The sequence below is a fragment of the Paenibacillus sp. B01 genome (assembly GCF_009649995.1).
In the GTDB taxonomy this organism is placed as follows: domain Bacteria; phylum Bacillota; class Bacilli; order Paenibacillales; family Paenibacillaceae; genus Paenibacillus_O; species Paenibacillus_O pasadenensis.
The window spans coordinates 1,630,001-2,091,373 of sequence record NZ_CP045802.1 but is presented as its reverse complement, the minus strand read 5'-3'; the positions used below and the strand labels follow the sequence as shown (position 1 = coordinate 2,091,373).

350 protein-coding genes, 17 tRNA genes, 1 rRNA gene, 6 pseudogenes and 1 riboswitch (2 of these 375 only partly in view) are annotated in these 461,373 nt (G+C 64.8%); of the genes and pseudogenes, 76 read left to right on the top strand and 298 right to left on the bottom strand.

The window, feature by feature from the left end; genetic code table 11:
* From GE073_RS08875 to GE073_RS08785, 19 genes are all read right to left on the bottom strand, one after another.
* Positions 1 to 1,174, bottom strand: partial view of a DUF5696 domain-containing protein gene (locus GE073_RS08875; RefSeq protein WP_153783290.1) — the 5' portion only. 1,034 nt of this gene lie to the left of the window's left edge; 1,174 of the gene's 2,208 nt are visible here — the first part of the coding sequence; it begins with the start codon at positions 1,172 to 1,174; its stop codon lies off the left edge, out of view.
* 13 nt (positions 1,175 to 1,187) lie between these two features.
* Positions 1,188 to 3,200, bottom strand: coding sequence for a YIP1 family protein (locus GE073_RS08870; RefSeq protein WP_153783289.1), 2,013 nt, complete (start codon positions 3,198 to 3,200; stop codon positions 1,188 to 1,190).
* Positions 3,201 to 3,225: 25 nt separating this feature from the next.
* A complete protein-coding gene (locus tag GE073_RS08865) occupies positions 3,226 to 4,107 on the bottom strand; it encodes a carbohydrate ABC transporter permease (RefSeq protein WP_228551381.1) in 882 nt (293 codons plus the stop codon).
* Complete coding sequence (locus GE073_RS08860) at positions 4,108 to 5,097, bottom strand: carbohydrate ABC transporter permease (RefSeq protein WP_153783288.1); 990 nt, start codon at positions 5,095 to 5,097, stop codon at positions 4,108 to 4,110.
* The gene (locus tag GE073_RS08855; protein WP_153783287.1) at positions 5,094 to 8,042 is read right to left on the bottom strand and encodes an extracellular solute-binding protein; all 2,949 of its coding nucleotides are present in this window, start codon (positions 8,040 to 8,042) and stop codon (positions 5,094 to 5,096) included. The genes GE073_RS08860 and GE073_RS08855 overlap by 4 nt, the downstream gene beginning before the upstream one ends.
* Positions 8,039 to 9,163, bottom strand: coding sequence for an ABC transporter ATP-binding protein (locus GE073_RS08850; RefSeq protein WP_153783286.1), 1,125 nt, complete (start codon positions 9,161 to 9,163; stop codon positions 8,039 to 8,041). Before GE073_RS08850 ends, GE073_RS08855 begins: the two co-directional genes overlap by 4 nt.
* Before the next feature lie 125 nt (positions 9,164 to 9,288).
* Positions 9,289 to 9,447 carry a hypothetical protein gene (locus GE073_RS08845; protein ID WP_153783285.1) on the bottom strand — a complete coding sequence of 53 codons (159 nt, stop codon included), beginning with the start codon at positions 9,445 to 9,447 and terminating at the stop codon, positions 9,289 to 9,291.
* A gap of 119 nt (positions 9,448 to 9,566) precedes the next feature.
* Positions 9,567 to 10,103 (bottom strand): hypothetical protein, encoded by a 537-nt coding sequence (locus tag GE073_RS08840; protein WP_153783284.1) that lies wholly within the window; start codon positions 10,101 to 10,103, stop codon positions 9,567 to 9,569.
* Between the two features lie 107 nt (positions 10,104 to 10,210).
* Positions 10,211 to 11,095, bottom strand: coding sequence for a class I SAM-dependent methyltransferase (locus tag GE073_RS08835; protein ID WP_153783283.1), 885 nt, complete (start codon positions 11,093 to 11,095; stop codon positions 10,211 to 10,213).
* A gap of 204 nt (positions 11,096 to 11,299) precedes the next feature.
* Positions 11,300 to 12,232 (bottom strand): iron-hydroxamate ABC transporter substrate-binding protein, encoded by a 933-nt coding sequence (locus GE073_RS08830; RefSeq protein WP_028597837.1) that lies wholly within the window; start codon positions 12,230 to 12,232, stop codon positions 11,300 to 11,302.
* A 65-nt stretch (positions 12,233 to 12,297) separates the two neighbouring features.
* Entirely contained in the window at positions 12,298 to 14,061 is a 1,764-nt protein-coding gene (locus GE073_RS08825; RefSeq protein ID WP_153783282.1) for a helix-turn-helix domain-containing protein, read from the bottom strand.
* Between the two features lie 121 nt (positions 14,062 to 14,182).
* Positions 14,183 to 15,019: an NAD-dependent epimerase/dehydratase family protein gene (locus GE073_RS08820; protein ID WP_153783281.1), complete on the bottom strand. Its 837-nt coding sequence runs from the start codon at positions 15,017 to 15,019 to the stop codon at positions 14,183 to 14,185.
* Positions 15,020 to 15,075: 56 nt separating this feature from the next.
* Positions 15,076 to 16,299 (bottom strand): enolase C-terminal domain-like protein, encoded by a 1,224-nt coding sequence (locus GE073_RS08815; RefSeq protein WP_153783280.1) that lies wholly within the window; start codon positions 16,297 to 16,299, stop codon positions 15,076 to 15,078.
* 58 nt (positions 16,300 to 16,357) lie between these two features.
* Positions 16,358 to 17,176, bottom strand: a complete 819-nt coding sequence (locus GE073_RS08810) for a carbohydrate ABC transporter permease (RefSeq protein WP_153783279.1) — start codon at positions 17,174 to 17,176, stop codon at positions 16,358 to 16,360.
* A 9-nt stretch (positions 17,177 to 17,185) separates the two neighbouring features.
* Positions 17,186 to 18,079, bottom strand: a complete 894-nt coding sequence (locus tag GE073_RS08805; RefSeq protein WP_153783278.1) for a carbohydrate ABC transporter permease — start codon at positions 18,077 to 18,079, stop codon at positions 17,186 to 17,188.
* A 77-nt stretch (positions 18,080 to 18,156) separates the two neighbouring features.
* Positions 18,157 to 19,536 (bottom strand): ABC transporter substrate-binding protein, encoded by a 1,380-nt coding sequence (locus tag GE073_RS08800; RefSeq protein WP_194843326.1) that lies wholly within the window; start codon positions 19,534 to 19,536, stop codon positions 18,157 to 18,159.
* Between the two features lie 187 nt (positions 19,537 to 19,723).
* Complete coding sequence (locus tag GE073_RS08795) at positions 19,724 to 21,421, bottom strand: carbohydrate-binding protein (protein WP_228551379.1); 1,698 nt, start codon at positions 21,419 to 21,421, stop codon at positions 19,724 to 19,726.
* A gap of 421 nt (positions 21,422 to 21,842) precedes the next feature.
* Positions 21,843 to 27,284: a glycosyl hydrolase family 28-related protein gene (locus GE073_RS08790; protein WP_153783275.1), complete on the bottom strand. Its 5,442-nt coding sequence runs from the start codon at positions 27,282 to 27,284 to the stop codon at positions 21,843 to 21,845.
* Between the two features lie 160 nt (positions 27,285 to 27,444).
* Entirely contained in the window at positions 27,445 to 28,905 is a 1,461-nt protein-coding gene (locus GE073_RS08785) for a sulfatase family protein (protein ID WP_028597835.1), read from the bottom strand.
* Between the two features lie 198 nt (positions 28,906 to 29,103).
* On the opposite strand from GE073_RS08785, the gene GE073_RS08780 reads away from it, so the two are divergent.
* Positions 29,104 to 29,910, top strand: coding sequence for a helix-turn-helix domain-containing protein (locus GE073_RS08780; protein ID WP_153783274.1), 807 nt, complete (start codon positions 29,104 to 29,106; stop codon positions 29,908 to 29,910).
* A gap of 65 nt (positions 29,911 to 29,975) precedes the next feature.
* Here GE073_RS08780 and GE073_RS08775 read toward each other — a convergent pair whose 3' ends face one another.
* From GE073_RS08775 to GE073_RS08765, 3 genes are read right to left on the bottom strand one after another with little or no spacing between them, the layout of a single operon-like run.
* On the bottom strand, positions 29,976 to 30,947 hold the full coding sequence (locus GE073_RS08775) for a formylglycine-generating enzyme family protein (RefSeq protein ID WP_153783273.1): 972 nt from the start codon (positions 30,945 to 30,947) through the stop codon (positions 29,976 to 29,978).
* Between the two features lie 53 nt (positions 30,948 to 31,000).
* Positions 31,001 to 31,543: a chromate transporter gene (locus GE073_RS08770; RefSeq protein ID WP_028597833.1), complete on the bottom strand. Its 543-nt coding sequence runs from the start codon at positions 31,541 to 31,543 to the stop codon at positions 31,001 to 31,003.
* A 13-nt stretch (positions 31,544 to 31,556) separates the two neighbouring features.
* Positions 31,557 to 32,162 (bottom strand): chromate transporter, encoded by a 606-nt coding sequence (locus tag GE073_RS08765; RefSeq protein ID WP_153783272.1) that lies wholly within the window; start codon positions 32,160 to 32,162, stop codon positions 31,557 to 31,559.
* Between the two features lie 270 nt (positions 32,163 to 32,432).
* Here GE073_RS08765 and GE073_RS08760 point away from each other — a divergent pair, with 270 nt between their 5' ends.
* Positions 32,433 to 33,632, top strand: a complete 1,200-nt coding sequence (locus GE073_RS08760; protein ID WP_153783271.1) for an ROK family protein — start codon at positions 32,433 to 32,435, stop codon at positions 33,630 to 33,632.
* Positions 33,633 to 33,841: 209 nt separating this feature from the next.
* Here the strand turns inward: GE073_RS08760 and GE073_RS08755 are convergent, their stop codons facing one another.
* The 3 genes from GE073_RS08755 to GE073_RS08745 all read right to left on the bottom strand — a co-directional run bounded on the left by GE073_RS08755 (position 33,842) and on the right by GE073_RS08745 (position 35,828).
* Positions 33,842 to 34,759 (bottom strand): NAD(P)/FAD-dependent oxidoreductase, encoded by a 918-nt coding sequence (locus GE073_RS08755; protein WP_153783270.1) that lies wholly within the window; start codon positions 34,757 to 34,759, stop codon positions 33,842 to 33,844.
* A 99-nt stretch (positions 34,760 to 34,858) separates the two neighbouring features.
* On the bottom strand, positions 34,859 to 35,269 hold the full coding sequence (locus tag GE073_RS08750) for an RrF2 family transcriptional regulator (RefSeq protein ID WP_101808911.1): 411 nt from the start codon (positions 35,267 to 35,269) through the stop codon (positions 34,859 to 34,861).
* 130 nt (positions 35,270 to 35,399) lie between these two features.
* Positions 35,400 to 35,828, bottom strand: coding sequence for a winged helix-turn-helix transcriptional regulator (locus GE073_RS08745; protein WP_153783269.1), 429 nt, complete (start codon positions 35,826 to 35,828; stop codon positions 35,400 to 35,402).
* A 131-nt stretch (positions 35,829 to 35,959) separates the two neighbouring features.
* Between GE073_RS08745 and GE073_RS08740 the strand changes: the two genes are divergently transcribed.
* Positions 35,960 to 37,147, top strand: coding sequence for an MFS transporter (locus GE073_RS08740; protein WP_101808909.1), 1,188 nt, complete (start codon positions 35,960 to 35,962; stop codon positions 37,145 to 37,147).
* 200 nt (positions 37,148 to 37,347) lie between these two features.
* On the opposite strand, the gene GE073_RS08735 is transcribed toward GE073_RS08740, so the two are convergent.
* Positions 37,348 to 38,733: an FAD-binding oxidoreductase gene (locus tag GE073_RS08735; RefSeq protein ID WP_153783268.1), complete on the bottom strand. Its 1,386-nt coding sequence runs from the start codon at positions 38,731 to 38,733 to the stop codon at positions 37,348 to 37,350.
* A 269-nt stretch (positions 38,734 to 39,002) separates the two neighbouring features.
* Between GE073_RS08735 and GE073_RS08730 the strand changes: the two genes are divergently transcribed.
* The 3 genes from GE073_RS08730 to GE073_RS08720 all read left to right on the top strand — a co-directional run bounded on the left by GE073_RS08730 (position 39,003) and on the right by GE073_RS08720 (position 41,401).
* Entirely contained in the window at positions 39,003 to 40,169 is a 1,167-nt protein-coding gene (locus tag GE073_RS08730; RefSeq protein ID WP_028597828.1) for a glycoside hydrolase family 27 protein, read from the top strand.
* A 1-nt stretch (position 40,170) separates the two neighbouring features.
* Positions 40,171 to 40,374, top strand: coding sequence for a hypothetical protein (locus GE073_RS08725; RefSeq protein WP_028597827.1), 204 nt, complete (start codon positions 40,171 to 40,173; stop codon positions 40,372 to 40,374).
* Positions 40,375 to 40,471: 97 nt separating this feature from the next.
* Positions 40,472 to 41,401, top strand: a complete 930-nt coding sequence (locus GE073_RS08720; RefSeq protein WP_043110977.1) for a VOC family protein — start codon at positions 40,472 to 40,474, stop codon at positions 41,399 to 41,401.
* 147 nt (positions 41,402 to 41,548) lie between these two features.
* Here the strand turns inward: GE073_RS08720 and GE073_RS08715 are convergent, their stop codons facing one another.
* The 4 genes from GE073_RS08715 to GE073_RS08700 form a co-directional block, all read right to left on the bottom strand.
* Positions 41,549 to 42,181 (bottom strand): TVP38/TMEM64 family protein, encoded by a 633-nt coding sequence (locus tag GE073_RS08715; protein ID WP_028597825.1) that lies wholly within the window; start codon positions 42,179 to 42,181, stop codon positions 41,549 to 41,551.
* 243 nt (positions 42,182 to 42,424) lie between these two features.
* The gene (locus tag GE073_RS08710; protein WP_228551377.1) at positions 42,425 to 42,979 is read right to left on the bottom strand and encodes a cyclin family protein; all 555 of its coding nucleotides are present in this window, start codon (positions 42,977 to 42,979) and stop codon (positions 42,425 to 42,427) included.
* A gap of 796 nt (positions 42,980 to 43,775) precedes the next feature.
* A complete protein-coding gene (locus GE073_RS08705) occupies positions 43,776 to 45,296 on the bottom strand; it encodes a UvrD-helicase domain-containing protein (RefSeq protein WP_153783267.1) in 1,521 nt (506 codons plus the stop codon).
* The gene (locus GE073_RS08700) at positions 45,250 to 47,049 is read right to left on the bottom strand and encodes an ATP-dependent nuclease (protein ID WP_153783266.1); all 1,800 of its coding nucleotides are present in this window, start codon (positions 47,047 to 47,049) and stop codon (positions 45,250 to 45,252) included. Before GE073_RS08700 ends, GE073_RS08705 begins: the two co-directional genes overlap by 47 nt.
* 256 nt (positions 47,050 to 47,305) lie before the next feature.
* Between GE073_RS08700 and GE073_RS08695 the strand changes: the two genes are divergently transcribed.
* From GE073_RS08695 to GE073_RS26045, 5 genes are all read left to right on the top strand, one after another.
* Entirely contained in the window at positions 47,306 to 47,635 is a 330-nt protein-coding gene (locus GE073_RS08695) for a Mov34/MPN/PAD-1 family protein (protein ID WP_153783265.1), read from the top strand.
* A gap of 23 nt (positions 47,636 to 47,658) precedes the next feature.
* Positions 47,659 to 47,961 carry a transposase gene (locus GE073_RS08690; RefSeq protein ID WP_194843325.1) on the top strand — a complete coding sequence of 101 codons (303 nt, stop codon included), beginning with the start codon at positions 47,659 to 47,661 and terminating at the stop codon, positions 47,959 to 47,961.
* Positions 47,958 to 48,800, top strand: coding sequence for an IS3 family transposase (locus GE073_RS08685; RefSeq protein ID WP_194843324.1), 843 nt, complete (start codon positions 47,958 to 47,960; stop codon positions 48,798 to 48,800). Before GE073_RS08690 ends, GE073_RS08685 begins: the two co-directional genes overlap by 4 nt.
* Positions 48,801 to 48,945: 145 nt before the next feature.
* Positions 48,946 to 49,380 carry a tyrosine-type recombinase/integrase gene (locus GE073_RS08680; RefSeq protein ID WP_153783262.1) on the top strand — a complete coding sequence of 145 codons (435 nt, stop codon included), beginning with the start codon at positions 48,946 to 48,948 and terminating at the stop codon, positions 49,378 to 49,380.
* A 175-nt stretch (positions 49,381 to 49,555) separates the two neighbouring features.
* The gene (locus tag GE073_RS26045) at positions 49,556 to 49,861 is read left to right on the top strand and encodes a site-specific integrase (protein ID WP_416362102.1); all 306 of its coding nucleotides are present in this window, start codon (positions 49,556 to 49,558) and stop codon (positions 49,859 to 49,861) included.
* Between the two features lie 294 nt (positions 49,862 to 50,155).
* Here GE073_RS26045 and GE073_RS08670 read toward each other — a convergent pair.
* A tRNA-Ala gene (locus GE073_RS08670) sits at positions 50,156 to 50,228 on the bottom strand.
* A 268-nt stretch (positions 50,229 to 50,496) separates the two neighbouring features.
* Between GE073_RS08670 and GE073_RS08665 the strand changes: the two genes are divergently transcribed.
* A complete protein-coding gene (locus GE073_RS08665) occupies positions 50,497 to 50,946 on the top strand; it encodes a MarR family transcriptional regulator (protein WP_153783260.1) in 450 nt (149 codons plus the stop codon).
* 49 nt (positions 50,947 to 50,995) lie between these two features.
* Positions 50,996 to 51,748 (top strand): SDR family NAD(P)-dependent oxidoreductase, encoded by a 753-nt coding sequence (locus GE073_RS08660; protein ID WP_028597819.1) that lies wholly within the window; start codon positions 50,996 to 50,998, stop codon positions 51,746 to 51,748.
* 182 nt (positions 51,749 to 51,930) lie between these two features.
* On the opposite strand, the gene nrdR is transcribed toward GE073_RS08660, so the two are convergent.
* Positions 51,931 to 52,398 (bottom strand): transcriptional regulator NrdR, encoded by a 468-nt coding sequence (gene nrdR / locus GE073_RS08655; RefSeq protein WP_028597818.1) that lies wholly within the window; start codon positions 52,396 to 52,398, stop codon positions 51,931 to 51,933.
* 154 nt (positions 52,399 to 52,552) lie between these two features.
* On the opposite strand from nrdR, the gene GE073_RS08650 reads away from it, so the two are divergent.
* Positions 52,553 to 52,771, top strand: a complete 219-nt coding sequence (locus GE073_RS08650; protein WP_028597817.1) for an alpha/beta-type small acid-soluble spore protein — start codon at positions 52,553 to 52,555, stop codon at positions 52,769 to 52,771.
* A gap of 72 nt (positions 52,772 to 52,843) precedes the next feature.
* On the opposite strand, the gene GE073_RS08645 is transcribed toward GE073_RS08650, so the two are convergent.
* The 5 genes from GE073_RS08645 to polA form a co-directional block, all read right to left on the bottom strand.
* Positions 52,844 to 53,428, bottom strand: a complete 585-nt coding sequence (locus GE073_RS08645; RefSeq protein ID WP_028597816.1) for a lytic transglycosylase domain-containing protein — start codon at positions 53,426 to 53,428, stop codon at positions 52,844 to 52,846.
* Complete coding sequence (coaE, locus tag GE073_RS08640; RefSeq protein WP_028597815.1) at positions 53,425 to 54,021, bottom strand: dephospho-CoA kinase; 597 nt, start codon at positions 54,019 to 54,021, stop codon at positions 53,425 to 53,427. Before coaE ends, GE073_RS08645 begins: the two co-directional genes overlap by 4 nt.
* 130 nt (positions 54,022 to 54,151) lie before the next feature.
* Entirely contained in the window at positions 54,152 to 54,937 is a 786-nt protein-coding gene (locus tag GE073_RS08635) for a manganese efflux pump (protein ID WP_180968485.1), read from the bottom strand.
* Between the two features lie 115 nt (positions 54,938 to 55,052).
* A complete protein-coding gene (gene mutM / locus GE073_RS08630) occupies positions 55,053 to 55,919 on the bottom strand; it encodes a DNA-formamidopyrimidine glycosylase (RefSeq protein ID WP_028597813.1) in 867 nt (288 codons plus the stop codon).
* A gap of 128 nt (positions 55,920 to 56,047) precedes the next feature.
* Complete coding sequence (gene polA / locus GE073_RS08625; RefSeq protein WP_153783259.1) at positions 56,048 to 58,708, bottom strand: DNA polymerase I; 2,661 nt, start codon at positions 58,706 to 58,708, stop codon at positions 56,048 to 56,050.
* Positions 58,709 to 58,836: 128 nt separating this feature from the next.
* On the opposite strand from polA, the gene GE073_RS08620 reads away from it, so the two are divergent.
* On the top strand, positions 58,837 to 59,061 hold the full coding sequence (locus GE073_RS08620) for a PLDc N-terminal domain-containing protein (RefSeq protein ID WP_028597812.1): 225 nt from the start codon (positions 58,837 to 58,839) through the stop codon (positions 59,059 to 59,061).
* Between the two features lie 57 nt (positions 59,062 to 59,118).
* Here GE073_RS08620 and GE073_RS25395 read toward each other — a convergent pair whose 3' ends face one another.
* The 5 genes and pseudogenes from GE073_RS25395 to GE073_RS08600 all read right to left on the bottom strand — a co-directional run bounded on the left by GE073_RS25395 (position 59,119) and on the right by GE073_RS08600 (position 63,154).
* Positions 59,119 to 59,568, bottom strand: a complete 450-nt coding sequence (locus GE073_RS25395) for an antibiotic biosynthesis monooxygenase (RefSeq protein ID WP_228551836.1) — start codon at positions 59,566 to 59,568, stop codon at positions 59,119 to 59,121.
* A gap of 42 nt (positions 59,569 to 59,610) precedes the next feature.
* Positions 59,611 to 59,988, bottom strand: a pseudogene (locus tag GE073_RS25390) (ankyrin repeat domain-containing protein); the annotation flags it as partial.
* Positions 59,981 to 60,856, bottom strand: a complete 876-nt coding sequence (locus tag GE073_RS08610; protein WP_153783258.1) for an ABC transporter ATP-binding protein — start codon at positions 60,854 to 60,856, stop codon at positions 59,981 to 59,983. The gene GE073_RS08610 and the pseudogene GE073_RS25390, both read right to left, overlap by 8 nt.
* Positions 60,853 to 61,881, bottom strand: coding sequence for a FecCD family ABC transporter permease (locus tag GE073_RS08605; protein ID WP_153783257.1), 1,029 nt, complete (start codon positions 61,879 to 61,881; stop codon positions 60,853 to 60,855). The genes GE073_RS08610 and GE073_RS08605 overlap by 4 nt, the downstream gene beginning before the upstream one ends.
* A gap of 1 nt (position 61,882) precedes the next feature.
* Entirely contained in the window at positions 61,883 to 63,154 is a 1,272-nt protein-coding gene (locus GE073_RS08600) for an ABC transporter substrate-binding protein (RefSeq protein WP_194843321.1), read from the bottom strand.
* A gap of 156 nt (positions 63,155 to 63,310) precedes the next feature.
* Here GE073_RS08600 and GE073_RS08595 point away from each other — a divergent pair, with 156 nt between their 5' ends.
* Both GE073_RS08595 and GE073_RS08590 read left to right on the top strand, forming a co-directional pair.
* Positions 63,311 to 63,853, top strand: a complete 543-nt coding sequence (locus GE073_RS08595; RefSeq protein WP_153783255.1) for a nucleoside 2-deoxyribosyltransferase — start codon at positions 63,311 to 63,313, stop codon at positions 63,851 to 63,853.
* Positions 63,854 to 64,106: 253 nt separating this feature from the next.
* Entirely contained in the window at positions 64,107 to 64,853 is a 747-nt protein-coding gene (locus tag GE073_RS08590) for a glycerophosphodiester phosphodiesterase (protein WP_153783254.1), read from the top strand.
* A gap of 1,425 nt (positions 64,854 to 66,278) precedes the next feature.
* Here the strand turns inward: GE073_RS08590 and phoU are convergent.
* The 6 genes from phoU to GE073_RS08560 form a co-directional block, all read right to left on the bottom strand.
* Positions 66,279 to 66,938 carry a phosphate signaling complex protein PhoU gene (gene phoU / locus GE073_RS08585; RefSeq protein WP_028597808.1) on the bottom strand — a complete coding sequence of 220 codons (660 nt, stop codon included), beginning with the start codon at positions 66,936 to 66,938 and terminating at the stop codon, positions 66,279 to 66,281.
* Positions 66,939 to 66,969: 31 nt separating this feature from the next.
* Complete coding sequence (gene pstB, locus GE073_RS08580) at positions 66,970 to 67,728, bottom strand: phosphate ABC transporter ATP-binding protein PstB (protein ID WP_028597807.1); 759 nt, start codon at positions 67,726 to 67,728, stop codon at positions 66,970 to 66,972.
* 82 nt (positions 67,729 to 67,810) lie between these two features.
* Positions 67,811 to 68,617 (bottom strand): phosphate ABC transporter ATP-binding protein PstB, encoded by an 807-nt coding sequence (gene pstB / locus GE073_RS08575; protein ID WP_084136705.1) that lies wholly within the window; start codon positions 68,615 to 68,617, stop codon positions 67,811 to 67,813.
* Positions 68,618 to 68,642: 25 nt separating this feature from the next.
* Positions 68,643 to 69,530, bottom strand: coding sequence for a phosphate ABC transporter permease PstA (gene pstA, locus GE073_RS08570; RefSeq protein WP_028597805.1), 888 nt, complete (start codon positions 69,528 to 69,530; stop codon positions 68,643 to 68,645).
* A 2-nt stretch (positions 69,531 to 69,532) separates the two neighbouring features.
* A complete protein-coding gene (gene pstC / locus GE073_RS08565) occupies positions 69,533 to 70,555 on the bottom strand; it encodes a phosphate ABC transporter permease subunit PstC (RefSeq protein ID WP_084136702.1) in 1,023 nt (340 codons plus the stop codon).
* A 117-nt stretch (positions 70,556 to 70,672) separates the two neighbouring features.
* On the bottom strand, positions 70,673 to 71,584 hold the full coding sequence (locus GE073_RS08560; protein ID WP_153783253.1) for a phosphate ABC transporter substrate-binding protein PstS family protein: 912 nt from the start codon (positions 71,582 to 71,584) through the stop codon (positions 70,673 to 70,675).
* A gap of 190 nt (positions 71,585 to 71,774) precedes the next feature.
* Here GE073_RS08560 and GE073_RS08555 point away from each other — a divergent pair, with 190 nt between their 5' ends.
* Positions 71,775 to 72,635: a LysR family transcriptional regulator gene (locus GE073_RS08555; protein ID WP_101808900.1), complete on the top strand. Its 861-nt coding sequence runs from the start codon at positions 71,775 to 71,777 to the stop codon at positions 72,633 to 72,635.
* 255 nt (positions 72,636 to 72,890) lie between these two features.
* On the opposite strand, the gene GE073_RS08550 is transcribed toward GE073_RS08555, so the two are convergent.
* The 3 genes from GE073_RS08550 to GE073_RS08540 form a co-directional block, all read right to left on the bottom strand.
* Positions 72,891 to 73,550, bottom strand: coding sequence for a nitroreductase family protein (locus GE073_RS08550; RefSeq protein ID WP_101808899.1), 660 nt, complete (start codon positions 73,548 to 73,550; stop codon positions 72,891 to 72,893).
* A gap of 167 nt (positions 73,551 to 73,717) precedes the next feature.
* Positions 73,718 to 74,377: a hypothetical protein gene (locus GE073_RS08545; RefSeq protein WP_153783252.1), complete on the bottom strand. Its 660-nt coding sequence runs from the start codon at positions 74,375 to 74,377 to the stop codon at positions 73,718 to 73,720.
* Positions 74,378 to 74,474: 97 nt separating this feature from the next.
* The gene (locus GE073_RS08540) at positions 74,475 to 75,479 is read right to left on the bottom strand and encodes a transglutaminase domain-containing protein (RefSeq protein ID WP_153783251.1); all 1,005 of its coding nucleotides are present in this window, start codon (positions 75,477 to 75,479) and stop codon (positions 74,475 to 74,477) included.
* 331 nt (positions 75,480 to 75,810) lie between these two features.
* Here GE073_RS08540 and GE073_RS08535 point away from each other — a divergent pair, with 331 nt between their 5' ends.
* A complete protein-coding gene (locus GE073_RS08535) occupies positions 75,811 to 76,065 on the top strand; it encodes a GlsB/YeaQ/YmgE family stress response membrane protein (protein WP_101808897.1) in 255 nt (84 codons plus the stop codon).
* 123 nt (positions 76,066 to 76,188) lie between these two features.
* On the opposite strand, the gene GE073_RS08530 is transcribed toward GE073_RS08535, so the two are convergent.
* The 6 genes from GE073_RS08530 to GE073_RS08505 all read right to left on the bottom strand — a co-directional run bounded on the left by GE073_RS08530 (position 76,189) and on the right by GE073_RS08505 (position 83,484).
* Entirely contained in the window at positions 76,189 to 76,452 is a 264-nt protein-coding gene (locus GE073_RS08530; RefSeq protein ID WP_028597797.1) for an HPr family phosphocarrier protein, read from the bottom strand.
* A 2-nt stretch (positions 76,453 to 76,454) separates the two neighbouring features.
* Entirely contained in the window at positions 76,455 to 78,185 is a 1,731-nt protein-coding gene (gene ptsP / locus GE073_RS08525; RefSeq protein ID WP_153783250.1) for a phosphoenolpyruvate--protein phosphotransferase, read from the bottom strand.
* The gene (locus GE073_RS08520) at positions 78,182 to 79,333 is read right to left on the bottom strand and encodes a mannitol-1-phosphate 5-dehydrogenase (protein ID WP_153783249.1); all 1,152 of its coding nucleotides are present in this window, start codon (positions 79,331 to 79,333) and stop codon (positions 78,182 to 78,184) included. The genes ptsP and GE073_RS08520 overlap by 4 nt, the downstream gene beginning before the upstream one ends.
* Positions 79,330 to 79,761, bottom strand: a complete 432-nt coding sequence (locus GE073_RS08515; RefSeq protein ID WP_043110974.1) for a PTS mannitol transporter subunit IIA — start codon at positions 79,759 to 79,761, stop codon at positions 79,330 to 79,332. The genes GE073_RS08520 and GE073_RS08515 overlap by 4 nt, the downstream gene beginning before the upstream one ends.
* A 17-nt stretch (positions 79,762 to 79,778) precedes the next feature.
* Positions 79,779 to 81,917: a BglG family transcription antiterminator gene (locus GE073_RS08510; RefSeq protein WP_028597793.1), complete on the bottom strand. Its 2,139-nt coding sequence runs from the start codon at positions 81,915 to 81,917 to the stop codon at positions 79,779 to 79,781.
* Positions 81,918 to 82,029: 112 nt separating this feature from the next.
* A complete protein-coding gene (locus GE073_RS08505; RefSeq protein WP_153783248.1) occupies positions 82,030 to 83,484 on the bottom strand; it encodes a PTS mannitol transporter subunit IIBC in 1,455 nt (484 codons plus the stop codon).
* A gap of 268 nt (positions 83,485 to 83,752) precedes the next feature.
* Between GE073_RS08505 and GE073_RS08500 the strand changes: the two genes are divergently transcribed.
* Positions 83,753 to 84,931: a M20 family metallopeptidase gene (locus GE073_RS08500; RefSeq protein ID WP_153783247.1), complete on the top strand. Its 1,179-nt coding sequence runs from the start codon at positions 83,753 to 83,755 to the stop codon at positions 84,929 to 84,931.
* Positions 84,932 to 85,006: 75 nt separating this feature from the next.
* On the opposite strand, the gene GE073_RS08495 is transcribed toward GE073_RS08500, so the two are convergent.
* A complete protein-coding gene (locus tag GE073_RS08495) occupies positions 85,007 to 86,086 on the bottom strand; it encodes a Gfo/Idh/MocA family protein (protein WP_028597790.1) in 1,080 nt (359 codons plus the stop codon).
* 172 nt (positions 86,087 to 86,258) lie between these two features.
* Here GE073_RS08495 and GE073_RS08490 point away from each other — a divergent pair, with 172 nt between their 5' ends.
* A complete protein-coding gene (locus GE073_RS08490; protein ID WP_028597789.1) occupies positions 86,259 to 87,128 on the top strand; it encodes a helix-turn-helix domain-containing protein in 870 nt (289 codons plus the stop codon).
* 245 nt (positions 87,129 to 87,373) lie between these two features.
* Here the strand turns inward: GE073_RS08490 and GE073_RS08485 are convergent, their stop codons facing one another.
* The 10 genes from GE073_RS08485 to GE073_RS08440 all read right to left on the bottom strand — a co-directional run bounded on the left by GE073_RS08485 (position 87,374) and on the right by GE073_RS08440 (position 103,532).
* Positions 87,374 to 88,090 carry a response regulator transcription factor gene (locus GE073_RS08485; RefSeq protein ID WP_028597788.1) on the bottom strand — a complete coding sequence of 239 codons (717 nt, stop codon included), beginning with the start codon at positions 88,088 to 88,090 and terminating at the stop codon, positions 87,374 to 87,376.
* Between the two features lie 106 nt (positions 88,091 to 88,196).
* On the bottom strand, positions 88,197 to 89,987 hold the full coding sequence (gene pnpS / locus GE073_RS08480; protein WP_153783246.1) for a two-component system histidine kinase PnpS: 1,791 nt from the start codon (positions 89,985 to 89,987) through the stop codon (positions 88,197 to 88,199).
* Positions 89,988 to 91,210: 1,223 nt separating this feature from the next.
* Complete coding sequence (locus GE073_RS08475) at positions 91,211 to 92,836, bottom strand: glycoside hydrolase family 3 protein (RefSeq protein ID WP_228551375.1); 1,626 nt, start codon at positions 92,834 to 92,836, stop codon at positions 91,211 to 91,213.
* A gap of 103 nt (positions 92,837 to 92,939) precedes the next feature.
* Positions 92,940 to 94,550, bottom strand: coding sequence for a response regulator transcription factor (locus GE073_RS08470; protein ID WP_028597785.1), 1,611 nt, complete (start codon positions 94,548 to 94,550; stop codon positions 92,940 to 92,942).
* On the bottom strand, positions 94,547 to 96,343 hold the full coding sequence (locus GE073_RS08465; protein WP_028597784.1) for a cache domain-containing sensor histidine kinase: 1,797 nt from the start codon (positions 96,341 to 96,343) through the stop codon (positions 94,547 to 94,549). Before GE073_RS08465 ends, GE073_RS08470 begins: the two co-directional genes overlap by 4 nt.
* A 30-nt stretch (positions 96,344 to 96,373) precedes the next feature.
* Entirely contained in the window at positions 96,374 to 97,726 is a 1,353-nt protein-coding gene (locus GE073_RS08460) for an extracellular solute-binding protein (protein ID WP_153783245.1), read from the bottom strand.
* Positions 97,727 to 97,901: 175 nt separating this feature from the next.
* On the bottom strand, positions 97,902 to 98,069 hold the full coding sequence (locus tag GE073_RS08455) for a hypothetical protein (protein WP_153783244.1): 168 nt from the start codon (positions 98,067 to 98,069) through the stop codon (positions 97,902 to 97,904).
* A gap of 25 nt (positions 98,070 to 98,094) precedes the next feature.
* Positions 98,095 to 100,962, bottom strand: a complete 2,868-nt coding sequence (locus GE073_RS08450) for a DEAD/DEAH box helicase (protein ID WP_153784703.1) — start codon at positions 100,960 to 100,962, stop codon at positions 98,095 to 98,097.
* Entirely contained in the window at positions 100,962 to 102,593 is a 1,632-nt protein-coding gene (locus GE073_RS08445) for an SWIM zinc finger family protein (RefSeq protein ID WP_164820169.1), read from the bottom strand. The genes GE073_RS08450 and GE073_RS08445 overlap by 1 nt, the downstream gene beginning before the upstream one ends.
* A gap of 258 nt (positions 102,594 to 102,851) precedes the next feature.
* On the bottom strand, positions 102,852 to 103,532 hold the full coding sequence (locus tag GE073_RS08440) for a tetratricopeptide repeat protein (protein WP_028597780.1): 681 nt from the start codon (positions 103,530 to 103,532) through the stop codon (positions 102,852 to 102,854).
* A gap of 245 nt (positions 103,533 to 103,777) precedes the next feature.
* Between GE073_RS08440 and GE073_RS08435 the strand changes: the two genes are divergently transcribed.
* The 4 genes from GE073_RS08435 (at position 103,778) to GE073_RS08425 (ending at position 106,228) form a co-directional block, all read left to right on the top strand.
* Complete coding sequence (locus GE073_RS08435; protein ID WP_028597779.1) at positions 103,778 to 104,002, top strand: helix-turn-helix domain-containing protein; 225 nt, start codon at positions 103,778 to 103,780, stop codon at positions 104,000 to 104,002.
* A 200-nt stretch (positions 104,003 to 104,202) separates the two neighbouring features.
* Positions 104,203 to 104,568, top strand: coding sequence for a nucleotidyltransferase family protein (locus tag GE073_RS08430; RefSeq protein ID WP_153783243.1), 366 nt, complete (start codon positions 104,203 to 104,205; stop codon positions 104,566 to 104,568).
* Positions 104,569 to 104,600: 32 nt separating this feature from the next.
* Entirely contained in the window at positions 104,601 to 104,735 is a 135-nt protein-coding gene (locus GE073_RS25785) for a hypothetical protein (RefSeq protein WP_255309764.1), read from the top strand.
* Between the two features lie 173 nt (positions 104,736 to 104,908).
* Positions 104,909 to 106,228: a hypothetical protein gene (locus GE073_RS08425; RefSeq protein WP_101808889.1), complete on the top strand. Its 1,320-nt coding sequence runs from the start codon at positions 104,909 to 104,911 to the stop codon at positions 106,226 to 106,228.
* Between the two features lie 299 nt (positions 106,229 to 106,527).
* On the opposite strand, the gene GE073_RS26040 is transcribed toward GE073_RS08425, so the two are convergent.
* From GE073_RS26040 to GE073_RS08340, 17 genes are all read right to left on the bottom strand, one after another.
* Positions 106,528 to 106,821, bottom strand: a complete 294-nt coding sequence (locus GE073_RS26040) for an RCC1-like domain-containing protein (RefSeq protein ID WP_127464541.1) — start codon at positions 106,819 to 106,821, stop codon at positions 106,528 to 106,530.
* 122 nt (positions 106,822 to 106,943) lie between these two features.
* The gene (locus GE073_RS08415) at positions 106,944 to 107,789 is read right to left on the bottom strand and encodes a carbohydrate ABC transporter permease (protein ID WP_153783242.1); all 846 of its coding nucleotides are present in this window, start codon (positions 107,787 to 107,789) and stop codon (positions 106,944 to 106,946) included.
* Positions 107,790 to 107,821: 32 nt separating this feature from the next.
* Positions 107,822 to 108,724 (bottom strand): carbohydrate ABC transporter permease, encoded by a 903-nt coding sequence (locus GE073_RS08410; RefSeq protein WP_101808887.1) that lies wholly within the window; start codon positions 108,722 to 108,724, stop codon positions 107,822 to 107,824.
* Positions 108,725 to 108,831: 107 nt separating this feature from the next.
* A complete protein-coding gene (locus GE073_RS08405; RefSeq protein WP_101808886.1) occupies positions 108,832 to 110,214 on the bottom strand; it encodes an ABC transporter substrate-binding protein in 1,383 nt (460 codons plus the stop codon).
* A gap of 272 nt (positions 110,215 to 110,486) precedes the next feature.
* On the bottom strand, positions 110,487 to 111,854 hold the full coding sequence (locus GE073_RS08400; RefSeq protein ID WP_194843320.1) for an extracellular solute-binding protein: 1,368 nt from the start codon (positions 111,852 to 111,854) through the stop codon (positions 110,487 to 110,489).
* A 31-nt stretch (positions 111,855 to 111,885) separates the two neighbouring features.
* Complete coding sequence (locus tag GE073_RS08395) at positions 111,886 to 112,860, bottom strand: substrate-binding domain-containing protein (protein ID WP_153783240.1); 975 nt, start codon at positions 112,858 to 112,860, stop codon at positions 111,886 to 111,888.
* Positions 112,861 to 112,874: 14 nt separating this feature from the next.
* On the bottom strand, positions 112,875 to 114,668 hold the full coding sequence (locus GE073_RS08390) for a cache domain-containing sensor histidine kinase (RefSeq protein ID WP_153783239.1): 1,794 nt from the start codon (positions 114,666 to 114,668) through the stop codon (positions 112,875 to 112,877).
* Positions 114,665 to 116,272 (bottom strand): response regulator transcription factor, encoded by a 1,608-nt coding sequence (locus GE073_RS08385; RefSeq protein WP_153783238.1) that lies wholly within the window; start codon positions 116,270 to 116,272, stop codon positions 114,665 to 114,667. Before GE073_RS08385 ends, GE073_RS08390 begins: the two co-directional genes overlap by 4 nt.
* A 154-nt stretch (positions 116,273 to 116,426) precedes the next feature.
* Positions 116,427 to 117,401 (bottom strand): YhcN/YlaJ family sporulation lipoprotein, encoded by a 975-nt coding sequence (locus GE073_RS08380; protein WP_153783237.1) that lies wholly within the window; start codon positions 117,399 to 117,401, stop codon positions 116,427 to 116,429.
* Between the two features lie 756 nt (positions 117,402 to 118,157).
* Complete coding sequence (locus tag GE073_RS08375) at positions 118,158 to 121,205, bottom strand: beta-galactosidase, LacZ type (protein WP_153783236.1); 3,048 nt, start codon at positions 121,203 to 121,205, stop codon at positions 118,158 to 118,160.
* A 22-nt stretch (positions 121,206 to 121,227) separates the two neighbouring features.
* Positions 121,228 to 122,052: a carbohydrate ABC transporter permease gene (locus GE073_RS08370; RefSeq protein WP_153783235.1), complete on the bottom strand. Its 825-nt coding sequence runs from the start codon at positions 122,050 to 122,052 to the stop codon at positions 121,228 to 121,230.
* The gene (locus GE073_RS08365) at positions 122,049 to 122,939 is read right to left on the bottom strand and encodes a carbohydrate ABC transporter permease (RefSeq protein WP_153783234.1); all 891 of its coding nucleotides are present in this window, start codon (positions 122,937 to 122,939) and stop codon (positions 122,049 to 122,051) included. The genes GE073_RS08370 and GE073_RS08365 overlap by 4 nt, the downstream gene beginning before the upstream one ends.
* Positions 122,940 to 123,021: 82 nt before the next feature.
* On the bottom strand, positions 123,022 to 124,311 hold the full coding sequence (locus GE073_RS08360) for an ABC transporter substrate-binding protein (RefSeq protein WP_101808879.1): 1,290 nt from the start codon (positions 124,309 to 124,311) through the stop codon (positions 123,022 to 123,024).
* A 191-nt stretch (positions 124,312 to 124,502) separates the two neighbouring features.
* On the bottom strand, positions 124,503 to 126,278 hold the full coding sequence (locus GE073_RS08355) for a cache domain-containing sensor histidine kinase (RefSeq protein ID WP_101808878.1): 1,776 nt from the start codon (positions 126,276 to 126,278) through the stop codon (positions 124,503 to 124,505).
* Positions 126,275 to 127,858 (bottom strand): response regulator transcription factor, encoded by a 1,584-nt coding sequence (locus GE073_RS08350; RefSeq protein WP_101808877.1) that lies wholly within the window; start codon positions 127,856 to 127,858, stop codon positions 126,275 to 126,277. Before GE073_RS08350 ends, GE073_RS08355 begins: the two co-directional genes overlap by 4 nt.
* A gap of 230 nt (positions 127,859 to 128,088) precedes the next feature.
* Complete coding sequence (locus tag GE073_RS08345; RefSeq protein ID WP_153783233.1) at positions 128,089 to 130,068, bottom strand: glycoside hydrolase family 127 protein; 1,980 nt, start codon at positions 130,066 to 130,068, stop codon at positions 128,089 to 128,091.
* 179 nt (positions 130,069 to 130,247) lie between these two features.
* A complete protein-coding gene (locus GE073_RS08340; protein WP_101808875.1) occupies positions 130,248 to 131,078 on the bottom strand; it encodes an amidohydrolase family protein in 831 nt (276 codons plus the stop codon).
* Between the two features lie 210 nt (positions 131,079 to 131,288).
* On the opposite strand from GE073_RS08340, the gene GE073_RS08335 reads away from it, so the two are divergent.
* The gene (locus tag GE073_RS08335; protein WP_101808874.1) at positions 131,289 to 132,005 is read left to right on the top strand and encodes a glycosyltransferase; all 717 of its coding nucleotides are present in this window, start codon (positions 131,289 to 131,291) and stop codon (positions 132,003 to 132,005) included.
* A gap of 124 nt (positions 132,006 to 132,129) precedes the next feature.
* On the opposite strand, the gene GE073_RS08330 is transcribed toward GE073_RS08335, so the two are convergent.
* Together GE073_RS08330 and GE073_RS08325 are read right to left on the bottom strand one after the other, a co-directional pair.
* Complete coding sequence (locus GE073_RS08330; protein WP_101808873.1) at positions 132,130 to 132,375, bottom strand: DUF2164 domain-containing protein; 246 nt, start codon at positions 132,373 to 132,375, stop codon at positions 132,130 to 132,132.
* Between the two features lie 135 nt (positions 132,376 to 132,510).
* Positions 132,511 to 139,203 carry an S-layer homology domain-containing protein gene (locus GE073_RS08325; protein WP_153783232.1) on the bottom strand — a complete coding sequence of 2,231 codons (6,693 nt, stop codon included), beginning with the start codon at positions 139,201 to 139,203 and terminating at the stop codon, positions 132,511 to 132,513.
* A gap of 157 nt (positions 139,204 to 139,360) precedes the next feature.
* On the opposite strand from GE073_RS08325, the gene GE073_RS08320 reads away from it, so the two are divergent.
* The 3 genes from GE073_RS08320 (at position 139,361) to GE073_RS08310 (ending at position 141,809) form a co-directional block, all read left to right on the top strand.
* Positions 139,361 to 140,263 (top strand): PhzF family phenazine biosynthesis isomerase, encoded by a 903-nt coding sequence (locus GE073_RS08320; protein WP_153783231.1) that lies wholly within the window; start codon positions 139,361 to 139,363, stop codon positions 140,261 to 140,263.
* Positions 140,264 to 140,326: 63 nt separating this feature from the next.
* A complete protein-coding gene (locus GE073_RS08315; protein ID WP_153783230.1) occupies positions 140,327 to 140,812 on the top strand; it encodes a DinB family protein in 486 nt (161 codons plus the stop codon).
* Positions 140,813 to 140,894: 82 nt separating this feature from the next.
* Positions 140,895 to 141,809, top strand: coding sequence for an AraC family transcriptional regulator (locus GE073_RS08310; RefSeq protein WP_028597763.1), 915 nt, complete (start codon positions 140,895 to 140,897; stop codon positions 141,807 to 141,809).
* Between the two features lie 590 nt (positions 141,810 to 142,399).
* Here the strand turns inward: GE073_RS08310 and GE073_RS08305 are convergent.
* The 7 genes from GE073_RS08305 to GE073_RS08275 all read right to left on the bottom strand — a co-directional run bounded on the left by GE073_RS08305 (position 142,400) and on the right by GE073_RS08275 (position 156,675).
* The gene (locus GE073_RS08305; RefSeq protein ID WP_153783229.1) at positions 142,400 to 143,317 is read right to left on the bottom strand and encodes a DMT family transporter; all 918 of its coding nucleotides are present in this window, start codon (positions 143,315 to 143,317) and stop codon (positions 142,400 to 142,402) included.
* 106 nt (positions 143,318 to 143,423) lie between these two features.
* Positions 143,424 to 147,284: a glycosyltransferase family 39 protein gene (locus GE073_RS08300; protein ID WP_153783228.1), complete on the bottom strand. Its 3,861-nt coding sequence runs from the start codon at positions 147,282 to 147,284 to the stop codon at positions 143,424 to 143,426.
* A gap of 295 nt (positions 147,285 to 147,579) precedes the next feature.
* Positions 147,580 to 150,312, bottom strand: a complete 2,733-nt coding sequence (locus GE073_RS08295) for a glycosyl hydrolase family 18 protein (RefSeq protein WP_228551834.1) — start codon at positions 150,310 to 150,312, stop codon at positions 147,580 to 147,582.
* A 446-nt stretch (positions 150,313 to 150,758) separates the two neighbouring features.
* On the bottom strand, positions 150,759 to 151,781 hold the full coding sequence (locus GE073_RS08290) for an AI-2E family transporter (protein WP_153783226.1): 1,023 nt from the start codon (positions 151,779 to 151,781) through the stop codon (positions 150,759 to 150,761).
* A gap of 183 nt (positions 151,782 to 151,964) precedes the next feature.
* Positions 151,965 to 153,428 carry an ABC transporter substrate-binding protein gene (locus GE073_RS08285; RefSeq protein WP_153783225.1) on the bottom strand — a complete coding sequence of 488 codons (1,464 nt, stop codon included), beginning with the start codon at positions 153,426 to 153,428 and terminating at the stop codon, positions 151,965 to 151,967.
* A gap of 80 nt (positions 153,429 to 153,508) precedes the next feature.
* Positions 153,509 to 154,855, bottom strand: a complete 1,347-nt coding sequence (locus GE073_RS08280) for a response regulator (RefSeq protein ID WP_153783224.1) — start codon at positions 154,853 to 154,855, stop codon at positions 153,509 to 153,511.
* A 2-nt stretch (positions 154,856 to 154,857) separates the two neighbouring features.
* Positions 154,858 to 156,675, bottom strand: a complete 1,818-nt coding sequence (locus GE073_RS08275; RefSeq protein ID WP_153783223.1) for a cache domain-containing sensor histidine kinase — start codon at positions 156,673 to 156,675, stop codon at positions 154,858 to 154,860.
* Positions 156,676 to 156,855: 180 nt separating this feature from the next.
* Here GE073_RS08275 and GE073_RS08270 point away from each other — a divergent pair, with 180 nt between their 5' ends.
* Positions 156,856 to 157,650 carry a TerC family protein gene (locus GE073_RS08270; RefSeq protein WP_153783222.1) on the top strand — a complete coding sequence of 265 codons (795 nt, stop codon included), beginning with the start codon at positions 156,856 to 156,858 and terminating at the stop codon, positions 157,648 to 157,650.
* 367 nt (positions 157,651 to 158,017) lie between these two features.
* Here the strand turns inward: GE073_RS08270 and GE073_RS08265 are convergent, their stop codons facing one another.
* The 7 genes from GE073_RS08265 to GE073_RS08235 all read right to left on the bottom strand — a co-directional run bounded on the left by GE073_RS08265 (position 158,018) and on the right by GE073_RS08235 (position 168,881).
* Positions 158,018 to 159,601 (bottom strand): extracellular solute-binding protein, encoded by a 1,584-nt coding sequence (locus GE073_RS08265; protein ID WP_228551371.1) that lies wholly within the window; start codon positions 159,599 to 159,601, stop codon positions 158,018 to 158,020.
* A 27-nt stretch (positions 159,602 to 159,628) separates the two neighbouring features.
* The gene (locus GE073_RS08260) at positions 159,629 to 161,983 is read right to left on the bottom strand and encodes a helix-turn-helix domain-containing protein (protein ID WP_101808864.1); all 2,355 of its coding nucleotides are present in this window, start codon (positions 161,981 to 161,983) and stop codon (positions 159,629 to 159,631) included.
* A 165-nt stretch (positions 161,984 to 162,148) separates the two neighbouring features.
* A complete protein-coding gene (locus tag GE073_RS08255) occupies positions 162,149 to 163,276 on the bottom strand; it encodes a glycoside hydrolase family 88 protein (protein ID WP_101808863.1) in 1,128 nt (375 codons plus the stop codon).
* A gap of 39 nt (positions 163,277 to 163,315) precedes the next feature.
* On the bottom strand, positions 163,316 to 164,197 hold the full coding sequence (locus GE073_RS08250; RefSeq protein WP_101808862.1) for a carbohydrate ABC transporter permease: 882 nt from the start codon (positions 164,195 to 164,197) through the stop codon (positions 163,316 to 163,318).
* Positions 164,198 to 164,210: 13 nt separating this feature from the next.
* A complete protein-coding gene (locus GE073_RS08245) occupies positions 164,211 to 165,134 on the bottom strand; it encodes an ABC transporter permease (protein WP_101808861.1) in 924 nt (307 codons plus the stop codon).
* Positions 165,135 to 165,211: 77 nt separating this feature from the next.
* Complete coding sequence (locus GE073_RS08240; RefSeq protein WP_153783221.1) at positions 165,212 to 166,870, bottom strand: type 2 periplasmic-binding domain-containing protein; 1,659 nt, start codon at positions 166,868 to 166,870, stop codon at positions 165,212 to 165,214.
* A gap of 415 nt (positions 166,871 to 167,285) precedes the next feature.
* Positions 167,286 to 168,881 carry an NAD-dependent epimerase/dehydratase family protein gene (locus GE073_RS08235; RefSeq protein ID WP_194843317.1) on the bottom strand — a complete coding sequence of 532 codons (1,596 nt, stop codon included), beginning with the start codon at positions 168,879 to 168,881 and terminating at the stop codon, positions 167,286 to 167,288.
* A 551-nt stretch (positions 168,882 to 169,432) separates the two neighbouring features.
* On the opposite strand from GE073_RS08235, the gene GE073_RS08230 reads away from it, so the two are divergent.
* A complete protein-coding gene (locus GE073_RS08230; protein WP_153783219.1) occupies positions 169,433 to 169,831 on the top strand; it encodes a hypothetical protein in 399 nt (132 codons plus the stop codon).
* Between the two features lie 202 nt (positions 169,832 to 170,033).
* Positions 170,034 to 170,279, top strand: a pseudogene (locus GE073_RS26035) (IS3 family transposase); the annotation flags it as partial.
* A 270-nt stretch (positions 170,280 to 170,549) separates the two neighbouring features.
* Here GE073_RS26035 and GE073_RS08220 read toward each other — a convergent pair.
* The 22 genes and pseudogenes from GE073_RS08220 to GE073_RS08115 all read right to left on the bottom strand — a co-directional run bounded on the left by GE073_RS08220 (position 170,550) and on the right by GE073_RS08115 (position 202,641).
* A complete protein-coding gene (locus tag GE073_RS08220) occupies positions 170,550 to 171,380 on the bottom strand; it encodes a dTDP-4-dehydrorhamnose reductase family protein (RefSeq protein WP_153783218.1) in 831 nt (276 codons plus the stop codon).
* The gene (locus GE073_RS08215) at positions 171,377 to 172,360 is read right to left on the bottom strand and encodes a polysaccharide biosynthesis protein (protein ID WP_028597753.1); all 984 of its coding nucleotides are present in this window, start codon (positions 172,358 to 172,360) and stop codon (positions 171,377 to 171,379) included. Before GE073_RS08215 ends, GE073_RS08220 begins: the two co-directional genes overlap by 4 nt.
* On the bottom strand, positions 172,353 to 173,447 hold the full coding sequence (wecB, locus tag GE073_RS08210) for a non-hydrolyzing UDP-N-acetylglucosamine 2-epimerase (RefSeq protein ID WP_153783217.1): 1,095 nt from the start codon (positions 173,445 to 173,447) through the stop codon (positions 172,353 to 172,355). Before wecB ends, GE073_RS08215 begins: the two co-directional genes overlap by 8 nt.
* 36 nt (positions 173,448 to 173,483) lie before the next feature.
* A complete protein-coding gene (locus GE073_RS08205) occupies positions 173,484 to 175,088 on the bottom strand; it encodes a glycosyltransferase (RefSeq protein WP_194843316.1) in 1,605 nt (534 codons plus the stop codon).
* Between the two features lie 49 nt (positions 175,089 to 175,137).
* Positions 175,138 to 176,319, bottom strand: coding sequence for a CgeB family protein (locus tag GE073_RS08200; RefSeq protein WP_228551370.1), 1,182 nt, complete (start codon positions 176,317 to 176,319; stop codon positions 175,138 to 175,140).
* Between the two features lie 55 nt (positions 176,320 to 176,374).
* Positions 176,375 to 177,463, bottom strand: coding sequence for a CgeB family protein (locus tag GE073_RS08195; protein WP_153783215.1), 1,089 nt, complete (start codon positions 177,461 to 177,463; stop codon positions 176,375 to 176,377).
* Positions 177,464 to 177,801: 338 nt separating this feature from the next.
* Positions 177,802 to 178,167 (bottom strand): hypothetical protein, encoded by a 366-nt coding sequence (locus tag GE073_RS08190; RefSeq protein WP_043111194.1) that lies wholly within the window; start codon positions 178,165 to 178,167, stop codon positions 177,802 to 177,804.
* 218 nt (positions 178,168 to 178,385) lie between these two features.
* Positions 178,386 to 179,741, bottom strand: coding sequence for a glycosyltransferase family 2 protein (locus tag GE073_RS08185; RefSeq protein ID WP_153783214.1), 1,356 nt, complete (start codon positions 179,739 to 179,741; stop codon positions 178,386 to 178,388).
* Positions 179,742 to 180,294: 553 nt separating this feature from the next.
* Complete coding sequence (locus tag GE073_RS08180; protein ID WP_194843315.1) at positions 180,295 to 181,269, bottom strand: sugar phosphate nucleotidyltransferase; 975 nt, start codon at positions 181,267 to 181,269, stop codon at positions 180,295 to 180,297.
* Positions 181,270 to 181,291: 22 nt separating this feature from the next.
* Positions 181,292 to 182,302: a hypothetical protein gene (locus GE073_RS08175; protein WP_153783212.1), complete on the bottom strand. Its 1,011-nt coding sequence runs from the start codon at positions 182,300 to 182,302 to the stop codon at positions 181,292 to 181,294.
* The gene (locus tag GE073_RS08170) at positions 182,299 to 183,231 is read right to left on the bottom strand and encodes a glycosyltransferase family 2 protein (RefSeq protein WP_228551368.1); all 933 of its coding nucleotides are present in this window, start codon (positions 183,229 to 183,231) and stop codon (positions 182,299 to 182,301) included. Before GE073_RS08170 ends, GE073_RS08175 begins: the two co-directional genes overlap by 4 nt.
* Positions 183,232 to 183,687: 456 nt before the next feature.
* Positions 183,688 to 184,605, bottom strand: a complete 918-nt coding sequence (locus GE073_RS08165; protein WP_194843314.1) for a WIAG-tail domain — start codon at positions 184,603 to 184,605, stop codon at positions 183,688 to 183,690.
* Between the two features lie 233 nt (positions 184,606 to 184,838).
* On the bottom strand, positions 184,839 to 185,405 hold the full coding sequence (locus GE073_RS08160) for a hypothetical protein (RefSeq protein ID WP_101808850.1): 567 nt from the start codon (positions 185,403 to 185,405) through the stop codon (positions 184,839 to 184,841).
* A 189-nt stretch (positions 185,406 to 185,594) separates the two neighbouring features.
* Positions 185,595 to 186,467: a bifunctional hydroxymethylpyrimidine kinase/phosphomethylpyrimidine kinase gene (thiD, locus tag GE073_RS08155; protein ID WP_101808849.1), complete on the bottom strand. Its 873-nt coding sequence runs from the start codon at positions 186,465 to 186,467 to the stop codon at positions 185,595 to 185,597.
* The gene (gene thiO, locus GE073_RS08150; RefSeq protein ID WP_101808848.1) at positions 186,464 to 187,735 is read right to left on the bottom strand and encodes a glycine oxidase ThiO; all 1,272 of its coding nucleotides are present in this window, start codon (positions 187,733 to 187,735) and stop codon (positions 186,464 to 186,466) included. The genes thiD and thiO overlap by 4 nt, the downstream gene beginning before the upstream one ends.
* Positions 187,736 to 187,959: 224 nt before the next feature.
* Positions 187,960 to 188,691, bottom strand: a pseudogene (locus GE073_RS08145) (thiazole synthase); the annotation flags it as partial.
* Between the two features lie 100 nt (positions 188,692 to 188,791).
* The gene (gene thiE, locus GE073_RS08140) at positions 188,792 to 189,706 is read right to left on the bottom strand and encodes a thiamine phosphate synthase (protein ID WP_028598130.1); all 915 of its coding nucleotides are present in this window, start codon (positions 189,704 to 189,706) and stop codon (positions 188,792 to 188,794) included.
* Between the two features lie 110 nt (positions 189,707 to 189,816).
* Positions 189,817 to 191,040: a ThiF family adenylyltransferase gene (locus GE073_RS25380; protein WP_228551366.1), complete on the bottom strand. Its 1,224-nt coding sequence runs from the start codon at positions 191,038 to 191,040 to the stop codon at positions 189,817 to 189,819.
* Positions 191,041 to 191,194: 154 nt separating this feature from the next.
* Positions 191,195 to 192,955, bottom strand: a complete 1,761-nt coding sequence (gene thiC / locus GE073_RS08130) for a phosphomethylpyrimidine synthase ThiC (RefSeq protein WP_101808847.1) — start codon at positions 192,953 to 192,955, stop codon at positions 191,195 to 191,197.
* 369 nt (positions 192,956 to 193,324) lie between these two features.
* A riboswitch (TPP riboswitch) is annotated at positions 193,325 to 193,428 on the bottom strand.
* A gap of 136 nt (positions 193,429 to 193,564) precedes the next feature.
* Positions 193,565 to 200,722 carry a leucine-rich repeat protein gene (locus GE073_RS08125; RefSeq protein WP_153783210.1) on the bottom strand — a complete coding sequence of 2,386 codons (7,158 nt, stop codon included), beginning with the start codon at positions 200,720 to 200,722 and terminating at the stop codon, positions 193,565 to 193,567.
* A gap of 218 nt (positions 200,723 to 200,940) precedes the next feature.
* Positions 200,941 to 202,008: an ArsR/SmtB family transcription factor gene (locus GE073_RS08120; RefSeq protein WP_153783209.1), complete on the bottom strand. Its 1,068-nt coding sequence runs from the start codon at positions 202,006 to 202,008 to the stop codon at positions 200,941 to 200,943.
* Positions 202,009 to 202,233: 225 nt separating this feature from the next.
* Positions 202,234 to 202,641 carry an HAD hydrolase-like protein gene (locus tag GE073_RS08115; protein ID WP_153783208.1) on the bottom strand — a complete coding sequence of 136 codons (408 nt, stop codon included), beginning with the start codon at positions 202,639 to 202,641 and terminating at the stop codon, positions 202,234 to 202,236.
* Between the two features lie 147 nt (positions 202,642 to 202,788).
* Here GE073_RS08115 and GE073_RS08110 point away from each other — a divergent pair, with 147 nt between their 5' ends.
* Complete coding sequence (locus GE073_RS08110; RefSeq protein WP_194843312.1) at positions 202,789 to 203,394, top strand: DUF1349 domain-containing protein; 606 nt, start codon at positions 202,789 to 202,791, stop codon at positions 203,392 to 203,394.
* Positions 203,395 to 203,557: 163 nt separating this feature from the next.
* Here the strand turns inward: GE073_RS08110 and GE073_RS08105 are convergent, their stop codons facing one another.
* Positions 203,558 to 204,721, bottom strand: a complete 1,164-nt coding sequence (locus GE073_RS08105; protein ID WP_194843311.1) for a glycosyltransferase family 4 protein — start codon at positions 204,719 to 204,721, stop codon at positions 203,558 to 203,560.
* Positions 204,722 to 204,973: 252 nt separating this feature from the next.
* Here GE073_RS08105 and GE073_RS08100 point away from each other — a divergent pair, with 252 nt between their 5' ends.
* The gene (locus GE073_RS08100; protein WP_153783206.1) at positions 204,974 to 205,759 is read left to right on the top strand and encodes a tryptophan-rich sensory protein; all 786 of its coding nucleotides are present in this window, start codon (positions 204,974 to 204,976) and stop codon (positions 205,757 to 205,759) included.
* A 153-nt stretch (positions 205,760 to 205,912) separates the two neighbouring features.
* Complete coding sequence (gene asd, locus GE073_RS08095) at positions 205,913 to 206,698, top strand: archaetidylserine decarboxylase (RefSeq protein ID WP_153783205.1); 786 nt, start codon at positions 205,913 to 205,915, stop codon at positions 206,696 to 206,698.
* Positions 206,699 to 206,712: 14 nt separating this feature from the next.
* Here asd and GE073_RS08090 read toward each other — a convergent pair whose 3' ends face one another.
* The gene (locus GE073_RS08090) at positions 206,713 to 208,221 is read right to left on the bottom strand and encodes a MocR-like pyridoxine biosynthesis transcription factor PdxR (RefSeq protein ID WP_194843310.1); all 1,509 of its coding nucleotides are present in this window, start codon (positions 208,219 to 208,221) and stop codon (positions 206,713 to 206,715) included.
* Between the two features lie 136 nt (positions 208,222 to 208,357).
* Between GE073_RS08090 and GE073_RS08085 the strand changes: the two genes are divergently transcribed.
* On the top strand, positions 208,358 to 208,996 hold the full coding sequence (locus GE073_RS08085) for a pyridoxamine 5'-phosphate oxidase family protein (protein WP_153783203.1): 639 nt from the start codon (positions 208,358 to 208,360) through the stop codon (positions 208,994 to 208,996).
* Positions 208,997 to 209,219: 223 nt separating this feature from the next.
* Here the strand turns inward: GE073_RS08085 and GE073_RS08080 are convergent, their stop codons facing one another.
* The 3 genes from GE073_RS08080 to GE073_RS08070 all read right to left on the bottom strand — a co-directional run bounded on the left by GE073_RS08080 (position 209,220) and on the right by GE073_RS08070 (position 223,177).
* Positions 209,220 to 213,578 (bottom strand): bifunctional 2',3'-cyclic-nucleotide 2'-phosphodiesterase/3'-nucleotidase, encoded by a 4,359-nt coding sequence (locus tag GE073_RS08080; protein ID WP_153783202.1) that lies wholly within the window; start codon positions 213,576 to 213,578, stop codon positions 209,220 to 209,222.
* A gap of 293 nt (positions 213,579 to 213,871) precedes the next feature.
* Positions 213,872 to 222,310, bottom strand: a complete 8,439-nt coding sequence (locus GE073_RS08075; RefSeq protein ID WP_228551363.1) for a glycoside hydrolase family 94 protein — start codon at positions 222,308 to 222,310, stop codon at positions 213,872 to 213,874.
* Between the two features lie 81 nt (positions 222,311 to 222,391).
* On the bottom strand, positions 222,392 to 223,177 hold the full coding sequence (locus GE073_RS08070) for a helix-turn-helix domain-containing protein (RefSeq protein WP_028598142.1): 786 nt from the start codon (positions 223,175 to 223,177) through the stop codon (positions 222,392 to 222,394).
* Positions 223,178 to 223,377: 200 nt separating this feature from the next.
* Between GE073_RS08070 and GE073_RS08065 the strand changes: the two genes are divergently transcribed.
* Positions 223,378 to 224,685: an aminotransferase class I/II-fold pyridoxal phosphate-dependent enzyme gene (locus GE073_RS08065; RefSeq protein WP_153783201.1), complete on the top strand. Its 1,308-nt coding sequence runs from the start codon at positions 223,378 to 223,380 to the stop codon at positions 224,683 to 224,685.
* A gap of 103 nt (positions 224,686 to 224,788) precedes the next feature.
* Here GE073_RS08065 and GE073_RS08060 read toward each other — a convergent pair whose 3' ends face one another.
* From GE073_RS08060 to GE073_RS08035, 6 genes are all read right to left on the bottom strand, one after another.
* The gene (locus GE073_RS08060; RefSeq protein ID WP_153783200.1) at positions 224,789 to 226,048 is read right to left on the bottom strand and encodes an ABC transporter permease; all 1,260 of its coding nucleotides are present in this window, start codon (positions 226,046 to 226,048) and stop codon (positions 224,789 to 224,791) included.
* The gene (locus GE073_RS08055; protein WP_028598145.1) at positions 226,032 to 226,808 is read right to left on the bottom strand and encodes an ABC transporter ATP-binding protein; all 777 of its coding nucleotides are present in this window, start codon (positions 226,806 to 226,808) and stop codon (positions 226,032 to 226,034) included. The genes GE073_RS08060 and GE073_RS08055 overlap by 17 nt, the downstream gene beginning before the upstream one ends.
* Before the next feature lie 20 nt (positions 226,809 to 226,828).
* Positions 226,829 to 228,439 (bottom strand): DEAD/DEAH box helicase, encoded by a 1,611-nt coding sequence (locus tag GE073_RS08050; protein WP_153783199.1) that lies wholly within the window; start codon positions 228,437 to 228,439, stop codon positions 226,829 to 226,831.
* A 27-nt stretch (positions 228,440 to 228,466) separates the two neighbouring features.
* Positions 228,467 to 229,240, bottom strand: a complete 774-nt coding sequence (locus GE073_RS08045; RefSeq protein ID WP_373864130.1) for an SDR family NAD(P)-dependent oxidoreductase — start codon at positions 229,238 to 229,240, stop codon at positions 228,467 to 228,469.
* Between the two features lie 198 nt (positions 229,241 to 229,438).
* Entirely contained in the window at positions 229,439 to 229,900 is a 462-nt protein-coding gene (locus GE073_RS08040) for a chemotaxis protein CheX (protein WP_028598148.1), read from the bottom strand.
* A 163-nt stretch (positions 229,901 to 230,063) separates the two neighbouring features.
* Complete coding sequence (locus GE073_RS08035; RefSeq protein ID WP_028598149.1) at positions 230,064 to 231,065, bottom strand: HRDC domain-containing protein; 1,002 nt, start codon at positions 231,063 to 231,065, stop codon at positions 230,064 to 230,066.
* 272 nt (positions 231,066 to 231,337) lie between these two features.
* Here GE073_RS08035 and GE073_RS08030 point away from each other — a divergent pair, with 272 nt between their 5' ends.
* Together GE073_RS08030 and GE073_RS08025 are read left to right on the top strand one after the other, a co-directional pair.
* A complete protein-coding gene (locus tag GE073_RS08030) occupies positions 231,338 to 231,634 on the top strand; it encodes a DUF3055 domain-containing protein (RefSeq protein WP_028598150.1) in 297 nt (98 codons plus the stop codon).
* Between the two features lie 75 nt (positions 231,635 to 231,709).
* Entirely contained in the window at positions 231,710 to 232,045 is a 336-nt protein-coding gene (locus tag GE073_RS08025) for a hypothetical protein (RefSeq protein WP_052333077.1), read from the top strand.
* A gap of 181 nt (positions 232,046 to 232,226) precedes the next feature.
* Here GE073_RS08025 and GE073_RS08020 read toward each other — a convergent pair whose 3' ends face one another.
* The 16 genes from GE073_RS08020 to GE073_RS07945 all read right to left on the bottom strand — a co-directional run bounded on the left by GE073_RS08020 (position 232,227) and on the right by GE073_RS07945 (position 248,661).
* Positions 232,227 to 233,474, bottom strand: a complete 1,248-nt coding sequence (locus GE073_RS08020) for a DUF445 domain-containing protein (RefSeq protein WP_028598151.1) — start codon at positions 233,472 to 233,474, stop codon at positions 232,227 to 232,229.
* A gap of 190 nt (positions 233,475 to 233,664) precedes the next feature.
* A complete protein-coding gene (locus tag GE073_RS08015) occupies positions 233,665 to 237,000 on the bottom strand; it encodes a WIAG-tail domain (protein WP_153783198.1) in 3,336 nt (1,111 codons plus the stop codon).
* A gap of 185 nt (positions 237,001 to 237,185) precedes the next feature.
* Positions 237,186 to 238,100: an HPr(Ser) kinase/phosphatase gene (hprK, locus tag GE073_RS08010; protein ID WP_028598153.1), complete on the bottom strand. Its 915-nt coding sequence runs from the start codon at positions 238,098 to 238,100 to the stop codon at positions 237,186 to 237,188.
* Positions 238,101 to 238,102: 2 nt separating this feature from the next.
* Positions 238,103 to 238,618: a GNAT family N-acetyltransferase gene (locus GE073_RS08005; RefSeq protein WP_153783197.1), complete on the bottom strand. Its 516-nt coding sequence runs from the start codon at positions 238,616 to 238,618 to the stop codon at positions 238,103 to 238,105.
* Between the two features lie 154 nt (positions 238,619 to 238,772).
* Positions 238,773 to 239,270: a hypothetical protein gene (locus GE073_RS08000; protein ID WP_028598155.1), complete on the bottom strand. Its 498-nt coding sequence runs from the start codon at positions 239,268 to 239,270 to the stop codon at positions 238,773 to 238,775.
* A gap of 46 nt (positions 239,271 to 239,316) precedes the next feature.
* Entirely contained in the window at positions 239,317 to 240,246 is a 930-nt protein-coding gene (locus GE073_RS07995) for a 5'-3' exonuclease (RefSeq protein ID WP_084136890.1), read from the bottom strand.
* A gap of 3 nt (positions 240,247 to 240,249) precedes the next feature.
* The gene (locus GE073_RS07990; RefSeq protein WP_153783196.1) at positions 240,250 to 241,458 is read right to left on the bottom strand and encodes an aminotransferase class I/II-fold pyridoxal phosphate-dependent enzyme; all 1,209 of its coding nucleotides are present in this window, start codon (positions 241,456 to 241,458) and stop codon (positions 240,250 to 240,252) included.
* Positions 241,451 to 241,825: an arsenate reductase family protein gene (locus tag GE073_RS07985; protein WP_028598158.1), complete on the bottom strand. Its 375-nt coding sequence runs from the start codon at positions 241,823 to 241,825 to the stop codon at positions 241,451 to 241,453. Before GE073_RS07985 ends, GE073_RS07990 begins: the two co-directional genes overlap by 8 nt.
* 28 nt (positions 241,826 to 241,853) lie before the next feature.
* Positions 241,854 to 242,855, bottom strand: coding sequence for an RluA family pseudouridine synthase (locus GE073_RS07980; protein WP_228551361.1), 1,002 nt, complete (start codon positions 242,853 to 242,855; stop codon positions 241,854 to 241,856).
* Entirely contained in the window at positions 242,842 to 243,414 is a 573-nt protein-coding gene (locus tag GE073_RS07975) for a cob(I)yrinic acid a,c-diamide adenosyltransferase (RefSeq protein WP_028598160.1), read from the bottom strand. The genes GE073_RS07980 and GE073_RS07975 overlap by 14 nt, the downstream gene beginning before the upstream one ends.
* A gap of 1,517 nt (positions 243,415 to 244,931) precedes the next feature.
* Positions 244,932 to 245,162 (bottom strand): aspartyl-phosphate phosphatase Spo0E family protein, encoded by a 231-nt coding sequence (locus tag GE073_RS07970; RefSeq protein WP_084137438.1) that lies wholly within the window; start codon positions 245,160 to 245,162, stop codon positions 244,932 to 244,934.
* A gap of 151 nt (positions 245,163 to 245,313) precedes the next feature.
* The gene (locus GE073_RS07965) at positions 245,314 to 246,528 is read right to left on the bottom strand and encodes an aminotransferase class I/II-fold pyridoxal phosphate-dependent enzyme (protein ID WP_028599882.1); all 1,215 of its coding nucleotides are present in this window, start codon (positions 246,526 to 246,528) and stop codon (positions 245,314 to 245,316) included.
* Positions 246,529 to 246,543: 15 nt separating this feature from the next.
* Positions 246,544 to 247,035, bottom strand: a complete 492-nt coding sequence (locus GE073_RS07960) for an Lrp/AsnC family transcriptional regulator (protein WP_028599883.1) — start codon at positions 247,033 to 247,035, stop codon at positions 246,544 to 246,546.
* Between the two features lie 204 nt (positions 247,036 to 247,239).
* On the bottom strand, positions 247,240 to 247,617 hold the full coding sequence (locus GE073_RS07955; RefSeq protein ID WP_028599884.1) for a spore coat protein: 378 nt from the start codon (positions 247,615 to 247,617) through the stop codon (positions 247,240 to 247,242).
* Positions 247,618 to 247,645: 28 nt separating this feature from the next.
* Positions 247,646 to 247,870 (bottom strand): hypothetical protein, encoded by a 225-nt coding sequence (locus tag GE073_RS07950; protein ID WP_028599885.1) that lies wholly within the window; start codon positions 247,868 to 247,870, stop codon positions 247,646 to 247,648.
* Between the two features lie 101 nt (positions 247,871 to 247,971).
* The gene (locus tag GE073_RS07945) at positions 247,972 to 248,661 is read right to left on the bottom strand and encodes a hypothetical protein (protein WP_153783194.1); all 690 of its coding nucleotides are present in this window, start codon (positions 248,659 to 248,661) and stop codon (positions 247,972 to 247,974) included.
* A gap of 223 nt (positions 248,662 to 248,884) precedes the next feature.
* On the opposite strand from GE073_RS07945, the gene GE073_RS07940 reads away from it, so the two are divergent.
* A complete protein-coding gene (locus tag GE073_RS07940; protein ID WP_052333442.1) occupies positions 248,885 to 250,006 on the top strand; it encodes a CotH kinase family protein in 1,122 nt (373 codons plus the stop codon).
* Here GE073_RS07940 and GE073_RS07935 read toward each other — a convergent pair.
* From GE073_RS07935 to GE073_RS07920, 4 genes are all read right to left on the bottom strand, one after another.
* On the bottom strand, positions 249,956 to 251,233 hold the full coding sequence (locus tag GE073_RS07935) for an MFS transporter (RefSeq protein WP_194843309.1): 1,278 nt from the start codon (positions 251,231 to 251,233) through the stop codon (positions 249,956 to 249,958). The genes GE073_RS07940 and GE073_RS07935 overlap by 51 nt on opposite strands.
* 132 nt (positions 251,234 to 251,365) lie before the next feature.
* Positions 251,366 to 251,962: a hypothetical protein gene (locus GE073_RS07930; protein WP_153783192.1), complete on the bottom strand. Its 597-nt coding sequence runs from the start codon at positions 251,960 to 251,962 to the stop codon at positions 251,366 to 251,368.
* Between the two features lie 133 nt (positions 251,963 to 252,095).
* Positions 252,096 to 252,512 carry a DUF350 domain-containing protein gene (locus GE073_RS07925; protein ID WP_153783191.1) on the bottom strand — a complete coding sequence of 139 codons (417 nt, stop codon included), beginning with the start codon at positions 252,510 to 252,512 and terminating at the stop codon, positions 252,096 to 252,098.
* A gap of 21 nt (positions 252,513 to 252,533) precedes the next feature.
* Positions 252,534 to 254,897 (bottom strand): endonuclease MutS2, encoded by a 2,364-nt coding sequence (locus tag GE073_RS07920; protein ID WP_028599889.1) that lies wholly within the window; start codon positions 254,895 to 254,897, stop codon positions 252,534 to 252,536.
* A gap of 180 nt (positions 254,898 to 255,077) precedes the next feature.
* Here GE073_RS07920 and GE073_RS07915 point away from each other — a divergent pair, with 180 nt between their 5' ends.
* Both GE073_RS07915 and GE073_RS07910 read left to right on the top strand, forming a co-directional pair.
* Positions 255,078 to 255,434, top strand: coding sequence for a phage holin family protein (locus GE073_RS07915; RefSeq protein ID WP_153783190.1), 357 nt, complete (start codon positions 255,078 to 255,080; stop codon positions 255,432 to 255,434).
* A 164-nt stretch (positions 255,435 to 255,598) separates the two neighbouring features.
* Entirely contained in the window at positions 255,599 to 255,994 is a 396-nt protein-coding gene (locus GE073_RS07910) for a cupredoxin domain-containing protein (RefSeq protein ID WP_153783189.1), read from the top strand.
* Between the two features lie 129 nt (positions 255,995 to 256,123).
* Here the strand turns inward: GE073_RS07910 and GE073_RS07905 are convergent, their stop codons facing one another.
* The 19 genes and pseudogenes from GE073_RS07905 to GE073_RS07820 all read right to left on the bottom strand — a co-directional run bounded on the left by GE073_RS07905 (position 256,124) and on the right by GE073_RS07820 (position 298,267).
* The gene (locus tag GE073_RS07905; RefSeq protein ID WP_194843308.1) at positions 256,124 to 256,555 is read right to left on the bottom strand and encodes a 4'-phosphopantetheinyl transferase family protein; all 432 of its coding nucleotides are present in this window, start codon (positions 256,553 to 256,555) and stop codon (positions 256,124 to 256,126) included.
* A 52-nt stretch (positions 256,556 to 256,607) separates the two neighbouring features.
* Positions 256,608 to 256,841 (bottom strand): annotated as a pseudogene (locus GE073_RS26030) (hypothetical protein); the annotation flags it as partial.
* Positions 256,838 to 258,091: an ACP S-malonyltransferase gene (locus GE073_RS07900; RefSeq protein WP_153783187.1), complete on the bottom strand. Its 1,254-nt coding sequence runs from the start codon at positions 258,089 to 258,091 to the stop codon at positions 256,838 to 256,840. The pseudogene GE073_RS26030 and the gene GE073_RS07900, both read right to left, overlap by 4 nt.
* A complete protein-coding gene (locus tag GE073_RS07895) occupies positions 258,088 to 258,909 on the bottom strand; it encodes a thioesterase II family protein (RefSeq protein WP_153783186.1) in 822 nt (273 codons plus the stop codon). Before GE073_RS07895 ends, GE073_RS07900 begins: the two co-directional genes overlap by 4 nt.
* Entirely contained in the window at positions 258,882 to 259,862 is a 981-nt protein-coding gene (locus GE073_RS07890) for a hypothetical protein (protein WP_153783185.1), read from the bottom strand. Before GE073_RS07890 ends, GE073_RS07895 begins: the two co-directional genes overlap by 28 nt.
* A complete protein-coding gene (locus GE073_RS07885) occupies positions 259,859 to 270,739 on the bottom strand; it encodes a non-ribosomal peptide synthetase (RefSeq protein ID WP_153783184.1) in 10,881 nt (3,626 codons plus the stop codon). The genes GE073_RS07890 and GE073_RS07885 overlap by 4 nt, the downstream gene beginning before the upstream one ends.
* A gap of 58 nt (positions 270,740 to 270,797) precedes the next feature.
* A complete protein-coding gene (locus GE073_RS07880; protein WP_153783183.1) occupies positions 270,798 to 271,586 on the bottom strand; it encodes a CPBP family intramembrane glutamic endopeptidase in 789 nt (262 codons plus the stop codon).
* The gene (locus tag GE073_RS07875; RefSeq protein ID WP_153783182.1) at positions 271,583 to 272,386 is read right to left on the bottom strand and encodes a CPBP family intramembrane glutamic endopeptidase; all 804 of its coding nucleotides are present in this window, start codon (positions 272,384 to 272,386) and stop codon (positions 271,583 to 271,585) included. The genes GE073_RS07880 and GE073_RS07875 overlap by 4 nt, the downstream gene beginning before the upstream one ends.
* Positions 272,383 to 273,249: a CPBP family glutamic-type intramembrane protease gene (locus GE073_RS07870; protein WP_153783181.1), complete on the bottom strand. Its 867-nt coding sequence runs from the start codon at positions 273,247 to 273,249 to the stop codon at positions 272,383 to 272,385. The genes GE073_RS07875 and GE073_RS07870 overlap by 4 nt, the downstream gene beginning before the upstream one ends.
* Positions 273,246 to 275,258 carry a non-ribosomal peptide synthetase gene (locus GE073_RS25780; protein WP_153783180.1) on the bottom strand — a complete coding sequence of 671 codons (2,013 nt, stop codon included), beginning with the start codon at positions 275,256 to 275,258 and terminating at the stop codon, positions 273,246 to 273,248. Before GE073_RS25780 ends, GE073_RS07870 begins: the two co-directional genes overlap by 4 nt.
* Positions 275,192 to 285,787 carry a non-ribosomal peptide synthetase gene (locus tag GE073_RS07860; protein ID WP_153783179.1) on the bottom strand — a complete coding sequence of 3,532 codons (10,596 nt, stop codon included), beginning with the start codon at positions 285,785 to 285,787 and terminating at the stop codon, positions 275,192 to 275,194. The genes GE073_RS25780 and GE073_RS07860 overlap by 67 nt, the downstream gene beginning before the upstream one ends.
* Before the next feature lie 14 nt (positions 285,788 to 285,801).
* On the bottom strand, positions 285,802 to 286,185 hold the full coding sequence (gene panD, locus GE073_RS07855) for an aspartate 1-decarboxylase (RefSeq protein ID WP_153783178.1): 384 nt from the start codon (positions 286,183 to 286,185) through the stop codon (positions 285,802 to 285,804).
* Between the two features lie 479 nt (positions 286,186 to 286,664).
* On the bottom strand, positions 286,665 to 289,697 hold the full coding sequence (gene zapA / locus GE073_RS07850) for a cell division protein ZapA (protein WP_153783177.1): 3,033 nt from the start codon (positions 289,695 to 289,697) through the stop codon (positions 286,665 to 286,667).
* A gap of 200 nt (positions 289,698 to 289,897) precedes the next feature.
* On the bottom strand, positions 289,898 to 292,333 hold the full coding sequence (gene pheT / locus GE073_RS07845) for a phenylalanine--tRNA ligase subunit beta (protein WP_153783176.1): 2,436 nt from the start codon (positions 292,331 to 292,333) through the stop codon (positions 289,898 to 289,900).
* Between the two features lie 22 nt (positions 292,334 to 292,355).
* A complete protein-coding gene (pheS, locus tag GE073_RS07840; protein WP_153783175.1) occupies positions 292,356 to 293,390 on the bottom strand; it encodes a phenylalanine--tRNA ligase subunit alpha in 1,035 nt (344 codons plus the stop codon).
* Positions 293,391 to 294,058: 668 nt separating this feature from the next.
* Complete coding sequence (locus tag GE073_RS07835; RefSeq protein ID WP_194843304.1) at positions 294,059 to 294,808, bottom strand: YcnI family copper-binding membrane protein; 750 nt, start codon at positions 294,806 to 294,808, stop codon at positions 294,059 to 294,061.
* A gap of 185 nt (positions 294,809 to 294,993) precedes the next feature.
* Positions 294,994 to 295,722 carry a response regulator gene (locus GE073_RS07830; RefSeq protein WP_028599899.1) on the bottom strand — a complete coding sequence of 243 codons (729 nt, stop codon included), beginning with the start codon at positions 295,720 to 295,722 and terminating at the stop codon, positions 294,994 to 294,996.
* A gap of 19 nt (positions 295,723 to 295,741) precedes the next feature.
* The gene (locus GE073_RS07825) at positions 295,742 to 296,608 is read right to left on the bottom strand and encodes a sensor histidine kinase (RefSeq protein WP_028599900.1); all 867 of its coding nucleotides are present in this window, start codon (positions 296,606 to 296,608) and stop codon (positions 295,742 to 295,744) included.
* Between the two features lie 63 nt (positions 296,609 to 296,671).
* A complete protein-coding gene (locus tag GE073_RS07820) occupies positions 296,672 to 298,267 on the bottom strand; it encodes a copper resistance CopC/CopD family protein (RefSeq protein WP_228551359.1) in 1,596 nt (531 codons plus the stop codon).
* Between the two features lie 1,681 nt (positions 298,268 to 299,948).
* Here GE073_RS07820 and GE073_RS07815 point away from each other — a divergent pair.
* Positions 299,949 to 300,116: a hypothetical protein gene (locus GE073_RS07815; protein ID WP_153783173.1), complete on the top strand. Its 168-nt coding sequence runs from the start codon at positions 299,949 to 299,951 to the stop codon at positions 300,114 to 300,116.
* A gap of 194 nt (positions 300,117 to 300,310) precedes the next feature.
* On the opposite strand, the gene GE073_RS07810 is transcribed toward GE073_RS07815, so the two are convergent.
* The 6 genes and pseudogenes from GE073_RS07810 to GE073_RS07790 all read right to left on the bottom strand — a co-directional run bounded on the left by GE073_RS07810 (position 300,311) and on the right by GE073_RS07790 (position 304,916).
* Entirely contained in the window at positions 300,311 to 300,697 is a 387-nt protein-coding gene (locus tag GE073_RS07810; protein ID WP_028599902.1) for a gamma-glutamylcyclotransferase family protein, read from the bottom strand.
* 470 nt (positions 300,698 to 301,167) lie between these two features.
* On the bottom strand, positions 301,168 to 301,935 hold the full coding sequence (locus GE073_RS07805; protein WP_153783172.1) for a LamB/YcsF family protein: 768 nt from the start codon (positions 301,933 to 301,935) through the stop codon (positions 301,168 to 301,170).
* A 21-nt stretch (positions 301,936 to 301,956) separates the two neighbouring features.
* Positions 301,957 to 302,565: an MOSC domain-containing protein gene (locus GE073_RS07800; protein WP_153783171.1), complete on the bottom strand. Its 609-nt coding sequence runs from the start codon at positions 302,563 to 302,565 to the stop codon at positions 301,957 to 301,959.
* A gap of 29 nt (positions 302,566 to 302,594) precedes the next feature.
* Positions 302,595 to 303,446: a 5-oxoprolinase subunit C family protein gene (locus GE073_RS07795; RefSeq protein WP_323744196.1), complete on the bottom strand. Its 852-nt coding sequence runs from the start codon at positions 303,444 to 303,446 to the stop codon at positions 302,595 to 302,597.
* A pseudogene (locus GE073_RS25935) lies at positions 303,356 to 303,574 on the bottom strand (hypothetical protein); the annotation flags it as partial. The pseudogene GE073_RS25935 and the gene GE073_RS07795, both read right to left, overlap by 91 nt.
* A 484-nt stretch (positions 303,575 to 304,058) precedes the next feature.
* On the bottom strand, positions 304,059 to 304,916 hold the full coding sequence (locus GE073_RS07790; protein ID WP_028599905.1) for a helix-turn-helix transcriptional regulator: 858 nt from the start codon (positions 304,914 to 304,916) through the stop codon (positions 304,059 to 304,061).
* A gap of 111 nt (positions 304,917 to 305,027) precedes the next feature.
* On the opposite strand from GE073_RS07790, the gene GE073_RS07785 reads away from it, so the two are divergent.
* Positions 305,028 to 306,323 (top strand): beta-ketoacyl-[acyl-carrier-protein] synthase family protein, encoded by a 1,296-nt coding sequence (locus tag GE073_RS07785; RefSeq protein ID WP_228551358.1) that lies wholly within the window; start codon positions 305,028 to 305,030, stop codon positions 306,321 to 306,323.
* Between the two features lie 197 nt (positions 306,324 to 306,520).
* On the opposite strand, the gene GE073_RS07780 is transcribed toward GE073_RS07785, so the two are convergent.
* The 4 genes and pseudogenes from GE073_RS07780 to pxpB all read right to left on the bottom strand — a co-directional run bounded on the left by GE073_RS07780 (position 306,521) and on the right by pxpB (position 312,486).
* On the bottom strand, positions 306,521 to 307,051 hold the full coding sequence (locus GE073_RS07780; RefSeq protein ID WP_153783170.1) for an S-layer homology domain-containing protein: 531 nt from the start codon (positions 307,049 to 307,051) through the stop codon (positions 306,521 to 306,523).
* Between the two features lie 15 nt (positions 307,052 to 307,066).
* Positions 307,067 to 307,117 (bottom strand): annotated as a pseudogene (locus GE073_RS26025) (S-layer homology domain-containing protein); the annotation flags it as partial.
* Positions 307,118 to 311,470, bottom strand: a complete 4,353-nt coding sequence (locus GE073_RS07775; protein ID WP_153783169.1) for an Ig-like domain-containing protein — start codon at positions 311,468 to 311,470, stop codon at positions 307,118 to 307,120.
* A gap of 176 nt (positions 311,471 to 311,646) precedes the next feature.
* Positions 311,647 to 312,486, bottom strand: coding sequence for a 5-oxoprolinase subunit PxpB (gene pxpB, locus GE073_RS07770; RefSeq protein WP_228551356.1), 840 nt, complete (start codon positions 312,484 to 312,486; stop codon positions 311,647 to 311,649).
* A 263-nt stretch (positions 312,487 to 312,749) separates the two neighbouring features.
* On the opposite strand from pxpB, the gene GE073_RS07765 reads away from it, so the two are divergent.
* The 5 genes from GE073_RS07765 to GE073_RS07745 are packed head-to-tail and all read left to right on the top strand — an operon-like array spanning position 312,750 to position 318,190.
* Complete coding sequence (locus GE073_RS07765; RefSeq protein ID WP_028599907.1) at positions 312,750 to 313,625, top strand: ATP-binding cassette domain-containing protein; 876 nt, start codon at positions 312,750 to 312,752, stop codon at positions 313,623 to 313,625.
* Entirely contained in the window at positions 313,622 to 315,880 is a 2,259-nt protein-coding gene (locus tag GE073_RS07760) for a hypothetical protein (protein WP_153783168.1), read from the top strand. Before GE073_RS07765 ends, GE073_RS07760 begins: the two co-directional genes overlap by 4 nt.
* 4 nt (positions 315,881 to 315,884) lie before the next feature.
* A complete protein-coding gene (locus GE073_RS07755; protein ID WP_228551354.1) occupies positions 315,885 to 316,481 on the top strand; it encodes an RNA polymerase sigma factor in 597 nt (198 codons plus the stop codon).
* Entirely contained in the window at positions 316,462 to 317,307 is an 846-nt protein-coding gene (locus tag GE073_RS07750; protein WP_028599909.1) for a hypothetical protein, read from the top strand. Before GE073_RS07755 ends, GE073_RS07750 begins: the two co-directional genes overlap by 20 nt.
* A 13-nt stretch (positions 317,308 to 317,320) precedes the next feature.
* Positions 317,321 to 318,190, top strand: a complete 870-nt coding sequence (locus GE073_RS07745; RefSeq protein ID WP_153783167.1) for an ATP-binding cassette domain-containing protein — start codon at positions 317,321 to 317,323, stop codon at positions 318,188 to 318,190.
* Positions 318,191 to 318,271: 81 nt separating this feature from the next.
* Here GE073_RS07745 and GE073_RS07740 read toward each other — a convergent pair whose 3' ends face one another.
* From GE073_RS07740 to GE073_RS07725, 4 genes are all read right to left on the bottom strand, one after another.
* Entirely contained in the window at positions 318,272 to 321,511 is a 3,240-nt protein-coding gene (locus tag GE073_RS07740) for an S-layer homology domain-containing protein (RefSeq protein ID WP_153783166.1), read from the bottom strand.
* 174 nt (positions 321,512 to 321,685) lie between these two features.
* A complete protein-coding gene (locus tag GE073_RS07735) occupies positions 321,686 to 322,795 on the bottom strand; it encodes a BTAD domain-containing protein (RefSeq protein ID WP_153783165.1) in 1,110 nt (369 codons plus the stop codon).
* The gene (locus tag GE073_RS07730; RefSeq protein ID WP_153783164.1) at positions 322,792 to 325,845 is read right to left on the bottom strand and encodes a hybrid sensor histidine kinase/response regulator; all 3,054 of its coding nucleotides are present in this window, start codon (positions 325,843 to 325,845) and stop codon (positions 322,792 to 322,794) included. The genes GE073_RS07735 and GE073_RS07730 overlap by 4 nt, the downstream gene beginning before the upstream one ends.
* Positions 325,846 to 326,021: 176 nt before the next feature.
* Positions 326,022 to 327,527, bottom strand: coding sequence for a vWA domain-containing protein (locus GE073_RS07725; protein ID WP_194843303.1), 1,506 nt, complete (start codon positions 327,525 to 327,527; stop codon positions 326,022 to 326,024).
* Between the two features lie 140 nt (positions 327,528 to 327,667).
* On the opposite strand from GE073_RS07725, the gene GE073_RS07720 reads away from it, so the two are divergent.
* Positions 327,668 to 327,970: a hypothetical protein gene (locus tag GE073_RS07720; protein ID WP_028599914.1), complete on the top strand. Its 303-nt coding sequence runs from the start codon at positions 327,668 to 327,670 to the stop codon at positions 327,968 to 327,970.
* 192 nt (positions 327,971 to 328,162) lie between these two features.
* On the opposite strand, the gene GE073_RS07715 is transcribed toward GE073_RS07720, so the two are convergent.
* Genes GE073_RS07715 through GE073_RS07705 form a run of 3 tightly spaced genes read right to left on the bottom strand, consistent with a single transcriptional unit; the run spans position 328,163 to position 329,916 of the window.
* A complete protein-coding gene (locus GE073_RS07715; protein WP_153783162.1) occupies positions 328,163 to 328,354 on the bottom strand; it encodes a hypothetical protein in 192 nt (63 codons plus the stop codon).
* Positions 328,351 to 328,965 carry a hypothetical protein gene (locus tag GE073_RS07710; protein ID WP_153783161.1) on the bottom strand — a complete coding sequence of 205 codons (615 nt, stop codon included), beginning with the start codon at positions 328,963 to 328,965 and terminating at the stop codon, positions 328,351 to 328,353. Before GE073_RS07710 ends, GE073_RS07715 begins: the two co-directional genes overlap by 4 nt.
* A 21-nt stretch (positions 328,966 to 328,986) precedes the next feature.
* Positions 328,987 to 329,916: an amidoligase family protein gene (locus GE073_RS07705; protein WP_194843302.1), complete on the bottom strand. Its 930-nt coding sequence runs from the start codon at positions 329,914 to 329,916 to the stop codon at positions 328,987 to 328,989.
* A 1,050-nt stretch (positions 329,917 to 330,966) separates the two neighbouring features.
* Here GE073_RS07705 and GE073_RS07700 point away from each other — a divergent pair.
* Positions 330,967 to 332,226, top strand: a complete 1,260-nt coding sequence (locus GE073_RS07700; protein ID WP_101808325.1) for an IS256 family transposase — start codon at positions 330,967 to 330,969, stop codon at positions 332,224 to 332,226.
* An 820-nt stretch (positions 332,227 to 333,046) separates the two neighbouring features.
* Here the strand turns inward: GE073_RS07700 and mglC are convergent.
* The 20 genes from mglC to ilvB all read right to left on the bottom strand — a co-directional run bounded on the left by mglC (position 333,047) and on the right by ilvB (position 356,759).
* On the bottom strand, positions 333,047 to 334,090 hold the full coding sequence (mglC, locus tag GE073_RS07695) for a galactose/methyl galactoside ABC transporter permease MglC (protein WP_052333458.1): 1,044 nt from the start codon (positions 334,088 to 334,090) through the stop codon (positions 333,047 to 333,049).
* A gap of 31 nt (positions 334,091 to 334,121) precedes the next feature.
* Positions 334,122 to 335,639, bottom strand: a complete 1,518-nt coding sequence (locus GE073_RS07690; RefSeq protein ID WP_153783159.1) for a sugar ABC transporter ATP-binding protein — start codon at positions 335,637 to 335,639, stop codon at positions 334,122 to 334,124.
* 142 nt (positions 335,640 to 335,781) lie between these two features.
* A complete protein-coding gene (locus GE073_RS07685) occupies positions 335,782 to 336,831 on the bottom strand; it encodes a galactose ABC transporter substrate-binding protein (protein WP_028599919.1) in 1,050 nt (349 codons plus the stop codon).
* A 186-nt stretch (positions 336,832 to 337,017) separates the two neighbouring features.
* Entirely contained in the window at positions 337,018 to 338,070 is a 1,053-nt protein-coding gene (locus GE073_RS07680; RefSeq protein ID WP_153783158.1) for a substrate-binding domain-containing protein, read from the bottom strand.
* Positions 338,054 to 339,889, bottom strand: a complete 1,836-nt coding sequence (locus GE073_RS07675; protein WP_052333460.1) for a cache domain-containing sensor histidine kinase — start codon at positions 339,887 to 339,889, stop codon at positions 338,054 to 338,056. Before GE073_RS07675 ends, GE073_RS07680 begins: the two co-directional genes overlap by 17 nt.
* Positions 339,886 to 341,562, bottom strand: a complete 1,677-nt coding sequence (locus tag GE073_RS07670) for a response regulator (RefSeq protein ID WP_153783157.1) — start codon at positions 341,560 to 341,562, stop codon at positions 339,886 to 339,888. The genes GE073_RS07675 and GE073_RS07670 overlap by 4 nt, the downstream gene beginning before the upstream one ends.
* Before the next feature lie 165 nt (positions 341,563 to 341,727).
* A complete protein-coding gene (locus tag GE073_RS07665) occupies positions 341,728 to 342,690 on the bottom strand; it encodes an aldolase catalytic domain-containing protein (protein WP_028599922.1) in 963 nt (320 codons plus the stop codon).
* A gap of 93 nt (positions 342,691 to 342,783) precedes the next feature.
* A complete protein-coding gene (locus GE073_RS07660) occupies positions 342,784 to 344,346 on the bottom strand; it encodes a leucyl aminopeptidase (protein ID WP_153783156.1) in 1,563 nt (520 codons plus the stop codon).
* A 79-nt stretch (positions 344,347 to 344,425) separates the two neighbouring features.
* Entirely contained in the window at positions 344,426 to 345,808 is a 1,383-nt protein-coding gene (locus tag GE073_RS07655) for an ATP-binding protein (protein ID WP_028599924.1), read from the bottom strand.
* Positions 345,808 to 346,227 carry an ATP-binding protein gene (locus tag GE073_RS07650; RefSeq protein ID WP_052333461.1) on the bottom strand — a complete coding sequence of 140 codons (420 nt, stop codon included), beginning with the start codon at positions 346,225 to 346,227 and terminating at the stop codon, positions 345,808 to 345,810. The genes GE073_RS07655 and GE073_RS07650 overlap by 1 nt, the downstream gene beginning before the upstream one ends.
* 212 nt (positions 346,228 to 346,439) lie before the next feature.
* Positions 346,440 to 347,804 carry an anti-sigma-I factor RsgI family protein gene (locus tag GE073_RS07645; RefSeq protein ID WP_101808816.1) on the bottom strand — a complete coding sequence of 455 codons (1,365 nt, stop codon included), beginning with the start codon at positions 347,802 to 347,804 and terminating at the stop codon, positions 346,440 to 346,442.
* Entirely contained in the window at positions 347,801 to 348,628 is an 828-nt protein-coding gene (gene sigI, locus GE073_RS07640) for an RNA polymerase sigma factor SigI (RefSeq protein ID WP_228551828.1), read from the bottom strand. The genes GE073_RS07645 and sigI overlap by 4 nt, the downstream gene beginning before the upstream one ends.
* 108 nt (positions 348,629 to 348,736) lie before the next feature.
* Positions 348,737 to 349,162 (bottom strand): hypothetical protein, encoded by a 426-nt coding sequence (locus GE073_RS07635; protein ID WP_028599927.1) that lies wholly within the window; start codon positions 349,160 to 349,162, stop codon positions 348,737 to 348,739.
* Between the two features lie 106 nt (positions 349,163 to 349,268).
* Positions 349,269 to 349,520 carry a hypothetical protein gene (locus GE073_RS07630; protein WP_028599928.1) on the bottom strand — a complete coding sequence of 84 codons (252 nt, stop codon included), beginning with the start codon at positions 349,518 to 349,520 and terminating at the stop codon, positions 349,269 to 349,271.
* Between the two features lie 206 nt (positions 349,521 to 349,726).
* The gene (locus GE073_RS07625) at positions 349,727 to 350,275 is read right to left on the bottom strand and encodes a peroxiredoxin (protein ID WP_028599929.1); all 549 of its coding nucleotides are present in this window, start codon (positions 350,273 to 350,275) and stop codon (positions 349,727 to 349,729) included.
* A gap of 101 nt (positions 350,276 to 350,376) precedes the next feature.
* Positions 350,377 to 351,453 (bottom strand): 3-isopropylmalate dehydrogenase, encoded by a 1,077-nt coding sequence (gene leuB / locus GE073_RS07620; RefSeq protein WP_028599930.1) that lies wholly within the window; start codon positions 351,451 to 351,453, stop codon positions 350,377 to 350,379.
* Between the two features lie 203 nt (positions 351,454 to 351,656).
* The gene (locus GE073_RS07615; protein ID WP_028599931.1) at positions 351,657 to 353,201 is read right to left on the bottom strand and encodes a 2-isopropylmalate synthase; all 1,545 of its coding nucleotides are present in this window, start codon (positions 353,199 to 353,201) and stop codon (positions 351,657 to 351,659) included.
* Positions 353,202 to 353,299: 98 nt separating this feature from the next.
* Complete coding sequence (ilvC, locus tag GE073_RS07610; protein ID WP_028599932.1) at positions 353,300 to 354,292, bottom strand: ketol-acid reductoisomerase; 993 nt, start codon at positions 354,290 to 354,292, stop codon at positions 353,300 to 353,302.
* A 233-nt stretch (positions 354,293 to 354,525) separates the two neighbouring features.
* Positions 354,526 to 355,017, bottom strand: coding sequence for an acetolactate synthase small subunit (ilvN, locus tag GE073_RS07605; RefSeq protein WP_028599933.1), 492 nt, complete (start codon positions 355,015 to 355,017; stop codon positions 354,526 to 354,528).
* The gene (ilvB, locus tag GE073_RS07600; RefSeq protein ID WP_028599934.1) at positions 355,014 to 356,759 is read right to left on the bottom strand and encodes a biosynthetic-type acetolactate synthase large subunit; all 1,746 of its coding nucleotides are present in this window, start codon (positions 356,757 to 356,759) and stop codon (positions 355,014 to 355,016) included. The genes ilvN and ilvB overlap by 4 nt, the downstream gene beginning before the upstream one ends.
* Before the next feature lie 596 nt (positions 356,760 to 357,355).
* On the opposite strand from ilvB, the gene GE073_RS07595 reads away from it, so the two are divergent.
* A complete protein-coding gene (locus GE073_RS07595; RefSeq protein WP_052333462.1) occupies positions 357,356 to 357,820 on the top strand; it encodes a GNAT family N-acetyltransferase in 465 nt (154 codons plus the stop codon).
* Here the strand turns inward: GE073_RS07595 and GE073_RS07590 are convergent.
* The 5 genes from GE073_RS07590 to GE073_RS07570 form a co-directional block, all read right to left on the bottom strand.
* Positions 357,814 to 358,182, bottom strand: a complete 369-nt coding sequence (locus GE073_RS07590) for an LSm family protein (RefSeq protein ID WP_028599935.1) — start codon at positions 358,180 to 358,182, stop codon at positions 357,814 to 357,816. The genes GE073_RS07595 and GE073_RS07590 overlap by 7 nt on opposite strands.
* A 124-nt stretch (positions 358,183 to 358,306) precedes the next feature.
* The gene (gene rplT, locus GE073_RS07585) at positions 358,307 to 358,666 is read right to left on the bottom strand and encodes a 50S ribosomal protein L20 (RefSeq protein ID WP_028599936.1); all 360 of its coding nucleotides are present in this window, start codon (positions 358,664 to 358,666) and stop codon (positions 358,307 to 358,309) included.
* A gap of 47 nt (positions 358,667 to 358,713) precedes the next feature.
* Positions 358,714 to 358,914 carry a 50S ribosomal protein L35 gene (gene rpmI, locus GE073_RS07580; RefSeq protein ID WP_028599937.1) on the bottom strand — a complete coding sequence of 67 codons (201 nt, stop codon included), beginning with the start codon at positions 358,912 to 358,914 and terminating at the stop codon, positions 358,714 to 358,716.
* Positions 358,915 to 358,942: 28 nt separating this feature from the next.
* Complete coding sequence (gene infC / locus GE073_RS07575) at positions 358,943 to 359,440, bottom strand: translation initiation factor IF-3 (protein ID WP_043111625.1); 498 nt, start codon at positions 359,438 to 359,440, stop codon at positions 358,943 to 358,945.
* Positions 359,441 to 359,736: 296 nt separating this feature from the next.
* Entirely contained in the window at positions 359,737 to 360,978 is a 1,242-nt protein-coding gene (locus GE073_RS07570) for a glycosyltransferase family 2 protein (protein WP_028599939.1), read from the bottom strand.
* 547 nt (positions 360,979 to 361,525) lie between these two features.
* Here GE073_RS07570 and GE073_RS07565 point away from each other — a divergent pair.
* Positions 361,526 to 362,086 carry a phosphatase PAP2 family protein gene (locus tag GE073_RS07565; protein ID WP_052333463.1) on the top strand — a complete coding sequence of 187 codons (561 nt, stop codon included), beginning with the start codon at positions 361,526 to 361,528 and terminating at the stop codon, positions 362,084 to 362,086.
* Positions 362,087 to 362,205: 119 nt separating this feature from the next.
* Here GE073_RS07565 and trmB read toward each other — a convergent pair whose 3' ends face one another.
* Together trmB and GE073_RS07555 are read right to left on the bottom strand one after the other, a co-directional pair.
* Positions 362,206 to 362,979, bottom strand: a complete 774-nt coding sequence (trmB, locus tag GE073_RS07560) for a tRNA (guanosine(46)-N7)-methyltransferase TrmB (RefSeq protein WP_028599941.1) — start codon at positions 362,977 to 362,979, stop codon at positions 362,206 to 362,208.
* A gap of 148 nt (positions 362,980 to 363,127) precedes the next feature.
* The gene (locus tag GE073_RS07555) at positions 363,128 to 363,322 is read right to left on the bottom strand and encodes a hypothetical protein (protein ID WP_028599942.1); all 195 of its coding nucleotides are present in this window, start codon (positions 363,320 to 363,322) and stop codon (positions 363,128 to 363,130) included.
* A gap of 330 nt (positions 363,323 to 363,652) precedes the next feature.
* Here GE073_RS07555 and GE073_RS07550 point away from each other — a divergent pair, with 330 nt between their 5' ends.
* The 4 genes from GE073_RS07550 (at position 363,653) to GE073_RS07535 (ending at position 366,828) form a co-directional block, all read left to right on the top strand.
* Complete coding sequence (locus GE073_RS07550) at positions 363,653 to 364,750, top strand: tRNA modification radical SAM protein MnmL/YtqA (protein ID WP_101808814.1); 1,098 nt, start codon at positions 363,653 to 363,655, stop codon at positions 364,748 to 364,750.
* Positions 364,750 to 365,373 (top strand): tRNA 5-(aminomethyl)-2-thiouridylate-methyltransferase MnmM, encoded by a 624-nt coding sequence (locus GE073_RS07545; RefSeq protein WP_101808813.1) that lies wholly within the window; start codon positions 364,750 to 364,752, stop codon positions 365,371 to 365,373. Before GE073_RS07550 ends, GE073_RS07545 begins: the two co-directional genes overlap by 1 nt.
* 16 nt (positions 365,374 to 365,389) lie before the next feature.
* Positions 365,390 to 365,791, top strand: a complete 402-nt coding sequence (locus tag GE073_RS07540; RefSeq protein WP_101808812.1) for a VOC family protein — start codon at positions 365,390 to 365,392, stop codon at positions 365,789 to 365,791.
* A gap of 62 nt (positions 365,792 to 365,853) precedes the next feature.
* Positions 365,854 to 366,828: a type I phosphomannose isomerase catalytic subunit gene (locus GE073_RS07535; RefSeq protein ID WP_028599945.1), complete on the top strand. Its 975-nt coding sequence runs from the start codon at positions 365,854 to 365,856 to the stop codon at positions 366,826 to 366,828.
* 90 nt (positions 366,829 to 366,918) lie between these two features.
* Here the strand turns inward: GE073_RS07535 and GE073_RS07530 are convergent, their stop codons facing one another.
* Positions 366,919 to 368,709 (bottom strand): B12-binding domain-containing radical SAM protein, encoded by a 1,791-nt coding sequence (locus tag GE073_RS07530; RefSeq protein WP_153783155.1) that lies wholly within the window; start codon positions 368,707 to 368,709, stop codon positions 366,919 to 366,921.
* A 115-nt stretch (positions 368,710 to 368,824) separates the two neighbouring features.
* Entirely contained in the window at positions 368,825 to 370,375 is a 1,551-nt protein-coding gene (locus GE073_RS07525) for a stalk domain-containing protein (RefSeq protein WP_153783154.1), read from the bottom strand.
* A gap of 172 nt (positions 370,376 to 370,547) precedes the next feature.
* On the opposite strand from GE073_RS07525, the gene GE073_RS07520 reads away from it, so the two are divergent.
* A complete protein-coding gene (locus tag GE073_RS07520; protein ID WP_028599947.1) occupies positions 370,548 to 371,015 on the top strand; it encodes a cupin domain-containing protein in 468 nt (155 codons plus the stop codon).
* A gap of 115 nt (positions 371,016 to 371,130) precedes the next feature.
* On the opposite strand, the gene GE073_RS07515 is transcribed toward GE073_RS07520, so the two are convergent.
* The gene (locus tag GE073_RS07515) at positions 371,131 to 372,240 is read right to left on the bottom strand and encodes a M24 family metallopeptidase (RefSeq protein WP_153783153.1); all 1,110 of its coding nucleotides are present in this window, start codon (positions 372,238 to 372,240) and stop codon (positions 371,131 to 371,133) included.
* Between the two features lie 125 nt (positions 372,241 to 372,365).
* Between GE073_RS07515 and GE073_RS07510 the strand changes: the two genes are divergently transcribed.
* Positions 372,366 to 372,569, top strand: a complete 204-nt coding sequence (locus tag GE073_RS07510) for a hypothetical protein (protein ID WP_127464400.1) — start codon at positions 372,366 to 372,368, stop codon at positions 372,567 to 372,569.
* 127 nt (positions 372,570 to 372,696) lie between these two features.
* Complete coding sequence (gene map, locus GE073_RS07505) at positions 372,697 to 373,446, top strand: type I methionyl aminopeptidase (protein WP_101808811.1); 750 nt, start codon at positions 372,697 to 372,699, stop codon at positions 373,444 to 373,446.
* Positions 373,447 to 373,510: 64 nt separating this feature from the next.
* Here map and GE073_RS07500 read toward each other — a convergent pair whose 3' ends face one another.
* Positions 373,511 to 374,920 (bottom strand): S41 family peptidase, encoded by a 1,410-nt coding sequence (locus GE073_RS07500; RefSeq protein WP_153783152.1) that lies wholly within the window; start codon positions 374,918 to 374,920, stop codon positions 373,511 to 373,513.
* A gap of 178 nt (positions 374,921 to 375,098) precedes the next feature.
* Here GE073_RS07500 and GE073_RS07495 point away from each other — a divergent pair, with 178 nt between their 5' ends.
* The gene (locus tag GE073_RS07495) at positions 375,099 to 375,893 is read left to right on the top strand and encodes a Cof-type HAD-IIB family hydrolase (protein ID WP_028599951.1); all 795 of its coding nucleotides are present in this window, start codon (positions 375,099 to 375,101) and stop codon (positions 375,891 to 375,893) included.
* A 126-nt stretch (positions 375,894 to 376,019) separates the two neighbouring features.
* Here GE073_RS07495 and GE073_RS07490 read toward each other — a convergent pair whose 3' ends face one another.
* The 6 genes from GE073_RS07490 to GE073_RS07465 form a co-directional block, all read right to left on the bottom strand.
* Complete coding sequence (locus GE073_RS07490) at positions 376,020 to 377,093, bottom strand: sulfate ABC transporter substrate-binding protein (RefSeq protein ID WP_028599952.1); 1,074 nt, start codon at positions 377,091 to 377,093, stop codon at positions 376,020 to 376,022.
* An 11-nt stretch (positions 377,094 to 377,104) separates the two neighbouring features.
* The gene (locus GE073_RS07485) at positions 377,105 to 378,169 is read right to left on the bottom strand and encodes a sulfate/molybdate ABC transporter ATP-binding protein (protein WP_028599953.1); all 1,065 of its coding nucleotides are present in this window, start codon (positions 378,167 to 378,169) and stop codon (positions 377,105 to 377,107) included.
* A gap of 1 nt (position 378,170) precedes the next feature.
* On the bottom strand, positions 378,171 to 378,968 hold the full coding sequence (locus GE073_RS07480; protein WP_028599954.1) for a sulfate ABC transporter permease subunit: 798 nt from the start codon (positions 378,966 to 378,968) through the stop codon (positions 378,171 to 378,173).
* Complete coding sequence (gene cysT / locus GE073_RS07475) at positions 378,965 to 379,780, bottom strand: sulfate ABC transporter permease subunit CysT (RefSeq protein ID WP_028599955.1); 816 nt, start codon at positions 379,778 to 379,780, stop codon at positions 378,965 to 378,967. Before cysT ends, GE073_RS07480 begins: the two co-directional genes overlap by 4 nt.
* Before the next feature lie 280 nt (positions 379,781 to 380,060).
* Positions 380,061 to 380,693 (bottom strand): YigZ family protein, encoded by a 633-nt coding sequence (locus tag GE073_RS07470; protein ID WP_028599956.1) that lies wholly within the window; start codon positions 380,691 to 380,693, stop codon positions 380,061 to 380,063.
* Between the two features lie 12 nt (positions 380,694 to 380,705).
* Entirely contained in the window at positions 380,706 to 382,055 is a 1,350-nt protein-coding gene (locus tag GE073_RS07465; protein WP_028599957.1) for a glucose-6-phosphate isomerase, read from the bottom strand.
* A 196-nt stretch (positions 382,056 to 382,251) separates the two neighbouring features.
* Between GE073_RS07465 and GE073_RS07460 the strand changes: the two genes are divergently transcribed.
* Positions 382,252 to 383,187, top strand: a complete 936-nt coding sequence (locus GE073_RS07460; RefSeq protein WP_127464401.1) for an NAD(P)-dependent oxidoreductase — start codon at positions 382,252 to 382,254, stop codon at positions 383,185 to 383,187.
* 66 nt (positions 383,188 to 383,253) lie between these two features.
* Here GE073_RS07460 and GE073_RS07455 read toward each other — a convergent pair whose 3' ends face one another.
* From GE073_RS07455 to GE073_RS07435, 5 genes are all read right to left on the bottom strand, one after another.
* Positions 383,254 to 383,583: a DUF2642 domain-containing protein gene (locus GE073_RS07455; RefSeq protein WP_153783151.1), complete on the bottom strand. Its 330-nt coding sequence runs from the start codon at positions 383,581 to 383,583 to the stop codon at positions 383,254 to 383,256.
* Positions 383,584 to 383,745: 162 nt separating this feature from the next.
* A complete protein-coding gene (locus tag GE073_RS07450; protein WP_101808798.1) occupies positions 383,746 to 384,063 on the bottom strand; it encodes a pyrimidine/purine nucleoside phosphorylase in 318 nt (105 codons plus the stop codon).
* Positions 384,064 to 384,237: 174 nt separating this feature from the next.
* Complete coding sequence (tkt, locus tag GE073_RS07445) at positions 384,238 to 386,256, bottom strand: transketolase (RefSeq protein WP_153783150.1); 2,019 nt, start codon at positions 386,254 to 386,256, stop codon at positions 384,238 to 384,240.
* A gap of 137 nt (positions 386,257 to 386,393) precedes the next feature.
* Positions 386,394 to 387,293 (bottom strand): formyltetrahydrofolate deformylase, encoded by a 900-nt coding sequence (gene purU / locus GE073_RS07440; RefSeq protein ID WP_028599963.1) that lies wholly within the window; start codon positions 387,291 to 387,293, stop codon positions 386,394 to 386,396.
* A 218-nt stretch (positions 387,294 to 387,511) separates the two neighbouring features.
* Entirely contained in the window at positions 387,512 to 388,642 is a 1,131-nt protein-coding gene (locus GE073_RS07435) for a deoxyribonuclease IV (RefSeq protein WP_028599964.1), read from the bottom strand.
* Between the two features lie 108 nt (positions 388,643 to 388,750).
* Here GE073_RS07435 and GE073_RS07430 point away from each other — a divergent pair, with 108 nt between their 5' ends.
* The 3 genes from GE073_RS07430 (at position 388,751) to GE073_RS07420 (ending at position 390,744) form a co-directional block, all read left to right on the top strand.
* Complete coding sequence (locus GE073_RS07430; RefSeq protein ID WP_028599965.1) at positions 388,751 to 389,188, top strand: DUF2621 domain-containing protein; 438 nt, start codon at positions 388,751 to 388,753, stop codon at positions 389,186 to 389,188.
* 81 nt (positions 389,189 to 389,269) lie between these two features.
* Positions 389,270 to 389,779 carry a hypothetical protein gene (locus tag GE073_RS07425; protein ID WP_127464402.1) on the top strand — a complete coding sequence of 170 codons (510 nt, stop codon included), beginning with the start codon at positions 389,270 to 389,272 and terminating at the stop codon, positions 389,777 to 389,779.
* 56 nt (positions 389,780 to 389,835) lie between these two features.
* A complete protein-coding gene (locus GE073_RS07420) occupies positions 389,836 to 390,744 on the top strand; it encodes a TIGR01777 family oxidoreductase (RefSeq protein WP_153783149.1) in 909 nt (302 codons plus the stop codon).
* Here GE073_RS07420 and GE073_RS07415 read toward each other — a convergent pair.
* The 12 genes from GE073_RS07415 to GE073_RS07360 form a co-directional block, all read right to left on the bottom strand.
* Positions 390,741 to 392,513: a DUF6382 domain-containing protein gene (locus GE073_RS07415; RefSeq protein ID WP_153783148.1), complete on the bottom strand. Its 1,773-nt coding sequence runs from the start codon at positions 392,511 to 392,513 to the stop codon at positions 390,741 to 390,743. The genes GE073_RS07420 and GE073_RS07415 overlap by 4 nt on opposite strands.
* A gap of 63 nt (positions 392,514 to 392,576) precedes the next feature.
* Positions 392,577 to 393,059: an A24 family peptidase gene (locus GE073_RS07410; protein WP_028599969.1), complete on the bottom strand. Its 483-nt coding sequence runs from the start codon at positions 393,057 to 393,059 to the stop codon at positions 392,577 to 392,579.
* 40 nt (positions 393,060 to 393,099) lie between these two features.
* Positions 393,100 to 394,068, bottom strand: a complete 969-nt coding sequence (locus tag GE073_RS07405) for a hypothetical protein (protein ID WP_146000518.1) — start codon at positions 394,066 to 394,068, stop codon at positions 393,100 to 393,102.
* Positions 394,034 to 396,325: a hypothetical protein gene (locus GE073_RS07400; RefSeq protein WP_153783147.1), complete on the bottom strand. Its 2,292-nt coding sequence runs from the start codon at positions 396,323 to 396,325 to the stop codon at positions 394,034 to 394,036. The genes GE073_RS07405 and GE073_RS07400 overlap by 35 nt, the downstream gene beginning before the upstream one ends.
* Before the next feature lie 190 nt (positions 396,326 to 396,515).
* Complete coding sequence (locus GE073_RS07395) at positions 396,516 to 397,211, bottom strand: hypothetical protein (RefSeq protein ID WP_127464404.1); 696 nt, start codon at positions 397,209 to 397,211, stop codon at positions 396,516 to 396,518.
* Positions 397,183 to 397,395: a Flp1 family type IVb pilin gene (locus GE073_RS07390; RefSeq protein ID WP_043111630.1), complete on the bottom strand. Its 213-nt coding sequence runs from the start codon at positions 397,393 to 397,395 to the stop codon at positions 397,183 to 397,185. The genes GE073_RS07395 and GE073_RS07390 overlap by 29 nt, the downstream gene beginning before the upstream one ends.
* Positions 397,396 to 397,430: 35 nt before the next feature.
* Complete coding sequence (locus GE073_RS07385; protein ID WP_052333468.1) at positions 397,431 to 398,321, bottom strand: type II secretion system F family protein; 891 nt, start codon at positions 398,319 to 398,321, stop codon at positions 397,431 to 397,433.
* Positions 398,322 to 398,334: 13 nt separating this feature from the next.
* Positions 398,335 to 399,165, bottom strand: a complete 831-nt coding sequence (locus tag GE073_RS07380) for a type II secretion system F family protein (RefSeq protein ID WP_153783146.1) — start codon at positions 399,163 to 399,165, stop codon at positions 398,335 to 398,337.
* Positions 399,155 to 400,426, bottom strand: a complete 1,272-nt coding sequence (locus GE073_RS07375; RefSeq protein WP_052333469.1) for a TadA family conjugal transfer-associated ATPase — start codon at positions 400,424 to 400,426, stop codon at positions 399,155 to 399,157. The genes GE073_RS07380 and GE073_RS07375 overlap by 11 nt, the downstream gene beginning before the upstream one ends.
* Positions 400,423 to 401,550: a P-loop NTPase family protein gene (locus GE073_RS07370; protein WP_127464405.1), complete on the bottom strand. Its 1,128-nt coding sequence runs from the start codon at positions 401,548 to 401,550 to the stop codon at positions 400,423 to 400,425. Before GE073_RS07370 ends, GE073_RS07375 begins: the two co-directional genes overlap by 4 nt.
* Before the next feature lie 212 nt (positions 401,551 to 401,762).
* Complete coding sequence (gene fsa, locus GE073_RS07365; protein ID WP_028599973.1) at positions 401,763 to 402,422, bottom strand: fructose-6-phosphate aldolase; 660 nt, start codon at positions 402,420 to 402,422, stop codon at positions 401,763 to 401,765.
* A 173-nt stretch (positions 402,423 to 402,595) separates the two neighbouring features.
* Complete coding sequence (locus GE073_RS07360) at positions 402,596 to 404,389, bottom strand: M3 family oligoendopeptidase (protein WP_153783145.1); 1,794 nt, start codon at positions 404,387 to 404,389, stop codon at positions 402,596 to 402,598.
* Positions 404,390 to 404,559: 170 nt separating this feature from the next.
* Between GE073_RS07360 and GE073_RS07355 the strand changes: the two genes are divergently transcribed.
* Together GE073_RS07355 and GE073_RS07350 are read left to right on the top strand one after the other, a co-directional pair.
* Positions 404,560 to 404,784 (top strand): YycC family protein, encoded by a 225-nt coding sequence (locus GE073_RS07355; RefSeq protein ID WP_028599975.1) that lies wholly within the window; start codon positions 404,560 to 404,562, stop codon positions 404,782 to 404,784.
* Positions 404,781 to 405,014: a hypothetical protein gene (locus GE073_RS07350; RefSeq protein ID WP_028599976.1), complete on the top strand. Its 234-nt coding sequence runs from the start codon at positions 404,781 to 404,783 to the stop codon at positions 405,012 to 405,014. The genes GE073_RS07355 and GE073_RS07350 overlap by 4 nt, the downstream gene beginning before the upstream one ends.
* Positions 405,015 to 405,092: 78 nt before the next feature.
* Here GE073_RS07350 and GE073_RS07345 read toward each other — a convergent pair whose 3' ends face one another.
* Together GE073_RS07345 and GE073_RS07340 are read right to left on the bottom strand one after the other, a co-directional pair.
* Positions 405,093 to 405,812 carry a DUF2225 domain-containing protein gene (locus GE073_RS07345; RefSeq protein ID WP_101808783.1) on the bottom strand — a complete coding sequence of 240 codons (720 nt, stop codon included), beginning with the start codon at positions 405,810 to 405,812 and terminating at the stop codon, positions 405,093 to 405,095.
* Positions 405,813 to 405,845: 33 nt separating this feature from the next.
* Positions 405,846 to 406,241, bottom strand: a complete 396-nt coding sequence (locus tag GE073_RS07340; protein ID WP_028599978.1) for a globin domain-containing protein — start codon at positions 406,239 to 406,241, stop codon at positions 405,846 to 405,848.
* A 418-nt stretch (positions 406,242 to 406,659) separates the two neighbouring features.
* Between GE073_RS07340 and GE073_RS07335 the strand changes: the two genes are divergently transcribed.
* Together GE073_RS07335 and GE073_RS07330 are read left to right on the top strand one after the other, a co-directional pair.
* Positions 406,660 to 407,739 (top strand): nucleoside recognition domain-containing protein, encoded by a 1,080-nt coding sequence (locus tag GE073_RS07335; protein WP_153783144.1) that lies wholly within the window; start codon positions 406,660 to 406,662, stop codon positions 407,737 to 407,739.
* A gap of 94 nt (positions 407,740 to 407,833) precedes the next feature.
* Positions 407,834 to 408,661, top strand: a complete 828-nt coding sequence (locus GE073_RS07330; protein ID WP_043111631.1) for an NAD kinase — start codon at positions 407,834 to 407,836, stop codon at positions 408,659 to 408,661.
* Positions 408,662 to 408,797: 136 nt separating this feature from the next.
* On the opposite strand, the gene GE073_RS25360 is transcribed toward GE073_RS07330, so the two are convergent.
* Together GE073_RS25360 and lipA are read right to left on the bottom strand one after the other, a co-directional pair.
* Entirely contained in the window at positions 408,798 to 409,838 is a 1,041-nt protein-coding gene (locus GE073_RS25360; RefSeq protein WP_205621429.1) for a YutD family protein, read from the bottom strand.
* Between the two features lie 31 nt (positions 409,839 to 409,869).
* Entirely contained in the window at positions 409,870 to 410,766 is an 897-nt protein-coding gene (lipA, locus tag GE073_RS07320; protein ID WP_028599980.1) for a lipoyl synthase, read from the bottom strand.
* A gap of 147 nt (positions 410,767 to 410,913) precedes the next feature.
* Between lipA and GE073_RS07315 the strand changes: the two genes are divergently transcribed.
* Positions 410,914 to 411,939, top strand: a complete 1,026-nt coding sequence (locus GE073_RS07315) for a M23 family metallopeptidase (RefSeq protein WP_153783143.1) — start codon at positions 410,914 to 410,916, stop codon at positions 411,937 to 411,939.
* 144 nt (positions 411,940 to 412,083) lie between these two features.
* On the top strand, positions 412,084 to 412,935 hold the full coding sequence (locus GE073_RS07310) for an SDR family oxidoreductase (protein WP_028599981.1): 852 nt from the start codon (positions 412,084 to 412,086) through the stop codon (positions 412,933 to 412,935).
* A 39-nt stretch (positions 412,936 to 412,974) separates the two neighbouring features.
* Here GE073_RS07310 and yunB read toward each other — a convergent pair whose 3' ends face one another.
* The 3 genes from yunB to GE073_RS07295 all read right to left on the bottom strand — a co-directional run bounded on the left by yunB (position 412,975) and on the right by GE073_RS07295 (position 414,908).
* A complete protein-coding gene (gene yunB, locus GE073_RS07305; RefSeq protein WP_052333471.1) occupies positions 412,975 to 413,709 on the bottom strand; it encodes a sporulation protein YunB in 735 nt (244 codons plus the stop codon).
* A gap of 365 nt (positions 413,710 to 414,074) precedes the next feature.
* Complete coding sequence (locus GE073_RS07300; RefSeq protein WP_052333472.1) at positions 414,075 to 414,452, bottom strand: hypothetical protein; 378 nt, start codon at positions 414,450 to 414,452, stop codon at positions 414,075 to 414,077.
* A 27-nt stretch (positions 414,453 to 414,479) separates the two neighbouring features.
* Positions 414,480 to 414,908, bottom strand: a complete 429-nt coding sequence (locus tag GE073_RS07295) for an RrF2 family transcriptional regulator (protein WP_028599982.1) — start codon at positions 414,906 to 414,908, stop codon at positions 414,480 to 414,482.
* Positions 414,909 to 415,159: 251 nt separating this feature from the next.
* On the opposite strand from GE073_RS07295, the gene GE073_RS07290 reads away from it, so the two are divergent.
* Positions 415,160 to 416,596 carry a glycosyl hydrolase gene (locus tag GE073_RS07290; protein WP_194843300.1) on the top strand — a complete coding sequence of 479 codons (1,437 nt, stop codon included), beginning with the start codon at positions 415,160 to 415,162 and terminating at the stop codon, positions 416,594 to 416,596.
* Positions 416,597 to 416,741: 145 nt separating this feature from the next.
* Here the strand turns inward: GE073_RS07290 and GE073_RS07285 are convergent, their stop codons facing one another.
* The 9 genes from GE073_RS07285 to GE073_RS07245 all read right to left on the bottom strand — a co-directional run bounded on the left by GE073_RS07285 (position 416,742) and on the right by GE073_RS07245 (position 427,189).
* Positions 416,742 to 417,707, bottom strand: a complete 966-nt coding sequence (locus tag GE073_RS07285) for an ABC transporter ATP-binding protein (protein WP_028599983.1) — start codon at positions 417,705 to 417,707, stop codon at positions 416,742 to 416,744.
* Positions 417,700 to 418,683, bottom strand: coding sequence for an ABC transporter ATP-binding protein (locus GE073_RS07280; RefSeq protein WP_153783142.1), 984 nt, complete (start codon positions 418,681 to 418,683; stop codon positions 417,700 to 417,702). Before GE073_RS07280 ends, GE073_RS07285 begins: the two co-directional genes overlap by 8 nt.
* Positions 418,684 to 418,692: 9 nt before the next feature.
* Positions 418,693 to 419,616 carry an oligopeptide ABC transporter permease gene (gene opp4C, locus GE073_RS07275; protein ID WP_028599985.1) on the bottom strand — a complete coding sequence of 308 codons (924 nt, stop codon included), beginning with the start codon at positions 419,614 to 419,616 and terminating at the stop codon, positions 418,693 to 418,695.
* 18 nt (positions 419,617 to 419,634) lie between these two features.
* Positions 419,635 to 420,588, bottom strand: a complete 954-nt coding sequence (locus GE073_RS07270) for an ABC transporter permease (RefSeq protein WP_028599986.1) — start codon at positions 420,586 to 420,588, stop codon at positions 419,635 to 419,637.
* Positions 420,589 to 420,652: 64 nt separating this feature from the next.
* Positions 420,653 to 422,413 carry an ABC transporter substrate-binding protein gene (locus GE073_RS07265; RefSeq protein WP_153783141.1) on the bottom strand — a complete coding sequence of 587 codons (1,761 nt, stop codon included), beginning with the start codon at positions 422,411 to 422,413 and terminating at the stop codon, positions 420,653 to 420,655.
* Positions 422,414 to 422,605: 192 nt separating this feature from the next.
* On the bottom strand, positions 422,606 to 423,514 hold the full coding sequence (locus GE073_RS07260) for an ArsR/SmtB family transcription factor (protein ID WP_028599988.1): 909 nt from the start codon (positions 423,512 to 423,514) through the stop codon (positions 422,606 to 422,608).
* A 157-nt stretch (positions 423,515 to 423,671) separates the two neighbouring features.
* The gene (locus GE073_RS07255) at positions 423,672 to 425,423 is read right to left on the bottom strand and encodes a glycoside hydrolase family 13 protein (protein WP_323744195.1); all 1,752 of its coding nucleotides are present in this window, start codon (positions 425,421 to 425,423) and stop codon (positions 423,672 to 423,674) included.
* A 282-nt stretch (positions 425,424 to 425,705) separates the two neighbouring features.
* On the bottom strand, positions 425,706 to 426,509 hold the full coding sequence (locus GE073_RS07250; protein WP_228551351.1) for a TrmH family RNA methyltransferase: 804 nt from the start codon (positions 426,507 to 426,509) through the stop codon (positions 425,706 to 425,708).
* Positions 426,506 to 427,189 (bottom strand): potassium channel family protein, encoded by a 684-nt coding sequence (locus tag GE073_RS07245; RefSeq protein ID WP_028599999.1) that lies wholly within the window; start codon positions 427,187 to 427,189, stop codon positions 426,506 to 426,508. Before GE073_RS07245 ends, GE073_RS07250 begins: the two co-directional genes overlap by 4 nt.
* 133 nt (positions 427,190 to 427,322) lie before the next feature.
* Between GE073_RS07245 and sspI the strand changes: the two genes are divergently transcribed.
* A complete protein-coding gene (sspI, locus tag GE073_RS07240) occupies positions 427,323 to 427,547 on the top strand; it encodes a small acid-soluble spore protein SspI (RefSeq protein ID WP_028600000.1) in 225 nt (74 codons plus the stop codon).
* A gap of 111 nt (positions 427,548 to 427,658) precedes the next feature.
* Here sspI and GE073_RS07235 read toward each other — a convergent pair whose 3' ends face one another.
* From GE073_RS07235 to GE073_RS07210, 6 genes are all read right to left on the bottom strand, one after another.
* Positions 427,659 to 428,690 (bottom strand): aromatic ring-hydroxylating dioxygenase subunit alpha, encoded by a 1,032-nt coding sequence (locus GE073_RS07235; RefSeq protein ID WP_228551350.1) that lies wholly within the window; start codon positions 428,688 to 428,690, stop codon positions 427,659 to 427,661.
* A 12-nt stretch (positions 428,691 to 428,702) separates the two neighbouring features.
* On the bottom strand, positions 428,703 to 429,767 hold the full coding sequence (locus GE073_RS07230) for a BMP family protein (RefSeq protein ID WP_228551348.1): 1,065 nt from the start codon (positions 429,765 to 429,767) through the stop codon (positions 428,703 to 428,705).
* 84 nt (positions 429,768 to 429,851) lie between these two features.
* Entirely contained in the window at positions 429,852 to 431,381 is a 1,530-nt protein-coding gene (locus GE073_RS07225; protein WP_101808772.1) for an ABC transporter ATP-binding protein, read from the bottom strand.
* Between the two features lie 33 nt (positions 431,382 to 431,414).
* Positions 431,415 to 432,350, bottom strand: coding sequence for an ABC transporter permease (locus GE073_RS07220; protein ID WP_101808771.1), 936 nt, complete (start codon positions 432,348 to 432,350; stop codon positions 431,415 to 431,417).
* Positions 432,347 to 433,510 (bottom strand): ABC transporter permease, encoded by a 1,164-nt coding sequence (locus GE073_RS07215; RefSeq protein WP_228551346.1) that lies wholly within the window; start codon positions 433,508 to 433,510, stop codon positions 432,347 to 432,349. Before GE073_RS07215 ends, GE073_RS07220 begins: the two co-directional genes overlap by 4 nt.
* Before the next feature lie 52 nt (positions 433,511 to 433,562).
* On the bottom strand, positions 433,563 to 434,948 hold the full coding sequence (locus tag GE073_RS07210) for an amidohydrolase family protein (protein ID WP_028600005.1): 1,386 nt from the start codon (positions 434,946 to 434,948) through the stop codon (positions 433,563 to 433,565).
* A gap of 186 nt (positions 434,949 to 435,134) precedes the next feature.
* On the opposite strand from GE073_RS07210, the gene GE073_RS07205 reads away from it, so the two are divergent.
* Positions 435,135 to 436,829: a PucR family transcriptional regulator gene (locus GE073_RS07205; protein WP_194843299.1), complete on the top strand. Its 1,695-nt coding sequence runs from the start codon at positions 435,135 to 435,137 to the stop codon at positions 436,827 to 436,829.
* A 103-nt stretch (positions 436,830 to 436,932) separates the two neighbouring features.
* Here GE073_RS07205 and GE073_RS07200 read toward each other — a convergent pair whose 3' ends face one another.
* The 8 genes from GE073_RS07200 to GE073_RS07165 form a co-directional block, all read right to left on the bottom strand.
* Positions 436,933 to 438,042, bottom strand: a complete 1,110-nt coding sequence (locus tag GE073_RS07200; RefSeq protein ID WP_153784694.1) for a Gfo/Idh/MocA family protein — start codon at positions 438,040 to 438,042, stop codon at positions 436,933 to 436,935.
* Between the two features lie 8 nt (positions 438,043 to 438,050).
* Entirely contained in the window at positions 438,051 to 438,731 is a 681-nt protein-coding gene (locus tag GE073_RS07195) for a ThuA domain-containing protein (RefSeq protein ID WP_153783138.1), read from the bottom strand.
* A 43-nt stretch (positions 438,732 to 438,774) separates the two neighbouring features.
* Complete coding sequence (locus GE073_RS07190) at positions 438,775 to 439,971, bottom strand: Gfo/Idh/MocA family protein (protein ID WP_043111634.1); 1,197 nt, start codon at positions 439,969 to 439,971, stop codon at positions 438,775 to 438,777.
* Between the two features lie 28 nt (positions 439,972 to 439,999).
* Positions 440,000 to 441,013, bottom strand: coding sequence for a LacI family DNA-binding transcriptional regulator (locus GE073_RS07185; RefSeq protein WP_153783137.1), 1,014 nt, complete (start codon positions 441,011 to 441,013; stop codon positions 440,000 to 440,002).
* Between the two features lie 135 nt (positions 441,014 to 441,148).
* Entirely contained in the window at positions 441,149 to 442,735 is a 1,587-nt protein-coding gene (locus tag GE073_RS07180) for a peptide chain release factor 3 (protein ID WP_028600011.1), read from the bottom strand.
* A 114-nt stretch (positions 442,736 to 442,849) separates the two neighbouring features.
* On the bottom strand, positions 442,850 to 443,479 hold the full coding sequence (locus GE073_RS07175) for a cyclase family protein (RefSeq protein WP_028600012.1): 630 nt from the start codon (positions 443,477 to 443,479) through the stop codon (positions 442,850 to 442,852).
* Between the two features lie 106 nt (positions 443,480 to 443,585).
* Positions 443,586 to 445,142 carry a glucose-6-phosphate dehydrogenase gene (gene zwf, locus GE073_RS07170; protein WP_153783136.1) on the bottom strand — a complete coding sequence of 519 codons (1,557 nt, stop codon included), beginning with the start codon at positions 445,140 to 445,142 and terminating at the stop codon, positions 443,586 to 443,588.
* A gap of 149 nt (positions 445,143 to 445,291) precedes the next feature.
* Positions 445,292 to 446,134, bottom strand: coding sequence for a hypothetical protein (locus tag GE073_RS07165; RefSeq protein WP_153783135.1), 843 nt, complete (start codon positions 446,132 to 446,134; stop codon positions 445,292 to 445,294).
* 116 nt (positions 446,135 to 446,250) lie between these two features.
* Between GE073_RS07165 and GE073_RS07160 the strand changes: the two genes are divergently transcribed.
* Together GE073_RS07160 and GE073_RS07155 are read left to right on the top strand one after the other, a co-directional pair.
* Positions 446,251 to 446,721, top strand: coding sequence for a hypothetical protein (locus GE073_RS07160; protein ID WP_153783134.1), 471 nt, complete (start codon positions 446,251 to 446,253; stop codon positions 446,719 to 446,721).
* A 140-nt stretch (positions 446,722 to 446,861) separates the two neighbouring features.
* Positions 446,862 to 447,554, top strand: coding sequence for a hypothetical protein (locus tag GE073_RS07155; protein ID WP_101808766.1), 693 nt, complete (start codon positions 446,862 to 446,864; stop codon positions 447,552 to 447,554).
* A gap of 104 nt (positions 447,555 to 447,658) precedes the next feature.
* Here the strand turns inward: GE073_RS07155 and GE073_RS07150 are convergent, their stop codons facing one another.
* From GE073_RS07150 to GE073_RS07035, 24 genes are all read right to left on the bottom strand, one after another.
* A complete protein-coding gene (locus GE073_RS07150; RefSeq protein WP_028600017.1) occupies positions 447,659 to 448,342 on the bottom strand; it encodes a response regulator in 684 nt (227 codons plus the stop codon).
* Positions 448,339 to 449,337 (bottom strand): sensor histidine kinase, encoded by a 999-nt coding sequence (locus tag GE073_RS07145; protein WP_028600018.1) that lies wholly within the window; start codon positions 449,335 to 449,337, stop codon positions 448,339 to 448,341. Before GE073_RS07145 ends, GE073_RS07150 begins: the two co-directional genes overlap by 4 nt.
* Before the next feature lie 178 nt (positions 449,338 to 449,515).
* Positions 449,516 to 450,223: a PspA/IM30 family protein gene (locus GE073_RS07140; protein ID WP_153783133.1), complete on the bottom strand. Its 708-nt coding sequence runs from the start codon at positions 450,221 to 450,223 to the stop codon at positions 449,516 to 449,518.
* Between the two features lie 4 nt (positions 450,224 to 450,227).
* Positions 450,228 to 450,707, bottom strand: a complete 480-nt coding sequence (locus GE073_RS07135) for a PspC domain-containing protein (protein WP_028600020.1) — start codon at positions 450,705 to 450,707, stop codon at positions 450,228 to 450,230.
* 5 nt (positions 450,708 to 450,712) lie between these two features.
* Positions 450,713 to 451,384 carry a PspA/IM30 family protein gene (locus GE073_RS07130; protein WP_101808763.1) on the bottom strand — a complete coding sequence of 224 codons (672 nt, stop codon included), beginning with the start codon at positions 451,382 to 451,384 and terminating at the stop codon, positions 450,713 to 450,715.
* A 42-nt stretch (positions 451,385 to 451,426) separates the two neighbouring features.
* Positions 451,427 to 451,723, bottom strand: a complete 297-nt coding sequence (locus GE073_RS07125; RefSeq protein ID WP_028600022.1) for a LiaF transmembrane domain-containing protein — start codon at positions 451,721 to 451,723, stop codon at positions 451,427 to 451,429.
* 198 nt (positions 451,724 to 451,921) lie between these two features.
* Positions 451,922 to 457,603, bottom strand: a complete 5,682-nt coding sequence (locus GE073_RS07120; protein WP_228551344.1) for a phosphodiester glycosidase family protein — start codon at positions 457,601 to 457,603, stop codon at positions 451,922 to 451,924.
* 708 nt (positions 457,604 to 458,311) lie between these two features.
* Positions 458,312 to 458,394: transfer RNA gene (locus GE073_RS07115), tRNA-Leu, on the bottom strand.
* Between the two features lie 44 nt (positions 458,395 to 458,438).
* A tRNA-Arg gene (locus GE073_RS07110) sits at positions 458,439 to 458,515 on the bottom strand.
* An 18-nt stretch (positions 458,516 to 458,533) separates the two neighbouring features.
* Positions 458,534 to 458,607 (bottom strand) — tRNA-Cys (locus tag GE073_RS07105).
* 10 nt (positions 458,608 to 458,617) lie between these two features.
* Positions 458,618 to 458,692: transfer RNA gene (locus GE073_RS07100), tRNA-Gly, on the bottom strand.
* Positions 458,693 to 458,695: 3 nt separating this feature from the next.
* A tRNA-Gln gene (locus GE073_RS07095) sits at positions 458,696 to 458,770 on the bottom strand.
* A 9-nt stretch (positions 458,771 to 458,779) separates the two neighbouring features.
* Positions 458,780 to 458,855: transfer RNA gene (locus GE073_RS07090), tRNA-His, on the bottom strand.
* Positions 458,856 to 458,860: 5 nt separating this feature from the next.
* A tRNA-Trp gene (locus tag GE073_RS07085) sits at positions 458,861 to 458,934 on the bottom strand.
* Positions 458,935 to 458,940: 6 nt separating this feature from the next.
* A tRNA-Tyr gene (locus tag GE073_RS07080) sits at positions 458,941 to 459,026 on the bottom strand.
* Between the two features lie 10 nt (positions 459,027 to 459,036).
* Positions 459,037 to 459,112, bottom strand: a tRNA-Thr gene (locus GE073_RS07075).
* 16 nt (positions 459,113 to 459,128) lie between these two features.
* Positions 459,129 to 459,204 (bottom strand) — tRNA-Phe (locus tag GE073_RS07070).
* A 16-nt stretch (positions 459,205 to 459,220) separates the two neighbouring features.
* A tRNA-Asp gene (locus GE073_RS07065) sits at positions 459,221 to 459,297 on the bottom strand.
* Positions 459,298 to 459,301: 4 nt separating this feature from the next.
* A tRNA-Met gene (locus GE073_RS07060) sits at positions 459,302 to 459,378 on the bottom strand.
* A gap of 8 nt (positions 459,379 to 459,386) precedes the next feature.
* Positions 459,387 to 459,462: transfer RNA gene (locus GE073_RS07055), tRNA-Val, on the bottom strand.
* A gap of 70 nt (positions 459,463 to 459,532) precedes the next feature.
* Positions 459,533 to 459,607: transfer RNA gene (locus GE073_RS07050), tRNA-Glu, on the bottom strand.
* 5 nt (positions 459,608 to 459,612) lie between these two features.
* Positions 459,613 to 459,703 (bottom strand) — tRNA-Ser (locus tag GE073_RS07045).
* A gap of 3 nt (positions 459,704 to 459,706) precedes the next feature.
* Positions 459,707 to 459,782: transfer RNA gene (locus GE073_RS07040), tRNA-Asn, on the bottom strand.
* Positions 459,783 to 459,869: 87 nt separating this feature from the next.
* Positions 459,870 to 461,373, bottom strand: a 23S ribosomal RNA gene (locus tag GE073_RS07035); it runs 1,422 nt beyond the window's last position.

Genomic DNA, 461,373 nt, shown 5'->3' with positions numbered 1-461,373 from the left:
CGCCCATGATCTGCAGCTGCAGCGGCACATGCTCCGCCGGCTTCAGCGGCTCTCCGAGCCGGGCCTCCGCGATCAGCCAGTCCCGGTAGGACGCCGCCATGCCCGCATAATCCGCCTCGCCGCCGTTCAGAAAGCGGTACTCCACCTCCCGGTCCACGTCCAGCCGCTGCTTCTGCACGGCTTTGGTCGGCGCGGCCAGGCGGCTCATGCGGTACAGATATTCCTCCCGGTACAGCTGGCTGGAATGCACGCTGTACCGGGAGGATTTGACGCCGGGCGGCGTCGCGGCGATTACGGCCGCTCCCTCGCCCTCGGTCAGCACGGCGACGAACGCGTGGTCGCCGCGCTTCAGGCCGAACGCCGGATAGGCGATGTCCTCGCGCAGCTGCGCGTCGCGGGTCCAGGAGCTCGTGCGGGCCAGCTCGGCTCCGTACACTTGATGCGCGTAGCCTTTGGATTGTCCGGCGCGGCCGGTCTGGAACCGGATCAAGCCGCCGGGTCCGTCCGGCACGAACAAGTATCCGTCCTCGGCCGCCGTCGCCGCGCCGAAGAAGGGCAGCAGGTCGAGCGAGAACACGGCATATCCGCCTTGCTCGACGAGGCCTGCCGCCGGTATGGAAGCCTTCAGGCCGGCGTCCGTCAGCGCGTAGCGGACGGCGAAGCCAAGCTTCCGGTCCGGAAAGGAATAGCGGACCTCGACCCCGTCCGCCGTGCGCAGCAGCTGGAGCCGCATGCCCTTGCTGAGGCTGTTCAGCGACTCCCGGATCGTCTGGTCCTTGCCTTCGGTCCGGACGAGCGTCAGCACGAACGGGGACTGCAGGTTGGCGAGCGGCAAGCCCTTGACCTTCTCCAGCGCCAGCTCCTCCCGGGACGGGCTGCTCGACCAGCTGTAGCCCGACCGCCGGTCCTCGACCTCGATCGAGCCGTCCTTGGGCCGGATGCGGAGGCGGAAGGAGCCGTTCTCGGCGGCCAGCGCGTACCCCCGCTCGTCTGCGGCCGGCTGCCACGCCTCGCCCTCGGCGAGGACAGCCCCGGCTGCAGGAGCGGGATCGATGCCGAGCCGCGCATACGTCTCGGCTTCCGTCGGACGGGAGCCCGATCCGGCGAGCAGCAGCGCCGCGGCCGCAAGCGCGGCCAGGACGGCCGCAGCCGCGAGCTTCGCGCGGCGGGTCATTCGTTTCAGCAGATTAACGATGGAAGCTCGCCTCCTTGTACAGCTCCTGGATGAAGTCCAGCAGATTGTAGCTCAGTCCGAACACGATGAAGCCGAACAGCCAGATCGTGCCGATCGCGAATACGGTCACCGCCGAGCCCCGGATCGTCTCGACGAAGTCGAAGTTGTGGATCACCTGCGTCATGACGAAAAACAGGACGCCGAGCCACAGCGCCATCAGCCCCGAGGTGAACGAGACGAGCACCTGCTCGTCGAGCGTGGCGATGTTGGAGAAGACGAGCCGCGGCACCGACAGGAACACGTAAGGCGCCAGCGCGTAGACGCTGCCCTGCACGACCTCCCGGAACCGGCCCTCCCCGTCCCGCACGCTGCAGACGAGATAGTTGGCCACGACCCAGGTGGCCCAAGGGAGGAGGAACAGGCCGAGCTCCCGCAGCAGATGGATGTCCGCGCGGTCGACCGGATCGAACAGGAATCCGGTGCCGTAGACGTTCGCCGTCTTGGCGGCGATCGCGGCGCCGAGCAGCGCCAGCGTGAGCCATGCCGGCACGCGCGCTTCCTTGAGGCGGTAGAACGCCTCGTACGGATGCAGCATGACCGAGCCGTAGGTCCGCACATGGCCCAAGAAGCGCGCCCCCCGCTCCGAAAGCGGACGGCGGCGAAATAGGCGGCGGACGAGCTTGCCGCCGAAGCCCAGCAGCAGCGCCAGCGCGGCGAGCCCTCCGAGCAGCGGCACGAAGCGGCTTTGCAGCCATTCCAGACGCAGCTGCCAGAACGCTTTGGAATAGCCGTCCGTATCGAACGCCGTCCGCATGAACGACAGCGCCTTGGCGTCGTCGCCTTCATGCAGATAGACCTTGCCCAGCCCCTGGAACGTCGCGCCGAACATGTCGTTGCGGGCGTAGACGTCCTCCCAGTACGGCTTGCTCTCCTCGTAGCGGCCGTCCTGGTAGAGCGCCAGCGCCGTCAGCGCCTGAGCGCCGAACGCCGTGCGGACGAATTTATGCACGGAGCCGGTCGCGGCATCCGCGATCCATACCGCCCGGTCCGCGTCGACGCCGATTGCCGTCGGGTAGCCGACGATGCCGTATTGCTGCGTTTCCTTATCTACGCGGCCGAAGGCGAACAGCGCTTCGGCGCTGCGGTCGTACACGCTGATGAAGCCCGAGTCGAGGTCGACGGCGTACAGGAAGCCGTCCCCGTCGATCGCGGCGTCCACGATGCCGTGGCCGTTCACGAGCGTTTTGTTCTTGAAGGCGTCTACGCCGCCCGCATTGAGCTTGCGGAGCGCGGCTTTGCCCTCGGCTCCCGCCGTCGCCGTGTAGAGGAAGCCGTCTCCGTCGATCGCGATGTTGGCGATCGGCTTCGGCAGCGCGGCCTTCTCCTTGGCCAGCTGCTCCTTGTTCAGGACGAGCTTCTTCAGCCAGTTCAGCATCGACGTGTCCGCCTTGTTCGCGCCGAAGTATCCCATGAACTCGCCTTGCGGATCGATCCGCACGAGGCCCTGGTAGGAGGAGTTCAACGCGACGTACAGGACGCCGCGCCGATCGACGACGAGCTTCGTCGGGACGAAGGCCTCCGCGCCCAGCAGCGGCGAATCCGGCTTGAGGTACTCCCGCTGGAACGATCCGTCCGGGCCGAACACCGCGATTCGCTCGTGGCCGGAGTCGGCGACGTACAGCCGTCCGTCGGCGGCGGCGAACAGCCCTTCCGGCGAGCTGAGGCGGCCCGGTCCCTCGGCTTCGCCGATGATCCGCCTGACGGCTCCGTCCGGGGCGAGCACGACGACGCGGTCGGCTTTTTTGTCCGCGACATAGATGCTGCCGTCCGGTCCGGGCATCAGGTCGGCCGGCTCCTCGAGCTGCGCCGGGTACGCCCCGGCCGGCTCGTAGATCGGCTGGATGCGGAACCAGTCCGACCGGTTGGCGTCGTAGTAGAACGTACGGTACGGGAGCGCGGCGGCGGCCGGCTGGGCGGCTGCGAGCAGCAGCGCGACGGCAAGCAGGCAGGCGATCCATTTCTTCATTGTCCGACTTCCTTTGCTGATGGAGTCACTTGATCCCGGAGTGGACCATGCTCTCCAGCACCTTGCGCTGGAAGAGCAGGAAGATGATCAGGTTCGGGAGGAAGAGCAGCAGGCCGGCGGCGGCAGCCATGTTCTGGCCGGCCACGTTGTTCTGCAGGCCGCTGAGCAGGCTGTTCACGTAAAAGGCGAGCGTCCGCATCGCCTCCTTTTGCATGAACAGCGTCGACGTCTCCACATCGCCCCACGCCGCCTGGAACGTGAGGATCGAGATCGTCGCCACGGCCGGCGCCGACAGCGGCAGCACGATCCGGGCGAAGATGCCCAGATGCCCGGCGCCGTCGATCCGCGCCGCCTCGAGCAGGTCGCCCGGGATCTGCGAGATGAAGCCGACGAGCATGAACACCGCGACCGGCGAGGCGAGCGACGGCAGCACATGGCCGAAGTAGGTGTTGTTCAGGCCGAGGCCGCTCACGATCAGATAACGCGGGATCGACACCGTCTCCGGAGCGAACATAAGCGACAGCGTGATCAGCGACAGGATGAGCGCCTTGAAGTGGAAGCGGTGCTTGGCGAGCGCATAGGCGGCCATCGTGCTGATGACGATGACGCTTGCGAGCGTCAAGCCGAGCACGACGACGCTGTTGAACAGGTAGCGCGTGAACGGCACGGTCGCGTTCGAGGCATGCAGGAACAGCGCCTCGAAGTTGCGCCATGTCGGATTCTGGACGAAGAAGCGCGGCGGAAACAGGAACAGCTCGTTCTGCGGCTTGAAGGCATGGTTGAAAATGAACACGATCGGCAGCGACATGAACGCCGCCAAGGCGGTGAACGCCGCGATCAGAGCGACCTGGAAAGGCGATGCGGCGCGCAGGCGGCGAAGCGGCCGCAGATGCGGGCGGAGGTTCACTTACAGCTCCTCCTTTTCATGGAACAGGCGATAGGCGAATCTCATGACGAAGTAGCTGAGCAGCAGCAGGATGACGGACAGCGCCGAGGCGTAGCCGAGCTCGAAGCGGATGAAGGCGTAGTCGTCGATATGGTTGATGAGGAGATGCCCGGCGTACTGGGGCGTGACGGCCATGCCGGTCAGCTGCGTGGAGATGCTGCCTGCCTTGAGCGTGGAGACGATCGTCATGACGGCGCTGAACAGCATCTGCGGCTTCATCGACGGGATCGTGATGTAGAACACCTCCTGCAGGCGGCTCGAGATGCCGTCGATCCTCCCGGCCTCGTACAGCTCCCGGTTGACCGTCTGCAGGCCGGCCAGCATCGCGAGGAAGCCGACGCTGAAGCTCATCCAGAGCGAGACGAGAATCATGATCTTCATCAGCGATTCCGGGTCCTGCAGCCAGACGACCGGCGACTCGATCCAGCCCATCGTCAGCAGGAAGTGGTTGACATAGCCGACCCGGTCGCCGCTGAACGCCGCGATCCAGACGACCGAGAGCGCGACTGCCCCCGCCATCGACGGCGCGTAGAACACGAGCGTGTAATAATCCCGGATCCGCAGCGGCAGCTGGTGGATGAGCCAGGCGAACAGGAACGAGAGCGCGTAGCCTCCCGGCCCGACCAGCAGCGCGAACAGAAACGTGTTCGGCAGCGCCTTGGTCAGGAAGACGATGTCCTGGGTGAACAGCGCGATGTAGTTGGCGAAGCCGGTGAAATGCAGCTCGCCGAAGCCGTCGTAGGAGGTAAAGCCGAGCGTAGCGGCCAGCACGACGGGAATGACGATGAAAACGGCGAAGCAGATGAGGAACGGCGCGAGGAACAGGTAGCAGAACGCATCTCGGCGGATTTCTCGCCAGAAGCGCCTCCATTTCCGCAGGACCGGCGAAGGGCGGTTCCCTTGCTTGGCGCCGGTCCGGCTGCCGGGCGCAAGGCCCGTTTCGATGCTCATGATCCGTCCCCTCCCCAGTCGTATGGCCGATCGACCTGCGGCACGTCCAGGCTGCGCCCGCCGATGCCGAAGTCCCGCTGCCGGCGGTCCATCTCGCGCTGCAGAGACAGCTGCGCCTGCTCCAGCGATTCCTTGGCCGGCATGCCGTCGAACACGGTCCGGTTCCAGGCGAACTCCATCTCCCGGCCGAGAAAATAATAGCCCGGCACGTTCGGCAGGTTGCGGGTCCAGCGGGCCTGCTCCCGGATGGAGCGCAAGTCGGCGGCCGGCCACGGCAGCGACCGCATCGCGTTCACGTTGGCCGTGTTCCAGCGGTATTCCAGGCCGTAGAACGATTCCATGTCGGCCGCGTATTGCGCCTGCACTTCATCCGACGTCCACCAGGTCAGGAACTGCCAGGCGGCATCCTTGCGCTCGCTCTTCTGCAGGATGACGGCGGTCGACAGCCCTTGCGGCGACCAGCGGACGACCTCGCCGTTCTTCTGCGCGATGCCCGGCAGCGGCGCCGTCGCCCAGTGGCCGGTAATGTCCGGCGCGGCGACGAGCAGCTGCACATAGGTGTTGAAGTCGGCGATCCCGATCGGAATGTCGCCGTCGCGGAAATGCTGGAAAAACGCCGGAATGTCGATCGGCAGGTTGTATTTCGTGAACATCTCTGTCCACTGGCGGAACGCCCGCTGGCCCTGCTCGCTGTCCAGCTCGGCCCGCAGGCCGTCGCTGGCGTAAGGCTCGGCCCCATTCTCCAGGAAGAAGGTGGCGAAGTCGCCTTTGGGCACGCTCATCGTCATGCCGTTCTCCTGCAGCGTCGGCAGCAGGTCGAATACGTCCTCCCACGTATCCGGCGGCTCGAGGCCGAGACGCTCGAGGATGTCCGTGCGATAGAACAGCAGCTGGAAATTCTGCACCTCCGGCAAGCCGTAGATCCCGCCACGGTAGCTCAGAGCCCGCGCCGCGCCGGGGATGAACCGCTTCATCACGTCGCCGAAGCCCGGATAGCCGGACAGATCCTCCACCGCATCCCTCATCGCGTAATCGGCGGGAGTCGCCTCGCCGAGCCCGAGCGCGACGTCCGGCACCTCGCCGGCGGCGTTCCCGAGGATGAGCTGGTTCGGACTCGTCATGAGGTTGATGTTCACCGGGATGCCCGTGCGCGGCGTGAAGTCCTGATCGACCATCTCGCGCAGCAGGTCGACGTAGTCGCGTCCGCGCTGTACCCAGATCGTCAGCGCGCCCTCCTTCGTCTTGCCTCCGAGCTCGTAGTCCATCGTGAACGAGCGGCCGAAATCCTTCAGTGCGTACGGCACCCGCGAGAGCGCCGTCGCGGCCTTGAGCCCGGTGTCCGTGTCCGGCGTCCGCAGCACGAGGTAGTCGAGCAGCAGCGGCTGCTCGGTCAGCGTCGTCATCCACGCCCCGATGTTCGCTTGGATCGTCGAGAAGTCGTTCACCCGGCTCGGAATCTCGTTGACGTCGGTCCGCATCTTGTCCAGCATCGCGAGCGAAGATCCGATCGCCTGCGACAAGTCGGAGTCCCGGCCGTTTATTCCGTTCAAATAGTCGCGGATGGAGGTCAGCCGCTGCGCGATGGCGTCGAGCTTGTTTTTCGCCGCAGGATCGTACTTGCCCATGTCCCAGGTGCGCTGCGCGTCGATGTTGGCGTCGGAAGCGTTCTTGCTGTAGTTGCCCGTAAGGAGGCGGATGTGGCGGTCGAACGCCGACAGCTCGGACAACGCCTCTCGCAGCGCCAGCACGACCGGCTGCAGCGAGGAAGAGTCGGCGGTCAGCCGCAGCGCATGCGGGCCTTTGCGGAGATAGATCCGGTACGGCTGTCCGTCGCTTCCGGCGACCGGCGCCACCTCGAATTCCTTGCGGTAACCGATCTCGTGGCGCAGCCACTCGCGGAACGGCACCTGGCCGTCGAGCTCGATCATGCGGTACGCCTTGAAGCCGGCCCGGTAGTTCTGGAACGCCTTCAGATCGAGCTCGTACCAGCCGTCCGTCGGAGCATTCAGCTCCCACTCGACCCATTCGCCCGGCAGCCTCCAGCGGTTGCCGCCCAGCACGTTGTAGGTGATGCGGCCTTTCGGATCGGGGGAAATGTTCGGCTCCGCCCAGTGGTCGGTCTGGATCGACAGGCTCGACTTGCGCAAGAAAGCCTCCGCCTCGATCACCTCGTGCCAGGGGTCGCCGCCCGGCGCGTACGCCGGATGGGCGGCGACGTACTCCGCATAGGTCGGAATCGCCTGCTGCGGCTTGAAGGAGATGCCCCGCAGCGCGACCGGCTCGCGCTCGCCGACCAGGCGCAGCGTATGGCGCCCCTGCTCCAGCCGGTACAGCAGCGGGCGCGGAGAGGCGGAGAAATCGCGGGCGGCTTTGACAGAATACTCGTTTAGCTCCGTCTGCGGGGGACGAACCTGCATGCCGATCTCGTTGCGGTCGTACGGATACTTGGCATCCCTCCACTGCCGCTCGAGCTCCAGCGCCCGCGACTCCGCGAACGGGTAGGCGCCGTCGATCATCGCCCCGCGCACAATCGAGGAGCGGCCGCCGGGCAGCGGCTTGTAGTCCAGATGCAGCTCGTACCAGCCGGTGCGCGGCGCCTCGAACGTCCACTCCGCCCAGCCCGCCTCGCTGCTCCAAAGCAGCGCCGGCCCGTCGCGTCCGTCCTCGCGGCTCAGCTTCGTCTCGGGAGCCTGCCGCGTGTAGGCGAGCGGATCAATGGAAATGGATGGCGATCCGGCGGCTTGCCGCTCCGCGTCGGGCTGGCGGAGCATCAGCCGCGCGTAAGGGGGCGGCTCCCCGTCGTCTGTCGGCGTCGGGGCGAGCAGCTCCGACGCCTCCACCGTCTGCGCGAAGCGCTGCGGCTCATCGCCGGAGAAGCCAGCGACCGCCCCGGCGAGCACGGCCGCCGCAAGCAGCAGCCGGACGGCGACGCGAGAGAGCTTCATGGCGCCTCCCCTAGCAGCGAGCGTTCCGTCGCTTCGTCAAACAGATGCGTCTTGTCCATCTGGAAGGCGAACGCCACGTTGTCCTCCGGCGTGTATGCGCTTTCGGAATCGGTGCGGGCAATGAGCCTCGTCTCGCCTGCCGCCAGGTAGACGTAGCTGTCGGCTCCGGTCTCCTCCGTCATCTGCACGGAAGCGCCCGTCCAGCCAGCCTCCTGCGAGCGCTCGGCGGCTGCGAGCCGCACATGCTCCGGCCGTACGCCGAGCGTGACGCTGCGCAGCGTCTTTCCGCCGGAGGCGTCGAGGCGCTGCGCCGTCTGCGGCGGCAGCTCCAGCTTCATGCGCCGGTTGGCGAAATACAGCCGTCCGTCCTCGCGGTGGATGCCGCCGGAGATGAAGTTCATCTGCGGCGAGCCGATGAAGCCGGCGACAAACCGGTTGGCCGGCTCGTCGTACAGCCGTCGAGGCGGCGCGACCTGCTGAATGACCCCGTCCTTCATGACGACGATGCGGCTGCCCATCGTCATCGCCTCGACTTGGTCGTGGGTGACGTAGACAGTCGTCCGCTTCAGCTCGGCCTGCAGCTTGATGAGCTCGGCGCGGGTCTGCGCCCGCAGCTTGGCGTCGAGGTTGGACAGCGGCTCGTCCATGAGGAACACCTGCGGCTCCCGCGCGATCGCGCGGCCGAGGGCGACGCGCTGCTTCTGGCCGCCGGACAGCTGGCTCGGCTTGCGTTCGAGCAGATGGGAGATTTCCAGAATCTTGGCGACGCGGTTCACGCGCAGGTCGATCTCATGCCGCGCGGTCTTGCGCAGCTTGAGCCCAAGCGCGATATTGTCGAAGACGGAGAGGTTCGGGTAGAGGGCGTAGTTCTGGAACACCATGGCGATGTCCCGGTCCTTGGGAGAGAGATAGTTGATGAACTTGCCGTCAAGATACAGCTCGCCGCGGCTGATCTCCTCGAGGCCGGCGAGCATGCGCAGCGTCGTCGACTTGCCGCAGCCGGACGGCCCGACGAGGACGAGGAACTCGCCCTCGTCGATCGTCAGGTGAAAGTCGTCCACGGCCGGACGCGACTCGCCTTTGTACTGCTTATACACATGATGGAACGTGATGCTTCCCACTGGCTTCACCTCGCGCTTGACTGGTCTGTCGATCTTATGCAGTCATCGTAACGCAGGGCGGGCAGAGGAAAAATAAGGCGGGATTGGCTTTTGCAGGGGGATTTTGGCGAGGGAATAGGATGTTGCTAGTTTTGTTGATTTTTAACGATATCTTTCAACAGTCTCAATTCACTAGCGTTAAAATTCTCTTTTGTTACGATCGTTGAACCAAGAGATTCTACGGCTCCAATAAAGCCAGAAAAAGCAATTGCTGGCGATGCGATGGTCTGTATAAAATTTACCATACCGATTTCCTCCTATATAACGGTCCGAGATAGAAAAATAAAAAGTCCATAAAGAAATCAAAAGCCGCGATCAGCACGTGCTGATCGCGGCTTTTGCCCTGCGGTATGGAGTGAACCGGTTAACGGCTCACTTCCCTTACAAGCTTGACTCTTTTCCCATCTACGACCGCCCTCAAGCCGAGAGCCCTCAGCTTCACAAACACCTGCTCCTGAGACTCGAACAGATCAGCTCCCACGGCATAACCGGAAATCCGACTCAGCGTGACTGGCTCCCGCTCGGGAAGCTCGAACGTATACTTGTCGTCATCCTGACGGAGGTAAGACAAAAACACGCGTGCTCTCAGGTAAGTCTCGCCGTCCAAGCGAATCAGCGGATACTCACGCCCTCCGCGAGGATTGAGATGCACGTCGAACAGCTCCGACTCCACCGCATAGACGGGCGAGCGGCGGATAAGCCTGGCGAACTGGCCGGTCTCATACGGGGCGCCGCTCCGCTGGCGGGCGATATCCTCCAGCAGGTCGATGATTCGAGACAGAGCCATCAGCAGCAGTCCGCCGAACAGGCCTCCGGCAAAGGCCGGCCATTGCCCCGAAAGGAGGGCGAACGCCCCGAATGCCAGGAGCACCACGCCGCCGACGACGAGTAAAGCTTGCATCGCGCCACTTCTTCCTTTTATTTCCTATTAGAAGTGTAGCATGGCGAAACAGCAGCCGTACAGCATCCGCTGCGCCTTTTGCCCCCTCGAGAGCTGCCTCGATCCGTTTAAGCCCGCATGCTTTCATCTCCCAGCTGCACCAGCACCTTGCCGAAGCGGCCCCCTTGGCGGACCGGAACGCGGCCCGACGGATAGGCTTTCTCCAGGTGGCCGGCGATCGCCCGCTCCACCTCGTCATCCACAGTCATGCCGCGGCCTCTCAGCAAGCTTCTCATTTCCTGCAGCGCCTCGCCCCATGACAGCTCGCTCATCTTCGATTCCCGCGTGACGAGCGAATGATAGGCATACCCCTTGAGATAAAGCAGATGCTGGAGGAAGCCCATCTCCCGATGGAGTCCGACCTGCAGCGGCTCGCCGGTGACGAGCGGCCAGATCTCCTCGGCGAGGCTATGCCCTCCCGCGCTCGCGGGCAGGCTGATGTAGGCATAATGCCTCGCGCAGGACAGGATCTTCTCCACCGCGCTCCAATCGTGCAGGACGGGGCACATCGAGACGAAAACAAGATCGAACGCGCCCTCCCAGCCCCGCTCGCGCACGTCGATCTCCTCGAACGGGGCAGCCGCGATCTCCAGCCCGCTTGCGCCCGCGCGCGCCGCGTTCTCGCTCAGCAGCCGGACGAGCGGCGGGGAAGGCTCCACCGCCGTGACGGCGGCTCCGCGCTCGAGCATCGGCACGGTGAACACGCCGGACGCCGCGCCGACATCAAGGATGGACATCCCTTTGAAGTCGACGCCCTGCCCCTCCAGCCATCCGAGGATGCGCTCTGTCCTTCTTCTTCCTTCCTCGCTGAAGGAAGATTGATCGAACGTCTCCGCTTTGTCGTCAAAAGCTCGGGACGGCTGGATGCCGGCTTTTTCCTGCTTTGCCCGCACGAGATCCCCTCTTTCCTTCCACGCCTGCTCCCACACCTTGGCATCATCAAGCTCTTTCATCGTCAAGCCCCTCTCATTGATTCTATTATGGATATCTAATATCTATAATAGATGAGTTCATTCCGATGAGCAAGCGCCTCGCTTCGAAACAAGCCGCAAAAAGCCGTTTCCAAAGCTTTGGCAAGCTTCGGAAACGGCTTATTTTTTCGCAATCGGCTGCCCTGGCAAGCCTTCTTGAACGCGATGATCCCTTTCGACGGTTCTTTATTCTCCGAGGAACTTCTCCGTAAAGAAGTCGAGCTGATACTCCAGGCTGAGCGGATCGTTGAAGTAGAACGCCTTGGCGTCGGCCTCGTACACATGCCCGTTCTTCACGGCCGGGATGTTCTTGTACGTTTCCGTCTCCTGGAACGAGTTGTCCTCTTCCGAGTTTTTGCTGAAGATGATGTAGTCGCCCGAGTAGTCGCCCAGCACCTCGGTCGATACGGCCAGGTAGCCGTCCGTCTTCGTCGCTTCCTTCACCTTTTCAGGGATGTTCAGCCCGAACGGCCCGTAGAGAAGCTCCGTGCCGCGGCCGAAGTTGTAGCCGTATACGTACAGCTGCTTGTTGAACGTCTCGAGCACGGAAACGGTCGCCTTGTCGCCGATCTTTGCCCGAATCTTCGCTCCGGCTTCCTTGGAGCGCTTGTCGAAGTCCTCGACCCACGCCTTCGCCTCGGCTTCCTTGTTCAGCAGCTTGCCGACCTCCAGCTGCAGGTCCAGGTAATCCAGCTTGCCGTAGGTGAAGGTGACGGTCGGCGCGATCTGCTTGAGCTTGTCAAGGTTTTTGGCATCCGTCGTGCCCAGGATCAGGTCGGGCTGCAGCTCGATGATCTTCTCCACGCTTTCGTCCGATACCGCCTCGACATCGGCCAGCTTGTCCTTGAAGTTCGGATTGTCCTTGGACATCTCGTCCGCGCCGACAAGCGGCACGCCCAGCGCCATGACGTTGCCCGTCAGGAACCGGGTCAGCACGACGACGCGCTGCGGATGCGCCGGCACCTCGACCGGGCCGCTCTCGGATTGATAAACGATCGTCTCGGAGCCGCTCTCTCCGACAGCCCCCGCGTTGGATTCGTTATCGGCCGCCTCCTTGCTGCCGCAGGCTGCCAGCAGCAGGATCGCGCTCAATGCGATCGGCATGAAAAGCTTCTTCATGATGACTCTCTCCCTTTTCTCTCGCTGTCCAAACTGACGATGAAAATCATTATCAGTCGCTATCGCTAGTATAGGGAGACTCCCTCGGCCATGCCATAGCTTTTTAAGGGAGGAACCGCATGCACAATTGGCTCACTGGCGCCAGTTGGACATTCAGGCTCGGAACGGCTCGCCGAGCAGCAGCTGGACCGCGCGGCGAAGCTGCAGCTGGATCGAGACCGGATTGTACGGAATCCAGTCGTCCTCCTCCGCTCTATAGACCGCTTGCCGCTGCACGGCTCGCAGCCCTCGCCACGCGTCCGATTGCAGAAGCTCCTCCACATGGCCGATAGAGCCGTGCTTGTCGGGCACGGAGATGAGCAGGAGCCGATCGCCGTCGCACCGTCCCAGCTCGGACAACCCGACCTCCATCGAATGGAACTGGTCGATTCGGCGCTCCATCTCCTCGCGCACCGGAGGCGGAGGAAGCATTCCGAGCGAACGTAGAACACATACCCCGCATTGCGCGCGCCGTAAGCCAGCAGCCGCCCGGGCTTGGCGACCAGGATCGAGACGGTCTGACCCGCCAAGCCCCGTGCCTGCACGAGCTCCCGCGCCGTCCGCTCCTCCCGGTCGAACGCCTCCAGCCACGCATCCGCCCGCTCCGTCCGCTGGACCGCGCGGGCGATCAGGCTCAGCTGATCCTTCCAGCCGATCTCCATCCACGGAATATCCGCGAGCGGCGCGGCGACGCGCAGCCGGCTGGCGCTCTGCCCGTACCGCTCCAGATGCGGCGAGGCGCCGACGATCAGCTCGATCCGGCTGTCCAGAAGAGCCGCTCGGATCGTCTCGGGCGGCTCGTCGGCGGCGATCAGCCGGGAAGCTCCCGTAGCCGGGACCTCCGCCTCCGGCTTCAGGAACTCGCTGCTGTCCGCGATCAGCAGCTCCGGCTCCACGCCGAGCAGCCGCAGATGGACGGCGTAGGGAGCGAGCCAGGCGGCGACCCGTTCGATCTTGCGGCTGCGGAATTCGCTCGGCGAGCGCCCCTCCTGCAGCTTGAAGCGCCGGCTCAGGTAGAATTCGTCCTTGTAGCCGACCTTGTGGGCGATGTCGCGCAGCGAGTCCGCGCCGCCAAGCAGCAGCTCCTTGGCCCGGTTGATCCGCAGGCGCGACCAGTAGTCGCTCGGGGTGAAGCCGGTGTGCAGCTTGAACAGCCGGGTATAGTGGGACGCGCTCACGCCCGCGATCTCGGCCAGCCGCTCGCGCGTCACTTCCTCGGCGAACCTCTCCTCCAGATAAGCGACGCTGCGCTCCATCGAAGGCAGCTCCGCATCCGGCGCCTGCTTCGCCTGGCCGTGGGGAAGCAGGCGGAGCAGGAGCTGGTGGAACAGGAGCTGATTCTGGACGTGGCGGATTTCCGTGCGTGGCAGCCGGTGGACAAAAAGCTCCTCCAGCTGAGACGCCAGCCCAGCATCGCCGGAGATGCGCCGAGGCTGCCGGACGGCGTCAAGCGAGCTGGGGCGCAAGCCTCCCGGGCCATCCACGGCTGCGGCTCCAGCCATCCCCGTGCCGATGACGAGCAGGTAAGCATGCAGCGGTCCGCCGGGATCTCCTCGGAGCTCGGCAGCCTCCTCTGCCGGCAGCAGCAGCGCCTCTCCCACGCCAAGATCGTAGGCGTTCCCGCCCGCCCGCAGCGTTCCGCTACCGTCCCGGACCGCGAGCAGCGACGGTGACGCTTCCTTCCACTTCTGGACGGGCGTATTCGCCGTGCAGTAGACGGACCGGATCCGCTGCGCGGAATAGAGCGGAAAACGGAGCTTTTCCCACTCCGATCCAAATGTCTGGTCCACCGTCAAATCCCCTCTTCAAGCCGGGACCGTGGCGCCGAAAGCCGCCCTTTTCCCGCGTTTTCCCCTATCGTAGCATATCAAGCGCCGGGAAAAAATCGAAGAGGCCGCGTCCGAGTCGGATCTACTCCCTCCAGCCGAACTTCGGCGTCCAGCCGAGCACCCGCTTGGCCCGTCGGTTGTCGAACAACGGCTCGCCCTCGGACAGCTGCCGCTTGAACGAGCTTACATCAGGAAAATACGCTTTCACTAGATCGCGCGTATCCCGCTCGCTGAGCGCATCGTCGCCGGTTATATTCAGCACCTCCGCCCCGATTTCATCGGCCTCCAGCGCCAGCCGGCAAGCTGCGGCGGCATCGCGCAGATCGACGTAGCTCCAAAGGATCTTGGCAAACGTCTCCGGCCGCCTCATCGCCTCCCGCAAATGCGCGTACTCCTGCGGCGCCGCGATCAGCGAGAAGCGCAGGCACACCGTCTCCAGCCCGCTGCGCCGGCTGAACATCGCCGCCGTCAGCTCGTTCAGCGTTTTGGACAGTCCGTAGCCCTCCTGCGCCAGCTGCGGATGCTCCTCGTCCACGGGCAGGTAGGACGGCGAGAACGGCCGCTCCGCCCAGGCGAAGCCGTAGCAGGACGTGCTGGAGCCGAGCACGACGCGCCGGATGCCGAGCAGCGACGCCGCCTCCAGAATGTTGAAGCCTCCGACGACGTTGTTGGTGAAAATATGGCTGTGCGCAAACCCGACCGGCGCGGGAATCGCTGCCAGATGAAGGATGGCGTCCGCTCCGCGCAGCGCGCTGGCGACCTGGCCGAGATCGGCCAGATCGACCTGCAGCTGGCGGCAGGGCAGCCGCTCCGAGACGCGGCTGTCGATCGAGAAGACGTCATAGCCCGCCTCCAGCAGCTGCCGCACCGCCTCCGTGCCCAGCTTGCCGCTGCCTCCCGTGACGGCGATCGTATTCATGTCCGTTCGCTCCTTTTTCGGGCAGCCCTCGCTGCCGGATTGGTAGTAGAGATGAATTACGGCCGCACCAGCGTCCCGTCCGCCTTGCGGTCCAGCTCGTACGGATGATGATAGGACGAGCGGTCCCAGTCCTTGCGCAGCAGCGCCCCCGCCTTGGCCTCGTCGATGTCGATGCCGAGCCCCGGCTTGCCGCTTGCATACAGGTAGCCGCCCCTGCGCTCGATCAGGCCGGGAAAAGTCTCCTGCTCCTCCGGCCGGAAATGGTTCACTTCCTGGATGCCGAAATTCCAGATGGCCATGTCCAGATGAACGGCGGCCGCCTGGTTGACGGGATCGTTCTCCCCGCCCTCCTGCCAGGCGGTGCGCACGCCGAACGCCTCGGCGACGGCGGCGACCTTGCGGCAGGCGCTGATGCCGCCCGCCTTGGACACGCGCATGCGGATGAAGTCGATCAGCCGCTCGGACAGCAGCGGCAGCCATTCCTGCACATTCGTGAACTGCTCGCCCACCGCCTGCGGCGTGGCGCTGGCGGCCCGCAGATGGCGGTACCAGCCGAGCTGCTCCGGCGGCAGCGCGTCCTCCAGGAAAAACAGCCGATGCGGCTCGAGGTTGCGCGCCAGCTGGATCGCCTGGACCGGAGACAGATGCTCGTGCACGTCATGGGTGAAATTCACGTCCGGCCCGAACTCGGACCGCAGCCCGTCGAACATCGCCGTAATCGACGAGACGTAAGCCTGCTCGTCAAATACGCGATCTCTGGACCAGGCTCCGTCCGGCAGGCGCGCCCGCGAGGCGTCGATGAAGCCGCCGCCGCCGTAGCCGCCGAGCTGGACGCGGATGACCGTGTAGCCCTCTTCGCGGAAGCGGTGGACGTCCTCGGCCAGCTCCGCCTGATCGCGGCCGCCGGCATGTCCGTAGCACGGCACCGCCGCGCGGGCTGCACCGCCGAGCAGCTGGTACACCGGCAGGCCCGCCTCCTTGCCCTTGATGTCCCACAGCGCCATGTCGATGCCGGCGACGGCCGTCTGCAGGATGCCGCCGCTGCGCCAGTAGGCGCTGAGCGTCATCATGTTCCACAGATCCTCGATGTTCGCCGCGTCCTTGCCGATCAGCATCGGCTTCAGCAGCTGCTCGACGACCTGCACGACCGCCTCCGGGTTGTACAGATCGGACGCAGAGCCGATGCCGTAAAGCCCGTCCTGATCGGTGACCACCTTCACGATCGTCCAGCAGCCGTTCTCCCGCGTGCGGATGCAGCGGATGTCGCGGATTTTCGTCATCACTGTCTCCTCCTTCGGGACGGCCGGAGCCGTCCGATTCCGTCTGTGCGCCGAGCCGCTACATCTTGACCGAGCCGACCGTCATGCCCTTGACGTACATCTTCTGCAGGAACGGGAAGGCGAGCAGGATCGGAATGACCGTGATGAGCGCGCCGGCCATGAGCTCGTTCCACTTCTTGAACGAGGAGGAGTCGAGGTACATGAGGCCCATCGGCAGCGTGAACAGGCTCTGCTTGTCGACGATGATCATCGGCCACAGAATGTTGTTCCAGCTGCCGATGAAGTTCAGGATCGCGATCGTGCCGATCGCGGGCAGCGCCAGCGGCAGATAGATGCGCCAATAGATCTTGAAGCTGCCGCAGCCGTCAAGCACGGCGCTTTCGTACAGCTCATGCGAGATCGTGCGGAAGTAGCTCGTGAACAGGAAGATCGCGAACGGCGCGGCGCCGTTGATCATCGGCAGGATGATGCCAATGTACGAGTTCTGCAGGCCGAGGTTCGTCATGTTGATGTACAGCGGGATGAGCGTCGTCACGCCGGGCACGAGCAGCAGCGCGATGAACATGTAGTAGATCGTCTTTTTGCCGGCGAACCGGAACTTGGCGAACGCATAGCCCATCATCGTGTAGATGACGACGACGCCGACGATGACGAACAGGCTGACGACGACGCTGTTGACGAAGAACTGATAGAAGTTCAGCTTGTTCCATACCGTTCCGAAGTTGGACCAGAGCGGCGCCGCCGCGGGAAACGGCGACTGCGGATTCGCCAGGGAATCCTGGGTCGACTTGAGCGAAGTCCCGATCATCCACAGAAACGGATAGACGCAGGTGGCGCCGTAGACGACGAGCAGCAGATGCTTGAGATACTTGATCATCCGGTCCTCCTAGATGTCCGCCTGGAACGAGCGGATGCTGAAGATGGCGATGGCTCCCGTCACGAGGAAGCTCACCCACCCGATCGCGCTGGCCAGGCCGTAGTCGTTGTCGAGGAAGGCGGTGCGGTAGACGAGCGTGCCGATGACCTCGGAGCTGCCGCCCGGTCCTCCCCCGGTCATGATGAAGACGTTCTCGAATGTCTGGAACGCGCCGTTGACCATCTGAATGACGGCGATCAGCGTGATCGGCTTGAGCAGCGGCCAAGTGATTCTCCAGATGAGCGTCGCCTTGCTCGCTCCATCTACGCTCGCCGCCTCGTACAGCGTCGGGTCGATAGAGGTGAGGCCGGCGTAATAGAGGATGAGCGTGCCCGGCAGGCCGCCCCAGATCGTCGTCAGGATAATGCCCGCGAGCGAGGTGGACGAGGTGCCGAGCATGCCGCCCGGCACGACGAGGAAGTCCATGCCGAGCCAGGCGAACAGCGCGTTGAGCGCGCCTGCAGGCTCGAACAGGCCTTTCCAGACGTAGAAGATCGCCACGCCGGAGGCAATCATCGGCAGGAAGTAGATCGTGCGGTACAGCGCCGCCATCTTCGTATTCTGAAGCGTGAACGCCAGCACGAGCGACACCGGCACGACGATCGCGACCTGGAAGACGGCGATCAGGGCGTTGTGCAGCAGCGCCTTGTAAAAGTTCTGCGTCACGATCGGATCGTCGCCGAGCAGGAACTGCCGGAAGTTCGCCAGCCCCTCGAAGCGGGCCGTCGAGAAGTCGATGCCCGACCAGTTGTAAAAGCTCAGCAGGATCGAGAATCCGACCGAGTAGACGCCGACGCCGAGGAACAGCAGCACCCCCGGCAGCAGGAACAGGTAAGGAACCCATTTGTTTTTGGACGTTGCCATATGTCATCACCTTCAGGCTTGTTGGAATGACGGCCGGCCGGCGCGTTCGCGCGCCGGCCGGCCGGTGGAGCAGGACTTCAGTTGCCGCTCGCCTCGAGCTTCTCCAGCGTCTCGTCGAACTTCTTGGCCGCTTGCTCCGCCGTCATCTTCTTCTCGATGATCGACTGCATCGACTGGGCGTACACTTCCCACTCCTTATGCTTGCCGCGCAGCGAGTTGATCGCCGGAGCCGCCTCGGAGTAAGGTCCCGGCTCCTTCGCGAACGCGTCGGAGATGGACTTCAGGTTGGCGTCCAGGTTGGCGGAGTCCGCGCCGAGGTCGACGGCCGGCACCGTGTAGGCGCCGTTCGCGAAGGCGACCGCCGCGGCCGGATCGGTCGTCATGAACTGGATGAAGTCAAGCGCGTCGTCGCGGCTCTTGGAGTCCTTGTTGACCGACAGCTGGGTCAGCGTGAACGGATCGGTCGTCCACGACGCGATTTTGGAGCCGGAGAGCGGCGGCACCGGGAACGTGATGATGTCGTCCGGGCTCATGCCCATGGCGAGCAGCGTCGACATCGTGAACGAGCCGCCGAGGTCGAAGGCCGCCTTGCCGGCCGCGAACGCCTGGTCGGCGCCGTCGATGTCGGTGGACAGGATGCCCGGCATGAGCAGGTCCTTCTGCGCGAGCGTCTCCATCGCCTGGACGACCGGCAGGTTGCCGGGATCGCTCAGGCGCGTCTTGCGCTCCAGCAGGTCGGTGTAGGCCTGCGGGCCGCCGTGCATGATCGTCAGCGCGGAGCCGGCCCAGTTTTCCCACAGATCCGGCAGCTTCGCTCCGAACACGAGGCCGGACGCCGAGCCCTTCGCCTTGACCGCCTCCATCATGGAGACGAACTCCTCCCACGTCTTCGGCGCCTCCGCCTTCACGCCCGCTTCCTCCAGCAGCTTCTTGTTGCCGTAGAAGGTGAAGAAGCCTCCGATGTCGAGCGGCAGGCCGTAAAATTGGCCGACCTTCAGCGATTTCTGCACGGTCGTGGCATTTTTGTCCGACGCCCAGGAGTCGACCTGGCTCTGCGTGATGCGGATCGGATCCATCGCCGTGCCGACGAACTTGCCCATGACGTCTTCCTTCACTTCTCCCGACAGCTCCAGCACCGAGCCTTCGATCGAGTCGCCTGCCGTCGCCCACCAGTGCACGACATCCGGCAGGTTTTTGGAGTTCGCCGCCGCCTGGAATTTCTGGCGGTACGTGTCGTCCGGCGTGAACGTCTCGATCTTGACCTTGATGCCCGTCTTCTCCTCGTACAGCTTGGCGGCGGCCTCGAAGCCCGGCGTATAGGCCACCTTCCAGGTCCACATCGTCAGCTGCTTGCCGGCTTCACCGGCCGAGCCCTCGTTCCCGCCCCCCGAGCAAGCGCTCGCGAGCAGCGCCGTCGCCGCCAGCGCGGCCGTCAGTGCGATTCTCTTTTTCCTCATGTGCAATCCCCTTTTCCAGGTCGTGATGATGCGTTTCTCTTGCGTCGGCCCAACCTTTCCCTGCCATCGTACCGCAGCGCGCGCGGACGAAGTAGGAGGCGGAGTTGGCTTTTGCAGGCCGTTCTTGGCTTGTCGTCCCGGCCCAAAAAAAGCCCCGATCCGCATCAAGCGGTTCGGGGCCGAGCCTTTATTGATGAGAGGTCGGATGCGCGGCCGTAGCGGCGATCTGGCCTTTGAACATGCGTCCGATATCCCCGGTCAGACGGAGGTAGAAATCGGAGGAGACGGAGACTCCGTCGGCATTCAGCGTCAAGAAGTACGGGGCGGACGGGATCATCGTGCTGTTCTCGGCCGCCTTGGCGATGGCCGTGCCTTCGTCGTATTCGTCGAACATCGCGACGTAGCCGGTGTCGATGCCGATCGATTTCATGCTGTAGGCCTGCTTCCACATGAAATCGCCGTGCAGGCGCGGAATCTGGTTCTGCGGCGCGCCCGGATTCAGGTTCGACCAGGAGAAGCCCGGCCACAGGACCGGCTGGTACGCGATGCCGTTCTGCTGCGTGAACGTCTTGTCCGGCTGCCAGAAGTTCGTCCTCCAGTGGTCGACGTCCGTCAGCGTGCCGAAGCGGCCGACGAACCACGGGGAGATCATGTCGAGCGACTTGTAGACGTCGAGGAAGCCCGGCTTCGAATCCTCGATCCCGGTCCTCCAATAGGCGGGCACGCCGCCGATGACATAGGCGCCCTGCTGCTTGAACCAGCTGATGAGCCCTGCCGCTTCGGCCGCCGTGCCGGGACGGTCGGTGAACCCGATCCCCCAGAGGTTGACGACGAGCTTGCCGTTCTGGCGCGCGTAGGCGCTGGACCCGGTCAATCCCATGCCGCCGACGACATTGGCCGTCCAGTCATGCTTGATCGCATTGACCCAGTTCGACGGGTTCATGCCGGTGATGTCGTACATGACGTAGAACTTGCGGCCGTACGCCTCGGCGGCGTTTTTCGCCTTGACGGCGACGCTGTCGCGGTTCGTCTTCCAGCCGTTCGGGGCGTCGCTCTCGTCCGCGCCGAACCGCTGCAGCGCCGCGCCGTCGATGCCGTACGTCTGCATCCATTCGAAATGCTTGCTGACCGTCTGCTGGTCGTAGGAGGAGAACAGCGTCGCCGGCTGGCCGTTGCCGAGATTGCCGAGGCCGGTCGCATATTGGTTCGTGTACTCCCTCATGTCCGGATACAGCTCGAAGTTCGTATTGCCGCTAGTCGACGGAGCGCTGCTGTTTTTGGACCAGTGGATCCAGCCGTTGTTCGGAGAGCCGTCGCCGGAGGCGTTGAACCAGCCCTGGTAGCCCGCGAAGAGCTTGCCGACGACGTCGCCTCCGGCCGCGCTGCCGCCTTGGTTGAACTTGAACCAGAGGATATTGAACAGATTGCCCGCTCCTCCCGTGAACTTCAGGTAAAGCGTGTGCGTGCCGGACGCGCCGGATACGGAGCAGGACTTCGTCTGCCACGCCTGCCAGCCGCCGGTGCCCGGCACGGCGCAGGTCGCGACCAGCGCGCCGCCAGCGCTGTCCAGCCGCGCCTCGATCGCGCCGCCGCCGGCATTGCTGGCGACGCGGACGTCCAGCGAGGCCGCTCCGCCGCCGAAGTCCACGTTGGAGAACGCAATGTAGTCGCCGTTGTCGATGAAAGCGACGTTCTGACCGCCTTCGCTGGAATTCTCCAGCTGGATGCCCGACTGGCTCGAGTAGCTCGACGCCGCCGTCTGGACGAAGGCCGAGGCGGCCTCCGCGGTGCCTTGAGGCCACGAGATGCCGGCCGCCAGCAGGGCGGCCGAGGCGACGGCGCCGAGAAGCGGCAGCCATCTCCGGGATGTTTTGCGATTGTCCATAAGCTCCTCCTTTGGATGGGACGCTCGTTCGCTTGCCTTCCGTTCTTGTCCTTTGCCGCATCTTCTCCTTCCCGCAGCCGCGATCCGGCCTTGAAGCGGCTGCTTGCTCTTCCAGTTTAAGGAGAGGGCCCGTCCGCTGAACAGGAGGGAAAACGAGCTTTTGCAGGGCATTCGCAAACCGTTTGCAAGCGGTTGCAGATCCGCTCTTGCGGGCAGCTAGGCAGGCTTTACGTCAACGGCCGATTCAAACGGTGCGCCGGATGAAGCAAAAAAAGCCCCCCTGCGCCATGCAGGGGAACTCTTTTCGGGGTAGCCTCGCGCCTTTTCGATTCCAGACGCTTCTTCCGAACCGCACGGCACGGAATCCACCGCCGCCCGGGCCGTCGCCGAAGCTGCGGAACGCAAGGCGGCTCGCCCGGCCCTAAAGGCGGTCGAGCACGCCTTCCAGCATCCGCTGCAGCAGGACGGCCGCTTCCGCGCCGGTCAGCGCCGCGCCGGGGCGCAGCATGCCGTCGCTGCCCTTCAGCCAGCCGGCTTCGATCAGCTTGCCGAGGCTGCCGCCGGCATAGGCGGCTGCCGAGCCGCCGTCGGAGAACGCCGCAAGTCCGCCGCTTGCCCCCTCCAGCGGCAACGTGCGCGTGCGGGAAAGCGCCCGGTCCAGCAGCACCGACGCATCCTGACGCGTCAGCGGCGCGTCCGGCTCGAACCGCCCCCCGCCCGTGCCGGAGGCGATGCCAAGCGCGGCCGCCGCAGTCAGCGGCTGCGCCAGCGGAGATCCGGACGGCACGTCGGAGAAGGCTTGTCCGTCGGTCGCAGGCAGATCAAGCGCCTGCACGAGCGCCGCCAGGAACGATCCCCGCGAGACCGGGCCCGTCGCCGGAGAGCCGCCGCCTTGGGCAAGATCGATGCCCCGCGCACGCAAGGCTTGCGCCGCTACCTTCGCCCACGCGGGTATGGATTCGGACGCCGCTCCGCCGTGCTGGCGAATCGCCGCGTAGCGTCCGGATTCTCGAATCAGCAGCTCGACAGCTCCGTTCCTGAAGCGGCTGGCGGCGATCGTAGCTCCGTTGCCGCGTCGCGCCAGGATGGCGGAGCCATCCGCGTCCGACGCGGCGTAACGCCACGGCAGCGTCAGCACGGCAGCGGCCGAGAAGGCGCCGGCCGGCTGCCCGTCGACCGTCACCGTGACGGCTGCTCCGGACGCGCCGCCACTCGGCTCCAGCGGCTGCAGCGTCATGACCGCCTCGCCTCGCTCGTCTCCGGGCTTTGCCGCAGGCAGCAGGTCCCCGCGCAGCCTCAGGCTCCCGACGGGGGTATCCAGCGTCAGGATGCGGTCCCTCTTTCCGTCCAAAAAGAGGCTTGGCACGGCGAAGGAGTAGACGGCCTGCGGATCGCCATCCAGCCTTAGGAGGACCCGCTTGGCTCCATCCGCACGGCGCGCGGCAAGCTCGAACGCCTTCGCCAGCTCCTCGGATCCGATTGTTCCGCTCACTTCGGTTGAAGTTGAGCTATCCTGCGGCGCAAGGCGAACGGTCACCGAGCCGTCGAGCTCAAGCGCCAGCGTCGGCGCTCCGCTGCCGGCTCCCGTGTCCGGAGCGGGCGTCGACGGACTCGGCGACGGCGTTGACACCGGATCGTGAGAAGGGTTCGGAGATGGACTAGAGGTCGGGCTTGGGCTCGGGCTCGGGCTCGGACTTGGCGTCGGCGTCCCGCCGCCAATCGCTTCCAGCCTCGCTTCCAGCCCTTGCCGAAACGGGCCTTCCTGCAGCAGCGCCACGAAGTTCGCCGCCGCATCCACGCTCGTCATGTCCTCGGCCCGCTCCGCCTGCCGCACGGCCTCCTCCGCCGAGAGCTCCTTGATCGACTCGAAGCTGCGGTCCAGCAGGATCAGCTCCCCGAAGGAGGCCGCGTCCTTGCTCTTGCCGATGCCGCCGTGGTACTCCATGAAGCCGGCGCGTCCCTGGCCGTCGTTCTCGTTGACGAGCAGGCTGAAGCCCAGCCGTCCGGCAAAGCCTTCCAACGCGCCGCTTCCGTACAGCTCCGAGAAAGGCAGCGCGATCCGGTACGAGGTCGTACGCGCAGCCTCATCCCGCTCGATCGACGCCTGCGTGAGCGGCAATCCGGCCGAGCCGCCCTGCGGCGCGCGCCATCTCCACTTGCTGACAGCGCCGCCCGCGCCGAGCGCAAAGCCGAGCTCGTTCACCCGCACGCTGCCCGCGCCGTCGGCACGGGCCAGATCGACGCCGAGCTGCAGGCTGTCGCCTTGCCAGATGTCGCCGCCGCTCCAGCTCTGGACATGCGCGTCGTCCTTGACGTCGACGTCCACATACAGGTTGTCGTCGTCCCAGGCGAGCGTTGCGGCGACGCTCAGATCGTCCTTGCCTCGCCACTTGCCGCCGACGCTGCTGTAATGCGCCGCGTCGTCCAGCAGCAAGGCCGGCCAAGTCCCCCCGCCGCCTGCGCGGACGGCATAGGAGCGGCCGAGCTCTCCGCTCAGCGTGTACGTCTTGCCGCCGTCCAGCTTCACCTCGGCCGTCAGCCGGTCGGCTGCCAGATGCGGCAGATCGATCCCCGCCGCAGCGCCGAGCTCCAGCCCCTCGAAGCGCACCGGCTTCATCGCGGCCGCCGCCTCGGACGGCTGCACAATCCGCACCGTGCCGGACAGCGGCCTGGCGCTGCCGAAGTTGCCCAGCTCGATCCGGCGGCCGGTCCGCTCCGGCCGGGCCAGATCATAGGCTTGCCGCGTCACCTCCAGCGAGACGGGCAGGATGTCGATGCCCTCCGCCTTGCCCGGCGCCTCGCTGACCAGCTTGAGGCCGCCGTTGTAGAGGTTGTTGGAGGCCGCCAGCCGCACGGCGCCGGAGCCGGCATGCAGATGCGTCGTGCCCGCTTGCTGGAAGTAGGAGTCGAGCACGGAAGCCGAGCCTCCGAGCACCGACACGCCCTTTTCGCCGACGACGGTGAAATTGCTCTGCTGCAGCAGCAGGCTGCCGCCGCCAACGACGGCGGAGCGCGTCGTATCGCCCCACATCGAGCTGTTGTAGAACTCCGCCCGGCTGGCAAAGGCCGCGTCCGTCTCGATGTACGCCTTGTCCTGCGAGCTCATCGACACCAGCTCGGTGTTGATGAAGGCGATGCCGTTCGGGCCGCCCGCTTCCAGGTACGCGCCTTTCTTGCTGCCGTCGGTGCCGTGGCCGATGACGATCGCCTCCGGTCCCCGTCCGTTCTCCGGCGCCATGTGGATGCCGTACAGGGAGCCGTACACGAACGTATTGAACAGCGTCTGCTCCTGCACGTCCCCCACGCGGAACGCGTCGAGATGCTCCTTCTGGTACGTCCAGACAGCGTCGAACTGCTCGTCGCTCGGATGATTCGGATACGTGCTGCGCGCCGCATAGTGCGGGTTGAACTGCACGTTGCGCACGATGCCGCCCTTGGCGCCGCCGCCGAGCCGGATGCCTTCGCGGAGCGGGGAGCCCGCCGCGTAGTCGATGTAGTGCCCTGACGTGTCGTAGCTGCCGAAGTCGACCGCCTGGTACGAGTCCGGGAACGTGACATCGATGAGGTAGACGCCCTCGCCTCGGCCCTGCACCGTCCAGGAGTAGGGCTTGATCGACGTCCAGTCCTGCCGGTCGTAATAGATGTTCAAGCCGCGCACGCCCGCATGCGCCTCCAGCGAAAGGAAAGGCTCGCCGTCCGGATCGTTCTCGCCGACATTGGTGAACAGCACGGTGCCGCCGCCGATCGTATGATGCGGCACGTCCCAGCTGCCTCGCAGCTCGACGCCGGACGGCACGACGACCGGCTCGTCCACCCGGTAGCGGCCCGCAGGCGCGAACACCGTGCCGCCGCCGGCTGCCGCCGCGTCCTGCATAGCCTGCCTGAGCGCGCCGGAGGCGTCCGAAGCGCCCGTATTGTCGGCCCCATAGGGAGCGGCGGCGATATTGTACAGGTTGTCCGTCGGCGGCTTCGGCCTCGCCGGGGCGTCGAGCGCCGCCGGAACGGGCAGCGGCTTGTGGACGATCGCGGCGTCGTAGTCGATGCGGATGTCCGCCGACTCGCTTCCGTCCGTCAGATCCAGCGTTCCGTCGTGGCCGGAGTTCAGCGAGCGCACCGACGCCGCCTGGCTGCCGGCGCGGACATGCGCTTTTCCCTCCTCGAACTCGGTTGCTCCGAGCAGGAGCGAGCCGGCCTCTGCCTCGATGCCGTAGCCTCGCGCCTCGTCATAGCCCCCGATGATGCTGTTCTCGAACGACAGCACGCCGCTGCCTTCGTTCACGACCGCGCTGCGCGTACGGCCGCCGACTGCCGTATCGTTGAACTGCACGATCGAGTGGAAGCCCTCGCCCGCATGAATGGCGACCGGCTCCGGCCCCTGGTCCGCCGCGAAGCTGCTCGCGGAGACGAGCAGGCCGTAATCGTTCACGCCCTCGATCTTGAGCGCCGTGCGGCTTTTGTCTACGTGCACGTCGTAGAACTGGGCGTTGGCCGTCTCGAGCGAGTCCGTGCGCGTCGTCACCCGCAGCCCGGTCTTGAAGCCGCTGAGGCGGATGTCCGACATGTATTCCCAGTCGGAGCGGCCCATGACGATGCCCTCTGCATGGGCGGTCGTCCAAGCCTCCGCCTCGCTCCGCGCCGGAGCGCCCGGCAGGCCGGATTCCGCCCAGACTTCCGGCGACAGGCGGATGCCCTCCAGCCGGCCGATGTCCGTCGTGTAGTCGAGGAAGATGCCGGTGCCGAGCACCGTGCCGTACACATTCTTGACGTAATGCAGCTCGTTCCAGGACGGGCCGATCTTGATGCCGTTGTAGGCGTTGACCAGCGTCACGTTGCGCACAGTCGCGCTGTCGCCGGACAGCTGCTCGATGGACCACGGGTAAGGGACCGGCTGCGCCGCGTCCTGCTCCGGGTACCAGATCGACAGATGCGTCACCCCGCTCGCCTGAGCGAGCCGGATCAGGCTGTCTCCGCTCGCCTCTCCGCGTCCCCCACGCGCCTCCAGCACCGTGCCGCGCACGCCTCCGCCGTCATCCGGGCGCGTCCAGTCGCCGCGCAGCGTCACGCCGGTCGGCACGGTCAGGCTGCCGTCCAAGCGGTAGCGGCCGGCCGGCAGGAAGACGACGCCTCCGCCGCGGGCGCCCGCCGTATCGAGCGCCAGCTGGATCGCGGCCGTGTCGTCGGATAGGCCGTCCCCGGCCGCGCCGTAGTCGGTCGCGACATGGTCCGCGATGACGACATCCTCCGTCCGGAACTGCGTATAGACGACTTCCGTCACCGAGGAGGAGAACGGCTTCGGCTTGTGCGTCACTGTCACCGAGGCGAGCTTGACGTCCTTGTTGGTCGAAGCGCTCGCGCCGCCTCCCTCGATGCCGAGCCGGAAGTCGGCCCCGCCGGTGCGGTTCGCGAGCCGGGCGTCAGCCAGCTTGAACGTATAGGACTTCCACGTTCCGCTGTCCCCGTATTCCAGCAGGGGCGCATCCTTGAACGGCGCCGAGTCCGAGTCGTACTGCAGCACCAGCTTGCCCTTGCCCTCGTCGTACACCTCGGCGGTCACGTAGACCTCCTCGGTCCGATTGTCGTACAGGAAGCCGTCGTCCACATCCATGTACAGGTAGACCGTGCCCTGCATGCGGTCCGTCTCCCAGTAGCCCTTGCCGTCCAGCGTCCCCGTCCGCAAGCCGTCCGGATTGTCTCCCGCCCGCGGCCGGATGCCGTCCTCGGTCGGACGCTCTCCGAGCGCGACGGACGCCGCTTGCCGCTCGGCCTTGGCCGGTGCGGGATGCGGCAGCGCGGCGGCTGCGGCCAGCACGACGGCGAGCAGCGCGGAAACGGCTTTGCGGGGCGCGTAGTTGCGCCAGTTCATGATCGATTCCTCCCCTTAACATGAATTCGCTTTCATGATAAGGCATGGACAGCGCCGCCCCTAGGAGGCGATGCGGTCTAAAACCGGGCATTCTTGGCTTGTTCGCCCGGGCGCGCGCCAAAAAGGAGCCGGCATCCCGGCTCCTCGGTCGTTCCTGGCTCTAGTGTTCTCTCGGATGCCGCTTCCGCAGCTCGCCGACGTATTCTCCCCGTCCCGTCTCCGCCAGCCGCTTGGCGTAGCGGGCCAGATTCCCCTTGGCGTGGTACGGGCCGCCTTCCTTCATGACGGTCCAGAGCGGATCGACGTCATGGTCCATCGTCATCATCATGCCGTCGTGCCAGTCCAGGAGCCGATGAGCGGCTTCCCGGCACAGCTCGGGACGCTCCGCTGCGAGATCGCGCTGCTCGTGCGGGTCCTCCTTGACGTTGAACAGCATCTCCTTGGCGAAAAGATGGTAGCCGTCGTGGTACGTCCGAATGTACAGCCAGTCCCCGAAGCGGACGCTGCGCTGGCACACATGCGCGCATTGGGACAGGACGAGCGCGTCGCGTCCCGTCTCCTCTCCGTCCCGCACGGAGGCGGCATAGCTGCGGCCGTCCCACGACGGCGCCGGCTCCAGCCCGATCAGCTCCGCCATCGTAGGCGGCAGATCGAGATGATAATGAAGCCCCCGGTCGACCGTGCCGCGCCCGCTGACGCCCGGCCAGCGGACGATCATCGGGATCCGGCATGTGGCCTGGTCCGCCGTGCCGTGCTCGCCGTAAATGCCCAGCTCGCCCAGGCTCTCGCCATGATCCGCCGTCACGATGATGACGGCATCGTCCAGCACGCCTTTGCGCCGCATGGCGTCCAGGATCAGGCCGATGTTGTCGTCCATGTGGCGCACGCCGCAATCGTAGCCGTCGATCATGCGCCGCAGATCGTCCCGGTCCTTCAGCTCGCCGGGATGCCGAGGATACTCGGGGAAGGTCTGGCTGTCATACATGTTGATTTCGCGGGCGCCGTGCGGTCCGACCTTCTCCCGATGCTTTCGGAACGCTTCCTCGGTAATCCAGTCCGGCAGCGGCTCGTCGGCGAAGGGGTTGCCGAACGCCTCCGGCGCCCGGTAGGGCGTATGCGGGTCCCAGTAGTTGACGTACAGCATCCAGTCGTCCTGCTCCGCATGGCGCTCCAGCCAGTCCAGCACGACCGGCGTCACCTCCTCGGCGGACTCCATGCCGCCTTTGCCGGTGTTGTGGATCTCGTTGAAGCCGGCATAAAACGTCCACGCCGAATGCCGCTCGCCGAACGGGCTGACGAGCGCGGTCTTCATGCCCGCCTTGCGGAACAAGGCCGGGAAGCTGTCGCTTGCCAGCCGGCTGCGGAAATCGCGCGACTCCCCGTCATGGCGCACGTCGGCCGCCGTGCCGCCATGCCCGACGACGCCGTTGTGGATGCCGAACCGTCCGGTCATGAGCGCGGTGCGCGAAGGAAAGCACGGCGCGTCGGAAGTGTAGTAGTTCTCGAACCGCACGCCCTCGGCGGCGATCCGGTCGATATGGGGCGACGTATTCCGAGGGTACCCGTAGCAGCCCAGATGGTCGGGGCGGGTCGAATCGAGGTCAAGCAGCAGGATGCGCATCGTCTTCTCTCCTTTTATCGGGCTTGGGCGAGCTTTCCCTATGGCCTGCTCCGAGTATAGGAGACGAACGCGGAGCACGTCGATGTAAGATCCGATTCCGGGAGGTACGATTCAACGATGACCTTTTTTCGAGCTCGGACCCGCTCATGCGGAAAATGGTATACTGGCAAGGATCGATTACGCGATGAAGGTGATTCCATGCTGCGTTCCTTGTCGGTACATTTGGATGATTTCATTCCGGGCTGGCGCACGCAGTCCGAGCGCATCCCGTACCATGTGCTGATTCTTGTCCTGGAAGGAAATGTATCCTATCGCATCGACGGCCGGGACCATGTCGCCGAGCCGGGAGACCTGCTGCTCGTGCCCGCAGGGACGCGCCGTGCCGGCAGCACGCATCCGTCCGGGCCCCATCGGAAATTCACCGCTACGTTCAACTTCGATGCCGAGGCCGGGGGCGCGGTTCCGCTGCTGCGGGAGAACCGCTTCATCCGCTTCAAGCCGCGCCACTTCCCGTATCTGGAGCAGCGCTTCGAGCGCCTGTTCGAGGAATTCCGGAGCAGCGAAGCCTACGGGACATTCGTCTGCGAGGCCATCCTGCTGGAGCTGCTCGGCCTGGCGGCAAGGGAGCTGGACAAGCCCGAGCTGACGCCGATCCAGGCCCGGTACGTCGAGCGGATGAAGCGCCACCTGATGGAGCATTACCGGGAGCAGGTGGAGATCCGGGACCTGGCCCGGCTCATCGGGCGGTCGCCCAACTATGCCGCCTCCGTCTTCCGGGAGACGATCGGCCTGTCTCCGATCCGCTACGTCCATCAGCTGCGGGTGGCCGAAGCCGGACGCCTGCTGCTTCATTCGGATATGACGGTCGCCCGGATCGCCGAGTATCTCGGCTATTACGACACGTCCTATTTCTTCCGGATGTTCAAAAAGCATACTTCCCTGTCGCCGACCGACTATATCGCGCGCGGCGGCCGGCGGGACGGACGTCCTCCGCTCGCCGACTGAATCCGCGCAGCGCCAAAAGACCCGCCGCGCGAAAGGCGCGGCGGGTCTATTCGGCGTGACCGGCCTCAGGGGAGGACGTCCGCGGCGACGCGGAAGCCCATGTTGCCGGTGGAGCTGTCCGGCGTATTGCCGCTTCGCGCGGCGACCCGGTAGCGGTTGCAGTAGGAACGGTGGCACAGGTACGAGCCGCCGCGCGTCGAGCGCTTGCCGGTCGGCTCCGTCTGATGCGGGTTGACGGGATCGGTGCTCGCGTGGTAGCTCGGGCTGAACCAGTCCGCGCACCATTCCCAGACGTTGCCCGACATGTTGTACAGGCCGTATCCGTTCGGCTCGTAGGCGTCGACGGGAGCCGTTCCGACATACCCGTCGGAGGCGTTGTTCTTGACGGGAAACTTTCCTTGCCAGATGTTGCACCGGTGCCGGCCGTCCGGCCTCAGCAGGTCGCCCCACGGGTACGTCCTGCCCTGCAGGCCGCCGCGGGCCGCATACTCCCATTCCGCCTCCGTCGGCAGCCGCGTGCCCGACCAGGCGCAGTAGGCCGCCGCGTCCTGCCACGAGACGTGGACGACGGGATGGTCCAGCCGCTCCTTCCCGATCGACGAGTCCGGCCCTTCGGGCCTCGACCAGCATGCCCCTTCGACGACGAGCCACCACGGGACGCCTTGAGGCACGCTCGCCACCCGCCGACGGGTCTGCTCCGAGACGAGCAGATGAAAGACGAACGACCAGCCGAAGCGCTCCGCTTCGGTCCGGTAGCCGGTCGCCTCGACGAACTCGGCGAATTCGCGGTTGCTTACGGCGCAGGGCGCGATCCGGAACGGATCGACGCGCACGAGCCGGGGCGGCCCTTCGCCGTCGGAGGCGAATCCGTCGGCATCGCTGGCCCCCATCTGAAAGTCGCCGCCCTCCAGCCGCACGAGCCGCTCGCTCCGCGCCGGAACGACAGGCGAAGGCGTGCGCTCGAGATCCGGTCCGGCCGCCGCCTGAGGCCCGGAGGCCATGCGCGAGGCGCTGCAGCAGGACGAATGCATGTCCATCGTGTGACCTCTCCTTTTGTCCGATTCCGTTGCCCGGATTCCCGCCGGCGCCGTCAGCTGTAGAGAGCGACGCCGACGAGTCCTGACACGATCATAACGGAAACCGGATGCTTGCGGTAGACGAGCAGCGCGATCAGCGCTCCGGCGAAGAGCAGCAGCTGCGAAGCCGCGAACCAGGAAATCGTCTCGAGCATGCCGCCGCTCTTGGCGAACGATACGGCCGCATAGGCGATGAGTCCGGCGACGGCGGGGCGCAGGCCGTATAGGGAGGCTTGCACCCAGCGATTGTCCCGATACCGGAAAAACAGCGTGCCGAGCAGCAGGATCAGCAGCAGCGAGGGCAGGACGATGCCGAGCATGGCGACGATCGCTCCGGCGTAACCCGCGACTCGATGGCCCGTCAGCACGGCGATGTTCGCCGCCATCGGTCCCGGCGCGATGCCCGCTAGGCCGACCTGATCGGCGAACTCCCGGGCCGTCATCCAACCGTGCCGGTAGACGATCTCATGCTGCAGCAGCGGCACCATCGCATAGCCTCCGCCGAAGGAGAACAGCCCTGCCAGGAAAAACGCGATAAACAGTTCGATCAGCTGCATGGCTGGCCTCCGGTCAGATCATGTATTCAATTTCATGCTCATCGGAACGCCGGGCCGGAATCCGGCCTTTGTTCAAGCGCATGGCCGCGATTCCCGCGGCCGCTCCTCCCGCAAGCACGAGCAGGGGATGGACGAGCGGCTGTCCGAGCAGCATCGCAGCGGCTGCCGCGACGAATATAAGCACGGTGATCCAGTCCACGAGCGCCGTTCGGCCGACTTTATAGGCCGCATAGACGATCAGCGCCACGACGGCCGGACGCATCGCCGTCAGCGCCGCCTCGACCTTGGGATTGTCCCGTCCGGCCAGGAACGCCATCGACAGCGCGAGCACGATCGCGAACGTCGGCAGCAGCATGCCGGCCAGCGCGGCGACGGCTCCCCGCACGCCGGCCATGCGGTACCCGATGAGCGTCGCCGCATTCGCTCCGATCGCTCCGGGCACCGTCTGGGCGACCGCGCACAGGTCCGCCACGTCCTCGGAGCTCAGCCAGTTCCGCCTGTCGACGACCTCGCGCTCGATCAGCGCGACCGAGGAATAGCCTCCGCCGAAGCTCAACGGTCCGATCTTGAGGAAACTGACGAAAAGCTTGCCCGGCAGCTTGAATCCCGGTTCGTTCATCGTCTTCACCTCCATCCGCATCAGTATATCATCTTAATTCCATTTTGGCATTAAGTTATCAACGAGAGCTGATTCTTCGTTCCAAACCCCTCTGAAACAACTCCCATTCCGGCCTTTTCCCCCTTCTTTCGCTTTTGGACGACTCCACTTTATTTGAAATTAACCTAAAGTTGCATTTTTCGGCGGATGCTCGTCGTCTTGCACGATGGTCTTCCCAAGCGAATTCCGTTATACTGACCTTAATCCCATCCCGATACAAGGAAAAAATCCATGAAAAATTCTTCCGATCGCCGTACCGATCCGCCAAAGAAGCGGATCCATGCCCTCGTCTCCTCGATGGGCACCGCGTCGAAAGCCGAGCTGCTGCCCGCCTCCGGGATGACCGGCAGCTCGCTCACCCGGCTGCTGGACGAGATGGTCGCCGAGAAGCTGCTGAGCGCTTCCCGGCTCGGACCGTCCAGCGGCGGCAGGAAGCCGATCCTGTACGAGATCAATCCCGAAAGCGGCTATTTTTTCGGCTTGGAGATTTCCCGCCGCACGTCCTCGCTCGGCTTTTTCGATGCGAGGATGAACGCCAAGGCGCTTCTCCACTGGCGGATGGACGAGGCCATGACGCCGGAGCAGCTCGTCGATTTTGCCGCCCGCAACATCCGCTCCATCCTGTCGGACCACCGGATCGAGCCGAGCCAAGTCCGAGGCATCGGCATCGGAGCCGTCGGCCCTCTCGACCGCAAGCGGGGACTGCTCATCGCGCCCCTTCATTTTCCGGCACCGGGATGGAAGGATGTCCCGATCTGCCGCTTGCTCGAGGAGCGGACCGGCATTCCGGCCCGCCTGGAAAACGGCGCCAACGCCGCCCTGCTAGGGGAGCGATGGGCGATGCGCGGCGACAATCCGCAGCATCTGCTCCATGTGCATGCCGGCATCGGCATCCGCACCGCGATGATGTCCGGCGGCAGCCTCGTCCACGGCTCGGTGGACATGGAGGGCGCCGCCGGACAGATGATCATCCAGATGGACGGTCCGCGCCTGCACTCGGACGGCAATTACGGCGCGTGGGAGGCGTTCGCCTCCGTGCAGGCGATCGAGCGGAAGGCGCAAGCCGACGCCAAGGCCGGCCGGCGCGACGTTCCCGGCGCCGCCGCGGTTCCTCCGGAGCGGATCACGTACGACATGGTGCTGCAAGGGCTTCATGACGGCAGTCCCTACGCCCGCGAGATCTTTCTGCAAGCCGCCGTGCATCTCGGCATCGGGCTCGCCAACCTGATCAACGTCCTCCACCCGGAGACGGTGCTGCTCGGCGGCGCCCTCATCCGCTCCAGCGACCATGTCTACCGGACCGCCATCGAGACGGCCCGGCGCAACATCTATTACTCGCCCCACTACTCGCCCGTATTCTCCAAAGGCGTCCTCCAGGAGGACGCCGTCGTCTTCGGAGCCGCCTTGACCGTATGGCAGGAGGAGCCTTGAACCCGAAACGCCCCGCCGGAGCCGCTGCATACGCGGCTCCGGCGGGGCGTCGTGCGTTATGGTTTAGGCGCGCCATGCGCCGCTGCTGCGGACGACCGGCTGTCCGCTCGGATTTCCAGGCTAAACGGGGCAAGACAGCACGGCCCGCCGCACCGCTTCGTCTCGCTTCTTTTCGTTACGGTCCTGTGCTAACCGACGGCTCGGGCGGCTCATTCCACCGCGTTCCACGCCTCCAGCATGAGCTCGCCCACAACCGCCGCGCCGGCGATCGACCCGAGCGCCGCCGCTTGAATCGCCTGATAGCGCGCCGTCATCGCATCTCCGGCGCAGTAGACGCCGGGCACGCTCGTCTGGCCCATCTCGCTCGCCTCGACCGTGCCCGCCTCGTCGGCGCGGCAGCCGAGCCGCTGCGGCAGGTCGGAGCCCGCCGCCAGCTGCGGAGCGAAGATCATGCCTCCGAATGGCTCGCTCGTTCCGTCCGTCCATTCCACCCGCTCCAGCATCCCGTCCCGCGCCTGCAGCCGGCGGATCGTCCCGGTCCGCACCGCGACGCCATGCGCCTCCAGCTCAGCAATCTGGACTTCGTCCAGCCCTCCCTGGCCGTTCGTCAGCACCGTCCGCCGCGGCGACCAGGCCGCGAGCAGCTTCGCCATGTGCATCGCATGCTCGCCGCGGGCGAGAATCGCCAGGCTGCGCTCCCGCATCTCCCAGCCGTCGCAGAACGGGCAGACGAAGGCGCTGCGGCCGTAAACCTCCTGCAGACCCGGCACGTCGAGCGGAAGGTCCTTTTTGCCCGTGGCGAAAATCAGCTTGCGCGCCTCATATGTCTCGCCTTCCTCCGTGACGATCCGAAACCGCCCGTTCTCGCCTGCGGCCTCGACCGCCTTGCCCGCCCGCACGCGGACAGAAGGATACGGAGCGAGCTGCTCCAGTCCGATGCGGCGAAATTCCGTCGGCGCGATGCCGTCTCGCGTCACGAAGCCGTGGCTCTCCCGGGTCACCCCGTTGCGCGGCTTGCCCTCGTCCAGCAGCAGCGCGTCGCGCCGCGCCCGCCCCAGCACGAGCGCCGCGCTCAGACCGGCAGGACCTCCTCCGATGATGATCGCATCCAGCCTCTTGTCCGCCATTGCTCAATCGCCTCCATTGTAGAGTAATAATATCTATAATTGACCCGAAACGATCCCGCCTCTACTCGCGCTCGAAGCGCCTGCGAGGCGGGAATCGAATCAGGATAATGCCCTCTGCTCCTGCTGTCGGGCGAGATCGGCAATCGTGACGGAGGCGAGATGCGCCTCCATCCTATGCTCCGCTTCTGCCATCGCCTGATGGATGAGGCAGCCGGGATGATGGTGGACGCCGCTGCACTCGTACAGCGACGTCTTGCCCTCGATCGCCTGGATGATGTCGAGCAGGGCGATGTCTCCTGCGCTGCGCCGCAGCCGGTAGCCGCCCGATACGCCGGGCGAGGACTCCACGAGTCCGTCCTTGACGAGCTTCGTCAAAATCTTGGACAAATACGTCGGGGATACCTGCATCCGCTCGGCCAGCGGTCCGACGCCGACGCGTCCTTCCCGTTCGCCGAGCGCGAGGAACAGCATCGTATGCAGCGCGTAATCCGTCGCTTTGGAATATTTCATTCGCTATCGCCTCTTCATTACAGACTTCACGGGTCTATATTAACCCGATTTTGGCAAAAGCGCAACTTAAAAAGCCGGCAAGGGGGCTTTCGCATCCCGCTGCCGGCCCATCCGAACCTTGCACGAGAAATCAGTCCCCAGCGGTCCTCGGCTGCGCTCCTTGTCCTCCGCTCCCCCAGCGGATCGCCCAATTCTCCATTTCCCTCAGCGCCGCCTGGAAATCCCGGCCCTTATCCGTCAAGGAATATTCCACCGTCACGGGCACGCTTGGATATACCTCGCGATGAACGATTCCCGTGCTTTCCAGATGACGAAGCACGTTCGTCAGCGACTGCGTGCGCACGACCGCGACATCCCGCTGCAGCTGCTGGAATCTCCGCGGCCCTTTATAGAGCTCCGCGATGACAAGGATGGACCATTTCGCCCCCAATATTTCGAGCACCGAGCAGATATGGGGATGATGCGATTCGTCCTGGCTCCACCCTCCCTCCTCAAGCTCCTGCTCTTCGATTCCTTCCTGCTTTTCGATTCGCTCCTGCTTTTCGAGTCGCTCCTCCATTGCCTTTCCTCTCCTTTGCCGTTTCGAAAGGAAGTCCATTCCGGTGGACTACGTCCAAACGCTTTGCGTACTTACCTAAATAAAGAAACTTAATTATAATCCAATCAGACAAAAGGAAGGGAACGATCTCCATGAAAACAAACGCGTTTACGATCTACCTGCTTGCCCTCGGCGTGTTCCTCACGGCGACGTCGGAACTGGTCGTTTCTGGCATTCTACCCCGCATCGCCGAGGATGTAAATATTTCCTTGGCCGTCGCCGGACAGCTGATCGCCGCTTATTCCTTGTCGTTCGCGATCGCGACGCCGCTGCTCATCGTCGCGACGAGCCGCATGGACCGCAAGCCGCTGCTGCTGTGCTCGCTGGCCGTCTTCATCGCCGGCAGCGCCTGGTCCGCCTCGAGCTCGAGCATCGAGTCGCTGATGGCGGCCCGAGTCGTGCTCGGCGCCAGCTCCGGCATGTTCCTCGTCGTCTCTCTCGGCATCGCCGCCAAGCTCGTTCCGGCCGACAGGCTCGGACGCGCCATCGGCACGATCATCCTCGGCTTCAGCAGCGCGATGATCCTCGGCGTGCCGCTCGGCGTCGCCATCGCCGACTGGCTGAGCTGGCAGGCGATCTTCATCCTGCTCGGCGCTCTCGCCGCAGCCGTCGGCGCCGTCATGTTCCGCCTCATGCCCGGAGTGGAGGGCGACGAGCCGGTTCCGTTGTCTCGCCAGCTGAAGCATGCGGGCAGCGCAGTCATTTTGACGGCGTTTTTGATCTCGCTGCTCCGTGAAGGAGGAAATTCCGTCTTCCTCACCTATATCTCGCCTTACCTGCAGCAGATGCTGGAGTTCCGAACGGCGGATATCGCGTTTTTGATGCTCGCTCTTGGCTTGGCCGGCGCTTTCGCCTCCCGGCTCGGCGGCGGCCTCGTCGACCGCTGGGGCGCCGCTCGTACGCTTGGAGCTTTCCTTGTCCTGCATGCGCTGGGCATGGCGCTCTTGCCGTTCTTCGCGTTCTCCACGCCGGTCGCGGTCGGACTGATCGCGATCGTGTTCATCGCCTTGTTCGCATCGGGCCCTGCCGTCCAAAGCTACATGATCCAGCAAGCGCCCAAGTCGGCCAACCTCGTGCTCAGCCTGAACACCTCCGTCATCCATCTCGGCATCGCCGGCGGCGCCGGCGCGGGAGGATGGCTGATCAATCGAACGGCCGAGGTGGAGTTCCATCCTTGGCTTGCGGCATCGCTGATCGCGCTCGGCTTCGCGGCCGCGCTGGCCAGCTTCGCGCTGGGTCGCAGGGCTCGGATTCGGGCGGACCGGCGAAGCGCGGCTTGAATTCAAATAAGGGCAAGGGCTTGTCCCTTGGCTGCCCTGCTTGGATGGACGGAACAGGCGCAGCGAAAAAAGAGCCGAAGCGAGGGCAGCCTCCGCTTCGGCTCTGCTCGTCGATCTGACCTAGGGCGTGTTTGCAAACCCGCTCCGAGCCTCTCTCCCGCTTTTTTGCCCCTTGCATCCTTAGCAGGCTGCAGCACGCCCTAAGCTTTGGGCCGGGCCCGTTTCGCTCGCAGCGCCGTCCCTGCCTTGGCCGGCGGAATGCTCTGCGGATTGCGGAATACGTTTTCCGGATCGTACTTCGCCTTCACGCGGCGCAGCCGAGGGTAGTTCTTGCCGTAATAGACCGGGCCGGAAGCTTTGATGCCCTGATCCGGGACGTTGATATAAGAGCCGACGATGTAAGGCTGCAGCCTCCGGCGCGTCTTGCGGACGATCGCGATGTTTTTGGCCGCCTGGCTCGGCTGCACCCAGGAGCTGTTCCACTCCACATAAAACTTCGCATCGCGCCAGTAGAAAGCCGTCGAGCGAGGCGACGGACGGCTGACCGCTCCGCCCCAGTTGAGGAAAAAGAATCCGGCGAACTCGCCCTCGATGTTCTCCAGGAATTCGCGCATCGGCTTCAGCGCCGCGGTCGGGAACGGACGGCGGGCAAAGCCGGAGGAGAACTGGTTGCTTTCGCGATTCGTCAGCACCGGGTCCGGCGGCAGCAGGAACGTCACCGCCTCGTCATACGGCAGCAGCCGGATGATCCGGCTCGTCGGCGTTCCGATGCTCGTCAGCGGCTTCAGCAGCCTTGTCGCTGCAGTTTTGGAGCCGAGGAACAGCCCTTCCATGCTGACGTTGCCGCCCTTTTTCGGACCGATCGACAGCTCGCTTCCGAGCCTGTCGTCCACGCTCGGCGCCCATTGCTGCCAGGCGAGAAGCACTTCCTCGAACTGCTCCCACGGCCATGTGATCCGGTAGACGGTCGCCTTCGCCGGAGCCTTGCGAACCTTGAACTTATACCGGGTGCAGATGCCGAAGTTGCCTCCCCCGCCGCCGCGCGAAGCCCACAGCAGATCCGCGTTCCGCTTCTTGGTGGCGTGGAGGATCCGCCCCTTGGCATCGATCATTTCCAGGGCGGTCAGATTGTCGCTGATAAGGCCGATCGTCCGCTGGAGCGGGCCGATGCCGCCGCCGAGCGTGATGCCTCCGATCCCGACGGACGGACTGTCGCCGAACGGAGCGATGAAGCCCCGCTTCGCCAGCGCGTGGGCGAGCCGCCCTACCCGGTTGCCGGCGCCGACGACGACGGTGCCCTTGGCTTTGTTCAGCTTGATCTCGTTCAGCTTGCTGACATCGATGACGATGCCCCCGGTTACTTGGGACAGATCGCCTTCCAGCGCATGGCGGCCGCTTCTCGCCCGGATCGGGACGTCGTTCTCCCGAGCCCATTTGATCGCGTTGGACACGTCTTTGGCCGTCCGGGCAAAGACGAACACCTTCGGAAAGCGGTCCGTGTGCGGATCCCAGTTTTTGCGCGCGGCATCATAGCCCGGTTCGCCGCGAAAAATGACTTTTCCAGTCAGCTTCGTGTTGGATTTCATGGATCCAGCTCCCATCGGGACAAGTGGGCATCTCGCCTTGACGCGGCCAGATGCCCTCTATCCTATGTGGGGCATTCGCGGACGGAATGGGCCCTTGCGGCAAGCCGGGAAGGACCGCGGAGCGTTCCTGCTACATCTCTCTATGCTCCCGCCACATTCTTCTATTCGCAACCGGCTGCGATTCTGGTTTAATCCGAATAGACGACATCATGCGGCGAGCGTTCCTCCCGATCGGATCGACGGCGCATGATAAAGAGAGGATGAAGGAAATGGATGCTAACAAGCCGCTTGGCCTGACGCCCGCTTTGGGCTGGAATTCATGGAATACGTTTACATGGGATATCAACGAGGAGCTGATCCGCAACGTCGCCGATCTATTCGTGACGGATGGCTATAAAGATGCCGGCTACGAATATATCGTCATCGACGACTGCTGGAGCTTGAAGGAACGGGATGCCGACGGCAATCTTGTGGCCGATCCGGCCAAATTCCCCAGCGGGATGAAAGCGCTGGCCGATTATATCCACGCCAAAGGCTTGAAGTTCGGCATGTATTCCTGCGTCGGCACCCACACTTGCGCCGGCTATCCGGGCAGCTTCGAGCATGAGTTCCAGGATGCGGCGCTGTTCGCCGAATGGGGCGTCGATTTCCTTAAGTACGATTACTGCTTCAAGCCCCGCCATATTTCCGGCGAGCTGATGTACAAGCGGATGAGCCTCGCCCTCAAGAACAGCGGTCGCGACATTCTCTTCTCCGCCTGCAACTGGGGCGCGGACGATGTGTACGACTGGATCCGCGAATCCGGCGCCCATACGTACCGGTCGACCGTCGACATCCGCGATTTCTGGGATTCCATCAAAGAGCTCGCCATCTCCCAGCTCGACAAGACGCCGTATACGGGACCGTTCAGCTACAACGACCTGGACATGCTCGTCGTCGGCATGAACGGCGGCAGCAACGACGCCTTCATCGGCAGCAAGATCGGCGGCTGCACCGACATCGAGTACAGGACCCACTTCGCGCTCTGGGCCATGATGGGATCCCCGCTCATGATCGGCTGCGATATCCGCAACGCGAGCGAGGCGACGAAGGACATTTTGCTGAACCGGGATCTGATCGCCATCAATCAGGACATCGAAGGGCGCGGCGCCTACCGGATCAAGCCGGAGCCGAACTGGTTCCATAACGACGAGGTGTTCATCCTCGTCAAAGTGCTGACGGACGGCGATCTGGCGATCGGCTTCTTCAACCTGAGCGACACCCAGCGCGAAGTGCCGGTGCTGTTCTGGGATCTCGGGCTGCCGCATGCAGCCGGCTTCTCCCTGTCGCTGTACGACTGCATCGAGCATGCGGAGCTGGGATCGTTCAAGGAACGTTTCGCTCCGGTCGTGCCTGCTCACGATTGCCGCGTCGTGCGCGCCAAGCTCGTCCGCTGAAATGGCCGGCCCCCGCATCTGCACCAGCTGCCGCGTGCCGCTCCAGACGGATGACGTCGCCATCTACCTGAAGCTCGTGTCCCGCTTCGCGCAGGACTTCCTCTGCATCGACTGCCTCGGCGTCAAGCTGAATTGCGGCCGCGAGCCGATCGAGAAGCTCATCCAGCATTATCGGGCTTCCGGAAAATGCTCGCTGTTTCGTTGATGGAATAGGATTTCACGACGAAAGCAATCGGGAAGAAACGGATGCATCCGTTTTAGGTTAAACTCAAGGGGATGAACCTAAAAGGAGGCCGTTTACGATGAGCATGCACCAATCGGGTCTGGATCGGGGAATCGTTCCGCATCTGTGGTTTGACAAGGAAGCGAAAGAGGCGGCAGAGCTCTACAGCAGCGTCTTTCCGGATTCCAGCATCAACAGCGTGACGCCCTTGAACGACACGCCTTCCGGCGATGCGTCCCTCGTCTCGTTCCAAGTATGGGGGCAGCCGTTCATGGCGATCTCGGCAGGACCGCATTTCAAGCTGAATCCCTCGATCTCGTTCTTTGCCAATTACGATCCGTCGCGGGAACCGAAAGCGAGGGAAATGCTTGACGAGGCATGGGAGAAGCTGGCCGAAGGAGGAACTCCTCTCATGCCGCTCGGCCCATACCCGTTCAGCGAACGGTTTGGGTGGATCCAGGACAAATTCGGCGTCAGCTGGCAGCTCATTCTGACGAATCCGGACGGGGAGCCGCGTCCGCCGATCATCCCTTCCCTGCTGTTCGTCGGCGCCAACTGCGGCAAGGCTGAGGAAGCGCGCGACTTCTATCTTTCGGTGTTCCGCGACTCGCAGCCCGGCGAGCTCGTTCGTTATGGACCCGGCATGGAGCCGGATCGCGAGGGAGACGTCATGTTCTCCGACTTCAGGCTGGGAAGCACCTGGTTCACGGCGATGGACAGCGCCCATGACCACTCGTTCCAATTCAACGAAGCGATTTCCTTCGTGGTCCGTTGCGACACCCAGGAAGAGATCGACTTCTACTGGGACAAGCTGTCCGCCGTTCCTTCAGCCGAGCAATGCGGCTGGCTCAAGGACCGCTACGGCGTGTCATGGCAGATCTGTCCCAGCGCCATGGACAAGATGATGGCCGAAGGAACGCCGGAGCAGCGGGTCCGCGTCACGAAAGCTTTCCTGAAGATGAAGAAGTTCGATCTGGCAGAGCTGGAGCAGGCTTATCGGGGAGATTGACGAGGGCAGCAGCTTTACCTGAAAAAACGCCATCCCGGTCGGGAGGGCGTTTTTTTTGGTTCAACCTGCGTCAGCTTTGTCTTTATGGACAGAGCGTCTCGCCTACCGCCGCCGGGGAGCCGGCTTAGCGTATTTTCGGCTATGGCCTCAGCTTTGCCGCTCTTTTTGGAAAGAGCGTCTCGCCCACCCGCGATAGCCGATCAGCGTCACGGCTAAAAAGACGCCGTAAATGGCGGCCGCCGCCCAAATATTCCGCGCGTCGTAGACGAGGCCGTCGCCGATGACGACAAACAGCAGCATCGACGGCACCTTTCCGAGCGCCGATGCGACGGCGTACACGCCGAACGAAACGCGGCTGAGCGCCGCATACACGTTGATGATGATCGACGGGATGACGGGAATGAGCCGTGCGAACAGGATCATCAGAAAGGCATTGCGCTCGAACAGCTGCGTCATCCGATCGAGCCGGCCATAGCGTGCCAGCATGCGCTTTCCCCAGTCCTGAAAGACGTAGCGGATGAACAGGAACATGAGCAGGGAAGCGGCGGTCGAGCCGACCCAGGTGACGATGCCGCCCTCGATCGGGCCGTATGCCGCGCCGATGACGGCGCCGACGACCGGATACGGGATGACGGGAAACAGCGCCATCCCCGTCGCTGCCAGCATGACGGGCAGGGCCGACTCCCGGCTTTCGATCCAGCCGAGGATCGGCTCATGGTACAGGTAGACGACGACCGCAATTCCGGCGTACAAAATCGTCATCGTTAGCTTTTTGATCATGGATGCGCTCTTTTCCGGTTCGTCATTAGCGTGCTTGCTTCTATGATACGGAATGGGCGGGGTGGATACAAATGCGGGGCGAGGCCGTCGATCCATGAATGGGTTTTTCTGGTTCAGATCAAGTCCCCGCTTTGGACAGAGCCTAAAAGCTCATACGAGTAGACTTTTCCTGATGGTCCAGCCGGGACAGGCCTCAGCTTTCCTTTTTGCGCGAGCTCGCGACAGTACTTGATGACGGTCTGCTTATGCAATTCCAGTTCGACTGCCGCTTGCGCCGGCCGAATGATTCGGTGATGACGGACCGCAAAAACGCATCCATTCGCGCTCTATCTTCCCATGCCGCCGATTTCCTGTTCCCGAATGATCTATGCCGGAATTCAAGTATGGGGCCAATATATTCCGTAGAACGGCCTCAATGTAAGCTGGATTTTCTTTCAACTCGTCCAATGAAATCGCGATCAAGCGGCATGAAAAGGATTGCAGGAACATTCCGCGGTTCAGGTCCATCCGATACTTCGTCCGGTCCTTGCCGTGCGAGCCATAGTCCATGATTTCGATCGCAAAGCGAAGAGTCCCCACGATCCACATGAAATCGACGAAATACGATCGCCCGCGCCAATCCATCACTTCATACTCGGGGTGCAAGTCATGAAAATGGCCCACGAGCGGCCACCATGTTTTCTCTGCAAAGAATCGATTTCCATACCCATGGCCTCGCTTCAACGCATCTTTTCGCTCCCCTTCGCGTCGATTCAAATGCCCCTTGATCCATTTTTCATGTTCAGCTTTGAAACTCATCCTTATCCACTCCCTCTGATAGATTACAAAAACGCCCCGAAGCTCCTGCACATTCGACAGGAGCTTCGGGGCGTTCTTCGCCACATCATTGAGCTTGTATGATATTTCATATAAATCTTCTTTTTACATCGTCATTCTATCGTAATTGTATGATCGATCATACAAATAAACCCTCATCAGCAGCTCCATGCCTCATTTTGTATGAGGCTTCATACAAAACTGTCAAATACTCGATCCTGATAAGATCTTTTGTATGAAAAATCTTATAAAACGCTTCGCCCTGTTAGGAAAAGAAAGAGGGTATAAAGTGCGACTAAGTCCTTTCGAAATCCATGTTCCGAGTGGACAGCCATAGCCCATACTGTCTCTAACATTGATGAAATAAAGAGCTTTGTTTTCATAAGCATCCCCTCCTTGGGTTTCGTAGGAGCTACTACCAGACTAAAAAATCTAATCAAAGATAGTCCTATGACAAACGTCAAGGCTATGGGAACTGCACACAACATGACAAGTTGTCCTGTATAAGGGCATCCTGCCCCTGTCAACCAATAACTTTTTTAGAACAAAAAAATGGCATTTCTGCCGTTTGTGTGTGGTGTTGGTGGAGCCTAGGGGGATCGAACCCCTGACCTCATCGCTGCCAGTGGAGAGATGGGTTTTTTTACGCTAGTGAAAGAGCGGAGGGAAGCCTTGTGAGACAAGGCTTTTCTGACTTTGATGGTTCTACGTTCGAGGTGACGTGGCGCTCGAAAATGAAAATTGTGACCAAAAGTGTGACCAATTAGGCCTACCCGAATTAATCTACACATTTCACTACCTGTTCAACTATTTTAATACCTCTCTTTTCTATAACCTGTTCAAAGTAATTATAATAATTTGCATCATCTATCATCATAATAAACTTCTCTTTTGCTCTTGTAATACATACATAATGATTATGAATGTGTTCGTTGTTGTATATTCTATAGTATCTCGAGAAACTAATAACTTGATCAAATTCTAATCCTTTTGAAGAGAAAACCGTCATAACTTTGTATTTTTTTTCATTTATCTGAAAAGCCATTTCATATATACTATTTGATACACTATCATGAAATTTTAATATTTCATCTTCGCTTATTGAAATCCCAAGATATTCAGCTAATTTAGACAAAATCAATTCCATTTTTTCAATTGATAAAGTTTCACTTTTCTTGAGATCACTCACAATACTCTCCACTTCATACCTAGTCTGATTTCTTTCATCAATATTTGAGTTCTCTAAAAAATCGTAAATGGTATAAGCAACATTTTTACAGTATAGTGCCAACTCTTTTAAGAGTTGACCATTGGGAAGACCCTCGTCTATAGGGGTTCTTGGTATATATGCAAAATCAAAACCTTCATTTGTTAACAATTCAGCAATTCTTCGTGCATCATTGTTAAAATTCGATATAATTGTTATTTCTTTATTGAGATCAATTAATTCATCCCCAATTAATTCATTAAATTCTTCTACTATAAAGTTCCTTCTACTATTCTTCTTAAATATCACATGTTCTACATTACCTAAAATAGCTTTATAGTATTTATCGTTATGATATAAATTCGCGTAATTCTCTATTTCTTCGTGGCATCTAAAGTTAGTTACAAGTTCAAATGAATTGAAATTTTCACTTGCTAATTGCTCAAAAATATTACTCATTGCTCCTCTCCACAGATAGATTGCTTGTTTCGCATCACCTACTATAAATAACTTAAGTCCTAGGGTATTCTTTAAATACATAAAAAATAAATGCATATCAGAGTCCGAATCCTGGTACTCATCTACAAAAATAACAGCATATTTAGATTTAATGTATTCTTGCGCAGCTTGAGAGCCTCTGATAATTGTGAGAGCTATTTGAAAGTTAAAATTAAACCTGTTATCATTGTAACTCCCTAATTTTTTTATCTTACTTAGTTGCTCTAACCCTGTGGAAAAATCATTAAATTTATATTTATCATCGTAATCGACAGCATAATCTCCTGAATAAAGTATCCCTAAAGCATCTGTAATAAATGGGCGAATTACTTCTTTTTCAATAAATGAGTCATTTGTCATTACAGAAAAAGGTTTTTTAATTAGTTTAGAAGCTTTTTTTCTGATTTCATTCGTAGCTTTCACTGTAAACGTAATGGCAGCGATAGTACGATGATCCTTTATTTTATTTAATTCGATTGCCATTTTTTTCACCATTATTGTTGTCTTACCGGACCCTGCACTTGCTGATACCAAGATGTTACCTTCGTTATTGAGTATCGCTTCTCTCTCCGTCTGATCCACTAGGTTGCTCATATTTCACCAACTTTCTCAATGATTCAAATAGAGGATGTTGAATAATTTTTATACAATCATCCTTAAGAAGAGAATTTGTTAATTCTATCATATTAATTAATTTATGATCCTGTAGATATTTAATTGGATTTTTCCCTAATATCTCTGTCATTCTACTTCCAATAACCTCAAACAGATCATGCTCCAAATCTAATTTAGATAAATAAATCTGTTTATCTTTCATTCTATTTATTTCATCAGAATATCTATCATAAATCTTTAATTTCATTTCAGCTATTTTTTTGATTTTAGTGCTTTCCGAAAAAGTTTTCCCTCCTTTATGAAAATAATCAATTTCAACTGGTTCTATTGAGGGGGTATCATTATCTTCTAATTCAATATTCAATAGATTCATGCATCGTTGTAATCCTATTAGGTCAAAAACCTTGGGTTGCCCTCTTTTTGCTTTCAAATCATTATCAGTCTTCACAATGACATCAATATTAAGTTTTTTTAGCACCTTTGAATATGGTTTAAATTTGATTCCGCTTACGTCTAATATATATCCGCCATCTAATTCATACGTAGGAAACACTTCTTCTAATATCTTCTCAAATAAAACTTTTTCTGACGGACCTTCTACAAGAAGCACCTTTTCTGCAAATAATGCTGTAGCTAGTGATCTGTTCAGTTCTTTCTTCACTTGTTTATATTCATCATCCACTTGATAAATGTAGGATTCACAAACTACTGTCTCTTTTGAATAAATCCTAATTAGTGAAGCATTATCCATTTCATATAACAGTTCTGAGGAATGTGTAGATAAAAAGAAATATTGATAAACTTCTGAACTAAATAGTTGTTTGGACAAAGCTATTTGCATTGACCTATGTAAACTATTCTCTGGCTCCTCGATTAAGAAAATAATAATTCTATTCCCTTCTCGTGCTTTAATTAAGTGATTTAGTAACGAATATGCAAGAATTTTCTTTCTTCCATCTCCAGATGTAGGATAAATATTATCATCGTTATCCTTCTTTATATATGGAATCAAATTCGAAAAATATCCATTAATAGATAACTCAGATTTCATTTCGATATTCACTTTCTCTTTTTTAAGTTTTTTGTACTCCTCAGTTATTGATGTTTGAAATGATTGAATGACATTCATACTGCTAATTTTTGTGTTTAATTGAATTCCTAAATCTTTAATCTCTTTAGAGATACCAATATCTTGTTCATCAAGTTTTGTTTGATCGAATAACTTTTTTCTGTTCTTAGAAAATGTTGTTGATAAATCTATTGTTGGATCAACGTAGACAATGTTAAATATTTTATCTATAGGACTAAATGATCCTTCTTGGACTATTTCCTCAAGTTCATCCACTTTATTTCCCCAAAATAATTTTGGAATTCCTGCTTCTTCCCCTTTATCATAAGTACCCTCAACTTGAAAAAAGAAACTGTTTAATTCATCACTTGATCTTGCTCCACCAACTTTTGCAATAATGTGTTTAGAATCATTGTTTTCAACTCGATCTGATAAATCAACACCCAAAGTTATCCTAATCACTTTTTCTGTAAGAGATTTATAAAAGTCGCTTTCCTTAAACCCATTTTTCCGCATATCTCTATCCAATAAAAATCTCATTGCACACATTAAATTTGTTTTCCCCATATCATTCATTCCGAAAATTACATTTTGATTAGTTAGATTAACTTCTACTCGAAGAAAATTACGAAAGTTTTCTATTACGAGACTCTTAAGTTTCATAAATAATCCCCCTAGTTACAATACCCTCTTACAAAGCAGTTCCTATAATATAAGTGCTTTCGACATATATCCATGACTATATTCCTACATCCTTCTACATAGTTCGCCATCTCATTATCCATAACCTTCCAAACAAACGTTCTGTTTGATCTCTTTGTCTCTTTCGTACTGCACAGTATTAATCAGATTTTGACTTACATATTATACCCCTGATACCTATGCATGATAGGTAGTCCTCACAAGAGACTAATTATGCATGAGCCGGACACAATCAAATGTGTTCGGCTCTTTCTTTATCCAATTTCACTTATCAGGAGGAATCAAAAATGAACTCAAATCAAAAAGAAAATTTGAAATCGCTTCTGTCCCAACTTCTGAGAGAACGACAGGGCAGCTACCCATTCAGCAACTTTTCGAACAGTTTCCTACGACCTCAGAACTATTAGATGCTACTGAACAGCAACTGACTGAGATTAAAGGTATTGGCATGTGCAAAGCGCGTCAAGTCACTGCAATACTTAAGCTGGCAAAAGCTCTCACTGCAACTAGAATAAAAAGTGGACACCCTCTAACGGACAGACAATAATGACCGTAAGTGGAGGTGTACTCATGACAGAGGAACGTAGGCGCCAGCATTATAACGAGGATTTTAAGAAAGAAACCGTCAAGTTCATTCAAGAGCAGACCAAGTCACTGGGTGACATTGCCGAAGAATTGAACATTCCCAAGAGCACGCTGCATCAATGGCTGGCCCAGTACCGGGAATTCGAGCACGAGCCGGTGAACAACGCCGAGCTGATCCGGGAGCTGAAAGCAGAGCTCAAAGCGAAGGAACGCCAGATCAGCGAGATGGAGGAAGAATTGGCCATTGTAAAAAAGGCGGTGCACATCTTCAGCAATCCACGGAAATGAAATTTCAGTTCATTGAGGACTCCCGCTTCGAATTTCCGTTGGAGAAGTTGTGCAAGGTCATGCAAGTGTCGCGGAGCGGATTCTACAAATGGAGCCAGGCGCTTCCCAGCGCCCAGGCTCAGTCCAAAGCCGACATCCAAGAGCGGATTCGGTTCCACTTCCATGATGCGCAGCGTCGGTATGGAGCCCCGAAGCTGACGGTGTTGCTCCGGCGGGAGGGATACGCCATTTCCGAACGTACCGTCAGTCTTTACATGGCCGAAATGAAGCTTCGTGCTTGCGTTTCAAGCCGCTTCCGAGTGCGCACGACCGACTCTGACCATGACCACCCCATCGCTCCAAATCTCTTGAACCAGCAGTTCGACGTTGAGAAGCCGAACCAAGTATGGGTGGCGGATATCACCTACATTCCTTGTCGGGAAGGGCGACTGTATCTGGCAAGCGTCATGGATTTATGCACCCGTGAAATTGTCGGCTGGACGCTTGCAGGCCATATGAAGACCGGGCTTGTTTTGGATGCGCTGGAGAAGGCCTATGCGAGCAAAAAGCCGCCCGCTGGCCTGCTGCACCATTCGGACCGAGGCAGTCAGTATGCCTCAGAAGCCTACCGAAGCGGGCTGGAGCAGTACGGCATGACCGCAAGCATGAGCCGCAGAGGCAACTGTTATGACAATGCGAGCATGGAATCGTTCCACAGCATTCTCAAAAAAGAACTCGTCTATTGCACGCGATTCTTGACTCGAAAGCAGGCCTCGCAAGACATTTACCGCTACATTGAATTCAATTCTTTTACAACCGCAAGCGAATTCACGGTTCGCTGGGCTACCTGTCCCCGGTAAGATTCGCGGCTCAATTCGACGTCCAAGCCTGAACTCCGTCCGTTACAAAAGTGTCCACTTTCTTGACAGAGGTCCATTCAGTTTCCACTTCAAATTAATTTGACCTCTAACACAATTGTAATCAAAAATATTGGAGGTATTGTACATGCAGACAAAAATCAACAAAGGCGAAACGAACGGAACCTATTGGTTCGTAGTAAGTGCCGGAAAGGACGAATACGGCAAACGGAGACAAATCAAGCGCCGTGGCTTTCGAACGTATAAGGAAGCAGCGAGAGAAATGCGGAAGCTGTTGCAGCAAGTCGATGACCAAACGTATCTCAAGAATTCCAAGATCAAATACCATGATTTCCTCGAAGGAGAAGGGTTGAGCAGCAAAGCTTTAAGACTGCGACCTATTACGCTGGGAACGTACAAACTGAATATTCTAAACCACATCAAGCCTTATTTCCAGAATCAAGAGATGAGTAAAATCACCACACAAATAATCGAGAAGTTTTATGCGCATCTATCCCAAAGCAAGGGATTGTCGGAGCGGTCGATACAGGATATTCATAGGATATTCATAGGATATTCATAAGATATTCATAAGATATTCATAAGATCTTCAAAAGCTCGTTCAAAACGGCAGTAAAGCGAAACACCTTTCCTACAGTCCGGCGGCGGAGGCCGAGGCCCCAAAAGTACCTAGAAAAGAGATGAGCGTCTGGAATCTGGTATGAATCCGTACAGTTCCTAAAGCTATGTAACATGAACTGTACCTTGCATTTTTGCTGGCGTTAACCACAGGGATGCGACAGTCTGAAATATTGGCGCTGAGATGGAAAGACTTAGACATTGAGAATGGTGTACTTTATGTCCGTCAAACGCTCAGTCATGACAGCAAGCAGATATATCAGGATACCAAAACTAAATCCAGTATGCGAACCATTACGCTGATTGATCGTACCCTTGAAGATTTGAAGGAGCAGAAAATGAAATACGAGAAGAAACTGCGTTCTGCCGGAGCGTTCTTCCAAGACAATGATCTAATCATATGCACCAGATTGGCCCCCTATTAATCCCCGCAATCTACTCTGCACGTTTTATGACCTGATGAAGAAGGCTACCAAAAGCATTCGAAGGAGGACAAAATAAATTGCCCTGACTTTAACAGAGGACAGGGCGATTACTTTTCTTTGAGAATAATAACAGTCTGAGCGAAGCGCGATGGTTTCCGAAAAAGCCGCAATCTCATCAAAAAATTCCTTAGTGTGACCAAACGTGTGACCACAGCCTCAAATCGCCGCCTTTTCAGGCATAGAAAAAACCGCCAAACACCCGGAATCCCTTGTGTTTAGCGGCTTTCTTTTGTATGGAGCCTAGGGGGATCGAACCCCTGACCTCATCGCTGCCAGCGATGCGCTCTCCCAGCTGAGCTAAGGCCCCGTATGATCATGTCGTATGTATGTCATCTGCTTCGTTAGAAGAAGATTTGCTTACCGCGACAAGAAAGAATATACCATGCTACCGAATAAATTGTCAACACTTTATTCAATATTCTTTTCACCGCTCCGTGCGATATGTCCAGCTGCTGCGTCATCTACTGGCTTTTCCGGCGAATGCCAGTTGCAATCCGCTAAAAAATGTTCTAACCTATTAATTGTTAAGACCTTTTAACTATTATTGAAATGAACCTATTCGACATGCGAGGTGAATGCCGCTGAACCCTCAGCATCCTCTCTCCCGACTGGTCGGAGAGTACATGCAGACGCTCGTCGAGCGCTTTACCAAGCTGCAGGACCCCGCCTTGTCGGCGCCGCAGTATTCCATCCTGCAGACGCTCGCCCGCGAAGGCCGCAAAACCTCGTCCGAGCTGGCGGCCCGCCTCGAGGTGACGCCCTCCGCCGTGACGAACCTCAGCACGAAGCTCGTGCAAAAGGGATACGTCGAACGGATCGTCTCCGAGCAGGATCGCCGGATCATGTTCCTGCAGATTACGGAATCCGGGATGGCAGCCGAAAAAGGACTGCTGGACCGATTCGAAGAGCTGATGGACGGAGCCTGGGAAAGCTTCACCGAAGAGGAGCAGCTGCTGCTCGAACGCTCGTATCGGCAGCTGATCGACCATCTGCGGCAAGAAAAGAACTCCACCGGGACATCTTAGCATGGGCAGCATCCAGCATCCCAATTCATCGAATGCGGAGGAATCAACTATGGATCGACTCAAAGGAAAAGTCGCGATCGTAACCGGCGCAGCCGGAGGCATGGGCAAGGCGGACGCGCTGCTGTTCGCCAAGGAAGGCGCGAAGGTCGTCGTCACGGATTTGCAGGAGGACAAGCTCCAAGCCGTCGTCGAAGAAATCAAGGCGGCCGGCGGCGAGGCCGCAGGCTTCAAGCATAACGTCGCCTCCGAAGAGGACTGGCAGCGCGTCGTTTCCGAAGCGAAGAACGCTTTCGGCAAGATCGACATCCTCGTCAACAACGCCGGCATCTCGGACGCCACTCCGTTCATGGACCAGACGGTCGACAACTGGGAGCGCGTCATGAAGATCAACGTCACGAGCATCTTCCTCGGCCAAAAATACGTCATCCCGCATATGATCGAAGCCGGCGGCGGCTCGATCATCAACATCTCTTCGATCGCCGGCCTGACCGGCGGCAGCGGCACCGGACCCTATACGGCCAGCAAAGGCGCCGTCCGCCTGCTGACGAAGGCGACTGCGGTCGATTATGCGAAGCACAACATCCGCTGCAACTCGATCCATCCGGGCTTCATCGAGACCCCGATGACGGTCGACATGTTCAAGGATCCGCAAATGGTGCAGTGGTTCCAGATGCAGACGCCGCTGCCGCGTCTCGGCAAAGCGGAGGACATCGCGAACGGGGTGCTGTTCCTCGCCTCCGACGAGTCCTCCTATATTACCGGCGTGGAGCTGCCGATCGACGGCGGCTACTACGCGAAGTAATCCTGCCTGCCGCGGCTGACTGCCGCCTTGTAGCGGCTGCTGCCTCATAGCGGCCGGCGCTGCTCCGGCCCCCTGCCACGCGGACTAGCTGCGCGGACAAGCCGCGCCAGCCCGAGCCGCTTCGCAGCATGCGAAGCGGCTCGGGCTTTGGGCCGTCCATCGGATGCCAAGCTTGTTCCGTCTCAGCCTTCGACTGGATTTTTGGACAGCAGGCTCGACAGTTCCTTCATGAACATGTCGATATCCTTGAACTGGCGGTAAACGGAGGCGAAGCGCACGTAGGCGACCTCGTCCACCGGATAAAGCTGCTGCATGACGAGCTCGCCGATCGCCCGGCTGTCGATCTCGGCCTGGGCTGTCGTCCGTAGCTCCTTTTCGACCTCGGAGACGATCTCCTCGAGACGCTCGACCGGCACCGGACGCTTCTCGCAGGCGCGGATGAGGCCGCGCAAGATCTTGTCGCGGCTGAACTCCTCGCGGCTGCCGTCCTTCTTGATGACGATCAGCGGCGTTTCCTCGATCATCTCGAACGTCGTGAAACGGCGGCTGCACTTCTCGCATTCACGGCGGCGGCGGATGGACTTGTCCCCGTTGGCGGGACGCGAATCCAGCACCTTCGTGCCGTTATGCTCGCAATAGGGGCATTTCATCGTTGGTCCTCCCTTTCCTCGGCTGGTTGCGCGGAGGCAAACCCGCTTCCCGCATGGACTTGCGGGCGTTTGTACAAATTTATCTTCTCCTTGCGTATGAAGCCGGCATTTCGGCACATAATACTTTTACCAACCGCGAGGAGGTGAAACGACAATGGCACAGAACAACGGCAGCAACAAGCTGGTCGTAACGGGTTCCCACGCAGCCCTGGACCAAATGAAGTACGAAGTTGCTCAAGAGCTCGGCATCGCCATCCCGCAGGACGGCTACTACGGCAACTTCACGACGTATGACGCAGGTTCCCTCGGTGGCTACATCACGAAACGCCTCGTAACCATCGGCGAGCAATCCCTCGCAGGTCAATATAAATAATTGACCTCATACCGAAAGGCCCGGAGACGCTCCCGCAGCGGACGCTCCGGGCCTTTTTCCTTCTCTCCCCCATTATACATAACGGGACCATTCGGGATAAAGGCTTTTGTACTTTTTGTAGTAATAATTGACTCTTTGCACATAATGACGAGTCTCTCCGTACGGCACCTGATCGAGCCGCGCCATCGTTCCGTCCCAGCGGCCTTCCTTGAGCCATTGGCCGACCTTGCCCGGACCGGCATTGTAGGCCGCGACCGATGCCGCCTGGTTGCCCTTGAACTGGTCCTGCAGCGAATGCACGTACCAGGAGCCGGCGCGGATGTTCTCCTCCACGCCGATCATGACCGTCTCGCGCGACATCGACTTGAATTTCGCCGTGTCGATGATCCATTCGGCCGTATCGGGCATGAGCTGCATGACGCCGCCTGCGCCCTTGCGCGACACCTTGTCCGTGCGGAAGTTGGACTCGACCCGGATGATCGCCGCGATCAGATAAGGATCGACCTGCTGCTCGGCGGCCGCCTGCTCGATGCTGTCCTTGAAGGCGATCGGATACATCAAGCGGCCGAGCCAGTCGGACTTCAAAAACAGCAGGGCGATGAAGCCGGCCAGCACGATCAGCAGCACCCGCTTGCGGACGAGCCAGCCCCAGCTCATGAGATCCCCCGCTCAGCCAGGAATCGCTCCGCCTGCCGCATCGTCTCTTGCTCGCTGCCGCCGTTGTCGATGACCCAGTCCGCACGCCGCTTCTTCTCCTCGAGGTCGAGCTGCAGCCCGATGCGCCGCCGCGCCTCCGTCTCGTCCATGCCGCTGCGCTTGATCAGCCGCTCGAGCTGGACATCGGCCGGCACGTAGACGACGAGCACGCCGTCATAAGCCGCGTCCTGTCCCGTCTCGTACAGCAGCGGGATGTCCGCGACGACGAGCCTCTCCGGCCGCTCCCGCTCCGCCTGCTCCATCTCGGCTTGCATATGCCGCCGGATCGCCGGATGCAGGATGCCCTCCAGCTGCCGGAGCTTGTCCGGCTGGCCGAAGACGATGCGGCCGAGCGCAGGCCGGTCGAGCCGGCCGTCTGGCTGCAGCACGCCCTCGCCGAATGCGGCGGCGATCGCCGCGAGCGCGGGCTCTCCCGGCTCGACGACGGCGCGTGCCGCCTCGTCGGCGTCCGATACGAAGACGCCTTTCTCCCTCAGCATGCGGGAGACGGTGCTTTTGCCGCTGGCGATGCCGCCTGTAAGGCCGATTCTCATGCGAGGTCCTCCTCCCTGTTTGCTTGTCCCGGATCTGGCCGGGCAGCGGATAAAATCCAAAATCCCCCCGTCGCGGGAGGGATCGATGTCAGTCTGGATCACGGGGCGGGCGTCGGCTCGAAAGCCGGCGTCACCAAAGCTTGCCGAGGCCGATCAGCAGCAGCAGCGTGCCCGGCAGCACGCTCAGCAGCTTCATGCGCTTGCCTCCGGAAAATCGGAAGCCGAAGCGCAGGCCGGCCGCCAGGAACAGGCCGCTGGCCAGCATGATGCTGAGCGCCGTCAGCCACGGCTCGAGGCCGACCATCGCCGCGCCGAGCCCCGCTCCGAACGCGTCGAGCGACAGCGCCGAGCCGAGCAGCAGCGCTTCGCCGGCGCTGATGCTGCCGGAGCTGTCGACATCCGCCGTCTGCGGCGAACGCAGAATCTGGATGACGATGCCGAGCTTCTTGATCTCGAGCGTCAGGACGGCGATCGACGGCACGGCGAGCTCGGCGGCGGCGCCCGAGCCGGAGCCGGCGGAAATCGCCGCAGCGGAGCCGCCGGCTCCCGCGGCAGAAGCGGCGCCCGCATGGCTGCCGTCTGGCGAAGCGGCAGCCTCGCCCTTTCGCTGCTCCTCGCCAGCCTCCGCCTCGGCGGATGTCCGCTTGGGGCGCAGCTGCTGGAACAACGTGAAGCATCCGATGCCGATCAGGATGAGCGCGCCGATGCGCCTTGCGTCATCGGGGTCGACGAATCCCGTCAGCCAGGTTCCGACTTTCATGCTGAGCAGGATGACGACGCCCGAGCATCCCGTTATGATGAGCACGGACAGCAGCGGGATGCGGATTCGCCTCAGTCCGTACGTGATTCCGACTCCGAATCCGTCTACGCTGACGGCAAAGGACAGCAGCAGCAGCGGCAGCAGATGGGAAAGCATAGCCGAACAGTCCTCCCTGCGAATGGCTTTGCTCCATCCTATGCAGGGGCTGGGCATCTGTTCCTATCCGGCCGCCGATGCAGGCTTCGCCGCAGCGGACGGCAGCCGCTCGAAGCTAGCGGATCGCTGCCTCGGAGCGCTTGCGGCGCACGCTCGGCAGCGGCTGGCAGGCCGCGCAGAAATGGGTGCCTCGGCCGCCGACGACCGTCTTGACGATCGGCGCCCCGCAGCCCGAGCAGGGCTCGTTCTTGCGGCCGTAGACGAGCAGCTCATGCTGGAAGCGGCCTGCGTCGCCCTGGCCGTTGACATACGACTTGACCGACGAGCCGCCCGCCGCCACGGCGCGCTCCAGCGTCGCCCGGATCGAAGCATGCAGCTTGCGCCACTGCTCCGGCTTCAGCCGGTCGGCCGTCGTCTCGGGATGGATGCCCGCGAGATGCAGCGCCTCATCGACATAAATATTGCCAAGCCCGACGATGTATGCCTGGTTGAGCAGCAGCGGCTTGATCATCGTCGTGCGCTTCGCCAGCAGCCCGCGCAGCGCTTCGAGCGTGAACGTCTCCTCAAGCGGCTCCAGCCCGAGCTTCGCGAGCGGCGGCTGCGCGAACTCCTCGCCCGGCTCGAACAGATGCATCGTGCCGAACTGGCGCACGTCCTGGTAGCGCAGCTCGGTGCCGTCGGTGAAGCGGAAGCGCACATGCGTATGCTTGGCCACCGGCTCGCCGGCGTCATAAAGGCCGTAGCGGCCTTCCATGCGCAGATGCGAGACGAGCACGAGCCCGTCGAGCACGATGCGGATGAATTTGCCGCGGCGCTCGACGGTTTGGATCGTATGCCCGGCCAGGGCGGCGGCGAACGCCTCCGGCTCCTGCGGGCGCTGTATGATGCGCGGCAAGCTGACGACGACGCTCTCGATCGTCTTGCCCGCCGCGATGAGGGTGAGCGTTCGGGTTACAGTTTCTACCTCCGGCAGTTCCGGCATGGGGATCAGCACCTTTCTCTATCCTCACCATTATAACGGAGATAAGCGCTTCCTGCATGCCCAGCGAGCTGGGAAAACAACCAAGCCGCCTCCCCCGCCTCGCGGGAAAGGCGGCTGAAGGCCGTCCGTTACTTCGCTTCGTACCAGTTCGCTCCGTAGCTGACGTCCGCGCGCAGCGGCACGCTCAGCTCCAGGGCGCTCTCCATCACTTCGGGGACGAGCGCCTTCATCGTCTCGAGCTCCTCGGGATGCACCTCGAAGACCAGTTCGTCATGCACCTGCAGCAGCATGCGCGAGCGCAGTCCCTCGGCGCGCATCCGCTCCTGCATCTTGACCATCGCCAGCTTGATGATGTCGGCGGCCGTGCCCTGGATCGGCGTATTCATCGCCGTGCGCTCCGCGAACGAGCGCAGGTTGAAGTTCGACGCCTTGATCTCCGGCAGGTAGCGCCTGCGCTCCAGCAGCGTCGTCACATAGCCGTCGCGGCGCGCCTGCTGCACGATGTCGTCCATGTACTTGCGCACGCCCTGGAACGCCTCGAAATACTGATCGATGAAGCGCGCCGCCTCCTTGCGCGTGATGCCGAGGTTCTGCGAGAGGCCGAAGTCGCTGATGCCGTACACGATGCCGAAGTTGACCGCCTTGGCGGAGCGGCGCATGTTCGCGTCCACGTCCGCCTGCGCCACGCCGAACACGTCCATCGCCGTCTTCGTATGCACATCCAGATCCTGCGTGAACGCCTCGCTCAGTCCCTCGTCGCCCGAGATATGCGCGAGCACGCGCAGCTCGATCTGCGAGTAGTCGGCCGCGAGGATGAGCCAGTCCGGCTCGGACGGCACGAACGCCTTGCGGATCTTGCGCCCTTCCTCCAGACGGATCGGGATGTTCTGCAGGTTCGGGAACTGGCTGCTCAGCCGGCCCGTCGCCGCGATCGTCTGGCGGTAGTACGTGTGGATCTTGCCGCTGTCCGGACGGATCTCCTTGAGCAGCCCCTCCACGTAGGTCGACTGCAGCTTGTGCAGCTGGCGGAAGTGCAGGATGAGCGGGATGATCTCGTGGTACGGCTCCAGCTTCTCCAGCACGTCGGCGTCGGTCGAGTACCCGGTCTTCGTTTTTTTCATGACGGGCAGGCCGAGCTTGTCGAAAAGGATCTCGCCCAGCTGCTTGGGCGAGTTGATGTTGAACTCCTGGCCGGCGTGGCGGTAGATCGCCTCCATGTCGGCCTTGATGCCTGTCTCCAGCTCCGCTCCGAGCTGGCGGATCGTCTCCGCGTCGACGGAGATGCCTTGGCGCTCCATGTCGGCGAGCACGCCGGACAGCGGCTGCTCCAGCTCGTAGTAGAGCCGGTGCATGCCCGTCTCCTCCAGCTGGGCCATCTGCAGCGGCGCGGCCGCGCGCACGGCGTCGGCCTTGACCGCCAGCTGCGCGTACAGAGCCTCCTTGTCCGGCACCTTGAACTTCGCGCCCTTGCCGTAGACCGACTCGTCGGTCGGCACCGACGGCAGGCCGAGGCGCGCCGCGATGCCGCTGACGCTCTGGTCCGTCGCGGTTGGGTCGAGCAGGTAGGCGGCCAGCACGATGTCGAACGCTCCGCCCTGCAGATGCACGCCGAGGCTGGCGCTGAGCGCCAGCTCCGCGCGGTGCAGGTCGCAGCCGGTCTTCGGCGCGGAAGCATCGGCGAGCCACGCCTTGAACTCGGCGGCATCGCCGCTCGCCAGCCATTCGCCGGACATCGCATAGACGGCGTCCTCGGCCGCGTAGGCGGCTCCGATCAGCTCGGCGTGATGCGGGTTGTCGCCGATCGCCTCGAGGTAGAACGCGCCCGGAGCGCGGAGCGCCTGCTCGAGCGCCTCGCACGCGGCGGCGTCGCCGATCTCGACCGGCCGGACGTCGAGCTCCTTTTGCGGCTCGGCCGATACGGGGGCTGCGGCGCCGAGGCCGAGCCGCTCGATGAGCGACTTGAACTCCAGCTTGCCGAACGCCGCGGCCAGCGTCGACGGCTCGTATCCTTTGTAGGCAAAATCGCCCGTCTCGCCGGCAAGCGGCACCTCGCGGAAGATCGTCGCCAGACGCTTGCTCAGCCGCGCCGACTCCTGATGCTCCTCGACGCGCTCCTTGAGCTTGCCCTTGAGCTCGCCGGAGCGCTCAATCACCGCCTCGACGGTGCCGTATTCATGCAGCAGCTTGAGCGCGGTCTTCTCCCCGACGCCGGGGATGCCGGGAATGTTGTCGGACGTGTCGCCCATGAGCCCCTTGAGGTCGATGATCTGCGCCGGCTCGAGGCCGTAGCGCTCGCGCACCGCCGCCGGATCGTACAGCTCGATCTCGCTCACGCCCTTGCGCGTGACGGCGATCGACACCCGCTCCGAAGCGAGCTGCAGCATGTCCTTGTCGCCGCTGACGACGATCGCCTGCACGCCCTGCTCGTCCGCCATGCGGGTAAGCGTGCCGATGATGTCGTCCGCCTCGTAGCCCGAGAGCTCGAACTGGCGGATGCCGAACGCCTGCACGACCTCCTTGATGAGCGGGAACTGCTCGGACAGCTCGGACGGCGTCTTGTCGCGGGTTCCTTTGTAGTCGGCGAAGCTTTCCGTGCGGAACGTCACCTTGCCCGCGTCGAAGGCGACCAGCACATGGGTCGGCTTGTGCTCCTCGAGCACCTTGAGCAGCATCGTCGTGAAGCCGAAGACGGCGTTCGTATGCAATCCAGCCGCGTTGGTGAGCGGCGGCATGGCAAAAAACGCCCGGTAGGCGATGCTGTTGCCGTCGATCAAAATCCACTTGTCCATATCAGGGCACCTCGTCGTCGTTATGATTGCTTCTACTATACCACACTCCGCTGGAAAACCTTGAAACCTTAGCGCTCAAATGTTCGTATTCAAAGAAAATATCAAACGAAAGCGAGGCATGGCTATTGATGGCAGGCATCGGCATCATCGGCGTCCTTTTCTTGCTTATTGCGCTCGGACTGTTCGTGCTTCACATCGCGCTCTGCGTATGGGCGTACCGAGACGCCCGCGACCGCGGCTACAGCAGCGAGTTCGCGCTGCTCGTGCTCCTGGCGCTGCTGTTCTTCCCGGTCGTCGGGCTGATCGTCTACCTGATCATCCGCGAGGATCGGCGCGGGAATCGGCTTCGCTGAATGGCAAAAAAGGCATGGCTCCGGCGATCCGGAGGCCATGCCTTTTTCGTGCTTGCTCTAGCCTTGCTCTGCCGCTGCCGCCGCCGGCAGATGCGATGCCGCGACGCGGTAGATCGTCACGCGGTTGCCGACGATCGGTCCCGCGCCTTCGCCGGCAGCAGCCGGACGGCCGTGCGCGGAGCCATGCGCGCCGTGGCCATGGGCTTGACCGTGGCCGCCATGTCCGTGAGCCGGCTTTTCAGCCGCCTCGCCTTCGGCCTGCTGCTCCTGCCGCTTCGCATGCGCGCCGCGGAACGAGTCGCTCGACGCCCAGGCCTCGAAGTCGGCTTTGGCTCTCCAGGTCGTGCAGACGCGGATTTCCTCTTCGCCTTCGTTCTCGCTTTTGCCATGCAGCACGTCCATCCGGATGAAGCCTTCGAACGTGTGCACCTGCTTCGGCTTCGCGAACCGCTCCAGCACCGCCTCGGCGAATCCGGCCTTGACGACGATCCGGTTCTCGACGAGCACCGGGCCGGCGGGCTCTTCCTTCACTTCTCCCAGCTTTTCCTTCAAATAAGCCACGACCTCTTGCGCGTCCGGCCCGCCCATCAGGGCATGCTGCAGCAGCGTGATGCCATGCGGTCCCTTGGCATGCAGCTGAGACGGATGACGCTCGATGACCGAGCGGACGAGCTCCAGCTCGCCGAGCATCGCCGCGCCGAACAGATCCAGACGCGCTCCCTGCTCGAGCAGCCAGTTCAGAATATCCTTGCGGCCGACGTGAGCGGCCGCTCCGGCCGCCGTCTCCCAATCGCCGCCGCCCCAGTTCATGGCGGCATGCAGCAGTCCCGGCTCTTCTTGCAGCAGCTGCTGCACGCGCTCCAGATCGCTATGGGCCGAGCCGACGAAGGCGCGTACCAGTTCTGGATTCAATGCTTGCTCAGACATTTGTCATCTCTCCCGTTTCCTGTGATTGAATCGCTTCATGGCTCGAATCCGCGCTTGCGGATTCGGCCGGAGCCGCCAGCCGGCGCGCCGTTGTCGCACGCCGCGCCTGGAAGCTCGGCACGCCTTCGTCGGTCCGGATGCTGCCCTCGACGCCGAATACGTCGCGGAAAAACGCATGCGTAAACAGCTCGGCGGGCCGGCCCTGAGCGGCGACTCGGCCGTCCTTGACGGCAACGAGCCTGTCGCAGTAGCGGGCCGCTTGATTGAGGTCATGCAGCACGGTCACGACGGTCATTCCCTGCTCGCGGTTCAGCCTTTGGACAAGCTCCATCAGCTCGAGCTGATGGGCGATGTCCAGATACGTAGCCGGCTCGTCGAGCAGCAGCACCGAAGGCGTCTGCGCGATCGCCATCGCGAGCCAGGCGCGCTGGCGCTCCCCGCCTGACAGCGCAGGCAGCGGCCGATGCTGCAGCTCCTGCAGCGAGGCCGCCGCGATCGCCCAGTCGACGATGCTCTCATGCTCTTCGGCGCTTCCATCCTGGTACCATTTCAAATGCGGGTGGCGTCCCTTGCGCACCAGCTCGCGCACGGTCAGCTCCAATCCCGACTCCTGGGCTTGCGCCAGCATCGCGATTTGTCGCGCCACGGCTTTGGGCGGAATCGCCGCCAGATCTTTGCCGTCAAGCAGCGCCGATCCGCCGCGCGGCTTCATCAAGCGGGCAAGCATCCGCAGCACGGTCGACTTGCCCGAGCCGTTCGGGCCGATGATGCCGACCCACTCGCCTTTGACGATGTCGATGTCGACGCCGTGCACGACAAGCCGGTCGCCGTAGCCGTGCACGAGCGCTTCTCCGGTCAGACGGCTCATCGTTTCGCCCCCTTTCGCAGCAGATAAAGGAAGAACGGAGCTCCGAGCAGCGCCAGCAGGATGCCGACCGGGAACTCGATCGGATCGAACAGCGTGCGCGCCGCCGTATCGGCCAGCGTGACGAGCGCCGCGCCGCCGAGCGCGGACGCCGGCATGAGGACGCGGTAGTCCGAGCCGACAAGCATGCGGACGATATGCGGCACGACAAGGCCGACGAAGCCGACCATGCCGGCCTGGCTGATCGCCGCGCCGGCGAGGAATGCCGCGACGCCGACGATGATGAGGCGGTACAGCTCGACGCGCACGCCGAGCAGCTTGGCCGCGTCGTCACCGAGCGCCAGCAGGTTCGCCGGCTTGATCAGCAGCAGCGCCGCCGCAAGTCCGGCCAGCGCGTAAGGCAGCAGCGCGTCGGCATGCGGCCAGCTGCGGCCGTTCAGGCTGCCGCTCATCCAAGGCAGCACCGATTGCACCTTTTCGCTGTTGAGGATCATGAGCGCCGACATCGCCGCGCCGAGCAGCGAGTTGACCGCGACGCCGGCGAGGATGAGCCTCACCGGAGATGCTCCGCCCTTCCAGGCGAGCCCGTAGATGACCGCGCTGGCCGCCAAGGCGCCGATGAACGCCGCCGCGGGCAGCAGCGCGATCTGCGCTGGGAACAGGATCATGATGGCGACAGCGGCGATGCCTCCGCCCGACGAGACGCCGATGATGCCGGGATCGGCAAGCGGATTGCGGAATACGCCTTGCAGCAGAGCGCCGGAAAGGCCGAGCGCGCCGCCGACCATAAGGCCGGTCAGCACGCGCGGCAGACGCAGGTTCCAAACGATTTGCCACGCCTCGGTGTCGGAGCGCCCGAGGAGCGAGGCCCACACGTCGGCGATCGGAATCCAGATCGATCCGAGCGCGAGACCGCAGACGACGCTGGCGACGACGAGCGCCGCCGCGCCGACGAGCACGGCCGCATGCCGCGCCGACGCCGGGCGCCTCGCCCGCTTGACGTCAGCCGGCGACAGGACGGCCGCCATGTCAGTTCACCTGCAGGAGCAGCTTGTTGATCGTCTTGATCGCCTCTGGAGCGCGCAGGCCCGGGTTGGCGGCGAACAGGTTCTGCGGCAGGATCTCGAACTGGTCGTCCTTGATCGCCGACAGGTTGTTCCAGGCCGGATTCGACTCGAACTGCTTTTTGAACGCCGACTTGACTTCTGCGGCGTCGCCATGGGCGATGAGCAGGATCAGGTCCGGGTTGGCCGCGACGATGCGCTCCATGCTGAGCTCGGCGTATTGCGGCATCGTGTCCATTTTCGGGAACTTGGACGCTACGTTCTCGCCGCCCGCCAGCTCCAGGAAGCTGCCCGGGTAGCTCGTCGGCAGAGCGACGACGAAGCTGCCAGGAGCGCCGTACACGATCAGCGTCTTCGGCTTGGTCGCCGGCTTCTTCAGGCTGCTCACCGTGCGGTCCATGTTGGCTGCGATTTCCTCGGCCTTTGTCTCCTTGCCGAGCAGCTTGCCGTACAGGCGCAGGGAGGACTTGATCTGATCATAGGAGTTGTGCGAGTTGAGCAGCACTTGCGCGCCAAGCTTCTCGATCGTCGCCTTCTGGCTGGCAAGAGACGGGCTCGCGATGACCAGATCCGGCTTGACGGATGCCAGCTTCTCGAACAGGATGCCGTGCGTGCTGCCGACTTCGACCGCCGATGCGGCTTCCGGCGGATTGACCGCGCCCATCGCCGTCGGACGGCCGACAACCGTGCCGCCGAGCGCGTAGATCATCTCGGTGTCGGACGAGGAAAGCGTGACGATGCGCTGCGGACGCTTGTTCAGCGTGAATGGTCCGGTGCTCGTCGTCAGCGTCAGCTTGCTCGAAATCGCGACCGTGCGGCTCGATTGCGACCAGGTGACCCACTTTCCGAACGCTTCCGTGATGAGGCGCAGCGGAACGAACGTCCTGCCGTTCTGGATGACCGGAGCGGCCTCCAGCTTCGTGGCTTTGCCGTTTATGTATGCCGTCGCAGAGCCTGCCGTCAGCTTGACGGTATCGCTTCCGCTCGTCGCCGTCACCGTGCGCGTCGAGCTGTTCCAGGTTGCCTTGCCGCCGAGCGACTGGACGATCGAGCTGTAAGGCACGAGCGTGCGGCCAGCGGTTACGATCGGCTGCGCGTCGAGCGACAGCTTTTTGCCGTCGAGCGTCACCTGGATCGGCGCGGCAGCGGCGCGCGCCGTCGACGGCACGCCGGAAGCCGAGACGAGAATAAGTGCTGCCGCGGAAGCGGCGAGAAGCGATTTGGTGCTGCGGAACATGAAAGAAACCTCCCCGGTTGGATTAAGAATGAGAATCAGTATCATTTACTGAATCTATAATACTGATAACGATTCTCATTGTCAACGGGGTCCGACCATCTTTTTCCGCGCCATGGTAAAATGGAGAAATCGACCCGAAGGAGATGAACATCGACTATGACTTTCTCAGCTACGCCCGCCTCCGTCCCGTCCGTCTATCTCGCCGGATTCGAGGTGTTCCGACCCGACGCGGCCGACACCGGCCGCGCGATGAAGGCGCTCTGCGCCGAATACGGCTTCCGCGGCATCTTTCCGCTCGACAAGGACATCCGTCCATTGCCCGACCGTCTGGACACCGCCCGCGCCATCTTCGAGGGCAACGTGCGGCTCGTCCGCCAGGCCGACTTCGTAATCGCCAATCTCAACGCGTTTCGCGGCGCCGAGCCGGATGCCGGCACCGTCTTCGAATGCGGGCTTGCCTATGCGCTCGGCAAGCCGCTCTACGCTCATCTGGCCGATGCGCGGGACCAGGCCGAGCGTCTCGCGGCCGAGATCGATCCGGCTACCGGCCTGCATCGGGATGGGATGAACGTCGAGAACTTCGGCCTGCCGGTGAACCTGATGCTCGCCATCCCCGCCACCGTCGTCGAGGGTGGACTGGAGGACGCGCTGCGTCGCGCCTCCGCTGATCTGGCCGCCGGCGTGTTAAGCTTCGGTTAAACCCGACGAGTCGGGCAGACAAGCCGCTGCGCGAGGCTTATAATGGCAGGGAAGCGCCAGCGGCAGCTACGGATGCCGGTGTATGGCGCACCCGGGCCTGGCGCGACCGAGCCTGATGCGGCCGAGCCTGGCTCGACCGAGTCTGGCGCGGACGAGCCCTGGCGCGGCTGTTCGGCCGATGCGGCCGGCAGCCGGCGGCTTGGGCCGACCCTGCTTGCCGTATCCCATTTGAGAACCCGAAAGGATGGTCAAGATGAATTCCTCCCTCCAGCCGCTCGTCATTGGACATCGCGGCGCCGCAGGTGAAGCGCCTGAGAACACGCTCGCCAGCTTCCGGCTCGCCGCAGAGCAAGGCGCGCAGATGGTCGAGCTCGACGTGCATCTGTCCGCCGACGGACAGCTGATCGTCTGCCATGACGATACGCTCGATCGAACGACGGATGGCACAGGCGCGATTCGCGACCAGACGGCAGAAGAAATCCGACGCGCCGACGCCGGAGCCTGGTTCGGTCCGGCATTCGCCGGCGAGCGCGTGCCGCTGCTGAGCGAAGTCTACGAGCTGCTGCCGTTGACGGTAGAGATCAACGTCGAGGTGAAAGACGCGGCCAGCGCGCAACTCGACGCCAAGCTGCTCGAGTTTCTCCGTCAAGGAACGAACCTGCGCCGCACCGTCGTCTCCTCGTTCGACCACAAGCTGCTCGTCCGTCTCAAAGCTGCCGAGCCGGAGCTTCGCATCGGGCTGCTCTATGCCGCCGATCTGTATCATCATGCCTCCTACGCAGCTCTGCTCGAGACCGAGGTATGGTCGCTCCATCCGCATCACGGGCTGATCGGCCGCGAGGACGCCGAGGACGCGAAGGCAGCCGGCATTGCCGTCTACCCTTACACCGCCAATCGGCCCGAGGAATGGGAACGGCTGGCCGCGATCGGCGTCTCCGGCATCATCACCGATTATCCCGGCAGGCTGAACGACTGGCTGGCCCAGCGGGCCGGACGCTAAAGGCCCGGCGGGCCGGACGCTATAGCTCCGGCAGGCGGACCGCTATTAGTCCGGCGGGCGGACCGCTATTAGTCCGGCGGGCGGACCGCTATTAGTCCGGCGGGCGGACCGCTATTGGTCCGGCGTCAGGCGGGACGCTATAGCTCCGGCGGACACGGATGCTATCGCCCCGTCAGGCAGGACCGACGAGCGGGCCTCGGATTCTATAGCCCTGTCAGGCAGGTCCGGCAGGCTGGCCGCTATAGGCCCGTCACTCTCAGTCGCCGTCGAGCCTACGCCCTGCCTGCGGCTTGATGGCTGATCCGTGCATCCCCTTGCGGATGCCCCGGCTCACTGAATCTCGACACGATCCGAATTACGGCCTAGGCAGCATAAGACAGCTGATCGTACTCAACTGAATCCGGCTTCTCGAACTTGAGACACCTCAATCGGCCAACGCACGCTTAGGCGGAGCGAACCGGCTGAACGGCGTGTCTCTTTTTCTTGCCGGCAGCTTGAGGCGGCGCATCGAGCCCGATCGCGTTTCGCGTTTTTGTTCCTCTTGGATTTCCTTGCCCGTTTTCCCCGGACGCCCCGAAGTTCGGCATCTCCACGGCTAACGACTCCTGAAATCGTAAGAAGGCCCCTATGCGGCGTTGTGAAAATCTAACGACTCTCACGAATCTTAGCGAACGAAAAATAGCATTTTTTCGATAGAGAAACGCAATATCCTCAACGCTAAGCGCCTGAGGCGTCGTTAGGTTTTTGAATCCACGCCTAAAAGGCGTCTAAGCGTCTGACGAATCGTTAGCTTTCCAGCAGCAAATAACGAAGCGGTGGTGCTTGGGATAGCTGGGGTTGCTGGCCGGGGTTGCCGGGGTTGCCGGATGTACCGGGGGCGGGGCTACTCTACCTGTCGGGGTTCGGGGTTCGGGGTTCGGGGTTCGGGGTTCGGGGTTCGGGGTTCGGGGTTCGGGGTTCGGGGTTCGGGGTTCGGGGTTCGGGGTTCGGGGTTCGGGGTTCGGGGGTTGCATCTAGCAAAGGTCCAAGCAGGGAGCGGAGGGGACGGAAACCTCTTGGAGAAGCGGCAGCGGTTCCCTTGAAGGCCGGATTCCTTCCGTTTCGGAAAGGGAGATCGAGGAATCTGGGCTTCAGCGGAATCGGAAAGAGGTTCCGTCCCCGCAGCGGGGCAACTCTTTACCCACGGCCCCACAGGCTCCACAGACTCCACAGGCTCCCCGGGCTCCTCGAGTTCCCCGAACTTCCCAAAACTCCCAGCTCCCCGGGCTTCCCGAATTCCCCGCTCCCTAGGCTCCCAGACTCCAAACTCCCCGATCCCGAGGCTCCCCAAGCCCTCCCTGCGCTCAAGGGAACGCCAAAAAGCGCCTCCCGCTCCGGAATTCCGAAACGGTCAAGGCGCATGCAGCAGCCGACGCTGCAAAAAAGCTAGGCGTTCAAATCCGGACGGCGGCCCGTCACGAGGTAAACGACGCTTTCCCCGATATTGGTCGCATGGTCGGCCAGACGCTCGATATAGCGGCCGACGAAGCTGAGCAGCATCGACTGGTTGATCGTGCGCGGGTCCTGCACCATGAGCGTATACAGCTCGCGGATGATCTGCGAGTACAGCGCGTCGACGGCATCGTCGTCCTTGGCCATCTTGTAGGCGAGATCGACATTCTCCTGCACGAACGACTGGATCGACTCGAAAATCATCGTCTGCACGATCTCGGCCATGCGCGGCAGGTCGATCAGCGGCTTGATGAGCTGCTGTCCCTCGAGGCGCAGCACGACTTTGGCGATGTCAACCGACAGATCGCCCATCCGCTCCAGGTCGCCGGAGATGCGGAACGCGACGAGCACGCGCCTCAAATCCTTGGCGACCGGCTGCTGCGTGGCGATCAGCTTGGAGCCGAGCTCCGTAATGCGCTCCTCCAGCCGGTTCAGCTCCGGGTCGCGGCGGATGATCGCGGACGCCGCCTCGGTGTCGACGCTCATCAGCGCCTGCATCGATCCCGCGAGCGCCGACTCCACATGCTCGCCCATTTCCTGCAGCATCTTGTCGAGCTGCTCCAGTCCCTCGTCCAGTTCCTTGCGTTTGATCATGACGGTCTCTTCTCTCCCTCTCGCCGGCGCTTCAGCCGAAGCGTCCTGTAATGTAGTCTTCCGTGCGCGCGTCGCTCGGGTTGGAGAACAGCTTCTCCGTCTCGTCGGCCTCGACAAGCTCTCCGTTGAGGAAAAACACGGTACGGTCGGATACGCGCGCCGCCTGGTGCATGTTGTGCGTCACCATGACGATCGTGTACTCCTTCTTGAGCTCGCGCACCAGCTCCTCGATCTTGAGCGTCGAGATCGGGTCGAGCGCGGACGTCGCCTCGTCCATGAGCAGCACCTCGGGCTCGACGGCGAGCGCGCGGGCGATGCACAGCCGCTGCTGCTGGCCGCCGGACAGGCTGAGCGCCGACTTGCCGAGCAGATCCTTCACTTCCTCCCACAGCGAGGCGCCGCGCAGGCTGCGCTCCACGATCTCGTTCAAGGTCGCCTTGTCGCGGATGCCGTGCAGCCGCGGGCCGTACGCGACATTGTCGAAGATCGACTTCGGAAAGGGATTCGGCTGCTGGAACACCATGCCGACCCGCTTGCGGAGGGACTCGACGTCCGTTTCCGCACCGTAGATGTCCTCGCCGTCCAGCTTGACGCTGCCGTCGATCTTGACGCCGGCGACGAGATCGTTCATGCGGTTGAGCGTGCGCAGGAACGTCGACTTGCCGCAGCCCGACGGGCCGATAAAGGCGGTAATGGTCTTTTCGGGAATGTCCAGCTCGATGTTCTTGAGCGCGTGGAACTCGCTGTAATGCAGGTTGAGCCGGTCAATCTCCATGATCGATGTCGTCATAACGTTCCCCTTCTCCCATGCGTCGATAGTCGGATTGCCGCCGCGACGGCCTCTCCCGGCCGAGCGCGGCTTGCCTTTCGGATCAGCCGAAGCGGCCCGAGATGTAGTCGTCGGTCTGCTTCTTCTCCGGATTGGTGAAAATGACGTTCGTCTCGTTGTGCTCGATCAGATTGCCCATATAGAAGAACGCCGTCTTGTCGGACACGCGGGCCGCCTGGCCCATGTTGTGCGTCACGATGACGATGCAGTACTCCTGCTTGAGCTCAGAGATGAGCTCCTCGATCTTGGACGTCGACACCGGGTCGAGCGCGGAGGCCGGCTCGTCCATGAGCAGGATTTCCGGCTGCACCGACAGCGCGCGGGCGATGCACAGCCGCTGCTGCTGGCCGCCGGACAGCGCGAGCGCCGACTGGTTCAGCCGGTCCTTCGTCTCGTCCCACAGCGCCGTGCGGCGCAGGCAGGACTCGACGATCTCGTCCAGCTCGCGCTTGTTGCGCACGCCGTGGTAGCGCGGACCGAAGGCGACGTTTTCATAGATCGACTTGTAGAACGGATTCGGCTTTTGCCACACCATGCCGATCCGCTGGCGCAGCGAGACGACATCAGTGCCCGGAGCGTTGATGTCCTCGCCGTCCAGCCAGATGCTTCCTTTGGCGCTCGCGCCGGCGATCGTGTCGTTCATCCGGTTGAGGCTCCGCAGGAACGTGGACTTGCCGCACCCGGACGGGCCGATGAGCGCCGTCACGCTGCCTCTCGCGAAGCTCAGGTCGACTTTTTTGACCGCTTCCTTCTCTCCGTAAAAGATGCTCAGCTGCTCGGCGGCCAGCGCCGCGCTGCCGCCCGGCCGCGTGCTCGCGCCGATTGCGCTCGAGGGAGCTGCGATTGCCATCTTGGGGTCCTCCTCGTAGTCGGGTTTAGCGGGATGCCGTCAGCTTGCGGTACAAGAAGCGGCCAAGCCAGCGGGAGCCCAGATTGAACAGCAGCACCGTCAGGATGAGCACGGCGGAAGCGCCGGCCGCGATCTGCGCGGCGTCCGGAGCGATGCCTTCGCTGTTGATTTTCCAGATGTGCACGGCGAGCGTCTCGGCCGGTCGAAGCGGATTGAGCGGCGACACCGGACTGAACGGATTCCAGTCGGTGAAGTCCAGCCTCGGCGAGCTCATGCCGGCGGTGAACAGCAGCGCGGCGGCTTCGCCGAAGACGCGGCCTGCGGCCAGGATCGTGCCGGTCAGGATCGTCGGCAGCGCGACCGGCAGCATGATCTTGACGATCGTTTTCCAGCGCGTCAGGCCGAGGGCGAGTCCCGCCTCCTTCTGCTCGCGCGGCACGCCGCGGATGCCCTGCTCGGTGATGCGCACCATGAGCGGCAGGTTGAATACGGTCAGCGCGAGCGCGCCGGCCAGCAGCGAGAACTTGAGGCCGAAGTAGTTGACGAACACCAGCAGGCCGAACAGGCCGACGACGATCGAAGGGAACGAGGAGAGCACCTCGACGACGAGCCGGATGAAGTCGGTGAACCGGCCCGGGCGGGCGTACTCCGCCATGTAGATGCCGGCGCCGATGCCGAGCGGCACGGTGATGATCATCGTCAGCACGAGCAGGAACAGCGAGTTGAACAGCTGCGGCCCGATGCCGCCTCCGACCTTGAACGTCTGCGGCGGCGACGTCAGGAAGCCGAAGCTGATATGGCTGAGGCCGCGGTACAGAATGAATCCGATCAGCCCCGCCAGGATGAGGATGATGAGGAAGGCGAAGAAGTAGAAGACGGCCGTCGCTACGCGGTCGGCGGTTTTGTTGGACATTCTCATCGCAGGCTTCTCCTTTCCAGCACGCGCACGATCGCGACGAAGACGAATGTCATAACGAGCAGCACGAGCGCGAGGCTCCACAGCACGTTGTTCTGGACTTGGCCCATGATCGTGTTGCCCATGCTGAGCGTGATGACGCTCGTCAGCGTGGACGCCGATTCGAACAGCGAGCTCGGAATATGCGGAGCGTTGCCGATGACCATCTGCACGGCGAGCGCCTCGCCGAACGCGCGCGCGATGCCGAGCACGACGCCCGTCAGCATGGACGGGATGACGGCCGGCAGGATGCTGCGCGAGATCGTCTGCCAGCGCGTCGCGCCGAGCGCGTAGCTGCCTTCCTTGAGGCCGCGCGGCAGGTTGCTCATCGCATCGGTCGCGATCGTCGTGATCGTCGGCAGGATCATGATCGAGAGCACGACCGCGCCTGCGGCGAGGCCGAGGCCCTGCCCGGGGAAGATCGCGCGGAAGAACGGCACGATAACGGTCAGGCCGACAAAGCCGTACACGACCGACGGGATGCCGGCGAGCAGCTCGATGACCGGCTGCATGACCCTTTTGCCGAACTTCGGCATCAGCTCGGTCATGAAGATCGCCGCGCAGAAGGCGAGCGGAGCCGAGATGCAGGCAGCCAGAATCGAGGTGACGAACGAGCCGGTGATGAACGGCAGCGCGCCGAACGACTGCGGCTCGCCGTCAGGCGCCCATTTCGTGCCGAACAGGAATTCCTTCAGGCTGACGCCGTTGACGAAGAAGGTCGACAGCCCCTTGGACGCAACGAAATAAACGATCGAAAAAATCGTGACGATGAGCACGGCGACGCAGATGAGCGTATACGTCTTGCCGAACCATTCTCCGCCGGAGCGCGATTTGCGGCGCGCGGTCGGACGAGGCGGCGTTCCACCGGAAGGGGCGGCGGATGCCGGAGACGCCTCAGCGCGCGGCTCGGACGAAGCCTCGGCCCTCGAAGTCGGCTCTGCGCCCTCGGAGCCTGGCCGGGCAGGGTCTAAGGTTGCTTTCATGAATTGATCTCTCCTTACGCCGAATACTCTTGGCATGGCGCAAAGCCAAGAGGGGGCATGGGATGCCTCCTTCTTGGCCTGCCGCTGCGCCATGATGCGCAGCTGGTGATGACGGTGTTATTTTTTCGTGATCGTGCCGGCTTCATCGCGCGTCACTTGCATGTCGTTGATGGAAATGTAGCCCAGATCGGTTACGTCCGTCTTTTGGATGTCGTCGCTGACCATGTAGTCGAGGAACGCTTTGACAACTTCGTTCGGCTCGCCCTTCGTGTACATGTGCTGGTAGGCCCAGATCGGATACGCGCCGGTTTTGACGTTGTCCGGAGTCGCTTCGACGCCGTCGAGCTTGAGCGTCTTCACCGAATCGTCGAGGTAGGAGAGCGCCAGGTAGCCGATCGCTCCCGGCGTTTCGCCGACGAGCTTTTTGACCGTGCCGGAGGAATCCTCTTGGATGTTGCCCGGGAGATCTTCGGATTTCGTGCCGAGTCCGTACTTTTCAAACGTCTTGCGCGTGCCGGAGCTCGATGGACGGTTGACGATGACGATCTTCTCGTCGGCACCGCCGACTTCTTTCCAGTTCGTCACTTTGCCGGTGAAGATGTCGACCAGCTGCTGCTTCGACAGGTCGTCGATGGCGATATTCTTGTTGACGACGGTCGCCATGGCGACGACGGCGACTTGATGGTCGATGAGCTCCTTGCCTTTGTCCGCGTCGGCATCCGTGAACTTCTCGCCGGCGAAGATGTCCGAGTTGCCGATGTCGGCTTGTCCTTCCGATACTTGCGTCAGGCCAGTGCCGCTGCCGCCGCCTTGAACCTGCACCGTGACTCCGCTATATTCCGATTCGGCCATGAATTTCTGGGATACTTGCTCAACCAGCGGCTGCATCGCCGTGGAGCCTGCCGCGAGGATCGAGCCGCTCAGGCTTGCGCCCTCCGCTCCTCCGCTGTTCGCGTCGTTCTTGCTTCCGCAGGCAGCCAGCGTCAAGGCAAGCACCGTCGTCATCAGGACCAGCATCGTCTTTTTCATCTTGTTTTTGTTTCCCCTTCCGAAGATCCGAGTTTTGATCTGCCTTACGAGATTCATTGTACGAGCCGGTTGTTAATGCCGTATGTTCGCTTTGTAAAGGTAATTGTAAAATTGCATTTATTTTATCTATAATAAAGCAAGCATATTCACATAAAATATCTATACTTCATGGCGAAAGGGAAGATCCATCATGACAATCGTTAAATGGAGGCTGCTCGTCCTGCTGGACAAGCATAAGAAGGTGACTCCCGCCGCCCGCGAGCTCGGCCTCAAGCAGCCTACGGCAACCTTTCATATGAAGAAGATGGAGGAGGAATGGGGGACGGAGCTGTTCGAGTCGAAAACCGGCCGCATCCTGCTGACCGATGCCGGCAAGGCGCTGCTCCGCTTCGCGCGCGAGATCATCCGGCTGCACGAGGAAGCGCGGCTGGAGATGCGGCTGCTCGCGGCAGCGGGAGAGCGGCTGGCGGTGCGGATCGACGCGCCTTGCCGCGAGCAGGCCGCCGCGCTTGCCGCCTCGTTGCTCGAGCCGTTCGGACGCGCGATCGACTTCACCGCCGAGCGGCGGCTGGAGGAGCCTGATCTGATCGTATCCGAGCGGGCCGAGCCGCCTTCGGTAGCGGGCAGCGTCTACTGGCAGGCCGAGCTGAAGCTGGCGGTATCCGCCTCTCATCCCGCTTATGCGGGAGCGTCGGCCGATTCTCTGCTCGCCTCGCAATCGCCGTGGATCGCTCCTCCTGCCGGCACGGAGCTGCGCCGGCTATGCCTCGAGTGGAGCGAATCCCGCCGCGGCGCTCTCCGGGAAACGTACACATCCGCCGATCTCGGCACGGCCCGGACGCTCGCGGCGCAAGGCCTCGGTTTTGCTATCGTGCCCGACTTCAGCCGGCATCATCCGGCGGCGGCGGCCAGCGGCGCGGCCGGACTGCGGCTGATCCCGCTTCCCGGAGCCCCTTCCTACGGCCTCGAGCTCGCACCCGGACCGCTGCTCGCGCGCAAGGACGAGCCGATGCTGCTCGCTCTGTTCGCCGACACGAGGCGCGGCGGCTGACTCCCTCCTGCGGATTCCCATTCGAAGCGATGAAGCATTCGTTCCGAAAAAACACAAGACGGGATGGAGCGTCTGCTCCATCCCGTCTTGTGTTTGGCCGGAAATGCCGCCCTTCCCGCTAGGGAACGGCCGATGAACCTGAAGCTTGCCGGCGTCACGCTGCTTCTATTAGTAGAATTCGTCCATGCCGCCGATCGTATCCTTCACCCGATCGAGCGCTTCCGTCGCTTTAGACCGCCTGGCCGCGATCCGGCATCAGACGTTGAAGCCGTTCCAATGGGTGATCTCGTCGACATGCAGCCGGACGGTTGGATGGCCGGGCTGAGCCGCCTTGCCGAGCGCGATCAGCATGACGTTGGCGTAGCGGTCGGAAATCTGCAGCAGCTCGCGGAACTGGTCGACGTTGTAGCCGGCCATCGGCACGGTGTCGAGGCCGCGGGCGCGGGCGGCCAGCATGAGCTGCTGGGAGACAAGGCCGCCGTCGATCAGAGCGGACTGGAGCGCGCGCTCCTGCGGCAGGGAGCCGTAGAAGCGGTTCATGTTCTCGACCAGCTTGGCGGCCGTCTCCTCGTTCATATAGCCGGCCTCGACCGCTTTGCCGTAGATGCGGGGAGCTTCCGTATACGCCTGGAGATCGACGAGCACGGCGATGACGGCCGAAGCTGCGACGACCTGCTCCTGGTTGAAGGCGATCGGGAGCAGCTTCTGCTTGAGCTCCGAGTCGGTGATGACGATGAAGCGCCACGGCTGCATGTTGCTTCCGGAAGGGGCGAGCGTCGCCGTCGTCAGAAGCTCCTTGATCTCTTCGTCCGTCAGCTTGAAGTCCGGATCATACTTGCGGACCGATCTTCTGCTTTTGATCACCTCATGGAAATCTGCGGCCGGCAGGCTCGCTTGTGGATTCGTCGTCGACATGTCTCCCACTCCTTGAACTGTTATGATAATAACCACAGTATAGGGAGGGGATTAATCCCTGTCAATAGGTCGGAATAAACTCCCGTGCTTAGCCGCCGCCGCTTGAGCTCTCAGGTCGGCAAGAAAAAACCGTCCCTTGGTTTCCAAGGGACGGCGGGATGAATCGATCAAGCGTCCAGCCCATGCTCTTCGCGAATTTTGTACAGGCCGGTGATGAGCGGGTCGGCCGTATCGCGATTCAGCAGATGCAGCGCGAGCAAGTAGTGGAACGGCATCGCGACGACGTTGTTGCCCTCGCGGATCGACGGGAAGCCGGCCTCGACGACCGGACCGTGGTCCGGATGGATGTCGATGTCGACATGGACCGGCTCGTCCTCGAACTCGGCGCGGCACATCTTGGCGCAATGCGGAACGATGATCTGGTCGAACAGGTATTTCGCTTCCTCTTCGTTTTGCGGCGGCGGCGGCAGGCGGCTGCGCTCGCCGCGCAGGATGTCCACGAAGAACGACGACATCCAAAGAGCCGGATCCTCGTTCTTTTGGAAATTGTGCACGAGCTCGTTCATGAAGAAGCCTACGGAATGGGGATTCTTATTGGCATCGAGCAGCCGGTAGGTGAACAGCGGCCCGTACATCGGGTGATTCACCACTTGTCCGTCTACTTCGTATTCGTCCTGATAGAAGCTTCTGAGCGCGAGCTCGCCGTGCTGATAAAGCGCAGCGATCATCTGCTGCAGCTCCTCCTCGGTCAGCTGAGGCTGTCCCGGCGTCGCCGCTTCGGCTCCTTGTCCTGGCTGGAGCTCGTCGGTATTTTGATTAGTCGTCATGAACGCATCCTCCTCATGCGTCCATCTTACCATTCCGTCCAACAAAGGGAAAGCGTTTGACGAACTTCGAGGCGGCTCGCGCCCGCCTCTCGACCGGTCAACGGCCGGCGGCGGGGTATGCCGAGCGGTCCCAGCTGTGGTCGGCCGCCATGGCGGCGTCGGAGCGGAGGAAATAGGCGAGCTTGCTTTTGCCCGCTCCGGGATCGTCCAGCGTCGCGTCCAGATGCTGCCAGACGCCGTCCAGGCGGACCATGTTCCAAAGATGAAGATCGCCCTTGGACTTGCCGTACACGATGCGGCTCTCGTAGCCGGCCGCCTGCAGCAAGCGATGAAGCATGAGCGCATAGCCCTGACAGACCGTTCCGTTCTTGCCGTACAGTCCCGCATATGCGGAATGCTCCTCCAGCGTGCGGTCATAGCGGAACCGGTCCATCACCCATTCATAGATCGCCAGCGTCTGCTCGCGGCCTTCCTTCTTGCGGGCAATGGCCGGCGACTGGACGGCCTTGCGCGCTTCTTCGTTGACGGCCTCGGTCTGCTCGAACGTCTCCCAATAGGACATGCGATAGTCGATCGTCGCGGAGTAGGCCGTGCTTGTCCAGTTCCAGGTCATCTTTTTGAGGACAAAGCGCAGGTCGTCATCCTTGGCGCCGACCGCCTTGAACACCTGCTGCAGCTTCTGGTCCAGCGATTCCGTGCTGCCGCGGTACAGGACCGTCGCCCGCTCGCCGTATCCGTCCTTCATGACGCCGTAGATCAGCTCCGCGATCTCCTCGAACGTCGCAGCCTCGAGGACAGGGGCGGCGTCAGGCGCGGCGACGGCCGCTGCCGGCCGGGCCGTCGCGACGGCAGGATCGGCCGCGTAGGCGGCATCGGCCTTGCCGGCGCCGATCCTTCCCTTCGCCGCTTTCGCGATCGGCGCATCCGCCGCCGCAGCGGCCGGCAGCGCCGCGCCGAGCAGCAGGCTCGCGGACAGGATGGCGGTCAGCGCACGCCTGCCCGTACGCCGGAACGGCTTCCTTCCGTTCCGCCGCCTTGCCTTGCGGCTTCCGTCCTCCATTGCCGCTGACTGAGCTTCGCCGCCGATTCCACGTCCGATCATATCCGATTCCTCCCTTTCACCCGCGCCACATTTCGATATAAGACTAACGAACGATCAATATATCGTTTTGTAGTTCTTATGGCACGGGTATTTAGTTAGGTATTTCTTCGGATCGAATCAGGATTTATTGAATATCCGCCAAATGAATTAGTTCTATAGAACTATTTATGCAGATCGCGCTTCCCTTATAAATAAAGGCGGCTGCGTGCGGACATCCTAAGCGAAACAGGATCCGGGCTGCGGACAAGGTGATTGGAGCGCTGCCGGCACGGTTACTTAATAGCATGAGCGAGACCAAAAAATACGAAACGACTAAGGGAGGAAACACATCATGGCATGGTTATGGGCACTTATCGTCGGCGGCATCATCGGTTGGCTGGCTGGCATGCTCGTCGGACGCGACGTTCCGGGAGGCATCATCGGCAACATCATCGCCGGCTTCGTCGGCGCTTGGCTCGGCGCGCTGCTGCTTGGCGAATGGGGTCCGGTCGTAGGCGGGTTCTTCTTCATCCCGGCGCTGATCGGAGCCATCGTGCTGGTCGCGATCGTCAGCCTCATCCTCGGCAGCATGCGCCGCGCCCGCTAACACTGGCCGCGCGGCCGTCTGGCCGGACTCGCGCAAGGCTAGGCGCGCCAGACGCAAAGAAGCCGTTTCCCCAATCGGGGAAGCGGCTTCTTTTTGCGTGCGCGCTTGCAGCGGTCCAGCGAATTATTCCTCGTAAATTTTCGTCAGCATCTCGCCGAGCTCGCGGAGCGCCTGCTCTTCCTGTTCGCCTTCGGTTTCGAGGCGGATCTCGCTGCCGGCGGAAATGCCCAGCGTCAGCAGGCCGAGCGAGCTTTTGCCGTTGGCCTTTTTCTCGCCTTTGTACAGCGTCACCTTGCACGGGAACGCATTCGCCTTCTCGACGAACAGCTTGCTCGGACGGGCATGGAAGCCCTGCGGGTGAATGACGGTGAATGTACCGGATGCCATGATTATGCTTCACTCCTTGCGGTATAGTGGCGGACGAGCTTCAGCACCTCGTCCTGGGACTCGAGCTCCAGCGCTTGGCGGGCCAGCTCCGCGCAGTCGGCGCGGGACAGGCGGGAGATCTGCTCGCGGGCGGACAGCACGGTGGACGCGCTCATGCTGAATTCATGCAGGCCGAGGCCGAGCAGCAGCGGGATCGCGTCGGGATCGCCGGCCATCTCGCCGCACATGCCGGTCCAGCGGCCATGGCGCTCCGAGGCGCGGATGACCATCTCGACGAGGCGCAGGATCGACGGATGATGCGGCTGGTACAGATAGGCGACCGATTCGTTCATGCGGTCGGCGGCCATCGTGTACTGGATCAGATCGTTCGTGCCGATGCTGAAAAAGTCCGCTTCGCGGGCCAGCGCGTCGGCATTCAGCGCCGCGGCCGGAATCTCGATCATGAGACCGACCTCGATCCCGCTCGATACGGCGACGCCGTCCCGCTCCAGCTTGGCGCGCTCCTCGGCGAGGATGCGCTTGGCGTCGCGGAGCTCCGAAGCGACCGCGATCATCGGGAACATGATCGCCAGGCGGCCGTAGGCGCTGGCCCGCAGCAGCGCGCGCAGCTGCACGCGCAGCAGCTCCTCCTCGGCCAAGCAGAGGCGGATCGCCCGCCGGCCGAGGAACGGATTGCTCTCCTTGGGCAGATCGAGGTAAGGCAGCTCCTTGTCGCCGCCGATATCGAGCGTGCGGATGACGACGCGCTTGCCTTGCATCTTTTCCAGCACATGGCGGTAGACGGAGAACTGCTCCTCCTCGGTCGGCAGCGAGCTGCGTCCCATATAAAGGAATTCCGTGCGGAACAGGCCGATCGCGTCCGCCCCGCTCTCCAGCACCTTGGCCACATCGGCGACGCTGCCGATATTGGCGGCCAGCTCGACCTCGTGGCCGTCGGCGGAAAACGACGGACGGTCGACGAAGCCGCGCAGCCGCGCCATCTTCTCCTCGTACTCGCGCTTGAGCAGCCGATAGCGCTCCAGCTCCTCGGCGGAAGGATCGACGAGCACGACGCCTTCGACCGCATCGAGCACGAGCATCGTGCCGGTCTCGATGCGGCCGGCCTCGCGGCCGGCGCCGACGATCGCCGGCAGCTCGAGCGAGCGCGCCATGATGGCGGAGTGCGACGTGCGGCTGCCGACTTCGGTCAGGAAGCCCTTCACATAGTCGAGATCCAGCTGCGCCGTATCGGACGGCGTCAAATCCTCGGCGACGAGGATCGTCTCCTCGCTGAGGCCGGACATCGTGCCGCCGTCGCGGCCTTCGAGGATGCGGACGACCCGACCCGCGACGTCGCCGACATCCGCCGCGCGCTCGCGCAGCAGCTCGTCGTCCATCGAGCGGAGCAGCTCGGCGATGCCGGCAGCCACTTCATGGAGCGCCGATTCGGCGTTGATGCGCTCGTCCCGGATTTTGTCCTCGGCCGCTTCGATCAGCTCCGGATCGTCCAGCAGAAACAGATGCGCCTCGAAAATCTCGGCCTTCTGCTCGCCCATCCGCTCCAGCGTCGAGCGGCGGATCGCCTCGATCGCCTCTTTCGCCTCGGCGACGGCCGCCTTCAGGCGAGCCGCTTCCGCCTCGGAATCGGCGACGGCGCGCCGCTCCGGGATCGCCGCGGCCGGCTCCAGCCGCAGCGCCTTGGCGATGGCGATGCCCGGCGATGCCGCCGTGCCTTTCCATGCGATTGTCGTCATGATGCTTGCGCCTCCTGTTCGTAGCTCGCAGCCGCAGCCGCGAGGAGAGGATGGCCGGCGTCGAGGCCGCTCGCCTGCGCCAGCGCGCCGGCCGGGCCGAGCTCGCGCAGCGCCTGCTGCAGCTGCACCGCCTCGGGATCGCCGGCGACATCGAAGCGCAGCGCAAGGCCCATCGCCTCGGCGAGCCGATCCGCCGGCAGGCCGAGCGCGAGCGCGAGCAGCGCCGGCCGGACGAGCCGGTCCTCGCGGGACAGCTTGCGCAGCGGCGAGCGGCCGACGCGCTCGACCTCGTCCGTCAGATGCGGGTTGCGGAAGCGGCCGAGAATCGTCTCGACATAGGCTTCATGCTCCGCCGGGTCGAAGCCGTAGCTGCGGACGAGCATGTCGCCCGTCTCCCGCAGCACGGCGCGCACGAACGCGGCAACCTCTTCATCCTGCATCGACTGCTGGATCGTGGCGAAGCCTTTTGCATAACCGGCGTAGGCCGCCGAGCAATGGCCCGTGTTGACCGTGAACAGCTTGCGTTCGATGTACGGCGCCAGAGCGTCGACATAGCGGACGCCGGGGATCTCCGCTGCGCCGGGCAGCAGCTGCGAGCGGTCGACGACCCACTCGTAGAACGGCTCGACCGTCACCGCGAGCACATCCTCGTGATGCTGGATCGGCACGATCCGGTCGACCGCCGAGTCCGGAAAAGCGGTGCAGGCGGCAAGCGCCTCGCGCTCTTCGCCGCTCAGCCGCTCCATGACCTGCTGCTTGAGGATGGAGCTGGCGCCGATCGCGTTCTCGCAGGCGATCAGCTGCAGCGGAGCTGCGCCCCGCTCCAAGCGGAGCCTCAGCCCTGCGGCGATGCCGGGGGCGATATGCCGCAGCACGCCGACGCCGACGGCCGTCGTGACGAGGTCGGCCTCCGCGACCGCCTCCGCGACCGCCTGCGGGTCGCGGCCGTCGATTGCGCTCACGCCGCCGACGCGGAACTGCCGGCCCTCCTCCTCGGCCAGCGTCACCGTGTACTCGCCTCGGCGCTGCAGCTCGCGGACGAGCGGCTCGTTCACGTCGGAGAAGACGACCTCGTAGCCGGCTTGCGAGAGCAGGAGGCCGATGAAGCCGCGGCCGATGTTGCCCGCTCCGAAGTGGACCGCCTTCATTCTTCCATCCCGCTTTCGAAGATGTCGATGATCTCCTGGGCGCTTCGGGCCGTGCGGATGCGCTCCATGCTCTCTTCCTCGGAGCACACCATCGCGACGCTCGTCAGGATGTCCATATGCTCGCCGCCCTGCGCGGCGATGCCGACGACGAGCACGGCCGGCTCGTCGCCGCCGAAGTCGACGCCGCCCGGAATTTGCAGCACCGACAGCCCCGTGGAGCGGATGAGCGCCTTCGCCTCGTTCGTGCCGTGCGGGATCGCGAGTCCGCTGCCCATGTAGGTGGACAGCGCCTGCTCGCGCTCGACCATCTTCTCCACATAATCGGCATCGGCATGGCCGGCGTCGACGAGCAGCTGGCCCGCCAAACGAACGGCCTCCCATTTGTCCTTGACGGCTACGTTCAGTCGGATGAGTTCAGATTTCAGCATGTGGGTCAAGCACTCCTTTATTCTCTTTCTAATTTATGATTCAGATACGCCTTCAAATGGACGGCCAGATCGGCGCGGATGCGGTTTTCGCGTCCTGCCGCCAGCACCTCGATCATCTCGCTGTCCAGCAAGGAGGCGCTGATCTCGCTCAGCACCTCGAGGCTCTCGCGCGCCAGCGCCAGCGGCGCCAGCATGAGCAGGAACCTGCGCAGCGCCGGCGCGTCCGGATCCGGATCGAGCCGCAGCGGCTGCTCAAGCTCGAACAGCGCGAGCAGCGGCCGGGAAACGTTCCCGCTGCGCGTATGGAACAGGGCGAGATCGGTGCCGGGAAGCATCTGCGTGCCATGCGCCTCCCGCTCGATCAGGCGGTCGACGACTTCTTCCGCGTCGCGCACCGATGCGGCAAGCTCCGGACGGCGGCAAGCCTCCAGCAGCATCGGCCGCAGGCTGGCGGACGCCGTCCGCAGCTGCAGCACGCGAAAGTCCTCCAGCAGCCGCGCGCACTCCGCGGCCGCTCGGCTGACCGAGAGCAGCGACTGCTCCGGCCCGCGGCCGTCTGCGGGTCCGTCTGCGGGCTGCGGCTGAGGCGCGGCGAGCGTGGCGTCGAACGGCCCTGTCTCCGCTCCGTCCTGAAGGGCCGGCTCGCCGGATTCCTTCTCGCGCGGACGAGAGCGGATGAACTCGCGCAGCCGCTGCGCCTCCCCGGAATCGAGCAGCGGACTGAGCTTGATGTAGCGGCTCGCCGCGATCGGCAGGTCGACGGTGCTGATGATGATGTCATAGGCCGACGGCGGGATTCGGCTCGCCTCGTACCAGGAGGCTTGCTGGACGAGGTCCAGCTGCGGGAACTCCTTGCCGAGGCGGGTCGCCAGCATGCGCGAGGAGCCGATGCCGCTCGTGCAGACGATGATCGCCCGCAGCGGCTGGCTCAGCTGCTGGCGGCGCTCCAGGCTCGCTCCGAAATGCATGACGAGGAACGCGATCTCTTCCTCCGGCACGGTCCAGTTGCGCAGCGCCGCATCGCTTGCCGCCCGCACCTGCGCGAACAGCTCGGCGTAATCCTTGCGCACCGCCTCCAGCAGCGGATTGCGGATGCGCTGGCCGGCGGCGATCCGCTCGAGAGCGGCCTTCAGATGGGCATACAGGCCGTCCCGCAGCGAGCGGTCGGACTCGTAGTCCCCGCCGCCGATCTCGTCCATGCGGCGGATGAGCTGACGGACGATCGTCGCAAGCTCCAGATCCTCCGCCGGCAGCGGACCGGCGGACCGGCGCGCCGCCCGTTCGAGCAGCAGCTGCGCATAGTGGCGCTCCGACTCTCCGTAGGTCAAGCCCGTCTCTTCCTGCAGCAGGTCGCATAGCCGCTCCGTCTCCGGAGCCGGGCGCCGATAGTAGCCGCGCAGCTCCTCCAGCTCGGACAGCGGCGCGACATGGCCGCGGCCGATGCGCTCGGCGGCGATCGCCAGCCGGACGAGCAGGTCGGTATACGCCTGCTCGCTCAGCGGATGGTCGTCCTGCTCTTCTTCCCAGCGCCAGAGCACGTCCTCGATCTCGGGCATGCGGGAAGTGCCGGACAAGTCGGCGATGCTCTCGTCGATCGGATGCCGCAGCCGCTCCTCGTCCAGCGACAGCAGCGCCAGATCGTCAAGCCTCAGCCGCTGCAGCGCTCGGACCGCATCGCGGCGGGCCGTTTCGGCGCCGGCCAGCTCGATGCCGTAGCCGCGGCGGCGCACGAGCTCCAGCCGGTTCGCCGCGATCCACGCCTCCAGATCGTCGAGGTCGGCGCTGACGGTCGGCACGGTCACCTTCATCTCGGACGCCAGCCCGAACAGCTTGATCGGCTCGGCGCTGCCGAGCAGCCGGGCGAGCAGATGCAGCTGCCGCTCTTCGGCGGAAAACTCCGCCTCCTCCGGCGCGTCCAGCTCGCGCTTCAGCCGGAGGAGGCGTTCTTCGTCCGCTTCGAGCCGCAGGCCGGAGCCTGCCTTGCGCAGCAGCCGCGCGCCTTTGCGATGCAGATAGCCCTCGAGCGCGTCGAGCTCCCGATGCACCGTGCGCGAGCTGACCTGGATGCGGCGGGCGATCTCGGCGACGGTGATGTCATCGGCATCGGAATGAAGCAGCAGATCGAGCATGCGTCTCATGCGATGCGTCAGCTCCATGCGTCCCTCCTCCTCCTCGCTTCTGCTTTTCGGACAAAATGCCGGAAAGACGCCATGGATGCCGGGAGCTCGCGGCTCCGGCATCCATCCGTCTTGTCAGGTCAAGCGCGAATCACGGCTTCAGGCGTTCCGCCAGCTTGTCGTATTCCGGGCTCTTGAGGAAATTGTCGATGGAAACATGCTCCGCTGCGGGAACGACCGAGCGGGCGCGGTCCGTCAGCGTATGATGCGTGATGACGACGTCGGCGTCGGACGGAAGGTCGCTGATCGCCGTGTTCGTCACCTCGACATCGGAGCCGATCGACTTGAGCTTCTTGCGCAGCATCGAAGCTCCCATCGCGCTCGAGCCCATGCCGGCATCGCAGGCGAAGACGATTTTGCGGATGTCCGAGCCTGCCTTCGTTTCAGACGCGGAAGCAATGATCGAGGCCGATGCGCCCGCAGCCGCTCCGGCAGCCGGCGTCATGCCTTGCGCCTTCATGTCCTTCATGCGCTGCGCCGCTTCCTCCAGCGACTCCTCGTCGTCCTTCTGCTTGGAGGTCTTGAGCAGCAGCGCTGCGATCAGGAAGGAGACGACCGCCGAGGTGAGCACGCCGCTCAGCACCTGCAGGATCTCGCCGCGCGGAGCCATCGCGAGGTACGCGATGATGCTGCCGGGAGACGGCGGTCCGACAAGGCCTGCGCCGACGATCGAGAACGTCAGCGTGCCGGTGACGCCGCCCGCGATGACCGCGAGCAGCAGGCGCGGATTCATGAGGATGTACGGGAAGTAGATCTCATGGATGCCGCCGAAGAAGTGGATGATCGCCGCTCCCGGAGCCGACTGGCGGGCGGAGCCGCGGCCGACGATCATGTAGGCGAGCAGGATGCCGAGGCCCGGTCCCGGGTTCGACTCCAGCATGAACAGGATCGACTTGCCGGCGCTCGCCGCTTGCTCGATGGCGATCGGGCTCAGCACGCCGTGGTTGATGGCGTTGTTGAGGAACAGCACCTTGGCCGGCTCGATCAGAATGTTGACGAGCGGGATGAGGTGATGGGCGACGAGGAAGTCGACGCCGGCGGAAAGCACGTTCGTCACCGCTTCGATCGCACGGCCGATCAGCGAGTAGGCGACCAGCGCGAGCGCGCCGCCGATGATGCCGAGCGAGAAGTTGTTGACGAGCATCTCGAAGCCCGAGCGGACCTTGCCTTCGATCGCCTCGTCGAACTTCTTGAGCACCCAGGCCGCGGCCGGGCCGACGATCATCGCGCCGAGGAACATCGGGATGTCCGCGCCGACGATGACGCCCATCGTCGCCAGGGCGCCGATGACGCCGCCGCGCTGCTTGTGGATCATCGTACCGCCGGTATAGCCGATCAAGAGCGGCAGCAGGTAGGTGATCATCGGACCGACGAGCTTGGCGAAGTATTCGTTCGGCCACCAGCCGGTCGGGATGAAGAGCGCGGTGATCAGGCCCCAGGCGATGAATGCGCCGATATTGGGCATGACCATGCCGCTGAGAAAGCGTCCGAACTTCTGCACGCCTACGCGTGCGCCTCCGGATGCGGATTTGGTGGATTGCGCCACAGTGGATTCCTCCTCGAGTTGACTTACCGAAGGAGCCCTGCGCGCTAGGCCCTTCGTTCTGGTTCATTCTATGCTACGAAACGCAAGCTCTCAATAAAATGAAAACGCTATCTTGTCATCAATGCTCCTGCCATTTCTTTAAAAGGGAACAAAGGCGCCCTAAAAAGGGGGCTTCGGCCACTGGACGCGCCTCCACCCGCCATCCTGCGGTATACTGGAGGAATGATGGCTTCGCCATCCTACATTGTCTGTTTCGGGAGGAATCGCTATGCCTGATTTCGCGTCTATTTTCCAAGCGGCCGCAGAACGCAGCGGACAAGGCTGGAAGCAGCTGTCGAGGGCGATCGGGGAACGTCCGGAGCTCGGCCATGAAGAGTTCTACGCCTCGGCGCAGCTCGCGGACGAGCTGGAGAGGCAAGGCTTCGACGTGAAGCGCGGCGTGCTCGGCCTGCCAACGGCGTTCGTGGCGGAGTACGATACCGGCCGGCCCGGCCCGGTGGCCGGACTGCTGTGCGAGTACGACGCCCTGCCGGACATCGGGCATGCATGCGGGCATCATCTGATCGGCGTCATGGGCGTCGCCGCCGCCGCGCTGCTGAAGGAAGCGCTCGACGCATGCGGCATCGGCGGACGCATCCGCGTGTACGGCACGCCGGCCGAGGAGACGCGCGGCGCGAAGGTCACGATGAGCGAGGCCGGCTGGTTCGACGACTGCGGCTTCGCGCTGATGGCGCATCCGTACCACTCGCATGAACGTTCGGGCCGCTCGCTGGCGATGCACGCGCTGCAGTTCGATTATTACGGCCGCACCGCCCACGCCGCCGCCAGCCCGCATCTCGGGGTGAACGCGCTCGACGCCGTGCTGCTGCTGTTCGGCTCCGTGAACGCCCTGCGCCAGCAGATGCGCAGCGATGCCCGCGTGCACGGCATCGTCAGCGAGGGCGGCCAGGCGCCCAACATCATCCCCGGCCATGCCGCGGCCCAGTTCTACGTGCGCGCGGCCGACAGCGCCTATCGCGACGAACTGACGGAGCGCGTGCGGGCCTGCGCGCAAGGCGCGGCGCTGCAGACCGGCTGCCGGCTCGAGATCACGCCGTTCGAGTTCAGCTACGACGAGCTGCGCACGAACGAAGCGCTGTCGGAGACGTACCAGCGGATGCTGCGTCTCGAGGGCGTGCCGGACGAGCAGGTGCTCTCGGGCAGCGACCACGGCTCGCTCGACCTCGGCAACGTTTCGCTGCGCTGCCCGGCGATCCATCCCTACCTCAAGGTCGTGGAGGAAAAGCTCGGGCTGCACACGGTCGAATTCCGCGATGCGGCCATGCGCGAGGAGGCGCTGGACGCGATGCTGGCCGGCGCGCGGCTGCTCGCGGCGACGGCGCTCGAGGTGATGGCGGACGAGTCGCTGTACCGGGCCGTCCGCGAGGAGTTCGAGAGCGGCCGATAGCCTGATCGGACCGTCATGAACGCCAAAGCCGGCTGCGGATTCGTTCCGCAGCCGGCTGTTGAGGTTTTTGGGGCTTTAGTCGAAGTAGACGGCCTTGCCCGTCTTGGACGACTCGTAGATCGCTTCGAGAATCTCGGAGACGACAAGCGCCTGCTCCGGCGTGACGACCGGTTCCGTATCGTTGATGACAGCCTGGATCCATGCGCGGGCCTCCAGCTCGCCCGGATCCTCGGAGGCGCCCTCGTAGAAGGCGACGCCGCCGCTGTTCAGCTCGATCTCCTTGACGTACAGGCGGGAGTTCTCCTCGCCGTTGAAGCGCAGGCCGCCCTTCATGTCGGCTCCGGCCTTCGTGCCGCTGAGCGACACCTTCGCCTCGTCGACTTCGAGCGAGTTGAGCGCCCAGCTCGACTCCAGCACGATCGAAGCGCCGTTCTCCATCGTGATCATCGCGAACGCCGAGTCCTCGACGGTGAACTTCGCCGGATCCCAAGGTCCCCAGGCATTGGCGGCGTTCTCGGTCTGCGACAGCTTGTGGTAGGCGCGTCCGAGCACGACCTTCGGCTTGTAGTTGTCCATCATCCACAGCGCCAGGTCGAGCGCATGCGTGCCGATGTCGATGAGCGGGCCTCCGCCTTGCTTCTCCTCGTCGAGGAAAACGCCCCAGGTCGGCACCGCGCGGCGGCGGATCGCATGGGCCTTGGCGAAGTAGACCTCGCCCAGCTCGTCACGGACGCAAGCGTCCTTCAGGTAGCGCGTATCGCCGCGGAAGCGGTTCTGGTAGCCGATCGTCAGCTTCTTGCCCGTGCGCTTCGCCGCTTCGAGCATGCGGCGGGCGTCGTCGGCCGTCTTTGCCATCGGCTTTTCGCACATGACATGCTTGCCCGCCTCCAGCGCGGCGATCGCGATGTCTGCGTGAGAGTCGTTCGGGGTGCATACATGCACGACCGCGATCGACGGATCGTTCAGCAGGTCATGGTAGTTTTCGTAGACGGCCGCCTCGCTGCTGCCGTACTTCGCTTTCGCTTCCTCGGCGCGGCCGCGCTCGATGTCGCAGAACGCCACCATTTCCGCTTCGCTTACTTTGGCCAGGGACGGCATATGCTTGCCATTGGCGATGCCGCCGCAGCCGATGATTCCAACACGTACTTTGGACATGTGTTCATTTCCTCCCGGTATCCTTAACGTGGATCGAAGTTGGTTTTTTAGGGGAACGCTTGAAGGCGCATGCTTCAAACACTAAAATAAGTATAAGAGAACCGATCGGCAAAAATAAAGCTTCTTTCTAGCGCTCGTTTTATGCGATCTTGGTATTGGAGGCCTCTCCCCCTTGGAAGTCTATAACGAAAAGGTCCTTTATGAAAACCCTCTTTTGTCGCTGCGCGTCTTTCGGTCGCAGCGCGACCATAACCTGCACATCAACTGGCATTATCACCGCGAGCTTGAGCTGCTGCTCGTCCTGAGCGGCAGCCTGGAGGTCCATGTCGAGGAGGAGCGCTTCGATCTCGCCGAAGGCGACGTCGCGATCATCGGCGCCAGCCAGCTGCACCGGGACCGGAGCAGCTCCGGCTCGCTCGACTATATCGTGCTGCAGTTCGACCTCGAGCAGTTTTTCGACCACAGCACGATGCCGTACATGCGCTTTTTCATGGAGACCAACCACCCGCTCAGCCAAGTGAACTACATCTTCCAGGAAAACTCCCATGTCAAGAACGAAATCGGGCAAACGGTTCGAGACATTCTTGCCGAGACGACCGTCAAGGAGATCGGCTACGAGCTTGCCGTCGGCATGCTCGTCAAGCGCATCCTGCTGCTGCTGCTGCGCAACGACAAGCGCAAGATCCTTTCCGACCAGGACGACTTCGACCGCCTCCGCTTGAAGCCCGTGCTGACGTTCGTCGAGCAGCATCTCACCGACCGCATCCAGGTCGAGGAAGTGTGCAAGCTGGCCAACATGAGCTATTATTATTTCGTCAAGTACTTCAAAAAAACCATCGGTCTGAGCTTCACCGAGTATGTCAATTACCGGAAGATCAAATGGGCCGAGCGCATCCTGCTGACGAAGGATCTGAGCATCTCCGAGGTCGGCGACCGGATCGGCATGCCGAACATGGCCCATTTCTACAAGATGTTCAAGAAGTACAACGACTGCTCGCCCAAGGAATTCCAGAAGAAGATGCTCGCTTGGGGACGCAGCTGACCGAAGCTTCGACGAATTGAAAAAGCTGTCTCGCCCGTTTCACGACGGGGAGGCAGCTTTTTTTGCGATCGTAGCGGCGCGGAGCAGGCTTGCGGCAGCCTCATTCCCCGAGGCGGCCAAGCCGGGCGGCCGGCCCAATTGCGGTCATGCCAAGCCTGCGGCCGGCCCGAAAGCGAGGCAGCCAAGCCCGGCGGCGGCCCGCCGGCGCAATCTCTATGCCAGCGCTCAGCGCTGCCCGCTCACGCTCAACCTGCGCCGACCTTTTTGGGAAGCACGAGCTTGTAGCCGACGCCGCGGATCGACTCGATGCAGACCGAATTGGCGCCTAGCTCGAGCTTTTTGCGGAGGGAGCTGACATGCACGTCGACGGTGCGCTGGCCGCCGATGTAGTCGAAGCCCCAGACGACATTCATCAGATCGTCGCGCGTGATGACCATGCCGGGCCGCTGGATGAGATACAGCAGCACCTCGAACTCCTTGGGCCGCAGCGGCACCTGCTCCCCGGCCAGGATGACCTCGTAGCGCTCGGGATAGATCGCGAGGTCTCCGGCTCGGATGACCTTGTCCTGCGGCTGCGCCGTATCGGCCACCGCATGGCCGGAGCGCCTCAGCACCGCCGAGACGCGGGCCAGCAGCTCGGCGACGCCGAACGGCTTGGTGATGTAGTCGTCGGCTCCATGCTTGAGGCCCTGGACGACCTCCTCCTCCGCCGTGCGCGCCGTCAGGATGATGACCGGCGTCTTGATCCCGCTCTGCCTCAGCTTGCCCAGCACCTCGAAGCCGTTCATCCCCGGCAGCATGATGTCGAGCATGATCAGGTCGAAGCTGCGCTGAATCGCCGCCTGCAGCCCTTCTCCTCCATGATCGCAGACCGTCACGTCGTAGCCTTCTTGCGTCAAGTTGTACGAGAGCAGCCTCGAAAGAGTGGGCTCATCCTCGATGACAAGCACTTTGTGCGACATGATCGTCAAACCTCCAGCCGTCCGGAACGGATGCCCGTTCTCGGTATTGTTATCTCTATCTTAACATGACAAGCCCTGCGGCGAGGCAAAAAGATCATTTTTCCCCCTATGGCTGAATGACCGGCAGCTCCAGGGTGAACGCCGTGCCGATGCCGACCGTGCTGTCGACCGTGATCATGCCCTTGTGCAGCTCCACGAGATGCTTCACAATCGACAGGCCGAGGCCGGTGCCCCCGCTGACGCGCGAGCGGGCCTTGTCCACCCGGTAAAACCGCTCGAAAATGCGCGGAAGATCTTTTTTCGGAATGCCGATGCCCGTGTCGCTGATGCGGATGCGCACGGCCTCCACGCCGTCGTCGCGAGTCGCGAGCGATGCGGAAAGCGTGACATGGCCGCCTTCGGGCGTATAGTTGATGCCGTTCTGCAGCAGGTTGATGATGATCTGGCGCAGCCGGTCCTCGTCCGCCTCGAGGAAGATGCCATCCGCGATCGACGATTCCAGCGCGATCCTTTTTTTGGCGGCCTCCGGCTCCATGACCTCAATCGAGCGGCGCAGGAACGCGGTCAGGTCGACCGGCGACAGCTGCAGCGGCACCCGCCTCGACTCCACCTTGGACAGCTCGAGGATGTCGCCGATGAGCCGGTTGAGCCGCTCGCTCTCGTCGTAGATGATCTGCATGAACTGCTGCGACATGACCGGATCGTGCACCGCGCCGCCGAGCAGCGTCTCGGCAAAGCCCTTGATCGCCGTCACCGGCGTCTTCAGCTCATGCGAGACGTTGGCGACGAACTCGCTGCGCATCCGCTCGAGGCGGCGGATCGCCGATACGTCATGCAGCACGAGCAGCGCTCCGCCGTAGCGGTCGTCGCTCGTATACACGGGGACGAGGTTGAGCTCCAGCAGCCTTTCCTCCGGGAAATAGAACGTGATCTCATCGTGCATCGGCTCCTGGTTGTCGATGCCCTGCTGGATGAACTGCGACAGCTCGTACTGCTGCTTGACCTCGCTGTAGTGCTTGCCGACCATCTCGCGATGCTCGAAGCCGAGCACCTCCTCCGCACGGCGGTTCAGCAGCACCATGCGGCCGTCGGGATGGATCATGACGATGCCGCTCGTCATGTTGTCGAGGACGCTGTAGAGCTGCGTCTCGTTCTCCTGGATGCGGTTCATCTGCACCTGCAGCCCTTCGGCCATGGCGTTGATCGCCGTGCCGAGCTCGCCGATCTCGTCCTTGCTGCGGATGTCGACCCGCACCGAGTAGTCCATCGCCTTGATGCGGCGCGCGGCGCCGGTAATCTGCTCGAGCGGCCGCGTCAGGCCGAGCGCGACCCGATAGCTGACGGCCGCCGACAGCAGGAAGAGCAGGATGAGGCCGCCGATGAGCACCGTCCATAGCTTGTTCACGCTGCTCTCCACCGATGCGAGGCTGTAGGACAGCCGGATCAGGTCGGACGGCAGCTGCCCGGGATCGGCGGCGACGGCGACGTAGAGCATGTTCTGCCGAACCGTCTCGCTGTGGCGGATCGCCCGGCCGGAGCCCTCGGCTTCCGCCTCGAGCACTTCCTTGCGCCCGCTGTGGTTGTCCATGGCGTTCGGGTCGGAGTCGGAGTCGCCGAGCACCTTGCCGTCCTTGCGGATGAATGTCACGCGCGCGCCGGTCAGCTCCTTGAACTCTCGCGCTCGCTGGCTGAAATACGCCTGCCCCTCGTCCGGCTTGTCCGCGAGGCTCCAGTCGAGGTGGGCGTTGATCACCTTCATCTCGCGGAGCATGCTTTCCTCGAGGGCGGAGATATGGTTGTCCTTATAGGTCTTGCCCATCAACAAGCCGGCTGCCGTGACCGACAGGCCGATCATGACGATCATGATCCACGTGAGGCGGACCCGAAAACGCTTCATGCCAAAATCTCCCCGCTGTCATCTGAATTCGTCCATTTATCGTACCTCCCGCGAGTCAAAGGCGCCATAGCAGTATTGTAAACTTTGTGTAAAATTTCATACGGCGGGAAATGCAGCCGAGATTGCATCGCTTCTCGGGAGGCGGAGCGGGAGGAGCGTATCGCTTCGCGGGGAGGCAGAGCGGGAGGAGCGTATCGCTTCGCGGAAATGGATGGCAGGACCGTACCGCTTCGCGGGACGGGGGCTCGTTCCGATCTCCCTGGAGCCCAGATTCCTTTGATCCCATTCCCCAGCAGGGGTGGAATCCGGCCTCCAAGGGAACCGCTGCCGCTTCTTCACGAGCTCCCCGCCCGCTTCGCTCCTGGTCCTTGATCATGCACCGCTTCGCGGGAAGGCTCCGCTCCTAAAAATGGACTCTCTCATACAAGACGCTCCGCTGACCGATGGCTTCCAATCCTCCGGCTGACTGTGCACCCAAGTTACTCGGTTTTTCCGCGTAACTCCGTCCGTTTCCCCTGCTGCGTGCCCGAGTTACTCGGTTTTTCCGCGTAACTCCGCCATTTCTCCCGCTGCACACCCGAGTTACTCGGTTTTTCCGCGCAACTCCGCCATTTCTCCTGCTGCATGCCCGATTTACTCGGTTTTTCCGCGCAACTCCGCCATTTCTCCTGCTGCATGCCCGATTTACTCGGTTTTTCCGCGCAACTCCGTCCGTTTCCCCTACTGCGTGCCCGAGTTACTCGGTTTTTCCGCGTAACTCCGCCCGGCCTTCCCCGATCGCCTTCCACCTAACTCGATTATTTCGACTTACTGGCCCGACTTCATGGCGTGGCCAAGCGCTGGGCGCAGCTAGGACTACCGTCTCCCAGGTATGCGGGAGACGGTCCACCCCCTATAAAAAGGGGGTGGAGGCGGGTTGCGGGACGAAGGGAGCGAAGCGAGACGATGCCTTTCGGAGAAGCGGCAGCGGTCCTCTTGGAAGACGGATGGCCTCCGCCTAGGAGGTCAGGGGATCAAGCCATCCGGCTTCCAGTGGAATCGGAGAAAGGCTCGGCTCGCGCTGCGGGCTGTTCGTCCCAGTCGGCTCGGCTCACGCTCCCAGTCGGCTCGGCCTGCGCTGCGGCCTGTTCGACTCCAGCCTTCGGCTCGCGCTGCGGCCTGTTCGTCCAATAAAAAAGTCCCTCCCGAAGGAAGGACTTTTTCACAAATCGGCTCCGCTCGGCCTACAGCCCGAACCCGAACGGATATGCCTCGCTCAGCGCCATCGGCAGCTTGCCCGACGGCGTAAGCTCGCCGGCCAGCGCCTTGGCCGCCGACCGCAGCGCCAGCGGGCGGCACTCGTACACGGCGAGGAACGCCTGCACCGACGGGAACCGGCCCAGGTCCAGCGGATTGCGGACCGAAACGGCGACCGTACGGTCGCTCGCCGCCGCCAGCAGCCGCTCCGCCAGCTCAAGCTCCTGCGGATGCTTGGAGGCGTCGTAGCTGACGAACACGATGCGGTCGAACGCTTCCAGCCCGTCCAGAGCCTGCGGGTCATCGTGGCGGCGCTCCTCGACGTTCGGCAGCAGCTTGGCCAGCCAGCTGCCGAGCGTGCCGTCGCCCGACAGCATCTCGTCGGCGACGGAGACGGCCTTGATCTCCGGCCACAGCACGAGCGTGCGTCCCTCGGCCGGCAGCGGCAGCAGGCCGCCCTCGTTTTTGACGAGCGTCACGGACGCCTCGCTCCAGCGCTCGGCGACGGCCCGGTTGTCCGCCGTGCCGATGCGCGGCGCGCTCTCTTCCCAGGAGGCGAGGGGCTCGCCGGCGCCGAGCTTCTCTTTCAAGCAAAGAATGCGGTCGAGCGACTGCTCCAGCCGCTCCTCGGACAAGCGGCCTTCCTCGACGGCCTGCACGACGGCGTCGATTCCGGCGAGCTGCTTGCCGATCGTATGGCTGATGAGCACGAGGTCGGCTCCTGCCTCGATCGCGCGCACGGAGCCTTCGCCAGGCCCGTACGTCTTGTCGATCGCGTCCATCTCCAGGCAGTCGGTGACGATGACGCGATCGTAGCCGAGCTCGCCGCGCAGCAGGCCGGTCAGCACCGGCTGCGACAGCGTGGACGGCACGCCGCTCGGGTCGAGCGCGGGCAGGCAGACATGCGCGGTCATGATGACGTCGGCGCCGGCCGCGATGGCGGCGCGGAACGGCGGCAGCTCGATCTCCTCGAGCCGCTGGCGGTCATGCGCGACGATCGGCAGCGCGTGATGCGAGTCGACGCTCGTATCGCCGTGGCCCGGGAAGTGCTTGACCGTGGCGGCCACTCCGGCCGACTGGAAGCCCTCGACAGCCGCCGAGCCGAGCTCGGACACGAGCTCCGGACGATCGCCGTAGGAGCGGACGTTGATGACCGGATTGTCGGGATTGTTGTTGACGTCGATGCAGGGCGCGAAGTTAAGGTTGACGCCGAGCAAGCGCAGCTCCTCGCCGCAGATGCGCGCCGTCTCGTAGGCGCCTTCGCGGGATGCCGCGGCGCCGAGCGCCATGTTGCCCGGCATGAGCGTCACGCCGTCGACGATGCGCGCCACCATGCCGCCCTCCTGGTCGATGCTCACGAGCAGCGGCGGACGTCCTGCCTCCGAGGCGGCCCGGTGCAGCTGCGAGGACAGCTCGTGCACCTGGCGGGCGTCGTCGATGTTGCGCGTGAAGTAGATGACGCCGCCGACGCCGTGCCGCTCGATGATGCCGAGAATATCGTCCGACGGCTGCTTGCCGTGGAAGCCGAAGACGAACAGCTGGGCCGCCTTTTCCCGCAGCGTCCACCCGTCATACGGTTTCGGCGCCAAATTGCGCGATTCAATCATAGACATGATTATTTCTTCCTACCCTTCTTCGAAAAATGATCGAAATAAAGTTCATCACGATTAATTGTACCAGCACTCGCGATCATAATCTAGGAAGAGTTAAGCCTTTTCAACCCGGCTGCTGCAGCCTCGCGCGGAAGTCGGTCGGGTTTTCTCCCGTATATTTCATGAAGACCTTGGTGAAGTAGCGGCGCTCCGAGTAGCCGACCTCCTTGGAGATCTGGGCGACGCTCTTGGAGGTGTTCTCCAGCAGCTGCTTCGCCTTCTCCATGCGCTGGCGCGTGACGTACTCGATGAACGTCTCGCCGTACGTCTGCTTGAACAGCAGGCTGAAATACGAGGTGCTCAGCCCGACGCGGGTCGCCGCCTCCTCGACGCCGATGTCGCGGTACAGGTTGCGGTCGAGGTAGGCTTTGGCCTCGGCGATCGTGCGCTCGGAATGCTTCTTCTTGTCGCTCGAGCCGGCCAGGCCGGCGTCCGCCGTCTGGCGGATGACGCTGAGCAGGTCCTTGGCGCTGATGCGCCGGTCGAGCTTGCGCCAGAGGGCCTCCTCCTGCTCCTTGCCGAGCAGCTGCATCTCCTTCATCTCGCGCATCAGATGGAGCGCGAAGTAGTGCAGCACCGGCTTGATGCGGCCGAGCTCCGGCGTGCCGAGCGACTGCAGGCGGGAGGAGAGCAGCTTCATCTCCTCGTTGACGTCCTGCGCATGGCCGCGCTTGAGCGCCTCCAGGATCCGCTCGGAGCTCGACCAGAGCACCTCATGCGAGACGTTCTGCAGCAAGGTCTCCCCCGTAAAGAAGCGGATCCGCTCCGCCTCGGGATCGAGCTGCATCGAGCGATGCACCCGCTTGTACGCGGTCGACAGCCCCTTCATGTCGACCAGATCGCCCCAGACGCCGGCATGCAGGCTGAGCTTGACATGCTTCCGGATCTCCTCCAGCAGCTTTTCGATCCACTGGGAGGTCTCTCCCCGATCGAACCGATAGCCCTCCTTCATCGCGGCGAGCACGCACCATTCGCCGTCGCGCATCTGGATGACGGCATGGCGCATGCCGCTGCGCCGCAGCGACTCGCGCAGCACGTTGGCGACCGCGAAGTTCCACAGCTTGCGCTCCTTGTCGTTCCACTCCCGCCAGTCCTTGGCCTCCTCCGCGCCGGCGTCCATGTCGAGCACGAGCAGCAGGTAGGAGCGGCCGCTCAGCTCATGCTCGTCCTCGGCGACGAGCCAGTGGTTGTGCGACACGTCGGTATAGTCCTTGAGCACGTCGAACAGCACCTTTTCGTTGGCGAGGTCGAGCACGGCGTTCATCCGCACGCGCTCGTCCTGCTGCTGCCGCTGCCGGGCCCGCCGCTGGCTCATGACGCGGGCGATGACGCCGGTCAGCTCGTCGTACGGGATCGGCTTGAGGATATAATCCTGCACGCCGTACTGGATCGCCGTGCGCGTGTAGCTGAAATCCTGGTAGCCCGACAGCATGATGATGTCCAGATCCATGCCGGCATCGCGGATCGTCTTGACCAGCGTCATGCCGTCCATGACCGGCATCCGGATGTCGCAGAGCAGCAGGTCGATCTCGCCGCCCTGCAGCGCCTCCAGCGCCTCCCTACCGTTCTTGGCCGTAGCCGCCACCTCGAGGCCGAGCATCTCCCAGGGGATGACCTTCTCGAGGTTGCGCGTAATATGCGGCTCGTCGTCGACAATCATGACCTTGCCCGTCATTCGAGATCCCCCTTATTGCGCGGTATCGTACAGCGGATGATCGTCCCCTCGCCGGGGCTGCTGCAGATCATCATGCCGTAGGAAGGGCCGTAGTGGATCCGCAGCCGGTCCGCCACGTTGCGCAGGCCGAGTCCGCCCCGCTCCCCGTCTTCCATCGGGCTCCACTTCTCGTCCTTCTTGCCCTCGGCCACGCGCCGCAGCGTCGGTCCGTCCATGCCGATTCCGTTGTCCTCGACCGTCAGCACGATGGCGTTCGGACGCAGCTCGACCCGCACCGAGATGACGCCGGGACGCTCCAGCCCGTCGAAGCCGTGCTGGATGCTGTTCTCTACGAGCGGCTGCAGCGTCAGCTTGAGGATGCGGTATTCGCGCGCGTCCTCGTCGACTTCCATCCCGTACGAGAACAGATCCTCGAACCGGTATTTCTGGATCTCGAGATAGCTGCGGACATGCTCGAGCTCCTCGTGCACGGTGATCTCTTCCTTCTGATGCATGCTCGTGCGCAGCAGCTGGCTGAGCCGGCGCACCATGAGCATGATCTTGCCGCCTTCGTTCTGCGCGGCCAGCGCGTTGATCGACTCCAGCGTGTTGAACAGGAAATGCGGCTTGATCTGCGCCTGCATGAGCATCATTTCCGCCCGCTGCTTGCGGATCTGCTCCTCCCGCACCTCGGTCAGCAGCCGGCCGAGCCGCTCGGTCATGCTGTTGAAACTGTTGCCGAGCAGCACCGTCTCGTCCTTGCCCTGCACCGGCACCCGGATGTCGAGCAGGCCCTGCTCGACGAGCCGCATCTTGCGCACGACGCGGATGATCGACTTGGCGACCCGGTTGACGAAAAAGACGTTGAACAGCACCGCGGACAGCAGGCTGAGGCCCGTCAGCAGGCTGATCCATTTGACAAAGGCGACGTTCTCGCTCATGAGCGAGCTCCACGGCTTGGCCGACACGAGCATCCAGTCGTTGATGCCGAGCCAGTACGAGGAGACGAGGCTGTCGGTATGGAGGAACTCCGCCCGCCCGCTCACATAAGGCGTGCCGGGGCTCGCCGACGCGTAGCTGGAGCTGCTGATGTAGCTGCCCTCCATGTCCGTCTCGCTGTCGAGCAGCACGAGCCCGTTGCGGTTGAGGATGTAATAGCGCGAGCCGTCGTCCTCGCTGCCCTTGAAGTCGGTGAGGATCTCGTCCACGCCCGACGACTTGAACTGGGTGACCATGATGCCCAGATCGCTCAGGCTTTCCCGGTCCTTGACGAGGCGCATCTGGGTGAACAGAGTGAACTCCTTGCCCGTCAGCTCCTCCTGCTCGTAGGGGCCGATCCAGAGCGGCTTGGCGTTGAGCTTGACCGCCTCCTCATAGGAGGGATGGAGCCTCAGCTTGTCGTAGGCGATCGGCTTGAACGTCGTCGGATCGTTCCGCGTCGAGCGGAACAGCGCGCCGTTGTTGGCGTAGAGGGCGATATAGCTGATGGCCGGATTCTGGAACAGCAGCGGTCCCATCTCCTTCTCGGCCATGCCGATCGCGATCAGGGAGCTGGCTCCTCCGTCCGGATCGGCGTTGATCTTAAGCGTATGCTGGACGACCGAGCTGGTCAGGTTCACGTCCGTCAGGCGGTTCATTTCGTCGAAAAAGTTCGTGATGTTGCGGCCGACCGCATTCATCGTCAGCTCCGTCTGCTCGTTGTATTTTTTCTCGATCAGATGCTCGTAATACAGGAAGGACACGACGCCCGACGCTGCAACCGGCACGACGATGAGCAGGATGAAGGCGAGCAGCAGCTTCGGTCTCAGGTTCACGGCCTCTCCAGCTCCTCTCTAAGATGTTCGTCAGCTGCCGCCGCCGGGCGAAGGCTCGCTCTCCTGCAGCTGCTGCAGGTCCTTGGCGACCTGCTCCGGCGTCTTGACCTGCCCGATCAGCTCCTGCAGCCCGATGCCGATCTCCGCGTTCATGCGCGGGGAAAAGATGGAGTCGAACGCCGGGAACGAGCGGCTCGCGTTGCCCACGACCTGCAGCACCTCCGAGATGAGCGGATCGATGCCCGCGTAGTCGCTCAGCTTCATCGACGGCAGCGTCTTGTCCTCCAGCAGGATCCGCTTCTGCACCTGTTCGTTGAAATAATTGCGGATGAAGCTTTTGACCATCTGCCGCTGGTCCCCGCTCAAGCTCGACGAGAAGCCGAAGCCGTTGGAGTAGCCGGCGTTGAGCGCGCCGGGATCGCCCTTGCCCCCCGTCACCGAAGGGAAGCTGAAGTAGCCGATGTCGTTTTTGTACGGCCCGGCGTTGTCGTCGGTCAAGCCGGCGAGATCCCAGGTGCCGGTGAACAGCATCGCCGCCTTGCCGGTCAGCAGGTCCTTGGCCTGCTGCTTCTCCTCCTGGCTGAGCGCGTCGGCCGGGAAATACCTCTTGTCCACGATCTCGGCATACGCCTGGAAGCCGGCGAGCACGTCGGGATCGGTCCACTTGGCCTTGCCGGAGGCGATCGCCCGCAGCTTGTCCGTGCCCGCATACCGGTCCATGATCGTGTTCCACATCATGCCGGCCAGCCAAGGATCCTTGGCCGACAGCGCGAACGGACTGTAGCCGGCCTGCCGGATGCGCTCGCACGCCTCCATCAGCTGCTCCCACGTCGCCGGAACGGCGAGCCCGAGCTCGCGGAAGATCCGCTTGTTGTAGTAGATCGCCTCGCTGTAGCCGCCGAACGGCAAGCCGTAGACGCGGCCGTCGACCGTGAACTCCTCGAGGCTTTGGAACTGCTGGCCGATGCCGAGCTCCTCGATGATCGGCGTCAGGTCGAGCAGGCGCTGCGCCTTGACGTACAGCCGCAGGTCCGAGCCGCCGAACACCTCGAAGATGTCCGGCGTAGAGCCCGTCGCCATCTCCGCCTTCAGCTTCTGATCACGATTGATGATCTCGTCGATGCCCTCGAGCTGGAACTTGAGGCCCGGATTTTGCCGTTCCGTCTCGTCGAGCACGTCCTGCAGAATCTTCAGCCGGGCTTTGACCGACTGCTTGATCTGCGTATGGCGGATCGTCAGATTGACATGCGACGCGCCGCCCTCCGCCGAACCTTCTCCGCCTTCGGCTTGATTGGCGGACTCGCCCGCTCCGCCGCCGAAGCAGCCGGCCGGACCGAGCAGCAGAACGAGCGCCAGCAGCGCTTGCAGCCCTTTTTTGCCCATAGACAGACCTCCCCTTGTCTGACCGCGTGACAGTCTATGTCTTGTTTTCATTATAGGCGAACGGCAAGCGGCTTGCAGGATGAAAAATAGACTGTCAAGGGATAGATTTGTATTGTAAAAAAGGCCTCGAACGCCGGCTCAGCCGGCATTCGAAGCCTTATTGCAGTCCTGCGCGCTAGCGCTGCCCGAGGCGGCGCGCCGCCTGGCGGACCGCCTCGTAGAACGCCTCCCACTCGGGGGGAAGCGCTTCGGCCGCCGCCGGCTGCGCCTGCGCGTCCGGCCCGGCTCCGTCCTGCATCGGAGCGGGACGGCCCGGACGCGGATCGAGTTCGTCTTCCATCATGCTGCCCCCCTCCTCTGGCCGCTGCTCAGCTCTCGAGCCACTCCTTGCGGAGCGTGAAAATTTCCCGCAGCTCCTCGTTCGACAGCTCGGTGATCCATTGCTCGGACTGGCTGACGACCTGCTCACTCAGCGACTGCTTGCGCTCGATCATCTCGTGGATTCGCTCCTCAAGCGTGCCCAGCGCGACGAACTTATGCACCTGCACCTGGCGCCGCTGGCCGATCCGGAACGCGCGATCCGTCGCCTGGTTCTCGACGGCGGGATTCCACCAGCGGTCGAAGTGGAATACATGGTTCGCCTCCGTCAGATTGAGGCCAGTGCCCCCGGCCTTGAGCGAGAGCACGAACGCTCCATGCGGCCGCTCCGGATCCTGGAACGCCTCGATCATCTCGTCGCGCCGCGCCTTGGGCACGCCGCCATGCAGATACGGCACCGGCAGGGCGAGCCGCTTTTCCAGCAGCCGCTGCAGCGCCGCGCCCATGTCGACGAACTGCGTGAAGATGAGCGCGCGCTCGCCCTCGGCGGCGATCTCCTCGCACATCTCGACCAGCCGCATCAGCTTGGCGGAGCGCTCCGGCGACCAGTCCCCGGTCGCCGCGTCCTCTCCGAGCAGCAGCGCCGGATGGTCGCACACCTGCTTGAGCCTCGTGATCGAGGCGAGGATCAGGCCGCGGCGCTGCATCGGCGCGAGCGTGTCGAGCTTCTCGAGCAGCTCGGAGACGATCGTCTCGTACAGCGCGCCTTGCTCGGCCGTCAGCGTCACGTACACCTGGCCTTCGTTCTTCTCCGGCAGCGACAGCTGGATCGCCGGGTCCTTCTTGAGCCGGCGCAGCATGAACGGCTTGATCCGCCGCTGCAGAGAGGCGATGCGCTCCGCGTCGCGGTCCCTCTCGATCGGCAGGATGACGGCTCGCCGGAACTCCGGCAGCGTGCCGAGATAGCCCGGATTGGCAAAGTCGTAGATCGACCACAGCTCGCTCAGCCGGTTCTCCATCGGCGTGCCGGTCAGCGCGATGCGGTGGCGGCTCGGCAAGCCGCGGATCGCCGACGACTGCTTCGTATAGACGTTCTTGATGTTCTGCGCCTCGTCGAGGCAGAGGCTCTCCCATTCGAAGCCGCTCAGCTCCTCCTCGTCGAGCGACGTCAGCGCGTAGGACGTGATGACGAGATCGGCTCCGGCCGCGAACTCCTGGAAGGCTTCCTTGCCGCGCGCGCGGCGCGGACCGTAATGCAGCCGCACCTCGAGTCCCGGCGCGAAGCGCTGTAGCTCCTTTTCCCAGTTGCCGATGACCGACGTCGGACAGATGAGCAGCGACGGCCGCGCCGGCTCTCCGGCCGCGGCGCCGGATTCCTTGACATGAAGCAGATAGGCGGTGAACTGGATCGTCTTGCCGAGGCCCATATCGTCCGCCAGCGTCGCGCCGAGGCCGAACCGCCGCAGGAACGCGAGCCACGACACGCCTTGGTGCTGATACGGCCGAAGCTGCCCGCGGAACGAGTCGGGCACGTCGACGAGCGGAAGCTCGGACGTGTCCTGCAGCCGGTTCATCAGCTGCTCCAGATGGGCGTTCAGCTCCACCTCCGCCTTGAGCAGCTCCTCGCCTTCCTCGGCCTCCTCGTTCAGGACGATCCCGCCCTGCAGATGCATCTGCATGATCTCGCGGAAGCTGAGCCCTTTCTTGCCGCCGTTCTTCTTGATCCAGCTGCGGATGCGGGTGATGTCCTCCGGATGGAGATGGACCCACTCGCCGTCGATCTTCATGAGCCGCTTGTTTTGCGCCGCGAGCTGCATGAACTCCTCCTCCGAAAGGTCGGCGCCGCCGAGAGCCAGCTTCCAGTCGAACTGCACGATCTGCGACAGGCCGAACATCGGCTGCTCCGCCGAGCCGGCGGCGGAGCGCAGCTTCGCCTTGAGCCGCACGCGGCGCTTGCGCACCGATTCCCACCAGCCGGGCAGCAGCACCGCCGCTCCGGCATCGAGCAGCTGCAGGCTCGCCTGCTCCAGGAAGCGCCACGCCTCCTCGTCCGCCAGCTCGCGCTTGACCATCTCGTCGTCGCCGCTCCAATCCGGCAGCGCCGTGCGCCACTTGCCTTCTTCCTTGGCGAGGCGCTCCTCCAGCAGCGGCAGCCATTCCTCCGGTAGGCTCAGCTCCGAGCCTGCGGCCGGACGCCAGCTGCCCGGTCTGGCGCCGCGCTCCAGCGGGATCCAGCCGGCGTCCGCCGCGCGTCCGCGCAGCGCGGCGCGCAGCCGCCAGACGCCGTCATCGCCGGGCTCCGCGAGCTGCAGCGCGATGCGGAACGGGAACCGGTCCTGCTTGAGCCCGAGGCCGATGTACCAGTCCTCCTCGTCCGGCGACCGGCGCTCCAGTGCCGGGCCGAGCGCCCGGGCGAGGCCGCTCCAGGCCGCCTGCGCGCCCGCATCCTCGTCGAGCAGCTGCTCGACGCAGGCGCCGAGCCAGGCGGACAGCCACGGCGGAGCCTCCGCCGTCCGGCCCGCTTCGTCGCGGAAGCGCCAGCCGCGCGCTCCGTCCGTCCAGCGGCTCCAGTCCGGCTCGAAGCCGCCGCTCTCGAGCGCTTCGCGGATGCGGATCGCGCCGGCGCGGAGCTCCTGCGCCTGGCTGGACCAGCCGAGCGAAAGCATGCGCACCGGCCGCGGCGACAGCAGGTAGTCGAGCGCCGTCAGCGGCCGCAGCAGCATCGGCTTCGCCTTGCGCGTCGGGTCGGACTCGACGTAGTCGATGTCGGCGCCGTACCAGGAAGGCTCATGCCAGGCGAACAGCAGATCCTTGAGCCGGGCTTCGAGCTCGCCTGCGTCCTCGGCTTGAAGCACGATGCCGCTGCCGTTCCAATAGCCGTCCACGACGATCGGTCGCGCGGCAGAGAATCCCTTCATCATTTCAGCATGGTTCCTTTCCGCAGTTCTTCCTGGAATGCCCGCATCCGCTGGTACTTGGAGACGGTCCGGTCGAGGTACAGCTTCCACTCCGCGGTCCGCTTCTCGGCCGCGTACAGCTTCTCCAGCTTCTTGAGCTGCTTGACCGCCATCCGGTAGCTCTGCCGGTTGCGCATCGCGATCCAGCCCTCCACCGCCTGATGGTACAGCGGAATCATGACGGACGGCGCGCGTTTCGAGACGAGCCGCAGGTCCGCCGGATCGAGCTCGTCGGGCCGCAGCCCCATCGCCAGCTGCAGGTCCGCCCATTCCTCGAAGCAGCCCTTTTCCAGCAGCAGGTCGGCCAGCGACATGTACGAGTAAGGCAGCTTGTCGGCCATGCGCCGCTGCCAGGACGGATCGTCCGGCCGGGCGAGATCGGCGTCGCGGCACAGCTGCAGGTACGAGGTCAGCAGATTGCCCCGCTTGCTTCCGGCGATTGGATCGAGGAAATCCATCCAGATGGCGAAATCATTCCAGCCGCGCTGCTCCAGGCGGATGCGGGCATAATCCAGCGCCAGGCTGGCGACCGCGTCCGGCGCCGCCTGCCGCAGCCGCTCCACCGCCTTCGCGTCCTCTCCCTGGGCGGCGTCGAGGCAGGCGAGCGCCGCGTTCGCGAAAGCGAAGCCGCGTTCGAGATCCGCCGCCGCAGGAGCGCCCGCTTCGCCGGCAGGCTCCGATTGCGCCGCCGCTTGCCGCGCGGAGCCCGCCTCCAAAAGCATCCGCTCCAGCTCCGCGCGCTCGCCCTGCAGCCAGGCCGGATCGGCCAGCAGCGGCGAGATGAAGCCGAGATAAAGCTGATCCCAGCGGAACAGCTTCGGCTCGGCCGACGCGGCTTGGCCCCGCAGGTAGGAGGCCAGCTCCGCCTGCCAAGCCAGGCCTGCTTGACCGGCAGGCTCCGCCGCCTGGCGCTCGGCGAGCGAGTAGTAATGCTCGATCCACGGCTCCGCCATCCGGGCGAAGCTCATTTCCTGATAATAGCGGCTGAACGGATCCGTCAGCTTGATCGCCCGCTCCGCCTGCTCCAGGATGAACAGAATGCTGTACATCCAATGCATCGCCTGGAGCGGCTTGGGCCAGTCGCGCGCCGCCCCCTTGAGCGCCGACAGCACCGGCTGCAGCGGATGCAGCGTATGCCGGCAGCCTTGCCAGGTGCGGCCGAACCGGCGCTCCATCCATTCCATCCATTCCTGCGGGCTCGACTGCTCGTCGATGCCTCCCGCCGCCGCTTGCGCCGGCGATTCGGCCTGCTCGGCGGGCGCTTCTCTTTCCAGCCGGCTGACCGTCACCGGCCCGGCGCCCGTCAGCCGCTCGAGCGCCCGCTTCGGCTCGCCGCCCTGCAGCTCCAGCGCGGCGAAGTACGAGGCCACTATATGCTTGCACCAGCCCGAATACGGGCAGTCGCATGTGTTGTCGTCGAATTGCGCGCCGAGCACGACGTGGTAGGGCTCCGTGCCCTTGACGGCGGCCAGCAGCCGCGAGCCGGCCTCCTGCACCGACTTCACTCGTCCTTGGGCGTAGTAATCCCAGCCGCGCGCGATGATGTCTTTCCGCGTGTAGTCGGAGATCTTCCGCTCGATATCGTTCAGCAACGTTTCCGAGATCCCGTCCGCTCGCATGGCTGTCCCCCGCTTTTCTGTTTCGGCGTTCTTATCATTATACCAAATAAAAACGGAAACCGTCCTGCCTCGCCTTATAAAAATGCATGGGCTCGCTCCGAAAACGGAAAACGGGGCTGCTCCCGGCCAAAAGCTGCTGGCCGAACGGAGCTGCCCCGCTGCGCGGAATAAAGGTTCGAAACAGGCGCGAGGACGGATGGAGCGGCGTCCTTCCACGCGCAGCCGGAACGATCAGGAAGCGTTTTTGCCGAGCGAGCAAAGCAGCGCCCAGCGCCGCTCCTGACGGCGCTTGTATTTGGGCAGCTGGCGATACAGCCGCAGCCCTTCCTCGAAGGCGGCCTTCGCATCGGCCTTGCGGTCGAGCCCCTGCAGCAGCTTGCCCATGCGGTAATAACCTTCGCAGGAGGAGGACTGGATGCGGGAGAATGCCTCCAGCTCGGCAAGCGCTTGCGTCTTGTCGCTCTTTGCCTTGAGCGCGGCCAGCCGCAGATGCGGCGCGCCGTATTTGACGCGCGGGTTGAGAGCCAGCGCCTTGCGGATCGCCGCCTCCCCCTCCTCCTCGCGGCCGGTATGGAGCAGGCTCGTGCCGTAGTCGTCCCAGAATTCGGCCGAATCCTCCATCAGCAGCGATTCGCGCAGCGGCTCCAGCGTGCTGCGCGCTTCCGCATAGCGCTTGCGCTCCAGCTGCAGGCGAGCCAGCTCCAGGCGGGAGCCGCTGTTGCTCGGGTTCGCGTCCAGCTCCCGCCGCAGCGCCGCGATGCGGCTGCGGCGGCGCAGCGGCTTGGTGAAGCTCGGGGTCAGGCCGACGAAGCGGCGGTCAAGGAAGTAAAGGACGGCCAGCAGGACGAGCAGGGCGAGAAACGGGTTGCCGAGCAGCGTCCAAAGGAGGCCGAACAAAAGCGCGATTTTCATGATAGCGGCTCCAATCTCTAATAAAATGGACGCTCCTATTTTAGCACATGAAAACAAGGGTGAAAACGGAATTGATGGAGGGGTCTGGAAGGGCTGTCCCGGAGCCGCCGGCATTATTCCTCTTGACCTGCGCCCAAATGAAGAAATGACCGCACCCATGAAGAGGCGGATTCATAAGATACGTTGACTGTATCCCTTAACCTTGTTGTAACCCACAAAAACCCGTGCAAGGAGGGGTGACGAAATTGAAGGGCTCTGACCACAAAAACAAGTTTCTGCTGACTCACCGGGAACGTGAAGTCTTCGAGCTGCTGGTCCAAGACAAAACGACGAGGGATATCGCCGGGCAGCTGTTCATCAGCGAAAAGACCGTCCGCAACCATATCTCCAACGTTATGCAGAAGTTGAACGTGAAAGGCCGCTCGCAGGCTGTCGTCGAACTGATCAAGCTTGGAGAACTGACGATCTGATCCGCCTGGTCGGCGCTCTTGATAAGCCTTCCCGCTCCGCATCCGCTTTGGCGCATGCGGCGGGAAGGCTTTTTAAGATACATAAACCATGCCCCGAAAAGCTTAGCTCCCGATGTCGGAACCCTCCATGGAATCGTGCAGGGACTGGAAGAGTTATGGTACATTTAAGGCAAAATACTTGACGAAGGTGGAACAAGCCTATGCGCACGAATGCTCCTTCGGAAATAAGCTCGCTCACTTCTCAAGAGAAGCAAAGCTTAGTTCGTCTGAAGCAAAGACTTGCTGCTAGCTTTCGACTGATTGAACTGATCCTTTTCGGCTCCAAGGCAAGGGGAGACCATGACGAATGGTCTGATCTGGATGTATTGGTTCTCGTCGAAGACGAAAAAAATTGGCGAAACCGCGAGCTGCTTTCCGATATTGTTTATGAACTGAACCTGCAATACGGCACCCATTTGACGTGCATCTTGGAAAATGCGGATGACTGGCGGTCAGAGGAAACGTGCATTTGGCTCCCCTTGAAAGACAATATTGTCGAGGAGGGCATTGTCATTGCGATACCTTAAGGCTGCCGAAGTCATGAAAGGCAAGGCGGTTGATGGATCATCGAGCAGAAGCTGACTATAGCGCCACCGTGTCTTTCTCAAAAGATGATGTGGCCCACCTGCTCCATCAGGTCCGGTCGTTCAACGAAGCCATCGTGAAGATCATCGATCAAGAAGCCGCTAAGTAAGAATCGATGTGGTAACCTCCATTTTACACGAAGCCCACATGGGCTTTTTTTTCTAGGTGTCGCACTTCATATACAATCCGTCATACCTTATACCGGAGAGGAATTAGTCAACTATTTACTTATTACGCCGATATATTACAAATACCATATATTTCAATGAAGAGAGGTCCGCGATGCAAACGAATGGCATTTACGCGTCATCAACTCCGAGCGCTATAGCAGCAAAGAATAACCCGCTTCCTGCAAAAGTGCCCGTACCTGCAAGCAGCCATGCTTCTCATGCCGTAGAGACGTATACCCCGAGCGTGATTGATGAAGGACAACAAGGGCTTCGTGCACTGGGAGGCCAGTGGATTGTTGGCAGGGAATTTACATCCGTGCAAGGTACGGACTACTCAAAGAATTTTCTGGATGATGTAAGCGGGTTTCTGGTAAAAAGCGCCTATGAGCGTGATCTCCTGCTTCAGCGTTACGCAGGAGACGAATTGAATCAGCAGCTTGAGCAATACGATAAGCAAGTTCAACTCAAGCTAGAGGATATCGCGCAGACAACAGCGAGCACTTTGTCTCAATATTTGAATTTTGAAAATGATTCTATTTTTGGAGGCAGCAAGGAGACGCAAGGAGAGTTCCTCTCCGCCTATAAGCCGCTCTTCGACAAAAATGAGTTGACCGATCGCATCAAGAATATGCTGCAGGAACAGTCCCGGATTCTGGACAAGTTGCAGGAGGAGCAGGGGGACCAATGGAAGCAGGTCATGGAACAAGGCGGCAAGGAGATTACAGACTTTCGGGATTTACTGAAGGAGGAGGCAAGTAAAGCCTCTGGAGGAGAATCGACCTCTTTTCAAGATATTAGTTACCGTGATGTAGCAGCAGTATTCGATGCACTTGTACACACAACAGCTAAAGCTATGAACACGTCTACTTTTGATACGGAATGGATGGCGAACAATTTAGGGACCGCACGTCTCAAGCTGGAACTTTATTTGCAGCAATCGCCTATGTCGTCAGCGATTAAGGAGCAGCTCACTCAGTCCGTAGATAAGGCAATGAGTACCAAGATGGGAATCGCAGAATATGAAGACTATAAGTCCTCTCTTGTCTCAACGCCTTCCTTCCGCAAGCAATTTGCTTCACATCAAGAAATGACCTTGGAAATAAAGCGAATGTACAGCGACCATCTACAAGACCCTAATGCCAAGAAGTCTGTAGGAACGATCATGTGGGAGAGCATGAAGGAATTATTGAATCAGAAGCCGGAGCATCTTCTCAGTGGCCTGATGGACTCCTTCAATAGACTGCATCACAGCCTCATATCCTCACCGAGTATGGAAGGGGATGTAGGTCCAAAGGCCAAGCTTGAATTTGCCAACCAGGTACGAGATGCGAATCTAGAGGACTGGAACAGCTTCATTTCTTCTCTGAATATGGGTCAACAGCAGAAGAGCGCGCTTACGATGCCCAAGAATAGTATCGACATTAAAGTATAGCAGTAACGTAGAGCTTCTGTCCGGAAATCAGCCGGGCAGAGGCTCTTCTTCTGTGTACTGGTTCGCAGCTTCTATATTTCCAACGTAATGCTCTGGCGATCCGGCTCCGTTTTCACAAAGACACCGTTCTCCGGTTTATTTACGATGCCGCGATCCCCTTTGACAACAACCAGGGCTGCCAACGACGAATCAGATCGTTAAAAGCCCCAAATCGGCCAGCAAAAAAATCTAACGACGCGTGAGGAGCTTAGCCATGCAAAAAGGCCGAAAAAACGTGCGGAGAAACGCAAAAGACGGCTCTAAGCGTCTGACTCGTCGTTAGATTTCGGGAGACTCGGAAAAAGGGATTCTAAGCGTCTGAGGAGTCGTTGGCAACGGATGGTGAGTGCATGAGTCCCGCGAAACAGCAGGAACCGGCGATTCAGAAGCCGCGAGACGACCGATCCAGGCAGCCCGATGCCGCTCCAGCCGCCGACCTCGCACGGGCCGTCGTCGTTGTCGCCGCCAGCGACGACCTTTCCGTCCGATCTCAGGCCAACCGTATGCCGTTGGCCCGCCGCTGCGGAGCCCGCTGGCCGACCGCCACCCTTCATCGGTCAAGGCTCTTACATTCAAATCAAAAAAGGCCTCGATTCCTCATGGAGGAAAGCGAGGCCTTCTTCGGGCAAATCCGGTCGGGAGCGCGATCGCTCCCCCGCCGGCGCCGGTCGAAACGTCATTTCACCGCGCCGGCGACAAGGCCGGACACGATATGGCGCTGCGCGAACATGTAGACGATCAGCACCGGCACGATCGTGAACAGCAGGCCGGCGAACAGCGGCCCCCACTCGGTCTTGTACTGCATCTCGACCTGCATCGCGGCGAGGCCGATCGGCAGCGTGTACTTGGCCGGGTCGTTGACGAGGATCGTGCCGACGATGAACTCGTTCCAGATGTCCAGCACGTTGATGATGCCGACGCTGATCAGGCCGGAGCGCGACAGCGGCAGCATGACGCGGAAGAACGTGCCGAAGTAGCCGGCGCCGTCGATCGCGGCCGCCTCCTCCAGCTCCTTGGGCAGCGTCTTGAAGAAGCCGATGAGCACGAAGATGCCGAAGGCGAGCGTGTTGGAGGCGTAGACGAAGATGAGGCCGAGCGGCGTGTTCGTCAGCCCGAGGTCGTTCACGAGGAAAAACAGCGGGATGAGCGCGAGGCTGAACGGCACCATCATCGAGGAGATGTAGATCAGATACAGCACCCTGCTGCCGATAAAGCGGTAGCGGGCGATCGTATAGGCCGTCATCGACGCCAGCACGAGGCCGAGCAGCGTCGCGCCGGTCGTGACGAGGATCGAGTTGACGAAGTACTTGCCGAAATTGTAGTTGTTCCACACATAGCCGAAGTTGGACCATTGGAGCGGCAGCTCCGGCAGCGCCCACGGCATGTTGAAGTAGAACTGCTGGTTGTCCTTGAGCGAGTCCATCAAGGTCCACAGGAGCGGATAGAGGACCGAGACGCCCCACAGGACGAGCAGCAGCATGAAGAATCCCTTGATGACGGGATGGACGGTGCGTTGAACCATGCTCGCTTCTCTCCTTCCTTAACTCTCGTGCGCTAGCTGACTTCCACCTGATCCTTGCGCAGAAGCCACTGCAGGAAGACGGTGGTGACGAGCGAGGTGGTCAGAATGGCGATGCCGATCGAGGCGCCGTATCCGAAATGGGCCTGCTTGAACGCCTGCTGGTACAGGTACGAGCCCATGACCTGCGTCGAGTTGTCCGGTCCGCCCGCCGTCATGATCGTCACGATGACGAACGAGCCGTTCAGCGTCGTCATCATGATGTTGATGACGGAGATCTTCATCTGCTCCCAGACGAGAGGCAGCGTGATGTGCCGGAACTGATGCCATTGCCCGGCGCCTTCTATGTCGGCGGCTTCGTAAAGCGACTCCGGAATGTTCGTGATTGCGGCGATCAGAAGAATCATGTAGAATCCGATGCCGGCCCAGATGGTCGGAGGCAGCAGCATCCAGATCGAATGGCTTTCGAAGCCGAGCCAGTTGATCGTGACGGGCTCTTTGGTGAACAGCGACAGGAAGCCGTTCAGGAAGCCGATCTGCGGGTTGTAGATGAAGCCCCACAGAATGCCGACGACGACGACGGACAGCACGTTCGGAATGAAGAAGATCGAGCGGAAAAACCCGGCGCCCCGGATGCGCAGGCGCGTCAGCGCCACGGCGAAAAAGGTCGCGATGGCCATGATGCCGATCATCTTGCCGGCGACGAGGAAGTAGTCGTTGCCGATGGCCGTCAGCATGATCGGGTCTTGCAGCAGGTCCTTGAAGTTCTGCAGCCCGACGAAATCCTTGTGCTGGGACATGCCGGACCAGTCGTAGAAGGAGTTGTACAGCGCCTGGACGATCGGATAGATCGTGAACAGGCAAAAATAGAGGAATGTCGGTATGATGAACGCCGCAATGAACAGCTTGCGTTGTCCTTTGGCTCCTCCCAGTCTCATCTCAAGCTCACCGCCCCGTTCGTTCTGCCATCAGAGAGCATCCCCGGAAGCTTCCGCTCCCGAGGATGGCCTGTGCTGGTTCGATCTTGATCCTCGACGGCCGACCGTTACTTCGCGACTTTTTCGACGACCTTGACGACGCGGTCGACCCAGCCCTGCGGATCGATCTTGCCGATCGTCAGCGCGACCGTCGCGTCCTGCATCGCCTTGTCGACGTCCTGGTTGAACGTGACCGTCGGCACGACGACCGTCGTATCGGCCGTCAGGTAAGCCGCGGCTTGCTTGACGAAGTCCGGCGCGGCGGAGCTGCTGATGTCGCCTTTGATGTTGGACGGCGCGCCGCTCAGCTCGGCGAACTTGGACGCCTGGCTTTCGGAGAAGATGAACTGCAGGAACGCTTTCGCGGCTTCCTTGTTCTTCGCGTTTTTGGCGATCGCGACCGTGGAGGTCGACGTGTTGGCGACGACCTTGTCGCCCGCTTTTTGCGTGACGGATGGAATGAAGCCGAACTTGAAGTCGGCCGGAACGTCCTTGCTCATCTCGTTCGGCAGCCACAGGCCGTTCGGGATGTACGCGTCCTTGTTTTGCAGGAACAGCATTTGCGAGTCCGTATGGTTGATGGAGACGGAAGCCTTGTCGATGAAGCCCTTGTCGCGCAGCTCGACGATCTTGCCCAGCGCTTCCAGCACCTGCGGCGACTTGAACGCCTCGACCTTGCTGTCGCCCATGTCCTGCAGCAGCTTGTAGTCGTTGCCGTTGGCGGAGACGATCGCCGGGAACAGGAAGGAGCTGTTGATGTAGTACGGATATTTGCCGGTGTGGATAAACGGAGTCGTGCCGGCCGCCTTGATCGCCTCGGAGGAGCTGATGAACGTGTCCCAGTCCTTCGGCTCGGTCCAGCCGTTTTTCTCGAACAGCGCCTTGTTGTAGAAAATGCCCCACGAGTTCAGCACGAGCGGCACGTTGTACGTCTTGCCGCCGTATTGCGGAGGCTGCTGCGCCAGCAGGTCGAGGATCTTCACGCCGTCGACGTTCGTCGCCGTCTGCAGCCAGTCGGTCAGGTCCTCCAGCTGGCCGTCCTCGGCCATCTGGCGGTCGTTGAGCTCAGGACCGTCGATGTAGACGAAGTCCGGCGGCGTGCCGGCGATCCACTTCGGCTTGTTTTGCGTATTGATCTGAGGGCCGGCTTCTTCCTTGATGTTGAGGTCCGGGTTGGCCGCCTTGAAGTCGGCGATGACCTGCTTCCACCACTTGTCGCCATAACCGCCGACGAAATATTGGACCGTGAAGTCGCCGCTCAGCTTCGTCTCGCCGCCTGTGGCCGACGTGTTTTCCGCCGCCGCGTTCGTCGCCGAGTTCGTCGCCGGCTCATTGGCCGCTTCTCCTGTATTGCCGCTGTTGCCGTTGTTGCCGCCGCAGCCGGCGAGCACAGCCAGGGACATCGCGATCGCCATGGCGCCCGCTGCCGTTTTCTTTACCGTAAACGTCATCTTGGCTTAACCCTCCCGAATGAATTCTATTTGGCCGATGCCTCGTTGCTCCGACCGTTGCCGGCGAGCCATCCGCATACTTGTATCGTAAAGGGGATCGTCTGCACGCTCTATGGAATATCTTCCGTAAAATCTTTAGTATTTTATGATTTTTCATTTCATGATTTTGATGATAATCGTCATTTCATGCGAATCTATCGCTGGTTCTCCCGATTTCGGGTTCAAAAAAAGCCGTTCCCATAACCGGGAACGGCTCTTTCTCTCGTCTTCGTTCAGTCCTGCTTCACGGCGATCTTCTGCAGCTCCTCCAGCGCCGACTGCGGCGAGTATCGCCCCTGCAGCACGGCGCTGCCGAGCTTGCGCGCCGCATCCATCACATTGCTCCAGCGCGGCTGCTCGATCGGCACGAAGCGCGCGCCGGCCAGATCGTCCAGGTTGGCGCGCATTTCCGCATCGCCTTCGGACAGCAGCGCTCCGGCCGACCGGGTCGTCGGCAGGAAGCCTTCCTGGCGCACCATGTCCGCATACCGCTCATCCTCGTACAAATATTGGATGAAGGCGGACAGCGCGGCCGGATCGGAATGGGCCGTCTTGAACGACACGAGCACATCCTGCACGCCGAACGTCATCGGCGGCTGGCCGTCCTTGACCGGAATCGGCCCCCTGCCCCAGCGCAGTCCCGGAAACTCCTTGGGCACGACGGAGCTGAAGTAATTGCCCGATATCATCATCGCGAGCCCGCCGCTCCCGAGCACCCGCTGCTTCTCGTCCCGCGTCGTCAGCCACGGATCGGCATCGGTGAGCCCGGCGTCGTACATCGACTTGAGCAGCTCCAGCCCCTCCACGTTGGCGGGCTGGTCGATCGCCCAGCGGCCGTCCTTGATCCAGCCGCCGCCCGCGCCGTAGAAAAAATAGCTCAGGTAAGAATGGATCTCGTTGTCGGTCATGTCGATGCCGAAGCCCTCGCCATGCCCGCCGGCGCGGACGAGCCTGGCGTCCTCGACGAGCTGCGACCAGGTGCGCGGCGGTCCCGCGATGCCGGCTTGATCGAACAGCTCCTCGTTGTAGTATAGGCTGCGCATGGAGGCGACATACGGAATCGCCGCAAGCGTCCCCTCGTATTCGGCGCGGGCGAGCAGCGACGGCTGCAGGTTGTCGAGGAACGGCTCCGGCAAAATGTTCCTGAAGTCGTTCAGCAGCCCGTCGGCGGCGAAATGCGCGTAGAAGTTGGCGTTCAGCAGGTCGGGCGGCTCGCCCTGGGCGAGCATGTTCGTGTAGACGCCGTCGAGGATGTCCCAGTTGACGACCTGCAGCTCGACGCGGATGTCGGGATGAAGCGACTCGAAGCCTTTTACGATGTCCTCGAGCAGCGGCTTCGTCTCCGTGCTGTATTCGGAGGCGACAAACTTGATGAGCGCCTGATGCGGCTCCGGCTCCGTCACCTCCGGCGCGGGGGAGGACGAGGCGCAGCCCGCCATGAGCGCCGCCAGCGCGAGCGCGGCGGCGGTCCGAGCGAGCTGCCGCCGCCGCGCCGCCGTCCGATGCGCCGCAGAGGCAGATGCGCGAGCCTTTGCCGCTTGTCGCGGGCGAGGCGGATCGGCGGCCGGCGCCGAAGCTTCCGATCGGCGGTCATTCATCATGTCAGGCGCCTCCTCCTTTATCAAGCTGAAGTCAATAGACAAACGGGAACAGCAGCTTCTGGTTCTCCGGCTCGTACATGTTGGCCGTCGTGATCGTCGAGGACGGGATGTCCACCCACTGCGGCCGCTTCCTGCCCTCCCGGAGGGCGCTTGCCGTCTCGACGCCGAGATAGCCCATGTTGAACGGGTTCTGGACGATAAGCGCATGCATCCGCCCCCGCTCGAGCAGCTGGATCTCCGGCAGCGAGCTGTCGAAGCCGATCAGCTTGACGCTGTGCGACAGCCCCTGATCCTCCAGGGCGCGGGCGGCTCCGCTCACGCCGACATCGGTCAAGGCGACGATGCCGTTCATGCCGGGATAGGCGACCGTGAGCGACTTGACCGTCCGATACGCCTGCTCCTCGGACTTGCCGACGTCGATCGTACCGAGGCTGAACGCCTCGCCCGGCGGGAGCCTCTCCAGCACGCCCTGGCGGCGCTGGCTCGCCACGACGGAGTCGTCGTCGCTCGTGATGAACGCATAGACAGGCTTCTTGCGCTTGTCGGGGGCGAGCATGTCCGCCGCTACGCGGCCTTCCTCGACATGATCGCTGGAAACGTAGCTGTCGTACGGATGCTGAAGCAGCGGCGTATCGATGACGATCAGTTTGATGCCGGCCTTGCGGCAGGCTGCCAGCTCCTCCGACAGCCGCTCCTCGGAGATCGGCGCGAGCACGATCGCATCCGGCCGGGCAGCGATCGCCTTGCGCAGCAGCTCCTTCTGCTCCTGCGCCGCTTCCGCTCCGGACGGGCCGAGCAGCTCGAGCGCCACGTTCAGCTCCTTCGCCGCAGCGAGCGCGCCGGAGCGCACCGTCTGCCAGTAGGAGCTGTTCACATCCTTCGTCTGCAGGATGACGGCGATGCCGCCGCCGGCAGCGGCAGGCTGCGAGCGCTTCAAGCCGATCCAGACGACGAGCGCGGCGAACAGCAGCAGCAGGAGCGGCAGCCACAGCTTTTTGCTTCCCATCGGAATGACCTCCTTCAGCGGACCTTCGGTATCGTGACGACGACGCAGGTTCCTTCGCCCGGCTCGCTCTCGATCGACACGCCGTAGCCGGCGCCGAACGTCAGCACGATCCGCTCGTTGACGTTGCTGACTCCGATATGGTCGCGGCCGTCGTTGTCGCGCGCGCTCGCGCTCAGGACCGCCCGCACCGTCTCCTCGTCCATCCCCTTGCCGTTGTCCCTCACGGTGAATCGGATGGAATCCCCGTCCAGCTCGCCGGCAATTTTGATGACGCCTCCTTCCGGCATGTTCTTGATGCCGTGGTAGATCGCGTTCTCGACGAACGGCTGGAGCAGGATGCGGGGCGTCTTGTACAGATGCAGCTCCCGCGGGATGTCGATCTCGTAATCCAGCATGTCCCGGTAGCGCATTTTCTGGATCTGCAGGTAGCTGGCGATATGCTCCTGCTCGATGCGGATCGGTACGAGCTCATCGTCCTTGGCGATGCTGGCGCGGAACAGCTTGGCCAGCGCCGAGGTCATCCGCACGACCTCCTCGTTCTTGCGCTGCTCCGCCATCCAGATGATCGAATCGAGCGTGTTGTAGAGGAAATGCGGATTGATCTGGGACTGCAGCAGCCGCAGCTCTGTCCGCCGCTTCGTCTCCTCGGTCTGGATGCGCTCGTCCATGAGCCGCTGCGTCTGCCCGACCATCATGTTGAAGGTCCTCTCCAGCTGGCCGATCTCATTGACCTGCTCCACCTCGGCGCGCACCTCGAAGTTGCCTCGCTCGACCTGGCGCATCGCCGCCTGCAGCCTGCGGATCGGACGCGTGATGCGATGGCTCAGCAGCAGGCTGATCAGCAGCGTGCCCGCCAGAGCGGCCGCCGCCCAGAGCAGGAAGGAGTTGCGCATGGCGTCCGGATCGGCGATCAGCTCGCTGCGGTAGGCGACGCCGACGATTTTCCAGCCGAAGTTGCTGTCCTGCACGGAATACAGCCTCTCGCCGGCGCCGTCGTCGACGAGGAAGCTGCTCCGTCCCGCGGAAAGGATGCGCTCGATCGGCTCCTCGCGCAGCTTGCTGTACAGCAGCTGCTGCTGCGGATGGTAGACGATGTCGCCGGCGCTGTCGACGATGAAGACGTAGCCGCGCGCGCCAAGCTTGACGCTCCGGCAGATCTCGTTGATGACGTTGAGCTTGAGGTCGACGAGCGCGATGCCCTGGCCGGTCATTCCGTTGCTGTTTTTCAGCTCGCGGCTGAGCGAGACGACCCATTCGTAATCGCCGGTCACGACATTCTGCACATGCGGCGCCGAGATGACCGAGCGTCCGCCGGCGCGCGCCGCCTTGACGTACCAGTCCTGCTCGCGCAGCCGCACATAGGGGTTGAGCGTCGTCAGCCTGCGGTCCGACACGTTGCGTCCGTTGTAGCCGAACACCATGATTGAGGCGATGTCCTTGCGCGTATACAGCAGCGACTGGAACAGGTCCGAGATGTTTTTTTCGTAGGCGCGGATCTCCTCGCGGCTGAGAAAGGGGTTGTCCGACAAATAATACTTGACGTCCTTGTTGGTGAAAATAAGCAGCGAGATGTTCTCCATGTTGTCGATGTACGACTGGATGTTCTGGCCGACCTGCTGGATGACCTCGCCCATGTACGCCTGGGAGTTGGTCAGCACCGCCTCCTCCGACAGCTTGTAGCTGTTGAGGCTCGTGATGCCGACCGCCCCTAGGATGAGGATGGAAAAGGCGGCCGAGATCGTGCCGCGGATCGTGCGCAGCGGCCGCAGCCCGCGCTTCAGCCAGTCCGGCGGCTGCAGCCTCGTCATGCCTGCCCCCTCGCCTGCTCGCGGTATTCGCGCGGGGACAGTCCGGCATGCTTCTTGAAGGCGAGGCTGAAGTAGTTCGGATCGGAGTAGCCGACCTGCGCGGCGATCTCGTACAGCTTGAGCGGAGTAGCCTCGAGCAGCTCCTTGGCTTTGGCCATCCGGACTCGCGTCAAGTATTCCACGAACGTCTCGCCGGTCTCCTGCTTGAACATCTGGCTGAAATAGCTCGTGCTCATCAGCGCCTGGCGGCAAATATCCGAGAGGCTGAGGCGCTCGTCGGCGAAGTTGCGCTCGATGTAAAGCAGCGCTTGCCCGATCTGGCTGCGCCCGAGCCGGCTGCGGCTGTCCGCCGCCGCTTTGGCGCCTCGCGTCGCGAGGTCCGTCAGCCACCCGCCGACCTCATCCAGCGTAGAGAGGCGCTGCGCCTCGGCGAACAGCATGCCGGGGCTGTCGCCGAGGCCGCTCTCCTCTACGCCCATCTCCTGCAGCACGCTCAGCATCGTGACGAGCGCCCGCTGGATTTCCAGCTGGCAGGAGACGAGCGGCGCCCTGGACTGCTTGAGCCGTTCGGTGAAATCGCCGAAAAGCTGGCGCAGCTCGCCCGCCGACCCGGACCGCAGCGCCGCTCCGAGCTTGCCGCTCCAGTCCTCGCCGGCTGCCGGCGGCGCCGCGCGCTCGCCTTCGAGCTCGACGATGCTCAGTACCCGGTCGCGGCCATAGTGGAACCGATAATCGAGCGCGGCGATGGCGCTCCGATACGATTCCGGCAGCTTCGCGAGGCTGTCCGCGGCCCGGCCGAACGCCGCCGACATCGCGTAGCCGAGGTAATGCTCGATCTCGCGGCGGATCGACCAGGCGATGCGCGAGGCTTGCTCGTACAGATCCGCAGGCGGCTGGCCCGACAGCAGCACGGCGATTCTTTCCTCGCGGGTGCGGAAGCAGATCGCCCCTTCGCGGGCGGCGATCTCCTCGGCGATGTTGAAGCCGGCGAAGCGCAGCAGCTCCCGATCCGGCTCGCTGCCGGCGGCAGGCCCGCCGTCGAAGTCGAGCAGCAGCGCGAGCAGCGGCGGCTGCAGCGGCGGCAGGCCGAAATAAGCCAGCCGCTCCTCGGCGTCCTGAGATCCGGCGCCGGTGGCGGCAAGCCGGTCCAAATACCGCTCCCGCAGCAGCGGCAGGCTCTGGCTCAGCTGGCTGCGCAGGCGGTCGACATCCTCCTTGCGGCGCCGCTCCTCGTCAAGCTCCCCGCGCAGCCGGTCGAGCAGCTCCCTGGTCTCGCTCGCGGTGATCGGCTTGAGGATGAAATCGTACACCTTCATGCGGAGCGCCTGCTGAGCGTAATCGAATTGGTCGTAGCCGGTGAGGATGATGATTTTGACGTTGGGATGGCTGGCCGAGATGGCCGCGCTCAGCTCGAGTCCGTCCATGAACGGCATGTTGATGTCGGTCAGCACCAAGTCGGGACGGAGGAGCTCGACCGCCTCCAGCGCATCCCGGCCGTTGGCGTAATCGCCCGCGAGCTCGAAGCCGTGGCTCGCCCAGTCGATCGTGTTCATCAGGCCTTCGCGGACGATCGGCTCGTCATCCACCAGGATCAGCTTGTACATGGCCGGCGCCTCCTGCAGCTGCTGTCGCTTGAATTTTTGATCGAATATGTAACCATACTGATCGTGACGATCATTTTTGTCAATATCGCGAAAAAAGCCGCCCGTTTGGGGCGGCTCGGAAGATGGGGTCGGCGGACAGGTCGGATGGAAGGTTCTACTTGAAAATATGCGCATCCAGTCCGCTCAGCTTCTTTTGCGTGCCGGCGCTGCCGTCGTCCACGTTCGGGAACACCCTCTCGACCATAGCGTTGAACTCCGCCAGATACGGCTGGATCGAGTGGCCTTGCTTCGCATCGTTGTCGTATTCCCGCATCCGGCTGAAGAAGTCCGGGTTGGCGGAGACGAACACCTTGTCGATGCCCGGCATGCTTTTGCGGACGGCGTCCGCGACCTGCGTCTTGAAGCCTTCGTTGAGGCTGCGGGCCATATAGATGTTGTTGTTGTCGGCGAGGCCATTCTCCATATGGCCTCTGCGATTCGTCGCCGAAGCGCCGCCGTAGCCGTTGTAGCCGTTCGACAGCGAGATGTAGCCGTTGTTTCCGCGCGACTCGCCCATGCGCCCGTATTGGTCGATCGTGTTGTCGAACTTCCCGTCCATGCCTCGGCCCAGCCGTTCGTTCATGCGTCCCATGCTGCCGTCCAGCCGCTTCATCCCGCGCTCGAGGCTAAGTCCGTCGCCGCTTTTGGCAGACATGCGGCCGCTGTTCGATCCCATTCGGCCCGTATTGGAGGCGGCGTAGCCCATCTCGGTGCCCGAACGGGTATTGGTGCTGCCGACGATGCTCTCGCCTTTGAGGCCGACCGCGACATAGGCGTTGTCGTTGGTCGTCAGCACATAGGCGTCGCGCACGCCTTCAAGCTTCTTGACCGTGCCGGCGATCTGCCGATTCGATTTGAGGTTATAGTTGCGATGATTGCCGATGATGTTGTTGCCGTTCAGCTGACGCCCGTCGACGCGGTTCATCTCGTTCATGTTGTCGTCGGCGAAGCGCTTGTCGAGCAGGCGGTAGTTGCCGATGTTGTTGTTCCGGATGTTCTTGTTGCCGAGCTCGCCATGATGCGTTCCGCAGCCCGCCAGAGCCGTGCTCAACGCAACGCCGGCTGCAAGCACTTTCCAGGGATGCTTCATTCGAAAACCTCCATGTCATGGGCGTCCGCTCCGCTCGCGGAGACGGCTGTAGTAGTGTCGCCCCGCGGAGGCGGCCGTATCCGGGACAATCGCTGGGAAGGCGGCCAGCCCGAGCGAACTGGTGCACCCACGACCGAGTTGCTCGGAAAACCGAGTAACTCTCCTCCAACTGGTGCACCCACGACCGAATTGCGCGGATAAACCGAGTAACTCCCCTCCAAATGGAGCGGATAACACCGAGCTGCTCGGAAAAACCGAGTAACTGCAGCTGTAGGCCGAAAAAAACGGTTTGCCGCTGTTCTGAAGCTTGTTTCTCAAGCTGTAACCCGAATTTATCGGGTTGCGGCTGCTCGGAAGCTCGTTTCTCGAGCTGTAACCCGAATTTATCGGGTTAGGGATGCTCGTCAGCCCGTTTCTCGAGCTGTAACCCGAATTTATCAGGTTACAGCTGCTTGAAAGGGCGAACCTGTGAGCGGCGGTCTCGAAAGAGGATGGTGGAGGGTAGACGGTGGGAAGGTAGAGGATGGCGGAGCGAAAGGGATGGACCTTCTTGGAGAAGCGGAGCGGTTCCCTTGAAGGCCGGATTCCTTCCGCTAACGGAAAGGGAGATCAGAGGAATCTGGGCTTCAGCGGAATCGGAAAGAGGGTCCGTCCCTGGAGCGGCTCCAGCCACCTCACAGCGGCTCCAGCCCTCCTCCCAAAAGCTCGCAAAAAACAGCCCTCCATAAATGGAGGGCTGCCACAATCGCCGCCAGATTACTTCCGGCTCGGTTCAAGGATGAATTCAAAGGCATAATCCCGGTCGGAAGGAATGCGGAACTCCGGATGGACCGGCGCGCCCCAGCTGTCGTCGCCGCCGACGCCAAGCTGCTTGGCCGCGACCGTCACGTTCGTGTAATGGACCGCAGGCAGCTCCCAGACATGGGCGGCGTTCTCCAGCTCCATCGCGCTGTGCGGGGAGACATTGCATTCCAGCGGCTCGGAAACGGCTGCGACCGCAAAGCCTTTCCCTTGGGCATCCAGAACGTCCAGCCGGCGCACGCCGGTGCGGTTGCCCGACTCCTGCGGCACGAGGTAGCGGGACGGCAGCTCCGCCACCGCTCGGCTGAACGTGCCGAGCCGCGCGCCATGGCAGCGGTCGGAATAGTTCTCCTCCGGACCGAGCGCATACCACTTCGTCTGGCCGTAGTCGGCCGACGTCTTGAACGTCAGCGCCAAAATCGGCAGATCCGCCAGTCCTTGCGCTCCCTTGTACTCCGTCCGCACGCGGATGCTGCCGTCGGCGCGGACCGTGTAGGCGACGGTCAGCCAGGCGCCCGGGGCCGTGCTGAACTCATAGCGGTAGGCGACCGTGACCGTACCGGCCTCCTGCGTCAGCTCCCAGCCCGTGCAGCGGCGGGCGACGCTCGCGGCCAGCCACGCTCCGTGCGTGTAGGCCAGCGCCGTGCCCTTGTCGTTGTCCGTCGTCGCCCGCCAGAACAGCGGCATCGGCGGCGACTCGATCACCTCGCGGCCTCCATAGCGGAGCGAGACGAGGCTATGCGCCTGCTTGGAGAACAGCGCCTGCCAGCCTCTTCCGAAAACGCCGATGTTCACGTCGCCTTCGACGACGTCGATCTCCCCGGCCGGCAGCGGCTCGGCAGCCTCGCGCTCGACGCGCACCACCGACTGGCCGAACGCCACCTCATGGCCGGCTGCGGCCCAGAGCTGATCGTCCCGCAGGCGCAGCGACGCTTCGATGACGTATTCGCCCGGCGCCTCGGCGATGCCTTGCGGCAGGCCGCTCGGCACCTCGGCCTCTTCGCCCGGACCCACCTCGAGTGGAACGATCGCTTCATGGACCAAGGCTCCGTCGCGCAGCAGCCGGCAAGCCAGCTCCAGATGCCCGGTGCCGGCGAACAGCGAGCCGCTGCGCACCGAGATCGAATCGAGCGACGGCGTCAGGCGGTAGTTCTGGTAAAGGAACTTGACCTCCTGCATCTTGGGCGAGACGGTGCCGTCGGCATGCACGATGCCGTTGCCGCAGAAGCTGTAGTCCGTCGGACGGTCGCCGAAGTCGCCGCCGTAGGCGAGATATTCTTTGCCGTAACGATCCTTGCGGATGAGCGCCTGGTCCATGTAGTCCCAGATGAAGCCGCCCTGATAGAGCGGATACTTGTCCTCCAGCTCCGTATACTTGTGCATGCCGCCGACGGAGTTGCCCATCGCGTGCATGTACTCGCAGCTGATGTACGGCTTTTGCGGATCGTCGTTCAGATAGGCTTCGATGTCGGCCGGCTTGGCGTACATGCGGCTCTCCATGTCGCTCGTATCGTTGAACGCGCGGTTGTGGAACACGCCCTCGTAATGGACGAGGCGGCTCGGATCGCGCTCGCGGAAATAGTTCGAGACGTTCAGGATGACTTCGCCCGCGTACGACTCGTTGCCGCAGGACCAGATGACGATGGACGGGTGGTTCTTGTCCCGCTCCAGCATGCTGGCCGCCCGGTCGAGGACGATGTCCTGCCACTGCGGCAGGTCGCCCGGCACGTTCCAGGACGGCTCGACCGCGCCCATCTTCTGCCAGGAGCCGTGCGACTCCAGGTTCATCTCGTCGATGACGTAGATGCCGTATTCGTCGCAGAGCTCGTACCAGAGCGTCTGGTTCGGATAATGGGACGTGCGCACGGCGTTCAGGTTGTTCTGCTTGAGGATGCGGATGTCGCGCAGCATGTCTTCCTTGCCGATCGCCCGCCCGCTCCGGCTGTTGAACTCGTGGCGGTTGACGCCCTTGAAGACGATGCGCTTGCCGTTCACGAGCATCAGCTTGTCCTTCAGCTCGAAGCGACGGAAGCCGGCCTTCTGCACGATCGCCTCGACCAGCTCGCCGCCGGGACGATGGATCGTGACGAGCAGCGAGTACAGCCGCGGCAGCTCGGCGCTCCACGGCTGCACCTCGCCCGCTTCAAGCACGGCGGCGATGCGGCCTGCTGCGTCCAGCGCGACCTGTCCGCTCTCGGCGACGACGGCTCCCTGCGGGTCGCGCAGCCGCAGCAGCGCGTAGCTGCCGGCAGGGGCGGCGTCGGCCAGCCGGATCGAGGCATGCAGCGTGCCGAGGCGGTACGTATCGTCCAGATCGGCGCGCACCTCGAGGTCGACCGCATGGATGTCCGGCGTCGTATAAAGGTAGACGTCGCGGAAGATGCCCGAGAACCGCCAGAAATCCTGGTCCTCCAGCCAGCTGCCCGTGCTCCGCTGGTATACCGCTACCGCGAGGCGGTTCGCTCCGCCGCGGATATGCGGCGTCAGGTCGAATTCCGACGGCGTGAAGCTGTCCTCGGCATAACCGACGAACTCGCCGTTCAGCCAGACGTAGAAGGCCGACTCGACTCCCTGGAAGGAAATGAACGTCGGGCGGCCGGCCCAATCGGCCGGCAGCTCGAACTCCTTGACATAGCTCCCGACGGGATTGTGCTCCGGCAGCTGCGGAGGGCGGATCGCCTCCAGGCCGTCCCACGGATACATCGTGTTTACGTATTGCGGCTGACCCCAGCCTTGGAGCTGGATATGGCCCGGCACCTGGATGTCCCCCCAGCCGGCCGTGCTGAAGCCCTCGGCGTGGAAATCCGCCGGACGAGAAGCCGGATTAGCCGCGTAATGGAAGCTCCAGCTTCCATTCAGGCTATGGCGCATCTTCATCGGCGCCCCTGCCTCCGCCTCCTCCACCGTGGCGTAATAGCGGTGGTCCGAATGGGCATCCAGCCGATTCACCTTGAATACGGCCGGATCGGCCAGCCAATCCAGCGATGCTTGACGATCAGACATGTAGCGGATTCTCCTCTTCGGTTTACTTGACGGAACCGACCATTCCGGCGACGAAATGCTTTTGCATCAAGAAAAACACCAGCGCGGTCGGCAAGGTGGAAACGACGATCGCCGTCATGATGATGCCGTAATCCGGCGAATAGCTGGAGCCCAGATTCGAGATCAGCAGCGGAATCGTGCGCTTGTCAGGCGTCTGCAGCACGACGAGCGGCCACAAATAGTTGTTCCAGCTCGACATGAACGTGATGATGGCGCCTGCGGCGTAGCTTGTTTTCATCGTAGGCACATAGATCCGAAAAAACAAGCCCCATTCGCTCAGTCCGTCCATCCGCCCCGCCTCGAGCATGTCCTTCGGGAACATCTTGGAGCTCTGGCGGAAATAAAAGATCAGAAAGGCGGTCGTGAACGTCGGCAAAATGACCGAGGCGATCGTATTGATGCCGATGGCGGGCGCGAAGCCGGAGATGCCCGCGAACATCTGGAACAGCGGCACCATGATCGCGGCGAACGGAATCATCATCGAGAGCAGCAGGATGTTGAAGACGATGTCCTTCGCCTTGCTGCGGTAGATCTCGAAGCCGTATCCGGCGAGCGAGGCGATGAGCAGCGCCAGCAGCGTCGTCGTGACGGAAATCTTGGCGGAATTCCACATCGCCTGCCCGAGCTCGACCTGCTCCGTCAGGTTGCGGAAGTTGTTCAGCAGGTTCGAGCCGGGCAGCAGCCGGCCGCTGGAGACGTCGATCGACTTGTTCGTCGCGCTGGAGAGGATCCAGAGGAACGGGAAGATCGAGACGCCGGCCGCGAGAGTCAGGAACAAATAAATCGGCGTTCGTTTGAGCGATTTCATCGTTTATCACCTGCCGCTTTGAACTGGAGGATGGACAGCAGCACGATCAGAATGACGATCGTGTAGGAGACGGTAGCCGCATAGCCGAAGTCCGGGGTGTACTTGAAGCTCAGGTTGTAGATGTACTGGGAGATCGTCATCGTGGCGTTGCCCGGTCCGCCCTTGGTGATGTTCATGATCTCGTCGAACAGCTGCAGCGTGCCGATCGTCGACGTGATCGAGGTGAACAGGATGATCGGCTTCAGCATCGGCGTCGTGATGGAGAAGAACTGCCGCACCGGAGAAGCGCCGTCGATGCGCGCCGCCTCGTAGATGGAGGCGTCGATGTTCTGCAGCGCGGACAGGTAGAAGATCATGTTGTAGCCGGTCCAGCGCCAGGTGATGGCGATGATGATCGTAATTTTGGCCAGCACGGGATCGGTGATCCACTGCAGCGGCGCGTCGATCAGATGCAGCTTCAGCAGCGCCTGGTTGACGAGCCCTTCCGCGCCGAACAGGTACTTGAACACGACCGAGTAGGCGACGAGCGAGGTGATTGCGGGCAGGAAGATCGCCGTGCGGAAAAAGCCCTTGAAGCGCAGCTTGCTGTCGTTCAGCAGCACGGAGATGAACATCGCCAGCAGGATCATGACCGGAACCTGCACGATCAGGTACAGAAATGTATTTTTAAGCGCCGTCCAAAACACCGGATCGCTCGTCAGCCGCTTGTAGTTGTCGAGCCCGGTCCAGTCGATCCTGGCCCCGGTGCCGGACTTGAACGACAGCAGCAGCGCCTGGAGCATCGGGTAGAAATAAAAGAGGAGGATCATCAGCACCGCGACGGAGATGAACATCCATCCCGTCCAGCGGGGCTGAAGACGATTGCGGACGATGGCCGTTTGTTTCATCCTTAGGGCTCCTTTCTCGGGAAAAATGGACCGTGACGAAGCAAGCCGTCCTCGCGGACGGCCTGCTGACGGACGGATTCGGTTAGCCCAGCTGGGACTCCGCCTGGGACTGCGCGTCGCTCAGCACCTTGTCGAGGTCCGCGCCGCCCAGATAGCTCTGCATCGCGCTTACGAGGATGTCCTCGATCGCATACGTATGCATGCCGTAGTTGACTTGCGGAATCTTCTGCGTCCAGGCCGCGAAGTCGCTGACGATCTTCTGGCCGCCGAAATACGCATCTTCCTGGTTGTAGGCGTCGCCTTCGGTAGCCGCCTTCAGCGTGCCGATGACGCCGATATCCGTCACGAGCTTCTGATACAGCTCCGCGTCGGAGCCGAGCGTCTTGGCGAGGAACTCGGCCGCCTGCTCCTTGCCGTCGACGTTGAGCACGTACCAGGAGCTGCCGCCCAGGTTGGAGGCGTTGACCGAGGAAGCGGTATTTTTCAGCTTCGGCATCGGAACGACGGCCCATTGTCCGGACTGGGAAGCCTCGGCCTTGACCGACGGCGTGATCCAGTTGCCGGTCGGCACGGTCGCGACGTCGCCGGTGTTGAATCCGGCCAGGAACTGGCTCCAGTCGGAAATCATCTTGACGGTGTCGGACTCCATCAGCTTCTTGTAGGTCGCGAACGCGTCCTTCAGCGCCGCGTTGTCCTTCAGGTCCGGCGTCGTGCCGTCCTCAGCCGTGTACCAGGCTCCCGCCGACTGGATCATCATGCGGATGAGCCCGAGGTCGTTCGGATCCTGCGTCAGCATCGCCTTGCCGGTCTTTTCCTTCACGGCCTTGCCGATCTCGATGAACTGGTCCCAATCGATGTTCTGCAGGTCATCGACCGAATAGCCGGCTTGCTCCATCAGATCCTTGCGGACATAGAGCCCGGTCACGCCGGAGTCGAACGGCACGCCGTACTGCACGCCGTCCAGGCTCGTCGAGGAGAGCTTGTAGTCGGCGAAATCACCCGGCTTGATCAGGTCGGACATCTTGTAGAACGAGTCGGGATAAGCCTGCAGGAAGCTTTGCGCCCGGTAGTCCTCGATCAGCACGACGTTCGGCAGGCCGCTCGTCGTGCCGGAGTTGAGGCCCGTATTCAGCTTCTGGATGATGTCGGCCTGGGCGTACTCGATGATGTCGACGTTCACGTCCGGATTTTCGGCCGCATAGGCTTCCTTCGCCAGCTTCATCGCCGCGATGTTGAAGTTCGGATCCCATGCCCATACCGTGACTTTGCCGCCGCCCGAGCTTTGGCCCTCCTGACCGTCGTTGTTGCCGCTGGAGCAAGCCGTGAGCGCCATGACGCCGGCGAGCGCAGCGAATGCCATCTGTTTCTTCATCGTAAAAGGTCCCCCTTCGCATGCTTTCGGAAAGCGCTTGCCTTCACCAAAAATGGTATCAAACGCGGGCGTTCCTCCGGTAGGAATATCTTTGCCCCGTTTGGTCCTTTCAATGCCAATCTTTCGGGGAAGGGGGAGGAGGCGTTGTCTTTTTTAAAGCTTTTTGGATTATGTTTAGCTTGCGAGGCCGGTCAGCCTTCGGATTTTTCCGCGAACGGCAGCCGGACCTGCACCCTCGTGCCCTCGCCCGGCTTGCTGCGGATCGTCACGCCGTAGTCCTTGCCGTAGAGCAGCAGGATGCGGGCATGGACGTTGCGGATGCCGATGCCGCTGAACAGCTGGCGGTTGCTCTGCGAGTCGGGCAGGCTGTCCTGGCCGTCCTGCAGGTCCATGCCGTCGCCGTTGTCGACGATCTCGCACAGCAGCGATTCGCCTTCGCGGGCGACGATGACGTAGATGTAGCCGCTCTCCCTTTCCTTGAACGCATGGAAAAACGCGTTCTCCATGAACGGCTGCAGGATCAGCTTCGGCACCTCGGCCTGGAGGCAGTCCGGCGAGATGAAGTAGTCGACCGCGATGCCGCTGCCGTAGCGGATTCCGTTGATGAAGGCGTAATCCTTCAGGTTCTGCACCTCCTGCTCCACCGGGATCGTCTCCTCCACGTTGCCGATGGAGTTCTGCAGCAGCGAGATGAGCGCATGGATCGTCTCGGTCGCCTTCTGCTTATCCTCGCGCTGGACGAGGAAGTTGACGGAGGCGAGCGTGTTGTACAGGAAATGCGGATTGATCTGCCGCTGCAGGGCGGCCAGTTCGGCATTGCGCTGCTCGCGCTGGGTCTGCACGAGCTGCATGATGTAGGCGTTCAGCTCGTCGAGCATGTAGTTGAACGCCGTCCCGAGCTGGCGCGTCTCGTAGCTGCCGCTGACGGGCATGTAGTTGTGGAAGTTGCGCTTGGTCACGCTCGACATCTGCCGCACGAGCAGCCGCAGCGAGCGGGTGAGCCGGCGCGAGATGAGCAGCAGGATGAGCAGCGCCGCCGACACGATGGCCGCTCCGATGAGCACGATCTGCGTCACCGGCAGCATGTCGCGGACGAGCTTTTTGTCGACGAGGTTGACGATGTAGAAATCGTACTCGGGCAGATGCTGCGACACCATCAGCTGGCTGCCCTCTCCGCTCCCGATCGAGATCGAGTCCAGCCCCTCCGCGCGGATCCTCTCCGCTCCGGCGAGCAGGGCCGCGTCGCGGCTGCCGATGCGGCCGGTCAAGTTGCTCGACACGATCATGCCGTCGCGGTCGAGCACGAGCACGTCGTTGCCGGTGCTGGTGAACGTGCTGTAGAAGCGGCTGAAGTCGCGCTCCGGCAGCATGAAGAGCATCGTCCCGTACGGCAGTCCGGTCGTCCGCGAGATGAGCTTGCGGGAGGCGGTCAGGATCGGCTCGCCCGCCGTCCCGTCCTGCTCCAGCAGCAGCCGGTACGTCAGCCGGCTGGCGTTTTGCGGCTGCTCGGCCGCCAGCTCCTGGCGCTTCAGCGCGGCGGCCGACTTCGTCCAGTAGGAGCGGTCGCTGAAGTAGCTCCGCTCGCCGTCGCCGAGGATGATCGTGCCGACCTCGTTCTGGTCGAGGCCGGCGGCGATCCGCGTCATCTGCGCCACCATGGCGTAGTAGGCCTTGTTCTCGCTCAGCGAATTCCCTTCCTCCTCCGTCAGGAAGCTGCGGATCGTGCTGTTTTGCATCGCCTCGTTCGAAGCGGTCAGGATCGAATAATGGAACGACTCGAAATTGCGCTTGATCTGGCTGACGACCTTGGCGTTGGTCAGGCTGAACGTGTCGAGGAACAGCTGCTGCGACACATGCACCGTCACCCAGGAGGTCATGCCTCCGACGGCGATCGTGCTGATGACCATGATGATGAACATCTTGCCGAAAAGGCCGAGCCGAGACAGGCGGCCGCCCGCTTCCTTCATCGGAGGTCCTTCCCTTCCTGCGCCGATCGGCGGTACTGGCTCGGAGACTGGTCCATGTATTTTCGGAACACCTTGGTGAAGTAGCTGTTATCGGCGTAGCCGACGCGGGTGGCGATGTCCGCGATCGCGTCGTCAGTGTCCGCCAGCAGCCGGCATGCCTGCTCGATGCGCACGCGGTTGACGTACTCGCTGAAGCCCTCTTTATTGCGGCTGGCGAAGTAGTTGGACAGATACGACGGGTTGAAATGGAAATGCTGGGCGACGTCCGCCAGATGGAGCGGCTCGGCATAATGCTCGTGGATGTAGGCGAGCAGCTTCTGCATCGCCTGGCTGCCTCCGGGACGCTGGCGCGCGGCGACGCAGCCCTCGGCCTCGTCCAGGAAGCGCAGCAGCGTCCGCTCCGCTTCCTGCACGGATCGGGCTTCATGGATCTCGCGGAAATACTCGTACTTGCGCTCGTCGAGAGACGCGGCCGGATACTGATGGCGGAGCAGCGCCACGATCACATGGAACAGATGATGGCCGAGGAACGACTTGAGCTCCTGGACGCGCATGCCCTCGCAGCCTTCCATCGACGAGGCGAACTGCCGCAGCCGGGCGAACGCCGCCTCGAACTGCTGGCCGCCGAGCTCCGCCTCGAAGGCGGCGGCGTCGAAGGCCGAGCCGCCGCTCGCGGCGGCAGCCTGCGCCGGCGGCGCGAAGAAGCGCCGCTCCGGCCGGAAGAAGCGGCGCTCCATCAGCGCCGGCAGCTGCTCGATCGCCGCGTGCAGCCCGCCGAGCGAGCCGAACGCCGGGCCGAGCGCCCCGAGGACAGGCCAGCTTCCTTCGGCCGCCGACGCTTCGAGCCGCTCCAGCCAAGCCTCCAGCAGGGGCAGGTCCGCCGCGTCGAAATTGATCAGCGCCCTCACGAGGTCCCGCCCCTCCGCCAGCTCCGCCGCAGGCGCGAACCGGCCCGCTGCGGGCAGCTCGGCGAGATGGGCTTCGAGCCGCTCCTTCCACGCGGCCGTGCCGGCGGCGGGACTGTCGCCATCGAGCCTGGCGCCGAACACCGCATAGGAGCGATGGGGCAGCTGCTCCTGCAGCAGCCTCGCTCCGTCCATGCTGTCGCCGAGCGGAAAGCCGGCGGCCGCCTTGTCGAGCAAGGCGCGCAGCGACTGCTGCTTGGCTCCGCCGAGCCGGATGCCGCTCAGCTCGGGGATGCCGGCGGCCATTTTTTTCAGCGTCGCGAGCAGCTTGCCGGCATCGAGCTTCGGCTTGAGGATATAATCCTCGACGCCGCTCTGGAACGTGGAGCGCACGTAGTCGAACTCGCTGAAGCTGCTGAGCACGATCATGCGGATTTCCGGATGGCGGATGCGCACTTCCCGCGCGAGCTCCTCTCCGTCCATGACGGGCATGACGATATCGGTGATCAGGATATGCGGGGAGAGCCGTTCGATCAGCTCCAGCGCCTCCTTGCCGTTGGCGGCCTCGCCGACGATGCGGAAGCCCTCGCTCTCCCAGTCGAGCAGATGCTTGATGCCCTGGCGGGCCAGCAGCTCGTCATCCACGATCAATACGTTGCAGGTCAGTTCGCTCAAGCCGACGCCCCCTTTCTACGATGCTTGCGTTTTTTATTCGTCTATTCTAACGGACAAGCATGCTGACGTAAAACGAGGCTGGGCCGAGGCCTTCGAAGGAAGCGGACGATGCCGAGGCGGGCTTGCAAAAACGCCCCTGCTCTGGCCGCCGGAACGCAAAGAGGGCGCAGCCGATGCGGCTGCGCCCTCTGGTTACCCTGATTTTCGGTTCCGGCCGGCGGCAATCCGCCTCACACCCGGCTGAGCCGGATCCAGACGGCCATCTCGCCCGGCTCCCGGTTGCCCCACAGGAAGTACGGGACCGCCCTCAGCTCGGCCGCCACCGGCTCCGGCGCCTGGCCGAGCGGACGATACGGCTGGTCCGGATCCCATCCCGCCAGGTCCGCGCGGCGGCCGGCCGCCTCGAGGGAGACCGCGCCGCCCGGCAGCGCGGCGTCGAAGGTCGGGATCAGCTCGGTGTCGGGATCGATCGAGAGGGACGCGATCGGAGCGCCGTTGTCGACCTCCTCCAGGCAATAGACGAGCGGCCCGCGCTCGATCGCCGCCTTGCCCGCGTCGGCGCGGATCTCCGGATTGGCGGCGATCAGCCGCGCCTCCAGCCTCGGCTCCCATTCCACCACATCTCCGGCCGCCCAGACGCGGGTCAAGACCGCATAGCCGTCGACGGTCCGATACGCCGATTCGGCGCCGTTGATTTTCAGCAGCGCCTGCCCGGCGCACCAGGACGGGACGCGCAGCGCCAGCGAGACCGCCGTCTCCGGCGCTTCGGTCCACTCGAACCTCGTGCCGCCCTGCCAGGGCAGGAGCGACGTCTGGACGAACGCGGCCGTGCCGCTTTTCAGCTCGAACCGCGCCTCGCTGCCGATGAACAGATGCGCGTAGACAACGTCGTCCTCGGCGGACGCCGTGTACACATAATCATGCAGCGAGCAGAGCAGGCGGGCGACATTGGGCGGGCAGCAGGAGCAGCCGAACCATTTTTGGCGGACGGCCTTCACATGCCTGCGGTCGGGGCTGCCCTCGGACGCCTTGGGCCATACCTCCAGCGGATTGACGTAGAAATAATGCTTGCCGTCCTGGGACATGCTGCCGATCACGTTGTTGTACAGCGCGCGCTCCAGCACGTCGGCGTACTCGCTCTTCGGCTCCAGCTGCAGCATGCGGCGGGCAAAGAAGATGAGCCCGATCGACGCGCATGTCTCGGCGTAGACGGTGTCGTTCGGCAGATCGTAGTCGAACGAAAAGGCTTCGCCATGATGCGTCGAGCCGATGCCGCCGGTGATGTACATCTGCTTGCCGGTCATGTTGGCCCACAGGCGGCGGCAGGATTCGAGCAGCTCGGCGTCTCCGGTCAGCCCGGCCAGATCGGCCATCGCCGTGTACATGTACACCGCGCGCACGGCATGGCCGACCGCGACGTCCTGCTCGCGGACCGGCTTGTGCGCCTGGTTGTAGGCCATCTGGCGCACGCTCGGAATCGGCTGCTGCCTGCCCGTCCAGTGGCTGACGCCGTCCCTGCGCCCGCATTCCTCCACGAGGAAGTTCGGCTCCGCTCCGCGCTCGTCGATGAAGAACTTGGCGAGGTCGAGGTAGCGCCGCTCGCCCGTCGCGCCGTACAGCTTGACGAGCGCCAGCTCGATCTCCTGATGCCCGTCGTAGCCGCGCAGCTGGCCCTCCTCCCGGCCGAACACCGAGTCGATATGGTCGGCGAAGCGGGAGACGACGTCGAGCAGCCGGCGCTTGCCGGTGCCCTCGTAATAAGCGACGGCCGCTTCGATCATATGGCCGGCGCAATAGAGCTCATGCGCCTCGTACAGGTTCGTCCATCGCTTGCCCGGCTCCTTGATCGTGAAATACGTGTTCAGGTAGCCGTCCTCCTGCTGGGCCGCCGCGACCAGCTCGATCGCCTCGTCCGCGATCCGCTCCAGCTCGGGGTCCGGATGCGTGCCGAGCGCGTAGCCTACCGCCTCCAGCCATTTGGCGAGGTCGCTGTCCTGGAACACCATGCCGCCGAATTCCCCTTGCTCCTGGCCGGCCGCGATGCGGAAGTTCCGGATCGCATAGCTCGGCTCGGCATCGGCGATGCGGTCGTTAAGCGCTTCCCATTGATACGGAATGACGGTGTCCCGGACGAGCGCCGCATAGGCATCCCAAAATCCGTCCTTGATGCGCACGCGCTCTTTCGTTCCGGCGGCCGCTGCTTGCTTCATGCCATATCCCTCCAGGCAATTGATAGGATTCATTGCTTTTCCACCCTATTCTAGCCTTGGACAACAATTGGAACTAGGTGCAACCGAACACAAAAATGACAATATCCGACCCCGAACATACGGTCGCCTGCGGAGCGGAACGGCCGGAGCGGCGGGCCCGGCCAGAAGGCGGCGGGCGCTCACAGCTTGTAGAATTCCCTTGCGTTGCCTCCGAACAGCCGCGCCCTCTCCTCCGCTCCCCAATGCGCCGGGAGAGAGCTTTCCAGAACGTCCACGACCTGATCGTAGCTCGCCGCGAGCAGGCATACCGGCCAATCCGATCCGAACAGGACCCGTTCGGGACCGAATACGCTCAGCACATGCTCGACATAGCCGCGGAAATGCTCCGGGGTCCACGCCTGATGATCGGCCTCCGTCACCATGCCGGACAGCTTGCAATAAATCGCGGGATGCTCCGCCGCACGCGCGAGCTGCGCGGCCCATGGCTCGAACGCCTGCTCCGCGATGCGCGGCTTGCCGATATGGTCGACAACCCCCCGCAGTCCGGGGACGGCGTCGAGGAGCGCATTGAGGGCGTCCAGCTGAGTCGATTTTACGAGCAGGTCGACGGGCACGTCCTCCCGCGCGAGCTCCCGCAGCGCTTGCACGAACGAAGGCTCGAGCACGCGCGCCGCGTCCGGCATCTCCTGGATCATAATCCGGAAGCCGACGAATTTCGGATGACTGCGATAAGCCTCGTACCGCGCCCGATGCGAGGGATCGAACAGGTCCAGCCACCCGACGACGCCCAGGATGGACTCCGAGCGGTCGGCGAGGGAGAGCAGGTACTCCGTTTCCTCCGCCGTCGGAGCCGCCTGCACGACGATCGTCCCGTCCAATCCGTGCCGCTGCAGGCAGGGCTCCAGATCCTCCGGCAAATAATCCCGGTACAGCACCGGCAAGTCAGGCGTGATCCAGCCGTAATCCGTGCGGGACATCGTCCAATAATGCTGATGAGCATCGATGCGCATAAGGGTCCACTCCTTCTTCTACTTGTCTCTTCTGATTGTAACCGGATTCAATGAAAGCGGAATAACAGCGGCCCGCAAGTTTATTCCCGATTTTGATATGCGGCGGCGGCCGCAACTTGGGCGGCTCGCGCTCGTCATCTGTCCCTATCGCTTGCGCCGCGAGGCTCATAGGATAGAGGTGACAGCTTATCCAAAGAGGTGATGCCCGCTATGCTGCCGTTGGTCACGGTCGTCATACCGTTTTACAACTGCCCGTACATTCCGCAAGCGATCCAGAGCGTGCTCGACCAGTCCTATCCCTCGATCGAGCTCATCGTCGTCGACGACGGCTCGACCACGAACCAGCATCTGCTCGATCCGTACCGCCATCGCATCGTCTACTTGAGCAAGGCGAACGGCGGGACAGCCAGCGCGCTCAACTACGGGATGCAATGCGCGAGCGGACGATACGTCGCCTGGCTCAGCTCCGACGACCTGTTCACCCGCGACAAAGTGCTGAACCAGGTGTCCTACATGCTGGAGAAGAACGCCCAGTTCAGCTTCACGGACTTCCACACGATCAACGAGACCGGACAGATCACGCAGATGTGGAGCATGGTGAAATTCCCGACGGAAAAAGCGTTCATCGCCTCCATGCTCGACTTCTGTCCGGTCAACGGCTGCACGGTCATGATGCTGCGGGACCTCATCCAGAATGTCGGATGGTTCAATCCCGGCCTGCCTTACGCGCATGACTACGACCTGTGGGCGCGGATCGCGCTGAACGACGTCGGCATGCATTACTTGAACGAGCCGCTCACGCTGTACCGCCGCCATGCCGGCATGGGCACCGTCCAGCATTTGTCGCGCATCATGCCTGAGTTCGAGTCGCTCAAAGCCTACTACGCGCCGATGCTCCGCACGAAGCTCGCCCGCATGCCGGGCTGACCTGCGGCATTCGGGAGATTGCCGCAGGACGCAGATTCAAGCTGAAAAGGGACCCGCCAGCTGCGGGTCCCTTTTCGGCTTGCGCCCGCGAGCCGGGCTTCGCCGGGACGGACAACCCGGCCGCTCAGCGGATCGTGCGCTTGAGCGCGTGCAGGTCGTCCTCGACCTGCAGCATCCGCTGCCCCAGCAGCTTCAGCGCGTCCTCGACCCCTTTGTTGTACAGATGCGGAGCCAGCGCGGCGATCATATGGTCGAGCAGCGCTTCCGCGCCGATGGTTCCGAGCGGGAGGTCGAGCTCCCGGTCCGCGAAGTCTCGCAGCTGCTCCGCCAGCTCCTTTTTCTGCTCCAGCGGCAGCTTGATCGGCATCATGTCGGTTCCTCCTTTTTCCTTCGACAGGCTCCATTATAAAGCTTTGCCGCGCCAAGCAAAACGGGACCAAGCGGACGACGCTCCGCTTGGTCCCGAATGCTCGCTCTGACGCCGAAAGGCGGCCACCGCCGAGAGCTAGATCAGCTCCGCCAGCCGCAGCAGGCGGACCAGCACCGCAGCCGCCTCCGCGCGGGTGACGGCGCGGGCCGGCTCGAAGCGGCCGCCGAGGCCGGCCATCAGGCCGAGGCGGGACGCCTCGGCGACCGGCTCCGCCGCCCAGCGCGCGATCGCGTCCGCGTCGGCATAAGCCGGCGCGGCGGCGCTCGCCGCCGTCGAGCCTGGCGCCCCCGGCGCTCCGGCGGACGCTCCGGCCGCATCGGCCGAGGAGCGCAGCAGCTCTGCCGCCCGCGTCGCGAGCGCGGCGAGCTCCTGGCGGCGGACCGGCGCGTTCGGACGGAAGCGTCCGTCCGCGTCGCCCTGCGCGAGGCCTGCGGCCAGCGCCGCGCGCACCGCCGCGGCATGCCAGGCGCCGGCCGCTGCGTCGCGCGGCGCGTTCGCGCTGTCGCCGGGCGGCAGCTGCAGCGCGCGGACGAGCAGCGCGGTCAGCTCCGCGCGCGTGATGGCGCGCGCCGGCTCATAGCGGCCGCCGGCGCCTTGCGCCAGGCCGAGCCCGGCCAGGCGGCCGATGTCGGCCGCCGCCCAGTGGCCGGCCGTGTCGGCGAACGCCGGCGCCGTGCGCACGGCGGCGACAAACGCGCCTCCGCCTGCCGGAGCCGCCGACGCCTTGCCGTCTGCGAAGCTCGCCGGCAGCGCGGCTGCCGAGCCGTCCGGCGCGGCCAGCCTCAGCAGGGCGGTCGCGCCGGCTGCGGCGCCGAGGCTCAGCCGCGGCCGCTCGGCCGGGCGGAACGCCAGCGGCTGCGAGCCGCCCGCCCAGACGGCGGCGATGCTCAGCTCCGCCGCCGTGCCGGCCGGACGGAACCCGGCCGCGAGCGCCGCGCGGCGCAGCGCTGCCGCCGCGGCTTCATCCGCGTCGCCGAGCCGCAGCTCCAGCTCCAGCTCCGGCGTCGCGCCCGTCGCTGCCGTCGTCCGCAGCGCGCGCAGCAGCGCCGCCGGCTGCAGGCGCAGCTCGGCGCCTCCCGCCTGCACGAGCAGCTCCGGCTGCGGCTTGGCCGCGGCCGCGCGGGCGAGCGCGTCCAGGCTCAGCCGCAGGCTGCCGTCCGCTCCGAGCGGCAGTTGCGCCTGCGCCTTGCCTTCCGCGATGGCGGCCAGCAGCGCCATTTCCGCCGCATTCGCCGCTGCCGGCGTCGGCGTCGCGCTCGGGGTCGGCGTCGCGGACGGCCCGGCTCCCGTGCCCGGCGTCGGAGTCGGCGTCGCGCTCGGCGCAGGAGTCGGCGTCGCTGCCGCATCCGCCTCCTGCACCGTCAGCGTATACTTCCGCTCGTCGCCGCCGAGACGGACCGTCACCGTCGCCTGGCCGGCGGCCAGCGCGGTCAGGCGGCCGTCCGCATACGATGCGGCCGCGGCCGGCCAGACGGCGACGGACGCCTCGGCCGTCCGGTCCGCTCCGCCCGCATCCCGCACGGCCACTGCCGCCGATGCGCCGGCCTTCAGGACGAACCGCGCTCCCTGTCCGTCCGCCAGCTTGACCGAGAACGGCTTCGGCCGCGAGGCCAAGCCTTCGTTCCATTCCTCCAGCGACAGCCGGCCTGCCGGACCGGCCGCGGCATCGCTCATCCGCTCGCCGCGCACGATCAGGTTGTCGATCACCAGGCTGCCGGTCGGATAGCCCTGCTCGTTGTCCGTCTTCGTCTTGGCCGCCTCCAGCCCGTTCGTGCCCAAGCCGTCGAGCACGTTGTCCTGCAGCAGCACGGAGCCCAGCTCATGCGAGCCATGGACCGTGATGCCCGCATACGCGCTGTCCCGCGCCACGTTGTCCCGCACGACGACGCTGCCCGCGCCGCCGGCGAGGTCGGACTCGCCGGCGAACAGCCAGATCGCCCCGAGCGGAATGCCGTAGCCGCTGTCGAAGCTGCCGGCGCGCACGAGCGTGTTGCGCTCGACGACCGTCTCGCCGCCGAACGGCTCCGCGGCGAAGCGCGTCGAAACGGCGATGCCCGCTCCGTTCACGACCGTATCCTGGAGCAGATTGTCCTGGATGCGGTTGCCTTGGCCGCCGAACACGGCGATGTTGTCCGCCAGCCACGGCAGCGACACCGTGTTGAAGCGCGCCGTATTGTTCACGCTCGGCGTGCGCTCCGCTCCGTTCTGATCGGCTAGCTTCGGATCGGTGAACGACCACATCGCGATGCCGTCGTCGCCCGGATAGCGGATCTCGCTCTGCTCCATCAGGCTGTCCGAGGTGCCGACCGCGAAGTTGATGCCGTCCGCCAGCAGGTTGCGCAGCCGCAGCCCGGCCATGTAGAGCCCCTTCGTGCGGGCCTTCTCGCCGATCGGCTGCGTCAGCCAGAGCCCCGCCTTGGCATGCTCGACCCAGACGTTCTGGATGACCGAGCCGGGACCGAACGCGCCGTGGAACGCATTGTCGAACGCCTCGTCGTCGCGCTCCGCCACGCCGCCGTCGATGAACAGGTCGTAGACGCCGACCTTGCCGCCGTGGCCGTAGAAGCGCGCCCCGTTCAGCTCCGTATGCCAGACGCCCGCGCCGCGGATGACCGCGTCCCCGAGATCCAGCAGCTTGTCCGTAAAGTCAAAGCTGCCCGCCGGGAACCAGACGCCGGCCGCCGCGCCGCCTGCGGCCGCCTCCAGCGCGGCCGTCAAGGCGGCGGTGTCGTCCTGACCGTCGCCGGCGACCGCGCCGTAGTCCGTCACGGATACGAAGCCGTCCGGCTTGGCGTAAGCCGCGTCCGTCCGCTCCAGATCGACCCGGTCGAGCGCGTACGTCGCCGCGTCGTCCCCGGCGTCCTTTCTCAGCGTGATCAGCGCGCCGACCGGCACGTCGCCGATGACGGCGCGCGCCTCGTCGTAGAAGCGGTGGCCGCTGCCCTGGGCAGGATCGTTCGACCACGGATAGCTGCCGTACACCCACGAATTGCGGTTCGTCAGCGTCAGCTTCTGGCGGAACTGCCCGTCCACATAAAGCGAAAGCGTATGCTGGCGCTCCGAGCCGTCGAGCGTATCGGGGATGGAATAGCGCAGCACGAGCGCGTCCGCCGCCTCGGCGCTCGCGAACTCGACCTGGTCGCCCTGCTCGCGGAGCAGGACGGCCTCCCGGCCGGAAGCCTCCGAGGCGAGCGTGCGATGCAGGCGCGACGGGCCGATCCGCTCGCCCTTCGCCTCCATATGCTCCGCTTCATAGGAAACGTAAGCCGGCGTCGCGCCGCGATCATCCGGAGCGATGCCGCCCTCCACCGTCAGCGAGCGGAGCGTTCCCGCATCCGCCACGGAAACGACGTTGACGCCGCGGCGCAGCTCGGCCGTCCAGCCAGAGGCGGAGGCGATGCCGGCGGCCGGAAGGCCGTTGACCGCCAGCTTCAGCCCGGCCGCCTCCGGCGGCGCGCCGTCCCATGCGAGGCGGATCGCATAGGCCCCTGCCTCGGGAGCCGTGACCGCGAACTGCCGCATGCCTCCGGCTTGGAACGCCTTGTCCGCCGGGTAGACGACATCCGTCCGCACCGGCTCCAGCCTCCAGCGGGCAGCGGCTGCTCCCGCCTCATCCGAAAGGACAGGCGCCGCGCCATCCGCAGCCGCCAAATAACCGGCCGCCTGAACCGCCCGCAGCGTGCGGTAGCCGAGCCGCTCCTCCACGCTCCACTGCGCCTCGGCGGCGATCCCGCCTGCCGCCGTGCGCAGACCGCCGGCAGGCAGCAGCTCCGGCACGCCCGCCGCCGTCATCGCCAGGTAAGCGCCCGTCGCCTCGTTGCGCAGCAGCTGGCGGCCGTTCGTGTCCACGAGCCGCCAGCGCGCCGCGGCATCCTCCTCGCCCGCTGCCATCAGCTCGGGCCGGCCGCCGCGATCGGCGAGCCGCCTGTCCGGCACTCCGGCCGGGGCGATCGTGACCGCTTGCGCCGAAGCCAGCAGCGGCGTCGACGTCTCCGCGCTGCGCGGCTCCGCTGCCGCCGGCGGCTCCATCTCCGCCGGCGCCGGCTCGAGCTGCCAGCGCGCCGTCGACGCCGAATCGAGCGCCAGTCCATGCTCCGCATACCCGGCCCCGCTGCCGACATGCACGAATTCGTCGCTGAACTCGCCGTACAGGCTGCGCAGCAGCCAAGCGCCGCCGTCGGCCGTCTGCTCGGCCGCCCAGGCGGCCGCTTCCGGAGCATTCTCCCCTGCGGCGAGGCTTTCCAGGAACGGATAGTCGGCGTTCAAGCGGAGCAGATGGCCGCTCGCCCGGTTGCGGATGCTCCAGCCGCCGCTCTCCCGACGCTCGAGCGTCCAATGCGACGAGCCGTCCCGCTCGCTCGGACTGCCGTACAGCACGATGCCGGACGGATTCTCGTACAGCCAGCCTTGGCCGGACGCCGAGCGGATGCGCACCGGCTCCTGCGGCGGCTGCTTCGGCCCGCTGACCGCCGGCTCGGCGATGAAGCGCGCCGCGTCCCGCTCGCCGGCGCCGGCCGCCTTGCTCAGCCGGATCGCCGGCGAGCCGTCCGCAGCCTGTCCGGCGAGCAGATAATGCCCGGCCCAGCGGCTCTGGATCGTGGAGTAGACGGTATCCGCGACGGTGCTGACCGCCCATTTGACGCTGGCCCAGTCGGAGCCGACGGAAGCGAGCGTCTGCGGCGATTCCGCCGGCTCGTCGTCGGCCTCATGGCCCGCGATGTTCTCCAGCGCCGCATAACGGCCGCTGCCCTGATTTTTGAGCCGCACGACGCCCGCGGCGCCGGCGTCCTCCAGATACCAGATCGAGGCCGGGTCCGCAGCGTCCGCCGGCCCGTACGTCGCCTTGCCGACGGCAGCATCCGCTCCGGCCTGGACGTCGAGCAGATACTGGCCGTCCGTGCCGGCGATGCGGAACCGGAACAGCCGCTGCTTGTCCGGCACGACCGGCACGAAGCGCCAGCGCGGGCTCGACCAGCCGGGGTTGATGACGCCGTACTCGGCGTATTTCGTCAAGTTCTGGATGGACACGTACTTCAGCGGCCGCTCGCCGGGATGCTTGTCCCGCACGCTGCTCACGAGCATGTCGCCTTCGCCGGCATTGCGGATCGTCCAGACGTAGCCGCAGGAGCGCTCCTCGCCCGGCGTCAGCGCCGCCAGCCCGATCCGGCCGCCGTATTCGGCGCCGAGACGGACATGATGGCCGGTCGCCCGGTTCTCGATCAGCTTGCGCCCCTCGAACTTGTGGACGACCCACTGATCCCGGCCGTCCGCGCGCGCGTTGCCGTACTTGAGCAGGCCGTCCTCCGATTCGTACAGGTAAAAGCGGTTGTCCGGCCCCCAGGCGTTCTGGATGCGGAGGTAGACCGGTCCGTCGCCCGCCGGCAGCGTATTCGGATCGGCCAGCTGCCACTGCGAGCCGAGCGAGGCGGCGTCGCCGCTGATCGCCGCCATGCCGTCCTCCCCGCCAGCCACATAGGCCGCCTCGCCCGAGGCGCTGCCGATCGTCACGTAGTCGTCGTACTCGTCGGACTCCGTGAACGCCCATGTCGAGCCGTCTCCGTGAGCCGCCTGCGCCGCGAGCGACACGCCGGACGCGCCGCCGCGAACGATGTAGCGCCCGCTGTCCGCGCTCCGCAGCCGCTTCGCGCCGTCGTAGTCCTCGACCAGCCACAGCGAGGCGGCTTCGTTGCCGAGCGCCTCCGATACGGCTCCATGCCTCAGCTCGCCGCCCTGCTCATAGAGGAAGTCCGTCGGCCGCTGCGCGTCCGTGTAGGCCGCGAGGCGCACCGGCTCGATCTCGCTGAGCGGGACCGCCCGCCAATGCGCAGTCGGATTGCCCTTGCCGCCCGGCCAGCCGTTCGAGCGCACGTCCGTATCGTCCGGAAACTGCGCGTTCAGCAGGCTGCCGGACGCCTGGACGTTCTCCAGCGTAAACCAGCCGTCGTCCGCGGCCTCCTGCTTCCAGAGCGTCAGGCCGGGCGTCGCGCCGTCCCGCTCGCCCGTCCGCACGGCCGCCCAATCCGGATCGCGCTGCACGATATAGCGCCCGGAGCCGACGTTGCGGATCGCGACCGCGCCGCTGGCCGCATCCGGCTCCAGCATCCACTGGGAGGCCCGGTCCGTCGCCGGCCGCGCCGCGAAGCCGACGGTCAGCTCCCCGTCCTTCGCCGCATATTCCACCATGACCTGCCCCGGATGGCTGCGGGACTCCAGCTGCACCGGCTGCGGCGCGTCCAGCGGCACGAACGTCCACTTCGGACTGTCGAAGCCGAGGTTCACGTCCGAGCCGAGCTCCGCCCAGCCGAGCTGCCGCTCCTCGTGGATCGCGCGCTTGCCCGCCGGGTCCGCCGCGCTGACGAGGTTGTAGTAGTCTCGCGTCGCGGTCGGCATGATGCGCCAGCGCTCCTCCGCTCCCGGCGCGCCGGTCTCCTTCGCCTGCAGCGCGGCGCCGAGCTCGCCCGCTCCCGCCGCCGTGACGACGTGGCCGGTGCGGACGTTGCGCAGCAGAGCGCCGCCTTCCTGCCATTCGACCGTCCAGTGCGAGGACTCGTCGGACGGATTCGTCTTGCCGTAGCGCACCTTGCCGTCCGAGCCCTCGTACAGATAGTTGCTTTTCCACAAGTTCTTGATGCGCACCTTGCCCTGCGGCAGCTCCGGCTGCGCGCTGTCCGCCGCCATCGCGGCTCCCGCCAGCGCCGGCAGGCTGCCGATCCAGAGCAGTAGCGCCAGCAGCGACATCGCGACCGGCTTCCACCTCGTTCGATTCATCGATTGACCCCCTTGATTGTCCACAGATTCTCTTTCAGTGTAGGGTGCAACCGCTTCCATGTTCGAGGTGCGCTTTTATCGCAAGCAGGTGTTTTTCTACGAATCTTCCTTGCTCCTCCAGCCGCCGTGCTATAATGCGGGAAAAAGGAGGGACGTCATGATCGCCGAAACGGCCGTTCTTCATTACGACGCTTTTGCCGACGAGCCCGGCAAAGGCAATCCCGGAGGCGTCGTGCTCCAAGCCGAAGCCTTGACGGACGGGCAGATGCTCGATCTAGCCGCGCGCGTCGGCTTTAACGAGACCTGCTTCGTGCTGCCCTCGGAGCGCGCCGACTTCCGCATCCGCTACTTCACGCCCGGACATGAGATGGATCTGTGCGGCCACGGCACGACGGCCTGTCTCGCCGCGCTGGCAGCCGCCGGCCGCCTGGACGGCCTGGACACGCTCACCGTCGAGACGCTGGCCGGCGTGCTCCCGATCCGCGTCGAGCGCGACGCCGACAGCGGCAAGCCGAGCTTCGTCATGCGCCAAGCCGCGCCGCAGTTCCGGCCGTTCGGCGGCTCGCGCGCGGAGCTTGCGGACGCCATCGGGCTGGCGGAGCAGGACCTGCATCCCGATCTGCCGATCGTCTACGGCAGCACGGGCATCTGGACGCTGTGCGTGCCTGTGCGCGGACTGGCCGCCTGCGCCCGCATGCGGCCGGACAACCGCCGGTTCCCGGAGCTGCTGGCCGAGCTCCCGCGCGCCTCGCTCCATCCGTTCTGCCTGGAGACCGTCCATGCGGACGCCCGCCTCCACGCCCGCCACTTCTCCTCCCCGTACTCCGGCACGGTCGAGGATCCCGTCACCGGCACCGCCTCCGGCGTGCTCGGCGCTTACTGGGACCGCTGCATCGCCGCGGCGCCGCCGGAAGGGCTGCGCTTGACCGTCGAGCAAGGCCGAGAAGTCGGCCGCGACGGCAAGGTCCATGTCAGAGTCGTCCCGCGCGGCGGCGAGCGGGAGGTCGAGATCCGCGGCTCCGCCGTATTCGTGCGGGAGTGGAGCTTGCCGGCGCTTTAGCCCGAGGACGCTCCGTCTCGCGCCCCATCCGACTCATTTCTCGATAAAAAGGAGACTGAACCTATGACCCGATCCGATTCCGCAATCTTCGCCCAGCTCGACGCCGTGCGATCGCTCACCGTCCGGCAGCTCGAGGATCTGACGCCGCTGCAGGGCGACCTCATCCCGTCCGGCTTCCGCAACTCCATCCGCTGGAACGCCGGCCATCTCGTCGCCGTGCTGGAGCGCTTCGCCTTCAAGGCGCCGGCGCTGCCGTCGCCGCTGCCGGCTTCGTTCCGCACGCAGTTCGACTTCGGCAGCTCGCCGGCATCCTGGATGGACCAGGAGGAGCCCGTGCCGGCGCTCGAGGAGCTGCTCGAGCTGCTGCGCGAGCAGCCCGGACGGGTGCAGGACGCGCTCGCCGGACGCCTCGACGAGCCGGTCGAGCCGTATACGACGTCGACCGGCATCCTGCTGACGACGCCGCGCGAATTCCTCTCGCTCGCCCTCTACCACGAAGGGCTGCACATGAGCGTCATCAAGCTGTACCGCCGGCTGCTCGGGCTGTGAGCAGCGGTCCGCGAGGAGCAGTCTAAGACAGGCTGACGGCGGCGAAACCCGATACAATCAGCAAGGAAGGAGGCGCGAAGCCGTGGATTGGCTGACCCGAATGAACGACACGCTCGACCGGATCGAACGGCTGCTGGACGGACGCCTCGACGTGGAGGCGCTGGCGCGGGACGCCTACTCGTCGCCGTTTCACTTTCAGCGCATGTTCCATGCTCTGACCGGCTATCCGCTGGGCGAGTACGTGCGGCGCCGGCGGCTCACGAGAGCGGCGCAGGAGCTGGCCGCGAGCGGGATCAAGGTCGTCGATGTCGCGCTCAAGTACGGCTACGAGTCGCCGGAGGCGTTCGCCAAGGCGTTCCGCAAGACGCATGGCGTCACGCCGACGATGGCCCGCCAGCCCGGCTGCCGCCTGGTCGCCTTTCCGAAGCTGCGCTTCCATCTATCGCTGAAGGGAGAAATGGAAATGAACTATCGGATCGAGAAAAGAGACCGCTTCACGATTGCCGGAGCATCGATCGTCGTCAGCTGCGAGAACGGCGAGAACTTCCGGCGCATCCCGCAGTTCTGGCAAGAGAGCGGGCCGAACGGCACGATCGATCGTGTGCTGAAGCTCCAGCCGGGCCAGCCGCTGATCGGCGCCTGCACGGACTTCCGCATGATCGACGGCACGGCTAGCGACAAGGACGAGACGGAGCGGTTCCGCTACATGATCGCCGTGGAAGCTCCTGCCGGGACGGTGCCGGCGCCGTTCGAGCATGCCGGCGCCGAGTTCGTCGAGCGCGAGGTGCCCGCCTCCACGTGGGCCGTCTTCACCGCGGCCGGGCCGCTGCCGGAGTCGGTGCAGAGCGTCACGAAGCGCATCTTCTCGGAGTGGTTCCCGTCCACCGGCTACGAGCACGCGGGCGGCCCGGAGCTGGAGCTGTACCTGGAGGACGGCGGTCCCGATACGGACGCCGTGACCGAGATCTGGGTGCCGGTGAAGCTGACGTCGTCGTAATCGTTCCAAGCAAAAAGGCCAGCACACGGCATCCGTGCGCTGGCCTTTTTGCATGGGAGCGTGCGCCGACCGCGCCGGCCGCGCGGGCTACGCGCGGTTTTCACGCGCGTAGGCTTCGCTGGCGCGACGGCCGCGCGGGCTACGCACGGTTTTTACGCGCGTAGGCTTCGCCTGCGCGCCGGCCGCGCGGGCTACGCGCGGTTTTCACGCGCGTAGGCTTCGCTGGCGCGACGGTCGCGCGGGCTACGCGCGGTTTTCACGCGCGTAGGCTTCGCTGGCGCGCCGGCCGCGCGGGCTACGCGCGGTTTTTCTGCGCGTGGGCGTCATCTCCTCGCACCACCTGCACGCCGCACGACGGTACTCTCGACCCCGTCGTCGTCTCCTCGCACCACCTGCACGCCGCACGACGGTACTCTCGACCCCGTCATCGCCTCCTCGCACCGCCTGCACGCCGCACGACGGTACTCTCGACCCCGTCATCGCCTCCTCGCACCGCCTGCACGCCGCACGGTACGAGTGCAAGAAAAAAGGACGGAGCCAAGATCTTTTCATAGACCTTGGCTCTGTCCCTATGACTCCTTATCTTCCAGCTACTCCCGCTGCGCCCCGTCGACGCCGCTTCGAGCCGGCGCTGACGCCGGACGGGAAGGCCTCGTCGCCAGGAATACGCCGGCGAGGATGATCGCGAGCCCGGCGAGCAAGTTCCAGCGCAGCTCCTCGCCCAGCAGCAGGAAGCCCCACAGAATCGCTGTCGCCGGCACCAGGTAGGTAACCATCGTGGCGAGCTCCGGGCTTCCCTTTTGAATCAGGAAATAGAACAGGATGTAGGCGATCCCGGAGCCGAATACGCCGAGGCCGACGAGCGCCCCGAGGAACGGTCCCGACCCGAGCGCTTCCACCGGCAGCGGATCGCGGACGAGCGCGATCGCGCCGCAGGAGACGGTCGCCACGAGCAGCGTGCCGAAGGTCGACTGGTACATCGTCAGTCCGCTCAGCCGCTTGGACAGCTGCGAGCCGATGCCGTAGCAGAGCGTCGCGCCCATCATGCACAGGAAGCCGAAGCCGTCGACCGAAATGATCGTCGCCGGATTGACGCCGAGCAGCACGAGGATGCCGGCGAGCGAGACGAGGATGCCTCCCCACTGCTTCGGCCCCGGCTTGCCGGCGAAAAAAAGCGCCCCGACGACGAGCGTCCAAAGCGGCGTCGTCGCGTTGAGCACCGAGGCGACGCTGCTCGTCAGCCTCGTCTCGCTGAGCGGGATGAGCGCCCACGGCACCGTCGTGTTGAACGTCGCCATGACGGCCATCGGCAGCCAAGGCAGCGAGCGCAGCGAGAACGGCTGCCGCAGCGCAAGCATGACGGCGGTGATGGCGACGAGCCCTGCGCCGGCGCGGAGGAAGGCGATCATCCACGGCCCGGCCTCCTCCAGCAGAATCTTGATGAAGAAAAACGAGCCTCCCCAAATGAGGCTGAGCGTTACGAGCGCGGCCGCGAGCGGCTTGGTCATGGCAATTCCCTTCCTTTCTGTTTCAATCGCAGCAAAAGGCAAAAGGACGAAGCGGCAGGCGCTTCGTCCTTTTGCCTTTTGCCTTGTCGGCGGAGTCCTTTCTCCGTCAGGAGAAGAACGTCCAGCTGCCGAACCACTTGAGGAAATGCTCCGCATAGCTGCGGCTGATCGTGAGGCCGGTCAGCACCGGATAGAACATCGCCAGCAGCGCGGCCGCAATGCCCACATACAGTCCCGTCGCCAGGTTCGCCGATCTTCGGTCCATCTTCTCCGGCAGGCGGATCAGCACGTACACGATGCACAGGATGAGGAACGGCACCGTCGCGTAGTAGTGGTAGATGAACGTCAGGCGCGGAATGCCGACCCACGGCAGGTACTGCGAGAGCAGCCCGATCGTAATGACGAGCAGCGCGCGGCTGCGTCTTTTCCAGGCGGCCGCGAAGGCAGCTAGCGCGCACGGAATGCCGGCCCACCAGATGAGCGGGTTGCCGAGGCTCATGATGCTGGCGATCTGGCCCTCGGCCAGGCCGGAGCCGCCGTAGTACCAGATCGGCCGGCGGATGATCGGCCACTCCCACCAGGTCGAGGCGAACGGATGCGTCGCCACGAGCTTGGAATGGTAGTCGTACATGAACTTCTGGAACTCGATGACGTTGCGCAGGCCGTGGCCCGGCCCCGGCACGAGCATGAACGGGATGTACGTCAGCGCGTAGACGACGGCGGGCACGGCGACGAAGAACAGCAAGCCCGCGCCGATCAGCTTCGCCGGCACGCGGCTTTCCGCGGCCGCCGCCTCCGCTCCGCGCGGAATTCCTGCGCCGCCGCGAGCCGCGTCCGCTCCGCGCGAAGCCCCGGACACGCCTGTCGCTCCCTCGCGCGAAGCCTTCCACCGCCGGTACATCGAGCCGAAGAACAGGACGGCCAGGCCTGCGCCGGAGTAGACGCCGACCCATTTGACCGACGCTCCGAGCCCGAAGAAGACGCCGGACAGCGCGAACGCCTGCAGCGCCGGCCACAGCCTCGCTCCGACGACGTTGCGCTGCAGGAACCGGTTCATGAAGTGGTAGCTGAGGAGGATGAACAGGACGGCGTACGTATCGACCGTGCCGATCCGCGACTGCACGAGCGGCATGAAGTCGAGCAGGATGAGCGAGGCGGCCAGCAGGCCGGCCTTGCGCGAGTTGAACAAGCCCCGCGCCAGCGCGTACATCGCCGGGATGAGCAGCAGCCCCGCCAGTCCTCCCATCACCCGCCAGCCGAACGGATTCATGCCGAAGATCGAGACGCCCGCCATGATGATGACCTTGCCGAGCGGCGGATGCGTCGTCTCGTACGGCTCGATCCGATGCAGATGCTCGAACGCCGTGCGCGCGTGGTAGATCTCGTCGAAGTACATGCTGTTCTTGTACGAAGGCTTCGCCGGCACGAGCGACTGCTCGTCGAACAGCGGCGAGCCGCCCGTATCCAGCAGCGGCATCGTGCGGCCGTCGGCGTCGATCACTCCCGCTTCGTACAGGACGACGCCCGGCGTGCCGGTGATGCGCACCGCCTGGATCGTCTGTCCGCCGATGCCGATCGACTTCCACTGGAAGACGGTGCCGCCGTCGAGCTTCTGCTCGGCCGGAGCGCCGAACGTCGTGCCGTCCGCGGACAAGGCGACCTGCACCGTGCCGCTGCCGATGCCGGCGTACAGCATGACATGATCGGCCGGCTGCGGACCTCCCTCGAGCTGCACCGTCACCTCATGGCTGGCCTGCGTCGGCGCCCACGGCGTGGACGGCGCCTTGGCGTCGCCGAGCTGCCAGAACATGAGGATGGCGTAGACGGCGACCAGGCCCGCGATCGGCAGCCATTCCTTGCGCCGTGATATGCGGGTCGTGTCCTCGTACGGCTCGGGACCGGACGGCTCGTTCGCGGAAGCCGCGGAGCCGGCTGCCCGCTGTGGCGCAGGCGCGTCCGGCAGCTTCCACGCGCCGCCGGCGGCCAGCGCCAGCGATCCGTACGAGCGGCCGCGGACGAGCTGGACGACCAGATGGACGAGCGCCGCGCCGGCGAGCAGCTGGAGCAGCGATACCGTCACCATGAGGCCGTCGCCGTTGGCCCGGTAGAAGCTCTGCTCGATCGCGTCCCGCAGCACCGGCGCCGTATTCGCCAGCACCGTGAGCGTCAGCGCGCCGTACAACGCGAGCAGCCGCTTGCTGCCGGAGACGATGAACGCCGCCAGCGCGAACGCGAGCGCGGGATATAGGTAGCGCTCATGCATGCCGGTCTTCAGCAGGAAGACGAGCAGGGCTCCGGCGAAGGCCGCCAGATAAAGCCCTTCGCGGCCTTTTTTCCAGCAGATCAGCCCCATCGCCACGAGCGCGGCGAGCGCCCCGACGTTGCCCCATGCCGAGAGCTCCAGGCCGAGCCAGGTGCGGGTCGTCTCGATGCCGTTGTAGCCGAGCAGCCCGTACAGGTTGAAGGCGTTGAGCGTGGCGTAAGGGTAGGAAGCGAACATGTTGCCGTAATGCTCGATGATCCAGCCCGGCTCCCTGCCGATCGCGAACGGCAGGAGCAGCAGCAGCGCGCTGCCGATGCCGGCCCCGGCGGCCTTGAGCCAATCGGCCGGCCGGCGGCTCGAGAGCAGCGCGAACAGCAGCAGCGGCAGGAAAAGCACCGCCTGCGGCTTGACGAGCACGGCGACGGCGAGCCAAGCCGCGCCGGAGGCGTAGCGGCTCGACGTCAGCGCACGCACGGCCAGCAGCACGAGCAGCGTCATGACGGAATCGACCTGCGCCCACAGGGCGGAGTCGAGCCAGACGGCCGGGCTGAACACGTACAGCGCCGCCAGAAACGCGCTCAGCCTCGTGCCGAAGCGGCGGCGGGCCAGATCGTACAGCAGCCAGCCGGCGGCGAGATCCGCGAGCAGCGCCGGCAGCTTGACGAGCAGGATCTCGGGTCCGGCTCCGAAGCCGAGTCCCAGCGCGCTTTTGAGCATCCCCAGCACCCACAGGACGTAGATGTAGCCCGGCGGATAGTCCGCGAACACGCCGTCCTCGAAAAATCCGTTCAAGCCCGTCTCGTACGCCCGCTGCGCCCATAGGCTGAAGTCGGTGTAGTCGACGGGATGGCCCTGCATCGTCGGCGCGAGCAGCAGCCGCAGCAGCAGGCCGGCTCCCAGCACGAGCCAGATCGCGCGGCCGGAGCGGCCCGGCTCCGGCTGCCGCCGCAGCTCCGCGGCCAAGCCGGCGGAGACGCGGCGGCCGAAGATCGCGCTCCAGCCGATGTACAGCGCCGCCGCGAAGGCGATGCCGCCGATGATCGCCAGCGGCATGAGGAAGCCCGGCGCGCCGGCGCCGGCGGAGGAATCGCCGCCCGAGCCCGGCGCTACGGTCGACGGATCGAACGAAACGGCGTTCGCCGCCGCTTCTCCCTCGACCTCGACGAGCGAGACGGCGGCGAAATCGGCCGTGCCGGTCGTCTCGCTGCCGTAGCCGCCGAGACGAAGGGCGACGTCGAGCTCCTGCTGCTCGGGACCGGTCCGTCCGTACAGCTCGACCTGCTGCCAGACGCCCGCGGTATCGAATGCCGGCGCGGACGTGTCCAGCACGCCGAGCACGGACAGGTTCGCGCCGGCCGAGCCGGACGGCACGCCGGATGCGCGGATCATGCCGCTGAGCTTGTACAGCGTGTCCGGCTTGACCGCGACCTTTTGCAGCCAGCGGGCGTCGTTCGGCTGCTGGCTCGCGACCCGGACGTAATGCGCGGGATCGGAGCCGCTGCCCTGCTCCAGCGTCCATGCCGTCACCGATTCGTCGAGCTTGTAGCCGTCTTTGGTCCAGCCTTGCGGCAGCCCGTCCTGGGACGCCTCGAAGCTGCCGTTGACGATCAGCTCCGTCGCGGCATAGGCCGGAGGCCGGCCGGCCAGCGCCATGATGGCGACCAGCAGGATCGCCAAGGCCGGGCGTATGTATGTAAGCTTCACTTCGTCCTACCATCCTCTCCTGGCTGCATGACTTCTACCAGATTAGCATACCGGACCCGCTTGCGACACCCTCAAAAGACGCAGCTTCCGAGCGGATTCGATCTCTTTCACCTTTGCAGGAGAGGAAGGCCGGGCGCAAGGGGAAATTTATCGGCGCGCAGGAGGAAAAACGGCTGCCGGATGCCGCTTCGCTGCCGAAAGGCCGCTCCGGAATAGGAAAAAGGACGGGCCTCGCTCAAGGCCGCGTCCTTTTCTCGTTTTTTTGTAAATGGAGACCGTGCCGAGGCGAATGATCTTATTTCGTCAGCTCGCTCAAGAACCGGAGCACGAGCGCGGCCGTTTCCGCCCGCGTCGCGATGCCTTGCGGATCGAAGCTGCCGTCTTCCCTGCCGTTCAGCAGCCCTTTGTCGGCAGCGGCTTGAACGGCTGACTTGGACCATGCCGGGATGAGGGCGTCATCCTTGAAGGAGGTGGCGGCGCCGGATGCCGGCGGCCATCCGGCCGCTCGAGCGAGCAGCGTGAGCAGCTCCGCTCGAGTGATCGCTTTGTCCGGTCGGAACGTCCCGTCCTCATAGCCCCGGATCAGGCCGAGAGCCTGGACCTGGACGATCGCATCCGCCGACCAGGCCGGGAAGCGGTCCGCATCCTTGAACGGCGCAGGCGCGGCTGCGCTCGCAGGAGGCAGCAGGCGGCTGACCAGGACGGCCAGCATGCCGCGAGTCGTCTTTTCGTTCGGCTGGAACGATCCGTCCGGATAGCCTTGGAAGAGGCCGAGCTGGATCGCTTTGACGATATCGTTCTCCGCCCAATGCCCGACCGCATCGCGAGGCGTCTCGACGGACGGCGCATTTGAAGGCGCCGGGGTCGCGCTTGGAGCCGGCGTCGCGCTTGGCGATGCCGACGGAGAAGGCGTCGACGTAGGAATCCAGTAGATCGGCGGCTCCGGCGTCGGAGTCGGCTCCGGACGAGCCTGGCTCGGATTGCCGTAGATCGGCAGCTCCTCGAAGATCCGTGTCGTCAGCGTCCGGTTGCGGTCGCCGGAAATTTCCCAGTTCATGATGCCGGCCAGATTTTCCTTCCGCACATGGATCGCCTTGTACGTGATGGATTCCTCATCGTCATAAGAGATGAACGTGCCTGTTTTCTCGTTGAACAGATAAGGCACTTTGGCTTTGTCGTTCCAATGCCGCTTGTAGGTCGATTGGGTGACATAGTTCTCTTCCAGGTCGGTGAAGTCGAACTTGCCCGCTTCCCATGTGCCGTCTGTGGATGGAGAGGCGCACTCTCCGTACTCGCCCGAGCATCCGATCCAGCCGTTGCCGTAGAACGGCACGCCGAGGACGAGCTTGTAGTTCGGCACGCCGCCCTTCAGATGGCCCGCTGCCCCGCCGGCCACGTTGTTGCGCGGAGCGGTCGATTGCTTGTTGGCCGGATCGTAGTAGAGCGGCGCGTTGTGGTAGGCGGAGCTGTGCCAGCCGCCGCTGTAGTCGTAGGTCATGATGTTGACGAAGTCGAGGTAAGGCACGGAATTCGTAAAGTCGGCGTTGCGCGTGAAATTGTCGCCTTGTCCCGAAGCGATGGTCAGCAGGTAGTACTTGCCGTCCTTTTGACCGGCGGCGTCCAGCGTCTCGCGCAGCGTCTTCATGAGCAGCGTGAAGTTCTGGGGATCGTCCGGGCTGCGGTCGTTGTCGTCCTCCCCGCCTTCGACCGGATATTCCCAGTCGATGTCGAGTCCGTCGAAGCCGTTGCTGCGCAAATACTGCAGCGCGGTTTGAGCGAATGTCAGACGGGTCTCTTCCGCAGCGGCCAGCCTCGAGAAATACTTGGACCAGCTCCAGCCGCCGACGGAAACCATGAGCTTGAAGTCCGGATCGCGCTGCTTCATCGTCCTGAGCTCGGCGAAGTTCGACATGTCGTCGGCCGGCGCGCCAATGACCATGCTGCCGTCGAACACATAGCCGGATTGGTCGGCGATTTCCGGATTCTGGCATTCCTTGCCGCTTTCGCCATAGCCGCCCCAGCAGATGTCTGCGAACGCGTAGTTGATATGCGTCAGCTGGCTCGTATCAATGTCGGATGGCTGGAAGTTGCGGCCGGTTTCGCTGCGAGCCCACGAGGCGTAGTAGTAGACGAGATTGTAGTTGTGGCCCGGCGTCGCCTTGACGCGAGCGCTCGTCGGAGATGTCCACAGATCGTTCTTGGCCACGACCGTGAAATAGTACGGCTGGCTCGTCTTCAGCCCCGTCGCCAGATAGCGCGGCTCCGCCGAAGTGCCGAGAAGCTTGCCGCCGGAGTAGATCTCATAATACGTCGCGCCTGCAACGGTCGCCCATCCGAGCGTGACCTCAGACTTCGTCGCCGTGACGACCTGCACGTCCTTCGGCGCGTCGAGCTGGCCCCAGATCAGGCGGATCGGATCGCTTTTCGGCGAGTTCGGTCTCGCTTTCGACGAGTCCTGCGCGGCGACCTGCAGATAGACTTCTTGCCCGACGGTCAGCTTGGAGGCGTCCAGCTTGTAGGTGCCAGAGCCGTTCCAGATGCCGGCCAGCCAGTTCGTGCGGCTGTATACGTCATATCCGTCGGCTCCGGGAACGTTGTCGAACTGGATCGTCAGCGACTCGTACGTTACTTCCGTCACTCGAGGCTGATGGGGCTTCTTGAGAGGAGCGGGAGGAGCGGTCGCCGTATCGGCTGCCGTCGTGAAGGTGATCCGCTCGCTCGGCACGCTCGAGCCGGAAACGCTGGCCTGACGGATGTAGAACGTGTACTCCGTCTCAGGCTCCAGTCCTCCGAGCGTGACCGGCGGAGCTGCGAACCAGCCCTGGTAGTTGAAGCCGCTGTCCGGCTTTGTCTTGTCCTTCGCGACATAGATGTCATACCCTTTGTCCGGATCATGCCGGTCGTTGAGATCCCAGGTCAGCATGGCGGAACGTCCCTTGATTTCCGACACCTGCAGATTCGTCGGCGGCGGAGGCGGGCCCTCTGCGGCGGTTGCGGATGCCGGCAGGGAGACTAGCCCTGCGAGCAAGGTCAAGCATAAAAAAGAGGCTAGCTTTGTGGCAACCTTCTGTTTCCATCGTCTGTTCAACCTCGATCACCTCTGCGGAAGAATGGGGGAAGAATGAATTCGCGGCTTGCCGGTCTGCGCCTTGCTCGTGCTTGTCCCTCCCTTGTCTCTCGAGCTGGATACGAGGTCCATTTTCGCATCTTTTCCCGCCATTTCCTTCCTATTTCCCAGACTCCGCGCGTATCTATAAGAAAAAGTGGGAAAGTATCAAACGATTGCGGACAAAGAAAAAAAGGAGGGAAAATCTCCCCCTTTTTCGATAAGATATTTCCCCCGCCGAACGTAGTCCCGCCTCTTGATTTCCTCCCATCTCTCTGATCAAAAAATAAAAAAAGCCCATCCGAACGAATCCGGACAGGCTTTCCCTGCATGCGGCCGGGCTTGCGGGAAGCCGCTTCTTCCGACCGTCAAGCTTCTTTTTTCTTCTCGCCATCGCCGAGCGGCACATGCAGAATATCCAGCACGAACATGAATACCGGGATGCCGATGATGAGCCCCCAGATGCCGAAGTAATGCTGCGAGAAGACGAGGATGACGAACGTATAGAACATCGGCAGCTTCGTCTTGGACGCCATCAGCCTCGGATTGAGGAAATACGTCTCCAGAGCGTGGATGAGCAGGATCATCACGATGACCCAGAATACGAGCGTGACGCCGCCCGCCTGGTAGCCGATGATGCCGATCGGCACGAACGAGATGATGACGCCCGCCACCGGGATGAGGCTCAGCAGGAAGACCATGATCGTCAGCGCGAACAGGTACGGATAGCCCATGATCCACAGCCCGAGCATCGTGAATACGGTGTTGAACAGCGCGATGACGAGCTGCACCTCGATGACCTTGCCGAACGAGGAGACGAAGCGCTGGGCGAAGTAGGCGATCTCGTCATAGACCCAGCCGATCTTGCTCGTCTGGAACTTTTGGGTGAAGGCGAGAATCTTCGCTTTTTGCAGCAGGAAGAAAAAGCTGAGCAGGATGACGATCAGCACGAGCTCCAAAATCTTGCCGATCTTGCCCAGATAGAGGAACGCCTGGTCGACATACGTCTTGTAGTCGATCTTCTCCAGCTCCTCCGACAGCCGCTTCGCGATGTCGTTGCCCTCCGTGGAGTTGAGGAAGCGGATGATCGTATTGATCATGTCGCGGCCTTGGGTGACGATCTGAGGCACATAATTGGAGATGCCCCAAGCCAGGCCGGACAGCAGCAGCACGTACAGCAGCACCGCGACGACGATCGGATGCACCGGCACCGCCTTGTTGATCCATCCGGTGAAGAGTCCTTGCAGCCGGTTCATGACATAGGTCACGAGAAACAGCAGCAGGATCAGATTGAGCATGTGCCGCAGGCTGTAGAGCAAGCCGACGAGCAGCAGCAGGACGACGATCCTGCGGACGGCGGGCATAGCGAAAAAAGCGCGCATCGATTCCATGACTTCCCTCTCTAACATGAAGGTTCTCGTGCTGGCGCGCATCGCGAGGGCAGAAGGGCCGGCGATGCGCGCATGGCTTCTCTACATTATTACCGATGCAGCCCGCGCTGTCGATGCGGAGCGGCCGATCCGCCGAAAAAAGGCCGGTTCCGCCCCAAGGCAGACCCGGCCGGCCGACGAAGGTCAGCGGGCTTGGATGGCGTCGTAGTATTTGGTCTGCATCGTCGCGGCGGCCGCATCGAGCTTCGCCTTCAGGTCGACGTCCTGCTGGGAGAACACTTCCTGGACGATGTTCGTCATCTCGGCATAGTATTCCTGGGTGTTGTACTGGGCTTCCGGATTGCCGTCGAGCAGCTTGCTGGACTCCGGGTCGTACTTGTACACGTTGTCGTACTTGTCGTAGATCGCCTGCAGCCTCTTGCCGTAGTCGGAGTCTTCCTTGTAATAGCTCATTTGCGGCGGGATGTAGAACTTGCCCTCTGCCTTGCGGGCCTGGATGTCCTTCTCGACGGCCTCCAGGTAGTTGTCGGAGAAGCAGTCGAAGATGATATAGCGGAACGCCATTTCCTGCTCGTCCTTGGAAGCGTTCGGGTTGATGACGAGATAGTCGCCGCCCAGGATGCCGGAATGCTTGCCTCCGGCCTGGGCCGCCGGCATCGGATAGGTCGCGATGTCCTCCGACTTCATGCCGCCCTGATTGAGCGCCTGGTCGAGCACGCCCTCCGCGCCGGCGATGACCATCGCGGTGCGCCCTTGCGCGAACGCGCCGACCGCGTCGTCCCAGCCGAGCGCCCAGTCCTTCGGAATGGCGTCCGCTTCCCAGCGCAGCTTCTGATAGAACTGCAGCGCCTTCACCGCTGCGTCGGAGTTGAACGCCGCCGTCACCTTGCCGCCTTCGACGGTCTGGATCTGGCCGCCGGCTTCGAACAGGAAGTTCGTCCAGTTCCAGCCCGCTTCGTTGCCTTTGCCCATCGGGGCGATGCCGGAGATGCCCTTAACCGGATCGGCCGCCGCTTGGGCCGTCCTCAGCATGTCGTCCCATGTCCAGTCATACGGCGGTGCGGCCACGCTTTTGTCGGCGAGCAGCTTCTTGTTGACGACCACGGAGGTAGAGTAGCCGTTCTGCACGATGCCGAACACCTTGCCGTCCTTGATGAACTGGCTTTGCAGCGTCGGATTGATGTCGTCCTTGCGCTCGTAGCCGTTCCACAGCTCGGTGATGTCCGCCGCCCAGCCGCGCTGCACGAGGAAGCCGGCCTCCGTCGCGAACGTGTTGAAAAACGTCGGCGCCTCGTTGGCCGCCATCTTCACTCCGATCTCGTCGACATTGTAGTGCCAGTCGCTCTTGGTGATCGTGACGTTCGGATATTCCTTTTGGAAGCGCGCGATCTTGTCGTCCTCGGCCTTGCGCTTCTCGACCTGATCGGACAACGGGTAATAGATGCTGATCGCAATCTTCCGGTCCCGGATATCCCCTTCGCCCGGCGCCGAGACGCCGCCGCTGCTCGCGGCCGGCTTGTTCGGCGCCGCGCTTCCTCCTTTGCTGGCAGCTCCGGTTTTGCCGGAGCTGCCGTTGCCGTCGCTGCAGGCGGACAGCAGCAGCGTCGTCGCCATCAGAAGGCTGATGAGCGCAGCCGGCTTGCGCATGTGTAGCTCCCCTTTTCCCATTGCGATATGTCGCCCGAGGCCCATCGAATCCGCTCGCGCAGCGCGGAGCCTTTCCAATCCTACTTGCCTTGGCTTTCTTTTTTCAGCTCGCTCGGGCTGTAGCCGTAGTACTTCTTGAAGATCTTGCTGAAATGCTCCGGCGATTCGTAGCCGACCCGCTCCGCCACCTCGTACCGCCGCAAGTCGGTCGTCAGCAGCAGCCGGCGGCCTTCCTCCATCCGCAGCTTGATGACGTATTCCCACAGGTTGTAGCCGGTGTTCTTCTTGAACAGATAGCTCAAATAGTTGGGACTGACATGTCCGCGCTGGGATACCTCATGCAGCGTCAGCCCCTTCTGCGCGTAGTTGTCCTCGATGTAGCGCAGGGAGCGCTCCACGATCCGGTTCGTCTGGGCGGACGCCTCTTCCTCGCCGGGCTGCCTGACGGAGCCGCCCTCCGCTTCGCTCCAGCTGAAGTCGCCGTAGTAGAACACCTTTTGCCCCGGATGCCGGATCCGCCACTCCAGCGCCCTTCTCGACTGGGTCGCCAGCAGATGGAGGAACTCCGGCCCGCGGGCGATCTGGCTGATGCCGACGAGCACCGGCAGCCGCAGGAACGAGTCGGCATGATGATGGAGGCTGCGGCCGATCATGTCGAGCTGGTTGATCTTGCTGACCGTGGCGTCCTCGTAGCGCTCCTCGCTCCAGCCGATGACGAGGCCGACCTCCTCGTCGGGCAGCTCGAGCGGGACCGGATTCCAGTCCTTGCCGAGCAGCTCCGTGGAGAGGTTCATGACGGCGTAGGCAAGCAGTTTCCGGTCCCGCGGCGACAGATCCGGGCGCGTGTCGAATTCCGGACGGATGCGGATGACTGCGAAATAAGGCCCTGTCTCCTGCAGTCCGGCGGCTGCGGCCAGCTCCCCGGCCTCCGCCGTCGAGGCAAGCGGATTGGCGAGCAGGCGCTCGAGCGCCCGGCGCGGCTCCTCGGCCTGCGCCTGCAGCGCGAAGCGGCCGCCGAGGCTCGCCGCGTAGTCGGGCTCGCTTTCGGCGGGGCGCTCGGCCTGCAGCAGCGCGTTGCGCACGCTGTCGAGCAGCTGCGCCGCGTTCAGCGGCTTGATGAGGTAGTCGCGCGCGCCGAGCCGCATCGCCATCTGCGCATATTGGAACGTCTCGTGCGCGGAGACGACGATCGTCTGCACCCACGGCTTGATGAGCCGGGCCTGATGCATCAGCTCGATGCCGTTCATGCCCGGCATGCCGATGTCGGTGATCATCAGGTCGACCTCCTCCAGACGGAGATAGTCGAGCGCCTCGAAGCCGTTGCTCGCGGTATGGATATCCTCGATGCCGAGCCCGGCTCCGGCCAGCATGCTGGACAGCCCCTTGCAGATGAGCGGCTCGTCGTCGACGATCAGGATGCGATGCATGTTCATTCTCCTCTCGATGGTCCAGATAGATCGGTCTCGTCCAGCAGCGGCAGCTGCAGCCGCACCTCCGTGCCTCCGTCCGCTCTCGGACCGATGGCCAGCCCGTAGCGCGGGCCGAACTGCAGCCGGATGCGCTGGTCGATGTTGCGGATGCCGTAGCCGAACGACGGCGAGCTGTCCGGCTCGTCCAGCCAGCGCTGGATGGCGGCGTAGTCGACCGCCTTGTAGCCGTTGTCGCCGACCGTCACGAGCAGGCCGCCTCCTTCGTCCGCGCGCGCGGCGACGACGATCTCGCCGTCCTCGCCCATGTGCTTGATGCCGTGGACGATCGCGTTCTCGATCAGCGGCTGAAGCGTGATCTTGGGGATGAGCGCCGCGCCGAGCTCCTCCGGTATGTCCCAGAGCACGCGCAGCTCCGCCTCGTAGCGCCGGCGCTGCAGCGCCACATAGGCGGCGGCGTGCTCGCTCTCCTCCGCGAGCGTGATCAGCTCGCGCCCGCGGCTCAGGCTGATCTTCATCAGCTTGGACAGGTCCTTGATCATTTCCGCGGATTCGGTATGCCCTTCGAGCGAGCTTTTCCAATAGATGCTCTCCAGCGTATTGTACAGCAGATGCGGGTTGATCTGGTGGTAAAGGATCTGCAGCTGCGCTTCCTTCTGCCGGATGTCCGCCTGATACTTGTCGGCGATCAGGCTGTTGAGCCGCCTCGCCATGCCGTACACGGCAGAGATCAGCACGCCGACCTCGTCGCTGCGCGACTGGCCGGGCGTCTCCGGCACCCGCTTGCCGGGCTCGTACCTGCGGACGAACAGCGACAGCCGCTGCAGCGGCGTCATGAGCGAGCGCCAGAAATAGATCATGATGATGCAGCCGACCGCGACATAGGCGGCGGAAATGAGCAGGATGACGTTTTTGAGCTCGCTTTGCTGCTGCAGCATCGCCTGCAGCGGAATTTCGTAGATGAGCCGCAGATGGAGGCTGTTCTCGCCGCTCGCCACATAGATCCGATCCCCCTCGATGAGGTGGACCGGCAGGTCCGAGCGCGCCTGCGCGGCCCGCTCCGCCAGCGCCGCCGGCAGCGCCAGCTCCGTGCCGATCCGGTCCGGCAGCGTGCTGCTCATGATCGTGCCGGCCTCGTCGACGAGGCTAATGTCGCCGCCCGGCAGGCGGACCGAGCGCATCGTGTCGGCGAGCTTGTGCTCCAGCTTGTAGGCGACGAGCACGCCGATGACGCCGCTGCCTTCGGCGATGTTGTTGACGGCGCGGATGTAGGCGAGCGTCGAGCTTTTGTCGAACGCCGTATTGGTCGAGGTCACGCGGACGAAGCCGAGTCCCTTGAGCCGCACGGCCTCGTCGTACCAGTCCGGCTTGTTCTTGCCGGATAGGAAATAGACGCCGTTCTGCGTCATCTGGATGGACGGCGCGAAGTAGAATTCTCCGGATGGGTCGTACACATAAAGGGAGTAATAGACCGGGGTCTCGCCGTTCGTGCCGGTCGAGTAGGAGCGCAGCAGCTTGTCCATCTCGGCGTACTTCTTCACCCGGCCGAGCACCGGCTCCCGTCCGCCCGGCACGATGCGCTGCGTCACCGGATTCTGGATGATCGTCGTCGTGATGCGGTTGATGCTGTCCATTTCCTTGTTGATCATGAGCAGGTTCTGCTTGTTGAGCTCGGCATAGGCGCCGGTGACGTTATCCTTCATGATCGTCTCGGCCTTCAGGTTGCCGTACGCGAACAGGCCGAGGATCGGCAGCGCCATGAACAGGAACAGCAGGATGAGCTGCAGCTTGACGCTCAGCCTTGTAAGCGGATTCAACATGAGCCGTCGGCCTCCGTGCACGTTCAAGTACCCCGATTATGGACCGGAATGAGACGGATTTCAATCCCCCGGCGCAAATGCTTCATTTCCCGGGCAATCGACCGCATAAGAATTCCCTGCGCTGCGGAAGCTAGCCAAAAAGCCGCGTCAACCGCGCGGTGCGGAAGGAGCGCGACGTTCATGAGCTCGGCCGTTCTTCTGGAGTATTTGTGGGTGCTGGTCGTGCTGATCGGGCTCGAGGGCATCCTCGCGGCGGACAACGCGCTGGTCATCTCGATCATGGTCAAGCATCTGCCGGAAAAGCAGCGCAAAAAGGCACTGTTCTACGGCTTGGCCGGAGCCTTCGTGTTCCGCTTCGCCTCGCTGTTCCTCATCTCGTTCCTCGCCAACGTCTGGTATGTGCAGGCGATCGGCGCGGCGTACCTGCTCTACATCTCGATCAGCCACATGGCCAAGCGGCTGTTCGTGAAGCAGGAGAAGCACAAGCAGGAAGCGGAGAAAAAGCAGGAGAACTTCTGGGTGACCGTGCTCAAGGTCGAGCTGGCGGACATCGCCTTCGCCGTCGACGCCATCCTCGCCGCGGTCGCGCTGGCGATCACGCTGCCGCCGACGACATTCCCCCGCATCGGCGGCCTCGACGGCGCTCAGTTCGCCGTCATTTTGGCGGGCGGCATCATCGGCCTCGTCATCATGCGCTTCGCCGCCTCGTACTTCGGGCGGCTGCTCGTCAGCCGGCCGGGGCTCGAGACGGCCGCGTTTGCCATCGTCGGCTGGGTCGGCATCAAGCTGGCGGTGTATACGCTGTCCCATCCCGATGTCGGCGTGCTGTCCGAGAAGTTCCCTAAAAGCCTCGGCTGGAAAATCGTATTCTGGGGCGTGCTGCTGGCGATCGCGATCGGCGGCTGGTTCCTGTCCAAGGAAAAGAAGCCTCCGCAAAGTCCGGAGGCGGGGGCGGCCGGGACGGAGCCGGTTTAGCAAAGGAATCCAAGGCAGATTTATGCCTTGGATTTTTTTCGGGCCGGATTCCGGCGAATCCAAGGCACTTTCATGCCTAGGATTCACGTTTCGGGCCTGTTCCCAGCGAATCCAAGGCACTTTTATGCCTTGGATTCACGTTTCGAGCCGGATTCCGGCGGATCCAAGGCACTTTTATGCCTTGAATTCATGTTTCGGGCCAGTTCCCAGCGAATCCAAGGCACTTTTATGCCTTGGATTCATGTTTCGGGCCAGTTCCCGGCGGATCCAAGGCACTTTCATGCCTAGGATTCACGTTTCGGGCCTGATTCCGGCGGATCCAAGGCACTTTCATGCCTAGGATTCACATTCAGGGCCTGTTCACCGCTTAACGCGCGGCTCCTTCATACCGCTCCAGAGCCTGCTGCTGGATCGCCAGCGCGCGGCCGATCCCGAGCGCCTCCAGCCGGCCGCGCCAGCTTTCAAACGCCGCCATCGGCTCGATGCCGAGAACGAGCTTGAGCGACATCTCGTCGACGGCCGCCTGGACCTCCTGCATGATCGCGGACAGCTCCAGGCTTTCCCGCTCCGTAAGCGGCAAGTTCGGAAGAGCATGCTCTTCCGCATCGGTATTCGACCAGATGCGCACCGCCTCCCGCTGCTCCGGCAGCCGGAAATACTGCTCTTGGTAGCGGATGTCCTGCACGAACGGGCCGAAGTAGCTGGCCCGCGTGTACATCGCCAGCGTCTGGGGCATCGACAGCTGCTCCGGGTTGGCGAAAATCAGGTCCGTATAGGCGGGGTAGCCGCCGCGCAGCTCGTAGCTTTTGCCCTCCGCGCCGAAATTGAACAGCATATGCCCTTCCTCGCCATAGCCGAAGTCCATCAGCCGCACCGCCTCTTCGACGCGCTCGCTGCGCGCCGATACGGCTACCGCTCCGCTCGGTCCGACGGCCGGGGCGCGCTGCCCGAACTTGGGGCGATCGCCGCGGCGCAGCACCGGATACGGCGCCGCGGCCAGCTCGGCGTCCGAGTCCTGCTTGCGCAGCATCGGCAGCCAGCTGCCGATGCCGGCGCCGGCGTTCCATACGCTCGCCCCGCTGCGTCCCGACGTCATCGAGGCGTCCTGCGTGACGGAGTCCACAGCCGCGAAGTTCGGGTCGAGCAAGCCCTTTTCGTACCAGCTCCGCATCAGCTGCAGAAAGTCCCGGTAGCCGGGCTCCGCCGGTCCGAACCGTACCTTCCCCTCCTCCACATAAAACCCCTTGGCGATGCCGAAGGCGCCGATGAACGCCCCGCCCTCGACGCCGTTCAGCGGATTCGTCGTCCCGAGCAGCGTCAGCGGCGCTTGCGCGCCCTTGCGCTCCTTGAAGGCGGTCAGCGCCTGCTCCCAGTCGCCGATCGTCTCCGGGACTGGCAGGCCAAGCTCGTCCAGCCAATCCTTCCGCACGATCGGCCCTTGATAGGTCAGCAGCCGCTCGTCTCCCCGGATGAACGGAAAGGCGTAGTAGCTCCCGTCCGCCGTCCGCACGAGCTTGTCGATGTCCGGATGTTCCCGCAAATAGCGGGTCAGGTTCGGCGCATGCTTCTCCATCGCCTCGTTCAGCCGCAGGATATGGCCGTCCTGGATCGCCTTCTCCGGACCGCCGGGATAGTTGATCCACTCGTACTCGATCAGATCCGGCACGTCGTCCGAGGCGAGCAGTACGCTGATCGCTTCCCGCCCCTGGTTGGATGGCGGCTGCACGAACTTCAGCCTGACGCCTGTCCTCTCCTGCCAATCGTCGAAAAATGGAACCTCGGCGATGCGCGAGCGGGCGCTCGCGGCGTTGCCGTTCAGCTCCGCCCAGTAGGAGAGCGGCTCGTCCTCCGATCGGTCCGGACCGACCGGCTCCGGGCCGGAGCGCGTGCAGGAAGACAGCAGCGCTGCCGCCAGCAGCAGCGCCGCCAAGCGCCGGTTGCGATGGCTCATCGTCATTCCTCCCTTGTCGCCGCTGCCTTATGCCAGCTCGCGGTACTTGCCTGGCGTGATGCCCTCGTACTTCTTGAACACGCGGATGAACGTCGCCGAATCGTTGTACCCGACCTGCCGCGAGATCTCGCTGATCGACTCCCGCTTGCCTTCGATCAGCAGCTTGGCGCGGGAGATGCGGGTGCGGTGAATGGAATCGAGCAGCCCTTCCCCCGTCTGGCTGCGGTACAGCCGCGACAGATAGCTGCCCTTCATCGCGAACTGCTCGCCGATGCCATTCACATTCAAGCTGGCGTCCATGTAGTTGGCCTCGATGAAGCGGTTGACGCCGGCGACAAGCTCTCGCAGCGAACGCTGCCGCTCCTGCGAGACCTGCGCGTCGCGGCGCGTCCGGGCGATCGCGCACACCTCCGCCAGCAGCCGCAGCAGCTCCTCCTGCATCTCCCCGAACGTCGTGCTGGCCATGATCCGCTCCATCCAGCCGGGATGCTCCTCGAGCACCCGCTCCTCGCCCTCGCCGAGCTCATGGATCGCCTTGAGCATCGTCGCGAGCAGGTTGAACATGAGGCAGCGCGCCATCCCGAGCGACAGCGGAGCATTGCCGAAGTTGCGCTCCGCGATCTCGTCCATGCAGGCCGCGGCCTGCTCCAGATCCCCCGCTTTGATGATATTGATAAGCTGCTGCTCCTCCTGGAGCGGATAGTCGTAGCCTTTGCCGGATGGAGCTCGGCTCTCCATGCGGATGTCTCGGTAAGAGAGGATGCCCGTCTTGCCGAGCAGCATCCGATACTCCATCGCGTCCACCGCCTCCTGATAGGCGACTGCGACGCCCGCCCAGCCGCCGTGGATGCCGCCGATCGACACGGTCAGCTCCATCCCGTACCGCCGCAGGAACGCTTGCGCCTCGGAAGCGGCCGCCCGCAGCTCGGCTTCCGCGTCCGCGGCATCCGGACGGAGGCTGACGAGGCAGGCGTGCAGGTCATCCGACTCTGCCATGTAGCCGGCATGGCCCGCCTTGGCGCACAGCTCCTCGACAACGTTGGCGATGATGAACGGGATGAGCCGCCGGCGCTCCGCCGCCTCGATGCCGGACAGCGTCTCGTGCAGGCTGTCCTCGTTCTCCAGCGCGAGCAGCAGCACGGCGAACCGGTCCGAGCGCAACGGCATGCGGAACGAGCGGAATGCCTCCTCGTAGCTGACCGGCGTATCGAGCCTGCCCTTGAACAGCCGCTGCAGCATGTTTGCCCGCAGCACCTGCTGATGCTTCTGCAGCTGCTCGGCGATCCGCTCCTTCTCGCTGCGCGCGCGCCGGATCGCCTGCTCGATGCGCTTGAGCTCATTGCCCTCGGCGCGCCCCTCCGGAACGTCGGCTTCCCGCTCGTCGATCGAGCGGACGAGGCCGCGGATCGGCGAATAGTTCCGCCGCAGGAAAAACCACGTCAGCACGCCGGCGCCAAGCAGGCTGACCGCGATGCTGCTCGCCGTGAAGCGGCGCACGTATTCCGCTTTCTCCCAATAGAGCGAGCTCGGAATGATGAGCGCATATCGGAGGCCAGAGACGGCGGAGCGAATGTGGAACAGCTCGGCGTCTCCGGCCTTGCCCTCGGCGAGGCTGACGCGGCCGTCCGCGCCGAGGAACGCCTGCAGCTCCGGGGCGTCCGGCCGATTGGTCAGCAGCGGCCGCCCGTCCGGATCGAGCATGAGCAGCACGCCGCCGCCCAGGCCGGAGATGCTTTCGAAGTCGGCCTGGAAGCCGGAGCTGTCCGCCATGACGACGACCGCGCCGGTGAGCTTTCCGTTCAGGCCGTCCGGCAGGCGGTAGACGTAGGCGATCGAGCTTTGCTCCTTGCCCGCGTCCGAGCGCGGCAGCTCGATGAAGCGTCCCGGCCCTTCCCGCTGCGTCTCGGCTTTCCACTTCTCGAATGACAGCGCTTTCGAATTATGGATCGTGCGATAAGCCGTCTCGGCGTCGCGGATGTTGCCCGGACGGATGACGGAGTCGCCCCGCTCCCAGACGACGTAGAATTCCGCGATCGAGGCGTATGACGTCTTGTACATCCGGAACTCGTCGCTCAGCTGATAGGCCGTGTACGGCGCCTCCCGCGCCGACTGGCTCGAGTACATCAGCGTCTGGAGCTTGTCGTTCCAGGCTATTTCCATGCTGAGCCGCTTCATGAGGTCGATCTGCTTGTCCATCGTGTAGCGCACCTGCTCCAGCAGCGAGTCGTTGGCGCGGTGGATCTCGCTCTGCAGCGCCCGGTCGGCCGCGGCGGCGTTGACGAAGCTGATGAGGATCGGCAGCAGCAGCACGGCGCTGTAGGACAGCAGCCAGGCGACAACGACGCTTCTTCGCTTGTTCCATAGTCGGCGGATCTTGTTCAACCCTCTCATCTCCTGCAAGCTCGATATGCCGAGCGGATCGGCCGCGGATGCGGAGCTTTATTATACCGATAAATGCCGGCCGGATGGAATGCGCAATATGCGCGGCGGCATCGATCAAATCGTCAAAAAGCCCGCTGCGGACGGGGCCGCGCGGGCTGGAAGACGCTAGAACAGGCGAAGCGTCGACCCGCCGAGCTTGGCGAGCGCCTCGACATAAAAGTAATCGCCGTAGATGAGCGAGACGTCGACGTTCTGTCCGGCCGGCTTGTGTCCCGTGCCATGCAGCAGCAGCGCCTCGTGGCCGTCGACGCGCCAGGCGGCGTATCCGCCGCGAAGCGAGCGTAGCATCGCCTCCGCCTCGTCCCGCCAGCGCCCGCCGTCCGCTCCGTGATCCAGGGCGGCCAGCTCGAGCAGTCCCGAGGCGGCGATCGCCGCGGCCGAGCTGTCGCGCGGCGGCTCGCCGGCAGAGCGGTCGGCGCGGAAGTCCCAGTGCGGCACCCGATCGTCCGGCAGCTGGCCTACAAAATACGCCGCCGTCCGCCGCGACGCCTCCAGGTAGTCCCTCTTGCCGGTCCACCGGAACGCGTTGGCCATGCCGTAGAGCGCCCAGGCCGCCCCCCGGCTCCATGCGGACTCCGGCGCGTCCCCTTGGCCCCCGAGCGCCTCGATGCGTCGGCCCGTCGCCGGATCGAACGAGACGATATGGTACGCCGAGCCGTCCTCGCGCAGGAACTGCCGCAGCATCATGTCGGCATGGGCTTCGGCGATATGTGCATAGCGGGGATCGCCGCTCTCGGCCGAAGCCCAGAACAGCAGCGACAGGTTCATCGCCGAGTCGACGATCGACCACCCGGCGCGGTCGCCGTTCCAGGCGCGCAGGAAGCTGCCCTTGAGGTTGAAGCGTCCCGCCAGCAGATCCGCGGCGAGCAGCGCGCGGCGGCGCGCCTCCTCGTCGCCGGTCAGCTTGTGCTTGGCGACGGCGGTCGTCAGGAACTGGAAGCCGAGATCGTGATGAAAGCCGTTCGGCTCGATGAGACGCCGCTCCAGCCGCTCGTCCCAGCTCCACGCCGCTTCCCGGAACCGCTGCTCGCCGGTCCCGTCATAGGCGAGCCAGAGCAGTCCCGGCCAGAAGCCGGACGTCCACCAGTCGATCGGCCCGTCGTCATACTTCCCGTCCGCTCCGGCCCGATGCGGCGAGCGGCTCCCGATGCGTTCCAGCATGACGCCGACCGCCTGCAGCGCCTCGCGGCTCATGGCGGCGGCATCCGGAGCTTGATTCCTCTTTGTCTCCATGTGTGATTCCTCCTTTTAAGCGGCTGGCCCGCCGCGCGCTCAGCCCTTCAGCGACCCGACCATGACGCCCTTGACGAAAAAGCGCTGTACGAACGGATAGACGCACAGGATCGGCACCGTCGCGACCATGATCGTCGCGTACTTGATCGTCTCGCCGATCTGATGCCGGTCTCCCGCCGACGCCCCCGCCGACATGCTGTCGGTCGCATTGGCGATCAGGATCTCCCGCAGCACGAGCTGCAGCGGGAACAGCTCCCGGCTCTTGATGAAGATCGAGGCGTAGAACCAGCCGTTCCATTTGTCCACCGCGTAGTACAGGATCATGACGGCGATGACCGGCATCGACAGCGGCAGGATGATGCGCAGCAGGATGGTGAAGTGGCTCGCCCCGTCGATCTTGGCCGATTCCTCCAGGCTGTCGGGGATGCCCATGAAGGACGTCCGCATGATGATCAGGTTGAACGTGCTGACGGCGAACGGCACGATCGTCGACCAGAGCGAGTCGAGCAGGCCGGCGCCTTTGACGACGAGATAGAGCGGGACGAGCCCGCCGCCGAAAAACATCGTGAACACGAGGAGGAACATGAGGACGCCGTTCCACATCACGTTCTTGCGGGAGAGCACGTACGCGCCCATCGCCGTCAGGATCAGGTTGACCGCGACGCCGGCGACGACGATGAACAGCGTGTTGCGGTAGCCGATCGCGATCGCCGGATTGTCCAGCACGCTGCGGTACGCCTCGAGGCTGAAGCCGAGCGGTCGCCACAGGATGCCGCGGTAGGCGAGCAGCTCGCCCGAATCGCTGAGCGAGGCGAACAGCACGTACAGCAGCGGGTACAGCGTGACGATCACGAGCAGGCCGAGCAGCGCGTAGACGGCCGCTCCGACGAGCCGGTCCCCGAGGCCGGTCCGGATGTTCATGGCGTTTCCCTCCTTACCATAGGCTGCTGCGGCTGAACCGGCGGCTGAAGTAGTTGGCCGATACGAGCAGCGCCAGATTGATCAGCGAGTTGAACAGGCCGACGGCGGAGCTGTAGCTCCAGCCGAATTCCAGCAGTCCCTTGCGATAGACGAACGACGAGATGACGTCGGCCGTCTCGTAGGTGACCGGGTTGTACAGCAGGATGATCTTCTCGAAGCCGACGTTGAGCAGGTTGCCCATGCGCAGGATGAGCATGATCGCGATCGTCGGCAGGATGCCCGGCAGCGTGATGTGGAGCATCTGCCGCAGCCGGCTCGCGCCGTCCATGCGCGCCGCCTCGTACTGCTCCAGGTCGATGCTCATGAGCGCGGCGATGTAGATGATCGACTCCCAGCCGATGCGCTGCCAGATTTCCGAGAGGATGTAGATCGGGCGGAACAGCTCCGGCTTCTGCAGCATCGCCTGCCCGTCGTAGCCGAACCAGACGAACAGCCGGTTGATCAGCCCGTCCGCGTTGGTGAAGTCGGTGACGAGGCCGCAGATGACGACGAGCGAGATGAAATACGGCATGTAGGTGATCGTCTGCACGGTCCGCTTGAAGGCGCGGTGCCGCACCTCGTTGATGAGCAGCGCCAGCACGATCGGCGCCGGGAATTCGAACAGCAGCGAGTATAGGCTGATGAGCAGCGTGTTCTTGAGGATGCGCCAGAAGTAGTAGCTCTGGAAAAAATCCTCGAAATGCCTCAGGCCGATCCAGTCGCTGCCGAGGATGCCCTTGATCGGCGAATAGTCCTTGAAGGCGATCGTCGCGCCGTACATCGGGAAATAGTGGAACACGACGTAGTAGGCGAGCACGGGCAGGAACATGAGGTACAGGTACTTGTTCATCGCGAAGTCCCTCAACGCGCGGCTGCGGAACGATTTTGGCGCGGACATGCGGTTCGTTCACCTCTTTTCATGGGACGGGAAGAAGCCTGTCTGCTGCGGAGGACGGCCCCTTCCCGGCTCGCGGCTCAACGGCTGGAATAGCGGGCGAGCGCCGCCGTCTGAATCTCGATGGCGCGGTCGAGGCGCAGCGACTTCATCTTCGCCAGGTAATCGTCATAGGCGTCGAGCGGCTCGCTGCCGAGGATGATCTTGAGCGTCATCTCGTCGACGAGCGTATTGATGTCGTTCATGATCGTCGCATACTCCGAGCTTTCCTCCGCCGTCGGCGTGATCGGCGGCAGGTTGTAGCTCGCGGAGTCCGTCTGCTGCCAGAGCTCGACCGCGTCGCGCTGCGTCTGCAGGGCGAAAAACTGCTCGGCGTAGCGCTTGTCCTGAATGAACGGCCCGTTGTAGCTGCCCCTCGCGTACTGCGAGATCATCTGGGCCGGCGCGAGCTTGTCGGGATTTTTCATCAGCAGGTCGGTGTAGGTCGGATAACCGTCCTTCATTTCATAGCTGACGCCCTCCGTGCCGAAGTTGAAAAACAGCCGTCCCTCCTCGCTGTAGCCAAAATCGAGCATGCGCACGGCGAGCTCCGGATCCTCGGCCGAGGTCGTGACCGCGACGATGCCCTCCGGCGAATAGGCGTTGTTGCGCTGGCCGAACTTCGGCTTGTCGCCCTTGTTCAGCACCGGGTACGGCGCGGCGGCGAGCACCGCCTTGGGATCCTTCGCCTGGACGAGCGGCTGCCACTTGCCGATGCCGCCGCCGGCGTTGGCGACCGTCGCCCCGGCCGCGCCGGAGACGATGTTGCCGTCGAGCGCCTTGCCGTCGGCCGTCGCCGCGTTTTTGTCGATCAGCCCTTCGGCGTACCAGCCGCGGAACAGCTCCAGATAGTCCTTGAAGCCGGGCTCGGACGGGCCGAACTTGATCTGGCCGTCCTCCTGATAGAAGCCTCGCGTCACGCCGAACGCGCCGAGGAACGCGCCGTTGCCGGATTCCTGGAAAAAGCGCGGCTTGCTGACGAACGACAGCGGCGCCGCCGCTCCCTTCTTCTCCTTGAACTGGCGCAGCGTCGCGGTCCAGTCGTCAATAGTCTCCGGCACCGGCAGTCCGAGCTCGTCGAGCCAGTCCTGGCGGATGATCGGCCCCTGGAACACGCGCAGATACTCGTCCTCCCGGATGAACGGGAACGCGTAGTAGCTGCCGCTGTCCGTCTTGACCATCTTGTCGATGTCCGGATTGTCCTGCAGGAATCGCTTGAGGTTCGGCGCGTACTTGTCGATGTAGTCGTTCAGCCGCAGGATGTAGCCGTCCTTGATCGCCTTCTCCGGACCGCCCGGGAAGCCGTCGAGGAAGTTGAACTCGATCAGGTCCGGCAGGTCGCCCGAGGCGAGCAGCATGTTGAGCGACTCCTTCGCCTGCCCGCTCGGCGGCGAGGCGAATTCCAGCTTGACGCCCGTCCGCTTCTGCCATTCCTGAAAGAAAGGCACCTCGTCCAGCGAAGGCTGCACGCCGACGAGATTGCCGGGCAGCTCCGCCCAGTAGGCGAGCTGCTTGTCGGTCTGCAGCGGATAGGCCGTCTGCTCGGCTGCGCCAGCCGCCCCTTGGCCGTCTGCTCCCGCTCCGCCGGTCTGGCCTCCGCTTCCTGCGTTGTTTCCGTTATTTCCTCCGCCGGACGTGCAGCCGGCGAGCAGCGCCCCGGCCAGCGCCAGCGACAGGCCCGATTTCAACCATCGGTTCATTCATCTTCCCCCTCAGCTCGAGTGGCGGGAACGGTCGGACCTTGGAATGGGAGCGCTTGCATGTTCCCGTTCGGCCTCCGCGCCTCGCCTCCTTAGGCTACCTTCCGGCGGCAGCGAGCCGATAGAGGCGAATTCGGCTTTACGATCGGCCGTTTCGGCCATCGGCGTTGACGATATCGGCACAGGAATAGGCGGAATCGGTATTCAGATCGGCCGAAATGGCCCGATCGGCGTGAAGCGGGGCGCGCCTTCGATCGAAGAGGAAGTCTTCTTCGACGAAAAAAAAGCCCCCTCGGGTCGCGGAGTGGACCTTTAGGGACAGCTTTCTAGCTGCCGGCGGAGCAAAGAAGGCTCTGTCGCTCTGTCGCGTGCGTTCGTTCGCTGAAATGTCGGCGGCAGCCTGAGCCGCTGGCGCTCAGGCGCTGCCGGCGGCGCGGCAGTCCTCCAGCGTATCCTGCGCCGACTGGCGAAGCGGGATGCGCGGCGCCCAGCCGAGAGCGCGCAGCGCGCTGGCGTCGATCGGCTCCGGCGAAGCCGCCGTGCTGCCGCCGATCTCCATCGGCAGCGGCACGGCGGCCAGCTCCCGGTACAGCTCCGCCAGCTCGCCGAGCGGCGTCATCCTACCGCTCGCCATGGCGTAGCTGCGGCCTGCGGCGCCCCGCTCCAGCAGCGTCTCGTAGCCTGTCATGGCGTCCCGCACGTCGAGAAAATCGCGCGCTTCGGTGGCAGAGGACAGACGGAACGGAGGCGGAGCCTGCGTCTCAGCCGCTGCAGATGGAGCGAGATCGGCGACAGCATCGCTGCGGCCTGGCAGGGACGGATCGGCGGCATCGCTCCGGCCTGGCAGGGATGGATCGGATGCAGGCGGGGCCTCTGCCGAATTTCCAGCCTGCGCTGCCGTCCGCTCGCAAGCGGCCGCGTAGCGGGCGAGCAGCCGGCTCAAGCCGGCGGAAGGGCCGGGGCCGACGAGGTTGGAAGGAATTGCGACAAGCACGTCGAGCCCGTACAGCGCATGCCAGCCCAGCGCCGCCTGAGCCTGCATCGCTTTGCTCAGCGCGTACGGATGCAAAGGCTTGACGGGCGGCGGACCGTCCGCCGAGCCGCCGAGCATCGAGCCGGCCACGACGATCCGGCAAGGATGCCCGGAAGCGCGGACCGCCTCCAGCAGCCGGACGGTGCCCATCAGATTGAGGTCCAGATAACCGGATGGATCGGCCCAGGAAGGTCCGGCGGCGTTGAGCCCCGCCAGATGAAGGACGGCGTCCGGACGCGTCCGGCGCAGCAGCTCGGACAGGCTGTCCGAGCCGGGCTCCGACAGGTCGAGCGCCTCGAGTCGGACGAGAGACAGCCACTCCGGCTCATCGCGGCCCGGCCGGCTTGCGAAGGCGAGAGAGGATGAGCCGGGAGCGCCGTCATCCGAGGCATCGGCGTGATCGACGGCATTCGAAGCGTCCAGGGCGTCCGGGGCGTCCAAGGAATTCGAGACATCCGAGGCATTCAAAACATCCGAGGAATCCACGCCAGCTTCGGCTCCCGGGGCATCTACGCTATCGGCGGCATTCACGGCATCCGTCGCACCCACGGCATCCATGACATTCATGGCATCCGTCGCATCCACGGCATCCGCAGCGACGAACCAGTCCGGACGTTTCGCCGGGTCTGCCCAGAACGGCGTCGATCCCGGACGGACGCAAGCGACAATCTCCCAGCCCGCCCGTGCGAAATGCCTCACCGCATGCGAGCCGCAAAAGCCGCCCGCCCCGGTGACGAGGAGCCGCTTCCGACGGCCGGACGATCCCGCTTCGCTCCGCTCGCCGGCTGCGCCTTCTTCCAGCCTGCATCCTGCCGATCCGCCGGTCTCGTGACCGCTCGTTTCCTTTTTCAGCCTGCGGCTGGACGACCTTCTCCAATTGGAGGCTTCGGCTCCCTTTGGCCCGCTCGTTCCCCCGATGCTGCGGCTGGACGATCCGGAGTCGCTGATTTCCCGCCTGCTCGTTCCTTTCCCTATCATCCTTCCTCTCCCCTCCCGACCCTCATCATTTGCTTCATAACGCTGCTTGCCCGGCCCGATCCTTTGAATGAAGGCTCGTGCAGCAAACGTGACTTCTGGAGCTGAAGACCGCCCATACGCTGATGTATCTAAAAATGCGGAATGCGTCGAAAACATGCTAGTTGCATCCTTTTTTTGCCGCCGCCAGCTTATCGCCCTCTCCAAAACGGGGACTATCGGCCATCCACGGCTCCGGTTGACGTGGAGAAGAAGCCAGCACCGAGCGTCGATGTTCCGTGGCTGCTTTGTACGAAAGATTATATAATTCATCATTAAATGCCATTACGAGTCCATGTGTCCCGATTGCAATTCTCTAGGGTGGCTGAGACAGGCAGCCCGCCGTACCACTCTAGGGTGGCTGAGACAGGTAGCCCGCCGTACCGCGTTGGATAAACTTAAAAAATTTAAAAAAGACCGTCAGATATTAGCTCCCGCAGGCGTGATTATAGAAGACAGCGCTTGGGAAGAAATCAGTTGGGGAGTAGTCTAGCTGTAGAAAGGAATGAAGCATTATGAATCAATTTTTTCGCAAGGCAGGGAAGATCGGAGGCAAGGGGCTTCTAATTGGTGTGTTAGCTACGTTTGCTCTTGTATGCATCTTTGGAATTGTATTTTTTGTTGGGTTGTGGTTTGGGCCTGGAAAAGACGATATAGCGTTGTTCCATGGAAACAAATATGCAATCTCAAAATCCCCTATGAGCTATGATCTGTACGAAAAGGATAAAGTCCTGATTTTGCCGAATGTGACATCCTATTATGTAGGTAAGGAGAAAAGCTATATTTTCAATAATAGTGATGTGGTTATCATTGATGAGAAGCATGGAAATTATGAAAAAAAGGACCTTAATGATGCAACTTTGGAAGAACAGTCATTCATTGAAAAAGCACTAGAAATCAGGCCATCTCAATAAAAACGAGATGGCCTGATTTTTAGTGAGGCGTATAATTGAGCTGCTGCATGTAGAAATAGGAAAATACGGAACAATGGCTCCAGCCTGTTGCGCATCGGCGGCATGATTGGGAAATATCAATTCAAGCTGTGGTCCTAGAAAAACCGCACAATTGGTCTATGAGGCTGCTGCGAGCCTGACCGTGGGACTGAGTCGCATTCAGATGTCCCACATCGATCGTGGCAGCGAATTTTATAACCGGTTGATATCGGAGGCGCTCGAAGCCTTTGGTATTCAGCGTTCGCTTAGCAACAAAGACTGCCCCTACGGCAATGCAGTCGCGGAGGCTGCTTTCAAGATCTTCAAGACCGAGTTCGCCAATCAATGGCAATTTAAGAGCCTGGAACAGCTAGACTTGGAACTGCGTGATTATATTCACGGGTACAACCACCACCGTCTTCATAGCACACTGGGGTCAAGCCCCCGTACAAGCAAGAAAACAGCCCTCATCATTTTTGTCCAGTTTAGTGTTGACAATCCAAAACGGGAGCAGGAAAAGGACCGGCTGCGGCGACATGCCGAAGCCGGTCCAAACCTTGCCCGGCCGTGCAGCAGCCGGGGGTTGCAGCAGCGAGGATTGCGGCGGCAGGGAGTTGCAGCAGCGAAAATTACGGCAGCTGGGTGGTGCGGCAGGGGCGGCTTCGCTCGCGGGCGCCGCTCCCATGCCGCCACTGGGCCATCAGCCCCCGCGCCGCTCCCATGCCGCCAGCTCGCGCACCATGTCCGGGATGCTTGGCGCCCGGTAAATCCAATCGGTCCGCACCGCGCTCAGCGTGCGGTCGATCTCCGGCTCTGCCGCCGGCACGATCGCAACATCATCGCGCCCGTACGCCTCCTTGAACCACTCCAGCATTTCCAGCTTGCTTGCCGGAGCCGCCGCCAGCAGATGCACGAGCCCGCCGATCTCCGGATGCGCCGCCGCATGCTCGACCGCCTTGGCCAGCTCCAGCGTCGTCACGCCGTTCCAGTAGACGCGGCTGTAGCCGGACACCTCGCCCGTCTGAGCCAGGAACCAGCGCAGCAGGCCGATGCCCTTGGGGCTGGCGTCGGGCCCGATGATCGACGTGCGGATCGTCAGATGGCGCGGATCGTTCACCTCGCCGAGCGCCTTGGAGCGCGCGTAGACGCTGATGCCGTCCGGCCGGTCGAGCTCCGTATAGCCGCCGCGGTCGCCGAGGAAGACGCAGTCCGAGCTGATGTGGATGAGCCTCGCGCCGATCTCGCCGGCGGCGAACGCCAGCCAGTGCGGCAGCAGGCCGTTGACCGCGTACGCCTCCAGCGGATGCGCCTCGGCGTCGGCGTTGAGCTTGCCGATGCAGTTGACGATCAGCTCGGGACGGACCGCCGCCACCGTGCGCCGCACCGCCTCCAGGTCGGAGGCGTCGAGCGGCAGGGATCCGTCCCCGCCGCCGCGCGTCGTCCAGCTGAGCTCGAACCCGTCCCGGCCGCGAAAGTAATCGACCATCATGGAGCCGGCCATGCCGCCGCCTCCGAGGACGAGCAGCCTCATTGCAGGAACCCGCCCCTCCTCAGCATGTCGCGGATCTGCTCTTTGTCCATCAGGTTCTCGCTCGAGCAGAAGCTGTCGAAGTCGACCGCGTCATACGTGCTGTACCGCTGCTGAAGCCCGGGGATGTCGAGCGGCGGCAGGATGACCAGGTATTCCTTGTCGTAAATGACCGTGCTCTTGCTCTCGAACTCGGTCAGCAGAATCTCGTGCAGCTTCTCGCCGGGGCGGATGCCCGTCTCGACGACCTCGGCCTGCACGCCGATGTCCTCCATGAGCACCTCGGCCAAATCCTCGATGCGGCAGGTCGGCATCGTCATGACGAAGATCTCGCCGCCGAGGCTTTCCTCCGACGCCTTGAACAGTAGGCTGATCGCGTCATGCAGCGTCAGGAAGAAACGCGTCATGCCGCGGTCCGTCAGCCGCACCTGGCCCTTCGTCTTGATCTGGTTCGTGAACAGGTGGATGACGCTGCCGTTCGTGCCGAGCACGTTGCCGCCGCGCACGCAGACGAACTTCGTGTCCGTGCTGACGAGGTTCGCGTATACGATCAGCTTCTCGCCGATCGCCTTGGTCATGCCGTAGAAGTTCGACGGATTCGCCGCCTTGTCGGTCGAGATGTAGATGACGCGCTTCACCTTGTTCAGGTTGGCGGCCTCGATGACGTTCTGCGTGCCGAGCACGTTCGTCTTGAGCGCCTCGTACGGATGCTCCTCGCACACCGGCACATGCTTGAGCGCGGCGAGGTGGAACACGTAGTCCACGCCTTGCGTCGCCTTCGTCAGCGCCTCCAGGTCGCGGATGTCGCCGATGCGGAACGTGAGCCGCGCATCCTCGAACATGCGGCTCATCGTCACCTGCGCCGACTCGCTGCGCGAGAATACGATGATTTCCTTCGGATTTTGCGGCAGCAGCTGCCGAATCAGCTCATGCCCCCAGGAACCGGTTCCGCCGGTGACAAGGATGCGAGAGTTTTCAAACATTCCATTTCCCTCCAAGCACATATTTCACTACGATGTCCGAAACGTCCAAAGCCTCGTATCCCGCCGGGATGCCCCAGCTTGCCGGCAGCGCCGTCATGACGTCGACCGCATCCGCGATATTGCCCGCCCGCAAGCCGCTCACGACGTTGCTGCCGCAGTCGACCGTCTCGGGACGCTCCGTCGTGTTGCGGATCGTCACCGTCGGCACGCCGAGCAGGCAGCATTCCTCCTGCACCGTGCCGCTGTCGCTGACCGCGCACCAGGCGTCACGCTCCAGCCGCACGAAGTCGAAGAAGCCGAACGGCTCATGAAACTCGACCAGCGGATGCGGCTGCACCGCCGTGCCGCCGGCGTCGATGCGCGAGCGGGTGCGCGGGTGGATGCTGCAGACGATCCGCTTGCCGTGCCGCTCCGCGATCCGGTTCAGTCCGCCGAGGATGCCGTCCAGATGGGCCGGCACGTCGACGTTCTCGGCGCGGTGCGTCGTCACGAGCACATAGTCCCGCTCCTGCAGGCCGAGCCTCTCCAGCACGCCGCTTCCGTCGATGCGGTCCTTGTACTGCGCCATCACCTCGCCGATCGGGTTGCCGGTGCGCACGATGCGGTTCGCCGGAAAGCCCTCGCGCAGCAGGTTCTGCTTGCTGTACTCGGTATACGGCATGTTGATCGTCGCCACGGCGTCGATGATGCGGCGGTTCTTCTCCTCCGGCACGGTCAGGTCGTAGCAGCGGTTGCCGGCCTCCATATGCGCGACCGGGATGCCCATCCGCTCCGCTACGATCGCGCACAGCGCGCTGTTCGTATCGCCGAGCAGCAGCACGATGTCCGGACGCTCCTCGCGCAGCAGCCGCTCCATCTCGCCGAACATGACGGACAGCTGGCCGCCGAGCGTGTGGCTGCCGCCCGCCATCACATGGTCGGGACGGCGCACGCCCAGCTCGCGGAAGAACACGTCGTTCAGCGAATCGGTATAGTTCTGTCCCGTATGCACGAGGATGTGCCGGTCCGCCAGCCGGTCGAGCTTGCCGATAATGAGGCTGAGCCGGATGATCTCCGGCCGCGTGCCGAGCACGGTCATCACTCGCATTCGTCCATTCCGCCTTTCGGGTTGAAAATAGATGCTCTAGCGCTTCTTCCTGCCGGCTCTGCGGCCGGCAGAGCCGATCTTGCGGCGGCGCGAGGCGCCGCCGGCACGCCTGCGCCTAGCCGGGCGGCTGCGCTCGCCGCGCCGGGCTCGCCGCGCGCGGCCGGCCTTGCCGCGGCGCAGCCGGCCCTTGCGGCGCAGCCGCTCCCTCCGGCCGCCGGCCAAGCTTGGCGAAGCCGGCGCGGGCGGCTCCGCGGCCGCCGCCGGCTCCGCAGGCGGCGAGCCGATCGGCTCGCCGCGGGGCAGCAGCGCCAGCACGCCGTCCGGCAGCTGGACTCGCGGCACGCCGCCGAGTCCGGCGGACGCCTCCGCCTCCGGGCTTGCGATCGGCCGCAGCGTCCAGCCGGCGAGCAGGCCGCGCTCCGGCCCGGAGCCGTGCGCGATCCGGGACTCCGGCTCGCGCGGCAGCCGCAGCCGCTCGAGGCTCGCCAGCAGCCGTCCGCGAAAGGCCGGCATGCCGAACACGGCAAGCGCGGCCGCGCCGCTGCGCGTTCCGGTCGCGAGCCGCAGCGGCGCGTTGTCCGCGAGCCGCCCGATCCGCTCCGCGAGCCCGGCATAGTCGCCCATCGGCGCCAGCCAGTCGGCGTTGCCGGTCGCGTGCAGAATTTCCGCGAGGCCGCCGGAGGCGTAGGCGACGACCGGCTTGCCGAACAGCAGCCCCTCCAGCGCCGTCATGCCGAAGCCTTCCTCCACGATGCTCGGCACGACCAGGACGTCCATCGCCGGATAGGCGCGCGATACGTCCGGCTCGAACGGCAGCCAGCTGAGGCGGGCCGACAGCCCGGCCGCGTCCGCGATCCGCGCGCAGCGGGCGGCATACTCCGCGTCGACCGGGTTGCCGATGACGACGAAGCGCAGGTCGGGCCGCGAGGCGGCCGCCATTCCGGCTGCGGCCAGGAAGTGCTCCAGCCCTTTGTTCTCATACAGATGCGAGGCGATGAACCCGATCAGCACCTGCTTTTCCTGCAAGCCGAGCTCGGCTCGCCGGACGGCGCGGCTGGACGCCCAGGTCCACGGCTTGAACGCCGCCGTGTCCACGCCGGGCAGCAGCACCTCCGAGCGGGACAGCGCGAGCGGCGAGGCGAGCGGCTTCAGCGTCGAGGCGGAGATGCCGACGACGCGGTCGGCATGCTGCTCGATGAGCTTCATCGTCGGCCCGACGCCGGCGGCCGGACGCATCGTCTCGGTCAGGCACCAGATGACCGGGATGCCGAGCCGCTTGGCGGCGATCGCCGGCAGCGGCTGGACGCAGGTGTTCACCCACGCCGCATGCGGCCTTATTTCCAGCAAGAGCCGATACAGCCGCTCCATCGCCTCGCTTCCCGTCCCCTCCTCGACTTCCTCGGGAACAGACGGCAGCCCCAAATACATGGAATAGTAGATCGGCACATGCCCCGTCACGCGCACCGGGATGCCTGCGGCGGCGGCGCGTCCGGACAGGATGCCTTCCTCGGGCACCGCGAGCGTGCAGTCGGCGACGGCCGACAGCTCGACGATCGTGGACAGCAGCAGCTTCTCCGCGCCGGTGATCGCCTCGGGACTGCCGATATGGGAGAAGAACAGCAGCCTCGGCCGGAACTCCATGCTCATCGCCCTCCTTGCCCGGCGCCGTCAGCGCGGGCCGGAAGCGCCGTCATGACGGAAACATGACGGAAAGCATCGTCGTCAGCCGGTGGGCGTAGGTGTGCTCTTTCATCGTCCGGCACATGCCGCGGAACGCGATCGCCTGCCGCTCCTCCTCGTGGTTCAGGTAGTAGTCGATCTTCTCGACCAGCTCCTGCGGCGAGGCATACGTCGCGATCTCCACGCCCGGCTCGTAGAAGCGGGCGAGGTCGTCCCGCACATCCGTCAGCTGCAGCGTGCCGCAGGCCGAGATTTCGAACGTGCGCGGATTCGGCGATATGGCCGTCAGCTGCGCGCTGTTGCTGTTGAACGTCTCGTCGTCATGGGCGCGGTGCATGTTGATGACGATTTTCGCTCCGTTGTACGTGGCGGCCGTCTCCATCGGGTCCATCCAGTGGCCGGCGCGGATCTTGGACTGGAGCAGCCGGAAGTCCCGGAGCCGCTCCCACCAGAGGCCGGAGATGGCGATGTCGCGGGTGGCGAGGTAAGGCGTAATCTGGTTGAAGAAATCGACGCGCTTGTGGTAGGCCGAGCCGACGAAGCTGATCTCGCGGCGCAGCGACAGGTCCGGATTGCGGGGACGGAACTCGGCCGGATTGACGCCGAGCGGCAGGTAGGTGACGTTCGGGCAGCCGAGCTGCCGGTAGAATTCGACCGTGTTGCTCTCGAGCGTGAACACGAAGTCGTAATGCGGGGCGAGCTTGCGGGTAATGTCGGAATAGTACGGATCATCCGTGAACCAGACGGCGGTGCGGATGCCGAGCGCGCGGATCGCGTCCACCTGCTCGGTCGGATATTGCAGCCCGTCGAGCACGATGACCGCGTCGGGCCGCAGCTCCTTGGCCAGCTGCACGACCGGCTGCTGCGTGTCGGTGATGCTCACCCTCGCGGTCATCGAGCGGAGCGTGTCGGCGATCGCCGAGTCGAGCGGCGAGTAGGGATAGCCCTTCGCCGTCGCGACGAACAGAACGTGGATCGGAAAGACCGGCGGCGCGTACTGCAGGCGGCTCAAGCCAGCCTCGCATTTGCCGTACCACAGCCCATGCTCCATTCCTGCGGCGAAGCCCGCTTCGCGTCCGCGCTGGACTTCGGCGTCCAGCAGCGGGGGCGCGCTTCTCCTGACGGAAGCGGCTGCCTGACGCTTCTGGCGGCTTGGACGGATGCGCTTGCCGCGCATGGATTTTACTGCCACTATGCTTCCTCCTTCTTCATAGCCAGCCCGGCGGTCGCCTGCGGCTGCTTGCGCTTCAGCATCCGGCCCGGTCGAGCAGCATGCCCAGCCTGCCGGCGAAGGCATGGTCCCGCATCGTGCGCAGCATGCCGCGCACGGCGATCCGCCGCCTCTCGTCCTCATGGTCGAGGTAGTGGAGGATCTTGGCGGTCAGCTCCGCCGGCGTGGTGAACACGTCCAGCTCCCGGCCCGGCTCGTAGTACCGGCGCAGATCGTCGCGGATGTCGGTCAGCTGCAGCGTGCCGCAAGCCGAAATCTCGTACGTCCGCGGATTGATCGACGCTCCCCGGAGTCCGGCATCGTTGTGGTTGTCGGAGCCCGGCTCGGTCGTGCGGTGGATGTTGAGGACGATTTTCGCCCCGTTGTAGAAGTTCACCGTCTCCTCGATCGGCATGAAGCCGGGCCGGATGAACGGCTTGTAGCGGGCGTAGCGGTCGAGCCGCTCCCACTCGCCGCCGGCGAGGACGACCTTGCGGCCTTCCAGCGCGGGCAGCACCTCGTCGAGCAGGCGGATCCGGTTCCAGAAGCCCGTGCCGACGAAAAAGACGTCGCTGCGATACTCCTGGCCGACCGGCTTCGCGTGGAACACCGTCGGATTCGCGCCGAGCGGCAAGTAATGCGCGTTCGCTCCGCTCGCCCGATAGAACGGAACCGCCTCGAGCTCATGCGTGAAGACGGCGTCGTAAAGCGGCGCGAGCCGCGCCGTCTCGCGGGTGAAGTACGGATCGTCGGCGAACCAGATCGCCGTGCGGATGCCGAGCGCGCGGATCGCCGCGATCTGCTCGGCATGGTCCGGCGGGAACACATGCAGCCCGTTCATGACGAGCACCAGCTGCGGCCTCAGCTCGGCGGCCTGCGCGAGCATCGTCGACGGATGGCCGACATGGACCGTGCTGGCGTGCTGCCGGAGCGCGTCCGCCACCCCTTCGTCGATGGCCGGGAAGCCCTGCGGCACGAAGAGGACGGTCAGCGGACGCTGCGGGTACGCGGCGGGAGCGACCGTCTGCGCGGCGCTCCGGCAAGCTCCGTCCCGGCGGCCGTGCGCCTCTCCGGCGATGCGGCCCGCCGCCCTTCCCGCCGCCAGCAGCTGCTCCTGTGATGCCATGCCATCTGCCTCCCTTCTCCTTGTCTTACTGTATTCCGGCGGCGCGGCGCCCTCTTGGCCTCTTGTCCGCCGTCCGCCAAAAGCGGCGGATATCCACGCCGCCGAGCGGCCGCGCGGGCTTAGTGCCCGTGGCGCGAGTGCGGCCCAGGCGGCCGCGCGGTCTCCGCGCCCGGTGGTGCGAGTGCAGCCAGGCGGCCGCGCGGGCTCGGCGCCCGGTGGCGTGGGTGCGGCCAGGCGGCCGCGCGGGCTCGGCGCCTGGTGGCGGCGAGTGCGGCCAGGCGGCCGCGCGGGCTCGGCGCCCGGTGGCGCGGGCCTTCTCCCGGACGCCGATGCTGCCGCTAGGGCTGCGTCTCGTACGCCAGCTGCAGCCCTTCCTCGTAGCCTTGGCCGAAGCCGAGCTGGTACCCTTCGTTGTAGGTCTGCTGGAAGCCGGCCACATAGCTCGGGCTGCCTGCCATCTGAGGCACGGCCTGCAGCGGCGCGCGGCGGATCCGGCGGATTCGCCGCGGCCTCGCGGCTGCGGCGCGCCTCCGTGGCCGCGCTCCTTTTCCGCCTGCAGCGGACTTCGCTTTGCGGCGGATCGTACCGGACGCCTTCTTGCGCTTGCCTCCTGTGCGGGTCGTCGTCTTTTTGGCTCCGGCAGCGGTCTTCGGCTTCATGCGCCGCGTAGCCGGCTTGGATGCCGCAAGCAGCAGTATTGCCATGAGAGCATTCCTCCTTGATTCGGTCCGTAATGGGGAAAAGCTTGCTGGTAGTAGGCTTAAACTCTAACCATGATCCGCTCCGGCGCTTCTCAGTGCCGTTTTTACCACGATTGCTTTCGTACCGAGAAAGCTTGCGGCTAGAGCCGCCAATCGCTTTCGTCCTGCGAAAGCTTGCGGGCTAGAGCCGCCAATTGCTTTCGTCCTGCGAAAGCTTGCGGCTAGAGCCGCTGATGCAGCTGCGGAGCGGCCGCAATGGCCGGGCCGGCGGGGATGGCGTCCGCTTCCGCCGGCGACAGCCGCCGGCGGACCGGCCTCCGCTCCAGCGACCAGCTGGACGCGGCCAGCGGGTTCAGCGGCCGGCGCAGCCGCCCTTCCTCGACGAGGCCGACGCTTCCGTCCGGCAGCAGCACGGCCTCCGGCGGCGGCGCGCTGCCGTCCGGCGCGTCCGGCAGCGGCGGCGCGTCCGGCAGCCCGTGCCAGCGGACGGCGGCCAGCTCGGCCGGCACCGGCTCCGCCGCTACGCCCAAGCGGCGCAGCAGCGGCATCGCGATTCTCGTCGACGGCAGCGTCCACGCTCCGTCGATCCGCCAGCGGCGGCCGCTTTCGACCCACCAGAGCGTGCCGTCCGCGCCTTCGGCGGCGATGCCGCCGGGATAGAGCGCGAGCTCGCCCGCCGAGGCGGATCGCTCCTCCGGCCGGATCGCCGGGGGCAGGGAGCCGGCTCCCTCCCATTTCGCCAGGAAATACCGTCGGTTGCTCAGCGTGATCGCCTCCATCCTCCGGCCGATCGACCGGATGCTGACGTTGCCGTAATGATGGATGAAAGCGTCCCCCGCAATCGCGAGTCGATAGCCGGCCAGGCGGGCGCGAAGGCTGAAGTCGTCGTCCTCGTAGTTGCCAACCTCGTAGCCTTCGTCAAAGTAGCCGATCTCCTCCAGCAGGCCGCGCCTCATCAGCATGCAGAAGCCCGTCAGCCGCTCCGTCTCCCGCCAGCGGCCGGGGTCCGGCTCGTTGAACGAGGCGGCCCAGGCCCGCATCGCCGGAATCGTCCGGTACGGCGCGTCGATCCGCTGCTCGCCGCTGATGAAGTTCGTCACCGGGCCGACGATGCCGGCATTCGGGATGCCGTCCAGGCAAGCCGTCAGATTGTCGAGCCAGCGCGGCGTGACGAGCGTATCGTTGTTGAGCAGCAGCAGCTTCTCTCCGCGCGCCATCATGAGCCCGCGATTGACCGCCGCGGCGAAGCCGGCGTTGCGGCCCATGAGCCGCCAGCGCAGGCGGCCGAAGCCGAGCGCCGCGCCGCGGCTCGCCAGCATCTCCGCCGTCCCGTCGGAGGAGCCGTTGTCGACGACGATGATCTCGTACGGCTCCGGCGTGTGGGCGAGGATGCTGTCCAGGCATTGCTCCAGATAGCCGCGCTTGTCAAAGGTCGGGATGATGATGCTCGTGCCGGGCCACGGCACGCCGAACGCCTGGCGTCCGGCCTCCAGCCCTTGGCGGTAGCCTTCCTCGCGTCCCTGCGCATGGAGCTTTTCGTTTTCGGGGACAGCCGCGCGGCGGCCTGCCTTTGCCATGTCGGCTTCCTCCTCTGTGTGCGGAAATGAGCGGCCTTGACTCGATTTATTCGAGTCAAGATCACGCCTGCGAAGGCGCTGCGCGGCGCCTGCAACCCGATTTTTTCGGGCTGCAGCTTCTGTTCTGCGCTGCGCGGCGCCTGCAACCCGATTTCTTCGGGCTGCAGCTTCCGTTTCGCGCTCCGCGGCGCCTGCAACCCGATTTTTTCGGGCTGCAGCTTCTGCTTCGCGCCACGCGGCGCCTGCAACCCGATTTTTTCGGGCTGCAGCTTCTGTTTCCCGCTACGCGGCGCCTGCAACCCGATTTTATCGGGCTGCAGCTTCTGTTTCGCGCTCCGCGGCGCCTGCAACCCGATTTTTTCGGGATGCAGCCTCCGTTTCCCGCTACGCGGCAGCTGCTACCCGATTTCTTCGGGCTGCAGCTTCCGTTTCGCGCCACGCGGCGCCTGCAACCCGATTTCTTCGGGCTGCAGCTTCCGTTTCGCGCCACGCGGCGCCTGCAACCCGATTTCTTCGGGCTGCAGCTTCCGTTTCGCGCCTCGGGCGCTTGCGGTCAGCCCTGCGAAGCGGAATCGTCGTCTGCGGGCGAAGCATCCATCGCCGCAGCCGATTCTTCCGTCGCTGCGGGAGTTGGCGCGTCATCCGGCGGGACGGCTTCGACCGGGACGCTTTTCCCAGCGCCTGCCTCATCCGCCTCGCCCGGCTCAGCTGCCTCGCCCGACTCAGCTGCCGCGCCTGCCTCGTCTGTCCCGGCCGACCCGCCTGCCCCATCCGCTCCGCCTGCAGCCCGGCCCGCCCCGGCAGCGGCCATGCGGTCCTTCATCCAGCCCGCCGCCTCGTGCAGCGAGTCGAACGTGCCCGCATCGGTCCACCAGCCCGGCAGCACCTCGTAGCGAAGCTTGCCTTGCCTGGCGTAGGCGTTGTTGACGTCGGTGATCTCCAGCTCGCCGCGTCCCGAAGGCTGCGTGACGGCGACAATATCGAAGACGCTGCCGTCGTACAGGTAGATGCCGGTGACGCTGTAGCTCGTCGCCGGGTTGGCCGGCTTTTCCTCGATCGCGGCGATGCCTCCCTCGCTGTCGAACACCGGCACGCCGTACCGATGCGGGTCCGGCACCTCCTTGAGCAGCACCATCGCCGTGCCCGGCTCCTGGCCCCGGTAGGCTTCGACATAGGGCTTCAGCGAGTCCTCCACCAGATTGTCGCCGAGCAGCATGAGGAACTTCTCCTGAGGAGCGATGAAAGGCTTCGCCAAATCAAGCGCTTGGGCAATGCCGCCGGCCTGCTCCTGGATCAGGTAGGTGAGGCGCGCTCCGAACGCTTCGCCGCTGCCGAGATAGTCGATGAACAGTCCCGCGGACTGCCGTCCCGTGACGAGCAGGATTTCGTCCGCGCCCGCCTCTGCCAGCGTGTGGATCGCGTAGTGGATCATCGGATATTGGTAGACGGGCAGCATATGCTTGTTCATCAGCCCGGTCAGCGGACGGAGACGGGTACCGGTCCCACCGGCCAGCAAAATGGCTTTCACTTCAGCTTCACTCCTTCGTGGATTACGGGTTCGTGCCGGCCTCTCCATGCCCGGCGGCCGCAGCGCGGTCGCGGCTATGGTCGGGATAGCGGAAGCGGGGCGTCGCTCCGGCCAAGCGGATCGCGTCGGCATAAGCAAGCGGACGGATCGGCTCGGACGCCGCCCGGCTCGGACGGGCGCGGACGGGCAGCGCCGATCCGCCGCCGGCCAGCAGCGCGGCCAGCGCGCGCGGCGGCTGCGCCAGCAGCGCCCCGTCTTCGAGGCGGCGGAGCGCCGCGCCGTTGAGCGCGAACGGCGTCCGCTCCAGCGACATCGCCGTCCGCCGCTCGCCTCCGAGCGACCAGTGCAAAAAGGCGTTGAGCCGCGTCTGCGGGCTCCACTTCGAGAAAGGCCGCCTGCAGCCGCCATCCTCCGCGAGCGCCGCCGCCGGCCGCTCCGGCGCGGCGCGCAGGACGGCCTGCAGCATCATCCGGCTCTCCGGCTGCAGCGCCTCATCGGCGTCCGCGACGAGCAAGGCCCGCGGCTGCAGCTGCCGCGCGGCTGCCGCGCCGGCGGCCCAGGCGGCCGCGCCGCCATGCGGATACCGCAGCCGGATGCGCTGCGCCGCCTCCGGCCCGGCATCGTCGGCGGCGGACGCCTCTGCGGCGAGCTCGGCTGCGCCGGCTGGCGCTTCCGGCTCGGCGGAGCCGGATCCGCAGCGCACGAGCACGAGCTTGCGGCAGCCCAGCTTCTCCATCCAGGCCGCCGCCGCCTCCAGCGACTCCGCGCGGGCGGAGCAGAGCACCGCGGCCGCTTCCGGCGGGAAGCTCCAGCCGTGGCCGGCGGCCGCCGGCTGCAGCCGGGCAGCGCGGGCGGACCGCGATCGGGCCGCCCCGCCTCGACGGGCTGCCGCCCTCCGGGCAGCGGCCAGGGAACGATGCCGGCGGCTGCCCGAGGCCGGCGCTCGCTTGGAGCGCGGGCTGCGCCGCGCGTGCCGCCGGACGGGTCGACTGGCAGCGCCGCGCCTTCCGGCAGAAGCTTGCTTTTTCGTCATGACAAGCCGCTCCCTTCCCTCGTCTCGGAACCGGACTCCAGCGCCTTGGCCTGCGCCTCGGCCAGCCATGCCGCCGCCTCCAGATGATCGCCCGTGATGAGGCGATGCAGCGGATTCGTGCGCTCGCGCTTCAACCGGCTGCGGTTGCGGCGGCCGACGTCGACATGCACGATCCGCCGGACGGCGAGTCCTGCGGCCAGCGCCTTGACCTGAGCCAGCGGCGGCACCGCCAGCGCCTCCACGCCGATGCGCTCCGCAGCCGCGCGGGACATCGCATGAGGGACCGCGGTGAGGGACGTCCCCCGCAGGTCGCTCCGTCCTGCCATCGAGTTCAGCGCATGCTTGGCGAGCACGACCGGATGGACGCGGCTGCGGTCGGTCGGTCCCGAATAGTCGTTCAGCGCCACATCGGCTTCTCCGCTCAGCACCGCCTGCACGAACGGACGCAGCTTGGCGGCGGACAGCACGATATCCCCGTCGAGGAAAAGCAGCGCCTCTCCTCGGGCGGCGCGAGCTCCTACGCTGCGCCCTACGTCATGTCCGAGCGCGCGGGCGCAGCGCAGCACCTTCGCTCCCATGCGGGCCGCGATCCGGTCGGAGCCGTCCTTCGTGCCGTTGGAGACGACGATCAGCTCCGTGCGCGGATGGACCCGCTTCGCTTGGGCAAGCACCGCGGCGATCGTCCGGCGTTCGTTCATGACCGGGATGATGACCGATACGGCAGGAGCCGTATCCTCCTCCAGCAGACCCGGCGGCAGAAGCGGAGACGAAGCGTCCTCGCCGGATGGCCGCCATCGCGGCGGCGGATCGGCTTCGGCCTGCCGGCGGTTTCCGGCCCTCGATTCGGACGGCATTGCCTCGTCCGCTTCTCTCGCGCCGCCCAGCCTCTCGTCGGATTCGGTCCGCGGATGGGCCGGACTTTCGTCCATTCTCGCAATTCGATCGGGCGCTGCGCCTTTGCCGGCCCTCGGCCCTGCAGGCTTCCCGCGGGCTCCTCTCCGAACGCCGGAGACGCTCGCGCCCGGCGCGCGGCGCTTTTTGCGCGGCGCCGCTTTTGCCTCGGATGGCTTTCCGCCCTGGCGGCTCGGCTGCGACTCTCTCACTTTTCTCACCTCTCTAATAGCCAGCTTATGAGAGTCGCCGGCCAGGGGAAACGGCATTTGTACAGGTTGGACAGCTGCCTTGCCGGGACGCGCGCCGCATGGGGCCGGCAGCTGGCGATTCGGCTTGCTTCTGCGTGCGCGCATAGGAAAAAGGACAGCTCCATCGCCGTCATGACGATGGAGCTGTCCTTCTTTCGATTCATCTTGCACTGGCCTGAACGAAGCCGCGTTCCCGCCGCAGCTCGGCTCGGCCCTGCCCGGCGGGGTGCGCGCTTTCGGGCCTTACTCCCTGCGGCCGGCGGCGATCCAGTCCAGCCGGCCGCGCGAGTTGCCTTCCTCCTGCGTGCGGATGAGCGTCACGACCGCCTCTGCGCCCAGCTTCGCGCGCACGACGGCATGGCAGAACGGCACGTCGAGCGAGCAGGCGAGAGAGTAGCCCGTGTCCCGGAACGGCTGCTGCAGCGGCAGGATGAGGTCGAGGCGGCTGCGTTCCTTGAAGTCGAAGGCGACCGTACCGAACTGCAGCTCGCTGCCGTCCGCAACCGGACCTTCCGCAAGCTCCGCGCCCGCCTGCGAAACTCCGGGCCCGCCTTGCGCGGCGGCTGCCGCAGGCGGCGCGGAGCGGACATCCGCTCCCGCTTCCGGCGTCCCGCCGGGCATCGCCTGCGGCAGCAGCCGCACCGTCGGCGAGGTGCGGATCTTCAGCGCCGGGCTGAAGCGGACCTCCTCCAGCCGCGCCCATTCCGCCGCCGACCGGCTGGACGCGTGGAAGTCCGGCTCGCTCTCTGCGGACGGGCGAGCGAGCTCCCCGTCCCCCTCGCCCGCTCTTTCGAAAGCCGCCCGACTCCGGCGCTGCGGCTCGCCTTCGCCTTCACCTTCGCTTTCGTCTTCGCGAGCGCCAAGCTCCTCCGCCACGAGCCCTCCCTCCAACGGACTCGCCACAGCGGCGAAGCCGTGCAGCTTGACCCGGCGGATGCCTCCCGGCCTGCGTCCGTCCGTGTCCTGATGCGGGCTGTCGACGGACGGCGATTCTCCCAATCCTTCCAATTCGGAATAGTCCGGATGATCGACCTGATACATCGGACGCGAGACTCGTCTCGGCCGCGGACGGCTGTCCGTCGCGGCCTTTCCTTTGGCTGAGGGCGCGCCGCCCGGCACGAAAGGCCGGCTCGCCTTGCCCGGTTTCCCATTCGTTTTCATGTCCATGCTCCTTCATCGGCACCGTTGGCCATTCTTCTGCTCTTATACTCTATGCGCCTGCCCTGCCGGGGGATGACTGCGGCTTGCTGCCGCGGCATGCGCAATAAGGAATGCGCAAAAAGGATGCTCCCGGCCCTAGGCCGAGCCGCATCCTCCTGACCGCTCTCCATCTTATCCCTTCCGATCCGTCCGAGTGGCCGCGACCGCTCAAGCCCTCCCCGCCGCATCGCCTTCTACCGGCGCGTCCAGCGATGCAGCTGCAGCCCTTCCACGACCAGCAGCGCCTTGCCCTCTTTTTTCGCCGCCTCCTCCGCCGCCTTGTCGGGAAAAGGAAAATAGCAGAACATGTCGCCCTTGCGATAATTGATGCCCGACATGCCGGTACCGGAAGCCTCGTAGACGCTTCCCGCGGCTTGAACGTCCATCCTCGCCTCCAGCGTATACCCGAAGCCGCTGTCGCTTCGAGCATGGCGGAGGCCGCTCGCCAGCGTCGCTCCGCTCCACGAGACCGTGCCGTCCGAGCGGAAGCAGGCCATCAGGAGGCCGCTGTTCGGCTCCAGATGCGACAGCCAGATCCGCTGGTCGCCGTGGCGGTACAGGTCGCGGCCGACGTTGGCGGACAGATCCGTCAGATCGAGCTCCATGGAATATTCGCCGGGCAGCGTCGAGATGTCGAGCGAGTAGCGCTCCTTGTCGCTTGCGATCGCGGCCATCCCGCCTTGCCAGATCGGCATGATGCCGTACCCGTAGAGCCAGGCTCCTGCGGCAGCGGCGACAGCGGCAAGCGCGACGAGCCGCATTCCCTTTTTCCTCTTCCTCGGCGCTTTGCGCTCGCTTCGCATCCGTATGCGACCTCCCCGACCGGCCTGTGACCGTGATGCTCGATTAGACGCAGCGGACTGGAAAAGGTTCCCCGATCTGGACACGCTTCCGCTCCGCCCGCCGATTGAGATCGCTCCCGTCCGCGGCCGCGTCCGAAAAAATCCTGCTTATGCCCGCGGCAGCGAACGCCCCGCCGACCCGGCAGCGCCCGCCTCCGCCAGCGGCTCCGACCGCCAGGCGGCATGCCAGAGCGAGCCCGTGCCGGCTCCGGTCGGCCCTGCCGCCTGGATCGCCTTCAGCGTGAACGCCTTGGCGCGGCGCGCCGCCTCCGGCAGCTCATGGCCGAGCGCCAGCAGCGCCGCGATCGCCGAGGCGGTCGTGCAGCCGGTGCCATGCGTGTGAGGCGTCGGCACGCGCGCGGCGGCGAACCGCTCCGGCCGGTCCGGCCGATCGGCGGACAGCAGCAGGTCGACCGCCTCCGCGCTGCCGGGCAGATGCCCGCCTTTCAGCAGCACATGGCGGCTGCCGAAGCGCAGCAGCTCCCGTGCGGCCGCTTCCATCGCGGCCTCGGTCGCGAGCTCGCTCTCGTCCCAGCCGAGCAGCGCGCACGCTTCCGGCAGATTGGGCGTTATGACCTCCGCCAGCGGCAGCAGCCGGGTCCGCAGCGCCTCGGCCGCCTTTTCCTCCAGCAGGCGCGAGCCGTGCTTCGAGATCATGACCGGATCGACGACGATCGGTCCCGCCCCGCAGCGCTCCAGCTTGCCGGCGACGATGCCGATGATGTCGGCGGAGAACAGCATGCCCGTCTTCACCGCATCCGCTCCGATGTCGTCCAGCACCGAGTCGAGCTGCCGCGCGACCGCCTCCGCCGGGAGCGGGTAGACGCCCTGCACGCCGACCGAGTTTTGCGCCGTCGCCGCCGTCAGCACGCTCATGCCGAACGTTCCGAGCTCCTGGAACGTCTTCAGATCCGCCTGGATGCCCGCCCCGCCGCCGGAGTCGGAGCCTGCGATCGTCAGCGTTTTCTTGAATCGCCTCATGCGCGTCCCCTCCTTGGCCCGCCGGGGGCGGCGGCCGTCCTGCCCGCGTCGTCCCCGCGCCCTGCCGCTTCCGCCCGGCTCGGCGCAGACGTCCCCGCGCCGGCGCTCGGAGCGAAGGCTCCGGACGGGTGCGCCGAAAATCCGCGCCGGAAGCGCTCCGGATGGAACGCCGCGCTCGCCGCAAGCTCGTCTCCCTCCAGCAAGCCGAGCACGGCGGCGGCCGTCGCCGGCGCGAGCAGGATGCCGTTGCGGTAATGCCCCGCCGCGAACAGCACCTGCGGATAGCCGCTCAGCCGGCCGATGAGCGGACGGCCGTCGCGGGTCGCGGGCCGCAGCCCGGCCCAGCGCAGGCTCGGCCGCATGCCCGCCAGCATCGGAAAAGCCCGGGCGCTCCAGCGCTCCAGCCGGCCGATGCCTCGATCCGTGACGTCCGTGCAGAAGCCGGCCACGTCCTCCGACGCGCCGCAGACGAGCCTGCCGCCCGACTTGCCGACCCAGTAGGCCTGGCTCGTGAACACCATATGGCGCACCTCGCCGTCCGGCACGCCGTACGCGCAGATCTGGCCGCGGATCGGGTGGATCGTCTCCGGCAGGCCGAACAGCCGCTCGAACTCCCCGCTCCAGGCGCCGGCGCACAGCACGAGCCGATCACCCTCGAAGCGTTCGCCGCGCTCCGTCGTCAAGGCGACCGGACATTCCGGGGCGTCGCCGGGCCGCAGCTCCAGCGAGGCCAGCCCGCCCTGGCCGGCTCTGAGCCGGACGCCGACGCTGCGGCACGCCTGCTCCAGCGCCGCGGCGAGCTGCGGCGCGTCCACATGCGCCTCCGCCGGCGTATAGATGCCTCCCGCGCAGGCGGCGAGCCGCGGCTCCAGCCGCGCCGCTTGCGCCGCCGTCAGCAGCTCCGCTCCGCTGCCGGCGGCGCGCTGCCAACGCAGCCGCGACTGCAGCGGCAGCAGATCCGCTTCATGCAGCGCCACCCCGAGGCTGCCCGTGCGGCGCAGCCCCGCTTCCATCCCGCTCCGCTCCTCGATGCGCTCCACCCACTCCGGGTAGCGGCGCAGGCTGTCCAGGCACAGCTCGAAAAACGCATCCGGCTGCTCGACGTTCTCGGAGAACGGAGCCAGCATGCCCGCCGCCGCGCCTGTCGCCTGCCCGCCGAAGCCGCCGCGCTCCACGACCGTCACCTCGCGCGAGCCGTCGCTCGCCGCCTCGAACGCGCAGGCGAGCCCGATGATGCCGCCGCCGAGGATGAGCACGCGCTCCTTCATCGGCCGGCCTCCTTCGTCGCGGAACGGGCGCTGGCTATGCTTGTCCCGCCCGCCATTCCCAACGGGATCGCAGCGGCTTCTGTCGAGAGCTCAGCCGGAGCCGGAGCCGCAGCGGCGTCGCCGCCGTCGGCCCCGGCGCGGCTTGCCCCGGCCGTCCCCGCAGCGGCCGCCGCCTGGCCCGCGTCCGTTCCGTCCCGGAACGTGAACAGCTTGCCCGCCTCGGCGCTGCTCGCCGAAGCGTACGGCAGCTCCGGAATCCGGCCGGCCAGCCGGGCGAGGCGTCCCGCGCGGATCGCCAGCGCCATCGCTTCGGCCATCGCGACCGGATCGCAGGCTTTGGCGACCGGCGTGTTGGCGAGCACGCCGGAGGCGCCGAGCTCCATCGCGAGCACGGCGTCCTTGGCGGAGCCGAGCCCGGCGTCGACGATGACCGGCACCGGCGACTGCTCCGCGATGAGGCCGAGCAGATACGGATTCAGGATGCCGAGGCCGGTGCCGATCGGCGCTCCGCCCGGCATGACCGCCGCCGCGCCGGCTTCCGCCAGCCGGCGGCACAGGATCGGGTCGTCCGACGTGTACGGCAGCACCGTGAAGCCCTCCGCCGCGAGCCGCTCCGTCGCGCGCAGCGTCTCGATCGGGTCCGGCAGCAGCGTGCGCGCGTCGGCGCTGATCTCCACCTTGATCCAATTGCCGAGCCCGGCCGCGCGGGCCAGCCGCGCGATGCGCACCGCCTCGTCCGCGTTGCCCGCTCCGGAAGTGTTGGGCAGATACGTCAGCGCGCCTTCTTCCAGATGCTGCAGGATCGAGTCGTCGGCCACCTCCTCGAGGTTGACCCGGCGCACGGCGAACGTCACCACCTCCGCTCCGCTCGCCCGCAGCGCCTGCAGCATGACCGCCGGGCTCGGGAACCGGCCCGTGCCGAGGAAAAACCGCGACCGCAGCGTCTTGCCGCCGATCGTCCAGACGTCCGTCCCATTTCCTGTGCCTCCTGCAAGCCCGCCGCTTCCGCTGCCTGTCTTCGCCGCATCCGCAGCGTTCGATTCGAATCGCATCCGCTCAGCCCCCTCCTACAAAATGCACCAGCTCGACCGCCATGCCGCGCCGCAGCCGGCAGCGGCTCCACTCCTCGCGCGGCACGATCTGACCGTCCGCCTCGGCGACGATGCGGCGGCCGCTCAGGCCGCGCTCCTCCACGAGCCGCTCCAGCGTGCCGGCCGCCGTCCGATGCGGACCGCCGTTCAGCACGATGTCGACCGCCGCGGCAGCCCAACCATTCGTCTCGCCCGCCGCTCGAGCCGCAGCCAGCTCCCTCCCCGCTTCGTAAGCCTGCCCGTTCCGCCTCCCCCGCGCCGCCGCGATCATCGCCTTGAGCTCGCGGCATGCCTGGGCGGGCGACGCGCTGCCGACGATCGCGGACACGGCGCAGAGGCGCGTCGCTCCGGCACCCAGCACCTGCTGCGCGTTATGCGGCCCGATGCCGCCGATCGCGACCCACGGGATGCGCACATGGCGCGACGCTTGGCGGACGTACTCCAGCGTCACCGCGGGACGCCCCGGCTTCGTCTCGGTCGGAAAGACCGGACCGACGCCGATATAGTCGGCGCCCGCGTCTTCCGCCGCCAGCGCCTGCTCGAGGCTGTGCGTGCTGATGCCGATGATCGCGTCCGGGCCGAGCCGCTCCCGCGCCTCGCGCCAGCCTCCGTCCTCCTGACCGAGATGGACGCCGTCGGCCTCCGCCTCCAGCGCCAGCTCCGGATCATCGTTGACGATGAACGGCACGCCGTACTCGCGGGTCAGCCGGCGCAGCAGCCGGGCTTTTTCCAGCAGCTCGTCCTTCTTCGCCGTCTTGTGCCTCAGCTGCACGATGTCCGCTCCGCCATGAAGCGCCTCGCGCATGACCTCCTCCAGCGTGCGCCCGGGATGATAGTTCTCCCCCGTGATGACATACAGGCCGAAATCCAGCTTTTTCATCTTCCGACTCCCTTCCTGAACCTGCGGCAGCGCGCGTCCTGCGCCTTTGCGGCCTCTCTCCGCCACGCTCACATCCAGGTCCGTTTTTACTTCTCGTTCGCTCGTTGCCTTCAGCTGACGGGCAGATAGCGCTCGCATACTCTCAATGCCTCGTCGGGATCTCCTGCTCCTTGCACGAGCACCCTGCCATCCGGAAAAACAACAAGCCGCGCCCCCTCGTCCGGCAGCTCGGCCCGCAGCAGGTACGGATTGCGCATGACCGCGCAGCCCGCCGCCTCGAGCTGACGGCGATAAACGTCCAGCGGCTGCGGCTCGCTCAGCTCCACCTGCACCGTGTCCCGCCCGCACAGGACGGCCGACAGCGCAGCCGTCTTCCGTGGCTTGAACGCAGCGTCGACCGGTGCCGCAGCTTGCGGCTCGCTCCGTGCAGATGACGCCTCCATAGCCGGCCCTCGCGCTTCTCTCGCTGCTTCTGCCTTCCTCGAGCCGCTCCGCGAAAGCTCTCCCGCGCCGCTGCCGCCTCTCTGCGCCTGACCTGCTTCGCCGCATGCCGGACAGGTCCGGGTCGGCCCCGGCAGCTTCAGCTCGCGCAGCGACAGCGGCCAGACGCTCGCCGTCGCGAGCGTGCGCCGCATGTCGCTGCGGCTACCGCTCAGCCACTTGAGCGCCTCCGCCGCCTGCAGCGCCGCGACCAGCTCCACCGCCGGCGACAGCATGCCGACCGTATCGCATGTCTCGCCGCTCTCCTGCTCCTCCTCGCCGCCGATCAGGCAGCGCAGGCAGCAGGTCGCGCCGGGCACGAGCGGCGCGCTCATGCCGGAGGCTCCGGCGACTCCGCCGTAGAGCAGCGGCACGCCATGCGCGAAGCACCAGTCGCTCAGCCGCAGCCGCACCTCGGCGTTGTCCGTGCCGTCGAGCACGAGATCGCAGCCGGCAGCCGCCTTCTCCAGCACGCCCGGCGCCGTCAAGTCGGCGACGACCGCCTCCGCCGCAAGACCGCTGTCGACGCGACGCAGCTTTTCCACCGCCGCGACCGCCTTGGGCAGGCACTGCCGCGCATCCTCCTCGTCGAACAGCATCTGCCGCTGCAGATTGCTCCACTCGACATAGTCGCGGTCGGCGAGCACGATCGAGCCGACGCCCGCCCGCGCCATATGCTGTGCCAGCGCGCAGCCGAGCGAGCCGACGCCGGCGATCAGCACGCGGGAGCGGAATAGCGCCAGCTGGCCTTTTTCGCCGATCGGCGCGAACCGCATCTGCCGCGAGAAGCGCTCGCGCCGCTCCGCGCTCAGCCCTGCGACCGCTCCTTCCTCCGTCCGACCGACCTTTTCCATCCCGCCAGCCATCCCTGCTCTCGCTCCTGGCTCCATCCGTCCGGTCCCGCCTGCGACCAACTCTCCCTCCGTCCGACCGACCTCGCCTAAGACCGTTCCTTCCTCCGTCTGACCGGTCCCGCCTGCGACCGCCTCTCCCTCCGTCCGCCTCTCCTCACGCATAAATCTTGCCGCCGCCCGCCTTGAAGGCGTCCGCCTGCTCCTTCATGCCCGCCTCGATCGCCTCCGCTGTCTCCAGCCCCTCGCGCTCCGCATAGTCGCGGATGTCCTGCGTGATGCGCATGCTGCAGAACTTCGGTCCGCACATCGAGCAGAAATGCGCCGTCTTCGCGCCCTCGGCGGGCAGCGTCTCGTCGTGATAGCTCATCGCCCGCTCGGGATCGAGCGACAGATGGAACTGGTCGCGCCAGCGGAACTCGAAGCGCGCCTTGGACAGCGCGTCGTCGCGCAGCCTCGCGCGCGGATGGCCCTTGGCCAGATCGGCCGCGTGGGCAGCAATCTTGTAGGTGATGACGCCCTCCTTCACATCCTCCTTGTTCGGCAGGCCCAGATGCTCCTTCGGCGTCACGTAGCACAGCATCGCCGTCCCGAACCAGCCGATCATCGCCGCCCCGATCGCGCTCGTGATATGGTCGTATCCCGGCGCGATGTCCGTCGTCAGCGGACCAAGGGTGTAAAAAGGCGCCTCGTCGCACACCGCGAGCTGGCGGTCCATGTTCTCCTTGATGAGATGCATCGGAACATGGCCGGGGCCCTCGATCATCACCTGCACGTCATGCTTCCAGGCGATCTTCGTCAGCTCGCCGAGCGTGTCCAGCTCCGCGAACTGCGCTTCGTCGTTGGCGTCGGCGATCGAGCCGGGACGAAGGCCGTCGCCGAGCGAGAAGCTGACGTCGTACGCCTTCATGATCTCGCAGATCTCCTCGAAATGCGTATACAGGAAGTTCTCCCGATGATGCGCGAGGCACCACGCCGCCAGGATCGAGCCCCCGCGGCTGACGATGCCCGTCACGCGCTTCGCCGTCAGCGGCACGTAGCGCAGCAGCACGCCCGCATGGATCGTGAAGTAGTCGACGCCCTGCTCGGCCTGCTCGATCAGCGTGTCGCGGAACACCTCCCAGCTGAGGTCCTCCGCCTTGCCGTTCACCTTCTCCAGCGCTTGATAGATCGGCACCGTGCCGACCGGGACGGGCGAGTTGCGCACGATCCATTCGCGGGTCGTATGGATGTTCTTGCCGGTGGACAGGTCCATGATCGTGTCCGCGCCCCAGCGCGTCGCCCACGTCATCTTCTCGACCTCCTCCTCGATCGAGGAGGCGACGGCGGAGTTGCCGATGTTGGCGTTGATCTTCACATGAAAATGCCGCCCGATGATCATCGGCTCGATCTCCGGGTGGTTGATGTTGGCGGGAATGATCGCGCGGCCGGCGGCCACCTCGCTGCGCACGAACTCCGGCTCCATGCCCTCCCGGAGGGCGATGAACTCCATCTCCGGCGTCACGATGCCGCGCCGCGCGTAATGCAGCTGCGTCACGTTGCGGCCGGGCTTCGCCCGCAGCGGCTTGCGGCCGGTCGGCGGGAACCGCTCCGCGCCTTTTGCCGCCGCCTTCTCCGCATCTGTAAAGCCGTTGTCCTCCGGACGCACCTCGCGGCCGTCGTAGGCTTCCGTGTCGGCTCGCTCCGCGATCCAGCGCTCTCGCAAGGCGGGCAAGCCGCGCCGGATGTCCGCGACATAGCTTTCGTCCGTATACGGACCGCTGGAGTCGTACACGCGCACCGGCTCGTTGTGCACCTGCTGTCCGCGCATGTCGCTGTCCGTCAGCGCGATCTCGCGCACCGGCACGCGCACGCCCGGCGTCTTTCCGTCGATGTAGGCCTTGCGGCTCCCCGGCAGCGGCTTCGTCAGGATGGGCATATGAAAAAAACCTCCTCGCGGTTGTGGAATATCCGCTAGGAGGCTAGAGAGCAAAGAAAGCCGTGCTCGCGCATCGTTCCGTGGCGGCTCGTGGCGAGCCGGGACAGAGGGGGCTTGGCTCGGTCTGCGACCGCCTCCAGGTTGGGGCGGGCTTCGGGAGAAGGGTTCAAGGGCAGTCCGGATGGGAGTGCTTCCCCCGCCTTCGACGCAAGGCAGCCGGCGTAGCATGCCGACCGTGCCGCCCTTGTCTCTTTTGCCTTTCCCCTTCTTATCCGAACGTCGTCGCCTCCTTCCCATCCGCTTGGCGAGGCGCAAAAAAGCCGCCTCCCGGACAGGAAGCGGCGAATGGACGCAGACCGATACAAACGTTGCGCGATTCGACCACTTTCCTACGCTGGCATGACCCAGATCAGGTTCAAAGGGACCAAAGCTTCGCTTTATCTCAGCCCTCGCGGGCGCCCCTAGTGGATATCTTGGTTTTGACTATACGCTGTCTTTTCAGGTGTCGTCAAGTTCGAACTTTTCATTCTACAAATAATAAAAAAAACCACAAGGAGTGTTCTCGCATGTGGTTTTAAACTTAAGTTTCTAATCTATTGGTATTTCAAACTAGCTCAAATCTAATCCGTTCATCAGCTTGGCCTTAAGGAGCCATTGGTACAGGGCTACGGCGGCGAATTCACGGTCAGCCGGGGCGTTGGGCTGATAATAGGTCTTGCCCGAAAGCAAGTAACCGTTCAAGACGCCCGCGTCCGTAAGCTTCTGGATGCTTTCTCTGGCATAAGCGGCCGCATGTGCCAGGTCTGTGTAAGCGACCGTTTGATCGGTCGTCAACTCGATGCCGGCAAGCTTCAATGCCCGCTCCAGGATAACAGCCAGATCCTGACGGGAGACTTTGTCATTTGGCGCGAATTTCCCCTTGCCGATGCCTTGGATCAACCCCGCTTCGCTGGCCGCCGCCACGTCGGCAGCAAACCAGTCGCCTTTTTTTACATCGGTGAAAGAAGCGAGCGCCGTTGACTTCAGACCGAGTGCCCGGACGAGCAGGGCGGTGAATTCGGCGCGGCTCAGGCTGGCATCGGGCGAATAAGTCGTCGCTGATGTACCGTTGATGATCCACTTGCCGGCCAAAGCCTCGATCACGCGAGCGGCGGCAGAGTCGTCAAGATCAGTAAAGTTCACGGTACGAGTCGCCAAGGCGTACACCGAGAAGCCAGGGCGGCTGACGGTCACCTTCGTCGTGCCGTCCGCTTGCTTGCTCAAGATGGAAGCTACGGGAGAGACGGCACCGTCTTCTTCATACAGCACTCCTGCCTCGTCAAGCTCGAAGCTGCCGGGTACAGTGAAGGTTCGGGTGATGAATAGATGGTTCGGGATGTCCACGGGCTTGCGACCGGCTGCAGTTGTCCAGTCGGCCTCAAATGAGACGGGTTGGCCGATTAGTTTGCCATTTCCTAAAGCAGTGACGAAAGCGCTGGAATCAGCAGCCGGCTTGATTTCCAATTCGAGACTGGAATTGGAGGGAGCGAGGCTCATCAGAGACAGCGGCAGAACAACGGACGATCCGCCAGCGCTGAAGACAACCGTGCTCTTCTTCGGCAAGGCTGAGAGCAGTTCGACTTGCCGGCCTGTCAATACAAGCTTGGCCTGCTCCTTGTTGGTCGAGATAACCAAGGATTCAATGGAATTTCCAGCGGAAGCAATGGCTGCCGTCAGATCGGCGTCCGTGACGGTGACCATCATCATGCCGTCCTGAACGGTTTCGGTGCTTCTGATTGCATGTTCTGTATTCGAAATGACCGGAGACGGTTGCACGCTTGGAGCCGGCGAGGCCGTCGGAATGCCCGGATCGGACGGAGCCGGTGACGGCGTCGGTGTTGATGACGGTGTCGATGACGGTGTCGGTGTCGGCGATGGCGTCGGCGTCGGAATATGAGGATTGTTGGCTTCCTCATCTGAGATCACAGTAACCGTGGGGTCGATTCTGGATTTGTCGAAGGTTGCCCCTTCGGCATACCGGATCGTTCCTTTACCCGTGACTTTTCCATTTACGACCAGGTCGCCGGACAAGAATAACACTTCATCTTCTGGAATGATCAGGCTGCCGTCTACGATCAGCTTGCCATAGATCGAGGTGGAAACCTGAGCGTGGTTCGGATTAAGCTCAGCTCTCGTCGAGCGATCGGTCGTGATGGTCGCCACTGCTTCTGCCGGTACGATGGAGCTGTCCAGAGTCGGAATGGTCGTGCTTCCGTCCCATTTCAGAGCCGGGAGCCGCTCCAGTGTATTGAACTTGACAAGGTCTTCCCGTTGCGAGTTCAGGACAACGGAGAGCTGCGCATCGTTGGAGAAGGTTCTCCATCCGAACGCATCGACCGAGCCGCCGAGTCTGGCTTCCTTGACTTGATTGAAAGCCCTAGAGCCTAAATAGCGAACGGAATTCGGGATGGCGACGGAGGTCAAGCCGCTGTTGGAGAAAGCCTCATCCCCAATGTAGACCAATGAATCGGGCAGGTCGACCGAAGTCAATGCTTTTGCTCCCGAGAAGCCGCCGCGGTTGATCGCCGTAATCGAGTTCCCCATGACGATTTTCTTCAGGTTGTTCATAGCGGCGAACTGATACTCATTCACGAAGGTCGGACCGGCAGGAACCGTAATTTCCGTTTCTTTGATGCCGGCAAAGCCGCTGTCGTCAGCCCATTCGATGGATTGGGGAATTTCCAGATCGACGCCCCCATTATAGCCGGGCTCTTGCTGGCCGGAATAACCGAGCGCCTGGAAGCCCACTTCTTTCAGCTTTTTCGGATAGTTGAAGCTCTTCAGGTACAGATTCTGATCAAAGGCGCGCTCCCCGATGATTTCAATCGTATCCGGAAGCACGATCTTGGTCAAAGTCGGAACGCCCTTGGTCAGAAATGCCGCGATAGAGGTTACGGTATACGTCAAATTGTTTCCGCTGTCGGTTGCTTGCTCTGGAATGAACAGCTCCGATACCGTCTTGTTGTCAAGCGCTTGGACCTCGGCCGTCGTGTCGCTGGTCGGGCGGTAGAGGATGCCATCCGCCAGGAACAGCCCCGGAACATAATCAGCGAATTCGGAACCGCCGACGGTAATGGAAGCCGAGTAATTGCTACGGCGTATTTGCCGTGCCACCGTTTTATTGGCGGCGATCACATTCGTCTTCGCGCCGATGAAGGCATCCCGGTCAATCCGCAAGGCGTTGGCTCCAACCAGAATCGATTTGGAGGTCAGTCCCCTGAAGGCTTTCTCCCCCATTACCTGCACGGAATCGGGAATGATGACATCCGCCAGTTTCGCATTGAGATCCGAATAAGCAAAAGCTTCAATTCGGGTAACCGTAGACGGAATGGTCACGGAGGTCAGCTTGGATAATTGGAAGGCGCTAGGTCCGATAGCTTCAAGCCCTTGCGGCAGCTCAATGCTCGTAATTCCGGAGCCGTAGAAAGCTGCCCTCGGAATTCGTTTCAAGTCGCCGGGCAACCGGATTTCGCTCAACTTGGACGTGTTGATAAAAGCATTTTCTCCAATGCCCTTGACTCCGTCAGGCAGATGCACCTTGGTCACCGAAGTCATCCCAAGCGCGCTATAGCCGAGCTCCTGAAAACCAGGATTGAGGATGACTTCCTTCAGCTTCTGATTGCCGGCGAAGGCATAGCGGCCGATGAATTTTACATTCTTTGGAATGTTGATCTCTGCGTTGCCCAGCCAGGAGAAAGCCTCGTCATCGATTCGCTCTACGGAATCGGGAAGAATGACCTTGGTCAGCTTGAAGGCAGAGTTGAAGGCTTGTTCCCCGATGATCTTGACTCCGTCGGGAACGATGACACGCTCTACATTCGAGGCAAAGTAGAAAGCGCGGTATCCGATGGAGGTAAGGCTGTATTCCTCCCCGCCATGCTCGATGGCTTTCGGCAGGATGATTTCTCCCTTTTTGTCGGGATAACGAGCCACAAAGGATGTAGGGTCTACCGTCTGATCTGCGATCAGCTGCACCTCGTGATGGCCGGTTACCCGATAATCAAGGCCGTCAGCTCGAAACACTTCGTTCAGATTGGCGACAATCTGGGCATGATTGCCCGCTACGGACAAATTGCCGTGCTGGCTGTCGTTGATATAGTTGGGCGGGGTTAAATTTTCATCCGTCTCTGTCATTCCTGTCCCATCCGGCAGCTCGGTATCGACATACAGCTTTGTTGTCGCTTTGAGGCCAGTGCCGGTCATAGCGGTAACGACAGCGATCCCCTTCGACTTGGCGGCAAATGTTCCGTCCTGGCCGATCGTTCCGACTGCTTCGTCATCCACGGACCAGAAGACCGGATTGTTGCTGAATTTATCTGGCTTCACCGTGGCGTGAAGCTTGACGGCGGCACCCGATTTCACGCTCTGCGCCGGGTCCATGACAATGGTTTGCGGACCGAATTCGACATAATCAATACTGTAATTGGAAGCATAATCGTACGTATAAATAGCGATTTTTCCAGGATTGTAGCCTTTGCCCTGCATGTATTCGGCTAGGTTGCTGATGTCCACCCTCACCGTGATGTCTGACCCGTCTTGCTCCGGAATGTAATTGTCGAGAGCGTAAATATGTCCCGAGGTGTCGGTGAACATGAGATACTTGATATTCTGATTATCGGCAACATTCAATTCCAGATAGGTCTTGCCATTTTCGGCGTAGGTCGTCGCGCTTGTGATCGAGGGGGCAGTGTTGTCGATCGTGAAGGGAAGGACCAGCTTCTGGATCGTAGTACCGCCCGCTATCGTAGCCTTAATGGTGTAATTCAGCTTCGTATTTTCCGGAACCGGCTTGCCGTTTTTGTCTTTCCCATCCCAAGCGTTCTTGGGAGAGGTCGTCGTGAAGCTGCCGCCGTTGGCGTAAAAATAGGTTTTGCGGGCAGATCCATATTCTTCGTGCCAGTATTCGGTTTTCCCGTCCTCACTGGTTACGGAGAAGTTCATGTTCTCCGCATTTCGAAGCAGGCTGATCCGAGAGGATAATCGGCCGCCGTCGGCTAGAACCGTGGAGAAGGCCAGCTTGTCCGTAAACGTTTTGGGAGTAGCCGCCTGGTTCTCGCCCAGCAGCCGTCCTACCAGACCATAGATGTCTTGATTGATCAGAGCGGTGTAGGCAGGAGACATCGGCATTCCGGCATACGGGGGAAGGTCAAAGATCGCCGGCTGATCCCAGTCGCCGTAATAGCCAAGAAACGGCAACGAAAGGTTGATTCCCTGCTCTTCCTGGCTCTCTAGCTGGACGAAGCCTTCCACATAGATGCCATTTTTGAATTGCTGCTGAAGCTCTTGTTTGACAGTATCGGATAGCGCAAGCGTTAGGGATACGTCCTTCTTGCCATGCGGCGGAACGGTGACCGTCTGGTCGCCGCTGACGACGATCTCCTCGGTCCGAAGCGTTCTCGGAGCCGTATCGAGGTAGATGCCACTTTTCACCTTGCCGGTCAGCGCAGTTGAATATACGGCGTAGGTCACCGTACGATCCGACGTATTGTTCACCGTGAAATGAATCGAATAGATTCCGTTCTCGCTCTCGCCCACCTCTGCCTTGGGGCGCTCCCCGTCGACGGTTAGGTAAGCGGGAGAATGGACTGCCTTGAAGACATTGACCAGTCCGGCACCTTGCTGTCGGACCGGATAATAGTCACCGGAAGCATTCTTGATTGGAGACGCCGTGCTCATCTCAAGATTGGTGATCAGCTTCGCCTTTCCCTCGGAGCTGAGGTCGCTGAACTGCGGATTCTCGTTTAAATATTGGCGGATCAACGCCGATACGCCGGCCAGATGCGGCGTTGCCATGGACGTGCCGCTCATAAGCTGATATTTGTTGCCATTCATGCTGGAATAGATATTTCCTCCTGGAGCGGTGATCTCCGGCTTGATCTTCAGATCGGGAGACGGACCGATCGACGAGAAGGATGAGATCAATCCACCGCCTGGGTTCTCGATGATGGATTCATTGGTTTTGGAGAGGTATATCGTCATGGGATTTGCATTCGCCAGAACTTCCCCGGCGTTCTGCGCTACCCCGACAAGGGGGATGATATTGCTGTTCATTACAGCAGGAGTAACGATCGCTCCGGGTTCATTATTCACGACAATGACAGCAACGGCTCCGGCCGCTTTCGCGTTCACGGCCTTTTGCTCAAAGGTAAGCTCCTTGCCGCCACCCCGATTGATGACCACAGCTTTTCCCTTTACATCCACGCCCTGATAGTCTTCCATGGATCCAAACTTATCCAAGACGACATAGTCCAGCTTCTTGTCGTTGAACGTATTCGTAATCGGGAGCTGAGCATTCGTATTGGCATTCACGACATCGGCATAGGGAATCTTCACGCCGCCGATGTAGGTTGCCAAGGTGACGCTCGCTTCGCCTTCAGTCCCGTATGTGGCGTCAGTTACGCCGACAACCATATATTTGGACGAGAACATGACGTTTTCCGAGCTTGCTACGGACAGAGCGGAACGGACTGTGGATGGACTGCCGACGATTGCGGTGTCCGGATTATCGGCCGTATTCAGATTGAGGCCGGTCGTGTTGGAGACCGAAGACGAGCTGTCATTGCCGGCAGCGATGTCCAAATTGATGCCGGCGGCGATGACACTGGAGTAAACATCGTCCATATCCTGATCGCCGGTCGAGCGGAAGCCTGCCGCTGCGCCAAGGCTCATATTGATTGTGTCGGCTCCGAGGGCGATGGCGTCCTCAAGGCCTTCGAGGATGATGTCATCCGAGGTAGAGCCGTTCCCATCCGAGAATACCTTCATCATCATCAGCTGGGCATCTGGAGCGACTCCCTTGAAAGCCTTGCTGGGGTCAGTCTGGCTGGCCGTATTGTTTCCGGCGATAATGCCGGCCACGTGAGTGCCGTGATCCATCCCGCCGCGAACATTCGTATCCTTGTTCGCATAGTCGAATGCGAATGGAACTTTGTCGCTGACATAGGTCTTGTTGCCGCCAATGTCAGCCAGCTTCGAGGCTTGCAGAACCTTGCCGCTGATGAGCTCGGCAATCTTGTCTCTCGAATACTTCAGCGACGAAGCATCGGGCATTGTTTTGAAGGCTTCATGCTCTGTGTCCAGCCCGCTGTCGAGAATAGCGACAACGGTGTTTTTTCCCGTATAGCCGGTGGAATGGACCAGATCAGCGCCGATCATGCCTGAACTGTAGGCATCCTGCAGGGACGGAGAGACGTAGGCGGTCGTGTCGGGCAGCGCATAAGTGGCCACCTCAAAAACGGAACTCACGCCTTCGACCCGCATCACGTTTTCAATTGACTTGCGAGGCAATTCAACGGAGAAGCCGTTCAGAGCGACTGTGTACTGGACAGAGTCGACGAACGAGGCGCCGGCGATTTTGCTGGCAATCGCGCTCTTCACTATTTTCTGCTCGTTCGCCATCAAGTCCTTCTCTCGCTGCGCTGCATCGCTCTGGATGTATTGCGATGGCGACAGCTCTGTGCTTGACAGGGAGTACTGGTCGATCAGCGACTTCTGCTTCAGCTTGACAATAACTTTAACTTGCTCATTCGGGTCGAGCATTCCCTCTATCTTGGCTGCTTGCTCAGCCAAATGAGAAAGATCAAGATCGGGCTTGCTCAGTTCCGCTGTGAGGACAAGACTTTTGGAGTCAGATAATCTCACGTGGCTTGCATAAGTCAACGATTGAAAGGGAAGAAGCAGAAGAGCAAAAAGGGAAAACAATGATCTCTTCCATCTAGCGTCAGACATTGTGCCAGCACCTCCTATTTAGTTTAGGAAAGTATAGCATCGACCTCCCTATAGTTCAATATGTTTCTAATTTATCATTAGACAACGGTCTAACAAATGAGCATGAAAAGAAACATCCTGCGATGCTTCTAGTAGAATGTCGATATTCAAGGAGAGCAAGCAGATGAATAAGATGTCGCGAATTGCAAACAGAGGAAACGCCCGGCGGAAATATAGCTTCAGAAGAATACTCGTCTCAGGGACTCAAGCAGGTTTTGGACGACTTCGTGGTTTACTTTATAGTCGATCCGCGTTCCATCCTTATATACATTGACCAGTCCTTCGTTGACCAGGTTATTCATATGATGGGAGACCGTCGCCGGAGTAAGATTTAATAGAGAAGCGATATCCTTTCCACACATCGGCCCCTTCTTCAGTTCGCGCAAGATGCCGATCCGGTTATTTTCCCCGATCGCCTTAAGTTGGCTGACGATCAATTTGTCATTGTTGCCGAACATCTTGATCAGATCGCCTATCCTGTCATACAGGACCCCAATGAACACATAGATGCGGTTGGAGTACTCGTCATCGAATAGCTTGACAGCATTAAAACAAGTGACGGAAGGAATTCGAATCACTTCTTTGTCTTTCGTATCGCCAAGAATGCTGGAGACGAGTTGGTTGCAACTGTCCGAGTGGATGTCGATCCCGGAGTAACGACGGTAGAGCTCTTCATGATTCATGTACTCGCCTTCAACCCTGGCGATCAACTCAAGCAATTGATCCGTGATCTGCTTTGCATAATGGAGGAGGAGGATGCTTATCCAGCGTTTGTGATTGGAGGTCGGGAACCTGCGCAGGTACTCCACGATATCGTGGACGCTGTTGAGCGGCTTGAAGTTATCGAAGTCGTCCGATATGACCTGCGAAATGACGAATTTGCGTTTTTCAAGTTCTACCTGGTCAAACTGCTCTCCATCCGAAAATGGGTTGCCTGCTTGAGCAAAAAGATACAAATAGAAAGCAGGAGAGAAATCAGCGGGCGACTCCACGTAAAAAAATTGATTGAAGTCCGACACGAATGAAGGAGCTTCGTAGTCGTTCAAAAACCCTTTTTTAGCCTTTTCGTAGGCTGAAGTTAGGCTTGTCGTCTCATCCTCGAAGCTGTCGATCGGGATATTATATTTCGTTGAAATCTCCTGCATGAGGATGGACGGGGAATTGCTGCTAAGATTAAGGTCCAGATAAAACTTCTCCAGCATGAAGATCGTATCGACATGAAGGCCTAATGAAAAAGTGGGATTCACCGTGCCAATTCTTCCTCTCCGATTAGGATTTTTATCGTTCTTCGCGATGCCGTGCCTGTGGATCGCTTTGCTTGATTATTCATTGTAGGCCCGAGCAAACATTTTTTCAATAGATCGCTGAATGGCCAGAAGATGTTCTCCAGGCCGGTCTGTTTTCCGATTCGGACGTCATGGTGTCGCGAGGCGCAAAAAAGCCGGCTCCCGGAAAGGAAGCGGCGAACGGACTCAGACCGTATCATCGGCGGACACGACTTGAGACAAATCATCCATCATTCCGAACGGAACGAAGTCATGCTCCAGTTCCTGACGAGTTTTGGACGTCACGATTCCTGTCGATACTTCTTTTTCCTTGAGCAGCTTCAGCACGTCCATGATTCCCGGAAAAATCGAGATGGAATCAAAATGATCCTTCATGAAGACATTCCATCTTTCATTCACCCGATCCACGTCCTCGGGCGCGATGCCTAATTTCGGCAAAGCTCTCGCACCGGGAATTCCGAGGACAAAACGAATCTCGTCAAGGGAACGAGACCGGCCTTGAACCTCAAGAAGAGCCTGCTGAAGAGACTTCAGCACGGCATCCTCCGTATCGATCAGAGTACCGTCCACGTCAAATACAATCGCTCTAACCATTCCGATTCCCTCCCAAGCTCGCCTTCTTTTCCATGACGATTCCGTGATCAGAATTGTTTTCCTCCCGCCTTCCGAAATTATCCAAATTCCGGCCTCGTCCTAGATAAAAATTCCTGTTAATATAAATCTATACAAGGAGGGATTTCGTTGAACCAATCCGCTTTAGAGACGTTCAGCTGGCTGAATGAAAGCCGCGTTCAATTCAATTCGGACCGGATCATCCTGCATGCGCCGGAAAAAACCGACTTCTTTTGTCCCCATGGCACGGAGTCGGAAGAAGGAACGCTGCCCGAGAGCCTTCTCAACGCGCCTTTCTACTACACTGAGGTTGCCGGTGATTTCGTCATGCGCGTCAAGGTGGAACATGACTTTACAAGTCAATACGACTCCGCCTCGATCATGGTCATGAAGGATCTGGACGTTTGGGCGAAGGCCTGCTTCGAGCTGACGGACTTCGGCACGCATGCCGTCGTCAGCGTCGTCACGAATTCGATATCGGACGATGCGAACGGCTGCGACATCGAGGGGAACTCCGTCTGGCTGCAGGTGGCCCGCACCGGCCCATCCTTCGCGTTTCATTATTCGCTCGACGGCATCCGGTTTTTCATGATGAGGTATTTCAGCCTGCCCGTGGAGGAGACCGTGAAGGTCGGCCTGCTGCCTCAGTGCCCGACCGGATCTGGCGGGGATCGGATTTATTCGGATTTCTCCCTTGAAAAAAGAACGGTGAAGAACATCCGCGCCGGCAACTAACAGCCGCAGGCGCAAAGGCTTGGACGCCAAAGACCGCATCTCCGAATGAAGGAGATGCGGTCTTTTTTTGCCTTGCCGGCGGTATGCTGTAACGGTACAACCCGTTCCGCCCTGGTCCGCGGCTTCGCGTTCAGCCGTTGCGGCCGCCTCGCTCCCCGCTCGCTCAGGGCCGCTTCGCCGTTTCGGCCAGCACCTCCAGCCAGCGCCGGGCCGTCGCCTGCCAGGTGAAGCTCTGCTCCACCCGCGCCCGGCTCGCTCGGCCCATCCGCTCCCGCAGATGGCCATCGCGCAGCAGCTCGAGCAGCCGGTCGCCCAGCTCCTGCTCGATCCGCGCCGGATCGGCGAGATACCCCGTCTCGCCGTCGACGACGATCTCGCGCATCCCGCCCGCGCGCGAGGCGACGACGGGGATGCCGCTGGCCATTGCCTCGACATTGACGAGGCCGAACGCCTCGCGCGCGCCGGAAGGCACGGCGGCCATATCCGCCGCCAGGAACCAGTCGGGCACCGCATCATGCGGCACGTACGGCACGAACTGCACATGCCCGCGCAGGCGGCGCCCGAGCCGCTGCAGCATGCGGCTGTAGCGAGTCGTCCGATGCGAGCCGTAGAACGGGCTGCCGACGACGACAAGCAGCACGCTCGGATGCTCGGCGATTAGGCGGGGCAGCACCCGCAGCAGGTGATGGACGCCTTTGAGCGGGATGACCCTTCCCATGAACAGCACGACGTCCCGCCCTTGCCAGCCCCGTGCCTGCCGCAGCCGCTCGCGCCGCGCCGCTCCCTCCGGCTCCCAGCGCGACAGGAAGCGCTCCGCATCGACGCCGATGTGCACGACGCGCACCTTGGCCGCCGCCTCCGGCACGCGGCGCACCACCTCGTCCCGCAGGAACTCGCTGTTGACGATGATGCGCTCCGCTCTGCGGAAGCTTGCGCGAAGCCGCTCCCGGGCTATCGCGTCCGCGCCGATGAACGAGGTCGAGTGCAGGTTCAGCCAGATCCGTGTCGCCGGATGCCGCCTGCCGAGCGTCAGCACGTAGCCCGGCCGGTTCTCCACCTCGATCAGATCCGGTCCGAGCCGGCGCGCCGAGGCGCTTACCGCCCGCACGTAAGCGCCCTTGTCCTGCGCCGGATAGCGGACGCAGCGGACGCCGCCGACCTTCCCGATGCGGGCCAGCCCTTTCGCGCTGCGGCCGTAGATGACCGGCTCGACGTCGGCCGCGAGCCACGGCACCATTTTCTCCACGACGCGCTCGACCGAGCTGCTGCCTGCCGAGGGGATCGGGAACGACCCCGGCGTCACGAACGCGACCTTCTGCTTCGACACGAACCTCTCTCCTTGCTCTATCTCCATTCGATAGATGTCAGCTAGATTAAGCTATTCGAGCGGACGCGGACGCGTGAGGGTCAAGCGTCATGGAGGGACAGCCGCCGCTGCGAGTCTGCGCCGAGAGCAGCGCTAGCTCTAGCGCGACCGAGGTCCGACTGGGCTGGTTGATCCATGCCCTCTTCGGTGAATATATACCCGACAGTTAAAAAAACGATGTCGATGGAAGCATCGGCTACAAGGAGGATGTCCATGAACGCCATCTCTGCCCGCAGCGCCGCCACCCCCGTCTGGCTGCGCGCCGCCAACACGGCCGCCTACATCCTGATGATCGTCATGAACGCGCTGGCGACGCTGCTGCCGCTCGGCGGCAAGACGACCAGCGAGCTGTCGGACCAATATCCCGTGCTCATCACGCCTCCGGGCTATGTATTCTCGATCTGGAGCGTCATCTACGCGCTGCTCGCCGGCTTCATCGTCTACCAGTGGACGTCCGCCGGCGCCTCGCGCGAATCGGTGAAGCGCATCGGCCTGTGGTTCGTGCTGAACGGGCTGGCCAACTCCGCCTGGATCGTCGCCTGGCAATACGAGCAGCTCGGCCTCAGCGTCGTCATCATGCTGCTGCTGCTCGTCACGCTGATCGTCCTTTATCACCGCACGCAGCGGGCCGGCGGCCCGAAAGCTCCAGCCGGAGAGGCGCTGCTCGTGCAGCTGCCGTTCAGCCTCTATCTCGGCTGGATTTCGGTCGCGACGATCGTCAACGTGACCGTGCTGCTGTACGATGCCGGATGGGATGGCTTCGGCCTCGGCGACACGGCCTGGCTGACGATCGGGATGCTCGCCGCCGCCATCGTCGGACTCGTCATCGGCTTCCTCTACCGCGATCCGTTCTTCGGGCTCGTCCAGGCCTGGGCGCTGAGCGGCATCGCGACCAAAAGCGAGCTTGCCTCCTCTTCGTCGACGCTCGCTTGGGCGCTCGCGGGCCTGCTCGTGCTGTCCTGCCTGCTCCAAGCCTGGAGAAGATGGGGCAGCGCCTAGAGCCTCGCGCGCTTTGCACCCGACCTTGCCGGAGAGGCTCATTGATTCTTCTCTTCAATTATGGCAAACTAGTCGGGATGGCCTATGCGAGAGAGAGGAACGCCTTTCCTTGCTCCGCAGCAGACGGCCGCGAAAGGACGTGACTTCGGAGGCATGTGGACCTGGTTCTTCCGACATTTGACGGAGCTTGGCTCTCGCAAATGGCTCTCCCGCACGACGGGCAGGCTTGCCAAATCCCGAGCCAGCCGGGGCTTCATCCCCCGCTTTGCCCGCACTTACGGCATACGCGTCGAGGAAGCCGAGAAGGCTCTGCGCGACTATGCGACGCTGAACGAATTTTTCACCCGGCGCCTGAAGCCCGGCATGCGGACGATCGATCCGGCAGCCGACGCTGTCGCCAGTCCCGTCGACGCGCTCGTGACGGGGGCCGGTCCGATCGAGGACGGCACGATGCTCGGCATCAAGGGCCAGGACTATACGGTCGAGGAGCTGCTCGGCGGCTCCCCGCGCCTTGAAAACTACCGCGACGGCTACTACATCGTGCTTTATCTCAGCCCGACCGACTACCACCGGATCCATGTGCCGGTCGACGGCTCGATCATCGAGCGCGAGCATCTGCCGGGACGTGTCTATCCGGTCAACGAGTTCGGCCTCACGCGCATGAAGAGAGTGCTCAGCCGCAACGAACGCCTCGTCACGTATTTGACCCATGGCTCTCGGGAGCTCGCCATCGTCAAAGTCGGCGCGCTCAACGTCAGCAGCATCCGCTATGCGGAGCCTCAGCGCTCCAAAGCGGTCAAAGGAGACGAGCTCGCCTACTTCGAGTTCGGCTCCACCGTCGTCCTGCTGTTCCAGGACGACAGCTTCATCCCTCGCGAGGACCTGGCCGTCGGCCTCAAGGTCCGCATGGGCGAACGTCTCGGACAGCTGGCTCCTTGAGCCGGCTGTTTTTTTTATTCCCGCTTTGCCGACCGCCACGCCTCCGCCAGCCGCTTCATGCCCTCCCCGATCTCCTCCTCCGTCAAATGGGCGAAGCCGAACAAAGCGCCCGGCTCGGGACGCTTCGTCTCGCCCGGCTGCGCAGTCCAGTACTTGCGGCCGTCGCTCCATCCGATCTTCCGCTCCTGCGCCAGCCGCAGCAGCCGCTCGTAGCGATCCTCTCCCGCCGTCCACGCCGCATACTGATGCAACCCGGCATGAGCCGGCGACCAGCGGAACGGCTGCCCCGACAGCGACGCCAGCCCTGCGTGCAGCGCCGACAGCCTCCGCCGGTACTGCCTGCGGATGCGCCCCAGATGGCGGGCGTAGCGTCCTTCCTGAAGAAAGCGCGCCAGCGCGAGCTGCTCGAGCTGCCCGGACGAATACGGCTCGTAGAACGACTTGGCGCGGACGAGCCGCGACACGAGCCACGGAGGCGCGACCGCGTAGCCGATCCGCAGCCCGCTGTACATGGTCCTGGAAAAGCTGCCGAGATAGACGACGCGCCCCTGGGCGTCCATCGCCTTGAGCGGCTCGCCCGGCCTGCCGGTGTAGCGGAACTCGCCGTCGTAGTCGTCCTCCAGCAGCAGCGCCCCTCTTCGCTCGGCCCAGGCCAGCAGCTCCGCTCGCCGCGAAGCGGGCAGCACTGCGCCGGTCGGGAACTGGCGGTTCGGCGTCACGGCGGCCAGCGCCGCGTCCCAATCATCCGGCACGATTCCGAGCTCGTCGACCTTTGCGCCCAGCACCTCCGCGCCGGCCGCGAGCGCCGCTTCCCGGATGCCGCCATACCCCGGATTCTCCATGACGAAGCGCTCTCCCGGACCGATCAGCGTCTGCAGCAGCAGCGCCAGCGCCTGCTTGGAGCCGCTCGTCACGACGATGTTCGCCGGATCCGCATGGATGCCCCGCTCACGCCTCAGCAGCGCCGCGATCGCCTCCCTCAGCTCCGGGCTGCCCGCCGGCGCCAGCTCACGGCCTCCATCCTCCAGCGGCCGCTCCAGCGACTGTCGGACCGCCGCATAGAGCGCCTGCTTCCATTCGCCGGCCGGGAACAGCCGAAAGTCCGTCCGGCCCGACGCGAACCGCTGCGCGGCAGCCTCGAGGCTGTCCGCCGCATCGGGCAAAGCGGCCGGCGAAGCCGCCTCGAGCCGCTTGAACCAATCGCTGCCGCATGAGCGGGCTTGCGGCCCGATCGGCTCCTGCTCGCGCTCCTGGCCTTGCCGCAGGACGCCGGCCTCGTAGGCGGCATAGGTGCCGCTGCCTTGCTCGGCATCCACATAACCTTCCGCCCGCAGCATGTCGTACACCTGGCTGACCGTGCCGCGGGAGAGGCCGTACAGCTCCGCCATGCGGCGCGTGCTAGGCAGACGTTCGCCGCTGGCCGATCCTCCGTCCAGAATCTGCGCCTTCAGCGATTCATACAGAGCCTCGCGCTTGCTTCTTCCTTCTTCCAGCAGCCGCTCGTAGGCAAGCCTCGGTTCCATGCGCCTCATCCTTCCCGCGGCAAAGTGGTCTAATGAATTTACTATAAACCGGATCTTTTCCATTTGCCACTTTTCCCTTACCTTTAGCAGCAGAGGGCAGAGGAAATTCACCGCTGCCGGGAGAGGAAGAGACAAGATGAGAAGAAAAGAATTCGATCAAAGCCGCGACCAGGCGGAGCTGGAAGCCTTCTTGCAGGAGATGAGCTTCGGGTTCCTGGCGTCGGTCCGTCCCGACGGAACGCCCGGCATTACGCCGCTGAACTTTGTGTACCGGAACGGCTCGCTCTACTTCCACGGCAGCCGCGCCGGCGAAAAAATCAAGAGCCTGAAGGCAAACGAGCAGGTCTCCTTTTGCGTCGCCCGGGAATATGCGCTGATCCCGTCTTACTTTGAGGATCCGGAGCTCGCTTGCCCGGCGACAGCCTATTTCAAGTCCGTCCTGCTGCGGGGCACGGCGTCGCTTGTCGAGGATCTGGAAGAGAAGGCGGATGCGCTGCAGGCGATGATGGCCAAGCTCCAGCCGGAAGGCGGGCATGAGCCGATCCGAGCGGACGACGCGCGCTATCGGGGCAATCTGAAGGGCGTGGCGGTCATCCGCCTGAATGTCGAGCACATCAGCGCCAAGTTCAAGTTCGGCCAGAACCTGACCGAGCCCAAGCGGGAAGCCGTAGCAGGCCAGCTCGAGCGGCGCGGCTGTCCGTTCGACCACGAGACGGCTGCGCTGATGCGGCGCTACGCGCCGGATGGAGACGGACAGCCGCAGCCCGCGGAGTAGCAGGCGCAGCTCGGAGAGCAGCACGCTCGGCTCGCGGAGCAGCACGCTCGGCTCGGAGCGGCAGGCTCGGCTCGGAGAGCGGCAGTAGCCCGCCTCCGCTGCTTTGCCGGAATGCGGCGAGTCGCGCTCCCTGGACTGGTCCGGCTCGCCGGACAGCAGACAAAAAAAGCTCCGTCCCACCCGAAGGGGGACGGAGCTTTTTTTGTTGCGGAATGAAGCTCGATTAGGAGACTTGACCCAGCACGCGGTCGAGGATGACGGCCGCTTGAGCGCGGGTTGCCATGCCTTTCGGCGCGAAGGTTCCATCGCCCATGCCGTTCAGGATGCCGGATTTAACCAGCTGAGCGACAGCGTTCTGAGCGTAAGAGCCGATTTTCGCCTTGTCTTTGAATGCGGACAGAGCGTCCTTGTCGACCGGCTGCTCTTTGCCCGCATACTTGAGGGCATTGGCGACCATGATCGCCATCTCCTCGCGGGTAATGTCGCGGTTCGGCTCGAACTTGCCGTTGCCGCTGCCTTGAACGAGGCCGGCCTGGACGGCCGCGGCGATGTAGCTGCCGTACCATGCATCCGACTTGACGTCGTTGAAGGACGTCGAGGAGGAGGTAAGGTCAAGCTGCAGAGCGCGTGCGATCATCGCGATGAACTGAGCGCGCGTCACTTCTTCGGCTGGAGCGAACTTGCCGTCGCCCATGCCGTTGATGATGCCCAGAGCAGCCAGCTTCTGGATCGCAGCGACAGCCCAAGTGTACTTGGCGATATCGCCGAACTCAGGAGCCGCGCTAGGTGCAGGCGTAGCCGATGGTGCCGGCGTCGCGCTCGGAGCCGGCGTCGCGCTTGGAGAAGCGGACGGGCTTGCCGTAGGCGTCGGCGTCGCGGACGGATTCCATGGCGTCGGCGTCGAAGTCGCTTCCTTCACGTTCGTGATGCGTCCTTCGATCTTGGCGGTGATTTGGCCGCCTTTGAATGTCTTCACGATATAGTTGTAGAACTCGTCCAGGTCGATTGGACCCGGTACAGACGATTTGGCTTCGGTCAGCACTTTGTAGTTGTCGCCGCCGGCAGCCATGAAGTTGTTGACGACAGCCGTATATTCCTTGCCGTCCTCGATCGGCGTGCCGTCCGTCAGAGTCAGGCTATCGACTCGCTCGGCGACAGGCTTGTACATCAGAGCCGTATACTTGAGGCCGGAAATCTGCAGCGTCTTCGTATTGGCGGAGCCGTCCTGGTTCGTACCCCATTGCTGCTCCAGCAGCTTCTTCACTTGAGCGCCCGTAAGCGTCAGCTTGACGAGCGTATTGCCGAACGGCTGGACTTTCGCCAGGTCGCCGAACTTCACGTCGCCTTTCGGCAGGTCGGCGCGGATGCCGCCCGGATTCATGAAGGCGAAGTCCGCTGCGCTCTTGCCGTCGCCGAAGTCGGCGTGGCGCATGGCGTCTGCGATCAGGTTGCCCAGCGGCGCTTCATTGTTGTACGCGTCCGTACGGACGATGGAGCCGTCCGTCGTGCCGACCGGCTTGGTCAGCTCCGGATGCAGATCCAGGTATTTATTGACGAGCGCGACCGTATCCGCATCCGGCGTCTTGCCGGCGTGGAACGTTGTCGAGACGACAGCGGATTTTTCTTTGACATCGCCCGTCTTGGCATCGATGACGAGCTTGATGTCTTCGTACGCCGTACCGTAGGAATAAGCTTGGACGATCAGCTTGCCGTTGACTTCCTGGTTGGCGAGAGCATGGTCGTCGCCGGCGACGATGACGTCGATCGGGGAGTCGGCCGGCAGCGCCTTCGCCAGATCGACGGCTTCTCCGACCGTCACGGTCGCCTTCCCGTCCACAAAGGTCGTTTTGGCCGGATCATGCGCCAGCACGACGATCGTCTGTACGCCTTGGTCTTGCAGCGCTTTGGCATAGGCGTTGACTGCTTTTACTTCCTCGGATGCTTCCATGAAGCGCACGCCTTCCGTTCCGGACGGAGCGACCTTGTTCGGCGTAGATTTCGTAACGAGGCCGATGAAGCCGATCTTGACGCCGCCGACTTCTTTCACGACGTAAGGCTCGATCAGCGTCTTGCCCGTTTCCGTGACGATGACGTTGCCGTTGACGTAGTCGAAGTCGACGCCGCCATGCACGACATTTTTATTCTTCGGATCTTGGCCGCCATACAGCTGCGCCTTCAGAGCGTCGACGCCTTGGTCGAACTCATGGTTGCCCAGAGAGCCGATGTCGAATTGCATCATGTTCAGCCATTCCAGCGTCGGCTTGTCGCGCTCCAGCGACGATACCGGAGCGGATGCGCCGACGGAGTCGCCGTTATGGAACAGAATCGTCGGCTTGCCTTCCGCCGCGTATTTCGCGCGGGCTTCCTTGAGGTAGGTCGCCAGGATGGCGGCCGTGCCCGCAGGCTTGCTGCTGACCAGAGATTCGGTATCCAGCTGGCCGTGCAGGTCATTGATGCCGAGCAGGTGGACCTCCACGTCGGAAGTCGCCTGCACGAACGGCTTCTTCAGCTTCTCCAGCTTGAAGATGCCGAAGCCTTTGTCATTGTTCGTTTCCGTGTAGGTAATGCCCTGGCTCAGGGCAGTTGCCGCTTTAGGCGTCGAAGTGAACGTCACATTGACGTTGCCCTCGATCGGCTGCAGCGACCAGTTGCCGTCTGCCGTCGGATTGATCGTTCCTTTTTCGACGATATAGTCCATCAGCACCTGGCGGTTCTCGTCCTGGGAGTCGACGATCAGCTGAGCGCCTTTGACGCCAGGGAAGTTGCCGCCGCCGCTTGCGCGGTAATTGTTCGTGACGACGATGAAGTCCTGGTTCGGGTCAAGCGGCTGGCCGTTGTACGTCAGTTCAGTGACGCGGCTGGAGCCCGGGTTGAGCGGCTTGCCGTTCGGGTCGTACTTGGCCGGCTTGGTGACGTCGTACTTGTAGTTCACGCCGTCGATGACGTCAAAGTTGTACACGGCGAAGGCCGGGTTCAGCAGCGACTGGGCCGTCGTCTTGCGGGGGCTGATCGTGTTGAACGCGCCTGCGCTCATCTCCAGCCATTCCTTGACGACCGAGCCTTTGACCTTGATCGCCTTGAGCGTGTTGTCGTACAGATACAGGTCGCTCGCGCTGCGGATCGTCAGATCGCCGGCAGCGATGTCCGTATATTCATCCGGACCGTTGCGTCCCGCCTTGAACGGCGCGCCGACGCTCAGGATCGGCAGATCCTTGTAGACGGAGTCGTTCACGGTCAGGTAGTTCTGGACGTACCATTTTTGAGCGTCCGTCACGGCCTGGACCGTCGGATCGTCCTGCACCATCGCGAAGAAGCTGTTCATCGCGGCGCTTGTCGTGCCGAGCTTCGCGCCTGTGTAGGCGATGGTCGCGTTGTGGGCGGCCGCTGCGAGCTGTTGTACCTGAAGGTCAGGAGCAACAGTCGAGGAGTTCACCTTGTCGACCGTTTTGAAGATCGACTTCGTCGAAGTCTTGGAAGCCGCTTTGTCGACGACCCATTTGCCGCCGCTCTGCACGACTTTGAGGTCGATCAGGCCGATGTTGTTGCCGCCGTAGCCGGCTTGCACGGCAGGCGTGCCGTTGATATGGCCGTTGACGTTGTCAACCTTGACCGCAGCCGTGTTGAAAGGCTTGCCCGTGCTCGGATCCTTGAAGCTGGCGTCGAGCGCCGCTTCCGTCGCCGCCGGGAATACTTTATGGGAGTGAGAGAACGTGACGGCGTCGATGCCGGGAACTTTCGTCAGGGCATTGACCGCGTTCTCTTCGCCTTCGCCTTCCGGAGCTGTCGCATCGAAGCCCGTATGCGCCAGGGCGATGACGACATCCGCGCCTGCCGCGCGTACGATCGGAGCGAATTTCGCCGCCGTCGTGCTGATGTCTTCCGTATAGACCTTGCCTTCGAGGTTGACCTTGTCCCACTCCATGATCTGCGGCGTGACGAGGCCGATCAGGCCGACCTTGATCGTCTGCTCGTTGTTATTAGAGTCTTTTACTTTCTTTTCCAGGATGACATAAGGCTCGAAGGCATTTTCATCGTTGGATTTGTCGTTGTCGCCGTCAACTTTGTAGATGTTGGCATTGACGTAAGGGAAGGCTGCGCCCGGGAGATTCTTGTAGACGCCTTCAGCCACCGTGCGGTCGAGGAAGTCGAGGCCGTAGTTGAACTCATGATTGCCGAACGTTGCCGCATCGTACTTGAGATAGTTCATGACCGCCATCATCGGATGGATGGCCTGAGGATTCGTCTTCAAGTCCGAATGCTTGGCCATATAGGTGCCAAACGGCGTGCCTTGAATCAAGTCTCCATTGTCCACGAGCAGCGTATTTCCATTGCGGTTCTCATTGATCAGCGTCGCGGCGCGGTCCAGTCCGACCGTGATCGAATCGGCGTTTTTGAAATAATCCCAGCCGTAGACGTTCGTATGAATGTCCGTCGTGCTCAAGACGCGAAGATCGATCGTCGCGTCAGCAGCCGCCTCCGCCGTTCCCGTGAACAGCACGGCTCCGCCAAGAACCTGCGCGGACAGCACGGATGCCGCCAGCACGGAAGCGGTCGGTTTGTTCCATTTCGGCTTCCATCTCATAAAGTGATGAGTCCTCCCTTTTTGTTTCTTGCCTCGACATTATACCAACAGTGGAAAATCGAAAATCATAGAAATCATAAAATATTCGTTGAGGTTATGTAAAGAAAAATATCACTAGTCAAAGAAAAACGACGAATATGAATAAAAATCCATCTTTATACATCGCTTTTTTTGTATACCGGAAAGATCGTTTTCCTTTTCGCATGGCAATCGAAACGCGCCATATCAAGAAAAAACAACCCTGCAGCGCCTGAAGGCGTTGCAAGGTTGTTCATTCACCCTTGAACCGATGTTCAATATTTATGCATCGAGTCGATGTCAGATTCCGTCACGCGACGCTCCAGCACCAGGGTGATGCGGTGATGGCCGCCATCATCCGGAAGCGGAATCCGCGCCTCCGCGGACGCTTCGGACGGCTGCCCGCCGTTCATGACGACGACCGCCTCCGAGGCGTTCAGGCGATGCGGATTGAGCACGCGGATGTCCAGCCGGGCCGTTCCGATGCGGTAGCGGATCGCATAGGAAGGCCACTCCGCCGGAATGCGCGGACGCACGATCAGCTCGCGTCCCTCGCGGCTGAGCCCAAGAATCCACTCCAGCCCCGCCTGGTACATCCAGCCCGAAGCGCCGGTGTACCACGTCCAGCCCGCTTTGCCGCCGTAGGTGTCGGTCGTGTAGACGTCCGCCGCCATGACGTAAGGCTCGCCGCCGTAGCGGCGCACGTCGCCGGGAGACTTGGCGTGGCTGACCGGATTGAGCAGGCGGAACAGCTCCGCCGCCTTGCCGCCCTCGCCGAGCGCGCTCCACGCGACGATGCTCCAGATGACGCCGTGCGTATACTGGGCGCCGTTCTCGCGCAGTCCCGGTGGATAGCCTTGGATATATCCCGGCGTCGGCTCGGTCTTGTCGAACGCCGGCGTCAGCAGCCGCGCCAGCATGAGGCCGCGGTCGACGAGCTCCCGGTCGAACGATCCCATCGCCTTGCGCGCCCGCTCCGGAGGCGCGCCTCCGGAGATGACGGACCAGGACTGGGCGATGGCGTCGATCCGGCATTCCCGCGCTTCGTTCGTGCCGATCCAGACGCCTTCGTCGGTGCAGGCGCGGCGGTACCATTCCCCGTCCCACGCATGCTCGTTGATCGCCGCCATGATCCGCTCGCGCTCCTTGCGGTAATGGGCCGCGCGGATCTCGTCTCCCATCCGCAGGCAGACCGGAGCGAACTTTTCCAGCACGACGCACAGGAACCATCCGAGCCACACGCTCTCGCCCCTGCCCTCGTCGCCGATCGAGTTCATGCCGTCGTTCCAGTCGCCGATGCCCATCAGCGGAATGCCGTGGCGGCCGGCGGTCAGCCCCTTCTCGATCGCGCGCACGCAGTGCTCGTAAAGCGTGCCCTCCTCGCCGGAAAGCACGGTCGCCTCGTAGCGCTCATGCTCCTCCTCGGAGAGCGGCTCGCTCGTCAGATAAGGGGCTCGTTCCCCGAAGACGTCCCAGTCGTCGGTGAAAACGGCGTAGCGCGCCGACGCGTACGGCAGCCAGAGCAGATCGTCGGTGTACTTGGTGCGGATGCCCTTGTGCGTCTCCTCATGCCACCAGTGCTGCACGTCCCCCTCCAGGTACTGATGCGAGGCGTTGAGCAGCAGCTGCCGGCGCGTCAGGTCGGGCCGCGCATGGAGCAGCGAGAGCGAGTCCTGCAGCTGGTCGCGGAAGCCGTACGCGCCGCCCGCCTGGAAAAAGGCGGTGCGGGCCCAGACGCGGCAGCTCAGCGCCTGATACAGCAGCCAGCCGTTCAGCAGCAAGTCCATTTCCTTGTCCGGCGTCTCCACCTCGATGCCGCCGAGCAGCTCCCGCCAGTGCGCCTCCGAGGCGGGCAGCACGGCCGCGCAGGCTTCGGGCGATGCATATTTGCGCGCGAGGCCGAGCGCCTCTTCCCGCGTTCCGCCCGCGCCGAGCACGACGTACATCCGCCGTTCCTCGCCCGGAGCGAGCACAAGCTCCCTCCGCACGGCGCCGCAGCTGTCCGCCGCCGCGCCCGCGCGCCCGCCGAGGGCGGCCCGGCCCATTCCCGCCGGACAATACGGCCCGTGCCCGCGGCCGATGAATTCCCTGCGGTCATCCGTATAGTCCGCCGGCATGCCGCCGTCCCCCGCTCTGTCCGCCGTCACCAGCAGGAACGCCTCGGCATCGCGGAACGTCTCCTGGTAAGCGTTGCGGGCCAGCAGCGCCTCCGCCTCCGCGTCCCACTCCGTGGCGATCGCCTGGACGCCGCCCGTGCTGACGCCGAGCACCCAGGCGCAATAGGCGGTCGCCGACAGCCGGCGCGGCCGGCCGGAGTCGTTGCGCAGCCGCAGCTCGGTCACTTTGACCGGATCCTGCGGATGCACGGCGACGCTCGCCTCCTGCGTCAGCCCTTCCATGCGGGTCAGCAGCCGCGTGAACCCGCGTCCATGCTCGATGCGGAACTCGCGCGCCTCGCCCGGAGCAGGAGACGCGGTCCAGAACTTGCCGCTCTCCTCGTCGCGGACGTAGATCAGCTCGCCGGCCGGATCGACGACAGGGTCGTTGGACCACGGACTGAGCTTGAACTCGCGGCTGTTGCTGAACCAGCTGTAGCCCGTGCCCCGCTCCGTGACGAGCGTGCCGAAGCGCGGATTCGCGATGACGTTGCTCCAAGGCACCGGCAGCGGCTGGCCCGGCTGCAGCCGGATGACGTAGTTCCCCCCGTCCGGGCGGAATCCGCCCCAGCCGTTGAAGAACAGCAGCTCCTCCTCCGGCTCGAGCGGCAGCGCCGAGATGCCCGTCCGCTTGCGCGTCTCCAGCGCGGCTTCGTCCCAGTCGACTAGCTGCAGCGCGAACGAGTCCGGCGGCAAGCCGACGACGTCACGCTCCGATTCGGGAATGCGTTCTCGTTCTATTCCTTCCATTAAAAGGTCGCGATTCGAATAACTATTTCGATCCGCTTCCGGAAGAACGACCCGCAGCTGCGCGCCGAGGCTCGGTCCGTCCGCCCGCAGCGTGACGCGCGCCGCCGTCTCCAGCAGCCGCGCCTGCTCCTCCGTCAGCCTCGACGAGGCGATCGGGTACAAGCCTCCTCCGACCGCATACGGCGGATAGGACACCGCCGATTGGACCGCCAGCAGCAAGGCGTCCTGCAGCGCCTGCTGGTAGCCCTCGCCGCTTTCGTTCAGCAGCACGAGGTCGAACGCGAGGCCGAGCCGGCGCAGGTAGCCGTGGCCGTTCACCAGCCTCGTCGCGAACGGCATGTCCGCGGCGTCCTCGATGCGCAGCAGCACGATCGGCAAGTCGCCGGACAGGCCGAGCGGCCACAGTCCCGGCTGCCCGAGGCGGTTGCGGCGGATGGCTTCGGCGCGCTCCTTGGCCTGCGGCGGAGCGTACAGGATCCGTCCGGCCAGCATCTGCATCGCCGCCGCCTCGGCCTCGTCCAGCCGATGCTGCCGCAGCGCGATGGCGCTCAGCGTCCACGCAAGCTCGAACGCGGCTTCCCGCTTGCCGTGCGCGAGCAGCTCGCGCACGAGCTGCAGCGCTTCGCCGCGCGAGGAGGCCAGGCCGCTCACCGCGGTCAGCACGGTCCGCGCGCCAGGCTCGAGACGCAGCTTGCGGCGCATGACGAACGCCGGATCGAGCACCGCTCCGGTCGAGCCTTCGAGCTTCTCGTCCGCGCAGCGCGGAGCGGCCAGCGAGTGGCCGCGGCCGATGAACTTCGCGCGGTCCGTCTCGTATTCCGCCGGTCCGACCGCTTCGGGTCCGGCATGAAGCATGTGCACCGCCCACAGCGGCTTCTCCTCCTGCGAGCGCGGCCTCCGCCAGGCGAGCAGCGCGCCGCTCGCCTCGTCCCGGGACGTCTGCACGAACAGCTTGCTGAACGCCGGATGCGCATCGTCGACGGAGGGCGGCGCAAGCGCGAGCTCCACATAAGTGGTCACCTCGAGAAGACGCGTTTCGCGGCTTTCATTCTCCAGCGTCAGCGTCCGGATCTCCGCCGCATGCTCCGGCGCGACGACGATCGCCATCTCGCAGCTGACGCCGCCCTCGCTGCGCCGGAACTCGGCGCGGTCAAGCCGGAAGCGCGCGCTCGCGCCGCTGCCCTCGCTGCCGACGGGATAAAAGCTGGGCGACCAGAACAGCCCCCCGCTCAGGTCGCGGATGTAGACGGCCGGCCCGTACGCCGGCACCACCGCGTCCTCCCGCCAGCGCGTGAAGGACAGGCCCTCGCTGCGCAGCTGGCCCGTGCCGTCGGCCGTCACGAAGGACGTGAACGTGCCGTTGGACAGCACGCAGGCTTCCGGCACCGCGGTCACCGGATGCTCGAACATGCGCGTGCCTCGGCCGTCCTCGGCCGGAGCCGTGCGGGACGCGCCCGAGCGCAGCGCCTGCGGAGCGATGACCGTCGCCCGGTCCGGCAGCCGCTCCTGCAGCAGCAGCTCCGCCGCCTGGACGCGCGGATCGGCATGGAAGCGGTCGACCATCGAGACGTCGAGCAGCAGATTGCCGAGCGTCATCAGGCTCATGCCCTGATGATGCGCCATGAAGCTTTTTACGACTCGATGGCCGGTCCCGTCCGGCAGCCGCGACGGCTGCAGGTCGACGGCCTCGTAAAAGCCGTATTTGCCCCTCGCGCCCATCCGCTCGAAGCGCTCCAGGTTGTCCATGCCCTCGGCCGGGTCCCATGGCAGCGCCATGACTGCCGCATACGGGGCGAGCACGAGCTCCTTGTCCAGCCCGCGCTGGAAGCCGAGGCCCGGCACGCCGAACGCGCGGTACTGATAGTTCATGTCGTAGTCGAATCCGTAGTAGCCCGATTCGGAAATGCCGTACGGCACGTCCTTCGACCGGGCATAGTCCTTTTGCCGCTGGACGACGGCCCGATACGTGCTGTCCCAGAGGGAGCCGCGATACGTGCGCATGAGCAGCGCCGGCATCAGGTACTCGAACATCGTGCCCGACCAGCTGAGCAGCGCCGGCCGCCGGCCGATCACCGTCAGCGAGCGGCCGAGGCGGAACCAATGCGACGCGGGCAGCTGGCCTTGCGCGATCGCGAGGAAGCTCGCCTGCCGCGCTTCCGAGGCGAGCAGGTCGTACAGGATGTCGTCCCGCCGATCCTGATCGGCATGGTAGCCGAGCGCGAGCAGCTGCGCCTCGCTGTTGTAGAGCGGCCGGAAGTCCGTCTCGCGCGCGTAGGCGTCGAGCCGCATCGCCAGTCGGGCCGCTTCGTCCGTCCAGGGACCGCTCTCGCGGGCGGCGTATTCCTCCACGCCGGCCTTGGCCGCGATCAGATAGGCGACGAGGTTGCCGGAGTCGACCGTGGACACGTAGCGCGGATGGAGAGGCTGCAGCGTCGTCGTATCGTACCAGTTGAACAGATGCCCGTGCCATCGCTCCATCCGCTCGAGCGTATCCATCGTGCGGCTCATCCGCTCGATCATCTCGGAGCTGGCGATGAAGCCGAAGTCGCGCGCCGTCACCGTGCAGGCGAGCATGAGCCCGATGTTCGTCGGCGACGTGCGATGCGCGACCCCGCGGTCAGGCTCGAGCTGCACGTTGTCCGGCGGCAGCCAATGATCCTGCTCGCCGGCGAAGTCGGCATAATAGCTCCAGATCGAGGCGGCGAGCCCGCGCAGCTCCTGCCGGTCCTCCGCTTGCAGGCGCGGCTCCGAAACGGACGGGCGGCCGTTCAGCCACGAAGCGGCAAGCGGCGCGGCAAGCCAGGCGACAGCCAGGATCGCGCTCAGCGCGAGCAGGCCGGACGGCGCTCCGGACAGCCAGGCCGCGGCAGGCACGAGCAGCGCCAGCGCCGTGCCGGAAGCGCGGAACGCCAGCAGCCGGCGGTCGGACGCGCGCTCGATGTCGGCGGCGCTTTTCCACTCGAGCAGCCTCCGGCGGCTGATGCCGGTCCGATACAGCGTGCGCGCGATCGCATCGGCCATGAGCGCCGTCTGGTACGGCAGCAGGATCAGCAGCAGCAGCGACTGCAGCAGCGAGGCGCCGAGCCGGCCCGGATGGCGCAGCACGTACGCCGGCGCGGCGAGCGCCTGCAGCACCGGCAGCAGCGCCGTCAGCAGGGCGGCCGCCAGCAGCGCGGCGCGGGAGCCCGCCGGCAGCAGAGGCGCGAGCAGCGCGATCAGATACAGGGCCGGCGGCACGAGGCTGCGGCGCAGGTTGTCGACGATCTGCCAGCGCGTGATCGGCCCGAGATCGACCGGCCGCGGCGTGCCCGCGCAGTCGCGCACCTGGCGCTTCAGCCAGCAGAGCAGCTGCCAGTCGCCGCGCACCCAGCGGTGCAGGCGCAGCTGCCACGCGCGCAGGCTCGCCGGATGGCTGTCCACAAGCTCGATGTCGGACAGCAGCCCGCCGCGCAGGAAGCCCCCTTCGAGCAAATCGTGGCTGAGCACCGTATTGTCGGGGATGCGCTCGCTCAGCAGGCGGCGGAACAGTCCGGCATGGAAGATGCCTTTGCCCGTGAAGATGCCTTCGCCGACGCCGTCCTGATACGGATCCGACACCGCGAAGGCGTACGGGTCGATGCCCGGCGTGCCGGCCCAGAGCGCGGCGAGGCGCGAGGACGAGGCGCTGTCGCTGCTGATCGCGATCCGCGGCTGCAGCACCGCATAGCCTTCCTTGACGCGGGTGCCGGCCGCGTTCAGGCGCGGCGCGTTGTACGGCAGATGCATCGTGCCGACCATGCGCTGGGCGCTGCCGAACGGCAGCTGCGTGTCCGCGTCGAGCGTGATGACGTAAGCGATGCGGGCGTAGACGGAGGCGTCGGATTCGCGATGCGTGAATGTCGTGCCGTCGTCTCCGGCGAGCAGCCGGGCGAGCTCGACGACTTTGCCGCGCTTGCGCTCCCACCCCATCCAGACGCCCTCCGCCTCGTTCCAGACGCGCCGCCGCTGCAGCAGGTGGAACGTCGTGCCGTCCTCGCCGTACTTGCGGTTCAGCCGGCCGATCTCCCGGACTGCGAGCTCGACCAGCTCGGCGTCGCCGCTCGCATGCTCCTCCGGCGCATCGGCGAAGTCGCCGAGCAGCGCGAAGTGGAAGCGGCCGTCGCGATTGGCGAGATAATGGAGCTCCAGCCTGCGGGCGAGCTGGCGCACTTCCTCCTCCGTGGACCAAATGACCGGAATGACGATCAGCGTGGAAGCGTCCTCCGCTACCCCGTCCGCATAATCGTAGCGCAGCAGCGGACGCGTCGGCATCGTCCGGCCGATCGCGCCGTGCAGCAGCGCGACCGCCCATTCCGAGGCCGGCAGCAGGAGCAGCAGCGCCGCCCCCAGCCACATCCATGCCGTCCATGCCTGGACGGATGCCCCGCGGACGAGCAGCAGCAGCGCCGCGGCGCAGAGGGCGAACGAGCCGGCCAGCAGCGTCAAATAGACCGCGCTGCGGCGGCGCAGCAGGCCCGTCTCCGGCAAACGCCGCGAGCGGACGGAGCTGCAGATCTCGACGCGCAGCCGATGCCGGCCCTCGGGCTCGAGCAAGTAGTAGGCCGCGTAGGCCGCGCGCGGCGGCAATCCTGCCGCCGGATCGTCTTGCCGGGCAAGCGCCGCGGTCGCGGCGGAAGGCCGTCCTGCAGCGGACGACTCTCGGGCCGCCGCATCCGCCAAGAAGCTCTCGCCGGTCGCCTTCGCCGCATCGGCGTCGCGGCCGCCCGTCCGTCCGCGCGCCTGCTGCGCCGGCACAGCCTCCGGCAGCGGGCCGGCCGCTGCCGCCAGCGCCTCGGCCGCCAGCCGCACGGCATGCTCGGCGACGAGCTTCTCCGGCAGGCCGAGCCGCGCCGCCAGGCGCGACGCCGCGCCGCGCAGCGTCGCGCGGCTCTCGGCGTCGAGGCGCGGATACATGCCGCTCGCTTCGCCGCGCAGCACGCGCTCGGTCACGCTCAGCTCCTCGAGCAGCCGCTCCCAAGGCGTGCGCTCGGCAGCCCGCAGGCTGCCGATGAGACGGCCCGCCTGCATCTGATAGGATGCCTGCAGGCGCGTCTCGTAGGCGTTCAGCCGGGCGAGGCTCTCGCTGCCGTTGTCGAGCCGCAGCAGCAGCCAGCGCCGCACCTCCTCGGAGTCGTCCGCCCACTCCCGCAGCCGGGCGACGAGATGGGCGACGACCGCTCCCGAAAGCGCAATGTCGCGTCCGGCGCGGTCGAGCGCCTCGGTCAGGCTCAGCGCATCCGGACGGCCCTTGGCGGAGATGGCGGCGCGCAGGATGCGCTCGGACGCCATGCAGGCGTCATGCCTCTGCCCGACCTCGCGGAATACTTCCGAGAGGCGGCGGAACAGGCAGCAGCGCAGCGCCAGGGGCAGCGCCCACGTCTCGGCGAGCGACAGCACGGATACTTCCTGGTAGGCATCGAGATAAGTCCGGAAGGTCGCGGAATCGTATTGGCCCGAGACGGCATCCAAATAGCCGTCGCAGACCGCCTCGGCGCGCGTATGGCCCGAGCGCCGGATCCAGGGCAGCCGGCTCAGTCCGCCCTGCCGCAGCTCCTGCTCGGCATGATAGCCTTGCTCCTGGATGAATTCGGCATGGTCCAGCAGCCATTCCGCGGCAGGCTGGACGCAGCCGTCCTCGCCGCTCTGGCGGAGCCGGTCCGCGAAGCCGGTCATCGAGGCCAGCTGCCGGCCGAGCGCTTTCCGCTGGCGGACGGGCGAGCGCCCCCTCGCCGTATCGTGGGTCAAGGCAAGCTCCCGGGCCGCCTTGATGATCAAATCCATAGTCGTCATGATTCCCCCTGGGTAGCCTGAAGTGTACTTCAACTAAATATTCCCAAGGGGGGACGATTTTATAAAAAAAAGATCCGGCGGCTACCGGATCTCGGACGGACTTTTGCCCGTGTACTGCTTGAATTGGCGGCTGAAAAAAAAGATGTCGCGGTAGCCGAGCGCGTCGGCCACCTCGGTCACGTTCATGCCGCCGTGCATGAGCAGATGCTGCGCCCGCTCGATGCGGGTGCGGATCATGTACGTCTGGACGGGGATCCCGATGATCTCCTTGAACTTGATGCTGAAATACCTCGGCGAAAGGCCCGCGCGGCCCGCCAGATCCTCGACGCGATGGGAGATGCCGGGATTTTGACGGATGTAGTTGGCGATCTCCTGGATCGCCTCCGTCAGCTGGTTGCTCGCCTTGCGCTCCACCGGAGCCTGGCGGTCGTCCCGCAGTAGATGGATCATCAGCTGCTTGAGGAGGAGCCTCGCCTCCTCCTCGGCGGCGAACAGCTGGACGAGGAACAGGCGCACGTAGCGCGAGAGGAGGTATTCGAATTCCACCGTATCTTCGAGGACGCGGTGACGGGCGGGCACCTCGCCGGGGTCGCCCTCGACATCGAAGTGGATGTAGGTCAGGACGAGCGGCTTTTGCGGGTTGTGGACCGCGCTCGTGTAGTCGCCGGGGCGGAACAGAAAGCAGCTGCCGGCCTCGAGCGGATAAGGCTCGTTGTTCAGCAGCAGCTCTCCTTCCCCGCTCCAGACATAGAACAGGTCGTAGTTTGCCATCGGCTTGTCCCGGCGGGGCCATTTCCAATTCGGCTCGCAGACGATCTTGGCGAAGGATGGAAGCAGGACGAACGATGAGGGCGGTACGTGCAGCATGTAGACCTCCCCGGTTTCACGGTACGTTTTTCGTCATCATACCTTACTGGAGCGACCTCCGGCAAGAAGCAGAAAGAATGCTTTTTGTCCCTCCCCGGCAAGGTCATAAAATGGTATAATGACACCCGAACGCCAATGCCTGCCGGGACTGCGCCGACGCGGCCCGGACACATCGACCCTGGAAGGACGGAAGAGGAATCATGAATCCACTTGCCCAGCAGTTGAACGCCGCGCTGGAAAAAGGCAACGCCCATGTGTACGCCATGCTGTCCGGACTTGGACGGCAGCTGTATTTCCCGAAGGAGGGCATCCTGAGCCAGTCCGCCGAGGCCAAGACCAAGGCCCGGAAGTTCAACGCCACGATCGGCATCGCCACGGAGAACGGCGTCCCGATGCATCTGAAGCTGATTCAAGACACGCTGTCCGCCTATGATCCGAAGGATCTTTACGAATACGCTCCGCCTGCGGGCAAGCCCGAGCTGCGCTCCGCCTGGCGCGAGAAGATGATCGTGGAGAATCCCTCGCTCCAGGGCCGCTCGTTCGGCAGCCCGATCGCGACGAATGCGCTGACGCACGGCCTGAGCATCGTCGCGGACCTGTTCGCGGACGCCGGCGACGCCGTCGTCATCCCGGACAAGAACTGGGAGAACTACGAGCTGACCTTCGGCGTGCGCCGCGGCGCCGAGATCGTCGAATATCCGCTGTACGCCGCGGACGGCCGCTTCAACGCCGACGGCCTGCGCGAAGCGCTGCTCGCCCGGCGGGACAAGGGCAAGGCGATCGTCATCCTCAACTTCCCGAACAATCCGACCGGCTACACGCCGGACCGCGACGAGTGCGAAGCGATCGTAGCGGCGCTTCTGGCCGCGGCGGAAGCCGGCATCCGCATCGTCGCCGTCACTGACGACGCCTACTTCGGGCTCTTCTTCGAAGATTCCGTGCACGAGTCGCTGTTCGGCCGCCTGGCGGGGCTCCATGAACGCATCCTGCCGGTCAAGATCGACGGCGCGACCAAGGAAGAGTACGTCTGGGGCTTCCGAGTCGGCTTCATCACGTACGCCTCCGACTCCGCCGACGTGCTGGCCGCCCTGGAGCAAAAGACGCTCGGCATCATCCGCTCCACCATCTCCAGCGGTCCGCATCCGTCGCAGACATTCATCCTGCATGCGCTGCGGCATCCCGACTTCGAAGCCCAGAAGGCCGAGAAGTACGCCATCATGAAAAGCCGCGCGAGCCGCGTCAAGCAGCTGCTCGACAGCGGGCGCTACGACGGCGCCTGGAGCTACTATCCGTTTAACTCGGGGTACTTCATGTGCCTGCGGCTCGAGGACGTCAGCGCCGAAACGGTGCGCCAGCGCCTGCTGAACGCCTACGAGATCGGCACGATCGCGCTCGGCGATACGGATCTGCGCGTCGCGTTCTCCTGCACCGAAGAAGCGAACCTGGAGGATCTGTTCGACGCGATCCATCAGGCCGTCCAGGACATCCGTCAAGGCATTACGACCTGATCGGAGAGCGGCGTCGGCCTCGATGCGACGCCGCTCGAGCGAGCAGGCAGGCAAGGCAAAAAAAGGCTGTCCCCGAGTCGCTCGGGAACAGCCTTTTTTTCGTTCAATCCTCCTCGTCCTCGCGCTGCTGCCGCTTGAGCAGCCGCCGGGGACGAAGCAGCACGTACACGGCTGCCAGCAAGGCCGCAGCGGCCGGCGCGGCAACGAGGCCGGCCGCGAGCAGCGGCACGCCGGCGGCCAGCCAGAGCAGCGCCGCCACGACCGTCAGCGCGCCGCGGTCGACTGCCGCCGCCGAGCGCAGCCGGCCGCTCTCCGGCAGCGGATACACATGCCGCCAGACGACATGGCGATGCCACCCTGTCAGCGCCGCCGACTGCAAGCCTGCGATCAGCAGGAACAGCAGCGCGCAAGCCGCAGCCGCCCAGCCGTCCAGCCAGCCGCTTTCGCCGAGCCAATAGCAGCAAAGCATGCCGAGCAGCGTCATCCGCAGCAGCATGCCGCCCAGCTCGGTGCGGGCGATGCTCAGGCTGTACAGGTAGGTGTAGGTGCTGCGCTTGCGCAGCGGAACCCTGGACGCGATCCACGACAGCCACGGACGCGAGCGCACGCTCGGCTGCAGCGACGGCACCTCGGTGAACCAGCCGAAAAAGCGGATATAGCGGCCCTCCGTCCGCCGCTCCTCCTCGATCAGCCGCTCCCACGGCAGCGCGATCCGCTTCGGCAAGCGCGAAGCGGCCCACCACAGCAGCGCCGCCGGCGCGGATACGAACGCCGCCGTCCACGCGTGCTCCTCCAGCCAGACGTAGAGCAGCCAGACGGTGATCGCCAGCCGCAGCAGCTTGAGCGCAGTCCGGCTCGCGCTCCAGGCGATCTGCCGCTCTCGCCAGGCGGCCGCCGCCGCCAGCGCCTTGAGCGCCAGCACTGCCGCCAGCGCCGGCAGCAGCTCCGGTGTCCAATTCGTCAGCTCGTCTGCCGGCACACGGGCGCGGATCGGCCAATAAAGGAGCAGGACGGCGGCAGCGAGCACGAGTCCGCCGGGCAGCGTATGCAGCCAGGAGCGCCTCAAATAGCCTTTCATCGCTGCCTCGCGAGGCAGGAGAAAAACGACATCGGCCGGCTGCAGCCAAGTGCGCATCGGATTCCAGTACAGCGCCGGCGTCAGCAGCAGCGTGCCGAGCGCGGCGGCGGGGAAATCCGCGGGAATGCGCTCAAGCAGGCCGGCATAGGAAGCCGAGCCGACGATAATCAGCGCGAACAGCGCCAGCGGCAAGCCGCTGCGGGCCATGTCGCCGAGAAACGGCAGGCAGTCCTTGTAGAACGCCAGCGCCCGCCGGCGCCATTCGCGGTCAAGCCCCGCGTCCATCGGCGTCACTCTCCTCCACGACGCGGTAGAAGATCTCTTCAAGGGTATCTCCTTCCGCCCCTCGCGACATCCGCACCTCGTCCATCGTGCCCATCTCCCGGATGCGGCCTCCATGCAGCAGCATGAAGCGGTCGCAGTACGTCTCCACCGTCGACAGGATATGCGTGCTCATGAGGATCGCGGCGCCTTTGGCGCGCTCCTCCGTCAGACGGTCGAGCAGCGAGCGGATGCCGAGCGGATCGAGGCCGAGGAACGGCTCGTCGATGATGTACAGCGCAGGCTGGGCCAGCAGCGCGTTCATGAGCATCACCTTCTGCTTCATGCCCTTGGACAGATGGGCCGCTCGCGCTCCGCGCTTCGGCCCCATGCGGAACTCCTCCAGCAGCCGGTCGCGCCGCTCGGCGTACCGCTTCTCGTCGAGGCCGTACGCCATCGCGGTCAGCCGCAGATGCTCCTCCACGGTCAGCTCCTCGAACAGCACCGGCGCCTCCGGCACATAGGCGTAGGAGCCGCGGTAGCGCTCCGGATCCGCCTCCAGCGTCGTCCCGCCGATCTTGACTTCTCCGCGATGCGGGGCCATCAGGCCGAGCAGATGCTTGACCGTCGTGCTCTTGCCCGCGCCGTTCAGTCCGATCAGGCCCATCATCTCGCCTGCGCGGACCGTAAAGTCCAGCTCATGCAGCACCGGACGGCGCGGGCTGTAGCCGCCGGTCAGCCCTTTCACCTGGAGCACCTCCGCCCCAGCCTGGAACTCGCTCATCGAGCGCCGCCTCCCTTTTTTCAGCTCTTCGGCGCTTCGTCTTGTCCGCGCTTGGCTTTCAGCCATTTCGGAGCGCCTTTGTTCTTGTCCGCCTTCGCGGTCCGAGCCTTGGACTTCGCCGGTTTGGAGGCGCTCGCCGCTTTGGCCGCGCCGGCCGGCTTGGCGGGCAAGGTCGGCTTGACGAAGCTGGACGGCTGCACCTGGCCAGCCGGCTTGGCGAAGCTGGATGGCGGGACGGCGCGGGACAGCTTGGCAGCTCCGTCCCCCGCCGGCCGGGCCGCGCCGGCCGCCGGGCCGCGCCCCGCATCTTGCCGGGCAGGCGCGACAGGCGGCGTCTCGGCTGCCTTCCTCGCCGGAGCCGCTTTCCGCGTGTCCGTCGCGCTGGCGCCGCCGGCAGCCGATGCGCCGGCACGGCGCTCCGGCGCCGCTGCCGACGCCGAGCCGGCGCCTTTGGCGCGCGCAGGCGCCCCGCCGCTCCGGCTGCGCGGAACTTCGTGCGGGTCCCACAGCTTGCCTTTGTACAGCGTCTTTTCCTGAAGCTTGATGCCCAGCTTGCGCTCGTACTTCTCGATCAGGTACGTCTCGTTCGGCGCGGCCAGCGTCAGCACGACGCCCTCGCGGCCCATCCGGCCCGTGCGGCCCGAGCGATGCACGTACTGGTCGGCGTCCGCAGGCGGCTCCAGATTGACGACGAGCGGGAGGCCGGGGATATCGAGGCCGCGCGCGGCGACATCGGTGGCGAGCAGCAGCTTCGTCCGGCCCTCGCGGAAGCGGGCGAGCGTAGCGGCGCGCTTCTGCTTGTCGGCATCGCCGTAGATCGATTCCACGTCGAAGCCCTCGAAAGCCAGCTTGGCCTCATAGTTCGCGATCAGATCGGTATTGTTGATGAACACCAGCGCGGACTCCGGCTCCAGCAGCCGCAGCAGGCGGCGAGCGGTATCGGTCTTGTCGCGCCAGTCGCAGACGACATAATAGTGGGAGATCGTCTCCGACACGCGCTGCTCCGGCTCGATGTCGATGCGCAGCGGCTCCTTCATCCACCGCTTCTCCAGCGTCTTCATGACGTCGGGATGCGTCGCGCTGAAGAAGGACAGCTGACGGCTTTTCGGCGTCGCCCACAGAATTGTCTCCACCTCGCCCGTCGAGCCGAGCGCGAACACCTGGTCCGCCTCGTCGACGACGACCATGGACGCCTGCGTCAGCTTGAGCTTTTTCCCCTTGACCAGCTCGTTGATGCGGCCCGGCGTGCCGACGACGAGCTGCGGATTCAGCTTCAGCTTCTCGAGCTGACGCTTCACCGCCGCCCCGCCGATCAGCTGCTGGGTGCGGATGCCGAGCGGCTCGCCGTACTCCTGGGCGACGCGCACGATCTGCATCGCCAGCTCCTGCGTCGGCGACAGGATGATCGCCTGGATCGCCTTGCTGCTCGCGTCGATGCGCTGCAGCAGCGGGAGCAGGTACGCGAGCGTCTTGCCGGTGCCCGTCTGCGAGCCTGCCGACAGGTCCTTGCCCGCGAGCAGCGGCGGGATCGCCTGCTGCTGGATCGGGGTCGGCTCCCCGATCCCGTTTGCTTCAAACCGTTCGAAAGCCGCCTCGGACAGGCCGAGGCGACTCCAGCTTTCATAGGTCATTTCGTTCGTACTCCTTCAGGTAGGACGCTATTTTTTGTTCAGCATCGGTCCGGCGATGCGGCTTGCGATTCCCGGGAACAGCTGGTACAGGCGGGTGCCTGCGGCAAGCAGCCACGGCAGGTCCAGTTCGTCGCGCGGACGCTCGACCAGGCCCGCGATGCGGCGGGCGACCCGGTCCGGCTTCATCATGATCCAGCCGATGTTGCGCACATAGGCGCCATCCGGATCCGCCTGCTCGAAAAACGGCGTGTCGATCGGCCCCGGATTGACCGCCGACACGGCGATGCCGCTGCCCGCCAGCTCCTGGCGCAGCGCGTTCGTCAGGCCAAGCACGGCATGCTTGCTGGCGGAATAGCCGCTCGACTTGGCCGTAGCCAGCTTGCCGGCGATCGAGGCGACATTGATCACATGTCCGGAGCCTTGCGCCTTCATCGCGGGCAGCGCAGCCTGCGTGCAGCGCACGATGCCCATATAGTTTGTCTCCATCATGGACCGGAATTCCTCGAGCGGCGTCTCGTCGAACCGCTTGAACAAGCCGAAGCCGGCATTGTTGATCAGCACGTCGATCCGTCCGAACTCCGCGAGCACGGACCGGAACGTCTCCTCGACCGAACGGTCGTCCGTCACGTCGAGCACGCGCGTCGCGCAGCGCCCTCCGGCGGCGGCGGCCGCTTGCCGCAGCCGCTCCTCGTTGCGGCCGCAGAGCACCGGCATCGCTCCCGCGCGGACCAGGTGGCCCGCCGTCAGCGCTCCGATGCCGCTGGACGCTCCGGTCAGCACGACAATCTTGTTTTTTCCCATGGTCATCACCTGCCCCAAGTGTACTGCATCCGCGGACAGTTGGCAAAAGACCGCTCGCGCCGGACGAACCGGAAACGGCCGTCCTCCGGCGGCGAGGCGAGCCTCGTTCCGAGAAAGCTCGGACGGTCAGGAGCGATCCGCCTCTCCTTTAGGCATCCATCCATGAAAAAAAGCTCCCCGGGGGGAGCTTTTGCAGCGCTAGGACGCCAGCAGCACTTGAATGTCCATCTGTCCGATGCCGTCCAGGAAGACGGGCACGGTCAGCGCCTTGCGCGACTCCAGCAGCTGGAGCTGGGAGCCCTGGAGCAGCGCGGGCGGCGTGATGTCGACATGCACGCCCTGGCTGGACAGCTTCGTGCTCGCGTTGCCGCTGATCATGTTGCTGAGCTCGGAAATCGCGCTCCTGCCCATGTCGTCAAGCGACGAGATCTGGAATCCGCCCATCATCGCAGACACGATCTTGAGCGCGGACACCTCGCTCATGCCGAAGACGATATCTCCGCTCACCTGGCCGAACAGCTGAATCTGAATCCAAATGAAATCCGATTGACCTCGCAGCTCCTTGAGACCGACCGGCCCCGTCTGCGGCTTGATCTGGACGACCTGCTCCAACACCATGACCGCAGATTCCAGGAAAGGATTGATAAATTCAGCTTTCATCCGCGTCGATACGCCCCTTATCCGTCAAGTATCTTCTGCTTGAGTATATAGGAGCCATTATACTAAAGATCCTAGGACAAGTATACCAATTCTTGCATATCCGCGACTATTGTCCTATGTTGTCAACCCTATGGAAGGTCTCATTTTGAATATGCCTTCCAGGTCATCCGACGCTCCGCCCGGCCGCATTCTCGCGCTTGCAGCGCATCCGGACGAGCCGCAGCCGATCGTAGACGAGCTCAATCTTCATGCCGGGCGCCGGCTCGGCTCCGTATACCTTATGCAGGATCGGCTTGAGGTACTTGTCCCCCTCCTGCGCAAGCGCCTGCCGGATGCGCGCCAGCTCCTCCGACGGCACTCCCTCAAGCTCGCGCGCGATGAGCGGCTCGAGGTCGTAGCCCTCCTGGTCGAGCTGCTCGAGGCGCTCCATCAGCTCCCGCCGGGGCAAGCCCGTGTCGGCCTGCAGCTCCTCGAGCGACTTGTCCGCGCGGATGCCCTCGAGAATCAGCCGGCTCGACTGCTGGCGATCGAGGCGGCTTTTGTATTTGTGCTCCTTTTGCTTGTACAGCCACTGCACGTACGCCTTGGAATCGAGCGCCTCCTCGACCCAGTCGAGCGGAAACGGACGCGGCTGCGCCGCCTTCTCCGTCAAAGCCAGCACCTCGGCGGAGTACGAGGCGCCCTTGCCCGGCCCCCAGCCGGGAATCGCCGCCAGCTCCTCCTCGGTCCGCGGCACGAATGCCGCGATCATGAGCAGCGTCCGGTTCGTCGCCACGAGATACGCCGACTTGCGGTCGGATGTCGCCCGCAGCCGCCGCCAGTCCCGCAGCTCCTCGTACAGCGCGGCGTCGGCATGGAGCTCGCCGTAGCATTGCAGGAGGCTGACCGTGCCGCCCCGCGCCGACGGACGCTCGTCGAGCATGCCGTCCACGAGCGGCGAGAAGCCCTCGCCCATGCGCACCGCCACGCCGTGGCGGAACGCGTTCATCATTTCTTCCCAGCTGGCGCCCTCGTACCAGAGATCGGTCGTCTCCGAGCTGCCGTGCCGGCTGCCGTTCCAGATGACCGACCACGTTCCTTGCTGCTCGCAGATGGTCAGCTGCGCCGTGTCCAGCCTTCCATCTCCAAGCGGTTTTTCGAATGAGTTCAAAAATACGATCTGCATGATGGCTCGCACCTCCGTAGAATAGGCCGATAAGGGCTGGAGAACGCAAAAAAAGCACCTCTCCCGCTCGCGTCTGCAAGCAAGAGAGGTGCTTCCTCCCGGTCAATCCTTATCTGGTAAATCCATCCTATCATAGCGGGGCCGGATTCGGCAATCGCTTTTTCCGCCGGTCCGGCGAGGCCGGGCGGCCCCTTCCCGTGCTATACTAGCTCCATCAGCGCCGGACGCCGCTCTTCGGGCGGCTCTGCCGGGCGCAAGGGGAGGAACGCATCATGCAGCTCAAAGACTACGATTTCATGTCGGACTCCACAGAGGAGACGTCGACTCGCTTCATTACGCTGATCACGCCTGGACTCAAGCGGTTCGACCTGGCCATCCTGACGACCAACCGCTTTTACGGCAAAAAGCTCGTCACCGATCTGCAAGGGGGCCGCACCGCCATCATCGGCCAGGACGACCTGGAGGAGGAAGGCTATCTCGAGCATGTGTTCAAGCTCACCGAGGAGGAGGCGTCCGAGCTCGGCGCGTTTCTGTCGCTCGTCGTAGGCGAAGTGAATTTTACCGACTGAGCGGGAAAAGCTACTACGGCACCCATCCGGGCACAGGCTTTTCAAGCCTGTGCCACCTAAGGAGGCAGCCGCAGCATGCCAGACCAGCCCGAGGACGGACGGTTCGTCGGCCGTCCCGACACCGACGCGGCGACGGAGGAATCCCGCCGCGAGAAATACACGGATCTATCGACCGTGGAGTCCAGCCGCAACGATCTGACCTTCGAGGAATTCCCCGAGGGCCCCTACGGCGCGTCGCTTCATCCGGAAGCTCCGGTCAAGGAGAGCGAATGGCGGCCGGAGCAGCGCCAGCCCAATCGCTTCGGCTACGAGAACCGCCGCCTTCATGGCGAGCAGGAGCGCGATTATCCCGGCGACGACCGCAGCGGGGCCGGCAACGGATCCGTGCCGGACGGCACGCAGCAGGCTTGAAGCGATCTGCGGGACATAGGCCCGCACAGGCGGACGTGCGTCTCGCGGATCGACAGCAGCGACGATGCCTTTCGGCCGCCGCAGCGCAAAAAAGGACTGTTCCTTGCAGGAAGGCTTTTTAGCCGGCCCGCGGGGACAGTCCTTTTTTGGGGGATGAAAATATCTTCGCGCCGCCCGGAGGTCAGATCCAGCCGATCATCGTCAGCACGAGGCCGATCAGGAAGCCGCATACCGCGCCGTTGACGCGGATCCACTGCAGGTCGCTGCCCACCTTGGACTCCAGCATGTCGACAAGCTGCTTGTCGTCGAGCTTGTTGAGGTTGTCGCGGACGAGCAGGCCGATGCGGTAATGGTTGCTTTCGATCGCCTGCACGAGCAAGCTCGACAGCCGGTCCTCCCAGCCGCGCACGAGCTCCGGCTCGGCCGCCAGCCGGTCGCGGACCGCCTTCATCGCCGCCAGCACGAAGCGGCCGCCTTTGCGCTTGTCCTGCTCCAGCACGTCCAGCAGCTTGCGGCGCAGCTCCTCCGCCTTGGCGGAAACGAATTCGGCAGCCTCGGCCGACTCCAGCTTCAGCGCGGCCCATTCCTTGGCTTTGCCCAGGCTCTCGCCGTCCTCGGCCAGGCCGACCAGCCGCGAGCGCAGCTCCAGCAGCAGCGCATCGCGCTGGCGGCTGCCCGGCGTCGTCAGATCCTTCACTCCGGACAGCAGCATATGCTGGAGCATCGCGCCCATCTTGTCCTCGTTCATGAAGCCGGCGAAAGCCTGCACGGCGAAGCCCATGAAGCCGCCGACCTGCAGCTCCTGCAGCTTGGCCTGAGCAAGCTCGCCGAGCATCTTGCCGGTGGACGGCTTGGAGATCCAGTCGATCGCCTGATCCAGCGCGTAGTCCAGCGCCTTCTCGTCCCATCCCTCGCGGATGACCGCGCTTGCAGCCCGCTCCGCCAGCGGCTGCAGCTCGATCCCTCTTGCATAGCCCGCCGCACCCTGCAGCAGCGAGGCGGCGAGCTTCTCCGCAGGCAGCCTCTCGACGACGCCTTGGAGAGCGGTCAGCACGGCCTCGCGGTTGTGCCGCTTCGCGAGCATGCGTACGGCATACCGGCCGGCGCTCTGGATCAGGTTCAGGTTGCGCAGCCGGGCGCTGATGCTCTCCTTGTTGAGCAGCTCGTTCTCGAGCGAGGAGACGAGCGCGTTGATGAGCTTCGGCTTGTTTTTGAGCAGCAGGTTCGTATGGGGTATTTTCAGCCCCAGCGGATGGCGGAACAGCGCCGATACCGCGAACCAGTCGGCGATGCCGCCGACAAGGCCGGCCTCGAAGCCGCCCTGCAGCAGCTCCACCGCGCGTCCGCCGCCGTCCGCCAGCGCGGTCGTGACCGCGAATCCCGCCGCCATGACGCCCAGCGAGGCGGTTGCCGCATATCTCGTTTTCATGATGATCCCCCGATTCGGCATTAAGCTACTTTATTGATTATAACCAAGTTGCGGGCATAGCGAAAATAGCGCGTCCGGAAATCGGCTGCCGAAAAAACGCAAACGCGGGAAAAGGCGCTTCGCCTCTCCCCGCGTTTGCGTCTGGCAAGCGCTCCGAACCGGAGCGCATCCACAGCCTTCCTTCTCGTCCTCAGTCGGCCGCGATCCAGTCGACCGAGCCGCTCGGAGGCGGTCCGAACCGGGTGCGGACGACGGCGAGAATCGCGCAGTCCGCTTCTTTTCGGCGGATGACGACCGAGCAGGACGGATGGTCGCAGCTGACGGCGAGCGAGTAGGCCGCCTCGCCGAAGCTTCGGTCGAAGGCGATGCGCAGCTCGACCTCCGCGTCCGTCTCGCCAAAGGCGAAGGGGACGATTCCATGCGCAGTCTGCCGGCAAGCGGCCAGCCTCGCTTGCGCGTCGGCAAGAGTAGCGGCCGCATCCTGGACATCCGCCTGCAGCTTTTGGCAAAGGGCCTCGGTCCGGGCCAGCGCGTCCTCCATCGTCTGGCAGCGGGCTTTCCACGTTTCCAGCTCATGCGCGAGCTCCTGCCTTCCGGCTTCCGCCAGCTGGCGGAAATGCTCCAGCACGTCTTCGTTCAGGCTGGAGAGCGCAATCGATCCCGACTGCAGATGACGGCTGCCGACCGCGCCTTCCGCCAGCTGCTCCGAGCCGACGGCTCCGAGCTCCAGCCGGCTCCGGTCTACCGCGCCTTCCGCCAGCCGGCTTCGATCCACAGCCCCTTCGGCCAAATGCTCCGTGCCGACGGCGCACGCTTCCAGCTGCTCCGAGCCTACTGCTCCGGCCGCCAATCGGCTTCGGTCCACCGCTCCCGATGCCAGCTGCTCCGTACCGACGCTGCCCGGTTCCAGCTGATCGGCTCCTACCGCTCCGGCCGCCAATCGGCTTCGGTCCACAGCGCCTTCCGCCAGCTGCTCCCGTCCGACGCTGCCTGCCTCCAACTGCTCCGAACCTATCGCTCCAACCGCCAGTCGGCTTCGGTCCACCGATCCTTCCGCCAGCTGCTCCGTACCGACGCATCCCGGCTCTAGCTGCTCCGAGCCTACTGCTCCGGCCGCCAATCGGCTTCGGTCCACAGCACCTTCCGCCAGCTGCTCCGTACCGACGCATCCTGGCTCCAGCTGCTCCGTCCCAACGGCGCCTTGCTGCAGCTGCAGCCGTCCGACCGAGTCCGGCGCCAGCTTGGAGGCGGCGACGCTCTGGTCCGCCAGCTTGTCGCCCGTCACGGCCCCGGCCACGAGCTTATCCGTGGATACCGACTCCGGAGACAGCTTCAGCGAGCTGACCATATAGTCCGCCAGATGCCGGGCGGTCACCGAGCGCTCCGCCAGCACCCTGCCGTCGACCGCTCCATCCGCAAGCTGAGGGCTTGCGACCGAGCGCTCCGCCAGCGCCTGCAGCTCGACCGAGCCTGGAGCCAGATGGCGGGCCTCGACCGCATCATCGGCCAGGCGGGAGGCGTCGATCGCTTTTTCCGCGACATGATGAAGGCAGACGGCTTGAGGCGCCAGGTGGCTGCGGCCTACCGATCCTGGAGCGAGCTGGACCGGACCGACGCTGCCGTCCGCCAGATGACGGCGCTCTACCGCTTCCTCGCCCAGCTCGCCGGGGCCGACCGCCTCGGCCGCGAGCTTGCTGCGCGACACCGCGCTGTCGGCCAGCGCATCCTCCCCGACCGAGCCGTCTGCGTAGTGGCTTTCCCGCACCGCTCCGGCTTGCAGGGCGGAAGCGCCGACGCTGCGGTCTCGAAGATGCTCCTGCCGGATGCTCCCGGCCTGCAGCTGATTGGCTCCCACAGCCCCCTCGCCCAGATGGAACTGCCGGATGGAGGCGGCGCCGATCTTGGAGCCGTCCACGCTGCCCGGCGCCAGATGGCGGGCTTGCACCGCTTCGACGCCAAGCTTGGAGGCGGAGATGCTGCCGTCGGCCAGCTTGGCGGGAGTGACGGCATGATCCGACAGATGCATGGTCGTCACCGAGTCAGGCCGCAGCTTATCCGAGCTCACGCTGCCGTCCGCCAAATGCCGGTTGCCAAGCGCGCTGTCCGCCAGATGGCGGCTCTCCACGCTGCCGGGAGCGAGCTGGCCGCCGCCGACCGAGTTCAGCTGCAAGGCGTCCAGACCGACGCTTCCCGGCGCGAGATGGCGGGCTTGCACCGCTTCGGCGCCTAGCTTGGAGGCCGCGATGCTGCCGTCCGCCAGCTTGGCGGAGGTGACGGCATGATCCGCCAGCTGCACGGTCGTCACCGCGTCAGGCCGCAGCTTCTCCGAGCTTACGCTGTCATCCGCCAGCTGGCGGTTGCCGACCGTGCCGTCCGCCAGATGGCGGCTCTCCACGCTGCCGGCGGCCAGCTGGCCGCTCCCGACCGATTCCGGCTGCAGGACTTCCGGACCGACGCTGCCCGGCGCCAGCTCGCGGCTGCCGACCGCATGCTCCGCCAGCTGCTGCGACCCGACCGAGCCGTCCGCCAAATGGCGGGCCTCGACGATTCCCTCCTGCAGCTGGCCGGAGCCGACCGAGCCGTCTGCCAGATGGCGGGCCTCGACGGCGCCGCCGCCGAGCTTGGCTGCCGTCACGGAGCCGTCTCGCAGCTTGGAGGCGGTCACGGCCTGCTCCGCCAGCTTGGCGTTGTCGACGCTGCCGGCCGCGAGCGCTTGCGAGCCGACCGATTCCGAGCCGTACAGTCGGCTCGTTAGGCTTCCATCCGCCAGCGTGTCGGACGAAATCGCACCCGGACGCAGATGCCTTCCTTCGATCGCGCCGTCCTCAAGCAGCGAGCCGGGCAGGCTCCGGGCCGCCAGCTTCTCCGGCGTGACGCTGCCGTCCTGAAGCTTCGACGTCGAGACTGCCCCGTCGCGGAGCTTGCCGCCGCTCACGGAGCCGTCGGCCAGATGCTCCTCCAGCACCGCTCCGTTCGCGAGCTTGCCCGACCCGACCGTTCCGTCCCGCAGCTTGATCCCGCTCACCGATCCGTCCGCGAGCGACCTTTCCGTCACCGCCTCATCGGCCAGCTTTTCAGCAGATACGCTTCCCGGCGCGAGCTTCGTTTCCGATACGGAGCCCTCCGCCAGGTCGGATCCGTATACCGAAGGCGCCGCACTCGGTCCGCGCCTTTCCTCCAGCAGCCGCTGCAGCCGCTCCTCCGCGCTTGCTTCGGGCTGCGCGACGGGCTCCGCATGCGCGGCCGCCCGAGTCGTCTGCGTACCTGCCTCCGATTGAGCTTTCACCGAATCGACAGCAGCCCGGTCCTCCGCCGCTACTGACGTTAACGCCGCCTCCGACTCCACCACCGCTTCAGCCTCCGCCGCCGCCGCAGGCATCTCCGGGGCTGCGACTGCGCTCACCTGCAGCTTCTCCGAAACGGGTTCCATTTCATCGATCCAGCTGATTTCCGAAAATGTCGAATCCTCCACCTGCAGCACCTTGCGGCGCAGCTTCGGCTGCTTGCCCTTCCGGTTGTTTGCCATCGCTCTCTCCCTTGGTCCCGACATCGTCCTTTACTCACGATATGCGGGCATGCGGCCGTTCTGACCCATTTCGGGACAGCCCGCTCGACAAAAAAGCCCGTCCGGACGCCGTTCGGCGTGCAGGACAGGCGTGCAGGACAGGCTTGGTGAAAAGGGGAAAGCGAAGGATGGACGAAGGAAGAGCGCTATCCTTCCTGCAGCCGGCTCATGAACTCCTCGACCGCGCTGTAGCCTTGCTGCTGCAAGTACCAGTTGTTGGCGGCGGCCTCGACGAGGCTCGCCACGTCCCGGCCCGGCTGCAGCTGGATCTGGATATGAGGGATGCGCACGCCCATGTAGTCGGTGTACCGCTCCTCGACCTCCAGCTCGTTGTTGAGCTCGTTGTCGCGCCACTTGGTCAGCTCGATGTCGAGCGCGATGCGCGTCTCCTCCTGGAACGCCTTGCGGCCGTACAGCCGCACGACGTTGATGAGGCCGATGCTGCGCAGCGCCAGGAACTCCTTGGTCTTGCCGTTATGCGTCCCCAGCAGCGTGCGCGGGCTCAGCTTCTTGAGCACGATCACGTCGTCGGCGACGAGCCGATGCCCGCGGCGGATGAGCGAATGCGCCGTCTCGCTCTTGCCCGCACCGGACGAGCCGCGCAGCAGGATGCCGATGCCGGACACGTTGACGCATACTCCGTGGATCGCGATCCGCTCTGCCAGCTCCTTGACGAGGAAGGCATCCATCACGGCGATGAATTCCGTCGTCGGCAGCGGCGTGCGCAGCAGCGGAATGCCCTCCTCCTCGCAGTAGCGCATCAAGTACTTGAGCCCGTCCTCCTGCTGGCCCGACGTGACGATGAAGCAGGGCGGGTGGTACTTGACGATATTGCCGATGTGGAGGTTGCGCTCCAGCTCGGTCAGCTTGTGCAGGTAGGTGATCTCCTTGATGCCGAGCACCTGCACCCTTTCCATCGGAAAATAATCGAAATAACCGACGAACTCAAGTCCCGGACGATGGCCGCCGGGCTTGGTCACCTGACGATCGAGCCGCTCCTCGGCCGCCAGCACCTCGAGCTTGAAATGCTCGGCCAGCGCGCGGACCGTCACCGCTCCCATGCTCATGTCCCGTCCTCCTTTGCGGCAGCCCCGTCCCGTCCGGCGGGCGGATCGAGGGGCTGCTTGCCGATGATGCGTTCATATACGGCGAATTGCCGTTCTTCCTCGTAGCCCTCGGATTCGTACAGGCTGCGCGCCGCCGCGTTGCCATAGGCGGTCGACAGCTGGATGTACGCCGCGCCGGTCTCCATGCCGAGCCGCTCGGCCTCCCGCAGCAGCCTGCGGGCGACGCCTCGGCCTCTCCAGGCCGGATCGACGAACAGATCGTTGAGGATCCAGGCCCGCTTCAGCGAGATCGAGGAGAAGACCGGATAAAGCTGCATGAAGCCGACGGCAGCGCCGTCCGCCAAAGCGGCGAACACGGCCGACTCGCCGCGCCGGAGCCTGTCGTCGAGAAAGGCTTCGGCCAGCGCGAGCTCCGTCTCCTGATCGGGATGGCCGTAAAACACCCGGTACCGGTGGAACAGAGGCGCAAGCTCCTTCGCCTGACCGGCGCCCGCCCTCGTGATTTCGATCATGGATGATTCCTCCTGCCGTTTTCCCCACTGTACTTTAAGCTCCCTTGGAAGCTCCATGGACAATCCGGCGAAAAGGATGGACGGCGGCGCGGCCATTACCTCTAGGCCCCTGCCCGATCCGCAGTCTGAACGCAGACGCCGCTCGCCGGCAAGCTCAGCCCTCGGGGCGGAAGCCTTCCTCGCGCAGGTATTCCTCCGCCTCGTCAAACGACTCGAACGCCATCTCCAGGTTGAGGCCGGCGTACAGATACCACAGGTCGTCCTCGCTGCGCAGCTCGAGCGCGTTGCCGTCGCCGTCGAGCCAGCGGCTTTTGGCCATCCGGCGGCGGCGCGCCGCGCGGCTCTGCCCCGGCTCGGCCGCCGGTCCGGACGGCGGGCGGGAAAGCGAGGCGATCGAGGCCGCCGTCAGCCGCCGCAGCTCGTCTTCGTCCAGGTCGCGGATGCTGACGTAGCCCTTCTCATCCGTTTCGTACCCGTCCAGCAGCGCCGCATAAACATATCCTCCGCCATTGGGATGCAGCCGGAAGACGACGTTTTTCTTCTCATGCAGGCTGCCCTCGAACTGGAAGTTGACGCGTCCCATCGACACGTCGCTGCGCGTCAGCTCGGGAAAGCTCTTGAACAGCTCTAGCTTTTCTTCAAACGATAACATAGGATCCTCCGTATCGGTCGCGTCGCCGCGTTAGTGGCTGGCCGGGTCAGCCGATCAGGCTCATCAGGCTGCGGAACTCGAGCTCCTCGAACTTGCGCTCGACCGCGTGGCGGTCGACCGCCCAGCAGCATTCGTGCATCGCCAGCAGCACCGGCGCCTCGCAGTGGATCGTCGCCAAGCGGCGGGACAGATGCAGCATGTCGAGATCGGCCTCGATCTTGGTCCGCACCGACGCCGACAGCGAGCCGAGATTGGCCAGGATGCCGTCGATCGAGCCGTGCTCCTGCACGAGCTTCAGCGCCGTCTTCTCGCCGATGCCCTTGACGCCGGGATAGTTGTCGCTCGCGTCGCCCATCAGCCCCTTGACGTCGATGATCTGCGGCGGCGTCAGTCCGCGCTCCTCCATGAGGCTTTCCGGCGTGTACACCATGTAGTTGCCGTGGCCCTTCTTCATGATGATGACGGAGACGCGCTCGTCGACGAGCTGCAGCAGGTCATGGTCGCCGGTCAGCACGAGCACCTCGTGCTCCCGGCCATGCAGCCGCGCCAGCGTGCCGATGCAGTCGTCCGCCTCGTAGCCCGGCGCGCCGATGTTCGGCACGCCGAAGCTCGCGACGACCTCCTTGACGAGGTCGAACTGCGGGATCAGGTCGTCCGGCGCGTCCGGACGGTTCGCCTTGTACAGGGTGAACTCCTGCGTGCGGAACGTGCTGCTCCCGAGATCCCAGCAGACGGCCACATGCGTCGGCTCGAAGCGCCGCACCGCGTCCATGAAGTAGCGGACGAAGCCGTGCACCGCGTTCACTGGCAGCCCGAAGCTCGTGCGCCGCACGCTGCCGCCGTAAGCGGTCGCGAAGTAGGCGCGGAACAGGATCGCCATCCCGTCCACGAGCAGCAGCCGCGAGCGCTCCGGCAGCTCCGCCTCTCCCGCCGCCTCCGGCCGCGGCTTGTCCTCGTTCCATGTAAACAGATCCATCTCTCAGCCTCCCTCTTGCAAATAGTCCGGCAGCCAGCGCGCGATGCGCGCCGCCGCCTCGATCAGCCGCGCCTCGTCCTCGACGAGCGCGATCCGCACATAGCCCTCGCCTTCGCCGCCGAACGCGTCGCCCGGCACGACGGCGACGCCCGTCTCGGCGAGCAGCCGCTCGGCGAAGCGGCGGCTGCTCGTCCGCGCGCCATCGGCCGGCTGCGGCACGGCCGCCCACAGGAACATCGTCGCCTCCGGCGGCTCGACCGGCCAGCCCGCCTCGCCGAGCGCGCGCACGAGCGCGTCCCGGCGGCTTTCATAGATATGGCGGAAGCCGGAGTAGCCCGGCTCCATCGCTTCGTCCAGCGCCTCCGCGGCCGCCCGCTGCACGGCGCCGAACACGCCGTAGTCGATGTTCGCCTTCAGGCGGCGCAGCGCTCCGACCGCTTCCCGGCTGCCCGCGAGGAAGCCGAGCCGGCAGCCGGCCATGTGGAAGCTTTTGGACATGGAGTGGAACTCGACCGCCACGTCGAGCGCGCCGGGCACCGACAGCGCGCTGATCGGCCGATAGCCCCCGTAGCCCATCTCCGAGTACGCCAGATCATGCACGAGCACGACGCCGTGGCGGCGGCACTTGGCGACGAGCGCCTCCAGCAGCTCACGGCTCGACGCCGCGCCGATCGGGTTGCCGGGCAGTCCGAGCAGGACGAAGCGCGCCCGCTCCCACGCCTCGTCCGGCACGAGGTCCGGATCGGGCAGGAAGCCGTTGCCGGCCTTCAGCGGCAGCAGGATCGGCTCCGCGCCGGCCAGCGCCAGCGAGGCCGCATAGACCGGATACCCCGGATCGGGCACGATCGCGGCGTCGCCTGGCTCGCACAGCGCCAGCGCCAGATGCGCGAGGCCGTCCTGCGAGCCCATGAGCGCAAGCAGCTCCTCGTCCGGATCGAGCTCGACGCCGAACCGATGCCGCATCCACTCAGCCGCCTTGCGGCGGAAAAGCTCGCTCCCATGCGAGGACGGATAGCGGTAGGAGGCCGGATCGAGCGCCGCCTCGCTCAGCGCCCGCATGACCCGCTCGCTTGGAGGAAGGTCCGGGCTGCCGATGCTCAGGTCGATGACGTCGATTCCGGACGCCTCCGCGCGGCTGCGCCACGAAGCGACCTCCGCGAACACGGAGGAGCCGAGGCGGCCGAGCTTGGCCGCTCCGACCGGCTTACTCATGATGCCAGACCGCCTTGTAGTCGTCCGGCTTGTAGCCGACGGTGGCGCGGCTGCCGTCCGTGACGATCGGCCGCTTGAGCAGCATGCCGTTCGAGGCGAGCAGCTCCAGCTGCTCGCGCTCGCTCATGCCGGCCAGCTTGTCCTTCAGGCCGAGCTCCTTGTACACCTCGCCGGAGGTGTTGAAAAACTTCTTCAGCGGCAGGCCGCTGCGCTTCACCAGCTCGGCGAGCTCGTCCGCCGTCGGCGGCTGCTCGCGGATCGGCAGCCGCTCGAGCTCCCGGCCCGCCTGCTCCAGATCCTTGACCGCCAGCCGGCAGGTGCCGCATTTGCTGTATTCATAGATGGTCAATTTCTTCTTGTCGCCCATAAGTTCGATTCACGCCTTTCGTCGTTCGTCAGCCCGTCAAGTCGGCAGCAAGCAGCTCCCGCTCCAGCGCCTGCAGCTCCGGCGGGAGCGGAGCCTCGAAGCTCAGCTCCCGCCCCGTCATCGGATGCACGAAGCTCAGCTCCGCCGCATGCAGCGCCTGCCGGCCGGCCGCCTCCTCCCAAGAGCCGTCTCCGCCGCCGTCCGCGGCCGGTCCGTACATCCGGTCGCCGATCAGCGGGCAGCCGATCCAGCCCAGATGGACGCGGATCTGGTGGGTACGGCCGGTTTCCAGCCGCAGCCGCAGCTTGCAGGCCCGTCCACCGCCATAGGTCCGCTCCGTCTCGTAACGCGTCGCCGAGGCATAGCCCGCCGGCGTGACGATGCGATAATGCGGCGCGGCCGGATCGCGGTCGATCGGCGCGTCGATCCGGCCGCGCGCGATCGCCGGGCTTCCGTACGCGTAAGCGACATAGCCCTTGCGGATGCGGCCGTCGCCATGCTGCTCGGACAGCTGCTGGTGCACATACGGATTTTTGGCGATCAGCACGAGTCCGGACGTATCCTCGTCGAGCCGATGCACCGGTCGGAAGCGCACGTTCTCTCCGCGCTGCTGCCAGTGATGGACGGCCGCGTTGGCGAGCGTGCCCGTATAATGCCCATGCGTCGGATGCACGACCATGCCGGCCGGCTTGGAGGCGAGCAGCAGCCAGTCGTCCTCGTAGACGATCTCCAGCGGCAGCGGCTGAGCCAGGATGTCCTCGGAGCGCTCCTGCTCCATGCGGATCTCGCAGACGTCGCCGGCCGCGACAGGATCGCCGGAGTAGGCCCGCGCGCCGTTGATCATGAGCCCTTTTTCCGTCAGCTTGAGGCGGGAGAGCAGCTTGCGCGAGACGCCGAGGCGGCGCTCCAGCAGCTTGGACAGGCGCCAGCCATGCTCGGCCTCGCCGGCGACGACGGCGATCGGCTCGTAATAGCCGTGCGGGGGGACAGACCCCTGCACGTAGCGCGGATCGGTCCTAGCGGTCGCCACGAAACACGTCCGCTCCCCGCGCATATTCCGCATCCGGCTGTCCGGCGCGGAAGTTGGCCGCTCTCGCAGCCGCGAAATAGTAGTCCGAGAGGCGGTTCAAGTAAGCTTGCACCGGCGGATGGACCGCCCTCTCGCCAGCCAGCGTCACGACTCGCCGCTCCGCCCTCCGGCAGACGGTGCGGCATACATGCAGCGCCGCCGCGAGCGGCGTTCCGCCCGGCAGGACGAAGCGCCGCAGCGGCGGGCACTCGCCGTCCAGCTCGTCGATCCACCGCTCCAGCCGCGTGGCCATCTCCTCGTTCGTCTTGAGCTGCTCCGGCCGCGGAGCGGCATAGCTCAGATCGGAGCCGCAGTCGAACAGCTCGTGCTGGATCTCCTCCAGCATGTCCGCCAGCCGCCGCATGGCGGGCTCGGCGAGCGCCGCCGCGCGGGCGGCTCCCGTGAAGGCGTTCAATTCGTCGATCGTTCCGTACGCCTCCACCTGGGCGTCGTCCTTGCCGACGCGGCCGCCGATCAGCGACGTCGATCCGTCGTCGCCGGTTCTCGTATACAGCTTCATCCGATCGTCCCTTTCTTCTCTTGTCGATAGGCACCATTATACCATACCGCAGCCCTCCGCCGATTCCCCTCCTCCTACCGCCGCATCAAAAAAACGGGACCGGATTGCCCGGCATGGAACGGCAATGGCTTTGGACCGAACCGCTTCGCGTGACGGTGAGGCCCAGGCCCAGGACCGCACCGCTTCGCGTGACGGGGACTCGTTCCGATCTCCCTGGAGCCCAGATTCCTTCGATTCCATTCCCCAGCAGGGGTGGAATCCAGCCTCCAAGGGAACCGCTGCCGCTTCTCCACGAGCTCCCCGCCCCGCTTCGCTTCTGGTCCCTGCATGATGCGCCGCTTCGCTGTCAGCTCAGCCGAGCCGTCGCTTCGCAGTCGGATAACGAATCCAAGGAGATTGCAGGCCAGGAACGACACAACCTGGTCGATTTGAATTGAAGTGTGATGATATCCCACACGCCAATGGAAACGAGACGAATTTACGCTCCCAAGGGCGTGGACTCGTCTTTTTTAATTGTGAACGTGCATGCTCGCTGCTTGGCCGCGCAACCGCTCTCGTTCCACCTTACCCACGCCAGAGTTGCTCGGTTTTTCCGCGTAACTCCTCTTGTTCCACCTTACCCGTACCAGAGTTACTCGGTTTTTCCGCGCAACTCCTCTCGTTCCACCGTCCACATGTCAGAGTTACTCGGTTTTTCCGCGTAACTCCTCTTGTTCCACCGTACCCGTACCAGAGTTACTCGGTTTTTCCGCGTAATTCCTCCTGCATGTCCTTCAAGTAACCTTCAACTCGATTTTTTCGACTTATGCCTTCACCCTGCAGCCTTGTCCAAGTGGCGGTACCAGCTAGCCAGCTAGCTGGAGCAGTCCCTTCGCTGTGTTGGCCTGCTATCCTGCTTGCTGGATCAGCCTGCTTGCTCGCTCCCTATGTACGGTCGAGATGGATCGAACCGTACTCAGCACTGTCGTCTCCCAGGTATGCGGGAGACGGCCTCCTCCCCCCAAAAAAGGGGGAGGAGGAGAGCGGCGACAAGGCAAAGCGGAGCGAGACGATGCCTTTCGGAGAAGCGGCAGCGGTCCTCTTGGAAGACGGATGGCCTCCGCCTAAGAGGTCAAAAAATCAGGGCATCCGGCTTCCAGTGGAATCGGAGAAAGGCTCGGCTCGCGCAGCGGGCTTCTTGTCCATTGGACTTCCCGGCTCCTGCCGAGAAAGGCTCGACTCGCGCAGCGGGCTCCTTGTCCATTGGACTTCCCGGCTCCCGCCGAGAAAGGCTCGGCTCGCGCAGCGGGCTTCTTGTCCATTGGACTTCCCGGCTCCTGCCGAGAAAGGCTCGGCTCGCGCAGCGGGCTTCTTGTCCATTGGACTTCCCGGCTCCCGCCGCGCAGCGGGCTTCTTGCCCCACTGATCCGGCTCGTTCCGGAGAAGAAAAGCATTGAAAAAAGCTTCCGGCCCGTTTCCGCCCGAAGGGGCGGGAAAACGGTCCGAAAGCCTTGTGCGCGCATCTGCCCGGATCGAGCTCAGCTCGGCCGGCAATGCAGGAACTCATTGATCTTGACGTCGAGCTTCTGGCTGATCGCGAGAAGATGCTCCGACTGGAAGCCGATCCCTTGCTCGTAGGTCTGCTCCATCTCGCGGCGCAACGCATCGATCTCGTCCGCAAGATCTCGCATCGTAGGGGTCCAGCTGCCGGGCGGCAATGGCTTCAGGCGTGCCTGGGACCATGCTCCGGTATCCGTTCCTGTCGTCATCCGGCATCCCTCCCGTTAAAACTCGGCTGCAGCCGCGTTCCAAACTTGCTCTTGCAGGAAATAACTATCAAATAATGGCAATCTAGTCAGCTTATTATAGCAAAGCTTGCCGTTATTGCCTACAAGAAAAGACGATTCACCATGAATAACGTTATGTTTTCAAGGTTTGAACGAACGCGCCAATGCGTTCGATCGCCTCCGTCAGCTGGGCGACGCTCGTCGCGTACGAGCAGCGCAGATGTCCCTCGCCGCCGAGGCCGAACACGTTGCCCGGCACGGCGGCGACGCCATGCTCCTGCACGAGCCGCTCGGCGAACGCCTCGGATGTGAGTCCGGTCGAGGCGATCGACGGGAACGCGTAGAACGCGCCTTGCGGCTCATGGCAGTCGAGGCCGATCTCGCGCAGCCCGCTGACGACGAGCCGGCGGCGCTGGTTGTACGACTCCATCATGCGGAGCATCTCGTCCATGCCGTTCGTCAGCGCCTCGTACGCCGCTACCTGCGCCATGTTGGAGGCGCACATGACCGTATACTGATGGATCTTGAGCATCGCGCCGATCAGCTCGTGATGGCCGCAGGCGTAGCCGATGCGCCAGCCGGTCATGGCGAACGCCTTGGAGAAGCCGCTGACGAGGATCGTCCGATCCTTCATGCCCGGCATCGAGGCGAAGCTCACATGGCGGCTGCCGTACGTCAGCTCGGCGTAGATCTCGTCGGAGATGACGATCAGGTCGCGCTCCTCCACCAGCTTGGCGATCGGCAGCCAGTCCTCGTAGGTCATGATGCCGCCGGTCGGATTGCTCGGATAGCTGAGCACGAGCACCTTGGAGCGCGGCGTGAGCGCGGCGCGCAGCGACTCGGCCTTGAGCTTGAAGGCGTCGCGGGCGAACGTCTCGATGCCGACGGAGACGCCGCCGGAGAGCGCCGTGATCGGCGAATACGAGATGTAGCTCGGCTCCGGGATCAGGATCTCGTCTCCGGGGCTGATGAGCGCGCGCAGCGCCAGGTCGATCGCCTCGCTGCCGCCGACCGTCACGAGAATCTCGCGGCCCGGGTCGTAGTCGAGGCCGAAGCCGTCGCTCAAATACTGTCCGATCGCGCCGCGCAGCTCCGGCGTGCCGGCGTTGGACGTGTACTGCGTCTTGCCCGCCTCAAGCGCCGCCACGCAAGCGTCGCGCACATGCCAGGGCGTGACGAAGTCGGGCTCGCCGACGCCGAGCGTGATGACATCCTTGCGGCTGCTCGCCAGATCGAAGAAGCGGCGGATGCCGGAAGGCTTGATCGCTCTCGCCTGCGGCGAGAGGTAGTCCGCCATGCTGCGGACGGCCGTGCGTTCGGGGCTAACGGATTCCTTGGATACGCTCATCTCGGACCACCCTCGTCACGGCGTGACCAGCAGCCGCTGATCGCCTTCGTTTTCTTCGAAAATGATGCCGTCCTGCTTGTATTTCTTGAGGATGAAAAACGTCTTGGTCGAAAGCACCGAGTCGATCGTCGACAGCTTGCTCGAGACGAACGAGGCGACGTCGTTGAGCGTCCGGCCCTCGACCTCGACGAGCAGGTCGTAGGCGCCCGACATCAGGTACACCGTCTTGACCTCCGGGTACAGGTAAATGCGCTCGGCGATGCCCTCGAAGCCGCGTCCGCGCTCCGGCGTGATCTGCACTTCGATCAGGGCGGTCACTTTCTGGTCGTCCACTTTGCTCCAGTTGATGACGGGCGCGTATTTGACGATGACGTGCTCCTGTTCCATCTCCGCGATCGCCTGCTCCACCTCGTTCAGCGGTTGTCCAAGCATCGTCGCGATCAGCTGCGGGCTCCTGCGAGCGTCTTCCTTGAGCAGCTCGAGCACCTTGAGTTTCCTATCATCCATCGTCGTTTTTAACTCCCTTCCTGAAGCGGTATGATGAACATTTTACAACGTGAACAAGTCGTTTGGAAAGGAAAAAGGGAATCGTCCCCCTCTTTCCGCAAAAAGCGCCGGCGGCATAGATCCAGTATTTTCCAGAAAGCTCCGCAGGGCCGGCAAAGCAAAAAAGGCCGGATAGAGGCATCCGGCCTTTTTCGCGTTGCTCGATCAGCTGTAGGCAGGAGCGCCCTGCTGCTGGGCCTGCTGCATGAACGGAGCGGCCTGGCCGGCCATCCGCTGCTGGATGAACTGCTGCGTCTGCTGCTGCGTCTGCTGGTACGTCTGCAGCTGCTTCTGGATGTCCTGGCGCAGCGCCGGCGAGGACGTGTCGTACATGTTAGCCGCCTGCATCGCGTTGTACAGCTCGCCCTGCATCTGCAGGGTGCTGTTCGTCAGGTCGGTGAACAGCTTGCGGATTTCCGGACAGGTCGACTCCGTGGCGGCCGTCGCGTATTCGCGGACGACGCGCTTCAGGTCGGCGAGCACCGTGTACGCCCAGTCGGCGTCGGGCAGCTTCGGCTGCTGCATCTGGTTCTGCTGGTTCATCGTCAAGACCTCCCTGGTGAGATTCGGCTCAGTTCGTCTGCGGACTCGTCGGCGCCAGCTGCTGATGCTGCTGGAGCGTGCTCAGCAGCATCGCGTAGTTTTGCTGATGCGCGGACGCCATGCCGCTCAGCACCTGGCTGACGCCCGGCACGCTGATGCTCGTCGCGGCGCAGGCGCATTGCTTGGCGAGCAGGTCTTCATTGGACATGGAATCGGCGATGTATTCCATTTCCTTTCCGGTAATCGGCTGCATCGGATACCTCCATCGGTGAACAGGATGAGTTGCCCTGCCATAGAATGCCCTCCGCCGCGCGAGTTATGTATGCGGAGCGGACTGCAAGCCCCTCCGCGCCCTTACAGGAACACAGCCCGCAGCGCCGAGACCGGCAGCAGCAGCCTGCCTCCGTCCGCTTCCGTGACCGGAACGAAGCCGTCCCGGACCGGGCCGAGCACGCCCGCCACATCCGGCAGGAAGCCCCGGCAGAGCACCGTCATCTCGCCCTCCAGCCGCTCCAGCTGCTGCTCGAAATGACGGGAGAGGCCGAGCGAGAGCGGGCGGATCGGAAACTGCTCCGGCTCCAGCCGGTACGGGGCCAGCCCCGCCGGATACGGCGAGAGCGCCTGCACATGCTGCAGCGGCAGCAGCACCGCCCCGTGCAGCGGCGTGCAGAACAGCGCGAAATCGTTCATCACGCCGGCGAGATAGCCGTGCAGCGCCTGCCGGGCGGACAGCCTCACCTCGGCGAATGTCCCCTTCGCCTCCAGCAGCATCGCCCGATAGCCCGTCGGCAGCGCCTCCGCTCCGTCCCCGTCGTCGTCTGGCTTCCCTCCGTTCGCCTGCGCCGACGGAACCTCGCCGCTCGCCCTGCTGCCTCCGGCCGGGACGGCCGACTCCGCCGCAAACGCTCCCTTGAACCCCTTCACTTGATGCAGGGGGATGTAGATCCGCCTGCCGCGCAGCGGGTCGTCCGCGACAAGCAGATCCCTGCGCCTCGCCCGCACGAGCGCTTCGATCGCACCATCCTCCAGCTGCACCGTCGTCAACCCGTTCCCTTCCAGCTCGATCCCCTCCCGCAGCGGGGCGTTGCCTCTGCCTTCGCCGCCGCCTTCCGCTCTGCTCTATCCTATGCGGCCTGTCTGCCACCCGCATGGGGACTCGCCGGGCTGTCCCGCCCGAAAGCCGCCCCGAACCAACCCGGCCGGATCGGAATACGGTATCCCATGGGCAAGAGCGGAGACGGAGCGGACAAAAAGGAGGCGGTGCGCGATGAGAGCCGGATTGGCGGTCCGATCCATTCGGATCAGCGCCCAGGCGCAAGCGGATCTCGCCAGCGACGTATGGAGCCGGAAGCATGTGCCGGTCCAGCTGACCACGGGCGGGAGGACGGACGGCGCCAGGCTTCGCTATCGGGGAGGGCATACGAGAGAATATCCGAAGAAATCGTACGAGATTCGCCTCGACAGCGGGCTGGTGCTGCACTGGAACGCGGAAGCGGACGATCCGTCGATGATCCGCAACGCCCTCTCGTTCCGCTTCATGGAAGGCATCGGCGTGCCGGCGCCGCGCACCCGCCATGTATGGCTGGACGTGAACGGCGAATGCCGCGGCCTGTATCTGGAGATCGAGGCGGTCAATTCCCGCTTCTTCGCGCTCCGCGGCATCCCGTACCGGTCGCTTCTGTACGCCGCCAACGACTCCGCGAACTTCGAGCGCTCGCTCTCCGAGAGCGGACGCCGCAAGCGCGACCTGGCGGAGGGCTACGAATTCATCGAGGGCGACGGCGAGACGCTGCCCCGCCTCTGCTCCTTCATCCGCGGCATCCACCGGCTGAAAAACGCCAAGCTGCGGGAGCTGCTGGAGGAGCGCCTCGACGTGCCCGCTTATTTCCGCTGGCTGTCCGGCGCGGTGCTGACCGGCAACTTCGACGGCTTCGAGCAGAACTACGCGTTGTACGAGGAAGCGACCCGGCAGCAGTACGGCATCCTGCCTTGGGATTACGAGGGCACCTGGGGACGGAACTGCTACGGCAAGCTATGCCCCGCCGGCATGGTGCGGGTGCAGGGCTACAACGGGCTGACGCGCCGGCTGCTGCAGTTCGACGAGTGGAAGCGGGCGTACGCCGAAGGGCTCGAACGCATCCTTGAGGAAGACTTCACCGAGGAGCGGATCGGACGTCTCGTGGAGGAACTGCACGGCGGCATCGCCGCGGCCGTCCGGCATGATGCCAGCCGCGCCGCCAATCGCGGGCTGTTCGGCGGAGAGCCCGAGGTCATCCTCCAGTACGTCCGGCAGCGCCGAGCGAGCGCGGCGAAGGAGCTTCGGCGCTGGACGCGCGGTTCATCCGCGCCTGCGGGCATGCCCGTCCGGATCCGCGGTACGGACGGCTGAATCCTCCGGACGGAGCCGGTCGCGGATGAAGGCCCAGCCGGCGATCGGGGCGGCTCCGAGCGCCAGCAGCAGCCAGGCGAACGCCAGCGAGTCCGGGGCCGAGCGGCCGGCGATGTAGATGAAGGCCAGCACGCCGACGAGCCGGCCTGCGGTCAGCGCAAGCTCGCGCAGCACGGTCAGCTCGACGCGGCTGGCCGCCGCTTCCTCGCAGCGGCCCATCAGATCGAACACCGACGAGGTGATCGGGATGAGATAAAGCGGCGAGAACAGCGCCGTGCCGATGCCGACAAGCAGCAGGCTCGAGTAAGTCATGCCGCCGAGCAGAGGCAGCAGCACCGCGGCGAGCGCCAGCGTGCCGACGAGCATCCCCGCGCGGCGCCGCTCCGGTCCGAGCTTGCGGCCGCACAGCCAAAAGGCGGCCATGCCGACAAGCGAGGTGACGAGATAATAAGTGCCGACCTTCTGCTCCGCTCCCGTCGAGGCGTAGATGGCGAGTCCAAGCACGAACAGGAATACGCCGTCGCGCAGCCCCTGCAGCACGATCGCCGGCGCGAAGCGCCGCCAAGGACTCGCCCGCTGACGCAGCTCGGCGGCCGGAAAGCTCCAGCGGTAGCGCCCTTGCGGAGGCCGCTTCCGGATTTTGGCGCTGAGCAGGGCGGCCGCGCCGAACAGCGCGAGCGACACGCTGAAGATGACCGTGTAGCCCTTGTTGCCGCCGCTGCCTGCGATGACGAGCCCCGACAGGAACGGCGCCGCCATGCCGACCGCGGAGCCGAGCAGGCCCGCCATGCCGTTGTAGGCGTCGCGATTGTCCTTTTCCGTAATCTCGAAATAAAGCACGTTGTAGGCGAGCCAGTAGAAGCCTCCCGCCGTCCCGTTCAGCAGGCCGAGCGGAGCGGCCCAGGCCGCCGCTTTGCCGCTGAGCAGCAGCACGGCCATGTAGAAGCCGCCGGAGAGGGCGATTCCCGTGCGCAGGGAGGCGACGAGGCCCTTGCGCTTCACCCACGAGCCGGCCAGATAGACGCAGAGCCCGCCGGCGGCGTATTGGAGCAGCGAGAACCAGCCGACAAGCGCGTAGGACTGGTTGGCCTTGAACAGATAAACGGGCACGAAAACGCCGGACAGCGCGTTTGCGCCGTTGTACAGGGTCAGCACGGCGAGCAGCAGCAGCGGCTGGCCGTGCAGCGCCCCCTCGCGCGAGGGACGGAGCGCGCTTTCGCTTTTCACGGACATCACCTCCATGCGGAAATGGTTCCCTGCCGCGGAGGAGATGATTCGCGAGCGGCCGTCGCGTCGGCCTGCTGGCGCCGAACGCAAACAGCCCTCCGCAGGACGGAGAGCTGTTCGCGTATCGCCGGATCAATCTTCCTGGTCGAGCCTTTCCGCCAGGAACGTCCGCGAGCCGAGGTCCAGCTTCGTGGATACCTCATGGCAATTCGGACAGACATACAGCTGCAGCCGGATCGAATCCGGAAGCAGCGGCTTTTTGAGCGAAGGCGGCTCGACCGGCGAGAACGAGCCTGCTCCGAGCGCGTTCGTGCCCGCATGCAGCATATACTCGCGGCAGGACGGGCATTCCGGCATCTCCTCCTGATCGTCGAGGATGCGCTGCACCTTTTCGTCGGCGCGCAGCCACGACTGCGGACGTCCCGCTCCGGCCCAGCCGGTATCGTCGCCCGCCTCCCAGTCGGCCTCCTCGTCCAAGCCTTCGACGCTGCGCGAGGCCGCTCCGGCCGTCCTAGCGGCAGCGCCGGCATGGCCGGCCGCCAAGCCGGCGCCCTCGTCCTCGTCCTCCTCTTCCGCCTGCGCTCCGCCTACGCTGAGCGTCCGGTACCCGCCCAGCTCATTGCTGCAATGCGGGCAGACTTCCTCGGGACCGATCTCCTCGTCCCAAACCAATTCGGAGTCGCACCACGGACAGATGTCCGCCGCGCCCTCCTGCTGCTGATGCTCCATCGCTGCAGCTCCTTTCCCAATCCTGCTGTCCGAACCCGATCATACCAGATATAAAATGCCGAGCACAAAGAACAGGACGGCCAGCACGGCCAAAGTGCCCCAAAGGTACTTCATGTCTACCTCCCCCAAGCCGTCAGATCGTCGCTCCGATGACATACGAGATCGACACCGAGATGATCAGCGCGATCAGGCCGACCGCGCGGTTGTCGCGCTGAATCTCGTCGTCGATGCGGAAAACGGGCGTCATGAACTCGAACAGGAAGTAAGCGAGCAGCAGTACGACGAAGCCGAACGTCCCCCAGATCAAGCTCCCGTAGATGGAATCGCCCGCATCGGCCGAGAACCGGAAAATGTTGCAGATGCCGAAAATCTTGCCGCCGGTAGCCATCGCCACCGCCACGTTGCCTTTGCGGATCTCGTCCCAGCACTTGTACTTGGCGACCCATTCGAACAAGGTCAGGAACAAGATGAGCGCCATGATCGTCACGGCGACATAAATCAGGGAAGAGGCATAGGCATTGCCCAACAGCCCGTCGATGATTCCGCTCACGCCAATCCCTTCCTCTCGGAATTACTTGAGCTCCGCGACCGTGACGCCCGCTCCCCCCTCGCCGTAGTTGCCAAGCCGATAGCTCTTCACATGGGAGTGGCGGCGGAGGAAATCCTGGATGCCGGCGCGCAGCACGCCGGTCCCCTTGCCGTGGATGATGTACACTTGCCCCATGCCGGCCAGGAAGGATTCGTCCAGGAAACGGTCCACCTCGATGATCGATTCGTCCAGGTTCGAGCCGCGAAGATCCAATTCCATCTTTACGTTGTCGTCGCGCGTGCGTTTCAACGTGGATGAAGCCGCTTTGGGAGCGGCCTTCGGCGCCGGCGCCGGCTTCAGCAGCTCGAGGTCGGCCAGCTTGACCTTCATCTTGAGGATGCCGAGCTGCACGGTCGCCTCCGAGCCGGACAGCTCGACGACGTGGCCGCGCTGGCCGAGGCTGTGCACCTTGACCTCGTCGCCGGGCTCGATCGCCCGCTCGGCCGCCGCCGGCCGCGCGCCCTGGCGTCCTTTGACCAGCTGCGGCGAAGCCTCCTCCAGCCGCTTGCGCGCCTCGGTCAGCTTATGGTCCTTGACCGCCGCGCCTTCCTCGCGCTGCAGCTGCCTCAGCTCCTGGATGATCTCGTCGGCCTCGCGGCGGGCTTTTTGCACCGCCTGCCGCGCTTCTTCCTGAGCCTTGGCGAGCAGCCGCTCGCGCTGCTCCTCGAAGCGGCGCAGCTCCTCCTCGTACAGGCTGCGCTCCTCCTCCAGCTCGCGGCGCAGCTGCTCGGCGCTGTCCCGCTCCTGCTCCGCGCGTTGGCGGTCGCGCTCGAGCGACTCGATCATGTTCTCGACGCGCAGGTCCTCCTCGCTGACTTCGCCGCGCGCCTGCTGGATGATCGCCTTGCTCAGTCCGAGCCGCTCGGCGATCGCGAACGCGTTGCTTCGTCCCGGCACGCCGACGAGCAGCCGGTACGTCGGACTGAGCGTCGCCACGTCGAACTCCATGCTGGCGTTGATCAGCCCGGGACGGTTGTAGGCATAGGCCTTGAGCTCGCTGTAGTGGGTCGTCGCCAGCAGCCGGCAGCCCGTGCGATGGATATGGTCGAGGATCGCGATCGCCAGCGCCGAGCCCTCCGCCGGATCGGTGCCCGCGCCGAGCTCGTCGAGCAGCACGAGGCTGCTCGGCGTCATGTCGCGCAGGATGCGGATGATGTTGGTCATATGGCTGGAGAACGTGCTGAGGCTCTGCTCGATGCTCTGCTCGTCGCCGATGTCCGCATAGATCGCGTCGAACACGCACAGCTCCGTGCCGTCGTCGGCGGGCACGAACAGGCCGGACATCGCCATCAGGCTGAGCAGGCCGACCGTCTTGAGCGCGACCGTCTTGCCGCCGGTGTTCGGGCCGGTGACGATGATGCCGCTATGCGACGAGCCGAGCTCGAGATGCAGCGGCACGGCCTTGGTCCGGTCGAGCAGCGGGTGGAAGCCGCGCTTCAGCACGATCCGGCCCTCGTCGTTCATGAGCGGCAGCTCGGCCTTCATCGCATGCGCGAGCTGCGCCTTGGCGAAGGCGAAATCGAGCTGGGCGAGGCCGTCATGGTTGATCGCCAGATCCTCGGCCGCCTCGGCCGCCAGCGCCGTCAGCTTCTGGAGGATGCGCTCGATCTCGCGCGCCTCGGCCGCCTTGACCTCGCGCAGCTTGTTGTTGAGCGCCACGACCGCCTCCGGCTCGATGAACAGCGTCGCCCCGGAATTCGACTGGTCGTGCACGATGCCGCCGAAATGGCTGCGGTACTCCTGCTTGACCGGGATGACGTACCGGTCGCCGCGCAGCGTGACGAGCGTATCCTGGAGCATCTTCTGCACGGACGAGGAGCGGAGCATCTGCTCCAGCTTCTCCCGCACGCGGCCTTCGCCTTGACGCAGCTCGCGGCGGATGCGGCCCAGCTCCACGCTGGCGCCGTCGAGCACCTCCGCGCTCTCGTCGATGCAGGCCAGAATCTCGTCCTCCAGCTCGCGCCGAGGATACATGCCCTCCGCCAGCAGCGCCAGCAGCGGCATCGGATGCTCTTCATGCAGGTGCAGCACATGGCTGCGCACCCGCCGCGCTCCGCGCGCCGTCAGCGCGACCTCGAGCAGCTCGCCGGGGCTCAGCGTGCCGCCGATCGCAGCCCGCTTCAGATGGGCGCGGATGTCCGCCACGCCGCGGAAGGGCGGATTCCCTTTGAGCCGGTAGGCGTTCGCCGCCTCGGCCGTCGCCTGCAGCGAGCGGACGACGTCCTCGAGCGCGGACGAAGGGGCGAGCTCCTCGGCCATCCGCAGGCCCATCGGAGTCGCTGTATGTTGAATCAATTGATGAATGATCTTGGAATATTCAAGCGTGCTTAAAATTTTGCTGTCCACGAACGGTCCACAGCTCCTCTCTAGGGCCATTATAACGGATGGGCACGGCAGGCGCACGGGTCGAGAACTCTTCCTACATGAAATGGCCCGATTCCGGCCATGCTAATGCCGTGCACCCGGCGAAACCGACGGCCTCGCGCCGCGCGGAAGACGGGAACAACTCGATTGGAGGGAACTTGCATGAACTTTCTCGGACATGTCGTCCGCTTCATCGTATCGGCGATCGTGCTGATGCTCGTCGGCTTCATCGTGCCCCAGTTCACGGTCGGCGGCTTCTGGAGCGCGCTGATGCTGGCGCTTGTCATCGCGCTGCTCGGCTGGGTGGTCGAAGGCATCTTCGGCAAGCGGGTGAGCCCGTTCGGCCGCGGCATCGTCGGCTTCGTCGCCAGCGTGATCGTCCTCTACATCGCCCAGTTCATCGTCGGCGGAGTCGCCGTCACCTGGCTCGGCGCCATTCTCGCCGCGCTCGTCATCGGGATCATCGACCTCTTCATCCCGACTCCGTTCGATGCGGCCAAGCGCAAGGAACAGCACTGAGACCGGCGCCGTCAAGCTTCCCTTCGAAGCCTGGCGGCTTACATAGATTGTCATCATTTGTTCAACCCTTCCGCCGCCCGCCTCATTCCGATCGCAGCCGGGATTGGGTATGATAGGGACAGCATGTCCGACCGGCTTCGCCCCCATTTGAAAGGAGACTGACTATGAACCGTTCCTTTTTCCGCCGCCTTCCGCTGATCGCCGCCGCAGCCGGCTTCCTGCTGATCTCCGCCGCATGCGGCAGCAGCTCCGCTCCGGCCTCGAACGGGCCTTCCGCAGCCGTCGAGACGACGGCCGAGCCGACGCAGGATCTCGTCATCAAAGCGACCAACTACAAGTTCGACCAAGAGAGCTACACGATCAAGAAAGGAGAGCCGCTGCGCATCAAGCTGGAAAGCGACGGCATCCACGGCATCCGCGTCGCCAACACCTCGGTCAAGATGAACGCCGGCGACGAGAAGGTGTATTCCTTCAGCGAGGCGGGCGAGTATCAGATCGAGTGCAGCATTCCTTGCGGTCCCGGCCATGAGAAGATGATCTCGGTGCTGAAGGTCGTCTAGCCGAGCCCGAAACGAGCAAGGCCGTCCCCCGCCGCGCGCAAGCGGCGGGGGACGGCCTTTGTCGAGCTCGGTCGCGGAGACGGCCGATTCGGCCGGGACAGCCGGACCGGCGTCGCCGCCCGGAGCGGGTCAGCGCCTCGGCGCAGCGCGCTCGAGCAGCTGCTCGAACGTCCAGAATTCCGGACTCGACGGCAGGCTGCCGTCGATGGCGCAGCCGGCGAGGCGCATGTCCTCCGCCAGCGGATAGAGCCGCAGGCGGCAGTCCCCGTCCGGCGGAGCGAGAGCCGCTCCGCCTCCCTCCAGCGGCTGCACCGCGAACGAATGCAGCGGCAGCGACAGCCCCATTCCTTTCGCCTTCACATAGCTTTCCTTGAGCGTCCACAGCTCGTAAAATGCCGCCAGCCGCTCCGGCTCGGGCAGGCGACGCCACCACCGGGCCTCGGCCGGATGCAGGCAGTCGACCGGGAACAGGGGCTGCAGCGGCTTGATCTCCTCGACGTCGACCCCGACCTCTCCTCCGCCGAGCAGCACCGCGACCCAGCGGCCGGCATGCCGACACATTGAACCGCAGTCCGCCGCCGTCCGAGCGGCCATCCGCCCAGCAGGGCTTGCCGAATCGGTTCTCCGCCAGCCGCAGCTCGGCGCCGGGCCTGCCGGTCCGCCGCGACAGCGCGGCCCGCAGCAGCGCTTCGCCGGCCAGCGAGCGCAGCGCGTCCTCCCGCCGCCGATAGCGCGAGCAGCGCTCCCGCCGCTCCGGCGACACGGCCGCCTCCAGCCGCTCGCAGGCGAGGCTGCCGGGGCTGTCCGGCAGGCGCAGCACGAGCAGCTCCGCCCGCACGCCCTTCATCGCGCCTCGGCCTCGACCGGCCGGCGGCCATGCGCGGCGGCGAGCCGGGACAGCCGCTCCCGCCGCTCGGCCTCGGGCAGCCCTTTGCCCGCGAGCAGGCGGCCGAGCAGACTTTCGGCCTGCTCCAGCCGGGCTGCGTCGACAGGCGCGGACGGCTCCGCCTCGGCCGCCTGCAGCAGCTGCTCCAGCTCGCGGTACGGAGCCTCCACCTCCCGCCGGTAGACGAGCAAGTCGTCCTCCTCGCTGCGCGTGCCGACGGCGACGGCGAGGCAGCCTTCGAGATAGGAGAGGCAGCGGCCGCGCCGCAGCGTCTCCTCCAGCTCTCCAAGCGCCGCCTCCTCGTCCATCGCCAGCACGCGGATGCCGGAGCCTGCGGCGAGCCGCTGCAGCACGGCGCCCGGTCCGGCCTCGACCGCCGCTCGAGCTCCGAGCTCCGCCAGCTTCGCCATGACCGCCGTCCAACGCACCGGAGCGGTCAGCTGGCGCTGCAGCAGCTCCGCCAGCGCGGCCGCCGAGCCGGGCATGCGCCGGCCCGTGACGCCGGAGAGCACGGGCAGCAGCGGCGAGCCGAGCCGAGCCGCGCTCAGCTCCTCGCCGAACGCCGCGGCGGCCGAAGCCATGAGCGGGCTGTGGAACGCGCCTCCGACGGCGAGACGGACCGTGCTGCCTCCCGCCTCGCGGACGAGGCGCGCCGCCTCCTCCAGCGCCGGGAAATGGCCGGACAGCACCGTCTGCGCGGCAGCGTTGTAGTTCGCCGGGACGACGACGCCGAACCGTCCGTCCGCCGCGATCTCGCGGCAGATCGCCTCGGCCCGCTCCGGCGCGATGCCGAGCGCGGCGGCCATGCCGCCCGGCTGCCGCCGCGCCGCCTCGGCCATGAGCCGGCCGCGCGCCTGCACGAGCCGGGCCGCGTCGCCGAGCGGCAGCGCGCCGGCGCAAGCCAAGGCGCTGAACTCGCCGAGGCTGTGCCCCGCCAGCCAGCCAGGCGGCGGCCCGCCGAGGCTGCCGCGGTAGACGCGGTACATCGCGACCGATACGGCGAGGATCGCCGGCTGCGCGATCTCGGTGCGCGTCAGCTCCTCCATCGAGCCGTCCCGCAGCAGGCGGGCGAGGTCGGCTCCGATCGCGTCGCCGGCCTCCTCGACGGCCGCGCGGGCTTCGGCATGCCGCTCCAGCAGCGCCCGTCCCATGCCGGGACGCTGGGAGCCCTGGCCGGGAAACAGCAGCGCAGGCGCCGGTCTTTTTCTCATCGCGAATTCCTCCCTTCCCCTATGCCCCCAAGGCCGAGCCTGCCTCCGCCCGCGCCGGATGCCAGCGGCGCGAGCGCGGCTCCTCCCCTCTCCGGTGCGAGCCCGAGGATGTCCGCGATCCGCCGCAGCAGCTCGGGATGGCGCTCCTGCGCGTAGAAATGTCCGCCCTCGAACAGCTCCAGTCGGCAAGGAGCGGCGAACCAGCGCTGCCACTCGACCCAAGACCCCGACAGCGTCCCGTCCGCGCGGCCGCCCATCACGACGCCCGGCGTCTCCAGCAGCGGCGCGTCCTGATGGCGGTACGTCTCCACGAGCCGAAAATCCGCGCGCAGCACGGGCAGGAACAGCCGCAGCAGCTCCGGCTGCTCGAACAGCTCGTCCGGGCAGCCGCCGAGACGGCGGATCCGCTCGATGAACTGTTCTTCGGGCAAGCCGTGAATCGGCGCTTCCCGGCGCTCCACCTGCGGAGCGTCCTTGGCCGACAGAAACGCCGCCTCAGGCTGCGGCCCGCCCGCGCGCTGCAGCAGCACGGCCAGCTCATAGGCGATCAGCGCGCCCATGCTGTGGCCGAACAGCGCGAAGCGGCCCTCCTCCCGCCGCTCCAGCACCTCGCCGAGCAGATCCTCCGCCGCCTCGCGGATGCCGAGATAAAACGGCTCGCCGAGCCGGACTCCCCGTCCGGCCAGCTCCAGCGGCGCCAGCTCCAGTCCCGGCGGAGCGCCGGCCGCCCAGCGCCGGTACAGCTGAGCCGAGCCGCCGGCATGCGGCAGGCAGAACAGCCGCAGCGGCCTCATGCCTCGGCCGCGAGCCGGCTCCACAGCTCGCGCTCCCGCGCCAGCAGGCGCTCGGCCAGCTCGGCGTCGCGCTCGCGCCGGAAGCTGCCGTCGGCGAAGCGCTGCTTGAGCGCCGCCCAGCCCTCGCGGATGCGGCCGAGCTGCTCGTCCAGCTCATCCAGCAGCTCGTCCTCCAGCAGCTTTTTCAGGCGCAGCCGCTCGAGCAGTCCCGCGTTCGCCTCCTGGCGGTTGACGATGATGTTGATGCCGACGAGGCCGTACGTCAGCTGCTGCTCCCGCTTCTCCCCCGGCGCCTCGTCGACCCGCCACATGCCGTCCATGCCGAAGGCCTCCAGCTCCTGCGACAGCCGGTCTGCGTGCGCCGCGACCTCCTCCAGCCTCAGCTCGAACGGGACGATGTCCGGCTGCAGCTCATAGACGTAGCAGGCCGGGCCGGCATAGCCCGGATCGAGCTTGTATTCCGACTGCGCGAACGCCTCCCGCACCCGCTCCTCCGGCACCTCATGCTCCCCGTAGCCCGCCAGCGTGTCGTCGATGACGTAAAAGACGCCCTTCTCCTCGTCGAAGCCGTTGAACAGCGAGTAATGGTACCAATGGAACTTCTGCCACGCCATGCTGTCCGGCAGCCAGCCGAACAGATCGACGTTCAGGCTCAGATTGCGCCCGCTCCGCAGCACGTCGCGGATCTCGTCCAGCATGCGGCTCTCGTCGCGGAAATGCATCGGCACGATCCGGCGGATGACGCCGGTCAGCGGAAACTTCTCCCACTCCGTGTCGCTCAAATAATAGAGCGAGTCGATCGTCGGATAGCGGAACTCGCGGTCGGTCGCCGCCTCCCAGCGGAAATAGCGGTACAGATTGAGATACGCCGCATCGCGGTAGCTCGGATGGACCGACTGCGCGATGCTGAACGCCTGGTTCAGCATGCAGTTCATCCAGAAGTCGCCGAAAGGCTTGCGCTCCAGCGTCAGCTTCATCCCCATGCCTCCTCCGTCTCGACTTCGAAATCTTCGATGGCGCGCGCGCCATCGGCATCCGCGCACAGCTGGCGCAAGATCTCCTCGTAATGCCGGGCCAGCCGCTCGATCGTGTCCGGCTCGAACAGGTCGGCCGCATATTCGAACGTGACCGACAGCTCGCCGTCTCTCGCCGCCGCCTCGAGCGTCAGATCGAACTTGCTGACTCCCGGATCGAACGGCAGCGGCTCCAGCGCGAGTCCGCCGGCGCGGAACTCCGGATGCTCCATGTTCTGCAGGATGAACATCGTATCGAACAGCGGGTTGCGGCCGGCCTCCGCCTGCAGCCCCAGCCGCTCGACGAGCCGCTCGAACGGATAGTCCTGACGGTCGAGCGCGTCGACGAGATCGCGCTGCACGCCGCGCATGTAGTCGCCGCTCGCCAGCTCGCCCGCCGGCCGCAGCCGCAGCGCGACCGTGTTGACGAACATGCCGATCAGCGGCTCGACGTCGGGATGGCCGCGCCCGGCGACCGGCGTGCCGACGACGATGTCCTCTTCCCCGGCGTACTTCGCCAGCAGGATGCCGTAGGCGCCGAGCAGCACGGCGAACAGCGTCGCCCCTCGCGCCGCCGCCAGCCGCTCGGCGGCCGCCGTCAGCTCCCGGCCGAGGCGCCGCTCAAGCGTCGCCCCGCGGAAGCTCGGCGCGGCCGGACGCGGCCGGTCGAGCGGCAGCTCGAGCGCCGGCGGCAGCTCCTCGTAGAGGGCAAGCCAGTACGCCTCCTTTTCGCGCATCGCTTCCGACTCGAGCCGCTCCAGCTGCCAGACGGCGAAGTCGCGGCAGCCGATCGGCGGCTCCGGCAGCTCCTCGCCGGCATAGAGGGCGCCAAGCTCGCGAACGAGCAGCGACGTCGATACGCCGTCGGTCGCGATATGATGCAGGTCGAGCAGCAGCAGATGGCGCTCCGGACCGAGCTGCAGCAGCGCGGCTCGCGCCGGCGGCTCGCGATCGAGCGAGAACGGGCGGATGAACGCCTTCATCAGCCTCTGCACCGGCACCCCGCCGCCGGACGCCAGCTCCTCCGCCGCGAGCCTGCCGAGCTCGGGAGCCTGCTCGAGCGCGAAGCCCGACGGCGGATGGATCTTCTGCCGGAACTCGCCGTCCTCGTAATGGAACGTCGTGCGCAGGCTCTCCTGACGCCGGGCCAGCTCCCCGAACGCCCGCTCGAGCCGCTCCGCGTCCAGAGCGCCGCGGATGTCGACCGCGAACGGCACATGGTACATCGCCGCCTCGCCGGCCATCCACTGCATCAGGTACAAGCGGCGCTGCGCGGGGGACATCGGATATCCCTCCTCGCGCTCCGGCTGGCGCGGGATCGGCTCGAACGCCGCGGCGGACATTCCGATCCGCTCCGCCATCGCGCTCAGCGTGGAATGCTGGAACAGCTCCCGCAGCGGGACGTCGGCCCCGAACTCGCGGGCGATGCGGCTCGCCAGCGTCGCCGCTTTGAGCGAGTGGCCGCCAAGCTCGAAAAATCCGTCCCGGCGGCCGATGCGCTCCTGGCCGAGCACGTCCCGCCACAGCCCGGCCAGCCGCCGCTCCAGCTCTCCCGCCGGCGGCTCGAACGCCGCCGCGCCGCGCGCCTGCGGCTTCGGCAGCGACTTGCGGTCGATCTTGCCGGTCGGCGTCAGCGGAATCCGCTCCAGCAGCATGAGATACGCGGGAATCATGTAGCCCGGCAGCCGCGCCGCCAAATACGTCCTCGTCCGCTCGTCCGCGCCGTCCTCCAGGCCGGGCTCCGCCACCGCATACAGGCACAGCGCCTGCTCTCCGTCCTCCTCGTCGACGGCCGTCACGACCGCCTCGCGGATGCCGGGAGCCTCCTGCGCCAGCCGCTCCACCTCGCCGAGCTCGACCCGATGGCCGCGGATCTTCACCTGATGGTCGCGGCGGCCGGCGTAGACGAACTGGCCGCTCGCGAGCCGCCGCCCGAGGTCGCCGGTCCGGTACAGGCGCTCGCCCGGCCGATAGGGATGCTCGGCAAATGCGCCCTCGCTCCACTCCGGATGGCCGAGATAGCCGCGCCCGACGCCTTCGCCGCCGATGCAGATCTCGCCGATGACGCCCGTCGGCGCGAGCTTGAGCTTGGCGCTGAGCACGACCATGTGGGCGCCTTCGATCGGCGTTCCGATCGTAATCGCCTCGTCCGCGGCCAGCTCCGTCACCTCCTGCACGGACGTCCATACCGTCGTCTCGGTCGGCCCGTACAGGTTGAAGATGCGCGCGTCCGTCGCCGCCTTGACCCGCTGCAGCAGCGACGGCGCGAGCGGCTCGGCTCCGATCAGCAGCACGGACAGCCGCCGGAACGCGGCGGTCGCGCCTTGCTGCGCCGCCCACCACTTGAAGCGGCTCGGCGTCAGCTGCAGCACGTCGACCTCATGCCTTTCGACGAGCCGGCTCAGCGATTCGGCGTCGCCGCGCTCCTCCTCCCGGGCGAGCGCGACGCGCATGCCGAGCGTCAGCGGCAGCAGCGTCTCCACGAGGAAAATATCGAACGACACGGCGGCCATCGCCAGCACGCCCTGCCCGGCGGCGAACGGGAGCCGCGCGGCGAACTGCCGCAGGAAGCTCGCCAGTCCGCGATGCTCGATCATCGCGCCCTTCGGACGGCCGGTCGAGCCGGACGTGTACAGCACATAGGCGAGATGCTCCGGCCGGCTGACCGGCTCCGGATCGCTCGCCGGCAGAAGCGCGGACGCCTCCTCCAGCTCCTCGAGCCGCCATTCCTCGGCGGCGCCGGCCGCGCGGCCGGCATAGGCGGCTTCGACGAGCGCCGGCGCCGCTCCGGCGTCCTCCAGCATCCAGCGGATCCGCTCCTCCGGATACGACGGATCGACCGCGAGGAACGCGCCTCCCGCCTTGAGCACGGCGAGCAGCGCCGCGAGCAGCCGCGGCGAGCGCGACGCCATGACGACGACGAGCCTTTCCGGCCCGACGCCCTTCTCCCTCAGCGCATGGGCGAGCCGGTTCGCCCGCGCGTTCAGCTCCGCGTACGTCCACGTCTCCTCCCCGGCGTGCACGGCGGGAGCGTCCGGCCGCAGCCGGACCTGCTCCTCGAACTGCCGCATCATGCTGCACCAGCCGCTTTCCGTCCCGGCGCGCTCCGGTTCTGCCGCGCCCTCTATCTTGTTCATCGTCGCCTCTCCCTTCCGTTGACGGACCTCGCCGAGCAGCTCGCACCGCTCCTCGCCGTCGATCAAGCCCAGCTCCTCCAGCGGCCGCGAAGCCGCGCCGGGCCGGAGCCATTCCTTCCACAGCTGCGCATAATGCCGGGCGATCCATGACGCGGTCGCGTCCGCGAACAGCTCCGTATCATATTCCAGCTGAAAATGCAGCCGCCCGTCCCGCTCCGCCGCCTCCAGCAGCAGATCGGACTTGGCCGTGCCGGCATCGAGCGGCAGCGTCTCGGCGGTCAGCCCGCCTCCCTCCAGAGCCGGCAGCTCCATGTTCTGCAGCGCGAACATGCAGTCGAACAGCGGCTGCCGTCCGACCGCCGGCTGCGCTCCGAGCGCTTCGAGCAGCTCCTCGAACGGACGCTCCTGATGCTCCAGCGCCTCCAGCGCGTCCTGCTGCAGCGACTGCAGGAACTCGCCGAGCGGACGCTCGGCGGCCGGATAGCCGCGCAGGACGAGCGTATGGACGAACAGGCCGACGAGCCCGTCGGCGTCCGGATGCGAGCGGCCGGCCGCCGGCGACCCGACGCGAACCTCGGCCGCTCCGCCGTAGACGGCGAGCAGCCTCATATAGGCGCCGAGCAGCGCGGTGTAGAGCGTCACGCCCTCGCCGCGCGCGAAGCCGGCGATCGCGGCGCTCGTCGCCTCGTCGAAGGCGAACTCCAGCCGCCTTCCCCGTCCGGAGCGCGCAGCCGGACGCGGACGGTCGAGCGGCAGCTCGAGCGGCGGCAGCTCGCCCGCGAGCCGCTCCAGCCAGCGCCCGGGCGGCGGCTCCGCCAGCCTCCGCTCCTGCCACAGCGCATAGTCCCGGTAGCGGATCGGCAGCGGCGGCAGCTCCCGGCCGTCGTACAGCGCGAGCAGCTCCCGCAGGACGATGGGCATGGACAGCCCGTCCGTCACGAGATGGTGGAAATCCAGCAGCAGCACATGGCGGTCGGCATCGCCCTCCAGCAGCCGCGCCCGCAGCAGCGGAGGAGCATCGAGCCGGAACGGACGGAGCAGCTCCGCCATCCGCCGGCGGACCGCTTGCGCGGCAGCCGCCCCTTGCGGACCGGAGCGCAGCCCCCGCCTCTCCTCCTCGTCGAGACGGCCGAGCTCCAGCCTGAACTCCGCCTCCGGCCGGATGATCTGCCGGAACTCCTCCCGCTCGTGGACGAACGCCGTGCGCAGCGTCTCGTGACGGGCGATCAGGCCGTGGAACGCGCCTTCCAGCCGCGCCGCGTCCAGCGGACCGCGGATGAGCAGCGCGAGCGGCACATGGTAGGCGGCGCTGCCGCCGCCGAGCCACTCCAGCACATAGTGCCGCCGCTGCGTCCGCGACATCGGATAATAGGGACGCTCCTCCGCGCGCGGAATCGAATGGGCCGATCCGAGCGCCCGCTCCCCGGCGCGGCCGGCCTCCGCCGCCATGCCCCGCTCCGTGCCGGCGCCCGGCAGGCTCGCGGCCTGCGGCTCGATGCCCCAGGTCGCGGCGCTGCCTCCGCTTGCCGCCGTCTCCAGCCATGCCGCCATGCCCGCGACGGTCGGATGCTCGAATACTGCCCGCAGCGGCATTTCCGTTCCGAACGACTGGCGGATGCGGCCGGCCAGCGCGGCTGCCTTGAGCGAATGGCCGCCGAGCTCGAAAAAGCCGTCCGTGCGGCCGACCCGCTCGACTCCGAGCGTCTCCCGCCAAAGCGCGGCGATCCGCCGCTCGGTCTCGGTCGACGGAGCGCCGCTCGCGTCCGGCACGCCGCCGTGCGCCTGCGAGAGCGGCTCCGGGAGCGCCTGGCGGTCGACCTTGCCGCTGCGCGTCAGCGGGATGCGCGGCAGCTCGATCAGGAAGGAGGGCAGCATCGCCTCCGGCAGCAGCCGCTTCAGCTCGTCGCGCAGCCCGCTCGTCCCGCCCTCGCGGGAGAGCACGACATAAGCGCAGAGCTGCTTGTCTCCGTCCGGTAGGACGCGGGCGTCGACGACCGCCTCGCGCACGCCGTCCAGCTGCAGCAGCCTCGCCTCGATCTCGGCCGGCTCGATCCGCACCCCGCGGATCTTGAGCTGCCGGTCGATGCGGCCGGCGTACATCGCCTGGCCGTCTGGAAGCCAGCGCGCCAGGTCGCCGGTCCGGTACAGCAGCCGGTCAGGCCGGCGCGGGTCGGGCACGAAGCGCTCGGCGGTCAGCTCCGGCCGGCCGAGGTAGCCGAGCGCCAGATGGCTGCCGGCGATGCACAGCTCGCCGAGCGCGCCCGGCGGCACCGGCGCGTTTCCGTAGCCGAGCAGCATGATGTCGGTCTCGTGCATCGGGCCGCCGATCGGCACGATCGCCTCCGGCGGGCCGCCGGGACGGAACACATGGGCGGTCGCGCAGACGGCCGCCTCGGTCGGCCCGTAGCCGTTGACGATCGCCATGCCCGGACGCAGCGCCGCGAAGCGCTCCAGCACGCCGCTTCGGATCGGCTCGACGCCGACGAGCAGCCGGGATAGCGCCAGCTCCGCCCCGGCTGCGGCGAGCCGCTCCAGCTCGCCGGCAACGTCGCCGAGCAGCGTCGGAGGCAGATAGGCGAACGTGACGCCCTCCTCGGCGATGACCCGGGCCATGCGCGGCGGATCGAGCAGCCGGTCGTCCGGATAGAGCACGATCGCCGCCCCCGCATGCAGCGGCAGGAACAGCTCGCAGACGCTGACGTCGAAGCCGAGGCTCGTCAGGCTGAGGCAGCGGTCGTCCGGACCGACGCCGCCGAGCAGCCGGCTCATCGAGGCGGCGAAGGCGTGGAACGCCCGATGCGGGACGACGACGCCCTTCGGCCGCCCGGTCGAGCCGGATGTGTAGATGACATACATCGGGTCCTCCGGCGAGAGCAGGCCGCCGTCCGCAGAGGCTTGCGGCAAGTGTTGCGGCAAGGCTTGCGGCAAGGCTTGCGGCAAGGCTTGCGGCAAAGCCTGCGGACTCGCCGATGCGGACGGGGAGAAGCGGTCCGCCGCCGGTGCAGGGCCCGCCTGATCCGCCCGGCTGCCGACGCCGCCGGCGCTCCAGCTGCTGGCTGCGCTCCTGCTGCCTGCGCCCGTCCCGCTGGCTGCGCTCCAGGCGCTGCCTGCATCTGCTTCCAGCAGCGCTGCGGACGCTGCGGACAGCCTCAGCTCCCTGGCTCCGGCAAGCGCCGCGCGCGCCGGCGCCTCCTCCGGCAGGTCCGTCAGCACGAGACAGGCGCCGCTGTCCTGGAGCATGGAGGCGATCCGCTCCGGCGGCGCGGCGGGATCGAGCGGCAGGTAGGCGGCGCCGGCTTTGAGCGCGCCGACCATCCCCGCGACCATGGCGGGCGAGCGCTCGGCGAGCACGGCGACGATCGAGCCGCGCTCCGCTCCCTCGCGCCGCAGCAGCTCGGCGACCCGCTCCGCCTGCTCGTTCAGCTCGCGATACGTGAGCGCGCCATCCTTGCCGATGACGGCAACGCCGTCGGGCCGCTCCGCCGCCCAAGCCTCGACCAGCCGCTCGGCCCTTACGGGCGGCAGCCCGAGCTCCGGCCCCCGGCCGAAGCGCTCCAGCTGTTCCCGCTCCGCGGCGGACAGCATGTCAGCCTCGCCGAGCGTCCGCTCCGGATCGGCGAGGAAGGCGCCGAGCAGGCGGACATAACGGTCGAGCAGCGTGCGCGCGGTCTGCTCGCGGAACAGCGAGACCGCGTATTCGACGACGAGCCGCAGCCCGTCCGGCCGCTCGACCGCCTGGACCATCAGGTCGTACTTGGCCGTGCCATGCTCGTAGCGTCGATGAGTATAGGAAAGTCCCTTTTCGCCGCGATCCGGGATGCGCAGGTTCTGCATGATGAACATCGTGTCGAACAGCGGGCTGCGGCTCGGATCGCGGCGCCCGTCCATGCGGACCAGCTCCTCGAACGGCACGTCGCCGTGCGCGAACGCCTCGAGCACCGTCTCCCGCACTTCGGCGAGGAACGCCGCGAACGTCTTGGCGGCAGCCGGCTTCGCCCGCAGCGGCAGCGTGCCGACGAACATGCCGGCCAGCCGCTCCAGCTGCGGCGACGGCCGGCCAGCGGCGGGCGTGCCGACGACGATATCCTCGGCGCCCGCATGCTTGGCCAGCAGCGCCTGATAGGCGGCCAGCAGGACGACGAACGGCGTGCAGCCGCTCGCCGCCGCGAACCGCTTGACCGCCGCCGCCAGGCCGGGCTCGAGGTCGAGCTCGAACGTCGCCCCTTTGCCGTCCTTGACCGGCGGTCGGGGAAAATCGGCGGGCAGCTCCAGCAGCGGCCAGTCGTCCGCGATCCGCTCCCGCCAGTACCGGCGCTGCCCCTCCAGCCGCTCCGAGCCGAGGGTCCGCTGCTGCCAATCGGCATAATCGCGGTAGCGCAGCGGCAGCGGCGGCAGCATGCCTCCGCCGTACAGCGTCAGCAGCTCCTCGAGCAGAATGCCCGCCGACATGCCGTCGGAGGCGATATGATGCAGGTCGAGGAACAGCAGCGGCGAATTCGAGCCGGTCGCGACGAGCGCCGCCCGCAGCAGCGGGACCTGCGAGAGCCGGAACGGCTGCGACAGCGCGCGGAGCGTCTCGTCCAGCCTTTCCGGCTCCGCCTCCAGCCGGCCGAGCCGAAACGGCGCGTCCGCATGGACGAACTGGCGGAGCTCGCCGTCGACGATCGCGAACGAGGAGCGCAGCGGCTCATGCCTGCGGATCAAGGCGCGGATCGCCTCCTCGAGCCGGTCCGCGTCGACCTCGCCGGACAGCTGGAGCAGCTCCGGCAGGTTGTAGCTGCGGTCCTCCGGCTGCGCCTGCTGCTGCAGGTACATCTGGCGCTGCGACGAGGACACCGCGTAATGCGGCTGCTCGGCGACGAGCGGAATCGGCGCCGCGGCGCCTTCCGCAGCGCCGGCCTCCAACTGCGGCAAAGGTTCGGCCGGCAGCGGGAAGCCCGGAAGCGGCGCTTCGCCCTCTGGCGGCGATCCGAGCGTCTGCGACGGATCGGACAGAGGCGACGAGGGCCTCTGCGGCGATCCGGTTGTCTGCGACGGATCGGACGACGCCGACGATGGCCTCTGCGGCGATCCGGCAGCCTGCGATGGATTTGACGACGCCGACGATGGCCTCTGCGGCGGCTCTTGCCGCGAAGAACCGTCCGGCTCCGCGCTCGCCGGCGCTTCCAGCGCCGCCGCGGCCAGTCCGCCGCTGCCGGCTTCCCGCCGCGCCGCGCGGACCGCGTCCAGCCTCGCTTGCAGCATCGCCGCGAAGTCGCCGAGCACCGGCTGCCCCAGCAGCTCGTGCACGGCCACCTCGATCCCGAGACGCTTCGACAGCCGTCCGACCGTGCGCAGCGCGAGAATCGAGTCGCCTCCGAGCTCGTAGTAGCTGGAGCGCACGCTCAGCTCCCCATAGCCGAGCGCCTCGCCCCAGGCGTCGGCAGCCGCCTGCAGCGCCTCCAGGCGAGAGCTGCCTGCGCTGCCGGCCTCCGCTTCTCCATCAGCCGCGGCATCCGTCAGCCGGACCGCAGCGGCGGCTTGTTCCGTCATCTCCCTCCTTTCCATTTCTCGCGCATCCTGTCTCTCATTCCATCTATCATTCCGTCTCTCATCCCGGCTCTCCTCCGAGCGGGCGCTCGGCGCGGGCTGCAGCCAGCAGCGACGCAGCTCCAGCGGCGGACTCGGCAGCGGAGCCCGCCGCAGCGAGCCCGGCGGATGCAGGCGCGCCCAGCGCGGCATCCCCCCTTCGGCGTAATGCCGCGCGAGCTCGGCCGCCTCCTCGGCGTCGACAGCGGAGCCGGACGAGCGCCGCTCCGCTGGCCCCGCAGCCGCCTCGCCTCCGCTCCAAAGCGGCGATCCTGACGAGCTCGAATTCAAGCTCCGTCCAGCTGGAGGCAGCGCGCCGCAAAACACGGCCGTAGCGGCCTCCAGCCTCGGCGAGCGCAGCCGCAGCGCCATGCCGTCGGCTTCCCAGCGGGCTTCGCCATTCGCGCCGAGCCGCGCGCCGCTTCCGTCAGCGCGCTCGGCCTCATTCCCCGCGTCGCCCTCGACGCCTGCCGCCGCGCCGTCCAGCCCCGCGGCCAGCGCTTCCGCCAAGGCGAGCGCGAGCTGCTCCGCAGAGGCGCAGGCGATCGCCAGCCGATAGCGCTCATGGCTGCGGCCAAGCGCCGCCGTGCCGCAGATCGCATCCAGCCCGGCCGCCTGAGCGTCGTACGTCGCCAGCCAGGCGAGCATCCGCTCCGCATAGCCGGATAGCCCGGCGGCGGAGCGGGCAGAGAGGACGAGCAGGCCGGGCCTGCCGTTTCCCTCCGCAAACCGGACGGGCGCAGGCTCAGGGGCTTCCTCCAGCACGACATGCGCGTTCGTGCCGCTCATGCCGAAGGCGCTGACGCCCATGCGGCGCGGACCGCCGCGGCGCGGCCACGGCGCCGGCTCGGCATTGACGTACAGCGGCGAGCCGATGAAGCCGATGCTGCGGTTCGGACGGCGGAAATGCGCGTTCGGCGGCAGCTCGCCCCGCTTCATCGCCAGCAGCCCGCGCAGCAGGCCGGCGATGCCGGCCGCATGGTCGAGATGGCCGAGCTGGCTTTTGACGGAGGCGACCGCGCAAAACTGCCGCCTGTCGGTATAGCGCCGGAACGCCCTCGTCAAGCCTTCGATCTCGATCGGATCGCCGAGCGAGGTGCCGGTGCCGTGCGCTTCGACATAGGCGATCGACTCGGGGTCGACCGCGGCGTCTTCCCAGGCGCGGACGACGACATCCTCCTGGGCGAGCGCGTTCGGAGCGGTGATGCCCGCGGAGCTGCCGTCCTGGCCGACCGCGCTGCCTTTGATGACGCCGTGGATGAAGTCGCCGTCGCGAAGCGCCCCGGAGAGCGGCTTGAGCAGCAGGGCGACGACGCCGTCGCCCATGCCGGTGCCGTCCGCCTCGTCGTCGAACGGACGCGCCCGTCCGTCCGAGGCTTCCATGCCGAGCCTCACGCCGCTGTCGAGCGGAAGCAGATTGATCTTGACGCTGCCTGCGACCGCCGCGTCGCAGTCGCCGGAGCGGATCGCCTGGCAGGCGAGATGCACGGCGACGAGCGACGAGGAGCAGGCGGTGTCCACCTGCAGCGCAGGCCCGTGCAGGTCGAGCAGGTACGCTACCCGCCCGGCGATCATCGAGCTGAGGTTGCCGGGCGCCGAGGAGCCGAGCTCCTCCGGACAGAGCGCCTCGATCATGCGCTTGTAGTCATGCTGGGCATCGGCGTTGTAGCCGACATAAACGCCTGTCCGCGAGCCGCCGAGCGCGCTCCCTCCATAGCCGGCCTGCTCAATCGCCTGCCGCGCCGCCATCAGGAACAGCCGCTGGTTCGGATTCATCAGCGACGCTTCCTTCGGCGACAGGCGGAACAGCTCCGGATCGAACGAGGAGATATCGTCGAGGAACGCGCCTTCGAAAAACTCCGCCTCCAACGGGTCCAGGCCGAGCCCTCGCAAATAAGGCTCCAGCTCCAGCCGGCGCGTCTCCGGCAGCGGACCGATGCGGTCGTCGGCCGCGCCGAGCAGCCGCGCCAGCTCCTCCGGCTCGCTCGCCGCGCCGATCCGCGCCGCGAAGCCGATGATCGCGATCTCGTGGCCGCCGGCGGCCGCCTCCGCCGCGGACACGAGGCCGGCAGCCGGCCCCATGCCTGCGGCAGGAGCCGGAACGGCAGCGCCGCCGAGCTTGCTTAGGTCAAACATCGTATGGCCCCCTTTTTCCAGGCAGTTGACAACGAAGACGATGAACCGCGCCGCGGCATCAGCCGCGCGCCTCGAGGCGCGGAGCCGCCGCACGGCGGCCGCCTCCGAGCGTCAGCGCCAGATGCAGCGCAAGCGCCACCGCGCTGCCCGCCGCGAGGATCAGCAGCAGGCTTGCCGGAGCGCCGCGCAGCAGGAGCGCCGCGGCATAAACGGAGGCGGTGCTGAGCAGATGCGCGCCGAGCGAGATCCAGAGCGAGCCGCCCGCCGCGCGCAGCAGGCCGTAGACGAGCGCGCCGAGCGCCGCGAACAGGCCGGTCTGGACATTCAGGAACACCGCGCCGAACAGCAGCGCCTGCAGCGCGACGGAGGCGGCAAGGCCGAAGCTGCGGCGGAACGCCCGCAGCAGCAGGCCGCGGAACAGCAGCTCCTCCAGCAAGGAGCCGAGCAGCAGGCTGCCGAGCAGGAAGACGAGCGGACTGCCGCCGGCTACGAAGCCGGCCAGTCCGGCGATCGCCGGCAGCTCCTCGCGGACGAGCGGCAGGCCGGTGAACGAGGCGATGAACAGCCCGAGCCAGACGCCCGACAGAGCCGGGGCCGCCCATCCGCGCGGGGGCTGGCCGAGGCCAAGCTCCGCCGCCTCGACGCGCTGCAGCCGCAGCAGCAGCGCATAGGCAAGCAGCACGGGCGGATTGACGAGCAGCAGCAGGCCGTTCGGATTGGCGGCGAGCCACTCGCGCAGGGTGGGCGGCGAGCCGCTGCCGTACAGATAGCTGCTGGCGAGCGTCAGGATGGCGGCGTACAGGCCGACATAGAGCAGCGCCTCGGCGAACGCGCGCAGCGTTCTCATGCGCTCGCCGTCCTTCCGGCCGGCGCCTTTTCCGCCGGCTGCCTTTTGAACAGGAGCAGCACGCCCGCGGCGATCATCGCCAGCGAAGCGGCCATGATGACGGAGAGCGCCGCTGCGCCGCCGAGATCCGGCGCGTAATGCCAAAGCGCGTACTGCAGCCCCTGGCAGGCGATCTGCGCGGCAATCGGGGCCCAGATCGAGTCGAGCCGGACGTAGAGCAGGCCGAACAGCACCGCTCCGAGAAAGCCGTAGAGCGACAGCGGCACGTCGCCGAGGAAAAACAGCGCGCCGTACAGCGCCCCCTGGAGCGCGATCGCCGCCCACACCGGCATGAGCCGGCGGAAGCTGTTCAGCAGCAGCCCGCGGAACAGCGTTTCCTTATACACGTTGCCGAGCAGCAGGAATCCGAGAAAGACGTACCAGTCGGCGCGGTTGATGTAGTCGAACAGCGTCTGGAACTGGTAGTCCGACGAGCGGATGAGCGGCAGCTGCGAAAACGCGGCCGTGAACAGCCCGGCGCCGAGGCCGATCCAGACGCAGATCAGCACGGACGTAGGCTCGATCCGCCGGAAGCGGGCCTCGCGGAACAGATTCTGGCGGAACAGCAGCCAGATCGCGCCGATCATGAGCGGCAGGCCGACGATGTCGTTGAGCAGGATCGTGACGAGCGTATTTTTCTGGAACCAGGCCGTATCCCGGTACACATAGTCGAAGAACAGCGTCGTAACCGTGAAGAACCAGGCGAAATAGATGCCGATGATGACGACGGGACGCAGCAGGCCGTCTTTCCATTTGTTCATCCTTGGACCGTCCTTTCCCTCAAATTCGCGCGCTCGCCGGCGGCGTCCGCCAGCCGCTGCCGCGAGGCGTAGCGGAGCCGCAGCCATCCGGCGGCGGCGAGCATCAGCAGCAGGCTGCCCGCCGCGACCGACGCCGCGCCGGCCCCGCCCAGCGAGCCGACCGCCTCGTAGACGCCGGCCGGCTTGGCCGCGAAGATCAGGCTCATCGCCGTGATCTGCACGAGGATCGGCGCCCACAGCGAGTTCAGCGAGATACGCAGGTAGCCGTACAGCAGCCCCGAGCCGAAGCCGATGACCGAGAGCGCCGGGCTCGGCTGGAAATAGGCGTATGCGAGCGCCTGCAGCAGCAGCGCCGCCGCGGCCGGCATCATGCCTCGCAGCTCCCGCAGGATGAGCCCGCGGAACAGCAGCTCCTCGTAAGCCGGAGCGACAAGTCCCGCTCCGAGGATGGCGAGCAGCAGATGATCGCCGCGCAGCAGGTCGTCCACGAGCGCCGGAATCGACGGATAGGCTTCCGCGACGGCGGGAATCTCGATCAGGCCGATGCTGAACAGGCAGCCGAGCACGCCGATGAGCGCGCAGCCGAGCGCGGCTCCAGCCGGCAGGCGGTGCAGTCCAGCCGCTTCGGCCAGCGAGGGCGACCCGCCGCGCGTCAGGCGGCGGACGCCTGCGAAGGCAAGCGCGTAGACAAGCGTAATCGACGCGAACAGCGTCGCCATGAACAAGGCCGGATTGCGGCCGAGCAGCTCGACGAACGGAGCGGTCCAGTCGATCCGGTACAGATGGTTCAGCCCGTACAGCAGGGCGTAGAACACGCCGAGATAAAACGCGATGCGGGCGATCGCGAAGGCGATCTTTTTCATGAGGAGATAATCCCCTTTCCTTGGTCTTGCTCGTCCGGCCGGCTCGCGGCGGCTTCCCGGTACAGAGCCGCCGCGCCGCGCAGCAGCTCGGCATAGCCGGAGGCCCAGCCTCGGACGAGCTCGGCCGGGAACTGCCGGGCGGCGTAGGTCCAGGAGCAGCGGAGCGGCAAGCCCGGCTCGCCGGCCCAGACGCTCAGCTGATGATCGAAGCGGTCGAGCAGCTCGCCTGCCGGCGGCAGCGGCGTCTCCGGCGATTCGAGCCGGAACAGCGGAGCGGCGCTCCAGCGGCCGGCGGACGGGCGGACGCGGCGGATGCGCTCCGCAGGGATGCCGACGCCGGAGGCCAGCGCCGCTTCGGCCGCGTCCAGCAGCTGCTCCATGCTTGCCAGCTCCCGAAAATCGGCGTTCCATACCGTAATCCGCCCCTGGCCGACCGTCGCGGCGACTCCGATGCGCTCGGCGCCAGCCGTCCGGCTCCAGTGGAGCAGGTACAGCCCGAGCAGCGCGCTTTCGAGCCGCGCGCCGCGCTCCTGCGCCATGGCGGCCAGAGCGGCGGCGGCGGCAGGCTCCAGCTCGATGTCGAGCCGGCCCTCCCTCGGTCCCGAGCGGACCGTCTGCGGCGGCTCGCCGGGAAGCGCCACGACCGGCCCTTCGAGGACGGCATCGTCCCCGGACCTGCTGTCGATGCGCGCGGCCAGCTTGCGGACCGTCGGGTAGCTGAACAGATCGGCGACCTGCAGCGCGCCGGGATAGCGCTCCTCCAGCCGCTGATGCAGCCGCAGCAGCAGCAGCGAGTCGCCGCCGGCTTCGAAGAAGCTGCGCCGGACGTCCGGCTCCCCGCCGCCGAGCAGCTCGCCCCACAGCGCCGACACCGCCCGCTCCGTCTCCGTCCCGGGCCGCTCGCGGACTTCGCCGGCCGGATCGGCCGGCTGCGGCTCCGGCAGCGCCCGCCGGTCGGTCTTGCCGCTCGGCGAGAGCGGCATGCGCTCCAGCCGGACGAACGCGGCCGGAATCATATAGTCGGGCAGCTCGCGGGCGAGCGCTTCGCGCAGCTCCCGCTTGGGCAGGACCGCTGCGGCCGTGTAGTAGGCGCACAGATAATCGGCCCCTTCGTCTCCGGCGCGGCGGCGCAGCAGCACGGCCGCCTCGCCGATGCGGGGATCGCGCTGCAGCGCGGCCTCGATCTCGCCGCATTCGATCCGGTAGCCGCGCAGCTTGACCTGATGGTCGAGCCGGCCCAAGTATTCGAGCTGCCCGTCCGGCAGCCAGCGGGCCAGATCGCCGGTGCGGTACAGACGGCCGCCGCCGCGGAACGGGTTCGGCACGAACTTCTCGCGCGTCAGCTCGTCCCGTCCGAGATAGCCCCTGGCGAGGCCGATGCCGGCGATGCACAGCTCGCCCGGCACGCCGGGCGGCTGCATCCGCAGCCCCGGGCTCGCGACGTACAGCGCGGTCCGGTCGATCGGCCGGCCGATCGGCACGCCGCCGCCGCGCAAGCCTTCGCGGCTGCAGTTGTAGAAGGCGACGTCGACGGTCGCCTCCGTCGGGCCGTACAGATTGACCAGCTCCGCCCCGCAGGCGCTGCGGATGCGGGCCTCGAACCGCTCGGCGAGGCTCGCGCCCAGCGCCTCGCCGCTCGCGAAGACGGTGCGCAGCGTCGCCAGCGAGCCGGCTCGCGCCGCCTGCCGCGCCGCCGCATCCTCCAGAAACAGATGCAGCATCGACGGCACGAAGTGCATCGTCGTCACTCCCGCCTCGGCGACCGCGCGCGCGATCGCAGACGGGTCCTTCTCGCCGCCCGGCTCCAGCAGATGCGCCGACGCTCCGGCGAAGCTCCACCACATCAGCTCCCAGACGGAGACGTCGAAGGTGACGGGCGTCTTTTGCAGGATGACGTCCTGCGGCGCCAGCGGATAGGCCCGCTGCATCCAGCGCAGCCGGTTCAGCACGGAGCGGTGCTCGACCATGACGCCCTTCGGCCGTCCGGTCGAGCCGGAGGTGTAGAGCACATAGGCCAGGCTGCCTCCGCCGTGGCCGGCCGGCGGCGGCGCCGGATCGTCGTGGCGGCCGACCGCCTCCGCGACGTCGAGGCGCGTCGCCGCCGCCCTTCCGGCAGCCGGACGTCCCCGGCCGTCAGCACGAGCGGCGCGCCGGAGTCCGCGAGCATGTAGGCGATACGCTCCGCCGGCAGCGACGGCGACAGCGGCACATAGGCGGCTCCCGCCTTGAGGATGCCGTAGATCGCGACGATCAGCTCCGGGCGGCGCTCCATGCAGACGGCGACGAGCGCCTCCGCTGCGACGCCGCGGGCCAGCAGCTCGCGGGCGAGCCGGTTCGACGCCTCGTCGAGCTGGCGGTAGGTGAGCGATCCGTGCGCGCTGCTCACGGCGAGCGCCTCCGGCGCCAGCCGCGCCTGCCGGCGCAGCACGCCGTCCAGCGTAGCCGGCTCCGCCGCAGCGGCGAAGCCGGGCTCCGCCGGACCGGTCGCGATCGAATCCGCCGGTTGGAATCGCCGCTCCTGCTCGCGCTCCTCCGCCGCCGTCAGAAGCGGCAGCTCGGCGAGCGGTCGGCCGGCATCGGCGCAGGCCGCCTCGAGCAAGGCCACGTACCAGCCGGCCATGCGGCTGGCGTCCTCCTCCGTCAGCAGCGCCGACGCGTACTCGACCGTCAGCTCCACGCCTTCCTCGCGCTCCGCGAGCTCGAAGGTGAGGTCGAGCTTGGCGGCGTCCTGCCGCAGCCGGAACGGCTCGAGCCGCAGCCCGCCGGCCTCGCGGACCGGAGGCTCCATGTTCTGCCAGACGAACATCGTGTCGAACACCGGGTTGCGGCTCGGATCGCGGCCGGCGCCGAGCGAGGCGGCCAGCAGCTCGAACGGCAGCTGCCCGTGGTCCATCGCCTCGACGCTGGCGCGCCCCGCCGCCGCGACGAGCTCGCGGAAGCTCGACGCTCCCGCGGCGGGCAGGCGCAGCGGCAGCGTCTGCACGAACATGCCGACGACCGGCTGCAGATCGGGGTGGAAGCGCCCGCCTGCCGGCGTGCCGACGATCAGGTCCTCCTCCCCGGTCATCCGATAAAGCAGCGCGGCATAAGCGGCCAGCAGCACCTGATACGGCGTCGCCTCCAGCTGCTCCGCGAGCCGCAGCGCCGAGCGGCGGACCGGCTCCGGCAGCATCCGGGCGACGCGGCTGCCGCGGCCGTCCGGACGATCCGGACGCGGAGCCGCCAGCGGCAGGTCGAGCGCCGGCAGCGGGCCGGCGAGCTTGCTTTTCCAGTAGCGCTCCTGCCGCTCCCGCTCCGGCGTCTCCAGCCAGCTCCGCTGCCAGACGGCGGCGTCGACGAGCCGCAGCGCCAGCGGCTCCGGCTCCCTGCCGTCATAAAACGCCGCGAAGTCCCGCGCCAGCGCGTTCAGGCTGAGGCCGTCGGAGACGATGTGGTGCATGTCGAGCAGCAGCGCCCCTCCGCGCTCGTCCCGCAGCAGGCCGGCGCGCAGCAGCGGCGCCTGCGTCAGATCGAACGGCCGCACGAAGCCGGCCGACGCTTCCTCCAGCGTCCCGGCAAGCCGCTCTGCCGTCAGGACGACATCGCGCTCGACAATCTGGACCGGATGGCCGTCGCTCCAGCCGAAGCGGGTGCGCAGCGCCTCGTGGCGCTCGACCAGCCGGCGCAGCGCTCGCTGCAGCCGCTCTTCATCGAGCTCTCCCTCCAGCCGGAGGCCGAGCGGCAGGTTGTAGGCGATGCCGTCCGGATCGAGCCGATGCAGGATGAACAGCCGGTTCTGGGCCGGCGTCAGTGGATAATGCCCGCGCTCTCCCGCCGACGGAAGAGGCGGCGATCCGGATGCTTCGGCCCGGCCGACCCGCAGCGCCATCTCCTCCAGCACGGGAGCCTCGAACACATCCCGCAAGGAGAACCGGACGCCGAACGTCCGCTCGATCGCTCCGGCCAGCTGCGCCGCGCGCAGCGAGTGGCCGCCGGCGCGGAAGAAATGCGTCTCCGCCGTCAAATCCCGGACGCCGAGCAGCTCCGTCCACAGCTCCGCCAGCCTCCGCTCGGCCTCGCCGGCCGGCGGCCTGCCCGTCGGCGCTCCCCCGCTCCAGTCCGGCGCCGGCAGCCGCTTGCGGTCGGTCTTGCCGCTCGGCGTCAGCGGAAACGACTCCAGCGCCACGAACCGCGCCGGCAGCATGTAATCGGGCAGCCGCCTGGCAAGCCGCTGCGGCAGCGTCCTCGCGGCCAGCTCGGCGCGCTCAGGCTCCGTCAGCCCGCAGGCGACGTAAAGGCATAGCTGCGGCTCGCCGAGCGGATCGTCCGCGAGCATCGCCACGGCGTCCAGGACGCCGGGAACGTCCATCGCGGCCTGCTCGATCTCGCCGCATTCGATCCGCTGGCCGCGCAGCTTGACCTGATGGTCGAAGCGGCCGCGGTATTCCAGCGATCCGTCCGCCAGCCAGCGCGCCTCGTCGCCCGTGCGGTAGACGCGCGTGCCGTCCGCCAGCGCGGCGAACTTCTCCGCCGTCAGCTCGGGCCGGTTCAAATAGCCGCGGGCAAGTCCGGCTCCGGCGATGCACAGCTCTCCCGGCGCGCCCGGCGGCAGCGGCTGCAGCCGCTCGTCCAGCACATGCAGGGCGATGTTGTCGATCGGGCGGCCGATCGGCAGCGGTCCGCCGCCGTACTCGGCGCAGTCGTAATGGCTGACGTCGACGGCCGCCTCCGTCGGGCCGTACAGATTGACGAGCCTCGGCAGCGGGCTGCCCGCAGGCCGCAGCTGCGCCAGCTGGGCGGCGTGGGCCGGCTTCAGCGCCTCGCCGCTTGCGAAGACGAGCCGCAGGCCGGCCAGCGGCCGGCTGCCGCCGAAGGCCGCCGCATACGGAAGGAACGTCCCCAGCATCGACGGCACGAAGTGCATCGTCGTAATGCCCTGCTCGCGGATCGCCCGCAGCAGGAGCGAGGGATCCTTTTCGCCGCCAGGCTCCAGCAGATGGACCGACGCCCCCGCGAGGCTCCACCAGAACAGCTCCCACACCGATACGTCGAAGGTGGCTGGCGTCTTGTGCAGGATGACGTCGTCCTCCGTCAGCGGATAGGCGCGCTGCATCCAGCTCAGCCGGTTGACGATCGCCCGGTGCTCGATCAGCACGCCCTTGGGGCGCCCGGTCGAGCCGGACGTGTAGATGACGTAGGCGAGCGATTCGGGCGATGCCTCGGCCGCAGCGTCGAGCTCCGGCAGGAGCTCGCCCGGCGCGGACGCCTCCGCGGCCAGCGCCTCCGCGACGAGCGTCTCCAGCTCCAGCCGCAGCCGCCTCGGCTCCGCGTCCGCCAGCTCCATGCAGGCGCCTCGCGAGGCGAGCAGCAGCCCGCAGCCGCTGTCGTCCGCGATGTCGCGCAGCCGCTCCGGCGGCTGGTCCGGGTCGATCGGCAAGTAGGCGGCCCCGGCCTTCAGCACGGCGAGCAGGCCGGCCATCATCGCCAGCGAGCGGCGCGCCGCAACGGCCACGATCGCGTCCCGGCCGGCGCCGGCAGCCCGCAGGCGGACGGCGATGCGGGAGGAGACGCGGTCGAGCTCGCGGTACGTCCAGACGCCTTCGGCGGAGCGGACCGCGGGACGGTCCGGGCTTCTCCGCGCCTGCTCGGCGAACAGGCCGTGCAGCGTGCTTCGATCCGGGTACGCGGCCGTCGTCGCGTTCCACTGTTCCAGCAGCCGCGCTTCCGAGCCGGTCAGCCGCATGAGGACGCCGAGCTCGGCATGCGGCTCGCGGACCGCCCGCTGCAGCAGCTCGATCCACGTCTCGGCCAGGCGCCGGACCGTCTGCGGCTGAAGCAGCGCCGCCGCGTACTCCAGCTCGCCGCGCAGCCCGTGCGGACCGTCGCCGTACAGGTCGAGCTTGAGATCGAGCTTGGCCGTGCCGGCGCCGCCCCAGCGCACCGGCTCCAGCGCGCAGCGGCTGCCGCGGACCGCCAGCTCGCCGCCGAACTGGCTGTGCAGGACGAGCATCGTGTCGAAAAGCGGATTGCGGGCCGGATCGAACGGGCCGCCCGCGAGCTCGAGCAGCCGCTCCAGCGGCAGCTCCTGATGCTCGATCGCGGACAGCAGCCGCTCCTGGACGTCCCGGGCCGCCCGCTCCAGCGGCAGCCCGCGCGGCAGCGCGACCCGGATCGGCAGGAACGAGTTGAACATGCCGATCATCGAGCCGGTGTCGGGATGGGAGCGGCCGGCGCCGAGCGCGCCGATCATCAGCTCCTCCGCCCCGGTCCAGCGGGCGAGCAGTGCGCCGTACAGCGTGAACAGCAGGCTGTTCAGCGTCACGCCGCAGCGCGCCGCGAGCGCTTCGAGGCCGTCCGTCAGCCCCTCGGGAAAATCGAACGCCAGCAGCCCGCCCTCGAAGGAGCGGCTCGCCCCGCGCGGCCGGTCGAGCGGCAGCTCCGGCTGCGGCAACGGAGCCGCGAGCTGCTCGCGCCACCAGGCGGCGCTCGCTTCGGAGCGCGCGGAGCTGCCGGCGTCCGGCAAGTCGCCGCTCGCCTCGGAGCGCGCGGAGCCGCCGGCGTCCGGCAAGTCGACGCTCGCCTCGGAGCGCGCGGAGCCGCCGGCGTCCGGCGAGTCGACGCTCGCTTCAGAGCGTGCGAAGCCGGCGTCCAACCAGGCGGCGTAGTCCTTGAATTGGACCGTCGGCGCGGGCTCGGGCAGGCCGCCCTCCAGGAGGCGGACGAGCTCCTCCAGCAGCAGGCCGACGGACACGCCGTCCACCGCGAGATGATGCAGGTTCAGCAGCAGGAAGCTTTCGCCCTGACCGCCTTCGGCATAACAGGCCGCAAGCGGCGGCGCGGCGTCCAGCGGCAGCGGACGGAGAAATGACTTCATCGCCCCCGGCAGAGCTTCCTCTCCGGCGATCCGCATGCGCTCCAGCCGGACCTCCGCCTGCGCCAGCACGAACGCGCGCGGCTCGCCGCCGGCATCCCGCACCTCGGTGCGCAGCGGCTCATGACGGTCGACGAGCGCCTGCAGCGCGGCGAGCACCGCTTCGGGGCCGGGCGATCCGACGAGCCGAAGCGCCAGCGGCACATGGTAGGCGAGACCGATGCCGCCCTGCCGCTCCAGCAGCGCGAGCCGCGCCTGGGCGGGATGGAGCGGGTAGCTCTCCGCCGGCGCCGCCGGAAGCAGCGGCTCCCTGCCGGAGCGCTCGGCTTTGTCGAGCCAAGTGGCCTGCTCGCGGATCGTCGGGCGGGCGAATACTTCCCGCACCGGCATCCGGACGCCGAGCCGGCGATGGATCAAGCCGGTCAGCGCGGCTGCAGTGAGCGAGTGCCCTCCAAGCTCGAAAAAGGAATCCAAAACGCCGACATCGGCCCGGCCCAGCGCCTCCCGCCACAGCTCCGCAAGCTCGCGCTCGCTCGCCGTCGCCGGCCGCTCGCGCTCGGCGCCCGCCGAGCCCGCCGCATCGCCCGGCTGCGGCAGCGGCAGCGCCTTGCGGTCGACCTTGCCGGTCGGGCCGAGCGGCAGGCGATCCAGACGGACGAGATGGGCCGGCAGCATGAACGGCGGCAGCCCGCCCGCCATCCAGCGGCGAAGCGATGCCGCGTCGAAGCGCTCCGGCGCGGCGACGACATAGGCGCACAGCTCCGCCCGGGGAGGCTCGCCGACGAGGCCGACATAAGCCTCCTCCGCCTGTCCGCTTGCCAGCAGCCTCGCCTCGATCTCGCCGAGCTCGATGCGGAAGCCGCGCAGCTTGACCTGCTGGTCGAGCCGGTCGAGGAACTCGAGGCTGCCGTCCCGGAGCCGCCGCACGAGGTCGCCGGTCCGGTACATGCGCTCGCCGGCGCGGAAAGGATGCGGCATGAACCGCGCCTCCGTCTCGCGCGGCAGCCCGACATAACCGGCCGCTACGCCGCCGCCTGCCACATGCAGCTCGCCGGGAACGAGATCGGGCGCGAGCCGTCCGCAAGCGTCGAGCACGAGCGCCTCCGTGCCGTCGACCGGCCAGCCGATCGGCAGCGAGGCCGCTCCCGGCGCCGGCGGCCGGACCGGCCAGGCGGTGGCGAACACGGTCGTTTCCGTCGGCCCGTACACATGCAGCAGCGAATCCGGGCCGAGCGCGGCAAGCGCCTTGAGCGCATGGGAGACGGAAGCCCGCTCGCCTCCGAACAGCAGCTTGCGCAGCCGCGGCAGCCCGTCCAGGCCGTAGGCCGCCAGCGTGTTGAACAGCGCCGTCGTGGCGAACAGCACCGTCACGCCTTCTTCCCGCAGCCGCCGGACGAGCGCCGGAGCGTCCATCGCCTCGTCGCTGCCTGCAAGCACGAGCCTCGCCCCGTTCGTCAGCGCCCCATAGATGTCGAACGTCGAGCCGTCGAACGCATAGCTCGACAGCTGCAGCAGCACGTCGTCCTGACCGATCTCCACATAGCCCGGCCGATCGACGACGCGCGCGACGTTGCGGTGGGTCGTACGAATTCCTTTCGGCCTGCCGGTCGAGCCGGAGGTGTAGAGGATGTAGGCCAGATCGTCGGGCGAAACGAAGCTCTCCGCGCGCTCCGCGGCTTCCCCGGCCGGGCCGGCGGAAGCCGTGCGCGGCAGCGGCGAGTCGGGCGAAGAGCTGGACGGACAGCGCCCGGCCAACGTCTCGGCCTCGATCAGCCGCACCGCACGTCCGCAGGCGGCGATCGCCTGCCGGCACAGCGGGAGCGCGGCTTCGTCGGCCAGCAGGATGTCGGCCTCGGCGTCGGCCAGCATGAATGCCGCGCGCTCCGCCGGATAGCCCGGATCGATCGGCACGTACGCGCCTCCGATCCGCAGGCTGGCGAGCAGCGCCGCCAGCTGCTGCGGCGAGCGGCCCATCGCGATCGCGATGCGGGAGCCGCGGCCGAGGCCGAGCGCGGAGAGAGCCGCCGCGACGCGTCCGGAAGCTTCCCACAGCCGGCCGTACGTCCAGCTGCCGCCTGCGAACGAGACGGCGATGCGCTCCGGCGACGCCAGCGCGTGCCGGCCGATCCGCTCCTGCAGCGGGACGGCGTCTTTTTCCGGCCAGCGGCTGAGGCCGCGCCGCAGCAGCAGCGCGCGCTCCTCCTCGTCCATCAAAGGGAGAGAAGCGGCGGGGCGCAGCGGATCGAGCGCCGCCTCGCGGGCCAGCTGCGCGTAATGGCGGAGCAGCTGCCGGGCCGTCTCGCCGTCGAACAAGTCCTCCGCATATTCCAGCCGGATCGACAGCCCTTCCGGACCGAGCTCGCATTCCCAGAACAGATCGAACTTGCAGGAGCCGGTCTCGATCATCGCAGGCCGCAGCGCCAGCTCCTCCGTGCGGAACTCCGGCAGCTCCACGTTCTGGAGCGTGAACGCCGTATCGAACAGCGCCGCGCGGCCCGGCTCGCGAGCCGCTCCGACGGCCTCGACGATCGCCTCGTAGCCGATCGCTCCGTGCTCGATCGCTTCGGCGGCCGCTTCACCGGCCGTCCGCACCCAGTCCAGCACGCTGCTCTCCCTGCTGCCGGTCAGCCGCAGCGGCAGCAGCGTCGCCAGCAGGCCGACGGTGCCGACCGTCTCGCGGCGGGTGCGGCGGGCGTACGCCGTGCCGACGACGGCGTCGTCTTCGCCCGCGTACCGCTCGAGCAGCACGCCGTAGACGGCGAGCAGCGCGCCGTACAGCGTCGTCCCGGCGCGGCGCGCGAGCCGGCCGAGGCCGTCCGTAAGCTCCGGACCGAGCGCGAGCCGCTCCGACCGTCCGCGGAAGGTCGGCCGTGCCGGGCGGAGCCGATCCGCCGGAAAAGCGGCGGCGGGCACGCCGGACAAGAACCGGTCCCGCCAGTAGCGCCGCGACCGCTCGGCAGCCGCGCCGCCCTCCTCCTCGCGCTCCCGCTCGGCGATGTCGCCGATGCCCGGAGCCGGCTCCGGCAGCGGCCGGCCATCGTACAGGGCGGCCAGCTCCTGCATGAGCACGCCCATCGAGCTGCCGTCCGTCACGAGATGATGCAGGTCGAGCAGCAGCCGGCGGCGCCCCTCCGGCAGGAGCAGCAGCTCCAGCCGCAGCAGCGGCGCCCGCTCCAGCTCCATCGGCCGGGGAAAGGCCCGCGCCCGCTCAGCCGCGGCCGCCTCGGCCTCCTGCGGCGCGAGCCCCGTCAGGTCGACGGTCGCAAGCGGCAGCTCCGCGCGGTCCGCGATCTCGGCGACGAGGACGCCGTCCTCCGCGACGCGGAACGAGGTGCGCAGCGCGTCATGACGGGCGAGCAGCTCCTGCCAGGCGCGCCGCAGCCGGTCATCGTCGAGCGGGCCGTCGACAGCGATCTCGTACGGCAGCTGATAGCTGAGCGAGCCCGGGTACAGCTGCTCGTGCACATGCAGCCGCCGCTGCGCAGGCGTTGCGGGATAGCCGGCGCGCATCCGCCTCCGGATCGGCTCGGCCGGCGGTTCGATCCGCGCCCCCTCCGCCTTGCGTTCCTCGATAAAGGCCGCCAGCGAGCGAGCCGTATCGTGCCGGAGCAGCTCCGTCAGCGGCAGCGGCGTCTCCAGCTCCTCCTGGATGCGGGCCGCCGCAAGGGCAGCGCGCAGCGAATTGCCTCCATGCTCGAGAAAGGAATCGTCCCGGCCGAGCCGCTCCGTGCCGAGCAGCTCCCGCCAGATCGCGAGCAGCCGGCGCTCTGTCGCCGTCTCCTCCTGCGACAGGCTTGGCGGCTGCTTGCCCGTCTCTCCGCGCGGCTCGCCTGCGCCGGCGCCTATCGCCGGAGCGGGCCGCTCCTCTTCCGCGGCCGTCTCCGCTGACGCGGACGGCGGCGCCCCCTTCGCAGGGGACGCATCCGCCGCTGCGAGGGACGCATCCGCCACTGCGAGGGACGCATCCGCCGCTGCGGAAGACGCATCCGCCGCTGCGGAGGGCATATCCGCCGCCGCAGCCGCAAGCGCTGCCGCCTCCGCCGCCTCCAGCGCGGCGAGCGCCTCGTCGAAGCGGCCGGCGAGCAGCTCGTCCGCCAGCTCGAAGCGCTTGATTTTGCCCGAGGTCGTCTTGGGGATGCGCTTGACCGGAATGACGGGGCCGGCTTCAAGTCCGGCCCGGCGGCTCAGCAGGACGCGCACGCTGCGGCGGATGTCCAGAAACGACTCCGGCTTGCCGCGATGCTGCACGAATACCGCCGCGGCCTCGGAGCCGGATGCCGGGTCGGCGACGGCGCAGACCGCCGCCTTGCCCGCTGCGCATGCCGGCAGCTCGGCCAGCAGCTCCTCCAGATCATGCGGATAATAGTTCTGGCCGTTGACGAGCAGGATGTCCTTCACCCGTCCGGTCAGATAGAGCCGCCCTCCGTGGAAGAAGCCGATGTCGCCGGTGTTCAGCCAGCCGTCCCGGATCAGCGCTTCGTTGACGTCCGGACGGTTGTAGTAGCCTCCCGTCACGTTGAGGCCGCGGATGCAGACGAGGCCGGCCTCGTCCTCGCCAAGCCTGCGGCCCAGCTCGTCGAACAGCGCGGCCTCGCAGCCGGCGACGGACGAGCCGAGCTCCACGAGCTCCATCGCCTGCGGATCGCCGGCCGCCGCGAAAGGCACCGGCTCTCCGGGACGCAGCCGTCCGCGCCGGACATGGACCGTGCGCAGCCGCTCGTCCGGGTCGGGGAAGGTGACCGCCAGGCACGCCTCGGCGAGGCCGTAGACGGGAAAGAGAGCTTGCGGCCGCAGCCCGTAAGGCGCGAGCCGCTCCAGGAACGAGCGGCAGGCGTCCGCCGAGATCGGCTCGGCTCCGTTGAACAGCAGCCGCACGGCGGACAGATTCCAGCCCGTCGCCTGCTCCGGCTTGAAATGCTGGAGCAGATGAAGGAGGCCGAAGTTCGGCGAGGCGAGGCAGGTGATCCGCTCGCGGGAAGCGAGCTCCAGCCAGCTCATCGGCCGCAGCACGAACTGCGACGTCGGCATCAGCCACTGGGTCATGCCGGCCAGCAGCGGCGACAGATGGAAGCCGATGAGGCCCATGTCATGCGTCAGAGGGAGCCAGCTGAGCGAGGAATCTCCCGGCCCGGAACGGGCTCCGTCGACGATGCCCCGCATGTTGGCGAGCAGGTTGGCGTGCGTCAGCACGACTCCTTTCGGATCGCCTGTCGATCCCGAGGTGAATTGGATGAACGCGGGCTCGTCCGGATCGGCTCGATGCGGCTGAGTCGTCCCCCCGTCCGCCGCCGGCTCCAGCTCCGCGATCTGGATCACGTCCGCGCCGCCCGCCGCCTCGGCGAGATCGGCATCGGCAAGCACGAGCGGAGCGGGCAGCTGGGCGAGCACGGCCGCCAGCTTGCGGCGCTGCTCGTCCGTCCGCGCCGCCGCGAGCGGCACCGGCACGGCGCCTCCGAGCAGGCTGGCCCAGAACAGCTCCAGGAAGCTTGCGTTGCTTTCGGTCTGAAGCACGACATGCCGGCCGGGCCGCAGCCCGCGGCGGCGAAGGGAGACGAGACAGCCGAGCGCGCGGCTCTCCAGCTCGGCATAGGGGAGGAATCGTTCGCCGGACGGCTCGGCGAAGACGATGCCGGACGCATCGCGCCTTCTCGCGGCGAGCAGCCCGGTCAGCGTGAGGAAGGAGTCCATGATGTCGTCCTCCGCTAGATCGTCGTGGAATGGAGCTCGCGGTAGGAGGCGGACGCGATCCGGTTGTCCGCGTCGAGGACGATGACCTTGGGGACGTAGCCGCGGGCTTCCTCCTCGGCCATCATCGCGTAGGACATGATGATGACGAGGTCGCCGGGCTGCGCGTGCCGAGCGGCGGCGCCGTTCAGGCAGATGACGCCGGAGCCCCTCGGGCCGGGGATGACGTAGGTTTCGAGGCGGGAGCCGTTGTTGATGTTGACGACCTGCACCTTTTCGTTTTCCCAGATGTCGGTCGCATCGAGCAGGTCCTGGTCGATCGTGATGCTGCCGACATAGTGGAGGTTCGCCTCGGTGACGGCGGCGCGGTGGATTTTGGATTTGTGGATTTCTCTGAACATAAGGACACTCTCCTCTTGGGAATGGTAGCGATCGGTTCGGGAGTTCGGACGCAGCGCGGCCGGAGGCCGCAGGAGCGAGGGCACCGCCTTTCGTCAAGAGTGGATGGAAGCTCGCCGGCGAAACGGCTCGAAGGAAGTCGTGGTGGGGGGAATGAGCGAAGATGCGGCGCGCGCCGCGGGGACGCGCTGCAGGAGAAAAGGACCGGCATGCCGCAAGGCACGGGAACAAGCGAGGCAAGGCTGCCCGCAGCCCTAGGTCCAATCTCCTGATTCTCCTCATTGTCAAAGAGCTAAAATTGTCTATTTCACCTAAATACTAGAGGATATAGGGAAGCGGCGACAGGGAGAAAAGTGCTTGGGCACCGGGGGACTTTTCTATTCCAACTGCGCCTGTGGGAAATGAAAAAGCCTTGCGGGATGCCGTTTCCGGCCCGCAAGGCTCCTCTTTTGACCGCTCGAGACGGACACGCTTCAAGGCGTCAGCTCTGCTCGATCAGCTCGATCCATTCGTTATATTCCGTCTGCAGCTTGGAATATTCGGTACGCAGCAGCTCGAATTCCGTGCGCAGCTTGTCGTAGGCCGTCGTCAGCCGCTCGTTGTCGCGCTGCAGCTCGCCGAGATCCTGCCGGCTGTCCGTGCGCTCCTCCTCCAGCTGACGCATCGCATCCTCCAGACGCTCGACCGCGCTGCCGGAGACGGCGGCCTCCCGATGCGCGAGCTCCAGCTGGCGCCGCAGCTCCTCCTCGGCCTCGGCGCGGTCCGCCTCCAGCCGGGACTGCTGCTCGAGCCGCTCCTGCTGCTCGGCGACAAGACGGCTCAGGCGCTCGCGCTCGGCGGCCGCCTCGTCCAGCTGCCGCTGCCAGTCCCGCTCGGACTGCTCGCGCAGCGCCTCGGCCTGGCCTGTCATCTCGGACAGGCGGCGCTCCAGCGCTTCCCGGGCAGCCTCGGCTGCGGCCAGCCGCTCCCGCAGGGCGGCCTCGGCCTCATCGCGGGAAGCGACCGCTTCCTGCAGGCGGCTCGCCGTCTCGCGCAGCCGGTCATCCAGCTCCGCCGTCCGCTGCCGGGACAGCTCCAGCTCCTCCTGCGTCGAGCGCAGCAGCCGCTGGGATTCTCCGAGCAGCCGGCCGCGGGCTTCCTCCTGCTCCATGACGAGCATCAGATGCTCCTCGGCATCCGCGATCCGCTTGGACCAGTCGTCGCGAGCCTCAGCCAGCTCGCGACGGGCGGCGTCGCGCTCCTGCTCCAGGCCGGACCGCTCCCGGGCCCACTGCTCGCCCTGCCCGGCGAGGCGGCTCTGCGCCTCCTCCGCCCGGCCGGCCTCGCCGGCCGCTCGCTCCTCCAGCTCGCGCAGACGCTCCGCGCCGCCGATGCGCTCGGCCTCGGCTGCAGCGCGAAGCCGCTCCAGCTCCTGCGCATGGGCGGCAGCGAGCCGCTCGCGCTCCTGCGCATGGGCGGCGGCGAGCCGCTCGCGCTCCTCCTGCGCGGCAAGCTGCGCGAGCTCCAGCTCCTCGCCCGCCTCGCGGCGCAGCCGCTCCGCCTCCTCGGCGGCGGACGCCTGCAGCGCCTCCGCGCGCCGCTCGGCCGCGCGCACCTGCTCGGCCGCCTCGGCCTGCGCCTGCTCGCGCGCATGGCCGATCTCGCCGGCCGCCCGCTCCAGCGCCTCGCGCAGCTCGCTCGCGGCCGCCTCGCGCTCGGCGGCGGACGCCGCGCGCAGCCGCTCCAGCTCCGCCTCCAGCGCGGCGGCGCGGCCGGCCTGCGCCTCCAGCTCGCGGCGCGACGCCTCGAGCTGCTCCTCGGCAAGGCCGAGCCGCTCGCGCGCTTCGGCCTCGCCGCGCTCCAGCGCCTCGGCCCGCTCTCCGGCCTCGGCGAACAGCCGCTCCGCCTCCTCGCGTCCGGTCCGCTCGGCGGCAAGCTTCAGCTCAAGCCGGCTGCCGCGCTCGCGCTCGGCCTGCAGCTGCTGCTGCTCGGCCTCCAGCTCCTGCTGGCGCTCCTGCAGCTGCTGCCGCTCGGCCTCCAGCGCCTGCTGCTGCTCCTGGCGCAGCTCCTGCAGCACTTGCAGCTGCTCCTGCTGCAGCTCTTGCAGCTGCCGCTGCTGCTCCTGGCGCTGCTGCTGCAGCCGCTGCTCCAGCGCGGCGAGCTGCAGGCGAGCCTCCTCCAGCGCGGAAGCGCTCTCCGTCAGCTGCGACTGGAGCTCAGCCTCCGTCGCCTGCGCCAGCTCCAGCGCTTCGGCGAGCTGAAGCTCCTGCTCCGCGCGCAGCCGCTCCAGCTCGCCGCGATGCTCGGCCTCGCGGCCGGCAAGCGCGCCCTCGAGCTCCGCCCGCTGCTGCAGGCGAAGCTCGGCGAGGCTGCGCTCGCCCTGCTGCCGCGCCGCGAGCAGCTGCTCCTCCAGCTCGCCGACGCGCAGCAGATGACGAGCCTCGAGCGTCTCGAGCTCCGCCCGCTTCGATTCCAGCAGCGCCGCGCGTTCCTGCTCGCGCTCCCGGCACTCGGCCTCGTACAGCTGCTCCAGCTCCGCCCGCTCGCGCTCGCGCGCCTCGGCCTCGCCGGCATGCAGCGCCTGAAGCTCATGGATGCGCTCCAGCAAGCGCTCCTCCAGCTCCGCGAGCTGGACGGCGAACGCTTCCTCGCGCGCGGCCATCTCGGCCGCATGCGCCGCCGCGAGCTCCGCCCGCTCGCGCTCGAAGACGCCGGCCGCCTCGGCGCGCTCCTCCTCGAGCCGGCGCTCCAGCTCCGCGCGGCTCTCCTCCAGCTGCACCGCCAGCCGGCGCCGCTCCGTCTCGAGCTGCTCGCGGGCGGCGGCCTTTTCCGCCTCATGGCGCCGCTCCGCCTCCGCCATCGCCTCGGCAAGCCGCGACTCGCGCTCGTTCGCCTCCGCCTCGTAGAGCCGTTCCCACTCCTGCCGCTCCGCTTCCAGCATCTGCGCGGCCTCGGCGCGCTCCGCCTCATGCCGGCGCTCCAGCTCCTCGGCGCGGACGCGGTTCTCCTCGATCAGGCGCTCTCTTTCCTCCCGCCAGCGCCGCTCGAGCTCGGCCGCCGTCTCGGCGCTTTGGCGCTCCAGCCGCTGCGCCTCCTCCTTGACGGCCTCCTGCACGGCGGCCAGCCGCTCCTCGGCCTCGGCGCGCAGCGCGGCTTCCGCCGCCTCGCGCTCGCCGAGCAGCCGCTCCAGCTCCTCCGCCGCCCGCCGCTCGGACCGCGCGAGCTCCTCGCGCGCCTGCTCCGTCGCGGCCTGCGCCTTGTCCAGCTCGCCCATGAGCGTCTTGCGGATGCTCTGCTCCTCCTTGAGCAGCTCGCTGTCCTGCCGCAAGCGGAATACGTCCTCCGCCATATGCACGGCCGCAAGCACCGCCAGCCTCGGCATGTCCAGCCGCGGGTAGCCCTTGGCCAGCTTGTGCATGTTCTCGTCGACGACCTGCGCGACCCGGCGGATATAATCCGAGCTGCTATGACCCGTCAACCGGTATTGATGTCCGTATATATCGACCGTTACTCTCAAGCGATCGGCTTCCTTCAAGGCGGTATCCTCCCGTTGCTCGTTGAGCTGCTCTCCTGCTGCCCGTCTATTTCGATCGCCCGTCTCAGGGCGTCAAGATCCATGTGGATAAGAACGATCCAGAGGGCCTTCCGGCTTCGCCGCGCCCCTCCAGACAAGGAAAAGCCGCATCGGCAGCTCCCTCGCGGGATTACTTCGATGCGGCTTCCTGCGTTTCCTGCCTATTTCCTTAATTCCGCGGAGAAAGATTGCTCCAGCGCGGCGACCGCCGCGGCATGCGCCGCCGCGACCTCCTCGTCGGTCAGCGTGCGCTCCGCATGGCGGTACACGAGCGCCAGCGCGACGCTCTTGCGGCCGGCGCCGAGCTTTTCTCCGGTGTAGACGTCGAACACCCGCACCGACTCCAGCAGCTCGCCGGCCGCCTCGCGGACAGCGGCGGCCAGCGCGGCCGCCGGCACCGTCTCGTCGACCGTCACCGCGATGTCGCGGTCGGCCGCCGGATAGCGCGGCAGCGTGCGGTAGACGATCGAGCGGTCGGCCGCATCGTACAGCGCGCCCAGCTCCAGCTCGGCGACGAAGACGTCGTCAAGGCCGAGCTCCAGCTGCAGCTCCGGATGAAGCTGGCCGACGTAGCCGATCGTCTCCGCTCCGCGCTCGCCGTCCAGCTTGACGGCGGCCGTGCGGCCCGGATGCAGGCCGGACGGAGCGGCGGCCTCGTAGGAGACCGATCCGCTCAGGCCGAGCGCGGCGAAGATCGTCTCCAGCACGCCCTTGGCGTCGTAGAAGTCGGCCTTCTCCGCCTTGCGGTTCCACGCGGCGGAGCGGCTCGCTCCGGTCAGCAGCAGCGCGAAGCGATGCTTCTCCTGCGGCAGACGCGTCAGCGTCTCCTCGTCGGTGTGGAACACCGTGCCGATCTCGAACAGCGCGAGATCGTGGTTTTTGCGATTGCGGTTGTACGCCGCCGTCTCCAGCAGCTGCGGCAGCAGCGACGTGCGCAGCACGCTGCGCTCCTCGCTCATCGGCATCGCCAGGCGGATCGGCTTCGCGTCCTGAGCGAGGTCCGGGAACAGCCCCGCCCGCTCCGGCGCCGTGAACGAGTAGCTGATGACCTCGTGCAGGCCGGCGTCCGACAAGCGGCGGCGCAGCTCGCGGCGCACCGCCTGCGGCGCGGTCAGCGAGCCCGGCGTCGTCTCGCCGACGATCGGCGTCGCCTTGATGTTGTCGTAGCCGTACAGGCGGGCGATCTCCTCGATCAGGTCGACGTCGCGGGAGATGTCCCCGCGGCGCGTCGGCACCTCCACACGGATCGACCCGTCGCCGACCTCGGAGTCGAAGCCGAGGCGGCCGAAGATCGCCTGCGCCTCCAGCTTGGAGATGTCCGCGCCGAGATAGCCGGAGATCCGCTCCAGCGACACCTCGATGACGGCCGGCTCGTACGTGCGCGCCACGTCCTCGGCGATGCCGTCGGTGACGAGGCCGCTGCCGAGCTTCGCGATCAGCGAAGCCGCGCGGTCGAGCGCCGGGATGACGCGCGCCGGATCGACTTCCTTCTCGAAGCGCAGGCTCGCCTCCGAGCGCAAGCCGAGCTGGCGGGACGTGCGCCGCACGACGGAGCCGTCGAACTTGGCGGATTCGAGGATGACGTTCGTCGTATCGCCGTCCACCTCGGAGTTCGCGCCGCCCATGACGCCGGCAAGGCCGATCGCCCGATCGCCGTCGGCGATGACGAGCATATGCGGCTGCAGCTTGCGCAGCTGGCCGTCCAGCGTCTCCAGCTCCTCGCCTTCGCGGGCGAAGCGCACGACGATGCTGCCACCGGCCACGCGGTCCGCGTCGAACGCATGGAGCGGCTGGCCGTATTCCAGCATGACGTAGTTCGTCACGTCGACGATGTTGTTGATCGGCCGGATGCCGGCCGCCATCAGCCGGTTCTGCAGCCAGAGCGGCGACGGCGCGACCTGCACGCCGCGGATGTAGCGGGCGCTGTAGTGCGCGCAAGCCTCGCGGGCGTCGATGCGCACGGACAGGCGGTCCGCCGTCTTGTCCGCCGCGCCGAACACGGCGCTCTCCGGCAGCTTGACCGGACGGCCCGTGAGCGCGCCGATCTCGTAGGCGACGCCGAGGTAGCTGAGCGCGTCCGAGCGGTTCGGCGTCAGATCGAGCTCCAGCACATGGGCGCCGAGGTCGAGCACGTCGACGATCGGCCGGCCGAGCTCCAGCTTCGGCAGGACGAGGATGCCCTCCTGCAGTTCCTTGGGCAGCAGCTTGTCGTTCAGCCCGAGCTCGCGGGCGGAGCAGATCATGCCCTGCGACTCGACGCCGCGCAGCTTGGCGCGCTTGATCGCGAGGCCGCCCGGCAGCTTCGCGCCGACGGTCGCGACCGGCACATGCTGGCCGGCGTCCACGTTGGCCGCGCCGCAGACGATCTGCAGGTCCTCGCCGGCACCGACGTCGACCTTGCAGACGTTCAGCTTGTCGGCGTCGGGATGCTTCGTCTTTTCCTTGACGTAGCCGACGACAACGCCGCTTACGCCTTTATCCATCGCCTCGACGGCGTCGATCTCGATGCCGCCGGACGTCATCTTCTCCGCGATCTCCTGCGGCGTCAGCCCTTCAAGGCTGATGTAGTCCGCCAGCCAGTTCGTCGATATTTTCATGGCGCTAGTCCCCTCTCTTTCCTTACATCCGCTCGAACTGGCTCAGGAAGCGCAGGTCGTTCGCGTAGAAGTGGCGGATGTCGTCGATGCCGTATTTGAGCAGCGCGATCCGCTCGATGCCCATGCCGAAGGCGAAGCCGGTCACTTCCTCCGGATCGTATCCGCCAGCCTCGAGCACCTTGGGATGCACCATGCCGCAGCCGAGAATCTCGAGCCAGCCGGTCTGCTTGCACATCCGGCAGCCGCTGCCACCGCACTGCGAGCAGGTGACGTCGACCTCGGCGCTCGGCTCGGTGAACGGGAAGAAGCTCGGGCGCAGGCGGATGCGCGCCTGCTTGCCGAACATCTCCTGCACGAACTGCAGCAGCGTGCCCTTCAGGTCGCTCATGCGGATGCCTTTGCCGACGACGAGTCCCTCGACCTGGTTGAACTGGAACGAATGCGTCGCGTCGTCGTCGTCGCGGCGGTACACCTTGCCGGGGCAGATGACCTTGAGCGGCGACTTGCCGTTCATCGCCTTCATGGCGCGGATCTGCACGGGCGACGTCTGCGTGCGCATGAGGATCTCGTCGGTGATGTAGAACGAGTCCTGCATGTCGCGGGCCGGGTGGTTCTTGGGCAGGTTGAGCGCCTCGAAGTTGTAGTAGTCGGTCTCGACCTCGGGACCTTCGGCGATCGTGTAGCCGAGGCCGATGAAGATGTCCTCGATCTCCTGCGCGACCTTGTTCAGCGGATGGACCGCTCCGGTCGGCAGCGCGCTGCCGGGCAGCGTCACGTCGATCGTCTCCGAGCGCAGCCGCAGCTCGGTCTCGGCGCGCCGGTAGGCCGCCGCCTTTTCCTCGATGACGGCCTCGATCGCCCCGCGCACGCGGTTGGCGACCTCGCCGACGGCCGGACGCTCCTCGGCGTTCAGCGCGCCCATGCCGCGCAGAATTTCGGTGAGCGCGCCCTTTTTGCCCAAATACTTGATGCGAAGCTCGCCGAGCTCCTGCGGTCCGGCGACTCCTTGCAGCTCCTGCAGCGCTTCCGCCTGCAAAGCCTCCAAACGTTCCTTCATCGCTAACGCCTCCTTCGGACTTGGCTCCGGCTGCCGCCGCAAGCCGCTGTGAAAAAACAAAAAGGCCCTTTCTCCGCTAGGGACGAAAGGACCGTGGTACCACCCTGATTCCAGCCGCTGGGCGGGGCATCTCCTGGAGGCGGAAAACCCGCCGGAAAAGCCGCTCGTCCCTGGCGCGGATGCGCCGGGCTGCTTGAAGGCCGGATAACGGACGGCTGCCCGCGAGCCTCTACAGGCGTCCTGGCGGACGCGTTCAAGGCTCGAGCTCCGGAGTGAATTCGGCCGGCTGGCTGCCGGGGACCGCTCTCAATCGGCGGCGGTCCCTCCCTGTCGGGCCAGGCATGGCGTACTGGTCTCCATCGATGCTGGTGGATATCTTGGCTCATTATATCCAGAGCGAATAGAAAATGCAACTGAAGGGGCTCCGTCCGCCCGGCATCGGCAGCCGCCGCTTCAGGCCCGGCGGACGATTCGGCAGGCAAGGCCGCGCGGCCGGGCCCGGCCGTCCCTTGCGGCAGCGGCGCCTGTTCCGTTTCCTTCATCAGCGGCATCCTTCCTTCTCCCCTATACGATGGGCAAAAATGGCCCCGGACGAATCGAGAGGCTCGATCCGTCCGGGGTTCTGGTGGCAGAAGCCATGCGGGGGCGCAGGCGGCTCGGCCGCCTGCTCAGCCCTTCGAGCCGCCGCGGCGCGTGAACGCCGCGATGACGGCGACGACGCCGAGCGCCAGCGCGATGATCGAGAGGATCAGCGGCAGGCTGTCCTTCTCCGCAGCCGGAGCAAGCGGCTGATCGACAGCCGGGGCGTCGCTGGCGGCCGGAGCGGCGGACGCCTCCGGAGCAGCCGATGCGTCTGGAGCCGAGCTCGGAGCCGGGCTCGCTTCGGCCGCGCCGTGGCCATGGCCGTCGCTCTCGGCCTCGCCGGCGCCTACGGCCGTGACCGGACCCGGATAGTCGGCGTCCGGCGCGCCGATCCACTCGACGACGCTGCTGTCGCTGTACGTCTGGTAAGCCTTCCACTTGAGCTCGGTCGCGTCCGCCTCTACCTTGCCCGACAGCTTGAACTCGGTAAAGTTCTCGACGGCCAGTCCCTGGCCTTCTTCCGCCGTCCAGGTGATGCGCTCGATCTTGCCGTCGGCCGAGCGCTCGAGCTCGGTCTTCCAGCCAGGCTGCGGCTGCGTGCGGGTGATGTTCACGCCCTCCGGCACGCGCACGGCGACCGCGGTCGTCAGCACGTCCTTCTTCTCGCTCGGCACCCGCACCGTGAACACCTCATACGAGTTCTGAGCGACCTCCTTGGGCCATACCGTCACATGGGCGCTCGCCATGCCGGCCATCAGGAACAGCGACAGCGCGGCGAGCAGAGCCGCGACGCTCCCTTTGCTGCGGGACAGCGCGCTTTTGCGGCGTTGATTCATGTCTTGTTTCCTCCTGTCGGACTGTTGTGCTGGTCCGTGATTTTCTTTTACAAGTATAGGATCGCCGCAGGCAATGGACATGACCCGAAAGGGCTATGATCTTGACAAAAATGAGGACGACGGCCGGTCCGCCGTCCGCTCGGGAAGGTGGGACCGGCCGCCGTGCGGACCGCCCTCTCGCCGACTCAGCCTCCGCCTGCGCCGCGGTCCATGAGCCCGTTCTCGTAGGCGTAGCGCGCGAGCTGGACCCGGTTGTCGAGATGCAGCTTCTGCAGGATGTTCTTGAGATGGTTCTTGACCGTATTCTCCGAAATGCCGAGCGCAGCCGCCGCCTCGCGATTGGAGTCGCCGCGCGCGACGCGCTCGAGGATCTCCTTCTCGCGCTCGGTGAGCGGAGACAGCGTCGACGCCGCCGTCCGCGGAGCGGAAGGGATCGCCGTCCGCGGGTCCGCGGACGCGGAGGCCCGCCCTCCCGGCAGGAATTCCTGCAGGATGCGCGTCGCCAGCTCCCGGCTCATCGGCGCCTGGTCGAGCGAGACGGCCCGCAAGTAATCGAGCCAGGCGGACGGGGACAGGTTTTTGAGCAGATAGCCCTGGGCTCCCCGCTTGATCGCCTCGAACAGGTCGGCGATATCGTCGGACACCGTCACCATGACGATCTTGACGGACGGCAGCGACGCCTTGATGCGGGACGTCGCCTCCAGCCCTCCGACGCCCGGCATGCGGATGTCCATCAGGATGAGGTCCGGCTGCAGCTCTTCGGCGCGCGCGACCGCCTCCTCCCCTCCCGACGCCTCTCCGGCGATCTCGAAGAAAGGGTCCTCCGAGACGATCATCCTCATTCCTTCGCGCCCATGCGGATGGTCGTCGACCAGCAGCACCCGCACCGGGTCGTTCCGTTCGGCAGCATTCATCGTCTTTCCTCCTCGATGTTCATGGCTTCAACTTGGCGTCAGACGGCTGGCGCATGATTTCGACGGACGTGCCTGTCTCCAGGTCGGGGCGGGGGCTCTGGAACCGGAAGCTCCAGCCCGCGCCTTCCGCGCGGTCGCGCATCATGCGCACGCCGTAATGGCCCTTGGCCGACTCGGCTCCCGGCGAAGCGCCGAGCCCGTCGTCGGCGACGACGCAGCGAAAGCCGTCCGCTCCGACCTGCCGGCAGGCGACGCTCACGAGCGAGGCGGAGGCATGCTTGCGCACGTTCATGAGCGCCTCGCGCACGATCGCGAGCAGCTCGACCTTTTCGCGGCTCGTCAGCAGCAGGTCGGGCAGCTGCCAGTCGATCTCCGTGCTCGTCCCCGACTCCTCCAGCTCGGCCGCGGCATCCTGCAGCGGCTGCAGCCACGGCATGCCGCTCTCCGCCGCCGTATCCGCCGAGCGCAGGCTGGCGATCGCCTCCCGCACGTCCTCGTACACATGGCGCACCGTGCCGCGGATCTGCTCGCTCGCCTGCTTGACCTCCTCGGGCGACTCCGCCCGGTCGAGCCGATCGAGCTTGACCGACAGCAGGAACAGCGACTGCGAGATGCCGTCGTGCAGCTCGCGGGCCATCTGATCCCTTTCCTGGACGGCCGCCTTCACCGCCTGCTCGCGCCGCAGCTGCTCCTGCACGTTCTCAAGCATGGCGAACAGCTTGGAGAGCAGCGTCACCGTGACGAGAAAAACGAGGATCGGACTGATGACGTTGCCCGTGTCCATCGACACGTACGGCAACAGGAACGTATGGCGGGCATATTCCCATGCCGCCGTCAGGACGGTCGGCGTCCAGAGGATGAGCCTTTTGATCGTGCTTGCTTTCATCTCGTCCGTCTCCCCCTCCTCGGCCGGCCTGCCGGCTCCTCTCGCAGCTCCTGTCGCCGCTCGTCAGTAATTGCGGAAGCTCAAGCGCTCGACCCGCTCGTCGTCGTTCGGGTCCATGACGCGGACCTCGGCCGTCCAGCGGCCCGCGAACGGAAGATACGTGCCCTTGGCCCGGTAGGCCGTCTTGGTGTAGCCTTCGAACGTGCTGATCTCGTCGTCCTTGAACGGCTCCAGCGGAATCTCGATCGCGCCGAGCTCCGGCTTGTCTTCGGACATGAGGCGCAGCTGGACCGACTTCGGATCGCCCAGGCTCTTGTGCATCCAGATGCGGACCGTGAACTCGTTGTCTCCCGGCACGTTCGGCGCGATCCGGATCGACACATGCATCTCGCTGCCCATCTTGTGCCAGCCGACCGGCTCGTTGGCCGGAAGCGGGCTGATGTAGGTGAAAATGCCGACGATGACGAGGATGAGCGCCATCAGCGCGCCGTCGGCCTTGAGCAGCGCGCCGCCCGGGAAGCCAGACCGCTTCATGCGGACGCGGATCAGGAAGCCGGCTCCCGCCACGAGCACGACCAGCCCGGTCTTGACAAGCAGCAGGATGCCCCAAGGCGTCAGCAGCAAATACTCGGGCTTGGTCATGTACAGGAGCGTCAAGCCGATGCCCGTCAGCGTCAGCGCCACGATGCTGATCCAGGCCATGCGCGAGAAGCTGGCGGCGAAGCGTCCGGCTTCCTTGCGCTCCGCCTGCCAGAGGACGAGCAGCAGCATGAGGCCGCCCGCCCACAGCGCCGCGAAGGCGAGATGGACGTAATCGAGCGAGAGCGCCGCCCAGCGCGGCGCGGCAGCGGCCGCATGGCCGCTCCACGCCTCCGTCGCGAGCAGCGGCAGCGCCCAGACGAAGCGCAGCGCGCTTCGGCCCGCCGGCAGCGCGAGGCCGGCAAAGGCGAGCAGCAGCAGCGCCAGATAGCTCTGTCCGACGGCCGTAGCCGTGAACAGCCGGCTCCATTCGGACGCCGGCTGGCCGATCATGAGCTGCTGCGTCTCGACGAAGACGTAGAGCAGCGCGGCGAGCACGAGCGCCTGCTGCGGCAGCCGCTCGAGCCGTCCGCGCAGCGGCTCGGGGATGCGGGACCAGCCTTGCCGGTACAGCAGCGGCCAGAGCGCCGCTCCGGCGGCCAGCATGAGCGCCGCGTAGTACAGGAAGCGCACGGCGTACAGGATCAGGCTGGCCGTCGTCAGCCCGCCTTCTTCGTGGCCGGCGTGGCCGAGCTGGGCATGGACGTCGAACGTCGAGGCGTCCCGCGCGGCGGGCGGGTCTCCGACGACGAAGACGTAGGAGCCGCCGACCGGATGGCCGTCCTCGGAAATGATGCGGTAGCTTACCGTATAGACGCCCTCGCCCAGCTTGGGCAGCGGCAAGGTCAGCGTCAGCCCGTCCTCGCTGAGCTTCGCCCGCTCGGCGGTGACGGGATCGGAGCTGCCGTCCAGCACCTCGAGCGCGCCGACCGCGCCTTCGATGCGCTCGTTGAACACGAGCCGCACCTCGGCGGGCGCGGCTTCGAGCCGCGAGCCCGCTGCCGGGCTCGCTTCGAGCAGCGACGCGTGCGCCGCTGCCTGCTGCGGCGCGCCGAGCAGCAGCGCGAGCAGCGCCAGCACGCCGAGCAGCGCGGCGTTGAGGCGCCGCAGCGTCAGGCGCGCGGCGCGCGGGGAGGCGCCGGGCCGCCGGTGCGAAGCTGGCCGCGGCCGCTTGGCGGCGGCTGCGGCGCGGTGGCCGGCCGCCAGGGGGCGCGGAGCCGAGGCGCGGTGGCCGGGCTCCAGGGGGCGCGAAGCCGAGGCGCGGTGGCCGGGCGCCGGGGGGTGCGAAGCCGAGGCGCGGTGGCCGGGCGCCGGGGCGCGAAGCCGAGGCGCGGTGGCCGGCCGCCAGGGGCGCGGAGCCGAGGCGCGGTGGCCGGCCGCCGGGGCGCGGCGCCGAGGCGCGAAGGCCGGCCGCCGGGGGCGCGGAGCCGAGGCGCGGTGGCCAGGCGCCGGGGCGCGGCGCCGAAGCGCGGTGGCCGGCCGCCGGGGCGCGGCGCCGAGGCGCGGTGGCCAGGCGCCGGGGCGCGGCGCCGAGGCGCGGTGGCCGGGCGCCAGAGGGCGCGAAGCCGAGGCGCGGTGGCCGGCCGCCGGGGCGCGGCGCCGAGGCGCGGGGGCCGGCCGCCGGGGGGCGCGAAGCCGAGGCGCGGTGGCCGGGCGCCAGAGGGCGCAGAGCCGAGGCGCGGTGGCCGGGCGCCGGGGGGCGCGGCGCCGAGGCGCGAGGCCGATGGAGCGCCTCTGGCCGAGGCCGCTTTGCGGCGAGCTCGGTCTCGTGCGAGGTTTGAGACTGCTTCCGCGCCGTTGCCGCTCGTATGGCGTCCGGTGGGAATTCGTTGCGTGAGTTGGCGTTCATGCGCTCGGGGGCACTTCCTTTCGTTCCTTCCTCTCGCCCTCTAGTTTACTTGATGGGCTCCATCTCGACCAATCCGGTTTGTGAACATTTGGGGAAGGCCCGGCAATTCCGGGCGTTCTGCCATCCTCGCACCCGAGTTACTCGGTTTTTCCGCGCAACTCCCTCCGTTTCTCCTCCTGCACGCCCGAGTTACTCGGTTTTTCCGCGCAACTCCCTCCGTGTCTTCCCCTGCACGCCCGAGTTACTCGGTTTTTCCGCGCAACTCCCTCCGTGTCTTCCCCTGCACGCCCGAGTTACTCGGTTTTTCCGCGCAACTCCCTCCGTTTCTCCTCCTGCATGCTCGAGTTACTCGGTTTTTCCGCGCAACTCCCTACGCTTCGCCTTCTGCATGCCCGAGTTACTCGGTCTTTCCGCGCAACTCCCTCCGTTTCTCCTCCTGCACGCCCGAGTTACTCGGTTTTTCCGCGTAATTGCCTACGAACGCGCACCTCAAAGCCCTGCAACCCGAGTTTTTCGAGTTACAGGCTCGGATACGCTCTGCCCTGGTGACTGCAACCCGATTTTTTCGGGTTACAGGCTCGGATACACTCTGCCAGACGGCTGCAACCCGATTTTTTCGGGTTACAGCCTCGGATGCGCTCTGCCTGGCGCCTGCAACCCGATTTTTTCGGGTTAGAGGCTCGGATGCACTCTGCCCAGGAGCTGCAGCCCGACTTTTTCCGGTTACGGTCTCGGATGCGCGCCGCCGGGCAGCTGCAATCCGAGTTTTTCGAGCGATCCCGTGACGGACGATCGAGCGATGAGCGTCGATGTGATGGAGCGGACGCCTCTCAAAAGCGCCGCCCCCCTCTCCCTTTATCTGGATAAAGATGCTGTGGAGAGCGAACGCTATCCGCAAGGAGGTGAACGCAGATGAGCAAGTCCCAGCCCTTCGAGCCGTACCGATACGCCGAGCTTCCCCTCGTGGCAGTGGAAAGGATCCGGGAGCTGGAGCAATCGCTGTCGGACGGAGAAGGCCGCCCGGTGACGCTGATCGCTTTCGAACCCGAGCCGGAGAGCCAGGCTCCGAACGCCCGATAACCAAGCTAGAATGCAGTATTCCGATAGTTGGGAAAACCAAAAACCAAACCGCCTCGTCACCAGCGGTTTGGTTTCTATCCTTATTCATAGCCGTCAGCCGCTCAAGCTCCGCTTTTGTCTCAGGGTGTACGATGCTGGTGGTGGAGCCAAGCCCGCTTCCATCTCAACTCGAGGCTGCAAACGAGACTGCAACGTTACGGCCACACTCCGTTGTGCAAATCGGCGCAGCCGCGGTCGTCGGGCCAGACATAGACCCAGCCCTGACGGGCCGGATCGTCGAGATCCCGCGTCCAGATCCGCTCGTAGTCATTCGCCTCTTCCGGGCCGAAAAATTCCTCCAGCCGATCGCAGGCGGCCAAGCCGTCGCGCTCCAGCAGCAGCCACCAGCCCCGAACGGCCCGGTTCAAAGCGGAAAGCTCGCGGACAAGCGCGGGATAATGGCCGTCCGCCGCGTCGACGAGGCGCCCCCGCACCCGTCCCGGCCGCTGCGCAAGGACGAACGGAGCGACGACGCCGAAGTTGCTGCGTCCGGGCTGTAGCGTACCGTAGACAAACATCCAGATGCCAGAGGATGGGGACATCAACGAATGTGCTTGATCAGCCTGAGGCAGCGGAGCGGATGGAGCGGATGGGCCGCGAGCGGCTTGCGGATCGTTGCTCACAGGGCATGCGGGGCGATGTGCCTTCGAGCCGCCGGCCTCGGGGCATGCCCCGAGAGTGGCTTCCGAGCCGCCGGCCTCGGAGCAAGCGTCGAGAGGTGCTTTCGAGCCGCTGACCTCGGAGCATGTGCCGAGAGTGGCTTCCAAGCCGCTGGCCTCAGGGCATGCGTTGAAAAGGGCTTTCAAGCCGCCGGCTTCGGAGCATGCGCCGAGAGGTGCTTCCGAGCCGCTCGCCTCGGAGCATGCACCAAGAGGAGGTTCCAAGCCGCCGGCCTCGGAGCATGCGCCAAGAGGAGCTTCCGAGCCGCCGGCTTCGGGGCTTGCTCCGAGAAGGGCTTTCGAGCCCCTGGCCTCGGAGCTGGAGCGGCTGCGGCGAGCCTCCAGCACGCCGCTCATGGCTGCCAAGGCGCGCGCACGGCGACGCCGGCCGCCTCCAGGCCGGCGCGGATAAGCGCGGCCAGCTCGGCCGCGCCCGGTCCGTCGCCGTGCAGGCACAGCGTCCGAGCCGCCACCGGCGCGAAGCCTCCGCCCAAGGCGGGCGCCTCGCCGCGCAGCGCGATCGTCAGCGCCTGCTCCAGCGCTTGGGACGGCTCGCCGTGCACGGCGCCGGGCCGGTCCCTGCCGGCGAGCGAGCCGTCCGGCAAGTAGGCGCGGTCGGCGAAGCCTTCCGCCGCGAACGGCAGTCCGGCCGAGACGGCCGCGCGCTCCAGCAGTCCGCCGGGAGGGCCGAACAGCGCCAGCCCGCCCAGTTCGGCGGCAGCCCGGGCGACCGCATCCGCATGGGCCTGGCTGGCTCCGCAGCGATGATACATCGCGCCATGCGGCTTGATGTGGCGCAGCTCGCCGCCAGCGGCGCGCACGAACGCCTGCAGCGCGCCCGTCTGATAAAGGACGGCCTCGTACACCTCCTCGGCGTCCAGCGCCATCGCGCGGCGGCCGAAGCCTTGCCGGTCCGGGTAGCCCGGATGGGCGCCGACCGCCACGCCGGCCCGCAGGCAGCGCTCGACCGACGTCCGCATCGTGCGGGCGTCGCCGGCATGCCAGCCGCAGGCGATGCTGGCGCTCGTGATGGAGCCGAGCAGCGCGGCGTCATCTCCGAAGGCGTAGCTTCCATACCCTTCGCCGAAATCGGCGTTCAGGTCGATCGTCGGCTTTTGCATGCGGGATGGCCTCCTTTTCCCCTACATCGGGGGGATGATGCGGATCTCGTCGCCGAACGCGATGCGGCCGGGACGCTCCACGGAGCAGACGATGCCGCGCCGGCCGCGCGCGGCCTTCACGAACGCCTGCGGCAGCCGCTCCTTGGGAGCGACATGCCGCTCGACCTCCTTGCCGGCGTCGGTGCAGGGATGGTTCTCGCCTTCGCAGACGAGCCCGGCGCCGCTTGGGAAGAGCAGCCGCGAGCCTGCGGGCAGCTGCGTCAGCCCGGGATAGCCGGAGAGCAGCAGGTTGCCGCCGATCCACTCGGGATCGAGCGCCTCGATGCCCATCCGCTCCCGCGTCTCCTCCAGCTCCTCGCGCGAGAGGATGCTGATCTGCCGACGGTTGAGGATCTCGGTGCCGCGAGGATACATTGGCTGGCGGCTGTCCGCGCGGGACGTCACGCCGAAGTGGCGGTCGCCGCGGATTCCGCCGAACTCCAGCTCTGCCTCCGCAAGTTCGCGGGAGACGAAGCTGCCCGGCGCATCGGCCGTATACAGGCCGGCCACGAAGGCCGGCGCCCCTTTCCGCTTGCCGGACTTGGCGCTGCTCGCAGCCTGCGGGTCGACGCCCGGCTGATCGTTGGTCATGTCGCTTACCTCCTGTTCAAATGAAAAAATCAGCTGTCAGCGGCCGGCGCGCGGCGCTGCTCCTGCAAGAAGCGTTCGGTCCGAAGCCGCAGCGCGGCTTCGAGCCGGTCGAGCTCCCGCTGCTGCCGCAGCAGGAGGCGCTGCGCCTCCTCCAGCTCCACGCGGAGGAAGCGCGTCCCGTCGCCGGGCCGCAGCTGGCCGAGCCGCGGCAGGTCGGCGGCGATGACATGCAGGATGACGGGATAACCGCCCGTCGTCTGGCAGCCTGCCGCCAGCGCGACGGGATGGCCGCCGGGCGGGAGCTGCACCGCGCCCGGCAGCACGCCGTGCGAGCGCAGCTCCGCGCGGCGCTCGAGCTCGATCGGATGGGCGTCCGGGATGAGCCGGACGCCCATCCGATCGCTGGCGGGAGAGGCGGCGAGCCGCTCCCGCCACAGCCGCTCCCGGGCAGCCTGCGTCAGCTGCCCGTAAGCGGCTCCCGGCACCGCGCGCAGCACGGCGGTGCCGGAGCCGTCGGCTCCGCCGCGCGCCACGAGGCGCGGCGCGAGCCACGGCGCGGCGGCGGGCAGCCTCCCGCCGCCGCCGGCCTGGGCGGCGCGCTGCGCGAGCGCCGCCAGCAGCGCCGCGCCGCGCGCCGAAGGCTCGCCGCGGCGGAGCGCCTCGCCGGCGGCAAGCCGGCGGCCGATGCCGGCGCGTTCATCGCCGCCGGCCGCGCCACAGGCCGCCGCCCCGGCGCGGCGAGGCCGCCTGCGGCGGCCAAGTAGGCGCGGCAGCCGGAGCGCGCCGCGCCGAGCGAAAGCGTGCCGCCCGCCGGCAGCCAGACGGCTCGGCCCGCAGGCACCGGCACGCCGTCCAAGTCGGCCGGCATGTCGGCGCCGCAAATCGCCGCGAGCACGCCGTCCGGCGCGTCGACGCGCATGCGGACGCCGCCGAGCGCCAGCTCCAGCGCCGGCGCGCCGCGCGAATTGCCGCACAGCAGATTGGCTGTCTGCAGCGAGACCGCATCCATCGCGCCGCCGGCCGGCATGCCCTGGGCTCGCAGGCCGGGACGGCCCAGATGCTGCAGCTCGGCGCCGAAGCCGGGGCGGATGATCGTGAACGCCGCTTCCTTCGTCCTCATCCTCATCCCTTCCTTTCCGCGCTCATGACCTTCATTGTAGCTCATGCCGGCTCCAGCTTGCCATCCCGCGCCTCGACCTCATCGACTGGCCCCGCGACCAGCTGCTTGGCCGGCAGCCCGTTCCGCTGAAGCGCTTCGGCTGGCCTGTCCGCATGAAGCCACGACAGACTTCCATTCCCTCCGCTCGCGGCTCCGCCTGCCGCTCAGCCGCCCCGCTCCTCGTCCATCAGCCGCCTCATCTTCTGCCCAGCCGCCCGCTCCTCGTCCATCAGCCGCCTCATCTTCCGCTCAGCCGCCCTGCTCCTCGTCCATCAGTCGCCTCATCTTCCGCTCAGCCGCCCGCTCCTCGTCCATCAGCCGCCTCATCTTCCGCTCAGCCGCCCCGCTCCTCGTCCATCAGCCGTCTCATCTTGCGCTCCGTCGCCGTGCCTTGAGCGGGCGTGTAGATGCTGACGCGCAGATCCGGCTGTCCCTGGGCCTGCAGGCTCGTCAGCTGGAACTGCATCTTGCCCGCGCGGGCGTGGCGGAACTCCAGGATCACCTCCGGCGCGGCGCTGACGCGGCTCTCCTCCCAGAGCGGGGCGAAGCGGGCGTCGCGCCGCTCCATCGCCTCGATGAAGCGGGAATACCAGTCGTCGTCGGCATACCGGCCGTAGTAATAGCGGAACAGCGCCAGATAGCCCCGTACGAACTGCTCCCAGTTGACGGCGAGCCGCTGCAGCTCCGGCCGGGTGAACAGCAGCGTGATCATGTTGCGCTCCTCCGTGGGCACCGAGCCGAAGTCGAGAAAAACGCGGGCCGCCGCCTCGTTCCAGCCGGCGATCCGGCAGCGGCGATCCGAGACGATCGCGGGACAGCCGGCCAGCTCGTCCAAAATCCGCCCCAGCGGAGCGGGCAGCGCCGCCGGCTCGTCGGACGCGCTCCTCTCCGGCTCGCCGCCCTCTGCGGCGTCGCCCGCCAGCGCGGCCATGTACCGCTTTTCGTCCGCATTCAGCCGCAGCGCCTTCGCCACCGCGTCGAGCACCGAGGACGAGACGCGGATGTCCCGTCCTTGCTCGAGCCAGGTGTACCAGGTCGGGCTCACACCGGCCAGCTGCGCGACCTCCTCCCTCCGCAGCCCCGGCGTCCGCCGCCTCCCCCCTGCGGGAAAGCCGTGCTCCTCCGGCAGCAGCGCCATCCGGCGCGAGCGCAGAAATTCCGATAGAGCCTTCAGCCTCTCCTGTCGGTTCATGCCCTTCCTCCTCGATCCCATTACTTCTTATCCTAGTATAAACAACAACTTGTACCAGCATAAGAGCTGTGCGAAACTGCGCTTATCCGCAAGCTGCGAAGGAGATGGAGCATGATGGAGCTTTACACGAACGCCGCCCCGTCCAGCAAGGAGCATCGCGTCGTCATTACCGGCATGGGAGCCGTCAGTCCGTTCGGCGCCGGCGCCGAGACGTTATGGACCGCCCAGGCAGAAGGCCGCTCGGGCATCCGCCGCCTGCAAGAAGGCGGATGGCCGGAGGAGTGGCTGGAGCAGGCCGACGAGCGGGCGATTGCCGGCCTCGTGCCCGATTGGGACGGAGAAGCCCGGTTCGGCCGCAAAGAAGCCCGCAAGATGGACCGCTTCGTGCAGTTCGCGCTCGCGGCGGCCGAGGAAGCGCTCGGCCAGGCCGGACTCGGCGAGGGCCGGCTCGTGCCGGATCGGACGGCCGTTTATGTCGGCTCCGGCATCGGCGGGCTCGGCACGCTCATGGAGCAGGCGCGCGTGCTGGGCGCCCGCGGCCATAGCCGCGTCAGCCCGACGCTCGTGCCGATGATGATCGCCAACATGGCCGCCGCGGAAATCAGCATCCGCTACAGCCTGACCGGGCCGACGCTCTCGCCGGTGACCGCCTGCTCGATCGGCAACACGGCGATCGGGGAAGCGATGCGCCTGCTGCGCGCCGGCATCGCCGATGTCTCCGTCGCCGGCGGATCCGAAGCCGCCGTCGTCCCGATCGCCCTCGCCGGCTTCGGCAACGCGACCGCGCTCGCTTCGTCGGGCGGCGATCCGGCGGCGGCCAGCCGTCCTTTCAGCCGCAGCCGCTCCGGCTTCGTCATGGCCGAGGGCGCCGGCATCATCGTGCTCGAGACGCTCGCCCACGCGCTTGCGCGCGGCGCCGAGCCGCTGGCCGAGGTGCTCGGCTACGGCGCGACCTCCGACGCGTACCACCGGGTCGCGACCGAGCCGACCGGCCGCGGCGCGGCGGCCGCCATGCGGCTGGCGCTCGCCGACGCCGGCCTGGAGGCCGAGCGCGTGGACCTCGTCTGCGCCCATGCGACCGGCACGCCGGCCGGCGACCTGTCGGAGAGCCGGGCGATCCGCAGCGCGCTCGGCGAGCGAGGCGGGAGCGTGCCGGTATTCGCCGGCAAGTCGATGACCGGCCATATGCTCGGCGCATCAGGCGGCGCGCAGGCGATCACGCTCGTCCGCATGCTGCGCGAGGGGCTGATCGCGCCGACGCTCAACCAGGAGGAGCCCGACCCGGACTGCGCCTTGACCGTCCCGGCCGCCCCGCGGCGCGAGAGGCTAGCGGTCGGGCTGTCCAACTCGTTCGGCTTCGGCGGCCATAATGCCGTCATCGCGCTCGGCCGCTTTGAAGAAGGCTGAAGGAGGCTGCTAAGCGGCGGAAGCCGCTCATGCCGACGACAGTCATCCGCTGCTCGCTTTCCGTTGCCGCCTTCCCGCGGCCATCGGCCGCCGCCACGGGACGCCATCGCCGAGCGGCATGAAAAAAAGCGGCGCCGGGCGCCTCTCGGGCCCGATGCCGCTTTCCGAAGCGAGGCTGATTGAGCCTCGCTTTTTCGTTATTCCATATGGTCCTCGATCGCCTTCAGCAGGCGCTCCGATCCGTCCTCGACCCGCTCCGATTCATGAGAGAGCGAAGCCTCCATGACAGCTCCGTAAGCCCAGTTGCCCTGCGGCATGTCCGGGAACAGCGGCTGCACGCCGGCAAGCGGACCGCGCCGCAGCATGCCGTTGATGAGAGCGACCGCCTCGTCGCGCCGGATCGGCTGGTTCGGACGGAAGCTTCCGTCCGGGTAGCCGTTCAAATACTTGCCGACGCGCAGCGCCTCGATCTCCTTTTCGGCCCAGTGGCCGGCCGTGTCGAGGAAGCGGCTGCCTGCAGGCTCTCCCGGCTCGAGGCCGAGGAAGCGCGACAGGACGACGACGAGCTCCGCGCGGGTCACAGGCGCGTCCGGCCGGAAGCGGCCGTCCGTTCCTCCCTTGAAGTAGCCTTTGGCGGCAGACTCGCGGATGTAGCCTTCCGCCCAGTGGCCGCTGCGGATGTCGCGGAAGGAGCCCGCCTTCGCATCATCGGCCGGACCGTCGGACAAGCGCGCCGTGACAGCGGCGACCTCCGCCCGCGTCAGCGTCTGTCCGGGCTTGAACTCCCCGTCCGGTTAGCCGCGGATGTAGCGCGAATGGAACAGCGGCTCGAAGCGGTCCGAGTACAGCTTGAATTTGGCGACCGACTTCGCGGACGCATCTCCCGAGAAGAAGGCCGCGGTGATGTCGGCGTCCTTTTCCTTCGCATCCAGGCGCGGCCAGCGCACGGTCAGCTGCAGCTGGCCCGTCTGTCCGGCTGCGAGATCCTTGACGCTCCAGACCGCCTTCGCGCCCTCGATGGCCGCGCCGTCGGCGCGGACGAAGCTTGCGCCGTCAGGCAGGACGACCTCGACGGTTCCGCTTGCCATGCGGTCGGAACCGCTGTTTTTGTAGGTGACCGTCAGCAGCGACTCGCTCTCCTCGCGCACGACCATCTGCTCCGAGGCGATCTCCACCGCCAGTCCGGTCCGTGCCGGAGGCTGCGGAGCCGGCGCAGACAGCGGGCGCAGCTGAAGGTCATGCTTGACGATGTCCCATTCGACCGATATGACCGGACTGCGGTACGTCTCGTAGCCGGCCTTGGAGACGACGAGATAATAGTCCGTCTCCGGGTAGACCATGTACGCGTAGAACCCGTTCTTGTCGGTCATCTGCAACGGACTGGCGTTGTCGTTCGGCTCGAAGCCGACCAGCGCGGGCAGGACGACGCCCGACCCGGCAGCCTTGCCGGCGGCCTTGTTGCGGCCGGTGTCGGCGTAATGCAGCATGACCGTCGCGCCTTCGATGACGGCTCCGCTCGAGGCGTCGCTTACCGTTCCGTACGGATCGACCAGCTGCGTGAGCAGGTTGAGCTCTCCGTCCGCTTTGACATGAGCCTGGCCTACGCTCAGCACCGCCTGCACGCCGGGCTCGAACTCATACCGGATCTCGAAGGCGTACGAGCCGACCGGCAGGCCCTCTGTCGAGAAGACGCCCTGGGCGCTCAGCGGATGAGCCTTCGGCGCCCCGCTGCCGTCCGTGACGTATTTTCCTTGGCTGTCCTTGAAATAAACGCTGGAACGGCCGGCCGTCTCCGCATCCAGCTTCGCCGTGCCGCCGTCCGGCTGCTTGAGCAGAACGATGCCGCTGACCGTCTTTTCGGATTCGAAGGATTGCTCCCCCGTTCCGTCGGCATGGCCGACAACGGCTTTTTGCGTATAGGTGACCGGAGTCGGCACGCCGCCGATCTCGATGAGCTGCGTAACCGCCAGCTCGTAGACCGCGTCTCCCTTAGGCACTGCCAGCGAATAGCGTCCACGCTCATCCGTCGTCGTCGAGGCTTCAAAATCGACGCCAGGCTCGATGACGCCGTCGCCGTTCAGATCCAGCGCCGCCCGGACGATCGCTCCTGCGACCGGCGCATTGGAGCTGCCGGAGGTAAGGACGCCTTGAATGCGGGCAGGCAGGAACGTCAGCTCGATCCCTTTTTCTCCGGCCAACCCTCGTACGAGATCCAGCACCTTGGCCGTAACCGGGATCCGCTGCTCCGCCGTGCCGCTCATCGCCGCCGAACGATAGACGACGCTGGCCTTGCCGTCCGCTCCGGTCACGGCAGTCGCGCCGTCCGGGAACGAACCGGCTCCGGCCGCGAACGAGACGGATACGCCGCTCACCGGACCGCCACTCTCGTCCGTCACGGCTGCGGTCAGCACGGAAGTCGAGCTGCCGTCGCCGACGATCCGGTCGGGATCCGCGGTCAAGGCGATGCGGGTCGTCAGCACGGTGATCCAGTTGTCCGATCGGCGCGAGGCTTCTTCGTTTGAGATCAGCTGTCCAAGCGGACCGTAAGCGGTGAATGCCGCCTCATGCTCGCCTGCCGCGGCTTGCGGCAGCAGGAAGCCCTCCTTCTCCCACCGCTTGACCCCTTCCGCCTGGCTCGTCGACGGATTGATCCAGACCAGCTCGGTCTCCGCTCCTGCGAGCGATGCCGTTACTTTTTCCGCAGCCAGCGACGATACCGCGGACAGCCGGACCGGGTAGCCCGGCAGCGCCGTCATGCGGCTCGGATCGCCTTGCGGCTTGTCTCCCGCCCAGCCGTCGAGCGCCTTGTGGATGATGATCGTCGCCGTCGCAGGCTCGCTGACCTGTCCGCTCTCATCCACCGCGACGTAACGGAAGCTGTCCGTGCCGCCGACGAAGCTTTTGTCCGGCGTGTAGATCCAGCCGCCCCGGTCCGAATCCACGTCCGGAACGAGCGTTCCGCGGGAAGGGCCAGAATCCGGAACAAGCCGGTAGACGAGGCCGGTCACCGTCTCCTGGTCGGTCCCGGACGGAATCAGGCGGAGCTCCTGGACCCCTTCATTGGCCAAGGCGAAAATCCATTCCGCCCTTGGAATGCCGTCGTAGGCGATCCGCAGCAGCGAAGGCTGCTCCGCCAGCTGCTTGCCGTCGAACGGACGCCACGGGATGTCGACCGCCGCGCCGTTGGCGAGGCCTGGCGCCGGCACGAAGCGAAGCGATTCCAGCGCCAGCGCGGGCACCAGCGTGCGCCGGCCGGGCTCGGCGTATACGGTTTCCGTCGTGGACGGGTCCGTATAGCTGAGCGTGCCTTTCGCCGCGAAGCCGGCAGGCAGGTCGAACGCGGCGCTATGGAAGGCGTCGCCGTCCTCGTCGCCGTACAGCGCCGCGAAGCTGCTCCCTCCGCCCGGAGCCGCGAAGCCGATCGGCGCTCCCATCGGCCCTGTCCGGCTCAGATCGGCGCCGACAGGCGGCGTGTTGATCCGGATGTGGACGGTTTTGTCCGCTGCGGCGTACAGCTCGCCGTCGCTTCCGTTCCAGCGGAATTCGGCCGTGCCCGTCGCGCCGGCCTCCGGCTGGAACACGAGGCGGTCCAGATCGGCTGCGGCGATCGGCATGCCTGCGACGATCGGCACAAGCGGCGCATCGGCACGCTTGAGGTACAGCTTGCCCTTGGCCGGATCCGGCAGCTGTGTCACCATGATGGCGGCCAGCGGCTGCTGCTCCGGATCCACATAAGCGGATGCCTGCGCGAAGTCGGTCCGGCTGAAGGAAAGCGTCTCGCCCTTCAGCGCCGGCTTGCTCAGCGACTCCACGATCGGAGCGCGGTTGACGCCGAAGCTCGCTTGGCCCGGCTTGGAGGCATATTTGCCCTCGGCAAAGCCGGTCCAGCCGAATTCGGCTTCCCCGTCGGTGGTGGAGGCCGGACGGAATCCGAGCTTGGAGACGTTCGCGATCGCGATCTCCTTGCCGATATCGGCGGCGCTCAGCGGAACGCCGTCGTACATCAGCTCGCCGTCCTGCGGATCGGGGAGCGACGCGATGCGGATCTTTTCCAGATTGGCTCCGTTGGCCAAGGCGTCAGCGCCCTCGACGCCGTTCGTCTTGAAGAAGCTGGAACGGAAGTCCTCCGCCGCGAAGACGGACGACGGCTTGCGGAAGTCCTCCGCCAGCATCTGGATTTCCGAGGTCGGGATATCGAGCAGATGCTGCACCTTGCCCGGATTCGGGTTCGATCCGTTGCCTCCGCGATCCTCGAACAGGATCAAGTTGATCCGATAGTCCTCGCCGAGACGGATGTCCGGGTTCTCGAGATCAAGGCTCCAGCGGCCCGGCTCGCCCGGATCCACGCTGGCGACCCGCTTGCTGTCGAGAGCGAGGTTGACCTCGCGCACCGTCCCGTCCGCATCCGTGACCTCTTGGATGACGTTGGCTTCGAGCGAGAACGGGCCCTGGTATCCGGCCTTGCCCAGAAAAGCCGAATCAATCGAGATTTTCCCGTTCTTGACCGTGATGCCGGCGCTCGAAAATTCCGCCTTGTCCCGGATGCCGCCGTCCACGACGAGCTGCGCCCAGTCGATCTCGGTCACCCAGCCGGCGTTCAGCCTGCTCGACTTGAAGTAGTGGTGGATGGATGCGCCGACATACTGGTCGCCCAGCTTGATCCTGTCCGGATCGACCGACAGCACCGTCGTATTCCACTTCTCGTTGGCTCCGGACAGAGCTCCGACATAAGCGGATTGCTTGAACTCTTTCTTGTAGGAGGCCGTCGCGCTGCTCCAGCCGCCGGTCGTCTTCCACGGCGTGTAGGGATTGCCAAGCACGATATCCTCCGGCTTGTCCGACAAGTAGATCCGATCCCATTCGCCTGTCGAAGTGCTGTCCGTCCCGTCATACTCGTCGACATCGTACGCCCGTATGAGCAGCCTGGCGCTCTCGGCCGGAAGCTTGTCGACGTTCTCGATCTTGAGTTCGATCGGGTACAGCGCGTGACCGTTGGAGATGCGGTTGGTCGCGTAGTCGAGATCGCCGTCCGGCGCGCTGCCGGCGGCGCCTCCTCCCCAGTTGTCCGTATCGGTGAAATAGGTTCCGCCGACCGAAGCTTGCGCTCGGACGCCTTGAGGCGCCGGAAAACCGGACCCGAGCAGCACGGCTGCTGCGGTCAGGGCCGCTATTCGCGGCCTTGTTTTGCTATGAATGAAAATAAGGTACTCCCCCTTTTTCTTTCTGACGCCGTTTTTTTATCGGCATCTAGATCGAAAATATGAAGAAATACCTATAATTTCTTAGACTTTTGTCCTAATTCGGTCCTAATTCCGTCCAAATGTCATCTCTCCACCGGAACGAACCGCACCCGGTCTCCGGGGGCGAGCAGCGCGGGACGCTCGCGGGCGGGGTCGTACAACGACGCAGCGGTGCGTCCGATCAGCTGCCAGCCGCCCGGAGATTCCGACGGGTAGAGACCGGTCTGCGCGCCGCCGATGCCGACCGATCCGGCCGGAACGCGCAGCCGCGGCGCATCGAGCCGGGGCTGCGCCAGCTCCGGCGGCAGTCCGTCGAGATAGGGAAAGCCAGGCAGGAAGCCGAGCATGACGACTCGGTACAGCGGCTTGGAATGCGCCGCGATGAACGCGCTCGGCGTCATGCCGCTGCGCCGCGCCGCCTGCTCCAGATCGGGCCCGTGCTCGCCGCCGTAGCGCACCGGGATCTCGATCGCGGCCCGCTCCGCCGCTTCGGGCGGCGGAGGCAGCTCGGCCAGCCGATCCTCGATCAGGCGCTGCGCCAGCCGCCACGGGACAGCGCCCTTCCGGCCGCGCTGCAGCCGCGCCGGATCGTAGACGGCCAGCACGCTCTCATAGGCCGGCACCGCGTCCTCCAGCCACTCCCAGCCTGCCGCCTCCAGCCAAGCCGCGGCATGGGCCAGCAGCCGCTGCAGCGGCTCGCCCTCCGGCGGCGCCGAGCCGTCCCCCGGCGGGAGCAGCAGCAGCGCCCGGTCTCCGGCCGGCTCGCAGCGCAGCGGCGGCTTGCGCAGCCCGGCAGCCGCGCCGCTCATGACCGCTTCGGACGGCCTCTCCCGCTCGCCTCCCGTCGGCTTCCGCTCCCGCTCGTCCCGCTCGCTGCCCGTCGCCATCCGCTCCTGCTCGTCCCGCCCGCTGCCCGTCGCCATCGGCTACCCCTCCGCTCGGTCTCCTGCGTTGTCGGCATGCGGCGGCAGCCTCCCGCCCGCCTCGCCTGCCGGCCCGTCGATCACATTCCTTCATTATCTTCGCCGCGTCGCGAAGCTGTCAACGACGCCCGGCGGAGGACGCCTCGCCCCCCGCGCGGCGTTCTCCGCCGGCGGCGCGCTCCGGCTCCGGATGGTATACTGCTTTCTATAGAGAAACTTTTTGCGCGAGACAGTCGTTGATTGCACAGGAGGCTCACATCTACATGCTTACCGCCTGCAAGCTGGGAAAACAATACAAAACGGGCTGGGCGCTGCGCCCGCTTACGCTGGAGCTCGGCCCCGGCCTCCACGGCCTGCTCGGCCCGAACGGAGCCGGCAAGTCGACGCTGCTGCGGCTGCTGGCCGGCATGCTGGCGCCGACGACCGGCGACGCGCTGCTGCGCGGCAGCTCGGTCCGCGACTTCCGTCGCAGCGGCAGCCGCATCGGCTACCTGCCGCAGAACATCCGCGTGCTGCCGCAGTTCTCCGCCCGCCAGTGGCTGCTCCATGCCGCCTCGCTGCAAGGCGGCGGCTCGCTCGCGGAGCGCCGGCGCAAGGTCGACGAGGTGCTCGAGCAGGTCAATCTGCTCGGCGAGGCCGATCTGCCGGCCCGCCACTATTCGTACGGCATGACCAAAAGGCTCGGCGTCGCCCAGGCGCTGCTGTCGGCCGGCGATCTGCTGATCGTCGACGAGCCGACCGCCGGCCTCGATCCCGAAGAGCGCATCCGCCTGCGGCGGGTGCTCGCCGAGGCCGCGGCGACGCGGGTCGTGCTGCTGTCGACGCATGTGCTCGGCGACATCGGCGCGAGCTGCCGCGAGGTGATCGTGCTCGGCGAAGGACGGCTGCTGTACCACGGCAGCACCCAAGGGCTCGCCGGCTTCGCCGAGGACCGCACCTGGGCGTGGGAGACGTCGGAGAACGAATGGCGGCGCATGCCGCTGGGCGGGCTGCTGAGCGCCCGGCGCACGGAGGAGGGCATCCTCTGCCGCGCGCTGAGCGACCGCCCGCCGTCGCCGTTCGCGGAGCGCGTGGAGCCGACGCTGGAGGAAGGCTATCTGAGCCTCATGAACCGCCAGCCCTCCGGAGGTCCGACATGATTCCGAACGTGCTTCGCCAGGCGGCGATGGAGCTGCGCTCCCTGCTGCTGCTGCGCTGGACGCTGCTGCTGCCGGCCGCGGCCTCCATCTGGATGCTGCTGCACACATGGCGGCTGCGGCCGGAGTCGTCGCAGGACATCAATCTGTACGCGTCCGACACGCATCAGATGCTGCTCATGCTGACGACCGCCATCCCGCTGCTGCTCGGCGTGCTGCTCATGCGGCGCGACCTGCTCCATCCGTCCGCCGAATGGCTGTTCCGGCTGCCGCTGCCCGCCGGCGGCTGGATGGCGGCCAAATGGCTCGCCGGCCTGGCCTACATGACGCTGTACACGCTCGCGGTCGGAGCGGCGTACGCCGCCTCGGCGCTGCGGCACGGCCTGCCCGCCGCCTCGATGGGGCGGCAGCTCGCCCTTTACGGACTGCTGTACGAGCATGCCTTCGCCGTCTCGCTGGCGCTTGGGCTGTTCCTGGGCGTGCTGCTGCCGCTCCGCTTCTCGCTGCCGGCGGCGTTCTGCGCCTGGGTGTTCGGCTCGCTGTTCCTGCAGGCCTACATCCGGCCGGTCTACGAATGGAGCTGGCTCAAGGCGTTCTACCTGCAGCCGCTGTTCGAGAACAGCCTGCTCGGCAACGAGGTCTGGTCCTGGCCGCTCGCCCGCGGCGAGCTGCTGCGCATCATGGGCTTCGGCGCCGCGTTCTCGCTGTTCCTGCTCGTGGCCGGCGCGGCGCTGCTCGGCCGCAGCAAGCCGCCGCTGAACCGGCGGCGGCCGTGGCTGCTCGCGCTCGTGGCGATGCTGGCCGCTGCAGGAGCATTCGCGCCGTTCGCCTCGCTGGAGGCGGCCCGCGACGTCCATCGCGCGCAGCTCGAGCAGGCGGCGGCCGGCCCGGACGAACGGCTCGATCCCGCCGCCTACCGCTTCCGGCTGGAACGGATGGACCTGCGGCTCAAGCTGGCCGGCGACGGCAGTCTCGTCGCCGAGGCGACGCTCGAGCTGCCGACCGAAAAGGGCCGGCTGCTGCCGGCCGAGCGGGGGCGGACGCTGCGCTACAAGGAGCCCGGCATCGTGTCGCTGCTGCTCTATCCGTCGCTGCAGGTGCGGTCGGTCCAGCTGAACGGCGTGCCGATCGCCTGGGAGCGCAAAGGCGACAGCATCCGCTTTCCCGAGCTTATGCTCGATCGCGGCCGGCCTGTCCAGACGGTGGAGATCCGCTACGGCGGCCGGCTCGACGAATGGCTGAGCGGGCCGGGCGGCAGCGAGAGCTATCTCGCCTTCCTCCGCTCCGATGCGCTCTACCTGCCCGCCTCGCTCGGCTGGTACCCGCTGCCCGGCGGCGACACGCTGCTGGCGCTCGACGAAGACGGCAGGCTGCTCGACCGCCCGTCGTCCGCGCTGACGCCTGGCACCGCCTACGAGGTGGAAGCGTCCGGCTTCCGCGCTCCGCTGTTCGGCACGCTGCCGGAGGAGCCGTCGGCGGACGGAGCCGTCCGCTTCCGCGGCGTCTCCGGCGCGGGACTCACGCTCGTCGGAGGCCGCTTCGAGACGGTCCGGCGGGAGGGCGAGGCGATTCGGATCGTGACGACGCCGGGCAACCGGGACGAGGCGGAAGCGTTCCTCGAGCGGTTCGAGCGGCGACGCGAAGGATTGGAGGAGCTGGCCGGAGCTCCGCTCGGCGCGGTCCGGCAGCTGTTCTTTTTCCCGATGCATCTGATCGGCGCGCCGGTCGAGGCTCCGAGCGTGAACCGCTCCTGGCATGCGGAGAACGACACGCTGTTCATCCCGCAGACGGAGCATCGCAATCTCGACGGCTACGCCGAGGACGCGCTGAGCGACCTGCTGCTGTTCGGCGACGTCGGTCGGGGAGAAGCGATGGCCCGGGAGAACGCGCTGGAGGATCCTTCCGGCAGCGAATCCGTTGCCTTGGCGATCCGCTCCGCTTATGCTTTTCTGTACAACAAGCAGCGCGGCCCGGACGAGCCGTACCGCATCGAGGCGGAGGAGCTGCCGGCATGGAGGTCGATGCGCGCCTTGATCCAGGCCGCCTACGACCGAGGCCATGCCGCGCTCGCCCGCGAGGTGCTGGAGCAGTTCCGCAGCCGCGGGCTCGCGCTGCCGGAGCCGCCTCGCAGCGGAGCCGGCGAGCGCATGGCCGCAGCCGCGCCGCCGTACGTGACGGTGGACGAATTTATGAAGGAATGGCGAGCGCGCATGCCGGACGACCGCTGGCCGCCGATGACGGACGATGAAGGAGGATGACCGCGTGACGGTGACGGATGAAGAATTGGTCCAAGGAATGATGGACGGAGACCAGGCGAGCTTCGAGGCGCTGGTCCACCGCTACCATGCTCCGCTCTCGGGCTTCCTGCAGCGCCAGCTGAAGGATCCGGGGCGGGCGGAGGATATCGTGCAGGAGACGTTCCTCAAGCTGATCCGCCAGCTCAAGGACCGGCGCAGCCCCGACAACGTGCAGGCGTGGCTGTACCGGGTGGCGATGAACCAGTGCCGCGACTATTGGAAAAGCTCCGGCTACCAGACCGACCGCAACCGCTTCGGCGAGCCGCCGGAGCGCAAGGACGAGCGGCCCTCCGTCGTGGAGATGGCCGAGCGCTCGGAGACGCGCCGCGAGATCCGGCAGACGCTCGAGGAGCTGCCGCAGGTGCAGCGCGAGGTCGTGCTGCTCCGCTTTTATCAGGATCTCAAGCTGCAGGACATCGCCGACGCGCTCCAGCTCCCGCTGGGCTCGGTGAAGACGCATCTGTACAAGGCTCTGCGCCGGCTCAAGACGAAGCTCGGCAAGGAGCAGAAAGCCCCGATGCGGGCGGAAGGAGGGGAACCGGATGGAATTGCCGAACGATAAGGAACTGAAGCAGCTGGAAGAGGAGCTTCGCGGTCCCCTGTCCTCGCTGCACGCGCGGCCGGTGACGGCCTCGGATACGGCGCGCCTGCTGGCGTCGCTGCAGCCCGCCTTCGACGGGCTGCGTCCGGAGCTCTCCGGCCGAGGCGTGCCGGACTGGATGGGCGGCAGCGTGCCGGACGCCCGCCGGCCGACGCTGCTCAAGCTGCTGCGCACGCAGCTCGGCGCGTATTCGCGGGCGTACTGGCTCGCCAGCCTGGGGGTATTCCTCATGCTGATGTACATCCTGCCGTACGGCTCCGGCGAGGAAGGCTCGTCAATGCTGAGCGAGGTGAGCGCCAAGCTGTCGCTGTTCCTGCCGATGATGTTCCTCTCCGGCCTGCTGTACAGCTTCCGCAGCTGGAACCGCGAGATGCGCACGATCGAGAGCATCACGCCGTATCCGCCCGCGCTGCTGCTGATGGCCCGCGTCATGATCGTCGGCGGCCTGAACGTGCTGTTCGGCGTGGCGGCCTCGCTCTATCTGGCGACGCGCATGGAGCAGTTCCCGGTGCTGCCGTTCATCCTTCAGTGGATGTCGCTCATCCTGCTCATCGCCGGCGGCGCCGCCTACGTCATGCTGCGGGCCGGGGTCAAGAGCTCGTTCGTGATCGGCTCGCTGTTCTGGATGGCGTGGAACGTCATGGAATACGTGCTGCGCATGCCCGAAAGCGGCAGCTCCGCGCCGGAAACGATCCGCACCGCCATCTACTGGCTCTGCCTTGGAGCCGGCGCGCTCATGATTTCGATGGCGTACCGCCGCAGCCTCGTCATCAAGCGGGTCGTCTAAAGGAGGCCCGCCGATGATCGAGCTGAGCGGCGTGCGCTGGGAGCGCCGGGCCGGCGTATTCACGCTGGACGTCCCCCGGCTGCTGCTGCGCGAAGGCATCACCGTCATGGCCGGCGCCAACGGCTCCGGCAAGTCCTCCTTGCTGCAGCTGCTGGCGACCGCCGAGTTTCCCGACCAGGGCGGCATCCGCTACGGCCTCATGAGCGGCGACCGCGATCTGGCGGCGATCCGCTCGTCGATCGGCTATGTGCCGACCGGGCTGGAGCTGTACGAGGACATGCGGATGGAGCGGCTGCTGCGCTATCTGTCCGAGCTCAAAGGCGAGGCCGGCCGCGCGGAGACCGACCGGGTCATCGGGCTGTTCCAGCTGGAGCCTTACCGGCGGCGCGCGATCAAGACGCTGCCGCAGGGCATCCGCCAGCGGATCGCGCTCGCGCAGTCCGTCATCGGCTCGCCGGACTACCTGTTCCTGGACGAGCCGCTCAACGCGCTTGACTCGGTCGAGCGGCTGCGGCTGATCCGCTTTCTCGCCTCGTACGCCCGCGGCCGCGCCGTCGTCGTCTCCACGCATGAGCTCAACGAGTGGGAAGCCTGGGCGTCCCGCATCCTGTGGCTGGCGGACGGCAAGCCGCAGTTCCACGGCACGCCGCAGGAGTGGACGTCCGCCCTGCCCGGCTCGGTCTGGGGCGGATCGGTCTCGCCGGAGCGCTACCGCGAGCTGCCGCCTGGCGACCTGCTGCAGGTTCGGCCGGAGCTGGACCTCTGGAGCGTGCGCCTGCTCGCAGCGGACTGTCCCGGGCCGGAGTTCGCCGTCCAGGAGCCGACGCTCGAGGACGCGTACTTCCTGCGCTCGCGGGCGCGGCTTCGAGCCGCATCGAGCTGAGGATAGGAAAACGAAAAAAAGGCTGTCCCGTACGATCCGGCTTCATGACCGGCATCGAGGGGAACAGCCTTTTTGCTTTTGCTACTTGGAGCCGGCTTGGTCAATCAAGCCGGCGGCGATGAGCAGCCGCTGCACGAGCGCAGCCGTCTCGGCGCGGGTGATCGGCCGCTTCGGCTCCAGCCCCTTGCCCGAGCCTTGGACCAGTCCGTGGCGCAAAGCGGCCGCGAACGCATCCTGCGCCCATAGGCTGACCTGGCCGCCATCCCGGTGCGCAGCCAGGGAATCGGCGCCTGCGCCGCTGGCGTCCATGCCTGCGATCGCCATCGCTCGGGCCAGCATCGTCAGAGCCTCCTCGCGGGTCACGCTGCGGCTCGGGTTGAACGAGCCGTGCCCGTCGCCCTGGACGAGGCCGTACGCCTGCGCCGCCGTGATCGAGCCCGCATGCCAGGCCGCTGCGTCGACATCGGCGAACGGCGAAGCGGCGGAGCTCGGAGCGAGGCCAAGCGCACGCACGAGGATCGAGGCGATCTCGGCGCGGGTGACGGCCGCATCCGGACGGTAATGCTCGGCGTCAACGCCGCTGACGACCATCCGCGAGGCCAGGTCGTTCACGGCCGGCTCCGCCCAATGCCCCGCGACATCGGCGAAGGCGGCGGGATGGTAGACGAGCGCGTAGGCGCTGTTCGTCAAGCTGTTGACAATCGCGTATTGCGCCCCGTCCCGCATCTCGATGAAGGTCGGCACATGCCGGACCGTACCGTCCTTGCCGATGACGACAGCGGTCGTGATCTTGGCCGGATCCGCGCCTTGCGGCAGCGGCAGCTCGCGCTTCACATAAGAGCTGAAGCGGTCGATCGCGACGCTTTTGCCGTCAAAGGCAGCCGCCGCCTCGAACGTCACCGGCGCCGCGGCGACGTGGAAGCCTTGACGAAGGCCGGCTTGCCGCGCCAGCTCGGCTGTCGCCGCATCGCTTTGGACGACGTCGATCCGCAGCAGGATCTCCGACAGGCGGTCCGCAGCGCCAAACCGCGCCGCCAGGCTCGCGATGTCGATCTGTCCCGCCGGCAGCGCGTAGGTGCCGCTCGGCGCCTGCACCTGCAGCTGCGCCTTGCGGGCGGCCATCGCCTGGACGACATCGCCGGTCAGGCGGACGGATACGCCGTCGACCGGCTCGTTCGCGGCGGGGATCGCCATTACGGCCCCGTCAGCCGCAGCCGCCAGCTGCTCCAGCAGCTGCGCGCGGTTGACGGACGCGACGAGAATCGTCTGGCCGTTCGTCTGCTCCGTCGCCGCCTGCACGAGCTGCCCCTTCGGCTGGCCGTTCACCGTCATGCTCAGGCCGGGAGAGGCCGTCGGCGTCGCTGTCGGTGTCGGCGTCGCTGTCGGTGTCGGCGTCGGCGTTTCGACCGGAGTCGGGGTCGGAGTCGATGATTCCACCGGCGTTGGCGTCGGCGTCGGCTCCTCCGTCGGCTGTTCCGGCTGCGGCGTTTCCGTTGCTTGCGCTCTCTGCACGCTCACCGTATAGATGAGCATGCTGCCGTCCTGCGCGCTCACCCGGATCTCGATGACGTTGTCGCCTGCCGCCAGAGGCAGCGCGGGCGAGGCTCCCCCTCCGCTCAAGGCATGAGGTCCGCCCGTCAGCTTGCCCGTTCCATCATACACGCTGACGGCTACGGTGCCGTACACCGCATCCGCCACGCTCGGCGTGACCGTCAAGCTGGAGATCTCGCTGGCCACGCTGGCCGAGTACCGGGTCGTGCCGCTCGAGAAGGCCGGGCTCAAGTCTCCTGCCGACAGCGACAGGCTTTGCAGATCGGCATTGCTCGACTTCGGCGTCTCGATGACATACGAGAACGTCACGACGTCGCTGTCGAGCAGATTCGGCCCTGCCGCGAACGCCTTCACCGTCACGGTCTCGCCGGGAGCGCCGCTGACGGCGACTGCCGTGCCGGCGGCGCTGGCCGTCGTCGGCTCCGTGCCGTCGGTCGTATAGTAGATGGACGCGCCCGGCGTCGTCGTCGAAAGAGCGATGCCGCTGCCGTCCGCCACGACGGAGCCGCTGGCCGGATCGGCTGTCGGCGCGGCCGCCTTCCGGCTCACCGTGACGTTGATCGTGCGGGCAGCCGAGCCTCCCGCTCCGTCGCTGACCGTGACCGTGAACTGGTCCGTGCCGAAATAGCCTGCAGCCGGCTCGTATTCGATCGCATCGGCCGGCGTCAGCCCGGAGCCTCCGCTGGCAGCGACGCCTTGGCCGAGGCTGACGGCTCCATGAGTCGGCGCTGTCGTCAGCGTCCAGCTCAGCGTCTGCCCGCTGTCGCTGTCCGTGACCTTCAGCAAGGATCTGACATCCGTCGGCGAAGAGTCCTGCGCGACCGCAAGCGCCGTCTGGCTGCCCTCGAATACCGGAACGGTGTTCTGGCCGAGCGTCTTCACGAACTGCCCCTGCGCGTCGAACATCAGGATCGACCTATGGTTGTCGCTGACATAGATGGTGCCGTTTCGGTCTGTCGCCACATGGTAAGGGGAGGTCAGACTCGGGGCTGTCAACGTCATGTGATAACTGCCGTCGCTGTTATACACCTGCACCCGCTTGTTGCCGCCGTCGGCGATATAAAGGCGATCGTCGCGGTCGACATGCGCGCCCCAAGGCTGATTGAAATGCATGTTGTCCGTGCCCGGTTTGTCCTTCTCACCGATCGTCTTCTGATACGTGTACTTGTCCTGGCTTTTATTGTATGTGTATACCACTATCGTGTTTCTCAATACTTGGGAGATGTATAACGTTCCCTTGGAATCCGCCGCGATTCCTAGCGGCCTGTAGTCTACATCGGGATAGCCGAAGAGCTGCTTATAGCCGCTTCCGTCCGTATTAAAGCGGTAGATCATGTTGTTGTGGTCCGTCACGAAGACATGTCCAAGGCCGTCCAGCGCGACAGACTCCGACACTGCGCTGGCTGGAAGAGCAAGGCTGCGGAGATAGCTTCCTTGGCTGCTGTACACCTGGATGCGCTTGTTGGAAGTATCCGTTACATAGATTTCTCCCGTCGCAGCATCGACTGCTACCGTCGTCGGCGTATCCAGATGGGCGTTGTCCGCCCCTCTGATCCCCGTTTCGCCCAGCGTCATCGACAAGCTCTCGTTTTCGTTGAAGACCTGAATTCGATGATTGCCTATATCCGCGACATAGATGCGTCCGCTGCTGTCCGTCGCGATGCCGCGAGGACTTTTCAGGTCCCAGCCCGTGCGGACGGCACCGAATGCCGTCGGCACGGCGGTGAAGAGCATCGCGATGACGAGGAGAAGCGATCCCCATTTTTTCATTCGTATTCCCACCTTGTCCTTGAGTGATTGCGTTCCGCCTCGTCCAGTGTAGCAGGGCGATTCTCAACACTTTCACAACAATCTCGCCAAAAAACGACAAAAACGGCTGTCGAATGATGCTTCGACAGCCGTTTCCTGCTGCAGCCGGCCTTTGCTCGTCCCGGCCGGCCAGCCTTACTCCCGTCCCATCCGTTCCTTGAGCGCCAGCGCCTGGCGCGCGCCGCTCCAATGTCCCATCTGCTCCTGCGACTCGGCCAGCAGGTCGTAATACGGGCCATGCTCCGGCTCCAGCTCGATCAGCTTGCCGAGCAGCGCCAGCCGCTGCGCGGAGCCGGCTTGGACCAGGCCGGCTCTCAGCGCCGCCGTGAACGAGGAGCGCAGCTCGATCCGGTACGCGTCCGCCCACGGGTAATGCTCCGTCTCCAGATAGTCGCCCCGGTAGAGCCCCGCCGCGTCCTGTCCGGCCTCCCCTTCCAAGCCGGTCTTCGACCGCTCCAGCAGCTCCTCCAGATCGCTGCGGATGCCGCCCGCGTCCAGCCAATACCGCTCGTCTCCATAGTGGACGATCTCCCCGCAGCCCTCCGCCTTCAGCAGGCTCCGCAAATAATAGAGCGACGTATGCAGCAGCTTCTGCGCCCGCTCCGCGGAATCGTCCGGCCACAGATGCTCCAGGATGGCATATTTGTAGACCGGTCGGCCGCGATGATGCCAGAGGTAGGCGAACAGCTCCTTGGTCTTGCGGGTGCGCCAGGTGAGCAGGCGGCCGTCCCCGCCGTACAGCTCCATGCTGCCCAGCACCTTCAGCGACAGCGTCGGCGAATCCGGCGGCGGGACGAGGTCGAGCGGACTGGCTTGCCCGGTCCCGGTCCTCCCTGTCGTCGCGCCGCTCGGCTCCTGACCGGCGCCGCTGCGATCGCGCAGCCGGGCCCGCAGGCTCTCGTAGCGCGACAGCGCCTGAAGCAGCTTGTCTTTGGCGACGGGCTTGAGCAGATAGCCGATCGCCTCCGTGCCGAACGCATCCACCGCATAATGGTGGTAGGCCGTCACATAGATCACCTCGGCGTCCGGGCAGACGGCGCGCAGCGCCGCGGCGGCTTCAAGCCCATTCATGCCGGGCATCTCGATATCCAGGAAGAGAAGCTCGGGCTGCAGCGCGCCGCACTGCGAGATCGCGTCCGCCACGCGCTGGAACTTGCCGACGACATCCACTCCGCCCGCCTCGTTCAGCTTGATTTCCAGGACATCGAGCGCTATTTCTTCATCGTCGATCAAAATCGCCCTCACGCGCGCTCCTCCTTCGTCACGATCATCGTCATTCGGGTCCCCGCCCCCGGACGGCTGGCGATGTCCAGCTTGCGCCCATACCTCATCTGCAGCCGGCGGTTGACATTGCCGATGCCGATGCCGCCGGCCTGCCCGGCCTCCAGCCTGGCCAGCATCGCCTCGTCCATGCCGACTCCGTCATCCTCGACCCGGATCTCGACCCCAACCGGGATGCTGCGGATCGAGACCGTCACCGTGCCGCCCTCGGGCTTGGGCCCGATGCCGTGGCGGACGGCATTCTCCACGATCGGCTGCAAGGTCAGCGGCGGCAGGAGCGCGCGCGCTCCTTCGTCGACGACGCATTCCACCTGCAGCCGCGGGCCGAAGCGCAGCTGCTCGATCGCCAGATAAGCCCGCGCCAGCTCCAGCTCCCGCTCCAGCGGGACCGCTTCGGCGAGGACAAACGTAAACTTGGCGCGCAAATAGGTCGTCAGATGCTCGATCGTCTCGCGCAGCTTGTCCACGTCCTTGTAGCTCAGCCCGATCAGGGCATTCAACGTGTTGTACAGGAAATGAGGGGTGATCTGGGCCTGCAGGAAGTCCATCTCCCGGCGCACCGCCTGCTCCGAGGAGCTTTTCATCGCCAGCAGCGACTGGACGCGGGCCTTCAGCTCCGCCAGCTCGAACGGCTTGTGCAGAATGTCGTTGGCGCCGGCGGCAAAGGCGGCCACAATGTCTGCGGTCTGGCCGGAAGCGGTGAGCATGAGCACGGGAAGCTCGGACAGTCCGTGCAGCGACCGGATCTCCCGGCAGACGTCCAGTCCGGACACGCCGGGCATCATCAGGTCGAGCAGCACGAGATCCGGCTGCCGGCGCCGCAGCGCCTCGAGCGCTTCCGCTCCGCTGCTGACCGCAGTGAAGCGATGTCCGAGCGAGGAGACCGCGTCCAGCGCCACTTTCAGATTGGACGGCTCGTCGTCGACGATCAGAATGTGCAGGGCCGCTGCGGAGCCGCCGCCCTCGCCCATGCGCATCGGATGCGGCGCCGAAGCGCCGTGCCGAGCTTCGCTCCCTTCCGCCCGCATGGCGGAGGAGGGCGCTGCGGCAGCCCCGGCTGGCCGCTCCCCGGCATCGGCCACCGGCAGCGTGAACGTAAACCTGGACCCTCGTCCGACCTCCGACTCCAGCGACATGGCGCCGCCCTGCAGCTCCACCAGCTGCCGGGCGATGCTCAGCCCCAGTCCGATGCCCTCGCGCGAGCCCGCCCCCGATTCGCGGCCATGGACGAACGGCTGGAACAGCTCCTCCCGCAGCTCCGGGGGAATTCCCCGGCCCGTGTCGCTGACCGTCACCGCCAGCATGTCCCCCTGCCGTGCGGCCGAGAGCGACACCGTGCCGCGCTCCGTGTATTTCAGCCCGTTTTCGAGCAGATTGTGCAAAATCTGGCGCAGCCGATTCTCGTCCGCGAGGACGAGAGGCAGCTCCGCCGGCAGCTCGTTGAGCAGCCGAATGCCCGGATTGACCGATGCGATCGCCAGCGTCTCCCAGACGAATTCGGCGGAGACGCGCATGTCGACCGGCCTCAGCTGCACCCGCAGCTCCCCATAGCGGATCCGATTCAGATCGAGGATGTCGCCCACCAGGCCGGCGAGCCGCCTCCCGAGCCGATTCAGCAGCAGGATGTTGTCGCGATGCTCCGCTTGGAGCGGAGTCTCGGCCTGGTCCAGCAGCGACTGGGACAGGTTCACGATGCCGTGCAGAGGCGTCCTCAGCTCATGCGACGTCTTGGCGAGGAACTCATCCTTTTGCCGATCCTGGATCAGCAGTCTTCGGGAGAGCCGCTCGCTCTGCACAAAGGCGGAGCGCAGCCGGTCCGACATTAGGAACGATTGGGACAGCACGACGAGCAGCAGCGTGACGACCATGTAGTAGGGACTGTCCAGCGCCAGCTGATAGCGCGTCTGCGCGAACACCCAGCTGATGATGAGGAAAAAGGTCCCGAGCAGGATGGAATAGACCCTTGCGCCGAGATGGCGCTTGCGAAAGATCGACGTGAAGATGAAGACGAACGAGAGCGTCTGCATGAGGATGCCGGGCCACAGGAGCGGAACGAGCCCCTCGTTGGGAATGAAGATGAGCACGGCCAGAAAGCCGTAGCTCGCTCCCAGGAACGCCTTGAGCCCCCTGCCGGGCTTGTCGTCCAAATACAGCCGGACGTAATGGATGAAGAACAGGATCGACAGCGACGGCACGATGAAGAGCAGCTTCTGCAGCGCCGGGAACGAGATCGACGGAAGCAGCGACGCGAGCACGATCTCGTTGTCGATGCTGAAGAACAGGCCGAGCGAGAGGCAGAACAGGCTGAAGTAGAGCAGGTAAGGCTCGCGCCTCCATTGCCTGAACATGCCGGCGAAATAAAGGCCGAAGACGAGCAGGGCCGTGACGAGGATCATGTCGCCCATGCGCGAGACGTCTCGCCTGGCCGCCACCTCCTCCGCCAGCCCGAACTCCGGCGGCTGCACGAGTCCGCCCGGCAAATACCGGTAGCTGGCCACCTGGATGACGATGTCGATCGTGCGGCTCTCCGCCTTGACCGTCCCCAGGACGGGCAGATTGCTCGGCACGAAGCGGCTCGGGTCCGCAGCGGGCGTTCCGCTGCCTCCAAGCTCGTCCCCCGCCGCGTAAATGCGGCTGGACAGGCGGATCTTTTTTGCTCTCACGCTGTAATATCCCGGCTCGCTCACCTCGATTCGGAGCCGGTACGTTCCCGCGCCGAAGCCGTCCGCCGAGTTCCAGTTGCCGGGCACGTTCAGCAGGCTTCGTCCGCTTTCCAGCTCCTTTTCGCTCTGGGCGAAATCGGCCGGCGTTAGAAGCCTGTCTTCATAAAATTCCCATTCTCCCTGCAGCGGGATGACGCCTTGCTTCGTAAAATCCCAATCGCGGGCGTCGAGGACGCCCGCTCGCGCTTGCGGGTAGTTTTCGACGGGATGGAGCCAGTAGTAGACGACGATGGAAGCGGCGGCCGCGAAAATCAGGACCAAGCCGACGAGCAGGAGCAGTTGGTTCTTCATGTCGATTCCTTCCTGATGGCTGATCGGACGGCGTGAATCGTTCCCTCACGAGGAGGATAGCCGCTAGTTCATTATCGGAATACACGATGGAAATGCTGAACAGCCCGGCTCCGGCGGATGCCGGAAGCGGGCTGGTGCTGTTGCGGGAAGGGAGGATCGGGCGGATGCAGGCGGGCTCAGCCCTCCGCGTGCCGGCTGATCAGATCGACGAGCAGATCGTTCAGCGGCATGATCTGCGGCTCGACGCCCTCCGGCTGCTTATGGCCGTTGCCGATGCCGCTGTCGTCGGTCAGGAACACGTAGCTGCCGCCGGTCGAGACGGCGAGCGTGCGCAGAAGCAGCTCCGTCTCCAGGTCGGTGCCGCTCGCGGCGACCGGCACGATGCGGATGCCCTGCTTCGCCGCTTCGGCGGCCGCATGCTGGATGCTTTCGCGCTCCCGAAGTCCTTGGTGGGGCGGAGCGTCGAGCACGAGCAGCATCAGCCTCGCCCTCGCGCTGCGGCTCCAATCATGCTCCAGCACGGCATCGGTCAGCGCCTCGGCGACCGCCTCCGGGTAATCCTGTCCGCCGTCGGCCTCCTGGCGGGCGATATGCGCCTGCGCCTTGACGGCGTCCTCGAGGAACGGGAACGACCGCACGACATACTCGTCGTTGTGGTCGCGGTAGAAGTTCGGGCTGATCCGGACGGTCAGGTTCTGCCCGATGTTTTTCTTGACGCGGGAGACGACGTTCGTCAGCTCGGTCGATAGATAGCTCAGCTCGTCGGCCATCGACCCGGTCGTATCGATCATGAGCAGCAGGTCGAGCACGGCGTCCGGCTGCGCCGCTTCCCGGTCGGTCTCAAGCTTCATGACCCGCCCCGCCCAATCCTTCGCTTCCGCTTCTCGTACGAGAAGTCCGTTCCCCCCGTCGATTTGGACCGAGCAGTCCTGAGGCGCGGCGGCCTGATCTTTTGAGCCTCCCTGCTGCTCGCTCGAAGCAGCCGGCTCGTTTTGCAGCTCCACGTCCTGCCGGCTTCGCGACTCGAGCAGTCCCGCGAACAGCGTCGCCTGTCCCTTGCCGTCGGTGCGAGCCGTCCATTCCCGCTTGCCGCCGCATTGCAGGATGACCTCGACGTCCCGTGCCGGCTTGCCTTTGGCCGTCGCCTGCACCGTCAGGCGGCGATAGGGGGCGAAGCCCCAGGCAGCCGGATAAGGACTGTCCTGAATCAGCTCCGTCCAGCGGCTCCACGCGCCGAGATCGTCCCATTCTCCTGCCGTCAGCATGCCGGCTTGCGGTTCGGGCATTTGCCGCGGCTCTGCCTTTGGAGGCATGGCGTCCGAATGCTGGAGCTCAGCGCTTTCTGCGGCGGATGCGTCAGCCGCAGAGGGCTCCTCGCTCCCTTGCGCCGCGGCAGCGCCAGTCGGAGCCTCTTTCGCCGCGCTCTTCTGCGGCGCGCCGGCGACGGACTCCCGGCTGGCCGCGTCTACGGCGGCGGCTCCGCCTGCAGCAGCTTCCCCGCTCCCCGGGACCGCCCCTTCATCCGCCGCGCCGCAGCCGGTCAGCAGCGCCGCGATCAGCAGGCTGGCCGTGGCCAGCTTCAGCCGCGGACCGATCTTGGTCCATCGGAGTCCTCGGCCGCTCTCTGGCGCAGGCTGCCGGTTCGTTTCCATGCCCGATGGCTCGTCGTTTCTCTTTTTCATGCTCATCGCCCCCCGGTTTCTTTCCTGTGGGATCAAGGCCCAATTCTGGATCTTGCTGTGATGGACGGACGCCCGCTCCGAAAGGTTGCATCGCGGCAGTGCCGCAGGTACAATCAGGAGCAGACGGGAGAGAAATCGACATGGAAACGTATCCGCTGCTGCTGTTGACGCTGACTCATGGCGGCTGGACGAAAGAGCTGGAGATGGAATCGGCCGAGCTGGCGCTCGTCACGGACGCCGGCTCGAGGCTGTGGTATATCGACGTGAACGGAGTGGCCGACAGCGAGCTGCTGGACTATTTCTATACGGCATCGGACATCGGCGTCGAGGTGTCAGCGCTGACGAAGGACGGCCGCAGGCTGGAAGGAACGGCTTACTTCCATGCGAACAAGCTCCATCGGGCCGCCGCGCTGCGCGGCGACGGCGAGCTGATCGGCGTTTAGGCCGGAGGCCGGCGCGGCTCCGGGCCGACCGCGATTCCAAGCAAGAGGCAGCCGGCACGTCGCTCGCGGCGCGCCGGCTGCCTCTTGCATGTTGAAAAAGCAGGGGCGGTTCCAAAGGTCGATGAAAACGACCTTGGAACCGCCCCTTTTCAAAAATGCGGCCGCTCCCGGGCAGGCAAGGCCCGAAATGCGTCAGCTCTCCTTGTCTCCCCCGTCCAGCATGCGCAGGTTGTTCCGTCTCCGGCTCGGAGTGCGGACCTCCGCCTCGAGCTCCCGCACTTTGTCCTCCAGCTCGCGGATGCGCCGGGTCAGACGGTAGACCGGCTGGGCCATGAGCGCGACGGCGATCAGCAGCCACACGACCGGCAGCATTCCTTCGCTCATGACCGGTCTTCGCCGGCTTCAGCCAGCGCCTCCAGCAGCAGCTCCAGCTCCAGCTCCTGAACCCGCTCCAGCAGCGGCGTATCCGCTCCGGCATGGCCGGTCAGCGCGGAGGCGGCCGCCAGGTCCGTCAGCAGCGCCGGGTCCACGCCCGGCTCGCGGCGCAGCCGGCGGGCGAGAGCCGGCTCCGCATCCGGCGTGCCGTCGAGCAGCTGCTCGGTCCGGCGGCGCCAGGTCTCGGCGCGGGGATGCGGGCCGGCGAGCCGGAACCAATACTTCGCGTTGGAAAAGTCCCCTTCCATCCGGTGCATCATCCCGTGCAGATAGCTGCCGTCGGGACCGTCCAGCTCCTGCGACAGCTCATGCGAGCGGTTCAAGCTGCCGTTGCGCAAATGCAGGCCCGATACGAGCGCCAGCAGCCGCAGCCTCGTCTCCTCCTCCCCGATCCGGCGCTCACGCAGCTCCAGCAGCCGCGCCGCCTCCCGGTCGAGACGCCGCTCGCGTTCCTCGACGATCGGATTCCCGTCCGGAGCCAGCGGCAGCCTGCGCTCCTGCAGCGCGGCAGCCAGCTCTGCGGCCAGCCTGCCCTGAATTTCCTGAAGTTCCCTTTCCATCCGGACTCCACTCCCTCCTGATTATCCGTCGCCCAGCGGCTCCAGTCCGCCGGCGGCAAGCGCGCAGCGGAACCGATGCAGCGAGCCTTCTTCATCCTCGACCGCTACCATGACGCCGCCGTCCGCAGCGACGATGTGATGGATCTCGCCGCCGGGCACGAGCTCCGCCGCCTGTGCCGCAAGCTGCGGCAGCAGGGCGTTCTCGAGCGCGATCCGCTCGCGATGCCAGCGAGGCGGATCGGCGCGCGGCGGGTAACCGCCGGACGGCGCGCCGAGCGCGGCGGCCAAAGCCGCCGGCTCATCCGGCATGCGTTGCCCTCTGCAGGCGCCGTCCACGAACCGGAGGCAAAGCTCGACAACGCGCCTGACCTCGGCCGCCTCGAGCGTTCCATTCGCGTAGCGGATCTCGACGGTGCCGATCTCGCTCCACGGCCTCAGATTGATGCCGCAGCGATGGGACTGCGGCCGTCCGCTGCGCCTCAGCGCCGCCAGATCGCCGCTGGCGCGGAAAGCCTCCGCCATCTCCGCCGTGATCGGCGGCGCATAAAAGCGGCGGTGCGGGCTCGTGCCGAGCAGAGAGCTAAGCGCTTCCTGCGAGCTCAGCGCCGCCTCCAGCAGCGCCGGGAGCGCGGCTTCGCCGAACGGCTCCAGCCCGACATGCACATGCAGGCCGCAGCTCCAGTTGGCTTGCGCCCCTTGCCGCCTCAGCCGCTCCAGCATCGCCTCCGCTTGATCGAGCTCCTCCCAGCGAAGGGGCGGCGACTGCAGCTCGCTGCCCGACGCCTCTCCGTCTCCGTCGATCTGCTTCTCGTCCAGCGCCATCGTCCAGCCCGGCAGCAGCTCCAGCCGCTCCGGCTCGCCGCCGACGAACTCGATCTCCAGCCCGAAGCGCAGCTCCCGCCAGCGCTCCTCCATTCCGTGAGCAACGTTCCAATCGTTCCGTTCTCTCATTTTCGTCATCCTCCCCTTTGCGTTTCCTCCGTTCCGACCGGACAGGAAAGCGCAGGGAGGAGCGCGGGCACGCTCGGCTCCGCGAGCGATAGCATCGACGTTTGCGCGAATTTCGGCATTGCAGCCGGCTCTGACGCGTGCGCGGACGCCGGCATTGCAGCTAGCTCTGACGACTGTACGGACGCCGACATTGCAGCCGGATCTGGCGCGTACGCGGACGTCGGCCCAAGTTTTTGCTCCGGTCTTCTTACGGGATTAGCGGGGTACTTTGCCTCTCGTCATCGTCCTTCCTCCCTCGCCGTTCGTTTGGGAATAGTTTACCATAACCTCCAGACCGCACCTAGCACCTTATCCAGCAGGATTATTTGTCATTGAACGGCCGCTGCGAAAAGAGCCTGAAAGCAGCTCCCACTTGCTGGAGCTTACCCAGGCTGCAACGACTTGGGCCCGTATCGAAATCGCTCGCGCGATCCATAGAACGTGGACTCCCTCGTCTCGGGCAAGCGGAGGCCGAACCCGTCGGAGTTAAGCGGAAAAACCGAGTAACTCGAGCGAGCGGAGGCCGAAACGGTTGGAGTTGCTCGGAAAAAACGAGTAACTCGGGCTAGCGGGGGCCGAATCGGGCGGAGTTACGCGGAAAAAACGAGTAACTCGGGCTAGCGGGGGCCGAAACAGTTGGAGTTACTCGGAAAAACCGCGTAACTCGGGCTAGCGGGGGCCTAACCCGTCGGAGTTACGCGGAAAAACCGAGTAACTCGAGCGAGCGGAGGCCGAACCCGGCGGAGTTGCTCGGAAAAACCGCGTAACTCGGGCAAGTGGGTGCCGCACCCGTCGGAGTTACGCGGAAAAACCGAGTAACTCGGGCAAGTGGGGGCCGATACGGTCGGAGTTGCTCGGAAAAACTGCGTAACTCGGGCTAGCGGAAGCCGAAACCAGTTAAGTCCATATAATTGTGTAAAATGCTCCTGACCATAAAAAGAAAAGCCATGGTAGGACTCTCGGTTAGAATGGAAGTTGTCGAGACCAACATTCCAAGGAGAGTGCCTACACATGACTCAATACCAGATTACCGTAGATCAGGACATTTTGCACCAGCTGTTTATCGGAACCGATCGGGACGCGGGAGTGGCCCGCTTGTTGGAGACGGTGCTGAATCAGGTGCTGACAGCCCAGGCGACAGATCAGCTGGCGGCGCAGACGTACGAGCGCACCAGCGAGCGCAAGGGCTATCGCAACGGCAGCTACGAGCGCGACGTCATTACCCGCGCTGGCAGCGTCACCTTGCGCGTCCCCCGGTTTCGGGACGGCTCCTTTTCTACCGAGCTTTTCGCCCGGTATCAGCGCAGCGAGCAAGCGCTGGTTCTCTCGCTCATGGAAATGGTCATCAACGGCGTGTCGACGCGCAAGGTGACTAAAATCACCGAGGAGCTGTGCGGAACCGAGTTCTCCAAGTCAACGGTCAGCCACCTGTGCAAGCAGCTGGACCCGGCTGTCCACGACTGGAACAACCGCTCTCTGGCCGACCACGCCTTCCCCTTCATCACCATCGATGCGATCTACGTGAAGGTGCGTGAAGAAGGCCGTATCTGTTCTCGAGGCGTTCTGGTGGGCTACGGCGTGAACGAGCAAGGCCGGCGTGAGATTCTGGGCCTGCGCGTCGACGACACCGAGTCGGAGGAGAGCTGGGGCGCCTACTTCCGCTGGCTGAAAGAGCGCGGCCTGCACGGCGTAGAGCTCGTCACGAGCGACTATCATGGCGGGCTGGTCAAGGCCATCGAGAAGGAGTTTCAAGGGGTCTCGTGGCAGCGGTGCCAGACGCACTTCATCAAGAACGTGCTGAACGCAGCGCCCAAAGCGCTCCAAAGCGAAATCAAGAGTCGCGTCCGATCGATCTTCGATGCGCCCGACATGAAGACGGCTCGTTCCTATCTCGAACAGACGCTTGAGGCGTATGCCGAGACAGCACCCAAAGCGATGAAAATACTGGAGGACGGGTTCGAGGACGCCGTCGCGGTGCTGGCCTTCCCGGAGGCCTACCGCGTGCGGCTGCGCACCTCCAACGGCATGGAACGCCTGAACGGGGAGATCCGCAGGCGCGAGACGGTCATCCGCATCTTTCCCAATCGCGCTTCCGTCATCCGTCTCATCGGAGCCATGCTCATGGAAGAGAACGAGTACTGGATGACGAAGAAGCCGTACATGGACATGACGGACTTCAAGGCGTGGAAGAAGCAGAAAGCCACTCAGGGCGCCGGCTCGGAGGAGCAGGAAACCAGCACCACCATGACGGAAGCGACGGACAGCCTTTAAACCCGATTCCATTTTCTACCGAGAAGTGTTTTTACACACAATTATGGACTTGACCCCGAAACCGTCGGAGTTACGCGGAAAAAACAAGTAACTCGGGCTAGCGGGGGCCGAAAAGGTCGGAGTTACGCGGAAAAACCGAGTAACTCGGGCTAGCGGAGGCCGAAACCGTCGGAGTTACGCGGAAAAAACAAGTAACTCGGGCTAGCGGGGGCCAAAACAGTGGGAGTTGCTCGAAAAAAACGAGTAACCCCGGGGAGGCAGGCGTGTCGGTTACAGCCGGAAAGACGATCTGGCGAGCCGCTGTAACCCGATTTTTTCGGGTTACAGCCTGAAAGACGGGCTGGCGAGACGCTGTAACCCGATTTTTTCGGGTTACAGCCTGAAAGACAGGCTGGTTAACCGCTGTAACCCGATTTTTTCGGGTTACAGCCTGAAAGACAGGCTGGTTAACCGCTGTAACCCGATTTTTTCGGGTTACAGCTTGAAGACGGGCTGGTTAACCGCTGTAACCCGCAAAAAGGCAAGCGAGGAGCGGGCAGTTGCCCGTTCCTCGCCTTGCGATCATTTGCCTCGCCTTGCGTTGCAAAGACTTGCACAACCTTGCACTGTCTTGCCCAACCTTGTCTTGCCCAACCTTGACTTGTCTTGCCCAACCTTGCATGGCCGCGCCCAGCCAACTAGCCTTGCTTTGCGCTTCCCCGCGCTTGCGCAACCCGGCTTTGCCGCGCCCGGCTTCCCCGCGCTTGCGCAACCCGGCTTTGCCGCGCCCAGCTTTGCCGCGCTGCCTTGCGCCGGGCATCTGGCCCCACGCCCGCGCGGCCTACCGCTTCGCGACGTACTTGCGGATGTCGAACGAGACCGCCGCCACGATGATGAGCCCTTTGATGATGAGCTGCCAGTACGGGCTGACGCCGATGAACGTGAGGCCGTAGTTGATGACGCCGAAGATGAGCACGCCGGCCATGATGCCCGGCACGGTGCCGATGCCGCCGGCCGTCGACACGCCGCCGACGACGCAGGCCGCGATCGCGTCCAGCTCGTACATGTTGCCGTAGTTGTTCGTCGCGCCGCCGGTGCGCGCCGCCTCGAGCACGCCGCCGAGGCCGTACAGGGCGCCGGCGATCGCGTAGATGAAGATCAGGTTGCGGGCGACGTTGATGCCCGACACATGCGCCGCCTGCACGTTGCCGCCGATCGCGTACATGTTTTTGCCGAGGCGCGTCTTGTTGAAGACGACCCAGCAGATCAGGCCGACGCCGACGGCGATGAGCACAATGTACGGAAGCGTGTAGCCTCCGCCGAAGTGGATCGAGCCGGTGCCGATCTTGGTGAAGTCCGGTCGCAGGCCGGCGATCGGCTGCGACTGGTTCGGATCGGAGTCGAAGTAGATCGAGTTGATGCCGTACACGGCGACCATCGTGCCGAGCGTGGCGATGAACGGCGGCACCTTGAGCTTGGCGATGATGAAGCCGTTGACGCAGCCGACGAGCAGGCCGGCGACGATGCCGACGACGATCGGGATGCCGACCCACAGCTGGGGCAGGTTCGGGAAAAACTTCGCCGCATAGGTGTCCACCTGCAGCATCGAGGCGGAGACGACCGCCGTCAGGCCGACGACGCGGCCCGCGGACAGGTCGGTGCCGCCGGTGATGAGCACGAAGCCCGCCCCGAGCGCGATGATCGCGCGGGTGGAGTTCTGCTGCAGGATGTCGCGCAGCGTCGAGTACGCCAGGAACGTCGGGTCCATGATTGCGATCGCGACGACGAGCAGGATGAGGACGAGGAAGATCGCCCGGTTGGTGACGAGATGCTTCAGATAGCCCAGGACCGCCTGGCCGGCCGGCTTTTTCGCCGGCGTGTTCATTTGAGTGCTCATGAATGCTGTTCCCTCCTGGCTAAGCCATCCGCTGCTGCGCGGCCAGCCGCATGATTTCCTGCTCCGTCGCCTTGCGTCCGTCGAGGATGCCGGTCATCCGTCCCTCGCTCATGACCATGATGCGGTCGGACATGCCGAGCAGCTCCGGCATCTCCGAGCTGATCATGACGATGCTGCGGCCTTGGCGCGCCAGCTCGGCGATAATCGTGTAGATCTCGAACTTGGCGCCGACGTCGATGCCGCGCGTCGGCTCGTCGAGCAGCAGGATTTCCGGATCGGTGAGCAGCCAGCGGGCGAGCAGCACCTTCTGCTGGTTGCCGCCCGACAGGTTGCGGATCTGCGTGTCCACGCCCGGCGTCTTCGTGCGGAACTTGGCGACGTTGTCGGCCGCCTCCCGCCGTCCCTTGCGCTCGTCGATCAGGCCGAGCCGGCTGCGGTAGCGGCCCAGGTTGGCGATGATCGTATTTTCGTACACGGACAGCACCGGAAAGATGCCCGTCGTCCGCCGCTCCTCGGTCAGCAGCGCGATGCCGTGCTTCTTGGCGTCGGCCGGCGACTTGATGCTGACCTTGCGCCCGTCGATCTCGATCGTGCCGGACTTCAGCTGGCGCAGGCCGAACAGCGCCTCGATCAGCTCGGTCCGCTGCGCGCCGACGAGTCCGCCGACGCCGAGAATCTCGCCGCGCTTCAGCTCGAAGCTGACGTTTTGGAACGACATCGGATTCGTCGACGTGAGGCCGTCCGCCTTGAGGATGACGGTAGACGGCACGTTGCTCCGCTCCGGGAACCGGTCGTTCAGGTCGCGGCCGACCATGCGGCTGATGATGAGGTCGGTCGTCAGCTCGGACGCCTCCCAGGTGCCGATGTACTTGCCGTCGCGCATGATCGTCACGTCGTCGGAGATGCGCAGGATCTCCTCCATCTTGTGCGAGATGTAGATGATCGAGACGCCGCGCCTGCGCAGCTTCTCGATGATCTCGAACAGCTGCTCGACCTCGTTGCCGGTCAGCGACGACGTCGGCTCGTCCATGACGATCACCTTGGATTGGAACGACACCGCCTTGGCGATCTCCAGCGACTGGATCTTGGAGACGGACAGGCTGCCGACCTGCGCCTGCGGGTCGATGTCGAGGCCGAGATCGAGCAGCAGCGCCTGCGTGTCGCGGCGCATGCGGCGCTCGTCGACGAGCCGCAGCGGCCAGACGCCCTTGAGCGGGAAGCGCCCAAGCCAGATGTTTTCCATGACGCTGCGATGCGGCACCGGATGCAGCTCCTGGTGGATCATCGACACGCCATGCGACAGCGCGGCCCTGGAGTTCGGGATGTCGACACGCTCGCCGTCAAGACGGATCTCGCCTTCATCCGGCTTGTAGATGCCGAACAGGCATTTCATGAGCGTCGATTTGCCGGCGCCGTTCTCGCCCATGAGGGCATGGACCGTGCCGGGGCGCACGTTCAGGCTGACCCCGCTCAGCGCCTGCACGCCGGGAAAAGCTTTGGAGATGCCGCGCATCTCCAATCGATAAGGGGAGCTCATCGCTCGCGCCTCCTTTGCTGGGAAAAAGTCGGACAGCCTACGGGACGGCCGCGGAGCGGCCCTGCCGTGCCGGCGAGCGCCGGCGGGATGCGAAAGGGAGCCCGCCGCGTCCCGGGCTGCGGGCTCCCTGGCCGAATCCCGCTTATTGCTGGGCGTCGGCGATGTTGTCCTTCAAAATCTTCTTGTAGGCGATCCAGACGTACTTGCCGTCGGTGATGTCGTAGCCGGTATTCTCCTTCGTCGGCGTCTCGCCTTTGGCCAGCGCCGTCGCCAGGGCGACCGTCGCGCCGCCTTGGTTCTTGGCGTCGTTGAGCACGGTGCCGAGCAGCGTGCCGTCCTGCAGCGCCTGGATCGCCGGAGCGGTCGCATCAACGCCGACGACCGGCATGAACTTGTCGCCGGAGAAGTAGCCCGCCGCCTTCAGCGCCTCGATCGCGCCAAGCGCCATGTCGTCATTGTTGGCCAGCACCGCCTCGATGCTCTCGCCGCGCGCCGCGAGCCAAGCCTGCATTTTGTCCTGGCCTTTGACGCGGTCCCACATCGCCGTATCCTGCTCCAGCTTCTCGACCTTGATGCCGGCGTCCTCGATCGCCTGGATGGAGTACTTCGTGCGCAGCTCGGCGTCCTGGTGGCCCGGCTCGCCCTGCAGCATGACGTACTGGAGCACGCCGTCCTTGTTTTTGTCCGCTTCCGGATGGGCTTTCCAGTAGTCGGCGATGATCTGGCCGGACAGCGTGCCGGACTCCTCCGCCTTCGCGCCGACGTAGTACACCTTATCCCACTTGTTCATGTCCTCGGCGACCGGCTCGCGGTTCAGGAACACGACCGGAATGTCGGCCGCCTGAGCCTTGTCGATGATGACGCCGGCCGCCGTGCGGTCGACCGCGTTGATCGCCAGCGCCTTGTATTTCTTGGAGATGAACAGGTCGACCTTCTCGTTCTGCGTCGGCTGGGCGTTCTGGCTGTCGACGATGTCGAGCTGCGCCTTGCCCTCGGCCGCCGCCGTCATCGCGTTGCGCACGCCGGTCATGAACGTGTCGTCGAACTTGTAGATCGCCACGCCGATCTTCGGCTGGTCGCCGCCGCTGCCGGAGTCTCCGCCCGCGTTGCCGCCGCCGTTGTTGCCGCCGCAGCCGGCCGCCGTCACCATGACCGCCGCGAGCGCCGCCGCGAGTGCCGCTTGTTTTTTCATAAGGAATGACCTCCTGAAGGATGTAGGATGGGGGTTCGGCAGCGATCGCCTTCTCGGCGCCGCCGTCCGTTCTCATGCTCTTATTATGAAAGGGCTTGCGCTTTTTTCGAATCGAAAATCTTCCTGCTTTCTATCGAAATCTTCATCAGCTTTTTACAGACAGACGAAAAATAGGCCCGTACGGGCCTATTTGACGAAAGGAAACAGCAGCTTCTGATTGTCCATCCAGAACATGCTGTCCGGGCTGACCGCCTTGGTCGCGAGCGCGACTCTCGCCTCCGGCTTCTCTCCGCGCAGCAGCCGGTCGGCCTGCCGCATGCCGAGATAGCCGGCGTTGAAGCCGCTCTGCACGACGAGCCGGTCGATGACACCGTCCTGCAGCAGCTCCAGCTGCTCCGTCTCGCTTCCGAAGCCGACGATCTTCACCTCGGAGGAAGCGCCGCGTCGAAGCGACTCCCGCGCCGAGCTGAGCACGCCCTGCTCCTGCAGCGCGACGATGCCGTCCGCCTCGTCCATGAGCTGGCGCGCCGCCTCGCTGCAGCCGTCGGAGGAGGAGCCGCAGGAGTAGCCCTTGGCGACCGTGATCGCCGGATGGCGGGCGAGCTCTTCCAGCACGCCGGCATGCCGCTCCTCGTAGCCGGGTGCGGAGGAGTCGGCGCCGAGCACGGCCACGCGCCCGTAGCCGCCGAGCAGCTCCGCCATCGCCGCGCCGGCCTGGCGGCCGGCCTCGCGGTTGTCGATCGTCACCGCGCTCGCGACTCCGTCCACCGGATACGCGTCGCTCAGCGTGATCACGGCCGCTCCAGCCGCATGAGCGAGCTTCACCACCTCCGCCAGCTGCAGCTCGCCGTCGGGATCGAGCAGCAGCGCCTCCGCGCCTTCCTTCAGCGCGCGGCTCGCCGCCTCCGCCTGGCCTTCGCCGGGCCGGCCCGCCTCCTTCTCCACATAGTCGAGCCGGTAGCCGAATTCCTTGGCCGCCGCCTCCGCGCCGAGCCGGATCGCGCCGGCTAGCGCGCCGTCCGACTGCGGCGCGATCAGCGCGGCCAGACGGGGCGGCGGCGGCGCGGCAGGCGCGGCGGAGCCGGAGCAGCCGGCGGCGGCGAGCAGCGGCAGGAGCAGCAGGGCGGCCGGGAGCCGTGCGGACAGCCATGCGGAGTCCGGCGAGCCGGCCGACAGCCCGCGCAGGCGGCGGATGCGCGCGAAGGAGCGCCGTCCGAGTCGCTCAAGGCTGCTTTTCATCGTCGATCTCCTCCTCTGCGGCTTCCGCCGGAATGCGTACCGTCACCGTCATGCCCTCCTCGAGCTCGCTGCGGAACTCGAGGCCGTACGCCGCTCCGTAATTCAGCCGGATCCGGTCGTGGATGTTGCGCAGCGCGACGCCGGAGCCCTTGCCCGTCCGCGACGGCCGGCGCTCCGGCGCCTCCGCGCTCCCGCGTTCCCCGCTGAGCAGCAGCGCGGCCGCCTCCGGCGCCATGCCGGCGCCGTTGTCCTCGACGAGCAGCGTCAGCACGCCGTCTTCCACGAACGCCTGCACCTCGATCCGCCCTTCATCCGCCGAATATTCGAGCCCGTGCTCGATCGCGTTCTCCAGCAGCGGCTGCAGCACGAGCTTCAGCGTCCGGCAGCGCTCCGCCTCCTCCGTCGCCCGGATGGCGAACGTGAACTTGCGGCCGAAGCGCAGCTGCTGGATCGTGAGGTAATGATGCGCGTGCTCCAGCTCGTCCTTGACCGAAATGAGCGTGCGTCCTTGGCTGAGGCTGATGCGGAACAGCTTGGACAGCGAGGTGATCATCGTGACGACCTCCTCGCCGCGGCTCATCGCCGCCATGCGCACGACCGAGTTGAGCGTGTTGTACAGAAAGTGCGGATTGATCTGGGCTTGCAGCGCCTCCAGCTCATGCCGCCGCTTGGACTCCTGCTCCAGCACGATCTGCCCCATGAGCTGGCGGATCTTGTGCACCATCAGATTGAAGCGGCGCGACAGCCGCTCGACCTCGAGCGGTCCCTCGACCGGCAGCTCGACGTCGAACTGGCCTCTTTCCACGGAGCGCATCATCTTCTCCACCCGCTTGAGCGGCCGGATGATCGAGCGGGCGAGCAGCATGCCGAAGAGCAGCACGAGCACGAGACTGGCGGCGACGACGCGCACGAGGTAGCGGTTCACTTCCTCCCGCGTCGTGAGCAGCTCGTCGAGGTAGCTCACGCCGACGATCTTCCACCCGATGTTGGCGACCGACTTGACGGTGACGAGCCTGCGCTCTCCGTCCAGCTCCTCGACATAGTCGCCGGAGGAGACGAGCGCGCCTTCGACGTTCTCCCGCTTGAGCCCCATGTAGATGAGCTGCTGCTGCGGATGGTAGACGATGTTGCCCGCGCCCTCGTCGATGATGTAGGCGTAGCCCTGCCGGCCGAGGCTGATGCGGCTGCACAGCTCGTCGATCTGCTTGAAGTTGATGTCGACGAGCAGGATGACCTCCTGCGCCTGTCCGTCCTGCTGCACGGTGACGCGCTTGCTCATGCTGACGACCCACGGATAGCCGCCTTTGTACAGGTTCTGGATATGCGGCAGCGAGAAGCCGAGATGGTCCGGCACGCGCAGCGCCGCCTGGAACCAGCCCTGGCCCGTCACGTTCGCGCTCGGGCGCAGCTCCGCGGCCGGGCGGTTTTTGAGCAGCGTGCCGTCCTCGGCGAACAGCGCGATCGAGACGATGTCGTCGCGGCTGCCCATGAGCGTGTCGAGCTGCGTGTCGACCTCGCTGCCGTCCCATCGGCCTTTGTCCAGCAGGTTCTGCTCGATCGCCCGATAAAAGCTCGACAAGCCGCGCACGTAGTCCTCGAGGTTGTAGCTGACCTGATCGACGATCTGGCTGGAGGAGGTGAAGGCGCTGCGCTCCGCCGATGCGGAGAACTTGTCGTGCAGCAGGAAGGCGACCGTGCCGATCGCGATGACGATCATGACGGAGAACGACCAGGTGACGATCGACTGGATGCTGCTGACGCGCGAATGGCGCACCCGCTCCTTGAAGCGGGCCGCCTCCTTGAGCGTCGGCCGCTTCACGGCAGCGGCCCCGCTTCCGCTTCCTTGGCCCGGCTGCGGTATTCCTTGGGCGTCGTGCCGGTATGCTTCTTGAAGCAGAAGCTGAAGTAGTTCGGCTCGGAGAAGCCGATCCGCTCGGCGATCTCGAACGCCTTGAGCTCGGTCGAGCGCAGCAGCTCCTGCGCGAGCTCCATGCGCAGCTGCAGCACGTACTGGAGGAACGTGAGCTTCACCTCGCGCTTGAACAGCCCGCAAAAATAGCCGGCGCTGATATGCAGATGCGAGCAGACCCTCGCGATCGACAGCTCGGGATCATGCAGATGCGCGCGGGTGAAGCGGATCGCCTCCTCCACCAGATCCTTGTACGCATGCTGGCGCGTGCCGGCGATGCGCTGCATGACGGCCGCGCCGAGCTCCCCCAGCCAGCGCCTCGCCTCGCCGAGTCCGGCGAGCCGGGACAGCTCGGCATACGGCTGCGCTCCGGCTCCGAGCAGCTCCTCGAGCTCGACGCCGGCGGACTGGGCCGTGCGGCAGATCGCCGTCAGCACTTCCATGAGGTACATCTGGATGCCGCTGTACGTATGGCTTTCCCGAATCTCGCCGAGAATGTCCGCCAGCAGCGCCTCCAGCTCCTCGGCCGTGCCGACCTTGAGGCAGCGCGCGAGCGCCTGCTCGCGCAGCTCGTCGAAGCGCAGCGGCTCCGACGGCCGGCGCTCGACGTCCTGCAGGAAGACGAGCCGGTCCATGCCGGGCACGAGCCGATAGTCGAGCGCGAGCAGCGCTTCCTCGTACGCTTCCTGCAGCTCGGACAGGCTGCGCTTGGGCAGGCCGGTGCCGATCGTCACGGGCAGCCGCAGGTAGAATTCGACGCTGCGCGCGAGCTGCTCCAGCGTCTGCTGACAGCTCTCCTTCCAGCCGGCCTCACCGATGCCGAAGTCCATGAGCACGATGCTGTCCTGATGGAGGAAAGCGATGCCGCGCCGCGCCGCCGACCAGATCTCCTCGGCGACGTTGAGCACGGCGAACAGCTTCAGCTCCTCGTCCGGCGACTGCCGGAGCGAGCTTGACTCGGCGGCCGCCGCAGCTCCTCCTTCCGCTCCGCCCGCGTTCGAGGCCTGCCCTGATTCATCCAGGCGGACGACGGATACCGAGCAGCCCTCCCCGTCCAGGCTCAGGCCATACTGCTCGGCCTTGCGGCGAATGGCCGCCTCCGGGTAGCGGCGATACAGCAGCGAGCTGAGGAACTGCCCGCGCAGCTGCGGCAGGCTCCGGTAATAGTGCTCCCGCAGCTCGCGCGCGTCCTCGCGCTCCGCGCGCTCGCGGTCCATCCTTTCCTTGAGTCCGCGCAGCAGCTCCGTCAGGCTCGCCGCCGTGAACGGCTTGAGCAGGTACTCGTCGACGCTCAGCGAGACGGCCTGGCGGGCATAGTCGAACTCGTCGTAGCCGGTCAGGATGACCGTCTTGGCCAGCGGCAAGGCCGCCTGCAGCCGGCGGACGAGCTCGAGCCCGTCCACGAACGGCATGCGGATGTCCGTCAGCACGACGTCCGGCAGCAGCCGCTCGGCCAGCTCCAGCGCCTCCAGGCCGTTCTCGGCGGTCGCCGCGATCTCGAAGCCGCACTCCTCCCAGCGGATCTCCGCCCGCAATCCTTCTCGGACATCGGCCTCGTCATCGGCCAGCAACACTCGGTACATGCGATCCTCTCCTGCCCTCTTGTCTCTCGGAACTAAAACAATAGCAGGTCGCGTCTCTGTTGTAAACGCATACTTATTGGGCGTGCAGACGCGAAAAAGCCGCCCCTGACGGCCGTGGCGGTCGTCAGGGCGGCTTCGCAGGCTCCGGGCGGAGCGGACGGCGGCTTATTTGCCGTGCAGCACTTCGGGGGTCGTCAGCTGATCGTAGAAATCGACGATCCGGTCCTGCTTGTCCGAGCCGCGCTGCGCCATCGCCGAGCGGGGATGCTCGTCGAGCAGGCCGGTCACCATGTACTCCATGATGTAGCCCCACTCTTCCTTTTGGCGAAGCGGCAGCATATGCTTCTCGATCATCTCCAGCACCGGGCGGACGCTGTACTTCGTGCCGGGCAGATGGGCGACGAGCAGCTCCGTGTTGCAGTTGCCGGCGGCGCGGCCCATGCCGTAGACGCTCGCGTCGAGGAACTCGACGCCCTTGTCGACGGCGAGCAGCGTATTGGCGAACGCGAGCTGCTGGTTGTTGTGCGTATGCACGCCCAGCTTCTTGTTCGGCAGATGCTGCTTGAACTTGTCGATCAGGTAGCCGAAGTCGCTCGGCTTGAGGCTGCCGTAGGAGTCGACGACGTACACGACGTCGACGACGCTCTCGCGGATCGCGTCGAACGCCTCGATCAGCTGGTTCTCCATGACGTTGGACAGCGCCATGATATTGAGCGTCGTCTCGTAGCCGCGCTCATGGAACAGCTCCACGAGCTCGAGCGCCTTGTCCACGTCCTGGATGTAGCAGGCGACGCGGATCAGGTCGAGCATGCTCTCCGAGCGGGGCAGCACGTCGCTCTCGTCGACGCGGCCGATGTCCACGAGGGCGGACAGCTTCGTCCGGCCCTTGTTCGGGAGCACCTTGCGCAGGAAGTCGTCGTTCAGGAAGCGCCAAGGGCCTGCGGCATCCGCGCCCTTGAGCAGCTTCGGCGAGTTTTTGTAGCCGATCTCCATATACTCGACGCCGGCCTCGTCCAGGCTGCGGTATAGATCTTGCACGAATTCGATGCTGAAGTCCCAGTTGTTCACGAGGCCTCCATCACGGACGGTGCAGTCGACAATTTTGCTTGGGGTCGTTTTGGCGGACATGATCGCAGAACTCCTAACATGGTAAGGTAACGTTCATCCTATGATACGGGAAATCGGTAAAGAACGCAAAAGATTTGTCGTGCCGGCTCCGTCTCAGCGAAGCTCCATGCCGCCGTCCCGCAGCACGAGCTCCGCGAGCGTGCGCGTCATGACACCGGTCGCGCCCTTGCTCTCCCAGCCGCGCGGCCGGCTGATCCACGACGTGCCGGCGATGTCGATATGCACCCAAGGCTTGTCCTCCGCGAACGCGCCGATGAACAGGCCGGCGATGCTCGCCGCGCCTTCCCGGCCCGCGCCGTTTTTCAGATCGGCGGCGGCGCTGTCGAGCTTGCGGCGGAATTCGGCGTAGGCCGGCAGCGGCCAGACGCGCTCGCCGCTGCGGATCGCCGCTTCCTCCAGCTCGCGGCTCAGCGTCTCGTCGTTGCCGAGGATGCCGGAGGCCGTGTCGCCGAGCACCGACACGACCGCGCCGGTCAGCGTCGCCACGTCGACGAGCTTCGTCGCCCCGCGCCGGATCGCGGTCGTCATCCCGTCCGCGAGCACGAGCCTGCCCTCGGCGTCCGTGTTGACGATCTCCACGGTCATGCCGTTCATCATCGTCAGCACGTCGCCCGGCTTGAACGCCCGGTCGGAGATCATGTTCTCGGCCGAAGGGATGACCGCGACGACGTTGGCCTTCGGCTTGAGCTTGCCGATGATCCGCATCGCGCCGAGCACCGCCGCCGCGCCGCCCATGTCGCCGATCATATCCTCCATCCCGGGAGCGCGCTTGAGCGAGTAGCCCCCGGTATCGAACGTGATGCCCTTGCCGATCAGGCCCCATTTCTCGACGCTGTCCGGATCGCCCTCGTAATGCAGCACGATCATGCGCGGCGGATGGACGCTGCCTTTGCCGACGCCGAGCAGGCCGCCCATGCCGAGCTCTCCCGCCGTCCACTCGTCGATGATCTCGACGTCGAGCTCCGCCTCGTCCGCGAGCCGCTCCGCTTCCTCGGCCAAAGCCTCCGGCGTCAGCTCGCTTCCCGGCAGATGCACGAGATCGCGCGCCCAGGCGACCGCCTCGCCGGCGAGCTGGCCGCGCGCGAACCCTTCGTTCCAGGCCGCCGCTCGGCCTTCGTCCGCGCCGCCGCACAGCTGCAGCTCGATCTGCAGCTCACTCGCCGCCGGCGGCTCGCCGGAGCGCGACTTGGCGCGCTCGTAGCCGCCGAGCGTCAGCCCTTCGGCCAATGCCGCGGCCGCCTGCGCCGTGCCGAGGCTGTCGCCTACGCCGTCATGCAGCTGCAGCGGCACGAGCAGCACGGCGCGCTCCGCTTTTTGCGCCTTGAGCTCCCGTGCCGCGGCCGCGCCGAGGCGGCGCAGCCCGTCGCCCGTCGCGAACGACTCGCCGAGGCCGACGAACACGGCCGCCTCCGCCTCATGCAGGCCGAGCAGCGGCATCGTCAGCGTCTGCTCCGCCGCCGCCTTGAAGGCGCCGAGCCGAAAGCTGCGGCGCAGCGCCTCCCGCACGGCGGGAACCGCGAGCGGGTCGCCGGCTCCAAGGTCGCCTCCGGCCGCGTCCTCCTGCAGCTCGGCCGGAGCCACCGGCCGCACGATCAGCGCGCCGGCCGCTTCCGCCGCCTCCGAAACCTTATGAGAAAAAGTGATGGTCCTGTTCATTCGTTTCCGCTTCCTTTCGCTTTCCCTCGATCCATGCGGGTCCAAAACGCAAAAAAAACCGGGGAGATCTCCCCCGATTTTAAGTCTTTTGCTCGGCAATTGGCAAATAGATCATGAACGACGTGCCTTCCCCCGCGGTGCTCGTGACGCGGATCGTGCCGGAGTGGTTGCGGACGATCCGGTAGCTGACCGACAGCCCGAGGCCTGTCCCCGACTCCTTTGTCGTAAAAAAAGGATCGAACAGACGGTTCAGCGTCGCCCGGTCCATGCCCTTGCCGTTGTCGCGGATCGTAATTTCGGCGAAATCCGACTTGCGGTCCAGGATGACGTCGATCCGCCCTTCCCGCTCGCCCTCCAGCTCCGCGATGGCGTCCATCGCGTTTTTGAACAGGTTCAGCACGACCTGCTTGATCTGCTTGACGTCGATCGAGACATGCAGCTCGGAATCCTGCGCCTCCAGCGAGATGAAGCAATTATGCATGAGCGCCTCGCTTTCGCTGAGCAGGCTGACTTCCTTGAGCAGCGACGCGAGCCGGATCGTCTGCTTCATCGGAGCGGTCGGCTTGGAGGAGTTGAGGAATTCGTAGATGATGTCGTTGGCGCGGTCGATCTCCGCCACCATGATCTTGGCGTACTCCTCCTTGCCGAGATCGACCAGCGTCGGCCGCAGCAGCTGGATGAAGCCGCGGATCGAGGTGAGCGGATTGCGGATCTCATGCGCGATCGCGGCGGCGATCTTGCCGAGCATCGCCAGCTTGTCGTTCTGGTAGGCGGTCTGCTCGATCTGCTTGTATTCGGATACATCTTTCATGCTGATGAGATAGTCTCCGTCCAGCTGGTCGCCGTAGGTCGCCGTGATGAGCAGATGGCGGCCGCTGCTGTCCTGGAACTCGAAATACTTGTTTCGGCGCACGATGATCTCGCGATAGAGACGCACCAGCAGCCGCCTCGTCGGACGGGTCAGCTGGGCGTGGCGGAGGATTTCCAATATGCTGCAGCCGACGAGAGTCTTGCGGGGAACATCGAGAAAGCGGGCCATCTGCAAGTTCATGAACGTGACGATGCCTTCCGTATCGAACAGAGCGATGCCGCTGTCCATATGCTGCAGCACGTTCTCGTACTTGCTCTTGACCCGCTCGAAGGAGCGGTAGGAGCGGCTGAGCAGCTCCCTCATCTCGATGTACCGCTCGTCCGCCGGACGCTCGGGCTGGTACCGGAACCGGTAGGCGACCATCAGCTCGATCAGGAACAGGAACGAGCGGCCGTACAAGTCGAGCGCTTCCTCCGAGTCGACGTTGAGGACGATGTTGCGCATGCTCTCCTCGTGGATCGCGATGATCTCCTCCGGTCCGATGTTATGGAACATTTTCCCTAGCTCTGTTGCCTGATACAGCGATGCCTCGCTCCCGCTTCGAATATATTCGGCAAGCGCCGGGAAATAGCGCTTTCGAATTGCCTGCATTAGCCTTGCTCCTCTCCGGTTGCAAACAGCTGGAGCTGTATCGGTGTCGAACTCATGTAGAAGGACGGAGGCAGCCATTTGCGGAACGTGATGCAGGTGCCGATGCGTCTCGTGATGGCGATGTCCCATTCCTCCGACCAAAGCGAATTCCATTCCTCTTCCAGCTCAAGGGAAAAGCTGCAGCTGCCGATGAGCGACCATTCCAATCCGGCTTCTCCCGTTTCCTTGCGCACTTTGCCGATCAGCATCTGGCTGCGCCGATGCATCTCTACGAAACCGCTCGATAGCTCGGATATGGCATAAGCGATGCGCGTCTGGTCGATGATGCCGAAGCCAAGCTCCCGCGCCAGCTCCCGGCCTCGTTGACGAGCTCGGATCGCATCCCTCACATTGCTGATGTTGAACAGTTCCATCTCCATGTACGAGCTCCGCCCTCCCTGTTCCTTGCTGTCAGGATCGCAGTCAAGCCGTCGATTCGTACATCAATCATAGGATTGGCTGTCAACAAGTGTCAATCGGAAATAATGTCGAAAATTGCCAGCTCCAGCCCGCTCCGAAACTCGGATCGGCCCCTGCCAGAAGACGCGCGAAAGCGGGCCTCTCCGGCCCGCTTTCGACATGCGTCGGCTCGTCAGCGATCGGAATGCCCGTCCCGGCCATCCCGCTGCTCCCGCTGCTCCTTCCGCTTGGCTTCGGCCTTTTTCCGTTCGGCCTCCGCGCTGCTTTTCGCTTTTTCGTGCTCCCGCTTCCGCCGATCCGCCGCTTCCCGGATCCGCTGCTCCGCCTTGCTTCGAATCTCCGCCGCCTTGGCGGCGGCTTCCTTGGCGCGGCTGTCGCGGGCTTGCTCGAGGCGGCGCTCCGCCTCGCGCTGCTTGCGCTCCAGCGCCCGGCGAGCCTGCTCCGCCTCCCGCTTCCATTGCTCCAGCCCGCGCCTGAACTCGCGCTGCTCCCGTTCGCGGCTTTCGGCCGCCTTTACGTTCCCGGCAGGCTGGGCCGATGCCGGATGGCGGCTCGGTCCATGCGGCGGATGCGCGGACGGACGGCCGACCGGGTCGCGCTGCCGCTCGGCCGGGGGCGTCGTCGTGCGCGCCGGCGCCGAGGCAGCCGCCGGACGGGCGGGCGGCGACGGCGTTGCGGCCCGCTCCGCGGCCGGACTCGCCGGCTGGACGGCGGACGCCTTCGCCCGAGCCGACTTTTCCGCCTCCAGCAGCCGATCCAGCTTCTCCTCATCCAGCTCCGCGCTATCCGGCACGAGCGCGTCCAGGCCGCCCTGCCAAACGGCCGTTGCCGGCAGCGGCTGCGTGCGCAGACGTTCGAGCGACACGTCGTAGCCTTTTTCCATGGCCAGGAGATAGACGGTCATCTGGCCGACGGACAGGCCGAGCTCCTCCGCTTCCAGAAGCACCTGCGGCGTCGAGCGCAGCTCGGTCACCTGCAGGCCGTCCTCGCCGGCCTGCTCCGCCGCCGACTCCAGCGCGTGCCGCGCCTGCGCGCCGAGCTCCGTCAGCTCTTCTCCGTTCCCTTTCAGCCGGACTCCCGCGAGCAGCACCTTGGCGGTCTCCTGCTTCAAGTAATCCGATTCGGCCAGCCGTTCCGCCAGCTCCTCCATGACGAGCGAGGCAGGCTGCCCGCTGTAGTCGAGCTCTTGGACGAGCGGCACGGCATCGGCATTGACCGCGCGCAGCTGCCGCACCATGAGGTCGGCGTCGACGCCGACCTCGAAGCTCGGATTGATGTCGAGGCTGATGTAGGCGACGACCGGATGGGCCGCCGCCCGGCCTGCGTACAGGACGGGGATCGCCAGCAGCAGCGCCAAAGCTCCCGCCGCCGCCGGCAGCACCCAGCGCGGCCGGACCGCACGGACGGCGGGCGGGAGCTCGACCTCTTGGCCGACCGCTTCCCCTCCGCGGCTTCTGATCTTGCGGAAGCTGCCGTCGGGCGTAAGCACGATGACGCTGCCCTTCTTGACCTCCAGCACGATGCCGTTCCCGTTCACCGATTTCTCCCCCCCGCCGCCTGCTCCTGATTCCGTTCCAAAGGCTGCCGGCCTTGGCGCAGCAGCAAGTAGTCTTCCAAATAAGGATAATGGCCGCGCAGCAAGACCGCGATCGCGATCAAATACTTGCGGTTGCGCTCGATCGTCTTGCGCGAGACGGAAGACTGCTCCATCAGCTCCTTGACCGGCAGCCGCCGCTTGTCGACGAGCATGCCCCACAGGCAGTCCTGATCCGCCAGGCGAAGCGCGATGCCCTGCAGCAGCCTGCGGGAGTCCTGATGCTTCGGCGAGCACTCCGCAAGCTCCGCGAAGCGGATGCCGTAGCCCTTCAGCTCCGCGGCGAAGTCCTCGATCTCCAGCCGCCGCTCCTCCGCGTCGCGATCGAGATGGAAGCGCGAGACGGCCTGCTGGATCCATGCCGCCTGCAGGCTGTCCTCCAGCTCGCCCTCCTGGTCGAAGCTGCCGGAGGGCACGGTCTGGCGGTGGCGCTTCTCGCGCCGGATATAGTCGATCAGCCGGCGGCGGATGACCGTTTCGGCGAAGCCGGTGAACGATCGTCCCGACGCGGGGGAAAAATGCTCGATCGCTTCATTGAACGCGATCATCGCGATGCTGAACTCGTCGTCGCGTACCGGATCGATATACCGCTTGCAGAACCGGCTGGTCGATTTGAGGATGAACGGACGGTAATCCTGGATGAGCTTCTCCCGCAGCGCTTCGTCGCCTGCCTGGATCCGCCCCAGCGCCGCGCGGAGCTTGTCCGGTTCGGAGACAGCGGATTGCTGCTTGACGCTGAAGCGTCCGAACCATCTTTTGAACACCATCAGCAGCAACAGAGCACCTCGTTTCCTATACGGTTCGCAGCGTCCCGCCCGATTGCGGGAGTCGCTTCAAATAAAAAAGCCTCCTGCTACAGGAGGCGCCGTTCGTCTCTAGCAAAGACCTTCCGAGGTCCGCTTGGCTTTCAGCTTGTTGCGGCGGGAATTGAGGATGCCGAGCCTTTTCTTGAGCTCCGCTTCCCAGTCCGCGTCTCCGATATGCTTGGCGAAGCCGAGCAGGTCGAGCGCCATGTCGATCTGGCTCAGGACCACTTCCATCGGATCCTCGTTGTCATGGTTCACGCAGTTCTCGAACAGCGACTTGCCGCGCTGGTCGACATAGTCGTGGAAATCCACCTCGGAAACTCCGTCTCCATGCGCATATTCGGCTAATAGTTCGTATTCGCTTTCTATCATATAATGAATATCCACGCGATGGCAAACCGGACAGAACAGAATGGGGACGTTATGAATGTGGGTCCGATAGTGTCTGAGCGTTCCTTTCGTGCCGATCATGCTCGCTCCGCAGCAAAAGCTCATCCTGGTTCCCTCCTTGTACTCGCCGTCCGCCAATCGGAATGGCTTGGATCGTTATCTGCATTCTATTCGGCAATGCCTAGCGGAATTCCTGCCAAACCGCCGACGGTTACGGAAGCGGAGCCGGAGGCAGGTCCTCGGGCTTGATTTCGGGCTCCTGCGGCAGTTGCGGCAGCTCCGGTCCCGGATCGGGCATGATTTCCGGCTGCGGATCGGCTGGCGGCAGCTCGGCGGGCTTCGGCTGCTCGATTTCAGGGGCGGGCGGAGGCGTTATTTCCGGCTCCGGCGGCTGCGGCAGACGGGGAGCATCAGGGTCGCGAGGCGGCTCAGCCGCTTGCGGTCGTTCCGTTTCATGGGTCATTTCAAGGGGCCTCCTTCATAGGTCGATGCCTGCTGGATTTGCTTATCCTTACCCTTGGAAAGCCGCTTGGACGCAGAAGGAGCCGCGATTCGTGCGCCTGATCAGAATTTGGGGCGAGCGGCCGGAAACGCGGAACCGACATCGAAGACTTTCTAGAATGAAAAAAGCCAAGGCGGAATGCCCTGGCTACCCTGGAAGGGATGAATTCAGTTGGAGCGGATCGGTTTGTCGCCCGGCTTCCAGTTCATCGGACAAAGCCCGCCGGACTGCAGCGCTTGGAGCACGCGCAGCGTCTCCTCGACGCTGCGGCCGACGTCGTTGTGGTGGACGACCTGATGCTTCAGCTCGCCCTCCGGATCGACGATGAACAGGCCGCGCAGCGCGATGCCTTCTTCTTCGATCAAGACGCCGTAGTCGCGAGCAACCTGCTTCGTCATGTCGGATGCCAGCGGAAAGCTCAGCTTGCCGAGTCCGTTCTCGCTCTTCGGCGTGTTGATCCAGGCCTTGTGGCTGTGGACGCTGTCGATGCTGACGCCGAGGATGTCCGCGTCCAGCTTGCGGAACCGGTCGGCCGCATCGCTGAGCGCCGTAATTTCCGTCGGGCACACGACCGTAAAGTCGAGCGGATAGAAAAAGAAGACGAGCCATCTGCCGCGGTAGTCGGAAAGCGACGCCCTGCCGAACTCCTTGCCCTCGCCGTCGACGGTCTCCATCGTAAAATCCGGCGCCGGACGGCCGACCAAACGTTCTGCCATGATTCCGAAACCCTCCTTCACGCTAAATGCGCATCGGAATTAGGTTGTCCAAAAAACGGCAGTCCATTCGAAAGGAGGGGGCTTCCCGCGAGCCGGAAAGCTTAGCGGATCGCGCTCGCGATCAGGTCGCCCATCGCTTCGGTGCCGATCGCCTTGGACTTGTCGACCGCGATGTCGCCCGTGCGGTGGCCGGCGTCGAGCACTTCCTTGACCGCGTCCTCGATCGCTTGCGCCGCGTCATGATAGCCGAACGTGAGGCGGAACATGAGCGCGACCGACAAAATCGTCGCGATCGGATTGGAGATGCCCTGGCCCGCGATGTCGGGAGCCGATCCGTGCACCGGCTCGTACAGGCCGAAGCTGCCTTCGCCGAGCGACGCCGAGCTCAGCATGCCGATCGAGCCGGTCAGCATCGCCGCCTCATCGCTCAGGATGTCGCCGAACATGTTCTCCGTGACGATGACGTCGAAGCTCGACGGACGGCGCAGCAGCTGCATCGCGCAGTTGTCGACGAGCACATGCTCCAGCTCGACCTCCGGATACTCCGGAGCGATCCGGTTCACGACCTCGCGCCACAGGCGGGACGTCTCCAGCACGTTCGCCTTGTCGACGGACGCCAGCCGCTTGCTGCGGGTCATCGCGATGTCGAACGCCTGGCGCACGATGCGCTCGATCTCCTGCACGTTGTAGACGCAGGTGTCGACCGCTTCCTGCCCGTGCTCGCCCTCGCGGCGGAACTTCTCGCCGAAGTAGATGCCGCCCGTCAGCTCGCGCACGACGATCAGGTCGGTGCCCTCGAGCACCTCGGGCTTCAGCGTGGAGGCATCCTTCAGGCAGTCGAACACCGTCGCCGGACGGATGTTGGAGAACAGGCCGAGCGCCTTGCGGATGCCGAGCAGTCCCGTCTCAGGACGCAGCTCCTTCGAGTTGTTGTCCCACTTCGGTCCGCCGACCGCGCCGAGCAGCACCGCATCGGCCTTTTGGCAGATGTCCAGCGTCTCCTGCGGCAGCGGGGTTCCCTTCTCGTCGATGGCGATGCCCCCGAACAGGCCGTGCTCGAATTCGAAGCGGTACTCGTACCGCTCCTCGATTTTCTTGATGACCTTGATGGCCTCGCCGACGACTTCCGGTCCGATGCCGTCGCCTGCGATGACCGCGATCTTTTTCACTTCTGCCATAGTTGAACACTCCTGTCTCGTCTCGATAACGAATGAGAATAACTATCATCAGTTGTACCATACTCCCGCTCGATTGTTCCAAGATAGGATAGCTATGGTGTTGATAGGGCGCGCCTATAGAGCAGCCTTCGCGAGATGAAAAAGCCCGCCTGCTGCGGAAACAGGCGGACCGGATGGAGCTGTAAAGAGAAGCTCGCGTCGCGTCAGATCAGGCTCATCTTGTCGCGGCGGCCCGGAGCCTTGCGCTTCTCGATGAGCCGGTTGAGCGCGTCGACATACGCGCGCGCGCTCGCCTCGAGGATGTCCGTGCTCACGCCGCGGCCCTGCGCGGATACGCCGTCCTGCAGCAGCACGACATGCACCTCGCCGAGCGCGTCCTTGCCGTCCGTGACGGACTTGATGGAGTAGTCGTCCAGCTCGACCGTCTCGCCCGTGACGAGGTCGATCGCGTTGAACAGGGCGTCGACAGAGCCGTTGCCCTCCGCCGTGCCCGACTGCACGCCGCGCTCCTCGACCCGGATCGAGACGGATCCCTTCGGCGTAGAGCGGTTGCCGTAATGGACCTCGACGGTTTCGAGCGCGTACACCTCCGGCGTGTCGACGAGCTTCTCCTCCAGCATCGCGAGCAGATCCTCGTCCGTAACGTTCTTCTTGCGGTCGGCCAGATCCTTGAACTTGGCGAACGCGGCGTTCAGCGCCTCGTCCTCGAGCTCATAGCCGAGATCGAGCAGCTTCTCGCGGAACGCGTGGCGGCCGGAGTGCTTGCCCATGACGAGCTTCGACTCCTTGATGCCGATCGTCTCGGGAGAGATGATCTCGTACGTCGTCTTCTCCTTGAGCATGCCGTCCTGATGGATGCCGGACTCATGGGCGAAGGCGTTCGCGCCGACGATCGCCTTGTTGCCCGGCACGACCATGCCGGTCAGCTTGCTGACGAGTCGGCTCGTACGGGCGATCTCGGTCAGCTTGAGGCCGGTCTTGGCGCCGTACAGAGCCGCGCGCGTCTCCAGCGCCAGCGCCACTTCCTCGATCGCCGTGTTGCCGGCGCGCTCGCCGATGCCGTTGATCGTGCCCTCGATCTGGTCGGCGCCGTTCTGGATCGCCGCCAGCGCGTTCGCCGTCGCCATGCCGAGGTCGTCATGGCAGTGGGCGCTGAGCTGGATCGTCTCGATGCCCGGCACCTGCTCTTTGAGCGTCTTGAAAATGTTGCCGAACTCGGCCGGCGTCATGTATCCGACCGTATCGGGGATGTTGACGACGGTCGCTCCCGCCCGGATCGCCATCTCCGTCACCTCGCACAGGAAGTCCAGCTCCGTGCGGCCTGCGTCCTCCGGCGAGAACTCGATCTTGGCGAACTTCTGCTTCGCGTAGCGGATCGCCTTGTCGGCCGTCGCGAGCACCTGCTCCTTCTCCATCTTGAGCTTATGCTTGCGATGGATCGGCGACGTCGCCAGGAAGATGTGGATGCACGGATCGGCCGCATCCTTGAGCGCTTCCCAGGCGGCGTCGATGTCGCGCTCGACGGCGCGCGCGAGGCCGATGACGGTCGCGGACTTGACCGCTGCGGCCACCGCCTGCACCGCCGCCAGATCGCCCGGCGAGGCGGCCGGGAAGCCGGCCTCGATGCGGTCGACGCCGAGCTTCTCGAGCTGGAGGGCGATCTCCACCTTTTCCCGGGTATTCAGGTTGACCCCGGGCGATTGCTCGCCGTCGCGGAGCGTTGTATCGAAAATATAGATCTTGCGCAAGCCGGCACCTCCGTTCGGTAGGATTGTTTAGCTTATGAAGCGGCAAACGCGCCTCATTCCAGGTGGAAGAAGCGCGCTGCCGTGCTGCTTGACTCGTCTTACTTCTTGATCCAGTGCATCAGCTCGCGCAGCTGCGCGCCCGTCTTCTCGATCGGATGCTCGGCTTCGTTGCGGCGGGTCGCCGTCAGCATGGCGCGGCCGGACTTGTTCTCGAGGATGAAGTCGCGGGCGAACTTGCCTTGCTGGATGTCGGAGAGCACTTCCTTCATCGCTTTTTTCGTCTCGTCGGTCACGATGCGCGGGCCAGTGACATAATCGCCGTACTCGGCCGTGTTGGAGATGGAGTCGCGCATCGACGCCAGTCCGCCTTCGTACATCAGGTCGACGATCAGCTTCAGCTCATGGAGACATTCGAAGTACGCCATCTCCGGCGCGTAGCCCGCTTCCACCAGCGTTTCGAAGCCGGCTTTGACGAGCGCGGACGTGCCGCCGCAAAGGACAGCCTGCTCGCCGAACAGGTCGGTCTCGGTCTCTTCGCGGAACGAAGTCTCGAATACTCCGGCACGGGTGCAGCCGATGCCCTTCGCGTAAGCGAGGCCGATCGCCTGGGCATTGCCCGTCGCGTCCTGCTCGACCGCGATCAGGCCGGGAACGCCGAAGCCTTCGACATACGTGCGGCGCACCATGTGGCCCGGCGATTTCGGAGCGACGAGCAGCACGTCCGTGTCCTTGCTCGGCACGATTTGGCCGAAGTGCACGTTGAAGCCGTGGGAGAACATGAGAGCGGCGCCTTTTTTGAGGTTCGGGGCGATCTCATCGTTGTACACCTGGGCTTGCGTCTCGTCCGGCATGAGGATCTGGACAACGTCCGCCTTGCGGGTCGCGTCGGCGACGGTCAGCACCTCGAAGCCGTCGTTGCGGGCTTTGTCGGCGGACTTGCCTTCGCGCAGGCCGATGACGACCTTCACGCCGCTGTCGCGCAGGTTTTGCGCTTGAGCATGGCCTTGGCTGCCGTAACCGATGACTGCTACCGTCTTGCCTTGGAGAACGCTGAGATCCGCGTCGTTTTCATAGAACAATTTAACTGCCATGATGAGATGATGCCTCCTTTGGATTGGAACCCCTTTGAGCGGGTGTTTAAAGAGACAGCGCGTTAAAGCTCGAGCGGGGAGCGGCTCGTCTGCCTTCCTTAAACTCCCGCTCAAAGCGGGTTTTTGAGGTGTTATAGGTAAAAACAATAGCCTTATAGATTCGTTGTCGAACTTATCCGAAAATTCGCGCTACAGTCCGGCGGCGCATCGTCTGGCTCCTGGCGCGGAGCGAATCAGGAGCGGACGGTGCCGCGGTTCATGGCCGTCACGCCGGTGCGGGAAAGCTCCCGGATGCCGTATGGACGCAGCAGCTCGATCATCGCGTCGATCTTGTCGGTCCCTCCGACCGCCTGCACGATCAGCGAGCTCGGTCCGATGTCGACGACCGCGGCGCGGAACGTCTCGACGACGCCGAGAATTTCCGGACGGGCTGCCGGCTCGGCGTTGACCTTGATCAGCGCCAGCTCGCGGGCGACCATCGGGCTGCCGCTCACGTCGACGACCTTGATGACGTCGATCAGCTTGTACAGCTGCTTGGACACTTGCTCCAGCACCTTCTCGTCGCCTTCCGTGACGATGACCATGCGGGAGAGGCCCGCTTCCTCGCTGGCGCCGACCGTGATGCTCTCGATGTTGAAGCCTCTCCGTCCGAACAGGCCAGCCACGCGCTGCAGCACGCCCGGCTGGTTGTTCACGAGGACGGCGATCGTATATCTCTGGTTCATTGTTCATCCCCCATCAGCATGACGTCGATCGTGTTGCCCTGGGTGACCATCGGGTAGACGTTCTCGCCTTTGCGGACGACGAATTCCACGACTGCCGGACCCGGATGGGCAAGCGCTTCTTTCCAGGCCGCCTCCGCCTCCTGCTTGTTCGTCGCGCGGAAGCCTTTGACGCCGTACGCCTCGGCCAGCTTGACGAAGTCGGGGCTGCCGGCCAGGTCGATGTGGCTGTAGCGGTTGTCGTAGATGATCTCCTGCCACTGGCGCACCATGCCGAGCACCTGGTTGTTGATGATCGCGACCTTGACCGGAATGTTGTTGATCGCGCAGATCGCCAGCTCCTGGGCGCACATCTGCATGCCGCCGTCGCCGTTGATGCTGACGACGAGCCGGTCCGGGTGCGCCATCTGCGCGCCGATCGCGGACGGGAAGCCGAAGCCCATCGTGCCGAGGCCGCCGGAGGTGATCCAGGAGCGCGGCTGGTTGAAGCGGTAGTACTGCGCCGCCCACATCTGATGCTGGCCGACGTCCGTCGTGACGATCGCGTTGCCCTCGGTCGTATCGTGGATCATGCCGATGACCCACTGCGGCTTGAGCTCGGTGTCGGAATCGACGTACCGCAGCGGCTGGTCCTGCTTCCATTGCCGGATCTGGGCGCGCCAGGCGTCCGCCTTGTCGGCAAAGCCGACCTCCTGGTTAAGCAGGCCGAGCGTCGTCTTGACGTCGCCGACGATCGGGATGTCCGTCGGCACGTTTTTGCCGATCTCGGCCGGATCGATGTCGATGTGCACGATCTTGGCCTTGGACGCGAAGCCGTCCAGCTTCATCGTCACGCGGTCGTCGAAGCGGGCGCCGATGTTGATGAGCAGGTCGCTCTCCTGGATCGCCTTGTTGGAGGCGTACGCTCCGTGCATGCCCGGCATGCCGACCCATAGCTCGTTGCCGCTCGGGAAGCCGCCGAGGCCGAGCAGCGTCGTCGTGACCGGAATGCCCGTCTTGACCGCGAATTCCAGCAGCTCCTCATGGCCGCCCGAGTAGACGACGCCGCCGCCGGCGAGGATGAGCGGACGCTCCGCTTCGGCGATCGCCCGGACGAGCTTGTCGAGCTGCGGCTTGCGCGGCGTGACGGTCGGATTGTAGCCGCGGATGCTCACGTCCGTCACCGGCTTGAACAGCGCCTTGGCCGCCGAGACATCCTTCGGGATGTCGATCAGGACCGGGCCTTTGCGGCCGCTGTTCGCGATGTGGAACGCCTCGTGGATGACGCGCGGCAGGTCCTCGACGTCCCGCACGAGATAACTGTGCTTCGTGATCGGCATCGTGATGCCGGTGATGTCCGCTTCCTGGAACGCGTCCGTGCCGATGAAGCTCGTCGCGACGTTGCCCGTAATGACGACGAGCGGCACGCTGTCCATGAACGCGGTCGCGATGCCGGTGACGAGGTTCGTCGCTCCCGGCCCGGAGGTCGCGATGCAGACGCCGACCTTGCCGGAAGCTCTCGCATAGCCGTCCGCCGCATGGATCGCGCCTTGCTCGTGGCGGGTCAGCACGTGGTTGAAGTCCTTGAAGCCGTGCATGGCGTCGTAGATGAACAGCACCGCGCCGCCCGGGTAGCCGAATACACATTCCACGCCCTCGAGCACCAGGCTGCGGAGCAGCATTTCAGAGCCGCTCACCACTTCCGGCTTCCTCATTCTATCCATGATCTCTTCCTTGGAGCGCACTGCTTCGCCTTGCATCACCATCATGTGATCCTCCCTTCGTGACGGCGGCGGTGTCGACGGTCCGCCTTCGCCCCTATCGTATTGGCTGAATCAAAAAAACCTTTCGCCCTCTATGCCGAAGCATAGGGACGAAAGGTTGATCTTCCGTGGTACCACCCAGGTTTACGCCGCATCTCGCGATGCGGAGTCTCAAGAAGTAAGACGCGAGATGCATGCCTCATCGGTCCTACTTCGGCAGGTTAACGCATGCCAGGCGATTCTCCCTAATGAAAGCGCAAGGGCGCTTCGTTCAGGAAAACAGCTCCGAGGTGAGCTCGTTGGAAAGGGATGCTGGCGGCGGTTGCAGCGAATCCGTCGCTCTCTGGACAGTAGAGCCCTTAACACTTCGTCCTCTTCATTGCTGTTCGGGTATTAGCTTAGACCTTATTATAGGTTTGAGCTTATCATCCGTCAATACTTAGATTACGCGGCTGCAGGAAAAGTTATGTACGAGGCCGGAAAACGAATCGCTTCGCAACCGGCCCCGCTTCGGCATAGACTGTGGAGACGGCCGCGGCGGATGCCCGCTCCGCCTCATGCGGAAGCGCTCCGCCGGCCCGTCGGAAGGAGTCTCCCGCATGCGCCAAATCCGCTATCGCGGGCATCGCCCGGACGATCTGCCGACGCTGATCCGCCTCATCCGCACCGAGCTGATGCCGATGTCCCATACGGTCAGTCCCGACGATCCCGCCGTGCTTGCCGAATTGCCGGACCGCTTCGACAGCGGCCGCACGATCGTCGCCGCTCCCGAAGGCGGCCCCCCGCTCGGCTTCGTCCATTTCGGCCAGATTCACTCGCTGCTCCACATCGACATGCTCGTGGTCGATCCGGCCAGCCGCAAGCACGGCATCGGCCTGGAGCTCATGCGCCGCGCCGAGCGCGAAGGAACGCTGGGCGGGTCGCTCATGGCCGTGCTGTTCGTCGACGACGTCAACGAAAAGGCGCGCCGGTTCTACGCTCGCGAGGGCTACGAGCCGGTGCGCCATTTTCCCGATCTGAAGGTGACGCAGTGGACGAAGCCGCTGCGATCCGAAGGTCAGTAGAACCCTTTCGGTCCGACTGGAGGGCAGCAGCCCGGACCGTAAGGGCCGTAAGGACCTCCAGGGCCGCCCGGTCCCGGTCCATAAGGGCCGTAAGGGCCGGGTCCCGGTCCGTAGGGGCCGCCGAAGCCCCCGCCATAAGCGCCGAAAGGAGCGAGGCCGATCGCAAGGACGGAGAACAGCGCCAGCGGCAAGATGAAGGCGCGGGTGCCCGCCTTGCCGGCTTGCTCCTGAACGCGCACATAGAGCTTGTCGCCGTTCAGCTTTTCCAGCTTGCCCGTTACGACCGAGCCGTCCTTCATCTTGACCTCGACCGTCTGGCCGATGAGTGCCTGCACTTGCTGCTTGGAGACGTTAGACAACATGATTCCTCCTTTCCGTTCCTTCCAGCTTATTCTCCCGGCGGCCGTCCCGGCTGTACGGATGTCCGCATGAACGCAAAAAAAGGCTGCTCCCTGTCATCTGCATGACGGGAACAGCCTTTTGATGCTAGGCGTTCAGCTTTTGCTTGGCCACGTCAGCCAGGCTGTTGAACGAGCCGATGTCGTTCACGGCCAGGTCGGCAAGAACCTTGCGGTTCACTTCGACGCCGGCTTGCTTCAGGCCGAACATGAATTTGCTGTAGGACAGGCCGTTCAGACGCGCAGCGGCGTTGATGCGGACGATCCACAGCTTGCGGAAGTCGCGCTTCCGTTGGCGACGGTCGCGGTACGCGTACAGCAGGGATTTGTTGACCTGCTCCTTTGCGGTTTTAAACAGGCGATGCTTGGAACCGAAGTAACCCTTTGCGAGCTTAAGAATCCGTTTGCGGCGACGGGCGCGAACGAATCCGCCTTTTACTCTTGCCATGATAATACCCTCCTGTAGGTTCTAATCAAATAAATCTCAGGGAAATGCTATTTCAGTTGCGCGAGGCCTTGAGCCAGACGGCTTACGTCGCCGGCAGCCATGTTCGGCTGGGTAGCCAGAACGCGCTTCGTGCGGCCCGATTTATGGGAGAGCAGGTGGTTGCGGTACGCCTTGTAGCGCTTTACCTTGCCCGTTCCCGTGATCTTGAAGCGGTCTTTCAGACTGCTGTGGGTTTTCATCTTAGGCATGTCGTTATCCTCCTTGAATAAATGAAAATCAATTGTTGTTCTTCGGTGCCAAAATCATGATCATGCTGCGTCCTTCCAGTTTCGGCACACGCTCGACGTTGCAGATGTCGGCCACTTCGGTCTGGAGACGCTCCAGAATGCGCTGGCCGACCGCCGCATGCGCGATCTCGCGTCCGCGGTAGCGGACGGAGGCTTTGACCTTGTCGCCTTCGCCAAGGAACTTGATGACGTTGCGGAGCTTGGTCTGATAATCATGCTCGTCGATGTTGGAGCGGAACCACACTTCCTTCAGATCGACGATCTTCTGGTTTTTGCGGGCTTCCTTCTCCTTCTTCTGCTGCTCGTAGCGGAACTTGCCGTAGTCCATGATGCGGCATACCGGCGGCTTCGCTTGAGGAGCGATGTTGACCAGATCCATGTTGGCATCGATGGCCATCTGCAGCGCCTCGCGGATCGGCTTGATGCCAAGCTGCTCGCTCTCGGGTCCGACCAGGCGTACTTCCCTCGCCCGGATGTCGTCGTTGATTTGGTGATCTCGGCTAATAATCGTCCACCTCCGAATGGGATTGGTGTTGCGCGCGTGAATGCTCTATAAAAAGCAAAAGCGGGTCCTGGAGCAGGACCCGCGTGAGACGCCGTAGTAGATCCGTCCTCTCTCCGCAAGGAGGGAAGGCGGCCATATTGCGTATCGCATACCAGCCGACGGCGTCGGTCAGGTGAGAAGCGGGCGCTCCTGCTTGTGCGAATATGTCGTTGTAAATTGCATGAAATCAAGAACACTTGAACTAATGTACCATGACGACGAGCTGCCTGTCAACCGCCCTACGAAGCCTGCTTGCTCTGCACTTCCTCCAGGCGGATGACGCGCGTATGCTGCGTATGGCTCCATTGCTTGTTGTTCTGCGTGAAGAACGCATAGAACGTGATCGGCAGCCAGCTGAGCTGGAAGACGATCATCGACAGCAGATGGGCGTACATCTTGCCGGACTTGATCCCTTCAAGCGCCATGACGAGCGGGAACATAAGCGCGGCGGACGCGAGCGCGACGGCCGGCACCCAGAATGGAAGATACGCATAGATCGACGAGAACACATTGTCTGCCGGCAGCACGTAATCGATCCAGATGACGACGGTGCCGACGAAGCCGAGCAGCGTGCTGTAGACCGAGAACGAGTACAGCGCCGCATCGAACTTGACGAAATTGCGCTCCTTGATGCTGGCCCAGAGCAGCGGGAAGAAATACTGGCGGGCGACGGTGAAGTGGCCCTGCATCCAGCGCAGGCGCTGGCGCGCCGAGGCGCGGAAGGAGACCGGCTTCTCGTCGTACACCTTGGCCTCGTAGTTGAGCACCGGATGCACGCCGCGCTGCACGCAGCGCATGGAGAACTCCAGGTCCTCGACGAGGCTCGTCGCGCCCCAGCCCATTTCCTTCAGCAGGCCGCTTTCGAAGCACATGCCGGTGCCTCCGAGGAAGTTCGCCATGCCGAGGTTGCGGCGCGACAGCTGCCAGAGGCGGTTGCAGTACCAGTAGGTAATGCCGTAGGATGCCGTGACCCAGGAGTCGTCCGGATTTTTCGTATCGAGGTAGCCCTGGATGACTTGATGGCCATTGCACAGGTCATTGTTCATGTGGATGAGGAAATCGGTGTTCACCAGATTGTCCGCGTCGAACATGACGACGGCGTCGTACTGCTTGGGCATCGCCCACAGCTCCTTCAGCATCCATTCGATGGCGTAGCCCTTGCCTTTGAGCTGGTTGTTGAACCGCTCGCAAGCGTGCGCGCCCATGCTGCGGGAGATGTCGGCCGTGCCGTCCGTGCAGTTGTCGCAGATGACGAACACGTCGTACAGCTCTTTCGGATAATCCAGGCGGTTCAGGTTCTCGATCAGCGCGCCGACGACCTTCTCTTCGTTGTGGGCCGCGACAAGAATGGCGAACGATTTCTGCGGCTTGTGCCGGATCGTCTTTTTCTTGCGGACGATGCCGAACAACGCCAAGCCGAACTGATAGATTCCGACGAATGCCAGGAAAATTTGCAATGCGATCATGATGGAACTCGCGATCATTTGTGTTGCCCCCTTGAGACCCCGATTTTAATATTCTCTCTGTACATGCTGCGGGCTCTTTTCTCTCTGTGTTGGTTTTTTTAATGTCAGCTTTTCTGGAAACGGCCCTTTTGATTTTCCACGGAACCCGTAGCTTTGTCAAAAGGCGAATCCCCTTCGTTTCGGCTCAAAGCAAGGGGAAAAACGCTTGCAACGAGCATTAAAGACTAGGATGCCCTCATTTGCTTGCGCTAACCGCTTCTTCCATTCATTTGCTGGCGTTTTGATGCTTTCGTCCTTACCGACGAGCGACCGCCTCGAAAAGTTCTCCAAGGTCCGACAAAAGGCGGTGACAATCCGGTGAACGACGGGTTTCGCTTCAAGGACGCATCCGCCAGCGGATGCGTCCTTCCTCCCATCATTACCACGCCCGCGAAACCTAAAACGGCTTTCGCTTCATTCAGCCCTAACAAATCTGCTTTAGAATGAAGCTGCGACATATTCAGATCGCACGCGGAAGGTTATGATAGGGGTACAGAATACCAAACCGACGGGAGGAGTGGCGATGTTCATCGGCTGGCTCCGCATGAAGGAGCGAAGGCTGCTGCTTTGGCTGAACCGCGGCCCTGCGGGAGCGAGGCTCGGCGCCGTCGTGAGGCGCTGGCTGTCGACCGTGACGCATATGGGCGGAGCGACGTTCACGCTGAGCGCCTCCCTGCTGCTCTTGCTGCTCGGCGAAGGAGCTTGGGAGCTCGCCGGCTGGCAGAGCCTCGCGGCGGTCGTCGTCAGCCATATTCCGGTCGCCGTCGTCAAGCGCACGCTCAAGCGGCTGCGGCCCTACCAGGCGATCGAAGGCGTCCGCACGGGCAAAAGCCCGCTGGCGGACTCCTCCTTTCCCTCCGGCCATACGACAGCGGTTTTCGCCTGGATCGTCCCGTTGTCGTACGCTGCCGCTTCCGAGCTGCCCGCCTGGCTGCCGCTCATCGTCGCTGCCGCCGCGCTGATCGCCGGTTCGGTCGGATGGTCCCGGATGTACCTGGGACTTCATTACCCGTCCGACGTCGGCGCCGGAGCGCTGCTCGGCACGTTGACCGCGCTGCTGGCCATCTCGTTCATCGGCAGCTAGGCCGCTCGCGGCGGACAGGCTGCCGCTGCCGGAGGCAGCGCAGCGAACCGCCCGCCGTCCCCTTGCAAGGGAACGGCGGGCGGTTCGCTTTCGTTATCAGGTCCGCTGCGGCGGCAGGCTCACGCCTGGGAGCCGTGAAGCTTGGCCTTTTCCAGGTCCTCGCGCTCCTTGGCCGCCTCGCGGCTGCGGCGGGCGTTCTTCTCGTCGCGGTATGCGGCGAGCGCGGAAGCTCCGACGACGACCTCGCAGCGGTGGATCGGCAGCCCTTGCTGGATGAATTTGCTTTCGTACTCGGTGAGCACCAGATCGTCCCGCACCTCGTCGCGATGCAGGTCGAGCGAGATGGCGCGCATCTGCATCTCCGTCTCGGCGTAGCTGTTGAGCGAGAACTCGAACAGCAGCCGCGAATCCGTCTTCTGATGGATCTCGCCGTATTCATTGAGAATTACCGCGTACTGCTCCAAAAAGCGCGGATGCGACAGCCGCCGGCGCGCATGCTTGGACTTCGGCCACGGATCGCTGAAGTTCAGGTAGATCCGCTCCAGCTCGCCGGGGGCGAACATATCCGAGATGTTCTCGATGTTGGCGCGCAGCAGCGCCAGATTCGGCGGGTAGCCCTCCAGGCCGAGCTCCTCCCTCGCCAGCAGCGCCTTTTCGCTCGCGCGGCGGATCAGCTCGTCGTACATGTCCACGCCGATGTAGTTCACGTCCGGGTTGCGCACGCTGTGCTGGCTGATGAACTTGCCCTTGCCCATGCCCAGCTCCACATGGATCGGCTTGTCGTTGCCGAAAAATTCCTTCCACTTGCCTTTATGCTTCTCGGCATCGAGCACGACGAGGCGCGGCAGCGCCTCCAGCTCCTCGCGGATGCCTTTTCTTCCTCTCAAGCGCATGATTCGATTATTCCTCCAATAGCCTCGGCCGTCGGCCTAAGCAGACTCTACCGTCCTATTGTGCCTAAGACAGCTCCGCTTGTAAAGAAAAAGCGGCTCCGGGAGGCTGTGCCTGCCGCGGAAACCGCTCGGTTCGAAAGAGTGGATGCTAGTTCAGCATCTGATAGGGGATCGGCTGCTCCAGCTCGTACGTCTCGGACAGCACATGGTTCAGCTTGCGGCGGGCCTCGATTTCAAGGCGGTGATTGCCGTGGAACCGAATTCCGGCGAGGGCCATCAGTTCCTTGACCGTGAGCTCGATCGTGACCTTGCTGTCGCCTTGCGGAATTTTCACCGTGTTCATGTTCATCACCTCATGGATTTTTTTACAGCATTCCCAGGAGATCGGGCGCTTATGAAAATCAGGGTCGCGGCAGCGTTCAAGTGATGAAAAACCCTTGATTTAATTGATTTCTTTCCTCTTCAATTTAACACATCATGTAAGGTTTATCAAGCCCAAAATAAGCGCTTTCATTATTTATTTTTTCCAGCTTGTCCACCTCGGGCCGCAGACCTGCATGCCCGGAGACCTTTGGCGCGGAAGCGAAATTCGGGTATGATGGTAGCAACCCGACGCGGCGGGCGGCTGCGGCCGTCCGACCGCCGAATCCGAGCGTTTTTGAAAGGAGCCGACATGCAAGCTGCAACGCCATCCGCCTCTTCCCCGCTCCTGTGGGGAGACAAGCGGTTCCATACCTGGAATTACGAGATGAGAGAGCAGTTCGGCGGCAAGGTATTCAAGGTGATGCTGGACGCCGGCTTCACCTGCCCGAACCGCGACGGTGCCGTCGCGACGGGCGGCTGCACGTTCTGCAGCGCGCGCGGCTCGGGAGACTTCGCCGGCAGCCGCCGGGACGACCTCATCCAGCAGTTCGATACAATTCGCGACCGCCAGCATCTCAAATGGCCCGACGCCCGCTACATCGGGTATTTCCAGGCCTACACCAATACGTACGCGCCGGTCGAGGAGCTGCGCCTCTATTATGAAGCGATCCTGGCGCAGCCGGGCGTCGTCGGCCTCTCGATCGCGACGCGGCCGGACTGCCTGCCCGACGATGTCGTCGACTATCTCGCCGAGCTGAACGAGCGCACCTACCTCTGGATCGAAATGGGGCTGCAGACGATCCACGAGTCGACCTCGGACCTCATCAACCGCGCCCACGACACCGCCTGCTACCTCGACGCGGTGCGGCGCCTGCGCGAGCGCGGCATCCGCGTCTGCGCCCATATCATCTACGGCCTGCCGCAGGAGACGCATGAGATGATGCTGGACACCGGCCGCGCCGTCGCGGCGATGGACGTGCAGGGCATCAAGATCCATCTGCTCCATCTCATGCGCAAGACGCCGATGGTCAAGCAGTACGAGGACGGACTGCTGCGCTTCCTGGAAATGGACGAGTACGTCCAGCTCGTCGTCGACACGCTGGAGCTGCTGCCGCCGGAGATGATCGTGCACCGACTCACCGGCGACGCGCCGCGCGAGCTGCTGATCGGACCGACCTGGAGCCTGCGCAAATGGGAAGTGCTGAACGCGTTCGACGACGAGCTCTCCCGCCGCGGCACCTGGCAGGGACGGCTCTGGCAGCCTGCCGCTCCCGGCCTGCTGCCGGAGCCGGAGCACGCGCCGGCGCTGACCAAGCCGGGCCGCAAGCTGTCCGCCGCCAAGTACGCCGCCCTGATGAGGGCGGCAGCGCAGGACGCGCCGGGCTGCGAGCCGGGGGAGCGGAGCTGATGGGCCTGCTCTCTGTCATCGGCATGGCGCATGGCTGGGTGCGCCAGCGCGTCCAGCCCGGCGACGCGGTCATCGACGCCACGCTTGGCGGCGGCGTCGACGCGCGCTTCCTCGCGGAGCTCGTCGGACCGCGCGGCTCGCTGATCGGCTTCGACGTGCAGGAGGAGGCGCTGCGGCGCACGCGCGAGCGGCTCGAGCCGCTGCAGGCAGCCGGCCGTCTGCCTGCGGCCACCTCCCTGCTGCTGCAGTCGCACGGCGAGCTGGAGACGGCCGTGCCGCCGGAGCTCCGCGGCCGGATCGCGGCCGTGCTGTTCAATCTCGGCTACTTGCCGGGCTCCGAGGATACGAGCCTCATCACGACGCCGCAGACGACGCTGCCGGCGCTGGAGGCCGCGCTCCGCGTCCTTCGCCCCGGCGGCATCCTCGCCTGCGTCCTCTATCCCGGCCACCCCGGCGGCGCCGAGGAAGCGGACGAGGTGATGCGCTGGGCGGCCGGCCTGCCGGCGGAATCGGCGCAGGCGGCCGTCTATCGGCTCGTGCAGAAGCCGTCCGCGCCCTACGCGCTCGGCATCGAGAAAAAAGCTTCGCCGACCGGCTCGTCCGAGCCGAGTTCATTCCATTAAAAGGAGGAAATATCAAATGGCTATCCGCAAGCTGGAGCATGTCGGCGTCATGACGGCGCATCTGGAGGCTTCGATCGACTTTTACAAGCAGGTGCTCGGCATGGAGCATACGTACACGCTGCCGCACACGAACGGCGTAATCCGCCTCGCCTTCCTGCGCTTCCCCGGCTCCGAGGAGACGGAGCTGGAGCTGATCGAGGGCTATGACTCCGATCTGCCGGCCGAGGGCAAGACGCATCATATCGCCTTCACCGTCGACAACGTCGAGGAAGAGTTCGAGCGCATCAAGCGGCTCGGCGTTCCGCTGCGCGACACCGAGCTGACGACGCTGCCGAACGGCGCGCGCTACTTCTTCTTCTACGGACCGGACGGCGAGCTGCTCGAGCTGTTCCAGCCGGGACAGGCTCCTACCGCCTGACGGCCTCCCGTCCTGTCGGCAATCATCCTTTACATATCTTTCGAATAGGAGTGGAAATAGAGATGACACTCGCACCATACCCGCTTAAATTCAAGCCTGAAATGAAGGAACGCGTCTGGGGCGGCCGCGCCCTGGAGCAGTTCGGCCTGGAGCTGCCCGACGGCCACATCGGCGAAGGCTGGATGATCGGCGATCATCCGAACGGCACGACCACCGTGCTCGGCGGACCGCTGGACGGCCTCGGCCTCGACGAGATCCGCGAGCGCTACGGTCGCGAATGGTTCGGCAGCAAGGGCTTTTCCGAGAAGAACGGCCGCTTCCCGCTGCTCATCAAGCTGCTCGACTGCAACGACGACCTGTCGGTGCAGGTGCATCCGACCGACGCCTACGAAGGACTGCCGGCCGGCGAGCTCGGCAAGACGGAGATGTGGTACATTCTCGACGCCAAGCCGGGCGCCAAAATCATCTACGGCCTCAAGGACGGGGTCGACCGCGCCGCCCTGCGGCAGGCGATCGACGAGGACCGCGTCATGGAGACGATGCAGGAGGTCGAGGTGAAGGCGGGCGACGCGTTCTACATCCCGGCCGGCACCGTGCATGCGCTGTGCGCCGGCGTCGTCGTCGCGGAGATCCAGCAGAACTCGGATACGACGTACCGCGTCTACGACTACAAGCGCCCAGGCCTGGACGGCCAGCTGCGCGAGCTTCATGTCGAGGACTCGCTCAACGTCATCGCCTACGAAGGCGCCGGAGCGACGCGCATGACGACGGACGGCGCGCAGCCGGGCAGCTGGCTGACGATCGCCGAGTCCCCCTACTTCCTCGTCGACAAAGGCGTCGTGCGCGGTCCGTGGGAGCTGACCGTATCGCCGGACAGCTTCGTCATCCTCGTCATCGCGGAAGGCTCCGGCTCCATCGCCTGGGGCGACGGGCAGTCGCAGGAGGTCAAAGCCGGCGAATGCTTCCTGCTGCCGGCGACGCTCGGCTCCTGCACGCTGGACGGCGAGCTGACCGTGCTGCGCAGCCTCGTGCCATAAGCTTTTGCGAATGCATGCCAAAAAGCGTGCCGGATGGATATCCGGCACGCTTTTTTTATATATCCAGCTCGCTCGAATGCCGAGCAGGCGCTACAGAGCCGCAGCCGTCCTGCGAGGGAGCCGCAGGCTGAACGCGCGCCCTCCCCGCTTGCCCTCCGTCCCGTACAGGACGACGAGCAGCGTCTCCGCTTCGCGGCTGAGCGAGCCGTCGTGCAGATAGCGCTCCAGGTCGAACGGCAGCCGCTCCACGACCGCGTGCTTCTGCAGCTCCTTTTCGCCGAGGCCGATCCGCGCGAACTCCGCTCCCGCCTCCTCCGGCGCATCCGCGAGCCGCTTCATCCAGCCCGCCAGCTCGGACTTGTCCATGCCGAACTCCCACCACACCTTGCGCGGCTTGTGGTTATGGCCCAGGAAATAATCCAGCTTCATCAGGCCGAGCACGACGTCCAGCTCCATGCCGCGCGGCGCCTCGTCCGAGAGCAGGAAAGCCCGCAGCCGCGCGAACAGGTCCTCCAGCTGATGGCCGATCCGCTCCCAGCCCTGGCGCTCCCAGAAGTCGCCGAACCGCTGGAAGAAGTCGAACGCTGACCCGAAGACGCGGTCGATCAGATGGAGCAGCGTATGATCCATGCGATGCGCGTTCCAATATTTTTCCAGGACATCCTCGACCCGCTTGATGCGGATCAGATCCGAGAACGGCATGAGGCTGTTGCCGAGAATCTCGTACGGCGCCTGATCGGCGTACACATAGCCGTACTTGTCCGCGTCGCGCCGCAGCCCCGTTCCGCGCAGCATCTTGAGGAAGCCGAGCTGCAGCTCCTCCGGCCGCAGCGCGAACACGTCGTTGAACGTCTTGCGGAACGTGTCGTAGTCCTCATGAGGCAGGCCGGCGATGAGGTCGAGATGCTGGTCGATCTTGCCGGAGTCCTTAACCTTGGTCACCGTGCGCACGAGCTTGTTCCAGTTTTGACGGCGCTCGACCGCCAGGTTGGTGACGTCGTTGGTCGACTGCACGCCGATCTCGAAGCGGAAGATGCCCGGCGGAGCGTGCTCCGCCAAATAATCGAGCACCTCCGGCCGCATGATGTCGGCCGTGATCTCGAACTGGAACACGCAGCCGCCGTGGTTCTCGATCAGGAACTTGAACATCTCCAGCGCGTAGTCGCGCTTGATGTTGAACGTGCGGTCGACGAACTTGATCGTCTTCGCTCCTGCCTCGATCAGATAGAGCAGGTCCGCCTTGGTCCGCTCGATGTCGAAGTACCGCACCCCGACCTCGATGCTCGACAGGCAGAACGAGCAGCTGAACGGACAGCCCCGGCTCGTCTCGAAGTATACGACGCGGTTCGCGAGCGACTCCCGATCCTCGGGGAAGCGATGAGGGCTAGGCAGCTCCGCCAGGTTCAGCTTCGGCCGCGGCGGGTTGACGACCGTCTCCTGCGCGCCGTTCTTCACGCGCCGGTAAGCCGCACCGAAGACGAGATGGTACTTGCCCTCGCCCGCGATCTCCTGCAGCAGATGATGGAGCGTCTCCTCGCCTTCGCCGTGGATGATGAAGTCGACCTCGGGCAGCTTGTCCAGCCACTCGCCCGTGTCGTAGCTGACCTCGGGACCGCCCATGACGATGCGCACGTCCGGCATGATCTTGCGCAGGACGCGGATCACCTTGATCGTCTCCTCGATGTTCCAGATGTAGACGGAAAAGCCGATGACCTGCGGCTGCTTGGCGTACAGGTCCGAGACGATGTTCATGACGGGATCCTTGATCGTATATTCCGCGATCTCGATCGGGAAGTCCTTCTCGCAGTAAGCCTTCAAGCAGCGCAAGGCGAGCGAGGTATGGATATATTTCGCGTTCAGCGTGGCTAGAACGACGTTCATGACGGCAACCTCCTTCAAATCAACGTTCATGATACCGCAATCCTCGCCGAAAAGAAACAGCCGCCCGGGAAGTCCCGGGCGGCTGAAAGAAAAATAAGTGCTGCAAGTCAAGAAGTCAAGGGTGAAGGCGGATCAGCAGCTCGTCCTGGAACTGCACGTCGAGAATCGAATACCGCACCTGCCACTTGCCGTCCGGCAGCGCGGAGACGGCGCCGGCCTCATAGTCGCGAGGCTCGAAGCCGACTTTTTTGGAATAGAACAGGTTCAGCCGGATCTTGTCCTTTGGCAGCATCCGATGCAGCTCATGCGCCGTATTGGCCGCCCAGATCTGCAGGTTCTTCTGCATCTTCGACCCGTAGTAGTCATAAAAATCGGTGTCGATGTCCGCCGACAGCTGCAGCCAGCCGTCCGCGTCCCGCTTTGCGGTCCAGCCCTTGAGCTTCAGCTCGCCGTCGCTCGCCGACACGCTGTCGAACTGCTTGGCCAGCAGGCTCGCGATCTCGCCCTCGGGCGCGCCGACGAGCGTCTCCGGCAGCGTCGGCTTCAGGAAGCCGACCTTGGCCGGATCGATGGCGGCGGTTCGGATCAGCTCCACCGCATCCTCGGACGCCACGGCGAAGTTGAGGTCGGCCGCCGTATCCTCGTAGCCGGACGTCGTCAGGCCGATCAGCTCGCCGTACTGGTTGAACAGGCCGCCGCCGGAGCTGCCGTGGTCGATCGGGGCGCTGATCTGGTAATAGATGCTGCCGCCATCGTAGCCGAAGTTGCTGACGACGCCGACGGACACCGTGTTCTGGACGCCGAGCGGACTGCCGATGGCGACGACCGGATCGCCCTTCTGCATGTCGTCGAAGCTGCCGAAGGTCACGGGATCGAGATCGAGCTCATCCTTGGTCAGCACGATCGCCAGATCGACCTTCTCGTCGTAGGCGGCAACGCCGACGATCGGCAGCGAGCGGCCGTCGTTGGTCTTGACGAAGCCGGACTTGGCGTCCTGCATCACATGCAGGTTCGTCAGCACGTAGCGGTCGCCGACGACGACGCCGCTGCCCTGCCCGTAGTCGGTCTGGATGAGAACGACGCTGTCGTCGTTCTTCGCGACGATCTGGGCGGTCGTCAGGCGGCGCGCCTCGCGGGCCTTTTCTTCCCGCTGAAGCCGCTCCTCGAACTGCGCCTCCTCGGATTGGATGCGCACGACGCGCGCGGCGGCATCCCAGCGGACGGCGGCGCCGAACGCCTCCGAGACGAAGCGGATCGGCACGTACGTCACGCCGGAGCGCACCGTCGCCGGCGCGTCGAGCTTGACGCTCTTGCCGTTGACCGCCGCGTGGGAGGCGCCGATCTGGAGCGTCAGCGTCAGATAGCCGCCGCTGCTCGCGATGACGGTGCGGGTCGTCGGCTCCCAGGTGACCGTGGCGCCGAGCGCCTTGAACAGATCCTTCATCGGCACGAGGATCGTGCCCTTGCTCTGGATCGGCTGAGCCTGCAGGCTCAGCTTCTTGCCGTCGAGCGTGACGGAGATCGCGGCGGCCTTGGCTGCCGGCGCCTGGACGGCGGCAGGCTGGGCCGCCGCCGGGGAGGCTCCGGACGCGAGCAGGGCGACAGCCAGCACGGGCGCGGCCAGCGCGGACAGGCAGCGGACGGGACGAATCTTAAAGCTGGTCAATGGTCGGGATCCCTCTTTTCAAGTACAAGCCGAACGTACCGGTTTATACGAAACTTCCCGTATTCTACCATCCGTCTAGAAGAGTTGTCCACGGGAACAAGCCCGCGTTTGGAATCCTCGCGGCGCGCATGCTATAGTGAAGCGAGTCCAACGCGAAGAGGAGAATCCTGCCATGACCCAAACATCCAATCTGTCGCCGTATGTCGGGCTGCTCGGCATGGAGCGGCATATCGAAGGCGGCTGGTTCAAGGAAATGTGGAAAGCTTCCTACCAGATCCCGCATGAAGTGCTTGGCGCCCCTTATTCCGGAGCGCGCGCCGCTGCCAGCTCCGTCTATTTCCTGCTGCATCCCGGCGAGGAGTCGGCATGGCACAAGGTGCTGTCCGACGAGCTGTGGCTGTTCCACGCCGGCGGCCCGCTGGAGCTGACGCTCGGCGGCCACGGAGACAAGCCGGAGGAGCAGCAGAAGCTCATCCTCGGCCTCGACATCGCAGCCGGCCAGTCGCCGCAGGCGCTCGTGCCCGCCGGCGCGTGGCAGACGGCCCGTCCGCTCGGCGACGAGCCCGTATTCGTCACCTGCATCGTCGCCCCGGCGTTCCACTATGACGACTTCACGCTCGTCGTCGAGGCGGACAGCTAGCGCTTGCGCCGCAGACGGAGCGGATTTTCCGCCCCGACAACAAGGGACGGCCCCGATTCTCCTATCGGGGCCGTCCCTTTTGGCATGCTGTCCCGCGCTTGCCTGCGCGCCCGGCCTAAAGCCGCGTCAGCTCCTTCGGATACGAGGTCAGCACCTGCGCCTCGCCGTCGTCGCCGATATAGATATCGTCCTCGATCCGCACCCCGCCCAGCTCGGGAATGTAGACGCCGGGCTCGACCGTGAACAGCATGCCGTGCTGGATCGGGTCCGAGTTCTCTCCGTGCACGGACGGCTGCTCGTGGATCTCCAGCCCCATCCCGTGGCCGGTGCGGTGGTTGAAATAATAGCCGAATCCTTCCTTCTCGATCGCGGCCCGCGCGGCCCGGTCGACTTCCTGGAGCGGCCTGCCGGCGCGTGCGGCGGCGATGCCGGCGAGGTTGGCCTGAAGCACGGCGTCGTAGATCCGAAGCTGCGACGCCGAGCCTTCGCCGAGGATGAAGGTCCTCGTAATGTCCGAGCAGTAGCCATCCTTGAACACGCCCATGTCGATCAGGAGAAAGTCGTTCTCCTGCAGCTGGTAGCTGCTCGAGCGGCCATGCGGCAACGCGCTGCGCACGCCACCGAGCACGCTCGTCTCGAACGCCGGCCTGTCGCCGCCGAGCGCCCGCATGCGGTACTCGATCTCCGCGTTCAGCTCGAGCTCCGACACGCCGCGGCGCACCTTGGACACCGCCTCCTGCAGCACCTGCTCGGCGAGCGCGACAGCCGTCTTGACGCGCTCGATTTCGTCCGCGGACTTGAACAGCCTCAGGCTCATGATGAGCGGACCGGCGTCCACGAAGTCCGCCTGCGGGTAGACGGCGGCCATGCGGACGAAGCTCGCATGCGTCAGATGAGAGCTCTCGACGCCGATCCGCCGGGCAGCGGAAGCTCCGCAAAGGCGTTGCAGAAGCTCATACGGGCGATCCGTGTCGCCGACGGCCGCAAGCCGCTCCACGCTCGCCGCTCCGCGGGCGCTCTCCTCGTCGAGAGCGGGTACGAACAGCGTATAGCCGTCCATTCCCGGCTCCGCCACGAGCGCCATGAACCGCTCGTGCGGATCGCTGTAGAAGCCGGTCAAATAATAGATCGTCGCCGGGGAGGTGAAGATCGCCTTGTCGAAGCCGGCCGCCTTGACCGCTTCCTTCACGCGCAAGTACCTCATTTTAAAGGGAGATTGGCTCATCGTCTCTCGGTTGCCTCCTGTCAGCCGCCCAGCGGCTGGGGTTGTCGCATTATTGTACCATATCGCCCCTGGGCGTGGAGTAGCCGCAGTCCGCGCAGGGTAAGGTAAATCAAGAGGTGATGGCGATGAACGATACGGCAAGGAATGGATTTCTGTTTTTGGGAGGCTTTCTGAATGTCGGGGTGATCGCGACGATCGTCGTCGTCGTGCTGCTCATCCTGTGGAGCCGCAAGCGCGGCGACCGCAAAGGGGAAAGCTACTTGAGCGACGACCATATGCGCAAGGTCGAGCCCGCGCCGGCGAAGGACGAGAGCCGGGACAGAGGCTGAGCGCGCAAAAGCTAGGGACAGTCCGGGCCGCAGACGCGGCCTTTTTCATGCGATCCGCCCCGCAGTTGACCGGAGCAAGGCTGGAGGAGTAACGTTAGAGGCAAGTCAACGAAAGCGAGGAACCGCCATGTCCATACCGATCCGAACGCCAGAAGAAATCGAGCAGATGCGCCGGGCCGGCCGTATCGTCGCCGAGTGCCATCGCCGCATCGGCGCCATGATCCGCCCCGGCGTGACGACGATGGAGATCGAGCGGATGGTCGACGCCTACATCCGCAGCCAGGACGCGATCCCCTACACCATCGGCTACAACGGCTATAAATACGCGACCTGCGCCTCCGTCAACGACGTCATCGCGCACGGCTTCCCGAGCGACGCGCCGCTCGCGGACGGCGACCTGGCGACGATCGACATCGTCGCCCAGGCGGACGGCTGGATCGCCGACTCCGCCTGGACGTACGCGGTCGGCACGCTGCCCGAGAGCTCGCGCAAGCTGATGCAGGTGACCAAGGAATGCCTCGACATCGGCGTCTCCCTCGCCCAGCCGGGCAACCGCATCGGCGACGTCATGCACGCGCTGCAGAAGCATGCCGAGCAGAACGGATTCTCGGTCGTGCGCGACCTGCTCGGCCACGGCGTAGGGCGGCAGCTGCACGAGGAGCCGAACTTCTCTCACGTCGGCAAGCCAGGCAAGGGCTTCCGCCTCAAGGAAGGCATGGTGCTGACGATCGAGCCGATGATCAACGAGGGCAAGCTCGAGATGTTCATCGAGACCGACGGCTGGACCTGCAGGACGATGGACGGCAAGCGCTCCGCGCAGTTCGAGCATACGATCGCGATCGTGGAGGGCGGGCCGATCGTCCTGACCGAGCAATAGCGCTCGTCGCAGCCGTAAAAAGACCGTGCCGGGGGCATTCGCCTCCGGTACGGTCTTTTTACGGTCATTTTTTCAGCTGGTCGAGCGCCTCTCGCAGCTGCGGATCTTCCTGCTGCAGCTTGTCGCGCAGCTTGGCCATTATCGCGTGGGACGTCTTGTCGCCGACGACGCCTGTCGCCTCCAGGCCGTTGTCCCGCTGGAAGCCGCGCACGGCCTCCGTCGTCTGCTCTCCGAACACGCCCGGCACCGGCGCCGCCGGATAGCCGAGCGCCTGCAGCATCGTCTGCAGCGTCTTGACGTAATCGCCGTAGTCGCCCTGCTTGCTCTCCTCGCCCGCAGGCAGCATCGGCAGCGTCGCATAGGACGGCAGCTCCACCTTGACGTCCGGCTCGACGCCTTTTTTGTGGATCGACTGGCCGCTCGGCGTCTTCCACTGCGCCTCGGTCAGCTTGAGCACGGATTTGTCGTTGAACTGGCCGAAGCTCTGCACGATCCCCTTGCCGAACGTCGTCGTCCCGATGACCGTCGCTCCGGCCGATTCCTTCAGCGCCGCGGCGAGCACCTCGCCGGCGCTGGCGGTCTGGCCGTTGACGAGCACCGCGATCGGCAGCTCGAGCTTCGTCTTCTGCTTGGAGTAGTACTTCTGCACCTTCTTGTCGTCCTTGTAATCGACCTCGAGGATGAGCTTGTCCTTCGGAACGAGCCGGTTCGCGATCTCGATCGTCGGCGTCAGCAGTCCGCCCGGATTGGAGCGGAGGTCGAGCACGAGCCGGCTCATGCCCTTGTCCTGCAGCGCCTTCAGCGACGTCTCGAACTCCTTGGCCGTCGATTCCGCGAAGCGGGAGATCGTGATCCGGCCGACGCCGTCCTCCAGCAGCTCATGCGTCACCGTCGTCACCGGGATCGGCGCCCGCGTCAGCTCTACGGTCAGCTGCGGCCCGTCGGATCTGGCGAGCGTCACCTTGACCTTCGTGCCCTCCTCGCCTCGGAGCAGCGCGACCAGCTTGTCCATGCTGATGCCCTTGACCGGAGTCCCGTCGACCTGGACGATCTCGTCCCCGGTCAGCAGGCCGCCCTTCTCGGCCGGCGTATCCTTGATGACAGTATCGACCAGATAACGCCCCTCCTCCTGCCGCACCTGCACGCCGATGCCGACGAACTCCGGCTGGTAGCTCTGGACGAAGTCCTGGCCCTCGCTGCCCGGCAAGTAGACCGAATACGGATCGTCGAGCGAAGCGAGCATGCCCTTGGTCGCTCCGTTCAGCAGCGCCTCCGGCTCGGCTCCGAACAGGAAGTCCTTGTTGATTTCCTTATAGGAGGCGTTAAAATTGGCGAAAACCTTCTCCTTCAGCACCGGGTATTGGACGAGCATCGATATCCTGCCCGCTCCGAAGCCGACGATCAGCGCCGCCGCCGCTCCCAGTACGCACCATGTCGCCAGCCGCTGCCTAGCGGCCGTTCCGCGCTCTCTCATGACTGATCTCTCCGCTTCCGCCCGAAGGCCTCAGTTTCTGTATCCCTTCACTTTATCTCATTTGGCAGGCGCGTTCAATTTTGCCGGCTCGGCGCGGCTTGTCGCCCTGCGCCGGCGTCCGGTACAATGAGAGGGATCAAGCTCGCGGCCCGGCCGAATAGAGACAGGAGAGAAACCGATGTACAAGCTGATTGCAATCGATGTGGACGACACGCTGCTGAACGACGAGCTGGAGGTGACGCCCGCGACGCGCGACGCCCTGGCCGCCGCTCTGGAGCGCGGCGTGACGGTGACGCTCGCGACGGGAAGGATGTTCGCCTCCGCCCGCCAGGTCGCCGAGGGACTGGCGCTCAACGTGCCGATCATCACGTACCAGGGCTCGCTCGTGAAGACGCTGCTGGACGGCCAGGTGCTCTATGAGCGCTATGTGCCGGCCGATGCGGCGGCCGAGCTGGACCGCTTCTGCACGGAAAGGGGACTGCATCTGCAGCTGTACGTGGACGACCGGCTGTACGTGCGCGAGGACAACGACAAGGTCAAGGCCTACGCGCGCCAGTCCAATATTCCTTATGTCGTCGAGCCGGACTTCGGCTCGCTGCTGAGCCGGCCGCTGCTCAAGATGCTCGTCATCGACGAGCCGGCGCTGCTCGATCGCATCGCCGCGGAGCTGCAGCCGCTGCTCGGCAGCCGCATGCACATCACCAAGTCCAAGCCGCATTACCTGGAGTTCATGCACAAGGAAGGCACCAAGGGCCATGCGCTGCGCTTCATGGCCGAGCATGTCGGCTGCTCGCTGGACGAGACGATCGCCATGGGCGACGCCTGGAACGACCGCGAGATGCTGATGGAGGCCGGCCTCGGCGTCGCCATGGCCAACGCGCAGCCCGCGCTCAAGGAGCTGGCCGACTACGTCACGCTGTCCAACAACGAGGACGGGGTCGCCCATGTCGTGGAGAAGTTCATCTTGAGCTGAGCTTCGGCAAATGAAAAATCCAGGCCAGCCGGAATCGTTCCGGCTGGCCTGGATTTTTTGCGGGTTCAGCGGGTTCGAGCCTCGCCTCGGGCTGGGCTCTGCAAGCCAGGCCCGGGGCCATGGCGATCAGATGCCGGCCAGCACCTGGTACCAGATGCCGCGCTTGGAGTACAGCTCTTTTTTGACCTGCGGCCAGCCTCCGAGGTAATGGATGTCGAACAAGCCGGGCGGAGTCGTATAGCTCGCTGCCGCCTCCGCTGCGGCCTGCGGCTCGACGGGACGGAAGCCCTGGGTGCCCAGATACCGCTGCGTCTCCTCGCTGCGCAGGAATTCCAGGAACGCCTCCGCCACCTCGCGCGTCCCGCGCTTGTCGACGTTGCGGTCGACGACGGCCGCCGGATTCTCGATCAGGATCGTATCGTCCGGGATGACGATGTCGTAGTCGACGCCCTTGGCGATCCGGGCGAGCAGCTCGTTCTCGTAGGTGACGATCGCGTCGCCCACGCCATACTCGAACGCGGCCATCGACGCGCGCCCGCTTTTGTCGAGCGACTCGATGTTCGCATGCACGCGCTCCAGGTAGCCCTTCGCGTAGGCCGGATCCTTTTGGCCCGTCTCGCGCTCCGATTGCTTGAGCCCCGCCCCGTAGATGGCGTTGATGTCCCACTGGGCGCCGCCGCTCGTCTGCGGATTCGGATAGAGCACCTTGACGCCGGGCTTCATCAGATCCTCCCAGCCGCGGATGCCGAGCGGGTTGCCGGCGCGCGTGCCGATGACGGCGATCGACGTCGTGATGTTGCCCCGGTAAGGCCCCTCCCGCCAGTCATGCTCGATCAGCCCTGCGTCGCGGATGCGCTGCAGGTCGCCCTCCATCGCCAGCACGGCGACGTCGGCCTCGAAGCCGCCGATGATCGCGCGCGCCTGCGTGCCCGACGCTTCGTACGACTCCTGAAAGACGACCGTCTGTCCGGTCTGCTCCTTCCATTGCTCCTTGAACCTCGGCAGCAGCTCGGCGAACACGTCCTTGACGACCGAGTAGGCGCCGATGACGAGCGTCACATCTCCTTGCGCAGCCGCCGGATCGGCCTTCGGGGCGGCCGATCCGGAGCATCCGCTCAGCAGTCCCAGCAGAAGCAGCAGGCTGCCGGCTATCCCGCCCGCCCTGCGAAGGGAAGGGGTTCGGGTCCGATTCGTTGGCATCGCATTCTCCCTTAGATGATGACAGGCATCGGATCGACTTTGAGCTTGTTCTCCATGATCCAGCTGTCGGATTCGTTGAACAGATAGGCGCGGTGGATGAGGATGTCGACCGGATCGCCCGGCTTCAGCACATCCTTCTCCAGCGAGCGGTAGGTGATGAGGCGGATGTCGCCGATCTCGAGCTCGACCATCCACTCGCTGCCGCGGAAATGGATATGACGCACGACGCCGCGCATCGTCGCCGAGGCGAGCGTGATCTCGCCCGGCTTGCCGATCTCGATGTACTCCGGACGGATGAGGCCCCTCGTGCCGGTCCAGGCGGCCGCTTCCTCGAAGCCGTGCAGCGCGGCGACGTTGTCGACCGTCGTCGACTCGCCGATGAATTCGGCGACGAACTGCGTCTCCGGATTTTTGTAGATCTCCCAAGGCGTGCCCTTCTGCTCCAGGCGGCCCTTGCTGATGATCATGATCTCGTCGGCGACCTCGATCGCCTCGTCCTGGTCATGCGTGACGAAGATCGACGTGATGCCGACGCGCTCGATCATCTCCTTGAGCCATGTGCGCAGCTCGGAGCGGATCTTGGCGTCGATCGCCGCGAACGGCTCGTCGAGCAGCAGCAGCTGCGGCTCCGGCGCGAGCGCGCGGGCGAACGCCACCCGCTGGCGCTGGCCGCCGGACAGCTGGGCCGGATAGCGATGCTCGAAGCCTTTGAGCCCGGTCAGCTCGATCAGGCTCTGCACGCGCTCGCGGATCGCATCCTTGGGCAGCTTCTTGACCTTGAGGCCAAAGGCGACGTTCTCGAACACGGTCATATGCTTGAACAGCGCATAGTTCTGGAAGACGAAGCCGATGCCCCGCTCCTGCGGCGGCAGGTCGTTGACGCGCTTGCCGTGGAAAAGGATGTCGCCGGCGGTCGGAGCCTCCAATCCCGCGAGCATGCGCAGGATCGACGTCTTGCCGCCGCCGCTCGGTCCGAGCAGGCCGATCAGATGGCCTTTCTTGATGCCGAAGCTTACGTCCTGGACCGCCTTGAAATCGCCGAACGACTTGCTCAGCCCCTTGACCTCGATATGCATGTCAATGCACTTCCTTTCGCTTTTTCGCCCATTCCATCAGCAGCAGCAGCCCGACGGAAAATGCCGCCAGCACGAGCGCCACGCCGTTCGCGGCCACTACGTTGAAGTTCTCTACATCCTGATAGACGAGCGTCGTCGCCGTCTGCGTCAGGTTCATGATGTTGCCGGAGACGACGAGCACGGCTCCGAACTCGCCGAGCGTGCGGGCGACCGTCAGCACGACGCCGTAGATGACGCCCCAGCGGATCGACGGCCAGGTGACTTTCCAGAACGTGTACCACGAGTACGCGCCGAGCATCGTCGCGGCCTCCTCCTGCTGGCTCCCGATCTCCTGCAGCACCGGCATCACCTCGCGCACCATGAGCGGGAACGTGACGAACAGCGTCGCGATGACCATGCCCGGCAGGGCGTAGACGATCTTGATGCCCGCCCCTTCGAGCAGCGCTCCGAGCGCCGTGTCCGGTCCGACGAGCAGCACGATCATGAGGCCGCCGATGACCGGCGAGACGGCGTAGGGCAGGTCGACGATGCTGTTGAGCAGCCCCTTGATCCGCGGATGCAGCCACGCGGCCCGCACGAGGTAGATGGCCAGCATGACGCCGAAGACGGTGTTGATGAGCGTGACGAACACGACGATGATGCCGGTCATCATGAGCGCATGGAGCGCCTCCGGGCGCAGCAGCGCGTCCAGCAGGCCCGAGACGCCGTCCTCGAGGGAGCCCGTCGCGATCTTGACGAGCGGCACGACGATCAGCAGCGCGAAGACCGCATAGGTCAGTCCGATCCACAGCCTTCTCATGTGCGCTTCCTCCTTCCCTGCACGAGGTTGATGCCCCACAGGATGAGGAAGCTGAGCGTCAGCAGCAGCACCGATACCGCCGCGGCCGCCTGGGTGTCGTCGCTCTCGATCTGGCCGAAGATGTACACCGAGGCGACGAGCGTGCGGCCGGGAATGTTGCCGGCGACGAGCACGACCGCGCCGAACTCCGCGAGCGCCCGCGAGAACGCCAGCATGCCGCCGCTGACGATGCCGGGCAGCATTGTCGGCAGGATGACCCGGAAGAAGGTGCGCGGCCGGGAAGCGCCCATCGTGTAGGCCGCCTCCTCCTCGGAGGCGTCCATCTCCTCCAGCAGCGGCTGCACGCCGCGGATGACGAACGGGAACGTGACGAACACCATCGCGATCACGATGGCCGGCTCGTGGAAGACGATCTCGAAGCCGAGCTTCTCCGCGGCGAGCCCCGCCCAGCTGTTCGGACCGAGCAGCAGCAGGATCATGAGGCCGCCGACGGCGGTCGGCAGGGCGAACGGCAGGTCGACCAGGCTGTTGAGCACCCTGCGCCCGGGAAAGCGGTAGCGGATGAGCACCCAGCCGATCATCGTGCCGAGCGCGACGTTGATGAGCGCCGCAAGCACGGCCAGCCGGACCGTCAGCAGCACCGCCTTCCAGGCGATCGGATCCGCCACGCTGTCGGCGAAGGCGCCCCAGCCGAGCGAGAACGACTGGACGTAGATGCCGAAGATCGGAAGAATGACAAGAAGAAAAAAGTAGAGCAGGATCGCCGATCGAAAGCCGAAGCTCCACCAGCTGCTGCGAAGCCTGATGTTCACGTTGCCGGACAACCTCCTAAGCTCGTGCCCACGAAGGTACGATTCTTTGCGCTAATCGGATTTCAATATTCCCATTAAGTTACTTGGTATTAACGCTACTGTACCAGAGTCCCCGCGATTCCGTCAATGCGAAAAAGGTCGGTTTACTCGGAATAAGGCCGCTCCCCGGCCCGACGCAAAAAAGCCGCTCCCTCGCCTGCGGGCAGACGGGGAACAGCTTTGGGGGAGGACGGCGCAACGAGCGCCGCCCGATGCATGAATTCAAGCGCGGGACGGCCGGTCAGTCCTCGAGCGCGACATAGATCGTCTCGCCGGCGGAAATTCCGGCCTGTCCCTGGGTCAGGTCGGTCATCCAGTCGATGAAGCGGTCCGACTCGGCGGCTGGCGGCAGGCAGCGGACGACGACGCGGTCGGTAAAGTCGACGCTGCCGACAAGCACGCCGCGGGCATGCAGCTCGTTTTCCAGCTTGCCGTACCACGTATAGTCGACCTCGACGGCAATCTCGCGATGCAGCACGTTCGTGATCGCGCCGGCCGCCTCGATGGCGGCGACAGCGCCGTCCGTGTAGGCGCGGATCAAGCCGCCGGCGCCGAGCATGATGCCGCCGAAATAGCGGGTGACGACGATCGCGACGTTTTTGAGGCCCTGATGCTTGATGACCTCAAGGATCGGCTTGCCGGCGGTGCCGCTCGGCTCGCCGTCGTCGGACGCTTTTTGATGCTCGTCCCGCTCGCCGACGACATAGGCCGAGCAGTTGTGCGTCGCGTTCCAGTGGAGCTTCTTGATCTCCTCGATGAACGCGATCGCCTCGGCCTCGCTCTCCACCGGACGTCCGTAGCCGATGAAACGGGACTTCTTGATGACGATCTCCTTGGAGCCGGGCTCCCGGAGCGAGCGGTAGCGGTCCAGCATCGAGCCGTCCGCCTACAGGCGGGCTTCCAGCTCGGCCTTCTCCTTCTCGTAGCCGGGCTTGCCGAGCAGGGCGAACATGTTCTTCTTGTACGCCTCGACGCCCGGCTGGTCGAACGGATTCACGCCGAGCAGGTAGCCGCTGATGCCGCATGCCTTCTCGAAGAAGTAGACGAGATAGCCGAACGTATACGGCGTCAGGTCGGCGATGTTCACGACGAGGTTCGGCACCTGGCCGTCCGTATGCGCGAGCAGCGTGCCCTCGAACGCCTTTTTGTTGACGAAGTCCATCGTCTTGCCGGCGAGGAAGTTCAGGCCGTCCAGATCGTCCGGATCGCTGCCGATCGTAATCTGCTCCAGCGGCTCTCCGACCTGGATGACCGTCTCGAACAGGTTGCGGTTGCCTTCCTGGATGAATTGGCCCATCGAGTGCAGGTCGGTGGAGAAGTCGACGGCCGCCGGGAAGATGCCCTTGTGGTCCTTGCCCTCGCTTTCGCCGTACAGCTGCTTCCACCACTCCGAGACGAAGTGCAGGGACGGCTCGTAGTTGACGAGGATCTCCGTCGCCTTGCCCTTGCGGTACAGCGCGTTGCGCGCCGCGGCGTACTGGTACGCCTCGTTGTCCGCCACGTTCGGGTTGGCATATTCCTTGGAAGCGTCGGCCGCGCCCTGCATCATGGCGTCGATGTCGATGCCGGCCGCGGCGATCGGCAGCAGGCCGACCGCCGTCAGCACGGAGTAGCGTCCGCCGACGTCGTCCGGAATGACGAACGACTCGTAGCCTTCCTCCGTCGCGAGCTTCTTGAGCGCGCCGCGGGCCTTGTCCGTCGTCGCGTAGATGCGGCCGCGCGCCTCTTCCTTGCCGTATTTCTTCTCCAGCTGCTCGCGGAATACGCGGAACGCCAGTGCCGGCTCCGTCGTCGTGCCGGACTTGGAGATGACGTTGATCGACCAGTTCTTGCCCTCGAGCGCCTGCAGCAGATGCGTCACATACGTCGAGCTGATGTTGTTGCCGGCGAAGAACACCTGCGGTCCTTTGCGCTCGCCGCTGGGCAGCACGTTGTAGAACGAATGCGACAGCATCTCGATCGCGGCGCGCGCGCCGAGGTAGGAGCCGCCGATGCCGATCACGACAAGCGCTTCGGAGTCGGAGCGGATCTTGTCCGCCGCCTTTTTGATGCGGGCGAACTCTTCCTTGTCGTATGCGGTCGGCAGGTCGATCCAGCCGAGGTAGTCGGAACCGGCTCCGGTTCCGTTATGAAGCTGCTCGTGGGCCAGGCGGATCGGGCCCTCCAGGTTGTCGATCTCGTTTTGGCCCAGGAATCCGAGCGCCTTGCTGTAGTCGAAGCGGATCGTTTTGCTCATGACGAAAAATGCCTCCTTCAAGTTCGGGTGAGAGCACCCGTCCATACTCGCGTCCGGCCGCCGGGGCCGGTCCCGTTCGCCTTGCGGCATGTCCTAAGGATACTGGATGCGGCTGGCGAAAACAAGCAACCCCAGACCCCTTTCATGGAAGCTTCACGAACGCTATGGTAGACTGAAAGAGATGCTTCAGCGCTCGATGAACTTTCGAAGAAAGCAGGTGTTTCGCATGACTTTATCCATCGCTTTTATCGGCCTCGGCACGATGGGCTCGCCGATGGCCGCCAACCTCGTCCGCAAAGGCTTTTCCGTCGCCGTCTGGAACCGTACGCCGGGCAAGGCCGAGGACCTCAAGGAGCTTGGGGCCGCGGAAGCCGGATCGCCGGCCGAGGCGGTCCGCGCGGCCGACGTCGTCATCACGATGCTCAGCAACGACGATGTCGTGCGGGAGCTGTACCGCGGCGAGGGCGGCATCCTGTCCGCCGTGCGTCCCGGGACGGCTTTGATCGACCACAGCACGATCTCCCCCGCGCTGGCGCGCGAGCTCGCGTCCGCGGCGGCGGAGACGGGCTGCGGCTTCCTCGACTGCCCGGTGACGGGCAGCAAGCCGGCCGCCGTATCCGGCACCCTCGTCTTCATGGCCGGCGGCGAAGCGGAACTGCTGGAGCGCGTCCGCCCCGTGCTGGACGCGATGGGCACCAAAATCGTGCATCTCGGCCCGTCCGGCAGCGGCTCCGTCGCCAAGCTCGGCCATAATGCCATCGTCGCGATCAACAACCTGGCTCTGGCCGAGGGCTTGTCGATCGCGGTCAGCGGCGGCCTCGAGCCGGCCAAGTTCCTCGAAGTCGTGCGCGCCGGCGGCGCCGGCAGCAAGGCGGCCGAGCTCAAGTCGTCCAAGCTGCTGGAGGGCGACTACAGCGTGCAGTTCTCGCTGGCGCTCATGCTCAAGGACCTGCGGCTCGCCTCCTCCTTGTCGGACGGCCTGAACGTGCCGACGCCGATGCTCGAAGCCGCCAAGAGCCTGTTCCAGGCCGGCAGCGCGGCCGGCTACGACCAGGAGGACCTGATCGCGGTCGCCAAGCTGTACGAGCAGTGGATCGGCCAGCCTCTCGGCGAACGGCCGGAGAACGGCTGATTGCCATGACGAAGGGCTGAACGCTCCGTCCGGACATCCGGATCAGGCGCTCAGCCCTTTTTCTTTTCACCGATAGGAGGCCAGCGGCCCTTCGAAATAAACGATATGCGCGATGCGGACATGCAGCGAGCGATCGGCCAGATCGATCTGGATATGATCGACGGCTACGCCGGCCAGCATCCCCTCGATCCGCCCCGAAGTCGTCTCAACCGCTATCGGCTGGCCTTGCTGGCGGCTGATATGCTGCACGAATACCGGATCGAGCGCCGTCACGTATTGGTTCGGCTGCGGCACGCCGGCGACCGGCACGATCGGTCCGCATGCGCCTTGCCAGCCTCCGACATAGGCCGGCTGGTCCACCGGCAGCTGCGGCGGCGGTTCCTTGTAATAGGACATGAGCGGATCCCTCCCTCTTTGATGCGGCTGTCATCCTCTTGAGCCTATGTGAGGGGATGCGCGTCCCATGTCTCTCCGATGGATCTTTAAACGCCAAAAAGGCAAGCTGTCCGTAGACGGCCTGCCTTCGTTTCAGAAGAGATCAGGGAAATGAGGGCGTTTCTACTCTTGGATATAGCTGCAGCAGTAATCCGTCACGCGGCTCACGACGAGCTTGAACTTCGCATTTGCCGGCACGGTGAACTCGCCTTCGCCTTCGATCGCGATCCATTCCTCGCTGTCCGGCAGCTGGACCTTCAGGCCGCCGGCCAGAATCTCCATGATCTCCTTGCTGTCGGTACCGAACTCGTATTCGCCGGGCAGCATGATGCCGAGCGTTTTTTTCGTTCCGTCCGGGAACAGGACGGTGCGGCTCGTCACCTTGCCGTCGAAGTAGATGTTCGCCTTTTTGACGGCGGTGACGTTTTCGAATTGGGACATGAATTCGTGCTCCTTCGGGTGGTAGTGGTTCGACTCTTTACCGCTTTAGCATACCACAACAATGGATCAAGAAAAAGCCGGAAAAGGCGGGGAGCCTTCTCCGGCATGTTGCAGCGGAACGCCGCTGATCTCCATGAATATCCGGGGGATCGTGCCGACGGAAAGGTCTGCCGCTTACAGCAGCTCTTTGACCTTGGCGACGACGTTCTCCACCGTGAAGCCGTATTCCTTGATGACGCGGTCGCCAGGGGCGGAAGCGCCGAACGTGTCGATGCCGAGCACCGCGCCGCCGTCTCCCGTGTAGCGATGCCAGCCGAACGGATGCGCCATCTCGATCGCGAGACGGGCTTTGACGTCCGGCAGCAGGACGGAATCGCGGTACGCTTTGTCCTGGCTGTCGAACAGATCCCAGCTCGGCATGCTGATGACGCGGACCTGGATGCCTTCGGCCGCGAGCGCCTTTTGGGCGGCGACGGCCAGCTGCACCTCGGAGCCGGTCGCCAGCAGCTGCGCCTGCGGCTTGCCGCCTTGTGCGTCGGAGATGACGTAAGCGCCGCGCTTGATGCCCTCGCGAGCGTTCTCGGCCGTGCCTTCGAGGATCGGCAGGTTCTGGCGCGTCAGCACGAGCGCGACCGGATTCTTCTTGTTCTCGAGCGAGTACGCCCACGCGGCGGACGTCTCGTTGCCATCGGCCGGACGGATGACCGTCAGGTTCGGAATGACGCGGATGCTCGCCAGCTGCTCGACCGGCTCATGCGTCGGGCCGTCCTCGCCGACCGCGATGCTGTCATGCGTCAGCACGTAGGTGACCGGCAGGCCCATGATCGCAGCCAGGCGTACTGCAGGACGCAGGTAGTCGGTGAACACGAAGAACGTGCCTCCGAAAATCTTCATGCCGCCATGCAGCGCGATGCCGTTCATCGCGGCGGCCATGCCGAACTCGCGGATGCCGAAGTAGATGTTGCGGCCCGCATAGTTGCCCGGCTTGTACACGTCGATGCCTTTGAGATGGGTCATCGTGGAGCTTTCCAGGTCGGCGGAGCCGCCGGCCAGGGCAGGAACGTTCTTGGCGAGGCCGTTCAGCGCGTTGCCGGAAGCGACGCGAGTCGAGACCGCCTTGTCGGACGGCGAGTAGGACGGCAGATCCGCGTCCCAGCCTTCCGGCAGGTCGCCGCTGACGGAGCGCTTGAACTGCGCGGCCAGCTCCGGATACGCCTGCTCGTACTTGGCAAACTTCTCGTCCCATGCGGCATTGGCCTGCTCGCCTTTTTGCTTCACTTCCGCGAAGTGCGCGCGGACTTCGTCCGGCACATAAAACGGCTCTTCGGAAGCCCACTCGTAGAACTTCTTGGTCAGAACCGTCTCTTCGGCGCCGAGCGGGGAGCCGTGCGTGCCGCCATGGCCGCCCTTGCCGCCCTTGTTCGGGCTGCCGAAGCCGATCATCGTCTTCACTTCGATCAGCGTCGGCTTGGACTTCTCGGCCTGGGCCGCGGCGATGGCCGCCGCCAGCGCGTTCAAGTCGTTGCCGTCCTCGACACGCAGCACCTGCCAGCCGTAGCCGTCGAAGCGCTTGGCCACATTTTCGGAGAAGCTCAGGCTGAGCTCGCCGTCGAGCGAGATGTCGTTGGAATCGTACAGCATGATGAGCTTGCCGAGCTGCAGATGGCCGGCGAGCGAGGCGGCTTCATTGGAGATGCCCTCGGAAAGGTCGCCGTCGCCGCAGATCGCGTACGTGTAGTGGTCGACCAGCTCGAGGCCGTCCTGGTTGTAGACGGCGCCGAGATGAGCTTCCGCCATCGCCATGCCGACGGCCATGCCGACGCCTTGGCCGAGCGGTCCCGTCGTTGCGTCTACGCCTGCCGTATGGCCGAATTCCGGGTGGCCCGGCGTTCTGGAGCCCCACTGGCGGAAGCTCTTGAGGTCGTCGATGGAAAGATCGTACCCGGACAGATGGAGCAGGCTGTACAGCAGCATCGAGCCGTGTCCTGCGGACAGCACGAAGCGGTCGCGGTTGATCCAGGTCGGGTTGGAAGGGTTATGGGTCATCGTCTTGGCGAACAGCTGGTAGCCCATCGGCGCAGCGCCCATCGGCATGCCCGGGTGGCCGGAGTTGGCTTTTTCGACCGCGTCGATGGAAAGCGTGCGGATCGTCGTAACGGAAAGCTGGTCAATCGTAGCTTGGCTGATGGCCATGAAAGAATCTCCTCCTAGTTTCGGCGGTTCAAGCGTGTCGCTTCATGTGAAATATTGTACCACTGCCGCATGAGCAAATGCCATCATCCGGCCCGAGCGGCCGGATGAAGGTTTCATGAATGATGGCGCCGCTAGGGCTAGCCGTGGAAGACGACCGTCTTGTTCTGATGGACGAGGATGCGGTCCTCGGCATGCCATTTGACCGCGCGCGCCAGGACGACGCGCTCGATCGTGCGGCCGATCCGCTTGAGGCTCGGCACGTCGTCGCGATGGCTGACGCGCTGCACGTCCTGCTCGATGATCGGGCCTCCGTCCAGCTCCTCGGTCACATAATGCGCGGTCGCGCCGATGATCTTGACGCCGCGGTTGTAGGCTTGGGCGTACGGCTTGCCGCCGACGAACGCCGGCAGGAACGAGTGGTGGATGTTGATGATGCGGTTCGGAAACTGCTCGATCACCTTCGGCGACACGATCTGCATGTAGCGAGCCAGCACGATCAGGTCGGCGCTGCGGCCGATCGTCTCCAGCTGCTTGCGCTCCGCCTCCGCCTTGGTGTCGGGCGTAATCGGGATATGGTGGTAAGGGATGCCGAACGATTCGACAAGCCCGCGCATGTCGTCGTGATTGCTGATGACCATCGCGATCTCGACGTCGAGATCGCCGGCCTGCCATTGCCAGAGCAGCTCCAGCAGGCAGTGGTCCTCCTTGGAGACGAAGATCGCGAGGCGCTTCTTGCGGCTCGCGCGGAACGTATGCCACTTCATCTCGAAGCGGTCCGCCACGCGGCCGAAGTCCTCCTGCAGCACCGGCAGTTGGGCATCCATGTCGGCCAGGTCGAACTCGAAGCGGATGAAGAACATGCCGCCTTCGGGATTCATCGTATACTGATCGGATTGGACGATGTTGGCTCCGTGCTCGTAGAGGAACTGGGACACCGCAGCGACGATGCCCGGCCGGTCCGGACAGGAGATAAGCATGCGGGCGCGGCCGGATGAGGGCGCGTCTCCGGGCTGGAGGGATTGATAGGAATGAGGCATAGGGGTCGTTTCTTCCTTCCATGTTCAAAATAAGGGCTTGCAGATGCCGCCGCTGCGGCGGCCATGAAGCGCAAGCGAACTGCATAACGCCTCCGCGCTAAAGCGGACGGCCGAAAAGAGAGGCAGGTCCAGCCCGTCCGCATGGGACGGCTCCGGGCCTGCCGAGCAAGGTCTTCGGACTGGATGACGAGCTTGCAAGCTGCTGCCTTTGTCTGCGGTCAGGCGTTGACGAGCGCCTGCTTGCCGGCGAACCAGTACGTGATCAGCTGGTTGAGCTCTTCCTCGGCCGTATCGCGGAAGTCCTCTCCCGCTTCGCGCACGAGGTCGTACAGCCGCTCCATCGGCTCGCGGGGATCGGCCTTGCGCGCCTTGGCGTCGCTTTTGATCGTATCCCATACCGACAGCACGTACGTGCGGCGGTCGATGTCCTGCTTGCCGAGGAAATGATGCAGCCGCTCCAGCTGGTCGAAGAAGCGCTCGCCGAACCGCTCCAGGCCGTCTCCGCGCAGCAGCGCGATCTCCGCCTCATACATCGGGCGCTGCTTCTTTGGATCCTTGCCGATCCACGGCGTCTCGAGGATGAACGGACGCCCGGCCAGCGCCTCGTGCCGCACGATCCGCTCGATCGCGTCGTAGCCGAGCCAGCCGGAGCCGATCGGCGTATGGCGGTCCTTGTGGGAGCCGATCGGATTTTTCGTATCGTTCACATGGACGACGGCCGCCTTGTCAAGGCCGACGATGCGGTCGAACTGCTGCAGCACGCCGTCCAGGTCTCCCGCCAGGTCGTACCCCGCGTCGTGCATGTGGCAAGTGTCCAGGCAGACGGTCAGGCGATCGTTGTTCGACACCTTGTCCATGATCGCGGCGAGCTCCTCGAACGTGCGGCCGATCTCCGTGCCTTTGCCGGCCATCGTCTCCAGCGCGATGTTGACGTCGGTCTCCTCGACGCCGGACAGCACCTCGTTCAGTCCTTCCGCGATGCGGTTGATGCCGAATTCCGCGTCCTTGTCGGTGTACGCGCCTGGATGGAGCACGATGTTGCGGACGCCGATCGCATGCGTGCGGCGGATTTCCTCCTGCAGGAAGCGCACGGCGAGCTCGAACGTGTCTTCCTTATAAGAGCCGAGATTGATGATGTAAGGAGCGTGGACGACGATCTCGCCGATCCCGGCGCCTTCCATCAGCTGCTTGCCTTCTTCGATATATAAGGATTCGATCGGCTTGCGCCGCGTGTTCTGAGGCGCGCCGGTGTAGATCATGAACGAGCTGGAGCCGTAGGAGATGGCCTCCTGAGCGGCGGTGACGAGCCCCTTGTCGCTGAAGGAGACGTGGGAACCGATTTTGAGCATGCTTCGTGGCCCCTTTCGGATGTGGTGAAAACAATTAGTCTTATTCTACAAGGTGCGTCGAAATAAATCTAGGAATCGGCTATAATTTGGAGTGAGGTGACACCGTTCATGCCCCACATTCCAGACTGGTTCATGTATTTCATCGTTTTTTGGGCTTTCGTCATGGTCGGCTCGATGGCCGTCGGAGGCTTCTTCATGTTCCGCAAGTTCCTCAAGGTGCTGCCTAAACGCGACGGCAAGTCCAAGCTCGACTGGCAAAACTATTGGGTCGAGCGCAGCCGGGACATGTGGACGGACGACTCCAAGGAGCTGCTCGACGAGCTGGTCTCGCCCGTTCCCGGTCCGTTCCGCGACATCGCCCGCCACTCCATCGCGGCGCGGATCGGACAAGTCGCCGTCGAGAGCGGCGCCAGCGAGGTGACGCGGAACCATTGCATCGAAGGCTACATCCGCGCGACGCCCAAGCGGGACTACCGCAGCCTCGTCACGTTCCTGGACAAGCGGGGCATCGACTACTCCGCCTACACCCATCTCCTGAACCGCTGAGCGTCCGTCGCCGGCAGATTGGCCGGCAGCTGGTCCGGGTAAGGAAAAGCACAGGAAAAGACGACCTTGGAGGTGCTTGCCATGAACCTGATGACAGCCCGCCGCTCCGGCGGCAAAAGAAAAGCCAGCCTCGCGCCCGCGAGCCTGGCCTTGATGTCGATGCTGATGATCGCCGCAGGATGCGGCGTGAAGGAAATGCCCGCGGACAACGCGGCCAACGCGACGACAGGAAGCGGCATCGTGGACAGCTCGTCCGACGTGTCTCCCGACTCCGTCGGCGAGCCGGTCGCCGAGGCGACGCCAACGCCCGGCAACTCCGAAAAAGCCGCTTCCAGCGGCGATCCTGTGACGCAATCCCAGGAGCAGCAGGCGTCCGGCACGTTCAACGGCCTCGCGGACGGCCATTCTGTCGAGATCAAAACCGATACCGATACCGTCGTATTCCAGGCCGGCTCCGAGCTTGTCCAGCAGATGCAGGCGTTCGATCAAGGAACGACCGTCGATTACACCTACATCGTGAAGGAAGTCGACGGAGGCACGGACGGCAAGATCAAGCAGCCGTGGCTCGTCTCCATTAAGGAAGCTTCCTGAGGCGAGCCGCCGTCGGCGCTTAAGACGCAACAGATCGAAGAACGGAGGAGTCAAGGATGAAGATCGTCATCACCGGAGGAACCGGCTTCATCGGCCGAGCGCTCGTCGAGCGCCTGTCCCGTGCCGGCCACTCCGGCTGGATCGTCTCCCGCAGCTCCGCGAAAGCTCCCGGCACCGCTCCGAACGGCGCTGGGAGCTTTCGCGTTGTCGGATGGGATCGGCTGGAAGAAGATCCGAGCGAGCTTGCCGGCGTCGAAGCCATCGTCAATCTGGCGGGGGAGCCGATCAGCCAGCGCTGGACGAATAGCGCCAAGAAGCGGATACGGGAATCGCGGATCGAGACGGCGGCCAAGCTGGGCGCGCTGCTGGAACGGGCCAAGGCGGATCCGCAGGTGCTCGTGCAGGCGTCCGGAGTGAATGCGTACGGGTTTTCGGAGTCGGCTTCGTTCACGGAGGATAGCCCGACGACCGACAGCGACTTCCTCTCCTCCGTCGTGCGGGACTGGGAGCAAGCCGCGAAGCGCATCCCAGCCCGGCGGCGAGCGCTGCTGCGCTTCGGCATCGTGCTCGGCAACGGAGGCGGAGCGCTGCCGAGCATGCTTCTCCCGTTCCGCGCGATGGCAGGAGGACCGGTCGGAAGCGGCCGGCAATGGATGTCATGGATCCATCTGCAGGACCTGACTCGCCTTATCGTCCACGCTTTGGAAAACGACAGCCTCTCGGGTCCGATCAACGCGGTGTCGCCTGAGCCGGCTCGCAACGAGCAGTTCGGCCGCGCGGCAGCCCGGGCGCTTGGCCGCCCCTACTGGCTGGTCGCCCCTTCGCTTCCGCTCAAGCTCGCGCTCGGCGAAATGTCCGAGCTCCTGCTCAAAGGCCAGCGGGTCCTCCCCGAAAAGGCGCTGCAAAGCGGCTTCCGCTTCGACTTCCCTGAAATCCAGCCAGCGCTGGACGACCTGCTCCGCTAGCCGCGAGGAGAGTCCAGCCGCACCTCATATCGGGATCCATCCCGCCCGGCAAGCTGGAGGACGTCGCCGTCCTCCAGCTTGTAGCTTTTATAAGGGATCATCGCTCGGCCATTAAGCGTCGTGCCGTTTCTCGAGCCGAGATCCTTAGCCTCGCAGGAGCCCGCCCGGCACTCCAGCTCGACATGGCGGCGAGAGACGCCGCTCGTCTCGTCTGTCCACTCTGCGGAATCCGAAGCGCGGCCGATCGTATGGCGTCCCGGCATCAGGGCGAAGCTGTCCTTCGCTCCGCCGCGAGTCCGATGGACGATGCCCGCCGAAACGGCGGCTCCGCCCTGCCGCTCCCGCTCTTCTGCCCCGCCGAGCCAAACGGTCGGCTCGGACGCGGGAGGCCGGGCCGGTGTCGGCCGAATCTCCTCCGAAGCTCGGTCCGAGACCGATCGAGGCGGATCCTGAAGCGCATCCTGAAGCGGGTTCGGATGGACGCTCCATCTCCACGGCTCCGCCTCGTCCGGCCCCGATCCGCCCGGCTCCGCCATCTCGAGCGCCCAGCGCTTGTCCCGCTTGAGCGCCAGCGGGCCGGAGTCCGGCTCGAATGCGGCCGGATGGCTTTGCTCCCAGGACGGTTCCTGCGGTCCGCCCTTCTTGCCCTTCCAGATCCAGACGATCGCGGCTGCTGCGAGTGCGAGCGTGCCGAGGCTGATCAACAGGTTGGAGCTCGTCGGCTCCTCCCAATACAGCATCTTCCAGGGAAGCGCCGCCGCCGCCAGCACGGCGAGGATGACGATGCCCCGGTTCAGCGGTTTTGCCTCTTGGCCGGACGGCTCCGGTGGATGGAGCGATACGGGCTCCAGCTGCAAAGGCAGCAGCGCGTCCGAGGTATGAAGGCCGGGCTTGCGTCCGCCCGGGGATGCTCCCGGCTTCTCCGCCGGACGGATCCGCTCGTCCTGCTGGGTCAACCGCGCCGGAGCGGCGAGGAAGGGCGCAGAACTAACGGTCGATGTCGATGGAGCGGCAGATGTCGATGGAGCGGCAACGGAAGTCGCTGGCGCCGAGAATGCCGGCGCCCTGGAAGCAGGCGGCTCCGCAAGCGTGGGCCGAAGCGCCGCTCCCTTCAGACCGGCCGCGCTTCCCGCCGCATGCGGCGCAGGCGCCGCCACGCCGCCGTTCCTGGATCCGCTCATTTCTCCTGCCCCTTTGCCGCCGGCGCACAGTTCCAGCAGCGTCGCCTTCAAGCTGGCCATCGAGACTTGCTCGTCGCCGAGCGCCTTCAGCAATGCCGGCAATCCGGCATCGACCTCCCGGATCGCGCCTCCGCACACGGCGGCCAAGGCAAGCAGCCGGCTGCGCAGCGGGAGCTCCGAAGGCCGATGCTCCGAACGCATCGGCATATAGACGAGGCCGCTATCCATCCATGTCTCGCCGACAAACAGATAGGACTCATCCAGCAGAAGATTGTCCGGTTCGAGCAGGCAGGCGCGGCACTGCTCGATCGCCGAGACGACGCCATAGAGCAGCGAGTACAGCTCCTCCGGCCGCTCCATTCCGTCCGCGAGCCGCTGCTTCAGCATCTTGCGGCCCGTCAGCCGATATCTCAGCCTGACCTCCCCGTTCATCTCCTCCCAGCCGATCGGAAGCAGTCCCGGCACTTGAACCTCCTCCAGCATCGCCAGCTCGATCTCCTCCAGGTCGCCGCGCTCGATTCCGCCTGGTCGGGACAGCACGAGCTCATGCTCCCGATTCCATTCAAAGTCCGCTATGATCTGACGCATCGCGCGTCCTCCTTTTGCTTTGTTCCGAATCCAATTGCTTTTGAGCCGCAGGCGATCAAGCTTCTACTCGCCCAGCAGCAGCATCGCCAGCGCTCCCGGCACGACGGCCAGCATGAACGGAAACCGGGACGGCGCGCGGCTCGCCGGCTCGTTGTCCGGAGGGGCCTCATGACGCGCGCGCATGAAGCGGCGCGCGCGGACGGCCAGCAAGTATCCGGCTCCGCCGATTCCGCCGGCGAGCATCGAGTACAGCAGCAGCTCAAGCACGGCGGCCGCTCCCGTCCAGGCTCCGATCGCCGCGAACAGCTTGACGTCTCCGGCTCCGATGCCCTGCAGCAAATAGAGCAGCGCGAGCGGGATGAAGCCGGCGGCCGCCCCGAGCGCCGATTGGCCGAGTCCGGCTCCCCCTTCCGCCGCTGCGTGCGCCAGCAGCCCGGCGACGAAAAAGCCTCCGGTCAACGCGTTCGGAATGCGCATCGTACGGATATCGCTCCAAAAAGCGAGCGCGAGCAGCAGCCCGGTCGCAGCTCCAGTCCAAACCGGCATCGCTCTGCCTCCTTTCGCAAATGAAATCAACCCGATCCGGCTAAGGCTTCTTCTCGACATGGAAAGGCATCGTCGCGCTTCCTCCATCGGAGCTGGTGACGATCACCTCCCAAATGCCCGGCGTCGTATTGCCTGATACGAGCCAGGTCCAATCGACTCTGCCGAGCGAGTCGGCCGTCTTCGTGCCGACATGACGGGAGACGCTGCTTCCGCTTTTGTATCGGACCTCGAGCGTCACCTGCGCTCCGGGGGACGCGACAGCGGTCAGCGTTGCTTTCCTGCCCGGACGGGCCGGAACCGGCGTCAAGCCCGTAATCCGAACGGTTCCTTCCCCGGACTCGACATCGCCTCCGCCCATCGCGGCCACCGCATCTGGAATCCAGGCCCGTTCTTTCGCCCATCGCCGCAGCACGAGCCTTTCGTTCGTGAACGGCACCCGGATCGGAAACTCGTACTCGGCCTCCAGCAGCAGGAAGCCCTGCTCCCGAGTGTCGAGATCGGGCAAGCGGACCGCGGCCAGCCGGACATGTCCAGCGTCCAGCCCGGCCTTCTCCGCCTCCCGGAGAAGCAGCGGCTCCAGCGCCGTTCTTGCCGCCGCATCCGCAGCCTGCTGCATCACGGGCTTCCATTCGCCGCGCAATACGGATTCGGCGAGCGGTCCGGCCGGCTCCGGCAAGCGGCCGGCCACCGACGCCGCCGCCTCTCGCCAGCCGGGCAAAGCCGCATCGACGCCGCTCGGACTGGCCGCGCTTAACGCCGCCGACGCTTCCTGCTGCAGCAGCAGCGCCGGTCGCATATGGGAGGCGATCAGCCGGGCCGAGCTGTCCGCAGCCCGCTGCAGCGCCGTTTCTGCGGCAGACAGCTGCAGGAATACGGAGAGGAACACGAGCAGGAGCAGGAAAGCCGGAACGACGAGCGCCGCCTCCAGCACGATCGAGCCTTCGCGTCCGCGAAGCAGACGCTTGGCCGAGCCATCAATAAGACCAGCCGGCAATCGATGTCGCTTCATATTTCCCTCCTGTCACCTGACCGTCAATCGCTCCGGCTCGTCCGGCAAGGCGGACCAAGCCGGGCAAGAACCAGAGCGGGATCGAGCCGGTCAGCGCGACCGACATTCCCGTCGGAACCCGCTCCAGCCTCGCCCCCGTCCGATGCTCGATGACCGCCGCCATGCGGCTGAGCGGCTTGTCCCCCGTACCGTGCGTCAGCATGAACAATCGCAGGTAATCCAAATAGCCGAGCCGTACCGGCGCGTACTTGGACAGCTCCGCCTCTCCCGTCGCGCCGAGCTCGCGCAGATCGCCCAGCGCATGCTGCAAGCCGTAGACGCCGGCCATGGCGAGCACGAGCAGCGGATGGCCGGCCGCCCGGCTGGCGATCAGCCCCTCCATCGTGCGGATCGCCAGCCTCAGCGCGAACAGCTCGCCGTATGCGGCTCCGAGATTGGCCGCCGGATTGGCGAAGCCGTAAAGAATATATTCCAGTTCCTGATGATCCAGCGAAGTCAGCTCCGACGACGCTTCTTGCGAGCTCCCGCCGACGAGCAGCGTCTGCAGCCGTCTCGGATCCATCGAGGCGAAGCGCCTGGCGCCGTATTCCGCCATCAGCAGACGCTCGCCTCCGGCGGCCAGCAGCGATTCCAGTCCTCCCAGCACCCCGCCGCCCATCTCCTGGGCACTGGCGATCGCCTCGTCCGCCGCATCGGCTTCATCGGAGGCTGCCGACCTCCCGCTTGCCGCTTCAGCCCCGGCGGCGGCCGATCCCTCCGTTGACGGCCGCTCCGATTTTTCCTGGCCGCCTGCAGCTCCCTCGCCCTGACCGCCGTCGTCCTGCTGCCGAAGCGACTCGTTGAACGCCCGATTCGCTTCGGCCAAGCGCTCCACCTGGGCGAATTCCTCCAGCTCGGCTTCCGCGGCCTTCATCCGTTCGAATCCGTCCAGCATCTCCTTCGCCTGCTTCCAAAGGCTGCCCGCCTTTTTCTTCTCGGTTTCCCGGAGCTTCTTGCTGCCGTCCGAAGCCTCCAGCATCGCCTTCAGCCGCTGCAGCTCCTCGCCTGGGGAAACGTAGGCTTGCCAGTAAAGCTCCAGCTTGTCGGCGAGCAGGGCGGCATCGCCCCGAAGCAGCGGCACATCCGCCAGCGACCGCCGCTGCACGGCCTGCTCCAGCCTTCTGCCTGCGACCGACGCTTCGGCCGCGAACGCGCGCAGCCGCTCTCCTTGTGTCCTCAGCGTCGCTTCCGTCTCAGCAAACCAGCTTCTGCCGAGCAGCAGTCCGGACAGATCCGCCGCAGCTCCCGCCTGGGGTTCCGATCCGGCCGGAGGCGAGGCAGCGGCCGGCGAGGCGGCCGCCAGCCGTTCCAGCTCCTGCTCCGCCTGCAAGGCAAGCTCGAGCTGCTGCAGCGCCTCTCCGATCAAGCGATCATGCTGATCCGCTGAGGCGGCGAGCCCGAGCAGGCGGCCCGCCGTCTCGGCTGCAGCCGCTTCGTAGTTCTGGATGGAAGCCGTGTTCAGCATCGGCGGGGTCGGCAGCGGAGCGGCCGGCATGCCTTCCTTGGCCGGAGGAACTGCCAGCAGCGCCGCTTGGTAGGCCGCTTGGGCGGCTTCATCGGCGGCCAGCCAAGCGAGGTACGAGCCGTAGCCGTCCGCCGACTCCTTGAACGTGGCTGCCTGGTCGCGTCCAGGCAGCGGGACGAGTCCGTCGCTGCCCGTTTCCCGGACCACCTTTGCGGCGGCCTCCCCTAGGCTCAGCATTTCGGCCAAGGCGCTTTGCCGCTTGTCGAAAACCTTTTCCGACTGCTGAAGCGTGCCGATCTCCTGCGCGGCCTGCTTCATCGAGCCGCCCACCGGCCGCAGCTTGTCGATCAGCTCCAGCGTCAGGTCGATCGGACCTTTGATCTTCATCTCCTGCTCGATCTGGCGTCGAAGCACAGGCCACTCGCCAAGCATGAGAGCCGGCTGCGCCGACGGCTCGCCGAGCTCAAGCTGGAGAAGATCGATTCGACGACTCAGGCCGTCTTTCTCACTCGGCAGCAGATCGGAGAGCCCGCCTCGAGCGTCCGAGACATCCAGCGCCTCGGACGCGAGCTGCGCGGCATCAGTCCCTCCGCGGCCGAACAGCCCGTAGCGTTCGTACAGCGGCTCGTCATAAGCGGCCAGCACCGAGCGGACCGACGAGCCGGCAAGGCTGTCGAGCTTGAATTGGAAAGCGGCGATGCGGGAGTAGTCGATGAGGAGCGCCATCAGCAGCAGGACAGCCGACACCGTCATGCAGGTCCAGATCGTGACCGCTCCGTGCGCCGAGCGGAAGCCTGCTCGGCCAGCCTCCTGGAGCGGCCGCTTCTGTCGCCTAGAGCAGCCGCAATGCGCGTCAGCCGGCTGCCTGCACCCGCTTATACCGCCTCCCCATCGTCGCCTGCCGGCTTCGCCGCTCGGCCGCTTGAACGCCGAGGCCAGCCGCCTAAGGACGGCCCGAAGCATAGTCGGTCAGCGCCTTTCCCGCCGAAGAAGGCTGCACGTCGCGGGAGGAGCGGAATTTGGCCGTATAATAACGAGCCAAATCGACGCTGCGGATGAACTCGACCGGATCGGTGACGACGGCCGATGCCCGAACAGCGGGAACGAGTCCTTCCGCTGCCGCGACCGGCAAGCGCAGGCGGCTTTCCGTGCGCCGATCCAGTCCATCCCTGCGATAGGCCATCTCGCCGACGAGCCGCGGGGACAGCCTGGCCGCCGCCTTGCCGAGCTTGGCCGCGGCCAGCGAGCCGTCAGACGAAGGGCTTTGCGATGCCGGCAAGGCGATCGTTTCGACAGCCTCGTCCTTGCCTGCGCCAAGCCCGAGCAGCCCCTGCAGCAAGCTGTCCTGAGACAGCCGCCAGTACAAGCCGTCGTCTTGTCCGGCCGTAGGCAGGCCGGACTGCTCCCGCTTGCTGTTGTCCCAATGCAGGGAAGCCGCGTCCGCAGCGCGGGCCGCTCCGCTTTGCAGCACGCTGCCCTGGAAGACGAACAGCGCGGCGAGCATCCAAGCCAGCGTCGCGGCCAGCAGCAGCGGGAACACCGAGACCGCCTCCAGCGCGAAACTGCCCTCCGTTCCGCCTGCGAGCCGCTTCAGCAGCCGCGCGCTTCCGTCATTCGAAAATCTTGTTCGCCTGATCATCGGCTTTGCCCATGAGGTTGTTGATGAGATCGATGATCCATTCCTTGAAGATGAGGGCGATGATGATGACGACAGCGATAATGAGGATGATTTCCAGCGTGCCCAGTCCTTCTTCCGAACGTGCGAAGCGCTTCAGCGCGTCATGCAGACGGCCCTTCGGATGCAGCCATGCGTTTCGTTTCATTGTCGATTCCTCCAGTAAAATAGATTTAGAATCGGCTACCCGCCCATGAAGAGGATAGCCGGCGCTCCGACCAGCATCATCAGGATGAAAAAGATGCCGACGAGCGGAAATACGAGTCTCGAGGAAGCCTCCTCGCCCCTGGCGCGCGCCGCGCTGCGGCGCTTGTCCCAGAGGGGGATGGAGATTTCCTTCAGCGCGAGGGAGAGCTGGTCGCCTCCCCGGCGGTGATTCAGCAGCAGCACGGTCGCGAATACCGAGGCCTCCTGCACCGAGCAGCGTCGGCTGAACGACTCGAGCGCCGCGCTGAACGGATGGCCGCTAGCCAGCAGCTGGACCGTCCTCGCCAGCTCCAGATGCAGCGGATCGTCCGCTCTGCCCCGAGGCGGCCGCTCGGCGCAGCGGGCGAGCGCCCTCTGCACCGTCTCGCCTGCGCCTACGAGCAGGGTGAGCTTGCCCAGCAGATCGGGCAGCCCGAGCAGCAGCTCCTGCTTCCGCCGCTTCGCCTTGGCCTTGATGTCGCGAATCTTGCCCGCCGGCAGCGCCAGGCCGGCGAAGACGCCGAGCCAGGCGATGAGCGGCTCGCCCGCCGCCGCGGCGACGAGCCAGCCTCCCGTCGCCGCGGCATAGCCGCCTGCAACGGCCGATGCGGCTAGACGCCTCGTATCCACCGCCGTCCAGCTCTCTCCTCGGAGCGGCACGAGCAGCGCATGCAGCGCCGCAATCCGATCCTCGGCCGCCTGCGGCATGCCGTGGCGCGCGGCGAGCCGCAGCAAGGCTTCCCCGCCAAACAAGCGGCCGATCCGCTCTCGGTCCCTCGTCCTCATTGCGGACCAGGCCGTATTCCATGCCTTGCGCCAGCCGAGCGTCGCCGCCGCCATCGCGATCCAGGCAAGCGCCATCGTCGCAAAACCCCATCCATATCCCATCCGCTCCACCTCCTCACAGCCGAATGTCCATGATTTTCAGCATCAGCCACCCGCAAGCGGCGAACAGCAGCAGCGCGGCCGTGATGAGGACGTATCCCGCTGCGCCGGCATAGAGCGGCGCCATGTAATCCGGAGCGGCCAGATGAAGAAAGCCGAGAAAAGCGAACGGCACGCCCAGCATAATGCGCGACTCGAATTTCTTTTGGGCGATCAGCACCTGAATCTCCTGATTGACCTCGATCCGCTCTCCGATCAGCTGGGAGGTGCGGCGCACGATCTCGACCAGGTCGCCTCCAGTGCGCTTGCAGGTCGTGAATACGTCTGTGAACTGCATGATCTCGTCGACGCCGGAACGGGCGGCAAAATCAAGCAGTCCCGACTCCAGCGTCTCTCCGTTCGCGCAGCGGCGGCGGATGCGCTCCAGCTCCAGCAGCAGATCCGTGCTGGACCCCGTGTAGATGAGCCTGAGGTCGCCGATCGAAGCGAACAGCGCATTTTCGACCGAACGGCCCGCCGCCAGCGAGGAGGAGAGGGAGAACAGCATTTCCTTGAAGTGGATCCGGAGCCTCTCCTGCCGCTTGACGCGGACATGCTCCCGATAGAGCGATGGCGCCTTGATGCCGGCGAGCGAGAATAGCAGGGCGATCAAAACATTCAGATAAAACAGATATGCCGCCGAAAAAACAAGCGCGGCTCCGGCCGCGAAGGCGAGCAGGAACTCGCGGCGGCTCAGCTCGTATCGGCTGTAGTCGGCGCCTGCTCCGGCGGATGCCGGCTGCGGCCGATCTCGGCCTGCCGGCCAGCCGATCCGCTCCAGCCAGAGCTGCGCGCGCTCAATCGCCATCGTCCCGTTCCTCCTTGGCGGAGGAGCCGCTGGCACCGAAGGGTTCGCCGCCAGCGCGCTCCCACTTGTCGCTCCGCCGCAGCTCCGCCGTCGTGCGCCGAAGCATCGCCGCGCCGTCCGGCCCCGCCTCGTAGCGGTAAAGCGGCTCCAGCCGAATCTCCCCGCCCTCGATGCCGGCCAGCTGGGAAATCTCCAGCACCTTGCGCGAATGGTCGCGCATCCTCGACAGATGCACGATGACGTCCACCGCCGACAAAATCTGCTGGCGGATGGCCGCTACCGGAAGCTCCGCCGCCGCAAGCACCATCGTCTCGAGTCGGCTGAGCATGTCCTTGGCGCTGTTCGCGTGGCCGGAGCTCATTGAACCGTCATGGCCGGTATTCATCGCCGCCAGCATGTCCGCCGCCTCCTCGCCCCGCACCTCGCCGACGATGATCCGATTCGGACGCATCCGCAGCGAAGCACGGATGAGCTGACGCATCGGCAGCGCGCCCTTGCCCTCGGTGTTGGCGTTGCGCGTCTCGAGGCGCACGAGATTCGGCACCTGCAGCTGCAGCTCGGCGGAATCCTCGATCGTGACGACTCGTTCCTCGTCCGGGATGGAGCGGGACAGCGCGTTGAGGAAGGTCGTCTTGCCGCTGCCGGTGCCTCCGCTAATGAAGATGTTGAACCCCGCGCGCACGAGCGTGCGCAGAAATCCGGCCGCGTCTTCCGTGAGGCAGCCGCAGGCGACGAGTCCGTCCATCAGCAGCGGCCGCTTCGGAAATTTGCGGATCGTCACGACCGGTCCCGACAACGACGCCGGCGGAAGGACGATGTGCACCCGCGACCCGTCGGCGAGCCGCGCGTCTACGATCGGCGACGATTCGTTGACGACGCGGTTGACCTGAGCCACGATCGCCTGGATCAGGTCCTCCAGCCTCTCCCGGCTCTCGAACTGTTCGCGGAGCGGCTCGACGCGGCCCGCTCGCTCCGCGAACAGCTGACGATGCCCGTTGATCATGATTTCCGTGATTGAATCGTCCTTGAGCAGCGGCTCCAGCACATCCAAGCCGCGGAACGAATGGAAAAGCTGCCGCACGAGCCGCAGCCGCTCGCTGGAAACGAGGCGGACGCTGCCCTCCCAGCGGTCGACGGTCCGCTCCACCGTCCGCATCAGCTCGTCGTCGCCGATCTCGCCGCCGGCATCGATCGCGGCCCGGATCTGCTCGCGCAGGCTCGCAGCTATATGGCCTTCCGGCCTCGCCGCCTGTCCGCTCATGGCCGCACGCTCCTCTGAGCCGCGCAGCCGAGACGCTCCAGCAGCTCCCCTGCCGCCCGAATGTAAGCCGGCGAGGCCGATTCGGCGAAGCCGATGCCCGGATCGTAAGGAAGCTCCGCCGCATAGGGCGGCAGCGGATCGTCGTCGTCCCTGACCTCTTCCTCCTCCGTCAGCGCCCGCGGCCTGACCCGGCTCCGGACGCGAAGCATCCTGCTGCGCGCGGCGGCGGCCGCAGCAGGATGCCGCGCCGCGACGGCCTCGAACGCCAGCCGGGACTTGCGCCTGGCGGCGGGCGAAGGCTCAGAGAGCCAAACGACTGCGTCGCTCCGCTCCAGCACCGCTGCCGCCGCTTCGTCCAGCAAGCTGTCCATATCGGCGACGATGAGCTCGTACATGCCGCTGCCCGCCACCGCCTCCAGCAGGCGCGCGGCATCATCGCCGGTCATCGACTGCCGCTCCTCGGGACTCGGCGCCTCGCCGATGTAGTCCGTTCCCATTCGCCGGCTGTATCGGCGCACGCCCGCCAGCTGGGCGGGAAAGTCCGGCTTGTCCGCCTTGAGCGCGTACAGCAGCGCCTCGATCCCCTCCTCCGCGGGCTCTCCCGGCTCACGCAGCTGCAGCCCGGAGGCGTCGAAGCGCTCCAGATTTAGATACAGCGCGCGATGCCCGCGCTCTCCGGCCAACCGCGCCAGCCAGAGCGAGCAGGTCGTCTTGCCCGCCCCTCCGGCCGGATCGCAGACGGCGATCACGGATGCCCGCCCGCCTCCTCCGCCCTGCAGCCGGACTGCGCCTCTGCCCGCATGCAGCGCCTCGATGGCGGCCAGCAGCTCCGGCATCGGCTGGTACTGGAGCAGCTCGGGCAATCCGCCGCCTTCGCCGCGGCGCCGGACGAATGCCGCGGCCGGAATGCCGGCAGGAAGCTCGCCCGCCTGCTCCAGCAGCGACGGCTGGGCCAGCACCAGATGGACGGCATAGCCTCCTTTCAAATAATGGCGCAGCGAATCGCCGGTCGTGCAAGCCGTCATTCGCCACCGGCTCCCGAACGGCGATTCCCTCACGCCGGCCGCCAGCCTCCGCATGTATTCCGATTCTGCCGCCGCGACGACAAGCTCAAGCCTGGCCATCAGGCCGATCCCTCCCTGGACGCGAAAAAGCACCGCAAACAAGCAGATGTTCTGCTCGTTTGCGGTGCTTCCGCAAGGTCATTCGATTGAATTGAGTCGACTATAGCATGGCCCGGAAGAGGCGGTCAAGCCTCATTTCTGGAATAAATGCCCTTTTTCCGAAAGGGACGTTAGGGAGATATCGACATCCAGAATCTGCTCTAGCGGCCGGATCAGCCCTTGGCCAAGGACGCCTGCATTTTGTTCCAATCGGCCGTGAAGCGCTCGATGCCGATGTCGGTGAGCGGGTGCTTCCAAAGCGTCGGCAGGAGCGAGCCCGGAATCGTGGCGATATGAGCGCCGGCGAGAGCCGCCTCCTTGACATGCTCCAGGCTGCGGATGCTGGCGACGATGATCTCCGTCTGGAAGCCGTAGATCTTGATGATGGCAGACAGATCGCGCACGAGATCCATGCCGGTCATGCCGATGTCGTCCAGACGGCCGACGAACGGACTGATGAACGTCGCGCCCGCTTTTGCGGCCATCAGGCCCTGGGCGACGGAGAAGACAAGCGTCACGTTCGTCTTGATGCCCTTCTGCGCGAGCGCGTGGGTGACGTACAGGCCGTCTTCGGTGAGCGGCACCTTGATGACGACGTTGGGCGCCCATTCGGCGATCTCGAGCGCTTCCTTGAGCATTTCGTCGCTGGTCGATCCGGTCACCTCGGCGCTTACTGGACCCGGCACGATCCGGCAGATTTCCTGCACGACTTCCTTGAAGACGCGGCCTTCCTTGGCGACGAGCGTCGGATTCGTCGTCACGCCGTCCACCAGGCCCAGCTTGGCGACGCGCTTGATTTCCTCTACATTGGCGGTATCCAGAAAGAATTTCATCGGCTCGCTCCTCCTCGATCATTTCCTAGGAAATAGATTCACTTGAAGCCCTTCCTGTCGACAGAATACGCTCCATGCCGACCGGTTTCAACCCTCTTTATGGAATCTTCATGTATCCTGGCCAAGCTTCATCCAACCTTCAGACGGCCGTCATCGCGAACTGTCGCCGAGGCTTATTCGGTCAGCTCGAGGAATTGCCGGATGTCGTCGCCCGTAAGCGCCACGGCGCTGCGCCAGAAATCCTCCTGCTGCAGGTTCGCGCCCAGATGCTTGAGCGCAAGCTCCTCCACCGACATGCTGCCCGTGTCGCGCAGCAGGCTGACGTACTGCTCGGCGAAGCCGGGACCGGCCTCCTTGGCGCGGGCGTACAGGCCGGCGCTGAACAGGTAGCCGAACGTATACGGGAAATTGTAGAACGGCGTGCCCGTGAAGAAGAAATGCAGCTTCGCCGCCCAGAAATGCGGATGCGCCTCGCCGATCGCGTCGCCATAAGCCTTGCGCTGGGCCGCCTCCATCAGCTCGTTCAGGCGCTTGACCGACACCTCGCCGCTGCGGCGCTCCTCGTAGAAGCTCAGCTCGAACAGCAGGCGGGCGTGGATGTTCATGAAGAAGGCGACCGCATTCTGGATCTTCAGCTCCAGCAGCGCGATCTTCTCTTCCTTGGACTCGGCCAGCTCGAGCTGCGACTGGGCAACGATGATCTCCGCGAAGGTCGAGGCCGTCTCGGCGACGTTCATCGCGTATTGCTTGGAGAATGGAGGAAGATCTTCCATGACGTAGGAATGGTAGGAGTGGCCGAGCTCATGCGCCAGCGTGCTGACGTTGTCCACCGTGCCGGAATACGTCATGAAGATGCGCGTCTGCCCTTTGACCGGGAACGAGGCGCAGAAGCCGCCGGGACGCTTGCCGGGACGATCCTCGGCCTCGACCCATCCTTCCTTGAGCGCCATCGCGGCGAACTCGGCGAGCTTCGGATCGAAGCGGGCGAACTGCTCCTCGATCTGCCGGCAGGCGTCGTCGTAGGAAATCTTCGTCGTGCTCGAGCCGAGCGGAGCGGTGACGTCATGCCAGTCCAGCCGCTCGACGCCGAGCAGCTTCGCCTTGCGCTCGAAGTAGCGAAGCAGGTCCTTCTTGCCTTCTTCGATCGCCGCCCACATCGCGTCCAGCGTCGCTTGCGTCATGCGGTTCATCTTGAGCGGCTCCTTGAGCACGTCGCCCCAGCCGCGCTTGTCGTACAGCTTCAGGCGGAAGCCGGCGATATGGTTGATCGTGTCGGCGCACAGCTGCGCGTGCTCGGACCATTCGCGCTCCCATTCGGCGAACGCTTCGACCCGGACGCCGCGGTCGGCGTCGGTCAGGCGGTTGAACATCTGGCCGGCGGACAGGATCTCCTCGTTGCCGGCCTTGTCCTTCGCCTTGAATTTCGCGCGGGATACGATGGTGTTGTACAGGTTGCCCCAGGCATGATAGCCGTCCACCGCCAGATCGGCCGCAAACGCTTCCAGCTCGGGACGAAGCTTCTCGCGGGCGTTCTGACGGCGCTCGCTCAGATAAAAGCGGACCGGAGAGGACTGGACCCAGCTCTCCCAGATCGAGTCCGGCGTGCGGCTCATCAGATCGTCGAACCGGGTAAGGGCGATCGTATAGTCGGCCTCCAGCGACTGGATGCGCCCGTTGAGCGAGGCCGCTTCCTTGTCATGGACGTTGGCCGCGAGCAGGCAGCCGACGAAGCTGTCCGTCTGGCCGAGCCGAGCGGCGATCGATTGAGCGGATTCGGTCCAGCGGTCCAGCTGCTCTCCGCTTGCCCCCGGCACGCCCTCCGAGCCCGACGCAGCCGTCAGCTCCGCGTTCAGCCGGGCGATGTCGTCCGAGATTCCTTGCAGCTCCTGCTTCAGCTCGGGCGACGCGGACCCGCCAGGGTAAAAGACCTCCAGGTTCCAATTCAGCGGATAGACGGATGTTGGCATCGTTTCAAATCCTCTCCTTCCGGCCTCGCCGCAAGCCCGTTCTCTCGAAGGGCGGCGGCGCCGCGCGTTGCGCGGACTTGTCCAGCCGTGTATGCTACCATTATAGCTCGCGCCGCTCGCCATCCGCCACCGGAACGACAGCGGCGCTACTTCGGCAAGGAGGAACCGACATGTCCAGACCGCTGCCCATATCCGCCGACACGGCCGTCAAGCTCGCCAAGCAGCTTGGCGTGCCGCTGGAGCATCTCATGCATATGCCCCGCCATATCCTTCTCCAAAAAATGGCCGAGCTGGCCCGCGCCGAAGGCGCCGACAGCCAGGAGAAACCCGCTGCCGCCGCAGGTCCCGAGACGGCCGGCGCCCCGTCCGAACCGGAAAAGGACGAGGACCGATGATTCCGTTCGAATGCTCTTGGCCTTACGATGTCCAGATGAAGGATGTCCTGGCCGGCTGTCCGTTCTGCGGCCGCGACAACGTGCTGCTGCCGCTGCGCCCGTCCGACCTCAAGACGATCGCGGAAGGCGCGAAGAAGCTGCTCGTCTTTCCGTGCTGCCATAGCCGGGTCACGGTGCTCGACGCCGACAAGGACTATCTGCTGATGGACGTCCCCGTACGCAGCCTGTAGCCGCAGCCCCGCCGGGGACGGCAAGCCAAAAAAGCGTTCCCTGCGAAGAGGCTCTCTCGCGGGGAACGCTTTTTCGGTTCATGACGGGACGGCTGCGGCTCCGCCCTCGGCAGCGCCGTCGGCGATCCACTCGGGAACGGCCCCGGCCGTCTGCTCGCGGATGAACTGCCACTGGCGGCGGCTCGCCTGGATCATCGCCGCGTCCATGATGGACGGATCCTGCACGACGCGGGAAAACCAGCGCACCGCCTCGCGCGGCTCGTCCAGGCGGCGGTGCAGCTCGCCGATCAGGTACATGAGCTTGGCGTCGTTCTCCACATGCTCATGCTCGAAGACGGACTTGTACGCCTCGAGCGCATGGCGCAGGAAGCGCCGCTCCTGCTCCTCCTCGCGGCCGTAGCGGTGCAGCCAGGCGATATGATGCAGCAGGCCAGCGATGAGCCGCGCCTTCTCGCCGATCGCCTGGGCGCTCAGAAGCGCGAGCTTGTAGCAGAGCAGCGCCTGCTCCCTCGTCCTCTCGCCGCTGAAGCTCCTCGGCTTCCAGGAAGGGCCGATCTGCTCGAAATAAGCTTTTTTCTGGTCATGCCTCAGCTCGCGCGAGCCGTTCTCCGTCGTCGCGTAGCCGCAGCGCGGGCAGACGCGCACGACATAAAAATCCGCGTTGACATCATGCTTGTAGTAGCAGCAAAAGTCCGTGTCGGACGAGACCGCCCGCTTGAAGCTGGAACGGACGCGGGCGGTCGGATACTCGGATTCGCAGCAGGGACAGGATACGACCGATTCATATAGCGGCTCCATGCGCGAAACATCTCCTTCTCGGTTGTCGGGCTCTTATTCCGTATCGTCCTGGCCGTCGCTGTTCACGAAATGGTAGGCGGGACCGGACAAGCGGTCGATGACGAAGCTTCTCAGGTCGTCCGGCATGCCGATCTCCCTCGCCGCCGCATCCATGCAGCCGAGCCACGCGGCCGCGTGTTCGGGGGTGATGCGGAACGGCAGATGGCGGGCCCTCATCATCGGATGGCCGTGCTCGTCCGAAAACAGCGGCGGACCTCCGAAAAACTGGGTCAAGAACTGGATTTGCTTTTCCATAACCGGCGCCAGATCGTTTTGAAACAACGGGGCAAGCCGCTCGTTCTGAACGACTTTAGGATAAAAGGCATGGACGAGCCTCGTGATCGTCTCCGCTCCGCCCATGAGCTCGTACGGACTGCTCGGTTTATTCATCGGTAAGGAAACCTCCATTTATTAGGTCGAACGGTCTATGATGAAAGAACTACTCTCTCGCGGCTAGAAAGCGTTTTCCCATGAAAAAATGCCCGCATCGCGGGCATTCGGATAAGTGGTGGGAACAAGCTTCAGCTTTCGTAATCTTCTTCACCGGGAGCCATGAGGGACTCGCGAATCACATACACAAAAGCGCAAACCAGAATGCCTGCGACAACACTCATTCTCCATCACTCCAAGCCGTTTAGAGTAATGCTATTGTACCATAAAGAAAACGGAATGCCAGCCCTTTTTGCAAGCGTTTTCTATCTTTTTTAGATTTTTCTGACAACGGTTTGTCCTTCTGATTCCCGCGCTTGTCTCATACAATGGATCAAGCTTTCCTGTCCCTCATCTCATTCGAAGGAGCGCCCCGCCCATGAGCCGCAAGCTGCTTCATCCGTCGACCGTCACCGCCCTCTGCGCCGCCCTGCTCATGGCGCTCATGGCCTTTTATCCCGCTTCCGTGCTGGCCTCGTCCTTGCGCGGCCTTTCGATCTGGTGGGAGGTGCTGTTCCCCGCCCTCTTCCCGTTCTTCGTCCTGTCGGAGCTCATGCTCGGACTCGGCATCGTCCATTTCGCCGGGAAGCTGCTCGACCCCGTCATGCGGCCGGTATTCCGCATACCGGGAAGCGGAGGCTTCGTGCTGGCGATGGGCTATCTGTCCGGCTATCCGGTCGGAGCTCGCCTGGCGTCCCAGCTCTGGGACCAGAAGCTCATCTCGCGGGTGGAAGGAGAGAGGCTCGTCGCGGTCACGACGACCTCTGATCCGATCTTCCTCATCGGCGCCGTTTCGGTCGGCTTCTTCCACCAGGCCGCGATCGCGCCCGTGCTGGCGGCCGCGCACTACGGCAGCAGCCTCGCGATCGGCTTCCTCATGCGCTGGCACGGCCGCGGCGAATCGGAGGAGGGCGCTTCCGATCCGATGCCGCACCGCCGCAACTCGTCCGCCCGCAAGCGAGGCGGCATCGGCTCCGCGCTGAAGGCGATGCACGAGGCGAGGCTGCTCGACGGCCGCCCGTTCAGCGTGCTCGTGCGAGATGCCGTCCAGTCGGGGCTGAGGCTCATGATTGTCGTCGGCGGGCTGGTCGTCGTGTTCTCCGTCCTCATGGAGCTGCTCCGCGAGACGTCGCTGCTCGGTCTGCTGGAAGCGGGACTCGGCCTCGTGTTCGAAGCGTTCGGCGGCTCGGCCTCCTCCGCCGCTCCGGTCATCAGCGGCCTGTTCGAGGTGACGCTCGGAGCCAAAGCCTCCTCCGAAGCAAGCCTCGCGCTCCTCCACCGCACTGCGCTCGCCGCCTGGGTGCTCAGCTGGGCCGGACTCTCGGTCCACGCGCAGATCGCCAGCCTCGTCAGCCATACCGGCATGCGGTACCGGCCGTTCCTGCTCGCCCGCTTCCTGCACGGACTGCTCGCCGCCGGCATGGTATACGCCCTTTGGGGCTGGATCGGTCCCGGATGAGCCGCTCCCGACAGAGGCCGCCGTCATTGTGTTCGCCCGCGATTTCCGCTATCATTTGGGTATCCTGATTGATTCGGAAGGAGCGCCTGCGTTGTTGAACTATGTGGTATTGAGCCGAGGCGACCGGCTGTCCAACGAGCTGACGGAACGGTTTCACCGGCTGGCGGCCGGACGCGGATTCATCCGCAACGACAAGAAACCGGACATGGTCATCTCCATCGGCGGAGACGGCACTCTGCTTCATGCCTTCCATACTTATCTGGAGCGGATCGAGGAGGTCGCCTTCGTCGGCGTCCATACCGGCCATCTCGGCTTTTACGCCGACTGGCAGGCGGACGAGCTGGAGGAGCTCGTGCGCATGATGGCCGAGCAGCAGCCCAAGCTGGTCCATTATCCGCTCGCCCAGATCGAGCTCGATACGCCGGAGGGAACGACCGGCTATCTGGCGCTCAATGAGTTCACCCTCAAGGGCGTGGACGGCACGCTCGTCGTGCAGGTGAACATCAACGACGAGCCGTTCGAGATGTTCCGCGGCGACGGCATGGTCATCTCGACGCCGACCGGCAGCACCGCATACAACAAAAGCCTGAACGGCGCCGTCATCCATCCGTCGATCCCGTCGCTGCAGCTGGCGGAGATCGCCTCGATCAACAACCGCGTCTATCGGACGCTCGGCACGTCGGTCATCCTGCCGCAGCATCATCACTGCGATCTGCTGTCCAAAAAAGACCAGCGGCTGCTGCTGACGATCGATCACCTGAACATCCAGCGCTCGGACATCCGCTCGATCCGCTGCAGCGTCGCCGAGTCGCGGGTCAGCTTCGCGCGCTATCGCCCGTTTCCGTTCTGGAACCGCGTGCGCGACGCCTTCATCGACACGAACGATTCCCAGCCTCAGCCCGACTCGCGGTTTCCGGGCTGAACGGCCGCAGCTCCCGCGGGACATGCGCCGGACAGGACAAGCCGCGCAAGGCGCCATGAAAAAGGGACGTGCACGAGCTTGCGCTCGTGCACGTCCCTTTTTGCCGCTCTCCTGCATCCGCCGAGCCCGCTAATCGCTAGCTGCCGGACGGTCCGCCGGGTCCCGGACCGGCTGGAGGCTGGCCTCCGCCGGCCTGCGGCTTGCGGCGGCCTCCCTGCGGACGCTCGCCGCCTTGTGGACGCTCGCCGCCACCCGGACGCTCGCCGGCTCCGCCTTGGCGCGTCTCGCCCGGCTGCTGCTGCGGCGCATGCTCGCCTCCCGAGCCGCCGCTGCGGCCGCCGCGCCGATGCGAGCCGCCTCGACGGCCGCCGCCCGAGCTCTGCGGCGACCGCTCGCCGCGGTCGGCACGCGGCGTCTCGCCCTGCGCTTCGCGCGCCCGCTCGCCTCCCGGCTCGCGCTGCCGCTCCGAAGCGGCGGAAGCTCCGCCCTGGTCGCGGCGCTCCCGCCGCTCGCGCTTCTCGCCGCCGCCGGGCGAAGCCTGCTCGCGCCGGTCGGAGCCGGCGGAGGCATGCTCCCGCCGTTCGCCGCGCCGCTCGGAGCCGCTCGAGGCATGCTCGCGGCGCTTGCCGCCATGCGGCCCTCCGCCGCCCTGGCGCTTGCCTCCGCCTGTCCGGCCGCCCTGCGGCTGGCGGCGCTCGCCGGCGGCAGCCGCTTCGGCCTCGCCATCGGCCGCCGAGTCGCCCGCCGCTCCGCGCTTCGAGCCGGAAGAGCGGTCCGCCCCGCGCCGGCGGTCGGCGGCCGGAGGACGGCTGTAGCTGTCCTCCTCGAAGCGCCGCACGCCCGGCACGATGACGATGTCGCCGGCCGCCGGCTGCTCCGGCGGAGCGTCCGGATCGGCGGATGCCGGCTCCTTGAGCTCCATCACGAAATACGCGCAGCCGAAGTTGCAATACTCGTTGATATATTCCATGAGGCTGGAATAGGACGTGTCCCGGTTCGCCTTCGGATGGCCGTCGCGGTAGAAGCCCTTGAGCCGGAGCTGGCTGTATCCCCAGTCTCCGACGATATAGTCGTAGCGCTCCAGCACGTCGCTGTAGCGGTCCCGGAATACTTCGGCGTTCCAGGCGGTCTTGTGTTCATGGATCAGCTCGTACTTCTTCGTTCCGACAAAGATCACCGGTAGCCCTCCTAGCGGCCCGGGCGGCCGGTCATACTCCGGATGCCGCTCCTGCTGCAGATTTGACCTGTTCATGCGCGTGGTACGAGCTGCGCACCATCGGTCCGGATTCGACGTGGCTGAAGCCGCGCGCGAGGCCGTCTTCCTTCAGCTGCTTGAACTCGTCCGGATGGACGTAGCGCGCGACCGCCAGATGGTTCGGCGACGGCTGCAAATACTGGCCGAGCGTCAAGATGTTGACGTCGACCGAGCGCAGATCGTCCATCGAAGCGATGATTTCCTCGTATTCCTCGCCGACGCCGAGCATGATGCTCGACTTGGTCGGAATCGACGGAGCCATCTCCTTGGCCCGGCGCAGCAGCTCGATCGAGCGCTTGTACTTCGCCTTGGCGCGGACCCGGTCCGACAGCCGCTCGACCGTCTCGATGTTATGGTTGAGGATATCGGGCTTGGCGTCCATCACGATCCGCAGCGACTCCTCGTTGCCGAGGAAGTCGGGAATGAGCACCTCCACGCTGCACAGCGGCAGGCGGGCGCGGATCGCCTTGATCGTCGCGGCGAAGATCGAAGCGCCGCCGTCCTTCAGGTCGTCGCGCGCCACGGAGGTGACGACGCAGTGGCGCAGGCCCATCTGCTCGGCCGCTTCGGCGACCCGCTCCGGCTCCTGCAGGTCGAGCTCGGTCGGCAGGCCGGTCTTGACGGCGCAGAACCGGCACGCGCGCGTGCAGATGTCGCCTAGAATCATGAAGGTCGCGGTGCGGTTGGCCCAGCATTCGTAGATGTTGGGGCAGCGCGCTTCCTCGCAGACCGTATGCAGCGTCTTGGAACGCATCATATCTTTAAGCTCGGCGTAGTGGCCGTCGGTCTGAAGCTTGATCTTGAGCCATTCCGGCTTCGGCAGCTTCGGTTTGGGAGCTCTGGTGCTCATGGAATCCCCTGCTTTCGCTTTCTGTCGTTCGGTAGAAAAAAGGGCGTAAAACCTGACCTCCATTATAACATGTTTCGGATAAAATCCAATCGGAACGCAGAACCTACGGGAGCGAGCTCAAGTTCCCGGCGGAGGTGGACATTAGCAATGAAGAAATGGATGGCCCTGACGGCTGCGGCGATGCTGCTCGGCGCCTCGCTCGGTCAGCCGGCGCACGCGGCTCCCGCATCGGAAGCGGACGCGAAGGAGGCGGGAGCGCCGGAGCAGCGCCGCGCCGCCTACGGGCAGCTCTCCCTCATGACGGGACTGGATTGGGAACAGATCGCCGCCCTCGACCAGTACGAGCGCACGCTGCGCAAGGCGCGGCCCAAGGCGCGCCCGAAGCTCGGCTCCTGGGCCGGCCTGTACGCTTCGCCGGAGCAGTGGAGCGGAGCGACGAACCCGGATCCGAGCGATCGCAATCCGGATTCGATCCGCTTTTTCGGCGGCATCGGCCGCGACGGCGACGGCGACGGCAAGGCCGATCCGAGCAGCGACATCGACCTGCTCTACGCCCAGGCGTCGGCCGTCGCGCGCTTCGGCGGCACGGCAGACGACTTCTCGATCGGTGTCTGGGAATTCTACCACAATCAGCGCGCCGTCCAGCGGGTCAACCAGTTCACGCTGCTGTACCGCACGTTCGGACGGCTCGATCTCGACGGCAGCGCCTTTCCGGTGCCGGTCGGGACGGACTACTCCTATCGCAGCACCTGGGGAACGGCCCGCGGCTGGGGCGGGCATCGGACGCACGAGGGCACCGACATCTTCGCCGGCCACGGCCTGCCGGTGCGCAGCACCTGCTACGGCGTCATCGAGAACATGGGCTGGAACGCCTACGGAGGCTGGCGCATCGGCATCCGCGACCTCGACAACCGCTACCATTATTATGCGCATCTGTCCGGCTTCGACAAGTCGCTGCGCAGCGGCATGACGGTCGAGCCCGGCCGCACGCTCGGCTGGGTCGGCAGCTCCGGCTACGGCAAGCCCGGCACGTCCGGCAAATTCCCGCCTCATCTCCACTACGGCATCTATCGGGATCGCGGCATGATCGAGTGGGCGTTCGACCCTTATCCGCTGCTGCGCCAGTGGGAAAAGGCCGAAGCGAAAGCGAAGAAAGCCCGCCGCGGCCGCTAGCGGCGCCGCAGCCCTTTCGGCAAGCCTCGTCAGCCTCAGCCCGCATGATCCGAGCCGCCCTCATGCAGGGCGGCTTTTTGCTTTCTCCCCTTCCCCGGAGTAGGATAGGAGCGATAGATGATAGTTGCCAAAGGAGGCTAAAGGATGGCTTCGTCCCCTAGCATCGTCTGCATCACCGGCGCCTCATCCGGCATCGGCCTCGCCACCGCGCTCCGCCTCGCCGGGGAAGGCCATGCCGTCTATGCCGGCACCCGCCATCCCGAACGGGATCAAGCCGCCTATGCCGGCACGCCCAACCTGACGTTCCTGGAGATGGAGGTGACCGATCCCGCCTCGCTCGAACGGGCCTTCCGCCGCATCGACGAGCATCACGGCAAGCTGGACGCGCTGTTCTGCAACGCCGGCTACGGCATGCTGCGCACGCTGGAGCAAGCCGACATGGAAGACGTGCGCCGGCTGTTCGAGACCAATGTGTTCGGCGTCATGAGCACGATCCGGGCGGCGCTGCCGCTGCTGAAGCGCTCCGACAACGGTTATGTGCTGGCCACCTCCAGCGTCGGCGGCCTGGTCGGACAGCCGTTCAACGAGCTGTATTGCTCCAGCAAGTTCGCGCTCGAAGGCCTGCTCGAAAGCCTCGCGACCTATTACAAGCCCGCGTTCAACATCGATGTCACGCTGATCGAGCCGGGCGCCGTCGCGACGGCGTTCTCCGGCACGGTCATGGAGCAGGTGTCCCGGACGGGCGGCATCCTCGAGGATGAGTACAAGCCCCTATTGACCCGCTACCTCGACCGGTTCGCCTCGCGCACGAGCGTGCCGCAGACGGGCGAGGACGTCGCCGGCATCGTGTCCGCCCTGCTCGCCATGGAAGAGAAGCCGCTGCGCGTGCGCACCTCGGAGGCGGCCGAGGCTTTCGCCCGCTTCAAGACCATGCAGGATCCGGACGGCCTTCAGGGGCTCCGCAATACGCGCAGGCTGCACCTGGATCTCGAGTAGGCAAGGCATTGTACGACGAAACGACCCGAGAGAAGGCCCTCAAGGGCTTTCTCCCGGGTCGTTTTCCGTTTGGTCCGCGCTGTTGCCGGGCGGGGCCGCTCCCGCGTCCGCGCCGCCCGAGGGCGGCGGCAGCGTGAGCGCGGGCGCGGCCGCCGCGCTGTCTCCGATCGGCTTGCCCTTGCCGTCGTAATAGTACATCGGCACGTCTCCGACGACCATCAGGTAGGAGATCGGAATTTCCGTATCGACCGTCTGCGAGGCGGCATTAAACGGAATGATGACCGACAGCTCCGTGTGGATGCGCATGTAGACCTCGACGAGGATCATGTTGATGCCCGCATCCTTCTGCCTCGTGCTCAGCTCGACCTTGGCATCGCCGATCGGCTCGAATCGGATCGGCACGCGCGGGCCGAACGAGGCGAGCAGCGCGCTGTCCAGCGCTTGCCCGATCGGCACGCCCTCGCGAAAGCTCTCGCTTTCCTGCAGCGTATGCTGCACCGTCTGGATCGTCTGCGCCGTGATCCTCATATGCTCGTTGTAGTTCATCATGAAGCCGCTCACCTTGCCGGAGGCGTCCATCTTCCACTCGATCAGGTTCTCGAGCTTGGCGCCCGTGGCGACCTGATCGGTGATCGCCTTGTTGATCGCCTCCGTCATGATCTGCTTCACCTTGAGCTGGGCGATCCGCATGAGCGGCGGCTGCAGCTCGCGTTCCAGGTAAAAATAGCCGTTGAGCGTCCCGAACGCCAGCAGCAGCGCGATCGTCAGCAGCATCCATCGCCAGCGCCTGCGCCGCGTCTGGCGGGGGCGCCCAGCATCCCCGGCGAGCGGAGCCGCCCGGCGGCTCCGCGAAGAAAACAGCGGGCGGGGCCGCAGACGTCCGGACCCCGCGCTCCGGCTCCCGGAAGAAGCGGAGCGGGACAGCCTCATCCTCCGGACCGGCCGCATCGGCAGCGCCGGCAGCCGCCAAGGGGCGCGTCTTTTTCCCCATCTCGCCATGCGTTTCCCTCCTCGGACGAACTCGCTTCCCTACTCATCGTATGCGGACGGCGGGCTCGTCAGAAGAAGCCAAAAAAACCGGTCCGCCATCATGGCGGACCGGCTGCAAAAGGACAAGCGCGTCCCCGGCTGCGGCCGGGCTAGAGAATGGACGAGATGCGGTTGACCGGCATTCCGTTCGAACCGCTCTTGCCCGGCTCCGCGTCCGCGGTCCGGGCGCGCTCCGTCAGCTCGCGGAACCAGTCCTCGTCCCACGTCAGGAGGGCAAGCTCGATCAGCGTCCGCAGCTCGCCGGCTCCGGCCTGCTGGCCGTGCTCGGACAGCTTGCGCACCTTGGAGGCGCGCGCGCCGACGCGCTTGCCGACAATCCGCTCGCGGTCGCTCTGCGTCACGACGATCCGGTAAAACCCGACCGGATCCGCCGCATCGACATACCCGATGAATCTCTCGTCCATGACGGTGACCCCGCTTACCCAGTCCCCGATCTGAATCGCTTCCATCCCCGTTTCCATGCTCATCTGCCATTCCTCCCGCCGTTAGTCGCTTCAGGTCGACGTCTCTTCCGCCTTCACGCGCTGCAGCACGTCGCGGATGGTCATGCTCTCCAGATGCTGGAGCAGCTTGGCCTCCGTTTCCGTGAAAATCTCATCCATCACCGCTTCCATGCGGCAGGCGATCATGCAGTCTCCCACCTCGCCGCCGGAGCACCAGCCCGGCTTGATCGAGCCGAACGACGTCGCCGAATAGATCTCGGCCAGCGTCGTCTGCTCCGGCAGCCGCTCCAGCAGGTAGCCCCCGCCGATGCCTTCCTTCGTCCCGATATATCCCTGCTTGCGAAGCAAGCTCATCACCTTGCGTATCCGCGACGGATGGGTGTTCACGTTGCGGGCGATGGCATCGCTCGTCGCCATCCGATCCGGCCGGCTGGCCAGATAGACCAGGCTGTGGACCGCGATGGTAAATTCGCTGTTCATCCGCACGCTCCCTTCCTTTCCCGCCGTACTGTTATTTTAATGGTAACAGTTGCCCGCGTCAATCGTTTACATCGTTTGTTCAATTTAAATAAACTTATTGAATTTTATTTCTAAATATTTATAATGGGTGTTGAAAGCGAATTCATTTCCAAGCGAAAGGGGCGATGCCCGCTTCGGCGCCGTCAGCGCCGGCCGCATCACCGCATGCTCCGCCAGGCATCATCCATCACCTTATTTCAAGGAGGCCCATGATGAATCGACTGACGCTGCCCCGCCCCCGCTCCATTCTGCTCCTTGCTCTCGCCGCCGTGCTGCTGTCGCTGCTCGTCCTGCTCGCCCGGCCCGCCAAGACCGAGGCGGCGATCGTCAACCTCGCCTACAACCGCCCCGTCACCGTCTCCAGCACGGAGAGCTCCGCTTACGCCGGCGCCTATGCGGTGGACGCCAACGGCAACACCCGCTGGTCCTCGGCTTACAGCGACCAGCAGTACATCATCGTCGACCTCGGCACCGCCCGCCCGCTCACCGGCGTGAAGCTGCGCTGGGAGGCCGCGTATGCGAAGGGCTTCCAGATCCAGACGTCGAACGACAACTCCACTTGGACGACCGTCTATTCCAACTACAACGGCGTCGGCGGCGTAAACGACATCAGCTTCACGGCCACCGTCCGCTACGTCAAGATGTACGCCTTCCAGCGCGCGACCGCCTACGGCTACTCGCTGTATGAGTTCGAGATCTACGGCGACAACGGCCAAGGCGGAGGCGGCAGCGAGCCGGTGTCCGCCGTCAAGCAGCGCATCCTAAGCTACTTGAACAATCTCGGGGGCAAGACGATCGTCGGCATCGAGAACAAGTTCAACAACACCCCGCGCAGCGACAGCGACCGCGTGGCAGGCATCGCGGGCCGCACGCCGTCTCTGTGGGGAGGCGACTTCGGCTTCGGCAGCCTCGCGCTCGACAACCGCTGGAACATGATCCAGGAAGCGAAGAACCAGTTCAACAAAGGCGCTCTCGTCACGCTCATGTACCATCCTTGCGCGCCGACCCGCGACGAATACTGCAGCTGGGACGAGATCGGCGGAGCAAATCCGGCCAAGCTGACGTCGGCCCAGTTCACCCAGCTGACGACGCCGGGCACGAGCCTGTACAACAGCTGGATCGGCCGTCTCGACACGCTCGCGACCTATTTGCAGGATCTGGAGAACAACAACGTCGTCGTCCTGTTCCGTCCGCTGCATGAGATGAACCAATGCGTGTTCTGGTGGTCCTGCCACAAGGGCTCGAACGGCTCCGCCAAGCTGTACCAGATCACCTACGACTACCTGACGCACACGAAGGGGCTGGAAAACCTCATCTGGGTGTGGAACGTGCAGGACTTCTCCAACCTGAGCACGGAAATCTCCGCCTACAACCCGGGCAGCAGCTATTTCGACATCGCTTCGCTCGACGTCTACAATACCGGCTACACGCAGAACAACTACAACACGATGCTCCAGGCGTCCGGCGGCAAGCCGATCGCGATCGGCGAATGCCAGTTCATGCCGTCCGCCTCGCTGCTCGCCAGCCAGAACAAGTGGATCTACGCGATGTTATGGCCCGACTTCATCGAGGAGAACCGCAGCACGCTGCCAGGCATCTATGGCGCCTCCAATGTGCTGACGCTCGACGAGATGCCGGGCTGGCGGTGACGCTCCGGCGATAGGCCGGGCTGGCGCTGACCTGCGCGCTCCGCCTTCCCCGATAAGAATGGCCCTCTCCGACGCCAAAAAGCGCCCCTCTGGAAGCCGTCCCGGACCCATCGTCCGAAAACGGCCCCGAGGGGCGCTTCTCTTTTCATGCCAGATGGCAGGCGACCTGCCGTCCGCCGCCTGCGGAGCGGAGCTCCGGCGCCTCGTGGACGCAGCGCTCCACGGCGAACGGGCAGCGGGTATGGAACTTGCAGCCGGAGGGCGGATTCGACGGGTCGGGAATGTCGCCCTTCAGCACGATCCGCTCCCGCTTGAGCTTCGGGATCGGGATCGGCACGGCGGACAGCAGCGCCTTCGTATACGGATGCAGCGGCGAGCGGAACAGCTCCTCGCGCGGGCCGGTCTCCATCATCGAGCCGAGATACATGACTCCGATCCGGTCGCATAGATGCTCGACGACGCTCAGGTCATGCGAGATGAACAGATAGCTCAGCCCTCTCTCCTGCTGGAGCCGTCGGAACAGGTTGATGATCTGGGCCTGGATCGATACGTCGAGCGCGGATACCGGCTCGTCGGCGATGATCAGCTTCGGATCGAGCGCGAGCGCGCGGGCGATGCCGATCCGCTGCCGCTGGCCGCCCGAGAATTCATGCGGCAGCCGGTCGGCCTGATAGGCGGACAGGCCGCAGGACTCCAGCGCCTGCAGCGCCTTTTCCCGGACATCCGCCTTGCTCGCGAGGCCATGGTCGAGCAGCGGCTCGCCGATCGCGTCGCCGACCCTCACCCGCGGGTTGAGCGAGCTGTACGGGTCCTGGAAGATCAGCTGCAGCTTCGGACGCAGCTGGCGCAGCCGCTCTCCGTGCAGCGCATGCAGATCCTCGCCCATGAAGCGGATCGTTCCGGCCGTCTTGGCGGCGAGGCGCACGATCGACTTGCCGACCGTGCTCTTGCCGCTGCCGGACTCGCCGACGAGGCCGAACGTCTCGCCCTCGCGGATCGTCAGGCTGATGCCGTCGACCGCCTTGACCTGCCCGGTCGTCCGCCCGAGTAGGCCCGACTTGATCGGAAAATAAGTCTTCAAATCCTCGATTTCGAGCAGCGCCTCACTCATGCTGTCCCTCCTTCCCGTGCAGCCAGCAGGCCGCCTGCTGATCGGAGCCGACCGGCGCAAGCGGCGGCTCCTGCCTGCGGCATCGATCCATCGCGAACTCGCAGCGGTCCGCGAACGCGCAGCCGGCGCCAAGCTCGAGCGGATTCGGCACCTGGCCGGGGATCGAGTACAGCTCCTCCCGCACCTGGCCGAGCACCGGCTTGGAGCGCAGCAGTCCTTGCGTATACGGATGCCGCGGCTCGCGGAACAGCCGCTCGACCTCCCCTTCCTCGACAACCTTGCCCGCATACATGACGATCACGTAGTCGGCCATCTCCGCCACGACGCCAAGATCATGCGTGATGAGCAGCAGCGCCATGCCGCTCTTCGCCTGCAGTCCGCGCAGCAGATCGAGGATCTGCGCCTGGATCGTCACGTCGAGCGCCGTCGTCGGCTCGTCGGCGATGAGCAGCTTCGGCTGGCAGGAGACGGCGATCGCGATCATCACCCGCTGCAGCATGCCCCCGCTCAGCTCATGCGGATAAGCGTCCGCGATCTGCTCGGGACGGCTGATGCCGACCTCGCGGATGAGCTCGACCGCTCGGCGCATCGCTTCCTTGCGGCCGAGCCGCAGATGCTCGCGCAGCGGCTCGGCGATCTGGCGGCCGATCGTCAGCACCGGGTTGAGCGAGGACATCGGCTCCTGGAAGATCATCGACAGCTCATGCCCGCGCAGCGTCCGCAGCTCCTGGCGGCTCATGCGCAGCAGGTCGCGCCCGCCGAAGCGGACCTCGCCTCCGGCGACCTTGCCGGACGGCCCTTCGACGAGGCCGAGCACCGACATCGCCGTCATGCTCTTGCCGCAGCCGGACTCGCCGACGATGCACACCGTCTCGCCCTCTCGGACGCGCAGGCTGACGCCATCCACCGCGCGCAGCACGCCGGCCTCGGTCTGAAAATGGGTCTGCAGCTCCCGTATGTCTAGCAGCGCTTCCATCGAGTCCACCTACCTTCTCTGCTTCGGATCGAGCACGTCGCGCAGCGCGTCGCCGAAAAGATTGATCGCGATGACGGTCGCGAAAATCGAGAAGCCCGGCGGAATCCACAGCCACGGCCGCTTCTCGAAGTCGATCATGTTGTTGGCCGCGTCGATCATGTTGCCCCAGGTCGGCGTCGGCGGCGTCACGCCAAGGCCGAAAAAGCTCAGCACCGACTCGCTGAGGATCGCCCCGCCGATGTTGAGCGTGGCGATGACGATCAGCAGCGGCACGAGATTGGGCAGCAGATGCCCCAGCAGCCTGCGGCGGCCGCGCAGGCCGAGCACGGTCGTCGCCTGCATGAATTCCCGCTCCCGCAGGCTGAGGATCTGGCCGCGCACCATGCGCGCCAGCCCCGGCCAGCCGACGACGGCGAGCATGATCATGACGATGTACATGCGCGAGTCGGGCGGAACCTTCCACTCCGAGAGGAGCGCGCCGGCGATGAACAGCAGCGGCAGGCTCGGAATGGTGAGCAGCAGATCGGCCAGCCGCATAATGAGCTGGTCGACGATGCCGCGATAGTAGCCCGCGACGATGCCGAGCAGCGCGCCGAGCGCGACCGACAGCCCCATCGAGGCGAGGCCGACCGTGAGCGAGATGCGCCCCGCCTGCAGCACGCGCGTCAGCACGTCCCGCCCGAGCGCGTCCGTGCCGAGCCAGTGCGACGCGCTCGGCGGGCGGTTCATTTGCGCCATGTTGATCTTGTTGTCCGCATAGGGCGAAAACAGCGGCCCGAGGAAGCAGGCCGCGAACATGAGCGCGACGACGAGGAAGCCGGACACAGCCAGCTTGTTGCGGATCAGCCGCCGCGCCGCGTCGCCCCAGATCGAGGACCGCTTCGACCGGCCCGCGCCGGGCTGGACGGCGAGCCTTCCGTTAGCCACTGACATAGAAGAACCTTCCTTCGGTTACAGGTTGACGCGGGGATCCGCGATGCGATAGAGCAGGTCGGACAGCAGCGTGCCGACTACGGTGAGCACGGCGATGAACATCGTGAAGCCCATCAGCAGCGGATAGTCCCGCAGGCCGAACGACTTCATGTACAGCTGGCCGATGCCGGGCCAGTTGAAGATGCTCTCGATGATGAGCGAGCCGCCGAACAGCGCCGGCAGCTCGAAGCCGACCAGCGTGATCGCCGGCAGCAGCGCGTTGCGCAGGGCATGGGTGAACAGCACCTTCCTCTCCGGCAGCCCTTTGGCTCTTGCCGTGCGGATATAGTCCTGCTTGATGACGTCGATCATGTTGCTGCGAAAGTAGCGGGTCAGCGAGCCGAGCCCGAGCAGCGTCATGACCGCGGCCGGCAGCGCCATATGGTCCGCGACCTCCAGCACGTACGCCCAGCCTTCCGCGTTGCTGCCGGTCGTCGTCATGCCGCCGGGCGGCAGCCAGTGCAGGTCGACGGCGAAGATCTTGATGAGGAACAGGCCGATGAAAAACGACGGGATGCTCATCGCCGCGAAGATGAGCACCATGACGAGCGAGTCGAACCAGGAGTACTGGCGGTAGGCGGCAAGCACGCCGATGACGACGGCGAGCAGCCAGGTGAAGAACGTCGACACCGCCGCCAGCAGGAACGAATTCCAGATGTAGTCCTGGAACAGCGTCAGCACCGGCTTCTGCTGCGCCAGCGAGATGCCGAAGTCGCCGCGGAGCGCGTTGCCCATCCAGGTCAGATAGCGGTCGAGCAGCGGCTGGTCGAGCCCGTAGATCATCCGCAGCTCCGCCTTGCGCTCCGGCGTCAGCTTGATGTTGCCGCTGATGAAGTCGCCGGGCGTCAGCGCGTAGAGGGCGAAGATCAGGAACGAGGCGGCCAGCAGGATGAGCAGCATGTAGCTCAGCCGCCGGATCAGATAAGTGCTCATGGCTTCTCCTTCCGAAAAGGGATTTCCCCTGTCCGCGCCAGTCGGACAGGGGAGAGATCCAGGCTTATTGGACGTCCTTGAGCGACCAGTTCGGCAGGCTCACAGCCAGGCCGTAGAACGGACTGATCTCCAGGTTCTCGATGCGGCCGTTGTAGGCATAGACGCTTTTGCGATAGCTGGTGAAGATGACGGGCAGCTCGTCGTTCAGCAGCTGGAAGATCTCCTTGTACACCGCTTTTCGCTGCTCGATGTCGGTCGTCGCCAGACCTTTGTCGTACAGCTCCTTGAAGGCGGCGTTGTCGAAGCCCTTGATCTCGCCGTCGACGAACTGCGCGAGGCCGTCGGCAGGATCGGTCAGCATCGGCGTGGAGAAGGAGACGAGGTCGTAGTCTCCGCCTTCGACCTTCGAGACGAGCGAGTTGAAGTCGGCGAAGATTTCCGGCTCGAACTGGATGCCGAGCGCGGTGTAGTTCTCTTGCGCTACGGCGATGAAGATGTCGGTGTTCTTGCTTTTGGAACCGAGGTAATGGATCTTCAGCTTCTGGCCGTCCTTCTCGCGGATGCCGTCCGAGCCTTCGGCCCAGCCGGCCTCGTCCAGCAGCGCCTTCGCTTTTTCGAGATCGTACGGGTAGGCGTTGATGCCTTCCTCCGTGTAGGCCCAGGAGGTGAGCGGAGAAGGAATGTTGGCCACTACGCCGGCTCCCTGCTGCGCGTCGACGTAGATGCTCTGCCGGTCCAGGCCGTAGGTCAGCGCCTGGCGGACCTTCTTGTCCTGCAGCGCCGGGCGCTCGAGGTTCACCTGCAGGTAGCCGTAGGTGCTCGGCGTATACGGCACGATGTTGACGAAGCCGAGCGCGGTCAGCTTGTCGATGTTCTCCTGCGTGGCGCTGAACGAGGCGTAGTCGACCTCGCCCGTCTCGAGGTACTGCCAGGTGTCGCCCTCGGACGTCTTATAGATGAAGTGCGGCGTCTTGGGCTTCTCGCCGAAGTAGTGCTCGTTGGCCGTGAAGCGCACTTCCTGGCCGGGGATGAATTTCTCCAGCTTGTACGGACCGTTGCCGAGCGGGCTCGAGCTCAGCTGCTTCATGTACCCGAGATCGCCTTGCTTGTATTCCTTGCCGTAGTAGGCCTTGGAAAGGACGTCGCCGCCGAGCAGCACGAGCGCGGCCGCGTTCGGCTTGTCGAGCGTGACCGAGATCGTCTGCGGATCCTTCACCTCGATGCCGGATACGGCAGCCGCCGTCCCGTCCTTGTAGGCTGCCGCCCCCTTGATGCCGAGCGCGGGAATCTGCGAGTCGCCGTCGTAGGACTTGTCGTTCAGGATCGTCCAGGTGAAGGCGACGTCGTCGGCTGTCAGCGGCGAGCCGTCGCTGAACTTCAAGTCAGGCCGCAGATGGAACGTGTAGGTCAGGCCGTCCGGGCTGGCTTCCCATTTTTCCGCGAGGCCCGGCGTCGGCTCGCCCTTGTCGTCCACGAGCACGAGCGAGGTGTAGAGCAGCGAGGAGACGTTGCCGTCATAGCCGCTTTGCTGGAAATAGGGCGTGAACGCGCCGCTCGGATCGACGAGTCCGACGATGATCGTATCCGTCCGCTTTTTGGCCGCTTCCGGCAGCTTGGACAGGTCGGACGCCACAATGGCGCCTTCCGCTTGCGCAGCCGCAGCGCCTGCGCTGTCCGCCGCGCCTGCGTTTGCCCCCGGCGCGCTGGCCGTCGGAGCCGGAGAGGCTGATGCTCCGTCGTTCTCCGCGGCTCCGTTGGAGCAGGCGGACAAGAGCAGCATGCTGGACAGCAAAATGGTTGAAGCGAACCCTACCCTGTTTTTCATGGCTTCCTCCCGCTCAATCGAATGATTCAATTCCGATTGATTAAGTATGTTTTTTGAATGAATATCCCCATTATAGGAGCCTCTATCGGTTCTGTAAATAGAGAACTGTTAAAAAATTCTGTGGTTAGAGAATGAAATAAAAAAGCCCTTCCTCCGAACGACGAACGATCGTCGAGTCGGGGGAAGGACTTGTCAGCCTTCGATATACGCTTTCAATGCAGCCTGCATCCGTTCCAGAGCGCCCTTCCGCAAGCTGTAGACGGTCAGCGTCTCGCCTTCGAAATGGGCATGGATCAAGCCGGCGCTGCGAAGCTTGCCGATATGGTCGTGGGTGATTCCCTTGGACAGCTGCAGGTGGCGGACGATCTCGATGAAGCTGCGCGGACCGCCGTGCAGGAAGCGGAGAATCTTGAGCCGGCTCCGCTCGCCGAGACTGCGGATAATCCGGAAGTCATGGGCGGAGAGGAACTCGTCCTCTCTCAGATCGATCCGGGCGGCATAATAACAGATCGTCATGCGCCGGAAATGGAAGATGACGTTGATCGGCTGGAAATGCATCTGCGGAATGAGGACGAGCTCGCGCAGCCCGTCGATCGGCTCGAAGCGGAGGCCGTTCGTCGTCTCGTCCACATACTTGTCCAGATCGTCGGCATCCGCCAGCGCCGTCCTGCGCTCGCGGCAGACCGCTCCCAGCCGGACGATCGCCTCCCGGTCGACGCTGCGGAAGTACTGCTCCTCCCAGCGCTCGAAGACGGAGGCGGTCAAGTCGCGGAACGCCGCCATATCCTTGGGAAACTGGCTGCAGTACGGCGCGAGCCGCTCGTACAGCTCTCCCGCCCCTTGCCCGCGCAGCCAGGCCGCGAAGCCTGAGGCATCCTCCGCCGGGCTGAGATGCACGAGCAGGAACGTCAGCTTCCAGTCGGCGTTGATCGCCAGCTCGTCCAGCAGCTCCGCGAACTGCGGCTCCAGCCTTGCCTTGACCTCTGCCGCCCACGCCGCCGGGAGATCGAGCTTTTTGTGGGACTGGCGGCAGATGTAGGCATGTAGGCTGCTCATCGCCTCGTGAAGCGGCTTGAATGTGATCGTTATGTCATAAGTCATAGCTGCACGCCCTTCTGCCCTCTAGCCGTTAGAGTCTTTGGGCGTAATTCTACACGACCCGACGACGGTTCGGCAAGGCTCCGGTCCTCCTCGCGCCGCGGCCCAAGCCAAAAAACGCCCGCGGGTCCGCGGACGTTGATGGTGCTTAGGCTCTAAGTCAGATCGTGCCGACCGCTTCCGAGCTGCCGTCCTCTGCGGACGGCGCGGGGCTGTCCGATCCGGCGACAGGCGCGAGCCGGTAGACGCGCGACTCGTACGGCTTCAGCGACAGCTGCGCGATCGGCGCCTCGGCGTCGGCCAGCTCGCTCGCGAGCAGCAGCTCCGTGCGGCGGCCCTCCAGCTCGCCGGCCAGCTCCGCATGGGCTTCCGACGAGCTCAGGTTGCAAAGCACGAGCAGCTTTTCGCCGTCCAGCGTCCGCGTGTAGGCGTAGATCTGCGGATGGTCGTCCAGGACGAGATCGTACGTTCCGTAGACGAGCGCCTCATGCTCCGTCCGCAGGCGGATGAGCCGCTTGTAGTGATGGTAGATCGAGTCCGGGTCGTCGATCGCCTGCTGCACGTTGATATGCGTGTAGTTCGGATTCAGCTTGAGCCAAGGCTCGCCCGTCGTGAAGCCGGCCTGGTCGTCCGCGCTCCACTGCATCGGCGTGCGCGAGTTGTCGCGGCCGGTCTTCCAGATGACGCGCATGACGTCCTCATGGCTCTTGCCGTTCATCGTCTCGTAGCGGTACAGGTTCTTGATCGCGACGTCGTTGTAGTCCTCGATCGACGGGAACTGCACGTTCGTCATGCCGATCTCCTGCCCCTGGTAGATGAACGGCGTGCCCTGCATGAGGAAGTACATCGTCGCCAGCGTTTTGGCCGACTGCTTCCAGTAGACGCCGTCGTCGCCCCAGGTGGATACGGAGCGCGCCTGGTCGTGGTTCTCGAGGAACAGCGCGTTCCAGCCGCTGCCCTCCAGCCCTTTCTGCCAGCGCGTCAGCGTCTCCTTGAGCGAGGCGAGGTCGAGGCCGCCCTCCGGGCTGCGGTTCCAGAGGCCGAGATGCTCGAACTGGAAAATCATGTTGAAGGCGCCCTTGCGCTCGTCGACCCATGCCTCCGCATCGTCGGCGGTCACGCCGTTGGCTTCGCCGACGGTCACCGCCTCGGGATGCTTGGCGAGCGTCTCTTCCTTCAGCTCGGCGAGGAAGCGGTGGATGCCCTCGCGGTTCATATGCCCGTCGAAGCTCGGCACGTACGGCAGCCCTTGCGGGTTCGGCAGGTCCGGGAAGCCTTCGACTTTTTTGATATGCGAGATCGCGTCGACGCGGAAGCCGTCGATGCCCTTGTCCAGCCACCAGTTGACCATATCGTACAGGTCGCGGCGCACGGCGTCGTTTTCCCAGTTGAGGTCGGGCTGGCGGCGCGAGAAGATGTGCATGAAGTACTGGCCGGTCTTGTCGTCGAACTCCCAGGCCGGGCCGCCGAAAATGCTCTCCCAGTTGTTCGGCTCGGCTCCCGTCTCGGCATGCGGATCGCGCCAGATGTAGTAGTCCCGCTTGTCGCTGTCGCGGGAGCTGCGCGACTCGATGAACCACGGATGCTCGTCGGACGTATGGTTGATGACGAGATCGAGGATGAGCTTCATGCCGCGGGCATGCGTCTCCTCCAGCAGCCGGTCGAAGTCCGCCATCGTGCCGAACTCTTCCATGATGTCCTGGTAGTCCGAGATGTCGTAGCCGTTGTCGTCGTTGGGCGACTTGTAGATCGGACAGATCCAGATCAGCCCGACGCCGAGCCCCTTGAGATAGTCGAGCTTCGAGATGATGCCGGGGATGTCGCCGATTCCGTCGCCGTTGCTGTCCATGAAGGACCGCGGATAGATCTGGTAGGCGACCGCTTCCTTCCACCAGCGGATGTTATGCGTCATTTTATCCATCACCCTTTTGATCGTTGTTTTCGTTCAAGTTGTTGTTCAAACGTTTGCATAACTCATGATAGCATATTCCGAAACGTCTGGCTTCTGTTTTTTGAGTCTATTATTTTCCTACATGCTACCAGTATGAACCGGTTCCTGGGTATTTAGACCGCGAGTTTTAACGGCGCCTGGAGCGACGCATGCAGAGTCGTCGGCAGTAGCTTCTTTATACAACCTAAAAGACGGGAAGAAATGCAGCCGCGATGCGCTGCGCTTCTTCCCGTCTATCCTGGTTTAAAAATCTCGCTGCCGCATCGCCTCGTACAGCACGATCGTGGCGGCCATCGCCACATTGAGCGATTCGCTGCGTCCCTTCATCGGGATCAGGACGCCGTAATCCATCTGCTGCAGCGACAGCGGCGACAGTCCGTCGGCCTCGCTGCCGAGCAGCAGCCAGGTCGGCTCCGTCAAGTCGCACTCGTACAGCCCGCGCGCCGCCTGCAGGCTCGTGCCCGCGAGCTTCATCCCGCGCGACCGCGCCTCCGGCAGCAGCTCGGCCAGATCGCCCTCCAGCACAGGCAGATGAAACAGCGAGCCCATCGTCGAGCGCACGACCTTGGGGTTGTACAGGTCGACGCAGCCTCGGCCCAGCACGACCGCGTCGGCTCCGGCCGCGTCCGCGCTGCGGATGATCGTGCCGGCGTTGCCGGGGTCGCGCACGCCGTCCAGCACGACGACGAAGCCGCGCTCGCGGTAGAGCGCCGAGCGGTCCGCCGACGGCTTGTCGACGACGGCGAATGCCGGCGGCGGCGAGTCGGTGCCGGCGCACTTCGCGACGACGGCGCGCGAGGCCGCGACGAGCTCGACGGCCTTGCCGTAGAGGCGCAGCGGCTCCGCCAGCTCCGGCGGCAAGCCCCGTTCCGCGTCGTAGACGACGGCGCGCACGGCGGCTTCGCAGGAGAGCGCCTCAGCGATCATATGCGGCCCTTCGGCGAGGAACTGGCCGAGCCGGTCGCGATGCTTCTTTTCCTGCAGGGAGGCCCATGCCTTGACCTTGGGATTGGCGGTCGAGGCGATCGTCAGCGGCGCCTCGATCACCGGCTCTTCACCTCGCGCGTCACGGCGAACTCGACCTCGAGCCGCAGCAGATCCTTGTTGGCGCCGACGATGACGAGCACGTCGCCGCTGCGGATGACCTGATCCGGCATCGGCGTGATGTCCATCTTGCCGCCGGCCTTGATGCCGAGCACGTTGCACTGGTACTTGGCCCGGATGTCGAGCTGCTTGATCGTGCGGCCGAGCATCGCGTCCGGCGCCTCGAACTCGATGATGCCGTGCTCCGGCGTCAGCTCGATGAAGTCGAGCACGCTCGGCGAGATCAGATGATGGGCGACCCTCAGCCCCATGTCCCGCTCCGGATAGATGACGCGGTCCGCGCCGATCTTGCCGAGCACCTTGCCGTGCAGCTCGTTCTGCGCCTTGACGATCAGCTGCGGCACGCCGAGATCCTTGAGGATGAGCGTCGTCAGGATGCTCGCCTGGATGTCCTCCCCGATGGCGACGACGACGACGTCGAAGTTGCGGATGCCGATCGCGCGCAGCGCCTCCTCGTCGGTCGTGTCGGCCGATACCGCATGGGTGACGATCGGCGCCATGTCCTGGATCCGTTCCTCGTCGCTGTCGATGGCGAGCACCTCGAAGCCCATCTCCGACAGCGCCTGGGCGACGCTTGAGCCGAAGCGGCCCATGCCGATGACGGCAAACTGCTTTTTGCGCATGCCTTACCTTCCCGCCTTTCCAATCCGCTCTGATGGCATCCATTATAGCATACGGCAGGCGATTTCCCGAATGTCCGCGGCCCGGGACGGACAACCTAACGGAGATCCGAATTCAAGGAGGAATGAGCAAGCGATGAGCCAATTCAACCTGCGAGAGGCGATTACGCAGATCGTGCAGGACAAGTCCGAAGGCGAGCTGAGCGAGATCATCCGGGATTCCATCGACAGCGACGAAAAGGCCCTTCCGGGCCTCGGCGTGCTGTTCGAGATGATCTGGAAGGACAGCGCGGCCGCCGAGCAGCAGTCGCTCGTCGGCAAGCTGCACGGGCATCTGCACAGCCAGTCGCAGCAGAGCTGATCTTTCCGCCTTGCCGCATGCCGTCCGGCTTGCGAGCGTTCCGGCCTATTGGGCCGAACAAGCCCCGACAGCCCCGTTTTCGCGACCTCCGCGAAAACAGGGCTTTTGGAGCTAGGCCATGCAGGTGCGCATGCCCATGCCGGCGATCCATTTCCGATAGGCGACCGACAGCTTGTCAGCCTTATGGTTCAGCTCGGCCTGCAGGTCAAGCGGCAGCAGCTCCGGCTTTTGCGTCTCGATGATCCACTTGTCCTGCTCGAATACCGTATCCTGGAAGTCGATGAAGCTCTGATCGTCCACGTCGAACGCATAGTTGCGCGATACCGGCATATAGACGAGGCACTCCTTCTCCGACACCGGCAGCACCGTCAGCATGATCCACAGCGTCTGGCCGGTAGCCGCATCGCGCTTGGACAGCCGCGCGGCCAGCGGACGGAACACCTCCTTGACGTACACATAGGTCGTGCCCTCGGCATGCTCCGAGCCGGAGTGGGCGACCGGCTGGAAAATCGGCACATCTCCGGTGTAGACGCGCCCCTCCTCGCGGTACACCTCGAAGTCCGGCAGCTCCGCATAATCGGGATGGCCGAGCAGGCCGCCATGCACATACATCAGATGGGCGAAGTCGGTGAAGTTCTCGATGACGCGCGTGCCCGCCGCGTTCACGCGGTAGGGACCGCAGACGAGCGGCCGATATTCCGCCGTCTCGAATTCAGCGAAGTCGGGCAGCTCGGCGGCCGGCTCGCCGATGCACACCCAGACGATGCCGTATTTTTCGCGCGCCTGATATTTGACCGCCCTGGCGCGCGGCGGGATGCGGTCGTCCTTGCCTTGCGCCGGGATGCACACGCATTTGCCGTCGGCATCGTACTTCCAGCCATGGTATGGACAGACGAGATCGCGGTCGTTCTCCACCCAGCCCTTGGACAGCATCGCCCCGCGATGGACGCACAGGTCGCGCAGCGCATGCACGCCCCGCGACGTGCGGTAGACGGCGACGCGCTCGCCGAGCACGATGACGGACAGAGGCTTTTGCTGCAGCTCGGCCGCCGAGCAGGCCGGATGCCACTCATGCTCCAGGACGCCGTCCTTGAGCGGCGCCGGATCGGCGTAGTTCGAGGTGTTCGGGATTGTCATGCTCATGGTCTCTTCCTCCTATTGTTCGTTCTTGACCTGCAGCTCGCCGCTATGGAGCGAGACGAAGACCGCCTCGATCTTGTCCTTGACCGCTTGCGGTATGCTCGATTCAAAGCCGTGGTACGGACTCAGATACACGGCGCCTTCCTTGACGCCCAGCATCTTGGGCTCCGCTTTCATGCGGCCTTCCTTGATGTCCTTCACGACCGACGCCATCGCCGCCGGGTAGTCCTGGATGACGCTGACGGCGACCGTGTCCGGCGCGAGCGCATTCAGATCGACATTGGAGCCGATCGACAGCACGCCCTTCTGCTTCGCCGCCTCGATGCCGCCGTTGCCGGCCGCGTTCGCATTCGCCATCACGACGTCCGCGCCTTTTTCGATCATCGAAATGGCCGTCTCCTTCGCCTTGGCGATGTCATCGTTGCTGCCTGTCATCGCCGTGAACACCTCGATGCCCGGCACGGCCGCCTCCGCGCCCTCCTTGAAGCCGGCGACGGAATTGGTGATCGGCGGGATGTCCGTGCCTCCGATGGCGGCAACCTTGCCCGACTTGGACAGCAGCGCGGCCGCCGTGCCCATCAGATAGCCTTGCTCGCGGTTGTTGATGCTGATCGAGGCGACGTTCGGCTCCTGAGAGACGGCGGCGCTCGTCACGAGGAACCAGGTGTCCGGGAATTCCTTGGCGATCTCCATCATCGGCTCGGCGTATTCGAATCCATGGCCGATCACGACCTGAAAGCCGTCCTGCGCATAGCCGCGGATGAACTCCGCCGCGTCGGATTGCCCGACCTTCTCCGAATGCTGGGTATCGGCTCCGAGCACATCCTTGATCTTCAGCAAGCCGTTGTAGGCGACGCTGTTCCAGCCGTTGTCGTTCACCGCTCCCGGCGTCAGCAAGGCGACCTTGAAGCCGCTCTTGCCCGCCGCTTCCGCTTCCGGCTTGGCAGTCGTTCCGGCCGCCTTGTTGCCGCCGCATCCTGCCAGCAGCAGCGTCAGCGCCAGCAGCAGCGCGATCAGCCGCGACGTCCTCATGCGGCTCCGCTTGCCGAGCCGCTTCCTGCCGTTTTCCTGCTGCTTCATTCCGTATGCCTGTTCCATCTCATCGACCCCCGTTTTGGTTTGAAATGAACCTCCTCCAGCCGCGAGCCGCGCCCGCCTGAACGGTCAGCCCTCCATGCCGGCCATCCACATGCCGATCCGGCCCGCGTCGAACTCGCCGCGCTCCAGCTGTCCGAGCAGCCGGCCCTGGTACATCACCGCGATGCGGTCGGACAGAGCGAGCAGCTCCTCCAGCTCCGTCGACAGCAGCAGCACGGCGCAGCCGCGCTCGCGCTCGGCGAGCAGCCGCTCGCGCACATGCTCGGCGGCGCCGACGTCCATGCCCCGCGTCGGCTGCATCGCCAGCAGCAGGCTCGGCTCCAGCATCAGCTCGCGCGCCAGCACGACCTTCTGCTGATTGCCTCCGGACAGCGCCCGCACCGGCTTGCTCAGACCCGGCGTCCGCACGCGGAACGACTGCACCGCCTGCTCCGCGGCCTGGCGGATTTCAAGCCGGCGCAGCAGCCCGAAGCGGCTGAACGGAGCGCTGCGATAGGACTTGGCGATCAAGCTTTCGCCGATAGTCAGATCGAGGCACAGCCCCTCGCGATGCCGATCCTCGGGGATGTAGCCGACCCCGAGCTCCGCCAGCCGCCGCGGATTGGGCCGCTCCAGGCGCTTCCCGCCCAGCTCCACCTCGCCGCTTGCGATCGGCAGCAGGCCGAGCAGCGCCTCGCACAGCTCCCGCTGGCCGTTGCCGTCGACGCCAGCGATGCCCAATATCTCACCCTCCCGCAGCTCCAGCGACACCCCCTGCAGCGGCTGGCCTTCCGGCGCCGGCGCATGCACCTCCTTCATCTTCAGATGCGTCTGCCCTTGCCGGCGCGCCGTCCGGTTCGAGACCGGCTTCAGCTCGCGCCCGACCATGAGCGCGGCCAGCTCGGAGGCGCTCGTCGAAGCGATGTCCCGGCTGGCGACGAGCTGGCCGGAGCGCAGCACGCTCACCCGGTCGCAGACGCTCATCACCTCCTGCAGCTTGTGGCTGATGAATACGATCGTCTTGCCCTGCTCCCGCAAGCGGCGCAAAATGACGATCAGCTCCTCCACCTCCGGCGGCGTCAGCACCGCCGTCGGTTCGTCGAGAATAATGAACTCGGCTCCGCGATACAGCGTCTTGACGATCTCCACGCGCTGCTGCTGTCCAACGGACAGCTCCTGCACCTTGCGCCGGGGATCGATCCGCAGTCCGAACCGCTCCGACAGCCGCTCGATGTCGCGGCAAGCCTGCCGCTTGCGGAACAGCGGACCGCGACCCTGCTTCAGGCCGATCATTACGTTTTCCGCCGCCGTCAGCGCCGGCACGAGCATGAAGTGCTGATGCACCATGCCGATGCCCGCTCTCATCGCCGCGCGAGGCGAATCGAAGCGGACCGGCGCTCCGTTGAAGAGGATCTCGCCCTCGTCCGGCTCGATCAGCCCCGAGAGCATGTTCATGAGCGTGCTTTTGCCGGCGCCGTTCTCGCCGAGGATGGCGTGGATCTCGCCGCGTCGGATATCGAGGTCCAGCCTGTCGTTCGCCGTGAACGAGCCGAACCGCTTTGTCAGTCCGCGGGTGGCGAGCATGCTTTCTCCCGCCGCTTTGCCGTTTGTCCGCATGGCGTTCCCTCCTTATCTAGGCTTCGAGCAAGCTCAGGCGCGGTTGGCGGCGCTTTTGTACGGCATGGCCGTCGCTGCCGGCGCCCGTGTCCGGCCCGAGAACCAGGATAGGGCGAGCATCGTCAGCACATACGGGAAGAGGAGGAGCAGCTGGTACGGAATCTCGATGCCGAGCGTCTGGAAGCGCAGCTGCAGCGCGTCGGCAGCGCCGAACAGCAGCGAGCTCGCCGCCGTGCCCCCTGGCGTCCAGCGGCCGAAGATGACCGCGGACAAGGCGATGAACCCTCGCCCCGCCACCATATTTTCCGTGAACTGGTTCAAGATGCCGATCGACAGCGCCGCCCCCGCAAGTCCAGCCAGCACGCCGCCGATGGCGCAGCACTGGTAGCGGATGCGATGCACGCGCACGCCGAGCGTATCGGCGGCCAGCGGATGCTCGCCGACCGCACGCACGCTGAGTCCCCAGTTCGTCCGATACAGGACGAGGCTGACGGCCGGCAGCAGCAGGAAGGCGAGATAAGTCAGCGCATTGTGCTGGAACAGCAGCGGTCCGACGACCGGCAGATCGCTCAGCAGCGGAACCGGCCACGGCTGCAGGCTGACCGCCTGCCGCGCTTCCGTGCCCATGCCGAGCAGGCTGCGCCCGAAAACGGTCGTCACGCCAAGGCCGAGCAGATTGAGCGCGGTGCCGATGATGACCTGGTCCGCTCCGGTCGTGACGACGAGAAAGGCGAACAGAAGGCCGATCAGGCAGCCCGCGGCAGCGCCGGCCGCCAGTCCCGTCCAGGCGCTGCCGCCGGCGGCCGAGCCGAGCACCGCAGCCAGCGCGCCGATCAGCATCATGCCCTCCATGCCGATGTTCAGGATGCCGCTGCGCGCCATGAACAGCACGCCGAGCGAAGCCAGCAGCACGATCGCGGACAGCCGGATTGCCGCCGCTGCGTAGTTGATCCATACGTCTGCGCTCATGCGCCTTCCCCTCCTAGCTTGGAATCGATAGCCGCGCTCTGTCCGGGTTGCCCGGATTGCCCGGAGTGCCCGGATTGCTCCGCCGACCGCCGGCCGACGAGCCGCGCGACGATCGTCCGCTTCACCCCGGCCAGCCAGTAGCGGTTGCAGAGCAGCAGGATGATGAGCACCGCCTGGATGACGTAGACGAGAGAAGTCGAGGCGCCCGTCGCGCGCTGCATCGCGTTCGCTCCGCTGCGCAGTCCGCCGAACAGCAGCGCCGACAGGATGTTTCCGAGCGGATGCGCGCCTCCGAGCAGCGCGACCGCGATGCCGTCATAGCCGAAGCCCGGGGAAAAATTCTGCAGCAGCCGATGCTGCACGCCGGCGATCTCGACCCACCCGGCCAGACCGGCGAAGCCGCCGCTCGCCATGAGCACAAGCACGGTGTTGCGCCTCACCGGCATGCCCATCACCTCGGCCGCCCGCCGGTTCGAGCCGGCAGAGCGGATCTCGTAGCCCCATGCCGAGCGATGCAGCAGGAGATAGGCGATGAGCGCCGCGCCCAGCGCGACGAACACGCCGGCATGCAGCCGCGAGCCGAGCAGCCTGGGCAGCTCCGCCGCCAGCGGAATCGCCGCCGTCTGCGGCAGCGACCCGCCGGCATCGCGCAGCGGCCCCGTCACCATGTAGCTGACGACGTACAGGCCGACATAATTGAGCATGATCGTATTGATGATCTCGCTTGCTCCTCGGCCGGCCTTGAGCGCTCCGGCGATGCCGCCCCAGAGCGCCCCGCCCGCCATGCCGCACAGCAGCGCCAGCGGCAGATGCAGCCAGCCCGGCAGCGGCGGCAGCAGCAGCGCCGCCGCCGTGCCGGCGAGCGCTCCGGCGTAGAGCTGGCCTTCGGCGCCGATGTTGAACAGGCCGCAGCGGTAAGCGAAGCTGTAGGCGAGCCCCGTAAGCAGCAGCGGCGTCGCCTTCACGAGCGTTTCCTTGATGCTGTCCGCGCTGCCGGCCGCCCCCTCCCACAGGACCGGATAGGCCGACCAGGGCGAGATGCCCGCCGCCGCCATCACCGCCGCTCCTGCCGCCAGCGCCCCGGCAAGCGCCAGAGCGTAAAACAGCGCTTCGACGAGCAGCAGGAGGGCTTTTTCACGGGCCGTGCCCTTATCTCCCAAATGGATGACCCCCTTCTATGGATCTTCTGTCGATCTCGCCTCCGATCCGGCGTCAGCCCCGCTGGGCGTAGGCCGGATAGGAGGCGGCCAGCCGGCTTCGCAGCCGATCAACGCGGCTCTGGGCGCGGCGGATCACCTCCGCCTCGTCGACGAGCGTGCAGCGGCCGCCGCTGACGACGACGCGTCCGTCCACGAGCACCGTGTGCACATCGTTGCCGTTGGCGTTGTACACGAGCGCCGAGGAGATGCGGTGCACCGGCGCGATATGCGCCTTTTGCAGATCGACGATGACGATGTCGGCCTTCATGCCCGGCGCGAGCTTGCCTAGGTCATGCTCGCGGCCGAGCGCCTTCGCTCCGCCTCTCGTGCCGAGCTCCAGCACCTGCATCGGCGGCAGCACGGTCGAGTCCATCCGATCCAGCTTGTGCAGGCAGGCGGTGAACTTGAGCACCTCCAGATTGTCCTGGCAGTTGTTGCTGCCCGGTCCGTCCGTGCCGAGCGCGACGTTGATGCCGGCCTCCAGCATGTCCGGCACTCTGGCGACGCCGGAGGCGAGGTACAGGTTGGATACGGGACAGTGGATGACGGACGCGCCCGCATCCCGGATCAGCTCCAGCTCGCGGTCGCTGAGCCAGATGCCGTGGACGACCTGGGTCGACGGCCCGAGCAGGCCGGACGCCTCGACCAGCTCCAGGTTGCGGAGGCCGAAGCGCTCCAGCGTATTTTCAATCTGGCTGCTCGTCTCCGCGACATGGATGTGGGCGATGAGCCCGCGCTCGCGGCTGAATCGGCCTGCCCGCTCCAGGAACTGCCGCGAGCAGCCGTACAGATTGAGCGGCCCCATCGCGATCCGCAGCCGGCCGCCCGCCTCGCCGTCCCAGCGCTCCAGCGCCTCCTCCGTGCGGCGGAAGATGTCCTCCTCCTCCTCGCGCAGCCGCTCCTCGTAGCTCAGATCGACTCCGCCCCGCGCCAGATAGCCTCGGATGCCGCTTTCGCGCATCGCCTGCAGCACGCCGTCCGTATTGCCTTCAAACGTATGGATGTAGTGATGGTCCATGATCGTCGTCGCGCCGGACTTCAGGTTCTCGATGCAGCCGATCATCGCCGCCAAATAAAAATCCTCTTCTTCCATCGCCAGCGAGCCCGGCCAGATCACCTGCCGCAGCCAGTCGGACAGCCGGAACTCGTCGGATACGCCGCGCAGAAACGTCTGGAACAGATGCGTATGCCCGTTGACCAGCCCCGGGATGACCGCCATCCCGCCCGCATCGATGATCCGTTCGGCCCGCGAGAGCAGCCTCGCCTCGCCTTCCTCCAGCGGCCAGCGGCCGACCTCGACGATCCGGTCGTCCTCCACCAGCACATATCCCGGCTCCAGCAGCTCTCGGCTGTCGTTCATCGTCAGGACGGAGCCGTTTCGAATCAGTATCGTGCCCATCTGTCTCCACCCCGTTTATGTCATGTTTTCTAACATTATTTGACTTGAAACTAGCATAATGGATTGCTCCCCTTGCTGTCTTTGGTTATACTTAACGAAAAAATAGAGCCCCCTTGGCTCGAATGACCAAAGGAACTCTCGCAGGATTGAATATCTGACATATATATGACGAGGGGAAGAAGGACGATGAGGATCGGAGATCTGATTGATGCGCCCGTGCTCGGCAGCTCCCGGCTCATCGGCGGCAAGGGCGGGCTCGACCGGATGGTCGCCAGCGTCAACATGATGGATTCGCCGGATATTTTTGACTTCCTGAAGCCGAATGAGCTGCTGCTCACGACCGCCTATGCCGTCAAGGACAAGCCGGAGATGCTGCTGCGCCTCATCGAGGAGATGGCCCGGCTCGGCTGCGCCGGCCTCGGCATCAAGACGAAGCGCTACTTCGACCGCATGCCGGCCGGGCTGCAGGAAGCGGCGGACCGCCAGCAGCTTCCGCTGCTGGAGCTGGGGCTGGACTGCTCGCTGGCCGATGCGGTGCAGCAGCTGATGGGCCGCATCCTGCAGTTCCGCACGGAGGAGATGCGCTATGCGCTGCTCGCCCATCGCCAGCTGACCGAGCTCGTCATGGAAGGGCGCAGCCTCCAGGATCTGACCGAGGCCGTCGGCCGCCTGATCGGCCTGCCCGTGCTGCTGCTCGGGGTCGAAGGAGAGCCGCTGGCGACGTCAAGCATCGGTGCGGGCGGCGCTTGGCCCGCTGACTTGATGTCCAGCGAGCGGCCGTCCTCCGGCACGGGCGAGCCGCTCGGCAGCTCTATTTTCCGGAGGCTGCGCGAGAGTCAAGGGCTCTCCTCCCTCCGCCCGGTCTATTTCCCGCTGGATCGCCACGGCTCCAGCTGGTCCGGCGTGCTCGCCGCGCCGATCCATACGACCCAGCTCCAAGGCGGGCTGCTGGCCTTATGCCGCGACGGCTCTCCCGACGAGATGGTCTACCAGACGCTGGAGCAGGCGGCGAACGTCGCCAGCTTCGAGCTGCTCAAGACGCTGGCCGTGCGCGAGCGCTCGCGCCGCTACAAGCATGACTTCCTCTCCGATGTCGTCGACGGGCTGATCGTCCAGGAGGACGAGATCGCGCGGCGGGGCAGCGTCTACGGCCTGCAGCCGTTGCAGCCCTATGTTTGCGTCGTCATCAAAAAAGACCCGCCGTCCGACCTGATGGCGGGGGGCGAGTCGAGTCCGCAGCGGATGGATCGGCGCGAGCGGGACGCCTTGTACGAAGCGGTCAAAAAAGCCGCGCGCTCCGCCGGTCTCGGCGGGCTGCTGTTCGCCAAGCAGGACGGCCTGGCGATGATTGAGCCTTGCCGGGCAGGCGGAGCGAGCGGACTGGAGCCGCTGCTCGGCTCGCCGCTGCAGCGAGCCGTCGGCCAAGCCGCGGAAGCGCTCGGCGCCGGACTCAGCTGCGGCATCGGCAATCCGGCCGAGACGCTGAGCTTTCTTGCGCGCTCTTTCCAGGAAGCGCAGGACGCCTGGCAGTCCGGCCTGCTCGGCGGCAAGCGGCGCTTCATCCAGTTCAGCCATGTGCGCGAGCTGCCCGAGCTGCTGCGGATGCTGCCGCTTCAGGAACGCCGCCGCTTCGTCGCCGAGACGTTCGGCGCGCTCGATCTCGCCGAGGAGAGCGAGGAGCTGCGCCGGACGCTGCGCGCCTACTACGAGCATCACGGACGTATCGCCGACACCGCCAAGGCGCTGTTCGTCCACCGCAATACGGTCATCTACCGGATCGCCAAAATCGAGCAGCTGAGCGGACGCTCCCTGCGATCTCCGGCGGACAGCCTGCGCTTCCGCACCGCCTTCCAGCTCGAGGAGCTGGACAAAACCAACTAGGCCGGGCGCGGCAGCTGCCGCATCCGGCCTTTACCCTTCCAATTCCGCGCGCCGGCGATTCCTTCCGCCGATCCGCATTCGCCGATCCGCGCTGCGGAAGCCGTCAGCCTGCCGCCGCGCCGTCCTCCGGCTGCAGCTCTGGCATCGGCTCCGGCCGCTCGCAGCGGCTGCGCATGCGGTAGCGGATGCCCGTTGCCGCCGCGTCATGGATGCCGTGCATCGCCTCCAGCACATGCGCCGCCATGTCGCCGCTCGCGCGATGAGGCCGATCCTCGCGGATCGCGCGGGCCAGATCGGCGACGCCGATGCCGCGATTGTTGTCCGTATAGCCATGCGTCAGCGGGATGCTCTCGAAGCCCGGCGAGCCGATCCGGCGCAGCTGCACGTCTCCGCCGAAGCCGTTCGGATCCGGCACGAGCAGCGTGCCCTCGGTGCCGTAGATCTCGATCGGCGGAACGGTCGTGCCTCCCGGGGTGTCGAAGCTCGTCACGAGCGTCGCTACCGCCCCGTTTTCAAAATCCAGGACGCCGGCCAGATGCGTCGGCACCTCGACCTGGATGAGCGTGCCCTTTTTCGGCTCGCTGCGGATCAGCCGCTCGGCGTGAGTCGTCACGGCCGAGCCGGTGACCGAAGCGATCGGACCGAGCAGCGTCACGAGCGCGGTCAGGTAGTACGGCCCCATGTCGAACATCGGGCCTCCGCCTTGCTTGTAGTAGAACTCCGGATCCGGATGCCAGCTCTCGTGGCCTCCGCTCAGCATGAACGCCGAGGCGGCGACCGGACGGCCGATCGCGCCTTCGTCGATCAGCCGGCGGCAGGTCTGGATCGCTCCGCCAAGGAACGTCTCCGGAGCGCCGGCGATGCGCTTGCCGGTGCGGCGCGACGCTTCCTGCAGCGCGAGCGCCTCCTCGCGCGTCACCGTGATCGGCTTCTCCGCGTAGACATGCTTGCCCGCCTCCAGCGCCTGCAGGCTGACCCGCGCATGCGAGGCCGGGATCGTCAGGTTGACGACGATCTCTACCTCCGGATCGGCCAGCAGCTCCTCCGCCGTGCCGGATTTCGGCACGCCGTACTCCGCCGCGCGCTCCGCGGCCCGGGCCGGATCGAGATCGGCGCAGAACACGAGCTCCGTTTCTTCATAAGCCTGCAGATTCTTGCAATAGATGCGGCTGATGTTGCCGCAGCCGATGATGCCGACCTTCGCCTTCCGCATGCTTCCGCTCATCGCGTCTCCTCCTGAGCCGTCCCGGCTGCCGCTTCCCGAGACGCTTGTTTTCCTTCTGCCGCCCACAGCATGCCGCGCCGCATCAGCTCCAGCACCTGCGGCATCTCGACGATGTTCGCCTGATGGCCGAGCGTGCAGTGATAGACGCGTCCTGCGCCCCAGCCCTTCGTCCAGACGACCGGCATCTCCGTCTCGCCGAACCGGGTGATCGCATGGACGTTGATCGCCGGATCGACATGCATGTAGTACTTCTCCGAGGCGACCTCGATCGTCCCGATGCCGGACGTCAGCGGATCGTCCGCGTCGACCATCTCGACATCGTAGCGGACGCCGTCGTTGCCCGGATGCGCGACCCACTGGCCGCCGACCATGTACTGATAGTCGACCTCCTGACGGAACGCGTCCGACATCCCGCCGTGGCAGCCGGCCAGCCCGCAGCCGGCCTGCACCGTCTCGAGCAGCGGCTTCAGCTGCTCCTGCTCGATCGTGCCCATCGTCCAGATCGGCACGATCAGGTCGAGCGACGCCATCAGCGCCGCATCCTTGAAGCTGTCCAGCGTATCCGAGACCTTCACCTCGAAGCCTTCGCCGCGAAGCACGCCGGCCAGCAGCTCCGCCACCTCCGCGGGCTGATGGCCGTCCCAGCCGCCTTGCACGATCAATGCCTGTTTATTCATTTCTTCTCTTCCCCTCTCCCGGTTCCCGATCTTCCGCCGCCGTTCAGCCTTGCTCCATCTCCGCCAGCTTCACCCAGCGGCGCTCCTCCACGGAGCGCTCCACCGCCTCGAGCACCTCCTGGCACTTGACGCCGTCCACGAAGCTCGGGCTCGGCTGGCGGTCTTCCGCGACCGCGCTCATCAGCTCCAGCATCTCATGCGTGAACGTATGCTCGAATCCGATCGTATGCCCGGCCGGCCACCAAGCCTCCGAATAGGCGTGGGCCGCATCCGTGCACAGCACCCGCCGGAAGCCCTGCACGTCCTCCGCATCGTCGGCGAAATACACCTCCAGCTCGTTCATCCGCTCGAAGTCGAAGCGGACGCTGCCCTTGCTGCCGTTGATCTCGAACGAGTTGGTGCTGCGATGTCCCGGCGCGAAGCGCGTCGCCTCGAAGCTGCCGAGCGCCCCGTTCGCGAAGCGCGCCAGGAACAGCGTGGCGTCGTCGACCGTGACCGGGCCGCGCGGCGCATCCGCGGACGCGCCGCCCTTCGCGCTCAGCCCGGACATTTCCGTCGGCAGCGGACGCTCCTTGACGAACGTCTCGCTCATGCCGACCACCTCGTCGAACTCTCCGACCAGATGGCGGGCCAGGTCGATCAGATGCGCCCCGAGATCGCCATGCGAGCCCGAGCCGGCGATCTCCTTTTGCAGCCGCCATACGAGCGGGAAGTCCGGATCGACGATCCAGTCCTGCAGGAACCACGCGCGGAAATGATAGATGCGTCCGAGCCGCCCTTCCTCCACAAGCTTCTTCGCCAGCTTCACCGCCGGCGAGAAGCGGTAGTTGAAGCCGGTCATATGCTTGACCCCGGCATCCTCGGCCGCCTTCAGCATCGTGCGGGCATCCGCCAGCGAGAGCGCCAGCGGCTTCTCGCAGAACAGATGCTTGCCCGCGTTCGCCGCCGCGACCGCGATCTCCAGATGCGCGTCGCTCGGCGCGTTGATGTCGATCAGATCGAGATCGTCGCGCTCCACCAGCTTGCGCCAGTCCGTCTCCAGCTCCCGCCAGCCGAGCTGAGCTCTCGCCGTCTCGGCCGCGGAGGCATCACGCCCGCACAGTACGGCCATCTCCGGCAGCAGCGGAGCGCCGCCGAAAAACATCGGCAGCGCCCGATAGGCGTTGCTGTGCGCCTTGCCCATGAACTTGTAGCCGATCATGCCGATCCGAAGGGTGTTCTTCACTTCCGCTTGCGCCATATGCCTCTCCCCGTTTCGCTTGAATTGGTCAATTCCGCTCGACATCCCGCTTCAGGCTCGACTCCCGCACGACGAGCCGCGGCGGCAGCTTCCGGTCCGGCCGCTCCAGCTCGCCGAGCGCCATCCTCGCCGCCAGCCGGCCCATCTCGTAAAAGCTGGCCGAAACGCTCGTCAGCGCCGGCTGCGTCAGCCTCGCGCCGTCGGAATCGTCGTAGCCGGCCAGGCCATAGTCCCGGCCGGCTTCCAGCCCGAGCTGCCGCATTCCTTGCAGCAGGCCGATCGCCATGCGGTCGTTCGCCGCCGCCAGCGCGTCGGCCTCGCCGCTGCGAATCAGCCGAGCCGCAGCGTCAGCCATCTCCAGCCCGCTTTTGCGGCTATAGTTGCCGACGAGCGGCTCGAGCCGCTCCGCGCCGGCGGCGCTCATCGCATCGCGGTAGCCGAGCAGCCGGTCGCGGCTGTTGGAATAATCCGGCGGACCGCCGACAAACGCCGGACGGCTCCAGCCCTGCTCCAGCAGATGCGCCGTCGCCAGCCGGCTTCCTTCCCGATGATCCGCCTCCACGGTCCGCTGCTCGAGCCCTTCCATCCGCTGATTGACGAGCGCGTAGGCATGCCCGTCCCGCTCCAGCTCCAGCAGCGCCTCTCGCTCCTCCTCGCCGTCGCGGGCGCCGAGCACGATCAGGCCGCCGACCTTGCGCTGCCGGAACAGCAGCCCGTATTCCCGCCGCTCGTCCGGGCTGCGCTGCAGCAGCAGCAGGTCGGAACCGAGCTCCCGCGCCGCCTCGCTGATGCCGCCGAGAATTTCCGAGAAATAATACGTCGAGAACAGCTGCACCTTGGGCAGGTACGGAAGCACGACTCCGATATTGCCGCTGCGCCGCTTCGCGAACTGCCGCGCCAGCTCGCTCGGCACGTAGCCCAGCTCGCTTGCCGCCTGCAGCACCCGCTCGCGGGTTTTCGGCTTCACCGCCTCGGATCCGCTGAACACCCTCGAGACCGTCGCCTCGGAAACGCCCGCCTTGTCCGCTACTTGCTTCCTCATCGCAAAACCATCTTTCCGCTTCTTCTTGGAGCCTCTGATGCCATCATAATGTACGCGCGTTCATTCTAACGCGAAGCGCTTTCAGCTGTCAATGCGAAATCGCGACATCGAGCGAGCGCAAAAAAAACCGCTCCATTAAGGAGCGGTCTCGAGGAATTTCGAGGTCGGATTTTTGTCCATGGCCGTGCGCATCGCGTACTCGTTCTCGAAGAGCGCGACATAGTTGCCCTTTTTGTCCTTCACGAGCGTCGAGTTGATGCGGTACTTGGACGGATCGATATTGTCGTCGACGATCCAGCGGGCGAACTGGAACGGCATCCGCTGCAGGATGACGTCGACGCCGTACTCGCCCTTCATGCGGTATTCGAACACCTCGAACTGCAGCTGGCCGACGACGCCGAGAATCGTGTCCTCGAAGCCGCCCGCCGTCGTGAACACCTGGATCGTGCCCTCTTCGGTCAGCTGGTCGAGGCCCTTCTCGTACTGCTTTTTCTTGAGCGCGTTCTTGATGGATACCTTGGCGAAAATCTCCGGCGAGAACGTCGGCAGCTCGTCGAACTCGAGCTCCTTGGTCATCGCGAGCGAGTCGCCGATCCGGAAGATGCCGGGATCGAACAGGCCGATGATGTCGCCCGGATAAGCCGCCTCGACGATGTCGCGGTCCTGGGCGAGGAACTGCTGCGGCTGGGCGAGCTTGATGTCCTTGCCCATGCGCACATGCTTGACGCTCATGCCGCGCTCGAAGCGGCCGGAGACGATGCGCAGGAACGCGATCCGGTCGCGGTGCGCCGGATTCATGTTGGCCTGGATCTTGAACACGTAGCCGCTGAACTTCTCGCTCGTCGGCTCCACCGGTCCGCTCGTGCTGTTGCGCGGCGTCGGCTTGGGCGCCAGCTGCAGGAAGTTCTCCAGGAACGTCTGCACGCCGAAGTTGTTGACCGCGCTGCCGAAGAACACCGGCGTCAGCTCGCCGGCTCGCACCTTCTCGAAGTCGAACGGGTCGCCCGCGACATCGAGCAGCTCCAGGTCCTGCTCCAGCTGGTCGGCCAAATAGTCGCCCGCCATCTCGCGGATGACCGGATCGCGGAAGCCGCCGACCTTGCGCACCTCGATCGTCGAGTGGTCGTTGCCCTGGAACAGCTCGACCTGGTCCTTCATGCGGTCATAGACGCCGCACAGCTCGCGGCCCATGCCGATCGGCCAGTTCATCGGCACGCTGCGGATGCCGAGCACGCGCTCGAGCTCCTCCATCAGGTCGAACGGGCTCTGCCCTTCGCGGTCCAGCTTGTTGATGAACGTGAAGATCGGAATGCCGCGCCGGCGGCATACCTGGAACAGCTTGATCGTCTGCGCCTCGACGCCCTTGGCGACGTCGATGAGCATGACCGCGCTGTCCGCGGCCGTCAGCGTGCGGTACGTGTCCTCGCTGAAGTCCTGGTGGCCCGGCGTATCCAGGATGTTGACGCGATGCCCTTTGTAATCGAACTGCATCACCGAGGACGTGACCGAGATGCCGCGCTGCTTCTCGATCTCCATCCAGTCGGAGGTCGCGTGCTTGCTTGCCTTGCGGGCCTTGACGGACCCCGCCTCGCGGATCGCGCCGCCGAACAGCAGCAGCTTCTCGGTCAGCGTCGTCTTGCCGGCGTCAGGGTGGGAAATGATGGCGAACGTCCGCCTCTTGTCGACTTCGTGTTGAATCTCTTCCATAAGTTGCTTCGTCATTGACTTCTCCTTGCTTCGTGCAATTTATCGTCAGGCTCCGACTTGTGCGTCGCTCTCCGTTGGCGGATGGCCGGAAAACTCAGATCGGATGAAGCATCGGCTTGTTCCCCTCTGTCATGAACCGATCAGCAGCGCCCGCGCGGGCGCGGCCTCGATCCCGCTCAGCTTGAGCGGAGCGATGACCATGAAGTAGGTTCCGGCGGCGACCTCCTTGAGCCTGAGGCCCTCCACAATCAGGATGCGGTTGCGGAACAGCAGCCGATGCGTCGGAAATTCCGGCTGCGAGCGCTCGATGCCGAGCGCGTCCGTGCCGATGCCTCGAACCCCTACTTCAATTAAATACCGAGCGCCATCTTCGCGCAAGTAGATAAAGTCGTCCTCGAACGTTTCCGTCTCGGAGTTGATCGTCTTGAACAGCACCCAGTCGCCCCGGACGAGGCCGAGCGGCTCCAGATCGGCGCGTCCGATGCCGTCGCGCACGGCCGTCAAGTCGACGACCCGCGCGCTTCCCACCAGCTCCTCGAGGCCGATCGTCTCGATCGTATCGCCGTCCGCCAGCATATGCAGCGGAGCGTCGAGATGCGTGCCGGTATGGAGGCCGAGCCGCAGCTCGGATTCGTAGACGCCGTCCTTGTCCGGAGGATGCGGGCTGAGCGTGCGCAGCTCCGGCTGCTTTTCGGGAGCGCGGCCCCATACGGCCATGCCGGGCTGGACCGTCATGGAGATGTCGTAGATCTTGAACATAGGAATCCCCTTTCGCGAGAAGGAATAGACGGGCCAAAACGCCTCAAATCCTGTCCGGATGCCCGAACAGGATTGGAATGGCGATGGATATGAAAAATCGGTCGAATCAGCTGCCGCCGCCGCTGATCCAGACGACGTTGTCTTCGGCCTGGCCGTTGACCGGCCACCAGAAGAATCCGTCCTGCTGCAGCAGGCGATCCGCTTCTTCCGGCCCCCAGGAGCCGGCCGCATACGAGCGGAGATCGCCGTCGGACTCGCGCCATGCGGCGGCGATGCGGTCGACGAACGTCCAAGCGGCCGCGACTTCGTCCCAGCGGGTGAAGTATGTGGAGTCGCCGCGAGCGGCGTCGTAGAGGAGCAGCTCGTACGCTTCCGGCGTATTGATGCCGATCTGGCAGCTTTGGCAGAACTCCATCGCGACCGGCTGCACCTCGTTGTCGGAGCCCGGCCGCTTGGCGTTGATCTTGAGGTAGATGCCCTCCATCGGATTGACGCGTATGACGAGCAGGTTCGGAGCGAGCTGATGCCGCTTGGCGAACAGCACGTTGTCCGGCACGTTTTTGAACTCGATCACGACTTCCGTCGTCTTGACCGGCAGCCGCTTGCCCGTGCGGATGTAGAACGGCACGCCCGCCCAGCGGAAGTTGTCCACAAACACCTTGGCGGCGAAGTACGTCTCCGTCGTCGACTCGGGATCGACCTTGTCCTCCTGCCGGTAGCCCGGCAGCTCCTTGCCCTTGCTGCTGCCTGCGCGGTACTGCGCGCGCACGACGCGCTCGCGCACCTCGTCGCTGCCGGCGAACTGGCGCAGCGAGCGGAGCACCTTGACCTTTTCGTCGCGCAGGCTCTCCGGATGAAGGCGTCCCGGCGGCTCCATCGCGATCATCGTGATCATCTGCAGGATATGGTTCTGGCCCATGTCCCGCAGCGCTCCGGAGTGGTCGTAGTAGCCGCCGCGCTCCTCGACGCCGACCGTCTCCGACAGCGTGATCTGCACGTTGGCGATATGATTCTTGTTCCAGAGCGGCTCGAACATCTGGTTGGCGAAGCGCAGCACCTGGATGTTCTGCACCATCTCCTTGCCGAGATAGTGGTCGATCCGGTACACCTCTTCTTCCTTGAACACCTGGCTCAGCTGGCTGTTCAGCTCGCGCGCCGACTTCAGGTCATAGCCGAACGGCTTTTCGATGACGAGCTTATGCCAGCCGGCGGACTCGAGCAGCCCTCCGTCCCGCAGGTTGAACGAGACCGGACCGAACAGCTCCGGCGCCAGCGCGAGGTAGAACAGGCGGTTGCCGTTGATGCCGAACTTCTGGTCGAGCTCGCCGGACAGCCGGTTCAGCTCGCGGAAGCCGTCCACGTTGTGGATGTCTAGCGGCATGTAGACGAAATGATCGGCGAACCGGCTCCACAGCTCCGGATCGGACGGCTTGTACCGGCAGAACTCCTGGATCGACTCGAATATGTCCTGGCGGAACTGGTCGTTGTCGCGAGGACGGCGGGCGAGGCCGACGACCGCGAAGTTCTCCGCCAGCTTGCCTTCTTTATATAGGGAAAAGAGCGCCGGGAACAGCTTCCTCCTCGCCAGATCGCCTGTGGCTCCGAACAGATAGTAGACCGCGCCTTCGGCGGCTGTCAGTTCCTGTTTGTTAGAGTAGTTCATGTTCCTCATTCTTTCGTCATGAATTTGGTTGGATCGGTTCGATATGGTATGTAGTGTATCATATCGTGCAGGGCGCGGCTATTGATCTCACCCAATCTTCATGGGCCCTTCACGTTCGGCAAGCATCGAAGCATGGCGGCTGCGTCCGCCTAGGGCCGGCCGGCCTCGCCCGTCAATAAAGGCACGCCGATCGTGATGGCTGCGCCTGGTTTGTTTCCCGGCTTGGACTGCGCCAGCTGCAGGTTCGCCCGCTCCGAGCCATCATCAGCCTCCAGGCTGACGGAACCCTCCAGGCGGTCGGTGGCGTAGGTCGACACGATCGTCGCCTCGTCCTCGTACTTGTCCAGCCGCCGCGCCTCGGCAGCGGCGAGGATGCGCTCGGCGCTGTCCTCCCGCAGCCCGTTCCCGCTTGCCTGAATCGACAGGAGCGCGGCCGCGTCGTCCACGCCGGCGCCGCGCAGGACGCCGAGCACCCGCGCTTGCGCGCGCTCCAGCGACAGCTTGGAAGCGGGCTGAGCCGCTGCCAGCCGGATGACGGCTTCCATCTCTCCTTCCCCGCTGCCGCTCCGCAGCGCGGAGACGAGCCAGCGGCCCGGTTCGTCCGTCCGCTCCGCTTTCCATAGAATGCCCGATTCCGCTCCCCTTTCATCCGTGGAAGGCACGGAAGCCGCATCAACGCCGGCCAGCTGCGTCCCCAGCTGCTTCGCCTGCGTCTCCGTCAGCTCCGGGACGAGCCAGCGAAGTCCCCAGCTGCCGCCGGCCGCGCCGCCGCTGAACTCCGCATCGGCCCATTGCCAGAGCCGGCCCAGATCGCCCGTCGACGCCGACACGAGCTGGCTCGCGCTCGCCGGCTTGTCGGGCACTCCCCACCCTGGCGTCCCCGCCCCGCGGGAAGACGAGTAGAGGGCCAGCACGGCGAGCAGCAGCGCCGCCGCCCCCAGCCCGAAAGCCTGCCTGGACCGCCGTTTCCGCTCCAAATCGTTCGCTTGCATCCGATCCGCTCCTTTCGGATGATCCGAATTGGGTATTTGACCATGCGCATTCGCCCGTAGGTGAATATACTGCATCATCCCATCCCCCACTTCGGTCAGAAAGGATGATTGGCAGCATGGAACCGATTCGACCGCTTCACGAAGACCACATCAAGCAATTTTGCGGCATGCCCGTATGCATGATCCTGAAGGACGGCACGCGCCATGTCGGCATGCTCACCGCCTGCCGCGACGGCCATATTTTCTTGAACGGCGGCGAGGAGCATCATGACCGCCGCTTCCTGTCCGCCGGCATTTCCGCCGCCAAGACCGCCAAGACCGCCAAGCCGTCTAAGGTCAAGGGCAAAAAAGGCAAGGCCGCCAAGTCGGCCGACATGGAGCCGGAAGCCCATACGCAGGCTTTTCCGTTCCGTCCCGGCTATCCTTACGGCCCCGGCGCGGCCGAGGGAGGAGCGCAGGGCTTCGGCTATCCGGGCGGTCCCGGCGGTTATCCCGGCGGCTACCCTGGCGGATTTCCGCCGTATGGCTTCGGCGCGGCGATCGGCGTCAGTCTGGCCGCCCTGGCCTTTCTGCTGCTTCTCATCTGATACGGAGCTGGACTCGGCCGGCTCAGCGCGGATCAGCCTGCTTCCTTTTCGAAAAAAAGGGAGCAGGCTGTTTGGCGCGTCGATCGATCCGGGTAAAAGAGGGAAAGCATTCCATTCCGCATCAGGAAGGAGGACCTCCCATGCTCCAGCCCTTGCAACGGATCTTCCCTCGCCGCTCGATCGAGCGGACAGCGCCGATCCAGCCCGCCTCCATCCGTCCGGAGACCTCCGCGCCCTCTGGGGCTCCGGACTGGAGCCTGCTCTATGGAGAAGCAGGCGGTCATATGAAGAGAGCGCTCGCGGAGGCCGCTTCCTGGTCGGAAGCGATGGCCGCTCAGCTCCTGGACATCCGCCGCTTGCGGGAACGCCGCCGCCATCTGGCGGACGGCAGAAGCGTCCTGGACGTCCCCGGCCTTGGAGAGGCCGTCCGCAGGCTTGAGAGCGGATGGAACTCGCTGCTGCTGCTGGGCTTCCGCTACAGCGCGACGTTGAGCGATGACGTTGAAGCGGAGCTATGCCGCCTGGCTGCGCATCCTGCCGCCGCAGCAGCCGGATTCCAGCCTGCCGAGGCTGCCGGGAAAGGGAGGCTCCAGCTCGATTCGATCGCCCTGCGCCGCCTGCTCGACGAGCGGCCGGACTCCGTGCTCCGCGCTCTGTTCAGCGCGGAAGGCCTGCTCCCCTGCGCCGAGGACATCCTGACCGGGCTGCTGGCGCAGCCGTCCCGCTCGCTGCTGAGCGACGCGCTGACGCTGCCCTATACGCAGTACAACGAGTATGGGACGCCGGGCAGCTTCCTGCCGCCGCAAGGCTGGCGGCTGCACGAAAGCGTCTAAGCCCCGCTCGCGCGAAGCAGGCGCCGCCTCTTTGTGAGCGGGGCAGGCGCCGCTTCGGCGCGGGCGTCGGCCATGCGGCCCGCCCGCCTGTCGCCCGCGCCGGTTCAGTCGAGCGCCAAATCATGCTTGTGCGCGTAGATCGCGGCTTGCGTGCGGTCCTCTACGCCAAGCTTGTTCAGCACGTTCGTCACATGGAACTTGACGGTCTTGATGCTGATGAACAGCCGGTCGGCGATGTCCTGGTTGGACAGCCCCTGGGCGACCAGCTTGAGCACGTCCATCTCCCGCTCCGTAAGCTCCTCATGCGGAGCTTTTTGCGCGGACGGCTTCGGCTGCCGGAAACGGTTCATCATCTTGGCCGCCACCTGCGACTCCAGCACGGACTGTCCGCGGGACGCGGCCCGGATCGCGTCCGCGATCTCGCCGGCGCGCGACGTTTTCAGCAAATAGCTGAACGCCCCCGCCTCGATGACCGGGTACAGCTTGCTGTCGTCCAGATAGCTGGTCAGCACGATGACCTTCGTCTCCGGCAGCTGCTCCATGATCTGCCGGGTCGTCTCCACGCCGTCCATCTCCTCCATGACGAGATCCATCAGCACGACCTCCGGCTTGTAGGCCATGGCCAGGCGGACCCCGTCCTTGCCGTTGCCCGCTTCGCCGACGACCTCGATGCCGTCCTCGGTATCCAGCACCGCCGCCAGTCCGATCCGCACCATCTCATGATCGTCGACCAGCAGCACCCGGATCGCCGATGCCTCCCGGCCTTCGACGTCTAACGCTCTGCTCATGCTCCTATCCCCTTTCCATCCTCGAGCGGCACCCACATCTCGATCGCGGTGCCCTCGCCCAGAGCCGTATTGACGGCGATCCGTCCGCCCAGCTCATGGATGCGCTCCTCCATCGTCAGCAAGCCGTAAGAGGCCTGCTTCTTTTCTTCCAAATCGAATCCGATTCCGTTGTCGGTGAAGCTCAGCTTGGCCATCGATCCGTCCCGTCTCAGCGAAATGTCCATCTTGGTCGCCTTGGCATGCCGCAGCGTATTCGAAAGAGCCTCCTGCGCAATGCGGAACAAATGGTCCTCCGCATTGGGATGGAACAGCAGCGTCCGATCGACCTGGATGCTGATCTCCATCGGCACCTTCGCCTGCAGCTCCGACACGAGCCGCTCCAGCGCCTGCGCCAAATCCTTGCCGTCGAGATGGACCGGCCGCAGATGAAGCAGCAGCGCCCTCATCTCGGATTGGGCGACCGCCGCCATCTCCTCGATCAGCTGCACTTGGCGGCGTGCCCGTTCCCAGTCCTTTTCGATCGTCCGGCTGACGGCGGTAGCCGTCATGGAGATGGCGAACAGCTGCTGGCTGACCGCGTCATGCAGCTCCCGAGCGAGACGCTGGCGCTCTTCGATGACCGCAGTGAACTTTACCTGCTCCTGCCATTCCTCGCGCTCCTGCTCCTCTTGCTCGTCTTGCTCGTCGTGATCCTTCGCCGACGGAATCGTAATCGTCTTGCGCCGCGCCCCCTGCTGCTGATTGAGCTTGCGCAGCGCTTCCTTCAGCTTGCTCGTCTGCACCGAGCTCTTGAGCGCGGCCGCCGCCATCGCGACCGCGATGATCGACAGTCCGTACAGAGCGGCCTTGCCCTGCAGCGCGAAAAACTCCACGTATCCGAGCCCTTGCAGCAAAATGAGCAGCAAGCCCAGCAAAATGAGCAGCCACAGCAGAATTTCCATTCGGTTGCGGCGGCTTGGCTCCCGTTCGCTGCCCGGAGGTTTCTTGGCGGACAATTCAGCTCCCCCTCTCTTTCTCTACTTTAACGCTTCCCGAGCTGTCGGAACAAGCTCATGCCGTCGCAACGAAGCCACTCAACCAAAGAAAAGCCCCGAACCGTCAGCTTCAGCTGTCCGGTTGGGGCTGCCGCAGGACGAGCAGCCGCGAGTCTCGGCCTCCGTTCCGCCTGTCGTCCTAGGATTCCGTCGACGTCGACTCTTCCGCCGGCGGCGTTGGATTCAGCTTGTTCTTGAGCAGACGCAGCTGCTCCTCGACCTTGAGCTGGTTCTCCGGCTTCGTCTCGGAGCGATAGCCGCCGGTTCCTTGACCGTAAGGCGTGCGGAGCACATCGGCTTCCGCCTCCAGGCGAAGGATCTTCTCCTCCATGCGGCCGAAGCCGCGGGAAGCGGTGCCCGAGTCGATATGGCCGACGGAAGAGCTCTGGGACATCTGCTTCTTGGCCTTGGCCATTTGAGCGCGCGCCGCCAGCTCGTTGCGCTTGTTGCGCAGCTGGTAGAATTCGTCCTTCATGCCGTACAGCTGATGCTTCAGCTCGTCGGCCTGAGCCTTGGCTTCCGCATGGAGGCGGCTGAATTCCTCGGTCTTCTCGTCGAAGTACAGCTTTTCCTCCAGCATCGTGCGGGCCAGATCCTCCTGTCCGGAGCGCAGAGCCGCCTCGGCCTTGCTGTCGCGGTCCGCCGCGCTGCGCTGAGCTTCCTCGTAGCGCTGCTGCATGCGGCGCTCGTTCGCCATCTGCTTGGCGACGGTGACCTCCGCCTGGTGGATCTCCTGCTCCATGTCGCGCAGGTACTGGTTGAGCATGATGACCGGATCCTCCATCTTGTCCAGCACCTCATGCATCGAAGCCTTCGTAATATCCTTCATCCGTTTGAAAATACCCATGTTGTCATTCTCCCTTCTCGTATTTCGCGAGTTTGGCTTTCAAATCGTCCAGCTCCTTGCGGAGCGCCTTTTTCTCCAGATCGTCCATCATTTTGTCCAGCTCGGACGCGGTCGGCTCCGAAGCGTCCTTCCATGCCGGATCATGCGCGCCGGCGCCGAAATGCGGCGGGTTGCGGTACGGGCCGCCGTGAGGACCCTCCGGGCGTCTGCGCGGATCGAAGCCGTAGCCTTGCTCCGGACGCTGCGGGCCGCCGTATCCGCCATAGGATCCGTAGCCTCCGGGCGGGTAGGAATCGTAGGGCGGCTCCTTCGGAATGACGAGCGCCGCCAGAATGTAGACCACGATCGCAGCTCCGCTCGTGCAGATCGCCAGGATGATGATCAGGATGCGGAGCAGATTGACATCGACGTTGAAGTAATCGGACAATCCGCCGCTGAGCCCGGTCATGATCTTCTTTTGTCTGGACCGGTAAAGTTGCTTCATGTCGGTCAGCCTCCTTGTCCTAGCTTCCGTTTGAGCTGCTCCAGCTCCAGCTCGACTTGGGGATTGCCGACTCCGCGCTGCGGACCGGCGTAGTCGGGGCCGCCCTGCCTGAGATCGCGCAGGCTGCGGGCTTCATGCTCCAGGCCGCTGATGCGGTCGTCCAGGCGGCGGAACATGCCCTCCGGCTTGCCGCTGGAGCCGACCGCGCCATAGCGCGAGTTCATGCGCTGCTGCAGCTTGAGCGATTCCATGCGGGCCGAGTAGTATTCCCGCTTGTCGTATACGATCTGATACTCGCTGCGCATTTCCTGCAGCGTCTTTTCCAGATCCTCCATGTTGAGCCGGCTCTGCTCGTACAGGTCGCGGTATTGGGCGGAGCGTTCCTCGGCCGAAGCCTTTTCGTGAAGGGCGATGCGAGCCAGCTGCTCTTCTCCGGCTTTCAGCGCCGTCACCGCTTGCTGCTCTCTCTTTTCCTTCTGCTGCTCCGCCTGGAGCCATTGCATTTTCAGATGCTGGCCATGCGTCGAGTACTGGGCGTGCAGCCGTTCGGACTGAATGATCTCCTCCCGCGTCGCCCACAGGAACTGGTCGATCAGCTTGACCGGATCCTCGGCTTTTTCAAGATGCTCGTTCAAGGTTGCGAGCGTAATGTCGCGAACTCTTCTGATGATGCTCATCCATTCTTCCTCCTTAGCAGGCGCTTATGATGCGATATCCGGTCAGTAAGTACGTCCTTCTTTGAGCTTCGATACGCCCCATGCGATCAGGCCGATCGCCAGCAGCAGCAGGAACAGGCCAGACAGCTTGCCGAGCAGGATGATTACGCCGATAAAGGCGAGAATGCCGCCGATCAGCTTATTGCCGTTGCGCCATCCGATGTAGCCGAGGCCGATCAGGATCAGAGGGAACAGCAGCGAGACGACCCAGCTGATCAAATGTCCGAGCCCCAGGAATTTCATTGCGACGAGCACCCCTGCCGCAATCAAGACTAAGCCTACCGTCGAATTCTTTTTCATCGTTGATTGTCACCGCCTTCCGGACCTTTGGTCGTTTTCTTCATGTCTTTATTCTAGGTCAGACGCGCATTTCCCAAAACGGACCTCGGAACGTTTCTCGACCTGGACTCAGGTCGGGGGCTTCCTCCACCCGCTGTCCGGGGGCTTCCCGGACCTGGCAGGACAAGCAGAAAAGGCGCCCCGGCGGGCGCCCCTTCGTCAATCCTGTTCGATCGCCTCCAGCAGGTCCAGGAGCCGCTGAATCAAAACGACCGCCTCGGCCCGCGTCCCGCTCGCGACCGGCAGGAACCGGCCGTCGCCGGCCCCCTCGATCAATCCGAGCGAGTCAGCCTGGCCGATCGCCTGCTTGGCCCAAGCCGCCAGCTTGGCCGTATCGCGGAAGCCCGCGTCCGCTGGCGCGTCCGGGAGCGGCCGCTCCGTTCGATGCGCGTAGGCGCGGACCAGCATGGCGGCCATTTCCTGGCGCATGATCGCACGGTCCGGCTCAAACCGCCCGGCAGCCGAGCCCAGCGTCAGCCCAGCCTGCCGGACCTGCGCGATCTCGGCGGCATGCCAGCTGTCCGGCGAAACGTCCGCATAGCCCGCTTCTCCGTCGCTCGGCTCCAGCCTTAGAGCGCGGGCCAGCATCGCCGCGAACTCGGCGCGGGTCACGCTCCGCCCCGGCTCGAACGCCTGTCCGCCAACGCCCTGCACGATCAGTCTCGCCGTCAAGGAATGGATCGCTCCCTCCGCCCAATGGCCGGCCTTCACATCCGTATAGGACCGTTCGAATAGAAGCATTCCGTATACGCCGGCTTCCTCCAGCTTCATGGAAGCCCAGGAGCCTGCCGCGGCCCCTTCGAAGCGAAGCGTTCCGTCCGGAAACAGCCGATAAAGGCCTGTCCACTGCGGATCAGCTCCTTCCTGAAGCAGCTCCACTCCGATCGGCTGATCCGATACGGCGATCGTCCGGCCGTCTTGGCCGACCAGCGCCAGCGACCATTCCCGCAGCTCGCCCGCGGCCTGCACCCGGGCGTTGTAGCGTACCGCGGCGGCGGCCAGCAGCTTTTCCGCATCCTGCGGGAGGGATGTCAGCACGAGGCTCGCACCCGCGGCGGCGGATTCATCTCCCGGCAGCCGGCTCTGCAGCTTGCGGAGCGTGTCCGCTGGAATCGAGACGCGGATCCGGCTCGATTGGATCTGCAGCGTCCGCCCGTCCAGCAGCTCGCCAGCCCGGTCCGGGAACGCGATCCGGCTTGGCCAGTCCGAAACGCTCACGACGACGCGGCTCTCCTCCTGCCCCGCTCCTCGCAGCTGTTCTTCCGTCACCACCAGCACATCCGACGACGGCGTCGGCGTCGGGGTCGGGTCGCCGCCTGGACGCGGCGTCGGCGATGCCGGAACGCTTGGCGCCGGAGTCGGATCCGGACTCGGGCTCGGCGTCGGCGAAGGCTCCGGCGAAGGCGATGCCGGGCTTGCAACCTCCAGCTCGTACCGGTCTCGCCATTCTCCGTAGACGGCGGTCACGACCGTCCGGCCGGCTCCGACCGCCTTCAGATAGCCGTCTTGGACGATCGCCACGGACGGATGGTCCGTGCCGTACTCGACTCCCTTCAGCTCATAACGAAGCCCGTCGCTGTATACCGCTTCGGTAACTAACACGGCGCCTTCTCCCGGAGCCAGCTTGCGCGGTCCTTGGAGCCGGATCGACGCGAGCGTCGGCTCCTTCTCCGTCACTTCCAGCTCGTAGCTCGCCGTCAAGCCGCCATGCTCGGCCTGCACGACAGCGCGGCCTGCCTGCAGCGCCGTGACGATTCCGTCGCGGTCGATTGTCGCGACCCGCTCATTCGAGCTGGAGTACGCGACGCCTTCCCGAACCGCTTGCACGCGGCCGGAGGCGTACACCGCCTCGGTCACGACGGCATCCGTTTCTCCCGGCTTCAGCTGCAGCTTGCCCGTCAGCCGCAGCGAGGCCGGCTTCTCCGCCTCGCGGCTTGGAATGCGCAGCGTGTCGACGATGCTTCCGTCCAGCTTTTTCGCCGTCAGCTGGATCTCCTTTTCGCCGATAACGATCGACGTATAGATCTGCTCGTCTCCATCAAAAATCTTCTCCTGCCACATGCGCTCCGTCCAGGCATAGAACTTCGGTCCGGAAGAGCCGCCGATGACGTAGCGGGTGCCGTCCTCTTCCGCCGCGATCTGCCCGCCCCTCATCGGGTAGCTTCTCATATAGATGTGGTCATGTCCGTTCAGCACGAGGTCGACCTCATGCTTGTCGATGACAGGCACCCACAGCTGCTGGACCTTCTCATTCGAATAAATGCTGCCGTAAGGACCTTGATGGAACACGAGCACCGTCCATTTCGCCTCGGAGCCGGCCAGGTCGCGATCCAGCCATTCCGCTTGCTCCTTGAGCCCGGCATCGGCCTGCTCGGTATCGAGGACGACGACATGGGTATCCTTGATGTCAAAGGAATAGCTCGTTCCCCGAGCTGCCGAAGCCCCGTTGTCCGGCGTCTGGAACTGCGCCCGGAAGTCGCCGCTTCCGTTCGTGCCCATGACCTCGTGATTGCCGATGACCGGCACGAGCGTCGTCGTGCGGAGCGCTTCGCCGGCTTCGCTGAACCACCAGTTCCACTGCTCCTGCTCAAAGCCTTTGTCCACCATATCGCCGGCATGAAGGATCAGATCCGTATCCGGCACGTCCGCCAGCGCCCGCTTGAGCGTATCGCCCCAAAGCTTGAAGCCGGCCTGATCGCCCGCCTGCGAGTCGCCGAAAAACAGCAATCGAGTCGTCGCTCCCTTGTCCCCGCTCGTGCGGAACGAGCCTTCGGAGCTCCAGGCTCCGTGTCCGTCTCCGACCCGGTAGGCATACTCGGTATCCGGCTCCAGATGGGCGGACCGAGCCCGGTGCAAGCGGAGGGTGCCGTCGTTGTCCGTCGTATACAGGCTCGACGTTCCTTCGATCCGCTGGACCGCGCCTTTATCGAAGCCCTCGAACGCCTCCCGCTCCGCCAGCTCGACGACCGTGCCCTTCGTCTCCGGGGACGTCTGCCAAGCGAACAGCCGCTCCGTCGCGGCGTCCTCTCCGACCGTGACATTTACATTTTGCGGCGCCGAAGAGCCTGCCGGGGGCGCGACCGTATAGCGCAGCAGCGCGCTGTACGATGTGCCCGACACGGCTTGCAGCGTGTAGGTTCCCGCCTTGGCCGCAGCTTCGAGGCTGCGGATGATGCCGCCCTCTTCTGCAGAGCCGTCGCTCACTTCAATGCCGTTCAAGAGCAGCCTCGCATCCGGCACCGCCGCCCCTTGCCTCAGGACGGTGAATTCCGCAGGCTCCCCAAGCGCGATCTCATGCGGCTGCCAAGCCAAGGAAAGCTCCGGACGCACGAGCGCCTCAATGTCCGGTCCGGCGAATTCGATCGTCTTGCCTTCGCCTTCCGTCGATCGGACGGAGCCCGACTCGAAGCGGATTGCAAACGGACGCGCCAGCTCTCCCTTCGCTTCCTCCAGCGTGTGGGGACCGATATAGCCGCTGTCCACCGTGTACAGGATCGAGGCGATCGAATCCTCATCGGACAGTCCCGCCTCATGCAATTGCTTGAAGTTCAAGCGAACTACGCCTTGTTCCTCGTCTACCGTTGTCTCCAGCTGCTGCTCCGACACCTTGTCGGAGCGCCGCACCTGCAAGCCTCCGGCCGCATTCGGATCGAAGCGGAAGGCGATATGCCCTTCCATCAGCTTGGACGCTTTTTCGGCCCGAACCTCCACCGCGTAGGTTCCGCCAGGATGAAGTTCCTCCGAAGTGCCATATTCGTAATACGGCGAGCCCAGATTGACGCTGAAAGACCAGGTTTGGATCGTCTGGTTGCCGGCCAGGTCCCGGACCGCCACTTTGACCTTATGCCGTCCTTCCGCCAACGGCTCTCGCGGCTTGTAGGAAATCTCGCCCTTGGGAGGGTACAAGCCATGCTCGACCTTCTGGTCATCGACATAGACCCGGATCGACTCCGGATCGATCAGCGTCGTTCCCGGATGCTGGACCGGATCGTAGCCGGCATCTTCTGCCGTCACGGAGATCATCGGCGTCGGCGTGGACACTCTCTCATTGGCAGCCGGCGAAGCCTTTAGGAGCGCCGGGGGCTCGCGGTCCTCTTCCAGCGGACCGTAGACGGCGCGGATGTCGTCGATGTAGAGCGTGCCTGCCGTTTTGTTCGTATTTTTCGTCTCCATATATCGGACGGGCATGTCCATCGTGAACGGAAGCGTCTTGCCCTTCGGCACCGCGGCTTCGACATAGCGCCAGCCCGTCCAATCGACGCCGATTCCTTGATCGGTGAAGTCAATCGCCACCGCCGCGTTGTTGCCGTCCCTCAGCTGCCCGCGCAGCCAGTGCTTCTTTCCGTCTCCGTATACCCACATGCTGATCTTTTCCGGGTAGCCCGGCACCTGGATCCGCGTCTCTTGAGATACGGCGCTCAGGTAGGCCCCTGACGTGCCGGTTTTGCCCGTGAAGTCGTAATCCAGCTTGAGCGACTTCTGCCCGCTGCGGACGAAGTCGGGATCGGACGTCTCGGCGATTTCCACCGAATTGAACGCGGCGCCGGATGCCTGATACGCGGACAAGCCCTGCTCGAACGTCTCCAGCAGAGCCGGCGGAACGCCGACGCTGACGTCCATGGTCGCTTCGATGCCGCTGTAGCTGGCGACGATCTTGCCGTGCACGCCCGTTTCTTCCGCAGCGGCAAAGACCCCCTCCGCGTCGATCGTGCCGATATCGCCTTCCACTCTCCACTGCAGGCTCCGGTTGTCGGCTTGGATGACCTGCCCGTCTCTCAGCGCCCGAACAGCGAGCTTTTCCTTGGCCCCGCTGGAAAACGTCTTCGCCTTGTCGGGGAACTCCAGGCCGGTCAAGACGTCCACTACCTCGACCTGAGCCGTACCGCTCGCTTGCCCGGATGCCGCTCGGACCAACCCGCTGCCCGCGCTCGTCCCCGCCTGGAGCTTGCCGTCGCTTCCGATCGTTCCAATTCCGCCCTCGCTGCTCCAGACAGGCTCGCCTGCCATTGGAGCAGGATGGCCGTTCTCATCCACGCCTGCGGCTGTGAAGGCCAGCGACGAGCCGGCCAAAATCCGCTCGGCCGAAGGCTGTACCGCCAGACTCGCCGCGATCCCGGTTTCTGGCGCCGTGCTGACAAGCAGCAGCCCATTGCCGGTCTTGCGCTCGAACCCGTCCGATCCGCGGTTCATCATGACCGCTTTAGATGTTCCCGGCATGCGGGCAATAAACGTCGATGAGCCTCCCCCGTCCAGATTCATCGCCTGCACGATGCCCATATCCTTCATCATGCCGCCCAGTTCGGTCGTCTCGACGCCCTCGCTGAAGCCAGGCGCTCTGCCGTCGACCTCGAACAGGACGACGCTGCCGTCGGCCTTGGTGCCGATAGCGGTCCGTGGATGGACGCCTGCCGGACCGACATCGGCTTGGACGACGCCATCTTTTACGAGCGGTCCGGTTCCGCCGATGATCAGCTCCGCCTCCTGCCAAGGACCGTCCAGCAGGAAAGAAGCGACGACCTCGTCTCCTGCCTTAAGCCCGGAGGCAACAGCTCTTGCCGTTCCGGAGGCGGATAAGACGACGGTTCCTTCCGTCAATGCCGTGTCGCCTTTTCCCGTTCGGACTTCGGCAACCTGGAGCTTGACCTGCTGTCCGCTTTTCACTTCCCCTTCCCGTATCGTCAGCACATATTCGTCCCCGTCGGGAGAGGTATGAGTCGATTGAGAATAGTCCGATGTATAAAAGACCAGCTGATCGACATCCCGATGACGGTTGATGCTCGTGAGCTCATAGGAGCCCCCCTTGATCTCGATCATTTTCGTCAGCTTCGGCGAGCCGTACAATGAACGGCCGTCCCTCGTGAGACCGAAAGCATAGGGCGAAATGCCGCTATTGAGAATCCGGCCTTCATCGACAAAGAGCCCGTTCGGTACGCCCGTAGCAAAGCCGGATATCTCATAAAAATCGCCGTTGATGCCAGCGACGACACGATTCCCAGGCTTATCCGCATAGGCTGCCATCTCGGTCACGCCCTTCATTCCGTATACTTTTCCGTCCTTCAGTCCGGCCCGCAGCTCAAGCCCGTCCATTCCGGGACGGAACGAGACGGCATGGATCTTCTGTCTGCCGCGCTGATCCTCTACATCCTGCCAGACATACCGAGCGCCTGGGACCAAGTCCAGCTGCCGTGAATCTACGATGCGGCCATATCGAGGCTCTAGCTCAGCGGAAAAAGCTTGAAAAGCCCACGTTTGCTGCAGCAAGGCTACGATCAGAAACGCAACCAGAATCGAATAGCCGGATCTGCTTCTTGCCCTCATTTTCAATCCCCCTTAGAAACGAATGATTTCCTGTTCCTCTTTGTGATGGCTATGTCTTCCTCCAGCCTAACCGGCGAGTATCAACTCCTCATCATTTGAATATAAATTTCATATTAATATTTCAAATTTAACTTTTATTTCATAATTTTAATTCCATTGACCTTGCCGAAGATATCCTACGAAAAGCACAAAAAACCCTTAGGAAATTTTTCCTAAGGGTTTCATTCGTGATGCTGGTGAAGGGACTCGAACCCCCACTCCGTCTCCGGAAGCGGATTTTGAGTCCGCCGCGTCTGCCATTCCGCCACACCAGCAAAGATAAACGTACAAGAGCTCTTAAAATAAAAAAATCCGCTTGTGGCGTGCCCTAAGAGATTCGAACTCCTGACCTTTTGATTCGTAGTCAAATGCTCTATCCAGCTGAGCTAAGGGCACACATCAAGCAAAAAAGAATGGAGGCGCCACCCAGACTCGAACTGGGGGTAAAGCTTTTGCAGAGCTTTGCCTTACCACTTGGCTATGGCGCCTCAATAAAAATGGAGCGGAAGACGGGAATCGAACCCGCGACCCTCGCCTTGGCAAGGCGATGCTCTACCGCTGAGCCACTTCCGCAAATGGCTGGGGATTCAGGGATCGAACCTGAGAATGACGGAGTCAAAGTCCGTTGCCTTACCGCTTGGCTAATCCCCAACAAACACATGGGGCGATCGAGGGGAATTGAACCCCCGAATGCCGGAACCACAATCCGGTGCGTTAACCACTTCGCCACGATCGCCATGCTGGCAGGGGCAGCAGGAATTGAACCCACACTAACGGTTTTGGAGACCGCTGTTCTACCTTTAAACTATGCCCCTATAAACTGGTGGAGGATGATGGATTCGAACCACCGAACTCGTCAGAGAACAGATTTACAGTCTGCTGCGTTTGGCCACTTCGCTAATCCTCCACGGAAAAGCTGGTGCCGCCGAGAGGACTTGAACCCCCAACCTACTGATTACAAGTCAGTTGCTCTACCAGTTGAGCTACAGCGGCGTATTCAATTTTCAAATGGTGGCTCGGGACGGAATCGAACCGCCGACACAAGGATTTTCAGTCCTTTGCTCTACCAACTGAGCTACCGAGCCTAACATTTTTAGAAAATGGCGGAGCTGACGGGATTCGAACCCGCGGTCTCCTGCGTGACAGGCAGGCATGTTAGGCCTCTACACCACAGCTCCGTATTGGTTGCGGGGACAGGATTTGAACCTGTGACCTTCGGGTTATGAGCCCGACGAGCTACCGGACTGCTCCACCCCGCGATAGTTCATGGTGGAAGCTGAGGGGATCGAACCCCCGACCCTCTGCTTGTAAGGCAGATGCTCTCCCAGCTGAGCTAAGCTTCCATAACAATTACAACAGCTTGTATTAATATACCTTAATTCGATATCCAATATCAAGCCATCGAAAGAAAAATGGTGACCCGTAGGGGATTCGAACCCCTGTTACCTCCGTGAAAGGGAGGTGTCTTAACCCCTTGACCAACGGGCCATATCTGGCGGAGAGCGAGAGATTCGAACTCTCGATACGCGATTAACGTATACACGATTTCCAATCGTGCTCCTTCGACCACTCGGACAGCTCTCCAGATGGCTCCCCGAACAGGACTCGAACCTGTGACAACTCGATTAACAGTCGAGTGCTCTACCAACTGAGCTATCAGGGAATATGAAGCGATGGGATGCTTCAGGACTTGCGCCCTGAAAACTGGATCGAACGAAATGCCGTGCTGACCGGCTGGTTCTTGCTTGAGTAGGATAAGCCCTCGACCGATTAGTACTCGTCAGCTGCACACGTTGCCGCGCTTCCACCTCGAGCCTATCGACCTGGTCGTCTTCCAGGGGTCTTACATACTGGGAAATCTCATCTTGAGGGGGGCTTCGCGCTTAGATGCTTTCAGCGCTTATCCCGTCCGTACGTAGCTACCCAGCGGTGCTCCTGGCGGAACAACTGGTACACCAGCGGTACGTCCATCCCGGTCCTCTCGTACTAAGGACAGCTCCTCTCAAATTTCCTACGCCCACGACAGATAGGGACCGAACTGTCTCACGACGTTCTGAACCCAGCTCGCGTACCGCTTTAATGGGCGAACAGCCCAACCCTTGGGACCTACTTCAGCCCCAGGATGCGATGAGCCGACATCGAGGTGCCAAACCTCCCCGTCGATGTGGACTCTTGGGGGAGATAAGCCTGTTATCCCCAGGGTAGCTTTTATCCGTTGAGCGATGGCCCTTCCATTCGGTACCACCGGATCACTAAGCCCGACTTTCGTCCCTGCTCGACTTGTTGGTCTCGCAGTCAAGCTCCCTTATGCCTTTGCACGCTTCGAATGATTTCCAACCATTCTGAGGGAACCTTTGGGCGCCTCCGTTACATTTTAGGAGGCGACCGCCCCAGTCAAACTGCCCGCCTGACACGGTCCCTTCACCGGTTTCACGGTGACAGGTTAGAACTCCGATACGATCAGGGTGGTATCCCAACGGCGCCTCCACCGAAGCTGGCGCTCCGGCTTCCTAGGCTCCCACCTATCCTGTACAGATCGTACCAAAGTCCAATATCAAGCTGCAGTAAAGCTCCATGGGGTCTTTCCGTCTTGTCGCGGGTAACCTGCATCTTCACAGGTAGTAAAATTTCACCGGATCTCTCGTTGAGACAGCGCCCAAGTCGTTACGCCATTCGTGCGGGTCAGAATTTACCTGACAAGGAATTTCGCTACCTTAGGACCGTTATAGTTACGGCCGCCGTTTACTGGGGCTTCGGTTCACAGCTTCGGTTGCCCCTAACCGCTCCCTTAACCTTCCAGCACCGGGCAGGCGTCAGCCCGTATACTTCGCCTTACGGCTTCGCACAGACCTGTGTTTTTGCTAAACAGTCGCTTGGGCCTTTTCACTGCGGCCCCCCTCGGGCTATTCACCCTACCGAGGCACCCCTTCTCCCGAAGTTACGGGGTCATGTTGCCGAGTTCCTTAACGAGAGTTACTCCGCGCGCCTTAGCATGCTCTGCTCGCCTACCTGTGTCGGTTTGCGGTACGGGCACCTTCGCCTGGCTAGAAGCTTTTCTTGGCAGCTGGAGATCATGACCTTCGGTACTGTAAGTTTCCCTCCCCATCACAGCCCAGCCTTACGGTTTGCGGATTTGCCAACAAACCAGCCTCACTGCTTGGACGGACACATCCATCGGTCCGCGTCACTACCCTTCTGCGTCACTCCATTGCTCATAACGGCTTACGGTGGTACAGGAATATCAACCTGTTGTC

Excerpts from the sequence above, each read along its gene's own strand:
- GE073_RS07210 (WP_028600005.1), bottom strand. The coding sequence starts at position 434,948 with ATGGGCACGATACTGATTCGAAACGGCTCCGTCCTGACGATGAACGAC.
- GE073_RS07520 (WP_028599947.1), top strand. The coding sequence starts at position 370,548 with ATGACCCAAACATCCAATCTGTCGCCGTATGTCGGGCTGCTCGGCATG.
- GE073_RS07660 (WP_153783156.1), bottom strand. The coding sequence starts at position 344,346 with ATGAACAGGACCATCACTTTTTCTCATAAGGTTTCGGAGGCGGCGGAA.
- GE073_RS08660 (WP_028597819.1), top strand. The coding sequence starts at position 50,996 with ATGGATCGACTCAAAGGAAAAGTCGCGATCGTAACCGGCGCAGCCGGA.
- GE073_RS07160 (WP_153783134.1), top strand. The coding sequence starts at position 446,251 with ATGGAACCGATTCGACCGCTTCACGAAGACCACATCAAGCAATTTTGC.
- GE073_RS07655 (WP_028599924.1), bottom strand. The coding sequence starts at position 345,808 with ATGCAGGCAATTCGAAAGCGCTATTTCCCGGCGCTTGCCGAATATATT.
- GE073_RS07180 (WP_028600011.1), bottom strand. The coding sequence starts at position 442,735 with ATGACGAAGCAACTTATGGAAGAGATTCAACACGAAGTCGACAAGAGG.
- GE073_RS08385 (WP_153783238.1), bottom strand. The coding sequence starts at position 116,272 with ATGTACAAGCTGATCCTGGTGGATGACGAGCCGATCGTCCGCGAAGGC.
- GE073_RS08405 (WP_101808886.1), bottom strand. The coding sequence starts at position 110,214 with ATGACGTTTACGGTAAAGAAAACGGCAGCGGGCGCCATGGCGATCGCG.
- GE073_RS07225 (WP_101808772.1), bottom strand. The coding sequence starts at position 431,381 with ATGCGGACAAACGGCAAAGCGGCGGGAGAAAGCATGCTCGCCACCCGC.
- GE073_RS07875 (WP_153783182.1), bottom strand. The coding sequence starts at position 272,386 with ATGAACAAATGGAAAGACGGCCTGCTGCGTCCCGTCGTCATCATCGGC.
- GE073_RS08720 (WP_043110977.1), top strand. The coding sequence starts at position 40,472 with ATGAGCATGCACCAATCGGGTCTGGATCGGGGAATCGTTCCGCATCTG.
- GE073_RS08870 (WP_153783289.1), bottom strand. The coding sequence starts at position 3,200 with ATGAAGAAATGGATCGCCTGCCTGCTTGCCGTCGCGCTGCTGCTCGCA.
- GE073_RS07405 (WP_146000518.1), bottom strand. The coding sequence starts at position 394,068 with ATGAAGCGACATCGATTGCCGGCTGGTCTTATTGATGGCTCGGCCAAG.
- GE073_RS08740 (WP_101808909.1), top strand. The coding sequence starts at position 35,960 with ATGAAAACAAACGCGTTTACGATCTACCTGCTTGCCCTCGGCGTGTTC.
- GE073_RS08430 (WP_153783243.1), top strand. The coding sequence starts at position 104,203 with ATGCGCACGAATGCTCCTTCGGAAATAAGCTCGCTCACTTCTCAAGAG.
- sspI (WP_028600000.1), top strand. The coding sequence starts at position 427,323 with ATGAGCCAATTCAACCTGCGAGAGGCGATTACGCAGATCGTGCAGGAC.
- GE073_RS08360 (WP_101808879.1), bottom strand. The coding sequence starts at position 124,311 with ATGAAGAAACAGATGGCATTCGCTGCGCTCGCCGGCGTCATGGCGCTC.
- GE073_RS08510 (WP_028597793.1), bottom strand. The coding sequence starts at position 81,917 with ATGGAGCTGACGCATCGCATGAGACGCATGCTCGATCTGCTGCTTCAT.
- pnpS (WP_153783246.1), bottom strand. The coding sequence starts at position 89,987 with ATGAAGCGTTTTCGGGTCCGCCTCACGTGGATCATGATCGTCATGATC.
- GE073_RS07460 (WP_127464401.1), top strand. The coding sequence starts at position 382,252 with ATGAACTTTCGAAGAAAGCAGGTGTTTCGCATGACTTTATCCATCGCT.
- GE073_RS07485 (WP_028599953.1), bottom strand. The coding sequence starts at position 378,169 with ATGCATATCGAGGTCAAGGGGCTGAGCAAGTCGTTCGGCGATTTCAAG.
- coaE (WP_028597815.1), bottom strand. The coding sequence starts at position 54,021 with ATGAGAATCGGCCTTACAGGCGGCATCGCCAGCGGCAAAAGCACCGTC.
- GE073_RS07535 (WP_028599945.1), top strand. The coding sequence starts at position 365,854 with ATGACACTCGCACCATACCCGCTTAAATTCAAGCCTGAAATGAAGGAA.
- GE073_RS07625 (WP_028599929.1), bottom strand. The coding sequence starts at position 350,275 with ATGGCAGAACGTTTGGTCGGCCGTCCGGCGCCGGATTTTACGATGGAG.
- GE073_RS08380 (WP_153783237.1), bottom strand. The coding sequence starts at position 117,401 with ATGAAGCATCCCTGGAAAGTGCTTGCAGCCGGCGTTGCGTTGAGCACG.
- GE073_RS07125 (WP_028600022.1), bottom strand. The coding sequence starts at position 451,723 with ATGAAAAAGAATTCGACGGTAGGCTTAGTCTTGATTGCGGCAGGGGTG.
- thiO (WP_101808848.1), bottom strand. The coding sequence starts at position 187,735 with ATGAAGGAGCGCGTGCTCATCCTCGGCGGCGGCATCATCGGGCTCGCC.
- GE073_RS08375 (WP_153783236.1), bottom strand. The coding sequence starts at position 121,205 with ATGTCTGATCGTCAAGCATCGCTGGATTGGCTGGCCGATCCGGCCGTA.
- GE073_RS08115 (WP_153783208.1), bottom strand. The coding sequence starts at position 202,641 with ATGGTTAGAGCGATTGTATTTGACGTGGACGGTACTCTGATCGATACG.
- GE073_RS08555 (WP_101808900.1), top strand. The coding sequence starts at position 71,775 with ATGACAATCGTTAAATGGAGGCTGCTCGTCCTGCTGGACAAGCATAAG.
- GE073_RS08015 (WP_153783198.1), bottom strand. The coding sequence starts at position 237,000 with ATGGCAAACAACCGGAAGGGCAAGCAGCCGAAGCTGCGCCGCAAGGTG.
- GE073_RS08410 (WP_101808887.1), bottom strand. The coding sequence starts at position 108,724 with ATGAGACTGGGAGGAGCCAAAGGACAACGCAAGCTGTTCATTGCGGCG.
- GE073_RS07130 (WP_101808763.1), bottom strand. The coding sequence starts at position 451,384 with ATGAGCATCATCAGAAGAGTTCGCGACATTACGCTCGCAACCTTGAAC.
- GE073_RS07550 (WP_101808814.1), top strand. The coding sequence starts at position 363,653 with ATGCAAGCTGCAACGCCATCCGCCTCTTCCCCGCTCCTGTGGGGAGAC.
- GE073_RS07665 (WP_028599922.1), bottom strand. The coding sequence starts at position 342,690 with ATGTCCGCCAAAACGACCCCAAGCAAAATTGTCGACTGCACCGTCCGT.
- GE073_RS07200 (WP_153784694.1), bottom strand. The coding sequence starts at position 438,042 with ATGCGGAAGGCGAAGGTCGGCATCATCGGCTGCGGCAACATCAGCCGC.
- GE073_RS07750 (WP_028599909.1), top strand. The coding sequence starts at position 316,462 with ATGGAATTGCCGAACGATAAGGAACTGAAGCAGCTGGAAGAGGAGCTT.
- GE073_RS07785 (WP_228551358.1), top strand. The coding sequence starts at position 305,028 with ATGATGGAGCTTTACACGAACGCCGCCCCGTCCAGCAAGGAGCATCGC.
- GE073_RS07380 (WP_153783146.1), bottom strand. The coding sequence starts at position 399,165 with ATGGCGATTGAGCGCGCGCAGCTCTGGCTGGAGCGGATCGGCTGGCCG.
- GE073_RS08250 (WP_101808862.1), bottom strand. The coding sequence starts at position 164,197 with ATGAACATCCGGACCGGCCTCGGGGACCGGCTCGTCGGAGCGGCCGTC.
- GE073_RS07150 (WP_028600017.1), bottom strand. The coding sequence starts at position 448,342 with ATGAGCAGAGCGTTAGACGTCGAAGGCCGGGAGGCATCGGCGATCCGG.
- GE073_RS08855 (WP_153783287.1), bottom strand. The coding sequence starts at position 8,042 with ATGAAGCTCTCTCGCGTCGCCGTCCGGCTGCTGCTTGCGGCGGCCGTG.
- GE073_RS08085 (WP_153783203.1), top strand. The coding sequence starts at position 208,358 with ATGAGAAGAAAAGAATTCGATCAAAGCCGCGACCAGGCGGAGCTGGAA.
- GE073_RS07565 (WP_052333463.1), top strand. The coding sequence starts at position 361,526 with ATGTTCATCGGCTGGCTCCGCATGAAGGAGCGAAGGCTGCTGCTTTGG.
- GE073_RS07765 (WP_028599907.1), top strand. The coding sequence starts at position 312,750 with ATGCTTACCGCCTGCAAGCTGGGAAAACAATACAAAACGGGCTGGGCG.
- GE073_RS08440 (WP_028597780.1), bottom strand. The coding sequence starts at position 103,532 with ATGAAAATCGCGCTTTTGTTCGGCCTCCTTTGGACGCTGCTCGGCAAC.
- GE073_RS07355 (WP_028599975.1), top strand. The coding sequence starts at position 404,560 with ATGTCCAGACCGCTGCCCATATCCGCCGACACGGCCGTCAAGCTCGCC.
- GE073_RS08765 (WP_153783272.1), bottom strand. The coding sequence starts at position 32,162 with ATGAACGAACCGGGATTCAAGCTGCCGGGCAAGCTTTTCGTCAGTTTC.
- GE073_RS07345 (WP_101808783.1), bottom strand. The coding sequence starts at position 405,812 with ATGGAGCCGCTATATGAATCGGTCGTATCCTGTCCCTGCTGCGAATCC.
- thiE (WP_028598130.1), bottom strand. The coding sequence starts at position 189,706 with ATGAAAAAGCTGGATTTCGGCCTGTATGTCATCACGGGGGAGAACTAT.
- GE073_RS08750 (WP_101808911.1), bottom strand. The coding sequence starts at position 35,269 with ATGAAATATTCCAAAGCGACGGATTACGCGCTGCATACGATGCTGTTC.
- GE073_RS07690 (WP_153783159.1), bottom strand. The coding sequence starts at position 335,639 with ATGAGCTCCCCTTATCGATTGGAGATGCGCGGCATCTCCAAAGCTTTT.
- GE073_RS25785 (WP_255309764.1), top strand. The coding sequence starts at position 104,601 with ATGGATCATCGAGCAGAAGCTGACTATAGCGCCACCGTGTCTTTCTCA.
- GE073_RS08485 (WP_028597788.1), bottom strand. The coding sequence starts at position 88,090 with ATGTCGCACAAAGTGCTTGTCATCGAGGATGAGCCCACTCTTTCGAGG.
- GE073_RS07870 (WP_153783181.1), bottom strand. The coding sequence starts at position 273,249 with ATGAAAAAGATCGCCTTCGCGATCGCCCGCATCGCGTTTTATCTCGGC.
- GE073_RS08400 (WP_194843320.1), bottom strand. The coding sequence starts at position 111,854 with ATGATGAATGACCGCCGATCGGAAGCTTCGGCGCCGGCCGCCGATCCG.
- GE073_RS08415 (WP_153783242.1), bottom strand. The coding sequence starts at position 107,789 with ATGGTTCAACGCACCGTCCATCCCGTCATCAAGGGATTCTTCATGCTG.
- GE073_RS07725 (WP_194843303.1), bottom strand. The coding sequence starts at position 327,527 with ATGAAAAAGAGAAACGACGAGCCATCGGGCATGGAAACGAACCGGCAG.
- GE073_RS08770 (WP_028597833.1), bottom strand. The coding sequence starts at position 31,543 with ATGCAGCTGATCGAACTGTTTATCGCGTTTTTCCTGGCAGGGCTGTTC.
- GE073_RS08175 (WP_153783212.1), bottom strand. The coding sequence starts at position 182,302 with ATGACGAAAAAGCAAGCTTCTGCCGGAAGGCGCGGCGCTGCCAGTCGA.
- GE073_RS07370 (WP_127464405.1), bottom strand. The coding sequence starts at position 401,550 with ATGGCCAGGCTTGAGCTTGTCGTCGCGGCGGCAGAATCGGAATACATG.
- GE073_RS08735 (WP_153783268.1), bottom strand. The coding sequence starts at position 38,733 with ATGAAATCCAACACGAAGCTGACTGGAAAAGTCATTTTTCGCGGCGAA.
- GE073_RS08070 (WP_028598142.1), bottom strand. The coding sequence starts at position 223,177 with ATGCTGCACGTACCGCCCTCATCGTTCGTCCTGCTTCCATCCTTCGCC.
- GE073_RS08500 (WP_153783247.1), top strand. The coding sequence starts at position 83,753 with ATGCCTGATTTCGCGTCTATTTTCCAAGCGGCCGCAGAACGCAGCGGA.
- pheT (WP_153783176.1), bottom strand. The coding sequence starts at position 292,333 with ATGAAAATATCGACGAACTGGCTGGCGGACTACATCAGCCTTGAAGGG.
- GE073_RS08495 (WP_028597790.1), bottom strand. The coding sequence starts at position 86,086 with ATGTCCAAAGTACGTGTTGGAATCATCGGCTGCGGCGGCATCGCCAAT.
- GE073_RS08520 (WP_153783249.1), bottom strand. The coding sequence starts at position 79,333 with ATGAAGGCGGTCCACTTCGGAGCGGGCAACATCGGCCGCGGCTTCATC.
- GE073_RS08005 (WP_153783197.1), bottom strand. The coding sequence starts at position 238,618 with ATGATCGAAATCACGAGGGCGGGCGCCGGTCAGGCGAAGGAGCTTGCG.
- GE073_RS07970 (WP_084137438.1), bottom strand. The coding sequence starts at position 245,162 with ATGACGACAGGAACGGATACCGGAGCATGGTCCCAGGCACGCCTGAAG.
- GE073_RS07395 (WP_127464404.1), bottom strand. The coding sequence starts at position 397,211 with ATGATCAGGCGAACAAGATTTTCGAATGACGGAAGCGCGCGGCTGCTG.
- GE073_RS07195 (WP_153783138.1), bottom strand. The coding sequence starts at position 438,731 with ATGAATAAACAGGCATTGATCGTGCAAGGCGGCTGGGACGGCCATCAG.
- GE073_RS07730 (WP_153783164.1), bottom strand. The coding sequence starts at position 325,845 with ATGAAGAACCAACTGCTCCTGCTCGTCGGCTTGGTCCTGATTTTCGCG.
- GE073_RS07955 (WP_028599884.1), bottom strand. The coding sequence starts at position 247,617 with ATGAACCAGCAGAACCAGATGCAGCAGCCGAAGCTGCCCGACGCCGAC.
- GE073_RS08215 (WP_028597753.1), bottom strand. The coding sequence starts at position 172,360 with ATGTTTGAAAACTCTCGCATCCTTGTCACCGGCGGAACCGGTTCCTGG.
- GE073_RS07680 (WP_153783158.1), bottom strand. The coding sequence starts at position 338,070 with ATGAAAAGCAGCCTTGAGCGACTCGGACGGCGCTCCTTCGCGCGCATC.
- GE073_RS08760 (WP_153783271.1), top strand. The coding sequence starts at position 32,433 with ATGAAAAATTCTTCCGATCGCCGTACCGATCCGCCAAAGAAGCGGATC.
- GE073_RS08355 (WP_101808878.1), bottom strand. The coding sequence starts at position 126,278 with ATGAAGGAAGCGGGCGGCCGCCTGTCTCGGCTCGGCCTTTTCGGCAAG.
- GE073_RS08830 (WP_028597837.1), bottom strand. The coding sequence starts at position 12,232 with ATGAAGAAGCTTTTCATGCCGATCGCATTGAGCGCGATCCTGCTGCTG.
- GE073_RS08080 (WP_153783202.1), bottom strand. The coding sequence starts at position 213,578 with ATGAGATGGAAGCCGAAATGGAACAAACCGACCGCTTCCGTGCTGGCG.
- GE073_RS07280 (WP_153783142.1), bottom strand. The coding sequence starts at position 418,683 with ATGGAAGCGCTGCTAGACATACGGGAGCTGCAGACCCATTTTCAGACC.
- GE073_RS08165 (WP_194843314.1), bottom strand. The coding sequence starts at position 184,605 with ATGAAAACGAATGGGAAACCGGGCAAGGCGAGCCGGCCTTTCGTGCCG.
- GE073_RS08775 (WP_153783273.1), bottom strand. The coding sequence starts at position 30,947 with ATGGACATGCATTCGTCCTGCTGCAGCGCCTCGCGCATGGCCTCCGGG.
- GE073_RS07910 (WP_153783189.1), top strand. The coding sequence starts at position 255,599 with ATGAACCGTTCCTTTTTCCGCCGCCTTCCGCTGATCGCCGCCGCAGCC.
- GE073_RS07205 (WP_194843299.1), top strand. The coding sequence starts at position 435,135 with ATGAGGATCGGAGATCTGATTGATGCGCCCGTGCTCGGCAGCTCCCGG.
- GE073_RS07835 (WP_194843304.1), bottom strand. The coding sequence starts at position 294,808 with ATGAATCAACGCCGCAAAAGCGCGCTGTCCCGCAGCAAAGGGAGCGTC.
- GE073_RS08700 (WP_153783266.1), bottom strand. The coding sequence starts at position 47,049 with ATGAAACTTAAGAGTCTCGTAATAGAAAACTTTCGTAATTTTCTTCGA.
- GE073_RS07800 (WP_153783171.1), bottom strand. The coding sequence starts at position 302,565 with ATGACCAACGATCAGCCGGGCGTCGACCCGCAGGCTGCGAGCAGCGCC.
- GE073_RS07185 (WP_153783137.1), bottom strand. The coding sequence starts at position 441,013 with ATGAGGAAGCAAGTAGCGGACAAGGCGGGCGTTTCCGAGGCGACGGTC.
- GE073_RS08530 (WP_028597797.1), bottom strand. The coding sequence starts at position 76,452 with ATGGCATCCGGTACATTCACCGTCATTCACCCGCAGGGCTTCCATGCC.
- asd (WP_153783205.1), top strand. The coding sequence starts at position 205,913 with ATGTGGACCTGGTTCTTCCGACATTTGACGGAGCTTGGCTCTCGCAAA.
- GE073_RS08725 (WP_028597827.1), top strand. The coding sequence starts at position 40,171 with ATGGCCGGCCCCCGCATCTGCACCAGCTGCCGCGTGCCGCTCCAGACG.
- GE073_RS07940 (WP_052333442.1), top strand. The coding sequence starts at position 248,885 with ATGAGAGCCGGATTGGCGGTCCGATCCATTCGGATCAGCGCCCAGGCG.
- GE073_RS07880 (WP_153783183.1), bottom strand. The coding sequence starts at position 271,586 with ATGAGAACGCTGCGCGCGTTCGCCGAGGCGCTGCTCTATGTCGGCCTG.
- GE073_RS08710 (WP_228551377.1), bottom strand. The coding sequence starts at position 42,979 with ATGAGTTTCAAAGCTGAACATGAAAAATGGATCAAGGGGCATTTGAAT.
- ilvC (WP_028599932.1), bottom strand. The coding sequence starts at position 354,292 with ATGGCAGTTAAATTGTTCTATGAAAACGACGCGGATCTCAGCGTTCTC.
- GE073_RS08460 (WP_153783245.1), bottom strand. The coding sequence starts at position 97,726 with ATGGGCAAAAAAGGGCTGCAAGCGCTGCTGGCGCTCGTTCTGCTGCTC.
- GE073_RS07815 (WP_153783173.1), top strand. The coding sequence starts at position 299,949 with ATGAGCAAGTCCCAGCCCTTCGAGCCGTACCGATACGCCGAGCTTCCC.
- GE073_RS08795 (WP_228551379.1), bottom strand. The coding sequence starts at position 21,421 with ATGGACAATCGCAAAACATCCCGGAGATGGCTGCCGCTTCTCGGCGCC.
- mglC (WP_052333458.1), bottom strand. The coding sequence starts at position 334,090 with ATGAACACGCCGGCGAAAAAGCCGGCCGGCCAGGCGGTCCTGGGCTAT.
- GE073_RS26040 (WP_127464541.1), bottom strand. The coding sequence starts at position 106,821 with ATGAAGGGTGGCGGTCGGCCAGCGGGCTCCGCAGCGGCGGGCCAACGG.
- GE073_RS08305 (WP_153783229.1), bottom strand. The coding sequence starts at position 143,317 with ATGACCAAGCCGCTCGCGGCCGCGCTCGTAACGCTCAGCCTCATTTGG.
- GE073_RS08810 (WP_153783279.1), bottom strand. The coding sequence starts at position 17,176 with ATGATCAAGTATCTCAAGCATCTGCTGCTCGTCGTCTACGGCGCCACC.
- GE073_RS08650 (WP_028597817.1), top strand. The coding sequence starts at position 52,553 with ATGGCACAGAACAACGGCAGCAACAAGCTGGTCGTAACGGGTTCCCAC.
- leuB (WP_028599930.1), bottom strand. The coding sequence starts at position 351,453 with ATGGCAGAAGTGAAAAAGATCGCGGTCATCGCAGGCGACGGCATCGGA.
- GE073_RS07745 (WP_153783167.1), top strand. The coding sequence starts at position 317,321 with ATGATCGAGCTGAGCGGCGTGCGCTGGGAGCGCCGGGCCGGCGTATTC.
- GE073_RS08170 (WP_228551368.1), bottom strand. The coding sequence starts at position 183,231 with ATGGACGAAAGTCCGGCCCATCCGCGGACCGAATCCGACGAGAGGCTG.
- GE073_RS07295 (WP_028599982.1), bottom strand. The coding sequence starts at position 414,908 with ATGAACAGCGAATTTACCATCGCGGTCCACAGCCTGGTCTATCTGGCC.
- GE073_RS07450 (WP_101808798.1), bottom strand. The coding sequence starts at position 384,063 with ATGTCCCAATTCGAAAACGTCACCGCCGTCAAAAAGGCGAACATCTAC.
- GE073_RS07300 (WP_052333472.1), bottom strand. The coding sequence starts at position 414,452 with ATGAGCATGGAAACGGGGATGGAAGCGATTCAGATCGGGGACTGGGTA.
- GE073_RS07530 (WP_153783155.1), bottom strand. The coding sequence starts at position 368,709 with ATGAACGTCGTTCTAGCCACGCTGAACGCGAAATATATCCATACCTCG.
- GE073_RS07965 (WP_028599882.1), bottom strand. The coding sequence starts at position 246,528 with ATGAGCGTATCCAAGGAATCCGTTAGCCCCGAACGCACGGCCGTCCGC.
- GE073_RS07890 (WP_153783185.1), bottom strand. The coding sequence starts at position 259,862 with ATGAAGCTGACGCTGGAGCGCAAGCCTTTCGGCGACTTCTGGATGAAC.
- GE073_RS07360 (WP_153783145.1), bottom strand. The coding sequence starts at position 404,389 with ATGCCAACATCCGTCTATCCGCTGAATTGGAACCTGGAGGTCTTTTAC.
- GE073_RS07175 (WP_028600012.1), bottom strand. The coding sequence starts at position 443,479 with ATGTTCAAGATCTACGACATCTCCATGACGGTCCAGCCCGGCATGGCC.
- pstB (WP_084136705.1), bottom strand. The coding sequence starts at position 68,617 with ATGGCAATCGCAGCTCCCTCGAGCGCAATCGGCGCGAGCACGCGGCCG.
- GE073_RS07990 (WP_153783196.1), bottom strand. The coding sequence starts at position 241,458 with ATGAGTAAGCCGGTCGGAGCGGCCAAGCTCGGCCGCCTCGGCTCCTCC.
- GE073_RS07470 (WP_028599956.1), bottom strand. The coding sequence starts at position 380,693 with ATGCTGGACCGCTACCGCTCGCTCCGGGAGCCCGGCTCCAAGGAGATC.
- GE073_RS07630 (WP_028599928.1), bottom strand. The coding sequence starts at position 349,520 with ATGACCCATGAAACGGAACGACCGCAAGCGGCTGAGCCGCCTCGCGAC.
- trmB (WP_028599941.1), bottom strand. The coding sequence starts at position 362,979 with ATGCGCTTGAGAGGAAGAAAAGGCATCCGCGAGGAGCTGGAGGCGCTG.
- GE073_RS07905 (WP_194843308.1), bottom strand. The coding sequence starts at position 256,555 with ATGTGTCGGCATGCCGGCCGCTGGGTCGCGGTGCTGCTCGGCGGAGGA.
- GE073_RS07950 (WP_028599885.1), bottom strand. The coding sequence starts at position 247,870 with ATGCAGCCGATTACCGGAAAGGAAATGGAATACATCGCCGATTCCATG.
- GE073_RS08395 (WP_153783240.1), bottom strand. The coding sequence starts at position 112,860 with ATGGGAAGCAAAAAGCTGTGGCTGCCGCTCCTGCTGCTGCTGTTCGCC.
- GE073_RS08685 (WP_194843324.1), top strand. The coding sequence starts at position 47,958 with ATGAAATTTCAGTTCATTGAGGACTCCCGCTTCGAATTTCCGTTGGAG.
- GE073_RS08060 (WP_153783200.1), bottom strand. The coding sequence starts at position 226,048 with ATGGACGCGGGGCTTGACCGCGAATGGCGCCGGCGGGCGCTGGCGTTC.
- GE073_RS08270 (WP_153783222.1), top strand. The coding sequence starts at position 156,856 with ATGAGCTCGGCCGTTCTTCTGGAGTATTTGTGGGTGCTGGTCGTGCTG.
- GE073_RS08255 (WP_101808863.1), bottom strand. The coding sequence starts at position 163,276 with ATGGAGACAAAGAGGAATCAAGCTCCGGATGCCGCCGCCATGAGCCGC.
- GE073_RS07900 (WP_153783187.1), bottom strand. The coding sequence starts at position 258,091 with ATGAGAAAAAGACCGGCGCCTGCGCTGCTGTTTCCCGGCCAGGGCTCC.
- GE073_RS08705 (WP_153783267.1), bottom strand. The coding sequence starts at position 45,296 with ATGAGCAACCTAGTGGATCAGACGGAGAGAGAAGCGATACTCAATAAC.
- GE073_RS08315 (WP_153783230.1), top strand. The coding sequence starts at position 140,327 with ATGACCCGATCCGATTCCGCAATCTTCGCCCAGCTCGACGCCGTGCGA.
- GE073_RS08610 (WP_153783258.1), bottom strand. The coding sequence starts at position 60,856 with ATGAGCCGTCTGACCGGAGAAGCGCTCGTGCACGGCTACGGCGACCGG.
- GE073_RS08515 (WP_043110974.1), bottom strand. The coding sequence starts at position 79,761 with ATGCTGAAATCTGAACTCATCCGACTGAACGTAGCCGTCAAGGACAAA.
- GE073_RS07315 (WP_153783143.1), top strand. The coding sequence starts at position 410,914 with ATGAAGAAATGGATGGCCCTGACGGCTGCGGCGATGCTGCTCGGCGCC.
- GE073_RS08545 (WP_153783252.1), bottom strand. The coding sequence starts at position 74,377 with ATGACGACTAATCAAAATACCGACGAGCTCCAGCCAGGACAAGGAGCC.
- GE073_RS08045 (WP_373864130.1), bottom strand. The coding sequence starts at position 229,240 with ATGGGAAAAAACAAGATTGTCGTGCTGACCGGAGCGTCCAGCGGCATC.
- GE073_RS07710 (WP_153783161.1), bottom strand. The coding sequence starts at position 328,965 with ATGGAAAGGGAACTTCAGGAAATTCAGGGCAGGCTGGCCGCAGAGCTG.
- GE073_RS07830 (WP_028599899.1), bottom strand. The coding sequence starts at position 295,722 with ATGAATGCTGCCGAACGGAACGACCCGGTGCGGGTGCTGCTGGTCGAC.
- phoU (WP_028597808.1), bottom strand. The coding sequence starts at position 66,938 with ATGATCAAACGCAAGGAACTGGACGAGGGACTGGAGCAGCTCGACAAG.
- purU (WP_028599963.1), bottom strand. The coding sequence starts at position 387,293 with ATGCCTCATTCCTATCAATCCCTCCAGCCCGGAGACGCGCCCTCATCC.
- GE073_RS08550 (WP_101808899.1), bottom strand. The coding sequence starts at position 73,550 with ATGTCGACGACGAATCCACAAGCGAGCCTGCCGGCCGCAGATTTCCAT.
- GE073_RS08540 (WP_153783251.1), bottom strand. The coding sequence starts at position 75,479 with ATGATCGGACGTGGAATCGGCGGCGAAGCTCAGTCAGCGGCAATGGAG.
- pheS (WP_153783175.1), bottom strand. The coding sequence starts at position 293,390 with ATGAAGGAACGTTTGGAGGCTTTGCAGGCGGAAGCGCTGCAGGAGCTG.
- GE073_RS08340 (WP_101808875.1), bottom strand. The coding sequence starts at position 131,078 with ATGCGCATCGATGCTCATCAGCATTATTGGACGATGTCCCGCACGGAT.
- GE073_RS07490 (WP_028599952.1), bottom strand. The coding sequence starts at position 377,093 with ATGCCAACGAATCGGACCCGAACCCCTTCCCTTCGCAGGGCGGGCGGG.
- GE073_RS07705 (WP_194843302.1), bottom strand. The coding sequence starts at position 329,916 with ATGAGAGAACGGAACGATTGGAACGTTGCTCACGGAATGGAGGAGCGC.
- GE073_RS08065 (WP_153783201.1), top strand. The coding sequence starts at position 223,378 with ATGAATCCACTTGCCCAGCAGTTGAACGCCGCGCTGGAAAAAGGCAAC.
- GE073_RS08715 (WP_028597825.1), bottom strand. The coding sequence starts at position 42,181 with ATGATCAAAAAGCTAACGATGACGATTTTGTACGCCGGAATTGCGGTC.
- GE073_RS07685 (WP_028599919.1), bottom strand. The coding sequence starts at position 336,831 with ATGAAAAAACAAGCGGCACTCGCGGCGGCGCTCGCGGCGGTCATGGTG.
- GE073_RS07670 (WP_153783157.1), bottom strand. The coding sequence starts at position 341,562 with ATGTACCGAGTGTTGCTGGCCGATGACGAGGCCGATGTCCGAGAAGGA.
- GE073_RS08025 (WP_052333077.1), top strand. The coding sequence starts at position 231,710 with ATGCCAGACCAGCCCGAGGACGGACGGTTCGTCGGCCGTCCCGACACC.
- GE073_RS07375 (WP_052333469.1), bottom strand. The coding sequence starts at position 400,426 with ATGAGCGGACAGGCGGCGAGGCCGGAAGGCCATATAGCTGCGAGCCTG.
- opp4C (WP_028599985.1), bottom strand. The coding sequence starts at position 419,616 with ATGTCAGTGGCTAACGGAAGGCTCGCCGTCCAGCCCGGCGCGGGCCGG.
- GE073_RS07390 (WP_043111630.1), bottom strand. The coding sequence starts at position 397,395 with ATGAAACGAAACGCATGGCTGCATCCGAAGGGCCGTCTGCATGACGCG.
- GE073_RS07885 (WP_153783184.1), bottom strand. The coding sequence starts at position 270,739 with ATGTTTGACCTAAGCAAGCTCGGCGGCGCTGCCGTTCCGGCTCCTGCC.
- GE073_RS08475 (WP_228551375.1), bottom strand. The coding sequence starts at position 92,836 with ATGTCTATGATTGAATCGCGCAATTTGGCGCCGAAACCGTATGACGGG.
- pstB (WP_028597807.1), bottom strand. The coding sequence starts at position 67,728 with ATGACGACATCGATCATGGAGATTGACCGGCTCAACCTGCATTACAGC.
- GE073_RS08185 (WP_153783214.1), bottom strand. The coding sequence starts at position 179,741 with ATGGCAAAGGCAGGCCGCCGCGCGGCTGTCCCCGAAAACGAAAAGCTC.
- GE073_RS08860 (WP_153783288.1), bottom strand. The coding sequence starts at position 5,097 with ATGAGCATCGAAACGGGCCTTGCGCCCGGCAGCCGGACCGGCGCCAAG.
- wecB (WP_153783217.1), bottom strand. The coding sequence starts at position 173,447 with ATGCGAGTGATGACCGTGCTCGGCACGCGGCCGGAGATCATCCGGCTC.
- ilvB (WP_028599934.1), bottom strand. The coding sequence starts at position 356,759 with ATGGTGATGCAAGGCGAAGCAGTGCGCTCCAAGGAAGAGATCATGGAT.
- GE073_RS07810 (WP_028599902.1), bottom strand. The coding sequence starts at position 300,697 with ATGTCCCCATCCTCTGGCATCTGGATGTTTGTCTACGGTACGCTACAG.
- GE073_RS07760 (WP_153783168.1), top strand. The coding sequence starts at position 313,622 with ATGATTCCGAACGTGCTTCGCCAGGCGGCGATGGAGCTGCGCTCCCTG.
- GE073_RS07190 (WP_043111634.1), bottom strand. The coding sequence starts at position 439,971 with ATGGCGCAAGCGGAAGTGAAGAACACCCTTCGGATCGGCATGATCGGC.
- GE073_RS08205 (WP_194843316.1), bottom strand. The coding sequence starts at position 175,088 with ATGGAGTTCCGGCCGAGGCTGCTGTTCTTCTCCCATATCGGCAGTCCC.
- GE073_RS07385 (WP_052333468.1), bottom strand. The coding sequence starts at position 398,321 with ATGGGATATGGATGGGGTTTTGCGACGATGGCGCTTGCCTGGATCGCG.
- sigI (WP_228551828.1), bottom strand. The coding sequence starts at position 348,628 with ATGGTGTTCAAAAGATGGTTCGGACGCTTCAGCGTCAAGCAGCAATCC.
- pstC (WP_084136702.1), bottom strand. The coding sequence starts at position 70,555 with ATGAAAGCAACCTTAGACCCTGCCCGGCCAGGCTCCGAGGGCGCAGAG.
- pstA (WP_028597805.1), bottom strand. The coding sequence starts at position 69,530 with ATGTCCAACAAAACCGCCGACCGCGTAGCGACGGCCGTCTTCTACTTC.
- GE073_RS08745 (WP_153783269.1), bottom strand. The coding sequence starts at position 35,828 with ATGGAGGAGCGACTCGAAAAGCAGGAGCGAATCGAAAAGCAGGAAGGA.
- GE073_RS08425 (WP_101808889.1), top strand. The coding sequence starts at position 104,909 with ATGCAAACGAATGGCATTTACGCGTCATCAACTCCGAGCGCTATAGCA.
- GE073_RS08455 (WP_153783244.1), bottom strand. The coding sequence starts at position 98,069 with ATGATGGAAGACGAACTCGATCCGCGTCCGGGCCGTCCCGCTCCGATG.
- GE073_RS08690 (WP_194843325.1), top strand. The coding sequence starts at position 47,659 with ATGACAGAGGAACGTAGGCGCCAGCATTATAACGAGGATTTTAAGAAA.
- GE073_RS07135 (WP_028600020.1), bottom strand. The coding sequence starts at position 450,707 with ATGAAGCAACTTTACCGGTCCAGACAAAAGAAGATCATGACCGGGCTC.
- GE073_RS08285 (WP_153783225.1), bottom strand. The coding sequence starts at position 153,428 with ATGCGCAAGCCGGCTGCGCTCATCAGCCTTCTGATGGCGACGACGCTG.
- fsa (WP_028599973.1), bottom strand. The coding sequence starts at position 402,422 with ATGAAATTCTTTCTGGATACCGCCAATGTAGAGGAAATCAAGCGCGTC.
- GE073_RS08290 (WP_153783226.1), bottom strand. The coding sequence starts at position 151,781 with ATGGAATCGATGCGCGCTTTTTTCGCTATGCCCGCCGTCCGCAGGATC.
- hprK (WP_028598153.1), bottom strand. The coding sequence starts at position 238,100 with ATGGGAGCGGTGACGGTCCGCGCGCTGGCCGAGCATTTCAAGCTCGAG.
- GE073_RS07425 (WP_127464402.1), top strand. The coding sequence starts at position 389,270 with ATGAACCTGATGACAGCCCGCCGCTCCGGCGGCAAAAGAAAAGCCAGC.
- panD (WP_153783178.1), bottom strand. The coding sequence starts at position 286,185 with ATGTTCAGAGAAATCCACAAATCCAAAATCCACCGCGCCGCCGTCACC.
- GE073_RS08240 (WP_153783221.1), bottom strand. The coding sequence starts at position 166,870 with ATGAACCGATGGTTGAAATCGGGCCTGTCGCTGGCGCTGGCCGGGGCG.
- GE073_RS08195 (WP_153783215.1), bottom strand. The coding sequence starts at position 177,463 with ATGGCATCACAGGAGCAGCTGCTGGCGGCGGGAAGGGCGGCGGGCCGC.
- GE073_RS08815 (WP_153783280.1), bottom strand. The coding sequence starts at position 16,299 with ATGACGAAAATCCGCGACATCCGCTGCATCCGCACGCGGGAGAACGGC.
- GE073_RS08645 (WP_028597816.1), bottom strand. The coding sequence starts at position 53,428 with ATGAGCTGGGGCTGGCTCGTCCGCAAGCGGGTGCTGCTGATCGTGCTG.
- GE073_RS07975 (WP_028598160.1), bottom strand. The coding sequence starts at position 243,414 with ATGAAGCTGTATACGAGAACCGGCGACGACGGATCGACGTCGCTGATC.
- GE073_RS08785 (WP_028597835.1), bottom strand. The coding sequence starts at position 28,905 with ATGCGCATCCTGCTGCTTGACCTCGATTCGACCCGCCCCGACCATCTG.
- GE073_RS07400 (WP_153783147.1), bottom strand. The coding sequence starts at position 396,325 with ATGACGGTGTCGGCTGTCCTGCTGCTGATGGCGCTCCTCATCGACTAC.
- tkt (WP_153783150.1), bottom strand. The coding sequence starts at position 386,256 with ATGGCCATCAGCCAAGCTACGATTGACCAGCTTTCCGTTACGACGATC.
- GE073_RS07270 (WP_028599986.1), bottom strand. The coding sequence starts at position 420,588 with ATGAGCACTTATCTGATCCGGCGGCTGAGCTACATGCTGCTCATCCTG.
- GE073_RS07540 (WP_101808812.1), top strand. The coding sequence starts at position 365,390 with ATGGCTATCCGCAAGCTGGAGCATGTCGGCGTCATGACGGCGCATCTG.
- GE073_RS07310 (WP_028599981.1), top strand. The coding sequence starts at position 412,084 with ATGGCTTCGTCCCCTAGCATCGTCTGCATCACCGGCGCCTCATCCGGC.
- GE073_RS08090 (WP_194843310.1), bottom strand. The coding sequence starts at position 208,221 with ATGGAACCGAGGCTTGCCTACGAGCGGCTGCTGGAAGAAGGAAGAAGC.
- map (WP_101808811.1), top strand. The coding sequence starts at position 372,697 with ATGTCCATACCGATCCGAACGCCAGAAGAAATCGAGCAGATGCGCCGG.
- GE073_RS08800 (WP_194843326.1), bottom strand. The coding sequence starts at position 19,536 with ATGAGGAAAAAGAGAATCGCACTGACGGCCGCGCTGGCGGCGACGGCG.
- GE073_RS08590 (WP_153783254.1), top strand. The coding sequence starts at position 64,107 with ATGAATTCCTCCCTCCAGCCGCTCGTCATTGGACATCGCGGCGCCGCA.
- GE073_RS07435 (WP_028599964.1), bottom strand. The coding sequence starts at position 388,642 with ATGCTCAAAATCGGTTCCCACGTCTCCTTCAGCGACAAGGGGCTCGTC.
- GE073_RS07960 (WP_028599883.1), bottom strand. The coding sequence starts at position 247,035 with ATGGATGATAGGAAACTCAAGGTGCTCGAGCTGCTCAAGGAAGACGCT.
- GE073_RS08820 (WP_153783281.1), bottom strand. The coding sequence starts at position 15,019 with ATGAATACGATCGCCGTCACGGGAGGCAGCGGCAAGCTGGGCACGGAG.
- GE073_RS08730 (WP_028597828.1), top strand. The coding sequence starts at position 39,003 with ATGGATGCTAACAAGCCGCTTGGCCTGACGCCCGCTTTGGGCTGGAAT.
- GE073_RS08835 (WP_153783283.1), bottom strand. The coding sequence starts at position 11,095 with ATGAAAGAGCTTGATGATGCCAAGGTGTGGGAGCAGGCGTGGAAGGAA.
- GE073_RS08665 (WP_153783260.1), top strand. The coding sequence starts at position 50,497 with ATGCCGCTGAACCCTCAGCATCCTCTCTCCCGACTGGTCGGAGAGTAC.
- GE073_RS07510 (WP_127464400.1), top strand. The coding sequence starts at position 372,366 with ATGAACGATACGGCAAGGAATGGATTTCTGTTTTTGGGAGGCTTTCTG.
- GE073_RS08680 (WP_153783262.1), top strand. The coding sequence starts at position 48,946 with ATGCAGACAAAAATCAACAAAGGCGAAACGAACGGAACCTATTGGTTC.
- GE073_RS08160 (WP_101808850.1), bottom strand. The coding sequence starts at position 185,405 with ATGCGGCTCGTCGCGCTTGCCGCTGTCGCCGCTGCCGCAGGAGCCTGG.
- thiD (WP_101808849.1), bottom strand. The coding sequence starts at position 186,467 with ATGAGGCGATTCAAGAAAACGCTGACGATCGCAGGCTCCGACTCCGGC.
- GE073_RS07420 (WP_153783149.1), top strand. The coding sequence starts at position 389,836 with ATGAAGATCGTCATCACCGGAGGAACCGGCTTCATCGGCCGAGCGCTC.
- GE073_RS07165 (WP_153783135.1), bottom strand. The coding sequence starts at position 446,134 with ATGCAAGCGAACGATTTGGAGCGGAAACGGCGGTCCAGGCAGGCTTTC.
- GE073_RS08345 (WP_153783233.1), bottom strand. The coding sequence starts at position 130,068 with ATGAAGCAAGCAGCGGCCGCCGGAACGAAAGAGCGCGTGCGCATCAAG.
- GE073_RS08635 (WP_180968485.1), bottom strand. The coding sequence starts at position 54,937 with ATGCTTTCCCATCTGCTGCCGCTGCTGCTGCTGTCCTTTGCCGTCAGC.
- GE073_RS08780 (WP_153783274.1), top strand. The coding sequence starts at position 29,104 with ATGCTGCGTTCCTTGTCGGTACATTTGGATGATTTCATTCCGGGCTGG.
- GE073_RS07650 (WP_052333461.1), bottom strand. The coding sequence starts at position 346,227 with ATGGAGATGGAACTGTTCAACATCAGCAATGTGAGGGATGCGATCCGA.
- GE073_RS08235 (WP_194843317.1), bottom strand. The coding sequence starts at position 168,881 with ATGATAGGGAAAGGAACGAGCAGGCGGGAAATCAGCGACTCCGGATCG.
- GE073_RS08040 (WP_028598148.1), bottom strand. The coding sequence starts at position 229,900 with ATGAAAGCTGAATTTATCAATCCTTTCCTGGAATCTGCGGTCATGGTG.
- GE073_RS07915 (WP_153783190.1), top strand. The coding sequence starts at position 255,078 with ATGAACTTTCTCGGACATGTCGTCCGCTTCATCGTATCGGCGATCGTG.
- GE073_RS08620 (WP_028597812.1), top strand. The coding sequence starts at position 58,837 with ATGGCAGGCATCGGCATCATCGGCGTCCTTTTCTTGCTTATTGCGCTC.
- GE073_RS08600 (WP_194843321.1), bottom strand. The coding sequence starts at position 63,154 with ATGTTCCGCAGCACCAAATCGCTTCTCGCCGCTTCCGCGGCAGCACTT.
- GE073_RS08695 (WP_153783265.1), top strand. The coding sequence starts at position 47,306 with ATGAGCCGGACACAATCAAATGTGTTCGGCTCTTTCTTTATCCAATTT.
- GE073_RS08845 (WP_153783285.1), bottom strand. The coding sequence starts at position 9,447 with ATGGTAAATTTTATACAGACCATCGCATCGCCAGCAATTGCTTTTTCT.
- GE073_RS08450 (WP_153784703.1), bottom strand. The coding sequence starts at position 100,962 with ATGAAGGGATTCTCTGCCGCGCGACCGATCGTCGTGGACGGCTATTGG.
- GE073_RS08230 (WP_153783219.1), top strand. The coding sequence starts at position 169,433 with ATGAATCAATTTTTTCGCAAGGCAGGGAAGATCGGAGGCAAGGGGCTT.
- GE073_RS07930 (WP_153783192.1), bottom strand. The coding sequence starts at position 251,962 with ATGGAGCATCAGCAGCAGGAGGGCGCGGCGGACATCTGTCCGTGGTGC.
- GE073_RS25380 (WP_228551366.1), bottom strand. The coding sequence starts at position 191,040 with ATGGAAAAGGTCGGTCGGACGGAGGAAGGAGCGGTCGCAGGGCTGAGC.
- GE073_RS07500 (WP_153783152.1), bottom strand. The coding sequence starts at position 374,920 with ATGAGAGAGCGCGGAACGGCCGCTAGGCAGCGGCTGGCGACATGGTGC.
- GE073_RS08805 (WP_153783278.1), bottom strand. The coding sequence starts at position 18,079 with ATGGCAACGTCCAAAAACAAATGGGTTCCTTACCTGTTCCTGCTGCCG.
- GE073_RS08100 (WP_153783206.1), top strand. The coding sequence starts at position 204,974 with ATGAACGCCATCTCTGCCCGCAGCGCCGCCACCCCCGTCTGGCTGCGC.
- GE073_RS07455 (WP_153783151.1), bottom strand. The coding sequence starts at position 383,583 with ATGTCCTATTACAAGGAACCGCCGCCGCAGCTGCCGGTGGACCAGCCG.
- GE073_RS07415 (WP_153783148.1), bottom strand. The coding sequence starts at position 392,513 with ATGCGTCAGATCATAGCGGACTTTGAATGGAATCGGGAGCATGAGCTC.
- GE073_RS07595 (WP_052333462.1), top strand. The coding sequence starts at position 357,356 with ATGCGCCAAATCCGCTATCGCGGGCATCGCCCGGACGATCTGCCGACG.
- ptsP (WP_153783250.1), bottom strand. The coding sequence starts at position 78,185 with ATGACGACAATCGCATGGAAAGGCACGGCGGCATCGCCGGGCATCGCC.
- GE073_RS08275 (WP_153783223.1), bottom strand. The coding sequence starts at position 156,675 with ATGTTGAATCCGCTTACAAGGCTGAGCGTCAAGCTGCAGCTCATCCTG.
- pxpB (WP_228551356.1), bottom strand. The coding sequence starts at position 312,486 with ATGGCGACGGGCAGCGGGCGGGACGAGCAGGAGCGGATGGCGACGGGC.
- rpmI (WP_028599937.1), bottom strand. The coding sequence starts at position 358,914 with ATGCCTAAGATGAAAACCCACAGCAGTCTGAAAGACCGCTTCAAGATC.
- GE073_RS08280 (WP_153783224.1), bottom strand. The coding sequence starts at position 154,855 with ATGCATCGCATCCTGATCGTCGACGACGAGCCGCTCATCTGCAAGGGG.
- GE073_RS08370 (WP_153783235.1), bottom strand. The coding sequence starts at position 122,052 with ATGAAATCGCTCAAACGAACGCCGATTTATTTGTTCCTGACTCTCGCG.
- GE073_RS07340 (WP_028599978.1), bottom strand. The coding sequence starts at position 406,241 with ATGAATAAACCGAGCAGTCCGTACGAGCTCATGGGCGGAGCGGAGACG.
- lipA (WP_028599980.1), bottom strand. The coding sequence starts at position 410,766 with ATGAGCACCAGAGCTCCCAAACCGAAGCTGCCGAAGCCGGAATGGCTC.
- GE073_RS08365 (WP_153783234.1), bottom strand. The coding sequence starts at position 122,939 with ATGAAACAAACGGCCATCGTCCGCAATCGTCTTCAGCCCCGCTGGACG.
- GE073_RS07860 (WP_153783179.1), bottom strand. The coding sequence starts at position 285,787 with ATGGACTCCTTCCTCACGCTGACCGGGCTGCTCGCCGCGAGAAGGCGC.
- GE073_RS08265 (WP_228551371.1), bottom strand. The coding sequence starts at position 159,601 with ATGAGCCATCGCAACCGGCGCTTGGCGGCGCTGCTGCTGGCGGCAGCG.
- yunB (WP_052333471.1), bottom strand. The coding sequence starts at position 413,709 with ATGCTGCTGACGATCGCGCTGCTGCTGGCGTTCGGGACGCTCAACGGC.
- GE073_RS07715 (WP_153783162.1), bottom strand. The coding sequence starts at position 328,354 with ATGAGCGAAGGAATGCTGCCGGTCGTGTGGCTGCTGATCGCCGTCGCG.
- GE073_RS07515 (WP_153783153.1), bottom strand. The coding sequence starts at position 372,240 with ATGAGCCAATCTCCCTTTAAAATGAGGTACTTGCGCGTGAAGGAAGCG.
- GE073_RS08535 (WP_101808897.1), top strand. The coding sequence starts at position 75,811 with ATGGCATGGTTATGGGCACTTATCGTCGGCGGCATCATCGGTTGGCTG.
- GE073_RS07480 (WP_028599954.1), bottom strand. The coding sequence starts at position 378,968 with ATGAGAAGGCTGTGGATCGGACTGACCTATGCGGTCTTCGCGCTGCTG.
- GE073_RS08190 (WP_043111194.1), bottom strand. The coding sequence starts at position 178,167 with ATGGCAATACTGCTGCTTGCGGCATCCAAGCCGGCTACGCGGCGCATG.
- GE073_RS08330 (WP_101808873.1), bottom strand. The coding sequence starts at position 132,375 with ATGATGCCGATCAAGCTGCCGCTGGAGCAGAAAAAGGAGCTGGCGGAG.
- GE073_RS07790 (WP_028599905.1), bottom strand. The coding sequence starts at position 304,916 with ATGAACCGACAGGAGAGGCTGAAGGCTCTATCGGAATTTCTGCGCTCG.
- thiC (WP_101808847.1), bottom strand. The coding sequence starts at position 192,955 with ATGCCCATCCTGACGAAGCCGCTGCCGGGGAGCCGCAAGGCCTACATC.
- GE073_RS08050 (WP_153783199.1), bottom strand. The coding sequence starts at position 228,439 with ATGACCTATGAAAGCTGGAGTCGCCTCGGCCTGTCCGAGGCGGCTTTC.
- GE073_RS07700 (WP_101808325.1), top strand. The coding sequence starts at position 330,967 with ATGACTCAATACCAGATTACCGTAGATCAGGACATTTTGCACCAGCTG.
- GE073_RS08035 (WP_028598149.1), bottom strand. The coding sequence starts at position 231,065 with ATGCAGATCGTATTTTTGAACTCATTCGAAAAACCGCTTGGAGATGGA.
- GE073_RS07495 (WP_028599951.1), top strand. The coding sequence starts at position 375,099 with ATGTACAAGCTGATTGCAATCGATGTGGACGACACGCTGCTGAACGAC.
- zwf (WP_153783136.1), bottom strand. The coding sequence starts at position 445,142 with ATGAACTACTCTAACAAACAGGAACTGACAGCCGCCGAAGGCGCGGTC.
- GE073_RS07260 (WP_028599988.1), bottom strand. The coding sequence starts at position 423,514 with ATGACTTATGACATAACGATCACATTCAAGCCGCTTCACGAGGCGATG.
- nrdR (WP_028597818.1), bottom strand. The coding sequence starts at position 52,398 with ATGAAATGCCCCTATTGCGAGCATAACGGCACGAAGGTGCTGGATTCG.
- GE073_RS07285 (WP_028599983.1), bottom strand. The coding sequence starts at position 417,707 with ATGAGTGAGGCGCTGCTCGAAATCGAGGATTTGAAGACTTATTTTCCG.
- GE073_RS08595 (WP_153783255.1), top strand. The coding sequence starts at position 63,311 with ATGACTTTCTCAGCTACGCCCGCCTCCGTCCCGTCCGTCTATCTCGCC.
- GE073_RS08245 (WP_101808861.1), bottom strand. The coding sequence starts at position 165,134 with ATGTCCGCGCCAAAATCGTTCCGCAGCCGCGCGTTGAGGGACTTCGCG.
- GE073_RS08320 (WP_153783231.1), top strand. The coding sequence starts at position 139,361 with ATGATCGCCGAAACGGCCGTTCTTCATTACGACGCTTTTGCCGACGAG.
- GE073_RS07255 (WP_323744195.1), bottom strand. The coding sequence starts at position 425,423 with ATGACGCATAACATCCGCTGGTGGAAGGAAGCGGTCGCCTACCAGATC.
- GE073_RS07545 (WP_101808813.1), top strand. The coding sequence starts at position 364,750 with ATGGGCCTGCTCTCTGTCATCGGCATGGCGCATGGCTGGGTGCGCCAG.
- polA (WP_153783259.1), bottom strand. The coding sequence starts at position 58,708 with ATGGACAAGTGGATTTTGATCGACGGCAACAGCATCGCCTACCGGGCG.
- GE073_RS07265 (WP_153783141.1), bottom strand. The coding sequence starts at position 422,413 with ATGAAAAACAGGGTAGGGTTCGCTTCAACCATTTTGCTGTCCAGCATG.
- GE073_RS08840 (WP_153783284.1), bottom strand. The coding sequence starts at position 10,103 with ATGCAAGCTTTACTCGTCGTCGGCGGCGTGGTGCTCCTGGCATTCGGG.
- GE073_RS07290 (WP_194843300.1), top strand. The coding sequence starts at position 415,160 with ATGAATCGACTGACGCTGCCCCGCCCCCGCTCCATTCTGCTCCTTGCT.
- GE073_RS07230 (WP_228551348.1), bottom strand. The coding sequence starts at position 429,767 with ATGAAGCAGCAGGAAAACGGCAGGAAGCGGCTCGGCAAGCGGAGCCGC.
- GE073_RS07220 (WP_101808771.1), bottom strand. The coding sequence starts at position 432,350 with ATGAGCGCAGACGTATGGATCAACTACGCAGCGGCGGCAATCCGGCTG.
- GE073_RS07635 (WP_028599927.1), bottom strand. The coding sequence starts at position 349,162 with ATGAGCTTTTGCTGCGGAGCGAGCATGATCGGCACGAAAGGAACGCTC.
- GE073_RS07465 (WP_028599957.1), bottom strand. The coding sequence starts at position 382,055 with ATGAGCAAAACGATCCGCTTCGACTACAGCAAGGCGCTCGGATTCCTG.
- mutM (WP_028597813.1), bottom strand. The coding sequence starts at position 55,919 with ATGCCGGAACTGCCGGAGGTAGAAACTGTAACCCGAACGCTCACCCTC.
- GE073_RS08030 (WP_028598150.1), top strand. The coding sequence starts at position 231,338 with ATGCAGCTCAAAGACTACGATTTCATGTCGGACTCCACAGAGGAGACG.
- GE073_RS07245 (WP_028599999.1), bottom strand. The coding sequence starts at position 427,189 with ATGCGCAAAAAGCAGTTTGCCGTCATCGGCATGGGCCGCTTCGGCTCA.
- GE073_RS07825 (WP_028599900.1), bottom strand. The coding sequence starts at position 296,608 with ATGAAAGCAAGCACGATCAAAAGGCTCATCCTCTGGACGCCGACCGTC.
- GE073_RS07430 (WP_028599965.1), top strand. The coding sequence starts at position 388,751 with ATGCCCCACATTCCAGACTGGTTCATGTATTTCATCGTTTTTTGGGCT.
- GE073_RS08325 (WP_153783232.1), bottom strand. The coding sequence starts at position 139,203 with ATGAATCGAACGAGGTGGAAGCCGGTCGCGATGTCGCTGCTGGCGCTA.
- GE073_RS07140 (WP_153783133.1), bottom strand. The coding sequence starts at position 450,223 with ATGGGTATTTTCAAACGGATGAAGGATATTACGAAGGCTTCGATGCAT.
- GE073_RS07155 (WP_101808766.1), top strand. The coding sequence starts at position 446,862 with ATGCTCCAGCCCTTGCAACGGATCTTCCCTCGCCGCTCGATCGAGCGG.
- GE073_RS08020 (WP_028598151.1), bottom strand. The coding sequence starts at position 233,474 with ATGAAAACGAGATATGCGGCAACCGCCTCGCTGGGCGTCATGGCGGCG.
- GE073_RS08470 (WP_028597785.1), bottom strand. The coding sequence starts at position 94,550 with ATGACGGGCAAGGTCATGATTGTCGACGACGAGCCGCATATTACGCGC.
- GE073_RS07995 (WP_084136890.1), bottom strand. The coding sequence starts at position 240,246 with ATGGATCTGTTTACATGGAACGAGGACAAGCCGCGGCCGGAGGCGGCG.
- GE073_RS08335 (WP_101808874.1), top strand. The coding sequence starts at position 131,289 with ATGCTGCCGTTGGTCACGGTCGTCATACCGTTTTACAACTGCCCGTAC.
- ilvN (WP_028599933.1), bottom strand. The coding sequence starts at position 355,017 with ATGAACCAGAGATATACGATCGCCGTCCTCGTGAACAACCAGCCGGGC.
- GE073_RS07235 (WP_228551350.1), bottom strand. The coding sequence starts at position 428,690 with ATGAGCATGACAATCCCGAACACCTCGAACTACGCCGATCCGGCGCCG.
- GE073_RS07555 (WP_028599942.1), bottom strand. The coding sequence starts at position 363,322 with ATGAACACGGTGAAAATTCCGCAAGGCGACAGCAAGGTCACGATCGAG.
- GE073_RS08560 (WP_153783253.1), bottom strand. The coding sequence starts at position 71,584 with ATGAAAAAGACGATGCTGGTCCTGATGACGACGGTGCTTGCCTTGACG.
- GE073_RS07590 (WP_028599935.1), bottom strand. The coding sequence starts at position 358,182 with ATGTTGTCTAACGTCTCCAAGCAGCAAGTGCAGGCACTCATCGGCCAG.
- GE073_RS07350 (WP_028599976.1), top strand. The coding sequence starts at position 404,781 with ATGATTCCGTTCGAATGCTCTTGGCCTTACGATGTCCAGATGAAGGAT.
- GE073_RS07805 (WP_153783172.1), bottom strand. The coding sequence starts at position 301,935 with ATGCAAAAGCCGACGATCGACCTGAACGCCGATTTCGGCGAAGGGTAT.
- GE073_RS07335 (WP_153783144.1), top strand. The coding sequence starts at position 406,660 with ATGAGCCGCAAGCTGCTTCATCCGTCGACCGTCACCGCCCTCTGCGCC.
- GE073_RS08000 (WP_028598155.1), bottom strand. The coding sequence starts at position 239,270 with ATGTTATCGTTTGAAGAAAAGCTAGAGCTGTTCAAGAGCTTTCCCGAG.
- GE073_RS07985 (WP_028598158.1), bottom strand. The coding sequence starts at position 241,825 with ATGGGCGACAAGAAGAAATTGACCATCTATGAATACAGCAAATGCGGC.
- GE073_RS08220 (WP_153783218.1), bottom strand. The coding sequence starts at position 171,380 with ATGAGGCTGCTCGTCCTCGGAGGCGGCGGCATGGCCGGCTCCATGATG.
- GE073_RS08390 (WP_153783239.1), bottom strand. The coding sequence starts at position 114,668 with ATGACGAGGCTGCAGCCGCCGGACTGGCTGAAGCGCGGGCTGCGGCCG.
- GE073_RS08605 (WP_153783257.1), bottom strand. The coding sequence starts at position 61,881 with ATGGCGGCCGTCCTGTCGCCGGCTGACGTCAAGCGGGCGAGGCGCCCG.
- GE073_RS08755 (WP_153783270.1), bottom strand. The coding sequence starts at position 34,759 with ATGGCGGACAAGAGGCTGGATGCGATCATCATCGGAGGAGGTCCTGCC.
- GE073_RS07740 (WP_153783166.1), bottom strand. The coding sequence starts at position 321,511 with ATGAAAAAATGGGGATCGCTTCTCCTCGTCATCGCGATGCTCTTCACC.
- GE073_RS07410 (WP_028599969.1), bottom strand. The coding sequence starts at position 393,059 with ATGCCGGTTTGGACTGGAGCTGCGACCGGGCTGCTGCTCGCGCTCGCT.
- GE073_RS08055 (WP_028598145.1), bottom strand. The coding sequence starts at position 226,808 with ATGAGCGAGTTCCAGGCTGGGGCGGAGGTGCTCCAGGTGAAAGGGCTG.
- GE073_RS07720 (WP_028599914.1), top strand. The coding sequence starts at position 327,668 with ATGGAAACGTATCCGCTGCTGCTGTTGACGCTGACTCATGGCGGCTGG.
- GE073_RS08075 (WP_228551363.1), bottom strand. The coding sequence starts at position 222,310 with ATGACGACTATGGATTTGATCATCAAGGCGGCCCGGGAGCTTGCCTTG.
- GE073_RS08125 (WP_153783210.1), bottom strand. The coding sequence starts at position 200,722 with ATGTCTGACGCTAGATGGAAGAGATCATTGTTTTCCCTTTTTGCTCTT.
- rplT (WP_028599936.1), bottom strand. The coding sequence starts at position 358,666 with ATGGCAAGAGTAAAAGGCGGATTCGTTCGCGCCCGTCGCCGCAAACGG.
- GE073_RS08790 (WP_153783275.1), bottom strand. The coding sequence starts at position 27,284 with ATGAACTGGCGCAACTACGCGCCCCGCAAAGCCGTTTCCGCGCTGCTC.